Raw genomic sequence first — 457,144 nt, forward strand, 5'->3', positions numbered from 1 at the left:
GGCCGGCGGTGCTCCGCAGGCGTGGAGGAACCGGCGGCGTGTCGGGCTGATCGGCGAGGGAGGGCGATGGCGGGCGTGACCTGGCGGTTCCGTACCCTCGCGTCCGCGTACGCCGTCTCCAGCTACGGCAACTATCTCAACTTGATCGCGCTGAGCCTGTTCTCCTACGAGGTCACCGGCACCGCGTTAGGCGTCGGCGCCGTGATGGCTCTACGGCTCTTCTCCGGTCTCCTGGCGGGCCTGGCCTCCGGTGCGCTGTCGGCCAGGGTGACCCGCCGGACGGTGATGATCTGCACGGACGTCGCGCAGGCCGGCGCGATGACCGCTCTGGCGCTCTTCGCCGCCCGCACGCCGCTGTGGCTGCTCGGCGCCGCAGTCATGGTCCTGGGCGCGGGCAACACGCTCTTCACCGTCGCCCTGCGCAGCGCGGTGCCGGTCCTGGTCGGTCACGAGGCGCGGGCCGGCGCGAACGGACTGCTGGTCACCGCGCGGTCCATAGCCACGGTGCTCGGTTTCGCCTCGGCGGCCCCGGTCATCGGGATGGGCGGCTACGCCACCGCGTTCGCCGTCAACGCCGCCAGCTTCGCGGTGTCCGCCGCCGTGGTGGTGGTGCTGCGGCCGCGTACGGACACCGAGGACGGCGCAGCACCGGCGTCACCGGGCTCCGAGGGGGGCCTGAGGGTCCTGCGGCAGGCGGTGAGGGGCGTTCCCGCTCTGGTGCTGGGCATGGTCGTGCTCAGAGGCATCGATGCCCTGGCGTCCTCCTCGCACAACGTCGCCCTGCCGGTGGTGGCGCACTCCAGTGCCCCCGGTGAGCCAGCGGCGTTCATGACCCGGTTCTGGGTCGCGTGGGCGGTGGGCACCGTGCTCGCTCACCTGGTGCTCAAGCGCCGCAAAGGCGAAGGGGCGTGGAGCGAGCGGGCGTTCGCGCTGGGCACGTGCGCGATGTCGCTCGCTTTCATTGCGGCGTTCACGGGACTGCCCGCTCCCCTGCTGGTGTTGGCCGCGGGGGCGGCGGGATTCGCGGACGGCTGGACGGAGATCGTCTACATCTCGCGCCTGCAGGCGGCCCCCGAAGCGCAGCGCGGGCGGCTGTTCGGGCTGTCCGCCACGGCGGAGACCACCGGGTTCGCGGTGGGCACCGTGGCCGCCGCGGCGGCTTTGGATGTGCTGCCCGCCCTGAGCGTCGTGTCCGTCTTCCACGGTGCGGCGGTGTGCGGGGCGGTGGTCTTGTTGCTGTCGGCGGCCGGCCGGCGGGCCGTCGATGCACCCCGCCCGTTGGCCGAGCACTCCTCAAGACCGTTCGGCGGTCGGTAATCCCTTCCGGTTCAAACCCGCGCGAGAGAGGTGGGACACACATGGAACGTGTACGGGGGCAGGCCCTGTGCCGAGGACCCGAGCCGGCCTGGACCGAGGCTGATCCGGGTGACGCCGTGCAGGCGCTGCTGCGGGCCTCGGTCTGTGGCGGCGCTGTCGTCTGCGTCGCTTCGGACGGTGCCACGACCACGCTGCCGTATCCCGAACTCCTCTCCCAGGCACAGCGGTTACTCGCTGGACTGCGGGAGCACGGGGTGCGCAGCGGTGACGCGGTGGTGCTGTGCGGGCTGCCGCTGGCGGAGTTCTTTCCCGCCTTCTGGGCCTGTGTGCTCGGTGGTGCCAGGCCCGTAGCCGTCGCGGAGCGGCCGGCGCCCGGCTCCCCGGCCCAAGAACGCCTGTTGCACGCCTGCGAGTTGCTGGACGGTCCGCTGGTGCTCAGCGACGCGGAGGGGGCGGCGGCGCTGGCACAGAGTGCTCCTGGGCTGCGGGTGGCGGTAGCGCGGACCTGTCTGAGGGCGCTGCCCGACCTCGACCACGTCGAGCCGAAGGGGTCCGACGTCGCCTTGCTGATGCTCTCCTCCGGCAGCACCGGCGTGCCCAAGTGCGCGCAGCTGACCCACGCCGGGCTGGCGGACTTCGCCGCGAGCAGCCGGCAAATCCTCGATGTGGCGCCGGGCGACACGATGATGAACTGGCTGCCGGTCGACCACAGCGGCGCGTTCCTCCTCTACCACCTGCTCGCGGTCTTCGCCCAGTGCTCCAACGTCCATGCCCCCACCGAGCTGGTCCTCGCCGAGCCGCTGCGCTGGTTCGACCTCCTGGAGGAGCACCGGGTGCAGCACAGCTGGGCGCCGACCTTCGCCTACCAGCTCGTCACCGACGCGCTCGCCGAGCAGCCGCAGGCGGCGGCACCAGGGCGCCCGGCCCCCGGCCGGGGTATGGCAACAGCTTCTGCGGGCCGCTGGGATCTGGGCTGCCTCAAGTCCCTTGTCTGCGGGGGCGAGCAGATCGTGCTGCCGGTGCTGCGCGGCTTCCTCGAGGCGACGGCCGCGTACGGGGTCGGGAAGGGGCACATCGTCCCGGTGTGGGGGATGGCGGAGACGGTCACGGCCGTCACCTACGGCCGGCTCGACCGGCCCGGCACCGTGCACCGGCTTCTCAAGAGCAGTCTGGGCGGCGACCTTGTGCGGGCCGGCGAGCAGACGCCGGAGGAGGAATGTGTCACCTTCGTCGCGGCCGGGGCGCCCGCGCACGGGGTCACGCTGCGCCTGGTCGACGACCGGGGAGAGCCGGCACCCGGGAACAGGATCGGCCGGCTCCAGGTGCACTCGCCTGCCCGCCTCACCCCCGGCTATGTCAACGACGCGGAAGCGGACGCGGCGGCCTTCCCCACCGGCGGGGACTGGCTGGACACCGGTGACCTGGCCTTTCTCGACGGCGGACAGGTCGTGATCACGGGCCGGCGCAAGGACGTGATCATCCTGAACGGGCACAACGTCTACTGCCACGAGGTGGAGAAGGCCGCTGCGGTCGTCGCGGGCGTACGGCAGGGCGAGGTGGCCGCCTGCGGGATCCCGCGGGCGGAGGGCGGCACCGAGGAGCTCGCGGTGTTCTTCGTCAGCCGCGGGGCCGACGACGACGCACGCATCGCACGCGAGGTGGGGGCGGCCTTGTTCACCCGGCTGCGTCTCACCGCCGCCCACCTCCTGCCCGTCCCGCAGGGCGAATTCCCCAGGACGCCGGCGGGGAAGGTGCGCCGGGCCGAGCTGCGGGACCGCCTGGCCGCCGGCGGCTTCCCCGCGGCCGCCGCCGTCGCCCCGCAAGGCGGCGCGGGACCCGTCGGCGAAGTGACGCGGGCGGTGCTGGAGGAGATCGCGGCCGTGCTGGGACGGCCGGTGGACGCGCGCGTGCCGTTCTACGAACTCGGCCTGACCTCCGTGCTCCTGGTACGTCTGCGGGTCCGCCTGGAGCGGCGGTTCGCGACGGTGATCGCGCCGACCGCGTGTTTCGAGCACCCCACGGCCGCGGCGCTCGCCGCGCATCTGAGCGGAGTTGCCGAAAGCCGTGCCGAGCCGGCGGACACCGGCGCCGGCCCGCAGGAGGAAGCCGATCAGCGCATCGCGGTCATCGGGCTGTCGCTGCGCTTCCCCGGAGCGGACTCGGTGGAACAGTTCTGGGCCAACCTGCGTGACGGCGTGGACAGCGTCGTGGAGTTCGGCGAGGAGGAGTTGGCGGCGGCCGGACTCTCCCCGCAGCAGCGCGGTGCGCCCGATCTGGTGCCCGTCTGCGGAGTCCTGGAGGATGTCGACGCGTTCGACGCGGAGTTCTTCGGGATGAGCCCCAAGGAGACCGGACTCACGCACCCGGCACACCGCCTGTTCCTGGAGTGCTGCCACCAGGCGCTCGAGGACGGCGGCTATTCGGCGGGCCAAGCGGGCACCAGGACCGGGGTGTTCGCGGGTTCGGGTATGAACCTCTACGACCACCAGAGCCGGCAGCAGCCCTCGGCGGCCGCCGCCGCACCCGGCAGCGTGGACCCGGTCACCGGCATGCAGGCCGCCGTCGGGCAGCAGGCGGACTTCCTGGCGTCCCGCGTGGCGTACCGTCTGGGGCTCACCGGCCCCGCCATCGGAGTGCAGACGGCCTGCTCCACCTCGCTGGTCGCCGTGCACCTCGCGGTCCAGTCGCTGCTGACCGGCGACGCGGATCTGGCGCTGGCGGGTGCCGCGGCCGTTCATCTGCCGCAGCAGACGGGCTACCGCAGCCATCCCGGGTCGATCATGTCGCCCACCGGGCGCCTTCGGGCCTTCGACGCGGAGGCCGACGGCACCGTCGGCGGCAACGGTGTGGCAGCGGTCCTGCTCAAGAGGCTCGACCGGGCGCTGGCTGACGGCGACACCGTGCACGGGGTGATCCTGGGCTCGGCGGTCAACAACGACGGCGCGGGCAAGGTCGGGTTCAGCGCGCCGGGAGTGGCGGGGCAGGTCGAGGTCGTACGCCGGGCGCTGCGCAAGGCCGCCGTCCCCGCGCACACCCTCTCGTATGTGGAGGCGCACGGAACAGGTACCCGGCTCGGTGATCCGGTGGAGTTGCAGGCGCTCAGCCGGGCGTTGGACGAGGGCAGGGGGCACACCGGGTTCTGCACGGTCGGTTCGGTGAAACCGAGCATCGGGCACCTGGACAGCTGCGCGGGAATGGCCGGTCTGATCAAGACCCTCATGATGCTGCGCCACCGCACCCTCGTGCCCACGCTGCACCTGACGCGCCCCAATCCCGAACTGCGTCTGGAGGGCGGCCCGCTGGTGCTGGGTACCGAGCAGCGGCCGTGGCCGGCTGCGGAGGGTGTGCCGCGCCGGGCCGGAGTCAGCGCCCTGGGCGTCGGCGGGACCAACGCCCATGTGGTGCTGGAGGAACCTCCGCCACGGCCGGCCGCCCCTCCGGCCGCCGCCCAGCTGCCCGTACTCGTGCCGGTAGCGGCCCGCGACGCACAGGCACTGGGCGAGCTGGCCGGCCGGCTGCGCGACCGGCTGCGGGAGGGGCCCCACCTCCGGGCCGCGGACGTCGCGGTCACCATGGCACTGGGCAGGCCGCACCCCCCGGCGCGTGCCGCCGCCGTCGGCGGGACGGCCGGAGAGCTGGCCCGCGCGCTGGAGGAGCGGCCCGCGGCGCCCGGACCCCTGGGCCCTCTCGCGTTCGCCTTCGCCGGACAGGGCAGTGCCTGCCGCGGCATGGCGAGCGGCATCTACGCGAGGTATCCCGCGGCGCGGCGCGTCCTCGAGCGGTGCGAGGAGCTCTACGCCAAGGAGTTCGGCGGCACTGTGCTGCCGCTTCTCCTGGACGAGGCGGGAGACCCGGACCCGCAGGAGGCGGCCCGGTTCCCGTCCGCCAGGGGCATCTGGCCCACCGAGACGGCCCAGGCGGCGCTGTTCGCCCACCAGTTGGCGCTCGCCGAGGTGTGGCGCGCCGCCGGGATCCGCCCGGCGCTGCTGTTCGGTCACAGCGTCGGCGAATATGCGGCGCTGTGCGCGGGCGGCGCCCTGACCCTGGAGGACGGACTGCGGCTCACCGCCTGGCGGGGCAGGCTGATGCACACGGTCTGCGAACCCGGTGGGATGCTCGCGGTCCGGGCCGAGGTTGCCCTCGTGGGCCGTGTCGCCCAGGCCGCCGGCGCCGAACTGGCAGCGGTCAACGGGCCGCGTGCCCAGGTGATCTCCGGCTCAGCGCAGGCCGTGGAGGAGGCGGGGCGGCTGCTCGACCAGGAGGGGCTTGACTGGCGGGCGCTGGCCGTCGACCGGGGCTTCCACTCGGCCGCCGTCGAGCCGGCGCTGCGCGACTTCAGGTCGCACGCCCAGGAGGTGGCGTACGGACCGCTGCACACCCCGCTGATCACCGGCGCCGACGGCGTTCTGCGTCCCGAGGGATGGAGGGTCGACGCGGACTACCTCTGCCGCCAGGCGCGGCAGCCGGTCCGCTTCGACCTGGCCATGGCCGCCGCCGGGGAACAGGGCTGCCAGGACTTCCTGGAGATCGGTGCCGGGCAGACCCTCACCTCCCTCGGCCGGCACTGCGTCCCCGCGAGCCGCTGGCTGAGCGGACAGGGCCGGGGCGCACAGGCCGGCCAGGTGGGCGGGCTGCTGACGGCCCTGGGTTCCCTGTACGTCAGGGGTGCCGAGCTGGACTGGGATGCCGTCACCGGCAGCGGGGGCAGGGTTCCGCTGCCGGGGCACCCGCTGCGGCGGACCCGGTGGGCGCCGTGGGTCATGCCGCAGGCGATGAGCCCCGCCGCACCTCCGCCCCCGCCCCCGCCGACGCCGACGCCGACGCCGGAACCGTCCGTCACCCCGAAGGAGACCGCGGTGCTCGATGAACTACTCGATACGGTACGGGAGTTGGCGGCCCGCAGGCTCGGCAGCCAGGCTGCGGACGTGGCACCCGACAGCTCGTTCTTCGAGCTGGGCGCGGACTCGCTCTCGCTCATGGGCATGACGACGGACCTGGAGCAGCGGTGCGGCGTCCGGGTACCGGTCAAGGAGTTGTTCGACTCGGCCGACACCCCGCGCAAGCTCGCCGAGCACGTGGCACAGCTGCTGGGAGGCGAGGCGGAGGCGTCCGCCGGGCCGCGCGAGGAACCGGAGGGGCCCGCGGTGCGGCAGCCCGGCCCGGGGGCCGCCACGGCCGCTGACGGGCTCGGTGAGCTCTTCGGGCAGCAGCTGAAGGTGGCCGGGCAACTCGTCGACCAGGTGATGGGGGTGATGTCGCGTCAGCTCGATGTGCTGGCCTCCGCGGCCGGAACGCCCGGCGCCGCACAGCCCGTTACCGCCCCTGCGGCGCCGCGCCCCGTACCTACCAGGCCCGCGACGGAGGAACCCGCACCGGCGAGACTCGCAACGGAGAGGCTCGTACCGCGCGAGCCCGAACCCCTGCGCGCCGCGCCCCGCCCGCCGTCCGCCGCTACCGGATGCGACTTCAGCCTGTACTTCTTCGGCGACTACCCCGAGGACGACGCCCACGACAAGTACGCGCTGATCATGGAAGCCGGGGAGTTCGCCGACCGGCACGGGTTCCACGCCCTGTGGTTCCCGGAGCGCCACTTCAACTCCTTCGGGGCGCTCTTCCCCAACCCTTCCGTGCTCGCCGCCGCGCTCGCGGCCCGAACCAGCCGCGTGAGGCTGCACGCGGGTTCCGTCGTGCTGCCTCTGCACCATCCGGTCCGCGTCGCCGAGGAGTGGTCGGTCGTCGACAACATCTCCGGCGGCCGGGCGGGCCTGTGCTTCGCGAGCGGCTGGCACGCCACGGACTTCGCGCTGGCCCCGCAGCACTTCGGCAGGCACCGCGAAGTGATGTACGAACAGCTGGAGACGGTGCGGCAGCTCTGGTCGGGGGCGCCGCTCGCGACGACGGCCGGCGACGGCGAGCCCGTCGAGATACGCCTGCACCCCCGGCCCATACAGCAGCAGCCGCCCATGTACGCCGCCGTGGTGGGCAACCCGAACAGCTACCGGGCTGCCGCCGCCCACGATCTGGGCGTGGTCACCAACTTGATGACGCAGACCGTCGAACAGCTCGCTGAGAACATCGCGCTGTACCGGCGCACCCGCGCCGAGCACGGGCTCGACCCCGCGGCCGGCCGGGTGGTGGTGCTGGTGCACACCTACCTCGGTGAGGACGCCGAGCGGGCGCGGGCGGAGGCCTACCGGCCGTTCGTGTCCTACCTGCGCTCCTCGCTGTCGCTGTTCGACCAGGTGACCAACAGCCTCGGCGTCGACGTCGACTTGGACAACGCCCCCGAGGAGGATGTGGACTTCCTCCTCCAACGCGCCTACGCGCGCTACTGCGACTCCCGCGCTCTGATCGGCGACGAGCACGGCGCCGCCGAGACGACCCGCCGGCTGGTGGACGCCGGAGCCGACGAGATCGCCTGTTTCATCGACTTCGGTGTTCCGGCACAGCAGGTCCTGGAGGCGCTGCCGGTGCTGGACCGCGTCCGCGGCCGGGAGCAGGCGGAAGCGCGGGAGCAGGCGGCCGTGGTGCCGGCGGGCAGTTCGGCGAGGAGCGCGCTGTCGCCCGCGCAGCGGCGCATCTGGTTCCTGGAGCAACTGCATCCGGGCACCAGCATGTACCACGAGCCCAAGGCCGTTCGTCTGGACGGCCCGCTGAACGTCGCGGCGCTGCAAGGGGCGTTGCAGCAGGTCGCGGACCGGCGCCCGGCGCTGCGCACCGTCTTCCGCGACGTGGAAGGAGTGCCCTGCCAGGAGGTGCGCGGCCACACGCGCCTCGAGTGCCCGGTCGACGACTGCAGCGGGATGTCGCAGGAGCAGGCGCTGGCAGCCGCGCTGGAGACCGAGGGGCGCCGGATCTTCGACCTGGGCACCGGTCCGCTGGTCTCCGCCCGGCTGCTGCGCCTGTCCCCGGAGCGGCACCTGCTCTTCCTGCTGGCCCACCACATCGTCTTCGACTCCTCCTCCACGGTCGCGCTGGTCGGCGACCTCGCCTCCTGCTACCGCTCCTGGCCGCACGGCCTGCCCGCACTGCCGGCCGGGGCACCGGCGGCCGGGCAGCCGAGCGCCGCGCAGGCCGCCGCGTCCCTGGAGTTCTGGCGCGGGGAGCTGAGCGGCGCCGCGGAGCTTTGCCTGCCCACCGACCGGCCCCGCCCGCCGGTCAGATCAGGTGCGGGGGCGAGCTGCACCCACGCGCTGGACGCCGAACTCGTCGGCCGGCTGCGGACGTTCGCCGGCACCCACCGCGCCACCCTCTTCATGGTGCTCACCGGTGCCATCGGCGCGGTCCTGGGCCGGTTCAGCGGGCAGCAGGACGTGGTCCTGGGGACCGCGGTCGCCGCCCGGCCCGCGGGCGCCGAAGACCACGTCGGGCTCTTCCTCGACACCGTGGCCCTGCGCCTGGACCTCACCGGCGACCCGGACTTCCCCACGCTGCTGCGCCGGGTGCGGGAGAAGAGCACCACGGCGTACGAACACCGCGACGTCCCCTTCGACGAGCTGGTCGGTGCGCTGAACCCGCACCGCGATCCCAGCCGCAATCCGCTCTTCCAGGTGATGCTGGAGTACGAGAACGAAGGCGAGGTGGAGTTCGACCCGCCCGCGCTGAAGGCCACGCTCCTGGACACGCCCAGCGCACGCGCCCCGTTCGACCTCAGCATCTACCTGACGCACCACCGCGACGGCATACGGTTCATGGTCGAGTACGACACCGCCCTGTTCGACGAGAGCACCGTGCGGCGCTTGATGGACTATGTGGAGCAGACGCTGCGCCGCGCCCTGGACGCCCCGGGCGCGACGCTGCGCGAGCTGACCGCGGTGACCGGCGCCGACCGCGGGGTCCTGGCCCGGTTCGGGCAGCAGGACGAGCTGCCGCCGGACGCCGGGGCCACCTTGCACGGGCTCTTCGAGGAGCAGGCACGCCGCGCTCCGGACGCCGTCGCGCTCGTGGACGGTGAAGAGTGCCTGAGCTACGGCCGGCTGGACACGCGCGCAAACCGGCTCGCCCGGCGGCTGCGCGCACGGGGCGCGGCGCGCGGCGAGCGCGTGGCGGTGCTGCTGCCCCGGGGGCAGGATCTGGTCACCGCCCTGCTGGGGGTGCTCAAGAGCGGCGCCGCGTACCTCCCGCTGGATCCGTCCATGCCCGCCCCGCGGCTCGCCGCGCTTCTCGAGGACGGCGCCCCGGTCCTGCTGTTGACCTCGCGCGCCGCCGCCGAAGGGAATCCGGAACTCGCAGCACGGCTGCCCGTGCAGCTCGTGGCAGACCTCGCGGAAGAGGACGGGGCAGAGGGCGGGACGGAAGCGGTGGACGAGGCCGGTCGCGCCGCCGCCGGCGGCCCCCCCGAGGACGGGCCGCGCCCCGAGGATCCCGCGTACTGCCTCTACACCTCAGGATCGACCGGCCGTCCCAAGGGAGTCGTCGTGCCCCACCGGGGGCCGGTCAACCTCGTACGCGGGCACATGGCGCGGCATCCGGCGCTGTGCACCCTGCAGTGGACCTCTCCCGCCTTCGACGTCAGCGTGCAGGAGATCTTCACCACGCTGGCCGCCGGGGCCCCGCTCGTCCTGATCGACGACAGCGCACGGCAAGACCCCGCGGCCGTCGCGGAGACAGTGCGCCGTCACGGCGTGCAGCGGATCTTCATGCCCTGCACGCCGCTGAAGCACCTGATCGAGACGGGTCCGGAACTGCCCTGTCTGCGCGAGCTGTTCTCAGCGGGCGAGTCGCTGCAGCTCACCGGTGCGTTCCGCGACTTCCTCGCCGCACATCCTGAAGTCGCCCTCTACAACCAGTACGGGCCCACGGAGACATCGGTCATCGTCACCTCGCACCGCGTCGACCCGGCGGGCCAGGAGTGGCCCCCGATCGGCACCCCGGTGCCGGGGGCGCGGATCCTGCTGCTGGACCGGGCCGGGCAGCAGGTGCCCGCGGGGGCCGTCGGCGAGATCCACGTGGGCGGCGTTCCGGTCGCCCACGGCTACCACGCACGGCCCGCCGAGACGGCCGCGGCCTTCCTCGACGACGGGGCGGGAGCGGTGCTCTACCGCACCGGCGACCTCGGGCGCTGGCGCACGGACGGAGACCTCCAGTACTTGGGCCGCACCGACGACCAGGTCAAGATCCGGGGCCACCGGGTCGAACCCGGCGAGGTCCAGGCGGTGCTGACCGCGCTGCCCGGAGTCCGGGACGCGGCCGTCGTATCCCGCCGCGACCGGCACGGGGAGGCCGAACTCGTCGCCTATGTGGTCCCCGGGACGCCGGGCGACGATCCGCACCGGCTGCGCGCGGCACTCGCCGCGCAGCTCCCCGGTCATCTCGTGCCGGGCCGCTGGGCGCACCTGGAGCAGCTCCCGGTCAACGCCTCCGGCAAGCTGGACCGGGACCGTCTGCCCGAGCCGCAGGAGCAGGCCCGCGAGGCGGACGCGGAGCCCGCCACCGGGCTGGAGAAGTCCCTGCACGAGCTGTGGTGCGATGAACTGGGCGCGTCCCGGGCGCCGGTGGGCCGGTCCTTCTTCGAGCTCGGCGGCCACTCGCTGAGCGCGCTGCGGCTGCTGCACCGGATGGCGGACCAGCTGGGCGTCGAGGTGTCCATGACCGACTTCTTCCGCGACCCGACCATCCGGGGCATCGCGGCACACTGCGCACAGGCTGGTGCCGGTGCGGGCGGGCCCGGTCTCCTCGCGGAGGAAGCGGGTCTCTCCCTGGGCGGGCCGGTGGCCGAGAGCGTGCCGATGACTTCCACGCAGCGCAGGCTCTGGCACCGGCACCACGAACGAACCGACCCCAGCGTCTACAACGTCGCCCACCGCATCGACCTGCGCGGCGACCTGGACCCGCAGATCCTGCGGCAGGCGCTGGCAGAGGTGGTGGACCGGCACGACGCGCTGCGCAGCAGGACTGCACGGCACGAGGGCCGGTACGTTCTCCAGATCCTGGCCGCCGTGCCCGTGGAACTCCCGGTCACCGACCTGGCCGCGTACGCCGGGGACGAGGCCCTCGTCGAGCGCTGGTGCCGGGACCAGGCGTCGAGCGCCTTCGGCATGGACCGTGCGCCGCTCTTCCGCTTCCGGCTGGCCCGGCTCGGCCCGGACCGCTGGGTGCTGGTGACCGTCTTCCACCACATGGTCTGCGACGGCTGGTCCATGGGCATCCTCTGGCACGACCTGCAGGAGCGCTACAACGCCCGGCGTGACGGCGCGCACGCCCCGCCGGCGCCGCCCGCCGTCAGCTTCGCGGACTGCGCGCGGGCGGAGCAGGAGCTGGGGGGCGAGCGCAGAGCGGAACTGGAGCAGTTCTGGCGCAACGAACTGGGCGGCGTGCCCCTGCGCCCGGAGCTGCCCTGCGACTGGCCGCACCCGGGCACGCTGTCCGGCCGGGGTGCCTTGCACACCTGGGTCATCAAGGACGGCACGCCGGCGCGGGTCGCGGACACCGCCGCCCGTCTGGGGACGACCCCGTACACGGTTTTGGCCGCCGCGTTCGCCACCTGGCTGGGCCGGCTGTGCGGCAGTTCCGCAGATGTGGTGCTGGCCGCCTCCAGCGCGAACCGTCTGCGCCGCGAGCGGTCGGAGGTCGTGGGTCTGCTCGGTGACGCCGTGCTGCTGCGCGCCCGGCTCGGCGAGGCAGGCACTTTCGGCGGCCTCGTCACGCAGCTGGGCTCGACGCTCTTCACCGCGCTGGACCACCAGGAGCTGCCGCTGAGCGAAGTTGCCGGGCTGGTTTCCTCCGAGAGGGCGGAGGGGCTCTTCCCGACCGTGCTGTTCACCGTGGTCACCACGCCGCCGCCCGTCCTGGAGCTGGCGTCCGTGCCGGCCACGGTACGGGGGCTTCCCACCTCGGGTGTGGCACGCAACGAGCTCTACGCCGTCCTGGTGCCCGGTGAGGAGACCATCGCTGTCACCTTCGAGTACTCCACAGATCTGTTCAAGCACACGACGGTGGAGGCATGGGGGCGAAGCTTCACCGAACTCCTGGAAGCCTGCACACGGGATCCCGAGCGTCTTCTGGAGGACCTGATGCGCCCGCATGCCTGAGGACGCACTCGCGGAAGCCTCGGGTGTTCCCGGCAGCACAACGGCCCCCGCCGAGGCGGGGGCCGTTGTGCAAGTAGCTGACGCGCGCGCCGTCAGGCGCGCGGCTCTTCTCCGCCCTTGACCGCTGAGACGAACGACGCCCAAGAGGACGCCCGGAAGACCAGCGCGGGGCCGTGCGGATTCTTGCTGTCACGGACGGGGACGACGCCGGTGACCGCCACGGATGGTGCCCATTCGACGCACTGACCGCCGTCTCCGCTGCTGTAGCTGGACTTGGCCCAAGCCATGGGCTGTTCGTCCGGGTTGTTCATTGTGCGTACTCCTTGATCGCCATGCGTAGAGCGCGAAGCGACTTCTCCGGGGACAGTGCGTCGGCCCGTAACCGCTCGTACCTGTCCGTACCAGTAGCGACCACAGACGCCGAGTCAATGACGCGCCCCAACCCCTGTGCCTCCGAGTAGAGGACCGGTGCCGTGTCGTCGTCATCAAATGTGAGAAGCGTAAAGGCTTCGGCAGCCGGGGGCGCACCCGAGTCGTACGGCAGAACTTGAACTGTGACGTTAGGAGTCTGCGCCTCGGACAACAGGTGCTCAACCTGATGCCGCATCACCTCACGTCCGCCCACCTCCCGACGTAGACACGATTCGTCCAGCACGATCCACAGCAACGGCGGATCGGGCCGCTCCAACACGGTCCGACGCTGGAGCCGTGCCGCTACCTTCCTCGTGATCACGTCGTTCGGGTCCCGTGGGTGAGCGGCTCGGAAGAGGGCTTCCGCATACTCCGGAATCTGGAGAACGCCCATGACGAGGAACGGCGAGAAGTCGAGCACTTGAGCGGCTTTCTCCTCAAGTTCCAAATAAGGGACGAACCACTCCGGGTGCCCGTGCTGCGAGATCCGGACCAACAAGCGCGCAAAGAAGCCGGATGTGTTGAAAAAACGGTCACAGCCGTCTGCGAACTGGGGCGACGGCAGCGCCTTGCCCTTCTTCACCTTGGACACGTACGGCTCCTTGTAGCCCGTCGCGTCGGCTAGCTGACGCTGGCTGACTCCCTTGTGGGCAAGGGCGGCTTCCACCTCGCGCCCAAACCACTCAAGGCCATTCGCTGGCTCCCCGTTCAGGGCGGGTGATGGCTCGTTCATGCGTTCAAATCCCCTTCTTTCCAAATTGCTTGGAAAGCCTCCGAACCTATTGAGAGTACGCCCCGACGGTGATGGTGGAGGTACACATCGTGAGTGCCCGTCCACAACAGGGACCGGCTGGAAGCTCACTGACACGACGAGAAGACGGCAGTGCCCCCGCGACGCGGTGAACGTCCGGGGGCGTGGCCTACCTGAAGGAAGCAGGTCGACATGGTCGAGACTATCCGCCGTACCGCAGCGCGTGTGAGAGGGTTCCTCGCTCCGCCCCCACCGGGGCGGCACTGTGTCGGTGCACCTGGCGCACGGCCTTCCGCGCCGCTGCCGCTGCCGACTTCCCGCCGGTGTCTTCCGGATGACACGGTGATCGATGCTGATGAGTTGCCGATCGTGCGGCCGTATGTGACCGCCTACGAGCGGCGGGAGCGGCGCCGTGCGCTGTTCCTCACCGTGGAAGGCGTCGACATCGGCCCGGACATCATCCACGGCTTGCGGGCAGGGGCCGCGTCATGAGGACGGTGCGGCCGCGTACTGCGGTCACCTGCTGTCGCTGCTCGCGTCCCACGTGTGCGAGGGTCCTGGTCGCGCGGGTGGAGTCGGGGCGGGGGCCGGTCGAGTTCGTGTACGCCTGCCCCGACTGCGCACCGCACGTCGGCCCCGCCCTGGGCACGGATGAGGGGAGCGCGCGGTGATCCTCACCCGCATCTGCGTGCGGTGCGGTCGGGCATCGACCGTCGAACAGACCACCATGGCGCGCTTCCTCCCCTACGCATGCCCGCCGTGCCTGCCGGAGCTGGCAGCCTCACCGCGCGCTCCCGAGTGGGTAGCGGCGCAAGCGGCGGCGGCCCAGGAGGCGGACCGGTGACCGGGAGTGGCTGGCGCGTGGAGTGCATCCCCGGCAAGCCGGTGCGGGCCGGGGGCGGCGGGTGTGTGCTGCCGCTGTGGGTGCTGCGCGATGACGTCTCGTTCGCGGACCTCGATCTGTCGCTGCCCCGGGACGAAGCGGGGGCGCTGCTCGCGCAGCTCTCCCGCGCGCTGTGCGGCCCGGGGGAACCACGGGGCGCCCCGGAGCACGGCAGCGTGCCGGTAGGCGTCCCGTCCGCGCGTGGCTGGGGTGTCGTCCTGGCCCCGGGCGGGCCGCTGCTGCGGGAAGCGGGCGGGCGCTGCCGCCTGGCGCTGCGACTGTGCCGCGACGGTGTGCCGCACGCGGATCTGAATCTGAGCCTGTCGCCTGCCGAGGCGGAGACGCTGCACGCCCAGTGCTCCCGCGCGCTGGACTGCGACCAGCCACCGCCACACGCACCGGACGCGCGGCGCATGCGCGCCTTCCCCTGAAAACTGGCTCCACCTGCGCCGCGCGCCTGCCCACGGCGTGCGGCGCAGGTGGAGCCGACCGGCCCCCGGGGGCACCCCCTCTCGCCGTCCGTTCCCTGCCGTGAAGGAGCCTCCATGTCGCATGCCGACATCGATCCCGCCCGTCCCCCCGCCCGCCGTCTGGGCTGCGTCGCGTTGCTGACCGACGAATCCGGGCGCGTCCTGATGGTCAACCCGACATACGAGCCCGGATGGATTCTGCCCGGCGGCGGCGCACGTGCCGGCGAGCGCATCGCGGACGCTGCCGCGCGCGAACTGCTGGAAGAGACCGGCCTCGTCCGCCAGTTCACCCACTTCCTGACGCTCGATCAGGTACCGGCCGGCGCGGACGGCACTTCGGCTGAGGGGCTGAACGTGGTCTGCGAGGGAGGCGTGCTCACCCCCGCCGAAACCCGGGCGCTGCGCGTGCCCGCTGCCGCTGCCGCTGAGCTGTCCGCCTGCGCGCTGATCTCGCCGGGTGAGCTGTCCCTGTATGCCAAGCCGTACCAGGAGCGGCGTATCCGTCAGGCGCTGGACGCGCTCGAGCGTGGCAACGAACTGCCGCTGCTCGAGCTGGGCGAGCCGATGCGCTGAGGCCGGTCCCGGGACCGGCCGCGCCTTCCCCCGGGCGCGACACCGGCCCCGGGACCACCGGCTTCCGGCAGCGCTCCCGCACCCCCGCGCGCTGCCGGGGGCGGACCTGTGGGCCCGGCAGTGTCCGCGCGCTGCCGGGCCACACCTTCGCGACCCTGCCCCTTTCCGTCGCCAGGAAGAGAGCTATCTCCACACCCACGGGCACCGCGATCCGCTGGGGCCGACTTGCGTCCCTGCGCTGCCCGCAATGCCGCCGCCGCGTCGCCGTGACAGAGGGCCGGATGGCTGAGCACACCCGCGTATCGCTGCCCTGCCCGCTCTCCGATGCCATCGTGGAGGACTGCGCCGTACCTCCGCCGGTGTTCGATGCCCCCGGCGCGTACCTGCGGCGGATACGCGGTGACCAACTGTGAGAGTCACGGGAGCGGGTCGGGCGGTGCGTGTTCGCGTTCCCATGCTGTGCGGGCCGCGCGGCGGTGATCCGCGCAAGGGTCACGCGGGGCGCGCTCGACCAGGCAGAAGGTGCGCGCCACCTCCACAGCCGAGGCAAAGGAGCGCAGGCCCTGTCGCGTACCGCCGCGTCCCGTACGCGAACACCCCAGCCCAAACGCCACCTGGCACCGCGACTGACCGCCTCTCCAGCGGCACGACACGGGCGCCGGGCCGGCAGGACGGCCCGGCGCCACTGCAGGTGGCGGTCAGAAATGGGGCAGCAGGGAAGAGCCCCACTGGTGGGATCCCGAATACGCCAGGAACCAGTAGTCGGTGAGCAAAATCGTGTCCCAGTCAGGGTTGTCGGGGTTCAGTGACGACTGTTGCACGTAGAAGCCGTCGCCCGGAATAAGGCAGTCCTTCCAGGTGTACCGGCCCGCACCGAGGTAAAGGTCCGGACGCTCGGCGGCTCCCTTGATTCTCCAGTCGTAGTAGCCGGATGCCAGGGTGATGCTCCGTTCGATGCAGGATTCCGGCATGTCGCTGGTGGGCTCGGACGTCAGGTGCTGGGTCTTGGTGTTGTAGGCCGGATCGGCCGTCGGGGCTGCCAGGGCGGTGCCTGGCACGGTGAGGATGGCCACGCCGAGCAAAGCCATGAGGGATAAGAAGGTTCGCGCAATTCGCGTCACGATCGTTTCCTTTCCAGGGGGGTGCCGCCCGGAGTGTCACTGGCGACTTGACCTTGACGACTACAGCACCCTCGGAATTGTTCAGCATGTGCCTCCGCTCCGATGAACAATTCCTCTTCGTCGGGCATGCCGTGCTCGCGGGGGCGTAGGGCGCGGACGGCCTGGCGTGGCCGCGGTAGCTGTCGGTATCGCTTCCCCGCTGCAGAGCGCTGGTGCCACCGAAGTTCTGCCCGAACGGCAATGCCAGGCACAGCTGTTGAGCAATCATGGAGCGACTTGCGGGGAGACGGCGTCCGGCAGGTTCAGCAGCATTCGACATGTGCGAGGGATCATGGTCGTATCACGCGTGCTGGCGCCAAGGACCTCCTGCGCGCTCGGCTGCTTCCCGTGGGTGGTGTTCGCGCTCTTGATCGCCCTTGTCTCCGGAGGATTGTTCATGACCCTCCGCAGTGACGGGCCTGGGAATCAGGAGATCTACGCCGAGGAGATCGACCAGGCCCGCCAGCAGCTCTTCAAGGGCCAGCTTGTCCACACCGACGCGAGGACCCTGAGGCTTGTGGCCGGGGCGGACCCGCGCCCGTTCCGAGTCGATGTGCTGGGCAGTTGGCGCCGGGCCAGTCCCGGTGAGGCGCAAGCCCCGGTGAGTGCGGGTGCGCAGATCGGGGTGAAACTCCACTGCTCGGGTGCCGGAGTGCGGTGCACGCCGCTGTCGTCGGAGCGCCGGAACGTCCTGTCGAAGAGCGACGGGGCGACGTGGATGTGGGATGTGAGCGCGCAGCGGCCCGGGAAGGTCAGCTTTGCTCTCACCGTGACTGCCTACTTCCGCGAGAGCGACACCGTGCTGCCGAGAAGCCGCCTGTGACCACACGCGTCGGCGTGGCCGCGCCGCTCAGCGACAACGGCTGGTACTCCTGGGCCAAGGACCTGTGGCGGTGGATGACCGGCACGATCACCAGCCTGGGTGGGCTCGCCGTATCAGCGAGCGCCATCATTGCCCTGGTCGTCACGGCGGTCCGCCGACGGCTTCCGGCTGCCGACGCGGACGATACTAGTACCACTGAGCGCATGCGCGGCGACGGTCGGCTGCCACGGGCACGGCCGGTGCGGAAGAGCCGTTCACGTCTCGGCCGGCCACGCGTACAGCACCATGCGGTAAGGAGTCCTCGGTCCGACCGTCGCAGAGACGCTCACCGCACCCCCGACGAATGACAGTCCACGACACGGTGAGCACTCAGGGCTTCCTGCACGAGATCGCCCCCTGGCGGAACCCGCCGTGGTCACGTCGACGAGCAGGCACTCCGCGAGCCGGTGCTTGCGCATCACGCGCGTGGCGGTCCGCCGGCCCTCCTGAGTCAGCCCCGGGTGCCGGTCTCCGGCGGCGCGGCGCTGGCCGTGCCGCATGCGACTTCCTGAAGGGTGGAAGCAGCTCGGTGAGCTCGGGTGACCGCGAGGCTGTTGAGCCCGTCGGACTCGGTACCTCACGCATCAGGGCCGTAGAGCGCGGCGATGTCCTCGGAGCCGGGCCACCGGCTGTAGGTGGGTGACTGCGGCCAGCCCTCGGGCGAGTCCTGCCACTCCTCCTGCCGCCCGTAGGGCAGCAGGTCCATCAGGGCGAAGGTGTGACTGAGCTGCTCGGTGCCTCGGCCGCTGGTGTGCCAGGTGCGGTAGACGGTGTCGCCGTCGCGCAGGAAGACGTTGACCGCGAATCCACCGCCGGGCGGTGCACCCACGTCGGTGCCGAACGTGCTGTTCGCGGTGGAGTACCAGGTCATCTTGTTCCCGACCCGCCGTTGGTAGGTGAGGGCCTCGTCGATCGGGCCCTGGGTGACGATGACGAACCTGGCGTCGTAGGGCTCCAGGAACTCCAGCCGGGTGAACTGCGACGTGAACCCCGTGCAGCCCGGGCACTGCCACGTCTCGCCGGGAAACCACATGTGGCTGTAGACGATCAGCTGGGACTTGTCGCCGAAGATCTCGGCGAGCCGGACCGGTCCCTCCTCGCCCTCGAGGGTGTAGTCCGGCATCTCGACCATCGGCAGGCGGCGGCGCTGGGCGGCGATCGCATCGAGTTCCCGGGTCGCGGCCTTCTCCCGAACGCGCAGGCCGTCGAGTCGACGCTGCCAGGTCTCGGCGTCGACGACGGCCGGTAGTGCCTTGGCGGTCATGAGTTCCTCCGATCCGAGGTTCACGGCTTGGGTGTGTAGGTGTAGACCGTGCCCGGCCGCCGAAATCATCGTTCTCCGGCCCGGCCGGCTGCTGCGGGCAGGTCGCAGCGCCCCGGGCCAGCGGCGGGCCGCCGGGGCGGGGGCTCGGGCGGGGGCTCGGGCGCTGGTGCGGGGAGTGGAGTGCGGTGCGGTGGGGTGGGGCGGGGTGGTTAGTTGCGCCGGGTGGCGCGCACGACGACGTCGTGCAGGGGGACCTCCCGGCCGCCGGGGCCGGCGAGCGTGCGGTGCCGCTCTTCGGCGGTGACGGTCTCCCACTCGGTGCCGTCCAGGCGCGTCGTGACGTCCGCTGCGGTGGCCGACGCCTCAGCGGGAGGCTGGTGGCCGTCACCGTGGCCGTGGCCGTCGTCTGTGGCGCTGTGGGTGTGCAGATGTCCGACGATCAGCAGGGTGCCGCCGGGGGCCACCCATGCGGCGATGCGGTCGTAGAACTCCAGTTGCGGCATCGCCGGGTGGGCGTAGTGGGTCGTGACCAGGTCGAACCGCGTGCCCGGGTCCCAGACGCTCAGGTCCGCCTCGACCCACTGCACGCGTGCGGAGGCTCCGCTCGTCGCCGCGCGGTCAGCGGCGCGGGCCAGCGCTTGGGCCGAGATGTCGGCTGCGGTGACCTGCCAGCCGTGCGAGGCGAGCCAGATCGCCTCGGCGCCCGCGCCGCACCCCGCGTCCAGTGCCGTGCCCGGTGTCAGGCCGCCGGTCTCACGAGCGAGGTACGGGTTGGGCGGGTTTCTGTCCATGGATCCGGGGCCTCCAGCTCGCCCCTGTTGCCAGTGCTGCTCCCAGAAGTCCTTGTCGAACCCGTGCGTCATAGGTCGTCCTCCTCGTTCGCGATGATCTCTGCGCCGCGCCGCCGGGCTCCCCCGCGCCGACAGCCCGTGCACCCCTCCTGGGGGTGCGTTCCCCGGCTCGTTCTTCAGGGTGCTGAGGGCGAAGACGGATGTGCAAACGTTGTTGCCGAATGGCAAAATGGCGGGGGTGGACGAAGCCATTGACCGCACTCTTGACGCTGCCGGACCGAGGCTGAAGCGCCTCCGGCTGCATCGCGACGTCACGCTCGCCGAACTCACGCAGGAGACCGGCATCTCCACCAGCACCTTGTCCCGGCTCGAGGCGGGCCTGCGACGTCCCACGCTCGAGCAGCTGCTTCCGCTTGCCCGCGCCTACGGGGTCACCCTCGACGAGCTCGTCGATGCGCCGCCGACCGGCGACCCCCGTGTCAACCTGCGTCCCATCCCCTGCGGCGACGGCTCGGTCATCCTGCCGCTGACCCGCAGGCCCGGAGGAATCCAGGCCTACAAGTTCGTCCTCGCGACCGGCAGCGACGACGCCGAACCCGACCTGCGCACCCACGAGGGCTACGACTGGGCCTATGTCCTCAACGGAACGCTCCGCCTTGTCCTCGGGGAACACGACCTCATCCTCAAGCCCGGGGAGGCCGCGGAGTTCGACACGCGCACCCCGCACTGGTTCGGGGCCACCAGCGCTGGTCCCGTCGAGTACCTGAGCCTCATCGGGAAACAAGGCGAACGCACGCACCTCCGTGCAGCACCGGGACATGGCCCGGCCGGGTAGGAAAGCTCAGTGCGGGACTGCAGGAGCCGTCGGCGGGCTGATCGAGGAGACCTCCTGGGAACCGGAAGACGGACGCTGCCCCGCTCGGGCATCCGCTGGTCAAGCCGCGCATGCAAACCGAACTCCCTGACGCCTCGGCGGTCTTGGCCTTCGCGTCCATCCGGGAGATCATCGAGGTGAGTCAGTTCCACTGACGCTGCGCCGGGGTATGGCTGTTGGGCGAAGCCGGTATCGGCCGGCCGGATGCGGCGACGCACGGTGCCCCGCCGGCGCGACAGGGGCCTGACCGCGGGAGGGGCAGCCAGTGGGAGCTTGGACGAGGCGCCGGTTACTGGTGTCGGCCGCGGGTGCGGCCGGCCTCGCGGGCGCGGTGCCGTCTCCCGCACACGCCCTGGCGCACGGCCGGCGGGGTGATGACGCCCTCCTGGAGGGCTTGCGGGCCCTGCCCGGGCTGCGGGTTGTCGAGGAAAGGCCGGGTGCCCAGCCGGGAGAGCGGTTCTTCGTTCTCGGTCTGCGCCAGCTTGTCGACCACCGTCACCCCGCGGCCGGCACCTTCGAGCAGCGGCTGACCCTGCTGCACACCTCCACCGACCGTCCCATGGTCTTGCTCACCACAGGTTACGAGGCCCTTCTTCAGCCCCTGCGGTTCGAACCGGCCGCCTTGCTGGATGCCAACCAGCTCCAGGTCGAGCACCGTTTCTTCGGCACCTCACGCCCCGCGCCGCTCGACTACAGGCATCTGACGATCCGCCAGGCCGCCGACGACTTCCACCGTGTCGTCCGGCTCTTCCGCCGCCTGTATCCCCGCCCGTGGATCTCCACGGGCGGCAGCAAGGGCGGCATGGCCAGCGTGTACCACCGCCGGTTCCACCCGCACGACGTGAACGGCACCGTGGCCTACTCCGCACCCGACAACGTCGACGACCAGGACGACTCCGCCTACCTCCGGTTCCTGGAGACCGTCGGAACCGCCGCCTGCCGAGACGCGCTCAAGACGGCACAGCGTCAGATCCTGCTGAGACGCGCGGAGATGACCGCACGCTACGAGGCATGGGCGGCTTCGGCCGGCACCGCGTTCCGCATCATCGGCAACGCCGACAAGGCCCTCGAGATCGCCGTGCTGCGCGTCCCGTTCATGTTCTGGCAGAGCAAGACCGCCGCCGACTGCGCGGCGATTCCCGGCCCCGACGCGACCACAGAGGCCCTGTACACGTGGCTGGACGACACCGTCGCCCTTCCCGTCTACGCCGACTCGGTCGCCGAGCACTACGTTGCGTACTTCTACCAACTGGGCACACAGCTGGGCTACCTCGACGTCCCCGTCGCCCACCTGGCCGGCCTCCTGCGGTATCCGGACGCCATCGAGCCCCGCAGCTTCGTCCCCCGCGACATCCCGATGCGCTTCGACGCGGACGCCATGCCCGACATCGACAACTGGGTCCGCCGGCGAGGCAGCCGCATGCTGTTCATCAACGGCACCCAGGACCCCTCGGTCGCCGAGTCCTTCCCTCCCGCATCCGCGGACTCCCGCGTCCTGTGGGCCCCCGGAGCCAACCACCAGATGACCACCATCGCCGCCCTCTCCCCCGGCGACCGCGCCGAAGCCACCGCCACCCTCACCCGCTGGGCCGGCAGCCCCTGAGCCGGCGAACCCGGACTGGCCCCGGGGCATGCCGTGGCGGATCGCGCGGTTGCGACGTGAGCGGTCGGCCGCCCTGCCAACGGACTACCGCCTCTACGGCAAGGCGATTGACCGGCGTCCCCGCCGCGGCACCGGTGAACGCGTCCGGCTGACGGGGCACTCCCTCCATCAGCCGCGCACCACCGCCTCCTATTCTAGTGCTAGAATAGGAGGCATGAGCTCAGGTCTTTCCGCTGCCGAACTGACGTTGCTCGGCCTGCTGGTGGAGCAGCCTCGACACGGATACGAACTGGAGGCAGTGATCGCCGAGCGGGGGATGCGCGAGTGGACGGAGATCGGGTTCAGCTCGATCTACTATCTGATGACCAAGCTCCGGGAGCGCGGCCTGATCGCCCAGACCGACGCGTCGCAGTCCGGGAGCGGCAAGGGGCGCAAGGTGTACGCCGCGACTGCCGAGGGGCGCAGAGCCTGCGCGACCGCGGCCCAGGAGGCGATCGCACAGCCCCATCCGCTCTTCCCGCGTGTCCTGGTGGGGCTGGCCAATCAGCCGGCCCTCGGCCGTGAGCGCCTGCTCGACGCGCTGGACCAGCGCTCCAGGGCGCTCGCCGAGCGCGTGGAAGACGTCCGACGGGCCGCGTCCCAGGAGCGGGGCGCCCCGGAGTTCGTGCGCGCGATCTTCGACTACTCCCTCAGTCAGCTGTCAGCCGAACAGGTGTGGCTGGCCCGGTACCGGGCATCGCTGGCCGATGCCGGTGCGCACCTTCCAGGAAGTGAGACACCGATGGCACCGTACGACGTCAAGCGGGAGCACAAGGAGCTCTACGCGCCCAAGAACACCGCGTGGGCCGTCGTGGACGTTCCCCAGCAGCAGTTCATCGCCGTCGACGGCGCCGGGGACCCGAACACCTCGCCCGCCTACGCGAGCGCGGTCGAGGCCCTCTACGCGGTCGCCTACACCCTCAAGTTCGCCGGCAAGCGCACGGCCGGCGGCGACTTCGTCGTCGCCCCGCTGGAAGGGCTGTGGTGGTCGGACCAGCCCGACGCTTTCACCACCCGCGCCAAGGACGCCTGGAAGTGGACCATGCTCATCAGCCTGCCCTCCTGGATCACGAAGGAGATGACCGAGGAGGCCGGGCAGACCGCGCTGGCCAGGAAGAAGCTCCCCGCGATCTCCCTGGTCCGGCATCTGACGCTCCGTGAAGGCCCCAGCGCCCAGGTGCTGCACATCGGCTCCTACGACGACGAGGCCCCCGTACTCGAAGAGCTCCACCACACCTTCCTCGGCGCCAACGGCCTGCGGGCATCGGGCCTGCACCACGAGATCTACCTCGGCGACCCCCGCAAGAGCGCCCCCGAGAAGCTGAAGACCATCCTGCGCCAGCCTGTGGAGCACCTCGGCCGCTGACCTGCGCTCCTTACCTGCGGGGTAATCGACCTTTCTCCCCCAGCCCGGCAGGATCAAGCACATCGGCGGGAGCCCCCGCCCAGGATCCGGCCGCAGCCGCGAGGAGAGCGTCATGTCCGTCAAGTCCCCTGTACAGCAGCCGGGTTCAGCCGCCGCCGACAGTTTTGTCAGCGAGGCCACCCGGGCCGTCGTGCAGGAGTTCCTTGCCGCCCGGGTGGCCGGTGACACCGCACGCCTCGCCACGCTCTTCGCCGACGAGGTCGACTGGCTGCTCGCCGAGAACCCCGGCGTCCCGTGGATCCGCCCGCGCTCCACCGCCGCCGAATGCGCCGCCCAGTTCACCGAGTTGATGCAGTACACCGTGCCCGAGGACGCGCGCGCCTCCGTCGACGCCTTCCTCGTCGACGGCACCGGCGCCGTCTTGACGGGGCACGTGTCGGGGACCGTGCGGGCGACGGGAAAGTCCTTCCAGGGCCCGTTCGCGCTGCACCTGAGCGTCCAGGACGGCCGGATCACCCGGCACCACCTCTACGAGAACAGCCTGTCCATCGCCGAGGCCTGCGCCCCGTGAGGCTACGGCCGCCCGCCCGTACCCCGGTCCGGTCGGGCCTCGCCGTGGCGAGAGGACACCTCCCTCCCGGTAGGCTCCCTGGATCATGGACGTGGCTGCGGGAAGCGAGATGGTCACCATCCCAGCGGGGGTGGTGACACTGTCGGACCGGCGGACGCAGCGCAGTTGGCCGGTCGAGCTCGCCCCCTACCAGCTCGCGGCTCTCCCGGTCACCCAGGCGTTGTACGCACAGATCACCGGCCGGCACCCGAGCACCGCCGTGGGGGACCAGCTGCCCGTGGAGTGCGTTTCCTGGCAGGACGCGGCACGGTTCTGCAACGCCCTGTCCCTGCGCGAGGGGTTCGCCCCCGCCTACCGCCTGCATGCGGACGGCGAGGGCATCGAGTGGGACGCGTCCACCGACGGGTACCGGCTGCCGACCGAAGCCGAGTGGGAGCACGCCTGCCGCGCCGGCACGGCCGGGCCGCACTACGCGCCGCTCGACGAGATCGCCTGGTACCGCGGCAACTCGCAGGAGCGCATCCACGCCGTGGGCGGCAAACGCCCCAACCCGTGGGGCCTCTACGACATGCTCGGCAACGTCTGGGACTGGTGCTGGGACGTCTACGACGCCGAGGTCTACGGCACCTACCGGGTACTCCGCGGCGGCGGCTGGTTCGATGAGCACTGGAGTTGCCGGGCCTCGGCGCGGCGCCGCAGCCACCCCGCGTTCCAGGTCGACGACGTGGGGTTCCGCCTCGCGCGCTCCCCCGCGTGAATCCGGCCCTCGTGGAGCGAGGGCGGGTTCCTGGATCAGGCGGCGGGCCATGGGCGCCTGGCGAAAAAACTTCGGCCGGAAGGCCGCTGCCGCCGGGGCAACGGGATCGCGAATCACGGCCTCGGCCCGCTTACAGCCCGGTCCGCTGCGACCAGCGCGCACACCGGCGCGTAGAGGAACCAGCCCGGTTCGGCGTGGGCGCGGTGGATGAGCCGGGAGGCGAGGACGTTGCCCTGGCCCGCCGCAGCCATCGCGGTGTCGTCCAGGACGACATGCATGGCGTCGCTCACCGGCTGGTGACCTGCGTCTGCGCCAGGCGCCGGTCCAGTTCGCCGTCCAGGTCGCGTTCCTGGGCTGCGGGCGGGGCGTAGCCGTTCCATTCCCGTGCCCTGCCGGAAACCCGCTGGCCAGGTGCCCCGTGCCGCGGCGAAGATGGGCCGCATGTCGCAGGGGCAGCACGTGGCCGAGCAGCGCAGCATCTTGTCGGTGGTCGTGGGATCGCGCGCGTTCGGGCTCGCAACCGCCGCTTCGGATGTCGATCGGCGGGGTGTGTATGTCGCCCCGACCGAGGACTTCTGGCGCATCGGCAAGCCGCCCACCCACATGGAGGGCCCTCTGCCCGAGCAGTTCAGCTGGGAGGTCGAGCGGTTCTGCGCACTCGCCCTGACCGCCAATCCCAACCTCCTGGAAGTACTGCACAGTCCTCTTGTCGAGCACAGCACGCCGCTCGGCTGCGAACTGCGCGCGCTCTCCCCCGCCTTCCTCTCCCGCCGTGCCCACCGCACCTACGCGCGGTACGCGCAGGCCCAGTTCGCCAAGGCGCACGCGCGGCGGGAGCGCGAGGGCGAGCCCCGCTGGAAGCACGTCCTGCACCTGCTCCGCCTGATGATCAGCGGTGCCGCGCTCCTGGAGGAGGGCACCGTGCAGATCGACGCCGGGCCCTACCGCGCCCGGCTCCTGGCCGTGCGCCGGGGCGAACTGTCCTGGGAAGAGGTCTGCGCCTGGCGCGACCGCCTGGCCGTACGCCTGGACGAAGCGCTCGCCCGCAGCCCTCTGCCCGAAGACCCCGACACCGCACGCGTGGAGGGCTGGCTCGTCTCGGTACGCCGCCGGTCCCTTCGCGGGGAAAGCAGCCGGACATGACCGCTCCCCTGACCGTCACCCTCCCGGCATACGGCCTGCCCGACCTCGCGCCGGTCATCGCCGGCCAGCAGCACGCCCTGCTGTTCGCCACCGTCTCCGGGGCGCACCTGTACGGCTTCCCTTCCCGCGACTCCGACGTCGATCTGCGCGGTGTCCACCTGCTGCCCCTGCGCGAGGTGCTGGGGCTGGCCTCCGTACGGGAGACCCACGCGCGCACGTGGGACCGCCACGGAGTGGAGATGGACCTGGTCACCCACGACCTTGCCAAGTTCGCCCGCCTCCTGCTCCAGCCGAACGGCTACGTGCTGGAACAGCTGCTCTCCCCGCTGGTCGCCCACACCACGGCGGCCCATACCGAACTGGTGGCGCTCGCACCCCGTTTGCTGACCCGGCACCACGCACGCCACTACCGGGGCTTCGCCAGGACCCAGTGGAGGCGTTTCGAGAAGACCGGTGAGCTCAAGCCGCTGCTCTACACCTTCCGCGTCCTGCTGACCGGCATCCACCTGATGCGCACTCAGGAGGTGCTCGCCCACCTGCCCTCACTGCTGGAGGCCGGTCAGGCCCCAGGCTTCCTCCCCGACCTCATCGGGGCCAAGGCCGAAGCCGAGCACGGCCTCCTGGCCCACATGTCCGGCGCCCCGGGCACGGAGCGTCTGGCCGCAGACGTGGAAGCCCTCGCTGCCGCCCTGGACACGGCGGAAGCGGACACCGGTCTGCCGCAGGAGCCCCGGGCCCGGGCCCGTGCGCGGCTGAACGAACTGGTCGTGGACACGCGGCTGCGGACGGGTTGACTTCGCCGGGCCCGGGCCCGGGCGGGGGCGCTTCGTCGTGCTTACGATCGGATACACCGACGTGCCCGACCCCGGCCGCCCCGAGACAGGCACCACCGTGGTGGGCGGCCGGGACCACCCCGTGGTCAGTGGGTGGAGGGTTCGGCCTTGATCTCGGTGCGGTCGCCCGACCAGAGGGTGTGGAAGGTGCCCTCCTGGTCGACGCACTGGTAGGTGTGCGCTCCGAAGAAGTCGCGCTGCCCCTGGACGAGCGCGGCGGGCAGGCGGGGGGAGGCGAGGGCGTCGTAGTAGCTGAGGGCGGAGGCGAATCCGGGCACCGGGATGCCGGACAGGGCCGCCTTGGCGACGATGCGGCGCCAGGCCGCTTCACCGCCGGCGACCGCCCGGGCGAAGTAGGGGTCCTCCAGGAGCGTCGCGAGGGCCGCGTTGTTTTCGTACGCGTCGACGATGCGGTTGAGGAACTGTGCGCGGATGATGCAGCCGCCGCGCCAGATCTTGGCGACCGCGCCCTTGTCGATGTCCCAGCCGTAGGCGTGGGCACCGGCGATGACGGAGTCGAAGCCCTGCGCGTACGCGATGATCTTCGAGGCGTAGAGCGCCTTGTGGACGTCGTCCTCGAAGCCGTCGCCCGCCTCCTGGATCCGGGGGCGTGAGGTGACGACCCGCTGTACCGCGGCCCGCTGGTCTGGCTTGGAGGACACGGCGCGTGCGAAGACGGCCTCGGCGATGCCGCCGACCGGCACGCCGAGCCCGACGGCGTTCTGCACCGTCCACACGCCGGTGCCCTTCGAGCCGGCCTGGTCGGCGATCGAGTCGATCAGCAAACCGCCGGTCTTCGCGTCCCGCTGGCGCAGCACCTCCGCCGTGATCTCGATGAGGTAGCTCTCCAGTTCGCCCTTGTTCCATTCCTCGAACACCGCGGCGATGGCCTCGGGTCCGTGGCCGCCCACCCGGCGCAGCAGGTCGTAGGACTCGGCGATCAGCTGCATGTCGGCGTACTCGATGCCGTTGTGGATCATCTTGACGAAGTGGCCGGCGCCGTCGGTGCCGATGTGCGTCACGCACGGCTCGCCCTCGGCGACGGCGGCGATCGACGCGAGGATCGGGCCGAGCGTCCGGTAGGCCTCCTTCGATCCGCCGGGCATGATCGAGGGGCCCTTGAGCGCGCCCTCCTCGCCGCCCGAGATGCCCGCGCCGACGAAGTTGAGCCCGCGGTCGCGCAGGGCGGCCTCGCGGCGGATCGTGTCGTGGAAGTTGGCGTTGCCGCCGTCGACGATGATGTCGCCTTCCTCGAACACTTCCGCGAGCGCTTCGATGACGGCGTCGGTGCCCTTGCCTGCCTGCACCATGATGATCGCGGTGCGCGGCCTGGAGAGCGACGCCGCGAACTCCTCGATCGTCTTGGCCGCGAGGAACCCGGCGTCGCCGTGCTCCGCCATGAGGGTGTCGGTGCGCCCGGGTGAACGGTTGTAGACGGCAACGGTGTTGCCCTCGCGGCTCGCGAGGTTGCGCGCGAGGTTGGAGCCCATGACGGCCAGCCCGACGACTCCGATGTTCGCCTGTGCTTGGGTGCTCATCTTCTTCTTTCGGTCGATGTCGGCAGGTGCGTCCGCGTGGCCGGATCTCGTGTCTCACCCCGTCGGGGGGTCAGGAGCGGTAACCCCGCCCCTGACGGGGATGTTCCACTTTGAAGTCCTCGCCCGCGCGCATCCCACGCCGACGCGAGCCGGCCGGCGCCCAGGGCGGCGGGGGGGCAACTGCGGCCCGTCACCCGGTCGGCGGGTTCTGCGCTGTCCGGACCTGGCGAACCACAGCCTGTACCACGCCCCGCGCGTATCCCGGATGCCGGTGCCCGGGTGCGGCGGCTGCCCCCGCGCAGGGGGCGGCCGGGCCACCGCGCTGACGCAGCGCCTGCTGCCGCCGGTCCTGGCCGCCCAGGGCCTGCCCCCGGCCTGCCGAGGGCCTGTGCACGCGCTCCGCGCGGGGGAAAGACCGGCCCCGTGCAGTTGTGCCGCTGCGGGTAGCGTGATCCCGTGGATTTGGAAGCCAGGTTGTTCCCTCCTCGTCCGATCCGCGGTGTCCAGGGCGTGTATGCGCGTCTGCACTGCGGTCCCTGCTCTTTCGCGTGGGCGCTCATGGACTTCGAACCCCGGCAGGAGGGCGTCACGTTCGAGGTGGCCGCCCCCCTGGAGACGCGCGGGGACCCCGGTGCGCAAGAGCTGTCCGCCTACTGCCGGGCGCTGGAGGCGGGAGTCCGTGAGAAGTTGGCCGGACAGAGGGCCGGCACCAGCGCGGCGGTCGCGGTGGTACTGCGCGGCATACGTGTCCACCCGACGGACTCCCACCCGAGGGCTTTCCACATGGCCGGGTGCCTCGCGGCGGGCAAGGCCCTCCTTGTCGCCTACGGCCCCCCGCCCAGGTCCCAGCGGCGCCGCGCGCCCGCGGGTGACACCCGCCGGTGTTACCTGGGCTGTCTGGGCCCCGGTGCGCGGGGCAGGGCCTCCTGTGTGCTGCGGCTGGCGGGGCTGTGCCCTTGACACAGGCCGCCGGACCACAGCGATCAGGGCGTTCAACTGCGGTGATTCCGCAGTCGGACACGGCCGGTCACCGCTGCGGAGTGTCCGGGGAGGGCGCCTGGGTGCGCTGAGGGCCGCCGTGGGCCGGGCCAGTGGAAGGGGGCGTTCAGCGGCTCGGATCGAGCAGTTGTCGGCCGGGGTCAGCTGACCTACTCTCACCCGAGAAGTCGGCCATGCCGCCGGATATCCGCCGGAACTCTCCGGCCGTCCGCGGCCGTCGGGGATGAGGCGTGCGTGAGGCGTGGTGGCTGCGGCGGCGCGAAGGTCTTCGTGTCCGCCTCTCTCCCGGTCTTCGAGCTTCCGGCTGCGCTGCGCCTGCCCTGCCCTGCTCCGCAGGAGCTTCGTTTACTCCCCGCGCTGAAGCACGGGGTATCCACGAAGGAGATCCGATGAGCTCGCACACCCGCACGGCCCTGGTCATCGGCGGGGGCATCGCCGGCCCGATCGTGGCGATGGCTCTGGGCAAGGCCGGGATCGAGGCCACGGTGTACGAGGCGTACCGCAGCAGAGCCGACGGGATCGGGGGCGGGCTGAGCATCGCCCCCAACGGGCTGAACGCCCTGGAGGTGATCGGTGCCGCCGCGGTGGTCCGCGGCGTGGGCACCTCCATGAGGGGCACCGTGCTGGAGAGCGGGAGCGGTGAGCCGCTGGGCGGGTTCGGTGTCCCGCCCGGTCTGCCCGCCCCGCAGTTCGTCTGGCGCGGGGATCTGGCCCGGGCTCTGCACCTGGAGGCGGCCCGCCGCGGCATCCGCACGGTGCACGGCAAGGAGCTGGTCGGTGTGGCGGAGAGCGGTGAGGGGGTGAGCGCGCGCTTCGCCGACGGGTCGCAGGCCGCCGCCGACGTGCTGGTCGGGGCGGACGGTATCCGTTCCTCGGTTCGCCCGCTCATCGACCCGGCGGCCCCGCAGCCCCGGTACGCGGGTCTGCTCGGCTTCGCCGCCTCCCTGCGCGAGACCGGGCTGGCCCCCACGCAGGGCAAGCTGCATGTCAGCTACGGCGAGCGGGCCTCGTTCGGCTATCTGGCCCACCAGGACTCCTCGGGCGGCTGGTTCGTGAATCTGCCGCACCCTGAGCCGATGACGCTGGCCCAGGCGCGGCAGGTGGATCCGGGGGAATGGCTGGGCAGGCTGCGTGAGGCGTTCACCCAGGACCGCTCCCCCGCCTTGGACATGCTGCGCCGGACCGAGGCCGCCGATCTGCTGATCACCGGGCCGCTGGAGACGATGCCGACGGTGCCCACCTGGAGCCGGGGGCGGATGGTGCTGGTCGGAGACGCGGTCCACGCGGCGTCCCCCAGTTCGGGGCAGGGTGCTTCGCTGGCGATCGAGAGCGGCGTGCAGCTGGCCCGCGCTCTGCGCGACCTGCCGCACCAGGAGGCGTTCGCGGCGTACGAGGGGCTGCGCCGGGCCCGGGTCGAGCGGGTCATCGCGGCGGCCACCCGCACCAATCACAGCAAGGCCAATCCGGGGACGGCGGCGAAGCCGGTGCAACCGGAGGACATGGACTGGCAGTTCGACTACCTCGTCGACTGGGACGCCCCGGTCGCCGGCGGCGCGCACGCGGGAACGGCCGGGGCATAGAGGTCTTCACGCGGGACGGAAGCAAGGGCCCCCACGGCGGTTTCCGGCCTTTTCCTTTTCGCCTGTCCCGCAGGCGGGCAGCATCCGCAACGGGCCCGCAGACACCGTCTGTTCAGCAAGTTGCCGCTGTAACATAATGGCCGGAAGTCGGCGTTCGGTGTCGCAGAGGCATTGTCTTTTGTTTCTCCAATCCTATGGACACGGGAGAGCGGAAAGTGAAAACTCGCGTAATAGTTGTGGGTGCCGGGCCGGTCGGATTAACACTTGCGGGTGAACTCCGGCTCGGCGGCGTGGATGTCGTCGTTTATGACAAACTTCCCGCCCCCTCGGGGGAATCACGTGCTCTTGGTTTCACCAAGCGGGTGGCCGAGCTGTTCGACCAGCGTGGACTGCTGACCCGGCTCGGTGATTTCAACTGGGGCCAGCAAAGCCATTTCGGTGGCCTGCGTATCGACCTCGACGCCCTGGATGAAGAGCATCACGGCGTGCGGGGGCTGCCGCAGTCCCGGACCGAGGAGATGCTGGCCAACTGGCTGAGCGAGCTGGGCGTGCCGGTGCGGCGCGGATACGAGGCGGTCGGCTTCCGTGAGACGCAGGACGGCGTCACGGTGGTCTTCGAGGGTCCGCAGGGCCGTCACGAGGAGAGCGCCGGGTATCTGGTCGGTTGTGACGGCGGCGGGAGCACCATCCGCACGGCAGCCGGCATCGAGGCTCCCGGCTGGGAGGCCACCCGGGGCATGTACATGGCTGACATCACCGGCGCCGAGGTCAACCAGCGTCCCATCGGGGAACGCGTGCCGGGCGGCAACATGGTCTTGTCGATCAGCCTGGGTGACGGCTACTACCGGATCCTCATCCACGACAAGAGCCTGCGCCCGCGTCCGGATTCCGAAGCACTGACGTTCGCCGAGGTCGCCGACGCGTGGCAGCGGATGACCGGGGAGTCCCTTCACCATGCGCAGCCGCGCTGGATGGCCGCCTTCAGCAATGCCGCCGGGCTGGCCGCGGAGTACCGGCGCGGGCGGGTCTTCCTCGCCGGGGACGCCGCGCACAACACTCCCCCGCTGGCCGGGTGGGGGCTGGCCGTCGGTATCCAGGACGCGGTCAACCTGGGCTGGAAGCTGGCCGCGGTGATCGGCGGCTCGGCGCCCGAGGGCCTGCTGGACAGCTATCACACCGAGCGGTATCCGCTGGGGCAGCAGCTGATGCGCAACACCCACGCCGGGTCGATGCTGTACCTCAGCGGGGAGGAGATGGAGCCTCTGCGGGAGGTCATGCGCGAGCTGGTGGACTACAAGGCCGCGGCCGGACATCTCGCCGGGATGGTCAGCGGGCTGAGCGTGCGCTACGACATGGGCTCCGGTGAGCATCCGCTGCTGGGGATGCGCATGCCGCCCGAGTGTGAGGTGGAGCTGCCCGACGGGGGCCGTACCCGCGTCGCCGAGCTGCTCCACCAGGCGCGGGGCGTCTTCATCAGCACCGGCGGCGACGGTGAGGCGGAGCGGCTCGCCGCCGGCTGGTCAGACCGTGTCGATGTCGTGACCGGCAGCTGGGCCCCCGCGGCGGAGGGCCGCCCCGCGCGCACGCTGCCGGACGCGGTGCTCGTCCGGCCCGACGGCTACATCGCCTGGGCCGCGCCCGGCGGCGGTGACCTCTGCGAGGCGCTGGGCCGCTGGTTCGGTTCGGCGCGGGCGGCGGTGGACTCCCCGGCGGCCGCCCTCTCGTGAGGGGACGTCAGCGGGCTGCGGCCCGGGGCCGTGCGACCTGGCCGTGACGCCGGAGAAGGGGCATGACCGGGATCCGGTCATGCCCCTTCTTTGTGCCGTGCCGTGCCGTGCGGCGACCGCGCTCGCGGGCCGGGCCGGTCGTGCGTCAGGCTCCGGGCGGCGCGGGCGGGTGGGCCTTGTGGAGGGCCCTAGGGCGTGTGTGAGAAGTAGCGTCGGCCGCCCGGAGGGCGGGTCTCGCGGGGTCCGGTGCGTGCGATCGCAAGGCGGAGGGAGGAGAGCGCAGCGGGCTGCGCCGACGACGGACAACGCAGCGAGCGTGCGTGCCGGACCCCGCGAGACAGGCGGGACTTCTCAAACACGCCCTAGGCCGGCACGGTGCCCGAGGCCGCGGCGGCGGCCTCTTCCTGGGCCACCGCGTGCTCGGCCGCCTTGTCGGCCTGGCCGGCGGGGACCAGCACGCCCAGCGGAGTCATCCGCAGCGGCGCCTCGCCGGCGAGTTCCCAGTCGAAGCCCTTGGCCAGCTGGAAGAGGTCTTCCTGGGTGAGCGGGGCGCCCTTGTCGCGTTCGGCCTGCAGCGCCGTGGGGTGGTAGTTCTCGTAGCCGCCCGGGGTGTGCAGCGTCAGGAAGTGCGCCCCGGCGCCCACCGGGGTCGCCCAGGTGTGCTGCGAGCCGCGGGTGATGTGAGCCAGCCCGCTGGGGCCCAGTTCGGTGACCTCGCCGTCGATGTAGAGCAGCAGCGTCCCCGATACGACGAAGTAGGTCTCCTCGGATTCCGGATGGGTGTGCAGCGGCGGTCCGGACATCGCGCCGTCGACCTTGGCTTCGACCAGTGCCGAGGTGCCGCCGGTCACCGCGCTGGACAGGACGATTTCGAATCCGCGGCGCCCGTCGGGCCGTTGATCGGGAAGAATGATGGTCGACATGAGGTTCCTCTCTGGCTGGCTCGTGGAGGTGCTTCCCGGCGCGGTTACTCCCCGGCCGAGTGGGAGTGGGCGGGCCGGTGGGTGTTCCACTCGTGGCGGCCCTTCAAAAGACCTTCAGAAAGTCCGCTCTTGCCTGCGCCGGCGACGCGCGCGGGCTGTTCGGCTTCGGACTGGTCGAGGAGCGTGTCGTAGGACTCCTTGCTGTCTCAGCTGTCTCAGCATGGTCGACCGATCCGGGGTTCTTCCGGGAGATCGGTAACTTCCTGCAGAGACTATGGCCGCCGCTCTGCGCCCTCGCAATAGTGCGAAGTGGAACGGCATATCCCTGTTGCGCCGGTGATGCGCAGCGAGGCAGCGGCACGTCGCAAGGCCTGTGCGACTGCGGTGTTTCCGCAGTCGCACAGCTGCGCGCAGGTCTCCCCACGGCGGGGCTCAGGGGTGGTGCGGTGCCGGGCGGGGGCGCGGACGCGCTCAGGTGGTGCGCACGACGTCTTCCGTCGCACGCACCACCTGGCCGGTCTCCTTGGGCGGGCGGGTCAGCCGGCTGCGCGGATGCGCAGCAGTTGGCCCTGGCCGTCCGGGGAGGTGATCCGGTTGGTGACGTAGATGTCGCCGTTGGGGGCGACGGTGACGCCGCCGGGGTGGGCCAGTTCGTCCCTGGCCAGCACGGTGTGCCCGCCGTCGGCCTCGATGCGCACAAGGCGGCCGGTCTGGTCGCCGGAGGCCAGGCCCTTCTCGGCCAGTTCCAGCACCAGCGGGCGGCCCTGCTTGTCGAAGGCGAGGTCGAGGACGTTGGTGAAGCCGCCGGACACCAGCTCCGGTTCGCCGCCGGGCACCAGTCGCCACACCCGGGCCTTGCCGACCGAGGGTGAGCCGCCCATCTCGCCGACGTAGTAGGCGCCGTCCGGGCCGCGGTCGATCGCGGACGGTACGGACGCGAGCTGCTTGCCCTCGTACTCCAGCGTCGGCAGTACCTGGAGCAGCTTGGTGCTGCCGTCACGGCCCACGTGCAGCACGTCGTTGGCCGCGGCGTCTACCACGGCCGACCCGGAGGAGTCGCTGATCATGCCGAACGGGTTGCTGTCGACGATGTCGCCGTCCGGGTTGTGCTGCTCTTCGTAGCCGGTCAGGTCCGCGACCGGGGTGACGCGGCCGGTGACGGTGATGCGGTTGACCTGGCCCAGCGGTGCGGCGTCCGGCCCGTGCGCGTCCCGGGTCGCGGCCCGGCCGCCGAGGCCGAAGACGGCGCGCACCTCGGTGCTGCCGTGCGGGTTGACCTCGCTGATCCCGGCCATTCCGCGCGAGGAGAACAGCGCGGGCAGTCCGGTGACGACGCGCATGCCGCGGTCTTCCTGCGGCCGGTAGGCGAGGATGGCGCCGGATTTGGAGAAGCAGCCGTCGGCGCTGTCCCCGATGCAGGGTGCGCTGGTGCGTCCGGACTCCGCGACGAGCAGGCCGTTGAACCGCGAGTCCCAGGTGACCTTGCGTGGCGCGTTCAGGCCTTCGTAGACGACCTCGACGGTGCTGGTCTTCGTGCTGTCCTCGGTGCTCTCCTGCCCGTTCGCGGTGCTGGGCAGAGTGAGGCCGAGAGCCAATACCCCGGCTACGGCGGTGGCCAAGGTGGTGAACCGGAGACGTCTTTTCGCCTGGTACATTCTTCACCTCCAGTAATGTTGACAAGTAATGCCGACGTCGAAGAGATAGCGCGAGCCCAGTGTTTCCTGATTCTTGGTTCGTGCGTTCTGAGGTTGAGCCTTCAGACCTGTCCGGCCTGAATGCGGAACTCAGCTTCGTGGGTGTTCGCGGTGCCGGGAAGACTGGCAGTATCTCCGGCACCGGTCAAGCGGTCGGACGGGCGCCGGGTGCCTGCTGGTTGGCACGGTATTAGTGTGTGGGGTTCCTGCCGTGTTTGCGTCTCGCTGTTTCTCTCCCCGGGGTAATTCGCTGGTTGCCGGTCATGCCGGCCGGTGGTGTCCCGGGGTGGCGTCCCCGCCGTTGTCCGCGGTGGACCGGCCGCGCGCGGGGGCGGGGTGCGGTGGTCAGGCCCCGTGGGCTGTGTGCGCTGCGTGCTGCTGCCGGTCCTCGCCGGGCGGGCATAAGGGAGCGCATTGGAGGGCCCGTTGCCCAGGGTAGGCCGCCCTGGCATAGTGGCCGAATGTTCGTCCGCCGGTGCCTGGCGTTCCTGCGGCTCCTCTTCGTTTGACCATCAGTGTGGCATGCGGATTTTTATCCGCTGAATACCAGGAGGCGAATATGGGCAGCACTGATACGGACGTGATAATCGTCGGTGCCGGTCCGGTGGGGCTCATGCTCGCTGGTGAGCTGCGGCTGGCCGGGGTGGAATGCATCGTCCTGGAGCGGGCGGTGGAGGCGACGGACCAGTCGCGTGCCCTGGGTTTCACCGCGCGGACGATAGAGGTATTCGACCAGCGTGGTCTGCTGCCGCGGTTCGGTGAGATGGACACGATTCCGGTGGGGCATTTCGGCGGAGTGGGTCTCGATTACCGTGAGATAGAGGGCGGCTCCTACGGTGCGAAAGGTGTTCCGCAGTCGCTGACGGTGGCCATTCTGGAGGAGTGGGCCCGGGAGTCGGGCGCGGATGTGCGCCGCGGCTGGGAGGTCCTGGAGTTCGGCGCCGCCGATGACGGGGTCGAGGTGGAGGTGTCGGCGCCGGGCGGGCGCACGCGGCTGCGTGCGGGCTATCTGGTGGGCTGTGACGGCGGCAGGAGCATGATCCGCAAGAAGGCGGGCATCGGCTTTCCCGGCTACGACGCGCAGATCGAGATGTCGTTCGCGGAGGTGTCCGGGTGCCAGGTGCGTCCGCGTCCCAACGGGGAGCGGGTGCCGGGCGGGATGGTCCTGGCCTTCCAGCAGGGCCCTGATCTCTACCGGGTCACCTACTACGAGCGGGGCGTGGTGCCGCGCAAGGGCGACGGGGCGCCCTCCTTCGCGGAGGTGGCCCAGGCCTGGGAGCGGCTGACCGGTGAGGACATCCGCGCGGGGACGCCTTTGTGGATCGGCAGGTTCACCGACGCGAGCCGTCAGGCGAGCACCTACCGGCGCGGGCGGGTCCTGCTGGCCGGCGACGCGGCGCACATCCATCTGCCCATCGGCGGCCAGGGCATGAGCACGGGTGTGCAGGACGCGGTGAACCTGGGGTGGAAGCTGGCCGCCGAGGTCCACGGCCACGCGCCGCCGGAGCTGCTGGACACCTACCACAGTGAGCGGCACCCGGTGGGTGCCCGGGTGCTGACCAACACTCTTGCCCAGCGCACCTTGTACATCGGGGACGAGGGGATGCAGCCGATGCGTGAGACCTTCGCCGGCCTCATGGAGTCCGAGGACGTCCGCAAGCATCTCATCGGCATGGTGACCGGTCTGGACATCCGCTACGAGATGGGGGCCGGGGACCATCCGCTCCTGGGGCGGCGGCTGCCCGACCGGGAGCTGGCCGGGGACTTCGGGGCCTCCGGCAGGACTTCCTCCCTCGCGCTGCTGCATCCGGCGCGCGGCGTCCTCCTGGACCTTGCCGGCAGTGCCGGGCTGCGGGAGGCGGCCGCCGGGTGGGCCGACCGGGTCGACACCGTCAGCGCGCGTGCCCTGTCCGCCGGTGCGCGGGGCCCGTTCGAGGGCGCCGAGGCACTTCTGGTCCGCCCGGACGGCTATGTCGCCTGGGCCGGCGGTGCGGGGGCGGGGCCGGACGGGCTGGTGGATTCCCTGACCCGCTGGTTCGGCAAGCCGGCACCGGCCTGAGACCGCACAGCCCCTCAGCCCCTCAGCCCCTCAGCCCCTCAGCGGGGTGTGTCCCAAGGAGTCGCGCCGTGCCAGCCGCGAAGACGACGATCGCTCTGATCACCGGGGCCAACAAGGGCCTCGGCTTCGAGATAGCACGGCAGTTGGGGCAGGCGGGAGCCGTCGTGCTCCTGGGCGCCCGCGACCAGGGGCGCGGCGAGCGGGCTGCGGACGCGCTGCGGGAGAGCGGCCTGCCGGCCGAGGCGCTGCGGATCGATGTGACCGACGGCGTCTCCATAGCCGCCGCGGCCCGGCGAATCGAGGAGCGGTACGGCCGTCTGGACGTCCTTGTCAACAATGCCGGTATCACCGGCGGTTTCCAGGGCCCGCCCAGCGAGGTGACCCCTGATCAGCTGCGGGAGGTCTACGACACCAACGTCCTGGGAGTGGTGGCCGTGACCAACGCGGTGCTGCCGCTGCTGCGCCGGTCGGCGGCCGGGCGCATCGTGAACATGTCCAGCGACGTGGGGTCGCTGACCCTGAACGCGGACCCGGAGTCCGTCTTCAGGAACTACAACCTCATCACCTACCAGTCCTCCAAGACCGCCCTGAACGCCGTCACCGTGGCCTACGCCAAGGAGCTGCGGGCAAGCGGCATCAAGGTCAATGCCGCCAACCCGGGCTTCACGGCCACCGACATCAACAACCACCACGGCCACCGCACGGTGGAGCAGGGCGCCGTGATCGCCGTCCGGCTGGCCACCCTGGGGCCCGACGGCCCCACCGGGACCTCCCAGGACGAGAACGGCACCATCCCGTGGTAGCCGCCCCCCTCCCGGAGGCCGGTGGAGCCGCCGGGGCGGCGTAGGCGGATCGGGGCTGCCCGTCAGCCGTTGACGAACTCGACGAGGGCGGGGCCGAGCACCTCCGGCGGCACCCGGTGCCACACACCGGGCAGTTCCACCCGCCGGCCGTTGGGCAGCGCGTCCGCGGTCGCCTGCGCCGCCGCGAGCAGCCAGTCGCTGGTGTGGTCGCTGTTGATGACCAGGGTGTCCACCTTCGTCCGCGCCAGGCGCTCCACCGGGAGGTCGCCGTCCCCCATGATCGCCGTGTCGTAGAGGAGGGTGTGTGCCATCTCCTCGTTCGCCGGCCACATCGGGCTGCTCCGCCATTCGGCTATCGCCTCGGCGGAGAACCCCACCAGCTCGGCCAGGAAGTACTCGGCGGCGTCGCCGCGCCTCTCCTGCTCCAGCAGCGCCCGCAGGGTGACCTCGAAGTCGTCCGGCGGCCGCTGGTACCCCTCCATCCGGTAGGGGGGCTCGAGCAGTGCCAGTTTCGTGATCGGGGAGCCGGCCATCGCCGCCTCCAGTGCCAGGGTCGCGCCGCTGGATCCGCCGAACACCGCCGCCTCGCCGCCGGCGTCGGCGATCACCGCTTCCAGGTCCTCGATCTCCCGCTCGATCGCATAGGCCGGGGCGTCGCCGCTTTCCCCGCGCCCCCGCCGGTCGTAGGCGTAGGTGGTGCAGTGCGGTGCCAACTCGGAAATGAAATGCGTGAAGACCGTGTGGTCGCGGAATCCGCCGCCGAGAAGCACGAGCGGAGGGCCGGTGCCTTCCTTCTTGAAGGCGATCGTGGTGCCGTCCCGCGAAACGACCTTGTGCATGTGGTTTCTCCTGTCGGGGTTGACGTGCGTTCGCGACGTCGGCTACTGCCGATTAAGGGCTGTCCCGTAATCCCTGGCGGGCGCGCGGCGTGTGGCCTCGTACGGAATATGCCACCTCGCTCCGCCCGTGCACCATGGGGCCGGGGCCATGAAGAAGCGGAGCGAATTCCCTGGTATTTCCCGCTGTCCGGGCGGGCGGGAGGGGGAGGTCTGGGGCCGGGCCGGGGGTGTACCCGGCCCCAGACTTCTCTGCGCGGCCCAGGGGCCGCGAGTTGGGGCGGAGGTTCCTCGTGCGGGCCGGGCCGGGCCCGGGAGCGCGGGGGTCACGCGGCGCGGGCCGGGCGCGGCATGGCGGCAGACCGGCCGCCCCTGCGTGTCCCCATCAGGTCTCCTTGTCGCACCGGGCGCACGTGGTTCCTCACACGTATGACGCACCGGGGCGCGCGAATGTGACCGTTTGCGGGGCCCGATGCGGCCGGCGGGCGGCCGGGCGGCGGCGGCCGGGCGGAAGTCCGGGCCGCCGGGTGCGAAAAAGGCCCCCGTGCCGGACCACCACGGGGTGGTCCGGCACGGGGGCCGCCGGCCCGGCGGCCACCGGCGCCTGCGCCTGCGGGGGTTCACCCGCGGGGAGGGGGCCGGTGCGGCCGTGGTCCGGGAAGGGCCGGGAGGTTCAGGGGCGGACCCGCACCAGCTGGCCTTCGGCGCTGGTGGAGTTGTTGGTCACGTAGATCTCGCCCCTGGGTCCGACGGCCAGGCCGGTGGAGACCTGCAGCTTCCCGTCGGTCGGGATCTCGGTGACCTTCTTGGTGTCCAGGTCGATCTTGTTGAGCGCGCCGGGCAGCGGGCCGTCCTGCGTGAAGCCGCCGGTGTAGGTCAGCGCGACCAGGCTGCCCTTGCCGTCCAGGGCGAGGTCGGTGACCGCGGTGAGGCCCTCGACGAACACCTCCGGGCGGTGACCGGGCTCCATCCGCCAGATGCGGGAGGCACCCGGCTTGAGGCCGGCCACCTCGGAGATGTAGTACGCCCCGTCCGGGCCCTTGACGATGCCGCCGGGCACGGCCTGCACCCGGACCTTCTCGCCCTCGGCCGCCGTGGCCTGCTGCCCGCCGACCGCCGAGAGCAGCCGGCGCTCCTGCGCGGAGGGGGCCGCCGCGGCGTCGATCAGCTTGTCGGGGAAGATGGCCTCGGTCGTGGTGCCGCCCCGGTGGGAGACGCCGATCAGGTCGTTGGCGGCCGCATCGGTCACCAGATAGCCCTTGTCGCTCTTGGCGAACCGCCACGCGTTGCTGAGCACCGAGGGCTCCCGGCCGGGCGGGCGGCCCAGCACCCAGTCCGGGTCCAGACGCGTCTCGTGCTCCACCAGGTCGGCGAGCACGCTGTGCCGGTGGTGCCTGCCGTATCCGGCCTTGTAAAAGGTGCCCAGCTTGCCCGCGTTCTCCCCCAGCGCCGCCCGGCTCTCCACGCTGCCGCTGAAGCCGCTCAGCACGCGGTAGCCCCAGCCGGAGCCCTCCACGTCGTTGGGGCCGGTGGCCTGGACGGGCGCCTGCGGGTTCTCCGGGCCGATGGCCAGAGAGGGCAGACCCTCCACGACCCGGCCCTGGCGGTGGCCCTTGACGCGGTAGACCGAGCCGGTCAGCCCGACACAGGTCTCACCCGCCTCACAGCCCGGCTTTCCCAGGCCTGCTTCGGCGACCAGGATCGTGCCGTCCCGCTGGACGCTGATTCCCCGCGGATTGTGCAGATTGTCGGCGATCACCTCGAGAGTGGCGGCGCCCTGCTTCGGAGTGTCCGGCTTCGGAGCGGCCTGCACCGGACCTGGTAACAGCGCGACCGTGACGCTGCCCACCGCCGCCGCTGTCAGGATCGCCCCCGACCAAGATCTGCTTAATCTTGACATGAATCTCCCTCGTAGTGGCGTGCCCCCGTGGGGGAGCGCTATTCCCGCGTCACGATAGACGCTCCCCTCTCAGCCGTCTCGCCCCCCGAATGCGGCGTGATCGCGGTGGCGGGCGGTGAATCCGCGCGCTTCCGGGAAGTGTTCCGGTACGCCTGTGAAGCGGCCCGGCTGTGCGACTGCGGTGTTTCCGCGGTTGAACGGCCCCAAGGCGCCGGAAGCCGGCCGGATGCGGGAGATGATTGTCCGGCGGCGGCCGCAGGTGATTCAATCCCGGGAATTGACCGGCGGTCGCGTGGGGGCAGGGAGCCGGAAGTTATTCCGGGTGCTGAACCCTTCGGTGCCGCGCCCGGATCCGATGCGCACTCGTCAAGTACCCGGGCTCGGGCAGGTGTTGTCCGCGCTCCCCCAGCCGCTCTAGAGTCAGCGCCCCACCGTTTTCGTGAAATGTGTCGTGTCCCGTCCGGCCGCCGGAATGCGGGCAGTTGCTGCATGTGGCGGCCGCCGGCCGTACGGAGAAAGCCCGATAGCGCCGCGCAATCGCCATGGAGGAATCGCATGCCCGCATTGCCGCCCCCTCGAGTCGTCCGCACCGTGGAAGGTGTGCGGTCGGGTCTCCAACGACTGAACCGGCAGATGGCGCCCGCGCCGTTCGCCCTGCTCGAGCTCTCCTTGGGATCCATGATCACGCAGGCGATCTATGTCGCCGCCGAACTGCGGGTCGCCGACGCGCTGAAGGACGGGCCGCGTACGCCGCAGGAAATCGCGCGGGAGGTCGACGCGGACCCGGAGGCTCTCTACCGGCTGCTGCGCCTGCTGGCCAGCTACTCGGTTTTCGCCGAGCAGAAGGACGGCCGGTTCAAACTGACGCCGATGGCGCAGGCGCTGCGTGCGGACGTCCCCGATTCCATGCGCGACATCGCCGTGCTGATGGGGCATCCGATCCACTGGGAGGACTGGAGTCACCTGGTGGACTCGGTGCGGACCGGGGAGCCCAGTCTGCCGAAGCTGCGCGGCATGACGGCCTTCGAGTTCCTGGAGGCCAACCCGGAGTACGGCGGGGTCTTCACCGCGGGCATGGCCAACATGTCCCAGACCGAGACGCTTCCGGTGCTGGCGGCCTACGACTTCTCGCGGTTCGCGACCATCGTGGACTTCTGCGGCGGGAACGGCGGCCTGCTGGCGGGCATCCTGTCCAAGGCGACCGCCTCGCGCGGCATCCTCACCGACCCGCGGGTGGCGACCAACGGCGCGCAGGAGTTCCTGGAGGAGGCCGGTGTCGCCGACCGGTGCAGCGTGGTGGACGTCGGCCTCTTCGATCCGGTGCCGCCGGGTGCTGACGCCTACGTCCTCAAGCACATCGTGCACGACTGGCCGGAGGACAAGGCGCTGGAGATCCTGCGGAACGTGCGGGAGGGCATCGATCCCAGCGGCCGGATCCTGCTGATCGAGATGGTCCCGCCGCCCGAGGGCAACTCGCCGCATTCCGCGAAGCTCTTCGATCTGATGCTGATGCTGCTGGTGGGCGGCAAGGAGCGCACGCCCGCGCAGTACGGGGAGCTGCTGGCGGCCGCGGGGTTCAAGCTGGAGCGGGTGGTGCAGACGGCCGCCCCCGTCTCGATCGTGGAGGCCCGGCCGGTGTGAGCGGGCTCGGTGTCCGGGCCCGGTGACAAGCGTCTGCCGTGGTGAGGTGGGAACTGTCCAGGGCTCGGTCGCCTCGATGCAACAGGCCGCCGTCGACGACCTGGTGCGCCCACGCTGTGGGCAGCAGCGGCGGGGTGCACCAGGCCACCATCCGGTCGTAGGGGGCCCGTTCGGGGAAACCGGCAGTGCCGTCAGCGATGTGGCAGCGGACGCTGGTCGGGCCAGGTCCTGCCGGGGCGGGTTTCAGATGAGGTCGGGGTTGACCGGATCGATGCCGGTGTCCCGGTACAACTCGGGCCGCAGGGAGAGGACGAAGCGTCCACCGGGCCACTGGGCCGAGGGACGTGCGAGATGCACCGCGTGAGTGATGCGCCAGTCGATACCCGAGCCGATAGGCCCGCCCGCCTCGAGGGCGGCAGTGAGGCCCACCGGCTCCACCTCCAGGCCCGGCAGGCTGGCGACATCCTCACCCACTCCCGAGCGCGCCGCCTCCGCAGCCGCCAGGCACAGAGCTGGCACCTGCCCGATGCTGCGCCCCTCGGCGGTACGGACGATCAGCCCGGAGAGCTGGCGGTGGCCTGCGCCCAGGGACAGCAGCGCGGTGTGGTCCAGGAGGAACGGGATCACGCAGTGGCCCCGCGCTGCCGCGCGGCGCGGGCCTCCATCTCCGGCAGCAGCCGGTCACCGGCAGCCAGATCGTCCTCGGTGACCTCAACACCCATGTGCTCCCGCAGATGCGCGCGGGCCGCCTGCCCCCGCGCCTCCCGCTCCGCCCGGGTGAGCCGGCCTGCGGCCAGTTCTTCCACGAGGCTGCGAATGGTCGTCCCCCGCTCGGCTGCCAGGACTCCCAGACGCGCGCGGGCCGCTTTGGAGACCTTGATGCTGGTGTCGGTGCCCTCGCCCATACCTCGGCTTACTACCGGTAGAGCCACTGCGGGGAGGCCGGCAAGACGCGCGCACACCAGCCCCACGGCCTGCAACTTCACGATGCACACCGCTCAGTGATCGGTGAAGGGCGTCTCTGCCGAGGCGTGCAGCAGCAGGTCGCGCAGTGCCGTGGCGGTGTCCGACGGCTCGGCGGAGGTGAGGACGACCTGGTCGGCGGTGGTCGAAGGGCCGGTGAGGGGGATGACGCGCAGGCCGGGTGGCTGGTGGTCGAGTGCGGATTCGACGGTGATGCCGATGCCCGTTCCCGCGGCGACATGAGCGGCGATGGCGTGCACGCTGTCGGCGGTTCTGATGATGCGCAGGTCGGCTCCGCCGATGTGGAAGGCGGACAGGAGGCGGTCGCAGAGACCGCTGTTGATCTGGTGGGGCCAGGTGAGCAGGCCGGTGGTGGACAGTTCGGACGCGTTCAGCTCGGCGTGCCCGGCGAGGGGGTGGGCCGCGGGTACGAGCGCCATGAACCTCTCGGTGGACAGCACCCTCGCGCGTACGCCGGTGACGTCGCCGGTCGCCCAGCCGATGCCGAGCCCGATCGTCTCCGCCCGCAGGGCGGTGAGCTGGGCTGTGGTCGGCATGGCCTCCGGCACGATCGTCACGCCGGGGAACCGGTCGCGCAGTTGCGGCAGGCAGCGCAACAGCAGCTGGTGACCGGTGTATTCGGCGTGGGCGACGACGAGGGTGGTGCGGGTCCCCTCGCCGGCGGCCAGGGAGCGTCCGCGCTCCTTGAAGCGGCGCAGCTGGGCCAGGGTGGCGTGGGCGTCGGGCAGCAGCGCTTCGCCGAGATCGGTCAGTGACACCCGGCGGCTGGTGCGGTGGAACAGCCGCCCGCCCAGGGTGCTCTCCAGCCGCCTGACGGCGTCGCTGACGGTGGGTTGCCCCCGGTGCAGGCGCGCGGCGGCGCGGCCGAAGTGGAGCTCTTCCGCGACCGCGACGAATGCTTCCAGTTCCATCTTGTCCACTCGGCCAGGCTAACGCGATCGATCGGTGTGACCGATCGCTGCGTGCCGAAGTTCGGCGTTGATGCCGTGCCGCACGCAGGTTGTGATGGGTGGGCAAGCAGGGGTTTCCCCACGAGCGGAAGTAGTGAAGAGCACATGGCAGTCATTGACGTTGACCGTGAGCACGATGCGCCGATGGCCACGGTGACGGTGGTCTACCACTCGGTGCACGGGCACACCCGGGTCCTGGCCGAGCACCTCGCCGACGGGGCGCGGCTGGTGCCGGGCGCCCGGGTGCATCTCGTCGAGATCCGGCCCGAGGACGTCATCGCGGGCCGTTGGCACGATGCGCAGGTGCTGGCGCTGCTCGAGCGCTCCGATGCGATCGTCCTCGGCTGCCCGACGCTGATGGGCAGCGTGTCGGCGGTGCTCAAGGCGTTCATGGAGGCGGCGTTCACGCCGTTCGTGACGCAGGCGTGGAAGGACAAGCTGGCCGGAGGGTTCACCATGTCCGCCTCGCAGAGCGGCGACAAGCTGGCGGTCTTGGAGCAGCTGGCGGTCTTCGGCGCGCAGATGGGCATGCAGTGGATCGGCGTGGGCGACATGCCGGGCAACAACTGGAGCGGTGGCGCCCGCGACGATGTGAACCGGCTGGGCTCGTGGCTGGGTCTGATGAGCCAGAGCCACGCCGACCAGGGGCCGGAGCACGCCGGATCGCGCGGCGACCGGATCACCGCGCAGCGGTACGGCGAGCGGATCGCCCGGCTGGCTCAGCGTTGGGTCAACGGCGTGCCGTACGACACCTCCCGGATGACCGAACACGAGGCCCGCGCCCTGTCGGCCTCCCTCAGGGAGACGGACGACGCACCGGCAGCGCTGACCGGCGCCTGACCTCGCAGACCGGTCCGTCGACGACGACACCGACGAGCTGGGCATCACCGCCCACGGCCCGGACACCGGCACCCTCACCACCCAGGTGACCGGCCTCCTGCACCGCTGGGACCAGCAGCGGCCCGGCTACCCGGGAACTCGCCGGGCGGATCGCTCCCCCAGCCCGAACGGCCGCGGGGTGCTGCTCCCCCGGCCTGTGTCCGTCTCTATTCCGGCGTGTCCAGGCCGGCGAGGTGCAGCAGCAGGGATTTGACGTCGGTGGGCTGGAGGGGGCCGCTCACCGCGTCGGGATCGGAGCAGAGGATGAGGGGGCCGGTGCGGGTGTCCTGGGCGGGGAGGCCGTGGCTGCCGCGGATGGGTGAGGCGTCCAGGGGGATGACCGCCATGCGGTAGCGCATGCCGAGTTTCTTGCGGGCCAGGGCCTTGGCCGCCTTGAGTTTGACGTAGGGGTCGTGCGGGTCCATGAACAGTTCGACGGGGTCGTAGCCGGGTTTGCGGTGGATCTCCACGAGCGGGGCGAAGTCGGGTGCCATGGCGTCGTCGAGCCAGTAGTAGTAGGTGAACCAGGCGTCCCGTTCGGCCAGGACGACCAGTTCGCCGGAGCGCGGGTGGTCCAGGCCGTGTTCCTTCTTGCCGTCCTCGTCCAGGATCGAGTCGATGCCCGGGAGGTCCTGGAGTGCGGCGCGGGCGGCTTCCAGGTCCTGGGGGTCGCGGACGTAGAGGTGGGCGATCTGGTGGTCGGCGACGGCGAAGGCGCGGGAGGTCATGGGGTCGAGGTATTCCATGCCGTCCTGGGTGTGGACCTCCAGGAGCCCGGCGCGGCGCAGGGCGCGGTTGAGGTGGACGGGGCGGTGCACGGGGGTGATGCCGTATTCGGAGAGGGCGACCACGGTGCGGCCGGCGGCCTGGGCGTCGTCCAGGAGGGGGGCCATGGCCGCGTCGAGTTCGGCGGCCGCCTGGTGGGAGCGGGCGTCGTCGGGGCCGTAGCGCTGCAGGTCGTAGTCCAGGTGCGGGAGGTAGCACAGGGCCAGGTCGGGGGCGCGGGTGTCCAGCAGGTGGCGGGTGGCGTCGATGATCCAGCGGCTGGAGGTGAGGCCGGCGCCTGGTCCCCAGAAGGTGAAGAGGGGGAAGGTGCCGAGTTTTTCGGTGAGTTCGTCGTGGAGGGCGGGCGGGCGGGTGTAGCAGTCGGGTTCTTTGCGGCCGTCGGCGTAGTAGACGGGGCGGGGGGTGACGGTGTAGTCGGTGTCCGCGCCCATGGCGTACCACCAGCAGATGTTGGCGACGGTGTAGCCGGGGTGGGCTCGGCGGGCGGCGTCCCAGAGCTTGTCGCCGGCGACCAGGCCGTTGTGCTGGCGCCACAGCAGGACTTCGCCCAGTTCGCGGAAGTACCAGCCGTTGCCGACGATGCCGTGTTCGGCGGGGAGGGTGCCGGTGAGGAAGGTGGACTGGGCGGCGCAGGTGACCGCGGGCAGGACGGTGCCCAGGGGTGCCTGGGAGCCGGTGCGGGCCAGGGCTGAGAGGCGGGGCATGTGTGCCAGGAGATCGGGGGTGAGGCCGACCACGTCCAGGACCAGGAGCGGGGTGGGCTGGTGGTCGCTGTTCACGTCAGCTCCTTGAGGCCGAGGCCGGTCAGCAGGTCGCGGGCGAGGGCGAGTTCGGCGGCGATGCCGTCGGCGAGCTGGCCGGGGGTGCGCGGGCGCAGGCCGGGCGGGAGGGCCTGCCAGGTGTAGGTCTCGACTTCGAGGTGGCGGGTGAGGGGGGCGGGGCCGCCGACCAGGCGGGTGAGGGTGTCGGTGAGGACGTCGAGGGTGGAGGTGAGCGGGGGTGCGGGCGGGGCGTGGAGGGGGATGTGGAAGTGGGAGCGCCAGGGGGTGTCCTGGGACAGGGCTCCCTCCAGGGCGGGGGCGAGGTCGTCGGTGCCGTGCAGGGCGGTGGCGGTGCGGGTGCGGGTCTGGTGCAGGAAGCGGGGCTCGTCGAAGGCGGCCAGGGCGGCGCGTACTTCGGGCAGGTGGGGGTTTTGGGCGTGCAGGGCGGCGGAGAGCTGGGCTTTGGCGATGGGGATGCGGGCGGCGGTCAGGGCGGCCAGGGCGGTGGCGGGGTCTTCGAAGGAGGTGGCGAGGTGGCAGGTGTCCAGGCACAGGCCGATGCCCTGGTCTCGGAGGGCGGCCAGGGGGGTGAGGGCGTCGGCGGTGGTCTCGATGGTGCAGCCGGGTTCGGGTTCCAGGCCGATGCGCACGCGGCGGCCGGTCTCCTCCTGGAGGGCCTCCAGGCGGGTGGCCAGGGTGGTCAGGTGGGTGTGGGCGCGTTGGGCGGCGGCCTGGTCGAAGGGGGTGCGCCAGGCCAGCGGGAGGGTGGAGATGGTGCCTTCGGTGACGTCGTCGGGCAGCAGGGTGGTCAGCAGCCGCGCGAGGGTGGTGGTGTGTTCCAGGCGCTCGGGCTGGGTCCAGTCGGGCTGGTAGACGCGGTATTTGACTTCTTGGGCGCCGAAGCCCTGGTAGGGGAAGCCGTTGAGGGTGACGACTTCGAGGCCGTGGTGGTCGAGTTGGGTGCGCAGGTTGTGCAGGGCGGCCGGTTCGGCGGCCAGGGTGCGGGCGGCGTCGGCGGCGAGCCACAGGCCGATGCCCAGGCGCTGGATGCCCAGGCGTTCGCGTACGGGGCGGCAGTGGTCGCGCAGTTGGGCCAGGACGCCGTCCAGGGTTTCGGCGGGGTGGACGTTGGTGCAGTAGGCGAGGTGGACGGTGGTGCCGTCCGGGTGGCCGAAGCGCACGGGTCACTCTCCGCCGCGGAGTATGGAGTTCCCCTCGTGGAGGGGTTCGGGCTGGGTCAGGTGGAGGTCGAGGCGTCCGCTGAGTGCGTAGAAGGCGACGGGGTTGCGCCACAGGACTTCGTCGACGTCGTCGTCGCTGAAGCCGGCTTCGAGCATGGCGTCGCCGACTTTGCGGGTCTTGAGGGGGTCGCTTTTGCCCCAGTCGGCGGCGGAGTTGACCAGGATGCGTTCGGTGCCGTGCTGCTTCAGGAGGGCGACCATGCGTGCCTCGTCCATTTTGGTGTCGGGGTAGACGGAGAAGCCGAGCCAGGCGCCGGAGTTGCGGGCCTCGGCGACGGTGGTCTCGTTGAGGTGGTCCAGCAGTACGCGTTCGCAGGGCAGTGCTGATTCGCGGACGACGTCCAGGGTGCGGCGCAGTCCGGTGAGTTTGTCGCGGTGGGGGGTGTGGACCAGGGCGGGCAGGCCGTGGTCGGCGGCGAGTTGGAGCTGGGTGGCCAGCGCGGTGTCCTCGGCCGGGGTCATGGAGTCGTAGCCGATCTCTCCGACGGCGACGACGGGGTCCTTGGCGAGGTAGCGGGGCAGTTCGTCCAGGACGGGGGTGCAGCGCGGGTCGTTGGCCTCTTTGGGGTTCAGGGCGAGGGTGCAGTGGTGGGTGATGCCGTACTGGGCGGCGCGGAAGGGTTCCCAGCCCAGCAGGGAGTCGAAGTAGTCGAAGAAGCTGGCGGGTGAGGTGCGGGGCTGGCCGAGCCAGAAGGAGGGTTCCACCACGGCGCGGACGCCTGCGGCGTACATGGCTTCGTAGTCGCCGGTGGTGCGGGAGGTCATGTGGATGTGCGGGTCGAAGATGCGCATCAGGAGGACTCCTTGGCCGCGGTGGTCAGGGCCAGTGCGTGGTGGAGGTCGGCGGGTACGGGCCGGCCGGCGGCGGTGCGCTCGGCGGCGTAGTCCTCCAGCATGCGGGCGAGTTCGGTGTCGCCGCGGGCGCGGTGTGCCAGGCGGGCGACGGCGTCCAGGGGGACGCCGGTGAAGAGGCATTTGAGGACGGCGTGGCGCCAGGCGTGGGCGTCCAGGTGTGCGGCGGCGTAGGGGCCGACGGCGGCGGCCAGCAGGCGGGTGTCGTTGGTGCGCAGGGCGTCCTGGATCAGCGGCAGGCCGTGGGCGGGGGCGATCTCGAGGAAGGGGAGGGCCAGCAGGACGGCGCGGCGTTCGGCGGCGGTGCCCCGGTGGTAGAGGCGGGCGGCGCCGGGGGCGCCGGTGCGGGCGGTGCGCAGCAGGAGGATGCGGGCGGCTTCGGCGGCGAGGTCGCTGCCGCAGTGGCGGCCTGCGGAGGCGAAGCGCAGTTCCCAGGCGGGCACGGGCGGCGAGGCTGCTGGGGGGGCGGTGGCGGTGTGCGGGGGCGGGGTGTGCCGTGCGGCGTGGGCGGCCTCCAGGAGGGCGGCGTCCAGCCAGGCGCGGGCGGGCTCGTCCAGGAGGGCGGCGGATTCGGGGGGCAGGTTCAGCATCGCGGTCCTCCTTGGGCGGGCAGGCGGGGGCGCAGGAACTCCATGGAGGTGCGGGCCAGTTCGGGGCCGGCGTGGGAGTGGCGGGGCAGTTCGACGACGGTCAGCCCCTGGTAGCCGGTGGCGTCCAGGGCTTCGAGTACGGGCGGGAAGTCGATCTCGCCGTCTCCGAAGGGGAGGTGTTCGTGGACGCCGCGGCGCATGTCCTCGATCTGGACGTGCCGCAGCCAGGGGGCGGCGGCGCGTACGCAGTCGGCGGGTGGCAGGGGTTCCAGGCACTGGCAGTGGCCGATGTCGAGGGTGAGGCCGAGGGCGGGGTGGTCGCCCAGTTGGGTGCGCAGGCGGTGGAAGTCGGCGAGGGTGGCCAGGAGGTGGCCGGGTTCGGGTTCGATCGCCAGCGGTGTCTGGGCGCGGTGGGCGGCTTCCAGGACGGGCTCGAGGGTTTCGGCCAGCCGCTTCCAGGCGGTGTCGGGGTCGGTATCGCGCGGGCGGATGCCGCTGAAGCAGTGGACGGCGTGGGCGCCGAGGCCGGCGGCTACCTGTACGGCGGTGGTCAGCAGGCCGGTGCGGGCGGCGCGGGCGTCGGGGTCGGGGTCCAGCAGGGAGGGTCCGTGTTTGCGGCGCGGGTCCAGGACGTAGCGGGCGCCGGTCTCGATGGTGACCTGGAGGCCGAGTTGGTCCAGCCTGCGGGCCAGTGCGCGGGTGCGGGCGGGCAGTTCGGGGGCGGCCGGGTCGAAGTGCATGTGGTCGAGGGTCAGTCCGAGGCCGTCGTAGCCGAGGTCGGCCAGGAGGGCGAGGGCGTCGTCGAGGCGCAGGTCGGTCAGCCCGTTGGTGCCGTAGCCCAGGCGGATGCTCATGTCGGGCTCACCTTCCGGGCGAGTTTCCGGGCGATGGGGATGAGTCCGGTCAAGGCGGCGGCGGTCAGCGGGGAGCCGGAGCGGGCGGCGAGTGCGGCCTGCAGGGGGATCATGGCGCGGATTCCGCCGCCGACCGCGCGCTGGGTCAGCGGGGGTGAGGGGTTGAGCACGGCGTGGAAGAGGGGGCGGGCGGCGGTGGCCACGTAGGCGGCCGCCAGTGCGGTGCGGGCCAGTTGTCCGGGGGTGAGGGAGGCGGCGGGTTCGGCAGAGGCGGCGGGTGCCGTGGAGGTGGCCGGTGGGGCGGGTGCGGGCCGGGGGCGGCCGGTCAGGGCGCCCAGGGCCAAGGTGGTGCCCAGGGCCGCCAGCGGGGCGGCTGTGGCGCCGCCCTCGGTCTCGCGGCGGGAGACCGCGGTGACCGCCCAGGTGTGGCAGCCCAGGGCGGCGGCGGGGGCCAGAGCGCCGCGCAGGCCGGGGGCGGAGGTGGCCGCCGCGCCCAGCAGCAGGTCCAGGCAGCGGGCTGTGGCCATCGTCGCGGGGGCCGCCCGGGTGTGTTTCAGGCCCAGGTTGTAGGCCCAGACGGTGCCGGCCAGGGCGGTGGCGAGTGCGGCGGCGGGGCGGCCTGCGCGGGAGGCGCAGGCAAGGCCGGCGGCGGTCAGGGCGCCGGCTGCCGTCAGGGCGGCGGCCGGCGGGATGCGGCCGGAGGGCAGGGGGCGGTGCGGGCGGTGCACGGCGTCCTCCTCCCGGTCCGCCCAGTCGTTGAGGGCCATTCCCGCCTCGTAGAGGCACAGGGAGGTGCCCACGGCCAGTGCGGTGTGCCGGTTGGGGGGCGCGGAGGCGGCTGCCGCGCCGGCCAGGGCGTCGCCGGGGACGGTGAAGAGTGCGGAGACGCGCAGGAGTTCACTCCATGCCTGCAGCCGGGAGGGGGCGGGTGCGGGGCGGGTGGTGCGGGCGGGGTCGTTCACCTGACTCCTCCCAGGAGGCCCCGGTCCTCAGCCCGGGGAGGTACCGGGCTTTGGCGGAGCGGGGCGGGGGACGGGTAAGCCGGCCGCTGTGCGTGGCGGGAACCACGCGCGTAGGCCGTGCTGATCGGGAGCCAGCGCAGCACATGCACCTCCGAGCTGTTCTGTACGGACCCGGGCTGGTTTCGCCCCGGCTGGTGTCGGTCGTGGAAGACCTTGCGGGCCGCCGGTCCGCAGGCAGCGTCAGCCGGGAACCCCCCTGCCTGCGCTGGGGGAGGGTTCAACGTCCCTCCGCCAGCCGCCCGGCGAATCCGAGCAGGGCCGCGTACTGCGGGCCCAGGGCGGGCGGGCCTCCGTCGGGATCCTTGAAGTAGAAGCCCAGTTCGGGGCGGGGGCCGGTGAGGCCGGCTTCGTGGGAGCGGGCCAGGAGCCGGGCGAGGTCCAGGACCAGGGGGGCGGCGAGCGCCGAGTCGCAGCCCTGCCAGATGGTCTGCAGGATCATCCGGGAGCCCAGGAAGCCCTCGAAGGCGACGTGGTCCCAGGCGGTCTTCCACTCGCCCAGCTGGGGGACGTCGTCGATGTGGACCTCCCCTTCGGGCAGAGTGCCCAGGGTGTCCTCCAGCACGCGGTTCTTGCCCGCGTTCTTGGCGGCGGCGGCGCGGGAGTCGGCCAGGGCCGCGCCGTCTCCGCCGCCCAGCAAATTGGTGCCCGACCAGGCGCGCACGTCGAGCGCGCGCTGCTGGAACATGGGGGCGAGCACGGCCCGCAGCAGGGTCTGGCCGGTCTTGCCGTCCCGGCCCGCGTAGGGCACGCCGGCGCTGTGGGCGAGGGCTTCGAGCCCGTGGTGGTGCAGGCCGGTGGAGGGGGTGAAGTTGACGTAGGGGCAGCCGGCGCGCAGGGCGGCCGCCGCGTACAGGGAGCTGGCGGGCAGGCGGGCTTCGCCGGGGACGGGTGCCGGTTCGGTGGAGGCGACGTTGAGGACGACGGTGCGGGCGACGCCGGTGCGCCGGGTGAAGGCGGTGATGTCCTGGGCGAAGGCGTCGATGAGTTCCTGGTCGCTGCGGGTGTCGCCGGGCAGCGGTCCGCCGGTGCGTATCTCGGTGTCGGCGGCGGCCAGTTCGCCGCGCACGGCGGCGGGCAGGCCGTGGGGCAGCACGCCGGCGCCGGCCAGTTCTTCGGCGCGTTTGGGCAGCGGGCAGGCGGCCGTGTCGTGGCCGCCGAAGACCAGCGAGGAGAGTGCGGGCAGGCCGCTGGCGGCGAACGGCGGGGTTTCGGTGACCATTCCGGTCGCCGGCTGGATCCCGGCGGCCACCGCGGCGCACCCGGCGGCCGCGGTGGCGGCTACGGAGCCGCGTGCTCCGATGAGCCACACGCCGGTGCGGGCCGCGGACTGTGGAGCATCGGTGGGAAGGGACACAGTCGGCCTCCTGAGTACGTCGGTGCTTCGCGGGCGGGCTCCCGATCCGGCTGTCGCGGATGGCAACCGTATCGCCCGGTTCCGTGGTTGTGGAGGTTGTTGTGCCTCCTGATGACGCGTGGGGCTGGTGGGTTCGGACAGGCGCGGCGGTGTGCGCCGTGGCGGGCGCGGGGTGCAATCGCGGTGCCTGAGGGCGTGTTGGGGCGCTCCGGGTGGCGGTCATGAAGGCGGGGCCCGGGCGGGTGCCCGGGCCCCGCAGGGCCGCGCTGGGAGCAGGGAATGCGAAGGCGTGCGGGGCGGCAGGGCTTCAGGGGCGGCGCGGCCGGCGGCGGCGGGGCGGGGGGCGGTTCACTCGGCGCGCTCTTGGAGCTGGTCGGCGAACATGCTCCAGGCGGCGGCGCAGCTGCGGGCCAGATCGGCGACGTCGGGGGCCCAGTGGCCGGGAAGGCCGCGGCCCAGGTTCTCCAGTCCTTCGCCGTCCACGGTGCAGTGGTGCAGCCAGCGCAGGGTGCGGCGGCCTGCCTCGTTGAGTCTCAGGGAGGGGTCTTCGCTGAGTTTGGCCAGCAGTCTGCGGCGGTCCACGGCGATGTCGCGCTGCTCGGTGCGGCCGGCGGCGGGCGCGCGCGGGGGGCGTGGGGGCTGGGGGGCCGGGTTGCCGGCGGGGCCGGGTGAGGGCCGGTAGCGTCCCGGGACGGGGTCCTCGCCGCGGCCGATGCGCTGGCGGACGTCGCGTACGGTGGCCGGGGAGAGGCCGGTGGCCCGGGCGACTTCGCGCAGGCCCGCCTCCGGCCTCTCCTGGATCATCGCGGCGGCCTGCTGGCGTTTGTGGCCGCTGTCCAGGGGGCGCAGCCGGCCGTCGCGGCCTAAGCGGGCGTCGGCTTGGGGGCTGCGGGCCGCGGAGCGGGCCCGGGTGCGCGAGACGGTCTTGTCGGAGAGGCCGGTGGCGGCGGCGACCGCGCGGTCCGACCACTGCGGGTGGGTCGTGATGATGCGGGCGGCGGCGGCGGCCCGGTCGGCGTGCGAGAGCGGGAGGCCGTGGGTGACGTTGGCCTTGACGGCCAGGACGAAGGCGGCTCCCTCGTCGCAGTCCAGGACGCGGGCTGGGATGACGCTGCGGCCGTTGAGGAGGGCGGCGCGTACCCGGTGGGTCCCGTCGATCACCCGCATGGTGGGCCGGTGGACGGTGATCGGCGGCAGGGAGTCGCCTGCTTCGGCCAGGACCCGGATGTGCTCCTGGTCCTCGCCGCCCAGGCGCGGTGAGTCCTGGAAGACGAGGCAGTCGATCCGGATGCTGGTGACCGGATGTGACTCGATCCAGACGATTGACGACACGACCTCGTCCAGGTCTACCGCCGTGAATTTTAACAATTGATCGTCAATTGACTGCTCAGTCAGACTCAATGCGCACCCCCGGCAACGAATCGGAACCGGAATCCACTTCCGGTATCGGCATTAGAGGTGACCCCGGGGACCCTTGTCAACCACTGCTGCACGGAGGGTGAGGTTCCAGTTCGGCGGGCCGGCGGGCCCGCCCGGCCCGGGGGCGCGGCGCGGCGGGCGGCGGCGGAACGCGAAGCGGCCGCGGCCCCCTTCGGCGGGGGCGGCGGCCGGGTCCCGCGGCGCGGGAGGTCGGTGCGCTCTTCAGCGCCGGGCGCTGTGCTCCCGCGGGCCGAACCAGCGCGGGAGGGCGTCGGCCAGTTCGCCTCCCCCGGGCGAGGTCCACACCACGTGTCCGTCGGGGCGGATGAGGACCGAGTCCACGGCGCCCTGGCCGTCCTCGGCGTCCGCGGACGGCGCCCAGGTCGCCGCGACCGCGTCGACGCGGTCCGACCACCCGGCCGCCGTCCGCGCCGCCTCGGTGTGGTCCGCGGAGTGGATGAGCAGGCCCCGGGCTGCGTGGAGCAGTTCGGCCACCCGGGTGGGGCTGCCGTCCGCGCGCTTGAGCTCCCGGTCGGGCATGCGCCGCCCCAGCAGCCGGTGGCTGCCGTCGCCCACCTCGTAGCTGACGTCCAGGCCGCTGACCATCTCGGCCAGGTGGCGTGCCGCGTCGGGGAAGGTGACCAGTTCGCGCATGATGCCGCGCAGCGGCTCCATCTCCTCGCCGGTGAGGTAGAGCGAGGACTGCGCCAGCGTGTTGCGCACCAGGCGGGCCCCCACCGGGTGGCGTTCGCTGTGGTAGGTGTCCAGCAGGCCCTGTGGTGCCCAGCCTTGGAGGTCGGCGGCCAGTTTCCAGCCCAGGTTGACCGCGTCCTGCACGCCCACGCTCAGCCCCTGCGCGCCGGCGGGGATGTGGATGTGGGTGGAGTCGCCGCACAGGAAGACCCGGCCGCGCCGGTATTCGGCGGCCTGGCGGGTGGCGTTGGTGAAGGCGCTCACCCACCGGGCCTCGGCGTGGTGGAGGGACTGGCCCGTCAGGCTCTGCCAGGAGTCGGCGACCTCGGCGAACGTCAGCCGGCTGCGGTCGTCGTGGGGCGGCACGCCGTCCGGGTGGATGATGATGCGGTCCACGTCGTCTTCCAGCCGGATGGCCATCACCATGCCGCCGGGCACCCGCTCCCCGATGGCCCGGGTGGGGATGTCGCAGCCCACCACGTCGGCGACGTACATGCCGCGGGTGGCCTCCCGGCCGGGGAACGCGATGCCGGCCGCCTTGCGGATCGTGCTGCGCCCCCCGTCGCAGCCCACCAGGTAGTCGGCCGTGTGCTCGATGCTCCCGCCGGGCGTCTCGACGAGGGCGGTGACACCCTCGGCGGTCTCCCGGAAGCCGGTGACCTCGCATCCGCGCTGCACCGAGAGGCCCAGCTCGCCCACCCACGCCTCCAGTACCTCCTCGATCCGGTACTGCGGCACCCCCCGTATCCCGAAGTGGTTGTCCTCCAGCATTTCGAAGTCGATCCGGACGCCGCCGAAATGACCCTGTCTGCCGATTTCGATCTCTCCCAGCCGGTCGAGAAGGCCGCGCTGGTGGAACACCTCGGCCGCCCGCCGGGTGAACCCCACGCCGCGTGATTCTCCGCTGGGACCGCTTAATTTCTCGTAGACGGTGACGTCCACACCGGCGAGCCGCAGTTCACCGGCGAGCATCAGACCGACAGGTCCCGCACCGGAGATAATTACGCCAGTTCCCATTTTGCCCTCCTGGATGAGCAGGTAGCGATAAAGACCGGCCGGTGACGCCGCTGCGGCATGCAGGGGCAACGGAGCGAGTATTCACCGTGATCAGGCTCCGGGGCAACGCGCCGAAAGACCGAGGACTTGCCTGTTGGCACAGAAGTCTGCGGCCAAAACGCGCGCGCATGTCAAGCTAAAGGCGTCTGCGCACCGGTGCCGGGCACTTCGGGGCGGCAGATGTGCGACTGCGGGATTTCCGCGGTTGAACGGCCCCGCACACTCTGCAGGAAGGCGCGGCGGGGCACTTACAGGGCGGCAGGAGAGGACCGGCGGGGAAACTCTTCGCACCTTGACTCGTAAAACCGCCCGCTGAAAGCCTGCATCCGGTGCATGCGTTCCCGGAGCCGGTGCCTGCCGGGCCGCGCGGCCCGGATCCGGTGCGCGCAGCAGCACGCCGGAAGACGATGCCTGGAATAGGAGCAGCCACGATGCCTGCCGCAGCCCCGCAGAAGCTCACCACCTTTCTGGCGTTTCCCGAAAACGCCGAGGAGGCGGTGCTGTTCTACACTTCGCTGTTCGAGGACGGCGAAGTGCTCCACACCATTCGCGCCCGTGCGGGTGAGCCCGGGTGGACGGAGGGAACCCTGCAGCACGCCCTTTTCTCCCTGGCCGGGCAGCAGTTCATGTGCATCAACACTCCCCCGCCCGGTGCCCGCGGCGCCGACCACGCCCCCTGGCATGAGTACAGCTTCTCCCCTGCCATGGCAATCTACGTGCAGTGCGCCACGGACGCCGAGTTCGACCGGATCTACGCGGCCATGTCCAAGAAAGGCGAGGTGGTGATGCCGGTGGGAAGCTATGGCTTCAGCGCCAAGTTCGCCTGGGTCAACGACCACTTCGGCGTCTCCTGGCGGATCAACCTGTCGGCGCAGACATCCGGTCAGGAGTAACGCGCCCGGCCGGGCGCGGAAAAGCGGAACGGGAAACGGCACCCCGGGCGGGAAACCGGAATCCGGGCACGCAGCGGTATGCCGAGGTCCGGAAACGCCGGTTCGCCCGGCGGCGCCGCACCCGTTGCGCGGAACCCGATCCGGAAGGCCGGGCCCATGGGTCCGGCAGCCTGCCCCACCGCCTGTGAGCCCGACTATCTGCGAGGAACTGCCGTGAACTCCTTGGCGCATGAGACCGCGGGCGCGCCCGACGCCTTGCCCCGCCCGGTGATCGGGGTCACCGCGCACTCGGGGCCGGTGCGGGTGGGGCCCTACGAGACGCACGCGACGTTCGTGCCGCAGCTGTTCATCGACCGCATCGCCGCGGCCGGCTGCACACCGGTGCTGCTGCCGCCGCTGCCCGGCCTCGAGCACTCGGTGCCCGCGCTGGACGGCCTGATGCTGCTGGCCGGACCGGACCTGGACCCGGGCACCTACGGCGCCCAGCGGCACGCAAGGACCGTGCGGACCCTGCCCGACCGGGACGCGGCCGAACTCGCCCTGCTGGAGGCGGCCTTGGAGGCGCGGTTGCCGCTGCTGGGCATCTGCCGGGGCCTGCAGCTGCTCAACGTGCTGCGCGGCGGCACCCTGCACCAGCACCTGCCCGAGATCGTCGGGCACGAGGGCCACTACACCGAGCAGGGGTACCTGCCGCAGGAGGTGGAGCTGGAGGCGGGCAGCTATGCGGCGAAGGTCCTGGGCGGCAGGGCGGTCGTGCCCTGCCACCACCACCAGGCAGTCGACCGGCTCGGCGAGGGCCTCACTGTCACCGCCCGGGCCAAGGACGGGACGGTCGAGGCCATCGAGGCCGTCGGCCAGCCCTTCGCGCTGACCGTGCAGTGGCACGCCGAGGAGAGCGAGGACGACCGCCCCTTCCTCGCCCTGGCCGAGGCCGCCCGGCACACCCGCACCGCCGCCGGCCGGTAGCCCCTCCCCCGCGGCCTGCCCGCCTCCTGGGCTGCCCGGGACGACGGCCCCGGGCGGGCCGGGGCAGGGGCCGGGGCGCTCCAACGGCGGCGGGCGGGCCCGCGGTTCGCCCCGGCGCCCTCAGCGCGCCGCACGGGCCCCGTCCCGCCGGGAAGCGCGCTCGCCGGTTCGGGCACGCGGATCGGTCACATTCTCCGCGCGGCATCCGTCAATGCAGTGACACACCCCTCCCCCGCCCCGGGGACGGGTGACCTCGCGGCCGGGAGATCGCAAGGCGGGCCTCCCGGCCGGTCCAGACGGCGCAAGACCTGTGGAGGAGAGCAGTCGTGGAAGCACGGATGAAGAACCCGGCGATGATCATTCCGGACGCGATGAAGGCGATTCAGGCCCTCCAGGCGTCCACCCAGGACGGCGGGGTGCCCTCCGCGACGCTGGGCCTGGTCCATCTGCGCGCCAGCCAGATCAACGGCTGCAGCGTCTGCGTGGACTCGGGCACCGGCTACGCGAAGAAGGCGGGCGAGAGCGACGAGCGGCTCTTCGCGGTCGCCGCCTGGCGCGACGCCCCCTACTACACCGACGCCGAACGCGCCGCGCTGGCGCTGACCGAGGCCGTCACCCGCCTCAGCGACCGGTCCGACCCGGTCCCGGACGAGGTGTGGGAGGAGGCGGCCAAGCACTACGACGAGACCGCGCTGGCCGCGCTGCTCCTGTCCATCTCCGCGAGCAACGTCTTCAACCGCCTCAACGTCGCCACCCGCCAGGTCGCCGGCGCCAAGTGGTGACCACCGCGCGCTGAGAGCAGAGAGCGAGGCCCGGCGGCCCCTGCCGGGCCCGCTCTCCGCGCGCTCCCGGGCGTGCCGGGGCGGGTGACGGGCCGCCGTTGTCCGTGGCGCCGAAGGGCAGCGCGGTGTCCCCCGCCGGGAGCGGGGGCCGTGCTGCCCCGCACGGGCACCACACCGGTGACACCGCAAGCCCGCCCAACTCGCCCCCGCACAGCGGTTCGGGCTCACCGCGCCTGCGACGTCGATCACCAACGGCCCTGACGGAGCAGGGGAGTTCATCTCCTCGCATGGCCCGGCTGACCGGGACCGGGGACGGACTTCCCCGCGACCCTCACCGAGCCCCGTCTGACCGGGTGATCGCCACCTGCGCCGTCCGTCGTGTCCCCTGCACCTGGGCCGGGCAGGCGAAGCCGGGAGGCATCATCCTGACCACGGTCGCAGGGACCCGGAATGACGGACACCAAACTGGCGAAGGTCACCGCATACGAGGACGGCAGCGCCGAAGGGCGAATCCATCGGCCGCTCCTCCTTCACGCAGGCCCGCTCACAGGCCCCCAAGCTGGTGTCCGGATGCCTGTCAGCCCGCGTGGCCTACGCCGGCAGCGAGCGTGCAGCCAAGGTGTCCCCCTCCCTGCTGGAAGAGTGGATGCCGGCCTTCATCGCGCAGCTCGCCGCTCCCGGCGCGCAGTTCACCCGGGCCAAGGACAGCGACGGCACTGCACTGCACTGATGTACGTCTTCGCCCCTGAGCGGGAGTCGTTCGCTCACTTGCCGCCAAGGGCTGTCCCGTGATCCCTGGTGGATCAGCGCGCGGCGTCAGATGCGGTGCTTCGCAATGCGATGGCTCGGCGGGTTCCTCACGGTCTCAGCAGCTTCAGCGACACGTAGTCGTTGCCCACCCAAGGTGCATGCTCGGTCAAGCATCTAGTCGGCGGAAGGCGACCGCGACACACAAGTCCGAAAAGCTTGTCTATGCAATGTGAAACCCGGACGCACCGGGGTGCGTCCGGGGGCGCCCCGCCGTGGCGCGGCGGTCTGCGGCGGGGGCGGCCGGGCGTCAGCCGTGCGCTCCGCGCAGGGCCTGGACGGTGGGGCCGAGGTCGGGGTCGGAGGTGAAGGTGTTCAGGGTGGAGGAGAGGACCTCCGCGTAGGTGGCCCTAGCGTCCTGGTAGCGCTGCCGCCCTTGGTCGGTGATGACCGCGTAGACGCCGCGCTTGTCCGCCGGGCACAGGTCCTTGTAGGCGAATCCGGCGGTCTCCAGCCGTCCCACCAGGCGGGTTACGGAGGACTGGCCGAGGCCGACCTTGCCGGCCAGGTCCTGCATGCGCAGCTCGCTCGTTGCGGAGTGGTCGAGGTGCTCCAGGGAGCGGAACTCGGAGAGGCCGATCCCGTGGCGGTGCTGCAGGGCCTGGGTGAGCTCGCGCTCCACGTGTGCGTGGAGCGCGAGGGCGCGGTTCCAGACCGCCTGGTCGGAGCTGCGTGAGGCGGTGGGGTGCGACGTGGTCACGGGCGTCTCCTTCGGGGCTGGTGTTTGACAACAAGATACATGCTCATGCAAGCTCTTGCTGTTCCCACCGCCTCCCCGGGAGCCGACTCGGGGTGAGTTTGTTTGCATGTACAAGCAATAGTCATGGAGGTCTCGTGTTCCCAGTGCCGCCGCGCCACACGCCGCGTCCGACGACAGCTGACGCCGCACATCCCGGTTCACAGCCCTCTCCTGCGCCCGGCAGGGGCCCCGCGACGGCGGCACCTCTTGACGCATCACCGGCCGGATTTGCAGTGCACGCGAGGTAGTCACCCCTCGCGCCCCGCCCCCAGCCCCCTCTGCGTGGCCAACCCGGAAGGCGCGGCCGTCAATGGATAAGGACTCTCCTCATGCACTGGCTCTACCTCACCGTCGCCATCGCCTTCGAGATCGTCGTCGCGATCGCCGCAGGCAAGGCCGCAGGCTTCACCAACCGCAAGTGGACGGCCATAACCCTCGCCAGCGGTGCCACTGCCACCTACTTCCTCAGCAGGGCCCTGCTGACCTTCAACGTCGGCGTCGGATACGCCCTGTGGACCTCGGTCGCCGGCGTCGGCATCACCCTCCTGGGCGCTCTGCTGTTCGGCCAGCGCCTCACCTGGCGCAAGGCGCTGGGCGTCGCCGCCGTCATCGCCGGGGTCGTCGGCCTCCAGCTCAGCGGCGCAGCCTGACCCCGCCCGACCCGCCTGCCCACACCCCATCCTCGCGAAAGGACTCTGCAGAGATGTCTTCGAGCAACCGTTCCGCAGCGAACTCCTGGCTCATGCTCCTCCTCGCCGGGGCGTTCGAGATCGTCTACGCACTCGCGGTCGGCGGAAGCCACGGCTTCACCGTCCTGACCTGGTCACTGCTCGCCGTCGTCTTCTTCCTGCTGACCCTGTGGGCGCTGAGCGTCGCACTGCGCACCATCGACGTCGGCGTCGGCTACGCCGTCTGGGCAGGAATCGGGGCGGTCGGAGCAGCGGCGCTGGGCCCCGTCTTCTTCGACGAGGGCCTCACCCTCGTCCAGTCCCTGTGGCTCGGCCTCATCATCATCGGCGTCGTCTGGCTCAAGCTCGCCGACAGGCTGGACACCGCCGAGGAACCTCTCGACCAGCTCCGGCACGCCCAGGCCGTCAGCGCCTGATGACGCCGCGCGGCACACCCGGGCGGCCCCCGTCCGAGACGGCGGGCCGCCCGGGTGCCCGCTCGTGGGGTTGGTACCGCTGTTTCCAGCGAGAGGCCCCTGGGTTCACGGGGAAGTTGCCGGGCCGGCTTCGAGGGGTGGGTGCGTGGAGTCCGCGCAGCGGAGGACGGCCGGCCGGGAAACCGATCGACCAGGCTCAGGGGAACTCACGGGATAGCGCACAGTGCGGGTTCTTCACGCGCGCTCAGTTGGCCGCGGCGAAGGGTTCGCCTCACGGCGACAGTGCGTGTCCGACGCCGTCCACAAACCCGGGACAACTGGTGCTGCGGCATGGCCGCGGGCGGATCTGGAGCTGACCCTGTCACCGCCCAAGCGCGGGTGCTGCACGCCCGGTTCTCCCGCGCGCTGAGCCGCACACGCGCACCGCTGCCGCCCCCGGGGGTGCGGGTGCGCGGCGCGTGCGCGGCGCGCCCTGTGGGCCGGGTCCCGCCCCTCCCCCCGGGGGGCGGTGAAGCGCCCGCACGCGGGCGTCCCGACCGGCGGCCCCGGGCCGTGGCACACGCGGCAGCCGAGGAGCGCGCCGGTCTGCGTGACCCGGCCTGGTGCTTCGTCAGGCAGCACTAGCCAGGCCGGGTCACGCGGACTTGAGCTTCTTGTGCAGGAACTCCTCCCAGGTGCCCTTGCCCTGGTGTTCCGGGGAGAGGTCCCCCTCGGGGACCATGAGGCCGCCGGCGCGGATCTTGCCGAGGCCGGGCATCCATACCGGCATGACCTTCCTGCGCCGGTTGGTGATCCTCATGTACTCGCGGATCAGTTCGACCGCGTCGGTCGCGCGGGGTCCGGCCATGTCGGGTACCCGGCCCGCCGGTTCGCCCAGGGTCAGTTCCACCAGGCGGGCGGCGACCTCGTCGGGGTCGACGGGCTGGACCCGGAAGCCGGAGGGGATGGGTGCCAGCGGCATCTTCGCCACCTTCTGGGCGCCCTTGAGGAGCAGGTCGTAGAACTGGGTGATGCGCAGCATCGTCCAGGGCAGCCCGGAGTCGGCGACGACGCCCTCGGAGGCGAGTTTCGTGCCGAAGTAGCCGAAGGTGACGAGGTCGACGCCGACGATCGAGGTGTAGACCAGGTGGGGTGATCCGCCGGAGCGGGAGGCGGCCTGCATGAGGTTGCGGGTCGCCTCGGCGTCGCCCTTGGAGGCGCTGGCGCAGTGGACGATGGTGGTGGCTCCCTCGACGGCGGCGTCCAGTCCCTGGCCCTTGGCGAGGTCGCCGGTCACGAACCGGACGCCGTCGCGGTCCTGGTGGCTGCCGCGGGTCAGTACCCGTATGTCCTTGCAGCCGGCCTCCCGCAGGCGCGGGACGAAGAGCTGTCCCAGGGTGCCGGTGCCTCCGGTGACCAGGATGGTCGACGTCATGTTTTCCTCCTCGCCCGGCGTCGTGGCGACCGCACGGGATGTCGTTTCTTTACCGTGTCCATAGGTTTTCTTTGTCACCGCTATGACGGGTGGCGGTGGAGGAATGTGACCGGCGGGGCGGTGGCCGCCCCGTTCGGGGGCGCGGCCCGCACGGTGGCGGGCCGCGCCCGGGGGCCCGGTGGCGCCGGGCGCCTCAGCCGCCCAGGCGGGCGGGCTGGGCGGGCGGGCTCACCGGTTGCTCCGAGGGGGCCTCGGGGTGGCCGGGGCGCCAGATGCGGGGGCCCACCTCCAGGGCGAGGGCGGGGATGAGCAGGCTTCGTACCAAGAAGGTGTCCAGGAGTACGCCGACGGCCACCAGGAGGCCCTGCTGCAGGGACGCCACGGTCGGGATGACGGCCAGGACGCAGAAGGTGGCGGCCAGGACCAGGCCCGCGGAGGTGATGACCCCTCCGGTGACGGTCAGCCCGGTCAGGATGCCCTCGCGGTGCCCGCGCCGGGCGACCTCCTCGCGGGCGCGGGTCATCAGGAAGATCGTGTAGTCGACTCCCAGGGCGACCAGGAAGAGGAAGCCGAACAGGAGCAGTCCGCGGTCGATGCGGGGGTAGCCCAGCGCGTGGAAGAGCAGTGCCGCGGTGCCCACCGCGGCGCCGTAGGACAGGACGACCGACAGCAGCAGGAGGATCGGGGCGACCAGGGCGCGCAGCAGCACGATCAGCATGAGCAGGACGACGCCCAGGATGAGGGGGATCAGCAGGATCTCCTCCTTTGTCTGGGCGTCGGAGGTGTCGAGTTTGACGGCGGTCTGGCCGCCGACCAGCGCGGAGGCGGCTTCGCCTTCCGCGTCGCCCAGGGCGGTGCGCATGCGCTCCACCGTCTCGCGGGCGGCGCCGGTGTCCGGTGCGGCGTCCAGGACGACGCTGATGTGGGCCCAGCCGCCGGCGACGGCGGGCGGGCCCGTCTGCGAGACGCCGGGGACGCCCTTGAGTGCGGCCAGGGCGGCCTCGCGGCCCTGGGAGGGGACGTAGACGTCGGCGGGGCTGGAGGAGCCGGCGGGGAAGTGGCGGGCCAGGAGTTTCTGGCCCTCCACGGAGTCGACGCTCTGGGTGAACTGCTCTTCTTGGGTCTGCCCGGTGGACAAGGTGGTCGAGCCCAGGGCGAGAGCGGCCAGCACGAGGGCGGTCGCGATCCAGATCTGGCGGGGCCTGGCCTGGACGAAGGCGGCGACGCGCCGCCAGATGCCGTGGTCCTTGCCGGTGTCCGCGCCGTGCTGGGCGGCGGTGTATCGGGGGATGAAGGGCCAGAACGCCCAGCGGCCGAGGATGACCAGGAAGGCGGGCAGCAGGGAGGTCATGGCCAAGAAGGTGACGGCGACGCCGATGGCCACCACCGGTCCCAGGCCCTGGGTGGAGTTCATGCTGCCGAAGACCAGGCACAAGGTGGCCAGGCCCACGGTCGCGGCGGAGGCGGCGATCGCCGGGAGGCAGCGGGCCAGGGCGTAGGCCATCGCCTCGTGGCGGTCTTGGTGGCGGTGCAGTTCCTCGCGGTAGCGGGCGATGAGCAGCAGTGCGTAGTCGGTGCCCACTCCCAGGACCAGGATGGTCAGGACGTAGGCGCTCTGTCCGTCGACGACCAGGCCGGCGTGTTTGGCCAGCAGGTAGACCACCGCGCTGGCGATCTGGCTGGCCAGTCCCACCGACAGCAGCGGGATCAGCCACAGGACGGGGCTGCGGTAGATGACCAGGAGGAAGAGGGCGACCAGGGCGAGGGTGACGGTCAGGAGGGTGGTGTCCATCCCGGAGTAGATGTCGATGAAGTCGGCGATGTTGCCCGCCTCACCGGCGATCTTGATGTCGAGTCCGGCGGGGGCGTCCTTCTCGGCCGCCTCGCGCAGGGCCTCCACTCCGTCGCCCAGGACGCTGTTGTCGCTGTGGTCGGTGTGCAGGGGGACGGTGAGGAAGGCGGCCTTGCCGTCGGTGGCGGCGGAGGCGGAGGGGATGTCCGCGGCGACCGCCTGATGGGAGGTCAGTAAGGAGCGGTCGGCGGCGATCTTGTCCTGGTCGGCGGCGGTCAGCCCGCCCTGGCGGGCGTAGACGACGACGGCGTCGGTGACGTTCTTGTCGTCGAAGTGCTCTTCGGCGATGTCCACGGCCCGGGTGGACTGGGCGTCGGAGGGCAGCCAGGTGGCGGGTTCGTTGTTCTGTACGTCGCCGATCTTGGCGGCCAGTGAGCCGCCGAAGCTGATGAGCAGCACCCACAGGACGAGCACGGCCCATTTGGAGCGCCGGCCGGAGACGAGGCGGGCGTAGCGGTGGAAGAAGGAGGTGCCTGGTGGCGGCGGGGCGGTGGCTGGCGCCGGTGCGGGAGGCTGCGTCGTCATGGGCTGCTCGCTAGGGTCTTGGGAGCCTGGTGCTCAGGGCTCGTGTCCGGCTCGCGGGTGTGGCGCGGGGCTGCTCCCGGCGTTCGGTTCTCACCGGGCCGCGAGGTGTTCGGCGGCCCGGCGGCGGTGCGCCCGCGGCACGCCGCCTCCTGTTTCTTCCTCGTGCCGGGCGGCGTCACTGCTATGACGGATGGCGGCCGCGGGATGTGACGGCGCGCGGCTCCCGGGGGTGAGGGGCGGGGCGAAGGGGCATGGCGAAGGGGCATGGCGAAGGGGCATGGCGAAGGGGCGTGCCCGGGTGGGTCCCGGGCACGCCCCCTGCTGCGGTGGTGCTGAGGTCAGACGACCTGCAGTGTGGCCATCATTCCCATCGCGGAGTGGTCGAGCATGTGGCAGTGGTAGACGTATTTGCCCCGGTAGCCGGTGAAGGTGGCCTGGATCTTGACCACTTCGCCGGGGAAGACGGTGACGGTGTCCTTGAGTCCGCTCTCGGGGCCGGAGGTGACCGGCTTGCCGTTGCGCTCCAGGACCCGGAACTGCACCAGGTGGATGTGGAAGTTGTGGGGGGCGTTCTCGTTGGCGTTGGTGACCGTCCACACCTCGGTGGCGCCGTACTGGACTTCGCTGTCCACCCGGTCGGGGTCGAAGACCTTGCCGTCGATGTAGCCGTGGCGGTCGGTGCCCGTCTCGTCCGACTGCAAGACGATGCTGCGCTCCGAGACGGGGGCCGGCAGGGTGGGCAGGGAGCGCAGCGTGTCGGGCACGGTGCTGGAGTCGGGTGCGCTCTGGGTCACCCGGAACTGCAGCACCTGGGCCAGCGGGCTGTCGGGTGTGGGGGCGAGGCCGTTCTCCAGCACCAGGTGGGTGCCGCGCGGGTACTGGGAGAAGTCGACAACGATGTCGGCGCGTTCGCCGGGTGACAGCGCCAGGGACGTCGTCTGCAGGGGGCCGGCCAGCAGTCCGCCGTCGGAGCCTATCTGCGCGAAGGAGGATCCGTCGGACAGCTTGAGGCTGAAGAAACGCATGTTGGAGGTGTTGAAGAGGCGGAAGCGGTACTTGCGTGCCCGCACCTCGTAGTAGGGCCATGTCTTGCCGTTGGCCACCACGCATTCGCGGGCGCGGTCGCCCATGGTGTAGACGAGTTCGGCGGCGTGGTCGAAGTGGGCGTCGCGCAGCGAGATGGGCACGTCGAACTCGCCCTTGGGCAGGTTGAGGCCCTTCTCGATGTCGTCGGTCAGCAGGTAGGTGGCCGCCAGGCCGCGGTAGACGTTCTCCGACTCGACGTGGTGGGCGTGGTCGTGGAACCACAGGTTGGCGTGCGGCTGCTCGTTGGGATAGGTGTAGGTCTTCGAGCCGCCGCCCGGCGCGATGGTGTCCATCGGCCAGCCGTCGCTGCTTTGGGGCACGTGGGCGCCGTGCAGGTGGATGGAGGTCACCACCGACAGGTCGTTGATCTGCCGCACGACGACCCGGCGCCCGGTCTGGGCCTTTATCACCGGGCCGGGGAAGTCCCCGTCGAAGGTCCGCAGCGTGGTCCATCTGCCGGGCAGGACCTCTTTGCGGGCCTCCTTCATGCGGATCGTGTAGTAGTCCGTGGTGTAGGTCGAGGACTCCGGCTGGAGCACGCGCGGCAGCGGCATGGGGCAGATGAACTTCGTCACGGTGTTCGGGTCGATGTCGCTGGCCTCGCTGGCGCTGCCGGGTGAGGGCATCACCAGCCCGGCGGTTCCCATGGCGCCGGTGAGCACGGCGCCGGCCTTGATTGCGGATCTGCGTGTGACCATGAATCCCCCATGGAGACATGCTGAGGGCACCCTGCGGGTGCCTGTGCAGCGAAGGGTTGCGAAAAGGGTGTGTGGGCGGGTCCGGTGTGGCGGGCCCGGCGGACAGGGTTTGTCGTCGGTGTGCACTGACGGTTGTTTGACTTTTCCGGTGAAGACCGGATAGGCCGTCTGGCGCCGGTGCGGGTGCCGGCTTCGGGCGGCGGGCGCAGGAGAGTTCACGGCTCCCGGCGCGGCAGGTCCCGGGCTGCCGCATGGCGCGGTGGTGCTCTTGCCGGTGCCTGTGCGCGGGAGTCCCCGTGTCCGTGTGTGGGCGCGCCGGCGTCCCGCGTGGGGTCGGAGCTTCGGTGCGGCACGGACGGAGGGAGTGCTCCTCCTCGGCCGGCGGGGGGCCCGGGGTGAGGCCCGGGCGGCGGCCTGTTCGATTCGACCGCAGATCCCGGCGGTCCGCAACTGGCGATCAACGCGCCGGTCTTCGGGGGCTGTTCGTCCCTGCGCGGGTCCTTCAGGGTGTGCGGGTTTCCCGGTGTGCGGGGTGCGTGTTCGGCGTCGCGTGCGGATCGGGGCTGTGGCATTGTCATGGGACCTGTACGAGGCCGGTGGTGCGTCCGGTGGCCCGGAGGCCGCCGCGGGGTTCCCCCGTCGGTGTGCGACTGCGGTCTTTCCGCGGTTGAACGGGGCCGCGCTCTCACGCGGGTTCCGGCGCCGGGTGCCGGTGTCCTCGGTGCGCGGTGTTTATCGCGGTGCTGTGCGACGGTCCCGCGTCACGTTTAATCCGTTCGGGTAAGCCGTCTGTTCTCCATTCCCACCGGGCGCCGCTCCGTGTAACTCTTGCCGACGCCGCTGCGAAACGGTGTGGCTGTTATTGCTCTTCAGTGTGGGCGCGCGAACAGACCAGAGGGGAGTGCTGAATGCCCAGGGACGAGAACGCTCCGGCGGATAACAGGACCGGGCGGTCCGAGTTGATCGCCGGGCGGTCGCGCAATGAAGCGTGGAAGAAGCCGCCGCGCCGTATCGAGCCGTCGGAATGCATCACGTGTGACACGTGTTTGAGGGCCTGCCCGCCGGAGTTCGGCGCGATATTCGACCGGGGGCTCGATGTGGTCATCGTTCCGGAATTATGCTCGGGCTGCCCCAAATGCGTGCTGGAGTGTCCGGTGGACTGCATCTACGTCGACGAGGACTGGACGCCGACCGACAATGACATGTGGAGTCATGTCGCGCTGACCGCCAAGGACGCGTCGTGACGGGCGCCGGCGGCGCCTCGCAGGGCGGGACCTCGCAGGGCGGCGCCTCGCAGGGCGGGACCTCGCGGCGGGCGGTGATGGCCAGGAAGCGGCAGAGCCGGCGGCCCAGCCGGCTGGGGAGTGCGGCGGGGGTGGCCGCCAAGCCGGACTATGTGGTCGAGGAGGACGCCGGCTTCCCCCGGCTGCTGCGCGAGACGTGGGAGCAGGCGGCCGCGGCGCCGGACCTGCAGGCGGCGGCGCAGGTGCTGTTGACGCTGGGGGGGCATGTGCCCGCCGATGTGCAGCTGCGGGCGCTGCGGGTGGCGGACGAGTGCGCGCTCAAGGCGCTGTGCGGGATCTCCTGGCGCGAGGAGGAGGCGGCCCTCTTCGAGGGGGCCGAGGGGGGCGGGGAGCCCGGCCGGTCCGGTGAGGCTGGTGTGGCTGGTGAGGCGCCGGCGTTCTGGGGGGAGCTGGGGCTGACCACCAGCGGCCGGATCGTGCTGCGGGCTCCCTCGCAGGGGCCGCTGGCCAAGGAGGAGGAGCTGGTCGGCGCGGTGCTGCGGGTGCCGTGGCCGGCGCGGGCGCTGGTGGACTACCGCAGTGAGGTCAGCCGTGCGGCGGCGCGGTTCTCGCGGTCGGTGGCCGACTGCCGGCAGTGGCTGGCGGCGGGGGGCACCCACAGCCGGGACGAGATGCTGGAGGAGCTGAAGGAGGCCGCGCTGCGGACCGCTCCCTTCGTGCTCTACCAGGAGGGCAAGCAGTACACCAACTTCCGGGACCGCAACACGGTCACGGGCAAGACGCTGTGGCCGGGGCATCCCGACTGTGCGCTCAGCTCCCTGCAGGGGATGCCGCTGGATCTGTGGTCGGACAACGACGTGGTGATGGTGGTGTGCCTGACGCTGCTGGTGCGCTCGGCGGGGTACGCGCGGATCGAGGAGGCCAACGGCACGCAGCTGACGGTCGATCACATCGCGTACATGCTGGAGCGGGTGCGGCGCAACTACAACGCGGTGGGGGCGGGGCAGAAGGTCGCGCCGGCCGCCTCCACGCGGGCGGCGGAGCTGGACACCCTGGCCGTCGCGCTGCGCCGGCGGCGGGAGGAGGTGCGCGCGAGTGTGCAGCTCTACCGGGAGATCCACGGCGCTTTGATGCACAAGATCGAGCGGGTGGCCGGGGTGCGGGGGCCGCAGGCGCGCCGGCGCGAGGGGGCGCTGTGCGCCGCCCTGCGAGGGTCGCTGGGGCTTGCGGGCGGCACGCTCGAGGAGCTGGGTGACGCGCTGGAGGCCGCGCCTTCGTGGCTGGCGGCGCCGCACGGCGGTTTCGGCACCGGGCTGGAGTCGCTGGTGCATGCGACGGTCTCCGGGGCGAACGCGGCGTTCGAGACGGATTTCGCGATGAGCCGGGGGATGCGTTCGCTGCCGCGGCTGGTGGCCGCGCTGCGGGAGCAGGACTGGAGCGCGATCACGCGGTGGGATATCACCGAGTACTTCTGCTGTGTGGTGCCGGTGCCCGCCGCGCGAAGGTATTTCGCGGACTCGACGGAGTATCTGGCGGATACGGCGTGGGCGATTTCCTCGCGGATGCAGTACAACTCGTGGCATTTCGTGCCCGGTGGTCTTCCGCGGGGGCCGGCGGTGGTGGCGCGTGACTTCTTCGTGCCGCCCACTCTTCCGGATGTGGCGTTCTATTCCGATCAGCACCACCGTGGTCATGTCGCCTCGCGGGTGCGGTTCAGTATCCGCAGTCCGCAGCCGGTGCGGGTGCTGGACCGGGTCTTCAACGGGTTCATCGATCTGCGGCTGCTGCGGTGCGAGGGCGCCCCGTTCACGGAGGCGGATCTTCTGGCGGCGCACCGTGCTTCGGCGTTCATCGCGCGGGCGACGGGGCTGGCGGCCCAGCTGGTGGCCGGCGGGCAGGAGTTGGAGGTGACCTCCTTCGATTCGAAGTGGCACTGGGATGCGGTCAAGGAGGCGTCGCAGGCCGCGTTCGCCTCGGAGGCGCTGCGGGCGCGGTGAGGGCCGAGTGCGCTTTGGTGATCGGGGAGAAGTGGTGACCTTGCTGGGTGTGCGCGAAACCAAGGATCTCCTTGCCCGGGGGGAGACCTCTGTGCTCGACCATGTGGGCTCCGTGCTGGAGGCGGTGCGGGAGCGGGACGGTGAGCTGGGGGCGTTCGTGTCGGTCGCGGGGCCCGGCGTGCTGCGGGAGGCGCGGCAGGCGGATGCGCGGATCCGGGAGCTGGGTGCGCTCGCGTGGCGCCGGTGGCCGCTGCTGGGGGTGACCGTCTCGGTCAAGGACCTGGTCCAGACGCGGGATCTGCCCACCACGCGCGGGTCGCTGGTGGCCGGCGGGCGGCGGCGCCTGGATGCGCCGGCGGTGCAGCGGCTGCGGGCGGCGGGTGCCCTCGTGGTGGGCAAGACGGCCACCTCGGAGCACGGGTGGAGTGCGAGTACGGTCAGCCGGCTGGGTGCCCCCACCCGCAATCCCTGGGATCCGGCGCTCTCGGCGGGGGGTTCCAGCGGAGGCGGTGCGGCGGCGCTGGCGGCGGGGCTGGGCGCGGGGGCGCTGGGCACCGACGGTGCGGGCTCGATCCGTATTCCGGCGGCGTGGTGCGGGGTGGTGGGGTACAAGCCCTCCTTCGCGCGGGTGCCGTATGTGCCCGGCTGCGCGGACCGGCTCTCGCATCTGGGGCCGCTGGCGCGCAGTGTGCCCGATGTCATCGAGCTGGCGGGGGTGCTGACGGGGGCGCATCGGGAGGATCCCGACTCCCTCCTGCAGGTGCGTCAGGCGCGGGTGCGCGAGGCGCCGCTGCGGATCGGCTGGATCGAGTTCCCGGGGACCTCGGCGGAGGTGCGGCGGGTCACCGAGCAGGTGTGGCCGGTGCTGGAGGGGCAGGGGCACCGGCTGACGCGTATCGAGGTGCCCTTCGAGGATCCCTATCCGGCGCTGGTGGACATCCTGGCCGCGGCGGAGGCGGCCGGGACGCCGGTGGACCAGGAGCATCTGTGCGATCCGGGCCGGCTGGCGGTGGTGCGGCACGGGCGGGCGCTCAGCGCCGCGGCGGTGATGCGGGCCGAGGAGGTGCGGCTGGCGCTGCGCGCGCGGCTGGGTGCGGTGATGGAGCGTTTCGATCTGCTGGCGATGGCGACGGTGCCGGTGGAGCCCTTCGGGGCAGGCGAGATCGGTCCGCGGTGGGCGGCCGATCCGGAGGATCTTCTGTGGCTGGCGTGGTCGCCGGCCACCTATCCGTTCAACATGACCGGCCAGCCGGCGCTGTCCTTGCCCGCGGGTCTCACCCGTGCCGGGCTCCCGGTGGGATTCCAGCTGGTGGGTCCTGTGGGCGGGGACGATCTGGTGCTGGCCGCCGCCCGCCGCCTGGAGGCGGAACTGGGCCCCCTGCCGGCAGTGCCGGTCCGAGTCTCCGAAAGGATGGTGTAGCCATGTACTCCCGGTCGTGGTCCCCCGTGCACACCGAGGGGGGCGCGGGGCGTCCCGCGTTCGCCGTCGAGCTGGGCCTCTGGAGCGCGGAGCAGGCCGCGGCCGCCGAGCAGATCGAGGCACATCTGGAGGAGGTGGACCTGGTGCGTCTGGTCTTCTGCGATCCGCACGGGCTGGCCCGGTCCAAGACGCTGACGGCCCAGACCTTCCGTACGGTGCTGCGGGGCGGGATGGACTTCTCTCCGGGGCCGTTCCTCTTCGACACCGGGCACGCGGTGGCGGTGGACTTCCTGGGCGATCCGGGTGTGGGGGTGCCCGAGATCGCGGGGGCGGGCAATTTCGTGCTGGTGCCCGATCCGCTGACCTTCCAGATGCTGCCGGGCCGGGAGCCGCGCACGGCGTGGGTGCTGGGTGATGAGTTCCTGCGGGACGGCACGCCGCATCCGCTCTCGGCGCGCAATGTGCTTCGGCAGGTGTGCGCGCAGTACGCGGCGCGCCGGTGGAGTGCGGTGGTGGGGCTGGAGGTGGAGTGGTATCTGACCCGCCGGCTGCCCGGTGAGGCGGGCAACGCGGGCAACGGTTTCGGCCTGCAGGGCGCCGCGCCGGTGGTCGAGGCGCTCAACGCCGGCTACCAGTTCAACTCGGACAGCGCCTATGACTCGGTCTCGCCGGTGACCGATCCGCTGGCGATGCTGCTGCTGGAGCTGGGGCTGCCGCTGCGGTCCATGGAGCACGAGTCGGGGCCGGGGCAGATCGAGACGACGTTCAATCCGATGGGGGCCCTGGAGGCCGCCGACGCGATGCTGATGTTCCGCACGCTGACCAAGCAGACCTGCGCCCGAAGCGGGCACCACGCCTCGTTCATGTCGCTGCCGGGTGTGGAGGGCTTCGACCCCAGCGGCTGGCATCTGCACCAGTCGGTGCGCGAGGAGCAAGGCGGCGGCAGCCTGTTCGCCGCGGGCGGCCCAGGCGGCGGCATCTCGGCGCAGGGCCGGGCCTATGTGGAGGGGCTGCTGGCGCGGGCCCGCGACTTCTGCCTGCTCTCGGTGCCCACCGTCAACGGCTACCGGCGGCTGGGGTCGGGCTTCGCGCTCTCCCCCACCCGGGTGGGCTGGAGCTTCGAGGACCGCAGTGTGATGGTGCGGGTGGTCGGCGGCCGCGGCTCCACGCACATCGAAAACCGGGTGGGCGAGCCGAGCGCCAACCCGTATCTGGCCATCGCCGCCCAGCTGTTCGCCGGGCTGGAGGGCCTGACCGCCTCCGTCGGCGCCTCCGCGGCGCCGCAGACGCAAACGGAGACACAGAACGCGCAGGACGCGCGGGGGGCGGAGGGCGGCTGGGGGGCGCTGCCCCAGTCGCTGGGCGAGGCGCTGGAGGCCTTCCGCGGCGGCCAGGGGCCGCAGCTGCTGGGCAAGCCGCTGGCCTCCTGCCTCACCAAGCTCAAGGAGAGCGAGCTGGCCCGCTTCCAGGCGTGGCAGGAGGCGAGGCGCCGGGCGGGGCACCAGGAGGGCGGCGCGGTCACCGACTGGGAGCAGCGCGAGTACTTCGCCTCCTACTGAACCGCCGGCCCGTGATCGCCCTCAGTTCCGTTCCTACCCGGGAGTGCCGCCGCGATGATCCCCCGCTACACGCTGCCGCCCATGGCCGACCTCTTCAGCGACCAGCACCGCTACGCGACCTGGGTGCGCGTGGAGATCCTCGCCTCCCAGGCGCAGGTCCAGCTGGGCCTGGTGCCCCCCGAGGCGCTCGAGGACATGCGGCGCGCCCCGGTGCCCGATCCTGCCCGGGTGGCCGAGATCGAACGCGAACGCGATCACGAGGTGCTCTCCTTCCTCGCCGCGTTCTGCCAGGACATGCCGCCCGCCTCCGCCCGCTGGGTGCATCTGGGCATGACCAGCTACGACCTGGTGGACACCGCGCTGGGCCACACCCTGGCGCGCGGCACCGACCTGGTGCTGGAGGCTGCCGGGCGGCTGCGCCGGGTGCTGGCCGCGCGGGCCCGGGAGCACTGGCACACCGTGTGCGTGGGCCGCACCCACGGCGTGCACGCCGAGCCGACCACCTTCGGCCACAAACTCGCCTCCTTCGCCTTCGCGGTGGACCGCTGCCACACGCGGCTGAGGGCCGCGCGGGAGGCCGTCGCGGTGGGCACCGTCTCCGGCTCGGTGGGCACCTACGCTCTGATCGACCCGGCGGTGGAGGCGTATGTGTGCCGTGAGCTGGGTCTGGGCGTGGAGAGCGCGCCCAGTCAGGTCGTCGCCAGGGACCGGCACGCCCAGCTGGTCGCGGCCGTGGCCGCGCTGGGCGCCTGCATCGAGCAGATCGCCCTGGAGATGCGGCTGCTGCAGCGCACCGAGGTGGGTGAGGTGGAGGAGGCGCGCACCGGCGCCTACCAGGGCTCCAGCGCCATGCCCCACAAACGCAACCCCACCACCAGCGAACGGCTGTGCGGCCTGGCGCGGATCCTGCGCGGCCACGCGGGCACCATGCTGGAGAACGTCGCCCTGTGGCACGAGAGGGATCTGGCGCACCAGTCGGTCGAGCGGGTGATCCTTCCCGACAGTCTCACCCTGGGCCACTACCAGGCCACCAGGGCGGCCGATCTGATCGAGGGCCTGCGGGTCTTCCCCGACCGTATGCGTGCCAATATCGGCCATACCCACGGTCTGGTCTACAGCTCCGCGGTGCTGGCCGAGCTCCTGGGGGGCGGCACCGAGCGGGAGAAGGCCTACCGTGCCGTACAGGCCGCCGCGAACCGCACCGCCGCACGGGGCGAGGAGTTCCAGGACACCCTCGCCCAGGAGGGCATCGACATCGGCCCGCTGCGCCCGGAGCGGTTCCTTGCCCACCACGACGTGATCGCCGCCCGATTGGAGTCCCTCGTTGAACTGGAAGACTGAACGCGCCCACGGCGCCGACCTGGACGTGGAGGAAGTGCTGGGGGTCTACCGCGACTCCGGGCTGGGCGAGCGCCGCCCCGTCGGGGACCGGGAGCGCTTCACCGCGATGCTGCAAAACGCCAACCTGATCCTCGCCTGCCGGGTGGAGGGCCGCCTGGTGGGCATCGCCCGCAGCATCTCCGACTTCTCCTACGTCACCTACCTCTCGGACATCGCGGTGGTGCGCGACTACCAGCGCTCCGGCATCGGCCGCGCGCTGATCGAGGCCACCGGGCAGGAGGCGCCCGGTGCGAAGATCGTGCTGCTCTCCGCGCCGGCGGCCACCGACTACTACCCGCACATCGGCTTCACCCAGCACGGCTCCGCCTGGGTCCTGAGCCCCTGACCCGCGCGGATGCGCCAACGGCCGGGAGGGGTGCGCGATGCGCACCCCTCCCGGCCGGATCTGTGCCCTGACGCGGCCGGCGCCGCGGGGAGAAGAAGCCTCCCCGCTGCCGCCGGCCGCCAACGCTGCGCGCCGGCTCCCTCCTTGGCCTTGCGGGCCGCGCGCCGGGGCCCGCTCACCCATCCAGCCACGGTCCGATCCAGGGGCCCTAGCCGTTGCCGATCTTGAAGCCGACTCCGCGGACGGTGACGATCCAGCCGCTGTCGCCCAGTTTGCTGCGCAGCGAGCTGACATGGGTGTCCACGGTGCGGCGGGACCAGGAGTCGCCCCAGACCTGCTGCAGCAGCCGCTTGCGCGGGATGACGGTGTCGGGGTGGGTGGCCAGCAGGGACAGCAGGTCGAACTCCTTGCGGGTCAGCGCCACCTGACGGCCGTCCAGGGACACCTCGCGGGAGCGGACGTCGATCCGCAGCCGCCCGTGGAGGATCTCCTTCGCGGTGGGCGGCTGCCACTGCGCCCGGCGCATGACCGCCTCGATGCGCGCCATCAGCTCCCGGAATCCGTACGGCTTGACCACATAGTCGTCCGCGCCCACCTGCAGGCCCAGCACGCAGTCGAGTTCGGAACGGCGGGCGGTGACCACGATCACCGGGACGCAGCTGACCGAACGGATCGCCCGGCACACCTCCAGTCCGTCCAGGTCGGGCAGTTCGAGATCGAGCAGGACCAGGTCGACGTCCTCGTAGGCCTGCAGGGCCGCGCTGCCCCGCTCCACGCCGATGGCCTCATGGCCGTGTCTTCGCAGCCGGCACACTAACGACTGGGCGCCGTCCGGCTCGCTGTCCACCACCAGGATCCTGCGGCCGCGTGAGAGGCCGGCCACCCGCATCCCTGTCTCCGACACGCCCTCATCGATCGGATACGGCCCGGCAGGACCGTGCTGGATGGATATATGAGGCTCCAGCAGTGCCTCCGGCGAACTCTGAGTCATGCCTCCCCCGCGAGTCATGCCTCCCCCCCATCAGGTGGAGTCCTTATAGAGATCCGGTCCCGGATCCACCGACGAACTTACAGACCGCTGGTACCGAATTCAAAGAGGTAGAGCAGATAAAGAGGAGTTGCTCCGGCTATTGACGCGGAACGCCCGGGTTGCCCGCTCGCTTTACCAGGCACGATCGGGCCGCCTCCCCTTCCGGCACGCGGCGGCAGTGACACGGGACACTCTCCTGGAGGGCGCACACAAGGCGATCATGCCGCAGGCCGCGACAACAAACGGGAAGTCGCCTTCCGGACATGCTCGCGGCACCCGGAGGTCTTTATTCCGACAGAACGCGGCGGGGATTTCCAAGAATGTTTATTGACGCGAGTTCAGATATGCCTGATCCGGGCACCGGGCATGCCCGCGGCGGGCCCGTCAATGGATCAGCAGGGATCATCGCGGGGATCGGTGCGGGGAGCGCCGCCGCCGCGCGGTTCCCGGCCGGCGCGCCGGCCCGGCAGGAGGAGGGCCGTCGCCCGTGCCGGGTGAATGCCTCTTCGTCCTGACGGGCCGTGAGGGCGATTCCGGTCCCGTCTGCCGGGAATTGACGTGGTGTCACTTTCGGGTCCTCGGCCGGCCACCGCGCCCGGGGGCGCGGTGGCGGTGGTGCTTCAGCGGCGGGCGCGCCAGGTGCGCGGGCCCTGGAAGGCGCCCTCGCCGGGGCGGCTCCAGCGTGCGGCGGCCTCGGCGGGCGGCAGGCCGACGGCGGGGGGCACCGCGGCGGTGTGGGCGTACAGGAGCGCGACCAGGGCCGCCAGTTCCTCGGGGCGGGGGTTGCCGCGCTCCACGCGCAGCAGCCGCGCCAGGCGGCATACGGGCGAGTCGGGGGCGGCGGGGGCGCTCGGGTCGCCGGGGGCGGGCAGGGCCTGGGTCATGGCGGTGTGTCTCCTTCTACTGGGGCGGGTTGCCGTGTTTGCGGCGGGGCAGGTCGGCGTCCTTGGCGGTGAGCATGGCCAGGGCGCGGCACAGCACCGGGCGGGTGGTGCGGGGGTCGATGACGTCGTCGAGGAGGCCGCGTTCGGCGGCGAAGTAGGGGTGGACCAGTTCGCTGCGGTATTCCTGGATCTTGCGGCGGCGGGTGGCCTCGGGGTCGTCGGCGGCGGCGATCTCGCGGCGGAAGACGATGCCGGCGGCTCCTTCGGCGCCCATCACCGCGATCTCGTTGGCGGGCCAGGCGAAGGCGAGGTCGGCGCCGATGGAGCGGGAGTCCATGACGATGTAGGCGCCGCCGTAGGCCTTGCGCAGGACCACCGAGATGCGGGGGACGGTGGCGTTGCAGTAGGCGTAGAGGAGTTTCGCGCCGCGGCGGATGATGCCGCCGTGTTCCTGGCCGGTGCCGGGCAGGAAGCCGGGGACGTCGACCAGGGTGATCAGGGGGATGCTGAAGGAGTCGCAGAACTGGACGAATCTTGCGCCTTTCTCGCTGGCCTCGATGTCCAGGACGCCGGCCAGGGCGGCGGGCTGGTTGGCCAGGACGCCCACGACGTGGCCGTCCATGCGGGCCAGCGCGCACACCAGGTTGGGGGCCCAGGCGGCGTGGACTTCCATGTACTCGCCCTCGTCGGTGATCTCCTCCAGGACGGCGCGTACGTCGTAGGCGCGGCTGCCGTCGGCGGGCACCAGGTCCAGCAGGGCGGGGCTCTCGCGTTCGGGGGGGTCGGCGGCGGCGGCGCGGGGGGGCATCTCGCGGTTGTTGGCCGGCAGCAGGGAGAGCAGGTAGCGCACCTCGGCCAGGCAGGTCTCCTCGTCGTCGTAGGCGAAGTGGGCGACGCCGGAGGTGGTGGCGTGCACGTCGGCGCCGCCCAGGGCGTCGTGGGTGATCTCCTCGCCGGTGACGGCCTGGACGACCTCGGGTCCGGTGATGAACATCTGCGAGGTGCCGCGGACCATGAAGACGAAGTCGCTGAGCGCGGGGCTGTAGGCGGCGCCGCCGGCGCAGGGGCCGAGCATGACGGAGATCTGCGGGATGACGCCGGAGGCCTGGGTGTTGCGGCGGAAGATGCCGCCGTAGCCGGCCAGGGCGGTGACGCCTTCTTGGATGCGGGCGCCGGCGCCGTCGTTGAGGGAGACCAGCGGGGCGCCGGCGGCCAGGGCCATGTCCATGACTTTGTGGATCTTGGCGGCGTGGGCTTCGCCCAGTGCGCCGCCGAAGATGCGGAAGTCGTGGGCGTAGACGAAGACGGTGCGGCCCTCCACGGTGCCCCAGCCGGTGACCACGCCGTCGGTGTAGGGGCGTTTGTCCTCCAGTCCGAAGCCGGTGGCGCGGTGGCGGCGCAGGGCTTCGACCTCGCTGAAGCTGTCCTTGTCCAGCAGGAGGGCGATGCGTTCGCGTGCGGTCAGTTTCCCCTTGGCGTGCTGGCGCTTGGTGGCGGCGGGGTCGGGGCCGTCGTGGGCCTGGCGCCTGCGGTGCTCCAGTTCCTGGAGCGGGACGCCGGGGTGTTCGCTCGTGGGTGTGCTCTCCATGGTCTCTCGTCCCCCTGTGGGTGGTGTGCGGTGCGCTTCGGTGCGGTCTCGGGGTGTGGCGTGGTGCGCCCCGTGCGGGGCGGGGTGTCACGGGGGCGGGGCCTTGCCGGTGGGGCGGCGGGCGGTGGCGGCCAGTGCCGCGCCTGCGGCGGCGGCGGTGGCCAGGCCGCCCAGCACGAGTCCCCAGCGGGCGCCCCAGGTGGCCGCGGCCCAGCCGGTGGCCAGGGCTCCCAGGGGGGTGGAGCCCTGGAGGATGAGGGTGTAGAGGGCCATGACGCGGCCGCGGTAGCGCGGGTCGCTGCCCAGCTGGATGCGGTGGTTGGCGGCCTGGGTGAAGTGGAGGGCGGCGAAGCCGGTCGCGAAGAGCAGCGGGAGGCAGGTGGCCAGGGTGGGGGCGGCTCCCGCGGCGGTCTCCAGGAGGCCCAGGGCCAGGGCGGAGGCGGTCACCAGGCGGGCGGCGGGCCGGCGGGTGCGGGCGGTGCCGGCGAGGGCGGCCAGCAGGGATCCGGCGGCGAAGGCGGTGGTGGCCAGTCCGAAGGCGGCGGCGTCCGCGTTCAGGACGGTTTTGGCCAGCAGGGGCAGGGTGAGCTGGAAGTTGAGGCCGAAGAGGCTGACGGCCGCCAGCAGGAGCAGGGCGGCTTTGAGGTCGGGGCGTGAGGCGGTGTAGCGCAGGGCGTCTGTGACGCGGGGGCGGGTGTGGGGGCGCTCGGCCCGGTGGAGTTCGGCGGGGCGCATGCGGCGCAGGGCGGCCACGGTGGCCAGGTAGCTGGCGGCGTTGGCGAGCATGACGGCGCCGGTGCCGGCCGCGGCGATCAGCGCTCCGGCGGCGGCGGGGCCCAGTACGCGGGCGGTGTTGAAGTAGGCGGCGCTCAGCGCGGAGGCGTTGGGCAGCAGGTCGGGGCCCACCAGTTCGCCCACGAACGCCATGCGGGTGGGTACCTCCAGGGCGTTCACGGTGCCCAGGGCGGCGGCGGCGATCCACACGTGCCACAGGGCGGCCGTGCCGGTGAGGGTCAGCAGGGCCAGGGCGGCGGCCAGCAGGCCGGAGGCGGTGTTGGCGGCGGTCAGCAGGGCGCGTTTGTCGTAGCGGTCGGCGAGCCTGCCGCCTTGGAGGGTCAGCAGCAGCAGGGGGGTGAACTGGAGGGCGGTGACGGTGGCCAGGGCGCCGGCGGAGTCGCCGGTCATCTCCAGTACGAGCCAGTCCTGGGCGACGACCATCATCCAGGTGCCGGCCACCGAGATGACCTGTCCGGTGGCGAAGAGGCGGAAGTTGCGCACGCTCAGGGAGCGGAAGGTGCGCGGGCGGGTGCGGGCGGGCGCGGGGGGCATCGGGGTGCTCACACCCGTGGGCGGGCGCGGGCCAGGCAGTCCTCCAGGAAGGCCGCGGCGCGCAGGTGGTAGGAGCGGGCGGTCAGGCCCAGGCTGATGTTGTGGCCGGCGTCGCGCTGGAGGTCGACGGTGACGTGGGGGGCGGCGGGCAGGCGGGCGGCCAGTTCGGCTGCCTCCGTCTCCCCGTGGCGCCAGCGTTTCTCGTGCTGGGCGAAGGTGAAGCGCACCGGCACGCGGATGCGGGGGGCCAGGGCGGTGAACTGGCGGGGCCAGCGGCCCAGTTCGGCTTCCTCGCGCGGGGGCATGGGTGCGGCGGGGGTGCCCTGGGGGGTGAAGGTGCCCGGCGGGTAGAGGCCCAGCGGTCCCCAGTTGCCGCGGTGGCGGCGCGGGGGGCCCGCGCCCGGGCGGGCGGTGTAGCGCAGGCCGCAGCCGGAGATGTCCAGGCCCAGCAGGCCGGGGGTGCCGGCGGCGGCGGCGCACAGGGCGAGTTTCCCGCCGAAGGAGTGGGCCAGGAGCAGCAGGCCGCCGCCGCACTCGTGGCGGGCGGTGAAGTCGGCCAGGGCCGCTTGCAGGGTGCGGGTCTGCTCGGCGAGGGTCTGGCCCAGGGGGAGGCGGGAGGCGTAGGGGCCGTAGCCGGGGCGGTCGATGGCCAGCACCGTGTAGCCCAGCTGGGCGCCCAGGGCCAGCAGGGAGGAGGGCGGGTGGGCGGGGGCGTCGAAGTAGCCGGCGTGCATGCCGCCGCCGTGGAGGGCGACGATGACCGCCCGGGGCGCGGCGCCGCCGGGGGGGTGGCTCAGCAGCGCGGACAGGGGCAGCCCGGCTGCCTGCAGGGTCAGGCGCGCCGCCGGGTGCCGGCGGGCGGCGGCCCGTGGTGGGTTGGGCAGCGTGCTTTCCATGGTGTGGCCCCCGCGGTGGTGTCCTCCCCTGGCGGGCGCAGGTGGGGACGGGCGTGTTCGAGAACGGGTCTTCGAGGACGGGTCTTTCGGGGTGCGGGCCGGGTGCGGGCGGGGGTGGCGGGCCCGTGGCGGGGGCCCGCCGCCCTCAGCGGCGGCGCACCGCCCGGGTGCGGGCGGGGCGCGGGGCGCTCTTGTGTGCGGCGGGCGGGCCGAACCAGCGGTGCAGTGCCCGCTTGAGGCCCTCCTGGTCGTCTCCGGCCCAGGCCACGTAGCCGTCCGGCCGCACCAGCAGTGCGGCGGTCTCCTGAAGCGGGTCGGGGCCGTGGGCGGGTTTGGGTGCGGCGGTGGTCGTGGAGACGCGGTCGGTCCACGCGGCGGCGGTCTCGCGCAGGGCGGGGTCGTCGGCCAGGTCGAGCAGGACGCCGCGGGCCGGGTGCAGCAGCGCGGTGGTGCTTGTCTCCTTGCCGTCTCCGGCCAGGGCGCGGTCGGCCAGCCGGCGGCCCAGCAGCGGGTGGCTGCCCTCGCCGGTCTCGTAGCGGATGTCCAGGCCGCTGACGATGCCGGCCAGGTGCCGTTTGACGTCGTCGTAGGCGATCAGTTCGGTCAGCAGTTCGCGCAGCGGGTCGGCCGGTTTCCCGCCGAGGAAGACCATGCCCTGGGCGCGGGTGTTCATCAGGAGGCGGCGGCCGGCGGCGTGCCGCTCGCTGTGGTAGCTGTCCAGGAGGCCTGGGGGGGCGTCGCCGCGCAGGTGGGCGGCGAGTTTCCAGCCCAGGTTGGCCGCGTCCTGCACGCCGACGCTCAGTCCCTGTCCGGCGGCGGGCAGGTGGATGTGGGCGGCGTCGCCGGCCAGCAGGACCCGCCCGCGGCGGTAGTGGGTGACCTGGCGGGTGGCGTCGGTGAAGGAGCTGACCCACAAGGCGGTGCCGGCGCTGATGTCCTCGCCGGTGATGTGCTGCCAGGCCTGGGCGACCTCGCCGAAGGTGATGTCCTGCTCGCCGTCGCGGGCGGGGGTGCCGTGCGGGCACACGATGATGCGGTCCACGCCCTCGCCCAGCGGGGCGGCCATCACCATGCCGCCTGGCAGCGCCTCGCCCAGGAAGCGGGGGCGCAGGTCGCAGCCGGTGACATCGGCGAGGAACATCGCGCGGGTGGCGGGCATGCCGGGGAAGTCGAAGCCGGCCCCCTGGCGCACGGTGCTGCGTCCGCCGTCGCAGCCCACCAGGTAGGAGGCGTGCAGGGTGCGTACGCCCTGGTCGGTGGCGAAGGTGGCCTGGATGCCGTCGCCTTGGGGGGCGGGGTCGGCCACCTCGAGGAACTCCCAGCCGCGCTGGATGCGGGCGCCCAGGGACAGCGCCCACTCCTGCAGGACCTGCTCGGTCTGGTACTGCGGGATGCCGCGGGCGCCGAAGTGGGCGCCCTCCAGCACCGTGTAGTCGAACTGGACGCCGCCGAAGTGGCCCATGGGGCTTGTCGGGAGGCTTGGGCCCTGCCCGAAGCGCGGCAGCAGTCCGCGCTGGTCGAAGACCTCCATGGCGCGGGCGGTGAAGCCCAGGCCGCGGGACTGGCCGGTGGGCTGGGCGAGTTTCTCCACGACCGTCACCCGGGCCCCGCCCAGGCGCAGTTCTCCCGCCAGCATCAATCCGCTCGGTCCGGCGCCGACGATGATCACGTCGGTCTCCGGCGCTGTTTCCTCCATGGCGATACGTCCCTTCCCCTCGCGTTGCCTGGCGTGCGTCCACAGCAGGTGCCCCGGGCGGGGTCACCTTTTTTTTCAGCGCGGCGGGCCGAACCAGTAGCCCAGCGCGTCTTGGAGCCGGTCGTCGTCGGCGGCACGGGCCCCGGCGGGGGCCTCGGTGCCGGGGGCGGGGGCGGCCTGGGCCCAGGCGAGGTAGCCGTCGGGGCGTACCAGCACCCGGGCCAGGCCGGCCAGGGGGCCGTCGGGGCGCGGGCGCAGCGCGGCGGCGTCCACCCGCTGGGCCCATCCCGGCGGCGGCAGCGGGTGGCGGCGGGGGGGCCGGCCGTCGGGGTGCAGGTGGAGCAGCAGGCCGCGGCCGCTGTGCTGGAGTGCGGCGGCGGTGGTGGTGTCCTGGGCGCCGGGCAGGGGCTGTGCGGCGTGGGGGGGCAGGCGGGAGCCGACCAGTGGGTGGGCGCCCTCCGGTGCGCTTTGGCCGGCTGCGGCGGGGGTGGGGGTGTAGTGGATGTCCAGGCCGCTGATCATGCCCGCGAGGCGGGCGCGTACCGGCTCCAGGGCCAGGAGCGCGGCGAGTGTCTCGCGCACGGGTTCGATGTCCGGGTCGCCCAGCAGCAGCAGGGCCTGGGCTTCGATGTTGGCCAGTACGCGGGCGCCCACCGTGCGGCGTTCGTGGCTGTAGCTGTCCAGCAGGTGGTCGCCGGCGCCGTGGCGCAGGTGTGCGGCGAGTTTCCAGCCGAGGTTGAAGGCGTCCTGCACTCCCAGGTTCAGGGCCTGGCCGCCGATGGGCATCTGCTGGTGGGCGGCGTCTCCGGCGAAGAGGATCCGGCCGCTTCGGTAGTGCTCCAGCTGGCGGTTGGCGTCGCCGAAGGAGTTGGCCCACAGCGGGGTGCCGCTGGTGAGGTCCTCGCCGGTGACGTGCTTCCACGCCTGGGCGATCTCGCTGAAGTCGGGGTCCTGGGTGCGGGCGGGGGGCGGGCTGCCGAAGGCGTGGACCATCACGCGGGTGACGCCCTCGCGGGTGGCGGCGATGGCCAGGCCGCGCGGCAGGCGCTGGAAGCGGCGGTCGGGTATGGCGATGCCGGTGACGTCGGCGCGCAGCAGTTCGCGGCGGGCGCTGTGGCCGGGGAAGGCGGCGCCCGAGCGGGTGCGTACCGTGCTCTCCTGGCCGTCGCAGGCAACCAGGTAGCGGCCCATCCAGGTGCGCGGGCCGCCGGCGCTGTGGGTGCGGGCCTTGACCCAGCCGCCGTCCGCCTCTGACGCGGCGGCGCCGGCGTGGGTGTGGGTGGTCCAGCCGGCCAGGCGGTGGCCGCGTTCGATGCGGGCGCCCAGGCGGCGGGCGCGGTGGGCCAGGAGTTCCTCGGTGCGGGCCTGGGCCACCTTCCACTGGCCGCACAGGGGGCTGTCCCCGCTCAGGTCCATGGGGATGCCGCCGAAGTGGCCGGCTCCTTGGCGCGGTGCCCCCTCCAGGGGGGTCAGCAGGCCGCGCATGTCGAGGATCTCCATGGTGCGGGCGTGCAGGGTGCTCGCCCGTGACTCGGTGGTGGGCTCGGTGCGTTCCTCCACCACGGTCACCGTCACGCCGGCCAGGGCCAGTTCCCCCGCGAGCATCAGGCCCACCGGTCCGGCGCCCACCACGATCACGTCGCACTCGTGCGAGGCGGTGGCCATCAGGAGCTGCGCTGCCCGGCCTGCTGCCCGCTCCCGGCCGTGTCGCCAATCTGGTTCTCGGCGTGGTTCCTGGCGTGTTCCAAGGTGGCGCGGCTGTTGGTGCTCAGCGCGGTGTGGACGTAGGAGCGGGCGTCGGCGGGGGTGGCCTGGGGGCCCAGGACCGCTTCGATGTTGGCGGTGTTGAGGGTGACGGTGTGCTGGGAGGAGGCCAGGGTGCTGGGCCCTTGCGGTCCCCTCTCCTGGGTGAAGGTCCAGATGCCGGTGTGCAGGCTCATCAGGGCGGGCAGGGTGACCTGCTTGTAGGCGATCTTGTGGTGGGGGAAGGTCACCCGCCAGGACTTGGTGGTGTGCACCGAGCCGTCCTTGGCGCGGGTGTCCATCTCCAGCAGCTGCAGGCCGGGGTCCTCCTCGCTCAGGCGGACGCTGGCCACGTGCGGCAGCCGCTGGGACCACAGGTGGGCCTCGTCGATGAAGGAGTAGGCCGCGGCGGCCGGGCCCTGGATGCGGACGCTGTCGGTGAAGGAGAAGGTGTGCTCCTGGGCGGCGCAGGCCGCCTCCAGGTTCTCCTTGAGCGCGGCCAGCTCCGAGCGGCTGTTGCGGTCGACGGCCTCGTCGATCCACGCCAGGTCTGCGGGGTTGTCGTCGATGGCCCGGTAGTCGTGCAGCAGCCGCACCCGGCAGGACTGGGCGCCGGTGGCCTCGATGATCCAGGTGCCGCCCATCGCGGCGACCGGCGGTGCGGGGATCTCCTGGCGGAAGGTGATACGGCTGGCGGCCTCATCCAGCGTGCGGCGCGAGGTCCAGTTCTTCGCCTTGCCGCCGGCGGTGGCCCAGATGCGTATCAGCTCGCGGGTGCCCTGGGACTCCGCCTGCTCGGCGAAGAGGGTCGGGGGGAAGATACGCGGCCAGTTGGCCACCTCGGCCAGCAGGCGGTAGACCGCCGGGGCCGCGGCGGCGACCGTGATGCTGTGCTCGACCTCGCGGATGGTCATCGGATACCTCCGTGGATGCATCGCCCCCCGGGGGGGGCGGAGAGAAGGGAAGAGGGCGGGGCCCGCGCGCATCCCGGCGGGCACACACCGGTGCGCCGCCGGGCAAACCGGCCAGGCGCCCCCTCCCCGGGAGCAGGGTGGGCAAGGGGGGCCCGGATGCCCGGCCGGCCGGCGGCGAGGCGGGGCGGGGGGGTTCAGAAGTTGCCCAGGCCCCCGCAGACGTTCAGCGCCTGGGCGGTGATGGAGGCGGCCGTCTCGGAGACGAGGTAGCCCACCAGGCCGGCGACCTCCTGGGGGGTGGAGTAGCGGCCCAGGGGGATCTTCGCCTGGAACTTGGCCAGGATCGCCTCCTCGGTGGTGTCGTAGGCCGCCGCGTAGCCCTGGCGCACCCGGGCGGCCATGGGTGTCTCCACATAGCCGGGGCACACCGCGTTGACGGTGATGCCGGTGGGAGCCAGCTCGTTGCCCAGCGCCTTGGTGAAGCCGACCACCGCGTGCTTGGAGGCGGAGTAGGGGGCGCCCAGCACCACACCCTGCTTGCCGGCGGTGGAGGCGATGTTGATGATCCGGCCGCGGTCCTTGTGCCGCATCCCGCCGGCGTTGAGGACTTCCTTGGTCATGCGGAAGACGCTGTTCAAGTTGGTGTCGACCACCTGGTTCCACAGCTCGTCGCTGATGTCGGCGGTGACCCCGCCGCCCGAGCGGCCCGCGTTGTTGACCAGGACGTCCACCGTGGCGTAGCGCTGGCGGGCGGCGGCCACGAAAGCGGAGATCGCGGCCGGCTCGCACACATCGAGCACGCAGCCGTCCACCTCCATGCCCTGGGCCCGCAGTTCCTTGACGGTGGCCTCCACCGCGGAGGCGCTGCGCGCTCCGATGAAGACGCGGTGCCCGCCGGAGGCCAGCAGCCGTGCGGTGGCCAGCCCGATGCCGCTGGTCGCGCCGGTCACCAGCGCGACCGGGCCCGAAGTAGCGGGTGCGGTGTTCTCACTCATGGATTCGGGTTTCCCTTCACACGGTGCGGGCGGCGGCGGACAGATGGGCGTTGACGGTCTCGATGAGGGCGCGCGGGGTGGGCATGTCGCTGAGCGCTTCGTCATCCAGCGAGATGCCGTACTCCCGCTCGATGCGCCCGCCGGTCTCCAGCAGGGCCAGCGACTCGTAGCCCAGAGCCTCGAACTCGGTGTCCAGGACCTTTTCGTCCCCCCAGTCCACGCTCTCCCCTCCGCCCGCGGCCTCCAGCACGATGCGCGTGAGATCGGCGAGGGTGAAAACCTCGGCAGCCATACAGAACTCCCCTTGAAAAATATTCCGGCATCGACGTGTCTTTCGGCGCTCTCCCGCCAGACCCCCGCCCCTGGCGGCGTGTTCGGGCCGCCCGCGGGGGCGGTGGCGGGCGGGCGGGTCTAGGGGCGGGCGGCGTCCTCCTGCCCGGCGGCGCGGATTACGGCCGCCGAGTTGAACCCGCCGTGCCCGCGGGCCAAAACCAGCACGGTGCGCACCGCGGCGGGCCGCGGCTGACGGGCCACCAGGTCCAGCCGGTAGGCGGGGCGGGCGCGGGTGTGCACGGTGGGCGGGATGAGCTGGTCGCGGATGGCCAGCAGCGCCCCGGCCACATCCAGCGGCGCCGCCCCCGAATACAGCCGCCCCGTCATCGTCTTGGGCGCGGTGACCGGCACCCCGTGCGGGCCGAAGAGCGCGCCGATGGCCTCCGCCTCCACCTCGTCCAGGTCCGCGCTGGCGGCCGCGTCGGCGAAGACGGCGTCCACCTCGCCCGCGGTGACGCCCGCGTCATCGAGCGCCACCTGCGCCGCCCGCCGCAGCGCGGGCGGGCGCCCCAGGCCCGGGGCCGGGTCCATCGTCGCCCCGTAGCCGGCCAGCTCCCCGTAGACGCGCGCGCCGCGCCGGCGTGCCGCCTGCGCCGATTCCATGATCAGCAGCGCGCCGCCCTCACCGGGCACATAGCCGCACGCCCCGGCGTCGAAGGGCAGGTAGGCCCCCTGGGGCTCCTCGCTGGTGGAGAGGCGCCCGCTGGTCTGCTGCGCCACCCACCCCCACGGGCACAGCGAGGCGTCCACCGCCCCGGCCACGATCAGCGCGGTGCCGCGGCGGATGAGCCGCCGCGCCTGCGCCAGGGCGTCCAGACCGCCGGCCTGGTCGCTGACGACCACGCCCGCCGGGCCCTTCATCCCGTTGCGGATGGAGATCTGCCCGCTGTTGACCGCGTAGAACCAGGCGAAGGACTGGTAGGCGGAGACGTGGGAGGCCCCCTGGCTCCACAGTTTGCGCAGCTCCTCCTGCCCGAACTCGAAACCGCCCGAGGAGGAGGCGGTGACCACACCCATGTCGAACGCGGGAAGCGCCGCGGGGTCGATGCCCGCATCGGCCAGCGCCCAGTCGGCGGCCGCCAGCGCCATCCGCGTCATCCGGTCGGTCTGCGGAAGCAGCCGGCTGGGCAGATGGTCCCCGGCCACGAACCCGGGCACCTGCCCCGCCAGCTTCGAGGGATACCCCGAGGGGTCGAACCGTGTCAGACGGCCGATACCCGAGGTGCCGCCGCAGGTGGCCGCCCACCAGTGGTCGGCGCCCAGCCCGTTGGGCGCCGCCACGCCCATCCCGGTGAAGACCGCCGCAGCGCCGCTCACCGCACACTCCGCTCGGGCCGGGCCAAGACCATCGCGCTCTGGAACCCGCCGAAGCCGCTGCCCACGCTCAGCACCGCGTCCACCGCGACCTCGCGGGCGACCAGCGGCACATAGTCCAAATCGCACTCCGGGTCGCGGGTGTGCAGATTCGCGGTGGGCGGCACCACCTGGTACTCCATCGCCAGCGCGGAGGCGGCGATCTCGATCGAGCCGATCGCCCCCAGCGAATGCCCCACCATCGACTTGATCGAGGAGATGGGCACGCTCAGCGCGCGCCGGCCCAGCGCCCGTTTGAACGCCGCCGTCTCGTGCCGGTCGTTCTGCTTGGTGCCCGAGCCGTGGGCGTTGATGTAGTCCAGCGCGTCCGGCTCCATCCGCGCCTCCCCAAGCGCCACCTTGATGGCCTCCGCCATCTCCGCCCCATCGGGCCGCAGCCCCGTCATGTGGTAGGCGTTGCTGCGCGTCGCGTACCCGGCGACCTCCGCGTACAGGTGCGCGCCCCGCTTGCGGGCCGCCTCCAGCTCCTCGAGGACCACGAAGGCGGTGCCCTCCCCCAGCACGAACCCGTTACGGGTCCCGTCGAAGGGACGTGAGGCGCTCGCGGGGTCGTCCGCGCGGGGAGTGGTCGCCTTGATCGCGTCGAAACACGCCATGGTGATCGGGGAGATCGGCGCGTCCGAGGACCCGGCCACCATCACCTGCGCCGAGCCCTCCCGTACCAGCTCCGCCGCATAGCCGATCGAGTCGATACCCGAGGTGCAGCCGGTGGAGACCACCGTGGAGGGGCCCTCGGCGCCCACCGCCCACGCCACCTCGGCGGTGAAGGAGCTGGGCACCAGATGGCTGTAGAGGTGCGGGGCCGCATACCGGTGGTCGACAAGGTCCAGGCGGCCGCCGTCACTGACGACCCGGTACTCGGTATCCAGACCCATCGTGGCGCCCACCGCGGAGCCCACCGTGACCCCCACCTGGGCGGGGTCGCCCGCCTCCATGTCCAGACCGCTGTCGGCCACCGCGCCGCGGGCGGCGACGACCGCCAGCTGCGCGGCACGGTCCATACGCCGTACCTCCTGCGGGGTCAGGCCCCTCGCGTGCGGATCGAAATCGATCTCCGCGGCGACTTTCGAACGAAACGGTGCCGGGTCGAAGAAGGTGATCGAGCGGGTCGCGGTACGGCCCTCGCTGATCAGCGACCAGAACTCCTTCATCCCCACACCGCCCGGAGCGATCACCTCCATGCCGGTGATCACCACCCGCCGGCCGCTCACGCGGGCGCCTCCCATGAATAAAACCGCGCGGCCATCGCATCGGCCGGTGAACGCCAGGTCGCCGGGTCATACGGCGCGATGAACGGTTTGAGGTCCTCACTGATCCGCACGAACCGCGGATCACTCTTGGCCTCCTCGATGAGCCGGCCGCCGTTGTCCTGATCGAAGTCCTGCAGATGGAAATACAGGCCGCGGAAGGAGAAGAGCTGACGGCGGCGGGTACCCATCAGGTGCGGCATCCTTGTGGCGTCGAAATCGTTGAACAAAGCGGCCACGTCCGCGTCCGCGCCTGGCTCCATCCGGGCGACGATCAGCGTGCTGTGCATAGAGAACACTCCTTCGCGGTGAGCGGATGACGGCCGGGAAAGGCGACGTGCGGGGCACGTCCCGAAAAGACGGGGACAAACACCGAGGCGGTGAACAGTGCCGGACACCGGCACCCCGGGCAGAAAAGAGGAGGAAGGGGCGCCACCGGACGCCGGCTGGATGTATTCCCGCACCGCTGTGACACCTTGTAAAACCCCCCGTGCCCCCCTGCTGGTGAAAAGCTGCCGCAGGCTGCTGCCTCTCAAGACTCCAGAACCGGCCCGTCTCCATCAAGGCGTGCCGCTTCATGTCTGCGTCCGCTTTGTCAGATCCCACACAGCCACTGCAGCCATGTCAGAAAAGGGCCAGCCCCACGCAAGGCATCCCCGCTCCCATGTCAGACCCCGCCACCGGCACACACAGCACACCCCGGCGCAAGGGGGCCCTTGGCACCGCGAGAGCGGGGGCGGCGAAACACAGCCCGGCAGCCCGACGCCACCTTGCAGGGGTGGGGTGGGGTGCGTCTTCGCCGGCTCGAAACCGCAGGCCCGGGGAGTGGGGGTGACGGTGTTCCAGGTGTGTGCGCCGCTCGCGGGCGGCAGGCTGCGAGGGGGATCGTCGGCCGGCGCGGCCGGCCGACGGGTTCACCACAACGCGGTCACCGGCGGGCCGCGTCCCTGCGCCCGCGAGGCGGTTTCGTGAGGAAGGCGGCCGTCTGGGGCCGGGTTTCTCCGGCTGATCCGCCCCTGTGCGGAAGCCGGCCCGGGCCCCTGCGGCAGCCCCCAGCCCCCCAGCCCCCCTTGCCGGATCCAGGTGAGAGACCCCAGTCCCTGCGACGCGCTGGTGGTCCTCGACAGCGGCGGCGCAGTGCGTGAACAGTTGCTGGGCGGCATGCGTGTGCGGGCGCCCCGTCTCGACGCGCTGCCCGAGGGCCGGTTCGCCGTGCAGGGGCACAGTCCGGCAGGGGATGCGCACGCGCGGACCTGCGGGACGGACGGGCGAAGGCGCCGCGGCTTCGCGAGGGGCGTGCGGTCGCCTGCCTGTTGGAGGACCGGCGGCGCCCACTACGCAAGTGCCTGTCTGGGCGAAGGCGTCCGCGCCCATCCGGTCACCGCCGCCGGCCGGGTGCGGGACAGCGGCGGCAACCGCCCACAGGGGGGCACGCCTTCACAGGGCGTCGCCTGCCTCGGGACGGTCCACGCCTTCACCGCCGACGACGGTGCCGCGTGGGCCGGCCGCTCACGCGGGCGTCCCGCTGCTCGAAGGCCGCACCAGCGGTGAGATCCGGCTGCGCAAGGACCCCGGTGGCCGCTCCCGCGGGGCCCGCCGTGCACGGCGGGCACCCCACGATGCCGGGCGGCGACCGGCAGCCGGAGCGCCCGCACCGCTGCCGCATGACAGAGCATGAGGCGTTGGAGGGCCCAGGAAGCCCGCCCGCCTCACCCCCCGACGGCGCACCGCTCAGGCCATACGCACCCCCTCCAGGGCGTGTTGTCCAGATCGCCGCGGACCAGCCGCGCGGCCTGTGGTGCTGGGGCCTCCCCTCCGCAGGCAGGAAGCGGATCGCCAGGCGGAGGAGCGTCCTCATAGCGGGCGTACCGGGAGGGGCCCGGCAACGCGGCGAGGCGCGGCCGGCCGCGCGGGCGGCTCGTGTCACCGGATCGCCGCGGGCACGCGGCGATCCGGGCAACACGCCCTGAGGGCGGGGCCGGCATCCGTACCTGCGTGGCGCCTCGCCCGCACAGTGGTACGTCAGGGCGGCCTGAGGGCTCTCCCCTCCTCCCCCGGTGGATCAGCGCGCGGCGTCACAACGCGGTGCCCCGCAAGAGGGAGGCCCCCTTCCGTGCGGGAGGTGTCCGGGCGGCTTTGGCAACGCGGCGAGGCGCCAAAGCCGTGCCACCGCCGGGGACGAGAAAGCCCTCAGGCTTCGGGACGCCGCATCGCAGTGACGCGGCGCTGCGGTATCGCCCGAGCCGCAGGCCAACGCCCGGCGGCCGGCTTCCCCGTTCCTCACAACGGGCAGGGCGCGGGAGGCGGATGACCGCGGACCCAGGCCCGCGGCCGCGGGCCGGGACCGAGACCGGGACCGAGGCCGCCGGGCGAGGCCAGGGGCCGGGGGCGCGGGCCGGGACCGCAGGCCGCAGGCCGGGACCGGGACCGGGACCGGGACGGGGGCCGCCGGGCGCGGGCCGGGACCGCAGGCCGCAGGCCGGGACCGGGACCGGGACCGGGGCCGCCGGGCGAGGGCCGGGACCGGGACCGCAGGCCGGGACCGGGACCGGGACCGGGACCGGGACCGGGACGGGGGCCGCAGGGCGAGGGCCGGGACCGCAGGCCGGGACCGGGGGCGCAGGCCGGGACCGGGGGCGCAGGCCGGGACCGGGGGCGAGGGGCGAGGCCAGGGGCCGGGGCCGCCGGGCGAGGCCAGGGGCCAAGGGCCAGGGGCCAGGGGCCGGGCGGGGATCCGCACCTTCCTCAGGCGGGCGAAGCCGTACCCGGCCGGTGCGCCAAGCGGCGCCGCCGCAGCGGACCGGCCGGCTCGGCTGAAGCGGGCCGGGACACGATGCCGTGCGAAGCGGCAGCACGGCGGCACGAGCTGGCGCGGCGATGCGGCGGGAGAGGCCGTGCGGCAGCACGGCGGCGCCCAGACCTCGCTTCTTCCCCCTCTGGGCGGCGGCGAGGCGCAGCCCGACGCGGCCCCGGCGCCGCCCGGCACGCACCACCTGGGCCCCGCCTGGGCCCCACCTGGGCCAAGGCACCCCGGTAAAGGGCGGATCCGCCGCCCGGGCGGGCCGGGGCGGCACGCCCCCGACCCGCCACGCCCCCCGGGGGGCGCCACGCCCCCGCCCCCCCCGGGGGGCGCCGCGGCGCCCGCCCGGCTACTGGCCCGCGGAGCGCGAATGCACCGGCAGATACGAATTCCAGTCGCTGGAGGTCACCAGAGCCTCCACCCGCGCCTGGGATTCCCGCCGCGCGGCGCTCTGCTGGGACTGCGGCACACCACGGAAGGCGTCATACGCCTCCTTGCCGTCCCACTGGGAATACGACACCGCGAAAGCCCCCTCGAGCCCCCGGGCCGCCAGCCCCCGCAGCACCGTGTGCGAACGGACACCCGACTCGGCCTCCAGCCACTGGCCCGCCTCGCCCAGCGCCTCCACCAGCGCGTCACGGTCGGCCTCGGCCACCTTGAAAATCTCGATCACCGTGTAGTCGTCCCCACCGGGAACCACCTCCACCGCCCCGCCCGGAAGCCCCGGCCGCCAGGTGAAGGCCACCTCCGTCTGCAGCAGCCGGATCGAGGTCGTCAGCTCCTGGAAGAGCGGCAGCGTCCGGTGCCGGAACTCCTCACCGGCATACCGCGCCTCCAGATCCTCACCATTGCGCCACTGGATCAGATTCGCCGTACCGAACCGGCCCAGGCCGCTGTGCATGCTGCTGGAGATCCACCCCGCGAACGCCGCGGAGTCCACGATCTCCTGCATCGCCCCCAGCAGACGCTCCTGCTTGTCCGCCGCGTCTGTAGCGAACAGATTGAGCACCGTGAGATGACGGTCCTCCACAGAAATCTTCGGCATTCCTCACACCTTCCTCAACACACACGACACGGCTCACGACGACATGACTCACGTTCACAGCCGGCGGGCCCCCGGCCGGCACACCCCGCCCACGAAAGAGGCGGGGCCCAGGAGATGGGGCCCGGGCAGGAGGTCACAGCGGCCGGCCGAACCACCGCTCAAGCGCCGCCGCCAGCCCGGGCTGCGCGTCCGGCTCGCCGCCCGCCCAGGCCACATAACCGTCCGGACGCACCAGCACCCCCCGCGGCCAGCCCTCGGCACCGCGCTCCTGGAGGACCGTGTCAACCCGGCCGGCCCAGCCTGCCGCCGCCGCCGCCAGCTCGCGGGCCCCCGCCCCCTCGGTGACCAGCAGCACACCCCGGCCCGCGTGCAAAAGCTCGAACCGTGTGCTCTTGACCCCCGCCACCACCACCTCGGCATCCGGCATCCGCCGCCCCAGCAGCGGATGCCCCTCCCCCTGCTGGTCGCCCATCTCGTGCCGGATGTCCAGCCCCGTCACCAGGCCCACCAGATGACGCTGCACCTCCTCGAAACCCACCAGCTCCGTGAAGACCTCGCGCAGCGGAGCCACCTCGTCCCCGCCCAGATACAAGATCCGCTGCGCCAGCGTGTTCGCCAGGATCCGGGCACCCACCGGATGCCGCTCACTGTGATAGGTGTCCAGCAGCGCCTGGGGGGCGTGCCCCTTCAAAGCCGCCGCCAGCTTCCACCCCAGGTTCACCGCGTCCTGCACACCCGCGCTCATCCCCTGCGCACCGATGGGCAGATGCACATGCGCCGCGTCCCCCGCCAAAAACACCCGGCCGCAGCGGTAGTGCTCCGCCTGGCGGCTGACATCGGTCGTCGAGGACACCCACAAAGGCGTCGCCCCCGAAATGTCCTCCCCCGACAGGCGGGTGAACGCCTCGCTGACCTCCGCGAAGGTAATCGGCTCCTTGCTGGTGCGCAGCGGCTGCGCCGCGTCGAAATAGATGATCCGGCTGCGGTCGGGGCCAAGAGGCAGCACCATCACCATGCCGCCGGGCACCCGCTCCCCGCTGAACCGCGGAGCCAGAGCCACCCCCGACACATCCGCGAAACGCAGCTCGACGGCCGGCTCGGTCCCCGGGAAGCCGATCCCCACCGACTTGCGCACGACACTGCGCGCCCCGTCACACCCCACCACGTAGCGGGCCCGTACCAGCGCCTCACCCGCCGGGCGCGAGCAACGGACCTCGACACCGGCGTCCTTCTCCTGAAGGCCGGTCACCTCCACCTGCCGCTCGATACGCGCGCCGCGCTCCAGCGCCCAGGCGCCCAGCATCTTCTCGGTCACCGACTGCGGGATACCACGCGCTCCGTACGAGCCGCCCTCAATCACCCGGTAATCGAGGCCGACCCCGCCGAAATGGCCCACGGGAATGACCTGGACATCACCCAGGCGGGACAGCAGACCGCGTTGGGAAAACTCCTCGATCGTGCGTGCGGAAAATCCGAGAGCGCGGGATTCCTGTACCGGTTCGGCTAGTTTTTCGAGTACGAGTACCGATACTCCGTTCAGGGCGAGTTCCCCGGCGAGCATCAGCCCGGAAGGGCCACCGCCGACCACCACCACGTCCGCATCGTAATCCGTGTCTGTGCCGGGAATGGTCATCGTGAGTTTTTCCTCCCACACCGGAAACAAAGCCGTTGGTAATACTTTCCCAGTATCCGGGGGCCGGTCGGTGTTTCCTATACCCGGTCACGACAAACCTTCGACAGCAACCACAAATTTGTGACACCCGTCCTCGATCGGGTATCGAACCCCGACAGGGCGGCACCCCCCCGCCCCCCATCCCCGCAACCGGGGGCCGGTAGCCGGGGCGGGGGCAGGGGGCAGGGGGCAGGGGGCAGGACAGGCCCAGAGGCCGGAAGACCGGAAGACCGGAAGACCGGGGCCGGAGGCAGGCGCCGGGGACGGAAGGCAGGGGCAGGAAAGCAGGCGCCGGAAGGCAGGGGCAGGAAAGCAGGGGCAGGAAAGCAGGCGCCGGAAGGCAGGCGCCGGGGGACGGAACGCAGAGGACAGAGCGGGGACGCAGAGCCGGAGAGCCGGAGGGCCAGGGGGCCGGAAGGCAGGCGCCGGGGGACGGAAGGCAGGGGCCGGAAGGCAGGCGCCGGAAGGCAGGCGCCGGAAGGCAGGCGCCGGAAGGCAGGCGCCGGAAGGCAGGCGCCGGGGGACGGAACGCAGAGACGGAAGGCGGAGGGACAGGGGCGGAGGACAGAGGCGGAGGCGGAGGCCAGGGGGCCGGAGGGCCCGGGACGGAAGCGGGGGGCAGAACGGCCCGGGGCCGGAGGGAGTGGGGGGTGCCGCGAGGACACGGCGAACAGGGGCCGCCGAAGGAGCAGGAACAGAACACGAAAACAGAGCCACAGAGCCACAGAGCCACAGGGCCACAGGGCCACAGGGCCACAGGGCCACAGGGAAAAGTCACCCCACCGAGGGACTCGCCCAGACCACGGCCGGGAAAGACCTGCGGGTGTCCTGGTTCACCCTGGAGACGCTGAGCACCGCTGTCGGCAAATCGAAGGCCGACGGGCCCACCGCCCGCACCCTCGCCCGGATCTGCCGGGCCGGTTTGATCGTCATTGACGACACTGGCCTGCTGCCGGCCGACGGGGACGCCGCCGAAGCGTTCTACAGGATCACCGACGCCGCCTACGAACGTCACAGCATCGCGGCGACCAGCAATATCCACCCTCCGGGCTCCGGCACGATCACGCCCAAGCCCCTCGCCGGCACGCGACCACCTCATGCACCACGCCCACCTCGTGACCACCACGGGCGACTCGCATCGCCTCGCCGAGGCCCTCGCCGGCCAGGCAGTGGCCCCCCTTGAACCGACCCCCAAACGGGAACACCACTGGCCACACGCCAGGGCATCTCATGGCCACCCGCCCGGACACCAGCGGCCACCCACCCGGGCATCTCAATGGCCGCTGACAGACGGCAAGGAGCACGACACCCCCCGGGGGGGCCCTGGGTTCCAGCGGTCGTCGCAACACCCCAGTTCAGCAATGCGACGGACTTCGAAATCCAGGATGCCCCGGGGCCAGGCGAAGACCCGCCGCCTGACACGGGAGCGCAAGGCATACTTCCAGCTCATACAGCAGGGCCACGGCAACGGGGAGGCCACCCGGATCGTCGGGATCAACCCGCCGACCGGCAGGAGACGGCGCAACGGCAGCAAGCCGGAGCCCAGACGGGGGCACACGCCACCGCAAAAGCCAAAGACCGGTCAGCAGTTCAGGGACATCACCCGGTCCACCGACACCTCCAGCACCACACGCCCCGGCGGCCTCGGCGGCGGCGAACCGTACCGCCGCGTATAGCGCCCCACTCCCTGGGCCACCCGCTGAGGGTCGTCACTGACCACCCCCACCCCCTCCAGCGTCACCCAGCGGAACCCCTCCGCCTGACACAACGCCACCCGCGCCCCCGGCACCCGCAGCACATTCCGTGCCTTGACCGAGGAAGCCACCGTCATCACACGGGCCACTCCCGCCTCCTGGTCCCAGGTGAACCGCACCACCACCACATGCGGTGAACCATCCCCGCGCAACGTGGTGACCGACGCCACCGACGGCGTATCCAAAAACGAGGCGACCCCCGCCGAGACACCCACCCTGGCACCCGCTGAAACCTGGCCCACGGAAACCCCGCCCTCACCCGACATCGGCAACACCCCTCCCACACCACACACACGGACACACCACGGCACCCACACCAACAACCGGACACCGGCAGCGCGACGAGCGGCGGGACAGCCCCGCGAGCACCCCCGCCCGACAGCCCGTCACACCCCCGGCACACAAGAAACACACCCCCGCCACACCCCCGGCCGGCCCCTTGCACACACCACAACACCCCCCCGACAACACATAGTAGAGTGAACCGGAAGGAGGTTCCGTATGACAACACCCACCACCGCACCCACCCACCCACGGCGTCTGCGCGCCGACGCGGAGCGCAACCGCGCCCGCATCCTCAACGCCGCCCGCACCCTCTTCACCCAGCACGGCACGCACGTGTCCATGGACGAAGTCGCCCGCCACGCGCAAGTGGGCATCGGTACCCTCTACCGCCACTTCCCCACCAAAGACGCCATGGTCGAGACCGCGTCACAGCAACGCTTCGGGGAAATCCTCACCTACTACCACACCATCAGCCACAACCACCCCGAGCCCCTCGAAGCACTCCACCTCCTGCTGACCCGTATCGCTGAAGTCGAAACCCGCGACCGCGGCTTCGCCACCGCTCACACCCACACCAACCTCGGCAGTCAGAAACCCCCCAGCCCGCTACGGGAGAACCTGGAGACCCAGCTGGTCCAGCTCACCACTCAGGGCCAGCATCAAGGCACCATCCGCACCGATATCCACCCCACCGACATCCTCCCCATCACCTGCGGACTCACCGCTATCGCCCACCACCAGACCGGTGACTACCGGCAATACATCACCATCACCCTCGACGGCCTGAAACCCCAACAACCCACAACAAACTAAACAGACAGAGTGAGCGAACACGACAGAAGCAACGCACTCCTCCCTCCGCTGAGGGCGTTGCGGCACGGCGATGCGTACTGCATCGCGCCTACCTGCGTTCCGCGGGCGAAGCTCCACTCGCGTGGCACCGGCAGATCCCGGTCTCCGCGCCAACCGGGCCACCTGCTGTTGGGTGACCGGCCCGTTCACTGACAACAGTCCTGGACGATCCCGCGACTGACGCTGCCTCCGCGTCATCGCCCTCTCGTTCTACGGCCGTCCCAGATGGTGCGTAGGCCTTCGCCGGTCGCGACAGCAGCCCTTGAGCTCGTTCTTTGATCGTTCCCAGCGCTGACCGTCACGGCTCATGGACGTTGCCGCCACTGGGCTGCCGCTGGGGTGCTGTACATCGCCGTCTCGCCAGCCCTCCGACGCGATCGCGATCACCGGTCTCCTGATCATGAGGACCCCGTTCCTGCTCCCCGGCACGACCACGCGTTCCGGCGGCAGCAGAACTGGAGCGGGGCACGGCTGAGCCCTGCCCCGCTGTCCGGAGACAGCCGGGCAGGGCCCTCATTCGCGCGATGTGCCTGTTCAGCAGCGCTTGGAGCTGGCAGCCTCATAGGTGAGCGCTGAACCCGACGGGCGCAGGGTGCCGACCGCGGAGGTACAGACGGAAGCGGTGTCCGTACCGTTCGACCAGTACTCCTGACCGTTGCTGTCCAGCCAGCTGCGCTTTCCGGACGTCTCGTCCTGGTCGTGGTTGTAGATGCCGATGCTGACGTCGTAGTCGTCTTCCTTCTCGCGGAAGCTCTCCCAGACCCAGAGGTATCCGTAGTTCTCCTTGCACTCGGGCGAGTAGAACTGCTTGACCGACGCGATCTGGACGCCGTCACGCGTGATGTGGCCGGTGGTGCCGATCTGGTAGGCGTCCGGACAGACACCACCAGCCTTCGCCTTCGCACTCATGGGATTGCCTTCGGCTGAAGGCGCCGTGGACTTGGTCGTGTTGCGCTCGGACGGTGCCGGAGCCGGTCCGCTGCCCGCGGCGGCGGTCCCCGCCGGGATGAGTACGAAGGCACATGCGAGGGCCGCGATGGCGATCCTGCGTGAACGCATGATGTTTCCCCCTGCTCTGTTCGGTGTCATCTGTGAGGTGTGACCTGTGAGATGTCACCCGAAGCGCCCAGCACAGCGAGGTCATCCCTCCGGCAGACGAGACCGGAGGGGCGCCAGCCATGCGCTTCGGCTACCCAGTAAGACACCCGGACCGGGCGAAGGGTTGTGGCGCGATTCAGTTCGGCTGGTAGACCGAAAGGGTGAAGGAGGCGGTCACCGTGAAGGGCGCGTCCAACTCGGCCGTGCGGCGGGCCGCTTCGCCGGCTTCGAGATGGTGGCTGGAGGGGCCCATCGCCACCGCGTTCTCCACGTCATGCGCGGGTAGCGCGAGACCGTACTCCAGCGATTCCGTGTGCTCCGACCGGAAGTGGTCCGCCAACGTGCGGCGGAGCCGGTCCTCCTTGGCAGTGTCGACGGACAATGTGCCCATCCGCTGCTGGAGTTCGGCCAGGTGCCGTGCGGTCGGTGTGACCACCACAAGAGCACCACCCGGACGCAGGACCCGACGGAACTCCGGACCGTTACGCGGGGCGAAGACATTGAGCAGGACGTCGACCGCACCCTCGCGCACCGGCAGCGGTTCCCACACGTCCCAGGTCGCGGCGCTTGCGCGCCCATGCGCTCGGGCGGCACGGCGCAGTGCGTACTTGGAGGCGTCCAGGCCCAACCCGACCGCACCGGGAGTGGCGTCCAGCAGCGCGGCCAGGTAGTACCCCGTGCCGACTCCCGCGTCCAGGACCGTGCCGCCCGGCGGGCACAGCGGCGCTGCCAGCTCGGCCAGCCGCCGGGCGAGCGGCGCGTAGTGGCCCGCCCGCAGGAAGCTGTCCCGGGCTTCGACCATGGCGGCGTTGTCGGCGGTCCCGACCCGCATGCCCCCCGTCAGCAGGCCGAGGTAGCCCTGCCGGGCGAGGTCGAAGGTGTGGCCTCGCGCGCAGCGGAGTGAGGTGGCCGCGCGTTCCAGCGGCCCTCCGCAGAGCGGGCAGACGAGCATGTCGAAGGGGCTGCGCGCCAACTCAGATTCCGGCTTGGACACGTGTCAGCTCCCGGGCGCGGCCCTGCGGGGGGCCGGACGCTGCGGCGAGGCCGCGCGCGCGGAGGATCCGCGGCGCGCCTGGGCGGATTGGCTCCGGCGTCCACGACTGGGGGTACCACTCGGGCGCTTGGCGCGCTCGGGCCGCTCAGGAGTGGGGGCGGTGACGGTGACGGGAATCCCGGAGGGCTCCCGGGCACCGGTGACCCGGGCGAGTTCGGTGTCGCCCGGCCGGACCTGGACGGTGCTGGCCGTGATGGCCGCGGCGGCCATCAGCCGCGTCATGTCACGCCGCTGATTGGGCAGTACGAGGGTGACGACGCTGCCGGACTCCCCGGCGCGGGCGGTGCGTCCGCCACGGTGCAGGTAGTCCTTGTGGTCGGTGGGCGGGTCGATGTTGACGACCAGGTCCAGGCCTTCTATGTGGATTCCGCGGGCGGCCACGTTGGTGGCGATGAGCGCGGTGACGTGACCGTTCTTGAACTGCTCCAGGGTGCGGTTGCGCTGCGGCTGGGACTTGCCCCCGTGCAGCGCGCCCGCTCGTACGCCGTTGGACAGCAGGCGCTTGGCCATCCGGTCGACGGCGTGCTTGGTGTCCATGAACATGATCACCCGGCCGTCGCGGGCTGCGATGTGCATGGCTGCGGCGTTCTTGTCGGCTTCGCTGACGTGCAGCACGTGGTGCTCCATCGTCGTGATGGTCCCGGCGGAGGGGTCGACCGAGTGGACGACCGGGTCGGAGAGGTAACGGCGCACCAGCTTGTCGACGTTCCGGTCCAGGGTGGCGGAGAAGAGCATCCGCTGGCCGCCTGGCTGCACCTGCTCAAGCAGTGCGGTGACCTGGGGCATGAAGCCCATGTCGGCCATCTGGTCGGCTTCGTCCAGGACGGTGATGCCCACCTGGTCCAGGACGCAGTCGCCCCGGCCGATCAGGTCCTTGAGCCGTCCCGGGGTGGCGACGACCACCTCCGCGCCGGTGCGCAGTGCGCCGGCCTGCCGCCCGATGGATACCCCGCCGACCACCGTGGTCATGCGCAGCTGTACGGCACGGGCGTACGGAGTGAGCGCGTCGGTCACCTGCTGGGCGAGCTCGCGGGTCGGCACGAGCACCAGTGCGAGAGGACGGCGGGTCTCGGCGCGGCGCCCGCTGATGCGGGCGAGAAGCGCCAGGCCGAACGCGAGTGTCTTGCCGGATCCGGTACGGCCGCGCCCCAGCACGTCGCGGCCGGCGAGCGAGTTGGGGAGGGTGGCGGCCTGGATCGGGAACGGAGCGGTGACGCCGTCCCGGCCGAGCGCGGCCAGCAGCGGGGCGGGCATGTCGAGTTCGGCGAAGGACTCGGCAGCGGGAAGTGACGGGGTGGTACTGACCGGGAGTGCGAACTCACCGCCGATGGTTCTGGGCTTGCCGCGGCCCTGGCTGCTGCCCTGACCGCCCTGTCCGCGGCCGGAGTTCTGGCCCTGCGGACGGGAACGCCTGCCGCCGTTTTCGGACTGGCGGGAGATGCGGTCATTGGAACGGGGGGAACGGTGGTTCATGCGAACCTTCCTCGGGACGGCACGTGTCGAGGAGGTCCCGGCGGCGTCTGGCCGCACATGGAATCGCAAGAACGAACCGGTATGGGGCGGGAATTGTGCCTTCCTGGTGCGCCGGAGTCTCCGGCCAGGAAGTCTGCGCCCTCGCTGCCGATCACGCAGAGGGCACACGCACGGGCCCGCACCTGAGGTGCGGGCCCGTGCTGCGCGGCAGGCCGCGCCGGAGATCAGATGAGGTTGATGCTCTCGGCCTGCGGGCCCTTGGGGCCCTGCGTGACGTCGAACTCGACCTTCTGGCCCTCGGCGAGCTCACGGAAGCCCTGCGCGTTGATGTTGGAGTAGTGGGCGAAGACGTCGGCGCCGCCGCCGTCCTGCGCGATGAAACCGAAACCCTTTTCGGCGTTGAACCACTTCACGGTGCCTGTAGCCATGTCAATCTCCTTCGGGGAGCGGAACCCACACCTTGCGGATCCCGTGACGTTGCGATGATCACCCGACCGGAGAAAACACCGGGAAAACAGAAAGTGCGCCTGAAGGTTCAGGACCAGCAGGCGCACACAAGAATCCATGGGAACCACAACTGCAACTGGACCCAACATAGCACGGCGGGTCCGAAATACCGGGGAGCGCTGCCCGCCCCGGAGCGAGGCGGGGCGGGGCAGCTGGGCTTCCCGGGGCAGGTGGGGCCTCAGACGCGGGCGCCGCTGTCCTCCTGCGTCCGCTTGGCCCTCGTACGGTTTCCCGGCTTCCCCTGTGCGGAGCGCCCAGGACGGGGCGGCGGGGCGCTGCCGCGGGCCTCGAGGGCGATGGCGAGCGGCGCGGCGGTGAACAAGGAGGAGTAGGTGCCCACGGTCACTCCGATGAGCAGCGCCAGCGCGAAGTCACGCAGCGTGTCTCCGCCGAGGGCGAAGAGCGCGCCGAGGATGAACAGCGCTCCCATGCCGGTGTGCAGCGTCCGTGGCAGTGTCTGGAGGATCGCGTTGTTGGCGACTCCGGCGAAGGGGGCCCGGCGGTCGGCCGACCACAGTTCGCGCACCCGGTCGAAGAGGACGACGGAGTCGTTGACGGAGTAGCCGATCACCGTCAGCAGCGCGGCCAGGAAGACTCCGTCGACGGGCTTGCCGAGCCAGGCGAAGACGCCGAGCAGGATCAGCGTGTCGTGTGCCATCGCCGCCACGGAGGAGGCGGCGAAGGTCCAGCGGAAACGCACGGCGAGATAGACGAGCTGGGCGGCCAGTGCCACCCCCAGGGCGATCAGCGCGTTGCGGCGCAGTTCGTCTCCGAGGCTGGGACCGATCATTTCGTCACTGGTCTTCTCGGTCCTTCCGCCGATCCCGGCGAGGGCGGTGTGGATCCCGGACTCGTCGGCGTTGGAGAGCTCCGAGGTCCGTACGGACACCTTTGTCCCGTCCGAGATCTGCACGACCGCCCGCGGCTGGCCGGCGTCGGCGACCGCGTCCCGGGCCGCTTCGGCGCTGACAGGCCTGCTGGTGGCGTACTCGACGAAGCGTCCTCCGGTGAATTCGACACCCAGTTCCAGTCCGCGCCCCAGCAGCCCGCCGGTGGCCAGGACGAGGACGGCGGCCGAGGCTGCCAGCCAGCGGCGCCGGTGGCGCATCAGGTCGGGGGTGTGGTCGGTGAGCCACCGGCTCACCCGGCCCCGGCCTGCGATGCCGGTGAGCCGGGGCCTGCGCGCGACCGCCCGGCGCCGTACGGCGAAGTCGGCAAGGACGCGGGTGATCAGCAGTGCGCTGATCATGGAGGCGAGCACGCCCAGGAAGAGGGTGACGCCGAATCCGCGCACCGGTCCGGAGGCGAGGAAGAAGAGCAGTCCGGCGGCGATCAGAGTGGTGAGGTTGGAATCGGCGATGGCGCTCAGCGCGTTGCGGAAGCCGGAGTCGAGGGCCGTGCCCAGGTTTCCCCCCCGCCGGTCGCGCCGTGCCTCGTACTCCTCGCGGGCTCGTTCGAAGACCAGCACGTTGGCGTCCACCGCCATCCCGATGGCGAGGACGAAGCCCGCCAGCCCGGGGAGGGTGAGCGTGGCGCCGACGGCGAGCAGAGCGGCGTAGGAGATCAGGCCGTAGCAGGCGAGGGCGACTGCGGCGAGGCCGCCCAGCAGGCGGTAGACGCACACGATGAACAGCGCGGTGAGCGTCACGCCGATGACCGCGGCGCGGGCGCTCGCCTCGATGGCCTCGTCTCCGAGGGTGGCCCCGACGGTGCGCTGTTCGATCAGGTCCACCGGCACCGGAAGGGCACCGCCGTTGATGAGCAGGCCCAGCTCCTTGGCCTCCTGCTGGCTGAAACTGCCGGTGATCTGGGTGGTGCCACCGGTGATGCCGGTGCCGCAGCTGACCGACGGGTCGACCTGCGGGGAAGAGATGATCTTCTTGTCCAGCACGATCGCCACGCGCCGCGACGGGTCTCCCGGCTGTGCGCAGGCGGCTTCGCCGGTCAGATCGGCCCAGTCCTTCTCTCCTTGGCCGCGCAGGTCGACCGAGACGAACCAGCCGGATCCGCGCTGCTGGTCGATCAGGGCCTCGGCGCTCTCGACCTCCGCGCCGGTGAGTGCGGCAGGTCCCAGCCGTACCCGCGCTCCTGTCTCGTCGGGCAGCACCTGCCCGGAATCGGTCCCGGAGGACTCGGCGGTGTCCTCGGCGGGGTCGAGGACGGGGTGGAAGCTGAGCTGTGCGGTGCGACCGAGGACTTCAGCAGCCTCGCGCGGGTCCTGCACGCCGGGCAGTTCGACGATGATGCGCTTGTCCCCGGAACGGACCAGGTTCGGTTCGCTGACGCCGAGGGCGTCGATGCGGTGGCGCAGCACCTCCAGGGTGCGCTCGGTCGCTTCCCGGCCGGCCTCGGTTGTCGGCGAGTCGCGGGTCTCCAGGACGATGTGGGTGCCGCCGCGCAGGTCGAGGCCGAGGCGGGGCGACTGGGTCAGGGCGAAGTAGCCCGAGAGGGCGAGCACGGCCAGTGCGAGCAGCGCCCGCAGTCTGGTGGCACGGGTCATGGGGGTCTCCAGCAGGCATGCCGCGGCGACGGTGCCGGCGCGGCGGAGGAAAGGGAAGGTCAGCTGCCTGCGGAGACGGGTGGGGCACGGCCGGTACGCGGGCCGGCGTACCGGAGGCGTTCGGCCAGACTGTCCGTCCCGGCGCGGGTGTCCCGGTGGGGGACGGGGCCGTACGAGACACGGCCGGAGAACGCTGCGGGCGTCGCCGGGTGGGCGAGATGGCGTTCGGGTGAGCTGTCTCGGACGGCACGCGGGACGGTGCCGCACAGGTCGCCGCACATCTCTTCGGCGTGCGGGTCTGCGGCGCGCCGGTCTCCGGCGTGCGGGTCCGCGGGGTAGGCGGCCGGTCCGTGGCTCGCGGAGTCGGTGGTGCCTGGGCTCGTGGAGGACACCGCGGCGGCGCTCTGCACCATGGTGGCCGGGAACAGCGTGCACAGGACCGCCGCCAGGATGGCCAGCAGCAGCCGGGGCGGGGTCGCGCGGCGAGGGAGGGGGACGGCGGCGGCGCGGGTACGCCCGGGCATACCCCCTCCTTCCGGCTGCGGCGGTCACAGGCGGTCACAGGCCGCGTGTGCCGCTGGGGCGCGCACGGGTGTGCCGCCAGGGCTCATAGTGCCATCAAAGGCGCGGGGTGAGCCCTGGCGGTCCGGCTGGCGCATGCCGTCAGGGCCAGATCTCACCGACCCACTCGGGGTGGTCGACGAACGGGTTTCGATTGTGCTGGAACTGCTCGTAGATGACGTCGTTGCGGTTCCGCTCGAAATCGTCCGGCGGGTCCTGAAGGTTCCACTGGGTCAGCATGGAGAGCCGCCCCATGTACGGGGCGGAACCGTTGTCGACGTCGTCGTTGAGCTCGAGGTCGGCGAAGCCGCCGCTGCCCTCGTAGCGCACCGCCATGTAGAAGATCATCCGCGCCACGTCGCCCTTGACCGCGTCGCGCGGCTCGAAGGAGTCGCCGTCGGTGCGGCTCTCCGGAGCCTCGTCGACGGCGGAGCCGCCCGCGTCGAAGTCCTTGTTGCCGCGGATGCTGTTGACCGACACGTCGGTGGGGCGCAGGTGGTGGATGTCGGTGCCGGGTCCGCGGGCGGTGCCGAAGTCGCCGTGGGATTTCGCCCAGACGTGTTCGCGGTTCCAGTCGTCGGGGTCACCGCCGTTGCGGTCACCGCTGCGTGATTCGCCGCTGTAGAGCAGGATGACGCTTCCGGCATCGGCCGGGTCCCGGTCGGTGACCCTCAGCGCCTCCCAGACGTCGGAGTAGGAGAGCGTGGTCTGCTCGCTGATGATGCCGTTCAGCGCGGTCTTGAGCTCTTGGCCGCTCTTGCCTTCGGCGTCCTGGTAGTACGTGTCTTCGTAGGCGCTCTGGTGGGCCGCGGTGGCCGGGGACGGGGACGCGCTGGCGGAGGCCGGCAGCTGCGCGGTGACACCGGCTATCGCGGCGCATGCGGCGAGCACGGCCAGGGATTTCCGGCGGTTGAGGCGGGTTACCTGCATGTGGGGGTCCTCTCCCGAGGGCCCGCGTCGTCACGCCGCAGGGCCATGCGGGTGCGCTACGCGGGTAGATGACAGTCGGCACCCGTCATCCTTCCCCAGTCATGCACACCTCAACATGAAGGCCGTGCGTCTGTTCGGTGCCGACCCGGTGGACGGCACAGCAGCACAACACCACAGACACTCACCCCTCGGAGGCGAGGCGGTCCAGCCACTCCCTCAGCAGATGCTCCTCCGCGCCACTGAGCGTCGCCTGCTCCGGCAGCGCCGCGCGCAGTGCGCGGGCGCCACCGCGGTGCTGATCATCTCTGTCGACAAGGTGGGCGAAGAGGCGGTGCGGCAGCACCGTGACGCGGTCGACGCGGCGGGTGCCCGCCGCGTCCTCTACACCAGCCACATGGGGGACAGCGCCTCGTCGCGTTTCCAGCCCTGCCGCGACCACGCCGTCAGCGCCGTGCGGTTCCTCGGTCACGCCACCCAGTCGGGCCGGCGCGCACTCCCGGCCGACGGGCCGGTGAGCTGAACCTCCCACGCCGGCCTCGCCGACGCGGCGACCGCCATCCTGGCCGGCGACGGCGGCTTCGACGGCCCCCTCCCCCACTCACCGCCGCGCACGCCCTCACGTTCGACGACATCGCCCGCATCGCCTCCGACGTCACCGGCCGCACCGTCACGAGGACCACCGCGCCCGACGGTGAGTTCCGGGAGCAACTCGCGGGCCGCGGCGTCCCGACGAGGCGGCAGACCAGCTGCTCGGCATGTTCGCAGCCGGCCGCGCCGGCGAATTCACCGGCGTCGACCCGACGCCGGCCACCGCGCTCGGCCGCGAACCCCTCACCCTGAGCACGGTCCTGCGCGAGCGACCGTCCAGCAGCGACGGGCACTGACCGCCTCCGGTGGCGGCGGCGAGTCGAACAACCCTCGGTCATTGGTCTAGACGTCAGGCTCGGTCCTGACTACTTTGAAACAGAAGGTCTAGACCAAGTCCCATCATGCGCATCGCACGACGCTCTCCGCCCCCACCTCCCCCAGGAGCAGATCATGCGAGTGAAATCGAGGGCGGCCGCAACTGGCCTCGACACGGATCAGAACAGACAAATCATCCTCGGCTTGTTCCGCATCGTCGTCGGACTGCTGTTTGCCTGCCGCGGCGCGGCGACACTGTTCGACGTACTCGGCGGCCCCAACGGCGGCGTGGTGCCCGGCTTCGCCGCGTGGCCAGGCTGGTGGGCCGCAGCCATCCAGCTCGTCGGCGGCACCCTGGTACTGCTCGGACTCGGCACCCGGAGTGCTGCGGTCATCTGCTCGGGCTCCATGGCCTACGCCTACTTCACCGAGCACCAGGCGCAGGCGGTCTTCCCGCTGGAGAACAGCGGCGAGGCCGCCGCGATGTTCTGCTGGGCATTCCTGATCGTCGCCGCCTTCGACCACGGCCGCCTGGCCCTCGACACGCTGTGCACCCGCTACCGGGCATCCCGCACCTCGGAAACGTCGGAGCCTCGGCGTACGGTCCACGCCGAATAGCGCAAATCACCCGATTGCCTCTTTTTCCCCACGGTACTTTCTGTGATGGTGGAACAGCTCATGGTGAACGTCCCCTACATCAGGAGTGTCCATGGTCCTGTCCATCTCAGGTGTCGTGCTGCTCGGAATCATCGCCTTCCTCTTCTTCCGGAAGGACGGCATGAAGCTCTCCCACGCCGTGGTCTGCTCCCTCTTCGGATTCTTTCTGGCCGGGACGGCGGCCGCACCGAGTATCAAGGCCGGCAGCGAGAGCTTCGCCGGTTTGCTCGGAGGCATCCAGCTGTAAACGCTGCCGTTCACCGGCCGACGACAGCGTGGCGAGGGCGCCTGCCAGAGCTTGCGAACCCAGCAAGATCCAGACGACAGACCCCAGGTCCCTGACGGGACGGGAGGAGGTTTCGGCGTGGTCCTGCGACCGCTGCCCGGGTTGCTCACACGGGGCGGAGGGGGCTCGCGGGGCCCGCGCCAGAGTCGCCATGCCGCGCGTAGGGGTGCAGCCTGCGCGCTGTCTGTACTCCATCCGCTGGTCGCGATCGCTCGTGGTCTCGGGCGGCTGGCCGTCGTCGCACGGGCCCGGTGGGGCCGTACGCCCAAGGAACGGCGCGGCCCGACCCTCTGCCTGGTGGCGGCGGGCCTGCTGACCGTGGGCCTGATGCCGTACGGACCCGTTCTCGCGGCGGTGGCCGTGATCGTCGCGGCAGGGTGGCAGGGTCGGGACCGCACACCGCCCGAGTCGGGGCCGGGCCCCGAGGAGCGAGCCCGGCTGCAGGCCGTCTATGAGGCACTCGTGCCCTACTTCTCACTCCCGGAAGATCCGAACCCGCAGCCGTTGTACGCCCATGACGGCGGGTGGGAGCGGGCCTTCGAGCAGTTCGCGTTCGGCGAGTCGGGCCGGCTCGTTTTGCTGCGGCTGCGTTATCCGGCTTACTTCAGGGACGGCGAGCGCGAGGAGCGGCTGCGCGTCGAGCAACTGCTGTGCGCCAAGGCGGGCCGGGGCCGCGAGTACCGGTTCCGCTGGGACGAGGAGTGCAACCGGCTCGAACTCGCGGTGCCCGCGCCACTGCCGACCGACATCTGCGCCCAGCCGTTCGTCACCGCCCCCGGCGAAGCGGTGCTCGGCTTCACCGATCCCTCCGAGGTACGCCGAACTCTGCCGGTCACGGACGGTCAGACCTCCCGGGACGTGCCGCCGGTGATCTGGCGTACCGGACCGCGTTCGACGGAACCGCACCTGCTGGCCCTCGGTGACCCCGGAAGCGGCGTCAGCACGCTGCTGCGGTCGGTGGCGATCCAGGCGCTGCGGCACGGGGACGTGCTCGTGGTGGACGGTGGAGGTTCCGGCGAGTTCGCCTGTCTGACGGGGCGCCGGGGGGTACTCGCGGTGGAGTCGTCGCTGGTGGGATCGCTGGCGTCGCTGGAGTGGGCGGTGCACGAGACGGAGCGGCGGCTGCTCGCGGCGAGCACCGCACGCCAGGCTGGGCGGGCCCTGCCCGAGGATGTGCGGCGCCCGTTGTGGCTGGTGGTCGACCGGCCCGTAGTGCTGAGTCAGCTGGCGCGTACCGAGGGGCGGCGGGATCCGCAGGAGCTGCTGGAGGTGCCGCTCAGACACGGCCGTGCGGCGCGGGTGACGGTCGCGGTGGCAGAGCAGTTCGAGGGCGCGGACGGTCTCGGGCAGGCGGTTCGCGCGTACAGCCGTGCGCGGGTCGTCCTCGGCGCCGTTTCCCACGAGCGGGTGCGGGCCGTGCTGGGCGAGTCGCCGCAGACGACTCCTGCCGCGCATCCGCCGCCCGGGCGGGGCTTCGCACGGATGGGCGGGGGGCCGGTCCTGCGGCTTCAGGTGCCGGCGACCCCCGATCCGCACGACGAGGCGACGAGTGAGGTCCAGCGCCGGGCGGTGCTGGCGCTGCTGCCGGAGCGCTCGGGCGCGGTGCCTCAGGCGACGTAGCTACGGGGGGCGTCGTTGAAGGTGGTGGTGGCTCCGCTGCGTACGAGTTCGGCCGCTTCGGCCAGCCGGACGGCCGCTTCCTTGGCGAGCGGCCCGGCGAGAGTGAAGGGCAGCCGGACGAAGGCCTCGAAGGCTCCGTCGACACCGAAGCGGGTGCCGGCCGGGACGCGGACCCCGGCCCGCTCCCCCGCCTGGGCGATCCGCGATCCGGAGAGCCCGCCGGTGCGCACCCACAGGGTGAGCCCGCCCGACGGGACGGCGAACTCCCAGTCGGGCAGCCGGTGGCGCAGCGCCGCCACCAGCGCGTCGCGGTTCTCCCTGGCGCGTACGCGGCGTGCCGCGACGGCCTCCTCCCAGCTGCCGTCCGTCATCAGGCCGGCGACGGCAAGCTGTTCGAGTACGGGGCTGCCGAGGTCGGCGTACGCTCGGGCGGCCACCAGGCGGCGGATCATCTCGGGGGCGGCACGCACCCAGCCGATGCGCAGTCCGGCCCAGATGCTCTTGCTGGCGGATCCGACGGTCACGACCGTGGAGCCGCCCGGGTCGAAGGCTGCCATCGGGCTGGGCAGGCCCAGACCGGGCTCCAGCGGGAGGTCCGCCATCGTCTCGTCGGCGATCAGGACGGTGCCTGCGGAGCGTGCGGCGGAGACCAGTCCGCGCCGCTGCTCCTCCGCCGCCAGCGCCCCGGTGGGGTTGTGGAAGTCCGCGACGACGTAGCCCAGGCGGGGCGCGGAGTCGCGGAGCACCTGGCGCCAGGCGGGCAGGTCCCAGCCGGTCAGGCCCTCGCCCATGGCCACCGGCACGAGCCGGGCGCCCGTCTGGCGCAGCAGTTCGAGGATGTTCGCGTACGAGGGGTGCTCGACCGCTACGCGTTCGCCGCGGGTGTCGAAGAGGCGGCACAGTGCGGCGACGCCGCCCATCGCCCCAGTGGCGATCATGATCTGTTCGGGCATGGTGGGGACGCCGCGAGCGGTGTAGCGGTCGGCGACGGCCGCACGCAGCGCGGGCAGACCGGCGGGGTAGTCGCCGTGCGTGAGGCTGTAGGGCGGGAGTTCGGTCAGCGCCCGCTCGAAGGCTCGGGTCAGATGAGGTTCGGGTGCCGGCAGGGCGGCGCAGCCGAGGTCGATCATGGTGTCGGCCGTTTCGGGCGGGAGAGGCTCCAGACCACCGGTGGGCAGCGGCCCCCCGTCGGGGATGGCCGTCCAGCTGCCGGCGCCCCGGCGGGAAACCAGGAATCCTTCGGTCCGGAGCGCCTCGAAGGCGGCGGCGACCGTCGTACGGGAGACGGCGAGGGAGGCGGCGAGTTCGCGTTCGGCCGGGAGCCGGGCGGCGACCGGGACGCGGCCTTCGAGGACGAGCAGCCGGATACCGTCGGCCAGGGAGCGGTAGGCCGGGGCCCGGCGCGCCCGGCCGGGGCCGACGTACGGGGCCGGTGTCACCCCGGCACGCGCAGCGTTCCCCCCGCTTCCCGCACCCTGGGAGCCGAGGAGGCGAGCGAGCTGCCGGGCTCCGACCACTGCTGTCCACTGAGCCATTTAGTCAGTCCACCTTCCGCCGATTGGCCATGGAACTGGCCTGCTTCTGGCTACCAGACTGCCACACGGCAGGCCACCGTCACGAGGAGGGGTTCAATTTTGTCCGCTTTCAAGGGGTCCGGCTCACACCTGGTCCGCCGTCTGGTGCAGTTGTACGTCGGACTCGCGCTGTACGGGGCGAGCGCGGGACTGATGGTGGGAGCGGATCTCGGCCTCGATCCCTGGGACGTCCTCCATCAGGGGATCTCGGAGCGCTCCGGAATCTCGATCGGTGTCGTCTCGGTGCTGGTCGGCGCGGTGGTCCTGCTCCTGTGGGTGCCGATGCGGCAGCGTCCCGGCCTGGGCACGGTCTCCAACGTCTTCGTCGTCGGCCTGGCGATGGACGCCACGCTCTGGCTGCTGCCGGCCCCGGAGGAGCTGGCGGTGCGCGTCCCGCTGCTGCTGGGCGCCGTACTGCTGAACGGAATCGCCACTGGCCTGTACATCTCCGCGCGCTTCGGACCCGGCCCGCGGGACGGGCTGATGACCGGGCTGCACCGGCTGACGGGAAAGTCGATCCGGCTGATGCGGACCTGCGTCGAGATCCTGGTGCTGGCCGCCGGCATCGTGCTCGGCGGGTCGATCGGTGTGGGCACCGTGCTGTACGCGCTGGCGATCGGGCCTCTCTCGCAGTTCTTCCTGCGGGTGTTCGAGGTACCCGGGGCGGACGGCGAGACCTCGCCCGTGGTGGCGCGCTCGAAGCGGTCGGCGGTACGGCGGAGTGCGGCGGGGAGCGACGGTCCCGGCGAGCCCGCTCCAGACCGGATTTAGAACCTGGAGCGAAGGCCCGGTAGTGTACGCCTCCGGCCCGCCGAGGACCGTTACAGCGCGCCACCGCGGCGCCGACACAGGGTGACATCTCCTGCCAGATGTGACAAACCAGGCACCGGTGGGTAACAACAAGACGTGGCACGACGGGCGACGCATGTCCCGCTACGGGAATCTTCACCGCCGACCGGACGTTGACCCGAAGACGACGACAGCGACACCTGTCCTGTGGGCGACAAGCCCGGGAGGCACGATTCATGAGTGAGCGAGCTCTGCGCGGCACGCGACTCGTGGTGACCAGCTACGAGACCGACCGCGGCATCGACCTGGCACCACGCCAGGCCGTGGAGTACGCATGCGAGAACGGCCATCGTTTTGAGATGCCGTTCTCGGTTGAGGCCGAGATTCCGTCGGAGTGGGAGTGCAAGGTATGCGGGGTACAGGCCCTCCTGGTGGACGGCGAGGGGCCGGAGGAGAAGAAGGGTAAGCCCGCGCGTACACACTGGGACATGCTCATGGAGCGACGGACCCGCGAGGAGCTCGAGGAAGTGCTGGCCGAACGGCTGGCGGTGCTCCGCTCGGGGACGATGAACATCGCGGTGCATCCGCGCGACAGCAAGCGCAAGTCCGCTTAAGGACTGCACGGTCTGTCCGGTCGGTGCTCACCGAGCACCGACCAGGGCCCGGGGCCACCCTTGGGGTGGTCCCGGGCTTCGTCATGCCTGCTGGCTCAGCGCCGGGGCGGTTCCTCGCGCCGAGGCGGTTCCTCGTCGTCGCGTATGACTTCGCCCTGCACGACCCTGCCGTCGGGCCGGTGCATCCTGACCTGGTCACCCGCGCTGCGCGCCTGCCGGACGGCCTCGCCCAGCTCACCGCGGGTGAGCAGCCGCTCCGTACCGCGCCGCAGCAGCCCGGCGGTGGGCGGGAAGAGACACAGCAGGGCGATCGCGTCCGAGACCAGCCCGGGGATCATTAGCAGGAGCCCGCCCAGCATGGCGAGGGCGTTCCCGCCACCCGGTCGGGTACCAGAGGTCGCGGCACCCGCGCCGCCCGCGCCCTCCGCACCGGCACTCTGCGCAAGGGTCTCGGCGAGATTCCGCCAGGCACGCCGCCCCGCCCGCTTGATCGCGACCGAGCCCAGCACGAAACCCGCGACCAGCAGCGCCAGGACGGTCAGCCCGCCCGCGGCATCGGCGACCAGCATCAGGAGCCAGATCTCAAGCACCGCCCAGGCGGCGATCCCCAGCGGTACGAGGGTGCGGGCGCGCGAGCGGCGTGCCCGGGCGCGGGGATGCGGACCACCCTCCGACCCCCCGGACTGCCGGTCGTCCCCGGTCGGGGGTTCGTACGGGAACGGTGTGCGATTGGTCATGTCATCAAGTGTGCCTGCGACCGAGAAGTTTGCGTACCCGGCCCTCCATACCCCAGGCGGTGACGCGCCAGAGCGCTTCCGCCAGGATGTCGTTGCTCATCTTGGAGTCGCCGCGCTCCCGCTCCACGAAGGTGATGGGGACCTCGACCACGTGGTATCCGGCACGTACCGCCCGGTGGGCCATGTCGACCTGGAAGCAGTAGCCCTGGGAGGCGACGTCGTCCATGCCGAGACCTTCCAGGGTCTCGCTGCGGAAAGCGCGGTATCCGCCCGTGACGTCACGGAGCGGCACGTCGAGAAGAGCGCGGGAGTACATGCTGCCGCCTCTGGAGATGAACTCCCGGTGCTTGGGCCAGTTCACCACGCGCCCGCCGGGCACCCAGCGGGAGCCGAGCACCAGGTCGGCGCCGCGCAGCGCGGTGAGCAGCCGGGGCAGTTCCTCGGGCTGGTGGGAGCCGTCGGCGTCCATCTCGACGAGAGTGCCGTAGCCGTGCTCGATGCCCCACCGGAATCCCGCGAGGTAGGCGGCGCCGAGCCCCTCCTTGCCCTGCCGGTGCAGGACTTGGACCTGCTCGTCCTCGGCGGCCAGCTCGTCGGCGATCTTGCCGGTCCCGTCGGGGCTGTTGTCGTCCGCGACGAGCACATGGGCCTCGGGGACCGCGGCACGCACCCGCTCGACAACCGGTCTGACGTTGTCGGCCTCGTTGTAGGTCGGAATGATGACCAGCACCGTGCCGAGCGGTCCGTACTGCCGCTGTTCTCCACCGTGTGTCACTGCCGCTGCCCCTCTGCCTGGCCCTCTTCGCCGCGCGCCCGGCGGCCGAGGATCCAGGCCCCGGCGCAGGACAGAACACCCGCGAGAGCGAGCGTCCATTCCGGAGCGGCCCCCACGCGGTCGGCGACGGTGATGTCGTCGCGCAGAGGAAGCCTAGCGGTGAGCACGTCCCGCGTGAATTCCTCGGTTTCCTGCAGCACGGTGCCGTCCGGCCCGACCACGGCACTGATCCCGCTGGTCGCGGCGGTGACCACGGAACGGCCGTGCTCGACCGCCCGCAGTTTGGACATCACCAGTTGCTGCTGGGGCTGTCCGGTGTTGCCGTAGGTGGCGTTGTTGGTCTGGATCACCAGGGCGCGAGCGCCGTCATTGACAGTGTCGCGGACGATTTCGTCGTAGGCGACCTCGAAGCAGATGACGTCGCCGAGCCGGGCGGGGCCCACCTGGAGCACTCCCGTGTGGTCACCAGGGTAGAAGTCGCGCGGCACCCGCTGGAGCCGGGTGATGATCTTGCTGAGCTGGTTGCGGAAGGGCACGTACTCGCCGAAGGGAACCGGGTGCTGCTTGGTGTACGAGGCGCCGGGGCCCTTCTCCGGGTCCCACACGATGCCCTGGTTCTCGACGTAACCCTCCTTGGTGGGGTGGTCGACCAGGGCGCCGACGAGGACGGGGACCCCGATGGCCCGTACGGCCTCGTTGATGCGGGCTCTGGCCTCCGCATGCTGGTAAGGGTCCAGGTCGGAGGCGTTCTCGGGCCAGATGACCAGCTCGGGCTGGCGTTCCTCGCCCGCCTTGACCTTGGCCGCGAGGTCGAGTGTCGCCTCGACGTGGTTGTTGAGGATCTTCATGGGGCGGCCCAGGAAGTCCATCCCCGGCTGCTCCACATTGCCCTGCACGACGGCGATGTCGACGGTGTCCGCGGCGTCCGTGGGCACCGGGACGGCGCCTCCGGCACCCATGAGGGCCGCGGTGAGCGCGACCGCTCTCAGGACGGGCATGACGCCCTCGCGGCTGAGGGCGGGAGCGCGCCGCAGCCGCACGGCAGCCAGGACTGCCGCTCCCAGCACGGCCCCGGCAAGGGCGACGGCGAATGTGACCAGCGGTGCTCCGCCAAGGGCGGCGAGCGGCGTGAACGGCGAGCCCGCGTTGGCGAAGGCGAGGCGGCCCCAGGGGAATCCGCCGAACGGCACACGGTCGCGGGCCCACTCTTCGGCGACCCACAGACAGGCGGCCCACAAGGGCCACAGCGGCAGCCTGGAGGTCACCGCGAGGCCGGACCCGAGCAGGCACACGAAGAACGCCTGGATGACGCTGAGGCCGAACGTCGCGTCCCAGCCGACGACATGGAGCCACTGCAGCAGGAAGCAGAAGAAGGGCAGTCCGAACGCGAATCCCGTCCAGGCGCCCTGCCGGGCCGTGCGGCCGTGGGTGAGCAGGCTCAGCGCGGCGACCCCGGCAAGGGACAGCGGCCAGATGCCCAGGGGTGGGAAGGCGAGGGCCAGGGCGATCCCGGCTACGGCGGCGATCGCCGTGCGCGGTGCCTCGCGGCGGGCCAGGGAGGCGATACGGCGCGCCCGACCAGGCCGCCCTCCGCCGTCCTGATCGCCAGGTATGGCTCCGTCGTCCGGCGCCTCGCGGTCGTCCGGCGGGTCCTGCCCGAGCGGTGGTTCGTGGCCGGTGGGCGTGCCGTCGCCGGACGCGTCCGCACGGCTGTCAGGCGGGTCGTCGGCCGGCCCGCTGGGAGCGGATGCGGCGGTGGTGTCGGGGCCCGATGGCACGGTCGGCCTTCCTGCAGGTCGTGCGGTGGTGAAGTGACCGTACAACGCGGAGGGCCGATCGCGGACCCTGGGTAGGCGAACCGTGGCTGGTTGAGAGGTGGTGCGGAGAGGGCCCGGCGCCCTTCGGGCCGACCTGGGACCCGCTGGCTGCGGGTCGACCGAAAGCCGTTGTCTACTGAGCATCCGGGCCCCACCCGGGTCGCACCTGCCGACTGGAGGAAACCTTCCGCCCCCGTGCCGCGGGCGCTGGACCTGGCTCCCAGTGGTGGTGTGCCGGTGCGACGCACCACCTTCTGGCCCAGCGGCGTTCGACGACTGCGCGGTGAATCCCCGGTCGGACATCCTGTGGTGGACTCCGCCGAACTTACCCGTCCCACGGCCTCGCCTGTCAACACCTGTTCGACCTGGGGCGTTTCGCTAAATCAGCAGGTCAGTGCGGAGGGCCCGGGGTGGTGCGACAGGCCGGGGGCACGTCGTTCGGCGGTATGGAGCAGTGGGTTGTCACTCGTTCGGCCGGATGTGGACCGTACGTCCGGCCACCACCGTCCGCAGGCATACGGGCAGTTCGCCGCCGGGTGTGAGGGCGGGCAGCCCCGGGGTGCCGGAGCGGGGGTCGGTGGACCAGTTGGCGACCCTCGTATCGGGCGCCTGGACGATGAGTTCACCGGCCGACCAGACGGCGTAGTCCGCGGGCGCGCCCGGCACCAGCACCCCTGCGTCGTCGCGGCCGATGGCCCGCCAGCCGCCCCTGGTGTGCGCGGTGAAGGCCGCACGCACCGAGATCCGGTGCCCGGTGGTGTGGTGGAAGGCGGCGTCCCGTACGGCGGCCCAGGGGCCGAGCGGGGTGACGGGGCTGTCCGAGCCGAACGCGAGCGGCACACCGGCGCGCAGCAGCGCGGCGTACGGGTTGAGCGTCGCGGCGCGCTCCGGGCCGAGACGCTCGGCGTACATGCCGCTGTCGCCGCCCCAGGCTGCGTCGAACCCGGGCTGCACGGAGGCGGTGAGGGCGAGTTCCGCGAAGGCGGCGATGGTGTCGTCGCTGAGCATCTCGGCGTGCTCGACGCGGTGCCGGGCGGCGCGGACGCGGTCGAGACCGACCTTCCGCGCCGCGTCGCGTACCCCCTCGGCGACGCTGCTGACGGCGGCGTCGCCGATGGCGTGGAAACCGGCCTGGAGCCCGGCCTGGGTGCAGCTGGCGACATGGGCGGCGACGGCCGCGGAGTCCAGGGAGGCGCTGCCGGTGTGCGGGGCGTCCGCGTAGGGCGCGTGGAGGTGCGCCGTACGGGAACCGAGCGAGCCGTCCACGAACAGGTCACCGGCGGCGCCGACCGCGCCCAGAGCCCGGATCCGTGCGGCGTCCTTCGCGGAAGTGACGGCTTCCGCCCAGTAGCCGGTGATGCGGGGGCCGGGTTCCTCGGCGGCGAGCCCGAGCAGTCCGGTGAAGTCGTCCTCGCCCGAGATCTCGGGGCCCGCGCATTCGTGGAGGGAGCCGATGCCGAGTTCGGCGGCGCGGCGCAGGGCGGCGCGCTGGGCCTCGGTGCGCTGCTGCGGGGTCAGGGTGCCGTGGGCGAAGGTACGCGCGGCGTGGTGGGCGTCGCCGGTCAGCGGGGCGTCGGCGCGGTAGCCGGGGAGGCCGGTGATGTCCGGTACCAGGTCCAGCAGAGCGGTGGTGACCAGTGCGGAGTGGACGTCGACGCGGGGGAGGTAGAGGGGGCGCCGGCCGGTGGCCTCGTCCAGTTCCTCCCGGGTGGGGTGGCGCCGTTCGGGCCATCCGGTGGCGTCCCAGCCGGTGCCGAGGAGCACCCGGTCGCCGGGGCGGGCGGCGGCGTGGGTCCGGATGCGCGCCAGGGCGTCGGCGAGGCTGCGGGCGGGCGCGAGGTCGAGGCCGGTGAGTGCCAGACCGGTAGCAGTAGTGTGCACATGGGAATCAGTGAAGGCCGGAGTGACAAGGGCGCCGTCCAGGTGCAGGATCTCATCCACTCCATCGGCGAAGGAGTCGGCGGCTCCCTCGGAACCGACCCAGGCGATCGTGCCGCCCTCGACGACCATCGCGGTGGCGAACGGGTCGGCGGGGCTGTGCACCTCGCCCTCGCGCAGCAGGACGGTGCGGGGCCGCTCGGCGGCGGGGTCGGGTGTGGGGTCGTTCACGGCAGCTGCCTCGCGGTTCGGATGGGCGCAGATTTCGGGTCGCTCGCTCGCCGCCCGTGCCGAGGTGGCGCGGGCGCTGTTGCGCCGCCCGGTCGGGGCGGCACCCGCCCAGTCTCGCCCCTGCGGCCGCGGCGCCGTGCACGGGGTGGGGCGTGCGGGGACCGAGCGCACGCCTCCGTCAGATGCGGGGCGGGCGGGACTCGTAGGGCGTGGAGAGGACGACGGTCGTCCGTGTCGAGACTCCGGACAGCGAGCGGATGCGGGCGAGCAGGTGCTCAAGCTCGATGGGCGTGGCGACGCGCACCTTGAGGATGTAGTTCTCCTCCCCCGCGACGCTGTGGCACGCCTCGATCTCGGGCACCTCGGCGAGCCGGTCGGCGATGTCGTCCGGAGCGCTGGGATCGAAGGGTTTGACGGAGATGAAGGCGGTGATCGGCAGTCCGACCGACTCCGCGTCCACGATTGCCGCGTAGCCGCGGATGACCCCTCGCTGTTCCAGGCGGCGCACGCGCTGGTGTACGGCCGAGGTGGACAGGCCGGTGACCTTGCCCAGGTCGGTGTAGCTCATCCGGCCGTCCTTGACGAGCTGTTCCACGATGTGCCGATCCAGATCCTCCACAGCACGTCAACCTACTGTGCCGGGCGCACTCCGGCACAGCGGACGACCGATCGGAGGCTCGCACGAGCGCGAGGTGTGAGGAATACCACACCGATGCGCCCGTGCCCTGGGGGGCGCGGCGATTATGCGCGGGGCACGGCGGGAAGTGCTTGCTGTGGCCCGGCCCAGCCGCCGCGCCGGCTCACCAGAGGGGGAATGGCATGCGCACCGTGAAGTCGCCGCCCACCAGTCGTACGCAGGAATCGGCCCCGGATCCCGTTTCCGTCACCGGGACCGTCGAGGCGTACGACACCTACGAGATCGTCCGGGTCAGCTGCCCGGAGTGCGCCCAGCCGATCGCGCTGTTCGCGGACGAGGAGCGCCTTCCGGAGCACGCGCTCTGCCCGACCCGCTGGGACCCGTTCGGTCTCACCGTGTGCCCGGGGACGGGACGGGACGCCGCCGAGGCCCCGCTCGCGGACAGCGAGCGCGGTGCCCAGGAAGAGGACGTGGCCGCGCTGCTGACCTTGCCCAAGGGACTGGACTGGCGGATGCAGCCGTTCTCGCACGCGGGCGGGCACCTTTCCCGCCCGCAGCGGGTGCCGGCGCAGGCCCTGGGGCACTGACGGGCCGCATTTGCCGGGAGCGAGCCGCGGGAGCCCGCTGGAGGGCCGTCAGCGGCTCTCCGGGCCGAGCAGGTCGCGGGCGATGACCATGCGCTGGATCTGGTTGGTGCCCTCGACGATCTGGAGGACCTTGGCCTCTCGCATGTACCGCTCGACCGGGAAGTCGGCCGTGTAGCCGTAGCCGCCCAGCAGCTGCACCGCGTCGGTGGTCACCCGCATCGCCGCGTCGGTGCAGAAGAGCTTGGCCATCGCGGCCTGCCGGGCGAAGGGCAACCCGGCGTCGCGCAGCCGTGCGGCGGTAAGCAGCAGGCTCCGGCCCGCCTCGATCTGGGTGGCCATGTCGGCCACCATGAACCGCAGCCCCTGGAAATCGGCGAGCGGGCTGCCGAACTGCTGCCGTGTCCGCAGATGGGCGTGCGCCTCGTCGAGAGCGGCCTGGGCCACCCCCACGGCACAGGCGGCGATGCCGAGGCGGCCGGAAGCGAGCGCGGACAGGGCGACGACGAAGCCCTGGCCCTCCTCCCCGAGGAGCCGGTCCGCGGAGACGCGTACGCCGTCGAAGTGCAGTTGGGTGGTGGGTGAGTTCTTCATGCCCATCTTGCGCTCGGGGGCCGCGGCACTCAGGCCGGGCGCGTCCCCCGGCACCAGGAACGCGCTGATGCCGCGCGGGCCTCCCCCACCGGTGCGGGCGAGAGCTGTGTAGAAGTCCGCGATGCCGCCGTGCGTGATCCACGCCTTGGTGCCGTCGATCACCCAGTCGCCCGCGCCCCCTTCGCGGGTGGCGCGCATGCGCAGGGCCGCCGCGTCGGAGCCGGCTGCGGGCTCCGAAAGGCAGTACGCGCCCAGCAGCCCGCCACCGAGCATGGCGGGAAGGTGCTCCGCGCGCTGTTCCTTCGTACCGAATTCGGCGACCGCGTGGCAAGCCAGTGTGTGCACGCTGGTGCCGAGGCCGACGGTCAGGGACGCGGAGGCGAGTTCCTCCACGACCTGGAGGTAGACCTCGTAGGGCTGGTCGCCCCCGCCGTACTCCACCGGATAGGGGAGGCCGAGCAGGCCCGACTCGGAGAGCAGGGTGAAGACTTGGCGTGGGAAGCGCCCCGCGTGCTCGTCCTCGCCCGCGGTGGGCCTGATCTCCCGCTGGGCAATCTCTCGCACGAGGGCCAGCAGGTCCCGTGCTTCCTCGGTGGGCAGTTGACGTTCCACCGGCTGGGGACCGAACTCGGGCATGGCGACGCTCTCCTCCTGTCGGCTGCGGCGGCGGCACGGGGTGCTGTCCGACGCCGGGTCCTGCTGCCCTTGCCGGGGTGCTCGCACCATCGGGTCTCAACGGCGGCTGACCAGCGGCTGTGGCTGTCTGGAGTATGCCCGATCGGGGGCACCCCGTCACCTGCTCGCCGCCCGCGCCCGGACGTGGAGCGCGCAGGTGCGAACACCGGCGATGTTGGTCCGAACCATTGACGCAGTGGTCTAGTCCTTCTAGCGTGCGAAAGGCTCATGCGGCGCGTGCATGTCAATGACCTCATCCAGCACCGCTGCCTCCCCACAACCGCCCCCACTCCCCCCACAACCCCCCACAACCCCCCACTCGAGGAGAGTCATGCGCGAATCCCTTGACAGAAGTGCACGTCCCCGGCGTCGAAGGTTCCTCGGCATCGTCGGCGCCGCGTGTACGGCGGCGCTGGCCGCCGGCCTGCTCGCCACCGGCACCACGGCCGGCGCCTCGGAGACACCGGCCGAGAAGCCCGCCACCGGCACGCGGGGGGCAGCCGATCAAGCAGCCGATCAAGCAGCCGACCAGGCAGCCGGCAAGGTGGTCGGCTACTTCACCGAATGGGGCGTCTACGACCGGAACTACCACGCGAAGAACGTCGACACCTCCGGCTCCGCCGACAAGCTGACGCACATCAACTACGCCTTCGGCAACGTTCAGGGCGGCAAGTGCACGATCGGCGACTCGTACGCCGCGACCGACAAGGCGTACACCGCCGACCAGAGCGTCGACGGCGTGGCCGACACCTGGGACCAGCCGCTGCGCGGCAACTTCAACCAGCTGCTGAAGCTGAAGAAGAAGCACCCGGACCTCAAGATCCTCTGGTCCTTCGGCGGCTGGACCTGGTCCGGCGGCTTCACCGAGGCCGCAAAGAACCCCGAGGCGTTCGCCGAGTCCTGCTACAACCTGCTCAACGACGAGCGTTGGGCCGGTCTCTTCGACGGGATCGACATCGACTGGGAGTATCCCAACGCCTGCGGGCTCACCTGTGACGAGAGCGGCCCGGAGGCGTTCGGCAACGTGATGCGGGCCCTGCGGGCGAAGTTCGGCGAAGACCGTCTGCTGACCGCCGCCATCACCGCCGACGCCTCCGACGGCGGCAAGATCGACGCCACGGACTACGCGGGCGCCGCCCAGTACGTCGACTGGTATCTGCCGATGACCTACGACTACTTCGGTGCCTGGGACGCTCAGGGGCCCACTGCCCCGCACTCCCCGCTGCGTGCCTACGACGGCATCCCGAAGGAGGGCTTCAACACCGCGGACACCGTCGCCAAGCTCAAGGGCCTGGGTGTGCCCTCGGAGAAACTGCTGATGGGTCTGGGCTTCTACGGGCGCGGCTGGACGGGCGTCAGCCAGTCGGAGCCGGGCGGCTCCGCCACCGGACCGGCAGGCGGCAAGTACGAGCAGGGCATCGACGACTACAAGGAGCTCAAGACCAGGTGCCCGGCCAACGGCACCGTCGGGGGCACCGCCTACGCCCACTGCGGCAACGAGTGGTGGAGCTACGACACCCCGCAGACCCTCCGGGAGAAGAGCGCCTGGGCGGCCGAAGAGGGCCTCGGCGGTTCGTTCATCTGGGAACTGAGCGGTGACACCAGCGACGGAGAGCTGATCAAGTCGATCAGCTGACCGCGCGGGACACCGGGGGCGGGGCCGGTATCCGGTTCCCGCCCCTCAGCCGCCCCTCAGCCGCCCTCCGACCGCCCGACCGCGCCGCCCACTGCACGCCGCCAGGGCGTTGTCAGTGCCGGGTGCCACACTCGGCGGCATGCCGGGTGACATGGGTGGCGGAGTTTCGGCGGACGCGGTGCGCTGGGCGCTGGCCGAGTCCGCCGACGGGCGTGCCCTGGTCTGCCCGCTGGACGAGCGGGGCGGTGCTGCCGGGCCGGTGTGTGCCGAGGAGTCGGTGGTCACGGCGGTGCGGTCGCGCCCCTCGGTGGGCAGATGGGTGTGGCGTTCGACCGCCGCGCTCTATCCCCGGCTGCTGGCCGCCGGGCTCACGGTGCGGCGGTGCTACGACGTGGAGGCCGCGGAGACGCTGCTGCTGGGCCACGAGGGGCGCGGTGGTGAGCCGCGGTCGCTGCCCGCCGCCCGGGCCCGGCTGCACGGCCAGGCGGTGCCCGCGGACCCGCCGCCGGTGTCCCGGGAGGCGGATCCGCAGCCGTCGCTCTTCGATGCCGGTCCGGTGGCCCTGCCCGAGGGCGTGGATCCGCTGGGCGCGCTGCTGGAGGTGTACGCGACGCAGCTGGACCGTACGGCGGCGGTCGCGCACCCGGACCGTATGCGGCTCCTGATCGCGGGCGAGTCGGCGGCCATGCTGGTCGCGGCCGAGATGGGCCGGGCCGGGGTGCCGTGGCGGGCGGACGTGCACCGGGACTTGCTCGCGGAGCTGCTCGGCGAGCGGTACGGCGGGAGCGGCGAACCGCGTCGGCTGGCGGAGCTGGCCGAGGAGGTGTCGCGGGCGTTCGGGCCGGAGGCACGGGTGAGACCTGACCTGCCGGCGGACGTGCTGCGAGCCTTCGCCCGGGCGGGGTTCCCGCTGACGTCCACCCGCGCCTGGGAGCTGCGGGAGATCGACCACCCGGCGGTCGCCCCGCTGCTGCGCTACAAGAAGCTCTACCGGCTGTACACGGCGCACGGCTGGAGCTGGCTGCGTGCGTGGGTGCGGGACGGCCGGTTCCGGGCCGAGTATCTGCCGGGCGGCACGGTCTCGGGGCGCTGGACGACCAACGGCGGCGGGGCGTTGCAGATTCCGAAGGTCGTCCGGCGGGCGGTGGTCGCAGATCCGGGCTGGCGGCTGGTGGTGGCCGACGCCGACCAGATGGAGCCACGGGTGCTGGCCGCCATCTCCCGCGACCGCGGGCTGATGGAGGCGGCAAGCAGCGGGCGGGATCTGTACTCGGTGCTCTCGGAGCGGGCCTTCTCCGGTGACCGCGACCAGGCGAAGCTCGCGCTGCTGGGCGCCGTCTACGGCCAGACGAGCGGAGACGGGCTGAAGAACCTGGCCGCGCTGCGGCGCCGCTTCCCGGCTGCGGTCGGCTATGTGGACGAGGCGGCGCGGGCGGGCGAGGAGGGGCGTCTGGTGCGGACGTGGCTGGGCCGCACCTGTCCTCCGCTGGGCAGCGAGGAGGAAGCGGGCGGGGAGGCGGACGCGGGCGTGGCGGAGGGGAGCGACCCGGCGTACAGCGAGGAGGGGGTGCCGTCGTACGGGAGCGGCGTGGGGGCGCGGGCTCGGGCTCGCGGCCGTTTCACCCGTAACTTCGTCGTGCAGGGGAGCGCCGCCGACTGGGCCGTGCTGATGCTGGCCGCGCTGCGGCAGGAACTGACCGGCATGCGCGCCGAACTGGTGTTCTTCCAGCATGATGAGGTGATCGTGCACTGTCCGGCCGAGGAGGCTGAGCGCGTCACCGAGGCGGTGCGGGCGGCGGGCGAGCGGGCGGGGCAGGCGGCGTTCGGCGCGACGCCGGTGCGCTTCGGTTTCACCACGGCGGTGGTGGAGTGCTACGCGGCGGCGAAGTAGCCGTCGGCGGGGGCAGCGGTCGAGTGCCCCAGCCGGGCGATCAGCCCAGCTCGTCCAGCAGTGCCCGCAGGAAGGGCCCGGTCTGCTCCGGAGGTTCGGCCTCCACGCACAGCCGGTCCATGATCAGGGTGTACTGGTCGATGTCCTCGCGCTTGTCGAGGTAGACCGCACCGGTCAGCTGCTCCAGATACACCTTGTCGGGAAGATCTGGTTCGGCGAACCGAAGGATGGTGATCGGGGATCCGGCGGCGGCGTTGGCACCGACGCTGAACGGCGCGAACTGAAGGGTGACGCTGGGCAGTTCCAGTATCGCCAGCAGGTGCTCCAGCTGGGCGCGCATCACCGCGGTGCCACCGAACGGGCGGCGCAGGACGGCCTCGTCGACGACGGCCCACACTTTGGGCGCGCCCGGCCGGGTCAGCAGCCGCTGCCGCTCCATGCGCAGCTTCACCAGGCGGTCGATCTTCGGCAGCGGGGCGTCGGGGTATCCGAGGCGGGTCACCACATGGGCGTAGTGCTCGGTCTGCAACAGTCCGGGCAGGAACTGGACTTCGTAGGTCCGGATGACCGAAGCCGCCTCTTCGAGACCGATGTGCAGTTCGAACCAGTCGGCGAGCACGTCGTTGTACTGGTGCCACCAGCCGGGGGTGTTCGCCTGCCGGGCCAGGGCGAAGTACTCCGCGCGGTCGGCGGCGTCGAGTACCCCGTAGAGGGTCAGCAGATCGGTCAGATCACGCTGCTTGAAGCTCACCCGGCCCAGTTCCAGACGGCTGATCTTGGCATGCGATCCGCGGATCGCCCGGCCCGCGGCCTCGCGGCTGATACCGCTCGCCTTCCGGAGCCTGCGCAGTTGCGCTCCCAGCACGATGCGTACCACCGTCGGCCCGGCATCGGGCCGTTCCAGGTAGCGCTCCAGATGCGGCTCGCCGTCCAGCTGCCTCATGGCGGTCACTTCCACTTCTGCGGTGTTGGTACGGATGCGGACTCGGCGGCTGCGGGAGGGAGGGTCGCAGGGGCACGGCTCAGGGCTTGCGGGCCACTCCCGCGTAGAGCGGGATGTCGGCGGGCCCCAGCGCCCGGGTGCCCAGGTCGACGGGGTCGGGGCGCCAGCGCTGGACGACGCACAGGCCGGGGTCGGCAAGCTCCAGCCCGTCGAAGAAACGCAGCACCTCACGCTCGCTGCGCGTCTTGACGTTCGATCCGCCTGCCCTGAGTCCCTCGGTGGCCTGCCGCATCGCCTGCGGTGCGAAGTCGTCGGTGACGTGGGTGAGGGCCAGCCAGCTCCCGGCGGGGAGTTCACGCAGGATGCGGTCGACGATGTCGTAGGGGTCGGCGCCCTCGGGCAGCCAGTGCAGGACCGCGAGAAGGGTCACGGCCACCGGACGGCTCCGGTCGAAGGTGCCCAGCAGTTGCGCGTCACCGAGGATGTGTTCGGGTTCGCACAGGTCACCCGGGATGTACGCCGTGCGGCCCTCGGGACTGCTGTGGTGCAGCGCCCGCGAGTGGACCAGCACGATCGGGTCGTTGTCGACGTAGATGACGCGCGCGTGCGCAGCCGCCTCCTGGGCGATCTCGTGCAGATTGGGCGAGGTCGGTATGCCGGTGCCGATGTCGAGGAATTGCCGGATTCCGGCTTCCGCGGCGAGGAAACGGACCGCCCGGTGCATGAAGGCGCGGTTCTGGCGGGCGACCATCGCGGCGTTCGGCAGCGACTTGAGAAGCTCCGCGGCGGCCTCGCGGTCCGCCGGGTAGTTGGTCTTGCCGCCGAGCAGCACGTCGTAGACGCGCGCGGCGTGCGCCCGGTCGGTGTGCAGTTCGACCGAAGGCCTGTTCCCGTGCCGCATCCAGTCCGGCGCGTCCCCCATGTCGGGCCTTCCTTCACCGGTCCGGCGGCTCATGGCAGTTCGTCAATCTTTCTACCAGGTTACCGGGTTGATGTTATCCAGGGCAGCCATGTCCTCGCACTCCGTTACCGGCACGCGCAGACTTCCTCCGCGTTTCCTTGCCGTCTACAGTGAAATAATATTGTCAATTCCGCTGCACCGCCGAAGGAGCACCGTGCCGAAACCGGCCCCCCGTCTGCACACCGGCAGCCACGACCTCGACGTCTCCCCCGCCCTGGCAAGCTTCATGACCACCGCCTGGGCCGCCTCACCGCTCCCCGCCGACCTGCGCGTTCCCTCGTACGAGGCCACCCCCGCCCGGCGCGCGAGGCTCTCCGCCCGCTTCCCGGGTGAGCGGCTCATCGTGCCCGCCGGAGAACTCAAGGCCCGCTCCAACGACTGCGACTACCGTTTCCGGCCGCACAGCGCGTACGCCTGGCTGACCGGGCTCACCGGTGAGGAGCAGCCGGGCAATGTGCTCGTGCTGGAGCCGTCCGGTCCCGCCGGTCACGAGGCGGTGCTCTATATTCGCCCGCGCTCCCCGCGCGACAGTGACGAGTTCTACCGGGACCGGCGGTACGGGGAGTTCTGGGTCGGCCGGCGCCCGGACCTCGCGGAGGCCACCGCGCTGACCGGCCTCACCTGCCGGCATTCGGCAGACCTGGAAAAGCTCCTGTCCGGTGCGCAGCCCCCCACCCGGACGCTGGCGGGCCTCGACGGCGCCCTGGACGCGCTGACCGGCGCGGACGCACGGCGCGATCGCTACGACGAGGCTGAACTTGCCGCCTGCCTCGCCGAGCTGAGACTGATCAAGGAGCCGTGGGAGACCGCCCAACTGCAACTCGCGGTGGACAGCACCGCCCGTGGATTCGAGGATGTGGTCCGCGCGCTTCCGCAGGCCCTGGGCCATCCGCGCGGCGAGCGCTGGATCGAAGGCGTCTTCAACCTCCGGGCGCGGACCGAGGGCAACGGCACCGGCTACGAGACGATCGCCGCCAGCGGCGCGCACGCCTGCGTACTGCACTGGATACGCAACGACGGGCCGCTGGAGCGCTCCCAACTACTCCTGCTGGACGCCGGGGTGGAGACCGACACCCTCTACACCGCGGACCTCACCCGCACCCTGCCGCTCTCCGGCCGCTTCTCGGCCGCCCAGCGCGAGGTGTACGAACTGGTGCTGGCCGCCCAGAACGCCGGGATCGGCGCCCTGCGGCCGGGCGCCGCCTTCCGGGACTTCCACCGGGCGGCGATGCAGGTGATCGCGGAGGGGCTGCGCGAGTGGGGCGTCCTCAAGGTCTCCGCCGAGGAGGCGCTCGCCACGGACAGCGATCTGTACCGGCGCTACACACTCTGCGGCAGCGGGCACATGCTCGGCATCGACGTGCACGACTGCGCGAAGGCCCGCGCGGAGACCTATCTGGACGGCGTGCTGGAGGAGGGACATGTGCTCACCGTCGAGCCGGGGCTCTATCTCCAGCCGGACGACGAGACGCTGCCGCCGGAGCTGCGCGGCATCGGTGTGCGCATCGAGGACGACCTGGCGATCACGGCCGACGGCTCCCGGCTGATGTCGGGCGGACTGCCCCGCACCGTGGAGGACGTCGAGGAGTGGATGGGCACCCTGCTGGACGGCCAGGGCGTGTTTGAGAAGTAGCACCGGCCGCCCGGAGGGCGGGTCTCGCGGGGTCCGGTGCGTGCGATCGCAAGGCTGAAGGAGGAGAGCGCAGCGGGCTGCGCCGACGACGGACAACGCAGCGAGCGTGCGTGCCGGACCCCGCGAGACAGGCGGGACTTCTCCAACACGCCCAGGGGTGACCGGGAACGTTCACGGCACAGGGCCCGTCCTGGCCCCCAGGCCGCCCCTAACCCGGCGCGCGGGCCCGCCGCGCGCCGGAGGCGGCTGAGGCGGTGGGCCGGGGGTGCTCCTGGGGCGGCTGCTGCTGGCCCGAGGCCCACAGCGAACGGACATGCGCGAGGTGATGGCGCATCAGCGCCTGCGCGGCCTCCGCGTCGCCGCTGAGCATGACCTCCAGCAGCTCGGTGTGCTCCTTCGCGGAGTCGACGAGCACACCTTCCTGGTCGAGATCGGTCAGTCCGTAGAGGCGTGAGCGCTTGCGCAGGTCGCTGACGACCCGCACCAGGTGCGTGTTCCCCGAGAGCTCCAGCAGGGCGAGATGAAAACGGCGGTCGGCCTCGAGATAGCCGATCAGGTCGTGATCGCGTGCGGCGGCCACGATCGCCTCGGCCGCCGGGCGCAGCGCCTCGAGTTGCTCGGGCGCGGCCGTCCACGTGATCCGGCCGATGGTGGGTATCTCGATCAGCGAGCGGATCTCGGTGAACTCGTCAAGATCCCGCTCGGTGATCTGAGTGACCCGGAAGCCCTTGTTCCTGACAGCCTCGACAAGGCCCTCCCGCACCAGATCGAGCATGGCCTCCCGTACGGGCGTGGCCGAGACGCCGTACTCGGCGGCGAGTGTGGGCGCGGAGTAGATCTCCCCCGGGCGCAGCTCACCGGCGATGAGGGCGGCACGCAGCTCATGGGCTACCTGGTCACGCAGATGCTCCTGGACGGAGACGAGTTTGCGCGGTTTGCGGGGCTCCATGCGCTGCCTCCATGTCTGACTGGAGCCCAAGTGTACAATGTGACGTTTCTGTTCTTGGCAAGCGCGGCGGGCCGCGGAGGAGACTCCGCGGCCCGCCGGTCTGCTGCTCTGCCGCCTACTGGCCGCAGTCGCCCGCCGAACAACTGGCCAGCCAGGTGTACCAGTCGCCGTCGTGGCTCGAACCTATGGTCCTGGTCAGATAGCTGCGAGCTCCGTTCCAGTCACCCGAACGGTAGTAGTCCAGCAGTGTGTCGACCTCGTTCCGGTGCGACTGGACCATGTACCGGACCGCGAGATAGCCCCACTGGTAGACACGGGCGGAGTCGTGGCTGTACGTCGTGTCGAACAGGGCGCTCAGTGCGTACGTCCCCCTGCCCGCCTCGGCGATGGCGTCGTCGTACTGGAGGTTCCGGTACGAGTAGGAAACGTACTCCGCGAAGCCCTCGATCCACATGATGGTGGGCGTCGAGACGTTCGCCTCGAAGTCGCCGTGCATGTTGAAACGGCCGTCGAGGTAGTGCGTGTATTCGTGGTTGAGGTTCCAGATCTGGAACTCCGGCTTCAGCCACTCGGCTTCGTAGGCGATGAACCGGGGCTGGTTGCCCTGCGCCGAGGGGTCACCCTCCAGGTACATGCCGCCGTTGTTGGTGTCGATGCCGAACATCACTCCGGCATAGGTCTGGTAGTCCGTGCTGGAGTCGAAGGCAACCACCTCGAGCGAGGTGTTCCTGTCGCCCTCGACCGGGCCGTTGTCCTGGGCGATGCCGTGGAAGTAGGCGTCCTGGCCGGCCAGACTGTCGCAGGTCCTCCCGAGCTCGCCGGAGGTCATCGCCTGGGCGCGCACCCGCAGGCTGTCGCTGCAGGTGTGCTCGACGGGCAGCACCTCCTTCTCCAGGCGCTCCTGGAGGTTGCAGGTGTCGTAGTAGCTGCAGTTCCGCTGGTCGTAGTAGCCCGTCATCTCGGCGATACCGACCCACAGGGTCGCGGTGTCGCCGGTGATGGAGCTCTGGTTGAGCAGGTCCAGGGCCTGCGGCCGGACGTGTTCACGCAGCGCGTCGTGCTGGAGGAACCGGGCCAGTTCACGGCCCGCGTTGGAGGTGAGGTAGCTCTGGTCGCCGCCCAGCAGGTCGCCGTGCTCGGTGGCGAAGCCGTGCAGGGTGTCCAGGACGCTGGGGTCGGAGGTGACCGCGCTCACGAACTCCGGCACCTGGTGGCCGCGGAAGAGCACGGTGTAGACGTTGTTGACGGCGGTGAGCATCCACCACGACGAGTCGTACGAGCTGTCGTATCCGTCCAGCATGCGCTTGACGACGGACAGGTAGCGCGCGTTCTGCTCGGCGCTGTCGATCAGGATGACGGCCTCGGCGAGCGTCTCCCCGTTGGCGTCCGTGACGTCACCGGAGCGGGGTGAGCCGAAGAAGGCGTCGAGCCCGCCCCGGACGGCGCTCCTCAGTGCGCGGCCGTACTCGCCGACATCGGGCTCGTTGTACCAGTGCACGTAGTAGCCGGCACGCAGGTACAGCACCAGCTGCGGCATCCCGGTGGAACCATCGCCGGGGTAGGCCGCGGAGCCGTCGCGCATCGCGTTGGCGACCGTGACCATCTGCTTCTCGCGGAAGGCGTAGTACGCGTCGCCGCCGGTGAGGTTGAAGAGCGTGTTGACGCAGGCCGTCGGGGACTTCTTTATCTGCCTGACCAGTTCCCTGCCTGTCCGGCTTGTGAAGTCGCTGACGTTGCAGTCGGCCGCGCCCGCCTTCGCCTTCCCCTGCGTGCCCTTGGCGGCCTTCATGGACGGACGCTTGCGCGCCTCCGGCACCACGGGCGAGTCGTAGTCCTGCTTGAGCGCGTCCTTGCTGGAGGTCAGCGGTGCGCGCGCGTGGACTTTCAGGGCTTTCTCCCGGACATGTTCCGGGTCGCCGGCGGGTGCCTGCAGGGCAGCCTGCGGGGGCAGTCCTGCAGGCGTCTCGCGCGCGGATTCCGGCGCCGCGTCGGTACGGGGTGCGGCGAAGCCGGGCCCCGAGAGAACGCCTCCGCCCAATGCGAGCGCCAGTGCCAGCACCCACGTTCTCGTCACCGATTGTCTTATTCTTCTCGTCCTCACCAGCCGCCTCCCAGCGGAATGCGTGGCCGCGCGCGGCGCAGCCGACGTGGGGGTTCTGTGCACCCGGCCCGGAGTCAGGGCAAAGACCACGCCCCGAGCTTTGACATGGACACGGTGTGCACCATGCGACATGTACAATGGCACACGTCACATGGTTTCGGAACCGGACCGGCAGGATTGTCTTTTCCCCACGGTTCACGGGCCGTTCAGCGGTGGGTGACCGGCCGCCCCGGCCTCCGGGCGGGCCGCGGAGTACCGTGCGCGGCCCGCCCTGCCCTCGTGTGCGATCCGACGGGCGGCGCGAACAGCCAGGGCACCGGCGTCAGATGGCGGCCGTCACTTGATGGTGGCCGTCCACGTCGGGTCCTCCATGCTCCAGTTCTCGCTGCCCTCGGCCGTGTGGCCGATGATGACGAGGACCTTCTTCCCGTACTTGTCGTCGATCGCGTACTCCGCGGTCTTCTCCGTCTTCACACCGGGGGCGAGGCGTCCGGTCATCTGCTTGGAGCCGGCCTCGACATAGAGGTCGCGGACATCGCCGCCGTTGGTGGCACCTTGGACGGTGAGGTAGAGGTCATCGATGTCGATCGGCTTCTTGCTGCCGTTGTCGATACTGATGGTGGCGCGGAAAGCGGTCTGGCCCGCTTCCGGCTTGTCGTCGTACTCCCCGTACTGCGTGATCGGGGAGAGGCTCTGCACGCTGACGCTCACGTCGTCGGGGTAGGTGTAGACCTCGCCCGCCTTCAGTTCGGTCGCCTGGCCGCTCCCGGCGTCCTCGTCCCCGGGCTTCTTCTCCCCGGTTTCGAGCTTGTCCGCGCCGACGGTCACCTCGTCCTTGACGACCTCCTCCATCATGTCCTCGAGCTCCGCGTCGGTGAGGCCCTTGCAGGCGTCCGGCGTCTCCGTGGGCTGCGGAGCGTCGGGGTTCTTCTCCACCTGTTCGTACGCGGCCTTGATCTCCTTCTTGCAGGAGCCCTGGGACGCGCTCTTCGTGCCGCCTTCCCCGTCGCTCCCGCACGCGGCGGTGAACGCGAGGGCGACGGTGGCGCCGAGGGCTGCCACCACGCGGATGGGTCTGTGCTGGGTCTTGATGAGCGGGTACATGTGCCGTTCCTTCAGGGGGTGTGTGCGGGGGGGGCGCTCACACGACCGGCGACCACCCCTGAAGGTTGTATGAGATTGCGGTTCTCCCCGCCACTGTGGGATTTGTCCCACTACCCACAGTGCCCCGGCGGTGCGTCCCGGTCGCGCCGTCAAATATTCCGTGTGGTGCCGCCGGTGGAGGGTGCAGACTCGCTCCATGGCGGACATGCGAGCGTTCCAGGACGCGGTCAACGGCTGGGCGGCCGGCGGCCCCGGCGGGCCGGCGAGTGAACTGGCTGTGCGGCTCGGGGTGCGGACGGCGGTACTGCTGGAAGGCCCCAGCGATCTCGCGGCCGTTGAGGCACTGGCAGCACTGCGTGGCCGGGACCTGGCCGCCGAGAGGGTGTGCGTCCTGCCGATGGGCGGGGCGATGAGCGTCGGCCGCTACGCCGACCTCCTCGGGCCGCCCGGCCTTGGCCTGCGTCTGGCGGGACTGTGCGACAAGGGCGAGCAGCCCTTCTACGACCGCGGCCTGAAACGGGCACGGGCGCCGCACCAGTACATCTTCGTGTGCGTGGCGGACCTGGAGGACGAGCTCATCCGCGCACTGGGCACGGAAAGGGTCGAGGAGGTCGTCCAGGCCGAGGGCGACCTGCGCGCCTGGCGGATCTTCCTGCGCCAGCCCGCGCAGCACGGACGGCCCCGGGAGCAGCAGTTGCGGCGTTTCCTCGGCACGAAGAAGGGCCGGAAGATCCGCTACGGCCGGCTCCTCGTCGAGGCCCTCGCCCCCGGTCAGGTACCGGCCCCGCTCGACGACCTCCTCGCCAGCCTGTGACCGACGGCGACCTCCCCGGCCGACGGCGCGAAGGAAGCACGTCACCGCCGCTTCGGGCGCTCCGACGCACCGACCTCCGGGCCGGGTAGCCGGGTAGCGGAGCCGGGTCACGTTGCCGTGACCCGGCTTGCCTGACGCCAGGTGGTAACGCTACAGGCCGGTCACATTCGACACATGCCTATATTGACATATATCGAATCAAAGGCCAGGGAGCGTTCGAGTCCTCCCCGAATATCCGGTCGGAGCCCTGCGGCAGCCGGAGCCTCGCGGACGTAAGCCGCGAGGGAAGGGACGACGCAATCGGCATCCCGGCCCACGCCGCGCAGTGCGTGCTGGATGCGAAGGATCGATCGGGATGCTCCATGATCCGATTCCTCTATTTTGATGAACGTCTATGTTGACACATATCGAAACAGGTGCAATGCTGGTTGCAAGCCATCGACGGATGTCGAAATAAAGTGGGGAGTCACCATGAACGCGCCCACCACCGCCCTGCCCACCGTGGTGATCGGAGCCGGGCCCGTCGGCCTAGCCGCCGCCGCCCAGCTCGTCGAGCGGGGCATTGAGCCGCTGGTCCTGGAGGCCGGAACCGCCGCCGGCAACGCGGTGCGCGAGTGGTCGCACGTACGCCTCTTCTCCCCCTGGGCCGAGGTCGTCGACCCCGCCGCCGAGAAGCTCCTGGCTCCCACCGGCTGGGTGAAGCCGGACGGCGCGACCTACCCCACCGGCGGTGACTGGGCCGAGAAGTACCTGCAGCCGCTTGCCGACGTACTGGGTGACAGGGTCCGCTTCAGCGCAACGGCGACCGGCGTCTCCCGCCAGGGCCGCGACCGCGTCGTCGACGCCGACCGCGACCAGCAGCCCTTCACCGTCCACATCCAAAACGCCGACGGCGCCGAGCAGCGCATCACCGCCCACGCGGTCATCGACGCCTCCGGCACCTGGTCCACCCCCAGCCCGATCGGCGGCGACGGCCTGCCCGCTCTTGGCGAGCGCACGGCGGGTGAGCGCATCTCCTATCGCGTGCCCGACCTCAAGGACCCAGCCGTCCGGGCTCGTTACGCGGGCAAGCGCACCGCCGTCATCGGCTCCGGCGCCTCCGCGTTCACCGCACTCGCCTACCTGGCCGACCTCGCCAAGGCGACTCAGGAAACTCAGGCGATCTGGGTCCTGCGGCGCGGCATCAGCGGTGCGACCTTCGGCGGCGGCGAGGCCGACCAGCTACCCGCCCGTGGCGCGCTGGGGCTTGCGGCCAAGGCTGCCGTGGACGACGGCCACGCCGACGCCATCACCGGCTTCCGTACCGACGCCGTCGAGAAGAGCGGCGAGCGGCTGGTGCTCGTAGCCGAGGACGGCCGCCGCCTCGACCCCGTCGACGAGGTCATCGTTCTGACCGGCTTCCGCCCCGACCTCTCCTTCCTGAACGAGTTGCGGCTCGGTCTCGACGAGCGCCTCCAGTCCCCGGCCGAGCTGGCTCCGCTGATCGACCCCAACCAGCACTCCTGCGGCACCGTCTATCCGCACGGCGTCAAGGAGCTGTCCCACCCGGAGCAGAACGTCTACCTGGTCGGCATGAAGAGCTACGGCCGCGCCCCGACTTTCCTAGCCATGACCGGTTACGAGCAGGTCCGCTCCATCGCCGCATCGCTGGCGGGCGACCAGGAAGCCGCCGAGCGCGTCGAGCTGACTCTCCCGGAGACCGGGGTCTGCGGCGGCGCCGGGCTCTTCGACGAACCAGCCGGTGCGGAAGAGTCCGGCGGCTGCTGCGCGGCCCCGGCCACTCTGCAGATCGGCATCGCAGCCCCCGCCACCACCGGCGGCTGCTGACCACTCAGTCCACCGTCTCAGCAGGAGGTTCGCCATGTCCCGTCTACAGCTCGCCCTGCGCGTCCCCAACCTTCAAGCTTCGATCGCCTTCTACAGCAAGCTCTTCGACACTGAACCCGCCAAACTCCGCGACGGCTACGCCAACTTCGCTATCGCCGATCCACCACTCAAGCTCGTCCTTGTCGAAGGCACCGCAGGCCAGGACACCCGAATGGATCACCTCGGCATCGAAGTCGAGACCACCGAGGTCGTCCACGCCGCCACCTCCCGCCTGGCGAACGCAGGTCTGGCCACCGATGTGGAGAACGACACCACCTGTTGCTACGCCCTCCAGGACAAGGTCTGGGTCCATGGCCCCGGCCAGGAACCCTGGGAGGTCTACGTCGTCAAGGCCGACGCCGAGAGCCTGGCCAAGCAGCAAGGCAGCACGTGTTGTGCCGGTGCCGATACCAGCGTGGCAGAACCGGTCGCCACCGGCGGCTGCTGCTGAACCGACGATGACCGAGTTGCACAGTAGCGGGGCCGCGTCCGGGGCAAGTGCCCGGTCGCGGCCCCGCGCCGTGCTGCCCGCTCCATGCTCGCCGAGCCGGGAGGAAGCCGAGTGGGCGGCGGACCGTGCGCAGTCCGATGAACACGAACTCGCGCTGCCGCTGATACCGAAGTCGTACCAGCGCATGGGGTGCTTCCCGAAGCTGGCGGATCCCTGAGATGGTTGTGGAGCCACCCTCTGGCCGACCGCCACATGAACCGCCCCTTCAGCATCCTCGGACTACCTCATGGATCTTGAAACAGCCGTGGCAGCGGAGGAGTCTGTCAAAGCGATCGGAATTATGGCGCCCGAAACGTGTGGGTGTGGTTCGTGCTGGCGGCGACGAACTCGTGCATGAGAATCGTCCGTGAACTCGTGTCCGCAACATTCGAGCACCATTCGAATGCGCGGACGGGAACCAGTTCCTGGAAGCGGTCACTCCATTCCAGGCCGTCGTCCGAGTGCGCGTAGGCGTACCAGATCGGGTTGACACCGTGGGGGTCACCCGCGAAAACGACGGCCGTCTGTCCGGGCTGGATCTTCCACCAGCCGGCCTTGAGCCAGTTCCCCCCGTCCGGGCAGTTCGGGCGGTACCGCTCGTACATGGCCCAGATGGGCCGGCTGTAGTCGTTCCTGAAGATCAGAGCCATGGCTGCGATACGTCCTTTCCTCGCCCTGCCCGCTACTCGGAGGACTCCGGCGGCCTGCGGGCTGCCGGACTGCCGTCTGCCCGCAGGGGGACCGGCGGTCCGGCGGCGGGACGGTACTCGCTGGCACTCTCCTCGGGCGCGGAGGCGGCGGCCGCCTCGGCTCTCTCGTAGGACAGTGCGCGGTCCAGCGCCTCCTCGTCCGTGTCGGAAGTGGGGTCAGCGCCGGCAGAATTCTCCTGGCCCATGGGCTCGCTCCAATTGCCGTTGAATACCCCTGGTTCCTTCCCTCGCGTGAAGACCGGCGAAACACCGGAACAGCAATACTGCCCGATCGGCGCACAGCACTCTTCCCAAGTGACGGAAAGGGCCGGACGTGTAATTCTCGGCGACTTATTGCCCGTCGTACGCCCTCCGCCCTCCCCTATCCCTAATGTGTGTCTGCACGCTTCCCTTCACCGAAAGGACAGGTGGAAATGTCCGAGCCGATTCCGCCGGAGAATTGGGGTTCGACCCTCGAACCCATGGCGTCCGCGCAGGAGGCCACCGAGCACACATTCCCGCCCCGCCCCGAGGTGGTCGTCGTCTCCGAGGCCGACCTCGCCGGACGGCCCGAGGGGCAGAGCGGGAACGAGCCCTACCGGCCCGAGGGCGCACCACTGCGCGCGCTCCCGCAGCTGCTGCGACCGGAGGGGGCCAGGGCCCCGCTGTGGAGGCGGGCCCCGGGGGCGCAGGACGAGAGGGGCGAGCCGACCACGGTCTTCCTGCCGGACACCCGCACAGTGATCTACGACACGAGCTACCCCTGGCGGACCTGCGGACGCGTCGTCGTTCCCGGCGGCTCGGGATCGGGCGTCATGGTGGGGCGCCGTCACATGGTCACCGCGAGCCATGTGGTGCCCTGGCGCGCGGACGGCAGTGCCGACTGGATGACCTTCACTCCGATGCAGTACGACACGAGCGCTCCGTTCGGGTCCGCCCATGTCACCCGCATCTACTTCTGGCAGCGGGTGAACGGTGCGGATGGCATCTCGTCCAACGAGGCCGCCTTCGACTACGCGGTCTGCGTGCTGAGCAACCCGCTCGGGGATACCACCGGATGGATGGGCAGCGCACACGACTACGTGTCCGCCTGGAACGGCCGGGCGTACTGGTCGCACATCGGCTACCCGGGCGACATCGGTTCAAGTCTCCGGCCGGTCTACACCGCGAACGGCGTCATGGACAGTGCGGTCAACGAGACCTTCGCGGGGCGGAACGGACTGCGGGTCATGCACCGCAACGACATCTTCCCCGGCCAGTCCGGCGGCCCGTACTTCGGCTGGTGGACCGGCGAGGTCGGCCCGCACGTGGTCGCCGAGCAGAGCGCCGAGAACTGGGGCATGGCGGGCGGCCCGAACGCCGCGGGAGGCGGGTCCGCGCTGAGGGAACTAGTCGCCCACGCGCGCACGGTCGAACCCTGATCCCTCACTCCTGTTCAGGGAGCCGTCAGCCGCGCGTCGGCTCCCCCTTGTCGTCCCGCTGTCCGGGAGGACGGCGCCACATAGGCCGCGGCTGCTCCCCGGGCTGCGGATGCGGCGCCGGCAGGGGCGGCGCCTCCTCGGGCAAGCCGCTGCCCGAGTGCGCGGCCGTACGGCTCTCGTCCACCCCGGCGCCCTCGGTCTGGGTGACCTGTACGACGTCCGGCCGAGAAGGAACCACGTCCTCGGGGGCCGGCTGAGGGCTGGGGCCGAAGTGTTCTTCCCAGTCGGCGGGGGGAATCGGATCGGACATCGTCGCCTCCTGAGACGCATGGCACGCGTCGGAACGCGTCGGTACGCGTACCGCTCGTACGACTCCAGCGTAGTGGCGGACGTGCCCCACTCCGACGGGCACGAGAACGACGCGTACGCAGGACCCCGAGCGAAGCGCCCGCCACCGCGCGCCGACCCCGAGCACCTGGACGCCGCCGCGCCAGCCAACTGGAGGAGATCCTGTTCACGGACATCGAGCCCCTCGAGTTCGACCTGTAGCAGCCGCGCCCCGAACAGCCCAGCGAGCCCGGACCGATGAGCCGAAGCACGTTGATTGTCACATAGCAGGCTTGTTGTCACCTGCGGGTGCGATGAGCGCTATACCTGGCCGCTGAGCGCGATAGTTGGTGTTCCGTCGCGCTCCCGTTGGCGGATTCGCAAGCTTTCGCATTCGCGGTGGCCATTTCGCATTGGATCTTGCTTCGCTCGTGGGGTTTGATCACTGCTCCATACCCCCGGCTGGTACTGGGCGGCGACCACGGGGGCTGGAGGCTCGGCGGTAGTGATCGACGTTCGGCCGAGTAGTCGGCTGGCGTGTCATTTCGTGTCCGCACACCGCCAGGCTCACATCATGTATGTGGAACCCACTGCTGGCAGGTCGGCAAGGAAGCGCGCAGGATGTGGCAGAACGACGGCTGGAATGTGCGGGTCAGGCTCGGGGTGCTCACCCCGCACGCGGACGTAGGACCAGAGTCCGAACTCCGCGCAATGGCTCCGGCCGATGTCGGCATCCACGCCGCCCGGGTGCCGTTCGGTGCGATGCGGCCGGGCGGCGGGATGGACGAGACGATCCCTCTGGAGCCGGTGCGGGCATTCGCCGAGCCGCCGTATGTGGACGAGGCCACCGAGCGACTGGCCGCCGCACCGTTGGCTGCGATTGGCTTCGCCTTCACCAGCTCGGCATATGTCATCGGTGCCTCGGCTGAGGAGGCGATGCTGGAGCGCCTGTGCACCCGGGCCGGAGGCGTTCCGGTAGTCGCCACCTGCGCGGCGATGGTGGACGCTCTGCACGCCGTCGGGGCCTCGCGGCTGTCGCTGGTCGATCCGCCGTGGTTCGACACGGAGTTGAACGCGCTGGGTCGGCGCTACTACCAGGGCACGGGCTTCGAGGTACTGTTCTCGGCTCCCTGCACTCTGCCCAGCGGACAGACTCTGTTCCAGCCTGCCGAGCTGTACGACTGGGTGATCGCACATGTTCCGGACAGCGCCGATGCCGTGGTGTTGGGCGGCAACGGCTTTCGCGCCGTCGGCGTGATCGAGCGACTGGAGGCACGCCTGGAACGTCCGGTGTTGACGCCGAACCAAGTGCTGCTGTGGGCGATGCTGCGTGCAGCCGGTACGACCACCGACGATGTCACAGGTTACGGGCAGCTGTTCGGTCTAGCCGGGCCTCCGCCACGCGAGTGAGCCGCGTCGGCACGGGTGAGGGCGGCGGCGCCTGCCGATTAGCCGTGGTGGCCCCAAGCCCACTTCCGCCGTTGCGCGTACCGCACCGCCTGCGGCGCTGGGGCGCCCAGCCGGCGCTGCGACGGGCGGGCGGTCCGGCCGTCGCAGCGCAGGCTGTCGTCGGCGATCGCCGGTGATCATGCCAGCGCGGCCGGAATCAGCTGACTCAGGTCGGGCCGGTTTCCGATCCGCTGGGTGGCCGGACGTCCGGGCGCGTCCTGCTGAGGCCAGCCGGTGTTCCTCAGCAGGTCCCGGACCTGCCACCCGTCCAGCGGACTACGGTCGCTCGCCTTCAGTACGCCCTGTACACAAGCGACAGCGCCAACGACGATCGGGGACGCGCTCGACGTCCCACTGAACCTGTCGGTGTACCAGAAGTCGGCATTCCCCCCGGCCTGCAGGTCGCCGTATCCCGTCGTGGTGACCTCTCGGCCCCAACCCTGCGCGTCCACGCACGAGCCGAAGTTGGAGAAGTCGAGGCGGGAACGGTCGGGGCCCCAGTCCGCGACGTGGGTGCCGGGCGGGGGAGCGCCGGCGCCGACGATGACGGCACCGGAGTCGAGCAGGCTGCGCCGGAAGGGGTTGGTCCACCACAGCGGGAAGCCGGGGGACCTGTCGTACACCGGGTCGTCGAGGTTCTCCGCGCCGTTGCCGGCGGCTTCGACGACGACCACGCCCTTGTCCGTGGCATACCGGATGGCAAGGAAGTCATCCGGCCACCACTCGACCGCGATGAACCCCTGCTGGCCTATCCCGGTGGCCCGTGGCCCCGGCCGGTGAATCTCAAGGAGAAGGACGTCCCTGGGACCCAGTCGGTCCGCGGCGGCCCGGATGGCGGTCGCGGTCGGCAGAGAGAACGACGAGGCGCTGATCACCGCGTCGGGCGCGATGCCGGTGACGCCGAACCCATTCACGTCACCACTGATTTCACCGAGGACGGCGGTGCCGTGATTGGTGTCGGTGCTGTTGATTCCCGCGATGACACCCCCCTGGTTCTGGAGCAGGTCCTCATGGCCGAAGCGCCAGCCCCATTCGCAGTCGATCACCCGTACCCCGTCCCCTGTGCCGCCCGGCTGCTTCCATGCGTGGCGGGCGTCGATGCCAGCCGGTCCCGGGTCCAGGTAGATCTGGCGGACCGTGTAGTCGGGCGTCATCGACGGTGCGTCCGGCCCGATGGGGGCCATGTCGTTGATGGGCGTTTCCTTGCGCTCCTCGGCCCTGGAGAAGGGGCGTGTCCAGGGCCGGGCCCCGGTCTTGGCCCCGGCGAGTTCTGCAGCCGGCTTGACGTAGGCGGCCTCAATGACGTCGAGTTCCCGGAGCCTTTCGGCGATCTCCTCGAGCCGCTCCTCGGGTGCGTCCACCTGGTAGAAGCGCACCATTTTGCCGAGGTTCTCCTCGACCTGATCAGCGGACTCGCCCGCCTGCGGCGTCTGTTGGGCCTGGCGGCCCAGCCGCGCCAGGTCGGCCTCGAACAGCGGCTTCAGGACGATGTCGGGCGCAGCCGCCAGCTCATTCAGCCCGGCCACATCAGCGCCTCGGGCCGACGACGCGCCCGACGGCGTGATCTCCACGCCCACGTCCTCCGCCACCGCACAGATGAGTTCGGGGTGTCCTCGTACTTCGTCGTACTGCGGTCGGCGGTTTCCGTCATTCATTCCCTGCCTTGGCATATCCGCTCCTTTTCCACGTCATGACGCGTGGGAGTCTCCGCTTGGGTCGGCGATCGAAATCCGCATGTGCCTGCGCCGGAGCGTCATAGATCTGCCGTACGGGGCTTCAGCCTCTGGACCCGGCGCGCGACCGTACTTGCTGAACTACCGCCGGCTGACCGGCCGGAATGACATCGACGGGTCGACGGTGCCGATAGTTCTTCCCCACCACGCTGGCACAGGTCCCGGCCGGCCGCACATCCACATGGCGGACGGTCGTTGGAGGGAAAATCGCGCCGTCGAATCCTGCTGATCCGGCCGCCTCAGGGCACGGGCGTCTTAACCGGCTCCGCGTCCGTATGGGTGTTCCGATGTACACCGTCCACTCCGCCGTCCGCGCGTTCCAGGTCGTGTGTGAGCCTTTCCTCGAGCACCTGCACCACAGCAGCAGATCTTGGTGTTGTGATCGTTTCTGGTCGGCGTGTTTCCAGGGGAGGAGTCGGGCGGGAGCGGGTCGCGGCGGCCCGGGTCCGGGCGGCTCGGGCAAGGGTGAACCGCGAGGTCAGCCGACCTGAGAGCGGGCGACACGGTCTGAGCTTTTCCCGGGCGTCCGGGCTGGTCGGGGATCTCGACGAAGGCATCGGCCGGGGATCTGCCGGCTGCTCGGGGTCGGGATGCCGGGCGCGTTGGACGACGAGGAAGGCCAGGGCGAGCATTGTGCAGGTGACGTGCCGGTGCCAGGCGGTCCAGGTGCGGACCTGGTTGGCGACCTTCGGCTGGCGCGACTTGCCCGGCGGCCCGTCCAGGGGCAGGCCGACCGGGAAGGCAAGCACGTAGCGCAGGCGCCGGGCGTGCAGCCAGGCCCCGCAACTGCGGGTCGCGCCCGTAGCCGGAGTCGGCCGCCACACAACAGAACGGAACCCCCACGGCCAGTGCGCCCCCAGCATCCGCAGCCCGAGCAGCGTCCGCACCAGAAAGGCGCGCACCTTCGGCCGGACCCATGCGGTGACGCTCGGTATTCTCGGCGCGCTGGAAGCGCAGCAGGGCAGCGTGGAAGCCGCCTGCGACGTCTGGGGCCAAGCGCTGGACGCCATTGCAATCTTGCTGGAACCAAACGCCGCCAACACCGGGCAGAACATCAGCTTCGCACGCAAGGTGCTGGCGGAGGCCGGGAGAGCGACGACATCAGTGCTGCTGATCTCCATGCCTTACATGCAGCGACGGCGTACGCCACCTGCCGCAAGCTCTGGCCGGAGGTGGAACCCGTATGCGCCTCCGTCTTGGGGCCTCCTACTTGCTGATTCCCGCCACATGAACCTCCACTTGGATCTGTGTAAGTTGCTGGCGAATGGCATCTGTTGAAGCAGAGCGCAACCTCTAGGCGACACGGCATCTTGAGTCAGTCCGAGAACTCGAGATGAAAGTGAGATCACTCGTGGGGTACCTACCCGTGAGCCTTTCGATACTGCCGGGAATTGCACGTGCTGCACTGGTGGCGGTGACTATCCTCCCTTGCTGCTCGTAACTCTGGCACTCTTACCCGCTGTAAGGGATGACACGACGATCCGGGCAGTGTCCAGCCCTTCCATGACGGCTGTCGCGCCCATCGCCTGGAAGCACCATTTGGCCAAGCTGGAATTCCAAGCTACGGCCGACATCGAGCGGCTCTACAGCATGTGGCGCACGCAGGGCGCTGCGGCCAACACGATCGAGTCGCGGCGCATCGCGCTGTCGTCCGCGTTCACGCAGGCCGTACGGCACAAGCGCATCCCCGCCAACCCCGTCCAGGAAGCGCAGGCCCCCGCTCACCACGTCGCGCCGGTCGATGAACGACGGCAGCCGACGTGAAGACACACTCCGTCTGCGACGGCAGGTTGTCCGGACGAAAACACGGGGGCGGCCTTTACGTCGTACGCCACGCGCCTCTCAAGCACCGGAAAGATGGGGAATGGCGCGATGTCCCGCTGCCGGAGACCTTGGCCATGTTCAGGTCCTGCTTTCCCGTACTCACCGGGGCCGGAACGATGCCCTACCCGGATCTGTTCCGGAGGTCGTGGAACCGCAGCATCGCCCGGCTGGGACTGCCTCCGTACACGCCGCACGGTCTGCGGCACACATGGGCCACCGTGACCCTGACGAACGGTGTCGCCCTCCACGAGGTCTCCCGCTGGCTGGGACACCGCTCGATCAAGGTCACGGTCGACCAGTACGGCCACCTCACCCAGGACGGCCGGCAGCGCTGCCGTCAGGTGGTGGATGAGACGTACGTCGAGTACATGCCCGTCAGTCCGGTCAGCACACCCCGAACTCGCGCAGCGCCCGGCGCTGGGCTGGTGACGGATCGACGGGGAAGTAGATGTAGCACACCCCGCCCGTGCCGCTCCTGACCTCGCCCTTCTCGTTGTAGCGCTTGGTGCGCAGCCAGATGTTCTCGAACTCCCGACGCCGGTACACGCGGCGCACCGCCGGATTGTCCGGCGAGGCGGGGTCGTTGGCGATGACGTCGCCGTCCTCGGTGAAGCCGATTACCGTCATCAGATGACCGGCCGTGCCGTAGCCCGCGCCGTCGAGCTCGGATTCGATGAAGGACTGCGAGGTGATGAGCGGGATGCCCGCCGCCACCAGCCGTTCGGCGTCGTGCAGCGTGGCGCAGCGGGTCACGACGCCCTCCATGCCCTCATACGTGGCCGCGTACGCGGTGTTGAAGGGCCAGTTGCCGCAGCCCTCGTACTCGTAGTCGAAGGTGAAGCGCGCGGCGTGGCAGACCTGCGGGTCCTCGTAGTCCGGATTGACCCATGCCAGATCCTCTGCGGCGGGCTTCCGGCCCCAGTACTCGATGATCATCTGGGAGGAGGTCGGGCTGCACCACGCTTCTCCTCCGCCGTCGTACTCCGGGTACCGGCCCTCGTGGATGTTCTGCGAGTACCTCGGCACCTTCAGCTCGATGCCGCCGGCCTGCCCCGGCTCGCTGGCCGGGACCTCGAAGCGGTCCGGGAGGTCCGAGGCCATCGCACCGAGCCGCCAGACGGTCGGGGTGGCGTCGCTGCCGGGCGCACGGCAGAGCGTCACGCGCAGCCGGTACGCGGCGAGGCGGACGCCGCTTCCCGAATCGTCCACGGCGACGGTGTCGGTCCAGACGGTGCTGCGGCCATCACTCTGATCCGGCACGGAGGTGCGGCGGGGCACGTCGTCGCCGTCTCCGGCCGTCCAGATCCCCAGCGTGTACCAGGGGGTGTCGGTCCCGTCCGCGTAGCTGCCCAGGACTTCGATGCGCAGCCAGGTGCCGGAGGGGGTGCGGGCGTTCCAGGAGGCGATCAGCTCGGTGGCGGGCACCTTCGGCGTGTGGAGCGGCGAGGTCCACGTGGCGTACTCCCACTCGGCGGTCCTGCCGGTGTGCGGGTCGCGGTACTCGGTGGTGCCGACGGGGCTCCCGAGCGCGATGCCCGCGCGCCGCCCGCGCACCCTGGTGCCCTGGTGCTCCCCGGCGTTCCAGTCTCGGGTGGAAGTCCAGTCCTGGTAGTCGATGAGGTCGTCCTTCTTCGGACGGCGCGGCCCGCGTGCGGCGGCCCCTCCGTCGGCGGCGAGTGCCGACGGCGTCCCGGCGGCGGCGGCGGTGGCGAGGGCCGCGGCCAGCACGGTACGGCGCTTGGCTGGTCTGCTGGTCATGATGGTGAAGCCCCCAGTCGGTAGTCCCAGAGTGCGGCGGATGAACGAACGCGAGTCAACTATTGCCGGTGCCCGGGCATGGAGGCCAGTGATGGGACGCCCGGCGCGCCTGTCGGACCGAAACGGACATTGGTCCGACCAGTGGCACTACCCGGCAGGGGCGCCGGACGGACAGCCCTGCGACCAGGTAGCACGATGGGGAGTGGACCAGGTCGCTAGGCTGCGGACATGGACGACCCCGGCGGACCAGGCGACCTCCGCCAGCTCGCGCGCCGTCTCGCCGCCCTGCCGCCGTCCTGCGGTCCGGTCAGGCTGATCGCCGTGGACGGGTATGCCGGGTCGGGCAAGTCCACGTTCGCCGCACGGCTGGCGGCGGCCCTGGACGGTGCGCCGGTACTGCATCTCGACGACCTGTCGAGCCATGAGGCGCTCTTCGACTGGACGGGCCGCTTTGCCGAACAGGTGACCGGCCCGCTGTCCCGAGGGTCCACCGCCCGCTTCGGGATCTACGACTGGAAGCGTCACAACTTCACTCGTACGGGTGAACTGCCGCCCGCCCGCGCCGTCCTGGTCGAGGGTGTCGGCGCCGGGCGCCGGGCGCTGCGTCCAGAGCTGGCCTGTCTGCTGTGGATGGATGTGCCCCGTGTTGTGGCCCACGAGCGCGGAATGCGGCGGGACGGGCCGGGACAGGCGGCGTTCTGGGACCTCTGGCGGCGCGCCGAGGCCGAGCATTTCGCGGCCGACCCGTCTCTTCCCCACGCGGACTTGCTGATACGGGAGGGGCTGGTGGGGCCCGAGGTGCTGCCGGGTCAGCGGGGAATGCGGTGAAACACCTTTCTGTTCACTCTCGGTGATGCCCTCGGCTTCACTCGCGCTTCCCGGCAGGAGCCCCAGGAGTGCACCTTGACCGGGGGCCGGTGCAGGATTTACGTTCTCAATAAGCGGCCTGTACAGGCTGCCTCTGACGCGAGGTCCCCGGTTGTTCCCCCGTGACCGGGGGCCTCGTCCCGTCTCGGGCTCCGGGCCCGGTCCGCCTCGCACTCACCCTCCGTCACCCCTGATCCCCCGTCACAATACGGCACCCCCGGATACCCCCGCGTCACGGCGCTCTACGGCCGGGCGCCCTGCGCAGGTACGATGCAAATCAACGCGGGAGCCCGGGCATTCCGGATCGGCAGTGACAACTCCCGCCCGTGGTAAGGCTGTTCGCCCGGCCTCCCTTCCGGCGGACGGGCGCAGGGCCGTCGGCGGACAACCGGGGGGACGTTTCATGGGGGACGTGATGGATTTCGGCAGGCAGGATACCCATGGCCTGCACGCCCCCGCCGATCTGGCGTGGCTGCGCGCGGTGGACGCTTACACGGTCGGCGGATACACCCAGGCGGAGGAGGAGTTCCGTACCGCGGTGCGGCTCGACCCGGGCATGGCGGACGGCTGGCTGGGGCTGCACGCGCTGCGCGCGGACACCTCGACCGCGTTGCTGCGGATGTACCAGCACCGGGACCGCTTCGGCGAGCAGCGCAAGCGGCACGGCCGTACGCTCAACTCCTGGTACTGGCTGGGCTGGTGGGTGCAGCCGGTGCTGGAGACCGGCCGGGATCTGCTGCTCGCGCACACCTCGCACTGGCTGGACGGCCGCCATGTCGCCGAGTTGGACCGGGCGCTCGCCGACTGCCCGCCGGTGGAGACGGACCAGCAGGCCCGGTTCCTGCACGCCTGCCGCGCCTATCTCGCCAAGGACTGGGACCGGCTGGTGCGGCACACCGAGCCGCTGGTCGACGATCCGCTGCTGGGTATCGAGGCGGGGCTGTTCGCAGGCATGGCGCGGGTGCGGCTGGAGATGTTCGCGCAGGCCGAGCCGCTGCTCTCGGCGGCCCTGATGCGCTGCCGCAGCGAGCAGCCGCAGCGCAAGGAGCTGCGTTACTGGCTGGCCCGCGCCCGTGAGGGCACCGGGCGCAGTGCGGCGGCGCTGCCGCTCTACCGGGCGGTGCACCGGATCGACCCCGCCTTCATGGACACCGCGGCCAGGCTGACGGCCATCGCGGAGGGCGACGGGCTGGGCGACGGCCCCGGCTTCGCGGCGGCGATGTCCCTCGCGGGCACCGGCGGCCAGGACACGAGGGACTCCGGCGCCGACCCCGGTGGCGACATCCTGGAGATCCCTGAGCCTCCGGGCGTGCCGGCCGAACCGGACTCCGCCCCGGAGCAGGATCCGGACGGCGACCCGCTGCGGCTGGAGGGCTCCGGTGACCCGGCCGAGCCCGCCCGCACCGACGCCGATCTGGTGCGGGATCGGGCGGCGCTGCTGCACACCGCCGGCGCGGACAAGCTGCCCGCGGGCCCCGCCGACCCGGTTCTGCTGGCGCGGGCGCTGGACGAACTGGAGCGGATGGTCGGCCTGGAGCCGGTGAAGCGGCAGGTGCGGGCGCTGTCGGCGCAGCTGCACATGGCGCGGCTGCGGGCCGGCCAGGGTCTGCCGGTACAGCCGCCGAAGCGGCACTTCATCTTCTCCGGGCCCTCGGGCACCGGCAAGACTACCGTGGCGCGCATCCTCGGCCGGGCCTTCTACGCTCTGGGGCTGCTCGGCGGCGACCATCTGGTGGAGGCCCAACGGGCCGATCTTGTCGGTGAGTTCCTCGGCCAGACCGCGGTGAAGGCGAACGAGCTGATCGACTCGGCGATGGGAGGGGTGCTCTTCGTCGACGAGGCCTACGCGCTTTCGAACTCCGGCTACAGCAAGGGCGACGCGTACGGCGACGAAGCCCTCCAGGTGCTGCTGAAGCGGGCGGAGGACAACCGGGACCGGCTGGTCGTCATCCTGGCGGGCTATCCGGAGGGCATGGACCGGCTGCTGGCGGCCAATCCCGGCCTCGGCTCCCGCTTCACGACGCGGGTGGACTTCCCCAGTTACCGTCCCCTGGAACTGACCGCGATCGGCGAGGTGCTGGCCGCGGAGAACGGCGACTCCTGGGACGAGGAGGCGCTGGACGAGATGCGCAGCATCGGCGGCCATGTCGTGGACCAGGGCTGGATCGACGAGCTGGGCAACGGCCGCTTCCTGCGGACGCTGTACGAGAAGAGCTGCGCCTACCGGGATCTGCGGCTGTCCGGCTACCCGGCCACGCCGACGCGCGACGATCTGGCGACGCTGCGGCTGCCGGATCTGATGCAGGCGTACGGCGAGGTGCTCTCCGGCCGGGGCTCGGAGAGCACACCGTAGCGGCCCTGCCGCCGCTCAGGTACCGCGTGGTCCGGCGGCAGCCGCCTCGGTCCATCCGGTTTCCGTGGCGTCCCGGGGCGACGGAGGCCGGGGCTGGGACGAGGCCGGTGGGGCGGGCCGGGAGGAGGGCCGGGGCTGCGAGGCGGTGGCGTGAGCGCGGTGCGAGGGGCCTTGGTGCGCCGGGTCGCGGACTTCACCCACCAGCATCTCCAGTACGTCCTCCAGCGCGACGAGTCCGAGTACCCGCCCGCCCGGCCCGGCGACGGCCGCCAGATGCGTGGCGGCGGCCCGCATCGCGCCGAGCGCGTCGTCCAGGGGCAGTTCGGCGCGCAGTGTGGCCATCGGACGCCAGAAGTGGCGAGGCACCTCGCCCGCCGCGTCTTCGAGGTCGAGTACGTCCTTGACGTGCAGATAGCCCAGGAACGCGCCGTCGTCCGCACGGACGGGGAAGCGGGAGAAGCCGGTCTTCACGGTGAGGTCCTCGACCTCGCGCGCGGTGACGGCCGGGCCGACGGTCACCAGGTCCGCCGGGTTCAGCAGGACATCGGTAACCGGGCGCGAGCCCAGTTCCAGGGCGTCGGCGAGGCGTTCGTGCGCGCCGTGTTCCAGCAAACCGGCCTGGCGGGAGTCCTCCACGAGATCGGTCAGCTGCTCGCTGGTGAAAACGGCGTCGATCTCGTCCTTCGCCTCGACCCCGAAGAGTTGCAGGATGAGCCGGGCGCAGGCGCCCAGCGAGGTGGTGACGGGGCGGCACAGCCGGGCGAAGGCGACGAGCGGCGGGCTGAACCAGAGGGCGGTGCGCTCCGGTGCGGCCATCGCCAGGTTCTTGGGCACCATCTCCCCGATGACCAGGTGCAGGCAGACCACCACGCCCAGCGCGAGGACATAGCCCAGCGGATGGATGAGCGCTTCGGGCAGTTGGACGGCGTGGAAGACGGGCTCCAGCAGATGGGCCACCGTCGGTTCGGCGACGGCCCCCAGGGTGAGGGAGCAGATGGTGATGCCGAACTGGGCGGCGGCCATCATCTGCGGGAGGTTCTCCAGCCCGGTGAGCACTCGGCGGGCGCGTGCCGAACCCTGGGCCGCCAGCGGCTCGATCTGGCTCCGGCGCACGGAGACCAGGGCGAACTCGGCACCGACGAAGAAGCCGTTGGCCAGCACCAGCAGGGCGGCGAACAGAAGTTGGAGGAGGCTCATCGCAGCCGCACCTCCCGCGCCGAAGCCGTGACCGGCCGGTCCGACTCGTCCGCCGGCGTCAACGGGGCTGCCGTGCCGACCGGGTTGGCCGCAGGGCTGTCCGCGACGCCCGTACGCACCACCCGTACGCGCTCCGCACGGTGGTGGGCGACGGTGCGTACCCGCAGCTGCCACCCGCCCGGACCCGGCAGCGGCGCGGTGTCTCCGGCCGCCGGGATGCGTCCGAGCAGTCCGGCGACCAGCCCGGCCACCGTCTCGTACGGGCCCTCCGGTGCGCTGAGGCCGATCCGGCGCAGCGTGTCGACGCGGCAGCCGCCGTCCGCGTCCCAGGCGGGGCGGCCCTCGGCATCGTGGACGGCGGCGAGTTCGGGCGGGTCCGCGTCGTCGTGCTCGTCACGGACCTCGCCGACGAGCTCTTCGACGATGTCCTCCAGGGTGACCACGCCCGCCGTGCCGCCGTACTCGTCGACGACCACCGCGATGGGCTGTTCCTTGCGCAGCCGCTCCAGCAGCGGCTGGACGGGCAGCGTGCCGGGAACCAGCAGGGCGGGTTGGGCGATCCGGCTCGCGGGGGTGCGCAGGCGTTCGTGGGCGGGTACGGCCAGGGCGTCCTTGAGGTGGACCATGCCGGCGATCTCGTCCATCCGTTCGCGGTAGACGGGGAAGCGGGAGAGACCGGTCGCACGGGTGAGGTTGAGGACGTCCGCGGCGGTCGCGGCGGCCTGCAGGGCGCTCACCCGTACGCGCGGGGTCATCACATGCTGGGCGGTGAGCCCGCCGAGCGAGAGGGTTCGGACGAACAGGTCGGCGGTGTCCTGTTCGAGGGCACCGGCGCGGGCGGAGTGCCGGGCGAGGGAGACGAGTTCGCCGGGTGTACGCGCGGAGGCCAGCTCGTCGGCCGGTTCGACGCCGAAGATCCGCACGATGCGGTTGGCGAGGGCGTTGAGGAGCGCGATGACCGGCCGGAAGAAGGCGGCGAAGCGGCGCTGCGGTCCGGCGACGAAGCGGGCGACCGCCAGCGGCCGGGACACCGCCCAGTTCTTGGGCACCAGTTCGCCGATGACCATCTGGACTGCGGAGGCGGTGAACATGCCGATGAGCACCGCCACTCCGGGCACCGCGCCCTGCGGGAGCCCGGTCGCGCTGAGCGGCGCGTCCAGCAGCGCGGCCAGGGCTGGTTCGGCGAGCATGCCGACGACCAGGGAGGTCAGCGTGATGCCGAGCTGGGTGCCGGAGAGCTGGAAGGACAGCTCGCGCAGAGCACGTACGACGCTGCGGGCGCGGCGGTCTCCGGCGGCCGCCGCGCGTTCTGCCGCCGGTCTCTCCACCGTGACGAGACCGAACTCGGCGGCGACGAAGAAGCCGTTGGCGAGGATGAGGGCGAAGGCGGCGGCGAGCAGCGCCAGGGGGCCGCTCACCGCCGCTGCTCCGGGTCCGGGACACCGCGGCACACTCCGAAGTGGCGGCGGGCGGGTTCACAGGAAGGTCGTGCCGGGGCTTCCCGGCCTGCCGTCCCTCCCTGGGGAGGAACGGCACAGATACTGCAGGACGATCCGTCCATCGCTGGAGGGGGTCACTCCTCGGGTCGCAGGTGCCCGCGTTCGGGCGGGGCGGCGGTAGCCGACGGCAACAGAGTAATCAAGCGCGGGGCGTACGGGCAGGGAAGGCGGGCGTATTCGAGGGCGCGCGCCGTCACGACTGCCCCGTGCCGTACCTCTCCACGAGGGTGCGCAGCGTCCGTGCGTCCGCGATGGCCTGCGCCTTGCCGATGCCGGGCTGAATGCCCAGGGCCGGCAGGCTCGTGCCGTCGGCGAGGTCGAGAAAGACCCAGGGGTCGCCGGCGCGCAGGTTGACGCCCACGATCTCGGCCCACTCCAGCCGCCTTCGGCTGGTGAGGTTGACCACGGTGACGCCTTCCGTCCCCGCGTCGACGCGGGGACGGCTGAGCAGGGCCAGCACGCCGAGGAAGAGCAGCCCGGTGAAGATGAAGCTGATCCGCTCGCCCGGGCTCAGGGTGCCCAGCACCAGTGCGACGACCGTGATGACCGCGAACACGGCCAGCCCCACGCCCAGCAGGACGATCCTCGTCCGGAGGGGGCGGAAGGTGACGGGAAGGGCGGGGGGCTGCGTCATGTCGGTTCCCGGCGGTTCACGAGCGGCGTGGCGGAGCAGGAGCGGGAGCGGGAGGCTTCGGGCACTGGTGGATCACAGGCGGAGGCGGGCGGAGTCACAGGCGGCAGGCGTGAATTCCGGTGGTGAGGATCGCGCGGGCACCCAGGTCGTAGAGGTCGTCCATGATCCGCTGGGCCTCCTTGGTGCGCACCATGGAGCGGACGGCGACCCACCCCTGATCGTGCAGCGGGGAGACGGTGGGGGATTCGAGGCCGGGGGTGAGGGCCACGGCCGCCTCGAGCCGCTCGGCACGGATGTCGTAATCCATCATCACGTACCGCCTGGCGACCAGGACGCCCTGCATACGGCGCAGGAACTGCTGGACCTTGGAGTCCTCGCCGCCCGGCCCACCCGCTCCGGTGCCCCGGATGACGACGGCCTCGGACTGCAGGATCGGCTGGCTGATGATCTCCAGTCCGGCGTTGCGCAGCGTGGTGCCGGTTTCCACCACATCGGCGATGACCTCCGCGACGCCCAGCTGGATCGCCGTCTCGACCGCACCGTCGAGGCGGACCACGGAAGCGTCGACGCGGTGCTCGGCGAGGTGGGAGCGGACCAGGCCGGGGAAGGAGGTGGCGACCGTCATGCCCTCGAACTCGCTCACGTCCGAGGCCGTGCCGGGACGGGCGGCGTAGCGGAAGGTGGAGCCCGCGAAGCCGAGCTGGAGGATCTCCTCGGCGTCCGCCGCGGAGTCCAGCAGCAGATCGCGGCCCGTGATGCCGATGTCGAGCTTTCCGGAGCCGACGTAGACGGCGATGTCGCGGGGGCGGAGGAAGAAGAACTCGACCTCGTTCTCCGTGTCGGACAGCACGAGTTCGCGGCGGTCCTTGCGCTGCTGGTAGCCCGCCTCATGGAGCATCGCCGACGCAGGCTCGGACAGTGAACCCTTGTTCGGGACGGCGATGCGCAGCATGGACGGGCTTCCTTCAGTCAGTGCGGTCGATTCAGTGAGCACGGGTGGTTCGCCGACTCACAGATGAGCGTATACGTCGTCGAGCGAGATGCCGCGGGCGATCATCATGACCTGGAGGTGGTAGAGCAGCTGGGAGATCTCCTCCGCCGTGCGGTCCTCCCCCTCGTACTCCGCGGCCATCCACACCTCGGCGGCCTCTTCGACCACCTTCTTGCCGATCGAGTGCACGCCCTGGGCGACCAGCTCCGCGGTGCGCGAGGTGATGGGATCGCCTGCGGCGGCCTTCTGCTGGAGCTCGCCGAAGAGCTCCTCGAATGTCTTGTTCGCCATGGTCCTCTTACCCTACGTGGTCGCTACGGGGGCCCGGCGCCAGGGCTCGGCCACGGCACGCAGCGCGGCGGCGGTGGCGACGGCCGCGGTGACCGCTTCATGCCCCTTGTCCTCGCTGGACCCCTCCAGGCCGGCCCGCTCCAGCGCCTGCTCCTCGGTGTCGCAGGTGAGCACGCCGAAGCCGATGGGCACCCCGGTGTCCACGGAGACCTGGGTGAGGCCCTGGGTGACGCCCTGGCAGACGTATTCGAAGTGCGGGGTACCCCCGCGGATCACCACCCCCAGTGCCACGACGGCGTCATAGCCCCGCCCGGCCAGCACCTTGGCGACGACCGGCAGTTCGAAGCTGCCCGGGACCCGCAGCAGGGTCGGCTCCTCGATGCCCAGGTCGTGCAGGGCACGCAGGGCGCCGTCGACGAGGCCGTCCATCACCTGCTCGTGCCACTGGGCGGCGATCACGGCGACCCGCAGGTCCCCGCAGTTGCCGACGGTCAGTTCGGGTGCGCCCTTGCCGCTCACTTCACTCTTCTCCTCAGGTGTGCTCTCTGGTACTGCGCTGTGCTGTGTCGTGTTGCGCGTGCTCGTGCCTGGCGTCACTGGTTGCCGCAGGCGGAGACCCGTTCGGCGTCCAGCCAGGGCAGGTCATGGCCCATCCGGTCCCGCTTGGTGCGCAGATAGCGGATGTTGTGCTCGCCCGCCTGTACCGGCATCGGCACCCGTCCGCTGATCCGCAGACCGTGGCGGACGAGGGCGTCCGTCTTCTCCGGGTTGTTGGTCATCAGGCGCAGCGAGTGCACGCCCAGATCGGAGAGCATCTGCGCGGCGGCGCCGTAGTCGCGTGCGTCGGCGGGGAGCCCCAGCTCCAGATTGGCGTCCAGGGTGTCGTGCCCGTGCTCCTGGAGTTCGTAGGCGCGCAGCTTGGACAGCAGCCCGATGCCCCGCCCCTCGTGTCCGCGCAGATAGACCACCACGCCCCGCCCCTCGGCCTGGACGCGCTCCAGCGAAGCACTCAACTGCGGCCCGCAGTCGCAGCGCAGCGAACCGAAGAGGTCGCCGGTCAGGCACTCGGAGTGGACGCGCACGAGCACGTCCTCACCGTCTTCGCCCGCCGGGTCGCCGGCCACCAGCGCCAGGTGTTCGACGCCGTCGGTGGTGGAGCGGTAGCCGTACGCCTGGAAGTGGCCGTACCGGGTGGGCAGCCGGGTGACCGCCTCCCGGCGCACGGTGGGCTCTGCGGAGCGGCGGTAGTCCGCCAGGTCCTCGATGGAGATGATCGGCAGGCCGTGCTTGCGGGCGAACGGCACCAGTTCCGGCAGCCGCAGCATGGCGCCGTCCTCGCCGGCGATCTCGACGATGGCCGCGGCGGGCCGCAGGCCGGCGAGCCGGGCCAGGTCGACTCCCGCCTCGGTGTGCCCGGGGCGTTCCAGCACCCCGCCGGGGCGGGCGCGCAGCGGGAAGACGTGGCCGGGGCGTACGAACTCGGCCACACCGGCGGCGGGGTCGGCGAGCAGCCGGAGGGTGGCGGCACGGTCCGCGGCCGAGATGCCGGTGGTGACGCCGTGCGCGGGCCCGGCGTCGACCGAGACGGTGAAGGCCGTGGTCATCGACTCGGTGTTCCGGTCGACCATCTGCGGCAGTTCGAGCCGCTCGATGTCCTCGGGCGCCAGCGGCGCGCAGATGAGGCCACGGCACTCGCTCATCATGAAGGCGATGATCTCGGGGGTCGCCTTCTCGGCGGCGATGACGAGGTCGCCCTCGTTCTCGCGCTGCTCGTCGTCGACGACCACGACGGGGCGGCCGTCGGCGATGGCGGCGATGGCGCGCTCCACGGGGTCGAGCGCGAGATCCTCCGCGCCGGGTTCCGCGAGGGCACCCCCGTACCAGCTCTCCAGTGTGGTCATGCTGCCGCTCCTTCCAGGACAGGCTGCGCTGCGGGGGTGCTGCGGGAGCGCAGCCACCAGGCGCGCATTCCCCACAGGACGAGGGCGAGATAGACGAGGTAGACGATTCCGGAGAAGGCGAGGCCGCTGCTGAAGGCCAGCGGCACTCCGACCAGGTCGACCAGCAGCCAGGCGAACCAGAACTCCACCAGGCCGCGCGCCTGTGCGGCCATCGCGGCGAGGGTGCCCACGAATATGTAGGCGTCCGGCCAGGGGTTCCAGGAGAGCGACGGCACCAGGGTGAAGAGCGAACCGACGAGGAGGGTGCCCACGGCCGTACCCGCCGCGAGCACGCCGCGCTCGCGCCAGGTGGCGAAGCGCACGGCGACTGCCCCGTCCTGGGCCCGCGCCCGGCCGCGCTGCCACTGCTGCCAGCCCCACACGGCCACCAGGATGACCACCAGTTGCTTGCCGACGCCGCCGGCCAGATCGGCCGAGGCGTAGGCGCCGATCAGGATCAGCCCGGAGAGCAGCTGTACCGGCCAGGTGAGCAGGGAACGGCGCCAGCCGAGGGCGAGTGCGGCCAGGCCCAGCGTGTTGCCGAGCATGTCCGACCAGATGACGTGCTGACCGAAGGCGGTGAACGCCTCGCCCTCCAGCCAGTGCAGCGCGCTCATGTGCGGTCTCCGGCGGATTCGTCCGTACGGCCGACCGCGCCGCCGTGGGCCATCAGCCGCTCGACGTACTTGGCGAGGACGTCCACTTCGAGGTTCACCGGGTCGCCCGGGGCCTTGATGCCGAGGGTGGTGAGGGCGAGCGTGGTGGGGATGAGGCTGACGGTGAAGAAGTCCTCGCCCGCGTCGACGACGGTGAGGGAGATCCCGTCAACGGTGATGGATCCTTTCTCCACCACATAGCGGGCCAGTTCACCCGGAAGGGCGATCCGGACCAACTCCCAGTGGTCCCCAGGGGTGCGCTCGGTGACGATGCCGGTACCGTCCACATGGCCCTGCACGAGGTGGCCGCCGAGGCGCCCGCCGAGGGCCATCGGACGCTCCAGGTTGACGCGTGAGCCGGTGTCCAGGGCGCCGAGGCTGGAGCGCTTCAGCGTCTCGGCCATCACGTCGGCGGTGAACTCCCCGCCCTCGGTGTCGACGACCGTGAGGCATACGCCGTTGACCGCGATCGAGTCGCCGTGGCCCGCGCCTTCGGTGACCAGCGGGCCGCGCAGACGGAAGCGGCTGGAGTCGCCCCGGTTCTCCACGGCGGTGATCTCGCCGAGCTCCTCGATGATTCCGGTGAACATTATGCGCGGGTCTCCCTACGGGGCTCGGTGTCCGCCGCGGTGTCAGCGGCGTCGGCAGCGGCAGCGGCGGTGTGGGCGGCGGCGGTCTCGGCGGTGATGCGCAGGTCCGGGCCCAGCCGGATGGTTTCGGTCACGGTGAGCCGCAACGCCTGGTCGATGGTGGAGATTCCGGCCGAGCCCAGCACGGCGGGCCCCTCCCCCAGCAGCACGGGGGCGATATAGCCGACGACCCGGTCCACGAGCCCCGCCGCCAGGAAGGCTCCGGCGAGCGTGGGCCCGCCTTCCAGCAGCAGGGCGCGCACCCCGCGCCCGTACAGCTCCGCGAGCAGGGCGGGAAGGGCGAGTCCGGCTCCCTCACGCGGCAGCCGTACCACCTCGGCCAGGGTGTCCAACGGACCAGCGGGGGTGTCCTCCGCGACGGCGATCAGAGTGGGCGCCGTGCCGTCCAGCACCCGTGCGCCGCGGTGCGTACGGGCCTCGGTGTCGAGCACCACGCGCAGCGGCTGGACGGCTCCCTCCACGCCACGTGCGCTCAGCTGCGGATCGTCGGTGCGCGCGGTGCCGGAGCCGACCAGCACTGCGTCCGACGCGGCGCGAAGCCGGTGGACGTCGGCCCGGGCCTCGGAGGAGGTGATCCAGCGGCTGGTGCCGTCGGCTGCGGCACTGCGGCCGTCGAGGGTGGCGGCGTACTTCCAGGTGACATGCGGGCGGTGGTGCCGCACGGCGGTGAGCCAGGCCGCGTTCACCGACGCCGCCTCCGCGGCGAGGACACCGCCGACGACCTGCACCCCGGCAGCGTTCAGTGCGGCGGCGCCGCCCTTGGCGGCCGGGTCGGGGTCGGCGACGGCATAGACGACGCGGGCGATTCCGGCGTCGAGCAGGGCCTGCGCGCAGGGCCCGGTGCGGCCGGTGTGGTTGCAGGGCTCCAGGGTGACGACCGCGGTGCCGCCACGCGCGTCCTCACCGGCTTCGGCCAGTGCGTGGACCTCGGCGTGCGGGCCGCCGGACCGCTGGTGCCAGCCCTCGCCGACCGTACGGCCGCCTTCGTCCAGGACGACGCAGCCGACGACCGGATTGGGGCTGGTGCTGCCCAGACCGCGGGCCGCGAGGACGAGGGCGCGCCGCATCGCGGCGAGCTCGGGGGGTGCTGCAGCTCCGGCGGCCACCGGGTCCTCCTGCCTCATCGGGCACGGACTCCGGGGCGCTGCTGCTGTGACGGGCGCGGGATCGGGGACACCGCCGGTCGGATGTACGGGGCGCCCGGCCCACCACTGGCGGACGGACCGCCTCCATGACGGCGGTGTACCGGTCTCGGCCCGCCGCGCACTGCCTCCCATCCGGACTTTAACCGTCGGTCCAGGAATTACACCTGGTCAACCGGCCGCTGGATGCGGCCGGGTCGCGGACTTTAACCGCCGGTTCGGACTTACACCGACCCCGGAGTGCGCTGACGTCACTGGTACGTCTACCAGTCTGCCATGAGCTGATCGGCCCGCGCCGGTGAGTGCCTGTGGCCTGGATCACAACTCACCGCAGGCGCGCAGCCACCCACCAGCCTCTCCTCCCGGTTTCCGCAGACCCCGGCCTGCCGGTCCTCATACAGTGTTCGAGGCGGATTCGAGGATTCGAAGCGGAGAGAGTGGGGGCGATGCGGCGGAGCGCCGACCAGCAGGGGACCAGGCAGGCGCGCTTGGCCGTCGCCGTGATCTTCGCCACGCACGGGGCGGCGAGCGGCTCGTTCGCGACGCGCATTCCCTGGCTGCGGGAGCAGCTGGGCCTCAGCCCCGGCTGGCTCGGGCTGGCCCTGGTCTTCATGACGGTGGGCGCCTCGGCGGCCATGCCGCTGTCCGCCCGGCTCGCACACCGGTACGGACCACGCCGCTCGCTGCGCGGCCTGTCCCTGCTGTGCTGTACGGGGCTGGTGCTGCCGCCGCTGATGCCCGGTCTGGGCTGGCTGTGCCTGGGCCTCTTCGTCTTCGGCTGCGGGCTGGGCCTGATGGATGTGGCAATGAACGCGCAGGGAGTGCAGATCGAGGAGCGCTACGGGCGCTCCGTCATGTCCGGGCTGCACGGGATGTGGAGCGTGGGCACGCTGGTCGGCGGCGCGGGCGGTGCGCTGGCGGCGCATCAGGGGCTGGACGCGCGGGTCCATCTGGCGCTCGCCGCGCCCGTGTTGGCGCTGCTCGCGCTTGCGGCGGGCCGGTGGGCGCTGGACCAGCGTGCGCCGGGCACCCGGGACGGCGGGGCGACGGCGCGCGTGGACGGGGTGCTGGAGCCCGTCGAGGAGCCGCCGCGTTTCGCGCTTCCCTCCAGGGGTGTGCTGGCCATCGGCGCGATCGGTTTCTGCGCGGTCTTCGCCGAGGGCGCGTCGATGGACTGGTCGGGGATCTACCTCACGGATGTCACCGGCGCCGATCCCGGTCTCGCCGCCGCCGCGTACACGGCGTTCGCCTGCACGATGGCGGTGGCCCGGCTCTCCGGGGACGCGCTGGTGAGCCGGTTCGGCCCGGTGCGGACGGTGCGTGCGGGAGGTGTGCTGGCGACGGCGGGCGGGCTGCTGGTGGTCGCGGCACGGGTGCCGGCCGCGGCGGTGGCCGGGTACGCGCTGATCGGAGTCGGGATCGCGGTCGTGGTCCCGTTGTGCTTCGCGGCGGCGGGACGCACCGCGACCGCCGCTCCGGGGCAGGCGATCGCCGGGGTCGCGACGCTGGCGTACGCCTCGGGGCTCGCCGCTCCGGCGGCGGTCGGCTGGATCGCCGAGGCGACGTCGCTGTCCGTCTCCTTCGGGCTGGTCACTGCGCTGGCTGCGGGGCTGGTCCTGGGTGCAGGCGTGCTGGGTACGGGGCCGCCCGCCCCGCCGGTGCGGGGCGCCAGCGGGGAGACGGCCGCCGACACCCCTGCCGAAACCGAAGCGGAAGCCGGGCGGGACCGCCAGGGCTGACCCGCCCGGCACCGCCGGCCCGCACCCCCGAAGGCGCCCCGGCATCTGGGCGGGGAGACCCTGCCCGGGTCCGGACCCGCGCAGCGGCACGTTCAGTCGTCGGGCAGCTCGACCGGCGCGATCTGGTCGAAGACGTCGCCAGGGCCCGGGTTGGAAGGATCCGTGGCGCCGCCGAGGTGGTGCATCACGCCCCACACCGCGTTGAGCGCGGTCTGCACCGCCCCCTCCGCCCAGCCCGCCGTCCAGGAGATGTCGTCGCCCGCAAGGAAGAGACCGCGCCTGCCGGGCGGCAGGTCACGCTGCATGAAGTGGGTGAACAGGCGGCGCTGGTAGCGGTAGTGGCCGGGCAGGTTGGCCTTGAAGGCGCCCATGAACCACGGCTCGTTCTCCCAGGAGACGGTGACCGGGTCGCCGGTGATGTGCTTGCGGATGTCCACGCCGGGATAGATCTCGCGGAGCGACTTGAGCATCACCTCCAGCCGTTCACCGGCGCTCAGCGGGAGCCACTTGAGGCTGTCGTCGCACCAGGTGTAGGAGAGGCAGATGACGGCGGGCCGGTCGGGGCCGTCCTCCAGCAGATAGGTCCCCCGGGTCATCCGGTCGGTGAGGGTCATGCTCATCACGTCCCGGCCGGTCGGTTCGCCCCGGTCGTCCACTGCCTCGTCGCGCCAGAACGGCCGGTCGACGGGGACGAACAGCTTGGAGGACTCCATGTAGTGGGTGCGCTCCACCGCCGTCCAGTGGTCGATGGGCAGCAGTTCGTCCCCGCAGTCGATCCTGCTGAGCAGCAGCCAGGACTGTGCGGTGAACACGGCTGCCCGGTAGGTGCGTACGGCTCCGCCCGCGTCGGTCACGGTGATCCGGTCGCTCTCCGCGTGCTCGCCGGCGGTGCGGTGCAGCCGGGTGACGGCGGGCCGGGGCTGTCCGTCGGCGTGCAGCGAGGCGAGCGAGGTGCCGTGCGGCCAGTGCAGGATCTTCTGCGGCTCCCGCTCCCACAGGCGCAGCGGCAGTTGCTGGCTGCCGCCGGCGATGCCCTGGTGTTCGTCGTCCGCCCCGGTGTAGACGACGCGCAGGATCTCCAGGATGGAGTTGGGGAAGTCGGTGTCCCAGCCGCCGGTGCCGAACCCGACCTGGCCGAAGATCTCGCGGTGGCGGAAGGAGGAGAAGGACGGCGCGTCGCACAGGAAGCCGTAGAAGGTCTGGTTGTCGAGCTTTTCGACGAGCCGCGCCCAGATCTCGCGGATGCGCGGCACGTCGCGCTCCCGGATCGCCTGCTGCATGTCCGAGAAGTCGGCGCCCTCCTCCAGACAGGCGTTCCAGGCGTCCATCACCTGGTGGTAGACGCCGGGCAGGTCTTCGAGCGTACGGGCGTAGTGCGACTCGCCCTTGAGGTCGACGACAGTGGAAGGGGTCTCTGGCGCCAGCGGGTTGGGGAAGGGCTCCATCCGCAACTTTGCCAGGTCCACGTAGTGCTGGAAGGCGGTGGAGGAGGGCGGGAAGCGCATGGCGCCCATCTCCGCCGTGAGGCCGGGGTCGCCGCCCTCGAAGGTGGCGGTGCGCAGCCGTCCGCCGATCTGGTCCGCCTCGTACACGACGGGCCGCAGGCCCATCTTCATCAGCTCGTAGGCGGTGACGATTCCGGAGAGGCCGCCGCCGATCACCGCGACCTCGGTGCCGTGCTCGGTGGCCGGGACGGAGCCGATGCCTGCCGGGTGGGCGAGGAAGTCGTCGTAGGCGAACGGGAAGTCCGGGCCGAACATGGTCAGCGGGCGCTGCCCGGTGTGGACGGCGTGGACGGCGGTGGGCACCGTGGACGTCATCGGCGCGGTTCTCCTTGCGGGTGGTCGTGGTAGAGCTCGGGGCGTCGGTCGGTGAGATAGGGGTTCGCGGCGCGGGAGGCGGCCTGGTGGGCGGGATCGGCGTCGGCGGCGACCAGTTCCTCGCCCGTGCCCGCGCTGGTGCGTACGGTCCCGTCGGGCGCCACCAGACGGCTGAGGCCGGTGAAGCTGAACTCGCCCTCCGGGCCGCAGCGGTTGGCGTAGGCGATGTAGAGCTGGCTCTCCAGAGCGCGGGCCGGCAGCACCGCCTGCGCGACGATCTCGTACGGGCGCATCAGCGCGGTCGGGACCAGCAGCAGTTCGGTGCCGGCGAGTGCGTGGGCACGGACGGCCTCGGGGAATTCCACGTCGTAGCAGATCAGCAGGCCGATCCGGAATCCGTGCAGCTCGGCCTGCACGACGAGTTGATCGCCCGGGGTGAACCAGGCCCGCTCGTAGCCGCCGTAGAGGTGCGTCTTGCGGTAGTTGGCCAGCCGGGTGCCGTCGGGGCCGATCAGCTGGACGGAGTTGTACAGCGCCCGGCCACTGCGCTCCGGGTATCCGTAAGCGAGGGCGATTCCGTGCTCGGCCGCGATGCGGGCGGCGGCGCGGGCCCCGGGCCCCGAGGCGTCCTCGGCGAGTTCCGGAAGCCGGTCGCCGAGGGCGTATCCGGTGAGGTACAGCTCGGAGGCGACCAGCAGCCGGGCGCCGTCGGCGGCGGCACGGCGGGCCGCGCCGTCGAGGGCGGTGAGGGCGGCGCCGGTGGTGGCGGGGACGCCGCCGGGCCCTTGGTACAGCGCGGTGCGCAACGGCGGCATGGAACCTCGTGAACTGGGCGTCATGGAGCTGGGCATTCGGACGTGCGGGGAACGATCCGACGCTACGTTCGCCGGTGCACACCGGACAAGACCGCTCTGTTGCGCGTCGGCGTGCGATTCGTTGCGCAGGGATTGAGGAATGCGAAGATTCGTTGCGCGGCTCCGCGGGAGTGGCCGGAGCGGCGCGTGCAGCTGCTCACCCGAACGGTCTGCGACACGGTGCGATGGGTACGCTGCCCCGGTGCGTGAGCGCGGCACCCGACGAACGGGTGCCGCGGAGCGGCTTCGAGGTGGTGCCCTTCGAGCTGGCCCCGTGATCCAGTGCCGTGCAGCGGTCAGCCGGGCGGGCCCGCGGAGTAGCGGCGCAGCAGTGGTGAGAGCACGAGCACCGACTTGGTGCGCTCGACGAAGGGCTCGCCCGCGATGCGCTCCAGCACCCGTTCGAAATGGCGCATGTCGGAGGCGAAGACCTGCACGACGGCGTCCGCGTCGCCGGTGACGGTGGAGGCCGAGGCGACCTCCGGGTAGTGCGACAGCGCGCGGCGGATGTCACCGGGTGCGGTGTTGGAGCGGCAGTACATCTCGACGAAGCCCTCGGTCTGCCAGCCGAGCGCCGCCGGGTCGACGCGGACGGTGAAGCCGGTGATGGCCCCCTCCGCCCGCAGCCGGTCCACCCGGCGCTTGACGGCCGGTGCGGAGAGACCGACCTCGGTGCCGATGTCCGCGTAGCTGCGGCGGGCGTCCTCGGCGAGGACGTGGACGATGCGTTCGTCGAGTTCGTTCAGATGTCGCACTGCGGGCGGTTCACTTCTCTGCGTGGGCCGGGCGGGGGCGGCGGCGGAAGCCGTGTCCGAAGTAGAACACGGCTTCCGCCGCCCTTCCGGACGGCGCAGACGGAACGGCGCAGGTCGAACGGGTCAGGCGGATGGATCAGGCGGACGGATCAGGCGAAACCGCTCACCCCGGCACCGCCCGCACCCAGGTCCGGTCCTCGGTGAGCCAGCGGTCGACGGCGAGCCCCGCCTCGGCCAGCGCTTCTTCCACCTCCTGTTGGGAAAGGCGGTGGGAGAGGAAGGTCTGACTCCAGGCGGCGTCCTCGAAGACGTACTCCATCCGGGTGCGCCGGGCCCCGTCCTCCAACCGCTCCCGGGAGGCCAGCCGGATGGTCATCCCATCCCGCTCCCACTCGGTGCCGGGTTCCACTTCGGTGTGCCATGCCCCCTCGCACTGGACGAGGACGCAGCCTCCGTCCGCGACATGATGCGCACAGGTGCGCAGCAGTTCGGCGCGCAGGGCGGGGTCGGCGGTGTTGACGAGGAACGACGTCAGGGTGACGACGTCGAACCGGGCGGCCAGCCGGAGGCCCTCGATGGCGGAGCAGACCGTGGGGGTGTCCTGGATCTGCGCCAGCATGGCGGCGGACTCGTCGACGGCCGTGACCCGGAAGCCCTTCTCCCGCAGCGGGCGGGTCATCCGGCCCGCGCCCGCTCCGAGTTCCAGGATCGTCGCGCCGGACGGCACGGCCGCCTCGATGATCTCCGGTTCGCCGTTCGTGGCCAGCCGGGCCCACATCCGGACGGCGCAGCCGTCCGGGGTGATCTCTCCCGGCCCGGTGCCCGCGTGCTCTTTCTCTCTCAGCGTTTCGCTCAGCGATGCGTCAGTCATCGCCCCATCGCAGCACCCGCACGGCACCACGCGAAGACTTTCGGGAGAGCGCGAAAGTCCGCCCACGCGGTGCCGTACAGCCAGGGGCCGGTGCCGCTCGCCGCTCGCCGCTACCAGCTGACGTGCAGCGGCTTGCCCTCGGCGTAGCCCGCGGCGCTCTGCACGCCGATGACCGCCTTGCGCGTGAACTCCTCAAGCGAGTCCGCACCCGCGTAGGTGCAGGCGGAGCGGACACCGGCGATGATCGAGTCGATGACGTCCTCGACGCCGGGACGGGCCGGGTCGATGAACATCCGGGAGGTGGAGATGCCCTCCTCGAACAGGCCCTTGCGGGCCCGGTCGTAGGCCGACTCCTCGCTGGTGCGGTTGCGCACGGCGCGGGCCGAGGCCATCCCGAAGGACTCCTTGTACAGCCGCCCGTCGGCGGACTGCTGGAGGTCGCCGGGCGACTCGTAGGTCCCGGCGAACCAGGAACCGATCATGACGTTCGAGGCCCCGGCGGCGAGTGCCATGGCGACATCGCGCGGATGCCGGATCCCGCCGTCCGCCCAGACGTGCTTGCCGTACTCACGGGCTTCCGCGGCGCACTCAAGGACGGCCGAGAACTGCGGGCGGCCGACGCCGGTCATCATCCGCGTCGTGCACATGGCACCGGGCCCGACACCGACCTTGATGATGTCCGCGCCCGCCTCGACCAGGTCGCGTACCCCGTCGGCGGCCACGATGTTGCCCGCGACGACCGGCACCGCCGGATCCAGCGCGCGCACCGCACGCAGGGCCTCGAGCATGCCCTCCTGGTGCCCGTGCGCGGTGTCCACCACCAGCGTGTCGACACCGGCTTCGAGCAGCGCCTTCGCCTTCCCGGCGACGTCCCCGTTGATACCGACCGTGGCGGCGATCCGCAGCCTGCCGGCGGCGTCGGTGGCCGGGGTGTAGAGCGTGGCCCGCAGGGCCCCCTTGCGGGTGAGGATGCCCGCCAGCCTGCCGTCCGCGTCCACGGCGGGGGCGAACTTGCGGTGCGCGGCGTAGAGCTGGTTGAACGCCTCGCGCGGGTCGATGTCGGCGGCCACCACGAGCAGGTCCCGGGACATGACCTCGGAGAGCTGGGTGAAGCGGTCCACACCGGTCAGGTCCGACTCGGTGACGACGCCGACCGGGCGCCCGTCCCGTACGACAACGCCCGCGCCGTGCGCGCGCTTGGGGAGCAGCGAGAGGGCGTCGGCGGCTGTCTGGTGGGGAGTGAGGGTGATGGGGGTGTCGAGTACGAGGGACCGCTGCTTGACCCAGCCGACGACCTCGGCCACGACCTCAGCCGGGATGTCCTGCGGGATGGCCACCAGCCCGCCGCGCCGCGCGACAGTCTCCGCCATGCGGCGGCCCGCGACGGCGGTCATGTTGGCCACCACGAGCGGGATGGTGGTGCCGGAGCCGTCGGGGGTGGAGAGGTCCACTCCCTGCCGGGAGCCGACCGCCGAACGGTTCGGGACCATGAAGACGTCGTCGTAGGTCAGGTCGTAGGGCGGCGGCTGATCGTTGAGGAATCGCATACTGGCTCTCTCACCTGCGGTTTCGAGGACAAGGCGGGTGGGGAGTCAGCACCGGACCCGCATCGGATCGGGCTGAGGTTCCTGGACCCATCATCCACGACGCCGGTGGGTCATGACGAATGAGGAGCGGGTTCTGTGCCTTCGGCCGGAGCGGGAGACGCCTCTTCGTGCTTTCGGCTGAGAGAACCCTTAAGCCGCGAGTGTGACACACATCACCACCCGGACGCTGTCCCCAGTGTACGGCCGGGCTGCGATGCGGACGAATACCGGAAAGTACTCCCGTCTCCATGCATATCCGCATTCTGGAAAACACCTGGGGGATTTCTCCAGGATTACCGAGAAAGCTGCGGAAAAGCATCTCGGCGATTGTGGGTTTCCAGTGAAGAAAAGCGCGGAATACACGGGAGGAGAATCTGCTGCCGCCCGCACTGTTCTCCGGAACATTTCAACTGAAGTGCGGTACACGAGAACCAGGTTGTCATTCACGGGCGCAAGAGCAATGATTCCAGTGCGACGGAGCGACCTGGCTTCCTGCGTGCCGTGGAATGGACGCGGGCGCGGCCATTGCCGTCATCCCCCACCGAATTCCCTGGCCGCTTCCGCGTGCCGTGCGGGCGGGGTTCCGCCGCAAGGAACTGGACCGGGTCCGACCGGCCCCGGGCGGTATCTGGTGTCGTTGAGGCAGAACTCCCGCGGGCGTTGGACCCGCGTGAGAAGGAGAAATCGATGTCACATCCGCCTCAGCCGCCGTCCGGCCCGCAGCAACCGCCTCCGGGCGGCGCGGGGGCACCGCAGTGGCCGCCCGGCCAGCCGTACGCACCACAGGGTCACGGCTATCCCGTGCCGGGACCCCCGCCCGGGAACGGAATGCCCGGCCCCCCGCCCGGTGGCGGAATGCCGGGTCCCCCGCCCGGTGGCGGAATGCCGGGGAGTGGCGGCGGGCGGGGCAGCCGCGGCGGCGGACGCCGCCAGGACCGCCGTAAGCAGAAGTCACGTCTCGGCGTGGTCGTCGCCGCGGCCGTCGCGGGCGTACTGGTGATCGGCGGTGGCGTCTGGTTCGTCACCGGCGGAGACGAGGGCGAAGAGGGCGGAGACTCGGCGTCCGGACCCGCCGAGGCTGAGGTCCTGCACAAGGTCCCGATGCCGAAGGTCAACGACGAGACCGGCGCCATGGGCATGTGGACGACGGACAAGAACTTCGTCAAGTCGGGCGTCAAGGAGATCGTCGGCTATCCGCTGGACGGCGGAAAGGCCGCCTGGAAGATCCCGCTCGGCGGCGACGTCTGCTGGTCCTCGCAGACCGTCACCAAGGAGGGCCGGGTCGCGGTCCTTTTCGAGGACGGCAAGCAGGCCGACCCCGAGTGCACCGAGGTCGGCCTCGTCGACGTACAGAAGGGGAAGCTGCTCTGGAAGAAGCAGGCGGTGGACTCGTGGGGCGACACCATGGACTTCGACGAGGTGACCATCGGGGGCAGCACGATCGCAGCCGGAGGCACCAGCGGCGGCGCCGCATGGTCGTCCGAGGGCAAGGAACTGTGGAAGCCCGGTGATGACGACAAGTGCGATGACAACGGCTATGCGGGCGGCGAGAAGAAGCTGGTGGTCGTGCGCGAATGCGGTGACGCCGATCCGCCGAAGCTGCAGGTGGACACGCTCGATCCCGAAACGGGCACCGCCACCTCCAGCTACCAGCTGCCCCCGGGCCCGGAGTACGTCCATGTGGCGTCCACGGATCCGCTGGTCTTCGGCATCGACACCGGCGACGCGGAGCCCGGAATCAGCGTCACGGACTTCATGACCGTCGATGACAGCGGCGCGCAGGGAAAACTGCTCAGCAAGATCGACGTCCTGGCCGACGCGTACGAGGGCGACTGCCCGGCGACAAGCGTGGAGGGCTGCACGGAACTGATCGTCGCCAAGTCGACCGGCACGCTCTATCTGGGATCGGACAAAACTCCGGACGATCAGTACGACATAGGTAACAAGATCGTCGCCTTCGACCTGAAGTCGGGGAAGAAGAAGGGAAGCACCGAACTCGAGGAAGGTGTCGCACTGGTGCCGCTCGAACTCGACAAGAAGGGCTCCGTACTCGCCTACCAGGAGGCAACGACCTCGGAAGGCGGTGGAGTCTGGCGCATCGACCCCGAGTCGTTCGAGATGACGAAGCTGCAGCAGCATCCGGCCGCCAGCACCGACATGGAGTCGAGCTTCAGCACGGACCGCAAGCTGCGCTACGCGGGCAAGCGCCTCTACGTGGGTGATGACCTGGCACGGAGGCGCTCCAGCGACGTGGACGGCGGCCGTCCGCTGGCCGTGGTCTTCGGCGGCGCCTGACCCGGGTCCGCCCCGGAAGGCGGCCGGGGCGGGCGGCGCCCCAGACGGCGTCGCAGCGCCCCGGCCGCGGGCTCCATCCAGCGTGCCGTGAGCGGCCCGACGATGACCAGGATCAGGACGTACGCCGCTGCCAGCGGCCCGAGCCGCGGATGCGTACCGGCCGCGAGCCCGGCGATGACGATGGAGAACTCGCCGCGCGCGACCAGCGCGCCGCCCGCGCGCCAGCGGCCCTTCGTCCTGATGCCGGCGCGCCGGGCCGCGTACCAGCCGGTGGCGATCTTCGTCAGCAGGGTGGCTCCGGCCAGCAGCAGTGCGGGCAGCAGCACCGGGGGGATGTCCGCGGGCACCGTGGAGAATCCGAAGAAGACGAAGAACAACGCGGCGAAGAGGTCCCGCAGGGGTGCCAGCAGGTTCCGTGCGTGCTCGGCGGTGTCCCCGGACAGCGCGATGCCGACGAGGAACGCGCCGACCGCGGCGGAGACCTGGAGCTTCTGGGCGAGCCCGGCGACCAGCAGGGTCAGTCCGAGGACGACGAGCAGCAGCATCTCCGGGTTGTCCGTACCGACCGCGCGGCTGATCAGCCGCCCGTGGCGGAGCGCGGTGTAGAGCACGAGCCCGACGGTGCACAGTGCGATCAGCAGGGTGACGCTGCCGCCCGCGAGGCCGACGCCCGCGAGCACGGCGGTCAGCAACGGGAGGTAGACCGCCATCGAGAGGTCTTCGAGGACGAGAACGCCCAGCACGACGGGGGTCTCACGGTTGCCGAGCCGCCCCAGGTCGGTGAGGACCTTGGCGATGACGCCGGAGGACGAGATCCAGGTCACTCCGGCCAGCGCGAGTACCGCGGCGGGGCCCCAGCCCAGCAGCAGGGCTGCGACGGCGCCGGGCGTGGCGTTCAGCAGAAGGTCGACGGCTCCGGAGGGGTACTGGGTCTTGAGGCTGCCGAAGAGTTCGGAGGCGGTGTACTCCAGGCCCAGCATGAGCAGCAGCAGGATCACGCCGATCTCGGCGCCGATCTGGAAGAAGTCCTCGCTGGCGGAGAGCTCGAAGAGGCCGCCGTGGCCGAACGCCAGTCCGCCCAGCAGATAGAGCGGGATCGGCGACATGCGGATTCTTCCGGCGAACCGGCCGATCAGTCCGAGGCCGAGGATCACGGCCCCCAGCTCGATGAGCATGATGGCCATGTCGTGCACGGGCGGCCTCTCTCAGCTGCCGGAGATGATCTCGGCCAGATCGTCGACGCCCTCCCTGGTACCGACCACCACCAGCGTGTCGCCCGCCACCAGGCGGAAGTCCGGTGCGGGAGAGGGATGGGCGCCGGTGCGGCGGAGCACGGCCACGATCGAGGCGCCGGTGCGGGTCCGCGCGTGGGTGTCGCCCAGCGGACGGCTCCGGTAGGGAGAGTTGCTGGTGACCGGGATGCGTTCGGTGACCAGTTCGAGGTCGAGTTCGTAACCCGCCCAGTGACCGGCGTCGGTGGGGGCGACGATCTCGGCGAGCGCCGCGGCCTCGTCCGGATCGAGCGGCACGGTGGCCCGGCAGGCGTCCGGGTCCTCCGGATCGTAGAAGCCGAGGAAGCGGCGGCCGTCCTGATGCACGACAACGGAGATGTGTCTGCTTCCCTGGGCGCGCGCCGCGATGTCGTACTGGACGCCCACTCCGGGCAGTGTGGTCCGTCGGGTGGTCATTGCCGTCTCCTCCCGCAGCTTCCGCGAGCAGCCTAAGGGCTGTGCCGTGATCCCCTTCGGATCAGCGCGCGGCGGCAGCGGCCCCTATGTGACGCTCATCGGCCGTCCGGGTCCGATCGCTCGAGCGCGGGGCGCGGCCCGGCGGGCGTCTCCAGCAGCAGATGGTCGGCCGCCGCCGTGTCGGTGACCAGGCTCGTCACCAGCCCGGAGCGCAGTACGGCGTCGATCGCGGAGGCCTTGCGCAGCCCGCCCGCGATGGCGACGACCTCGGGGATGCGCCGCAGCCGCTCGGCCTCGACCGTGATGCAGCGCTCGCCCAGATCGCGGCCGATCCGGCGCCCCTCTGCGTCGAAGAGGTGCGCGGACATCTCGGCGGCGACCCCCAGCGAGGAGTAGTGGTCACGCTCGCGGTCGCTGAGCATGTCGTGGACGGTGGAGACGCCGGGCTCCCACGAGCCGATCGAGACTGCGGCGACGGTGACCTTGTCGAAGTAGTCGAAGGCGCGGGAGATACCCGTCTGGCTGCGCAGCGCGGCGGCGGTTGCGGAGTCGGGGAGCAGCATCGGCGCGTAGATGGGGTGCGCCTCGCCGCCCGCCACCTCGGCGGCACGCCGGACGGCCTCGACGGAGCCGCGGTCGGCGGTGCCCGCGTCGTAGACCCCGGTGAGCTGGACGACGGTGCAGGGCGGCAGCTGCCGCAGCGCCGTGGCCATATGGATGGTGGAGCGGCCCCAGGCGAGGCCCAGCACATCGCCGTCGGTGACCAGCTCGCCCAGCAGGTCGGCGGCGACCTCGCCGAGATTCTCCGGATCGGCTGCGTCGTCGTCCGCGTCGGCCGAGTCCGTGGGCGACTCGACGACGACTGCGTGCCGCAGGCCGTAACGGGCGCGGAGCGCGTCGGAACGCTCGGCGTCCAGCTCCGCGGGCACCCGGATCTCGATGCGCACCAAGTCGCGTTCGAGCGCCGTCTCCAGCACTCGCGCCACCTTGAAGCGGCTGACGCCGAACTCGTCCGCGATCTGGATCTTGGATTTGCCCTCGAGGTAGAAGCGCCGGGCCATCGCCGCCGCTTGAACGAGCTCGGCGGGTCCCATTCTCGTGGCTCGACCCGTCGACACCGCATTCACCTCACTGTTCAGAGTGTTCAACCGTACGCTTTTGCGTCGCGCGTTCATCCTCGCAGATAGCGCGTGACCTTGATCGGTCTCATGCACGGTGCACCGAAGGAAACTGCCGGGCAGCCAGGAGAAACGGGCAGCACGAAGGAGACCCCCGCGCGAGCGCGCGCAGGCGCGAGCGGGCGGTCTCCGAAGCGTGCTCGGGCGGTCAGTGGGCGTGCGCCCCGCGCGCCGCCGCCTCCCCCGCCTGGGTGCGCAGCGCCCGCACGGCCGCGGCCGGGTCGTCCGCGCCGTACACCGCGGAGCCCGCGACGAAGACGTCCGCCCCGGCCTCGGCGCACCGCTCGATGGTGTCGGCCGAGACTCCCCCGTCCACCTGGAGCCACATCTGGAGCCCGTGCTTGTCGATGAGCTGCCTGGTACGGCGGATCTTCGGCAGCATGATGTCCAGGAATGCCTGCCCCCCGAAGCCGGGCTCCACGGTCATCACCAGGAGCATGTCGAGCTCCGGCAGCAGATCCTCCCAGGGCTCGATCGGCGTGGCGGGCTTCAGCGCCATCGACGCCCGCGCCCCCTTGGCCCGGATCTCACGCGCCAGGCGTACCGGCGCGGCGGCGGCCTCGGCGTGGAAGGTCACCGACCCGGCCCCGGCCTCGACGTACTGAGGCGCCCATCGGTCCGGGGCTTCGATCATCAGATGGCAGTCCAGCGGAGTGCCGGTCGCCTTGCTGAGGGCTTCGACGACCGGGACACCGAGGGTGAGGTTCGGGACGAAGTGGTTGTCCATCACGTCGACGTGCAGCCAGTCGGCGCCGTCCACCGCCCGTGCCTCCTCGGCGAGGCGGGCGAAGTCCGCGGACAGGATGCTGGGATTGATCTGGGCCATGGCTCCAGTATCCCGCCCGCCCGCGGTGGCCTGCGCCCGGGGGCGGGCGGCCGTCAGGCCGTGCGGCGCAGCAGTGCGAGATACATCGCGTCCGTGCCGTGCCGGTGGGGCCACAGCTGTACGTCGGGGCCGTCACCGAGCTGCTCCACGCCGGGCATCAGGGGCCGGGCGTCGATGAGTTCGGTGCCGGGGCGGCGCTTGCGCACGTCGTCGACGACCGCGCGGGTCTCCGCCAGGTGCGGCGAGCAGGTGGCGTAGCCGACGATCCCGCCGGGCCGCACGGCGTTGAGCGCCTGTTCGAGCAGTCCCCGCTGGAGCGGTGCGAAGCGGTCCAGGTCCTCCGGGCGGCGGCGCCAGCGGGACTCCGGGCGACGGCGCAGCGCCCCCAGCCCGGTGCACGGCACGTCCAGCAGCACGCGGTCGAAGGTGCCGGGCAGCCAGCTGGGCCGGGTGCTGTCAGCGATGACGACCTGGTACGGGCCCGGGTTCCCGGCCAGTGCGCGGGCAACGAGCCGGGCGCGGTGCGGCTGCTTCTCGACGGCGGTCAGCGCGGCGCCGCGCTCCGCGGCCAGGGCGGCCAGCAGGGCGGCCTTGCCGCCGGGCCCGGCGCAGGCGTCGAGCCAGCGCCGGTCGCTGCCCTCCAGCGGGGCGGCGGCGAGCGCGAGGGCGACCAGCTGGCTGCCCTCGTCCTGCACACCGGCACGGCCCTCCCGTACGGCCTCCACGGCGCCGGGCTCCCCGCCCTCGGTGAGGCGCACGGCGTAGGGGGACCAGCGGCCGGGCTCCGTGCCGTCGCCGGCCAGCAGTTCGTCGGCGGTGGCGCGGCCGGGGCGGGCGACCAGGGTGACCGCCGGACGCTCGTTGTCCGCTTCGAGCAGCTCCTCCATGCCCGCGCGCCCGCCGCCCAGTGCGTCCCAGAGCGCGGAGACGATCCAGCGGGGGTGCCCGTGCCGGATGCCGAGACATTCCTCGGCATCGTCCTCGTACGCGGGTGCGACGCGTTCCAGCCAGCCGTCGAGGTCCTCGGCGGCGATCTTCCGCAGCACCGCGTTGACGAACTTCGCGCGGCCGTCGCCGAGCACCACCCGCGCCAGTTCGACGGTGGCGCTCACGGCGGCGTGGGTGGGGATGCGGGTGCCGAGCAGCTGGTGCGCGCCGAGGGTGAGCACGTCGAGGACGGGCGGGTCGACCTCGCGCAGCGGCCGGTCGATGCAGCGCCCGATGACCACGTCGTAGGTGCCCTGGCGGCGCAGCGTGCCGTAGACCAGCTCGGTGGCGAAGGCGGCGTCGCGGGCGTCGAGATCACCGGACTCGCGGCCCTTGGCCAGCATGGGCGGCAGTACGAGGTTGGCGTAGGCGTCGCGCTCGTCGACGGCGCGCAGCGCCTCGAAGGCGAGGACGCGGACCGGGTCCTTCTTGGGGCGGCGGTAGGGCTTGGCGGGACGGCGCGGCCTGGTGCTCACGGGTGAAGGTGCTCCGGATCTGCGGTGACGGGTACGGCCAGCCTACGTGCGCGGGTGTCGCCGTGCGCGCGGGCGGGGGCGGCAGGCGGCGTCACGGGCGCACCCGGTCACCGCGCATCCGGTCACCACGCCGCGGGGTCACTGCGCGGCAGGCTCCCCCAGCCGCTCGCCCGACCCGATCCGCACGCCGCGCGCCCAGTCCGCAGCCTTCATCGGCTTCTTGCCCTGCGGCTGCACCCACTGCAGCCGCACGGCATGCGAGGCGGTGCCCACGTGCACGGTGTTCTTGCCGACCGCCAGCTCACCGGGCGCCAGATCCGTACGGTCGCGGTCGAGTTCGACGGAGCGCACCTTGAGCCGCTCACCGCGGAAGAGCGTCCACGCGCCGGGTGCGGGCCAGCAGCCGCGCACGATCCGGTCGACCCGCAGGGCGGGCACCGTCCAGTCGATCCGGGCATCCTCGACGGCGATCTTCGGGGCGTGGCTGACGCCCTCCTCCGCCTGCGGGACGGCTTCCAGCGAGCCGTCCTCGATGCCGTCCATGGTCGCCGCCAGCAGACCGCTGCCTGCGAACGCGAGCCGGGTGAGCAGATCACCGCTGGTGTCGGTGGACCGCACCTCCTCGGTCAGCATGCCGTAGACCGGCCCGTCGTCCAGGCCCTTCCCGATCAGGAAGGTGGTGGCACCGGTCACCTCGTCGCCGGCGATCAGGGCGTGCTGTACGGGGGCGGCGCCCCGCCAGGCGGGCAGCAGGGAGAAGTGCAGGTTCACCCAGCCATGGGCGGGGATCTCCAGAGCGGCCGGGGGCAGGATCGCACCGTAGGCGACGACGGGGCAGCAGTCGGGGGCGATCTGCCGCAGCCGGTCGAGGAAGTCGGGGTCGCGCGGACGCGCGGGCCGCAGTACCTCGATGCCTGCCTCGGCGGCCCGCTGGGCGACCGGGCTGGCGACGAGGTGCCGCCCCCGCCCGGAGGGCGCGTCGGGGCGGGTGACCACGGCGACGACCTCGTGCCGGCCGGATGCGAGCAGGGCGTCCAGGGCGGGTACGGCGACCTCGGGGGTCCCGGCGAACACGAGCCTCATCGGTGGGGAACTGCCTCTCGCGATCGGTGGTGCGGCGGTGCACCAGTCTACGGTCCGTCATCTCCACGGTCCGTCATCGGGTGCCCCGGCCTTCAGCCGCACACACCGGTCGACGAGGGGGCGTACGCGCCCGTGTGCGCTCTCTGCGATTCCCTGCACGCCCCCTGTGCGTGACCAGACGGGATGTTCGCCGTTGGTCAAGTGCGTTTGACCAAAACGATGCTGTCTGTACGCTCAGCGGCCCGTTTTCTTCTCGCGCCTTCCTGCATTTTGTATCCCGTCCTTTTTCACGCCGGTTCGAGAGGCTTGTTCATGGCCGACCACGCAACCCACGACGCCCAGGCGAGGGCCAGCCTGCATCTGCTGGTGCGGGACATCGAGCGCGTCCGACGGCAGGTGGACGCGCTGCGCACGCTCACCGCGCAACTGGGGAACGTCTACCGGCCCCGCCGCACCGGTCCGTCGGCCGGCTTCGTCGTCTACGGGCGGGCCCCGGCGCCCACCGTGCGGCTCGCACAGGAACTGCGCGACAGCGTCGAGACACTCGTCACCGCAGCGGTGGAGTTCGACCGCTCGCTGGGATTCTCCTGGGACGCGGTGGGCTCCGCGCTCGGTGTCACCAAGCAGGCGGTGCACCGCCGTTACGGCTCGCGCCGCGGCCCGTCCCACCCGCACGCGGAGGACGGCGCCGGTACGGGCCCTGGTATCGCTGCGGGTGCCGGCGTCGCCGTCGGTACGGGCGCCGGTGCAGGTGCCGGTGAGGCCGGCCGTACGGGCGAACCGGCTGCCGCACGCGCACTCCCCGCCGCGCCCGCACCGGCGGTGCCCGCCGCCCGCTCCGGACCGGTACGTCCGGCGTCACCGGCTCCGCCGTCCCGTCAGGACACCCGGCCGGGGATGTTCCCCGCACCCCGCAACGGCTGATCGCCCTCCCCCGCGCCTTCCCGGACCCGCTTCCGGGAGACGGGGCGCCGCCCAACGCGGGCGAGGGAGGGGGCCGCCGCAGGCGCCTGTCTGCGGGGCTCAACGCCGGTGCGAGCGTGGTGTTCTGCGGTTTCGCCGCCAAGCTCGCCACCACGAGCTGAGGAGCGTACCCCGGTCCGGTGTCAGCCGATGTCGGGGGGATCGACCCGCAGTTGCACCACTGGTCCCGCCCGGCGGGTGAGCCGACGGGACTGCGCCGTCTTGAGCGCGGCGGCGAGCGCCGCGCCCCTGCCCGGTGGCACCCGGACGAGCGCGCGTTCCCGCTGCTCCCCCACGGCTCCGCCCGCGGCTGCTCTCGCACCCCGGGCCGCCGCACCCTGCCGCGCGGGCGGCAGGGGCACCGGCCCCAGAACCTCGGCCTCCACGGGGAGTTCCGTCTCGGCGAGGTACTCGGCAACCGCCTCTGACGGCCCGCTGACCGCCGCCATCCGCGAGACCGGCGGAAACCCCAACTCCGCCCGCTCCGCCAGCTCACGCATCGCGTGGCCGACCGGGTCCCAGCGCACCAGCGCCTGGACGGGCCGCAAGGTCGGCTCGGCCACGACGACGACCGTGCCGCCCTCTCCCGCACAGCGCACCAGCGCCGCCGCGTCCAGCCAGCGGTGCAGCGCCTCCTCGTCGGCGCGCAGATCGGGGCGGCCCAGCAGCGCCCAGCCGTCCAGCAGCAGCGCCGCCGCGTAGCCCGGGCCGCCGGCGGGGGGCTCCGCGCCGGGAGTGGAGACCACCAGTGCGGGGCCGTCCGGCACGGAATCCAGAATGTGGTCCCGCCCCGAGGTGCGGACGGGCACGGACGGGAAGGCACGCCCCAGCTCCTCGGCCGTGCGCCGGGCCCCGAAGACCTGCGCGCGCAGCCGGACACCGCCGCATTCCGGGCACCGCCAGCCGTCCTCCGCACGCGCGCACCAGGCGCAGCGCAGTGCCTCGCGGGCGCCGACCGCCTCCAGCGGGCCGTGGCACTGAACACAGCGGGCGGGCGTACGGCAGCGCTCACAGGCGAGCCGGGGCACGTAACCCCTGCGCGGCACCTGGACCAGGACCGGGCCGTGCTCCAGCGCCTCCCGGACGGTCTGCCAGGCCAGCGTGGGCAGTCGGGCGGCGCGGGCCGCCGGGTCGCGGCCCTCGTCGCCGTCACCGACGGTACGGATTCGGGGGGCGCTCGCCCGCACCGTCTCCCGGTCCGCCGCCAGCGGGCGGGCCCAGCCCGACTCGACGAGCTGCGCGGCCTCCACCGTGCACGCGTGCGCACCGAGCAGGAACGCGGACTTCTCGTGCGCCGCGCGCAGCAGCAGTACCTCGCGGGCATGCGGCTGCGGAGCGCGGTCATCGCTGTGGCCGGACTCGCCGTCGTCCCAGATCGCGGCAAGGCCCAGATCGCGTATGGGGGCGAACATCGCCGCCCGGGTGCCGATCACCGCACGGACGCTGCCTCGGCTGACCGCCAGCCAGCGCCGGTAGCGCGCCTCGGGGCCCGCGTCGGCGGTGAGCAGCACATGGCGGCCCTTGCCGAGCAGCTCCGTCAGCGCGGCGTCGGCGCGCGCGGCGGCCCGCCCGTCGGGCAGTACGGCGAGCGCGCCGCGCCCGGAGGCGAGCGTGGCGGTCATGGCGCGGGCCAGCTCATCCGGCCATCGGGGGCCGGGCAGCGCCGTCCACACCGCGCGCGGGGCTCCGCCCTCGGCGAGCGCGCGCAGAAAGGCGGGGCCCTGCGGATAGCGCGACCAGCCGCCCGGCTCGGGCACCGCGGGCGGTTCCCCCGGCGGCACCGCTGCGGCCTTCTCCGCCCTGGCCATCCGGGGCGGCACGGCGAGCTGCACGACATCGGCCAGCGAGCCCGCGTACCGGTCGGCGACCGCACGGCACAGCAGCAACAGCTCGGGGGGCAGTACGCGTTCGGGTGAGAGGACCTGGGCGAGCGGGGCAAGCGCACCGGGGAAGTCACTCTCCTCGACGCGCTCGACGATGAAGCCGTTGATCAGCCCGCCGCCCTCGCGGCGCCCCTCCCGCTCCCCCGCCCCGAACCGCACCCGCACCCGCACACCCGGCTGGGCCTCCTCGTCCATCGCGGCGGGCACGGCGTAGTCGAAATACCGGTCGAGATGGACGAGCCCCTTGTCGACAAGCACCCGGGCCACCGGCCGCCGCTCGGCGAGAGCGGCCCCCCGCCAGGTGCGCGGCCTGGCCTTCGGCTCCCTGGCGGCCTTGCGGACCGTCTCCCGCAGCAGCGCAAGCTGCTCCGGCGGCTCTGCCGCGGAGCGCCCGGGTCGACCGTTGTCGCTGCTCACAGCCTCAGTATTAGCAGACGGGACTGACAGCGGGAGAGGGCCTCCGAGCGACCGGCCCACCACCGCGTACGAGGCAGTGCCCCACGCCCGGCACACCGGCTCGTAGGCACCCTGCGCCGAGTCCGCACCGTGGCACGCGACGGTGGATTCCGCGTCCTCAGCCGCCGTCTCCCTGAACTGGGGAAGCGTCGCTGCACCGCCGGTCCGGACGGTGACACTGTCGGCGCACTTCTCGTCGGCAACCGGACCCTTCGCGGCAGGATCCGTACGAGGGCACCCCGGGCGAAGGCGGAGTGGCATACGTGAGCTTCGCCCGGTTGGCCGTGCGTGGCAGGCAGAGGTGCCGCGCGGGGGTGACGGTGGGGTTGTCTGCAGACCTCTGTCAGAGGAGTTGTTCATGATCATCAAGAAGTTGCACGAGGCGGGGTTGCGCAGTGACCACGCCTACACGGCCGCTGTCGCCTCGATCGGTCTGTCGTTCCTGTCCTGGGCGGCGTCGGTCAAGGGAGAATCAGCCGGCATGGATCGCGCCGACCGCTGGGGGATCTTCGTCGGTGAGTGGGCGCCCACGTTCTTCGGCCTGGGGCTCGCGCTGGCCCAGTACGAGAAGGACTGACGACGCGGTCCTCGTTTCCGTGGGGCCGGCCGACGGCCGGCCCCACGGGAGTGAGGGAAGGCGGGTCCGAGGACTGAGGTCGGCGGCGGAACAGACGGCGCCGCGATGCGGTGCCGCTCCGCCTTGGGCCGCTCGGCCACACCGGCCACGAGGCCGGCGACGGGATTTGAACCCGTGGAGAGATATCTGATCACTCAAGAAGTATCCGCCGCCTTCGCACCGGACCCGCCGGTGCCAGCGTACGGGCGCGGGCACGGGCGCGCGAGGCGGTTTGCCGGGACCGCCGGGCGGCGGCGCGACGCGGCCGAGGCCCGGCCGCCCCCGGCGAGGGGACGGCCGGGCCTCGGGCACCGTGTCCGGCACGGTGTGCGCGCCGGACACGGTGCGGGGGCTCAGTGCCGTGACCGGCAGGGTCCTTGTAACGGAGCTGCCGACGCGCGCAGAGCGGCACGACGGGGCGAACCCTGCCGGGAGCGGCGCTACAGCCCCGTCGCCTTGCGCAGCGCGTCGACGCGGTCGGTGCGCTCCCAGGTGAAGTCGGGAAGGGCACGGCCGAAGTGGCCGTACGCCGCCGTCTGGGCGTAGATCGGGCGCAGCAGGTCGAGGTCGCGGATGATCGCGGCCGGGCGGAGGTCGAAGACCTCGGCGATGGCCTGCTCGATCCTGTCGACGTCGGTGGTGGCCGTGCCGAAGGTCTCGACGAACAGGCCCACCGGCTCGGCCTTCCCGATCGCGTACGCCACCTGCACCTCGCAGCGTGACGCCAGGCCCGCGGCCACGACGTTCTTGGCGACCCAGCGCATTGCGTATGCGGCGCTGCGGTCGACCTTGGAGGGGTCCTTGCCGGAGAACGCGCCGCCGCCATGGCGGGCCATTCCCCCGTAGGTGTCAATGATGATCTTGCGGCCGGTCAGGCCCGCGTCACCCATCGGGCCGCCGATCTCGAACCGGCCGGTCGGGTTCACCAGCAGCCGGTACCCGTCGGTGTCCAGCTTGATGCCGGCCTCGAGCAGGGCCTGCAGCTCGGGCTCGACGACGAACTCCCGGATGTCCGGGGCCAGCAGCGAGTCGAGGTCGATGTCGGCGGCGTGCTGGGAGGAGACCACCACGGTGTCCAGGCGGACGGCCTTGTGACCGTCGTATTCGATGGTCACCTGAGTCTTGCCGTCAGGCCGCAGGTAGGGGATCGTGCCGTTCTTGCGGACCGCCGACAGCCGCTCGGCCAGCCGGTGGGCCAGCGTGATCGGCAGCGGCATCAGCTCGGGGGTCTCGTCGCAGGCGTAACCGAACATCAGGCCCTGGTCGCCCGCGCCCTGCTTGTCGAGTTCGTCCTCATCGCCTTCGACACGCTTCTCGTACGCCGTGTCGACGCCTTGCGCGATGTCCGGGGACTGGGCACCGATGGACTCGGACACGCCGCAGGAGGCGCCGTCGAAGCCCTTCTTGGACGAGTCGTATCCGATGTCCAGGATCTTGTTGCGCACGATGGTCGAGATCGGCGCGTACGCCTTGGTGGTCACCTCTCCGGCGATATGCACGAGGCCGGTGGTGATCAGCGTCTCGACGGCGACCCGCGAGTGCGGGTCCTCCTTGAGAAGTGCGTCGAGGATCGTGTCGCTGACCTGGTCAGCGATCTTGTCAGGGTGGCCCTCGGTGACTGACTCCGAGGTGAACAGGCGGCGGGACACATCGCTCCCTGGGGTTGCAGCGGCTGCTGGCTGGAACATGGCGGACCGGTCGGAGGCTGCGCCCGAGCACGGTCCGCGGCCAGTTTATCCATCTCCGCCTGCATCCAATCATGACGCAGGGAACTGCGACACGACCGTGAGCTGCGTGACCGGTTTCCGTACGACTTTCAGTGACCCTCTAAATCACTGGATAGCGGGTGATATCGGGGGCGCACGGATGAGCGCGGAAGCGGTGTCTCAGTCGCTGTGCGGGAGCTGTCGGAAACGCTGCTGGACCAAGTCCCAGACGGTGTCCGCGAGCGCCTCCTTCGGGCCGTACGGAACGGGGGTCTCGCTGCCGTCCGCGCCGAGTACCAGGGCCTCGTTCTCCTCCGAACCGAAGGTCTTCCGCTCCCCCACCTCGTTGACGACAAGCAGGTCACAGCCCTTGCGGGCGAGCTTGGCACGCCCGTTGGCGAGCACGTCGTCGGTCTCTGCGGCGAAGCCGACCACCACCTGCCCGCCCTTTGCCCGGCCGGTCGAGAGTTCGGCCAGGATGTCCGGGTTGCGGACGAGAGTGATCGGCTGCGGTTCCTGGCCGTCCTGCTTCTTGATCTTCCCCGCCAGATAGACGGAGGGGCGAAAATCAGCCACGGCGGCGGCCATCACCACCGCGTCCGCCTGGGGGGCGGCCCGCAGCATCGCCTCGCGCAACTGCACCGCGGTGCCGACGGGCACCACGTCCACCCCGGCGGGGTCGGGCAGAGCCGCGTTCGCGGCGACGAGGGTGACCCTGGCCCCGCGGGCGGCGGCCGTACGGGCGAGGGCGTAGCCCTGTTTGCCCGAGGAACGGTTGCCCAGATACCGCACCGGGTCCAGCGGCTCGCGAGTGCCGCCCGCGCTGACCAGGACATGGCGCCCCGCGAGATCGGCCTGCGGCATCGCCGCCGCGCCCCGGGCCAGCACCCGGCGGCTCAGCGCGAAGATCTCACCAGGGTCCGGAAGGCGGCCCTTGCCGGTGTCCACGCCCGTGAGACGGCCGACGGCGGGTTCGATGACGAGGCAGCCCCGGCGGCGCAGTGTGGCGACGTTCTCGCGGGTGGCCGGGTGCTCCCACATCTCGGTGTGCATCGCAGGTGCGAAGAGGACAGGACAGCGTGCGGTGAGCAGCGTATTGGTCAGCAGGTCGTCCGCTAGTCCGTGCGCGGCCTTCGCGAGCAGGTCGGCGGTCGCCGGGGCGACCACGACCAGGTCCGCTTCCTGTCCGATCCGGACATGCGGGACCTCGTGGACACTCTCCCAGACCCGGGTGCTGACGGGCTGCCCGGAGAGCGCCGACCAGGTGGCCTCACCGACGAAGTGGAGCGCGGACTCGGTGGGGACCACACGTACGTCGTGGCCGGACTCCACAAAGCGGCGCAGCAGCTCGCACGCCTTGTACGCGGCGATGCCACCGCTCACCCCCAGCACGACCCTGACCCGGTCTTCCATCGCTCGACTCTCCCCTGGTGCCGCCCCTGCCCGTTTGCGGGCCCTGCCGTCCATGACACACCACGGGCCCGGCAGTCGCGCTGCCGGGCCCGTCGTTCACCGCTGTGGTGTCCGTGGGTACTACTGCGGCGGGGCCTCGATGGCTTCGGAGGTCAGCAGACCCGCGTTGATCTCACGGAGCGAGATGGAGAGCGGCTTCTCGTGGACGTGAGTGTCCACAAGCGGGCCGACGTACTCCAGCAGACCCTCGCCGAGCTGCGAGTAGTACGCGTTGATCTGGCGCGCCCGCTTGGCGGCGTAGATCACCAGGCTGTACTTCGAGTCGGTGGCTTCGAGCAGCTCATCAATCGGAGGGTTGATGATGCCCTCGGGTGTCGTGATGGAAGAGGACACGCTCTGCCTTCCGGAGGTGGACAAGTGTGATCAGGCTGCCGCGGACTTCTAGTCGTCAGCCCGCATCAAGGCTAGCAGCTCCGCGCTGACCTCCCCGACCGAGGTGTTCACCAGGGTGACGTCGAACTCGGGCTCGGCGGCGAGCTCCGTGCGGGCGGCAGTCAGGCGTCGCTCGATCACCTCGGGCGCCTCGGTGCCGCGGCCGGTGAGGCGCCGCACCAGTTCGTCCCAGCTGGGCGGGGCGAGGAAGACGAGCAGCGCGTCCGGCATGGACTCGCGGACGAGCCGCGCGCCCTGGAGGTCGATCTCCAGGAGCACCTGCCCGCCCGCCTCCAGCCGCTCCGTCACGGCCTTCCGGGGTGTGCCGTAGCGGTTTCCCGCGAACTCGGCCCACTCCAGCAGCTCGCCGTTGGCGATCAGCTTGTCGAACTCCTCGTTGTCCATGAAGAAGTAGTGCACGCCGTGCCGCTCGCCGGGCCTCGGTCTGCGGGTGGTGGCGGACACCGAGAGCCAGACCTCGGGATGCTCCTTGCGCAAATGCGCAACGACCGTGCTCTTACCGACCCCTGAGGGGCCGGAGAGCACGGTCAGCCGCGTGCGTCCTTCCGGGGGGACGGGGGTTGCCCCCTGGGAGACAGCAGTAGTCATGAAGCGATTATCCAGGTTTCTGGCAGTGCTCGGGACCGTCAGGCCGAGGCGCCGCCGAACTCGCGCTCCAGGGCAGCGATCTGATTGGAGCCGAGCCCACGCACCCGGCGGCTCTCGGAGATGCCGAGCCGCTCCATGATCTGCTTGGCGCGGACCTTGCCCACGCCGGGCAGCGATTCGAGAAGGGCGGAGACCTTCATCTTGCCGATGACGTCGTTCTCCTGGCCCTGCTTGATGACCTCGTGCAGGGATGCGCCGGAGTGCTTCAGTCGATTCTTGACCTCGGCGCGCTCCCGGCGAGCCGCGGCGGCCTTCTCGAGCGCGGCTGCGCGCTGTTCAGGGGTAAGGGGCGGAAGAGCCACGCCTACGTCACCTCGGATGTCGAACTGGTCGGATATGGATCGTGAGGAACCTAGTAGCCCCGCACCTGCGGAGCAACGAACAACGCGCAGGGCGCGGTGCTCTCGTCGGAGACTAGCGGTCTACAGGCTCTGAGTCAGCGAGAACAGCGGAAAAGTCCTGGTCAGACTCGATCGACCCGGACATATCAGGACAATACTCGCGAGTACGAGACGCCCTGCCCCTCTTATCCACCTCAGGACACCTGCCCGAGTGCCTCGCCGAGCTCGTCCGCCTGCCGCCGCGCCGCCTCCCGCAGGCCCGCGACCGTAGGTCCGTACCGCAGGACACCGCGGCTCACGCTCGGCACCACCTGCCCCACGGCGCCGCCGAACACGCGGCGCAGATCCGCGGCACCCGCACCCTGCGCGCCGATGCCCGGGGCCAGCAGCGGGCCGTTGACGGCGAGATCCGCGCCGGCCTCCGCGAGCGTCGCACCGACCACCGCGCCGAAGGAGCCGAGCGGCTCCTCGCCCGCGTTCTCCGTCCGGAGACGGTCGAGCAGCACCTGTGCCACCTGCCGTCCGTCGTCCGTGACAGCGCGTTGCACCTCGGCCCCCTCCGGATTGGAGGTGAGCGCGAGGACGAAGAGACCGGAACCCGAAATCCGCGCCGCGTCCAGCGCCGGCCGCAGCGACCCGAAGCCCAGGAAGGGGCTGACGGTCACCGCGTCCGAGAACAGCGGACTGCCCTTGGTGAGGTAGGCATCCGCATAGGCGGTCATCGTCGAGCCGATGTCACCGCGCTTCGCGTCCATCAGCACCAGCGCGCCCGCGTCGCGGGAGTGCGCCACGGTCTTCTCCAGGGCGGCGATGCCGCGCGAGCCGAAGCGCTCGAAGAAGGCGGACTGGGGCTTGAGCACGGCGACCCGGTCGGCCAGCGCCTCCACCACCGTACGGCAGAACCGCACCAGGCCGTCCACGTCGTCGTTGAGGCCCCAGTCGGCCAGCAGCGCGGGGTGCGGGTCGATGCCGACGCACAGCGGCCCCCGCGTGTCCATCGCCTGCCGCAGCCGGGCTCCGAAGGCGAACGGTGCGAGGTGTTCTTCCTGGCTCATGCGCGGGCCTCCTGGCCATCGGCTCCGGTGGCTCCGGACTGGTCTGATCCGAACTGGTCTGATCCAGGCTGGCCCGCTCCGGCCGGACCGGCTTCGGCCCCGACCGCCTCGGCGAGCGTGGTGTACGGGCTGCTCCGCAGGCGGGCGGCGAGCCCCTTGTGCATGGCGCGGCACCACAGCGGGCCCTCGTAGATGAAGGCGCTGTAGCCCTGTACGAGCGTCGCGCCCGCCAGGATGCGCTGCCAGGCGTCCTCGGCGTCGCCGATGCCGCCGACGCCCACCAGCGTGACCCGGCCGCCCACGCGCCCGTACAGCCGCCGCAGCACCTCGAGGGAGCGCTCCGTGAGCGGGGCGCCCGAGAGGCCGCCGGTCTCCCCCGTCAGCTCCGGGCCGGAGACCAGGCCGAGGCTTTCGCGGGCGAGGGTGGTGTTGGTGGCGATGATGCCGTCGAGTCCGAGTTCCACCGCGAGGTCGGCGACCGCGTCGATGTCCGCGTCCGCGAGATCCGGTGCGATCTTGACGAGCAGCGGCACCTGGTGCCCGGGGACGGCGCGGTCCGCCGCATCCCGTACGGAACGCAGCAGCGGTCGCAGCACCCCGACGGCCTGGAGGTCACGCAGCCCGGGGGTGTTGGGCGAGGAGACGTTGACGACGAGGTAGTCGGCGTACGGGGCGAGCCGCTCGGCCGAGGTGACGTAGTCGGCGATGGCTCCGTCCTCGGCCACCGCCTTCGTCTTGCCGATGTTGACGCCGACCGTCGCCCGGAAGGCGGGCCCCCCATGAGTCCGGCGGCGGGCCGCGAGCCGGTCGGCGACGGCGGCGGAGCCCTCGTTGTTGAAGCCCATGCGGTTGATCAGCGCGCGGTCCGGCGTCAGCCGGAAGAGCCGTTGGCGGGGGTTGCCGCTCTGGCCCTGGGCGGTGACGGTGCCGACCTCCACGTGGTCGAAGCCGAGCATCGCCATGCCGTCCACGGCGGTGGCGTTCTTGTCGAAGCCCGCCGCGAGACCGAACGGCCCGTGCATCCGCAGGCCCAGTGCCTCCGTCCGCAGCTCCCGGTAGCGGGGCGCGAGGACGGCCGCCACGAAGGTGCGCAGCACCGGGATCCGGGCGACCGCCCGGATGAGGGAGACGGCGAGATGGTGGGCGCGCTCGGGGTCGAGCCGCCGCAGGATCACCCGGAAGAGGTAGCTGTACACGGTTGCCGGCCGCCTCATCCCTCGCGCGCCGCGGTCAGATGCCGGGCGTGTTCCTGGAGCGAGCGGACGCCGACCTCGCCGCGGGTGAGCGCCTCGATGCCCTGCACCGCCGCGGCGAGTGCCTGGACGGTGGTGAGGCAGGGGATGGAGCGGGCGACCGAGGCAGTGCGGATGTCGTAGCCGTCCAGGCGTCCGCTGGTGCCGTAGGGGGTGTTGACGATGAGGTCTACCTGCCCGTCGTGGATGAGCTGGACGATCGTCTTCTCTCCGTTCGGGCCTTCGCCCTGGCTGTTCTTGCGGACGGTGGTGGCGTTGATGCCGTTGCGCTGGAGTACCTCGGCGGTGCCGGAGGTGGCCAGGAGCTCGAAGCCCATGGCGACCAGCTCGCGGGCGGGGAAGATCATGGAGCGCTTGTCGCGGTTGGCGACCGAGATGAAGGCGCGGCCCTTGGTGGGCAGCGCACCGTAGGCGGCGGCCTGCGACTTGGCGTAGGCGGTGCCGAAGACGGTGTCGATGCCCATGACCTCGCCGGTGGAGCGCATCTCGGGGCCCAGGATGGTGTCCACGCCGTGTCCGTGTACGTCGCGGAAGCGGTTCCAGGGCATCACGGCCTCCTTGACGGAGATCGGCGCGTCCAGCGGCAGGGTGCCTCCGTCACCGGTGGCCGGGAGCATGCCCTCGGCACGCAGTTCGGCGACGGTGGCGCCCAGGGAGATACGGGCGGCGGCCTTCGCCAGCGGGACGGCGGTGGCCTTGGAGGTGAAGGGCACGGTGCGGGAGGCGCGGGGGTTGGCCTCCAGCACGTAGAGGATGTCCCCGGCCATGGCGAACTGGATGTTGATCAGTCCGCGCACCCCCACCCCGTCGGCGATGGCCTCCGTGGAGGCGCGCAGCCGCTTGATGTCGTAGCCGCCCAGGGTGATGGGGGGCAGCGCGCAGGCGGAGTCGCCGGAGTGGATTCCGGCCTCCTCGATGTGCTCCATGACGCCGCCGAGGTACAGCTCCTGGCCGTCGTAGAGCGCGTCCACGTCGATCTCGATGGCGTCGTCGAGGAAGCGGTCGATCAGGACCGGGTGCTCGGAGATGAGGCCGGCGTGCCGGGTGAGGTACTCCTCCAGCGAGGGCTCGTCGTAGACGATCTCCATTCCGCGCCCGCCCAGTACGTAGGAGGGGCGGACCATGACCGGGTAGCCGATTCCGGCGGCGGTGTGCCGTGCCTCGTCGAAGGAGTAGGCGGTGCCGTACTTGGGGGCGGGCAGTCCGGCCTTCTCCAGTACCCGGCCGAACGCGCCGCGCTCCTCCGCCAGGTGGATGGCTTCCGGGGAGGTGCCGACGATGGGTACGCCGTTGTCCTTGAGCGCCTGGGCCAGGCCCAGCGGGGTCTGTCCGCCCAGCTGCACCAGGACGCCCGCCACCGGACCGGCCTGACGTTCGGCGTGCACGATCTCCAGCACGTCCTCCAGGGTGAGCGGCTCGAAGTAGAGCCGGTCGGAGGTGTCGTAGTCGGTGGAGACGGTCTCCGGGTTGCAGTTGACCATCACCGTCTCGTAGCCCGCGTCGCTCAGGGCGAGGGAGGCGTGCACACAGGAGTAGTCGAACTCGATGCCCTGGCCGATCCGGTTGGGGCCCGAGCCGAGGATGATCACCGCCGGCCTCTCCCGCGGGGCGACCTCGGTCTCCTGGTCGTAGGAGGAGTAGAAGTAGGGGGTGCGGGCGGCGAACTCGGCCGCACAGGTGTCGACCGTCTTGTAGACCGGGCGTACGCCCAGCGCTTGCCGGACCTCGCGCACCACGTCCTCGCGGAGGCCGCGGATACCGGCGATCTGTTGGTCGGAGAAGCCGTGGCGCTTGGCCTCGGCCAGCAGTCCGGCGTCCAGGAGCGCGGCCGAGGCCAGCTCGTCGGCGATCTCCTTGATGAGGAAGAGCTGGTCGGTGAACCACGGATCGATCTTCGAAGCGGCGAAGATCTCCTCCGCGGTGGCTCCGGCCCGGATGGCGGCCATCGCCGTGTTGATCCGGCCCTCGGTGGGACGGGCCGCGCGTGCCAGCAGCGCCGCCTTGCCTCCCAGGTCACCCGGCTCGGTGGTGAAGTCGAACTGCGAGCCCTTCCGTTCCAGCGAGCGCAGCGCCTTCTGCAGCGCCTCGGGGAAGTTGCGGCCGATCGCCATCGCCTCGCCCACCGACTTCATCGTCGTCGTCAGCGTGGAGTCGGCGGCGGGGAACTTCTCGAAGGCGAACCGGGGTGCCTTGACGACCACGTAGTCGAGGGTGGGCTCGAAGGAGGCCGGGGTCTTCTCGGTGATGTCGTTGGGGATCTCGTCGAGCGTGTATCCCACGGCCAGCCGGGCGGCGATCTTGGCGATCGGGAAGCCGGTGGCCTTGGAGGCGAGAGCGGACGACCGGGAGACGCGCGGGTTCATCTCGATGACGATGATCCGGCCGTCGTCGGGGTTGACCGCGAACTGGATGTTGCAGCCCCCCGTGTCGACGCCGACCTCGCGGATGACGGCGATGCCCACGTCCCGCAGGAGCTGGTACTCGCGGTCGGTGAGCGTCATCGCCGGGGCCACGGTGATCGAGTCGCCGGTGTGCACGCCCATCGGGTCGAAGTTCTCGATGGAGCAGACGACGACGACGTTGTCGTGCCGGTCGCGCATCAGCTCCAGCTCGTACTCCTTCCACCCCAGGATGGACTCCTCCAGCAGTACCTCGGTGGTCGGCGAGAGGGTCAGGCCCTGGCCCGCGATCCGCCGCAGCTCGTCCTCGTCGTGCGCGAAGCCCGAGCCCGCGCCGCCCATGGTGAAGGAGGGGCGCACCACCACGGGGTAGCCGCCGAGCTCCTGGACACCGGCGAGGATGTCGTCCATGGAGTGGCAGATGACGGAGCGGGCGGACTCGCCGTGGCCGGTGCGCTCCTTGACGGCGGCCACGACGTCCTTGAACTGGTCTCGGTCCTCGCCCTTGTTGATCGCTTCGACGTTGGCGCCGATCATCTCCACCCCGTACGCCTCCAGGGTGCCCGCCTCGTGCAGTGCGATCGCCGCGTTCAGCGCCGTCTGACCGCCCAGGGTGGGCAGCAGCGCGTCGGGGCGTTCGCGGGCGATGATCCGCTCCACGAACTCCGGGGTGATCGGCTCGACGTAGGTGGCGTCGGCGATCTCCGGATCGGTCATGATCGTGGCCGGGTTGGAGTTCACAAGGATGACCCGCAGGCCCTCGGCCTTCAGGACGCGGCACGCCTGGGTACCGGAGTAGTCGAACTCGGCGGCCTGGCCGATGACGATCGGGCCGGAGCCGATGACCAGAACGGACTCGATATCAGTGCGCTTAGGCACGCTGGCCCTCCCGGAGCGGATCGTGGTGCGGGCGACCGTCGCGCATGAGGGCGACGAAGCGGTCGAACAGATAGGCGGCGTCGTGGGGACCGGCGGCGGCCTCGGGGTGGTACTGGACGCTGAAGGCCGGCCGGTCGAGCAGCCGCAGCCCTTCGACGACGTTGTCGTTCAGGCAGACGTGCGAGACCTCGGCCCGGCCGTACGGGGTCTCACTCACGGTGTCCAGCGGCGCGTCGACGGCGAAGCCGTGGTTGTGCGCCGTGATCTCCACCTTGCCCGTGGCGCGGTCCTGAACCGGCTGGTTGATGCCGCGGTGGCCGTACTTCAGCTTGAAGGTGCCGAACCCGAGGGCGCGGCCGAGGATCTGGTTCCCGAAGCAGATGCCGAACAGCGGTGTGCCGCGTTCCAGCACGCCGCGCATGAGGGCGACGGGGTGTTCGGCGGTGGCGGGGTCGCCGGGGCCGTTGGAGAAGAACACACCGTCCGGACGGACCGCGTACACGTCCTCCAGGGTGGCTCGCGCGGGCAGGACGTGCACCTCGATGCCGCGCTCGGCCATCCGGTGCGGGGTCATGCCCTTGATTCCGAGGTCGACGGCGGCGACGGTGAAACGCTTCTCCCCGACTGCCGGGACGACGTACGGCTCGGTGGTGGCCACCTCGCCGTACAGGTCCGCGCCCTGCATCCCCGGCGCTTCCCGCACCCGGGCCAGCAGGGCGGCGTCCCCTGCCGGCGCGCCGCCGTCGGCCGTGCCAAGAGCGGGGCCGGAGAAGATGCCGACGCGCATGGCGCCGCGGTCGCGCAGATGGCGGGTGAGCGCGCGGGTGTCGATGCCGCTGATGCCGACGACGCCCTGGTCCGCCAGTTCCTGGCCGAGGCCGCGGGTCGCTCGCCAGTTGGAGGAGAGGCGGGAGGGGTCGCGCACGACATAGCCGGCGACCCAGATCCGCGGCGACTCCGCGTCCTCGTCGTTCACCCCGGTGTTGCCGATGTGCGGCGAGGTCATGACCACCACCTGGCGGTGGTAGGAGGGATCGGTCAGGGTCTCCTGGTAGCCGGTCATCCCGGTGTTGAAGACGGCCTCACCGAAGGTCTCGCCGACCGCCCCGTAGGCGTGGCCGTGGAAGACCCGCCCGTCCTCCAGTACGAGTGCTGCCGGAGCCCTGCGGGCTCCTGCGGAGGTCGTCATCGTGCACCTTCCTGATCGTGCGGGGCGGCGACGCCGGTGTCGCCGGCGAGTGTGCCGATCGCCTCCACCCAGGCGGTGTGATCGGCGGCTTGGTCGGAGCGGAAGCCGGAGTCGAGCTGACGGGTGCCGTGCTCCCAGGTGATCACCAGCAGGCCGCCCTCGGTCAGGACCTTGCCCGCGATGCCCTTGTCCAGACGGGCGCCGCGCAGTTGCCCGGCCGGGACGAAGAAGTCCTCGGTGCCCGGACGTACGACCTCCAGGCCGTCGTCGGTGAGGGTCAGCTCGACCCGGCTGCGGACGCCCAGGCCGTGCGCGACGACCCTGTCGAGCCACTGCCCGGCGGTGGTGGAGCCGTGGTAGCGGCCGGTCATACTCAGCCGGACCGCGCCGGGCGCGGGCGCCTCGGCGGGCAGGCCGGGCAGCTCGGGCAGATCGCTCTGGAGGGTGCCGCGCCACTTCCAGCCCTGGCGCATCAGCCAGTACAGGAGGGCGACGAAGAGCACCAGGGCTATCACCCAGCTGATCCGGGCGGCCCAGTCGGTGACCTCCTGGGACTTCTTCTCCGCGGCCAGCGGGTGTTGCGCGGCCAGCTTGATGAGGTGATTCACGTCAGTTTCCCGTCCACGACCGTCGCCGATCCCCGCAGGAAGGTGTGGGTGACGCGTCCCGGCAGCTCACGGCCCGCGTAGGGGGTGTTGCGGCTGCGGGAGACGAAGCCCGCGGGGTCCACCTCTCCACGGTATGCGGGGTCGACCAGAGTGAGGTTGGCGGGCTCACCGGCTGAGACGGGGCGGCCGTGGCCCGCGAGCCGGCCGATGGCTGCGGGGCGCGCGGACATCCGGTCGGCGACCTGGGACCAGTCCAGCAGCCCGGTGTCGACCATGGTGTGCTGGACGACGGACAGCGCCGTCTCCAGGCCCACCATGCCCATGGCGGCCGCGCCCCACTCGCAGTCCTTGTCCTCGTGCGGGTGCGGAGCGTGGTCGGTAGCCACACAGTCGATGGTGCCGTCCGCGAGGGCTTCGCGCAGTGCGAGCACGTCCGCCTCGGTGCGCAGCGGCGGATTCACCTTGTAGACGGGGTCGTAGGTGCGCACCAGTTCGTCGGTGAGCAGCAGGTGGTGCGGGGTGACCTCGGCGGTGACGCGCCAGCCCTTGGACTTGGCCCAGCGGACGATCTCCACGGAGCCCGCCGTGGAGAGGTGGCAGATGTGCACGCGGGAGCCCACATGGGCGGCGAGCAGGACGTCGCGGGAGATCACCGACTCCTCGGCGACGGCGGGCCAGCCGCCGAGGCCGAGCTCGGCGGAGACGATGCCCTCGTTCATCTGGGCGCCCTCGGTGAGCCGGGGCTCCTGGGCGTGCTGGGCGATGACGCCGTCGAACGCCTTCACGTACTCCAGCGCCCGGCGCATGATCACGGCATCGTCGACGCACTTGCCGTCGTCGGAGAAGACCCGGACGGCGGCGGCCGACTCGTGCATGGCGCCGAGCTCCGCGAGCTGCCTGCCCGCCAGCCCGACGGTGACGGCCCCGACGGGCTGGACGTCGCAGTAGCCGGACTCGCGGCCGAGCCGCCAGACCTGTTCGACGACACCGGCGGTGTCGGCGACCGGGAACGTGTTGGCCATGGCGTGCACGGCGGTGAAGCCGCCGCGTGCGGCGGCGCGGGTACCGGTGAGGACCGTCTCGGAGTCCTCCCGGCCCGGCTCGCGCAGATGGGTGTGGAGGTCGACCAGGCCGGGAAGCAGGATCAGGCCGTCCGCGTCGATCACCTGGGCACCGGCGTCATCCGGCCGGCTGCCGGTGCTGGTGCTGCCGCCGACGGAGGCGATGGTCTCGCCGTCGATCAGCACGTCCCGGGGTGCGCCGCCGAGGATCTGCGCACCGCGGATCAGAGTTCTGCTCATCGGTCGTTCTCCTCAGTACGGGGCGTGTCGGGGCGGGGGCTGACGGCGGGCTCGCTGCCGCCCAGCAGCAGGTAGAGCGCGGCCATCCGGATGCTGACGCCGTTGGTCACCTGCTCGACGGCGGTGCAGCGCGGCGAGTCGGCGACCTCGGCGGTGATCTCCATGCCGCGGTTCATCGGTCCCGGGTGCATCACCAGGGCGTGCGCGGGCATCCGGGACATCCGCTCGCCGTCCAGTCCATAGCGGCGGGCGTACTCGCGCTCGGTCGGGAAGAAGGCGTCCTTCATCCGCTCGCGCTGCACGCGCAGCATCATGACCGCGTCGGATTTGGCGAGGACGGAGTCCAGGTCGTAGGTGACCTCGCACGGCCAGCTCCCCACCCCGACGGGCACCAGCGTGGGCGGGGCGACGAGGGTGACCTCGGCACCGAGGGTGCTCAGCAGGTGCACGTTGGAGCGGGCCACCCGGCTGTGCAGGATGTCGCCGACGATCGTGATGTGCCGCCCGGACAGATCCCGGCCGGTACCGCCGCCGGGGCTGCCGGAGCCGCCGCCGGAGCCGGTGAAGCGGCGGCGCATGGTGAAGGCGTCGAGCAGCGCCTGGGTGGGGTGCTCGTGTGTGCCGTCGCCCGCGTTGAGCACCGAGCCGCCGATCCAGCCCGAGGTGGCCAGCCGGTGCGGGGCGCCCGAGTCGGGGTGCCGGATGACGACGGCGTCGGCCCCCATCGCCTCCAGCGTGAGCGCGGTGTCCTTGAGTGACTCGCCCTTGGAGACGGAGGAGCCCTTGGCGGAGAAGTTGATGACGTCCGCGGAGAGCCGCTTCGCCGCCGCCTCGAAGGAGATCCTGGTACGGGTGGAGTCCTCGTAGAACAGGTTCACGACGGTACGGCCCCGCAGGGTCGGCAGCTTCTTGATCGGCCGGTCGGCGACCCGGGCCATCTCCTCGGCGGTGTCGAGGATGAGGACGGCGTCGTCCCGGGTCAGGTCGGCGGCCGAGATGAGGTGACGCTTCATCTGATGCCTCACGTGGGTGGTGGAGGGGCTTTGCATGCGGCCCCGGCCAGGCCGGAGGGAGGCATGCCGGGGTGTGCCGGGCAGGCGCGGAGAGCTACGGACGCGGCCGGGCGTACGGACGCTCCGCCGCTCCCGCCCACGCCAGGTGTCAGCGGTCGCCCGAGGGGTCGGTCCGGCGGGCGCCCAGCAGCACGCCGTCGCGGCCGTCCTCCTCGGTGAGCCGGACCTTGACCGTCTCGCGCAGCGAGGTGGGGAGGTTCTTGCCGACGTAGTCGGCGCGGATCGGCAGCTCGCGGTGGCCTCGGTCGACGAGTACGGCGAGCTGCACGGCGCGTGGTCTGCCGATGTCGCCGAGGGCGTCGAGGGCGGCGCGGATGGTGCGGCCGGAGAAGAGCACGTCGTCGACGAGGACCACGAGCCGGCCGTCGACCCCGTCGGCCGGGATCTCGGTACGGGCCAGCGCACGGGCGGGCTTCATACGCAGGTCGTCGCGGTACATGGTGATGTCGAGCGAGCCGACGGGGACCGTACGGCCGGTGATCTCGTCGAGCTTGGCGGCCAGCCGGCGGGCGAGGAAGACGCCGCGGGTCGGAATGCCGAGGAGCACCACGTCATCGGCGCCCTTGGCGCGTTCGACGATCTCGTGGGCGATGCGGGTCAGGACCCGCTTGATGTCCGGCGCCTCCAGTACGGGGCGGGCCGGGCCTGCCGCCGCGGCTTCCCCGCTGGGATCGCGGTCGTCGCCGTGCCGGTCGGTGTCGCTGTTGTCGCCGTTGTCCATGGGAGAACGGACCTCCTTCTCCGTCTCACGGGACGGTCTTAAAGGACGTCGGAATCTTGCGCGCCCACAGTAGCAGGACAGCCCGTGCGCTCCGTAACTCCCATCATTAGACCTGATCGGAGGCAGGAAGGACCGTTCGGCTTGACGGCACACATTACGCTGCGTAATCTCACAGTGAGTTACCACGACGTCGTCCGGGAGCCTTATGTCCAGCGAATACGCCAAACAGCTCGGAGCAAAGCTCCGCGCCATCCGCACCCAGCAGGGCCTCTCCCTTCATGGTGTCGAGGAGAAGTCCCAGGGCCGTTGGAAGGCCGTTGTCGTCGGCTCCTACGAGCGCGGCGACCGTGCGGTCACCGTGCAGCGCCTCGCCGAGCTTGCCGACTTCTACGGCGTGCCGGTGCAGGAGCTGCTGCCGGGCACCACGCCGGGCGGCGCCGCAGAGCCACCGCCGAAGCTCGTGCTCGACCTGGAGCGGCTGGCCCATGTGCCGGCCGAGAAGGCGGGCCCGCTGCAGCGTTACGCGGCGACCATCCAGAGCCAGCGCGGCGATTACAACGGCAAGGTCCTCTCAATCCGCCAGGACGACCTGCGGACGCTGGCCGTGATCTACGACCAGTCGCCTTCGGTGCTGACCGAGCAGCTCATCAGCTGGGGAGTGCTCGACGCGGACGCCCGCCGGGCGGTATCGCACGAGGACGCCTGACGCGACGGGTCCGGGACGCATGGCGTCCCGGACCTCGCTCGCTACCGGTCAGCGCCGCAGGCTCGGCTTGAGTTCCTTCAGCCGACCGAGCAGGCCGTTGATGAAGGCAGGCGAGTCGTCCGTGGAGAACTCCCTGGCGAGTTGCACGGCCTCGTCGAGCACCACGGCGTCGGGGATGTCGTCCGCCCAGATCAGTTCGTAGGCGCCGAGCCGCAGAATGCTGCGGTCCACGACCGGCATCCGGTCGAGCGTCCAGCCCACCGCATAGGTGGCGAGCAACTCGTCGATGCGGTCCGTGTGCTCCGCGTACCCCTCGACGAGATCCATCGTGTACTCACCGACCGGCGGTTGCCGATCGTCTGTTCTCGCATGCCGGATCCAGTCGGCGAGGACGTCAGTCACGGTGCTGCCGCGCTGATCGGCCTCGAACAGGATCTGGAAGGCGCGCTTCCGCGCCTTGCTGCGGGCGGCCACGGTTAGTTGTTCACCCGGCCGAGATACTCGCCGGAGCGGGTGTCGACCTTGATCTTCTCACCGGTGGTGATGAACAGCGGCACGCCGACCTCGTAACCGGTCTCCAGCCGCGCGGGCTTGGAACCTCCGGTCGAGCGGTCACCCTGCACGCCGGGCTCGGTGTGCTCGATCACCAGCTCGACCGCTGCGGGCAGCTCGACGAAGAGCGGGTTGCCCAGATACATGGCCACCGTCGCCTCGAACCCCTCGATGAGGTAGTTGGCCGCGTCGCCGACGATCTCGCGGGTGATGTGGACCTGGTCATAGGTGTCCAGGTCCATGAAGACGAAGTAGTCGCCGTCCATGTACGAGAACTGCATGCCGCGTCGGTCCACTGTGGCCGTCTCGACCTTGGTGCCGGCGTTGAAGGTCTTGTCGACCGTCTTGCCGGAGAGCACGTTCTTCAGCTTGGTGCGGACGAAGGCGGGGCCCTTACCGGGCTTGACGTGCTGGAATTCGACTACGGACCAGAGCTGGTCGCCGTCGAGCTTGAGCACCATGCCGTTCTTGAGGTCGTTCGTGGAAGCCACGGTTGCGGAATCTCCTGAGACTGCTGCTGCGAGACCAGGATCCGCAGCCCCATGGTCAGAGTGCGAGCAGCTCCTTGGTCGTGATGGTGAGTAGCTCGGGTCCGCCGTCCGCCTGCGGGCGGACGACGAGCGTGTCATCGATCCGGACCCCGCCGCGCCCTGGGAGGTGAACTCCCGGTTCGACGGTGACCGGCACACAAGCGTCCAGTTTACCCATGGCCGCAGGTGTCAGCTGCGGGTCCTCACCGATTTCCAGTCCCACACCGTGGCCCATGCGTGCCGCCAGCGCCACACCGTACCCCGCCGCGTCCAGTGGCTGCCGGGCCGCACGGTCCACCTCGTGGTAGGCGGCCCCGGGCGCGAGCGCCTCCCGTCCGGCCCTCTGAGCGGCGAAGACGAGGTCGTAGAGGTCGATCTGCCAGTCCGCCGGGGCCGTGCCGATGACGAACGTACGGCCGATCTGGCAGCGGTAGCCGCGATAGCGGGCGCCCAGGCACACGGAGAGAAAATCTCCCTCCTCCACCCGCAGGTCCGTGGGCTGATGTCCGGAGATGCCCGCATTGCCGCCCGTCCCCACCGAAGTCGGGAAGGCCGGGCCGTCCGCCCCGTGGTCGATGAGGCGGCGCTCCAGCTCCAGCGCGAGATGGCGCTCGGTACGGCCGACGAGGATGGATTCGAGCAGTTCGCCCAGCGCCTGGTCCGTCATCTCGGCGGCGGTGCGCAGCGCGGAGATCTCCTCCTCGTCCTTGACCAGCCGCTGCTGCTCGACCGCACAGCCCAGACCGGTCAGGCGCAGGCCCGGGGCGGCGGCGGCCAGCGCCCGGTAGCGTGCGATGGTCAGATGGTGCTCCTCCAGCGCGAGGGAGTCGGCGCCCGCGGCGACGGCGAGGCCGGTCGCGGTGAGCGCCGGGTCGTCCTCGCCCGGCGGGAGCGGGCAGTTGTGCAGCGGCCCGTCGCTGGAGACGTTCCCCCAGGAGCCCGGAGCCGTCTCGGCCCGAGTCGCCAGCGGCGGGCCGAGCAACGTGTCCCGGCCGTCGGGCGTCAGCAGCAGGGCGGCGGGCGGCGGGGCACCACCGGTCAGATAGCGGATGTTCGCGGGCCGAGTGACCAGCACCGCGCTCGCCGCGCCGCTGCCGTGTGCCGCGCAGCGTTCGCGCAACCGCGCGCGGCGGGAGACGTGCACGTCGGACATGAGGCCGAGCTTACGGTCCCCGGCGCCCTGCGGCCGTGCGAAAGGGCTGGGCGGGTCGCGTGTCGCCCGCCGGGGAGCCCCGGGCCCGGCGCGGCGGAAGCGGGGCCCGGTGGCGCGGCTACCAGTTCGGCGGGCTGGTCAGGCTGCGGCCCACCACGTCGTCGAGCATCCGGGCCGTGGTGGCGACGTCGTGCCGGGAGTTGTCGATGATCGGCAGGCCGGAGCCGTACCAGCCGGCCATCCGGCCGTGGATACGGGCGACCTCCTCGTCGGAGAGGCGGCGGTTGCCGGAACGGGCGGCGTTGCGTTCGAGCACGATCTCCAGGCCGGGCAGCAGCACCACCGGGATCAGGCCCGGCCCCACATGCCGCTTCCAGCCTCCGAGCCCGATGACCGGCCGGTCCGGGAAGACCGCGTCGTCCAGGATGCAGGAGATGCCGTTGGCCAGGAAGTTGCGCGCGGAGAAGCCGCAGGTGCGGCGGGCGAGCCGGTACTGCGCCTCCGAATGGTCGTTCCAGCCCGTCTGCGGATCGGCGAAGCCGGAGCGCACCCACTCGCGTACGTCGTCCAGGCTGATGTGCGCGGTGGGCACGGCCCGCCGCTCCGCCCAGTACTTGGCCACCGTGGTCTTGCCCGCCCCGGCCGCTCCGATCAGGAGCACGGCGACGGCGGCGCGGGTGCCGTCCGGATGCGCGGGATCGGGGCCCGGACCGGGTATCTCCACCGGTGCGCCCGGGGGCAGCTGAATGTGCCCCGTGGTGGCGGTCTCGACGGGCTGGCCCGGCAGCCCCTGCCCGCCCGACCAGCCCGGCGCCGGGGGCGCTGACGGCGGTGCGGTACCGGGTGCGGGAAACGGCGCTGGTCCTTGGCCCGGATGCGGGGCGTGCTGCCCGTGGGCGTGCGCCCCGAGAGGCTGCGCCGGTGGAAGTGAAGGCTGCCGCGCCCCGTACTGCTGCATCCGCTCCCCACTCCGCTGCCGTGTGCTGTGTGCTGGTGCGTACCGAACGGTAGGCTACCTTCCCTGCCCGCCCGAGTGTGAACGTCCTGGGCGGTCGCCGAGTGCCCGGGTGGACCCCCACCCGTTCTCAGCCCATCAGCCGGTTCAACCGGTCGGTTCGTCCGCGAGCGCGCGCAGGGCCAGCAGGTACGAACCGATACCGAAGCCCGCGATCGTCCCGCTGGCCACGGCGGCGACCACCGAGGTGTGGCGGAACTCCTCCCTCGTGTACGGGTTCGAGATGTGCACCTCGATCAGCGGCGCGGTGCGCTGGGCGGCGGCATCGCGCATCCCGTAGGAGTAGTGGGTGAACGCGCCGGGGTTGAGCACGACCGGGATCGAGCCGTCCGCCGCCTCGTGCAGCCAGCGGATCATCTCCCCCTCGTCGTTGGTCTCGCGGACCTCGGCCTCGAAGCCGAGCTCCGCGCCGAGTGCCGTGCAGCGCTGGACCAGTCCCGTGTAGGAGGTGGACCCGTACACGTCGGGCTCGCGGGAGCCCAGCCGCCCCAGGTTGGGCCCGTTGAGCACGAGGACTTTGCGAGCGCTCACTCGGCGATCTCCGCGTGCGCCGCGAGCAGCATCGCCGGGTCCGGACCCTCCAGCACGGCGGGCTTGGCCAGCCCGTCCAGCACGATGAAGCGCAGCATGTCACCGCGGGACTTCTTGTCGACCTTCATCGTCTCCAGCAGCTTGGGCCACTGGTCGCCGCGGTAAGTGACCGGCAGGCCGACGGACTTCAGTACGGCCCGGTGCCGGTCGGCGGTGGCGTCGTCCAGACGCCCGGCGATGCGGCCCAGTTCGGCGGCGAAGACCATGCCGACGGAAACGGCGGCGCCGTGCCGCCAGTTGTAGCGCTCGTTCTTCTCGATCGCATGGGCGAGAGTGTGGCCGTAGTTGAGGATCTCCCGCAGGCCCGACTCCTTCAGGTCGGCGGAGACGACCTTCGCCTTCACCCTGACGGAGCGTTCGATCAGCTCCGCGGTGGCGGGGCCGCCCGGGTTGCGGGCGGCCTCCGGGTCCCTCTCGATCAAGTCCAGGATCGCCGGGTCGGAGATGAATCCGGCCTTGATGATCTCCGCCAGACCGCTGACGTAGTCGTGCACGCCGAGAGACTCCAGGGCCGCGAGGTCGCACAGCACACCGGCGGGCGGATGGAAGGCGCCCACCAGGTTCTTGCCCTCGGCGGTGTTGATGCCGGTCTTGCCGCCGACCGCCGCGTCCACCATGCCCAGCACGGTGGTGGGCACGGCGATCCAGCGCACCCCGCGCAGCCAGGTCGCCGCCACGAAGCCCGCCACGTCGGTGGTGGCGCCGCCCCCGACGCCCACGATGACATCCGTACGGGTGAACCCGGTCTGGCCCAGCGCCTTCCAGCAGTAGGCGGCGACCTCGACCGTCTTGGACTCCTCGGCGTTCGGCAGCTGGACGGCGACGGCCTGGTAGCCCTGCTCGGCCAGATCCGCGCGCAGCACCTCGCCCGTCTCGGCGAGCGCCTCCGGGTGGAGCACCGCGACCCGCTGGGCACCGCTGCCGATCAACCGGGGCAGCTCGCCCAGCAGCTGACGGCCGATGACCACGTCGTACGGATCGCTGCCCACGCTGCCGCCGGCGCCGACGGTGATCCTGGTGTGGGCCCCGCCGGTCTTCCCGGTCACCTCTGTCATCGCTGCTCCAGCTCCAATGCGTCGAGGACCGCCTGGGCGACCTCAGGGGGTGTGCGGCCGTCCGTGCTGACGACCGCGCGGGCGACCTCGGTGTAGAGCGGCCGCCGCTCGTCCATGAGCGCGCGCCACTGCTTGCGCGGATTGACCGTCAGCAGCGGACGCGGGGCGTCCAGGCCGACCCGTCTGACTGCCTCGGCGACGTCCATGTCCAAGAAGGCAACCGGAAGTCCGGCCAGCAGCCCGCGGGTCACCGGAGCCAGGATCGCGCCGCCGCCCAGGGACAGCACGCCTCGGTGGTCGGCGAGGGCTGCGCGCACCGCCGCCTGCTCCAGCTCGCGGAAGTGCGGCTCGCCCTCGTCGAAGAAGATCTCCGCGATCGGCTTGCCCGCCGCCTCGACGATGTCGGCGTCGGTGTCGCGGTAGGCAGTGCCGAGCCGTTCGGCAAGCAGTGCGCCGACGGTGGACTTCCCCGCGCCCGGCGGGCCGACCAGTACGACGACGGGGCCGGGGCCGGGGCCGGTCACCGGATCTCCATGGCATCGAGATAGCCGGTGACATTGCGCCTGGTCTCCCGGACGCTGTCCCCGCCGAACTTCTCCGCCACCGCGTCGGCCAGCACCAGGGCCACCATCGCCTCGGCGACGATCCCGGCGGCCGGGACCGCGCACACGTCCGAACGCTGATGGTGCGCCCGCGTCGCTTCGCCGGTGGCCACATCGACGGTCGCCAGCGCGTGCGGCACGGTGGCGATCGGCTTCATCGCGGCCCGTACGCGCAGGAGTTCACCGGTACTCAGGCCGCCCTCGGTGCCACCGGAGCGCCCGGACGCGCGCCGCACGCCCTCGTCCGTCGCGAGGATCTCGTCATGGGCCTGGGAGCCGGGCACCCGGGCCAGACCGAAGCCGTCGCCGACCTCGACGCCCTTGATCGCCTGGATGCCCATCAGCGCGCCCGCGAGCCGCGCGTCCAGCCGCCGGTCCCAGTGGACGTGCGAGCCCAGCCCCACCGGCACTCCGTGGGCCAGCACCTCGACGACTCCGCCGAGGGTGTCGCCGTCCTTGTGCGCCTGGTCGATCACGGCGACCATCGCGGTACTCGCGTCGGCGTCCAGGCAGCGCACCGGGTCCGCGTCGAGCTTCTCGACGTCACCGGGCACCGGGAGGACGTCCGGCGGTGCCGCGGCGCCGCCCAACTCGACGACGTGCGAAAGGATCTCGACGCCGGCCGTCTCCCTGAGATAGGAGCGGGCGACCGTGCCCAGCGCCACCCGGGCCGCGGTCTCCCGCGCGGAGGCCCGCTCCAGGATCGGCCGGGCCTCGTCGAAACCGTACTTCTGCATACCGGCCAGATCCGCGTGGCCGGGGCGGGGGCGGGTCAGCGGCGCGTTCCGCGCCAGGGCGGCCAGTTCGGCCGGGTCCACCGGGTCGGCGGACATGACCTGCTCCCACTTGGGCCACTCGGTGTTCCCCACCATCACGGCCACCGGCGATCCCAGGGTGAGGCCGTGCCGGACGCCGCCCAGGAACGTGACCTCGTCGCGCTCGAACTTCATGCGCGCGCCGCGGCCGTAACCCAGCCGCCTGCGCGCCAGCGCGTCCGCCACCATCTCTGTCGTGATGGGCACGCCCGCGGGCAGTCCCTCCAGCGTCGCCACGAGTGCGGGGCCGTGCGATTCCCCCGCCGTCAGCCAGCGCAACCTGCTCAACGGTGCTCCTCGGTCCAGCGCCTGCGGCGCGATGTCTGCCTGCCCCGATCCTGTCACGTCCGGGGGGCCGGACGGGGCCCCGTCCGGAGACCGGACAGACCCTGAGCCGTCCGGGCGGCGAGTGCCTGCTCGCCCGCGGCGCGCATCGCGGCCAGCGGCGCGGGGGCACGGCCCGTCATCCGCTCCACCTGGAGCACCGCCTGATGGACCAGCAGGTCGAGGCCGCCGACGACGGTGCCGCCGGAGCCGGACCAGGCGGCGGCCAGCGGCGTGGGCCACGGCTCGTACAGCACGTCGAAGAGCGTGCCGGGCCGGTCGGGCACGTGCCCGGCCAGCATGTCGGTGGCGCCGGCCGGGGTCGTCGCGATGACCAGCGGCGCCCCGAGCGCCCCTGCGGCGTCCGACCACGGCGCCGTACGGACGTCCACGCCCAGGCGTTCGCCCCAGCCGCGCATCTCCGCGGCGCGGGCGGCGCCGCGTACGTACGCGGTCACCTCTCCCGTGCAGATATGGGACAGGGCCGCGAGCGCGGAGGAGGCGGTCGCCCCGGCGCCGAGCACGGCCGCCGACTCGACCCGGACGACGCCGCACTCCCGCAGGGCCGCGACCATGCCGGGGATGTCGGTGTTGTCGCCCACGCGCCGTCCGTCATCGCGGAAGAGGACCGTGTTCACAGCGCCCACCGAGGTCGCGGTGTCGGTGAGCTCGTCGAGCAGCGGCATGACGGCGCGCTTCAGGGGCATGGTCAGCGACAGGCCCGCCCACTCGGCGCCCAGACCGGCGAGGAACTCCCCGATGCCGCTCTCGTCCACCTCGAAACGCTCGTACGACCAGTGCGCCAGGCCCAGTTCCCGGTAGGCGGCGCGGTGCAGCACCGGGGAGAGCGAGTGGGCGATGGGCGAGCCGAGCACGGCCGCACGCCGGGTCTGGGGCATCAGTCGTCTTTGCCGTTCTTGCGCGAGTACTCGTTGAAGTCCTGCACGTTTCGCTCGTGCTCGTCGTGGCTGTCGGTGAAACGCGTGTCGCCGGGCTTGACGCTGACGAAGTACAGCCAGTCGCCCTTCGTGGGCTCCAGCGCCGTCTCCAGCGCGAGGTTGCCGGGGTTGTCGATCGGGCCGGGCGGCAGGCCCTTGTGCAGATAGGTGTTGTACGGCGACTCGAACTTGGTGTCGTTGACCGTGGTGTTGAGCTTCGACTCGCCCTTCGCGTAGTTGATGGTCGAGTCGAACTGGAGCTTCATGTCCTGGTCCAGGCGGTTGTAGATGACCCGCGAGACCTTGCCGAAGTCGCCGTCGTCCTGTGCCTCCGCCTGGATGAGCGAGGCGATGCTGAGGATCTCCTCCGGGCTCTTCCCGGCCTCCTCGGCGGCCTCCTCCAGACCGAGCTTGCGGAACTCGCTCTCGGCCCGCTTGACCATGGCCGAGAGCAGCTCCTTCGGGGTGGTCTTCTCGCTCACGGTGTACTTCGCGGGGAAGAGGAACCCCTCCGGATTGTCCTCGGCCCACTCGGGCAGGCCGAGACCACCGGCTTCGGCCGCCTTCTCGGCGGCGCCCTTGTCCGTCTGGAGCGTCTTGTCGATGAGCGCGTAGACCTGGGAGGCGCGCAGCCCCTCCGGGATGATCAGACCGCTCTGGCTTGCCGGGTCGAGCATCAGCTTGACCGCGGCGTCGGCCGACATCTCCTTGCGCATGGTGTAGACGCCTGCCTGGATGCCGCTCGACTTGGTGTTCGACTCGGCGGCGTCCACAAAGGCGTCATGGCTCTTGACCACGCCGGCCTTCTTCAGGGTGTTGCCCATGTCGGAGAGCGAGGAGCCCTTCGGCACCTCGACCTGGACCGTGCCCTTGCCCTCGCCCGAGAAGTCCGGAGCGGGGCCGAACCGCGATTCGTAGAACTGGTAGCCGAAGTAGCCGACGGTGCCGACGCCGCCGGTGAGGACGAGCGCCGCGACCAGGCACGCACAGCCGCCACGCCGCTTGGTGTCGCCGTCACGGCTGCGGCCGTTCCGGCGCCCGTCGCGTCCGGACGGATCGTCGTCGTCGTAGTCGTCGACCGCGTCGTCGTCGCGGTCCGTGAAGAAGGCGTGTTCGCCCTGGTCGGCTCCCGGGTCCCAGCCGGTTTCCGGATCGGGCTCCGGTCTGTGCCCGCCCGGGTCGCCGGACGGGCCGTACATCTCCGGCTGCTCGTACTGCTGGTGCGGCCCCGGCTGCGGGTAGCCGCCCTCGTCGGCGTGGTAGCCGTGCTGGACGGCCTGCGCGGGGTTCTGGCCGGTGTCGTACGGGTCGGCGGGCCGCATGCCGTACGCATCGGGCACGCCGCCGCCGTACGGGTCCGGGGCACCGCCGCCGTACTGCTGGCCTCCCTGGGTGTCCCAGCCCTGGCCGCCGTACTGCCCCGCCTGGTTCTGCTGTTGCGGGTGCTGGTGCTGCTGGGGATGTGCCTGCTGGGGGTGGGGGTACGGTGCTTGGTGCTGCTGCGGGTCCGGGTACTGCTGCTGACCGCCCGTGTCCCATCCCTCGCCGCCGTACGGGTCACCGCCGTACGAGTCACCGCCGTACGGGGGCTGCTGACCCTGCGGGTACTGCTGAGGGTGGGGGTAGTACTGGTCCCCGTACTGCTGCTGCGGCGCATGCTGCTGGGGATACTGCTGCGAGTACTGCTGGTCCTGGTACTGCTGCTGCGGGTACTGCTGCGGGTACTGCTCCCCCGCGTAGGTGTCCCAGCCTTCCTGCTGCTGCCCGGTGGCCGGGCTCCCGTCCCATCCCGGGTCCCCGTACAGCGGGTCCTCTGGGTGCCACGGTTGGGAGCCGGAGCCCCGGCCATACTCAGTCATCGATCCCCTTGCGCCGCGATGCGGCAGCGTCGTGTGCGCGTCCAGCGCGGTGGTCCAGGACACCGCCCGCTCGTGCGGGTGATTGTTCGAACAGCTGCCGTGTCGCGCGGAACGTTACCGTATCGCGATCAGACAACCACTTCGACGCACTGCCCGGGCGGCTGCCCTGAGCCCCGCTCTGCCTCCAGCGCACTCTGCAGGATGACGACCGCCGCCGCCTGGTCGATCCGGCTGCGGCCCTTCTTGGCGTTGACGCCCGAGGCCCGCATCCCCTGCGCGGCGGTCACGGTGCTCATCCGCTCGTCGACAAGGCGCACGGGCACCGGGACGACGGCCTTGGCCAGCCGGGTGGCGAACTCCCGCACTTTGGCCGCCGCCGGGCCCTCACGCCCGCTCAGCGAACGCGGAAGCCCGACGATGACCTCCAGCGGCTCGTACTCCGCGACGAGCTGCACGAGCCGCCGCCGCGCGGCGGGGGCGTCGCGCCCCGGCACCGTCTCGACGGGCGTCGCGAGGAGCCCGTCGGGGTCGCTGCTGGCGACCCCGATCCGGGCCTCTCCCACATCGACGGCGAGCCGTCTGCCACGTCGCATCAGGCGCTCTCCGCCACCAGCCGCTCGACGGCCGCCATCGCGTCCGCCACGGCGCCCGGCTCCTGGCCGCCGCCCTGCGCCAGGTCCGGCTTGCCGCCGCCACCGCCGCCGAGGGTGCGGGCAGCGGCCCGCACCAGGTCTCCGGCCTTCAGGCCACGGTCGCGGGCCTCGTCATTGGTGGCGATGACGGTGAGCGGCCGCCCGCCGGTGACCGTGAAGAGCGCGACGACGGCGGGCCTGCCCTGCATCCGGCCCCGTACGTCCAGTACGAGGGTGCGCAGATCGTCGGCCGCCGTGCCGTCCGGCACCCGGCCCGCGGCCAGCGACACGCCCCGTACGTCCCGGGCCCCGGCGGCCAGGCCCGCAGCGGCCTGCAGCACCTTCTCGGCGCGGTAGCGCTCGATCTCCTTCTCCGCGTCCTTGAGCTTTCCGAGCATGCCGGAGATACGCTCCGGCAGTTCCTCGGGCCTCCCCTTGACCAGCTCGGTGAGCTGGGAGACGACGGTGTGCTCACGAGCCAGGAACTTGTAGGCGTCCACGCCGACCAGTGCCTCGACTCGGCGCACTCCGGAGCCGATGGAGGACTCACCGAGCAGCTTGACAAGGCCGAGCTGGGCGGTGTTGTGCACATGGGTGCCGCCGCACAGCTCCTTGGAGAAGTCGCCGATGGTCACGACGCGCACCCGCTCGCCGTACTTCTCGCCGAACTCCGCCAGCGCGCCCTGCTTCTTGGCGTCCTGGATGGACATCACCTCGGCGGTGACGTCCAGTTCACGGGAGAGCACCTCGTTGATCTTCTGCTCGACGTCGGTCAGCACCGTGCCCGGTACTGCGGCCGGGGAGCCGAAGTCGAAGCGGAACCGGCCCGGCGCGTTCTCGGAACCGGCCTGGGCCGCCGTGGGCCCCAGCGCGTCGCGCAGGGCCTGGTGGGTGAGGTGAGTGGCGCTGTGCGCGCGGGCGATGGAGCGACGCCGCACCAGATCGATCCGGGCGTACGCGGGCGAACCGACCGTGACCTCGCCGACCTGGACGACGCCCTTGTGCACGCTGACGCCGGGCACCGGCTGCTGGACGTCGCGTACGTCGACGATCGCGCCGTTCTCCAGCCGGATCCGGCCGGAGTCGGCGAGCTGGCCACCGCCCTCGGCGTAGAAGGGGGTGCGGTCGAGGACGACCTCGACCTCGTCGCCCTCGTGGGCGGCCGGTGCGGAGACGCCGTCCACCAGCAGTCCGACGATGGCCGCCTCGCCCTCGGTGTGCCCGTATCCGGTGAAGACCGTGGCACCGGCGGAGTCGGCGACCGCGCGGTAGGCGGAAAGGTCGGCGTGCCCCTGCTTCTTGGCGCGGGCGTCGGCCTTGGCGCGCTCCCGCTGCTCCTTCATCAGGCGGCGGAAGCTCTCCTCGTCCACGGAGAGGCCCTGTTCGGCGGCCATCTCCAGGGTGAGGTCGATGGGGAAGCCCCAGGTGTCGTGCAGCAGGAACGCCTTGTCACCGGCGAGTACGGTGCCGCCGCCCGACATGGTCTCGCTCACGGCCGTGTCGAGAATGTTCGTGCCCGCCTTGAGCGTCTTGAGGAAGGCGGCCTCCTCCGCGAGCGCGACCGTCTCGATCCGCCTGCGGTCCTCCTCCAGCTCCGGGTACTGCGGGCTCATCGCCTTGATCACGGTGTCCGTCAGTTCGGCGACGGTGGGGCCGGTGGCGCCGAGGATGCGCATGTTGCGGATGGCACGGCGCATGATGCGGCGCAGCACATAGCCACGGCCCTCGTTGCCGGGGGTGACGCCGTCCCCGATGAGCATGATGGCGGTGCGGATGTGGTCGGCGACCACGCGCAGCGCGACGTCGCTCTGCTCGGCGGCGCCGTAGCGCACGCCGGTGAGCGCGGTGGCGCTGTCGATGACCATGCGCGAGGTGTCGATCTCGAACATGTTGTGCACGTCCTGCAGGATCATCGCGAGGCGCTCGAGGCCGAGGCCGGTGTCGATGTTCCGGCTGGGCAGGTCGCCCAGGATGGGGTAGTCCTTGCCCGCGCCCGGCCCGCGCACGTACTGCATGAAGACCAGGTTCCAGATCTCCACGTATCGCTCGTCGTTGACGGCGGGGCCGCCCTCCTCGCCGAACTCGGGACCGCGGTCGTAGTTGATCTCCGAGCAGGGACCGCAGGGGCCCGGGACGCCCATGTCCCAGTAGTTCTCTTCCTTGCCGAGCCGCTGGATGCGCTCGGCAGGGACTCCGACGACGTCCCGCCAGATGCGCTCCGCCTCGTCGTCCTCCTGGTAGACCGTGATCCACAGCCTGGACGGGTCGAGGCCGTAGCCGCCGTCCTCCTGCGCACTGGTGAGCAGCTCCCAGGCCAGTTCGGCGGCGCCCTCCTTGAAGTAGTCCCCGAAGGAGAAGTTTCCGCACATCTGGAAGAACGTGCCGTGCCGTGTCGTCTTGCCGACCTCTTCGATGTCGGGCGTGCGGACGCACTTCTGGACGCTGGCGGCCCGCGCGTACGGCGGCTTGACCTCGCCCAGGAAGTAGGGCTTGAACGGGACCATGCCCGCCGGGACCAGCAGCAGCGTCGGGTCGTCCGCGATCAGCGACGCCGATGGGACGACGGTGTGCCCGCGCTCCTCGAAGAAGCGCAGCCAGCGACGGCGGATCTCAGCCGACTCCATCAGTGGTCCTCATTCCGGTCGTACTTACGGTCGCGTGTGTTGTTGCTGCTCTTGCTGTTGCTTGTGCTGTCGATGTTGCCTGTGCCGCCGGTGTGGCCGTCGTACGGTTCCGCCGCCCCGCGCACCGGCGTGCCGGGGAGGGTCCGCGCCGCTCCCGGTGCGGGCCTGCCGGCCGGGCGGGGCAGTCCGGGGCGCTCCGGCTCCACGGGGGCGTTCAGGCCCAGCACGTCGTGCAGTTCGTCTTCGCGCTGTGCCATCCCGGAGCGGACGTCGAGTGCGAAGCCGCGGAGTCGCTGCCCCGTCTCGAGCGCCTTGTCGGCGGCGCGGGCCCCGAGCGACTCGGGGGTGAGGCTGCGCAGTTTGCGGTTGACCTTGGTGGTGGCCCAGACACCGGCGGCGGCGCCGGTGGAGAACCAGAAGGCACGGCGGAACATGTGGCGGATCAGCCCTTCTTGCGGTTGCGGCGGCCACGCCTGTCAGCAGACAAGGTCCGCCCGGGCACGACCTTCGCGCGCCGTTCCGGCGCGCCGGCGGCACCCGTGCCGTTCTCACGGCCGAGGGCGCGGCGCACTCCGTAGCCGAACGAGGCGACCTTCACCAGTGGGCCGCCGAAGACGGACGAGACGGTCGTGGAGAGCGCGGAGGCGTTGGCGGTCACCTCCTGGACGTCGGTGGCGATCGAGTCCACCCGGTCCAGTTGGGTCTGCGCGGAGCGCACCGTCGCGGACGCCTCGCCGAGCAGCGGTACGGCACGCTCGGTCACGCTGGTCACCAGCTTGGTCGCCGCCCTGAGCGCCTGCGCGAGTCTCACCAGCACCACGGCGAGGAAGGACACCAGGATCGCCCAGAAGACAGCCACCAGGATGCCGGCCACTTCTCCACCGGACACGCTGCACCGCTTCCCTCGGGTTATGGGGGTCGGCCGCCGCCTCCGAGGCGGCCCGCGAAGGTGCGGCGGCGGATACCGACCCTATCGCGCCGGGCCGCCGCATCCGTACGCATGACGGCCGCCTGGGAAAGCGCGCGGCTGCCCGCCCGAGTGGTTGTACGGTCCGCTTACCTCCGAGTACGCTCCGTATTTCATGCGACGCTTTCAGCGCTCCGAGCCGAAATCCCGGGACGTGCCCGCACCGCCGCGGGCGCCCGGCAACCTTCCGTCGCCCCTCAACCAGTTCACCGGCCGCCGCACCGAGGCCGCGCGACTGCGCGAACGGGCCGCGCGGAACCGGCTGGTGACGGTGACCGGGGTGGGCGGAATCGGCAAGACACGGCTCGCACTGCACTGCGCGGAGCGCATGCAGAAACGCTTCTGCAACGGCGTCTGGATGGTCGACCTGTCGGAGCTGCGCGACACCGCGCTCCTCGATCACACCGTGGTCGAGGCCCTCGAACTCGCCGACAACCGCGGGGTGTCGCCCCGTTCCGTACTGCTGAACCATCTGGCACGACGCGAGATGCTCATCGTACTGGACGGCTTCGAGCAGCTCGATGAGGAGGTCGCCGCGCTGGCGGACGAGCTCCTGCGCCGCTCCCCCGGGCTGCGGATACTGGCCGCGGGGCGGCGCCCGGTGGGACTCACGGGCGAGCACCTCTTCCCGCTCGGCCCGATGTCGCCGCCCGAGGCCGCCGATCTGTTCACCGAGCGGGCGGGAGCGGTGCTGCCCGGCTTCACCGCGCGCGGCCCGCGCCGGGAGGCGGTCACCGAGCTGTGCCGTCGGCTGGACGGCATCCCGCTCGCCCTGGAACTGGCGGCCGGGCGGCTGCGCGCCCTGTCCGTCGAGCAGCTGGCCCAGCGGCTCGACGACCGCTTCGGACTGCTGACCGGCAACGGCCATCAGCCCGTGTCACGGCACCGCACGCTCCGCACGGCGATCGGCTGGAGCCACGAGCTGTGCTCGCCCCGGGAACGGCTGCTGTGGGCACGGCTTTCGGTCTTCGACGGGGACTTCGACCTGGAGGCGGCCGAGTACCTGTGCGCGGGCGGCGATCTGCACGCCGCCCAGGTCCTTCCGGTGCTGGCGGAACTCGTCGCGCAGTCCGTCGTCCTGCGCGAGGAGCGTGAGGGGGCCGACGGACAGGCGCGCTACCGCCTGCTCGACACCGTGCGCGAGTACGGCGCGGGCTGGCTGGCGGAGCTGGACGAGACCGAGCGGCTGCGCCGACGGCACCGCGACTGGTATCTGGGGCTGGCGACCTGGTGTGAGCTGGACTGGTTCAGCCCCCGCCAGGCGGACGTGGTGGCCCGGATCGAGCAGGAGCTGCCGAATCTGCGGCTGGCGCTCGAATACAGCCTGGAGAACCAGGACGAGGCGCACATCGGGCAGTACCTCGCCGCGACCCTGTGGTTCTACTGGCTCGGCTGCGGGCGGCTCGCCGAGGGACGGCAGTGGCTCGACCGGGCGCTCGCGCTGGAGGGCGACCAGCCGGAGGCGCGGGCCAAGGCGTTGTGGGTCTCCGGACTGACCGCCGTCGTGCACGGAGAGGCGGCGACCGCGCTCGGAGCACTCCACGAGTGCCTGCAACTGGCGGAGGCGCACGGCGACGAGAGCGCGCTCGCGTACGCGACCCAGACGCTGGGCGCGCTGGCGGTGGCGGACGGTGACACGGCGCTGGGCAAGGGGCTGCTGGCTGAGGCGCTGGAGCGCTTCCGCGCCCTCGGCGAGCTGAACACCCTGGTGATCGTGGCCCAGTTGCAGCTCGCGATGGCACACGCCTTCGAGGGTGATCTCACGAAGGCCGCGGTGCTGAGCGAGGAGGCCCGCGAGATCTCGGCCGACAGCGGCGAGCGGTGGGCGCTGTCGTACACGCTGTATGTGCTCGCCCATGTGCGGCTGGCACGCGGCGAGCCGGGGCGGGCGCGGGCGCTGAGCGTGGCGGGCCTGACGGTCAAGCGGGAGCTGGGCGACGTGCTGGGCATGGTGCTGGCGCTGGAGCAGCTGGCAGCGCTCACCGTGGGGCAGCGGCCGGAGCGTGCCGCCGAACTGCTGGGCGCGGCGCAGGCGGGCTGGCAGGCGCTCGGAGCGCGCTATGCGGAAGGGCCGGGGGCCGGGCCGGTGACGGACGTGCCCGTGGGCGCCGGGTGGTGCGGGGCCTGGCGGGCGGGCGACAGCTGCCGCAGGCGCGCGCTCGACGCGCTCGGCGAGGCGGCGTACGACGCCGCGTGGCTGCGCGGAGCGCAGCTGGGCGTGCCCGCTGTCGCGGCACGCGAGGTGGACGAGCACGGGCGGGCGGCGCCGGAGTTGCCCGCGGGGCACGCGCTGCGGGGCGGATCCGGCGGCGGGCGGGCACAGGGCCGAAGCGCCGCCGACACTCGGCAGCCCGCCTGCCCTCCGGCGGCCGGAGCCGAGGGCGGACAGCAGGCGAGCTGAGAGTGAGGCGGGAGCACGGGCCACCGGCAGTGCCGGGGCTCCGTGCTCCCAGAGCCCGGTGACTCAGCGGGCGTAGTACTCGACGACCATCTGCTCGTCGCAGATGACCGGGATCTCCTTGCGGTTCGGGTCCCGGTCGAGACGGAACGCGAGCGCCTCGAGGTTGACCTCGAGGTAGCGCGGGGTCTCGCCCTCCGTGTCGTAGCCGCCTTCGCGGGCCACGAGGAAGGGGTGCTTCGTGCGGCTGCGCTCGCGCACCTGCACGACGTCGTCCGGGTGGACACGGAACGACGGCTTGTCGACCTTGCGGTCGTTGACCGCGATGTGGCCGTGGACCACCATCTGGCGTGCCTGGTAGATGGTGCGGGCCAGGCCGGACCGCAGTACGAGCGCGTCCAGACGGCGCTCAAGCTCGATGATCAGGGCCTCGCCCGTCTTGCCTTCGACCTTCCGAGCGCGGTCGTAGGCACGCGCCATCTGGCGCTCGCTGATGTCGTACTGGGCGCGCAGCCGCTGCTTCTCGAGCAGCCGGACCTTGTAGTCACTGGTCTGCTTGCGGCCACGGCCGTGCTCACCCGGCGGGTAGGGACGCTGCTCGAAGTACTTGACGGCCTTCGGGGTCAGCGCGATGCCGAGTGCACGCGACTTCTTGACCTTGGGACGCGACTGGTTCACGTTGAACGAACCTCCGTGTAGGTTAGGTTAGGCTTACCTTAGCTGAGGAGAAACACATGTTTCGACCTGGGATCCCCCTGTCCGGCACCGGTGACGATGCGGGACCGGGTCAGCCGCGCCCCTTGGAAGACACCCGGCAGCCTTCGGCTGCCGAGCGTGTGCGAACCCTCGTGGAGTCCAGCCTAACCGCCGCACTGACCATTCCGGGAACCGAGGCCCCCCTACGGGACCCTCTCGGCTCCTGGACCGCCGGCGCGCGGGCTGTCACGGACGACGGAGACGTGGTTCTCCTGGTGCCCGCGAACGCCCCGGCGGCCCGCGCCGCCGCCTACGCGCAGGACGACGACGTCGAGACTGTGATGGAAATCACGGACGTAGCCCCTGTCGCCGTACCGCACCGCGTGCGGGGCCGTACATGGGTCGCCGGCTGGCTGACGGCCGTACGGAACGCGGACCGTGCCGCCTGCGCCCGTTTGCTCGCGGAACGGCAGCCCGCGATGGCGGAGGCGGAGGCGAAAGCCGGCGCCGGGGTGCCGCGGGCGCTGCTGCGCCTGGAAGTCGGCGAGGCGTATGTGGACGACCTCTGGGGCGCGGAGCACGTGGAGCCGGACGACTTCGCCGCCGCGCGCCCGGACCCGCTGGTGCGGCACGAGGCGGAGCTGCTCCAGCACCTGGCCGCCGCGCACGGCGACCGGATGCGCGGCCTGGGCACGCTGCTGGGCGAGGACAGGAGACGTCTGTGCGGCGCCTGGAGCCAGGTGGCACCGCTGGCGCTGGACCGCTTCGGACTGCGGGTGCGGTTCGCCGGGCAGCCCGGATGCTTCGACGCGCGCTTCGAGTTCCCGGAGCCGGTGCGGGATGTCTCGCAGCTGCGGCAGGCCGTACAGCAGCTGTTCGAGGCTGCCGCCGGGTGATCCCGGGCCCGCCCGTCAGGACTGCGACTCCCCCGGCTGCTCGGGCAGGCTCTCGCCCCGCAGCCGGGCTCGCACCCGCTCCGCGACGTCGGCGTAACGCGCCTCCGCGCCGTACCGGGTGGGCGCGTAGTAACGCTTGCCGTGCACTTCGTCCGGCGCGTACTGCTGGGCTGCTATGCCGCCGGGAAGATCGTGCGGGTACTGGTAGCCCTTGCCGTGCCCGAGGGTGGCGGAGCCCTGGTAGTGGCTGTCCTTCAGATGCGCGGGCACCGACCCGGCCAGACCCGCCCGGACGTCCGTGAGCGCGGCGTCGACCGCGAGGCAGGCGGCGTTGGACTTGGGTGCCAGCGCCAAGGCGACCGTGGCCTGCCCGAGGGTGATCCGGGCCTCGGGGAAGCCGATCATGGCCACCGCCTGGGCCGCGGCGACCGCCGTCTGCAACGCCGTCGGGTCGGCCAGCCCGATGTCCTCGCTCGCGGAGATCATCAGCCGCCTCGCGATGAAGCGCGGGTCCTCCCCCGCCTCGATCATCCGGGCCAGATAGTGCAGCGCGGCGTCCACGTCGGAGCCGCGGATCGACTTGATCAGCGCACTGGCGACGTCGTAGTGCTGGTCGCCGTCCCGGTCGTACTTCACCGCGGCGCGGTCGACCGCCTCCTCCAGGGACGCCAGCGTGACCGAAGCCTCGCCCTTGGCCAGCGCGGCGCCCGCGCCCGCCTCCAGCGCGGTGAGCGCCCGGCGCGCGTCGCCGCCCGCGATGCGCAGCAGATGCGCCTCGGCGTCGCCGGGCAGCGTGACGGCGCCGCCCAGACCCCGCTCGTCCGCCAGGGCGCGGTGCAGCAGCCCCTTGAGGTCCGCGTCGGTGAGCGGCTCCAGGGTGAGCAGCAGGGAGCGGGAGAGCAGCGGCGAGATCACCGAGAAGTAGGGGTTCTCGGTGGTCGCGGCGATCAGCGTGACCCAGCGGTTCTCCACCGCGGGCAGCAGCGAATCCTGCTGGGCCTTGCTGAAGCGGTGGATCTCGTCCAGAAACAGGACCGTCTCCTTGCCGTACGCCCCGGAGGAGCGCTTGGCGCCCTCGATGACGGCCCGCACCTCCTTGACCCCCGCGGTGATCGCGGACAGCTCGACGAAGCGCTTCTCGGTGGCCTGGCTGACGACATAGGCAAGGGTCGTCTTGCCGATGCCCGGCGGTCCCCACAGGAGCACCGAGGAGGGGCCCGCAGGGCCGCCGCTGCCCTCGCCCACCAGGCGGCGCAGCGGCGATCCCGGGCGCAGCAGGTGCTGCTGGCCCACCACCTCGTCGAGGACGCGCGGCCTCATCCGCACGGCCAGCGGGCTGGCGGACGGATCCTTGGCCCGGCGCTCCTCGGCAGCGGCGGTGAACAGGTCTGGTTCCACGACCGAACCCTAATTCACCGCACTGACAACCCGGAAAACACGGGTCAGCCAGTCCAGAAGTCCCACCAGCGGGTCAGGATCAGCATGCCGATGACGCCGATGTGCAGCACCGGCACCACCCAGTGGAACTCTCCGGCGAAGGACCTGAGGCCCGCCGGGCAGGGCAGGAAGCCCTTGCGCATGTTGAAGCCGGTGACGTACCAGAACAGCACGATCGTCGCGACCCAGGCGAGGCAGCACCAGAGGCAGAGCGAGTTGATCGTATACAGCGAGTGGTACTGGAGCCACGTGACGAAGCCGACGCCGAACACCGTGCCGGCGTTGAAGGTGAGCCAGTACCAGCGCGGGAAGCGGGCCCCGCTGAGCAGCGTGACGCCGACGGCGATCACGATGCCGTACGCGACCAGACCGAGCATCGGGTTGGAGAAACCGAAGGCCGAAGCCTGGTCGCTCTCCATGATGTTCCCGCAGGACACGATCGGGTTGAGGCTGCAGCCCGGGGTGAAGGTCTCTCCCCTGGCCTCGGCCTCCAGGATCTTCGTCTTGTCCAGGGTGATCACCCAGGAGGCGAGCAGCCCTGCCGCGCCGGCGACGATCAGCAGCCAGGAGAAGGCGCGGCGGGCGCCCACCGCGCCCCCCGTCGGCCCCTCGGTGCGGGCCGGGGCGTTATCGGGAGGTGCAGTGGTTGTCATAGTGCTTTCGTCCCGTCGTCAGTCGGAGTCGAGCATGCGCTCATTATGAACCAACGCCTCTGTCCTCAACCGACCTTCGCCCTGACCTCGGCCACCACTCGATCGAGTGGCACGGGAAGCTGCTCACCGCTCTCCAGGTTCTTGACCTGGATGATGCCTTCGGCCAGATCCCGCTCCCCGAGCACCATCGCGAACCGGGCGCCGGAGCGGTTCGCCGACTTCATCGCGTTCTTCAGTCCCTTGCCGCCGTATGCGAAGTCCGCCGCGACGCCCTCGCGGCGCAGCGCGGTGACGGCGCGGAAGAGCACCTGGCGCGCCTGGTCGCCGAGCGGCACGGCGTACACCTCGGTGGTCCTGGGCAGGTCCAGGGCGATGCCCTCGGCCCGGAGCGCGAGGACGGTGCGGTCCACGCCGAGCGCCCAGCCCACCGAGGGGAGTTCCGGGCCGCCGAGCATCTGAGACAGCCCGTCGTAGCGTCCGCCGCCGCCCACCGCCGACTGCGAGCCCAGCCCGTCGTGGACGAACTCGAAGGTGGTGCGGGTGTAGTAGTCGAGGCCGCGCACCAGCCGCAGATCGTCCTCGAAGGCCACCTCCGCGTCCCTGAGCAGCTCGCGCACCTGCTCGTGGTACGCCTTGCAGCCCTCGCACAGGTGGTCGCGCATCATCGGGGCGTCGGCCAGCTGCCGCTGCACCCCCTCGCGCTTGTCGTCCAGCACGCGCAGCGGATTGATCTCGATCCGCCTGCGGGTCTCGTCGTCGAGGTCGAGCCGCCGGAGGTAGTCCTGAAGTGCGGCGCGGTAGACCGGGCGGCACTCCTTGTCGCCCAGCGAGTTGAGCAGGATGCGGAAGTTCCGCAGGCCGAGCGAGCGGTACGCGTCGTGGGCGAGGATGATCAGCTCGGCGTCCAGCGCCGGGTCCTCGGCGCCCAGCGCTTCGGCTCCGACCTGGGAGAAGTGCCGGTAACGCCCGGCCTGCGGGCGCTCGTAGCGGTAGTACGAGCCGGAGTACCAGAGCTTCACGGGCAGGCCGCCGCGGTGCAGGTTGGCCTCCAGCGCCGCACGGAGCACCGAGGCGGTGCCTTCCGGCCGCAGGGCCAGCTCGGTGCCGCCCTTCGTCGTCAGCGTGTACATCTCCTTGCTCACGATGTCGGTGGACTCGCCGACGCCGCGGGAGAAGAGTTTGGTGTGCTCGAAGCCGGGGGTCTCGGCGTAGCCGTAGCCCGCGCGCTGCAGCGGCGCGGACAGTGCCTCGCGAACCGCCAGGAACTGCGCGGAATCGGGCGGCAGCAGGTCGTAGGTGCCCTTGGGGGCGGAGAAGGTACTCACGAAGTCGTCGTCACATTCCTCGTCGCGGAGCGGCACGGGTGCCGTCTCCGATGCCGCCCGCGGCCGCTTCCCGAAGGAAGGGGTTGGCGGCGCGTTCGCGGCCGATGGTGGTCTGGGGGCCGTGGCCGGACAGCACCACGGTCGAGTCCTCCAGTGGCAGGCACACCCGTGCCAGCGAGTCGAGGATCTCGGCGTGGTCGCCACCGGGCAGATCGGTGCGTCCGATGGAGCCGGCGAAGAGCAGGTCGCCCGAGAAGAGGACGGGTGGTACGTCCTCCCGCTCGGGCATCCCGAAGGTCACCGACCCCTTGGTATGCCCCGGCGCGTGCGCCACGGTCAGCTCCAGCCCCGCCAGCTCCAGGCGCCTGCCGTCGGTCAGCTCCACGACGTCGTCCGGCTCCCCCACGGTGAGCTCTCCCATCAGGGGCTGCCCGATGGACCGGCCCAGCGCCTTCTCCGGGTCACTCATCATGTACCGGTCGGCGGGGTGGATCCAGGCGGGGACGCCGTGCGCCCCGCAGACGGGCACCACGGAGGCGACATGGTCGATGTGCCCGTGGGTGAGGATCACCGCCACCGGCTTGAGCCGGTGCTTGGCGACGGCCTCCGCGACGCCCTCGGCGGCCTGGTGGCCAGGGTCGATGATCACGCACTCCTCGCCGGCGGCGGGGGCGACCAGATAACAATTGGTCCCCCAGGCCCCGGCGGGGAACCCGGCAACGAGCACGATCGTCCTTCAAGTCGTCCGGCAGTGGGTAACGGCTGATGAAGAGCGTACCGGCGGCGGTACGGGCGTCGCGAACCCGTATACGGTACGGGCCAGATTCAAGGCCGTACACACAGCCGTGCCCCGTACGTACACGCGTGCCGAAGGAGACGACCCGTGGTCAGCAGTGAGCAGCGGCGCAAGCAGCTCGCCCGCGAGAAGTTCCTGCGTCAGCAGGAGCGCAGAGCCCAGTCCCGGCGCAAGTCACGCATCCGCGCCTCGTTCATCGCGACCGGTCTGGTGCTGGTCCTGGCCGCGGGCGCTGCCTACGCGGCCTCCGGCGGCCTGGGAGGCGACGAGGACAAGGCCGAGGACAAGGCGGCGGACGCACAGCCCACGCCCAGCAAGGCGCCTGACCCGTGTGAGAAGCCCGCGAAGGGCAAGCCGAACGGCAAGCAGTGGAAGAAGGAGCCGAAGCTGACGGTCGACAAGTCGGCCGCATACGAGATGACGCTCGCGACCACCTGCGGCGACATCCCGATCGAGCTGGACGCCGATAAGGCCCCGCACACGGTGAACTCCTTCGCGTTCCTGGCCGACAAGGGCTTCTTCGACCACACGGCGTGCCACCGCCTGACCACCTCCGGCGGTCTCGGCGTGCTCCAGTGCGGCGACCCGACGGGGCAGGGCGACGGCGGTCCCGGCTACACGATCCCGGACGAGAACCTCGACGACCCCCGGATCAAGGGCCAGACCTACCCGGCCGGGACGATCGCCATGGCGAACACCGGGCAGAAGGACAGCGGCGGCAGCCAGTTCTTCCTCGTCCACAAGGACAGCCAGCTGCCCCCGCAGTACACCCCGTTCGGCACCGTGTCCGAGGCCGGCATGAAGGTGCTGAAGAAGATCGCCGACGCGGGTGAGGCCTCCGGCCAGGGGGACGGTCCGCCCAACGCGACAGTGGTCATCGACAAGGCGACCGTCAAGAAGGCCTGACCGGGAGCACCGGCCGGGAGTGATCCGGGGCTCAGCGGGCGGAACCGCAGAACTTCCACCGCGCTGGATGCGGACAGCGCGGGCGGCGTTCGCCTATCTTGGCCTTGACGAAAACTGTGGACGATGCCAGGGGGGCCGCAGCTCCGCCCTGGACATCATGTGGAGGAGGCGCTGTGAGCAGCGACCCGTGGGGCCGCGTCGATGACGCGGGGACCGTGTACGTACGTACGGCGGACGGCGAGAAGGTCGCCGGATCGTGGCAGGCGGGCTCTCCCGAGGAGGCCCTCGCCTACTTCGAGCGCAAGTACGACGGCTTGGTCGTCGAGATCAGCCTCCTTGAGCGCAGGGTGAAGACGACCGACCTGTCGGCGAAGGACGCCGCCGCCGCCATCGGGCATCTGCGCGAGCAGGTGGACGCCCATCACGCGGTGGGCGACCTGGAGGCGCTGCGGGTGCGGCTGGACGCCCTCACCCAGAGCATCGAGGAGCGCCGCGAGGAACGTAAGGCGCACAAGGCGAAGCAGTCCGAGGAGGCCCGCCAGGCCAAGGAGGAGCTGGTCTCGGAGGCGGAAGAGCTGGCCGCCAGCGAGCAGTGGCGAGCCGCCGGAGAACGGCTTCGCGCGCTGGTCGACATCTGGAAGGGGCTGCCGCGCCTCGACCGGAAGGCCGACGACGAGCTGTGGCACCGTTTCTCGCATGCGCGCTCGGCGTTCTCCAAGCGGCGCAAGGCGCACTTCGCCCAGCTGGACGCCCAGCGCGAGGAGGCGCGGCAGCACAAGGAGAAGCTGGTCGCCGAGGCGCAGGCGCTCTCCGAATCCCGCGACTGGGGGCCGACCGCGGCCAGGTACCGCGACCTGATGCAGGAGTGGAAGTCGGCCGGGCGCGCCCAGCGGGAGCACGAGGAGGATCTGTGGAGCCGCTTCCGCGGCGCGCAGGACGTCTTCTTCCAGGCGCGCAGCGCGGCCTTCTCGGAGCGCGACAGCGAGCAGCGGGAGAACCTCACGCGCAAGGAGGAGCTGGCGGCCGAGGCGGAGAAGCTGCTTCCCATCACCGACCTCAAGGCCGCGCGTGCCGCGTTCCGGTCGGTCAACGAGCGCTGGGACGCGATCGGGCATGTGCCGCGGGACGCCAGGGCCAAGATCGAGGGCCGCGTCCACACCGTGGAGCGGGCCATCCAGGAGGCCGAGGAGGCCGAGTGGCGGCGCAGCAACCCGGAGGCGCGGGCGCGGGCGGCGGGGCTGACCGGCCAGCTGCAGGACGCGGTCGACAAGCTCCGTGAGCAGGCCGGCAAGGCGCGGGCGGCGGGCAACACCGCCAAGGCCGACAAGCTGGAGAAGGAACTGGCGGGCCGTCAGGCGCTGCTGGAGCAGGCGCTGAAGGGCCTGGAGGAGTTCGGCGGCTGAGGGAGGCCCCGGTAGAACCTCCGGTGACGGCAGACGAAGGCGCAGGGTCCCCACGCGGGAGCCTGCGCCTTCGCTTCGTAACGAACGACAGACCCTAGGGTCTGCGCGTCGAGGTCACCCGGTAGACGTCGTAGACGCCCTCCACCCCGCGCACCGCCTTGAGCACATGGCCCAGATGCTTGGGATCGCCCATCTCGAAGGTGAACCGGGAGGTGGCCACCCGGTCACGGGAGGTCTGGACGGCCGCGGACAGGATGTTGACGTGCTGGTCGGACAGCACCCGGGTGACGTCCGAGAGCAGCCGGGAGCGGTCCAGCGCCTCCACCTGGATGGCGACCAGGAAGACGGAGGACTGGGTGGGCGCCCACTCGACCTCCAGGATGCGTTCCGGCTCACGGGAGAGCGAGTCGACGTTCAGGCAGTCCGCCCGGTGCACCGAGACGCCGCTGCCCCGGGTGACGAAGCCGATGATCGGATCGCCGGGTACGGGCGTGCAGCAGCGGGCGAGCTTCACCCACACATCGTCGACACCCTTGACCACCACGCCCGGATCGGCGTTGGAGCGGCGCTTGCCGCGCTTGTTCATCGGAGGGCTGGTCTCGGCGATGTCCTCGTTCGCCTCGTCCTCACCGCCCAGAGCGTGGACCAGCTTCTGGACGACGTTCTGCGCGGTGACATGCCCCTCGCCGATCGCGGCATACAGAGCGGTGATGTCCGGATAGCGCATCTCGTGGGCCAGGGTCACCAGTGAGTCGCCGGTGAGGATGCGCTGAATGGGCAGGTTCTGCTTGCGCATGGCGCGGGCGATCGCGTCCTTGCCGTGCTCGATCGCCTCGTCCCGGCGCTCACGGGTGAACCAGGCACGGATCTTGTTACGGGCCCTGGGGGACTTGACGAAGCCCAGCCAGTCCCGGGACGGCCCGGCTCCGGACGCCTTGGAGGTGAAGATCTCCACGAGGTCGCCGTTGTCGAGCGTGGACTCCAGCGGTACGAGACGGCCGTTGACGCGGGCACCTATGGTGCGGTGGCCCACCTCGGTGTGCACGGCGTACGCGAAGTCCACCGGCGTCGCACCGGCGGGCAGCGCGATCACATCGCCCTTGGGGGTGAAGACGAAGACCTCGTTGCGGGAGAGGTCGAACCGCAGCGACTCCAGGAACTCGCCCGGGTCCTCGGTCTCCTTCTGCCAGTCCAGCAGCTGGCGCAGCCACGCCATGTCGTTGACAGCGTCCTGGTCGGCGCCCTTCCCCGTCCGCTTCGGCACGTCGGAGCGCACCTTGGACGCTCCGGCGACGGCCTCCTGCTTGTACTTCCAGTGCGCCGCGATGCCGTACTCGGCGCGCCGGTGCATGTCGAAGGTGCGGATCTGCAGCTCGACCGGCTTGCCGTTGGGCCCGATGACCGTCGTGTGCAACGACTGGTACATGTTGAACTTGGGCATCGCGATGTAGTCCTTGAACCGCCCCGGCACCGGGTTCCAGCGGGCGTGGACGGTGCCCAGCGCGGCGTAGCAGTCGCGGACGGTGTCGACGAGGACCCGGATGCCGACCAGGTCGTAGATCTCGGCGAAGTCCCGGCCCCGCACGATCATCTTCTGGTAGACGCTGTAGTAGTGCTTGGGCCGGCCGGTGACGGTGGCCTTGATCCGGGCACCGCGCAGATCCGCCTGGACCTCATCGGTGACGATCGCCAGATACTCGTCCCGCTTCGGCGCCCGCTCGGCGACCAGCCGCACGATCTCGTCGTACATCTTGGGGTAGAGGATCGCGAAGGCGAGGTCCTCCAGCTCCCACTTGATGGTGTTCATGCCCAGCCGGTGGGCGAGCGGGGCGTAGATCTCCAGCGTCTCGCGGGCTTTCTGCTCCTGCTTCTCCCGCTTGAGGTAGCGCATGGTGCGCATGTTGTGCAGCCGGTCGGCGAGCTTGATGACCAGGACCCGCGGGTCCTTCGCCATGGCGACGACCATCTTGCGTACGGTCTCCGCCTGGGCCGCCTCACCGAACTTGACCTTGTCCAGCTTGGTCACACCGTCCACCAGCAGGGCCACCGCTTCGCCGAAGTCCCGGCGCAGGGTGTCCAGTCCGTACTCGGTGTCCTCGACGGTGTCGTGCAGCAGGCCCGCCATCAGGGTGGCCGGGTCCATGCCCAGCTCGGCGAGGATGGTGGTGACCGCGAGCGGGTGGGTGATGTACGGGTCGCCGCTCTTGCGCTTCTGGCCCCGGTGCCAGCGCTCGGCGACCTGGTAGGCGCGCTCGATCTGGCGCAGCGTGGAGGATTCGATCTTGGGGTCGTTGCTGCGCACCGTCCGCAGCAGCGGCTCCAGGACGGGATTGAACGGGCTGGAGCGCTGCACGCCGAGCCGGGCGAGCCGGGCGCGGACCCGGTTGGAGGAGCCGGAGCGCCCGGAGACGCCGGAGACGCCCGAGACGGGCCGTGCGGGGCTCTCCTGCGGCCGACGCGCGCTCTTCTCGCCACGGCCATCGGCGGCCTCGCCCCCGGAGGGGCGGCCCTCGCCGGATCCGGACGTGCTGCCGGGCTTCCGGGCGCCGCCGCCCTTGGCGGGTGCCCCGGGGGGGGTCGCGCCGCCGGACTCGGCGTCCCGGCGCTGCGCGGCGGTGGGCGGCTGGGCCTCGTCTGGCAAGTGCACTCCTCGTTGGACGCCAGGTCGGACTGCCATGGTATCGACCTCGACGGTACGGGCCCCGCCCGCGGCCCGGACGGGCGTTCCCCGGCGGCTTCCGGCGGCCCGGCCCCGGCCCGGAACCCCGGAAGCATCGGGGCCCGGTGTTCCCCACCGGGCCCCGATGCCGTACTCCGGCCGCTGCGGCCGTATTGGTCAGACCAAGGCCCGTACCGCCGAACAGACGATCAGGCGGTCAGACGGTGACCAGAGCTTCCAGCGGGGCGTCCTTCAGGGTGGGCTCCAGCCGGACACGACCGCCGAGGAAACCCAGCTCGAGCAGCACTCCCATGCCCGCGACCTGGGCGCCCGCACGGCGGATCAGCTGCAGGGACGCCTCGGCCGTGCCTCCGGTGGCGAGCACGTCATCGATGACCAGGACCCGGTCGTCGGGAGCAAGATCCTCCGCGTGCACCTCTATCTCGGCGCTGCCGTACTCCAGGTCGTACACCTGGGCGAGTGTCGCTCCGGGGAGCTTCCCCGCCTTGCGCACGGGGATGAAGCCGACGCCCGCCTGGACGGCGGCCGGGGCACCCAGGATGAACCCGCGCGCCTCCAAGCCGACGATCTTGGTCGCACCGAACTTCTCGCACATCCCCGCCAGCACCCCGGTGAGCGCGGCGAACGCCTCGGGGTCGGCGAGCAGCGGGGTGATGTCCTTGAACATCACGCCCGGCTTCGGATAGTCGGCGACGTCCCGGATGCGGCTGTGAAGCAGCTCTCTGACCTTGGCGGTCATCATCGTCTCCCCCGCCTGCTCCCTCATCTGCGCCGCCCCGCCCTGCCGCTGCCGGTGCCGCGCCCGCTGGGCGGCCGGCGCTGGCCGCCGGGCCGGGCAGCCGAGGCGCCCGCCCCGGAGTGCGCCGGGTCGGCATCCCGCGGCTCCTCGTCGTCGCCCTCTTCCTCGGACGCCTCCAGGGCGTCGTTCTGGCCCCCGCCCCGGGCCTCGGCCTTGCTGCGGCGCAGCCGCACCCGTTCGTCGTGCTCCTTGATCGCGGGCTCGCGGAGCTTCAGATCGACGGCGACCGGGGTCGCGATCATGATCGAGGAGAAAGTCCCCGCCGACAGGCCGATGAAGAGGGACAGGGCGATGTCCTTCAGCATGCCGCCGGCGAGCAGACCGCTGCCGATGAACAGCAGCGCGGCCACCGGGAGCAGGGCCACCACGGAGGTGTTGACGGACCGGACCACCGTGGCGTTGATGCCCAGGTTGGAAAGCTCTCCGTAGGTGTAGCGGAACTGCTTGGTGACGTCCTTGGTCTTCTCCTTGACCTTGTCGAAGACGACCACGGTGTCGTACAGCGAGTAGCCGAGAATGGTCAGCATGCCGACCACCGTGCCGGGTGTGACCTCGAATCCGACAAGTGCGTAGATACCGACGGTGACAGCCAGGTCGTGGAGCAGTGCGACCAGTGCGGCCACCGCCATCCGCCACTCGAAGGCGAAGGCGAGATAAACGCTCACCAGGATGAGGAAGACGATCAGGCCCTGAATCGCCTTGTCGGTCATCTGGTCGCCCCAGCTCGCCCCCACCAGTTCGGCGTTGACCTTCTGGGTGGCGACGCCGAGCTCCTCCGCCAGGGCCGCGCGGGGCTTGGCGGACTCCTGGGTGTCCAGGCCGGTGACCTGGATCCGGAGCGCGTCGCTGCCCAGCTTCTGGACCCGGGCGTCGCGTCCGGTGGCTTCTTCAGCGGTCTGCCGGGCGTCCTCGACCGAGATCTTGGTCGGCGGCGTGGTGAAGACCGCACCACCCTGGAACTCGATGCCCATGTTGAGCCCGCGGAATCCGAGCCCGAGCATGGACACGACCACGATGCAGAGGGTGATCCCGTACCAGAGCTTCCGATGACCGACGAAGTCGTAGCTGGTCTCGCCTCGGTAGAGCTTGCCGCCGAGTGTGCCGAGCCGGGACATCTCAGGCCTCCTTCGTTTCGGAGGGAGCCGTGGCCTGACGGCGACTTCTCCGCAGCGGGGGCCGGGAGCCCAGCCGTTTGGGATCGAGCCCGGACCAGGGATGTCCGCTCGCGAAGAACTTCCGGCCACCGATGATCATCATCAGCGGCTTGGTCAGCAGGAAGACGATCACGAGGTCGACGACGGTCGTCAGCCCCAGGACGAAGGCGAAGCCCTGCACCGATCCGATCGAGACGATGAACAGCACGACGGCGGCGATGATGGAGACCACGTCGGAGACCACGATGGTCCGGCGGGCGGGCGGCCAGGCCCGGGAGATGGCCGGCCGCACCGTGCGTCCCTCGCGGATCTCGTCTCTCACTCTCTCGAAATAGACGATGAAGGAGTCCGCGGTGATACCGATGGCAACGATGGCACCGCAGATGGCGGGGAGGCTCAGCGCGAAGCCGATGGCCGTACCGAGCAAGGTCATGATCGAGTACGTGAGGACGGCGGCGACTGCCAGGCTGGAGACGGCGACGAGACCGAGCAGGCGGTAGTAGAAGGTCAGATAACCGACGACGAGCGCCAGTCCGATGCCGCCGGCGATCAGCCCCGCCTCCAGCTGCTCGGCACCGAGAGTGGGCGAGATCGTGGTGACGTTGCCCTCCTCGAAAGTGAGCGGAAGGGCACCGTAGGAGAGGATGTTGGCGAGGTCTTCGGCGGACTGCTGATTGAAGTCGCCGGAGATCTCCGCGTCACCGACGAGGCGCTCGCTCACGCTGGGAGCGGAGACGACCTCACCGTCCAGGACGATCGCGAACTGGTTCTGCGGCTGCTGCTTCTGGGCGAGCTGACCGGTGACGTCGCCGAACGCCTTGCTGCCCGTGTCGTCGAAGGACATCTGGACGAGCCAGCCGGAACCACGCTGCTGGTCGAGGACGGCGTTCGCGTCGCTGACGTTCTTGCCCTGTACGGCGACCGGGCCGAGTACGTACTTGACCGGCTGCTCGGAGTCGCAGGCCACCGTGGGCTCGCTGCCCTTGACCCGCGCCGCTTCGCTGCTCGCCTTGGAGCGGGCCTCCTTGGTGGAGCAGTCAAGCTTGGTGAACGCCTTCTGCACCTCGGGCCCGATGCCCGCGGCGGCCTCCGGATCCGTCGGCGGCGGTGCGGGCTCCTCCGATGCCTTGGGAGAATCGGAGGGCTTGGGGGACTCCTCGTCCGCCAGCGGCTCGGTGACTGCACGGCCCTGGGTGGTGGCGCTGGACGACGGGCTGGGGGTTGCCTTCTCCTCGCCCTTCTCGTCGTCCTTCTTGCCGTCGGCCTCGCCCGTGGCCTTGTCGTCCGGCTTCTTGGTGCCGCCGGAGGTGGAAGGGCTGGGCTCCGGCTGCGGCTGGGAGTCGGCGATGGTCATCACGGGCCGGAAGTTGAGCTTCGCCGTGGTGCCGACCTGCTCACGGGCCTGCGCCTCGTTGGTCCCCTTCGGGATGTTCACGACGATGTTCTCGTCGCCCTGCGTGCGCACCTCGGCTTCGGAAACGCCGAGACCGTTCACCCGCCGCTCGATGATGGCGGTGGCCGTGTCCATGTTCGTCTGGTTGATCGCGTCACCCCCGCCCGGCTGCTCCTTGGCCGTGAGCGTGATGCTCGTGCCACCGGCGAGATCGATGCCCAGACGCGGCGTGTGGTTCCCGGTGAGGAGCATTCCCCCACCGAGCGCCAGCACGGCGAGCAAAAGAATCACCAGGGAGCGTCCTGGCTTCCCCTGGGCACCCGGGGACCTGCGGCCCTTCTTCGGTGCTGCCACCTTTTCGAATCTCCTGTCCAGCCGCCCGCGCCGGCCCGCCGTACCGGGTCACCGCCGCGGCACACGAAGTGGTGATCGGGTGCCTGGCCATCGGGCCGAGTGCCGGTCCGACAGCGCGGGCGCTACTTGGAGCCGCTGTCGCCCTTGGTCTTGGCGTCCTCAGGGGTCTCGGACTTGGTGGCGTCCGCCTCGCGCGTCTCCTCCTCGTCGGCCTCGCCTGCGGCGGCGGCCTCGTCGGCGTCAGCCTCGGCGAGGTCCGTGTCCGCCGCGTCAGCAGCGTCGACCGCGTCGTCGGGGGCTTCCGGCTTGCCGAGGTTGATCTTCCCCGCCCGGTTCTCCTCATCGGCTTCGGTGAGCTCGGAGGCGTCGTCCGGCACCACGGGGGCGTCGTCGAGCTCCATGTCGATCGGCTCGCCGTTCATGATGCGGTCGAACTCTTCGGGCTCGAGGACGGCGCCGACGGCGTTCTTGGCGTAGAGCGCGTGCCAGCCGGGAGAGACCTCAAGCAGAACGGCGTCCTCGCGGACCTCCTTGACGACGGCGTACATGCCCCCGATCGTCCGGACGCCGGTGCCAGGCTGCATCTCGTTACGCATCTGGCTGGCCTTCTGCTGCTTCTTCTTCGCCGACCGGGTCATCAGGAACATGGCCCCGATGAGCACGACGAACGGGAGGAGAGTCACGATATTCACGGCGGAAGAGTTTCCTTCGCACGACCGCGTCTCAGCGGCCTGGTATTCGGGGGTGGGTATGCCGTCCGGGGCGGATGGCGTCGGCGGAGTCTAAGCGAGCTGTCACCGATGGAACAACGTCAAGCATGGCACTTGGGTTCCTGCCGCGGCGAGTCCCGCCGCTGTCACGCTCCGGACACCGGCCCCTGCCCGGTGCCGCCGGGCGTGTGCCGTGCCGTCTGCTGACCGGCCTGCTGAGGCGACACGGGAGGGACGAGTCCCAGGTGCGCCCATGCGGCGGGGGTCGCGACGCGGCCGCGCGGGGTGCGCGCGAGCAGGCCCTCACGCACCAGAAAGGGCTCCGCGACCTCCTCTACGGTCTCACGCTCCTCCCCCACCGCCACCGCGAGGGTGGACAGACCGACCGGGCCGCCGCCGAAGAGCTTCAGCAGTGCGTGCAGAACGCCCCGGTCGAGGCGGTCGAGACCCCGCTCGTCCACCTCGTAGACGGCCAGGGCGCGGGAGGCGATCTCCCGGGTGATCACGCCGTCGGCCTTCACCTGGGCGTAGTCCCGCACCCGGCGCAGGAGCCGGTTGGCGATCCGCGGTGTCCCCCGGGAGCGCCCGGCGATCTCGACGGCACCCTCGGCGTCCGTCGAGACGTCCAGCAGCCGCGCCGAGCGGTGGATCACCGCCTCCAACTCGGCCGGCTCGTAGTACTCCATATGGGCGGTGAAGCCGAAACGGTCGCGCAGCGGCGGGGGCAGCAGACCTGCCCTGGTGGTGGCCCCCACCAGGGTGAAGGCCGGCAGTTCGAGGGGGATCGCGGTGGCGCCGGGGCCCTTGCCGACGATGACGTCGACGCGGTAGTCCTCCATCGCCATGTAGAGCATCTCCTCGGCGGGCCGGGACATCCGGTGGATCTCGTCGAGAAAAAGGACCTCGCCCTCCTGGAGGGAGGACAGGATCGCGGCGAGATCTCCCGCGTGCTGGATGGCGGGGCCCGAGGTGATCCGGATCGGCGCGTCCATCTCGGCCGCGATGATCATGGAGAGGGTCGTCTTGCCCAGCCCGGGAGCGCCGGAGAGCAGCACGTGATCCGCGGCCGAGCCCCGGGCCCGTGCGGCGCGCAGCACGAGGTCCAGCTGCTCACGCACCTTGGCCTGGCCGATGAACTCCCCCAGGTCCTTCGGCCGCAGCGCGGCCTCGACCGCCTGGTCCTCGCCGTCGGCCCCGGCGCCGACCAGGCGCTCCTCACCCTCGGTCGGCGGCGCCGTGGTGTTCTCGTCCCAGTCCATGAGTCTCCTTCGCGGACACACGCTTGCGTGTCCGGTTCAGCCAGTCCGGTTCAGCGTGTCCGGTTCAGCGTCCGCAGGGCGGCGCGGAGCAGTTCGGACACCGGCGGCTCGGCGCCCGCGGCCGCTGCGGCCTCGGCCTGCGGGGTGACGGCCGACACCGCGTCCTCCGCCTCCCGGGGCGCGTACCCCAGGCCGAGCAGCGCGGAGTGCAGCTGCTCGTGCCAGGGTGCGGGGCCCGCCGCAGGGCGGGCGGACGGACGTGTGCCGGTGCCCAGCGGTTGCCCGAGGCGGTCCTTCAGCTCCAGCAGCAGCTTCTGCGCGCCCTTCTTGCCGATACCCGGCACGGCGGTCAGGGACTTCTCGTCGCCCGTGGAGACCGCGAGGCGCAGTGCGTCGGGGCTGTGCACGGCGAGCATCGCCTGGGCGAGGCGGGGGCCGACACCGCTGGCCGTCTGGAGCAGCTCGAAGGTCTGCCGCTCGTCGTCGTCCGCGAAGCCGTACAGAGTGAGCGAATCCTCCCGGACCACCAGCGAGGCGGAAAGCCTTGCGTGCTGGCCCAACCGGAGCGCGGCGAGCGTGCCGGGAGTGCACTGGAGGGACATGCCGACGCCGCCGACCTCCAGAACTGCGGAGTCGGGGGCGAGGGAGGCGACCGGCCCTGAGACGAAGGCGATCATGTGGTTCGGCCTTTCGGAGAGCGGCGGGCGGCGGCGCGGGCAGGGGGCGAGTCGGGCCGGGTCTGCAGGACTTGCCGGGCCTGCGCCTGCTGCAGGCGGCTGAGGGCGGGAGCGCGCCAGATGTGGCAGATGGCCAGCGCCAACGCGTCCGCCGCGTCCGCTGGTCTGGGCGGGGAGTCGAGCCGCAGCAGCCTGGTGACCATGGCGCCGACCTGCGCCTTGTCTGCCCTGCCACTGCCGGTAACCGCCGCCTTGACCTCACTGGGCGTGTGCAGTGCCACCGGCAGGCCGCGGCGCGCGGCGCAGAGCATGGCGACGGCGCTGGCCTGGGCGGTGCCCATCACCGTGCTGACGTTGTGCTGGCTGAAGACCCGCTCCACGGCGACGACTTCGGGCCGGTGGGCGTCCAGCCAGCCGTCGATGCCGCGCTCGATGAGGACGAGACGCTCGGCGACGGGGATGTCCGCCGGAGTGCGCACCACGCCGACTCCGGTCATCGCCAGCGGGCGCCCGGCGCTGCCCTCCACCACGCCCACCCCGCAGCGGGTCAGCCCCGGATCCACCCCCAGCACGCGCACGGCGCCTCTCCCCTCGCTCCGACCTGTCAGCCGTCAAGCAGGCTATCGGCCGGCACTGACAGCGCCGGAGGGTTGCGGCGGCGTGCCGTACCGCCGCCCGGTGCGTCAGGCGTCGACGCGGGCCAGAACGTCGTCGGAGACGTCGAAGTTGGCGAAGACGTTCTGCACGTCGTCGCTGTCCTCGAGTGCGTCGATCAGCTTGAAGATCTTGCGCGCACCCTCCTCGTCCAGCTCGATCTGCACGCTGGGCAGGAAGTTGTTGTCCGCCGACTCGTAGTCGATGCCCGCGTCGACGAGCGCGGTGCGGACGGGGACCAGATCGGTCGCCTCGCTGATGACCTCGAAGTTCTCACCCAGGTCGTTGACTTCCTCGGCGCCCGCGTCGAGTACGGCGCTCAGCACGTCGTCCTCGGCCAGGTCGCCCTTCGGGACGATGACGACGCCCTTGCGGTTGAACAGGTAGGACACCGAACCGGGATCAGCCATGGAGCCGCCGTTACGGGTCATGGCGACCCGGACGTCGGAGGCGGCGCGGTTGCGGTTGTCGGTGAGGCACTCGATGAGCACCGCCACGCCGTTGGGGCCGTAACCCTCGTACATGATGGTCTCGTACTCGGCGCCACCCGCCTCGAGACCGGCGCCGCGCTTGACCGCGCTGTCGATGTTCTTGTTGGGAACCGAGCTCTTCTTCGCCTTCTGGATGGCGTCGTAGAGGGTGGGGTTGCCGTCGGGATCGGCGCCACCCGTACGGGACGCGACCTCGATGTTCTTGATCAGTTTCGCGAAGAGCTTGCCGCGCTTGGCATCGATCACGGCCTTCTTGTGCTTGGTGGTTGCCCACTTGGAGTGGCCGGACACGCCTGGCTCCTTCACTGTTTCACTGTTACCAACAGGACCAACGGCCTGATCCTACCGCCCGCGGATCACGCCTCGGCCCGCTCCCCGTTCGCCGCGGTGACGCTCCGCTCCCCGGCCGCCTGCCGGGCACGCACCATTTCCACGAACGCCGCGTGCACCCGGTGGTCACCGGTCAGCTCCGGATGGAAGGCCGTCGCCAGCAGGCTGCCCTGGCGTACTGCCACGGGGTGACCGTCGTAGTGGGCCAGGATCCGCACCTGGGCGCCGGTCGACTCCACCCAGGGGGCGCGGATGAACACGCCGTCGACCGGGCCGCCCGGCACTCCGGTCATCTCGACGGACGCCTCGAAGGACTCGTTCTGCCGCCCGAAGGCGTTCCGCCGCACGATCATGTCGATGCCGCCGACCGTCTGCTGGCCGGACCGGGGGTCCAGGATCTTCTCCGCGAGCATGATCATGCCCGCGCACGAGCCGTACACCGGCAGGCCCTCGCGGACCACCGCGCGCAGCGGCTCCAGCATGCCGAAGGCGGCCGCCAGCTTGGAGATGGTGGTCGACTCCCCGCCCGGGATGACCAGTCCGTCGACCTCGGCCAGTTCCTCGGGACGGCGCACGGTGCGGGCCTCCGCACCCGTGCCGGTGAGTGCGGCGAGATGCTCACGGACGTCACCCTGGAGCGCGAGGACGCCGACGAGGATGCTGCTCAAAAGTGGTTCTCCTCTTCCTTTTCACGCGCCGCGGGCGGCCCGCCGCACGGGCCGCCCGCGGAACACGCGGTTCACCAGCCGCGTGAGGCGTAACGCTCGGCCTCCGGCAGGGTGTCGCAGTTGATCCCGACCATGGCCTCGCCCAGGCCGCGCGAGGCGTCCGCGACGACCTTGGGGTCGTCATGGAAGGTGGTGGCCTTCACGATGGCGGCGGCCCGCTTCGCCGGGTCGCCCGACTTGAAGATTCCGGAGCCGACGAAGACGCCTTCGGCGCCGAGCTGGCACATCAGGGCCGCGTCGGCGGGAGTGGCCACACCGCCCGCGGAGAACAGCACGACGGGCAGCTTGCCCAGCTCGGCGACCTCGCGCACCAGCTCGTACGGGGCGCGCAGTTCCTTGGCCGCCGCGTACAGCTCGTGGTGGTCGAGGGCCTTCAGACGGCCGATCTCGGCCCTGATCTGGCGCATGTGGCGCACGGCCTCCACGACGTTCCCCGTGCCGGCCTCGCCCTTGGAGCGGATCATGGCCGCACCCTCGGAGATCCGGCGCAGGGCCTCGCCGAGGTTGGTGGCACCGCAGACGAAGGGGGTGGTGAAGGACCACTTGTCGCTGTGGTTGACCTCGTCGGCCGGGGTGAGCACCTCGGACTCGTCGATGTAGTCGACACCGAGCGCCTGGAGGAGCTGGGCCTCGACGAAGTGACCGATCCGGGACTTGGCCATCACGGGGATGGAGACGGCGCTGATGATGCCGTCGATCATGTCGGGGTCGGACATGCGGGCGACGCCGCCGTCCTTGCGGATGTCGGCCGGGACGCGCTCCAGGGCCATCACCGCGACGGCGCCGGCGTCCTCAGCGATCTTCGCCTGCTCGGGCGTGACGACATCCATGATCACACCGCCCTTGAGCTGCTCGGCCATGCCGCGCTTGACGCGCGCCGTGCCTGTCTCAGGGGTGCTGCCGGAAGCGGCCCCGGACGGGGCGGGAGCTGTGCTGGACACGGATTCGACCTCACTCGACGGTAAAAAGTGTGAAAGGACCCTGGTAGGCCCGACTCCTTACGTTCCCTGATACGGGCGAACGGTGAAAGGGCCAATCGGTCGCGGTGGCCTGTGCGAAAGCACCATGACGCGACCCGGTCACGGCACCACCAGGCCCGACCCGGCCCGTGGTGCGGAGGCACCAGGCCACGTGAGCGGCTGGTCCGGGCGCACCAGGGGAAGACGGTGGCGGCGGACGATGCCCCGGCAGGACGCCCGACGGAAGTGTGGGAGGCGCGTGAATCTCGCGCAATTCCCTTACCCAGCGGCGTCTGGAGTGATCATCAGGTGGCAAAAAAGACGTCTATGTCCGAAATTTCAGTTTCCCCGGTCCGCATCGGGAGACTGTCGATCGGTGCTCTCGGCGTCCTGGCACTCGCCCTCGGCACCCTGCAGTCAGTGGTGGAGCCCGCGCTCCCGCTGCTCCAGCGTGAACTCGGGGTCAGTCCTGGCGAAGGGGCTCTGATCGGCAACACATTACTCATCACCGGCGCCGTCGTCACGCCCGTCGCGGGCAAACTCGGCGACCGCTACGGCGGAAAGCGGGTGCTGGTCCGGCTGATGGCCGTGGTCTCGGCCGGTGGTCTGCTGGCGAGCCTGGCGCCGAACCTGCCGGTGCTGTTGCTCGGTCAGGTATTGCAAGGCGTCATGGTGGGTGCGCTGCCCCTCTCCTTCATCCTGGTGCGCAAACACCTCTCGACAGCAGAGTCACAGGTGGCGATCGGGGTTGTCGTCGCGCTGTTCACGAGCGGCAGCATGGTGGGAATGCTGTTCTCCGGGCCGATCGCGGAAGGACTGTCCTGGCACTGGATGTTCGCACTGCCGACGATCGCGGTCATCGCGGCGACGTTGGTCGTGGCCTGGCTGATGCCGCATGACCCCCCGATCCACTCGGATGACGGGATCGACTGGCCTGGTGTCGTTCTGCTGAGCGGCACGTTGCTCGCGTTCATGCTCGGTCTCGTGATGGTGACGAGGGACGGCGGCCTGCCGCCGTTCGCGGTCGGTGCCATCGCGGTGGTCGTGACCGCCCTCGCGACCGGATGGGTCTACGTCGAACGCCGGGCAGCCTCGCCGATGGTCGATCTGCGCATGCTGGCGAAGCCCGCGATGTGGAATTCGTGCGTGCTCACCTTCGTCATCACCACCAGTTTCGGGATGGTGGTCTTTCTGCTCCCGCAGTTGTTCGGGCTGTCGGCCGACGGATACGGCTTCGGGGCCAGCACCACCGACATCGGACTGTTCCTGCTCCCCGGCGCCATCGCCGGGGCGGTGAGCGATTCGGTCGGCGGGATCGCGGCGCGGCGTTTCCGTCCGCATGCCGTGGTCATCGTGGGCACCGTCGTCACGGCGGCCACGTTGATCGCTCTGGCGTCGATGCACTCCGCGGAATGGCAACTCGCCCTGGCGAAGGTGCTGACCGCGTTCGCCGCGGGCGTCGGTACCACGGCGCTGCTTGCCAGCACCGCGACCGCCGTCGAGACCAGGGACACCGGCATCGCCACCAGCCTGCTCGTGGTGACACGCGTGATCGGCGTCGCCCTGGGTGCCCAACTCGGCGGCGCGATCCTCGACGCCGGGGCCGACCCGCTGACGGGCCTGCCGGCCGAATCGGCCTTCGTCACAGGTTTCGTCGTCGCCGGTCTCGTCGCCGCACTGTCACTGCTCGTTGTCCGCATCACGAAGAAGGGAGTCCAGGCATGACACCTACCGGTCCGTCGACGGACGTGAGTACTACCGCGAAGCGCCGAGTTCTGATCTCCGGGGCCAGCATCTCCGGACCCGCGCTGGCCTACTGGCTGCACCGGTCCGGATTCGCGGTCACCGTGGTGGAGAAGGCAGGCTCGCTGCGCGGCGGTGGATATCCGATCGACGTCCGCGGTACCGCGACAGAGGTGGTCCGGCGGATGGGGATACTGCCGCAACTGCAGGACGCGCACATCGACTCACGTCGCTGCACCTTCCTCAACGCCGATGGCAGTGTGGTGGCCTCGGTCAGCCCGCGTGCCGTTGCCGGCAGTGCCGGCGGACAGGACCTCGAGGTGCGTCGTGGGGATCTGGCCGCGATCCTCCACGCGATGGTTCGCGACGACGTGGAGTTCCTGTTCGACGACTCCATCGACACCCTCGACCAGTCCGGACAAGGGGTCGACGTTGCTTTCCGCAGTGGGCAGCAGCGCACGTTCGACCTGGTGGTCGGCGCCGACGGCATGCACTCACATACCCGGGAGTACCTGTTCGGCCCCGAAGAGCAGTTCCACCGCTACCTCGGCTACTGCTTCGCCATATTCACCATGCCGAACACCTTCGGACTCTCCCGCGAGCTCATGCTGTGGAACACCCCGGGGAAGGCCGCGGCCCTCTACGCCGTCGGGGACAACGACGAGCTGCACGCCTTCCTGAACTTCCACCGACCAGAACCGCCGTCCCAGGCCCTCCGGAGCCCCGGCGCCCAGCGGGACCTGGTCGCCACGGTCTTCGCAGGCGCGGGATGGGAGGTCCCCGGCATGGTCAACGCCATGCGCGACGCGGATGACCTGTTCTTCGACACGGCCGGTCAGATCCGCATGCCCCATTGGTCCAGCGGCCGCGTGGCGCTCGTCGGCGACGCCGCGTACGCACCCTCGTTCCTTACCGGACAGGGCTCAAGCCTTGCGCTGGTCGGTGCCTACATGCTCGCCGACGCCCTGGCCACGAACCGGGACCACACTGCGGCCTTCGCCGCCTACGAACGCGGCGTCCGCGAGTTCGTCGTCATGAATCAGGCACTGGTCGACAAGGGTGCGGCCACGCTCTTCCCCACCACGGTGCGGGCCCTGGAGCAACGCAACACCAAGCTGCGTGACCTCGTCACCATGCCCTCCGGGCCAGCACAGCCGGCCCACTCAGCCCTCACACTGCCCGGATTCGCCCCGCTGCCGTGACCTGATGCGGCAGCCGCACTGTGGAACCGGTGTGGTCGGTACAGGAAAGCAGGGCCTCTCGGTAGCTCAGAGGTCGTCGAAGCCAAGAGCTGTCCCGGGAGGCCCTGCCGTCGCAGGCGGGGCCGGCCGTGTGGAGCCGCCGAAGGGCCCGGTATCGGACTACGGCAGGCGGTCGGTGCCGCCGTCGGGGGCAGTGTGGGCCAGGCCCGTCTGGTAGGCGATGACGACGAGTTGCGCCCGGTCGCGGGCCTCCAGCTTCGTCATGGCGCGCTGCACGTGGGCGCGGACGGTGAAGGGGCTGAGGAACATCCGCTCGGCGATCTCCTGGTTGGACAGGCCGGTCGCGACCAGGGCCACCATCTCGCGTTCGCGCGGGGTGAGCACCGCGAGCTGTTCGGGGTGGTGCGGCGGGGGTTCCGGTGTGGCCAGGAAACGGGCGACCAAGGAGCGGGTCGCGGTGGGGGACAGAAGAGTGTCGCCGTCGGCGATCGTACGCACGGCGTCCACCAGGTCGTCAGCCCCGATCCCCTTGCCGATGAAGCCGCCGGCCCCCGCGCGCAGCGCCTGAGCGACGTACTCGTCGGTCTCGTACGTGGTGAGGATCAGGATGCGGCTGGCACGCAGTTCCGGGTCCGCGCAGATCTCCGACGTCGCGGTGAGACCGTCCGCCTCGGGCATGCGGATGTCCATGATCACCACGTCCGGGCGCAGCTCCCGGGTGAGTCTCACCGCCTCCCTGCCGTCGGCGGCCTCGCCGACCACGGTGATGTCGTCGGCGGTGTCGAGAAGCATCCGGAAGGCGCTGCGCAGCAGGGCCTGATCGTCGGCGAGCAGCACCCGGAGCGTCACGGCGCACCCCCGGCCTCTCCGTCGCCCGTCCGTCCGTCGCCTGTCGCTCGGTCGGCCATCCGCCCCTCCCTGGTTGTTGCTCCGTCAGTCCCCGGCGCCGTGTCCTTGGCGGGCGGGAGGGGCAGCTGAGTGGAGACGAGGAAGCCGCCCTCCGGGCGCCTGCCCGCGGAGAGGTGTCCCCCGACCGCGGTTGCACGTTCACGCATCCCGATCAGACCGTACCCGGGCGCGCGGTCCGGCGCCGTGGACGCACTCGGTTTCGTGGCCGCGGCCGGCGTCGTACGGGCGCCCCCTCCGTCGTCGGCGACGGTGAGGGTCACGTGATCACGGTTCCAGACGAGGCGCACCCGGGCGCTACCGCTACTGGCGTGCTTGGTCACGTTGGTCAGGGCTTCTTGGACGATGCGGTAGGCGGTGAGGTCCACTCCCGGCGGCAGCGTCCTGGCCGGGCCCTCCTGGTGCAACGACACCTCCAGATCCGCGCGGCGGAAGGACTCGAGGAGCGTGGGAAGCCGGGACAGCCCCGGCGCCGGTTCGGCAGACGCGGCCGCGTCCCCGGTCTGACGCAGCAGACCGACCGTGGCCCGCAGGTCGTCGAGCGCGTCGCTGGTGGTCTCGACGAGCTCCTTGAGGCTCTTGCGGGTCTGCTCCGGGCGGGCGTCGAAGAGGTGGGCGGCGACCGTGGCCTGCGCGTTGGCCAGGGTGATCTGATGGGCCACGAGGTCGTGCAGTTCCCGGGCGATGCGCATCCTTTCCTCGTCCACTCTCCGGCGCGCCTCGCTGTCCCGGGTCTGCTCGGCCCGCTGGGCCCGCTCCTCCATGGCCGCCAGGTAGGCCCGCCGGTTGTGCACCGAGTAGCCAACCAGGCCGGCCACCAGCGGGAACGCCGCCACCACTCCCATCCTGCTCGCGTCCTTCCACGAGAGGGCCCCGAGCAAGGGAGTGAAGGCGACCAGCAGCGCCGCGGAGGTGAGCGACACCGCGCTCACCGCGTGCCGTTCGGTGCGCGCGGTGAGCGAGTAGGCGGTGATCACGGCGGGGGCCACGATGAGCGGGCTCAGCAGGACGCCCAAGAGCGGCACCAGCACGCCGCACGCGGTCGTGGCCGCCATGGCCGCCAGGGGTGCCCTGTGCCGCACCGGCAGCACGGCACAGGACACCACGGCGATGAAGTAGGCGGTGGCAGGCGGCGCTGACAGCGTCCTGCCGTCTTCCTGCAGCACGCCGCCGAGCAGACAGAGCGCGAACGCCGTCGCCATGACCGCTCCCTCCCGCAACCACGTACCGCGTGATCGCGGGCCACCGCCGCCCGTGTGCGCCATGGCCGGCTCAGTACCGGTCTGCGGGGAGCCGCAGCGGAGCTGCGTCCGGCGCGGCCGGGGGAGCCGGCACGGCCGGGGCATGCCTGCTCAGCGCCTCACCCTCGATATCCACGTTCGGCAGCACGCGGTTCAGGATACGGGGCAGCGACCAGGCCCGGTGGCCGAGCAGTGCCAGGACCGCGGGCACGATCGCCATCCGGACCACGAAGGCGTCGAAGGCGACGGCGGCGGCCAGGCCGACGCCCATCGTCTGGATGGTCGGCATGTGTATCCCGATGAATCCGGCGAACACGCTGATCATGATGATCGCCGCCGCGGCCACCACACGTCCGCTGTGCCGGAAACCGGTGACGACTGCCTCGCCGGGGGACGCGCCATGGACGTACGCCTCCCGCATCCGGCTGAGCAGGAAGACCTCGTAGTCCATGGCGAGACCGAACACGATTCCGATGATGAGGATCGGCATCAGCGACATGACCGGTCCGGTCGTCTCGATGCCGACCAGGTCTGCCGCCCAGCCCCACTGGAACACGGCGACGAGGACGCCGAAGGCGGCACCCACCGACAGCAGGAAGCCGAGCGCGGCCTTGATCGGGACCAGGACCGACCGGAAGACCACCATCAGCAGGAGCACCGCCAGGCCGATGACCACGGACAGATAGGGGATGAGGGCGTCGGACATGGCTTCGGAAATGTCGATGTTCATCGCGGTGGAGCCGGTCACCAGGACGGCGGCGCCCGTGTCGGCCTCGACGCCGGAGACCGCGCCCCGGATCTCGTTCACCAGCTCCTTGGTCTCGCCGCTGGTCGGCGCGGTCTCCGGGACGGCAGTGAGGACGGCCGTGTCCTTGCTCTGGCTGAGAACCGGATCGCCGACTGACGCGACCCCGTCCAGTCCCCGTACGGTCTTGACGACCTGGTCCGTGGTGGCTCGGGTGTCCTCGGACTCCGGTGTGTCCACGACCACTGTCAACGGGCCGTTGAAGCCGGGGCCGAAGCCTTCTGACAGCAGGTCGTAGGCACGGCGCTCGGTGGTCTCCGTCGACTTGGACTCGTCTCCGGGCAGCCCGAGTTCGAGGCTCAGCGCCGGTACGGCGACGGCGCCGAGACCGAGTCCGGCGATCATCAGTACGGGCACCGGCCGGCGCAGCACGAACCGCGCCCAGCGGGTGCCGAGCCCGGGCCGGCCGGCCGCGGAGGGCACCGCGTGCGGGTGCTCGCTTCCCGGCCGGGTGGCCTTGCGGACCTTGCGGGACAGTATCCGCCGACTGCCGAAGGAGCCGAACAGCGCGGGGACCAGGGTCAGTGCGACGAGTACGGCAAGGGCCACAGCGCCCGCGCCGCCCATGCCGATCCTGGTGAGTTCGGGGATTCCGACGACCCCCAGCCCGACCAGGGCGATGAAGACGGTCGCGCCGGCGAAGACGACGGCGGATCCGGCCGTGCCCACCGCCCGTCCGGCGGCCTCCTCCGGTTCGCTGCCCTGGGCGAGTTCGTCGCGGAAGCGGGAGGTGATGAAGAGTGCGTAGTCGATGCCCACCGCCAGCCCCAGCATCAGTGCCAGGATGCCGACGGTGGACGTCAGGCCGAGCGGCACAGCCAGCGCGGTGATCAGGCCGAAGGAGATGACCACGCCCACGATTGCGGTCAGCAGCGACAGTCCGGCAGCGACCAGCGACCCGAGGGCGAGGATCAGCACCAGCGCGGCCACCGCCACACCGATCATCTCCGTCGTACCGCCCGGTTCCTCCTCCGTTTCCAGAGCCGAGCCGCCGATCTCCACAGTCAGCCCCGCGTCCCGGGCCTGGTCTGCGGCGTCCTCGAGAGCGCTCTTCGCCGACTCGGTCAGGTCGACGGCTGCCTCGGTGTAGGTGATCGTGGAGTACGCGATGGTGCCGTCCTTGCTGACGGCGCCGGTCTCATAGGGGTCGGTGGTCGACCCGACCTGCTTGCCCCCGTCCAGCGAACCGAGCGTGTCCTTGACGGCCGCCTTGTGCTCGCCGGCCGTCACCCGTTGCCCATCCGGGGCCTGGAACACCAGGCGGGCCTCGGCACCCTGCGAGTTGCTCTCGGGGAAGCGCTCGTCCAGCAGGTCGAACGCCTTCTGCGACTCGGTGCCGGGCATGGAGAGGTCCTCTTCCTCCGCGGCCGGCGCCATGGCGGCAGCAGCGACGGCGAGCACCAGGGCACCCAGCCACAGACCGCCCACGAGCCGGCGCCGCCGGAAGGCCCACCGCCCGATCCGGTAAAGAAAAGTCGCCACCTGTTGATCACTCCAGACACCGCTAGGTAAGGGGAATGCGCGAGATTCACGCGCCTCCCACACTTCCCTCCGGCGCCCTGGCGGGCATCGTCCCCCGCCACCGTCTTCCCCTGGTGCGCCCGGACCAGCCCCTCACGGGTCCTGGTGCCTACGCACCACAGGCCGGCGCGGGCGGGGCGGGGCTTGACGCGGAGTGCAGTGACCTAGTGCTGCGTCAGGCAGGGTTTGCCCGGTGCCGGGCCACGCGGCCGATGGCCGTGCCAGGGCGGCGAGCGGGGCAAACCCTGCCTGACGCAGCACTAGGCCCTGTCCACCAGCAGGCCGGGCGGCCCGTCGTCCATCTCGAAGGCCAGCGGAAAGGGTGCGTGCCCCGCCAGCCGGAACAAACGCACCGTACGGTGCCTGCGCAGCGCCCGTGCCGCCCGTACCGAGTCGTTGTGGAAACGCCGTGCCATCGGCACCCGCCTTACCGCCGCGCCCAGTTCGGTTGCCGAATCCGCGCCACCGGGCGCCTCCCGTACCGCTTCCAGCTGGGCCTTCTCCGCGAAGACCGCCCGCAGCGCCTGGCTCAGCTCGCTCTCGGCGACCTCGCGCTGCTCCTCCTCCGCCTGCCGCGCCGCGTGCGCGGCCTGGTAGAGCAGCATGGAGGCGGCGGGGTCCAGGATGCCCGCTGTGGCCAGTTCCTGGGCGATGGAGGCGCGGCGCAGCAGCTGGGCGTCGAGGGCCGCCCTGGCCGTGTCGATCCGCGCGTGCAGCCGGTCGAGCCGGCCCGCGGTCCAGCTCAGGTAGACGGTGATCAGCAGCAGTGCGACAGCGATCAGGATGTAGGTCGTCATGGCGGGCAGCAGCCCTTCAGTCGCGTGCCAGGCCGAAACGGGCACGCAGGCCGGTGCGCTCGTCGGGCGCCACGGTGGCCGAGCCGTCGGTCACGGTCTCGTAGACGGACAGGATGTCGGCACCGACGGTCGACCAGTCGAAGCGGCGCACATGGCTGCTGCCCTTCGCCCTGAGCGCGGCCAGCCTCGCGGGGTCGCAGAGCAGTTCCACGGCGGCGTCCGCCAACGCGTCGGGGTTCTCGGTGTCGAACAGCTGGCCCGCGTCACCCGCGTCCAGGACCTGGGCGAAGGCATCCAGGTCGCTGGCGAGGACGGCCGCGCCGGAGGACATCGCCTCCACCAGGATGATGCCGAACGACTCGCCGCCCGTGTTGGGCGCGACATACAGGTCGACGCTGCGGAGCAGCCGGGCCTTGTCCTCGTCGCTGATCATGCCGAGGAACTCGACCTGGTCGCGCACCTCGGCCGGCATTCCGGCGACGGCCTCGGCCTCGTCACCGCGCCCGGCGATGAGCAGCCGGGTGCCGGGCACCGCCTCCAGGATCCGCGGGAGGGCCTTCATCAGCACCGGCAGGCCCTTGCGCGGTTCGTCGATGCGCCCGATGAAGCCGATGGTGCCGCCCTGCCATTCGGCCTTCGGCACGGCGTCCGCGAAGAAATCGACATCGACGCCGTTGGGGATCACCACGGCGTCCCCGCCCAGGTGTTCGACGAGTGTGCGGCGCGCGTACTCGCTGACCGCTATCCGGGCGCTGATCTTCTCCAGTGCGGGCTGCAGGATCGGATATGCCGCGATCATCGCCCGTGAGCGGGGGTTGGAGGTGTGGAAGGTGGCCACGATGGGCCCCTGCGCGGCCCAGCAGGTCAGCAGCGACAGCGACGGAGTGGTCGGCTCGTGGAGATGGAGCACGTCGAAATCGCCGTCGTGCACCCAGCGGCGCACCCGGGCCGCCGAGAGGAAGCCGAAGGTGAGCCGCGCCACCGAGCCGTTGTACGGCACCGGCACTGCGCGCCCGGCAGAGACGGCGTACGGCGGCAGCGGGGTCTCCTCGTCGGACGGGACGAGGACCGACACCTCGTGCTGGAGTCCGATGAGGTGCTCCGCCAGATCACGGATGTGGAACTGGACGCCGCCGGGGACGTCCCAGGAGTAAGGGCAGACGATCCCGATCCTCACGCTCGCTCCCCACGTGGCCCGAGGTCCTCGAGCCAGAGCCGTTGCAGCATGTGCCAGTCCTGGGGGTGCTCCGCGATCCCGGAGGCGAAGACATCCGCCGTCGACTGTGTCATAGCCTGTGCCTTCTCGCGCCGCGTACCTGCCTCGGGCACCTCCACGGGCGGGTGCACCCGCCCCTTCATCACCGGGGTTTCGTCATACCAGAGTGTCACCGGCATCAGCAGTGCCCCGGTCTGCTGGGCCAGCATGGCGGGTCCGGCGGGCATCCGGGCCAGGCTGCCGAAGAATTTCACCTCCATGCCGGAGGCGGACAGATCGCGGTCGGCGACCAGGCAGACGAGTCCGCCCGCACGCAGCCGCCGGGCCAGCGTGCCGAAGGCTGCGGCGCCGTCGTGCGGCAGGACCTCCATGCCCAGGCTCTCGCGGTAGGCGACGAAGCGGTCGTAGAGCGACTCGGGCCGCAGCCGCTCCACGACGGTGGTGAAGGGCGCCCGCAGATGGCTGGTCAGCCAGACTCCGGCCAGATCCCAGTTGGCCAGATGCGGCAGGGCGAGAATCACTCCCCGAGGGGAGGCGATGGCGTCCGTCAGCCGTTCTATGTCATGGATACGGACGCCGCCGGCGACGCGTTCCGGGCTCCAGGCGGGCAGCCGGAAGGACTCCATCCAGTAGCGCGCGTACGAGCGCATACCGGCCCGGGTGAGGGCCGCCAGCTGCTCCGGTGAGGCTTCCGGTGCCACCCGGGCGAGATTCCGCTCCAGCTGCCGTACGCCGCCGCCGCGCCGCCGCCAGGCGCTGTCGGCGGCGCGGCGGCCCAGTCCGACGGCGACCGGCTCGGGCAGGCGCTTGACCCCGGCCCAGCCGAGGCCGTACAGCGAGGCCGTCAGCCGTTCCCGGGGGGCCGTCATCCCGTCTCGCCTCCCGTGCCGGACGAGGCGTCCGCTCCGGAACCCGCCCCGGACCGTGCCTGGGACTGGGACTCGGACTGAGCCTGCGCCTGGGACTGCTGCGGGGACTCGGCGTCCGCCTCCGCCGCCTCGCGCCGCACCGTCACCACCCGCTGCACGAGCGTGACCAGTGATCCGGCGGCGACGACCCACAGCGCGATCGGCAGCAACCACTCGATGTACGGGACACCGAACGTCTCCAGTCCGGCGAACCCCGCCGCGACCAGTGAGATGACGAGCCGCTCGGCGCGCTCCACGAGCCCGTTCACCCGCACCGGCAGGCCGATGCTCTCGCCGCGCGCCTTGGTGTACGACACGACCTGGCCGCTGGCCAGGCAGAAGAGGGTGACCGCACAGAGCGTGAGGTCGTCACCGCCGCCCGCGTACCAGAGGGCGAGCCCGGCGAAGATCGCGGAGTCCGCGACCCGGTCCAGGGTGGAGTCCAGGAAGGCGCCCCAACGGCTGGACCGGCCCAACTGCCGGGCCATGTTGCCGTCGACCAGGTCGGAGAAGACGAAGAGGGTGATGACCACCGTGCCCCAGAAGAACTCCCCCCTGGGGTAGAAGGCAAGCGCTCCCGCCATCACGCCGCCGGTGCCGACGAGCGTGACCGCGTCCGGACTCACCCCGAGCCGGAGCAGCAGGGTGGCGAACGGTGTGAGAACACGCGTGAAGAAAGCACGCGCGTACTTGTTCAGCATGGCCTTCCCGAGGGGTCGATACGAACCGGGCAGCCGACGGGCCACCGGGGTGTCCCATCGTAGTCAGGCGTCCGGGGCGTCTGCGCGGGCACCGTAGGCCGGGCTCCGTGCAGGACGTATGGACGAGCGCGGACACCGGTGGAAAGCTCGAGGGACAAGTTTCTGGCGACCCGGTCCCTCGCTGCCGGCCGGAAGGCGGACACATGACCCCTCCCCTTCTCGAGCGACGGAGCGTCTCACCCGGCTTCCCGGAGCCTCACGACGGCCAGGCCCCGACCGGACTCCCAGGACGCAATTCCCCCGGCCGAAGCCGAGGGTCCCCTCACGGGAGGTAACCATGGGCGACAAGGCGAACGCACACACCGGAGCCGCCGGCAGGGTACGGGTGGCCGACCGCCCCGCCGCGCGGCGGAACGTGGTGCTGGTCGGCCACAGCGGTTCCGGCAAGACGACGCTGGTCGAGGCCCTGGCACTGGCCTCCGGTGCCGTGAACCGGGCGGGCCGGGTCGAGGACGGCGGCTGCCTGTCCGACTACGACGAGATCGAGCACCGGCAGCAGCGTTCGGTGCAGCTGTCCCTGGTGCCGGTGGAGTGGGGCGGCATCAAGATCAATCTTCTGGACACCCCCGGCTACGCGGACTTCGTAGGTGAGCTGAGGGCCGGACTGCGGGCGGCGGACGCGGCCCTCTTCGTCGTCTCGGCGGCGGACGGGGTGGACGGCACGACCAGCATGCTGTGGCAGGAGTGCGCGGCGGTGGGGATGCCCCGCGCGCTGGTCATCACCCATCTGGAGGCGACGCGGTCCGACTTCCAGGAGATGACCGCGATGTGCCAACGCGAGTTCGGCGGGGAGGACCCCGACGCGGTGCTCCCGCTCTATCTGCCGCTGTACGGAACTCCGGGCCCGGACGGCCACGCGCCGGTGACGGGGCTGACCGGGCTGCTGTCGCAGCGCGTCTTCGACTACTCCGGCGGTGAGCGGACCGAGCGGGACCCCGGCCCAGGAGAGCTCCCGGCGATCGAGGAGGCGCGCAACCGCCTCATCGAGGGGATCATCGCGGAGAGTGAGGACGAGACCCTGATGGAGCGCTATCTGGGCGGGGCGGAGTGCGACGTCAGGACCCTGGTCACGGACTTGGAGAAGGCGGTCGCACGGGGCGTCTTCCACCCCGTGCTGGCGGCCGCCCCGGCGGCGGAGGGCGCGAAGCACGGCCTGGGCACGCTGGAGATCCTGGAGCTGATCACCGGCGGCTTCCCGACGCCGCAGGAGCGCGGCATCCCCGCCGTCACCAGCCCGGACGGCGCACCCCGTCCGGCACTGTCCTGCGATCCGGCCGGCCCGCTGGCCGCCGAGGTGGTGAAGACCTCCTCCGACCCGTACGTGGGCCGGATCTCGCTGGTACGGGTCTTCTCCGGCACTGTGCGGCCCGACGAGGCCGTGCATGTCTCCGGGCACGGGCTCGCCGACCGCGGGCATGAGGACCACGACGTCGACGAGCGCGTGGGCGCGCTGTCCACGCCGTTCGGCAAGCAGCAGAACTGGCTCGGCCATGCGATCGCGGGCGACCTGGCCTGCGTCGCGAAGCTGACCCGGGCCGAGACGGGCGACACTCTCTCGGACCCGAGCGCCCCGCTGCTGATGGAGCCGTGGGCGATGCCCGATCCGCTGCTGCCGGTCGCCATCGAGGCGCACACGAAGGCGGACGAGGACAAGCTCTCGCAGGGTCTGGCCCGGCTGGTGGCGGAGGACCCGACAATGCGGCTGGAGCACAACCGGCACACCGGGCAGCTGGTGCTGTGGTGCCTGGGCGAGGCCCATATGGACGTCGCACTGGAACGGCTGCGCACCCGCTACGGCGTGCGGGTGGACAAGGTCCCGCACCGGGTGGCGCTGCGCGAGACCTTCGCCGAGCCCGCGACGGGACGCGGACGGCATGTCAAGCAGTCCGGCGGGCACGGGCAGTACGCGATCTGCGAGATCACGGTGGAGCCGCTGCCGAACGGCTCGGGCATCGAGTTCGTCGACAAGGTGGTGGGCGGCGCGGTGCCGCGCCAGTTCATCCCGTCCGTCGAGAAGGGGGCGCGTGCCCAGGCCGCGAAGGGCGTGGCCGCCGGATACCCGCTGGAGGACATCCGGATCACTCTGCTGGACGGCAAGTCGCATTCGGTCGACTCCTCCGACGCCGCGTTCCAGACCGCGGGCGCGCTCGCACTGCGGGAGTGCGCGGCCGAGGCCCGGATCCATCTGCTGGAGCCCGTGGTGGAGATGCGCGTGAGGGTCGCCGACGCGTACGTCGGCCAGGTGATGAGTGATCTGTCCGGACGGCGCGGCCGGGTCGTCGGCACCGAGCAGACCGCGGAAGGCAGCACGCTGGTGCGGGCGGACGTCCCGGAGACGGAGGTCGGCCGGTACGCGGTGGATCTGCGGTCGCTCTCCCAGGGCACCGGCCGTTTCTCCCGTACGTACGTGCGGCACGAGCCGATGCCCGAGCAGCTGGCCGAGAAGATCCGGCAGGAGAACAGAAACAGCGCCTGACGGGCACAGGATCTGGCCTACTCTGAGCAGGAGTGGACAACAGGTGTGCCACCGGCCGCCCTTGGGAAAGAGCCGGAGGTCGGTGCAGGCTTTCTGACGGCAGGGTGGGGGCACAGTGGCGGGGTTCGACGACCTCAGCAGCGAGGCGCCGGGGTACGACTTCAGTCCCGGTGCGGAGATCCCGCTCTCCGGCCCGGCGGGCCAGACGGCCGCGACGCACGCCCTCGCCTCGGCCGCCTACCGCGACGGCGCCGTGGCGGACTTGCTCAAGGCCAACGAGGAGGCGTCACAGAAGCCGCCCAAGCTCTCCCTTTTCGAGCCGAATCTGGGCGAGGCGTTCGCACGCGGGGTGCAGATCAGAATGCTCGGTGGCGCCCGCAAGCCGCTGATCCAGTCCTTCGGTACGGAGCCGCGGGCCGTGGTGGAGCACTGCCTGGCCGCCAACCGCATCCGCAAGGAGCGGGACGCACGGCTGACCGTGGTCATGGTGATCTTCGGCTTGCTGTTCCTGCCCGGAGTACTGCTGTGGCTCCTCGCCTTCCAGCTGCGCCGCTCCATCGCGGGCTCGCAGAACAAGCGGGTCGGCGCCTTCGGGACGGCGGCGCTGGTCGGGCTGGGCGTGCTGGCGGTCATCTTCCTGATCAGACTGCCGTTCGAAGGCTTCTGGGCCCTGTATCTGCGGGTCATGCTGGTCGCGCCGCTTGCCGGGTGGCTGTGGGCCAAGCAGATCTGCGAGCGGTACGCCAAGGATCTGCGGGCCCGCTGGTCCTCGCTGCTCTCCGGCGGCGGGATCGGCGCGAAGATCCCGGAGGCGGTCCAGCAGAATCCGAACGACGCCGCGGCCGAGCGGATCCGGCTCTCCCTGGCCAAGGTCGGCGCCGAACAGGCCAGCAACCTGGTCTACTACGCCGGGCCCAAGGGGATATTGGGGATGGGCACCCGCTGGGGCAGCTGGCAGCTCGCCGAGGAGCTGCGCCCGGCGGACCCGAACGTCGAGATCAACCCCTTCCGCAGCTGGGACGTCGTGCGGGCGATCCACGACCAACTGGGAATGCTGGAGCGCGGCCCGCTGCACACCGGCGGCTTCCCGACACCCCGGATACAGCACTGGATCGTGTCGCCCATCGGCGAGGGTGCGAAGGAGGTGAGCCGTCCGGAGGGCCAGGAGGTCGAGGGCTTCCGGATACGGGACTTCGAGGTCCAGCGGATCTGCAACGAGCAGCAGTTCAGCAGCGGCAACCGGCACTATCTGGGCGTGCAGTTCGTGCTCTGGGACGGCCAGCTGGTGATCACCCTGCTGATCACGGTCACCGTGCTGCACCACACCCTCCGGGTCGAGGTCACCGGGCACGCACTCGGGCCGGTGCATCCGCTGTTCACCACCAAGCCGAAGGCGAAGACCAAGGACGTCTCCAAGAGCGTGCGCTTCTGGGAGACCAAGACGGTGACGCTGCCGCTGGTGGAGACGAAGGAGGTGGTCCGGCTTGCCGCGCGTGCCCCGTTCACCTGGTTCCCGCCGGTGCTGGACTTCCTCGGGGGCAAGCTGTCGCTGCCGGAGCCGTTCGGACTGCGCCACGCCTGGGCGGACAAGCCCTGGCGGCACCGCTTCATGGCGGACGACGCGCTGCGCACCGCGACGCCGGTGCTGCGCGTCGTGCACGAGGCGGCAATCCGGGTGCTGGAGGAGAACGGCTGCCAGACGGAGAACTTCGGCTCCCGCTCGCAGGTGCTCAGCGGCGCGGTCCAGGCGCCGGTGCCGGGGAAGGCCGACGTGTACGACGCCTGACATACGACGCCTGACATATGACGTCGACGTACGGCGCCGATGGACGGCGCCCGGTCGGACCGGCCGTGTCCCGCCGGTCAGGCCTCCGGCCAGGCGTCGGCGAGCATGGTGCGGGTCTCGGCCAGCAGCTGCGGCAGGATCTTCGTATGGCCGATGACCGGCATGAAGTTGGTGTCGCCACCCCACCGGGGCACCACGTGCTGGTGCAGATGGGCGGCGATGCCCGCGCCCGCGGCCGCGCCCTGGTTCATGCCGATGTTGAAGCCGTGTGCGCCCGAGGCGACCCGCAGCGCGGTCATCGCGCGCTTGGTGAACTCCGCCAGCTCGACGGTCTCCTCGAAGGAGAGGTCGGAGTAGTCGGCGACATGGCGGAACGGCACGGTCATCAGGTGCCCGCCGTTGTACGGATACAGGTTCAGCACCGCGTAGACGTGGGCTCCGCGCGCGAGGACGAGGCCCTCCTCGTCGCTCTTGACCGGAATTGTGCAGAACGGGCAGCCGTCGCCCGAGCCCGGACCGCTCGGCTTGTTCTCCCCCTGGATGTACGCCATCCGGTGTGGCGTCCACAGGCGCTGGAACGCGTCCTGCACGCCCACCCCGGTCTGCTGCTCGGGCTCGCTCGTCATAAGGCCAGCATATGCGGCGGTCCGGGCTCGGCAGCGGCGAGGGCCGCCCCCCGGCGGGAGCGGCCCTCATCTCCGGGCTCAGACCTGGATGCGCCGCTCCACGGCGTCCGCGATCTCGGCGAGGGCCTCCTCCTGGGGGATGCCGTTCTTCTGCGAGCCGTCGCGGTAACGGAAGGACACCGCGCCGTTCGCGACGTCGTCGTCACCCGCGATGACCATGAAGGGCACCTTCTGCTTCTGCGCGTTCCGGATTTTCTTCTGCATCCGGTCCGAGGAGCTGTCCACCGAGACCCGCAGCCCCCGCTTCCTCGCCTCGCCGGCGAACGTGTCCAGATAGGGGACATGCGCGTCGCCGATGGGGATGCCGACCGCCTGGACAGGCGCCAGCCAGGCCGGGAAAGCCCCTGCGTAGTGCTCCAGCAGCACCGCGAAGAACCGCTCGATGGACCCGAACAGCGCCCGGTGGATCATCACCGGCTGCGGCCGGGTGCCGTCGGCCGCGCTGTACTCCAGCTCGAAGCGCTTCGGCTGCTGGAAGTCCACCTGGATCGTCGACATCTGCCAGGTACGGCCGATCGCGTCCTTCGCCTGCACCGAGATCTTGGGACCGTAGTAGGCCGCACCACCCGGATCCATCACCAGTTCCAGGCCCTGCTTGTCCGCGGCCTCCCGGAGCGCCTCGGTGGCCTCCTCCCACTCGGCCTGCTCACCGATGAACTTCTCGGAGTCACCCCTGGTGGAAAGCTCAAGATAGAAGTCGCTCAGACCGTAGTCGCGCAGCAGGTCCAGCACGAAGGTGAGCAGGCCGTCCAACTCGTCCGGCATCTGCTCCTTTGTGCAGTAGATGTGCGAGTCGTCCTGGGTGAAGCCCCTGGCCCGGGTCAGGCCGTGCACCACTCCGGACTTCTCGTACCGGTAGACCGTCCCGAACTCGAACATCCGCAGCGGGAGTTCCCGGTACGACCGCCCGCGCGCCCGGAAGATCAGGTTGTGCATCGGGCAGTTCATGGCTTTGAGGTAGTAGTCCTGCCCCTCGAACTCCATGGGCGGGAACATCGACTCGTCGTAGTGCGGCAGATGCCCGGAGGTCTCGAAGAGCTTCGCCTTGGTGATGTGCGGGGTGTTGACGAACTCGTATCCGCCCTCCTCGTGCCGCTTGCGCGAGTAGTCCTCCATGACCCGCCGCACCACACCGCCCTTGGGATGGAAGACGGCGAGCCCGGAACCCAGCTCCTCCGGGATGGAGAAGAGGTCCAGCTCGGAGCCGAGCCTGCGGTGGTCGCGCTTCTCGGCCTCGGCCAGGAACTCCAGATGCGCCTTGAGCTCGTCCTTCGTCGGCCAGGCGGTGCCGTAGATGCGCTGGAGCTGCTTGTTCTTCTCGCTGCCCCGCCAGTAGGCGGCGGCACTGCGCATCAGCTTGAACGCCGGGATGTTCCGGGTGGTGGGCAGGTGCGGGCCGCGGCACAGGTCCTTCCAGCACAGCTCGCCGGTGCGGGCGTCGAGGTTGTCGTAGATGGTGAGCTCGCCGGCGCCGACCTCCGCCGAGGCGCCTTCGGCCGCTTCCGCCGCCGCGCCCTTGAGGCCGATCAGCTCCAGCTTGTACGGCTCGTCCGCCAGCTCCTCGCGCGCGTCGTCATCGGTGGTGACCCGGCGGGAGAAGCGCTGCCCCCGCTTCTGGATCTCCTGCATCTTCTTCTCGACGCGCTTGAGGTCCTCAGGGGTGAAGGGCTCCTCCACGTCGAAGTCGTAGTAGAAGCCGTCCTTGATGGGAGGGCCGATGCCGAGCTTGGCCGTGGGGAAGAGCTCCTGCACGGCCTGGGCCATCACATGTGCGGTGGAGTGCCGCAGGATGTCCAGCCCGTCCGCACTGGTGAGGGCGACCGGCTCGACCTCGTCGCCGTCGGCCAGCACACTGGCCAGGTCCTTGAGGGCACCCGCGACGCGGACGGCGACCACGGAACGGTCACCCTCGAAGAGCGCGGCGGCCGTGGTGCCCGTGGTCACCACACGTTCTTCCCGCTCGGAATCGCGTTGGATGATCACACGGACGTCTGTCACCGGTTCTCTCCTGACATGCTGACTGGGCCGCGCCGGACGAGTGCCGGGCGAGGCTGGAATCGTACCGAGCGTCCACCCCGCTCCGCGAAACGGATTGCCTCGGCCCTTGACTGCGTCCCACGTGAGGCGGTGCCCCGCAGCGGCCCCCGGTGAGTTGGGTTGACCTCGGCCGGGGTGCGGTATCACCAGCCAGGGACCGCGGCGCGGACACCGGGGGTGGGGACTTGGGGCTCTGGTACGAGGGACCACTCGCGGCATTCGCCACCGTGACGACCGGCGTGGACACCGAACGTGACCGGATAGCGTCCGCAGCCCTGCTGGTGCAGCCCGGCACCGACCGGCCGCCGCACGTGCGCCGATGGCATGTCGGCCCGGGAGTGCCGGGGCCTGTGATCGAGGAGCTGGCCCGCGCGCTGGCGGACCACGCTGAGGCGGGCATCCCGCTGGTGGTGATGAACGCACCGTTCGGCCTGACGCTGCTGGACCGCGAGCTGACACGGCACCGCGACGTCACGCTGACGGGCTGCCTGCGCCGTTCCTCGCTGTGCGTGCTGGACCCGCTGGTCCTTGCCCGGCACCTGGACCGGGACCTCGAGGGGCGTCTCACCCCCGACGTGCTCTGCGCGCGCTACGGCGTGCCGGCCGGGGAACGAGCCGGGGGCGTGGACGGCACCGTCCCGGCCGCCGCGGACGCCGCTGCTGCCCTGACCGCCCTGCTGCTCGTACGCGCCCTGGGGCGGCACTTCGCGCCCCGGCTGTCCCGGTACAGCGCGGCCGAACTGCACGCCCTGCAGGCCGTCTGGTACGCGGCACGTGCCCGTGGCCTCAGCTCGTGGTGCGCACCCGTCGCCTCGGGGCACCCCGTACACCCGGCCTGGCCGCTGCGCTCCCGGCTGCGGCGCGGTGGCTGACTGCGGCGCTCCCGGCGCCGCTTCACTCGGCGCGCCGCAGCACCACCAGCCCGACTATGGTGCCGAGCGTGCACAGGCCCGTCAGTGCGCTCAGCACAAGCTGCAGCGGACCGTCGTCCACGAGCTGGCTCAGGACCACGTTGGCACCGAGGAAGAGCAGGAGTACGGTCCACAGCGACGCCTTGAGCGCAGCGTTCATCGGGGGTCCTTCCGGGAGTTGCCGTAGTCGTCGTGGTTGTCGTGGTCGTCGACAGAACGGCAACGCTACGACCGGGGACCAGCTGTGGCGATGGAGTTTGCTCCCGGAGCATGGTGGAGCGCGCTGTACCGCGCTTCGGGGAGTGGGCTCGTCTCCCCTGCCCCCCGCTCTCGCATACGGTGAGCACATGAAAGCGGCCCTGCACGCGGCGTGGCGGGCGTTCTGCCATCTGCTCGTCGGCTTCGCCCTCTCCCTCGTCTGTTACGTGGCGATCCCGCTGTTCGTCCTGTGTGCGGCGATGGCGGCAGCGCTGATCGGTGCCGCGACCTGGCCGGAGGCGGTGCTCGCGCTGCGCCGGCTCACCGGGTTCGCGCGGGTGCGCGCGGGCGGGCGCCTGGGCGCCCGGGTGCCGGAGCACTATCTGCCCATGGGCGGTCCGCTCACCGAGCGGGTGCGTACCGCCAGCTGTGACCCGGGCACCTGGCGGGACGCGCGCTGGCTGGTGGCCCAGGTGCTGATCGGGCCGATGCTGCTCTACGTCGCTCTGCCCCTGTGGCCGGTGGCCCTGCTGGTGGACCTGGTCTGGTGCGGGCTGCTGCGCGGGCGCCCGGTGCTGCTGCCGGTGTTCGACGCCCTGGCGGACCTGGACGCACGCTGGACGGCGGTCCTGCTGCGACCCTCCCCCAGCGCCCAGCTCGCCGAACGGGTCCAGGAGCTGTCCGTGACCCGGGCCGGCGCGGTCGCCGCACACGGCGCCGAGCTGCGCCGGATCGAACGCGATCTGCACGACGGCGCGCAGGCCCGGCTGGTCGCCCTGAGCATGCGGATCGGGCTCGCCCGGCGGGCCTACGGCTCCGACCCGGAAGCGGGCCGCCGGCTGCTGGACGACGCGCAGCAGCAGGCCGAGGAGGCCCTCGCGGAGCTGCGGCAGGTGGTGCGGGGCATCCATCCGCCGGTCCTCACCGACCGTGGCCTGACGGGTGCCGTACGGGCGCTGGCCGCGGCCCATCCGCTGCGGGTGACGGTGAGCGCCCCCGGCGAGGAGATGGCGCCGCGCGCGGCGGCGGCCGTGGAGGCGGCGGCGTACTTCGTCGTCGCCGAGGCCCTGACGAACGCCGCCAAGCACAGCGGCGGCAGCTTCGTCAAGGTGACACTGGACCGCACGCAGCCCTCCGTGCTGCGGATCCGGGCGGAGGATGACGGGTGCGGCGGTGCGCGGGAGGAGCGGGGCAGCGGGCTGCTGGGCATCCGCCGCCGGGTGGCGGCGCTGGACGGCACCGTAGCCTTGGACAGTCCTGTCGGAGGACCGACCGTCGTCGAGGTGGAGCTGCCGTGCGTGTGGTGATCGCGGAGGACAACGTACTGCTGCGGGAGGGCCTGGTCTTGTTGCTGACCACCGCGGGACACGAGGTGACCGGCGTCGCCTCTACCGGCCCCGAGGTGCTGCCCGCACTGCTCAGCGGCCGTCCGGACGCGGCGGTCCTGGACGTGAGGCTGCCGCCCGGTTTCCGTGACGAGGGGCTGCGCGCCGCGCTCGCGGCCCGCCGGGAGATGCCCGACCTTCCGGTGCTGGTGCTGTCGCAGTACGTCGAAGAGGCGTACGCGGCCGAGTTGCTGGCCGGCGGAGCCCGCGGGCTGGGCTATCTGCTCAAGGACCGGGTGGGGCGGGTGGAGGAGTTCCTGGAGGCGCTGGAGCGGGTCGCGGAGGGCGGCACCGCCCTGGACCCCGAGGTCGTCACCGAGCTGATGTCCCGGCGCGGCAGGGAGGATTCGCTGGAGTCGCTGACTCCCCGTGAACGCGAGGTGTTGCAACTGATGGCGCAGGGGCACGGGAACACCGAGATCGCGAGCAGGCTGTCGGTGTCCGAGCGCGCGGTGAGCAAGCACATCGGGAACGTCTTCGTGAAGCTGGGGCTGCCGCCGAGCGACAGCGGGCACCGGCGGGTGCTGGCGGTGCTCGCCTACCTCAACGCCGGAGGCCGGTCCGTCGGGTGACGGACCGGCCTCGGGTCGGTGTGGGCGATACTGGGTTCGAACCAGTGACCTCTTCGGTGTGAACGAAGCGCTCTTCCACTGAGCTAATCGCCCCCCTGCACGCCGCCGGATCACAAGACCCCGGGGCACGGGCAGAACCATACCGTGCCGCTCACTCTTCCTCCAACCCCCTTCCCGGTGACCGCAGCAGCAGCCTGCGCAGCCCGCGGCGGCCGCTGCGCATCATCAGCGCGTGGTTGGCCAGGAACAGCGGCCGGCAGGGCACCGCCAAGGCCCGCATCAGCGGCTTGCGCACCTCCACCCGCTGCTCGTAGACGGCGCGGGTGCCGCCGCCGTCCGGGAGCAGGGTCCAGCGTGCCCACCCCTCCAGATCCCCGTGCATCACGATCTCCAGAACGCCCTCGGCCGGGTCACTGCGGACGGCGTGAGCGGTGATCTCCAGGTCGTACGGGAGGAGGGAGCGGAAGCGGGCGACGCCGGACAGCTCGTCCCGGGGCCGCACCTCACGCACCTGGGGCCACCAGGAGGGGTACTCCTCGCCGCGCTCCAGCACCCGGTAGACGGCGTCCGGGGGTGCGGGCAGCAGCCAGGTGCTGTGGAAGTGGTACTGGTGCCACGCTGTGCCCACGGCGTCTCAGCCTGGCGGGACTGCGGTGGGATGCGGCAGATCGATCCTGCGCGATGCCTCGGTCATCAGATCGATTCTACGATGAGCCAACCGGGCCGGTGGGCGATACTGGGTTCGAACCAGTGACCTCTTCGGTGTGAACGAAGCGCTCTTCCACTGAGCTAATCGCCCGCTGCGGGCACCACATTACCGCATGTCAGGGGGTGCTCATGCCCTTTCGTGCCGCCCGCTCCGCCCTGCGCCGCTTGAGGTAGCCGGTGCCGTCGGCGAGCTTGCCCTTGGTCCAGCGCATCACGATCTGCGCCCAGACGAACTCCGTCGCCCAGACCGCCATACCGCCGAAGATGATCAGCCATCCCGGACCGGGCAGCGGCAACAGGATCACACCGGTGACGACGATCAGCAGGCCGACCAGGAAGACCCCGACCTGCCAGCTCATGTGCAGGGGGCGGCGTGCCTTGATGAACTGCGGGGCCCGCGAGCCCAGCGGCCGTTCTTCCTTCTTCACATCACTCTGCTTCGCGTCACTCTGCGCATCCATAGTGGCAAATCTACCGGACCCTCTGCCCTCACCCGTCTGGCCGTAGGACGAAACCCTCACTTAGGCCAGTCGAAGGACCCGAAGCCTCACAAATCGGTCAGAGGGGTTTACAACCGACCGGTAGGTGGCATGTCGATTTCGCCGACGTGCGAATCCCCGAGCGCACACTGAGCGAAAGGCCCTGGCGCTTATGAACACCACGGTCAGCTGCGAGCTGCACCTGCGCCTCGTTGTTTCGAGCGAGTCATCACTGCCTGTACCCGCGGGCCTGCGGTATGACACGGCCGATCCCTATGCCGTGCACGCCACCTTCCACACCGGCGCCGAGGAGACCGTCGAGTGGGTATTCGCCCGCGATCTCCTGGCCGAGGGCCTGCACCGGCCCACCGGCACCGGTGACGTCCGGGTCTGGCCCTCCCGCAGCCACGGCCAGGGAGTCGTCTGCATCGCCCTCAGCTCCCCGGAGGGCGAAGCCCTGCTCGAGGCCCCCGCGAGGGCGCTCGAGTCCTTCCTGAAACGCACCGACGCGGCTGTGCCGCCCGGCACCGAGCATCGTCACTTCGACCTGGACACGGAGCTCTCGCACATCCTCGCGGAGAGCTGAGACCCGCCGGCCCGCCACAGCCGTCCGACTCGGGGCGACGGCTGGGGGTCCACTCCCCTGTGGGGGCCGGTGGCCGTACACGGCGCACGGTGACGCCGCCAGCGCACGACTCGTGCGGTGGCGGCGTCACCGTGCGCCCGAGCGGCTAGGCTGTTTCGGTACCGGATCCGTTACGGTCAGGAGCGACGGTGCAGATCAACCACGACACTCAGTGCGCACTCGACGACGTCGTCGATCTGCTGAACACCGCGCCCGACGGCGACACTCCCGACAACCTGGTCACGGTCGCGGACCTGCGCGCCTACGCCGAGCGCAACGACGTCAGCGGCGTCGGGGAGCTCACCGAGAGCGACCTGGCCGCCGTCCGGTCGGTGCGGGACCGCTTCGCCCGGGTCTTCGCGGCGGACGAGGCGCGTACCGCCGCACAGCTGGTCAACGGCCTGGTGGCCGAAGCGGGCACGACACCTCAGCTCACCGATCACGACGGCTACGACTGGCACGTCCACTACTTCGCCCCCGGCGCCTCCCTGGCACACCACATCGCGGCCGACGGCGGGATGGCACTCGCCTTCGTCATCGTCGCCGGAGAGCGGGACCGGCTCAGGCGCTGCGAGGCCCCCGAGTGCCCGCGCGCCTTCATCGACCTCTCCCGGAACCGCTCTCGCCGCTACTGCGACAGCCGCACCTGCGGCAATCGCCTGCACGTGGCCGCGTACCGGGCGCGGCAGCGCGAGTCTGCGCACACCCCCGGCTGACGGCGCGCCCCGCTCACCGGGCTTCCGGCCGGTCACGGCCCGACCCGTCACGGCCTGACCGGTCACAGCCGTGGCGGTCACAGCCGTGGCGGTCACAGCAGGAACAGGTCATAGGCACCCGTGATCCCCAGCAGCGCGCCGATGACGGCCAGGAACAGCATCAGCGGCGGCTGTGAGAGAGCGAAGAGACACCCTCGTCTTTCCGGAAGAGCGGGCATCTCGGGCGAAGGTTCATCGACCCCGCGCGGGGGGTTCTGCGTGGTGTGCGGCATCTCGCCGCGATGATCGCCTACTCACCTGCCGGAACGCGCTCAACACGCCAGCACGGGCGAGGAGTTCGCCCGGCCGAGGGGTTCGTCAGATGCCGTGCTTCTTGAGAATCGCCTCGATGTCCGAGAAGTCCTCTCCGCCGCCGGAACCACCGGCCTTCTTGGACCCGGACTTCTGCCTGGACCCGGACTTCGCCTTCCCCTCCGGCTTCGCGCCGGCGGAGCGGCCCGCTCCCAGGGACGGTGCCGAGGCTCCCGGGGCCGCCGCGGCCTGCTCGCGCTCGGCACGGGCAGCGGCACGGCGCTCCTTGCGCGGGCGGGGATCGCTCCCGTCCCCCGCGGACCGGCCGGCCGCGACACGTGCGATCACATAGAGCACGACGGCGACAGCCAACACCCCGAAGCCCGACCAGACGCTGGGCTTGAGCACCAGATCGGTACCCCAGTCGCCCACCGCCGTGCCGACCTCGCTGCCCAGCTCGACCAGCCCGGCCATGGCCAGCCCGACGGGCAGCAGTGCGAAGGCCGCGAGACGAAGCGCGGCGACGAAGCGGCGACGGTAGGCCGTCAGGAAGGCGAGGGCCAGCCCGGCCGCCGAGAGCGCGATGCAGACGGTCGTGGTGAGCATGTCTCCATCGTGCACTGTTTACAGGCGTTATGGGGCATGCCCAGCAGGATTTTCAGGGGGATCTGCGGGAGGCTCCTCCTCCCTGAGTGGGAGACTGTGGACCATGAACGACTCCCATGAATCCCACCCCGTACTCGACATCTGGTGCGACCTCGAGTGCCCCGACTGCCACCGGGCGCAGGATGACCTGCGCGCGGTGGGGGAACATTACGGGGAGGCTCTGGAGATCCGCTGGCGGCACTTCCCGCTGGAGAAGCACACCCACGCCTATGCCGCCGCACAGGCCGCCGAGGAGGCCGACGCGCAGGGCAAGGGCCAGGAGTACATCAAGGCCCTGCTGGAGCGCACCTCCGACCTCACGGCGCGCGGCGAGGCGGTGCTGACCGAGCTCGCCGCCGAGCTCGGGCTGGACGTCGGGGAGTTCGAGTCCGCGCTGATCGACGGGCGGCACCTGCTGGCCGTGGACGCCGACTACGCGGAGGCCAAGGCCATCGGTGTGACGGGGACCCCGACCTATGTGATCGACGGGGAGCGGCTGGACGGCGGCAAGACCCAGGAGGGGCTGCGGGAGCGGATCGAAGAGATCACGGACCGGCTGCTCGGCCGCTGAACCGGACGGCCCCGCGGCGGGCGGACGCGCGGTGCGGGGGCCCGGCGGCCCCCGCCCCCTGCGGCTACAGCCGCTTGTACAGCTGGTGGTCCAGCGGCCGGTAGCCCAGCGACTCGTAGAGATGCAGGGCAGGCGCGTTGTCGGTGTAGACGTTGAGTCCGAGCAGGCGCACCCCGGCGGTGCGGGCCTCGACTTCGGCGAGCAGCATCAGCGCCCGCCCGTGGCCCCGTCCGCGCAGCGCTTCCTCAACCTCCACCGCGTAGACCCAGCCCTCCACGCCGGGCCGCGGTGCGCCGTCCACACGGATCCAGACGGTGCCCACGTCCGTGCCGTCCCGCGTCAGGACGCGCATGACCATGCCCGGGGTTTCGGGACCGCCGGGCAGCAGCGTGCTGTGGGCCCGATCCGCCAGGATCTGTGCCTCCCGGGCGGGGAGTCCCCGTTCGGCCTGGATCTCCACCTGCCGCACGCTGTCCCGTTCGCGCCACGCCGTGTAGTCGGCCTCGGTCATCGGACGGCCCTCGCTGCCCGGCGGCAGCGACGGCTCGTCGTCGTGCGCAAGCTCCTTGACCATGCCACGGGACCCCTCGCGGTGCCCGAGTGCGAAGGCGAGACTCAGCGCGCCCGCCGAACCGGCCGGGACCGCGCTCTCCACCCGGTCGCAGCCCCAGTCCCGCAGCACCTCCTCTGCGGCCAGCAGCGCGACGGTGGCCCGGCCCCGCCGACGCTCGGCCGGGTCGACGGCCAGTTGCCCGATCCAGCCGGTACGGGGCCCGTGCTGCTCCCCCGTGCTCAGCCGGACCGTGCCCACGGCACGCGCGTTGACGCAGATGTCGTACGCACGGGAGCGGGTGCCCGCCGCCGTCCGCTCCTCGGGCCCGGCCGGGCGCAGGGTGGTGGTCACCGGCTCAGGCCTCCGGGTCGGCGGTGGAGCGCTCGGCGAAGACCCTCATGGCCTTCGCGGTGACCGGGCCCGGGACGCCGGGCAGTTCGCGGCCGTCGACACGGCGCACGGCCTGGACATCGCGGAGGGAGGAGGTCAGGAAGATCTCCTCGGCGCGGTCGAGGACGTCGAGCGGAAGATCGGTCTCGCGGGCGCCGGACCACTCCGCGACCAGTGCGCGGGTGATGCCCGGCAGGCAGCCGGAGGCGAGGGGTGGGGTGTGCAGTTCGCCGTCCAGGACGACGAAGATGTTGGAGCCGGTGCCCTCGCACAGCCGGCTGGCCGTGTTGCCGAACACCGCCTCCGTCGCGCCGTGCTTGCGCGCGTGGGCCAGCGCGACGACGTTCTCCGCGTAGGAGGTCGTCTTCAGTCCCGTCAGCACGCCGCGCTCGTTGCGAGTCCAGTCCACGGTGACCACAGCGGTGGTGTCGGGCCGCCGGGGCGTCTCGCCGAGCGCGACCACCAGCGTGGGCCCGTCCTCACCCCGGTCGGAACCGAGAGGTGAAGGGCCACCGGTGTAGGTGATCCGCAGCCGCCCGAGCGGCATCGGGTTGGCCTCGATCACCGCGGCGCACGCACGGCGCACCTCGTCGGCGTCAGGCTCGGGGAGACCGAGCCCGTGCGCCGAGCGGGCGAGCCGCGTCAGGTGACGGGTGAGCGCGAAGGGAACACCGTCGGTGGTCTTGATGGTCTCGAAGACTCCGTCTCCGGCGGTCACTCCGTGGTCGAGCACGGACACCCGCGCGTCACCCAGGTCCCGCAGCGAGCCGTCGAGCCAGATCCTCACGTCGTCGTCTCCTTCAGTGGTTCAGTCAGTGGTTCAGTCGTTTCGGTCGTTCTCCCGGCGGTGAGCCCGCCGTCCCGGTACTCACCCGACGCTACCGCGAGCAGCCGGGCCGCCTTGAGCTCGGTCTCCCGCCATTCCCGCTCGGGATCGGAGCCCCAGGTGATCCCGGCCCCGGTGCCGAACCGCAGCGACGGACCGCCCGGACCGTCGCGTTCGATCCAGAAGGTACGGATGCCGACAGCCAGTTCGCCGGTGCGCCGGTCGGCATCGACCCAGCCCACACCGCCGCAGTACGGACCGCGCGCGACCGGCTCCAGTTCGGAGATGACACGCAGCGCACGGGACTTGGGCGCGCCGGTCACGGACCCGGGCGGAAAGGTGCCGTCCAGCAGCCGGGCCCAGCCGCTGTCACGGTGTTCGTCCGCCAGTTCGCCGCGCACGGTGGAGACGAGATGGACGAGGCCCGGATGGTCCTCGACCTCGCACAGTGCCGGGACGGTGACCGAGCCGGTGGCGCAGACGCGGCCCAGGTCGTTGCGGACCAGGTCGACGATCATCACGTTCTCGGCGTGGTCCTTCGCCTGCAGCTCCGCGGCGGTGCGTCCGGTGCCCTTGATCGGACCGGAGGTGACGGTGCTGCCGTCGCGGCGCAGATACAGCTCCGGCGAGGCGGTGGCGACCTCGATCCCGTGCGCGGGCAGCCGGACGACCCCGGCGTGCGGGGCGGGGTTGCCGTGCGCCAGCGCCGCGCCGAGCCGGTCTATGTCGCTGACCGCCGCATCCCGGCCGCCGGGCAGCGGTGCGCTCAGCACCCGGCACAGGTTTGCCTGGTACACCTCCCCCGCCGCTATGTGCCGGCGGATGCTGCGCACACCGGCGGTGTAGGAGGCGCGGTCCAGCGAGGTGCTCCAGTCGCCGGGGGCGGGTCCGCGCCAGCGGCCGGAGGCGCCAGACGCCGCCGCCGTCAGGCCCGTCCGATCCGTTCGGCCCGTGCGAGCCCGCCGTACGTCGCCGAAGCGGGCGCAGGTCAGTCCGCCCTCGAAGTCCGCGACCACCGCCCACCAGCCCGAGGAATCAAGCGCGGACGGGTCGCTGGTGACATCGCGGAGATCACCGGCGACGAGGCCGCCGAAGCGGGCGAGCGGAGGGGGGACGGGCACAGAACGAAGTGTATGGGTGGCCGTCCGGCAGCCACGCTGCGGAAACGGAATTTGAGCTGGCCCGGGAATCCGCTAAAGTTCAACACGTCGCCCGGACGCTAGCGCTTCGGGAGGCGACATCTGCGGACGTAGCTCAGCTGGTAGAGCATCACCTTGCCAAGGTGAGGGTCGCGAGTTCGAATCTCGTCGTCCGCTCGGATGGGGGTACTGTGTCCCCTGCCATGGTGGAGTGGCCGAGAGGCGAGGCAACGGCCTGCAAAGCCGTCTACACGGGTTCAAATCCCGTCTCCACCTCGGACGATTAGCTCAGCGGGAGAGCGCTTCCCTGACACGGAAGAGGTCACTGGTTCAATCCCAGTATCGTCCACTGTCCGCCTTCGGGCGGATTTCGCCCCGCGCGATTAGCTCAGCGGGAGAGCGCTTCCCTGACACGGAAGAGGTCACTGGTTCAATCCCAGTATCGCGCACGCAGCACGATGTCCGCGCCCGGCGCGGGCGAGCGGACGATTAGCTCAGCGGGAGAGCGCTTCCCTGACACGGAAGAGGTCACTGGTTCAATCCCAGTATCGTCCACAGCGCGGAAACCCCCGGCCGGATTCGGCCGGGGGTTTCACGTTATGCGCAGGGGTCACCGCAGGCACACGGGCACCCGGCCCCTTCAGGACGAGAACAGCATCCGGCCGAAGCCCTGACGGCCACCATGCTTGCCGTGGTGACCCTGATGGCCACCGTGGTAGCCGTGCTGACCCTGGTGCGGTGCGCCCCAGGCGGGGGCGGCCGGGTACGCCTGCGGGGCGGGGCCGGGGCCCTGCGGGGGCGGCGGCGGGCCCGGGGCGGGCTGCTGCGACCACTGCGACTCGAAGCGGCTGAGCGCGTCCAGCTCGCCGTAGTCCAGGAAAATCCCCCGGCAGCCGCCGCACTGCTCGATCTGGACGCCACTGCGGTTGAAAGTCTGCATCGGCGCGCCACACTTGGGACACTGCATCGTCGGCTTCATCTCCTCGACGTTCGCTTCACTGGCAGGCCCACCCTACGGCCCCTGAACTGCGTGCAGTTGGGCAATACGGTTACAGGACTCCACCAGTGCCTCCTCGTCCTCGTCGAGCGCGCGGCCCGCGGCGGCCGCCTTCGCGACGGCGAGCGCCGCGCTCTGTGCCGTCAGCGCACGTGCGGGGGCGTCCAGTTGTGGCCAGGGGTCGGAGCCCCGGGTGCCGGACGCTTCCTGGTAGGCGTCGAGCATGCGCGCCCAGGCGTCCGGCGACAGCAGCCCGGACGCGTACCAGGCGGCGGGGCGGGCGAGATCCCAGGCAGGATCACCGGCCCCGAGATCGTCGATGTCGATGAGCCGCCATCCGGGGGCGCCGGGTGAGGGAGAGCGGACCAACTGCCCCAGGTGGAAGTCCCCGTGGCAGAGCGCGCGCGTGCTCGGGATGGTGCCGGGGTCCTCGGCACGGCACCACGCGGGGAGCCCGGCCCAGACGCGTTCGGTCGCGTCCCGGGCGGCTTGGTGCTGCCGGCCGATGCGCGGATCGGTGCGCCCGGCGGTGATCCCCGCGGCGCGCCCGGCGGTGGCGGCGCGCATCCGGCCGAGCGCCGCAGCGGCCTTCGCGGGCCCGCGCATCGCGGGAAGCGCGCCCGGCAGCCGACCGCCCAGCGGGCCGAGTGCGACGGCATGCAGCCGGGCCAGCACCGTGCCGGCCGCCTCCCAGGGCGCCGAGAGGGGTTCGTCCGGGTCGACCGGCACACCGTACGGCCACACCGTCGCGAGCCGCCCGCCGTCCAGCCGGGCCACCGCGGCGGGAGGCAGCGGCGGCAGCAGTATCCCGGCGAGCGCGTGGTCGGCGGCGATCCGGACGCGTACGTCCAGCGCCGCCGGGTCCGTGTCGGCGGCGTGTGCCTTGGCTACTGCGGTTCCGACCCGCACCACCGTGCCGTCCGCCCGGTCCGACAGCAGCGACTCCCCGCATGCACAGCTGTCGTGGGTGCGGGCCCGAATACGACTGCGGGCGCGCGCGAGACCGGCGAGAGTGCGGGTGAGCGCCGCGGCCCCGGGGTCGCTGTCCGGATTCATGCGCCCGGATCGTACGCGGCGCGCTGGTGGCATCCGCGTCCGGACGCCCCGAAGCCCGGGCAGCTCCCCAGCTGCCCGGGCTCTCGTGCCGTCCGCCGCACCCCCGTCCCCACGGGGCTGATGGCCGGATGTCCCCGACTCGGGCCGCTCTCCCGAGCCCGGGGCGCTTCTCAGCGCCCCAGCATTCCGGCCACGGACGACGCCTGTGTGGCCACTGCGTCCACGCCGCCGAAGACGACGGCGAGGACCAGGGCCAGCGGGAGCACCATGGCGGCTGCCACCAGCGGGTGCCGTCGGCCCCCGGGACGCACGCCGACTGCGGCGATCGCCGCAAGCCTTCCGTGTGCCCGGGACGCCGTACGTCCTGCCGTGTGCGCCATGATCCGCTCCTGTCTCTGGGGCGGCGGGCGTCTGACCTCGGGGGACGAGTGCTGCGCCCGCCGCTTGAGAGCAACATTAGGCGGGGGGCCCGAGCGCGGCGTCATGCCCGCGTACCGACTGCATGGCCTCCCGCAGGATGACAGCCCGCGATCTCGGATACTCCCTAGGGTGGAGAGCTCCTCGCGGACGCCGGGGACATCCCCCAGGGGTAATCCGCGACGAACCGGACTCCGCAGGTCAGCGGCGCGGTCCGGCCCGTGTATGGGAAGGGCGGGCGGCTTACGGGCGCCCTGCGCCCCCTTGCGGGGAGGACCTGGAGCCCGGCGGAGCGGCAGCGCGCACCGGCAGGCGCGGCGGGTCGGCGTACGGACCAGCGCGCACACCGGCGTACGAGCCGGAGAGCAGGTGACTTCCCTCACTCGGGCGCCGCCCCGCAGCCGCGCCTGGCGGGCAGCACCGCTGCCTCCACCCGTCGGAGCAGCGTGCGCACCGCCTCCGCCTCCGGCCCTCAGCTGCGGTCCGTCTCGTTCCCGGGACTACGTCAACCTCCTTTGCCCGTGCGGACATTGGGCTGACCGGTCGGCGACCCACCAGGCCCGGCGACCGCCTGCGGCCCGCCCCGTCCGGCTGTCAATCTGGGCATTGACAACCCGTCTGGCGGCGCGTGGGCCGCCTATCGTGGCTGGGACCCCGCAGTCCGTAAGCTGTCTCTCGTCAGACGGACGGGCAGCGGATGGGGCCTCCCCCACAAGAGTTGGGGGGACAGGGGCCTCCCCACCGGAGGTAGGGAAACGACATGGCGATGATGCGGCTCCGGCGCGAGGACCCGCGAGTCGTCGGCTCGTTCAGACTTCACCGGCGCCTCGGCGCCGGCGGCATGGGTGTTGTCTATCTCGGGTCCGACCGACGGGGACAGCGGGTGGCGCTGAAGGTCATCCGCCCCGATCTCGCGGAGGACCAGGAGTTCCGTTCGCGCTTCGCCCGGGAGGTCTCGGCCGCCCGGCGCATCAGCGGCGGCTGCACCGCCCGCCTGGTGGCCGCCGACCTGGACGCGGACCGGCCGTGGTTCGCCACCCAGTACGTGCCCGGCCCCTCGCTGCACGACAAGGTGAACGAGGGCGGTCCGATGCCGCCCTCCCAGGTCGCCTCCGTCGGGGCGGCGTTGGCCGAGGGCCTGGTCGCCGTGCACGAGGCGGGGGTGGTGCACCGGGACCTCAAACCGTCGAACATCCTGCTGTCCCCGAAGGGCCCGCGCATCATCGACTTCGGGATCGCCTGGTCGACGGGTGCGAGCACCCTGACCCACGTGGGCACGGCGGTCGGCTCACCAGGCTTCCTCGCCCCCGAGCAGGTGCGTGGTGCGGCGGTGACCCCGGCGACGGACGTCTTCGCGCTGGGCGCGACCCTCGCCTACGCCGCCACCGCCGACTCCCCCTTCGGGCAGGGTAGTTCGGAAGTGATGCTGTACCGGGTCGTGCACGAGGAGCCGCAACTGCGGGACGTCCACGCGGCGCTGGCCCCGTTGATCGACGCCTGTCTGGTCAAGGCGCCAGAGGACCGGCCCAGCACCCTGCAACTGTCCCTGCGACTGAAGGAGATCGCCGCCCGGGAGGCGCGCGGCCTGCCGGACGGCGACGGCCAGCACGCGTCACCGACCCAGCCGGATCGGCTGGGTCAACGGCCGACGGGGCGGCGTGCGGACGAATACGCGCGGCAGCGCACCGAGCGGGGCCCGGCCTCCGAGCCCGGTGGAGCGGAGCGGGCATCCAGTTCCTCCCGTTCGTCGTCACCACGCGCGGCATCGTCCCGTGCCTCGTCCTCCCGTGCTTCGTCGTCCCGGACGGGGCCCCGCCCGGCGGGTGCGCGCACGAACGGCCCGGCGCGGTCGGGCGCTCGGCCGCCCGCCCGCTCCGGGGGCCGCGCCGGTCCGGGGCGACGCACGGGCGCGAACCGCAGGCTGCTGCGGCAGCGGCTCGTGGTGTTCGTGACGGTGACGCTGCTCGTCGCCCTCGGCATCGCTGCGGCCCAGGGCTGCCAGAGCTCGGTACGCGGCGCGAACACACCCGAGCACCCCCTGTCCCCCGACCGCCACCACACACCTCTAGTGCTGTGACCGGGAACGTTCACCGGCTCGCGACGCCCGGCACCTCGCCGCGTTGTCGGAGTCGCCCGGGTACGCCCGGTACCAGGGCGATCCTCCGCCTTGCGAAGTACCGCACCGGACGCCGCGAGCCCGGCAAACCTTCCCGGTCACAGCGCTAGTGTCCTGAGTCGGAGATTCGGTGGCAGTGGGCGGCGGCTTTGTCGAGGATCTCGTCGGCGTTCTTGGTCCATACGAAGGGCTGTGGGTGGTCGTTCCAGTCGGCGAGCCAGCTGCGGATGTCGCGTTCGAGGGCTGGGACGGAGCGGTGAGGGCGAGGGCATCGGCGGAAGTGAGCGCGGGGCCAGGGACTGAGGCTGGGTAGGGTCAGCGCCATGGCTTCGCTTCCCTACCTCCAGCTGCTGCGCCAGGAGTCCGCTGCATTCAGCGCCTGCCTTGGGCACGACCTGAGTTTGCCCGTCCTCCATTGCGGGGACTGGTCGCTGCGCGATCTCGCCGAGCACATGGGCCGGGGCAACCTCTGGGCTGCCGCTGCGGTCACCGACAAGCGCGGCGACTACGAGGCGCCGCCCGCACCGCGGGTGGACGCCGAGGTGCGGGACTGGTTCAACGCTTCCGTAGACGAGTTGCTGGCCGCGTTGGACACTGATCCCGCCATCGAGGCGTGGACTATCCACCCGCCGCACACTGTGGGCTTCTGGCAGCGGCGGCGTGCTCAGGAGATGTTGATCCACCGCTGGGACGCGCAGAACGCCCTGGGAGATTCTCTCCCCTTCAGCCCGGAGTTCGCGGCAGACGGCGTGGCGGAGGTCTTCGACACGATGGCGCCGCGACAGGTCAAGCTCGGACGGGCTGAACCGCCGCGCCATGCGTTCCGGCTGCGGGCCACGGACACCGGCCAGTCCTGGACTCACGGTCCAGGCGAGCCCGTGGCCGAGATCGCCGGAACGGCGCAGCGGCTACTGCTCATGCTCTGGGGACGACTGCCCGCTGACGATGCGTCGATCTCGTGGTCCGGAGACCGCGCGGCAGGAGCAGCGGCTCTCGCCGGCCCGCTGACGCCTTGACCGTTCGTCAGCCAAGCTGCAGGTCGTCACCAGGTGCGGTTGCCGGGGGCATAGTGGCGCCAGGTTCCTCCAGCTTCGGCCGCGAGCTGGCGGGATTGCCGCGTCTCCGCTGGATGCGGAGGACATCGCCGCGCGGCTTGGTGACGGGCTCGGGCCAGCGCGCTGGGGGTGCCCTCGGCGGCGGCGGACGACTTCGGCGGGTTCGCGGGGCAGTACGAGAAGATCGAGAAGGTCGCAGCCCACCACGGCATCACTGCTCGGGGTCATCTCCCGTACGGCGTACCGGGTGGAGTGGTGGCGCCGTTTCGATCCTGCCTCGGGCAACGAGCCGAAGCTGAAGGACCCCTTCGGCCGGTACGTCATCACCACCTTCGTGAAGGGCACCAACATGGGCCCCTACGAAGCCGCCCGGCACATTCCCGGCGTGAGCGGGCGCGAGCTGTCGCTGGCCGCGAACCGCCACTTCTTCATCCCGACGCTGGACGAGGTGTCAGCGCCGTGCCCGCGATCCACCGCCGACTTCTCGGCCTCCGCCAGGCCCCCTGCGGCGCCGCGGCGGTCCCGGCGCAGCGCAAGGCCCGCCGCGAGTACGAGAACCGCGTCAACGTTCTCGTGACCGGTCCGTAGGAACTACCCGACGTTCAAGATCATCCCGTGGCGGGTTTCCGGCGTATCTGGATCATGCCCCAATGTGGGTCGGTCCGGCCCGGCGCACCGCTCGTTCAGCGGTGTCGGAAGGCGTCCTCGGCGGCCGAGGCGGAAGGTGGCGATCAGGGCGAGAACACCCAGGGCGGCACCGGTCCAGCTGAGCCGGGTCACGGATGCACTGAGCGGCATCCAGGTGCTCAGCACGCCTACGGCGACGGCGGGTGCCCCCGACCCCAGGTAGAAGAGCAGGTACAGCGCGGCCCCGATCCCGGCCCGTTGTCCGGCCGGTGTCCGTGCGTCCACTGCTCGGGCGGCGCCGCTGAAAGCCAGCCCGTGCCCGGCGCCGGCCAGCAGCGCGGAGGCGAGCGTGGCCGGGAGGGAGGCGGCCCCGGTGGCTGCGAGCAGCAGCAGGCTCACGGTGAGCGCGGCGGTACCGAGTTGCTGTGCGATGTGTGCGGTGCAGCGCGTGCCGGCGAGCTGGGCCAGCAGGGAGCATGACAGGACTGCTCCCAGCACTCCGCCGGTCAGGGCGGGGTTGTCGGTGTGCAGGGTCTGCCCGAGGAGGGCCGGTAACAGGGCGAGGTAGATGCCGACGACGGCCCAGGCGAGGAACCCGTTGTACCCCGCGGTGAAGAAGAGTGTCCGCATCGTGGGCGGGATGTGCGGTCGGGTGGGGCGCCACCGCCGCTGGGTCATGGGGATGTCCGCCGGGCCGGGAACGGTCCGGCGGAGTCGGCGCCATACCCATGCCAGCAGGGTCAGGTGCAGCAGAAAGGGGGTGACGAGCGGCCCGGGTGCGTACCGGGCGAGCAGGCCCGCTGCGGCCGGCCCCACGGCGGTGCCCGCTGCGAAGGCCAGGCTGCCGAGGAGCGGTCCGCCGATGCGGGCCGCGGGGCTGCGGTGCCAGGTGATGAGTGCCTGAGCCGCGCCGGTCGCGGCGCCCAGGGCCAGTGCTTGGCCGACGCGCCCGGCGAAGAGCCAGGCGGGGCTGTCGGCGAGGGCGAAGCAGAGGGAGCCCGCTGCGGCGAGCAGCACGCTCAGCCGCAGGACGGGCCGGTGGCCCATGACGTCCGCCGCCGGTCCGCACAGCAGCAGCGCGGGCCCGCTGACCAGGGCGAAGGTTGCGAAAAGCAGGGTCATGACCAGGTCGTCATAGCCGAAGACACGCTGGTAGTCGGGATAGAGGGGGCTGGGAAGGTAGGCGCCCGCGGTCAGTACCACGACGAGGATCCCGGCGGTCTGCACCGCCTGGCGGTCGGCGTGGCCCTCCCGCCGACCATGCCCTTGGATCCGGAACTCCCGGTCAGTAATGATCATATGAATCAGTGTGCGGGCAATCAATCGCAAGGAAAATCAAACGATTTTATGGATGACCGTGCAAACTGTTTGCATGATTGACTCACGGCTCCGGATCCTGCAGATGGTTGCCGAGCACGGCACGGTGACCGCCGCGGCACAGGCGCTGCACTACACGCCCTCCGCCGTCTCCTACCAGCTGCGCCAGCTCGCCGCCGACGTGGGCACGGACCTGGCGGTGCATCAGGGCAGGGGCATCCGGCTGACGCACGCGGCCCGCATTCTGCTGCGCCACGCGGAGCTCCTCCAGGAGCAGTGGGAACTCGCCCGCGCCGAACTGGCAACCCTTGACACCGAGCCCACCGGACAGGTCACGCTCTGCGGTTTCTCCACCGCCGCGAGCCGCTTGCTGCCACCCGCCGCAGCGGCGCTGCGCGACGCCCACCCTCACCTGAGGGTGCGCATCATCGAAGCCGAACCCGACCGCTGCTTCGACCTGCTGCTCTCGGACGAGGCCGACCTCGCGCTGCTGGTGGCCACGGCGGATTCACCGCCCATGACGGACCGCCGCTTCGACCAGCAGCCGCTCCTCGACGACCCGCTGGACCTGGTGGTGCCGCAGGGCCATCCACTGACCCGCCGGCAGCGGGTCACCCTCGCCGATGCCGCGAGGGAACCCTGGATCCTCGGCAACCCGGGCACGACCTACCACCAGTTGGTGCTCGCAGCCTGCATGAGCGCGGGCTTCACACCCCACATCGCCCACTACGCGGATGAGTGGGGCACCGGCACCGCTCTGGTCGCCCACGGCTTCGGGGTGATCCTCGTGCCGCGCCTGGCACAGCTGAGTGAGGAGTCACCGGTTGTACGTCTCCCACTGCGGGGCGAGCCTGCACTGGTCCGCCGCATCATGGCTGTCACCCGCCTCGGGGCCCGGGAGAACCCTGCTCTCACGCACGCGGTGGAGACCATCGCCGCAGCCGCCGCACAGCTGCTGCCGAAACGCCGACCGGATCCCGCAGAGAGCTGACGGTCCGGTACCCGACAGCCCGCACCGGGTCGTGACCAGAGCCTCGGGTCGTTACCAGAGCCTCGTCGTGTAGAAGGCCACGGCGGAGGCTGCGGCGACGTTGAGGGAGTCCACACCTGCGACCATGGGGATGCGGACCCGTTCATCGGCCGCGCTCAGAGCGTCTTCCGACAGCCCGTCCCCTTCGGTGCCGAGCATCAGGACCAACTTCTCATCCCGGCGGGCGGCCAGTTCGTCAATCGTGATCGCCTGCTCTGAGAGGCACAGGGCGGCCGTCACGAAGCCGTGCTGACGGAACAGTTCGGCGTCCTCCGGCCAAGAGGCCAGCCTTGTCCAGGGGACGTGGAAGACCGCGCCCATGGACACCTTCACGGCCCGCCGGTAGAGAGGGTCGGCACAGCGCGGTGTGAGGATGACGGCGTCCACGCCAAGAGCGGCTGCGTTGCGGAAGGCGGCGCCCAGATTCGCGTGATCCACGATGTCTTCGAAGAGGGCGACGCGCTGACCCGCACCCCTGGCCGGCTCCACGACGCCGCTCCGCGGGGAGGCCAGCAGCGCTTCCGGCGACGGCAGGGGCCTGCGCTCCATCGAGGCGAGCGCGCCCCGGTGCACGTGGTAACCGGTCACGCGTTCGGCCAGCTCGGGTGCCACGGCGTAGACCGGGCCGGTGGCCTGCTCGATCACATCCCGCATCACCCCCAGCCACTTGGCCGAGAGCAGCATGGAGCGCATGGCGTAACCGGCCTGCTGGGCGCGGCGGATCACCTTCTCGCCCTCCGCGATGAAGAGCCCCTCGGCGGGCTCCCGTCGGCGCCGCAGTGCGACATCGGTGAGGTCGGTGTAGTCGCTCAGACGCGGATCGTCGGGGTCGTCGACGGTGATGACGTCAGCCACGGAGCGCCGTCCCCCTCTTCCCCTCGCCGGCCCGCTCCCCGCTGCCGTTCACCGACGGCGGGCGACGGATACGACGTCGCCGACGACGATGATGGCCGGGGGCCGTATGGCCTCCGCCTCGGCGGCTTCGGCCGCCGTCGCCAGGGTGGCGTCCACCCGGCGCTCGTTCGCCGTGGTGCCCTCCTGCACGATCGCGACGGGTGAGTCCGCCGCGCGGCCGTGCCGGATGAGCGTCTCGGCGATGGCGCCGAGGCGTTCCACGGCCATCATCAGGACGAGCGTGCCCCGAAGCCGGGCGAGTGCCTCCCAGTTGACGAGGGATCGCGGGTCGTCCGGGGCGAGATGCCCGCTGACGACGGTGAACTCGTGCGCGACTCCGCGATGTGTCACCGGGATGCCGACCGCCGCGGGCACGCTGAGGGGGCTGGAGATACCGGGCACCACGGTCACCGCGATACCCGCCTCCGCGAGCTGCTCGGCCTCCTCCATGCCCCGCCCGAAGACGAACGGGTCGCCGCCCTTGAGCCGCACCACCGACTTGCCTGCCCTGGCGTGCGCGATGAGCGCGCTGTTGATCGCCTCCTGGGCCATCGCCCGGCCGTACGGAATCTTCGCGGCGTCGATCACCTCGACATGCGGCGGGAGCTCGTCCAGCAGGTCGCGCGGGCCGAGCCGGTCGGCGATCACGACGTCGGCCTCGGCCAGCAGGCGCCGTCCGCGGACGGTGATGAGATCCGGGTCGCCCGGACCGCCGCCGACCAGCGCGACGCCGGCGGTACGTGCCCGGTGCCGGGGGGCTACGAGCGTGCCCTCGCGCAGCCCTTCGACGATCGCGTCCCGTACGGCGGCGGAACGCCGGGGGTCGCGGCCGGTGAGCACCGCGACGGTGACGCCTTCGCTGCGGCCGGTGGCGGGTGTCCAGGCCGTGGCCGCCTCCGCGTCGTCGCTGCGTACGGCCCAGATGCGGTGCGCCTCGGCCTCAGCGGAGGCCGCGGCGTTCGCCGCCGGGTCGTCGGTGGCGATCAGCGCGTACCAGGCTCCCGCGAGGTCGCCGTCCCGGAACGGACGGCGCTCCCAGGTCAGCTCGCCCGCTTCGGCCATCGCCTCCACGGAGGGGGTGACGGCGGGCGCGATGAGAAGCAGGTCCGCGCCTGCCGCAAGCAGGGCGGGCAGCCGCCGCTGGGCCACGGTGCCGCCGCCGAGGACCACGACGCGGCGTCCGGACAGGCGGAGCCCTACGGGATAGGCGGGGGTATCGGACATCGCGGTACGGCTCCTTGCGGTGGTGCGGTGCCGCTGCGGCGTCGGAACGGCGTCGGGGGACTGCGGGGGCGGTCAGCAACACCTTAGTACCGCCGCGACCCGCTGTCGGCGCTGGTCAGAGACTGATGCCCCGCGACCGGCCTGGCGTACGCGCGCCACCCGCCGTCTCCCGGTCCCGGGCGCGGGACGGGAGGCGGCGGGTGGGACGGCGACGGAGACGGCAGGTGCTCAGTTCTTCTCGGTGACGCCCGCCGAGTCGAAGGTGGCGACCTCGTGCATGGCACGGGCCGTGCTCTGCACCATCGGCAGCGCCAGGAGTGCCCCGGTGCCCTCGCCGAGCCGCAGGTCGAGGTCGATCAGCGGACGCAGACCCAGCTTGGTCAGGGCCGCCACATGGCCCGGTTCCGCGCTGCGGTGCCCCGCGATGCAGGCGGCCAGCGCCTCCGGGGCGATGAGCCGCGCGATCAGCGCCGCCGCACCCGCACTGACACCGTCCAGGATCACGGGTGTACGGAGTGACGCGGCACCCAGGATCAGCCCCGTCAGTGCCGCGTGCTCCAGCCCGCCGATCGCGGCCAGCATCCCGAGGGGGTCGGACGGGTCCGGCCGGTGGAGCTGGAGGGCGCGGCGGATCACCTCGACCTTGCGGGCATGGGTCTCATCGCTGATGCCGGTGCCCCGCCCGGTGACCTCGGCCGGATCGGCGCCGGTGCAGGCGGCGATCAGCGCCGCGGAGGCGGTCGTGTTGGCGATGCCCATCTCGCCGGTGAGCAGCGCCTTGTTGCCCGCCGCGACCAGATCCCGCGCCGTCTCGATGCCGACCTCGATGGCCCGCAGCACCTCGTCGGGGGTGAGGGCGGGGCCCTGGGTCATGTCGGCGGTGCCCGGCCGCACCTTGCGCGGCATCAGGCCGGGGCTGGCGGGGAGTTCACCCGCGACACCGACGTCGATGACGCACACCTCGGCGCCCACCTGGGAGGCGAAGGCGTTGACCACGGCCCCGCCGTTCAGGAAGTTGGTGACCATCTGCGCCGTCACCTCCTGGGGCCAGGAGGTGACGCCCTGGGCGTGCACCCCGTGGTCACCAGCGAACACCGCGACGGCGGCGGGCTCGGGAATCGGCGGCGGGCACTGCCGGGAGAGGCCGCACAGCTGCGCGGAGATGATCTCCAGCATGCCGAGCGCACCGGCCGGTTTGGTCATCCGCTTCTGACGTTCCCACGCCTCGCCCAGCGCCTTGGCGTCCAGCGGGCGGATCCGCTCCAGGGTCTCGGCCAGCAGGTCGTGGGGCTCGGCACCGGGCAGCACACGGCGGCCGTACGACTCCTCGTGCACGACCCAGGAAAGCGGGCGCCGCTTGGACCAGCCCGCCTGCATCAGCTCGGGCTCGTCCGGGAATTCGTCGACATAGCCGATGCAGAGGTACGCGACCACGTCGAGGTGCTTGGGCAGGTCGAGGGCGCGGACCATCTCCTTCTCGTCGAAGAAGCTGACCCAGCCGACGCCCAGGCCCTCGGCTCGGGCTGCGAGCCAGAGATTCTCGACGGCGAGGGCGGAGGAATACGGAGCCATCTGCGGCTGGGTGTGCCGCCCGAGGGTGTGGCGGCCGCCGCGAGTGGAGTCGGCGGTGACGACGATGTTGACCGGGGTGTCGAGGATGGCCTCGATCTTCAGTTCCTTGAACTGCTTCGCCCGCGCCTTCGGGAGCGACTTCGCGTACACCTCGCGCTGGCGCTGGGCGAGCTCGTGCATCGTGCGCCGGGTCTCCTCGGACCGGATGACCACGAAATCCCAGGGCTGCGAGTGACCGACGCTGGGCGCCGTGTGGGCCGCCTCCAGGACACGCAGCAGCACCTCGTGCGGGATGGGGTCGGATCGGAAGCCCTTGCGGATGTCCCGTCGTTCGCGCATGAGCCGGTGCACCGCCTCACGCTCGGCCTCGTCGTAGCCGGGCGCAGCTGGTGACTGGGGCGTCTCCGGTGCGGCGGGGGCCTCGGGGGTGGCGGGTGCCTCCGGGAGGCTTTCGGGCCCGGCCGGAGCGGAAGCCCGGGTCTCGGGCTCCCCACCGGTGGACGACGCGGCTTCGGCCGCCGGGCCGTCGCCGCTTATCGACGGGACGGGATCGGTCGCAGAAACGGGCATGCCAGGCGGTACGGCCACGGGTGGGGCTGCGTCCGCCGTCTGCTCCGGCGCGGCCTGGGCGGCCGGTTCGGGGAGCGGGGGCGTGCTCGCGTCGGGCGGGGCGGGGGTTTCCTCCGTCGCCGGTGCTGCGGGCTGCGCTGCCGCCGTCGGCTCGGTCGGTTCCGCCTGTTCGACGGGCGGTGTCGCGGCGTCCGGCGTCACGGCTTCCGCAGCCACTGCGGGGGTGGCAGGGGCAGCCGCGTGCTTGGCGGCGGGCGCGGGCGGCCCCCCATCCGCTGCTTCCGGCACTGGTTCCCGGACAGGCTCCGGGATCTCCTCAGCCACAACGTCAACGAGGGGGGCCTCCGGGGCCGCCGGGGGCTGGACCTCTCCGGACGGCGGCTGGGCGGCCGCCGGGTCGGGCTGCTGTGTGTCGGTGCCCGGTTCCGGGGGCACCGGTTCCGACTGCACGGGCACGGGCACGGGCACGGGCTCAGGCCGTACGGGTTGGGACTGCGCGGGCCCGGCCTGCGCGGCTTCCAGCGGGACGGCTTCCGGTTGTACGGGCTCCGACTGGACGGGCTCCGGCTGTACAGGTTCCGCTCGTACGGGCTCCGGCTGAGCGGCCGGGGCGGTCTCCGCGTCCGCCGGCACGACCTGCGGCCCGGCGACCTCGGACCCGCCGTCCGCCCCGGGGGCGTCGGGTGCGGAGGCGTCGGGTGCGGAGGCGTCGGGTGCGGAGGCGTCGGGTGCGGAGGCGTCGGGTGCGGAGGCTTCAGGTGCGGGCTCCGGCGCCGAGGGCACCGGGGCTGCGTCGGCGGCCTCGGACTGCGGGCCTGAGGGCTGCGGCTCGGGAGTCGCGGGCACCGGGGCCGGAGCAGCCGGGACGTCCCGGGATTCCGGCGACGGATAGGGGTCGACAGGCGCCGAGGGGCCGGGGATCGCGGCAAGTTCGGGGCCCGGCAGCGAAGTTGCGGGGTGCGAGGTCGCGGGCTTGGCTGTCTCCTCGGCGGCAGCCTGCGACGACTGGACGCTCCACACGTCCGGCTGGGAGGGGATCTCGCCCAGCTGCGGCCCGGGGAGGGAGTCGGGGCCCTGTTCCGCGATGTCGAGGTACTCCAGCCCGGTGACGGGCAGGCCCGGCTGCGCCACGGGAGACGGGTCCGCGGCACCCGGCGCCGCCGCGCCGGACTGCGGCTGAGGCTGCTGCTGGTGCTGCTGCTGGTGAGTGCCGTCCGCCGCCGGGGGCGCGGGCGCGCTTGGGCCGCGGTCTGCGAGCGAGCGTACGGCGCCCGACTGCTCGGGCACCGGAGGGCCGAGGTGGAGCGGGCGGCGCTGCTGTGCGGACTCCTTCTCCGCAGGGGCAGCGCCGTCCTCCGCGCCGGACGGCTGCGCACCGTTCACCATGGCAACGGGCGTCCCGGCCGCGGGCGTCCCGGCGGCGGGTGTACCGCCCACGGGCGTACCCCCAGCGGGCGTACCGACAACAGGGGTACCCGCGGCAGGCGTTCCCGTGCCGTGCCCACCGGAGACCGGTGCGCTGGCGGCGGGCGTACCCGCAGCAGGCGTCGCCCCGGGGTGTGCGCCGTAACCACCCCCGGCAGCCGCACCGTCCGCCGGTACGCCTGCCGCCGGTGTGTCCGGCTGGGGCATCCGGACGGCCCGGTAGTCGAGTGTCCCGGTGTTGCGCCCGTCCGTCTCATGGGTGCCCACGGGGCGCGTCTGATGGGGGGCTCCCGGCACCAACTGGGTGTCACCCCAGGCTCCTTGCGCGCCCGGCATCAGCAGATCTTCCTCTTCACCGGACATGCCGGAAGTGCTCACCTGCGGGTCCTCGAAGGTATACGCGCCGGATGCGGCCGGGGTGCCCGGCTGCGGCTCCGGCTGTGCGCCCGCGTGAGCCGGCTGTCCCTCGCCGGGGATCTGGCCGGTGTCAGTCATGCGTACCCCTCGCCCATCGGTAGTTCTCTTCCAACCCGGCGGATGCCCGCCGCGCCCCCTGGATGAAGAACGAGCGCGTGCTCATTGCGGCACGAGCCTCCGTCTCCGCCATCCGGACTATTGAGGACGAAGCATCCTCGCCGGGGACGGCACAACGGTCCATCAGCCTACCGGGCACAGAGCGGCTCACCTGCCACGGGTGAGTGAGAAGAGGCACTATCCGGGGCTTCCTCAGCGATGTGCGCAGGACTTCAGCCGCGGACACCCGAAAGGAGGAAGACGACGGCGCGCTCACTCTCCGCCCAACGCTCCCTGTCCCGTTCGGTGTCCAGCTCCACCGATTGGAGGAGCGCGCATTCGACGCGGTAACCGGCGGCGCTCAGGACGCGTCCGATCGCCTCCGCCTCGTCGCGTGTCGCCGCGTGCGTCACGATCCGCTCGGGGCGCCGGTCGCCGACCGCCGCGACGGTACGGATGTCGCCGCCGCCGATCCGCACCACGTCCGGTTCCGGCAGATCCTCCAGGGCGTGCGGTGCCGTGCCGTTCACGGTTTGCAGTTGAAGCCCTCTGCTCCGGGCCGCGGCTGCCGTACGGGCGCAGGCTTCCGCGTCCCGGTCGACCGCGATGACGGCGGCACCGAAGCCGGCCGCCTCGACCGCCACGGCGCCGCTGCCCGAACCGATGTCCCACACCAGATCGCCGATGCGGGGCCCGAGCCGGGCCAGTTGGGCTGCGCGCAGCTGAGTCGACTCGCCGGGGCGTGCGCCGGCCGCGCCACCGGCGTACTCCGAGGTGGGGCGCGCCCAGCCGCGCGGGGCCGTCGGGTAGCCGGGTTCGTGGCCGGCCAGCCAGCCGGATGCCTGGTGTTCCACGGAGCCCGCGTCCACGGTGCCGCCGAGGACTATCACCACATTGGGGTCGCGCCAGGTGTGGTCGGCGACCTTGTCGGAGGTCAGGACGCTGATCTCCTCCCGCTCGGTGCCCAGCGCCTCGCAGATGACGAAGGTGCGGTGGACTCCCCGCAGCAGCAAGGCCAGTTCGGGCGGCCCGGCTCCGGGTGAGGTGAGCACGGCGACCTTGGTGTGCGCACGGCAGACGTTGACGACGCGGCGCAGGGTGCGGCGGTGGGCGGCGACGACCTGCGCGTCGTCCCAGGGCATACCAGCCCGGGCGAAGGCGGTGGCGACGGCGGAGACGGCGGGGGTCACCTCGACCTCCAGACCGTGTTCGGGTGCGCGCAGTGTGCGTACGACGCCGAAGAAGCCCGGGTCGCCGTCGGCCAGCACCACGGCGGTACCCCGGTGTCCGGCGATCCGCCGGGCCGCGAGTGAGACGCTGCCGAGCCGGATCCGTTCGGCACCGGGGGGTACCTCGGGCAGGGCGAGATGGTGCGCGGCTCCGGCGACCAGGGTGGCCGCGCCGAGAGCGGCGCGAGCCGCGTCGGTCAGCGGGGTGCCGTCCCACCCGATCACAGTGACGCGGTCGGCCATGGGCGGAACTCTCCTGTGTGGTCGCGGGGCACCGGTTGGTCCGGTCCTGGGGGGGGCAGAGCGAGATTACCTCCGCAGAGGCGGAGGCGGAGCCCCGGGTACGGGCGAGGGTGCGGTCAGTTCCACTCGGGGTAGGCGGAGAATCCGCCGCCGTCGGACAACTGCTCGGGTGCTCCGTCGAAGTCCTCGGGCAGCAGGCTCCAGACGATGAGGTCGGTGCGGATCTCGGTCCAGCCGCCGTCCTCGGTGCGGGAGCGGGCGATCCAGGCGTTGCGCAGCACACCTTCGCTGATGCAGCCGAGCTTCTGGGCGACCTGCTGGGAGGCGGTGTTGTCGGCGGCGGTGCGCAGTTCGAGACGTTCGAACTTCTGGTCCTGGAAGAGCCATTGGGCGGTGGCCAGTACGGCCTCCGAGGCGTAGCCCTCACCGCGGGCCCATGGCGCTGTCACGTAGGAGGCCTCGGTGGTGAGCAGGCGCCAGTCGGTGTTCTTCAGGTGGACGACGCCGACGAGCCGCTGGGTGAGGAATTCGGTGACGGCCAGCACGATGCCGCGCCCGGCCGTGCGTTGGGCGGGTGCCTGGCGGGTGACCCAGGCGCGGGCGTCGTCCTCGGTGTACGGGGCGGGCACGGAGGTCCAGACGGCGACCAGTTCGTCGTTCATCATCTCCGTGAAGGAGGGGATGTCCGCCAGTTCGAACGGGCGCAGTACAAGCCGGTCCGTACTGATGGAGATGTCCGGAAAGGTCGGTGTCATGCGCCGCTCCATGCAGATGCCTCGGGGGTCCGGGGCCGGGCCCCGGAAGGTTGCAGCAGTGCACAGCATGCAGCATCGGCCCGGCGACGCGCAGCGCCGGGCCCCTGTGCTGTCACGGGCCCGGCGCTGTGAGTCGACTTGTCGCTACGAGGACTTGACCGGGCCGAAGGCCGGGAGGATCGCGCTGTCGTAGGTGTCCTCGATGTACTTCTTCACCGCGTCCGAGTGGAGGAGGCGGGCGAGCTTCTTGATCCGGGGGTCGTTCTGGTCCCCCTCCTTGACGACGAGCAGGTTGGCGTAGGGGTTGCCGTCCGACTCCTCCAGGGCAAGGGCGTCGTGGGCGGGCTCGAGGCCGCCCTCGATCGCGTAGTTGCCGTTGATCACCGCCGCGTCGACGTCGCCGAGGGCGCGCGGCAGGGTGGCGGCCTCCAGCTCCTTGAACTTCAGGCCCTTGCGGTCCTTGATGTCGGAGGGGGTGGCGTCCTGGCCCGCTCCGGCCTTGAGTGTGATGAGGCCGTTGTCGGCGAGCAGTTTGAGGGCGCGGCCCTCGTTGGTGGTGTCGTTGGGCAGCGCGACGGTCTGGCCGCTCTTGAGGTCTCCCAGCTCCTTGAGGTCCTTGGAGTAGAGCCCGAGCGGTTCCAGGTGCACACCGGCGACCCCGACGAGGTGGGTGCCCTGCTTCTCGTTGAAGTCGTCGAGATAGGGCTTGTGCTGGAAGAAGTTCGCGTCGACCTGGCCGCTCTCGGTGGCGGTGTTGGGCAGCACGTAGTCGGTGAACTCCTCGACCTCGATCTTCAGGTCCTCCTTGGGCGCCAGCTCCTCGCTCACGTACTTCAGGATGTCCCCGTGGGGGGTGGGGCTGGCGGCGACGACCAGCGGCTTGCCGTCGTCGGCGGCACCGCCGGAGGAGCTGCCGGGGTCGGAGTCGGTACCGCAGGCGGACAGGGCCAGGGCCAGGGCGGTGGTGGCTGCCGCAGCAGCGGTGATCTTGATGTTCGTACGCACGAAAAGTGCCTCTTTCTCTTTGTTGCTCTGGTTTCTCAGGTGGTGGCGCGCTCGCGGCGTGCCAGCAGCCGGACGGCTCCGTCGCCGGCCAGCTGCACAGCGGTGACGATCACGATCAGTACGGCGACCGTGAGCAGCATGAAAGGGGTCTCGAAACGCTGGTAGCCGTAGGTGACGGCGACCGAGCCCAGCCCGCCGCCGCCGACTGCCCCCGCCATCGCGGAGTAGCCGATGAGCGTGATGACTGTCGTGGTCAGCCCGGCGATCAGGGAGGGCAGCGCCTGCGGAAGCAGTGCCTTGAGGACGACGGTGGGCACTCCGCCCCCCATCGCCTGCACGGCCTCGACAATCCCGCGGTCCACCTCGCGTACGGCGGTCTCGACGAGCCGCGCGAAGAACGGGATCGCGCCGACCGCCAACGGCACCACCATCGCGGTCGGTCCGATGGAGGTGCCCACCACGAAGCGGGTGAAGGGGATCAGGGCGACCAGCAGGATGATGAAGGGCAGCGACCGCCCGAGGTTCACGATCACCCCGGCGATCCGGTTGACGGGGCCGCTCTGCAACAGGCCGCCCTTGTCGGTGAGGACGAGCAGGATGCCCAGCGGCAGGCCGCCCAGCACCGAGATGACCGCCGACCACAGGACCATGTAGAGCGTGTCGACGGACCCCTGAGTGAGCAGCGGCTCCATCTCGTCCCAGGTCATTCGGCACCTTCCTTCGCGAGCGTGGGCACGGGCGCGCCCTTGGCCGTCGGTGCGGTCACGACCTCGGCCTGGAGGCCCTGTTGGCGCAGATAGCCGATCGGGACGACGTTGTCCTCGAAGGGGCCGGGCAGTTCGATCCGCATCCGGCCGACCTGCCGGCCGCCGATGGTGTCCATGGCGGCGCCGAGGATGGAGATGTCGATGTCGTAGGTGCGGGAGAGCTGGGAGATGACGGGTTCGGTGGCGGTGCCGCCATGGAAGGTGACGTCGACGACGGTCCGGTCCTCGCCCGTGGGTTCGCCGCCGACGGGGAAGAGTTCCCGCGCCAGCTCGGAGCCGGGTGTGGCGAGCAGGTCGGTCAGGGTGCCGGATTCGGTGATCCGTCCGTTGCTCATCAGCGCCGCCGAGTCGCAGACCGCCTTCACGACGTCCATCTCGTGCGTGATCAGCAGCACCGTGAGCCCGAGCTGCTTGTTCAGGTCGCGCAGGAGTTGCAGCACGGAGCGGGTGGTCTCGGGGTCGAGAGCGGAGGTGGCCTCGTCGGAGAGCAGCACCTTGGGGTCACCGGCGAGCGCCCGGGCGATGCCGACGCGCTGCTTCTGGCCGCCGGAGAGCCGGGCCGGGTGGACCCGCGCCTTGTCGGCGAGGCCGACCAGGTCCAGCAGCTCACGGGCCTTGGCTGCCCGCTCGCGGCGGTCGAGGCCGAGGATCTCCAGGGGCAGTTCGACATTGCCCTGCACGGTGCGCGAGGAGAGCAGGTTGAAGTGCTGGAAGACCATGCCGATCCGGCTGCGCGCCGCGCGCAGCTCGGCGGTGGGGCGGCGGGCCGGGGCGGTACGGCTGCCGCGCCGGGCGAGCGCGGTCAGGTCCGCGCCGTCGACGGTGACCGTGCCCGAGGTCGGCCTCTCGAGCAGGTTCACGCAGCGGATGAGGGAGGACTTCCCGGCGCCGCTCTGTCCGATGACGCCGTACACCTCCCCCTCCGGGACGTGCAGGTTCACACCGTCGAGCGCGGTGATGTCGCGCTCTCCTGTGCGGTAGACCTTTGTCAGGTCCGTTGTCGTGATCACTGGATTTCCGTCACTGTCGAGTGCCGGGCGCGCGCGAGCGCGGCGCCGGGCAGGTGGCATCCCCTGCGGAGCGGGGGAGAGGGTTCGTGGCAGAGCGCAGCCCGGATGGAAGACGGGGGCACTGCGAGGTGAGCGTGGCGCTCAGTTCCCGCTTCGGGGCGCGGGGCGGTTCAGCCGTGGGCCCTCAGCAGGCACACATTCGGCAGACGGGCATGCGGTGTGTGCCCATACAACGAGCACCGGGCGTCATCGTCGCCTCGGTCGCAAGGGTGCGGCAGCTCGTCGTGCTCATGGATTCAGTAAAACAGACCGCCGTCTCTCACGCCGTAATCTGGGACGAGATGTCCGTATTATGGACACCGGAAGGTCCGGGGCGGTGCCGGGCGCGCCGCCCGATCCGCCGGGCATAACTCCGGAATGCCGCTGTGACCTGCACTGATGTGATCCAGAGGTACGGGAGGGCAGCTTCGGTGGACGCCGGATCGCGAAGCTGGCTGTGGTCAACGCCACGATCCACGGCGACTGGCCCTGGCAGGCCGGGACAGGGGGGCCACGGGACGGGGCGGCGCACCCTTCTAGAATCGCGGTCATGCTCACCCCGCTGACGGTCGCGCTCGCCGTGGCCGCGCTCGCCCTGGCCGCCTGGTGCGGTCACGCGGCCTATCGCGACCAGCCCACCAAGGACTGGCACTTCATCGGCATGGGCGTCGTGACGGCGCTCGCCCTGGTCCAGCTGGTGGTGGGGACCGTGCAGCTGGCGCGCGGCGAGGAGCCGGCCGACGGGACGGTGGTCTTCGTCTCGTATCTGGTCGGCATCCTGTGCTGCATGCCGGCGACCGGAATGCTGTCGCTGGGTGAGCGGACCCGCTGGGGCTCGCTGAGCGTGGTGGCGGGCGCGGTGGTGCTGGCCGTACTCCAGGTGCGGCTCTACGACATCTGGGAGGGCAACGGTGTCTGAGCGGCTGAAGCGCACGGGCGGCGAGGGCACCGGCGACGGGGGTGCGGGCGGAGCGGGTGCGGGCGGGGGCAGGCCGGGGATCGGCACCGGCCCGGGAAAACTGCTGGTCACGCTGTACGGAATCTTCACCGTCGGAGCCGCGTCCCGCTCCATCGTGCAGTTGACGACCCGCTATGAGGAGGCTCCGCTGGCCTATGTCCTCTCGGCGGTCGCCGCTCTCGTCTACGCCTTCATCACCGTCGCCCTGGTGCGCGGTGGGGAAGGTGCCCGCAAGGCAGCACTCGTGTGCTGCGCGGCGGAGCTGCTGGGGGTGCTGACAGTGGGCACCTGGACGCTCGCCGACCCCTCCGCCTTCCCGGACGCGACGGTCTGGTCGGACTACGGCATGGGCTATCTGTTCATCCCGCTGGCTCTTCCGGTGACCGGGCTGCTGTGGCTGCGCGGTGCCGCCCGGAAGCGGACCTGACCCGGACCTGGCCCCCGGCAGGGCCTGGCCCCGGCGGAATTCCTCCACCGGGGCAGGACGACAGCTTCTCAGGCGCTCGTGGTGTACGCCTGCGCGCCCGCTTCCTTCTCCATGGTGACCAGGGTGACGCTGCTGCCGTCAACGTCCGGCGCGCTGCCGACCGCCGCGTAGCCGTACCTGCGGTAGAGGCGCAGATTGCCCTCGCTGCGCTTCCCGGTGAACAGGCGGTACCGCTTGGCCGCGCGCTCGGCCAGCAGCCGCTCCTCGATCCGGGCGAGCAGCCTGCCGCCCAGACCGTGCCGCCGCATCCGCGGGTGGACGCAGAGCTTGCTGATGCGCGCCGTGGAGTCGGCGTCGACGCTGCCGCGCACGGAACCGATGATCTCCTCGCCGAGCCGTGCGACGAGCACACAGCCCTCGCTCAACTCGGCTCGCACCTGTTCGAGGGTCTGGGTGAGGGGTTCGATGCGGTAGTCGCCGTAGAGCTCCGCCTCCGACTGGTAGCAGAGGTACTGCAGCTTGAGGATCTGCTCGGCGTCCTGCTCGGTCGCCGCAGAGATGGTCACGCTCATGCCCATGTGCGCATGCCTCCCCTTATTCCGTGTACGCCCGGACAGGCGAAGTGATGAGGGTGCCGCATCCGGACTGTCTGCCCTGGAGGAGCCGGTTGCCTGCCGCACCCTCCCTGGAGTTCGGGTGCCGCGGCTCCGACCAGAGCATTGTGCGCGGCATCCCTGACTACCGGAACCTCACCGGCCCGTGACCGTCCTGTGAGATTCCCGACGCGCCGCTGACGGTTGGGCGGACGGCGCCCGGGGAGCGGGCACCGTCCGCCGACCGCGTTCGGCTCTCGCCTTCAGCTCCGGAGTCCAGCTCTCGTGTTCAGCGACGGCGGAGCGCTTCGGCCGCGAGCAGCGTCGTGTCCGGGTTGTCGGAGAAGACGCCGTCGATGCCCGTCTCCAGGTACACCTTGTACGCGCCGAACGCGTCCCCGTACGCCCCGGCTTCGGTGCCCCGGCGGAACTCGCGCGGCAGGAAGGCGTTCTCGTTCCGCATGGTGTACGGGTGCAGCACCAGCCCCTGGGCGTGCGCGTCCCGGACCAGGGTGGTCGGCTCGCCGAGACTGCCGTCGGAGTTCTTCGGGATGACCAGGTCGAGCGTCGGGCCGATGCCCTTCGCAAAGCGTGAGATCCACTTCAGGCCCTCGGGCGTCACCAGATCGGCGACCGTGCGCGGGTCGCCCGCCTCCTGGAAGTCCCAGGGCCGCGAGGTCGCGGACCCCAGCAGCACGACACCGGGGCAGTCCACCAGCTTGCCCAGCTTCCGGACACTGCTGGGCTCGAACGACTGGACGAAGTTCGTGGCGTTCCGGTGGTGCCGTCCGTACTTGCGCAGCAGCTTCGCCAGCCGCTCCTCCAGCCCGAGGTCCAGGTCACGGAAGTAGCTGGGGTGTTTCGTCTCGACATGCAGCCATACGGGGCTGCCGCCGCGCCGGGAGCGCTGCTGGTCGGCCCACCGCAGGACCTCCTCGAAGGTGGGCACCTCCCAGCGGCCGTCGTAGAGCGTGTTGTGCTGCCGCTCCTTGGGCAGCCGCTCCTTGGCGCGCAGCGTCTTGAGCTCGGAGAGGGTGAAATCCTCGGTGAACCAGCCCGTCAGCGACTTTCCGTCGACCGTTTTCGTCGTCCGGAGCCCGGCGAACTCGGGGTGGTCGGCCACGTCCGTGGTGCCGGTGATGTCGTTCTCGTGCCGGCAGACCAGATGGCCGTCCTTCGTCGGCACGACATCCTGTTCGATGATGTCGGCGCCCATCTCCAGGGCCAGTTCGTACGCGCCCAGGGTGTGCTCGGGCCGGTAGCCGCTGGCGCCGCGGTGGGCGACGACAGCCGGCACCGGCAGCCGGTGGCGGGAACCCCCGGAAGAGGAAGCTGCCGCGCTCCCCGGTCCGTCCGCCGCGTATGCCGCGCCCGCCGGGCCCAGCGCCGCGACGCCCGCACCCACCGCCGCCGCACCCAGCAGGGCTCTGCGGCCCGGCCGCTGCTCCTGTGACATGGGGTCTCCTCACTCCGTGATCCGATGTCGCGCACCTGTCGCGTACCTGTCCAACAACGCGCTGATGGTAGGTGGGTTGACCTTTCCGGCGGGAGACGCTCGGCCGAACACGGCGAAAACAGCTTCTGAGTGCACACCACCGATGAGCGCCGCAGATGATTCCCGCCGTGACCCGGTGCCGCTGGCGCGGACGACGGCGAGTATCGTCCTCACCTGCGCCGCGAGTGTGCGCCATGCCATCGTCGACGGAGGGTCCGTGTCCCGTTTCCAGCTGATCAAAGCGTTGTTCGGCTCGGTTTTGCGCGTGCTGCTCCGGCCGAGGGTCGAGGGCGCGGAGCGCATTCCCGGTACCGGCCCGGTGATCCTGGCCGGGAATCATTTGACCTTCATCGACTCGGTGATCCTGCCACTGGTGTGCAAGCGCCAGGTCTTCTTCATCGGCAAGGACGAGTACGTCACCGGCAAAGGGGTGAAGGGGCGTCTGATGGCGTGGTTCTTCACCGGAGTCGGCATGATCCCGGTGGACCGGGACGGCGGCCGTGGCGGCGTCGCCGCGCTGATGACCGGCCGCCGAGTGCTGGAGGAGGGCAATGTCTTCGGCATCTACCCGGAGGGCACCCGCTCCCCCGACGGACGGCTCTACCGGGGCCGCACCGGCATCGCACGGCTCGCCCTGATGACGGGTGCACCCGTGGTGCCGTTCGCGATGATCGGCACCGACGAGGTGCAGCCCGGCGGCAAGGGCCTGCCGCGGCTCGGCCGTGGTCACCGCATCAGCGTCCACTTCGGCGAGCCGCTGGACTTCGCCCGCTACGAGGGCATGGACCGGGACCGCTACGTGCTGCGCGCGGTGACGGACGAGGTCATGAGCGAGGTCATGCGGCTCTCGGGCCAGGAGTACGTCGACATGTACGCAACGAAGGTCCGGACCGCCGCCTGAGCGTGCCGGGCGCGCGGCCGGCGGCTTGCAGTCGACCGACGGCTTGCGGTCGGCCACGCAGGTTCGTGGAGGGGTCTCCCCGCCGCAGGCAGGGGACGCGTCACAAGACGGAGGGATGTCCGGATACCGCATGTATCCGGACATCCCCACGACGCGGCCGGAAGGGGCCCTCCAGGCCCCGCAGAGCCGAAGGAACGCGTAGCTGCCGCCGCGCGCCCGCCAGAACTACAGTCGTCCGCCGGTCACGCGCGTCAGAGGGCCGGCGCCGCTGACGGCGGTGTGCCGCCCGATGAAGAAGGAGGCAGTCGCGACTGCCACCGCTCCGGCGCCGACTCCGGTCACCAGGATCTTCCGCGCCCTGACAGCCGTCCAGGTGGCAGCGGCGGCCGCCTGGGGTGCGCGCAGGGTGGTTTTGAGCGTCTCTTCGCTGACTGGCAGTGCCGAGATCAGCGGCTTCGGCGCTTTCGGCTCGGTCGCCGGCCCCGTGTCCGCCTTGGTGGCGGTCTGAGCGGCATCCTTCGAGCTGCCGGTGGTATGGGCCGTGCCGGTGGTTCCGTTCGTGGAGTTGGCTGCCGTTCGCTGGTTGGTCGCTTCCTTAGCCATGGGGACCGGGTATCCGCCTGACTGCGTGTGAAACCCCCATCGGCAACCGGGCCGCCCCGACTCCGTGCTCCTGACCCCACGTCACGAGGTGTCGGCTCGCGGCAGGAGGGACCCCAGTGGGCCGAGGTCCAGGTTGAGATCCTCCATGGTGAGGCCGTAGCGGTCGCACAGTTCGTTCATCCGGTCGTGGAGGATCATCAGGGTCATCCCGATGCGCTCCTCCTGGTCCGCGCTCAGGTCGCCCTCGTCCACCCGGTGCAGAGCCGTACGCTCCATGAGCTGACGGAGCAGTTCGACGATGGTGAGGACCAGTTTGATCAGATCGCGTTCCACGGTGTCCGGATCGGTCCCCAAACGCTGGGCAGCGGTCACCGGAGCGCTGCCCTCCGGCCCGGCGGGCAGCAGGTCGAAAGCGTGGGCGGCGGCCCTGGCGACCTCGTCCAGGCGGGGGGCTCCGGTGTCTTCTGCCGGCTCTCGTGCCATGGCGCTTGCCCTCCCAGGGTGTCTTCGCAGTGGTGCCGGCCTCCCCCGGTCTGGTGCTCGGGAGTTCCGCCCTTGGCGGCCGTGCGCGCGCCGGCTGTAGCGCCTTTCACCACGGCGCGGGGTCGTCCGGTGTGATCGAGTGGATGACGGCACGGAGATTGATGCGGACCAGGTCGACGTCGGCGATGGACAGTACGAGGTCACCGGTGAGCACGGCGCCGCCGTTCAGCAGGCGGTCCAGCAAATCGATGAGCGCGACCTGACGCCCCGCGAGCGCCTCCACCGGCTCCAGTTCGGCGGGTGTGCGCAGGTCGTGCGGAAAGCCCTCGGCCGCCGCCGGACGTTCAGCGCTCACGGGGCACCGCGAAGGAGTACGGAGCCCAGGGACCGGTCACTTCGACGCGGACGCCGGGCACACCGCCCGCCGGACGGGTCACGGCTTCACGGAAGGCCTCGCCGTGCCCGGAGGGCACCAGGTAGCCGTCGTTGGTGACGTTCTCCCCGGGCCCGGTGGCGAGTTCGCCCTGCTGCGGACGATGGGCCACCCGGGCGGCGGCCAGCTCCCCGGCCGCTTCGGCGACCCGCGAGACCACGGCCTCCACATCCCGGTGCAGCTGCTGCTGGTTCCGGCGGTTCTCCTGCCGCCGCTGCAGGTACGCCCGCCCGGGGCTCTCCGCGGACGGCGGCACCGGGCGGGCGGGCGCCGGGACGGCCCGCCCCGGATCGGCGTAGATCTTGACGCCCCATTCGACGTGGCCCTCGAGCTGGGAGAGCATGGCGAGGAACTCCTCGCCGCGCTCCCGCAGCATGGCGGTCACCCCTGCGTCGTCCAGATATACGCTGGCCAGACGCATCGGGAGGACGGTGGTGCGCTGGTACGCGGCGGCGACCACTCCATGGTGGCATCGCGCGACGGCCTCCAGCCGGTCCAGATCCTCCAGTTGCGCCTTCAGCCCCTCCTCACCGAACCGGTCGGCGGAGACGGTGCTGACGAGTGCGCCGAGCCCGGCCGCGTACACGGTGCGTACCGCGGCGCCGTCCTGGCCCGTGACCCCCTCGGCCGCCTCGTCCAGCTCCGCCGGGCGGCCGACGGCGTAGAGGTAGCAGAGCTCGGCGGTCATCGCGTCCTCCCTTCCTCCGCCTCCACGGCCTCCGCTGGTTCGGCCTCCCGGGCCGGTGCCTCCGGGAGGCCGACGGCGGCACGCAGCTCGGCGATCTCCGCCCGCAGACGGGCGTTCTCGTCACTGAGCTCGCTGCCCCTTTGAGCTGCGGAGGAGACGGGCGGGCGGGCCCGGGAGGAGAGCGACGGATCGTGCTCCCACCAGTCGATGCCCATTTCCTTCGCCTTGTCCACCGAGGCGACCAGCAGTCGCAGCTTGATCGTCAGGAGCTCGATGTCGAGAAGGTTGATCTGGATGTCACCGGCGATGACGATGCCCTTGTCCAGGACCCGTTCCAGAATGTCGGCGAGATTGGCGGATGAACCCTGCTGGCCATAAGGGGTCGTCCCTCGGGAGGACCCCATACGGTCGGCCATTGAATCGGACATGCGTGCGCCTTGTCTGCGGTCGGTTCCCGTCAGCGACGGGCGAGTTGCTCGTCCTCTTCTTCGGCTTCTTCGGGCTCCTCGTCCTCCAGCTCGCCCGCCTCCTCATCGCCCTCGTCCGGGGCGTCGGCCTGCTCGGAGTCCTCGGAGTCCTCGGAGTCCTCGTCATCTTGCTCGTCGACCGGTTCGTCCTCCAGCTCCTGTTCCGGACCTCCCTCGTCGTCCTCCGCGGCTTCCGCCTCACGGGCACGCTCCTCTTCCTCCACCGCGTCCTCGTGTTCCACCACGACCTCGCCGTCACGGATCTCTCCGCGCCAGCCGTCGGTGGCCTCACCGCGCATCATCAGGAACTTGCGGAAGAGTTTCAGGTCCAGGCGGGCCCTGCGGCCCTGTGCCCGCCAGATGTTGCCGGTCTTCTCGAAGAGTCCCTTGGGGAAGTAGTCGAGGACCAGCAGCACCCGTGTCAGGTCCTCGGTGAGCGCGTGGAAGGTGACCACCCCCTTGACCGTGCCCTTGGCGCCCTCGGTGGTCCAGGTGATCCGTTCGTCGGGGATCTGCTCGGTGACGTTCGCCTTCCAGCTGCGGGTGGACTTGGCGACCTTCACCTTCCAGTTGCTGCTGGTGTCGTCGGCCTTCTCCACGCTGACGACACCCTTGGCGAAGGTGCTGAACTCCTGGAACTGCGTCCACTGGTCGTACGCCTCACGCACCGGGACGCCCACGTCGATGTCCTCGACGACGGTGACGCTCTTGGACTTTCCTCCACCGCCGGCCTTGCCGCCCTTGCCGAAGAGACCCTTCACCTTGTCCTTCAGCTGGGAGGCGCCCACACTCATCGCTGCCTTCGCCGGGGACTTCCCTTCACTGAGAGCCTGGCCGCCCTTGGCGAGGCTTCCGGCCATTCCGCCCGCGCCGGCCCCGTCCCCGAGCTTGCCGACGCTGTCACCCAGTTTGTGCCCGATTCCGGTCACCGCGTGCTGGGCCCGGGCCTGGAGGTAGTTCCGGAGTTCTTCCTTCAGCCGGTCGGTGGCCGGATTCTGCGCCACCTCGTCCTTGAACTTGCTCAGAGCCGACTCAGCCATTGCCGCCTCCGCTGCCACTGGACGCACGCCGGGTACCGGATGCTGCCTTGCGGCCACCGGAGGCGGCCGTCTTGCGGGACTTGGCGGCACCGGCCTTCGCCGTGCCGGTCGCCGTGGACTTGGCAGCGCCAGGCTTGGCAGCCGCCGATTTGGCCGGGCTCGCCTTGCGGCGCGGCGCGCGCGCCTTCTCCTCGCCCGCCTTCTCCTCGCCGTCCGCTCGTTCCTCCTCGCCGTCCGCTCGTTCCTCCTCGTCCTCCGCTTCCCCGCTCGTCTTCTCCAAGTCCAGGGTGCGCTCGCGGAGGGAGTCGGCCAGACCGCTCGCCCGCTCGGTGAGGGCGCCTGCCGCCGCGGTCTTCGTCGCCTCGACGAGATCCGTGCGGGCCTGGTCGGTCAGGCCGCTCAGAAGAGGAGAGTTCGACGCCGTCTTCATGAGCCGCTGCGGGTCCAGGTCCAGCTTCTTACCCGCAAGGAACATGCCCATTCCTATGGCGAGTTTCGCTTTTCTCGTGCGCCCGAGGCAATACCCTCCGACGAGTGCCAGACCTATCTTGGCGTTGTTCATCATTTGTCCTACACCTCTGTCTCCCTGTCGCACGGGGGTCAGGAGCGGGCACGCAGGCGCCGCTGATGTTCCTCGAGCCGCGCCATTTTGTCGAGCAGTTCGTCTTCCCGGCGGTCGAATTCTTCCTCGCTGACCGTCCCGTCGAGCAACTCCTGCTCAAGCTGTGCCAGTTCCTCAAGCACCGGTGCGGGGTCGTAGTATTCGCGCTCGGCGGTCAGCAACAGCTGATCGATCACCCAGCCCGTGCCCCGTACCGGAGCGAGGGGCAGAGCCAGAATCTCTCCGAGGAGACCCATGGAGGAATTCCTCCGATCACTGTGCGGCCAGGCGTGCGTCAGCGGGAGCTTTCCCGGAGTTCTGTCACGCCTGCCATGTCACACAAAACTGTAGGGCGGCAGCGGGCCGTTCAGGCTCAGCGTGTACGCCTCCCCGCGCCGCTGCGCCTCCTCGTCCACCGCCTGGGAGAACGAGGCGGCCTCCGCCCGGCCGACGAGGAAGGAGACGTTGAGGAAGTGCTTCGTCGTCGGCTCCGCGAGGGAGTGCCGCCGGGCGGTCGGCGCGAGTTGTTTCACCACTTCCGCGGCCGCGCTCTCCTCACGGACCCGCACTTCACGGGAGACGAGTTCGCCGAGAGCGACCTTCTCGGCATGTGCGGCCGGATTCTGGCGCGTGACGGCGTTGAGCCGGCGGATCTCCTCGGATTCGGAGACCACCTCTCGCAGCAGATCGTTCTCATCTCGGGAGACCTTGAGGTTGAACTCCAGGCATCCGTCGACTTCCTTGAGCCGCTCCACGTACGCGTCGCGGTGCTCCTCCAAGGAGTCCAGCACGTGCCGGTCACTCGGCCCCACTATGCCGAAGCGCATCGGGAGGACGGCGCCGTCCCTCATCAGCCGCTCCAGAACGCTCTGGTGGGCGACCAGATCGCGGCGCTTGGCCCTCAGGTCCTCCGGGGCCTCGCTCACGACCGCTCCGAGCGCCTCGGTCCGCAGGACACGCAGTTCACCTGGGGGGTCGCCCACCCCGGCGAGACCGTCCAGGGCCGTCGGGTGGCCGGCCGGGGTGATGGCGTAGATGTACGTGGACACGACTAGTCCTCCCGTCGGCGCGGTGTACGGCGGTTACCCGAAGCGGAGGACGACGCCTTCTTCGGCTCGCGCTCCGCCGGCTCTTCTTCTCGCTCTTCGCGTTTCCCCTGCAGGGAGTCGCTGAACGCCTCGACGGCGCCCGTCAGCGCTCCTTTCGACTTTCCTTTGGCGCCGCTCTCCGTCGCCTCGCCCACAATGTCGGTGAGCTGACTCGGCGCCTTGCGACCTGACTCCAGGTCGAGCCGGTTGCACGCCTCGGCGAACTTGAGATAGGTGTCCACGCTGGCGACCACGACGCGAACGTCGATCTTGAGTATCTCGATACCGACCAGGGACACCCGTACGAAGGCGTCGATGACGAGACCCCGGTCCAGGATGAGCTCCAGGACGTCGTAGAGATTACCCGAGCCGCCTGAGCCGCCCGATGAGTTGGTCTGCGGTACAACACTCACGCTTGATCTTCCCTTCTTCTGCGAGAACGCCTGCGAGAGGGACAGTCCTCATCGCCGGTCGATCTGACCCCTTGCGTAACGGCGGACGCGTTCATAACCGACAAGCGAACCCTGCTCGTCGAGGCGTACCCGATAGGTGGCCATCACACTTGAGGTGTCGGGGATTCTCTCGACCTCCACCACTTCGACATCCGCCGACCATCCGTCATCGGTCGCCTTGAGCGCGGAGACCGACCCCGGCGCGCTGCGCAGCAATTCGGCAAGCTGCTCGGCGGCTTCGCGCATCGCGTCAGCAATGGAGAGTCTCGTACCCCGACTCTCGCCGTTCTTATCTTCCGTCGTTGCCATGCTTCTGCCCGTCCATGTTGCTGAAGGAACGAGGGCCACCGTCGGCCCGTCCTCCGGTCCACCCCGAATGCCCCTCAGCGCCGAACGTATGCACCAGCGAGCCGAATCGTTCCTGGGCGCCGGAAGCCATCGCGGCCCGAAAGGCACCCGCACCGCCTTGGTGCGCGCCACATCTCCCGGGCAAACCCAGCCCGCAGGCGGCACAAGCGGCGGTGCGCCGCTCAGGCGTCGCCGTCTGCCGGGGTGTCCTCCAGTCGCTGGTCGCGCAGCAGATGCCAGGAAAGGGCCGCCGCACCCAGCAGGATGACCGCACCCACACTCGCCCCGGCCCGCAGCCCTTCGGTGAAGGTGTCCTGAGCGGCCGTCAGCAGCCGTTCGCGCGCCTCCCCTGGCAGCCCATGGGTGGCTTGCACGGCGCCGCCGAGGGACTCCCGTGCCTCCTCCGCCCTGCTCTCGGGCACCCCCGGGGGCGTGGCGAAGGTGCGGTAGAAGCCGGTCACCACGGAGCCGAGCAGCGCGATGCCGAGCGCGGTCCCCAGTTCGTAGGCCGTCTCCGACACGCCGGAGGCGGCACCTGCCTGTTCCTTCGGGACGCTGGAGAGGATGACGTCGGCGGTGACCGTGAAGGCGAGACCGGCCCCGACACCGAGGAGCAGCAGCACCGGCCCGAGCAGCCAGTAGCCGGTCGAGGGCTGCAGCCCGGCACACGCGGCCAGGGCGAGTCCGACGGCCGCCAGTCCGCCCGAGACGGCGGCGCGTACCGAGGTGCGGCGGGCGACGGTGGCCGCCGCGAGTCCTGCCGCGACGGCGCCGACCGCGGCGGGCAGTTCGGCCAGCCCCGCCTGGAGCGGTGAGCGCATCTGCACCATCTGGAGGAACTGCGACAGGAAGAAGATCAGCCCGGAGAGGCCCAGGATGGTGAGCAGGTCGGCGAGCACGGCGCCCGAGAAGCCGCGGTGCTGGAAGAGCCGCATGTCCAGCAGCGGTGAGGCCAGCCGCAGCTGCCGCCGTACGAACAGGACGAGCGCCAGCGAACCGGCGGCGCCCGCTAGGGCCGCATCCCAGTGGAAACCGTAGGCCGCCGCTTCCTTGACCGCGTAGACCGTGGCGACGATGCCCACCATCGAGAGCCCGACGCTGGGAAGGTCCCAGGGCCCCGGGTCCGGGTTCCTGGATTCGGGCAGCAGCTTGCTGCCGACGACGACCAGTACCGCCATCACCGGCAGATTGATCAGGAAGACGGAGCCCCACCAGAAGTGCTCCAGCAGGAATCCGCCGACCACGGGCCCGACGGCCGCGCCCGCCGACGCCATCGCGCCCCAGATCCCCACCGCGAGGCTGCGTTCCCTGGGGTCGGGGAAGATGTTGCGGATCAGCGCGAGGGTGGACGGCATCAGGGTCGCGCCCGCGACGCCGAGCAGTGCCCGCCACAGGATCATCGCCTCGGAGCTGTGGGCGTACGCCGTCAGCACGGAGACCGCGCCGAAGGCGGCCGAACCGATCAGCAGCAGCTTCTTGCGGCCGATCCGGTCACCGAGTGAGCCCATCGAGACCAGCAGTCCGGCGATGACGAAGGAGTAGACGTCGCCGATCCAGAGCAGCTGGGTACTGGAGGGGCCCAGGTCCTCGCTGAGGAACGGGGCGGCGAGGCCGAGCACGGTGGCGTCCACACCGACCAGCAGCACTGCGAGCACCAGCACCGAAAGGGCGAGCCAGCGCTGCCGTGCGGGCCTGGTCCCGGGAGAGGAGCCGTGCGGCGGGCCGTGGCTCGCGCCGCTCACGGCCGGCTCCTGCGGCATGCCCCGTTGATCAGAAGCTCCGTGGCCATGGGGCCGGAGTCGCGGGCCGCCACCCGGCCCGCCTGCACGGCCCAGGCAGAGGCTGTGATCAGTGCGTATGTCGCCTCGGTCAGCCAGGCGGAGGTGAGGTCGAGGCGGAAGACCCCGCACTCCTGGCCCCGCCGGAAGAGCGCGTCGACGCGCGCGTCGACGCGCTTCCAGCCAGCATTGACCTCGCCCGGCTCGAAGAGCTGGTTCTCGGTGATCAGGAAGGCGAGGAAGCCCGCCAGCGGCTCGGCCTCGGCGATGACGCGGCGCAGCGCCTCCACCGGGTCGCCCTCCTCGGGCCGGGCCTCCTCGACAGCCGAGGTGAGCCGCCGCAGCCCGAGCTCCTCCAGCGCCCGCACCAGGGAGTCACGCCCCGCGAACTGGCGGTGGAGGGTGGCGCGGCTGATGCCGGCCGACCGGGCTATCTCGTCCATGGAGGACGACGGCTTCCGGGTCAGCTGCTCGGCGACATCACTCAGTACGCGTTCACGATCCAGACTCATGAGACGACACTATCCCGAATGAGACACGCTCGTCTCACCCGGGACAGTGACGTTCACCATCCTGATCTCCGCCATGGCCCGCTGGTGCTGGCGCTGCTGCTCTGCCAGGAGAGCGCTCAGCGCTTGGCCATCGCCCACTCCCGCTGCAGCGCCAGATCGGCGGTCACCTCGGCGAGCTGGACGGCGACCGAGGAGGGTGCCGTACCGCCCCGGCCGTCCCGCGCGGCGAGCGCCCCCTTCACCTGCAGCACCTCACGCACCTCCGGCGTCAGATGCGGCGAGATCTGTGTGAACTGCTCGTCGGTGAGCTGGTCGAGCTCGATGCCCTCCGCCTCGCACACCTTCACGCACTCCCCCGCCACCTCGTGCGCGACCCGGAAGGGCACACCCTGCTTCACCAGCCACTCGGCGATGTCGGTCGCGAGGGAGAAACCGGCGGGCGCGAGTTCCTCCATCCGCTCACGGTTGACGGTGAGCGTGGCCAGCATCCCGGTGAACGCCGGAAGGAGCAGCTCCAGCTGATCGCAGGAGTCGAACACCGGCTCCTTGTCCTCCTGCAGATCCCGGTTGTAGGCGAGCGGCAGCGCCTTGAGCGTGGCCAGCAGCCCGGTGAGGTTGCCGATGAGGCGGCCGGACTTGCCGCGCGCCAGCTCCGCGATGTCAGGGTTCTTCTTCTGCGGCATGATCGAGGAACCGGTGGAGAAGGCGTCGTGCAGGGTCACGAAGGAGAACTCCTTCGTGTTCCACAGGATGATCTCCTCGGCGATCTTCGACAGGTCGACGCCGATCATCGCCGTGATGAAGGCGAACTCCGCAGCGAAGTCGCGGGCGGCCGTCCCGTCGATCGAGTTTGCCGAAGAACCGTGCTCGAAGCCCAGCTCGCGGGCGACGGCCTGCGGGTCCAGTCCGAGCGAGGAGCCCGCGAGCGCGCCCGAGCCGTACGGCGAGACGGCCGTACGGGTGTCCCACTGGCGCAGCCTCTCCGCGTCCCGGGACAGGGCCTGGCCGTGGGCGAGGACATGATGGGAGAAGAGCACCGGCTGGGCGTGCTGGAGGTGCGTGCGCCCGGGCATGGCGACGTCCTGGTGGGCCCGTGCCAGGCCGGTGAGCGCCTCCTGCAGGTCGGCCAGCAGGCCGCCGAGGATCCGGGCGTGGTCGCGCAGATACATCCGGAAGAGCGTCGCGATCTGGTCGTTGCGGGAACGGCCCGCCCGCAGCTTGCCGCCCAGGTCCGGACCGAGCCGCTCCAGCAGGCCGCGCTCCAGCGCGGTGTGCACGTCCTCGTCGGCGACGGTACCGGTGAACGAGCCGTCCGCGACGTCCGCCTCCAGCTGGTCCAGGCCCTCGATCATGCGGCGCAGCTCGTCCTCGGTGAGCAGGCCGGCCGTACGGAGGGCGCGGGCGTGTGCGCGGGAGCCCGCGATGTCGTACGGGGCGAGCCGCCAGTCGAAGTGGACGGAGGCGGACAGCTTGGCCAGGGCCTCGGACGGTCCGTCGGCGAACCGCGCGCCCCACAGCCGTACGTCGCCGCCCTGGGCACCTTCCCGGGCACCTTCCTGCGGTCCGTTGCTCATCGGTTGCTCTGCTCCTCTGTCGTGTCAGGCGTCGTGTCAGGGTGCCGATACGGCACGCCTCCCCGCCGTGGGCACGGCGGGGAGGCGGGTGGCGGTGGAACGGGTCGGACGGTGAGGCGCAGACTACTGCGCGAGGTCCCGCCGTGCGGCGATCTTGGACGACATGCCGAAGAGCTCGATGAACCCCTTGGACATCGACTGGTCGAAGGTGTCGCCGCTGTCGTAGGTCGCGAGGTTGAAGTCGTAGAGCGACTGATCCGACTTGCGGCCGGTGACCACGGCGCGGCCGCCGTGCAGGGTCATCCGGATGTCGCCGCTGACGTGCTCGTTCGCCTCGTTGATGAAGCCGTCCAGTGCGCGCTTGAGCGGGGAGAACCACAGGCCGTCGTAGACCAGTTCGGTCCACCGCTGCTCGACCTGGCGCTTGTACCGCGCCAGCTCGCGCTCGACGGTGACGCTCTCCAGCTCCTGGTGGGCCGCGATCAGTGCGATGCCGCCGGGCGACTCGTACACCTCGCGGGACTTGATGCCGACGAGGCGGTCCTCGACCATGTCGATCCGCCCGACGCCCTGGGCTCCGGCCCGCTCGTTGAGCTGCTGGATGGCCTGGAGCACGCTGACGGGCCGGCCGTCGATGGCGACGGGGACACCCTTCGCGAAGGTGATGACGACCTCGTCGGCCTCGCGGGGAGTGGCCGGGTTCTCCGTGTACTCGTAGACGTCCTCGATCGGGGCGTTCCAGATGTCCTCCAGGAAGCCCGTCTCCACGGCCCGCCCGAAGACGTTCTGGTCGATGGAGTACGGCGACTTCTTGGTGGTGACGATCGGCAGGCCCTTTTCCTCGCAGAAGGCGATCGCCTTGTCCCGCGTCATCGCGTAGTCACGCACGGGGGCGATGCACTTGAGGTCGGGGGCGAGGGAGGAGATCCCGGCCTCGAACCGCACCTGGTCATTGCCCTTGCCGGTGCAACCGTGGGCGACGGTGCTCGCTCCGTGCTTGCGGGCGGCTGCCACCAGGTGCTTGACGATCGTCGGCCGGGAGAGCGCGGAGACCAGTGGGTAGCGGTCCATGTAGAGCGCGTTGGCCTTGATCGCCGGGAGGCAGTACTCGTCGGCGAATTCGTCCTTGGCGTCGGCGACCTCCGCCTCCACCGCCCCGCAGGCGAGCGCACGCTTGCGGATGACATCCATGTCCTCGCCGCCCTGGCCCACATCCACGGCGACGGCGACGACCTCCGCCCCGGTCTCCTCGGCGATCCAGCCGATACAGACGGAGGTGTCCAGGCCGCCGGAGTAGGCGAGTACGACGCGCTCGGTCACGGGATTCTCCTTACGAAGCATGCACTGATAGGTATAACTATGCACTCCTCCGCATGCTTCGTCAACCCGGGCACGGAGCGTGGCAGCCGGCGCTTACCGGGCCGGGGCCGTGCGGGTGCCAGCGGGGAGGGATCAGCCGTTTCGGACGGTGTCCGCGAGGATGAGAGCGTGGCTGAGGTCGACGTCCCTGGTCGCCGTCAGGAGGGTGAGGCGGCGGCTCGGCCCCGCCAGCTCCCTGAGGTGCTCGACCGCCTCCTGCGGCTCCGGCTCGGCAAGTTCCGCCCGGTAGCGTTCGGCGAATGCGTCGAAGCGCTCCGGCTCGTGGCCGTACCAGCGGCGCAGCTCCGTGGAGGGCGCGGCATCCTTGATCCAGGCGTCCAGTGCCGCCTCGCCCTTCGCCATCCCGCGCGGCCAGACACGGTCCACCAGCACCCGGCTGCCGTCCGCGTCCTCCGCCTCGTCGTAGATCCGCCGCACCCGGACGTCCGGTTTCTTCTTGCTCATGTCTCCAGCCTTGCCCGCCACCGGCCCGCCCGCCACCGCGGCACACGTGGGGACGGTGCGCCCGGGCGTGACGACACCCTGCCGGATCAGGCACCGGGCCCTCGCCGTACCCGTCAGGGGGGCGGCTGCTCCGAGGCGGCCCGCTCGGGGCGGTGGCGGATCTGCATGCCGAGGCGGCGCGGGTGGACGGTCAGGTAGGACAGGCCGTCCCGGCCCGCGGTGAGGCTCCGGGCGGAACCGCGCGGCAGCCAGAGCAGCACGCCCTCCGCGAGCTGCCGGGCGCCGTCCACCGTGCCGAGGGTGCCGTCGCCCGTGAGGACGTGGAGGAGCACGTCCAGGTCCGGCTCGGCGTGCGTGTCCACGCACTGGCCGGGCCGCAGGTGTACGACGTTCGCGTCGAGCTGGCGCCCGGACTCGTCCAGCTTCCACAGGGCTCCGGCGGCGGTAGCCGGGGCCTCGGCGGTCAGGGCCCGCGTGTCGCACAGGACGCGCGGTACGGCCGCACCCGGCGGACCGCCGCCGGGCAACGGCGTGCCGCCCGCGCCGGAGGAGGGGGTCGTACCGGAGGGGTCGCCGCCTGCGTCCCCGTAGGCGCCGTGCGCGTCAGGCATCGACGGCCGCCCGCCCGATCCGTACCCGCCACACCTCAGGGCCGGACTCGACGTAGTCCCAGCTGTAGGCGCCGGGGTAAGCGGCCTCGAACTCGCGTCGCAGCGGCCTGGGATCGTGGTTGTTGACCAGAGTGAACGCTTCACCGGGGGCGAGACGCGCGTAGCAGGCGAAGATACGCGGATGACGCCGGCCGTGCGGGATCTCCCGTACGTCGATGACGGCTGGGCGTTCCAGCGCCCCGCCGCTGAGCAGCGTGTGGAGGTCGGCGACGAGGGACGGCAGGTCGGCGCCCGGCAAGGCGGCGAGAGCGGGCAGCAGCACGGTCCGCTCCACGGTGAAGTGAACGCCGAGGACGGCCTCGGCCTGCTGCGCGACGGCGAGTGCGGAGGCGTCGTCCTCGGCTGCGGACAACGCGTCGACCTGCCGCTGAAGCGCCGCCGAGGCGGCACGCAGGGCCTGTACGAGCAGCCGGGTCTCGGCCGCGCCGGACGCCGCGGCGTAGAGGGTCTCGTCGGTGGCGGCGAGGTGGGGACGCAGCTCGCCGGTGCAGAAGCCGGTGAGGGCGGATCGCACCGCATGCGCGCCGTCCGCGTCGAGCGCCGGCCGGGTCAGCGACGACAGCTTGCTGCGCAACCGCTCCTGGACCAGGCTGACATCGGCCTGGGCACTGACCGCCGGGTCCGTCGCGGTTGCCTGGATGTAGACCTCGGAAGCCCGTGTCACTTGTGTCCCCTTCTCGACTTCCCCGTCCCACGATTGCACCATTATTACATGTACTATTCGGAGAAAAGCCGGGAAGCCCTCCGGCGCCGTGTGGGGAGTACGCCGTGACCTACGTGATCGCGCAGCCTTGTGTGGATGTGAAGGACAAGGCGTGCATCGACGAGTGCCCGGTCGACTGCATCTACGAGGGTCAGCGATCGCTGTACATCCACCCGGACGAGTGCGTCGACTGCGGCGCCTGCGAACCGGTCTGCCCCGTCGAAGCGATCTTCTACGAGGACGACACCCCCGAGGAGTGGCAGGCCTACTACAAGGCGAACGTCGAGTTCTTCGACGAGCTCGGCTCCCCGGGAGGCGCCTCGAAGCTCGGCCCTGTCGAGCTCGACCACCCGCTGGTCTCGGCCCTGCCCCGCCAAGGGGCGGACGAGTGACCGGCGCGGGCCGGGAGCGGGAACGGCCCCGCCGCCGACAGGTGTCGGACACCCTCCGGGACGCCGAGTCACCCCTGGGCGTGGCCGATGTGGCCGGGCGGCTCGGCATTCACGTCAACACGGCACGCTTCCACCTGGACGCTCTGGCTGCCGAAGGCGCGGTGGAGCGGACCCTGGAAGGGCCCGCGGGGCCGGGTCGTCCGCGTACGGTCTACAGCCTGCGTCCCGGGATGGACCGCAGCGGCATCCGCAGCTACCGGCTGCTGGCGCAGATCCTGCTCAGCCAGCTGTCCACCGCGGGCTCCGGGGCGCAAGAAGCCGCCGAGCGGACCGGACGCGAGTGGGGCGGCTTTCTGGTCGATCAGCCACCGCCGTTCCAGCGCCTGACGGGCGAGGCGGCGACCGCCCGGCTCATCGCTCTCCTAACCGATCTGGGCTTCGCCCCGGAACCGCAGGGCGGCGCCCCGGTGCCCGAGGCCATCCGGCTCCGGCACTGCCCGTTCCTCGAACTCGCCGAGGAGCACGGTTCGATCGTCTGCAGCATTCATCTCGGCCTGATGCAAGGGGCGTTGACCCAGATGCGCGCACCCGTCGCGGCGGCCCGGCTGAAGCCGTTCGCCGAGCCGGACGTCTGCCTGGCGCATCTGGAGCATCTGGAGCACCCGGAGCGGGCCGACACCACCTGACCCCCGATACGGCCGTGGGGCGTGGCCCGGCCGCCCCGCGCCACCTCGCAGCCACGCCGTAGCGTCTCACCACAGCGCCCCCGTGGCGCAGCGGCCGGCGCCCGACCCGACAGCAGGGAGACGTCGATGCACGTCGCGAGGCGGGCAGTCCCGGTGGTGGCGTGCGTCGCTCCGCCTGGTCGGCGCGAACTCCCGCACGTCCTTCTTCAGACGGCGCGCGCTCGAACGCGCGCCGGATGCGGCCCCCGCCGCCCTGTCGGCAGCGGCCGTGGGATCGATCACTCGCACAGACTGTCGACACAGGTACGGCGGGCCTGCCGCCCCGCCGTTCCGCCGCCACGGGAGGGCGAAGACACAGGCCCGGGACGCCGGTTGCCGCACCAACGTGCCGGCATCGCCTCGGCCTCCCGGATCCACGGTGGACAGCGACGGGCCTGGGGGCCATTCCTCGCTGGTCAACGGCCCTGCATACTGTCCCCCGGCACAAAAGCCGGTGACCGACGCCCCCGGCAGGGTGCGACCGCGCCGGCCCACACACCGCCTGCCCCCTGGGCGATGCGACAGCGAAGGAATGCCAACAGCATGACCACCACGGACGATCACCGCCCGTCGCCGATCTACGACGGACTCATCGACGAACACGGCGACGTCCTCGCCGAGACCCGCGAGGTGGCGCAGCAAGCGCTGCAGGAAGCGAGCGCAGCGCTGGACTGGAGCGAACTGCACTCCGCTCATCGCCTCCCCCAGCGGTCGGCCAGGGCCGCCTGACCGGATCGATCCGGACCAGCACGGACCCGGCACCGAACGATGTTGACGCCGTTAACATGAGGAGTCTAGTGTCCCTGTCATGACCGACTTCCCCGCGCTCGCGCGTCGGATGTGGCACCAGCTGGAGCCCCTCCACGCCTCGCTCTACTTCTCCCCCGAAGCCGTCGCCGAGGCGGCCGAGCTGGGCTACGACACCGAGTCCCGCTGGCCCCGCTACTTCGCCTACCGCTCCGCGCCCCTCGGCGCGGCGGGACCAGAGCTGGTCGCGGCGGCGTACTACAGCTTCAGCCCCGGCGCCGTCCGCACCCACATCCCCGCCGTATGGCACACCGCCTCACCCGAGGCCGTGCTGCAGGCGCGCCTGCGCACGGTCGACCGGACGGTCCGCGCGCTGATCGGCGACGACGCCGACAGCCCGGCCATCGCCGAGGCGGCGGAGCTGGCCCGTACGGCCGCCGAGGCAGCCGACATGGCCGGGCGAGCGCTGGGCGCGGCGAACCGTGACCTGCCCTGGCCCCGGGAACCGCATCTCGCGCTGTGGCACGCGGCGACCGTACTGCGCGAGCACCGGGGCGACGGTCATCTGATGGCCCTGCGCACGGCCGGTCTGGACGGCTGCGAGGCCCTGGTGTCCTTCGCCGCGATCGACGCCGCGCCGCTGGCGAACTTCGCCTCGCGCGGCTGGTCGGACAAGGAGTGGACCGCCGCACGCGACCGGCTCGCCGCACGCGGCTGGGTGGACGGCGAGGGCCGGGCCACGGAGCTGGGACGGCAGGAGCGCGACGGCATCGAACGGACGACGGACGAACTGGCCGCCGAGCCCTACCGAGCGCTGGGTGAGCAGGGCTGCGCGCGGCTGGCGGAGCTGACCGGCCCGCTGTTCGCGGCGGTCATCGGCGCCGGGATGCTCCCCATGCAGTCCACGCTGGGGATCCTCACGGTCAAGCCGCCCGCCCCGCGCTGAGCTTCCGCCGCGTCAGACCGGACGGGATGGTGGTGCCGGTGGACTCCGGGCTGCCCGGTCCCACTTGGGGTGGTCGGTCAGCGACCCTGCGGGTCGGACGTGACAGCACCACCCGGCGATCGACGCGCCAGCGCACCTGCCCTGCCCGGCTGGGCGGACAGGTCGGCCCTGAATCATTTCGCCGGTACTCGTCTCGTCCGGTACGGTCGCGGGGTTGTTCTCTCTGCTGGGAGCCCGTGAGGTTCGCGTGTGGCCTCCCCGGCAGGTCCCAGGCTGAGAGCAGGTTTCGTTATGGCATGTCGTATCAGTGAGCTCGTACTCGGTTGCCGCGACCCCGAGGTGCTGGCGCGGTTCTGGTGCGAGGTACTGGACTTCGTCGTGCTCGACCGTGAGGACGACGGCACGCTGGAGATCGGGCCGCGCGAAGGATTCGGCGGTCCGCAGCCGACAATCATCCTCAGTAGCCGGGATGAGCCGGAGAAGGGGAAATCCCGGCTGCACATCGACGTCAACGCCACTGACCGCGATCAGGAAGCCGAGCTCGAACGCCTACTGAAGCTCGGTGCGCGCCCGGCCGACATCGGCCAGACGGGGCAGGAGCAGTGGCATGTCCTGACCGACCCCGAAGGCAACGAGTTCTGCCTGCTCAAGGCCCGCCTCGCCCCACTCTGACCGATGGGCAGTGGGCGCGGTGGGTGCGGTGCGCCCTGGCGGGCAGGCAAGGCCCACAGCTCCGGCGCCGACCGCGCCTACCTGTGCTGAGGCGGCGGCCCTCCCCGCATCAGGCCGGAGCACCGGCCCGACGGCTGTGCAGGTGGCCGTCCCTGGGGAAAGGCGGCCGAGCCAAAAGGAGCTGGTCAAACGCGTATCCGGACTTCTCCGCGACCCGGCACGAGGCGAGATTGTCCACCTGGTGGAGCAGGTCGAGACGTTCCAGGCCTTCGGCGGTGAAGGCGCCGAAGGCCCAGCTGGTGAGAGCCTGGAGGGCACGAGCAGCCACCCCCTGGCCTCGGGCGTGGACTGCCGTCCAGTAGCCGACTTCCGCTGAGTCCCGGCCGGGGCCGGTCCGCTTCATGCCCACGCCGCCAGCCAACCGGCCTTCGCCGGTGCTGGATCGGTCTTCATGCACGGCGAAGCTCAGTCGCTCTCCGGTCTCCCAGCCGCGTCTCTGAATCTCCAGCCACTCCACACCGTCTTCGTTGCTCTCCACCCGAAGGTTCGTCCAGCGACGCAACGTGGGATCGCGGCACGCATCGACCAGCGGCTCGACGTCGGCATCGTTCCAAGAGCGCAGGAAGAGCGCCGAGGCAGACGGCGTCGCGTCCACCCGCAAGGTGACGTCCATCAAGATCCTCCCCGGACAGTTGAGCGAACCCTCCCACCGCAGTCATGTGCGGTGCGGTGCGGGAGTCACCGCGCTTTCTGGGCCTGCTGGAGCAGGTGTTCGGCCAGAGCCTGGCCGCCGTTCGGGTCGCGGCTGATCAGCAGCAGGGTGTCATCGCCCGCGATGGTGCCCAGGATGTCGTGGACACCCGCCTGGTCGACGGCCGAGGCGAAGAACTGGGCGGCGCCCGGAGGCGTCCGCAGGACCACGAGGTTGGCGGACGCCTCCGCCGAGATGAGGAGTTCGCCCGCCAGCCGCGCCATCCGCGCCTCGCTCGCGGACTCCCCGAGGGGGGCGCGCGGCGTACGGTCGCCGCCCTCCCCCGGCACGGCGTAGATGAGCTCGCCCCGGGTGTTGCGGATCTTCACCGCGCCCAGCTCGTCCAGGTCACGCGAGAGCGTGGCCTGAGTGACGGTCAGCTCGTCGTCGGCCAGCAGCTTGGCCAGCTGACTCTGGGAACGGACCGGCTGCCGGTTCAGGATGTCGACGATCCGGCGATGCCGGGCCGTACGGGTCTGCGGCACGGCCTGCCCGCTCTGCTGCTCCTCGGTCATCGTTCCGCTTCTTCTCGTCAGGCTGACCGGCCCGGAGGCCCGTCAGACGCGTCTGCTTGCTTCCGCCCGGTCGAGAACGGCGGGGAGTGCACGGACGAACATGTCGGCGTCGTCCTCTCCGAGGATCAGCGGAGGGGCGAGCCGGATGACATCCGGGGCGACCGCGTTCACCAGGAAGCCCGCGTCCTGGGCCGCCAGCTGCACACTCGGGGCGACGGGCTCGGTGAGCACGATACCCAGGAGCAGTCCGGCGCCGCGGACGTGGTCGATCATCGGGTGGCCGAGAGCGGTGATGCCGTCGCGCAGCCGGGCTCCGGTGCGCTTGACGTTGCCCAGGACGTCGTCGGCGGCGAGGGTCTCCAGAACGGCCAGCCCCGCCGCGCAGCAGACGGGGTTGCCACCGAAGGTGGAGCCGTGCTGGCCTGGGGTGAGCAGGTCGGCCGCCGCGCCGAAGGCGACCGTGGCGCCGATGGGCATACCGGCGGCCAGCCCCTTGGCAAGCACCAGCACATCGGGCAGTACGCCCTGCGCCTGGGAGGCGAACCAGTCGCCGGTCCGGCCGATGCCCGTCTGGATCTCGTCCATGACCAGCAGAGTTCCGGTGGCCTCGGTGATCTCGCGGGCGGCGGCGAGATAGCCCTCGGGCGGGACGATCACGCCGCTTTCGCCCTGCATCGGCTCGACGATCAGCAGAGCGGTGTCGGTGGTCACGGCGGCACGCAGCGCCGCCACATCGCCGTACGGCACATGGCGGACGTCGCCGGGCAGCGGCAGGAACGGGTCCTGCTTGGCGGGCTGTCCGGTGAGCGCGAGGGCGCCCATGGTGCGGCCGTGGAAGCCGCCTTCGGTGGCGACCATTCCGCTCCGGCCGGTGCGCCGCCCGATCTTGAAGGCCGCCTCGACGGCCTCGGCGCCGGAGTTGGAGAAGTAGACCCGCCCCGGGCGCCCGGCGCCCGCGAGCTCCAGCAGCTTCTCGGCCAGCAGGACCGGCGGTTCGGCGATGAAGAGATTGGAGACATGGCCGAGCGTGGCGACCTGGTCGGAGACCGCGCGGACCACCGAGGGGTGGGCGGTGCCCAGGGAGTTGACCGCGATGCCGCCGGTGAGGTCGAGGTACTCCTTGCCGTCGGCGTCCCACAGCCGGGCGCCCTCGCCATGGGTCAGCGGGATGCGCGGGGTGCCGTAGTTGTCCATCAGCGCGCCCTGCCAGCGCCGGGTGAGCGCGGAGTTGCTGTTCGGTTTGCCGTTCAGATTGCCGTTCGCGCTGTCGTTCGCGCTGCTGTTCGCGCTGTTCATGAGGTGCCTTCCCCCTTGTCGTCCCGGTCCGGCAGGACCATCGTGCCGATGCCTTCGTCCGTGAAGATCTCCAGCAGGATCGAGTGCTGGACCCGGCCGTCGAGCACCCTTGCCGTCCGCACCCCGTTGCGTACGGCGTGCAGACAGCCCTCCATCTTGGGGACCATGCCGCTGGCCAGATCGGGCAGCAGCTTCTCCAGCTCCGTCGCGGTGAGCTGGCTGATGACCTCGTCGCTGGCGGGCCAGTCCGCGTAGAGGCCCTCGACGTCGGTGAGAACCATCAGCGTCTCGGCGCCGAGTGCGGCGGCCAGGGCGGCGGCGGCCGTGTCGGCGTTGATGTTGTAGACGTGGTGGTCCTCCGTGCTGCGGGCGATGGAGGAGATGACGGGGATGCGTCCGTCGTCCAGCAGCGCCTGGATGGCGCCGGTCTCGATCCCGGTGATGTCACCGACCCTGCCCAGGTCGACCTGTTCGCCGTCGACTTCGGCATAGCGCTTCGTCGCCGTCATGGTGTGCGCGTCCTCGCCGGTCATCCCGACGGCGAACGGCCCGTGCCGGTTGAGGAGTCCGACCAGCTCGCGCTGGACCTGCCCGGCCAGCACCATCCGTACGACGCTCATGGTCTCCACCGAGGTGACCCGCAGCCCGGCCTTGAACTCCGACTCCAGTCCCAGACGGTCCAGTTGAGCGCTGATCTGCGGACCGCCGCCATGCACGACCACCGGACGCAGCCCGGCGTGCCGCAGGAAGACGACGTCCTGCGCGAAGGCGGACTTCAGCTCCTCGTCGACCATCGCGTTGCCGCCGAACTTGATCACGACGGTCTTGCCGTGGTGCCGGGTCAGCCAGGGCAGCGCCTCGATGAGCGTCTGCGCCTTGGGCAGTGCGGTGTGCTTGCGGGCCGTCATGAGCTGTACGCGCTGTTCTCGTGGACGTAGTCGGCGGTCAGGTCGTTCGTCCAGATGACCGCCGACTCCGCACCGGCCGAAAGGTCGGCGGTGATGCCGATCTCCCGGTAGCGCATGTCGACGAGCTCGCGGTCCTCGCCGACCGAGCCGTTCCGGCAGACCCAGACGCCGTTGATGGCGACGTTCAGCGCGTCCGGATCGAAGGCGGCGGAGGTGGTACCGATCGCGGAGAGCACCCGGCCCCAGTTGGGGTCCTCACCGTGCAGGGCGCACATCAGCAGGTTGTTACGGGCGATGGAGCGTCCCACCTCGACCGCGTCGTCCTCGCTCGCGGCGTTGACAACCTCGATACGGACGTCCTTCGAGGCCCCTTCCGCATCACCGATCAACTGCCGGGCCAGCGCGTCGCAGACGCCGTGCACGGCCTCGGCGAACTCGTCATAGCCGGGCGCGACTCCGGAGGCGCCGGAGGCGAGCAGCAGCACCGTGTCGTTGGTGGACATGCAGCCGTCGGAGTCGATCCGGTCGAAGGTCGTACGGGTGGCGGCGCGCAGCGCCTTGTCCAGCTCCGGCGCGGGCAGGTCCGCGTCGGTGGTGAGCACCACGAGCATGGTGGCCAGCCCGGGGGCGAGCATGCCGGCGCCCTTGGCCATGCCGCCCACCGTCCAGCCGTCGCCTTCGACGACGGCGGTCTTGTGCACGCTGTCGGTGGTCTTGATGGCGAGGGCCGCCTTCTCGCCGCCGTGCGGGGAGAGTTCCCCGGCCGCCGCCGTGATGCCGGGCAGCAGCCTGTCCATCGGGAGGCGGAGGCCGATCAGCCCGGTGGAGGCCACGGCGGTCTCGGCGGCGTCGACGCCGAGTTCCCCGGCCGCCTTCTCGGCAGTGGCGTGGGTGTCCTGGAAGCCGGGCGCGCCGGTGCAGGCGTTGGCACCGCCCGAGTTGAGGACGACGCAGGAGATCCGCCCGCCCTTGACCACCTGTTCCGACCACAGGACCGGTGCGGCCTTCACCCGGTTCGAGGTGAACACTCCGGCGGCGGTACGCGTCGGGCCCTGGTTGACGACCAGGGCGAGATCCAGGTCTCCGCTGTCCTTGATTCCGGCGGCGATGCCCGCGGCCGTGAATCCCTTCGCGGCTGTCACGCTCACGGTGCCACTCCGATCGTGGGAAGTCCCATGCCCTCGGGGAGGCCGAGGGCGAGATTCATGCTCTGCACCGCGCCGCCCGCGGTGCCCTTGGTCAGGTTGTCGACCGCGGCCACCACGATGATCCGGCCCGCCGCCTCGTCGTACGCGACCTGCAGGAGCACGGAGTTCGCGCCGTACACCGCCGCCGTCGACGGCCACTGCCCCTCGGGCAGCAGATGGACGAACGGCTCGTCCTGGTACGCCTTGCCGTACGCGGCGCGCAGCGCCTCGGCGGTCAGTCCGGGGCGCGCCCGGGCACTGCAGGTGGCGAGGATGCCGCGCGACATGGGGGCGAGGGTCGGGGTGAAGGAGACACTCACCGGCTCACCGGCCACCGCCGACAGGTTCTGGATCATCTCGGGCGTGTGCCGGTGTGTGCCGCCGACGCCGTACGGGCTCATCGAGCCCATCACCTCGCTGCCCAGCAGGTGGGGCTTGAGGGCTTTGCCCGCGCCCGAGGTGCCGGTCGCGGCGACGATCACGGCTTCGGGCTCGGCGAGTGCCGCCGCGTACGCCGGGAAGAGGGCGAGCGACACGGCCGTGGGGTAGCAGCCGGGGACGGCCACACGCCGGGCCCCGGTCAGCGCCGCGCGGGCGCCGGGCAGCTCGGGGAGGCCGTACGGCCAGCTTCCGGCGTGCGGGGTGCCGTAGAACTTCTGCCAGTCCGCCGGGTCGGTGAGCCGGAAGTCGGCACCGCAGTCGACGACGAGGACGTCCTCGCCGAGCTCCGCGGCGACCGCCGCGGACTGCCCGTGCGGCAGTGCCAGGAAGACGACGTCATGGCCGCTCAGCACCTCGGTGGCGGTGGGCTCCAGCACGCGCTCGGCTAGTGGTGCGAGCTGCGGCTGGAGCGCGCCCAGGCGCTGGCCCGCGTTCGAGTGGCCGGTCAGCGCCCCGATCTCCACTTCCGGGTGCCCGACCAGCAGCCGCAGAATCTCACCCCCCGCATACCCGCTCGCCCCTGCCACCGCTGCTCGCAACACCATCGAACCCTCCTTCTCGATAGCATGACTATACGCAACTGTGCAGTGTTATGCAAAGCTGGGATCTGATCACCCGCCGGGCGCACCCTTCGCCGTACGCGAGGATCCGGCCCGGGACGCGCTCGACGAGTGGATGGGCTTCGGTTCACTCCCCCGCGTCCTGGAGGCCGCCGGGCCCGGCGCCGCGCCGCGCGCCGACCCGGGCCGCACGCTGCACCTGCACGCCTCCGACGCGTTGCCGCGCGCGCCCCGCTCGCCGACCTCCTCCCGCTCCTCTACGGCCGCCGCACCCCGTCCGACACCTCGGTCGAGGCGCACGGGGGCGTGGACCTGCTGACCCTCTGGTGGAGCGCTCGGGACTCTGGCTCCGCGAACAGTCGGATACCGCAGTCACACCCGTGAGCCCTGGTGGGTGTCCTGAAGAGCTTCGCGCAGTCGTTCGTAGGTGGGCGCGAGCTGCCGCAGACCCGCCTCCACCGCCTGGTCGTCTCCGATGACCAGCGGGTGCTGCAGGCTTCCGAGGATCCGGGCCTGGTCTGCCGCGACGGCCGCCGGTTCGGGCAGGCCCAGCGAGGCCAGGCAGACGGCCGCGTCGCTGAGCCGGCGCGCACCGACCCGGACGCCGAAGACCTGGAGGAGGCTCCGGACGCCAGGACTGAGTCCTCGGCGCACCTGCGCGGCCAGAGCCTCGACGGCGGCGGCACCGCCGAGTGTCCCTGCCGGCACCGGCAGGTCCTCCCGGCCCGCCAGCCAGCGCACGGCACCGGGCAGTGACCGCCGCAGCGCCTCGGCCTCCGTGACGTCCCGTTCGCGGACGAAGCCGGTGCGCAGCACATACGGAGAGCTGACGTAGCCGACGGTCTTCGCCTGCCATGAGGCGAGGAAGGCGGCCGTCGGCAGCGTCGCGTACGGATGGCCCTGCGGATCGTGGAGCAGCACGGTGGCGTCTGCGGCGTCGAGGACCACGACGTAGTGGTCGGTCACGTCTTCACCTCCCTCACCGCTTGCGCCGCTCTCGCCGCCGGTGGCCGGGATGGCGGTCTGGTACGGCAGCAGGCACATGTCCAGCGGTCCGGCCAGAACGGGCCCCCGGACGCAGGCCGCGCGCAGCCGGGCCAGCGCCTGCTCCCAGGTGCCCCCGTCGCTGCGCTCGCAGCTCCAGCCGAGCAGTCCGACCGCCGCGTCCAGGCCGCGGTCCGGGTCCCAGCCGTACGGGTCGAACAGCGGCAGGGTCCCCCCGACAAGTTGGACGCCGAAGGGCGAACCGGTCAGCGTCTCGATGACGGCGGGCGAGGGTGCCTCGGAGCCGAGCACCATCGCCAGCGCGTTGGAGTAGCAGTAGGGGCCGGAGCCGAGATAGGCGAGCATGCGAAACCTTCGGTCGGTGGGGAGGGTGGTGTCCGGGGCGTCCCGCGGCTCCCAGTACAGGACCTCACACAGTGAGAGAGTCAACCCCGGCGACCCGGCGACCCGGCGACCCGGCGCGCGCGGCGCTCAGAGGTCGGTGTGGTGGACCGCGGTGAGCGTGACCAGGGCGGCGGCCAGCGGCCAGGCCGCGAAGACGATCCACGCCTCCGTGATCGTCATGGGGTACTTGCCCGGGTCGAACGTGCTCTCGGGGTTGCGTACCAGTACTTCCCAGGCGCTCAGCGGCATCATGTTGCCGATTTCCGCGACCCATCGGTAGGTGTCGCCCTGGAACAGCGCCGGAAGCAGCAGCAGCACGCCGACGACCGCGACGATGGTCCCCGTGGCGTGCCGGATCAGCGCACCCAGCGCCATGCCGGCCAGCGCGCACAGCGGCGCCAGCAGCGCGGACGCCGCGACGGCCCGCAGTGCGCCCGGGTCGCCGAGCGACAGGCCGCCGTGCTCACGCAGAATCGCCTGGGTCAGGCCGAAGGAGGCCCCCGCGACGACCGTGCCGAAGACGAACACGACCGCGGCCACGACGGCGGCCTTGGCCGTCAGCAGGGCGCGGCGGTCGGGGACGGCCGTGAAGGTCGTACGGATGAGGCCGGTGGTGTACTCGCCGAAGACGGCGAGGGCGCCGACACTGCCGGCGAGGATCACGAGGATCTGCCAGGCCGGGTCGACGAATGCGGTGATCAGCGGATCGAAACGGAAGTCGGGGTTCACCGGGTCGACCGCCGGCTGGTGCTCCAGCCGGCTGGCGTTGGAGCGGGCGGAGTTCACGTTGATCCCGATGACGAGCAGCGCGCCGACTCCCAGGACCCAGTGGGTGGAGCGCAGGGAGTGGAGTTTGATCCATTCGGCGGCCAGCAGGTCGCGGAGACGGGCGGCGGGTTCGGCCGGGGCTGCGGCGGCCGGGAAGGTTTCGGTGGTCATCAGGGCGCTCCGGTGGGGTATTCGACGCTGTCGGCGGTCAGTTGCAGGAAGGCCTGCTCCAGCGAGGCGGCATGCGTGGTCAGTTCGCCCAGCAGGAGTCCGTGGGCGAAGGCGAGTTGCGCGATGCGGTCCGCGCTGATCCCCGTCACCCTCAGACCCGCGCCACCCACTTCCCGCACCGAGGCACCCTCCGCGGTCAACACCCCCGCCAGCACCCGCGCGTCGACGGCGTCGGAGGTACGCACGCTCACTCCCGCCCCGGCGGCCCGGGCGGCGAACTCGGCAACGCTCTCCTGCGCGATCAGCCGCCCCCGTCCGATGACCACCAGCCGGTCCGCCGTGTGCTCCATCTCCGCCATCAGATGGCTGGAGACCAGCACGACACGTCCCTCACCCGCGAGACGGCGGAAGAGGCTCCGCACCCACAACACCCCTTGCGGGTCCAGCCCGTTGAGCGGCTCGTCGAACAACAGCACCGGCGGATCGCCCAGCAACGCCCCCGCGATCCCCAGCCGCTGCCGCATCCCCAGCGAGAACCCGCCCGCACGACGGCCCGCCACCTCCGCGAGCCCCACCTCCTCCAGCACGCTCGCCACCCGCTTGCGCCCGATGCGGTTGCTGCGCGCCAGCGCGTGAAGATGCGCCCCCGCACTCCGCCCCGGATGCACCTGGCCCGCGTCGAGCAGCGCCCCCACATGCCGCAGTCCCCGCCGCCGCTCGCGGAACGCACACCCTCCGACCGTGACCGTGCCGCCGCTCGGTTCACACAGGCCCAGCATCATCCGCAGCGTCGTGCTCTTCCCCGCACCGTTCGGCCCCAGGAACCCCGTCACCTCCCCCGCGCCCGCCGAGAACGACAGACTGTCCACCGCCGTCGTCCGCCCGTACCGTTTCGTCAACTCAGAGACCTCAATCACCCGCCCCACACTGGCGCGGACGGCAGACGCACCACATCGGACCGTCGATCACTTTCCCGGGCACGGTGGTAGCCCGTGGGAGTACGCCCACGGGCCGATGTCCCCGGCAGCGCCCGCGGATACGATGCGCCGCATGCCCGCCACGCCGCCGCTGCCGCTGCCGCTGCTCAAGCGCGTGCCACCAGGTGTCTGGATGATCGCCGTCTGGTGCGCGGTCACCGCCTACAGCCTGATGGTGGATGCGTGGCCGGGTGAGCCGCGGTGGGCCTTCGTCCTGGACGGGACGACCCTGGCCGCCCCGCGCTTGCCGATGCTGACCGTGGCCCTGGTGATGGTGCTGTGCGCGGGCATGCCGCGCCGTGCGCCGTTGCCCGCCCTCGCCCTGCTGCTCGCAGGGACGGTCGTCTCGACGGTCGCACTGAGCGTGAAGGACATCCCGCTGCTGCAGTTCCTGGCCGTCGACATCGCCCTCTGCTTCCTCGCGGCCACCCGTCCGCGCCGCGTCTCGGCCGCCGCCGCCGGTATGGCCCTCGGTGTGCTGTTCGGTTACGCGCTCACGCGGGTGCTGCTCGGGATGCCTGTCGTCGCCTCGACGGTGGTGGTCGTCGCCCTGACGACCACCATCGCCTGGCTCATCGGCAATTCGATCCACCAGGGTCACGTCCACGCCGACACGCTGCGCAGCCGGGCCGCGGAGGCGGCGGTCACCGCCGAGCGGCTCCGGATCGCCCGCGAACTGCACGACATGGTCGCGCACAGCATCGGCATCATCGCCATCCAGGCCGGTATGGGCAGCCGGGTCATCGACACTCAGCCCGTCGAGGCGCGCCGCTCGCTCGCGGCCATCGAGACCACCAGCAGGGAGACTCTGTCGGGGCTGCGGCGGATGCTCGGTGCGCTGCGCCGCGCGGACTCGGCCGCCATGACGGACTCGGCGCGCCGGGCGAGGTCGCCCCTGGATCCGGCACCGGGTCTGGCGGACGTCGAGCGGCTGGCCGCGAGGACGACGGCCGCCGGTGTCCGCGTCGACGTGCGGTGGCGCGGTGAACGGCGGGCGCTGCCCCCGGAGATCGACCTGTCCGCGTTCCGCATCATCCAGGAGTCGGTGACCAACGTGGTACGGCATGCGGACGCCCGGTCCTGCCAGGTCTCGATCGACCAGCAGGACGCCGCACTGTCCATCGAGGTCTCGGACGACGGACGCGGCAGCCCCGCCGAAGGCTCCGGTTACGGCCTGGTGGGAATGAGGGAGAGAGTCGCGCTGCTGCACGGGGACTTCCAAGCCGCGCCGCATGCCGGGGGCGGCTTCCGGGTCACCGTGCGGCTGCCCGTACCGGCGGGTGTGCGATGACGGTCCGCGTCGTACTCGTCGACGACCAGCCGCTCGTCCGCACCGGCCTGCGGGTGCTCGTCGCCGACAGCCCCGACCTGGAGATCGTGGGGGAAGCGGGGACGGGGGAGGAGGCGGTCCGGCTGTGCGGGGAAGTCCGGCCGGACGTGGTGGTGATGGACATCCGGATGCCCGGCATGGACGGCATCGAAGCCACTCGTCTGATCACCACCGGCACAGGCAGCACCGGCACAGGCAGCACCGGCACCACCCGCGTGCTGGTCCTGACCACCTTCGACGATGACGACTACGTCTACGGCGCCCTGCGCGCCGGAGCCTCCGGCTTCCTCGTCAAGGACATGGCCCTCGACGACATCCTCGCCGCCATCCGCGTCGTCGGCGCCGGAGACGCCCTCATCGCCCCCGGTGTCACCCGGCGCCTCATCGAGGAGTTCGCCGCACGCCCCGACCCCGGTCACACCCGCGGGGCCACCACCACCCGCCCCCTCACCGGCGTCACCGGCCGCGAACAGGAAGTCCTCACCCTCGTCGGCCGCGGCATGTCCAACACCGAAATCGCCGCTCATCTCTCCATCAGCATCGCCACCGTGAAGGCGCACGTGGCACGGCTGTTCACCAAACTGGACGCCCGCGACCGGGTCCACCTGGTGATCCTGGCCTACGAGACGGGACTGGTGACCCCACCCCGCTGACCCGCACCCACTGACCCGGAGCGGGGGCGAAGTGCGGCCACCGGCAGGCCGCGCACGGAAACTGGCAGTTCTGCGTGATGCGAGTTTCCTGCCACCCCCGCTACGGTTGCGCTCAGCGCAAGACGGACAGCAGCCAAGGACGGCACCTGGAAGCATGCAGCGCTCATGTTCGGCACGGCTGCCTGCTCTGGCGAAGGCAGCGCCGACGGCCCCGACCCAGTCTCCTCCGCCCCGCTCGCTACCGACTCGCCTTCGGCCGAGGCCTCGCCGAGTGAGCGGACCAACGAGTACGGGAAGGTCGCTGCCGCCGGAAACGGCGCGGGGGTCGTTTTTCAGATCGATGTTGCAGGAGTACCGGAATAGCTTCTGGGCGTGCACGTGCTCGATCGTGGCCCTCAGCGTTCGCCGATGCGGACCCTCGGCTGGCACCGGCGGTCACCGCAGGCGCCCGCAGGCTGGTCACTCAGGCTCAGACTGCACTGCCCAGCCCGGAAGTTGGTGAGGCTGACGGCGCCGAGCGGATGGGCCGCCCCTTCTTGAAGGGTCCGGCCCCGGCAGCGGACGGGAGGCGAGCGGCAGCGCAGCCGCGCGGCGCTCAAGCCGGGGCGAGTTCCGACCGGTCGGCCCTACGGTATCCCTCATGCCCTGGGGAGTTGAGGCTTTGTCCGTGAGTGGCGAGAGCACGTTTGCGGCGGGGCGATAGGTTGCCCGCCATGACAGAAATCGGGTCCGTCACCTGGCCACCTGCCCCGATCAAGACCGAGCGGCTCGTGCTCCGCGAGCCCGAGGCCCGGGACCGAGCGGCGTTCATCGAGCTGCTCGCCTCGCCGGAGGTGCATACCTACCTCGGTGGCCCTCGGCCGCGTGAGGAGTTGGAGCGCGCGGTGCCCGAGATATCCGACCGGCGGCCTGGCCTGTTCGCGATCGAGTTCGACGGAGCGGTGATCGGCATGGTCAAGCTCGATCGCCACGACGCGGAGAGCCTGGGGCACGTCCGTCCGGATGTCGGGGAGGCCGAGCTCGGCTATCTGCTCCTGCCGCAGGCTTGGGGACGCGGCTACGGCGCCGAAGCGTGCGCGGCGGCGCTCGGCTGGTTCGCCGACGCGCTTCCCGGCGAGCCGGTGGTGCTGCGCACCCAGACCGCCAACGAGCGCTCGATGCGCCTCGCGGCAAAGCTGGGGTTCACGGAGGTGGAGCTGTTCGAGGACTACGGCGCCGAGCAGTGGTTCGGTGTGTGGTCTTCGGTCACACCGTCTGGTTGAGCTCGTGCTCGGCGGCTGTTCCCCTCGGATGGTGCCGTCCGCCAGCCCTGCCGAGGCCCGCGCGAGGATGAACCCGGACAGCGCGTCGGTCTCGAACTGCTCCAACTCCTCCCCCGACGCCGGCCTTCGGCGCCGCGAGGGATGTCGCGCATCAGCCGCTGAGGCCCTCCCAGGCCGTGCGGAGGCGGCGTACGCCCTCGGCGATCTGCGCACCGCCCGCCGGCGGGGCGTAGCTCAGGCGCAGGTGCGGGGCGGCGGACTCGGCGGCGAAGTAGGCCCGTCCGGGCGCGACCGCGACCCCCGCGTGCAATGCCGCGGCGGCAAGCGCGGCCTCGTCCGTCCCGTCCGGGAGGCGGATCCACAGGTGGTAGCCGCCCCGTGGCACCTGCGGGACGGCCAGTTCCGGGAGCTCGCGGGCCAGAGCGGTGAGCATCGCCTCGCGGCGCAGTCGCAACTCCCCCGCGACGACGCGCAGATGGCGGCCCCAGGCGGGTGCGCCGACCAGTTCGAGCGCCGCTTCCTGCAAGGGCCGGGGCACGAAGAAACTGTCGACGATCTGGATGGCCCGCAGCCGCTCCAGCGCAGGGCCGCGTGCGGCGAGCGCGCCGACCCGCAGGCTGGGCGAGGCCACTTTGGTCAGGGAGCAGACATGTACCACCGCGCCGTCCGGGTCGTCCGCGCACAGGGTGCCGGGCAGCGGACCCGCGTCCTCGTGGGCGAGGCGCCGCGCGAAGTCGTCCTCGACGATGAAGGCCCCGGCGGCGCGGGCCGCGTCCAGCACGGCGCGGCGGCGCTCGGGGGCGATCACCGCGCCGGTGGGGTTCTGGAAGAGCGGCTGGCAGACGAACACCCGGGCTCCGCTGGCGCGGAAGGCGCGGGCGAGCAGCTCCGGGCGTACTCCGTCACCGTCGACGGGTACGGGGACGGGGCGCAGCCCCGAGGCACGGGCGGCGGCCAGCATGCCGGGATAGGTGGGCGATTCGACGAGCACGGCGGCACCGGGCGGCGCCAGTCCGCGCAGTGCGGTGGTGAGGGCGCTCTGGCCGCCGGCGGTGATCAGCACCTCGGAGGCGCTGACCGTCCCGCCGCCGATCTCGCGGGCGAACCATGCCCGCAGGTCGTCCATGCCGTCCAGCGGCGGCCGGCCCCAGGCGCCGGGCCGTCGCCCCGCACGGGCCAGCGCGGCGGCGAGGGCCCGCTCCGGCTGGAGCCCGGCGGGCAGATAGCCGCCGTTGAGTTCGATGACGCCGGGCGGGCTGGCGGCGAGCGTGGCGACGACTCCGCTGGCGTCGACGCTGCGGAGCGGCTGGTCCGGTGCCGCCTCGGCAGTGAGGGCGACCTCCTGCCAGGAGGTGTCCCCACCGGGACGTACGGGGGCGCGCGGCCCGGCCCGGAAGGCTCCGGCGCCGGGGCGGGTGACCACGAGCCCTTCGGCGGCGAGCGTGGCGAGCGCCCGCGAGACGGTGACGGGGCTGACGTGGTGACGCTCGACCAGCACCCGACTGGAGGGGAGTTTCTCCCCGGAAGAGTAGCGGTCCAGCTCCCGGCGCAGGGAAATGACCAGATCGGCGACACTGCTACGCTGTTGCATGACAGCACAGGATAGCGCTACCGCCGCTTCGCGGATAACGGTCCCGCCCTCGGCCGCCTCCCCGGAGCGCCCTGGTCCGGCCGCCCTCGGCGACCGGGGCGGCCTGCTCCTCGCGGCCCTCGGGGTGACCGCCTTCTCCCTCACCTTCCCGGCCACCGACTGGGCGCTGAGGGGCTTCGGCCCCTGGTCGACCGTCACCGTCCGCATCGTGCTGGCCGCACTGCTCGCGGGCGGCTGCCTGGCCGCGCGCCGGGTACCCGTCCCACCGCGGGCCCAGTGGGCGGGCCTCGCCGTGGTCGCCGCCGGGACGGTCATCGGCTTCCCGCTGCTGACCACCCTCGCGCTGCAGACCTCCTCCACGGCACACGCCGCCGTGGTGGTCGGCCTGCTGCCGCTCACCACCGCCGTGTACTCCGCCCTGCGGACCGGAAACCGCCCCTCGCGCGCCTTCTGGGCGGCGGCGCTGACGGGAGCGGCCATCGTCCTCACCTTCGCCCTGTACGAGAGCGGCGGCGCCCCGGCAACCGGCGACCTCTACCTCGCCGGCGCCCTGCTGATCTGCGCCGCCGCGTACGCGGAAGGCGGGCGATTGGCCCGCGAGATGCCCGGCTGGCAGGTCATCGGCTGGGCGCTGGTCGGCTGCCTGCCGCTGGCGGTGGCGGGCGCCTGGCTCGCGCTCGCCATCGAGCCGGTGGAGCCGAGCTGGCATGCGGTGTCCGGCCTGCTGTGGCTGGCGGCGGGTTCACAGTTCGTGGGACTGCTGCTGTGGTACCGGGGCATGGCACGTACGGGAGTCGCCCGGGCCAGCCAGGTCCAGCTGGCCCAGCCGCTGCTGACGCTCCTGTGGTCGTTCCTGCTGCTGGGCGAACGCCTCACGCCCGCCGCGCCGCTCGCAGCCGTCGCCGTGCTCTTCTGTATCGCCGCCACGCAGCGCAGTCGTGCCTGAAAGTGCGGGGTCCTGGCGGGACGGTCCGCGCATGGAGCGGACCGAGGCGGTCGGTCGTAGAATGTGATCCACGGCACAAACGAGGTGAGGTGCCATCCCTCGACAGGAGGCCCGCATGCACGCACACAAGGGCGACCACCTGACGGTCCACGGCCGGACAGTCGGCCAACCCGAGAGGGACGCCGAGATCGTCGAAGTGATGGGTTCGGACGGTGAACCGCCCTACCGGGTGCGGTTCACCGACGGTCACGAAACGGTGATGTCGCCGGGGCCCGACTCCGTGGTGCACGAGCGCGAGGAGCCGGACAAGCCCGAGCGCAAGTCCGGCTTCTGACCGAGCGCGACCCCCGAAGGCGCTGAGCAGGGCGCCCCCGACCTAGGGGCGCCCTGCGGGTGCCCGCTCCCGGATTCGGTCTGCGGCGGCATGGCCGCAGCCGTCCTCCCAAGCTGTCGCCGCTCCCGGCTGCGGTCCCAGGCGACCTGTCGCCTGCCATGGCCCCCACGGTGCGGCGGCATGACGCCTGGGCCGACTCGACGTGTCGCCTCCCGCGAGTACGGCCACGTACCAGCTGCCATGCTCGGCCTTGCGGGCCGTCCCCTGCCTGCGGCCGGAGACCCCGGAATCTGACGACGCGGCCCGACCCGAGGCTCGAACGAGACGGCCCAGAACCACGCGACCACCCAGGCCGGGGCCGCTGCCGGAAGTGCTGGCGAGCTGCATCACGTGCTGGCACCCGGGGCCACCTGCTGCCGCCTTCCGGATCGCAGCCCCCGGCGCCGTATCAGCGAAGAGGCGGCGTCCGGCCGGCGGACGCTGCGGGCAGAAGGTACCTCCCGGCGACGCCGGGGAGGCCGGCGCGTGCAGCAAGCTGGAGCCGGGCCGGGAACGGCCGACAAGGCGGGACTTCGGGCACACGCCACCGGCCTGCCCGCTGGGTCCTTGCGGACAGCCCCGGACCGCCCGGTGCCGCCGCCTCCCCGCCGACAAGCCGCCGCGGGGGTCCGCGTCCGTACCGTCGGCACCGGGACCTTCGCGGGTGTGGCGCACAGCGCAGACCCCCTCGAACCGGCGACGGCCCGGTGGAAGGTAACGTCTGGCGGCGAGGCAGCGCGGCCCGGCGACCCGGCGGCGTGCCGCCCGGGACCCGTAGATCTGCGAAAGGCACGATGTGACCGACATCCAACGCGTCGGAGTAGTGGGCTGCGGCCAGATGGGCGCCGGAATCGCCGAGGTGTGCGCGCGGGCCGGGCTGGAAGTCAAGGTCGCCGAGACCACCGGTGAGGCGCTGGAGCTGGGGCGTACGCGGCTGGTGAACTCCCTGGAGAAGGCGGCGGAACGAGGCAAGCTCACCGAGGCCGAGCGTGACGAGGCGCTGGGGCGGCTCAGCTTCACCACCGATCTTGGCGAGTTCGCCGACCGCGACCTGGTCATAGAGGCGGTGGTGGAGAACGAGCAGGTCAAGACCGAGATCTTCCAGGTCCTCGACCAGGTGGTGACCCGCCGTGACGCCATCCTGGCGTCGAACACCTCCTCCATTCCGCTGGTGAAACTGGCGGTGGCCACATCCCGCCCGGACCAGGTCATCGGCATCCACTTCTTCAACCCCGCCCCGGTCCAGCAGCTGGTGGAACTGATCCCCGCGCTGACCACCGGCGAGGAGACCATCACCCGTGCCGAGACCATGGTCGGCGGCATCCTCGGCAAGCACGCGATCCGCGCCCAGGACCGCTCGGGCTTCGTGGTGAACGCCCTGCTGATCCCGTACCTGCTCTCCGCCATCCGGATGTTCGAGTCGGGCATCGCGAGCCGTGAGGACATCGACAACGGCATGGAGATGGGCTGCGCCCACCCGATGGGGCCGCTCAAGCTGACCGACCTGATCGGTCTGGACACCGTCGCCTCGGTCGCCGACTCGATGTACGCGGAGTTCAAGGAGCCGCTCTACGCCGCGCCGCCGCTGCTTCAGCGCATGGTGGACGCGGGCCGCCTGGGCCGGAAGGCGGGCGCGGGCTTCTACGCCTACTAGGAGACACGGCAACGCCGCCAAGTGGCGCTGTTCGACGGACAGTTCACCCGAACAGGACCCACGGCGGCGTTGCCGCCGCGAGGCTCTGGCGGCGCCCGCCAAGCCCTCATCCGCGCATCATCGCCCAGTCTTCGGTGGAGCTCTCTGTGAAGCGTAGCCATGCGCTCAGAGCCGCCTGCAGTTCGATCACCGCTTGCCGGTCGAGGGCCTCCCCCGCCCTGCGACAAATTGACACGTGCCTGCACATCACCATCGGCCACCACCCCCAGCCCGGCTGCGGCCAGGCAGCCCATGCACCACCGTCAGGAGAAATGTCCGTGTGTCCCCGCAGCTTGACCCGGATGTGGCCTTCGGTTCCCTCCTCGAATTCGGCATCGCCGCTGCGGTCACCGATGACCGGCCCTTCCTCGTTCACCGATGAGCGGCCAGCACTGCCGCGAGGCCCTCTTGCAGATCTTTGACGAAGTACTCGGGAACCTCCAGCGACGGGAAATGTCCCCCGATCTCGGGCGACCTCCATCGGACGATCTGTCGGTACCGCTCCTGTGCCCAGGGGCGCGGACACTTCTCGACGTCGCGGGGATACATACTGATTGCTGACGGGACGTCGACCCGGAGTTCGGGGTCCAGCGAGTTGTGGCTTTCGTAGTAGATGCGGGCCGACGATGCGCCGGTCCGCGTCAGCCAATACAGGGTGACGTCGTCGAGAACGCGGTCTCTGGAAATCGTCTCGAACGGGCTGTCTTCGGTGTCTGACCACTCGGCGAACTTGTCGAGGATCCAGGCAAGAAGCCCGACCGGTGAGTCGACGAGCGAGTAGCCGATGGTCTGCGGCCGGGTCGCCTGCTGCTTCGCGTACGCCGCGCGGTGGCGCCAGAAATCGCGGGTTACCTCGGTCCACTTGCGCTCGACCGCCGTCAGCCCGTCCGTTGTCAAACCGGGCGGTCCCTCCGCGAACGTTGTGTGGATGCCGAGAACGTGCGCCGGGAACCTGCCGCCGAGAACCGTGGTGATATTTCCTCCCCAGTCGCCGCCGTGGGCTGCGAACTTGCCGTAGCCGAGCCTTCCCATCAGTTCCACCCATGCGGCCGCTATCTTTTCGGTTCCCCACCCGGTGGTGGCCGGCTTGTCGCTGTAACCAAAGCCCGGTAGCGACGGGACCACGACGTGGAACGCCGGCGCGTCTGCATCTTTCGGATCTGCCAGCTCGTCTACTACATCGATGAACCGAGCAATGCTGTCTGGCCAGCCGTGCGTCAAGATCAGAGGAGTGGCATCTGCGCGCGCGGATCGGCGGTGCAGGAAGTGGATTCCCAGATCATCAATGGTCGTGCGGAACTGGCCGATGCGGTTAAGGCGCTCTTCGAACGACCGCCAGTTGTACCCGGTGCGCCAGTAGTCCACGACGTCGACGAGGTCGGCGAGAGGAACGCCCTGTTCCCATCGGCGAGGGCCGGGCGCGGCGCGATAGACCGTCTCAGCCTCCGGTAGTCGCGCCGCGGCTAGTCGCGCGCGCAGATCGTCGAGGTCGGCGTCAGTTGCGTGGGCTTCAAATGCTTGCACGTCGCTGGTTGGACGGGGCATGAGACCTCCTGGTCCTCGTGAATCCGGCCACGATCTTCCGCGAACCGGCTAAGAAGGTTCTAGCACTTCTCCGAGCCACGCTGCAACCTGCTAAGGTGGTTCCATGCATGCTGGGTTCCCTGACTTCCGCCTCGGTAACGTGCTAGCGACCAGCTTCACGGGGACTCTGTCGGAGCGTCATGGCAACGCTGTGGAGCGCATTCCCACGCCGCACCGACTCATCGACTGGCTGGCAGTGAACGGCCTCGCCGTGGACTCCTGCACCACTGCCCAGCTCGGCCTCGCTCGGGAACTGAGGGAGTCGATTCACGCCGCCGCGACAGCGGCCGCGATCCAGGACGCTCTCCCCGCGTCTGCTGTCCAAGTCATCAATGACCGCAGCGCTCAGGGCCGGGCCGCGGCGACGCTGACACCCGAGGGTCAGCGGCGATGGCGGCTCAGCTCGGCTTCCTGCGTGGAAGATGCCCTCGGCGTGATCGCCGCCGACGCGATCAGCATCATCGCAGGCGAACGAGACGGAAAATTGGCCTTGTGCGCATCACCAACCTGCCAAGCCGCCTTCTTCGACACCAGTCAAAGTCGCACCCGCAAATGGTGTGACATGAACACGTGTGGGAATCGTCAGAAGAAGGCGCGCTTCAATGCCAACCAGCACAAAAACCCCAGATCAGCGGAGTGATCGTTACCTCGGTACATCCAGGTGGGCCCCACGCCTGCGACGCATCCGTCGCGTCGGGTGCACCCCAACGGCACCACTGATCCGTGGTGCCGGAAACTCGAAAGTGGCTGCACCGCGGGAGAAGATCTTCCGGAGCGGGCTGGAGTGGCCACCACCGGGCATCGTGGTCGCGCCGGCGACCCGCGCCGCCTGCTCAAGAACCCCAGTAAGGCCAACCGGACGGTCAAGGCGCCCGAAGACGAGGGGAAGACGGCCAAGGCGTGGGCATGGGAGACCATCGATGCCGTCCGGGCGGTCCTGCAAGAGCGCTACCAAGCCGATCACCGTCCGGCTGGTCCTGAGCATACGACTGACCCGGCGACCGCCCAGCCGGCGGGGCGGTCACCCGGAGGCGGCGTGCTCGGCGACCGGCTGCCGGCGGACCGAGCTGACCCCCTTGCCGCGCAGCACCAGCACCGCCGCGTCGTCGCAGGGCCGCCCGCCGGTGTGGCCCAGCAGCGCCTGGCGTACAGCGTGTACCAGCGCCGCCGGGCGGCCGTCCGTCCGCGTGAAGGCGCGGGTCAGCGCTTCCGGCAGCGGAAAGCTGCCGCCGCCGGAGTCGCGGGCGTCCTGCGCGCCGTCGGTGAAGAGGCACAGCGTCCCGCCTGGCGGCAGCTCCAGCCGATAGGGGTCGGGCAGCGTCGCGGGCAGCGGGAACAGGCCGAGCGGCGGCATCGGCTCCTCCTCGGTCACCGGTAGGGCCACGGCGCCGGTCCGGCCCGCACCGCCCAGCTGTGGGCCGAGCAGATACGGCCAGGGGTGGCCGCAGTTGAAGGCCGTCACCGTGTCGTCCTCCCCCACCTCCAGCAGCAGGACGGTGACGAACACCTCGGCCGCGTCCGCCGGGTCGTCCACGAGCACGCGCCGGTCTCCCAGGTGGCGCAGGAGACCGCGCTCAAGGCGACGCAGCACACCGGCGAGTTCGGCTTCGTCGTGGGCCGCCTCGCGGAAGACCCCGAGAACCGCCGCCACCGTGCTGACCGCTCCCAGACCGTGCCCGCGGACATCACCGATCACCAACCGCACGCCGTACCGGGTGGCCGCCGCCTCGTAGAGATCGCCGCCCAGCGTGGCGCCACGGGTGGCCGACAGATGCCCGGCGGCCATCTCCAGGCCGCCGAGACGGGGCGGCAGCGGCCGGAGCAGGGCGTCCTGCGCGGCTGTGGCCGCCTCGCGGGTGAGCCGCAGTTCGTGCGTGAGCCTGGTCCGCCGCCCCGCCGCAGCGTAGCCCGCCGCCGCGACGGCGAGGATGGCACCGCAGGTGGCCACCAGGTGCCCGGTGCCGTGCACACCGGCGCCCGCGAGTGAGACCAGGACGATCAGCGACCACGCGCCGGAGGCCACCACGCACGGACGGCGTCCGCTGCCCGCCGCGGCGATGACCGGCGTCGCCGCGAGCAGCGGCGCGAGAAACACGTCGCCGTAGTGGATGAACTGCCAGCCCGCGATGGCGAGGAGCCACAGTCCGGGCAGGCCGTGCACGAGCCCCCGGAGGGCGCGTCGTGGAATGGCCGGGGTGGAAACGGCACATGGGACTGGGACTGCCGCACCGGCGATGTCCGCTCTGGTTCCGATCACACTGACGGCCCCCTCGCGGGCCCCGCTGAGGATCTCTCGACCAGGGGCCCTGTCGATCACGCCGATTGTGACCAGTTGGCGCGCCGAGCTGGAACCTCTCGGCACATTCTCCACTCGATCGGATGAAATGGGGGCAATTACGGGGGCAGCCGGAACCGCGCCGGAACCTCGCTGTCCGCACCGACCGCCGGGCCACCGGACCCCCGCCAGGCCGTCGACCTGGTGTGAGACAGAGAGTGGATCAGCTCGCAAGGGTCAGCGTATTGGACCGCACGGCAACGCGAGGGTGAGGGTGTTCCTGGCACTCATGACAGCTCGTCACCGCTCATGACCGCGCACCGGGATGGGGCCGTGTCACTCCATCCCCCATGCGCCTCGCGTCGCGGGGCACCCCGGAGGTTGGACCATGCAGCACATCCGTGCCCGGCGCACCGTTCTCGGTGCGCTCGCCGCACTCGCCTTCGTCCCGCTGGTGGCCTGCGGCCAGGACGCTTCCCCGGCCGCCTCCCCGGCCTCGGCGGACCCCTCGCCCCCGGCCTCCGCGACGACGGTTCCGAGTGCGGACGCGAAGGCGCTCAAGGCCGAGTTCAAGGACCTGGAGGGCAAGTTCGACGCGCGGCTGGGTGTCTACGCCGTCGACACCGGCACCGGGCGGGAGGTGGCCTACAACGAGGGTGAGCGGTTCGCCTTCGCCTCCACCTTCAAGGCGCTGGCCGCCGCGGCCGTGCTGCAGAAGCACTCCCCCAGCGAGATGGAGCAGGTGATCGAATACTCCCCGGATGATCTGATCGCCCACTCTCCGGTGACCGAGAAGCACGTCGAGACGGGGATGAGCCTGAGCGCGCTGTCCGAGGCCGCCGTCCGTTACAGCGACAACGCCGCGGCCAACCTGCTGTTCGACGCGCTGGGCGGTCCCAAGGCCCTGGATGCCGAACTCGAGAAGATCGGCGACGACGTCACCCGGATGGAGCGCCGCGAGCCGGAGCTGAGCCGCTGGGCCCCGGGCAGCACGCGGGATACGAGCACACCGGAGGCGCTGGCCAAGGACCTGCGCGCGTACGTGCTCGGTGACGTCCTCGGCAAGGGAGACCGCGCGCAGCTCACCAAGTGGCTGCGGACCAACACCACCGGAGACGACCTGATCCGGGCCGGGATGCCCGAGGGCTGGGTGGTCGGCGACAAGACCGGAAGCGGCAGCGGCTACGGCGCCCGCAACGACATCGCCGTGGTGTGGCCGGACGACGGGGCCCCGATCGTCCTGGCGATCATGTCTAACCGCAGCGAAGAGGACGACGACCACGACGACAAACTGATCGCGGAGGCGGCCTCCGTGGTCGCCGACACGTTCTCGTAACGGCCGAAGCCCTGCGCCGGGGGCGGCGCAGGGCTTCAGCGGCGTTCCGGCTCTCGACGGGGCACGGGGCCGCCCGCTATCCGTTACCGCCCCGGAGCACCGCGCCCGTCCGCTCGGCGGCGGAGGCGACGGCGGAGTCCCGCGCCGCGGACGCCTCATCCGCCCGGAGCGTACGGTCCTCCGCGCGGAAACGCAGCGCGTACGCAAGGGATTTGCGCCCCTCGCCGACCTGCTCTCCGGTGAAGACGTCGAACAGCCGCAGTGATTCGAGCAGTTCCCCCGCACCGGCCCGCAGTGCGGCTTCGACCTCCGCCGCCGGGACACTCTCGGGCACGATCAGCGCGACGTCCTGAGTGGCGACGGGATAGCCGGAGACCCGGGGCGCCGTTACCGCTCCCGCCCCGGCCCGCTCCAGCGCGTCCAGGTCGAGCTCCATGGCGCAGGTGCGGGCGGGCAGCCCCAGCGCCTTGACGACACGCGGGTGCAGCTCCCCGGCGTGCCCGAGCGTCTGCCCGCCGGCGGACAGCCGGGCGCAGCGGCCCGGGTGCCAGGGTCCGTACGCGGCGGCGGACACGGAAAGCTCCGTCCCTGCCTCGCCCGCGACCGTACGGGCGGCCTCGACGGCGTCCGCCCAGTCACCGGCGCGCTCGCCGCCCCACCAGCCCGCCTGTTCGCGGGCGCCGGAGAGGACGACCGCCACGTGCCGGGGCTGGGCGGGCAGCGCGGCGTCCAGCGCGGCGAGGTCCGCGTCACTCGGCCGGGCGCCGACCGGAAGCCGTACGGCCTCGGTCTCCTCACCGGTCGGCCGGAAGACCAGGCCGGTCTCGAAGAGGGCGAGGCCGCCGTGGCTGTCCTGGCTGCCGCGCCCTTCGTTCCGCCTCAGCGCGGCGAGCAGGCCGGGCAGCAGCATCGTGCGCAGCAACGGCTCCTCGTCGGAGAGCGGGTTGGCCAGCTCGACCGTACGGCGGGCCGGGTCGTCGGCGGGCAGCAGGAGCTGGTCGAGGACGGGTGCGCCGATGAACGGGTAGTTCAGCGCCTCGACATACCCCGCTCCGGCCAGCGCGCGGCCGACCCTGCGGTGCAGGCGCTGCCGCCCGGTCAGCCCACGGCCCGCCGGGGGCCTGGGCAGTGTGGAGGGCAGGTTCTCGTAGCCCTCCAGCCGGATGACCTCCTCTGCGAGGTCGTTCGGGTCGCGCAGGTCAGGCCGCCAGGACGGCACGGTGACGGTCAGTTCGTCCTGCCCGTAGACATCGCAGCCGACCTGCTGGAGGCGGCGTACGACGGTCTCCCGCCCGTATGCCACCCCTGCGACCCGGTCCGGGTGGTCCACGGCGATCCGGACCGTGCGGGGTCCGCTGGGGGTGGCGATCTCGGTGACGCCCTGCTCGGCGGTGCCGCCCGCGAGCAGCACCAGCAGGTCGACGGTGCGCTGGGCCGCGGCTGCCGCCGCCTGCGGGTCGACCCCGCGCTCGAAGCGCCGGGACGCCTCCGAGGAGAGCTTGTGGCGCCGCGCGGTGCGGGCCACGGAGACGGCGTCGAAGTGCGCCGACTCGATGACGACCTCGGTGCTGGCCGCCGCGCCGGTCGCGGCGTCCGCGATCTCGGTGTTGGCGCCGCCCATCACTCCGGCCAGCCCGATCGGGCCCCGGTCGTCGGTGATGACGAGGTCTTCGATGTCCAGCGGGCGGACGGCGCCGTCCAGGGTGGTGAGCTTCTCGCCCGGCACGGCCCTCCGTACGCCGATCGCGCCCTCGATACGGGCCCGGTCGTAGGCGTGCAGCGGCTGCCCGAGCTCCAGCATCACGTAGTTGGTGACGTCGACGGTGAGCGAGATGGGCCGCATGCCGGCCTTCTGCAGCCGCCGCTGCAGCCACAGCGGCGAACGGGCCTCCGGGCGCAGGCCGGTGACGGCGCGGGCGGTGAAGCGGTCGCAGCCGTGCCGGTCGGCGATCTGCACCGGCGGCCCGGAGGAGTTCGGGGCCGGCACGTCGAGCAGTGCGGGGTCGCGCAGCGGCAGGCCGTAGGCGATCGCCGTCTCGCGGGCGATGCCGCGCAGCGACAGGCAGTAGCCGCGGTCCGGGGTGACGGCGATGTCCAGCACCTCGTCGACCAGCTCCAGCAGGGCGATCGCGTCGGTGCCGGGCTCGTACTCGGGCGGCAGCACGATGATGCCGTCGTGGTCGTCGCCCATGCCCAGCTCGGCGGCCGAGCAGATCATGCCCTCGGAGACCCTGCCGTAGGTCTTCCGCGCGCTGATCCGGAAACCGCCGGGGAGGGTGGCGCCCGGGAGCACGGCCACGATCTTGTCGCCGACCGCGAAGTTGCTGGCGCCGCAGATGATGTTCTGCGGTTCTCCGGTGCCGTTGGCGGCGCCCACATCCACCTGGCAGTAGCGGATGGGCTTCTTGAACTCGGTCAGCTCCTCGACCGTCAGGACCTCGCCGACGACCAGCGGGCCCTGGAGTCCGTCGCCGAGGCGTTCGACCGTCTCGACCTCCAGCCCGGCCGCGATCAGTTTCGTCGCGACATCACGGCCGGACTCGCCGGCCGGCAGGTCGACGTACTCCCGCAGCCAGGAAAGCGGGGCGCGCATCAGATCTCCATCCCGAACGGCCTGGTGAAACGCACGTCACCCTCGACCATGTCTCGCATGTCCTCAACGTTGTGGCGGAACATCAGCATCCGCTCGATACCGAACCCGAAGGCGAATCCGCTGTACCTCTCCGGATCGACACCGCAGGCGGTCAGCACCCTCGGGTTGACCATGCCGCAGCCGCCGAGCTCGATCCAGCCCTCGCTGGAGCAGGTGCGGCAGGGTCGGTCCGGGTCGCCGACGGACGCGCCGTGGCAGACATAGCAGACCATGTCCATCTCGGCGGACGGCTCGGTGAACGGGAAGTGGTACGGCCGGAGCCGGGTGCGCATGCCCTCGCCGAAGAGCGACTGGACCATGTGGTCCAGGGTGCCCTTGAGGTCCGCCATGGTCAGGCCCTCGTCGATGGCGAGCAGCTCGACCTGGGTGAAGACCGGGGTGTGCGTGGCGTCCAGTTCGTCCGTACGGAAGACGCGGCCGGGGCAGATGACGTAGACCGGCGGCTCACGCTCCAGCAGCGAGCGGATCTGCACCGGTGAGGTGTGCGTCCGCAGCACGAGCGGGCTCGACTCGCCCTCGACGGAAGGCTCGCCGCCTGCCGGAGCACGGACGAAGAAGGTGTCCTGCTCCGTGCGGGCCGGGTGGTCCGGGGGGATGTTGAGGGCGTCGAAGTTGAACCACTCCGCCTCCACCTCGGGCCCCTCGGCGACCTCGTAACCCATCGCGACGAAGATGTCCTCGATCCGCTCGGACAGGGTCGTCAGCGGGTGGCGGGCGCCGGCGGGCACGCGGTCGTAGGGCAGCGTGACGTCCACCGCCTCCTCGACCAGCACCCGCTCGTCTCGCGCGGCCTCCAGTTCCTCCTGGCGCGCTTTGACCGCCTTGCCGACCGCTGCACGTGCCTGGCCGACGCGCTTGCCCGCCTCCGCCTTGGCCTGCGGTGGCAGAGCGCCGATCTCGCGGTTGGCCAGAGCAAGGGGGGAGCGGTCGCCGGCGTGGGCGGCCTTGATCTCACGCAGTGCTTCCAGGTCGGGGGCCGCGGCGATCGCCGCGAGCGCCTCGTCCCGCGCCGCGTCGATCATTTCCGGTTTCAGTGCCTCGACCTCTACTGGGTCGTATGACTTATTGGGTGCCGACATTTCTTCCCGTGTCTCCGTGTGGCGTGACTGCGTGGCATGACTGCGCTGCGTGCCAGGGGTCGAGTCTACGTTCCGCCCGGGGGTGGGCCCGTCCCACCCGTGAACGGAACGCGGCTGCTGGCACCGCGTCGGGCAGGGTTTGCCCGGTAGCGAGGCGTCCTGGTGCGGTCAGCGGCAGGGCGCCCGACCGGCCTCGTAGCGGGCCTGCTCGGCCGATCGGGCAACGCGGCCGATGGCCGTGCCAGGGCGTCGAGCGGGGCGAACCCTGCCCGACGCGGCGCCGGTACGCGGCGCGCGGACGTCTGCGGGGGAGCCCGCGGGCAGGTCAGGCCAGGAAGGCCGGGGCGCCCGCGGGCAGCGTAAATCGGAACCGGGCGCCGCCACCGGCCGCGCGGGAGACGGTGATACGGCCGCCGTGCGCCTCGACGATGCCCTTGACGATGTAGAGGCCCAGGCCGGTTCCGCCGCGTCTGCTGCCCCGCCAGAAGCGGGTGAAGACGCGGCTCATCGACTCCTCGGGGATGCCGGAACCCTCGTCGCTCACGGTGACAGCCGTTCCCTCGTCTTGGGGGTGGTGCGGATCTCGGGGATGGCGGGTATCTGGTGCCACATGCAGGGTGACAGTTCCCTCGCCGTGGCGCACCGCGTTTTCCAGCAGGTTGCCCAGCACCTGGTCGATCTTGTCTGGGTCGGCCCACAGCGGGGGCAGCGGCTCCTCGACACGGGTGACGAAGCGGCCCGCGGGCTGCCCGGCCACCGTGTGGGCCGCGACGTGGCGGCGGACTGCCGCGGCCATGTCGACCGGCTGACGGCGGACTTCGAGCCGCCCGGAGTCGATCCGGGAGATGTCCAGCAGTTCGGCGATCAGCCGGGTCACCCGGTTCGCGTCGGCGTCGACGGTCTCCAGCATCAGCCGCTTCTGGTCGTCGGTGAAGCGTTCCCACTTGGCCAGCAGGGTGGCGGTGAACCCCTTGACGGAGGTGAGGGGCGAGCGGAGTTCATGGGCGACGGTGGCGATGAGCTCGGCGTCGCTGCGCTCGGAGCGGCGCCGCGCCTCGGTGCCCCGCAGCGTCACCACCAGCCGGTGCAGGGGCCCGGTCGGACCGGTGCGGACATAGCGCGCGGAGACCAGCATCTCCCGCCCGCCGAGCAGCAGACCGCGCTCGGGCTGCCCGGTGCGGGTGGCGAGACCGCCATACGGATCGGTCAGCCGCCACCAGCGGTTGCCCTCGAGGTCCTGCAACGGCAGCGCGCTCTGAATGGGGCGGCCCAGCACCTGCGGCGGGCTCAGCGCGCAGATCCGGGCGGCGGCGGCGTTGAAGCAGATCACCCGGCCGGTGCGGTCGGCGACGACGAGGCCGTCAGGCAGGTCGTCGGGGTGCAGACCCAGCTCGGTGAACTCCGGTAAGACCGGGCGCACGGAGCCGTCCCGCGCACTGACCTCCATACCGCCCCGCCCCCTCCCCTGCCGCCCGGGCTTCGAGCGGCCACTTTACGGCCTGGTGCACCAGGCCGTCACTCTTCCCTCGTGACCGCACGGCACCCTCCGGCGGCCCGCTGGGCGCGGGCGGAGGCGTACAGGCATACGGCGGCGGCGGTGGCGAGGTTGAGGCTCTCGGCCAGGCCGTGGATCGGCACCCGCACCACCCCGTCGGCGAGTGCGCGGGTGCCGTCCGGCAGGCCCCATGCCTCGTTGCCGAAGATCCACGCGGTGGGGCCGCCGAGGCGGTCGCCGTCGAGCTCGGCGTCCAAGTCCCGCTCCCCCGCACCGTCGGCGGCCAGTACCCGCACCCCGGACCCGCGCAGGCCCGCGACGGCGCGCTCGACGGGCACCCCGACGGCGACCGGCAGATGGAAGAGGGAACCGACCGACGCCCGTACGGACTTAGGGTTGTAGACGTCGACGGAGGCGTCCGTCAGCACCACGGCCTCGGCCCCGGCGGCGTCCGCGCAGCGCAGCACCGTGCCCGCGTTACCGGGGTCGCGTACGTTCGCCAGGACGGCCACCAGCCGGGGCCGCGCGGTCAGTACGTCGTCGAACGGGTGGTCCAGGAACCGGCAGACGCCGACCAGGCCCTGCGGAGTGACGGTCTGCGAGAGCTCCGCGAGGGTCGCGTCCGACGCGAGATGGACGCGGGCTCCCGCCTCCCGGGCCCGGTCGAGGACCTCGGCATGCCGCTCGGCCGCCTCCTCGGTGGTGAACAGCTCCAGCAGCGCCGGGGCACCTTCCACCTGGTGCACGGCGGCCTCCCGTACGGCCTGCGGGCCCTCGGCGAGGAAGCGGCGCTCCCTGCTGCGGTGGGCGCGGCGGGCGAGCCGTCGGGCGGCGGCTACGCGCGCGGAGGACGGGGGGTTCACGCAGGGGCCTTCCTCGTCAGGTGTGGGTCCGGGCCTCGTCGCCTCAGGGCCTGCGCGGGGCGCTCCCGGGGACGCTCATGGCCCCGGGAGCGCACCGGACCCGCAGGCACGGGGCCTGCGGGTCCGGGCACGAAGACTCGGTGAGGGACTCTCAGGCGGCCTTCGGCGCGTTGACGTCACTCGGAAGGGCCTTCTGGGCCACCTCGACGAGCGCGGCGAACGCGTTCGCGTCGTTGACCGCGAGGTCCGCCAGGATCTTGCGGTCCACCTCGACGTTGGCGGCCTTCAGACCCTGGACGAAGCGGTTGTAGGTCATGCCGTTGGCGCGGGCGGCAGCGTTGATCCGCTGGATCCACAGCTGACGGAAGTCGCCCTTGCGCTTCTTGCGGTCGTTGTAGTTGTAAACGAGGGAGTGGGTGACCTGCTCCTTCGCCTTCCGGTACAGGCGGGAGCGCTGGCCGCGGTAGCCGCTCGCCTGCTCGAGGATCGCCCGGCGCTTCTTCTGGGCGTTGACTGCCCGCTTGACGCGTGCCACTTGATAACTCCTTGTAGCGGAACCGCGGGTGACTCACACGGTCCAGATCGATGGGGTCCCGGTCGAACGGGGCTTACTTGCCGAGAAGCTTCTTGATCTTCTTGGCGTCGGCCGGAGCCGTCTCGACGTCGTTGGCCAGGCGGCGCGTCAGCGTCGACGGCTTGTGCTCCAGGTAGTGGCGGCGACCTGCACGCTGGCGCATCACCTTGCCGGTGCCGGTGATCTTGAAGCGCTTACGGGCACCGCTGTGCGTCTTGTTCTTCGGCATGTCGCCGTCTCTCCTCGTCGTTGGCGCTCCCTGCCAGGCATACCGGCATGCGGAAGCGTCAAGCTGGTCGGTTGCTGGTCCCGGCCGTGGCCGGGAGGGGCTCATGCCTCCGCGGGCTCCTCGGCGGGCGCCTCGGCAGGCTCCTCTTCGAGCTCCTCGGCGCTGCCGTTCTCCGGCTGGCGGCCGGCCTTACGGGCGGCCTGGGCCTCGCGGGCCTCGGCCATCGCCTCGGTCTTCTTCTTGTGCGGGCCAAGAACCATGATCATGTTCCGGCCGTCCTGCTTGGGATTGGACTCCACGAAGCCCAAGTCCTGCACATCGTCGGCCAGCCGCTGAAGCAGCCGGAAGCCCAGCTCGGGGCGGGACTGCTCACGACCGCGGAACATGATCGTGATCTTGACCTTGTCCCCCTGCTTGAGGAACCGGACGACATGACCCTTCTTGGTGTCGTAGTCGTGCGGGTCGATCTTCGGCCGGAGCTTCATCTCCTTGATGACCGTGTGCGCCTGGTTCTTGCGCGCTTCACGGGCCTTCATGGCCGACTCGTACTTGAACTTTCCGTAGTCCATGAGCTTGCACACCGGCGGACGTGCTGTCGCCGCCACCTCGACCAGGTCAAGGTCGTATTCCTGTGCCAGCTCCAGGGCCTTGGCAAGCGGCACAATGCCGACCTGCTCGCCGCTGGGACCGACGAGTCGCACCTCGGGGACGCGAATCCGGTCGTTGATACGGGGCTCGGCGCTGATGGGGCCTCCTCGGGTCCACCACACGGCGGTCTGGCGGACGGCCGTGCATGAGTCTTATGAGTATGGTGACCACCGTACGAAGCACGCAAAAAACCCCGCACGGGACACAGGCGGGGCTCCTCACAGACCGGGAGCACCACCGCGTAGGCGGGGCGCAGCCTGACCTTTGACCCGCGGTCCGTAGGACCACTGGGTGGGAGATCGGAGCCTCCACTTGCGGGCCGGATCCGGAGGCCCACGTCGGTGGGGCTCGCGCATTCGGCCGGTCGATGTTCGAGCATACCAGCATTCGGGGGTGGGTGCCCGCCGCCGACCAGGGCCCTCGGCCTGTTGCGGCGCAGCACTAGGCTGGGGGCCATGAGCGACCCCGCGACGACGCCCCACGAGACGAACACCCCGGACTTCGACGGCCTGACCCGCGACATCGCGGACGTGCCGGCCGTGGAGGTGATCACGACGGTGGCCGTCCATCTGATGTCCTCCGCCGCCGTCAAGTGCGGTCTCGCCGAAGAGGGGGACGAGCACAAGGACCTGGACGAGGCGCGGAAGCTCATCCAGGCGCTGGCCGGCCTGGTCACCGCCAGCGCCACCGAAATAGGCACATACCACGCGGCCCCGCTGCGTGACGGGCTCAAGTCGCTCCAGCTCGCCTTCCGCGAGGCGTCCCTGGTGGCCGACGAGCCGGGGCAGGGTCCGGGCGAGAAGTACACCGGGCCGGTCATCGGCTGACGGACGCGGGCCGGCCCAGGGTCGGCGGATGCGTCACGCCGTGCGCCAGCGCCGCGAGCGCCCCGCCGAGCAGCGGTGCGACCAGGAACAGCCACAGCTGACTCAGCGCCGCACCGCCCGCGAACAGCGCGGGCCCGATGCTGCGCGCCGGGTTGACGGAGGTGCCGGTCAGCGGGATGCCGACGAGGTGGACGACCGCCAGCGCCATGCCGATCGGCAGCCCGTCGAAGCCGGTGACGGCCACCCGGTGGGTCACCGCGAGCACCACGAACACCAGCAGGAAGGTCAGCACCACCTCGGCGACGAACGCCCCGCCGGTGTTGATGTGCACGGCGGAGCGGTCACCGAAGCCGTTGCTGCCGAAGCTCTCACTCGTCTCGATCCCCGGCACCTGTTTGGCGACGAGGAAGAGCAGCAGCGCACCGAGGATCGCACCGAGGACCTGGGCCACCCAGTAGCGCACGGCCATCGCGAGGTCGATGCGCCGGCCGATCAGCATGCCGAGCGTGACCGCCGGGTTGACATGGCAGCCGGAGACCGCTCCGAGCGCGTATGCCAGTGCCAGCAGGACCAGCCCGAAGGTGAGGGCGATGCCCAGCGTGCCGATGTACTCGGCGGACAGTACGGCGGCACCCACGCCGAAGAAGACGAGCAGCAGCGTGCCGAGACATTCCGCCGCCAGGATCTCCGGCGCCACCTGGCTGGTCAGCCGCGTCCGCAGACCGGAACTCCAGCTCGCTGCCCTGGCCCGGCGGCCCTCACCCCGGCCGCCGCCGGGTTCGTCGTCCGGCGCAGTCTCCCGCTCCTGGGACATGACGCCCTCCTGTCAGGGTGATCGCGGATCAGCGAGGTCTCCCTGAGTGTCGGACGGTGCCCGCATGGCCCGCACCCGGAGCGCGGCATGCGGGTGGCGGCGGACCGCGGTCAGCGCCGGTAGAGCGCTGTCGCGGGCAGGGTGCCATCGGGCGGCAGCAGGGCGAGGTCCAGCCCGCGCACGAGCCGGGCACGCAGGGTCTCGTCCGCCGCCAGAGCCCCGGCGACCCGCTGGGCGACGGCGGGGACGTCCGCCTCCGGCGCCAGTGCGAGCGCGAGGGTGCCGTCGGTGCCAGCTGGGCCCCCGGCCTCCCCGGCCTCCCCGGCGGGGACGAGCTGGGCGCCCCGCACCGCGGGCTCCGCCGCCAGTACGGTGCGCAGCGCCGTCATGACGTCCGGGTCCCGGAGCGGTCCGCCCTCCCCCGCACCGGCGTTCGCGAGGGCGCGCATACCGCTGCCGGTCAGCTCGTAGGTGACCGGACCGGCCAGGTCGATCACGAGCGTGTCGGCCTGCTCCTGTGCCGCGGCGCGCAGCGCCTGCGGCAGCCGTACGGCGACCGGACGCGCGTCGGGCTGCCAGCGGGCGAGGGTCTCGGTGGAGCTGAAGGCGGGGAGCGCTCGGCGACCGCCGGGGGCGGTCAGGGTGGGTACCGCCATGTCGCTGGACTTGTCGCGACGCAGCCCGTCCGGGCCGGTCTCCGCCTCCCTGAGCACCGCGACCACCGGGACCAGGAGCCGCGCCCCGGACAGCGCGGCGAGCAGCCGCGGTTCGGTGGCGGGGTCGGCCTTCCACGCGGCGAGCGCCTCGGACAGCGCGGGGTCGGCCGAGCCGTCGTCGCCTTCGAAACCGGGGTCGGGGATGTTCTTGGGCTCCATGACGCGAGCGTATCGGGCGTCCTCACACCGTCTTCGCCCACCACCCAGCAGGTGGGGGCGCGTCAACTGCGCGGCAGGCCGGGCCGCAGCCGCAGTCTGAACCCTCGCAGCAGGGCGAGCGCCACCCCGATGAGCAGCACGCCGCAGACGCCCGCGACCGGGGCGAGCCAGCCGCCGCCGCCACCGTCCTGTTGGTCGGGCCCGGTGCCGAAGTAGCGCTCTTCCTGCGGCAGTCTGCTCGGCTCCAGTGTGCGCGCGGAGAGATCGGTGCCCATTTCGATGGCGGCGGCGGGGTCGACGATGCCGGTCCCCAGCGCGTCGCTGCGGCCGCCCTCCGGGGTGTTCCGGGCCGTGTCGGCGATGAGGTCCTTGATCTGCGCCGGGGTCAGGTCGGGGTGTGCGGCACGTACGAGCGCGACCGCTCCGGAGACGAAGGCGGCGGCGGCGCTGGTGCCCCAGCCCTCGTAGTAGCGGCGGTCGGGCTCGGAGATGATCACGTCCTTGCCCGGTGCGGCGACGGTGGCGTACCAGCGGCGGGTGGAGAAGGAGGCGCGGGCGCCGCTCTGGTCGACTGCGGCGACGGCGATCACGCCGGGGTAGGCGGCCGGGTAGGAGACATGGTCGCCGTCCTCACCGGCGTTGCCCGCGGAGGCGACGACGGCGACGCCCTTGCGCAGCGCGTACCGGACGGCGGCGTCCTCGCGGGGTTCGGGGTGCGCGGAGTCGCTGTCATCGCCCAGAGAGAGGTTGATGACGTCGGCGCCGTGATCGACCGCCCAGCGGATGCCCTCCGCGAGGGCGCCGCCGCGGTCCCTGCGGGCCTTGTCGCGCTGCGGGTCGCCCTCCTCCAGCAGCACCCTGACCGGGAGGATCTTCGTCTCGGGGGCGACGCCGAGCAGGCCCTCGGACGCGTCCGGTCCGTGACCGTGCCCGGCGATGATCCCGGCCATCGCGGTGCCGTGCCGGGCCCAGGGCGCATCGCCGCGGGCGGCGCCGAAGCCGACCATGTCCTTGCCCGTGAGCACGGAGCCCCGCAGGTCGGGGTGGCTGCCGTCGACTCCGGTGTCCAGGACGGCGACGGTCACCCCCTCGCCCTTGGTCGTCTTCCAGGCGTCTCCGGCGTTGACCGCCTTGAGGCCCCACTGCCGACGCTGGATGTCCCCGTCCGCCGCGAAAGCCGTGCCGGGGGCCGAGGTGAGCAGCGTGCAGGCGGCGAGGAGCAGGGCGAGCAGGAGCGTCGCCGTGCGCCGGGGATGCCCCGAAGGGCGGAGGTGGTGCGCTGTCATCACTTGTCTTCCGTGTCCGCGCCGGGGAGCTGCTCGCGGAGGCCGCTCTCGATCCGGTCCGCGAGGCTCTTGGCGTCGTGCCCGAGCCCCGCCTGCGCCGCGGCGGAGGTCTGGTCCTTGGCGGTGGCTTCGGCGGCGGGCTGCGGATCGCTGACCGTACGGCCGTCGGCGAAGCCGGTGACCGCGTAGACGACCGCGGGGGCTTCGGTGAGGACGCCGAGGGTCCAGCTCGCGCGCTGTGCGTCGCCGAAGTCGGCGGAGACGGTGCCGCGTCCCGGGTAGGTACGGGGCATCAGGTCGCCGCGCTCGGAGAGCTTCTCGTCCGCGAACCGTTCGCGCAGCTTCCGCATCCCCTCCTCATCGGCCTCGGTGAAGACGACGCCGACCGTCGTCACGCTGCTGCTCGTCTCGTCGGCGTAGGTGGCGCGGATCAGCCGTTCGCAGCCGACCGCCCTGAGCGCCTTGCCGAGCAGCGGGTCGAAGGCGTTCCGGCAGGTGCTGTCCGGTGCGACCGCCACCCTGGTCCAGGCCCGGTCGGCGCCGCCGGGGCCCGCTCCCTTCCCGGTGATCTCGCGAGGGAAGAGAGTGTCGACGGGGACGTTGTGCCACAGCTCGCGGGACGTGTCGAAATCGGCCTCTGCGGCGGGCTCGGCGTCGGCGTCGCCGGTGAACCAGATGCCCGTGCCGACACCGCCGAGCAGACCCGTACCCAGGACCAGGCAGGCGACGGCGAGAAGCGTGCGCACGGGCGGGCGGCGGCGCTCGGCCGTGATCGGCCGCAACCGGAAGGTGGGCGGTCCGGCGAGGTCGGCCGGACCGGGCACGGAGGCGGCACGGCGCGGCGCGACGATGGGCTCGCCGGTGGGCGGCGGGGGTTGCGGCGGAGCGCTGGGCAGCGGCGGCCGGGGATGCCTCGACCGCTCCGGGGCTCCGGGGCGGCCGGTCTCGCGTTCGCCCGCGGTCCGGCGCCCGCCGTTTTCGCCCTGCCGTGCCGGAGCTGACGCGGGGACACCTGCGGGGGCGGTCGCGGAGCCGCCCGAAGGACCGTTGGCCGGGGCACGCTGCGGGGGCGGTCCGGGAGCGCGCATGGTGGCGCGGTCCGCGCCCGCCAGGGGCCTGCCCGCCGGCGGCGGGGGCCCGGTGCCGGGGCGTGGCGGTGCCGGTGGGCGCGGGGGCGCCGTCGGCTGCCTCGGCACGCGCTCGGAGTGCGCGGAGTCGGCTTCTGCGCTCATTCGCAGCCCTTTCCGCGCCTCGCCGCCCGCACAAGTGCCGTTCCGCGCAAGCCTGGTTGGTATCCGGACAGCATGCCGCTGCTCCTGCCGAGGTGTGGTGTGCGCGGTTACGACCTGGTGCACGACAGCCAGCGGGCTCCCGGCGCCCTGCGACTCCGCTCACTGGTCCACTCGCTACCGCGCACCGGGGCGTTACTCTACGGGGCGGACAGCCGTGCCCGACAACCCGTCTGCCCGCCGTACGCCGCAGGGTGGCACCGCCGCGAGGCTCCGCGACACTTCCCTTCCGGGGTCTGTGCGCCGGCCCGAAGGTCTGGCAATCTGCCAAGGGTGTTCGACACCACTGCCGACCTCGCCGCCGACCGGTCCCGCTACGACCGTGCGACCTCGGAGCTGGACGCCCCGCTGGCCCTTGTCGACCTGGACGCCTTCGACGCCAACGCCGCCGACCTGCGCCGCCGTGCGGGCGGCAAACCGCTGCGGGTGGCCAGCAAGTCGATACGCTGCCGGGCGCTACTGGAGCGGGTGCTGGCGACGGACGGCTTCGCGGGAGTGCTGGGCTTCACCCTTGCCGAGTGCCTGTGGCTGGCGCGCTCCGGTGTGCAGGACGTGCTGCTCGCCTATCCGTCCGCCGACCGGGCCCGTTTCGCGGAGCTGGCCTCGGATTCGAAGCTGGCGCGGACGGTGACGGTGATGATCGACGATCCGGCCCAACTGGCGCTGATCGACGCCTCACGGAACGGCGGCGGTGAGGAGATCCGGGTCTGTCTGGAGCTGGACACCTCGCTGCGGCTGCTCGGAGGCCGGGTCCGGATAGGTGCGCGCCGCTCCCCTCTGCACTCCCCAGCCCAACTGGCCGCGATGGCCCGTACGGTGCTGCGCCGGCCGGGATTCCGGCTGGTGGGCCTGATGGCCTACGAGGGGCATGTCGCGGGTGTCCCGGACGCGGTCGCGGGGCAGCCACTGCGGTCCCGGGGGATCCGGGTGATGCAGTCAGCCGCACGCCGGGAGCTGGCGGTGCGCCGAGCGGCGGCCGTGAGGGCGGTGCGCGCGGTCGTCCCGGACCTGGAGTTCGTCAACGGCGGCGGCACGGGCAGCGTGCAGCACACGGCGCGGGAGGCGGCGGTGACGGAGATCGCGGCAGGTTCCGGCCTGTTCGTGCCGCGGCTCTTCGACGGCTACACCTCCTTCACCGGCCGGGCGGCGGCACTGTACGCGCTGCCGGTGGTGCGCAGGCCGGGCCCGGGTGTGGTCACGGTGCTGGGCGGCGGCTACCCCGCCTCCGGGGCGCACGGCCGGGACCGGCTGCCGCAGCCGTACCTCCCGCCGGGACTGCGCTATGACGCGATGGAGGGGCCGGGCGAGGTGCAGACGCCGCTGCTGGGCACTCCGGCGGACGATCTGCTGATCGGCGACAAGGTGTGGTTCCGGCACGCCAAGTCCGGGGAGATGTGCGAGCACTTCACCCGGTTGCATCTGGTCGAGGGCGAGCGGGTGACCGCCACGGTGCCGACGTACCGGGGCGAGGGGCACACCTTCCTGTGACGGTGCGCCCCGTACCGGGCGGACAGGCCCTGCGCTCTGTCCGCCCGCCTACACCTGCTCGCTGCTTCCGTCGTCGTCCGCGACCGTGCCCTCTGTGACGCCCTTGACCAGCTTGTCCATGGCGCTCAGCGGCGGCGCCTCGTCATGGATGTCGAAGCCGCTGCGGATCACCAGCATCCGGCCGGAGCCGTCGGGGTGCGGGAAGACGACGGACTCGATGTAGGCGTCCGGTCCGAGCTTGTTCTCCAGCTGCCAGCGGACACGGTAGCCGTCCTCGCCCGCGACGGAGACCTTCTCGGAGAGCAGCTCCTTGTGCGACTCGATCCCGCCGTAGACCTCTGCCCCGTACGACTGCTGGGCATTGGGCTCGATGTCGGCCTTGGCGAGTGTCTCGGCGTCCTCCTCGCCCGCGGAGGCGTTCATCACGGCCGCGCCGCCGCGCACGCAGCCCTGCTCCTTGTCACCGGGGCACTTGTACGGGCCGATGGTGACCGCCGCGCCCCCGGTGCCCTCCGTGCGCTGCCAGCCGCCGAGCAGCGGCAGTTTCACGCCCTCGGCGATGCTGCCGGGCTCACCGCTCGGGGCGGGCTCCTCCGGTACGTCGTCCGGGTCATCCGGTTCGCCTGATTCACCCGGCTTGTCCGGTCCGGTGGGTGAGGGCTTGTCCTTCGCCTTGTCGTCCTTGGAGTCGTCGCCGGAGTCGTCGGCCAAGACGAGCACGCTGCCGATGATCAGAGCCACCACGACCGCCACGGACGCGCATATCCCCGCTATCAGCGGCCCCTTGGGGCGTTGGCCGGGAGGAACCCCGGGCGGCGTCGCCATCGGCATCTGCGGGTAGCCCGGAGCGCGGGTCTGCTCCGTCCAAGCCGAGCCGTCCCACCAGCGCTCCAGGGCGGGGCCATTGCCTGTGTGCCCAGGGTCTGGAAACCAGCCGGGCGGAGTCGTCATGGTCACGGACAAACCCTAGGGCAACAAACGTACGAGCGACGCGCCAGGAGGGCTTTCCGGTGCGTTAATCGGCCGGAGAAGGCGGCGGATCCGGTGCGGGCACCCCGACAGCATGGATTCCGGAGGCAGGGCGCGGTGCGGGTGGGCCTCCCCGCCCCCGTCCCGGCGCGCCCGCAGCCCCGCAGCCCCGCAGCCCCGCAGCCCCGCAGCCCGTTGGAGGTTGCCCTGTCCGCACCGCTGATCGGCATCAGCACCTACCTGGAACCCGAGGTGCGCTGGCGGCAGCCCGCCGCACTGCCTCCGGCCGGATACCACCTGTGGGTGCGGCGCGCGGACTGCCTCGCCGTACTGCTCCCGCCCGACATCGCGGGCGACCCGCGCACCGGGCCGCCCGCCCCGGAGCCACCGGTGCGGGGCGCAGCGGCGACACCGACGGCACCGTCAGCGCCGGAGCCTGCTGAGGCCGAGCAGATCGCGCACCGGACCGGCGGGCGGGCGCTGCCCCTTCGGCCATACGGCGCGCAGCGCCCGCCGCAGTGCGACGCCCTCGACCGGCACCGCCACCAGCCGCCGGGCGGCCAGTTCCTCGCCCACCGCCAGTTCGCTGAGCACCGCCGGACCCGCGCCGCCGATGACGGCCGCCTTCACTGCGGTGGTCGAGGGGAACTCGTGGAGCGGCACGGCCAGTTCGCCCAGCGCGCCCGCCAGCACCTCGCGGGTGCCGGACCCCTCCTCGCGCAGGATGAGCGGGGTGGCGGCCAGTTCGCGCGCGTCCGGCGGCCTGCGGCGGCGGGCCCATGGGTGCGCCGGGGGGACGACGACCAGCAGCCGGTCGTGGCCGATGACGGCGCCGTCGAGCCCCTGTGGCACGGTGAGCCCCTCCACGAAGCCGAGGTCCGCCTCGCCCGAACGCAGCCGCTCGGCGACGAAGGCGGAGTTGCCCGCGGCGAGCGAGACGACGGTGTCCGGGTGCCGGGCGCGCAGCGCGATCAGCCAGCCGGGCAGCAGGTACTCGCCGATCGTCATGCTGGCCGCCACCCGCAGCCTGGAGTCGCGGCGGCCGCGCAGTGCCTGCACTCCCGCGTCGAACACCTCCGCCGACTCGACGATCCGCCGCGCCCAGTCGGTGACCAGGGCCCCGGCACCGGTGAGCCGCGAGCCGCGCGGCGAACGCTCCAGCAGGGCGATGCCCAGCTGCCGTTCCATCGCCCGTACCCGGCTGCTGGCGGCGGGCTGGCTCACCCCGCACTCGCGAGCCGCCCGGCCGAGGCTGCCCAGCCGGGCGACCGCGAGCAGCAGCTGCAACGCGCCGAGGTCGGGGACCCGCCGGGACAGCCCCAGGCCGTTCTCCGGGCCCGCCGGGGAGGCCGGGCTGCCGCCGTGTGCACCGGCACCGCTCATAACCCCAGCTTATGCCCTGATAGCCGGCCGCACTCTGGCGGGTGCGGCCCGGCGGGACGACCGTTCGGGACATGACTCCCGCTCACCCGATCTCCGCTCAAGCGCCCCCCGCGCCGCACCCCATCCCGGCCCGCGTCCCCGCGCCCGCCTCCCCGTCCGTCCGCTACCTCGGTCCCAACTGGTACGCCTCGGTCATGGGCACCGCCATCGTCGCCGGTGCCGGCGCCGCGCTGCCCGTGCGGATACCGGGTCTGGCCGGCGTCTGGGCGCTGTCCGCGCTGATGCTGGCCGCGCTGCTCGCCGCCCGCGCCGTGCACTGGGTCCGGCACCCCGACCGGGCCGGGGCGCAGCTGCTGGATCCGGCCGTCGCGCCGTTCCACGGCTGCATGGCGATGGCCCTGCTCGCGGTGGGCGGCGCGGCGCTGGCCACCGGGGTGCCGGGCGGCCCGGTCATCGACGGTGTGCTGTGGACGGCGGGCACCGTGGCAGCGCTGGCGGCGGCGGCTGGAGTGCCGTATCTGATGATCACCCGGCACCGGATCGCGCCCGGCGACGCGACCCCGGTCTGGCTGCTGCCGGTGGTCGCGCCGATGGTCTCGGCCGCGCTGGGCCCACCCCTGGCTGCCTACCTGCCACCAGGGCAGCCCCGGACGGCCCTGCTGCTGGGCTGCTACGCCCTGTTCGGGCTGAGCCTGTGCGCCACGCTGCTGATCCTGCCCGTGGTCTTCGCGCGGCTGCTGCACCACGGTGCACTCCCCCTGGCCCTGACGCCGACGATGTTCCTCGTGCTGGGGCCGCTGGGGCAGTCCACGACGGCGGTCGGCAGCCTCGCCGACGCCGCGCCCGGCCCCTTCGGCGCCGCCGCGATGCTCTACGGCGTGCCCGTGATGGGTTTCGCGCTGCTGTGGCTGGCACTGTCCGCGGCCCTGGTGGTACGTGCCGCGCGGCTCGGTATGCGCTTCTCCCTTGCCTGGTGGGCGTTCACCTTCCCGGTCGGCACCTGTGTGACGGGCTCGGCCTCACTGGCCCGGCACTCCGGACTGGCCTCCTTGGACTGGCTCGCGGGCGGGCTGTACGCGCTGCTGGTAGGTGCGTGGGCGACGGCCTTCGTGTGCACCCTGCGCGGTCTGGTCAGCGGAGCGCTGCTCGCAGGGCCCGCCCGAGAACTTCCGGCGCCTCGCTGAGCGAGGGCCCGTACCAGGTCAGATGACGTCCGCTGACGAGCGCGGCGGGCAGTGCGGGAAAGGCTTCGGGGCCGTCCTCGGGGGTGAAGCGGTAGGGCTCGTCGGGCAGCACGACGAGATCGGCGCGCCCGTCGTTCAGCTCGGGCAGCGGGACGCGCGGATAGCGCTCGGCGTGCCCGGCGTACACGTTGCGCACGCCCAGCCGCGCGAGCAGGTCGCCCGCGAAGGTGTCCCGGCCCAGCACCATCCAGGGCCTGCGCCACACCGGCACGACAGCCGCCGCCCCGCACTCGGTCCGCGCCGCCCGCCAGGCGTCCTCCGCCTCGTCCAGCCAGGCGGGGCGGGTCAGCCCGCAGCCCTCCACCAGGACCCGCTCCAGCTCGCTGAACGCCTGCGGCAGCGTGCGTACTTCGGTCACCAGCACGCGCAGTCCGGCGGCGCGCAGCACGTCCAGGTCGGGCGCCCGGTTCTCCTCCTCGTTGGCGAGGACCAGGTCGGGGGCGAGGTCGATGATCGCGGGCACATCCGGGTTCTTCGTGCCGCGCACCCGGATCGCCTCCAGACCGGGCGGGTGACTGCACCAGTCGGTCACCCCGGCCAGCAGACCGGGCTCGGTGACCGCGACCGCCTCGGTCAGCGAGGGGACAAGCGAGACCACCCTCCGCACGGTGCCGGTGCCGGTGCCGGTGCTGACCATGGCGTGCCTCGTCTCTCCGGTTCTCTCCGGGCTCGCCGGCCCGATGGGTCCGTCCGGACCGTACCCCGATCGGCGAGCGGTCGAGCAGGCCCCTCGCACCGCGGCGGTGCGAGGGGCCTGCTCGATTCCCTCTTCTCCGTGGGCGGCGGCGTCCGCAGCGGCCGGGCCTGCATCCCCCATGCCGGAGCCAGCGCCGCCCTTCAGGCCGCGGCCTCCCAAGGCCAGGCCGGAGCCCCCTCCCCGCGGTCCTGCGACAGCAGGTCGATCATCGTGAACAGCTTGTCGCTGAAACCGCCGATGTCGTACCGGTGGGGCCTGGTCGCGTCGATCGTCGCCGCCGTGTAGCCGGTGGTGTCGACGCCGAACACCGGCACCCGGGCCGGCACCGCCTCGGAGACCGCGACCTGCCCGCGCGGCCCGTGGACCGGGAAGGCCTGCATGTCCGAGATCACCACGACCCGGTCGTGCCCGTCGTACGCCCCGCGCAGCGCCTCCACCGTGCGGGTGCCGTGGCCCACCTCACCGATGCGTGCGCAGAACCTGTCGATCTCCCGCAGCGCCGAGCCACCCGCGGTGATCGGGTGCCGGAACCAGTCCGAGGCGAAACCGACCAGATCCACCGCACAGCCGCGGTGCGCCAGAGCCACCCCGACGAGCGCGCCGACATCCACGTGCCGCACCTTGGAGCGCCCGGACACGGCACCGGTCATCGACGCCGAGGTGTCGACGACGACCAGCGTGCGGCCGGGAAGAGCCGGGATGTTGGCCGTCGCCGCCGTCAGCGCCCGGTCCAGAGCGTGGCCCCAGCGCAGCGACGGCGCCGCGCGGTACGCCGAGAGGAAGCGGTACGGGAACTGCCGCGAGCGCGCGATCTCGGCCGGGTCGCACAGCCGGTCGATCACCTGCTGCGCCACCGCGTCCGACACGCCGGCCTCGTCGAAGTTCCGCAGATTGCGCAGCTGCGCCATCAGGCCCATCGACGGCAGCACGGCCTCCCACGCCGCCGCGTCCATCGGCCCCTGGAGCCAGCCCGCCAGCGCCTCCCAGGTCATCCCCGCGTTCCGCAGCGTCGCGGCGGCGTCCGGGGCGGTCAGCACGGCGCGCCGCTCCTCAACCGGCAGCGCCGTCAGCTCGGCGCGGGCCCGCACGGTACCGAGCTCGCTCGGTACGTCCTGCCCCCGGCCGTGCCGCCGGTCCAGGGCGTGCCGGAACAGCGGCCCCTGCCACGGCTTCTCCCGCTCGGGCGCCGCGTGCACCAGCTCCAGCACGTCGCCGAAGCGGAACGCGCTGCCGTCGGTGTCGTACTTCAGCAGCGCGCGCTCGCCGTACAGCCGGCGCACCGCGTCCGCCAGGCCGCGCTTGACCGGCTTGGGCAGGGTGCGCCCGTGGGCGCCCATCCAGTACGCCAGGAACTCGGCGGGCTCGTCCGGCCGCAGGCACACCGCGCCGACGAGTTCCCGGTTGCCGCCGTGCAGTCCGGCGGCGAGCCGCGCGTGCACGGCCTCGGCGGCGGCCACCAGCGAAGCGGAGCGCATCTGTGCCTCGCCGCGCAGCCAGGTCAGGAAGCGGGCGGTCCAGGCATCGTCCTCGACGGCGACGGTGCGTACGAGCCGGGCGTAGCGCTCGTCGCGCTCCCCCGCCTCCTCGTAGAAGGTCTGCTCACCCACCATGTTGACGACGGCGAGCAGGACCAGCTCGGATTTGGCGTCACGTACGAATGCCTTGCCGCCCTCGTGGGTCACGGTCAGCGCGTTACGCGGAAGCGTGCGATTGAACTTGCTCATGATTCCCCCGAACCGAGCGCGAGGGGAGCGCGCGACGGCATGCCGGAGACGCCCGAGTTCTCAAAGAATCGGCGACGGTGATTCACCACAAGAAGTAGCCGTCACCTGCGCACCGGGCGCTCCGGTGTGCCGAGCGCGCCTCCCGAGATCAGAGATGTGACGACGGTCTGCTCTCCGCCGGAGCGGCGAGTCTCAGGAATTGAACCCGAATCAACCGAAGTAACCGTCGTCTTCGCACCGGGAGGTGCGTTCGTTCACGCCCATGAGATTAGGAGCAAGCACGGCGCGCGTCATGTGAATTAACCGCCGGCGGCCGGTGCTTGGCCCGGTGCTTGGCCCGCCGGGGGCGCGGCCGTGACGTTCGGCCGGTGCTGCACGGGGAAGTTCACGGATCGGGCGATGAAGCACCGGGCGGGGACCTCGGCGTGCAGCGCGACCGCCCGGTCGATCATCGAGGCGTCCGTCACGGTGATCTCGGGGCGCAGCACGACCTCGGTGAACTGTCCGCCGCCGCGCCCTCCTTCGTCCATTTCGACGGTGCCGACGGGCTGGTCCGTATATCCGGTCACCACGACGCCGCCGGTCGCGCAGAGATGGAGATACCAGAGCATGTGGCATTCCGAGAGGGAGGCGACGAGGAGTTCCTCGGGATTCCACCGGTCCGGATCACCTCGGAAGTGCGGATCCGAGGAGGCGGGAATGGTCGGCTTCCCCTCCGCGAGCACCTCGTGGATGCGGCCGAAGGAGCGGTAGGAGTCAGTCCCGGTGCCCCGGTTTCCGGTCCAGCGGACGGTCAGTTCATAGGTGTGCGAACGGCTCATGGGCTCAGCATAGGTACGCGACAGCCCGCGGGGGCGCACCCGCGGGGCGGCCCGGCCTGCGGCATGATCGGGCAGATGACACCACGGCTGATGCTTCTCGACACCGCGTCCCTGTACTTCCGCGCCTACTTCGGGGTGCCCGAATCCGTGCGGGCCCCGGACGGCACCCCGGTGAACGCGGTGCGCGGGCTGCTCGACTTCGTCTCCAGGCTGGTCCAGGACCACCATCCCGACGCACTCGTCGCCTGTATGGACTTCGACTGGCGGCCGCAGTGGCGGGTCGAGCTGATCCCGTCCTACAAGGCACACCGGGTGCTGGAGGAAGCCGAGCAGGGTCCGGACGCGGAACAGGTCCCCGACACGCTCTCCCCGCAGGTTCCGGTCATCGACGAGGTGCTCGACGCGCTCGGCATCGCCCGGGTGGGCGCGGAGGGCTATGAGGCGGACGACGTCATCGGCACCCTGGCCGGGCGGGCGTCCGGGCCGGTGGACATCGTCACCGGTGACCGCGACCTGTTCCAGCTGGTCGACGACGCACGCGGCGTGCGGGTGCTCTATCCGGTGAAGGGCGTCGGCAACCTCGCGGTGTTCGACGAGGCCGTACTGCGCGAGAAGTACGGTGTCGACGGGCCGGGGTACGCCGATCTCGCCCTGCTGCGCGGCGACCCGAGCGACGGGCTGCCCGGGGTGCCGGGCGTCGGCGAGAAGACCGCCGCGAAGCTGCTCGCCTCGTACGGCGATCTGGCGGGGATCCTGGCCGCGGCCGAGGACCCGTCCTCGGCGCTGACCCCCTCGCAGCGCAATCGCCTGCAGGCGGCGCGGCCCTATCTGGCGGTGGCGCCGACGGTCGTACGGGTCGCCGACGACGTGGCGCTGCCCGCGTTCGATCCCGCGCTGCCCACCGGTCCCCGTGATCCGGCGGCGCTGTCGGCGCTCGCCGCCCGCTGGGGGCTCGGCGGTTCCCTGGAGCGGCTGCTCGGCACCCTGGCCCCATGATCTGCTAGGTTAGGTATACCTTACTTCAAGGTCGGATGATGTCGGCGCTTCCCGGGAGATACCGTGCCAAATGCAGCAGACTCAGCAGCCGTGCCGGGCGCAGCAGCCGCGCCGAGCCCCGGAGGCCGGGCGGATCGTACGAGCCGCAAGCAGCCGGAGCCGCACCGTGGCCGGGTGCTGCGCACCGAGCGGCTCACCCCGCACATGCTCCGCGTCGTCTTCGGCGGCCCGGGGCTTGCCCGCTTCCCCTCGGACGGGCATGCCGACTCCTACATCAAGCTGCTCTTCCCGCTGCCGGAGGTGAGCTACCCGGAGCCGTTCGACATCGCCCGGATCCGCGCCGAGTTTCCGCGCGACCAGTGGCCGGTCACCCGGACGTACACGGTGCGCAGCTGGGACCCGGAGGCCCGGGAGCTGGCGGTGGACTTCGTCATCCACGGTGACAAGGGCCTGGCAGGCCCCTGGGCCGCCGGCGCACAGCCGGGCGACGAACTGCTCTTCCTCGGGCCCGGCGGCGACTACTCGCCCCGCCCCGAGGCGGAGTGGCACCTGCTGGCGGGGGACGAGAGCGCCGTGCCCGCCATCGCCGCCGCGCTCGAACGGATGCCCGCGGGCATCCCCGTGCGCGCGCTGATCGAGGTCGAGGGGCCCGAGGAGGAGCAGCCGGTGAACGCGCCCGCCGGGTCGGAGGTGGTCTGGCTGCACCGGGGCACGGCAGCACCGGGGCAGGCGCTGGTGGCGGCCGTACGGGCGCTGGACTTCCCGCCGGGGCACATACAGGCGTTCGTACACGGTGAGGCGGGCATGGTGAAGGAGCTGCGCCGCCATCTGCGGCTGGAGCGCGAGGTGGCCCGCGAGCAGTTGTCCATCTCCGGCTACTGGCGGCTGGGCCACGACGAGGACGGCTGGCAGGCGTCGAAGAAGCAGTGGAACGAGCGGGTGGAGGCGGAGCAGGAGCGCGAGCAGGAGCGGGACCGGCAACCGGTGTGAGCCCGAAGCCCTCCGGCTGCCGTCCCGCCCTCCGTCCGGCGGCTGCCCCGCCCCGGCGGGCAGCCCGCCGCGCTCAGCCCTCCAGCGGCCGCCAGGGGCACTGCCACTTGCGTACGCTGACCGGGTTGCAGCGCACCACGTCCTCGCCGCCGGGCAGTTCGGCGACATAGTCGGAGCCGTAGCGGGCGGCAAGACCCGGCACCGGGAAGTCCGTACTGACCATCTGGGCGCCGGACTCCAGGGCGTCCCGCAGCATCCCGGTGTCGCCGCTGGAGGCCTGGTCCAGCGGGACGTCGGAGCGGGTGCGGACGAAGTAGCCGCGTTTCACCAGATCCTGGATCACCGCCTTGTTGGCCCCGGTCGGATCGTTGACCTTCATGAACGCGGAGTCGGGGCGGCCCGGTTCCTGCGAGTCGGTGAACAGCACCCGGCCCTGCAGGCTCTCCCGGCCACCCGCCCGGTAGGCGTCCTGCAGCTTCGGGTCGACGTTGTCCATCAGGAACATCGTCTTGCCCCGGCTCTCGGAGACCTTGGGCCAGCCGTGCCGCAGCACCGACTGCTCCAGCGTCTCCCCCTTCCGGCGGATGTCGTCGGGCGTGACGGTGTCCCCGTCGGGGAAGACGGCGCGGATCTCCGCGTCCAGCGCATCGAGCATCGCCGTGTCCCAGGGCGGGCTCTTGGCTCCGCCCTGCTCCTCCAGCCGCGGATCGGTCCGCTTCAACTCCAGCAGGACCGGCACGGTGACATGACCGGGCTGCCGCTCCGACCACTTCCTGACCTGGGTCAGGCATTCCCTGAGGGTGACGCAGCTGCTCTGGTAGTCGAAGTCCGCCCAGTGCAGCACCTTGAAGCCGGGCTTCTTCCAGGCCGCGTCCGCGAGCGGCGGCAGACCCGCCGCCTTGCGGATCAGCGGATCGGCGTACAGACCGCCCTCCGGGTCCGGGAAGACGTCCAGCTCGATGCCACGCGCCCGCTGCCGCTCGAACTGCTGGGGCAACGAGGCGTGGCTGTAGAGGAGGTTGCGGAAGTTCGGATCGTTCTGCTCCATGAACTTCTGCTCGGCGAAGGAGACTTCGCGGTGGTAGCTGTTGTGCGTGGCCATCGCCTGGATCTGGTTGAGCCGCAGCTTCTGGGCGGGATCGCGGTCACGGTGCGGCTGGGCCTGCGCGGCCGACGAGAGCGCCGCGAGCGCGGTGACCACCGTCACGGCGGCGAGCCAGCGGCGCAGCCGCCTCCCGCCGGGGCCACGACGGCCGGAACTCTCGCTGCCGGAGTCCTTGCTGGAGTGCCTGGGCACATCCACCTCCTGTTGGGGCGCGTACAAGGTCGCGCCTCAACATGCCGCCGGTCCGCCGCACAATCAACACCGTGCGACGGACCTGCGGTTGAACTCTCGGAGACCGCCGGGCCGGAAGCGGACAGCTCCCGGCACCGGCACCCGGCCCCAGGACGCCGCGGGCCCGAGAAGATCCGCCGGACAGGCCCTATCCCACCGAGGTGTAGGCCACCACGCCGCGCCGCATCTCCTCGATCGCCCGCCGCGCGTTCTTCCCCACCGTGCCGCCGGGCGGCGCCGCCGCCGCGAGCTGGCCCAGCACATCGATCACCTGCTTGCACCAGCGCACGAAGTCGCCCGCGGGCATGTCCGCGTCGCTCAGCACGGCGTCCAGGCCGTGCCCCTCCGCCCAGCGGTACGCCGCCCAGGCGAAGCCCAGATCAGGCTCGCGCTGCCCCACTCCCTCGGCCGCCGTGATCCGGTGCTCCTCCTCCAGGGCGTCCAGACGGCCCCAGATGTGCACCATCTCGGCCAGCGCCTGCTTGGCCCGGCCGCCGGGCAGCCGGGGCGGCAGCGCGTCGTCCGAGGAGCGCGACTCGTACACCAGGGCCGAGACGCAGCCCGCCAGTTCGGAAGGCGGCAGGCCCTCCCAGACGCCGTCCCGCAGGCACTCCGAGGCCAGCAGGTCCAGCTCGCCGTACAGCCGGGCCAGCCGCCGCCCGTCCTCGGTCACCTCGTCACCGTCCAGGTACTCCAGCTCGGACAGCAGCGAGTAGACCCGGTCGAAGGTGCGGGCGATGGTGTTCGTGCGCCCCTCGATCCGGCGCTCCAGCTGCCGGGTGTCACGGCGCAGCCGGTGATACCGCTCGGCCCAGCGGGCGTGGTCCTCCCGCTCGGCGCAGCCATGGCAGGGGTGCTGCCGGATCTCCGCCCGCAGCCGGGCGATCTCGGCGTCCTCCGCCGCCTCGGACCGCTGCTTGCGGTGCCGCTGCGGCTCGTAGTGGCCCGCCTTGGTGCGCAGCGCGGACGCCAGGTCCCGGCGGGACTGCGGGCTGCGCGGATTGAAGGACTTGGGGACGCGCATCCGGTCCAGCGGCTCCACCGGAACCGGGAAGTCCAGCGCGGCCAGCCGCTTCACCTGACGCTGGGCGGTGAGCACCATCGGACGCGGGCCCTCGTGATGCTCGAAGGAGCCACGCCGCCCCGTGCCGCGGGCCGCCTGCGTGCCCGGGTCCAGCACGAGGGCCAGCCCGGCGAACTTGCCGGTCGGCACATGGATGATGTCGCCCGGCTTCAGCTTCTCCAGCGCCACCGAGGCCGCCGCCCGGCGCTGCGCCGCGCCCTGCTTTGCCAGCTCCGTCTCCCGGTCCTTCAGCTGCCGCCGGAGCCGCGAGTACTCCTCGAAGTCCCCCAGATGGCAGGTCATCGAGGCGAGGTAGCCCTCCAGCCCCTCCTCGTTCTTCTGCACCTGGCGCGAGATGCCGACGACGGCGCGGTCCGCCTGGAACTGGGCGAAGGACGTCTCCAGCAGCTCGCGCGAACGGTGCCGTCCGAACTGCGAGACGAGATTGACCGCCATGTTGTACGACGGCTTGAAGGACGAGCGCAGCGGGTACGTACGCGCCCCGGCCAGCCCGGCGACCGCGCCCGGGTCCATGCCGCGCTGCCACAGGACGACGGCATGCCCCTCGATGTCGATGCCGCGCCGGCCGGCCCTGCCGGTCAACTGGGTGAACTCGCCCGGGGTGATGTCGGCGTGCTGCTCGCCGTTCCACTTGACCAGCTTCTCCAGCACCACCGAGCGGGCGGGCATGTTGATGCCGAGCGCCAGCGTCTCGGTGGCGAACACCGCCTTGACAAGGCCGCGTACGAACAGCTCCTCGACGACCTCCTTGAAGGTCGGCAGCATGCCCGCGTGGTGCGCCGCGATGCCCCGCTCCAGGCCCTCCAGCCACTCGAAGTAGCCCAGCACGTGGAGATCCTGGTCCGGGATGTCCAGGGTGCGCGCCTCGACGATCTCCCGGACCCTTGCCCGGTCCGCCGTCGCGTTCAGCCGCAGCCCGGCGTGCAGGCACTGCTGTACGGCGGCCTCGCATCCGGCGCGGCTGAAGATGAACGTGATGGCGGGCAGCAGGCCCTCGGAGTCCAGCCGGTCGATGACCTCCGCACGGCTCGGAGTCCACAGGCGGCTGCGCTGGCGACGCTCCCGCTCTCTGTCCGCCTCGCGCTGCGGACGCCCGCGGCGCTTGTCGCGGCCCGCGGTGGGGCGGCCGTTCTCCATCCGGAGCATCCGCACCAGGTCCGGATTTACCTCCTTCTTGTCGCCCTTCTCCTCGAACAGGTCGTACATCCGCCGCCCGGCCAGCACATGCTGCCAGAGGGGGACCGGGCGGTGCTCGGAGACGATCACACGGGTGTCGCCGCGCACGGTGTCGAGCCAGTCACCGAACTCCTCGGCGTTGGAGACCGTCGCCGAGAGTGACACCAGTGTCACCGATTCGGGCAGATGGATGATCACCTCTTCCCACACGGCGCCGCGGAAGCGGTCGGAGAGGTAATGCACCTCGTCCATCACGACGTATCCCAGGCCCAGCAGGGCGCGCGAGCCGGCGTAGAGCATGTTCCGCAGGACCTCGGTGGTCATGACGATCACCGGAGCGCCCGCGTTGACGCTGTTGTCGCCCGTCAGCAGACCGACGTTGGCGGCGCCGTAACGCGCGGCCAGGTCGTTGTACTTCTGGTTCGACAGCGCCTTGATCGGTGTGGTGTAGAAGCACTTGCGGCCCTGGGCGAGGGCGAGATGGACGGCGAACTCGCCGACGATCGTCTTGCCGGAGCCGGTCGGCGCGGCGACCAGCACTCCCTTTCCGGCTTCGAGGGCTTGGCACGCCTCGATCTGGAACGCGTCCAGCTCGAAGTCGTACAGGTCACGGAAGGGTGCGAGAGCGGTGGCCGCGTCCGCGGCGCGTTTCCGGGCCACGGCGTACCGCTCAGCGGGGGACAGGTCCTCGGTCATCGTGTCTACGAGCGTACCGGCCACCTGTGACAGTGCTCGATCTTTATTGGGCGTCCTTACGACCTCTCCCGCGATAGGGCGTGGATCAGGGAGCGGCGTTCTGGGCCTTCGGATCCAAGGCGGAGGAGGGAGGCGACACGGAGCGCCGTCGAGTGACGACAACGCCGGAGGCGGAGTCGCAGGGCGTCGGGAGCCCACGCCTTATCGCGGGAGAGGTCGATATCCGCCGGTGAGCACCCGCACCGCCCCCGGCACGGTCTCCGCAGTCAGCGGCAGCGGGCCCACCGGTTCGCCGTCGGCGTAGCCGGTCAGCCCCTCGGCCTGCAGGGTCACCTTGCGGGCCCGGTGCACGGTCACCACCGGATGGCTCAGATGCGTGCCCTTGTACACCCGCGGGAAGACCCGCAGCAGCGTGCTGCGGCTGCACTCCCCCACCACCGTGATGTCGAACAGCCCGTCGTCCAGCCGGGCGCCCGCGCACATCCGCATTCCCCCGCCGTAGCTGGGCCCGTTACCGACCGCGACGAGCGTGGCGGCCAGCTCGCGCGGCTCCCCGTCGTCAAGCGTGAGGAGGTAGGGGATCGGACGCAGTGCGGCCAGCTCCGCGAGCATCGCCACGTCGTAACGCAGCCGCCCGGTGGGCCAGCGCATCCGGTTGCCCCGGTCGTTGACCCGGGAGTCGAAGCCCGAGGCGAGGACGGAGCCGAACCAGCGGTCGCCCGTGCGCCCCAGGTCCACGGCCCGGGTGCTCCCGGCCTTGAGCGCGTCGGCGATCAGGCGTCCGGCCCGTACCGGAGCGCGGACCGGCAGTCCGGTCGCGCGGGCGAAGTCGTTGCCCGTCCCGACCGCCACGACGCCGAGCGGCACCTCCGTACCGGCGACCGCCTGCAGGGCCAGCGAGGCCATGCCGTCACCGCCGACGGCTACCAGGGCCCCGGTGCCTCCCCGCACCGCCTCACGGGCCCGTGTGAGCGCGTCAGGGGCATCGCGGCCGACCACGGTGCGTACGGCGAATCCCGCGTCGCGCAGGACGCGTGCGGCGGGCTGGGCGGCCCGGGCACCACGGCCCCGGCCCGCCGTCGGATTGACGAAGAGGGTGATCTCGCTGGTCACGCGCGGACACTACCGGGTCAGGTCGCGTCGTCGTAACCGTTGCGCGCGCTGCTGCCGTCCCGCTCCGGTGCGGGGCCGGGCTCAGGTGCGGCCCCGGCCGGCGCCACCGGCTCCGGGGTGAGGTCGAGGTCGGACGCCTCGTCGTCGTCCAGCCCGGCGTACGGGTCGCTGCGGCGTCGTCGTCGGTCGTTGAAGAAGCACACGCCCACTGCCGCGAAGTACAGCAGCACGATGGGGACGGCCAGGGCTGCCATGGTCAGCGGGTCACCGGTGGGGGTGGCGACCGCGGAGAACACCGCGATGCCGATCACCATGAAGCGCCACCAGCCGAGCAGCTGCCTGCCCTTGACGATGCCGCCGAAGTTCAGCATGACCAGCAGCAGCGGCAGCTCGAAGGCGAGCCCGAAGACGATCACCAGCCGGGTGATGATGTCCAGGAAGTCGTCCAGCGGGATGAGGTTGCTCGTGCCTTCCGGGCTGAAGTCCAGCAGCGTCTTCGCGGCGGTCGGCAGGATGATGTACGCGAGCCAGGCGCCGCCGAGGAAGAGCGGGGCACCGGCCGCGACGAACCCGTAGGCGTACTTCTTCTCCTGCTGATGCAGACCGGGGGCGAGAAACGCCCAGAGCTGGTAGAGCCAGACCGGGGAGGCCACCACGAGCCCGGTGGTGAGGGCCACCTTCAACATGATGGTGAACGGGGCGACGAAGCCCTGGATCGTGATGTCGGCGCAGACCTCGCCGTTCTCCGCCTTACCGAAACTTTCGTCGCAGCCGACGGCTTCGAGGACGGGCTCGGTGAGGAAGTCTGCGATCTGCTTGTAGTAGATCATCGCCACGACGGAGACGGCGAGAATCGCCAGCACCGCCTTCATCAGCCGGTTGCGCAGCTCCCGCAGATGTTCCGCGAGCGGCATCCGGCCCTCGGGGTCTCTCTGCTGTTTACCCTCTTTGCGGGCGGACTTGAGCAACCCAGGTCCTCATGTCGGTCGTGCCGGACATGATCCGGCCGGGTGGGGTCAGTCGGTCAGTGAGGTCAGTACTGCCGGGTCAGTTCTGGCTGTTGGGCTGCTTGGCAGGCTCGCCGGCCGGGCGCGAGCTGGTCACGTCACCGGGTGCTGCCTGGATCGTCTTGGGCGCTGCCTGCGTGGCGTCAGCGGGAGCGGTGTCGTCCTTGTCACCGTCGCCGTCGGCGCCGTCCTTCTTCATCTGCTTGGCCTCGCTCTTGAGGATGCGGGCCGACTTGCCGAGGGAACGTGCCATGTCCGGAAGCTTCTTGGCACCGAACAGCAGCAGGATGACCAGGAGAATCAGCACGATCTCGAGGGGCTTCAGATTGCCGAGCATGTGCCACTACCTTCTCGCCGGGGCGGCGTGTGTTCTTGCCTGCCGTAGGAATCGGACTGGCTTCGTCGCGCCCAGCGATCGTAACCCTGTGGAGTGAACGCGTGGCAATCCCCGTGCGTACTCCGGATTGACGGTCACCGCGGCAATGACGCAGCGGGCCTAGCCTACCGCTCAAAGGTGCGGGAGCAGGAGACCGTCGCACGCTCCAGATCGTCGGCCGCCCTCGCGACGCGCTCCGAGCCGTCCCCGACCGCCCGGGAGAAGCGCCGTACCTCCAGTGCCACCCGGACAGCGAGCAGCCCCAGGACGGCGATACCGCAGAAGGCGAGCACAAGGAAGAACATCGGCCAGAGCATGCCCCGACCCTAACCGGTAGGGGCGGGCCCGCCTCACTCCCCGTACGCGGCCAGGGCCTGCCTCGCGGCGTCACGGGCGCTGTCGGCCAGCTCAGGCGGGGCCGCGATCCGGCCGTCCGCGCCCAGCCGCAGCGCGAGCCGCCGCAGGGAGGCCGGATCCGGCGTGCGCAGGATGATCCGCAGGCCTCCGTCCGGAAGCTCCTCGGCGCTGTCATGGGGGTAGTACTCGGCGACCCAGCGCCCGCCCGGAGCGACCTCGACCACCACCTCCGGATCCTCCGCCGCCGGCTGCACCAGCCCCTCCGAAAGATCCCGCAGCTCCACCGGCGGCGGATCGGAGGGCTCGTCCAGCAGCCGGATCTCGGCCACCCGGTCCAGCCGGAACGTGCGCCGGGCCTCGGAAAGGCGGCACCATGCCTCGACGTAGGTGTGACCGACCGCGAAGAGCCGGATGGGGTCGATCTCCCGCTCGGTGAGCTCGTCCCGCGCCGGAGAGTAGTAGCGCACCCACAGCCGGCGCCGCTCCGCGATCGCACGGTCCACGTCCGCGAAGACCCCGCCCTCCGACTCGAAGGTGACCGAGAGCCGGGAGGAGGCACCAGCGGTGTCGCCCGCCGCCGCCTCCAGCTTGGCTGTCGCCCGCAGCAGCGCGTCCCGGTCGCTCTCCCGCAGCCCCGGCAGCGTGGCCACCGCACGGGCGGCCACCAGCAGCGCGGTCGCCTCGTCGGCGGCGAACCGCAGCGGGGCCGCCAGGTCATCGGCGTTGCGCCACCAGATGCGCTCCCCGTCGGTGTCGATCTCCAGCAGATCGCCGCCCCGGAAGCTCGTACCGCACAGTGGCAGCACGTCGAGATCGGAGATCAGCTCGTCGACCGTGATGCCGAAGGCCCGCGCGACGTCGTCGATGCGCGCGCCGGGCCGGTCCCGCAGATAAGTGACCAGCGACAGCATCCTGCGGGTCTGGTCGATCGCGTTCGATGCCATGATCCTCTGCTTTCCGCCCCTTCAGCCCTTGGCCACGGCGCGCAGCCGGTCGACCACGTCGGCCCGCAGCTCCGCGGGCTCCAGCACGACCAGGTCGGGACCGAACTCCACAAGCCAGGCGTCCAGTCCGTGCCCGTACGGGATCTCCAGCTCGTCCCAGCCGTCGTCGCGGGGACACACCTCGGTGGCGCGCGCCCGCAGCGGATACCCGGCGCCCCCGCGCAGCAGGATGCGGGCGGTGCGTGAGGCGCTCTCCCCCGCCCAGCGCTCCACCGTCTCGCGCACGGTGACCTGATCAGGCACCACAGCGGTGAACGCCGCCGCACGGGAACGCACCGCACCGGTGATCCGGGAGAGCCGGAACACCCGCTCCGCCTGCCGGTCGCGGTCGAACCCCGCCAGATACCACTGACCGCGCCAGCACTCCAGAGTCCACGGCTCCACCTGACGGCGTCCGGGACGGGCCGCGTTGGACTTGCGGTAGTCGAAGACGACAACCCGGCGGTCGCGGCAGGCGAGCATCAGAGGCTCGAACGCGGCTTCCCGCGCCGGGATGTAGGGCTCCAGGCTGCTGTGCGGGTGCAACTGCCCGTACGACTCCGCCTCGTCCGCCTGCGGCATGCCGCCGGCGGCGCGCAGCTTGTGCAGAGCACCGCTCGCCGCGCCGGCCAGCCGCGCCTGCTGCCAGACCCGCGCGGCGAGACCGAGCGCGGTGGCCTCGGCTGCGTCCAGCGTGATGGGCGGCAGGCTGTTGCTGTCCCGGCGGGCGACATAGCCCGCGTCCCCGTCCAGGTTCTCCACCGAGTCGATGACCAGGCCGAGTTCACGCAGATCGTCCTTGTCCCGCTCGAACATCCGGTTGAAGGAGTCGTCGTTGCTCGCTTCCAGATACGCCTCGATGGAGGCGCGCAGTTCGTGTTTGGTGAGCGGGCGCCGGGCTCCCAGCAGGCACAGCGCCAGATTCATCAGCCGCTCGGCCTTGGCAATCGCCATGGACCCCTTGCCTCTCTCGATCCGCTCCCGGACACCGACCGTACCGCCCGGCGCACACAGCGCAAAGCCGAGGGCTCCTCCCGTGGATCCTGGAGGACCAGCCCGCGGCGTCCGGTGCTGCGCATCGCAAGGCGGAGGAGCGCCCTCGTACCGGGCGTACCCGGGCGCCTGAAGACAAACGCGGCGAGGTGCGGCGCCGGACGCCGCGGGCCCGAGAAGATCCACCGGACAGGCCCGGGGCCCCCGCCGCCCGCTGATCGCGCACGGCAGGGGCCCCGGAAGGGTCTCAGACGGAGACCAGATCGCAGACGAAGATCAGCGTCTCGTCCGGCTTGATCAGGCCGCCGCCGGCGCCCTGCTTGCCGTAGGCGAGGTGCGCCGGGATGGTCAGACGGCGCCGGCCGCCGACCTTCATGCCCTGCACGCCCTGATCCCAGCCGGAGATGACCTGCCCGGCGCCCAGGCGGAACTGCAGCGGGTTGCCGCGGTTCCAGCTGGCGTCGAACTCCTCGCCGGTGGAGAAGGAGACGCCCACATAGTGCACGGAGACGTTGTCCCCGGCCTTGGCCTCGGGGCCATCGCCCTCCCAGAGGTCCTGGATCTCCAGGGCAGCCGGCGGCTCACCCTCGGGGAAGTCGACCTCGGGCTTCTCGATGCTCACGAAATTGCTCCTACGAACGAATCTTCTGGACCGCGCACCAGTCTGTCACGCCGAGTGACCCGGCGGGCGATCAGTTGACGCTGAGCACATCCACGCTGAAGACGATCCCCGACTTGAACTGAGCTCGCTGCTCCTTGGGGAAGTCCTTCTCCGGCACCGAGATCACCACGCGGCTGCCCGCCTTGGCTCCCTTGAGGCCGTCCTTCCAGCCGGGGATCTGCGAGACCGGGAACTCCTGCGGGCCACCCTGCTCCCAGGTGTTCGCGAAGTCCTTGCCGTCCCAGAGCTTGGCGGCGAAGTTGGCCAGCACGGTGCTCTTCGCGTCGACCTCCTTGCCGTCACCCTCGATGATCGTCTCGCTGGTGAGCTTCTTCGGAGCCTTGGCGCCCTTGTCGATCTCGATCTCCGGCGCCTTGTCCTCGATCTTGGTGCCGACCTTGGGCAGGTCGGCGTTCGGCTCGCCCTTCACCGGCTTGCCGTCGATCTGGCTGGGCATCGTCTTCTTCAGGTCCACGACGAAGACCAGAGTGGAGTTCTGCGGGATCTGCGGCGGCTTGCCCTCCGCGCCGTAGCCCTTCTCCGGCGGGATGACCATCTCGACACGGCTGCCGAGCCGCTTGCCGACCAGGGCTTCGTCCCAGCCCTTGATCACGCTGCCGGTGCCCAGCTGGAAGCTGGCCGGGCTACGGCCCTCCTTCCAGGTGCTGTCGAAGACCGTGCCGTCCCAGAGTTGGCCGAGGTAGGCGGCGTTGAGCACCTCACCCTTCTCGACCTTCTTGCCCTTGCCCTCCTTGAGGACCTTGACCTGGAGCTTCTTCGGAGGGTCGCCCTCACCCTTCTCGATCTTGGGCGTCTTCCCGTCCTCGGCGGAGACGGCGGGCACGGTGACGGACTTCGCCTTCTTCTTCCCCCCGTCGTCGTCGGAATCGTCGCTGCCGCAGGCGGCTGCGGACGCGATCAGCAGGGGGACGGTCAGCACCGCGGCGAATCGCCGGGCAGTGGTGGAGAGAGTCATGTGTCAACTCACGGGGTAGGGGGTGTCGCCATTCACGCCAGCCTACGGCCCCGCGCGGCTCCCCCCACCCCACGGACACGGAATCACATTCCCGCGATCAGCTTTTCGACTCGCTCATCCACGGATCGGAAGGGGTCCTTGCACAGAACCGTGCGCTGAGCCTGGTCGTTCAGCTTCAGATGCACCCAGTCCACGGTAAAATCGCGGCGCTGCTCCTGAGCCCGCCGGATGAAGTCGCCGCGCAGCCGGGCCCGCGTCGTCTGCGGGGGCACCGATTTACCCTCGAAAATCTTGAGGTCGTTGCAGATCCGCGCTGCCTGACCCTTTCGCTCCAGGAGGTAGTAGAGCCCGCGACGGCGATGGATGTCGTGATAGGCGAGATCTATCTGGGCGATCCGGGGATGCGACATGGTGAGGTTGTTCTTTTCCCGGTACCGCTCGATGAGCTGGTGTTTCATCACCCAGTCGATCTCGGTGCCGACCTTCTCCAGCTCCTGGTTGCGCACGGCCTCCAGGGTGCGGCCCCACAGCTCCAGGACCTGTTCGACCGTACCCGTACGGATTCCGCGGCGCTCACAGAAGTCCACGGCCTTCTCGTAGTACTCCTGCTGCACCTCGAGGGCGGACGCCTCCCGGCCGCTGGCCAGACGCACCTTGCGCTGGCCCGTGATGTCGTGACTCACCTCACGGATCGCCCTGATCGGGTTCTCCAGTGTGAGATCACGCATCACGGTGCCCGCCTCGATCATGCGCAGGACGAGGTCGGTGGCACCGACCTTCAGCAGCATCGTCGTCTCGGACATGTTCGAATCGCCGACGATGACATGGAGGCGGCGGTACCGCTCGGCGTCGGCGTGCGGTTCGTCCCGCGTGTTGATGATGGGCCGGGAGCGGGTCGTCGCGGAACTGACCCCTTCCCAGATGTGCTCGGCACGCTGGCTCACGCAGTAGACGGCCCCGCGCGGGGTCTGCAGCACCTTGCCCGCGCCGCAGATCAGCTGACGGGTGACCAGGAAGGGAATGAGGACGTCCGCGAGGCGCGAGAACTCCCCGTGCCGGGCCACGAGGTAGTTCTCGTGGCAGCCGTAGGAGTTACCGGCCGAGTCGGTGTTGTTCTTGAAGAGATAGACGTCGCCCGCGATTCCTTCCTCGTGCAGGCGGCGTTCGGCGTCGACGAGCAGGCCCTCGAGGATCCGCTCACCCGCCTTGTCGTGGGTGACGAGCTCGGTCACGCTGTCGCACTCGGGAGTCGCGTATTCGGGGTGTGAGCCCACATCCAGATACAGGCGGGCCCCGTTCCGCAGAAAGACGTTACTGCTGCGGCCCCATGACACGACACGGCGGAAGAGGTACCGCGCCACCTCGTCAGGAGACAGCCGCCGCTGTCCCCGGAACGTACATGTGACGCCGTACTCGTTCTCCAGCCCGAAGATTCGGCGGTCCATGACTGAACATTACGCCTGATGACCGCTTCTGAAACCGGGTTCGGCGGCACCGTTGCGATCATTTTCCGCCCCTGTGGCCGCGCCGCCCGCGGAGCCCGCGACCGGGGCCGCGGCGCGGTCCGGCACCGCGACGGGAGCGTCGAGCACCCCACGCGTCGCCAGCAGGACCAGCAGCGCCGCGACACCGCCGCCGCCCGCCACCGCGAAGCCCGCCGCCGGGCCACCCCATTCGATGACCGGGCCCACCACACCCGTACCGGCGGCGGCTCCCACCCCGAAGGTCGTCACCAGCCAGGAGAACGCCTCGGTGACCGTGCCGCGCGGCGCGTGCCGGTCGACCACCACGAAGGCGCAGGCCAGCGCCGGGGCGAGGAACACTCCGGAGAGCCCGGCCAGCATCGTCATCGCCACCACATCCGGGACCAGGGCCAGCGGCAGATATCCCGCCGCCAGCGCCATCACCAGCAGCCGCAGCCTGCGCTCGGGCCGGCCCGGCCACAGCCGCGCGCCGTAGACCAGGCCGCCGAGGAGGGCACCGGCACCGAGCCCGGAGAGCAGATAGCTGGAGACGAGGCTGTCACCGTGGTCATCGGCGTACGCGACCGCGGCGACCGCTATGGTCCCCAGGGCCAGCCCGACGAAGAAGAAGGCTCCCAGCAGCGCCAGCAGCCCCGCAGAGCGGAGGGCGCCCAGCCAGTGCGCCTCCCGGGGCGCCGAGCGCCACTGCCGGGAGGGCGGCGAGACGGCGACCCAGAGGGCCCCGAGCACGCCCATGGCGTTGATGACCAGCAGCGCCGCGGCCTCGTTCCACATGGCGACGAGCAGGGTCACCAGCAGCGGGCCGACCGCGAACATCAGCTCCTGGGCAACGGCGTCCAGGGCGTAGGCGGCGTGGACCCGCTCCTCACGCTTGAGCACGCTCGGCCACAGTGCCCGCAGCCCGCCCTCCAGCGGCGGTGTGAACAGCCCCGCGACGAGCACCGCCGCGCACGCCAGCGGCAGCGAATCCGTGCCGACGAGGGCGAACAGCCCCATGCCCAGCGCCGACAGCACCGCCGAGGGCACCATCACCCGCGGCTGCCCCAGCAGGTCCACCGCGCGGCCGAGGGACGGCTGGCCGACGGCGGTGGCCAGCCCGTAGACGGCGGAGAGCACTCCGGCGAGCGTGTAACTCCCGCCTTCCGCGCGGACGAACAGCACGATGGCCAGCGCCGCCGTTGCGTTCGGCAGCCTGCCGATCAGCGTGCCCGCGAGCAGCCGCATCGCGTGCTTGGCGCGCAGCAGCTCCAGATAGCCGGTAGCCATCCGTGCGGCTCCTCTCCGCCCGGCGACGCCGGGGGTTGTACGTATAACGTGGAACTCATCCGTATCATGGCGGCTGACTCGCAGTCCAGGGACGAGGAGCGGCGCGTGCCCCGCACGAGACAGGACGGCCCCACCGGCCCCTCCGAGCGGGCGCGGCCCACCAGCCGCGACGTCGCCCGGCACGCCGGCGTGTCCCAGGCCACGGTCTCCCTGGTCCTGGGTGAGAAATGGCACGGCCGGGTCTCGGTCCGAACGGCGGAGACCGTGCGGACCGCCGCGCACCAGCTGGGTTACCGGCCCAACCTGGCCGCACGCAGCCTCCGGCTCGGCCGCACCCGGACCGCGCTGCTCGTCGTACCGGTGCTCAACAGCGACTTCTTCGCCCATGTGCACACCGGCGCCGCCCGAGTCGCCGCAGAGCACGACTTCGGCATCGTGCTCTACCCCTCACCCGAGGTCGTCAGCCCGACACCCGGCCCCTTCCACTCCGCGCGCTCGGCCCTGGACGGTGTCATCGCCTCCTCCATGGCACCCGAGGCGCTCGCGGTGCTGCGCGGTGACGGCCTGCCCCTGGTCATGCTCGACAGCGACCCGCGCGGAGCCCAGGCCGCCACCGTCAACCTGGACATCGCCGACGGGATGCGCCGCGCCGTCCGGCACCTGCTCGACCTGGGACACCGGCGCCTTGCGCACATCCCGGCGGCGGTCGACTCCTGGACCTTCGCGGTCCGGGCGCGGGCCCTGGCGGAAGCGCTCACCGGCACGGGCGGCGCCCTCGTACGCACCGAACCGGCCGCGCTCAGCGTGGCGGACGGGCTGCGTGCGGCGACCAGGGTGCTGTCGGCCACGGGGCCGGACCGGCCCACCGCGTTGATCTGCGACGACGACCTGCTGGCAGCCGGGGCGTGCAAGGCCGCGCGCCGGCTGGGGCTGCGGGTACCCACTGATCTCTCCGTCACCGGCTTCGACGATCTGGACCTGGCCACCGCGCTGGAACCCGAACTGACAACGGTGCGGCTGCCCGCCGAAGACGTGGGGGCGGCGGGGATGCGCGCCCTTCTGAGCGTCCTGGAGGGGCGCTCGACCGCCACCGAGGTGTTGCCGGTCACTCTGATACCCCGAGGCTCCACAGGGCCCCCTCCAGGCCCTTCATGAGGCTCTGGACGTGACGCGTCCCCCACCAGGCAGGCCCTGGCAGGGGACGCGTCATTCGGCCGTCACTCGGCGGTCAGGGCAGTTACTTCGCCTCGCCGGACCCCGTCGCCTTCCCGGTGCCGGGGGTCTCGCCGCCCTCGCCCTCCGTACCGGTCCCGCCGGCCTCCCCCTCCACGTCTTCCGCATCCTCCGCGGGCTCGGGAGCACCTTCCTCCAGCAGACGGGAAAGCCGGGAACCCAGCACCCGCTTGAACTTGCGCTGCTGCGGCCTGGTGCGGTCCAGCACCGCCACCTCGAGCTGCTCGGCCGTCAGGCTGCGCTCTCCGCCGTTGGTCTCACGGGTGAGCGACTCGACCGCGAGGTTCAGCGCCTCGGCCAGCGACATGCCGTCCCGATGCCGCTGATCGAGATAGCTGCCGATCTGGTCGGAGTTTCCGCCGACCGCGACGGAGCCGTGCTCGTCGACGATGGAGCCGTCGTGCGGCAGCCGGTAGATCTGGTCGTCCTCGGGCTCGGGGCCGACCTCGGCGACGATCAACTCCACCTCGTACGGCTTCTCCGCGGAGCTGGAGAAGATCGTGCCCAGGGTCTGCGCGTACACGTTCGCCAGGCCCCGCGCCGTCACGTCCTGGCGGTCATAGGTGTAGCCGCGCAGATCCGCGTAGCGCACACCACCGATCCGGAGATTCTCGAACTCGTTGTACTTCCCGACCGCCGCGAAGGCGATCCGGTCATAGATCTCGCTGACCTTGTGCAGAGCCCGCGAGGGGTTCTCGGCGACGAACACGATGCCGTCGGCGTACTGCAACACGACCACGCTGCGCCCGCGCGCGATGCCCTTGCGGGCGTACTCGGCCCGGTCGGCCATGGCCTGCTGGGGTGAGACATAGAACGGCGTCGACACCGGCAATCGTCCTTCCTGTTTCTCGGCGGCTGTTAGACGACCGGGGCCTGCGGCCCGTTGGGCTGCTGCAGACGGCCCTCGTGCACCGACCGTGCGATCTCGGAGACCTCTGCCTCGGTGAGCTTCCTGAAGCCCTCTTCGCTGATCACCGTCACGATGGGGTAGATCCGCCGCACCATGTCCGGTCCGCCCGTCGCCGAGTCGTCGTCCGCCGCGTCGTACAGCGCCTGGACGACGACGGTGGCCGTCTGCTGCTCCGTCAGATCATCCCGGAACAGCTTCTTGAGCGCGCCGCGTGCGAAGACCGAACCGGATCCGACGGCAGTGAACCCCGGTTCCTCGGAGCGCCCACCGGTGATGTCGTACGAAAAGATCCGGCCCTTCTGGCGGTCCACGTCGTATCCGGCGAACAGCGGGACCACGGCGAGGCCTTGGAGAGCCATGCCGAGATTGCCCCGGATCATGGTGGAGAGCCGGTTGGCCTTGCCCTCCAGCGACAGCTGCGAGCCCTCGACCTTCTCGAAGTGCTCAAGCTCCAGCTGGAAGAGCTTCACCATCTCCACCGCGAGACCGGCGGTGCCCGCGATGCCGACCGCCGAGTACTCGTCCGCCGGAAAGACCTTCTCGATGTCGCGCTGCGCGATGACGTTGCCCATTGTCGCCCGCCGGTCTCCCGCCAGGACCACTCCGCCCGGGAACGACGCCGCCACGATCGTGGTGCCGTGCGGCGCCTCGATCGCTCCGTGCACGGGCGGCAGCGGCCTGCTGCCCGGCATCTGCTCCGGCGCGTGCACCGTCAGGAAATCCATGAACGAGGACGAGCCAGGCGTCAGGAAGGCAGCAGGTAGACGCCCGGTGCTACGAGTTTCGGCTTCCACACGTTTCCTTCCACGTAGGAGATGGCCCGTCGCATAGCCTCGGGCCGGTCCTTGAATTGCCCCAGCGCGGCATTGCAGCTGAAGCACAACACGCCCCGGACCTTACCCGTCGCGTGGTCGTGATCCACATGGATTGCGGGAGAGGACAAGCAGATGGGACAGACGCCCATCTGCCCTGCCACGAGGTCGTCCCGTTCCGCTTCCGTCAGGCCGTACTTCCGGCGGAAATACGCCGCCCGATTCCGTTCGGCCCGGCAGGAACGGCAGTAGCTCGCCCATCCGTCCGATGAAGTCTTGTTGCGCTCCCACTGGGCGTGAGGCTTCACTTCTGCGCAAGCAGGGCAGCGTTTGTGCCCGCGCGGCACAGCCACCCGGACCCGCACCGACCGCCCTTTGGCCTCCTGACGCTCCCGGTAATACTCGGAAAAGCACGCCCGGCAATACCCCTGCAATCCGTCACGCATGGTCCTGTTGCGCCCGAAGTCGTCGTACGGCAATGTCCGCTTGCAACGGGAGCACCTTTTCATCGGCTCCAATTCGGACATTTCCGTACTATTCCCCACCCTTCTGCACAAATGACCTCACGAAATCCTCTGCGTTCTCCTCGAGGACATCATCGATTTCGTCCAGGACGGAGTCCACGTCTTCCGACAGGGCCTCCTGGCGTTCCTTGAGGTCCTCGGACGCCTGGGTCTCTTCGGCCTGCTCCTCGGTCTCCTCGGTCTGACGAGTCGCCTTCTGCTGTCCGCCGCCGGTGTCCTTGGTCGCCATTACCCTCACCCCGCTCGGTTCGGTTACGCGAGACGTACAAGATCAGACCCTACAAGCCGGGACTGACATAGGCCCATCACTTGACTCAACGTCCGGAGGTCTCCCGGATGATTCCCTGATCCGGCCACACTTAGCCGCTTATCAGCCTCCGGACAGCAGCCGCACCAGATCCTCCGCCGTACGGCAGCGGTCCAGCAGCTCCTTGACATGGTTGCGCGTGCCGCGCAGCGGCTCCAGCGTGGGGACCCGTTGCAGTGAGTCACGGCCGGGCAGATCGAAGATGACCGAGTCCCAGGAGGCCGCGGCCACGTCGTCGGCGTACTGCTCCAGGCAGCGTCCGCGGAAGTAGGCCCTGGTGTCCTCCGGCGGCTTCGTGACGGCCCGCAGCACATCCTTCTCGTCCAGCAGCCGCTGCATCTTGCCGCGGGCCGCCAGGCGGTTGTAGAGGCCCTTGTCCGGCCGCACGTCGGCGTACTGGAGGTCCACCAGGTGGAGCCGGGGCGCATCCCATTCAAGCTGGTCACGACGCCGGTAGCCTTCCATCAGCTCTCGCTTGGCGACCCAGTCCAGCTCTCCGGAGAGGCTCATCGGATCGTGCTCCAGGCGGACCAGCACGTCCTCCCAGCGGGCCAGCACATCCTTGGTCTGCTCGTCGGCGTCCGCTCCCCAGCGGTCCTCGACGTACTTGCGGGCCAGCTCGAAGTACTCCATCTGAAGCTGGACAGCGGTGAGGGTACGCCCGCCGCGCAGCGTGATCAGCTGGCGCAGCGAAGGGTCGTGCGAGACCTCGTGCAGTGTCCGTACGGGCTGGTCGATGGCCAGATCGACGGCGATGAAGCCGTCCTCGATCATGGAAAGCACCAGCGCGGTGGTGCCGAGCTTGAGGTAGGTCGAGATCTCCGACAGATTCGCGTCGCCGATGATCACGTGCAGCCGCCGGTACTTCTCGGCGTCCGCGTGCGGCTCGTCCCTGGTGTTGATCAGGGGCCGCTTGAGAGTGGTCTCCAGGCCGACCTCGACCTCGAAGTAGTCGGCCCGCTGACTGAGCTGGAAGCCGTTCTCGCTGCCGTCCTGGCCGAGTCCGACCCGGCCGGCGCCGCACACCACCTGCCGGGAGACGAAGAAGGGCGTCAGGTGGCGCACGATGTCCGAGAACGCGGTCTCCCGCTTCATCAGGTAGTTCTCGTGCGTGCCGTAGGAGGCGCCCTTGTTGTCGGTGTTGTTCTTGTAGAGGTGGATGGGATGGGAACCCGGCACCTCGGCGGCGCGCCGGGTGGCCTCCGCCATGATGCGCTCGCCCGCCTTGTCCCAGAGCACGGCGTCCAGGGGGTTGGTGACCTCCGGGGAGCTGTACTCGGGGTGGGCGTGGTCGACGTAGAGCCGGGCGCCGTTGGTGAGGATGACGTTGGCCAGGCCGATGTCCTCGTCGGTCAGCTGGCTGGTGTCAGCCGCCTCACGGGCGAGGTCGAAGCCGCGGGCGTCCCGCAGCGGGTTCTCCTCCTCGAAGTCCCAGCGGGCGCGCCTCGCCCGGTGCATCGCCGCCGCGTAGGCGTTGACGACCTGGGACGAGGTGAGCATGGCATTGGCGTTGGGGTGGCCGGGGACGGAGATCCCGTATTCCGTCTCGATGCCCATTACTCGCCGTACGGTCATGCGGCCCTCCTTGCCCGGCAGCGGCCCGCGGTGGGACCACTGCTCACGTCCCGCTGCGCATCCGGCTCGTGTGCGGTCCCCAGACCCGCACTGCGCGAGGCGGCGGTACGGCAGAGCCTAGAACGCGCAGACCCGGGTGGGGAGATCACTGCCTGCTTCCTTCTGGACTGGCTGGGAACGGGTCCGGCTGCGGGGCCCCACTCTGGGGCCCCGCAGCCGGCCGACTTCGCTACAGGTACTGACCGGTGTTGGCCACCGTGTCGATGGAGCGCCCGGTGTCCGCGCCCTGCTTGCCGGTGACGAGCGTGCGGATGAAGACGATCCGCTCGCCCTTCTTGCCGGAGATGCGGGCCCAGTCGTCCGGGTTGGTGGTGTTGGGCAGGTCCTCGTTCTCCTTGAACTCGTCGACACACGCGGCGAGCAGGTGGGAGACCCTCAGACCCTTCTGGTTCTGGTCGAGGAAGGCCTTGATGGCCATCTTTTTTGCACGGTCCACGATGTTCTGGATCATGGCGCCGGAGTTGAAGTCCTTGAAGTAGAGGACTTCCTTGTCACCGTTGGCGTAGGTGACCTCGAGGAAGCGGTTCTCCTCCGATTCAGCGTACATCTGCTCGACCACCGACTGGATCATGCCGGCCGTGGTGGCTTCGGCGTCTCCGTTGTGCTCGGTGAGGTCTTCCGGATGCAGCGGCAGGGTGGGAGTGAGGTACTTCGAGAAGATGTCCCGCGCCGCCTCGGCGTCCGGACGCTCGATCTTGATCTTCACGTCGAGGCGGCCGGGCCGCAGAATCGCGGGGTCGATCATGTCCTCGCGGTTCGAGGCGCCGATGACGATGACGTTCTCCAGGCCCTCCACCCCGTCGATCTCGGAGAGCAGCTGCGGGACGATGGTGTTCTCCACGTCCGAACTGACGCCGGATCCACGGGTGCGGAAGAGGGAGTCCATCTCATCGAAGAAGACGATGACCGGCGTGCCCTCGCTCGCCTTCTCCCTCGCACGCTGGAAGACCAGCCGGATGTGCCGCTCGGTCTCGCCGACGTACTTGTTGAGCAGCTCCGGGCCCTTGATATTGAGGAAGTAGCTCTTGCCCTGGGGCTTCCCGGTCACCTCTGCGACCTTCTTGGCAAGCGAGTTGGCCACGGCCTTGGCGATCAGCGTCTTGCCGCAGCCAGGCGGTCCGTAGAGCAGCACCCCCTTGGGCGGGCGCAGTTCGTGCTCCTTGAAGACGTCCGGGAAGAGATAGGGCAGTTCCACCGCGTCGCGAATGGACTCGATCTGCCCGCCCAGGCCACCGATTTTCGTGTAGTCGATGTCCGGAACCTCTTCGAGGACGAGCTCCTCGACCTCACTTTTGGGTACGACCTCGTAGACGTAGCCCGAACGTGGTTCCAGCAGCAGGGCGTCTCCGGCGCGGAGGGTGGCGTCCATGAGCGGCTCTGCGAGCCGGACCACCCGCTCTTCGTCGGTGTGCCCGACCACCAGGGCGCGCTCGCCGTCCTCCAGGACTTCCTTGAGGGTGACGATGTCCCCGGCGCTCTCGTACTCCATGGCCTCGACCACGTTGAGTGCCTCGTTGAGCATGACCTCCTGGCCGCGCCGGAGAGTGTCGAGCTCGACGCTGGGGCTGACATTCACCCGGAGCTTGCGGCCCCCGGTGAAGATGTCGGCCGTGCCGTCCTCGTTCGCCTGCAGGAACGCTCCGAATCCGGCCGGCGGCTGCGCGAGCCGGTCGACCTCCTCTTTGAGGGCCACGATCTGGTCGCGGGCCTCACGGAGGGTGTTGACGAGCCGCTCGTTCTGCGCGGACACGCCAGCCAGATTGGTCTGCAGCTCGACGATCCGCTCCTCGAGAATCCGAGTGTGACGCGGAGAATCGGCGAGCTTGCGGCGCAGGACGGCGATTTCCTGCTCGAGATAGGCAACCTGACCAGCCGGGTCTTCAGAACCCCGACCCGGCCGGATGCCGCGGTTGGTGTCGTCGTCGTGGGCTGCCACGGTCCTCACCTCCTCCAGGGGGAGCTGGACGCTTCCTGACCCTACCTGGGCCGGTCCGGGTTGAAACCCCTAGATCACAAAGACGGTCGGGGTGTGTCTGATCTTCACCCTTGCGCACTCCCTCACCTCCGGGGAATACCCACCGATCGACGTCGGAAAGCGGCCCGGCTGTATCGTCGATCAGGTCAACACCCTTCAGGGGTGGCACTATTTCGTCACGAGCAGAGAAACGGCAGGTACCAGGATGGGCAGCGGCACCGAAGCGCTCGAGGTCTGGATCGACCAGGATCTGTGCACGGGTGACGGCATCTGCGTGCAATACGCGCCTGAGGTCTTCGAGCTGGACATCGACGGCCTGGCCTATGTGAAGAGTCCTGGCGACGAGCTGCTGCAGGCCACGGGCGCCACGACGCCGGTGCCGCTGCCGCTGCTGCGGGACGTCGCGGATTCCGCGAAGGAGTGTCCCGGCGACTGCATCCATGTGCGCCGCGTGGCGGACGGCGTGGAGGTGTACGGCCCCGACGCCGGGTGACCGTCAGGATTACTCCGAAGCGCCGCAGGGCGCGCAGGGGCGTGGCGCCGCCGGGCGCGGCAGCTCCCGGGCAACTGCTCAGACGCTCCCGGCCACTGGCGACGGGACCAGCACGAACTTCCCGTCGCGCCACTCCCACTTGACCTCCCGAGCCTGGTCCGGGCAGCAGCGGGGCACCTCGGGCGAGGAGTAGCCCAGGAGCCGCGCGGAGACCGTCCCGTGCCCCTGGGGGCCGACCTGGAAGTCCTGCGCGCTCATGTCCTCTCCGGTCGGCATCAGGGTTTCCACGACCTGCGGCCGCCCGCCGGCTTCGGTGGGGTGGGCGACCACGAAGATGCCGCTGGGCGGGGTGCCGATCCCCGAGTGGCAGCGGACCAGGGCCACGGTCTCCGCACGGCCGTCCCCGTCGAAGTCCGCGGCACCCTTGTCCAGGATGTCGACGGCGGGGCCGGAGCGGGCGGAATCGGCGGACTTGCCCGGACAGTCCACGGAAAAACGCGCCTTTGCCGGATCCGGGGCCGCGGCCGGTCCGGCGCCCTCCGGGCGCGCGCTGGCGTCGGGCGGCTGGAACACGGCCGAAAGGCCGAGCACGGCGGCGAGCGCCACACCGGTGGCGATCCAGTGCGCGAGGCGCACACGGGTGTGCGGGAGGTCCGGGCCTGCCGACGGCTGCACGCGGGGTGTCTCCTGTGAGGCTGGGAGGGCGGGTGCCCCGCATCGTGCCATACGTCACAGCCGGGCGGCACGACCGGGGCCGCGTTTCCAGAAGCCTCAACTCGCGAGGCCGTCAACACCGGGGGGCGGGTGCCGAGTTCCGTACCGCGGAAGTACTGCGGGACGGCGGCCCGGCTGGATATCAGCCCTGGATTCCAGCCATGAATCCTAGCGGGAGCCGCCCGGGCCGGTGTAGTCGTCGCCGTAGGAGCCCTTGGAGGGCCGGCGGCGACGCAGTGGCGGCTCGACGCCGTCCGCGAGGCGGCGGGCGGTGAGCAGGAACCCGGTGTGCCCGATCATGCGATGGTCGGGACGCACAGCCAGGCCCTCGACGTGCCAGTTGCGGACCATGGTCTCCCACGCCTGCGGCTCGTTGAAGGTGCCGTACTCGCGGAGGGACTCGACGGTGCGCGCGAGCTGTGTGGTGGTGGCCACGTAGGCGCAGACGATCCCGCCGGGGACCAGCGCCTTGGAGACCACCTCCAGGCACTCCCAGGGAGCGAGCATGTCCAGGATGACGCGGTCGACGTCGGCCTCGGCGAGGTTGTCCTGGAGGTCACCCACGGTGAGCGTCCAGGCGGGGTGCGGGCTGCCGAAGTAACGCTCGACGTTCCGCTGCGCGATCTCGGCGAAGTCGGCGCGGCGCTCGTAGGAGTGCAGCATTCCCTGGTCGCCGATGGCCCGCAGCAGGAAGGTGCTCAGTGAGCCGGATCCCACACCGGCCTCGACGATCCGTGCGCCGGGGAAGATGTCGGCCATCGCCAGCACCTGCCCCGCGTCCTTCGGATAGACGACGGCGGCGCCGCGTGGCATGGACAGGACATAGTCAGGGAGCAGGGGGCGCAGCGCCAGATAGGCGACGTTTCCCGTGGTACGGACGACACTGCCTTCGGGCGCGCCGATCAGCTCATCATGCGGGAAGGCACCCTTGTGGGTGTGGAAGCTCTTCCCGGCTTCGAGCGTGAACGTGTAGTGGCGTCCCTTGGGATCGGTGAGCTGGACCTGGTCCCCGACTTTGAAGGGCCCGCGACGGCGGGCGGCACCGGTCGGTTCGGACATGCCACCAGCCTAGCCGGTCGGCCGGACCCACCGTGACCAGGGTCGCCCCGGACAGCCCGGGTGCGGGCGCTCAGCGCTTGGCCATGGCCTCGACGAACGCCTTCTCCACGTCGCCGGTGGACAGCACGCCGTAGATCTCCCCGCTCTCCTCGACCACCAGGTACTCCGTCGCGGGTGCGGCACGCAGGTGGTCGAGCAGTTCCTCCCCGGCGAGCTCGGCCGGGACCCGCATGCCGTCCTTGAGGTCCTGCGCGAGGGTACTCACCGCGACCCAGGGGCGGCGGTGCTCGGGGACGCCGACGATGGCGGACTCCCGGACCAGCGAGAGCGGGTCCCCCTGGCCGTCCACCACCACCAGGGCGCGGGCGCCGGCCTCGTTGGCCCTGCGCAGCGCCTCGGACAGCGGGGTCTCGGACTCGACGGGTACGGCCCGGCGGGTGAGCGTACGGGCACGCAGCTCCGGCAGGCGCTCGCGGAGCCGGGCCATGCGCAGGCTGTTCCCCGCTCCGGTCCAGATGATGGCGGCGAGGATCGCGGCGAGCAGCGCGTCCGTCAGGGTGTCCATGCCGCCGACGCCGTCGTCGGTGAACCCGCCGGCATGGGTGGCCAGGGGGAATCCGATCAGGACCGCGATGGCCAGTGCGCGGCCGGTCCAGGCCGCGGCGACCGTGCCGGTCATGGCCCTGCCGCTGAGCTTCCAGACGACGGCCCGCAGCATCCGCCCGCCGTCCAGCGGCAGGCCGGGCAGGAGGTTGAAGACGGCGACGATCAGGTTCGAGATCATCAGCCCGGCCAGCAGCACGCCGGGGACGGTGCCGGGCTCCACCAGCTGCATCCCGCCGTAGAAGACTCCAGCGAGGACGAGCGACAGCAGCGGGCCGACGAAGGCGAGCACGAACTCCCGGCCGGGGGTTTCGGACTCCTTCTCGATCTCGGAGACGCCGCCGAAGAACTGCAGCTGGATGCGGCGCACCGGGAGGTCGAAGCGCAGCGCGGCGACCGTGTGGGCCAGCTCGTGGACGAGGACGGAGGCGTAGAAGGCTACGGCGAAGAAGAGGGCGATGAGGTAGCGGATGTTCCCCAGCTCGGGCAGCACGCGGTCGAGCTGGCCGCCGAAGACCCAGGTGATCAGTGCCGCCACGAGGAACCAGCTGGGTGCCACGTAGACGGGCACGCCGAAGGGACGGCCCATCAGGATGCCGCCGCCACTGCCGCGTGGGGGCCGGGGTGGCCGGCCGTCCCCGTCGCCTGCGGGGCTGGGGCTGCCGACGCGCTCGCGGGGCCCGCCGCCGTTGTCCGTGTCTGCCAAGGGGTCCTCTCCGCCATGCCTCGCACCCCGCGCGTGCGCAGCCACGTCGATCATGTCGTGCGAGCGTGCCGTGCGAGGACGTCTGCCGTCGATGGTATGCGCCCCGCTGTCAGTGGCGGGCCGTAGGGTCTGGCCCATGAGTAGCCTTCCCTCCGCCGCGGGGAGATCCCGGGGGAAATCCGGGCCCGCCGTACCGCCCAGTTCGCTGTCTCCCTCCCGGGCCGGCGATTTCATGCAGTGCCCGCTGCTCTACCGCTTCCGGGTGATCGACCGGCTGCCGGAGAAGCCCTCGGCCGCCGCCACCAGGGGCACGGTGGTGCACTCGGTGCTGGAGCGGCTCTTCGACGCCCCGGCCGCGGAGCGGAGCGTTCGGCGTGCCCGTTCGCTCGTGCCGGTGGAGTGGGAGCGGCTGCTGGCGAAACGCCCGGAGCTCGCGGAGCTGTTCGCCGCGGAGGGCTCCGAAGGTGCTGACGGGGGCGCTGACGGCGCCGCGGAGCTGGCCAGGTGGCTGGCGGAGGCGGAGGCGCTGGTCGAGCGCTGGTTCACGCTGGAGGATCCGGTCCGGCTGGAGCCTGCGGACCGTGAGCTGTTCGTGGAGGCGAGGCTGGAGTCGGGCCTGCGGCTGCGCGGCATCATCGACCGGGTGGATGTGGCGCCGACGGGCGAGGTGCGGATCGTCGACTACAAGACGGGCAAGGCGCCGAAGCCGGAGTTCGCGGCGGGCGCGCTGTTCCAGATGAAGTTCTACGCGCTGGTTCTGTGGCGGCTGCACGGTTCGGTGCCGCGCCGGCTCCAGCTCGTGTATCTGGGCAGCGGTGACGTCGTGACGTACGACCCGGAGGAGTCCGATCTGCTGGGCGTGGAGCGCAAGCTGCTGGCCCTGTGGGACGCGATCGAGCGGGCGACGGAGTCCGGGGACTGGCGGCCCCGGCGGAGCCGCCTGTGCGACTGGTGTGACCACCAGGAGCGGTGTCCCGAGTTCGGCGGCACTCCCCCGCCGTATCCGCTGACAATCCAGCCGAAGCTGCCCGCGCCGCGCGCCGAGGGGGCAGGCGAGGTGGTGGGGGGAGCTTAGAAGCTGCGGTCCCGCCCCCCCGCTGGCCTCGGGGCGTGGGACAGCGGCTTCGTAGGCAAGAATGGGGGGATCGCGCCTGTCCGCCTACGAAGGAGCCTCTGTGGCAATCCGCGTACTTCTGGTCGATGATCAGCCACTGCTGCGCACCGGCTTCCGGATGATTCTCGAGGCCGAGAACGACGTCGCCGTGGTCGGTGAGGCCGGGGACGGCCTGCAGGCGCTCGACCAGGTGCGTGCGCTGCAACCGGATGTCGTGCTGATGGACATCCGGATGCCCCGGATGGACGGCGTCGAGGCGACCAGGCAGATCACCGGTCCGGCCAAGGACGGCCCGGCGAAGGTGCTGGTGCTGACGACCTTCGACCTCGACGAGTACGTGGTGGAGGCGCTGCGGGCGGGTGCCAGCGGCTTTCTGCTCAAGGACGCCCCAGCAGGGGAACTGGTGCAGGCCATCCGGGTGGTCGCCGCGGGTGAGGCCATGCTCGCGCCGTCGATCACGCGGCGGCTGCTGGACAAGTACGCGGGGAAGCTCCCCTCCGGGGAGGACCAGGTGCCGAACACCCTGCACACGCTCACGGAGCGTGAGGTCGAGGTGTTGAAGCTGGTGGCGCGTGGCCTGTCGAACGCCGAGATCGCCGCGGATCTGTTCGTGAGCGAGACGACGGTGAAGACGCATGTGGGTCATGTGCTGACGAAGCTGGGCCTGCGTGACCGGGTTCAGGCGGCGGTGTACGCCTACGAGAGCGGGCTGGTGAGGCCGGGCGCCGCCCAGTGAGCCCGTCCGGGTGAATCGCCCGCACGCTTGCCGGTGAAAACGGCCGCCGGCCCCGCTCCGTGCGGGGCCGGCGGCCGTTTTCTGTCCTGCTCAGGCGCGGTGGCTCAGTCGACGCCCCGCCCGAGCTCCCACAGCTGCAGCACGGAGGCGGAGTTGAGGGCCCACTCGCCGCCGGTGATGTCGTCGCGTACGGCGATGTACTGCTTGCCCTGCCAGACCGGGAGCAGCGGCACCTCGTCCGCGACGATGTCCTGTGCCCGCTCGAAGTCGCCTGCGGTGGCGGCGCGGTTGGTCTCGCTGCGGGTCTCCGGGATGACGTTTTCGCGGATCTCCTTGTTCGCGTAGGCCAGCTTGAGGACGTTGTCCTTCACGAAGAAGGGCGCGATGAAGTTGTCCGGGTCCAGGAAGTCGGGGAACCAGCCGAAGCCGTAGACGTCGTAGTCGCCGTTCTGGGCTGCCGGGAGGTACTCCTTCCAGGGGACGCCCTTGATCTCCACGTCGAAGGCACCGGAGGCGTTCAGCTGCTTCTGCAGCGTCTTGAACTCCTCGGCGGTGACGGCACCGTAGTGGTCGGTCGTGTAGTGGAGGGTCAGCTTGACCGGCTTGTCGATGCCCGCCGACCGGAGGATTTCCCGTGCCGCCTTGGCGTTGGGCTCGTCGTACTCGTTGAAGAAGGAGTTCCGGTGGCCGGGGAGGCCGCTCGGGACCAGGGAGTAGAGGGCCTCGGTGGTGCGCCGGTACACATCACGGGTCAGAGCCTTGCGGTCGACCACCTGGGCCATGGCCCGCCGGATCGCCTTGTTTCCGCCGATGGCCGATTTGGTGTCGAAGACGAGGTAGCGGATCTCCTGACCGGGCGACTCGATGAGGTCGATCTTGTCCTTCTGGTCCTTTTCCAGCCGCTGCACCTGCTCCGGCGAGATGGACCGGTTCATCACGTCGATCTTGCCGCTCTTGAGCGCCTTCTCCATGGTGTCGCCGCTCTTGAACATCCGCAGCTCGATCTTCGAGTTCTTGAGGTCGAGCGTGCCCTCGTACTCCTCGTTCTTGGAGAACACCGCCTCGCCGGTCTTGGGCTCGAAGGAGTCCAGGGTGTACGGCCCGGAGCCGATGACCTTGTGGCCCTTCTTGAAGCTCTTGCGGGGGTAGCTCTCGCTGTCGAGGATCGCGGCGGCCGGGGTGGCCAGCTTGTAGGGGAAGGTGGCGTCCGGTTCCTTGAGGTGGAAGACCACCTCGCTGTCGCTGGGCGCCTCGACCTTGTCGATGTTCGCCAGCAGCGAGGCGGGACCGAGGTCGTAGCCGATGTCGAGCATGCGCTTCACCGAGAACTCGACGTCCTGGGCGGTCAGCTTGTTGCCGTTGGTGAATTTCAGGCCGTCACGCATGGTGCAGCGGTACTGTTCCCCCTGCTGGTCGGTGAACTCGCACTTCTTGGCGGCCTCCATCACCGGCTCGGTGCCGGAGCGGGGCGAGCGCAGCAGGGTCTGGAAGGTGCTGCGCATGATGTTCCAGGCAGCGGTCTCGTAGCCCGCCGCCGGGTCGAAGGGCGCCGGGGAGTCCTTCGTCACGGCGAACTGGTCCGTCGTGCCCACCACGATGGTGTCTCCGCCCGAGTCACCCCCGTCCGACCCGCCACATGCGGCGAGCAGCGGAGCGAGCAGGACTGCCATGGCAGGCAGTACCAGGGTCTTTCGATTCATCGTCGACGGTCTCCCTCGTCCGGCCAGGGGTTGTTGCAGGGGTCTTATGGCCGAGAAGAAGACATTAGTAGTTGTGCCACCGGATTCCCGAACAGGGTCCTGTAAGCGGACAATCGCGCACCGATATCACCGGTCGCTGATCCGCTATACGGACGCCGGAACGTTCCTGACGACCGGCAACCAATGCGGACACAAGGGTGCGCCTTCCACAGCGATGGACCCCTCCTCAGCACAGCGGGTGAAGCCTGTCGACACTCCCCGCGCGTGACAAAACTCACCCTATCAACTCACGGGCGATGCACGGGAATTCGGACGGAGAATGCGTCCCGTCTCCCTCGGCGCCCGCTCCCGCGGTTATCCCTGCATTCCCGGAAGCAGCAGCCCGCACCCGGAACACCCTCAGTGCTCGACCATGATCAGAGAGCGCAGAAATGCGAGATCGACCTCCTCCAGCGACTCTACGACGGTACGTCCCGCGGCAGGCTCGATGGGGCTTACGGAGGGGACCGCCACCACGCGGCAGCCCGCCGCCTCGGCGGAGACCACACCGGTCACGGTGTCCTCCAGCACGGCACAGCGCGACGGCTCGGCACCGAGCCGCGCGGCGGCCGTCAGATAGGGGTCGGGGTGCGGTTTCGTCCGCTCCAACTCGTCCCCCGCGAGGGTGAAGTGGAAGTGCTCGGCGCCCAGCGAGCGCAACATCCTGTCGATGACGGTGCGGTGTGAGGCGGAGACCAGCCCGGTCGGGATGCCGTGCGCGGCCAGTTCGGTGAGCAGGCGGCGGGCTCCGGGCATCAGCGGGACACCCAGCTCGAGCCGTTCGACGAACTTGGCGTTGAGCAGCACGGTGAGCTCGGCGAGGGTGATGTCGGCGGCGGTGGCGGCGATCAGGAAGCCCGCGCTGCGTGTCATCGGCCCGCCGACGACCACCTGGCGCCACGCCTCCTCGAGATCGTGCCCGAGAGCGGCGAACACCTCGACCTCGGCGTCCCACCAGAAGCCCTCGGTGTCGACGAGGGTGCCGTCCATGTCGAGCAGCACGGCCTGCAGCCCGGACCCGTGGGCTGTACGGGGGATCGTGGCCGGGATGGAGCTGGTCATCCGCATGCACCTCCTGAGGGACACGAAGACCGGCCACCCGTGGTCAGATCCCACGGGCGACCGGTCTTACCGGATCGACCAGTGTACGACGATCTACGGCGCGGCTCCTGTCGATATGCGCGCGCCGCCCTCAGTCACCGCACCCGCCGGTGCTCACCTCGCGTTGAAGTACTTCGCATCCGGGTGGTGCAGCACGATGGCGTCGGTGGACTGCTCCGGGTGGAGCTGGAACTCCTCCGACAGCTCGACTCCGATCCGCCCCGGCTCCAGCAGCTCCGCGATCTTGGCGCGGTCCTCCAGGTTCGGGCAGGCGCCGTAACCGAGCGAGAAGCGGGCTCCCCGGTACTTCAGGTCGAACATGTCGACGACCCTGGCCGGGTCCTGTCCGGCGAAGCCCAGCTCCGACCGGACCCGGGCGTGCCAGTACTCGGCCAGCGCCTCCGCCAGCTGTACGGACAGCCCGTGCAGCTCAAGGTAGTCGCGGTAGGAGTTGGCCTCGAAGAGCTCGGCGGTGGCCTCACCGATGCGGTTTCCGACCGTGACCACCTGGAGCGCCACCACGTCGGTCTCGCCGGTCTCCTCGGGGCGGAAGAAGTCGGCAAGGCACAGCCGGCGGCCGCGGCGCTGGCGGGGGAAGGTGAACCGCGTCCGCTCCGAGCCGTCGTCGTTGAGCAGGATCAGGTCGTCGCCCTTGGAGTGGCAGGGGAAGTACCCGTAGACGACGGCGGCTTCCAGCAGGTTCTCGGTCTGGAGCTTGTCCAGCAGGCCGCGGAGGCGCGGGCGGCCCTCCGTCTCCAACAGCTCCTCGAAGTCCGGGCCCTGGCCGTTGCGGGCCTCCTTGAGCCCCCACTGGCCCTTGAACAGCGCGCTCTCGTCCAGCCAGGACGCGTAGTCGGCCAGCTGGATGCCCTTGCTGACCCGGGTGCCCCAGAACGGCGGTTCCGGCACCGGGTTGTCGATGGCGACGTCCGAGCGCACGGAGCCGTCGTTGGGCGGCGGCTCCTCGATGATGATCTCCCGCTTGGGGACGCGGCGCTGCTTGAGCTCCGGCAGGGTGGCGCCGGGGACGCCGCGCTTGACGGCGATCAGCGCGTCCATCAGCCGCAGGCCCTCGAACGCGTCGCGTGCGTAGCGGACTTCGCCCTGGTAGACCTCGTGCAGATCCTGTTCGACGTAGGCGCGGGTGAGGGCAGCGCCGCCGAGGATGACGGGGAAGTCGGCCGCCATGCTGCGCTGGTTGAGCTCCTCGAGGTTCTCCTTCATGATCACCGTGGACTTGACGAGCAGTCCGGACATGCCGATGACGTCGGCGCGGTGTTCCTTGGCCGCGTCCAGGATCGCGGCCACCGGCTGCTTGATGCCGAGGTTGACCACGGTGTAGCCGTTGTTCGACAGGATGATGTCGACGAGGTTCTTGCCGATGTCGTGCACGTCGCCGCGGACGGTGGCCAGCACGATGGTGCCCTTGCCGTCGTCGTCCGTCTTCTCCATGTGCGGTTCCAGATAGGCCACCGCACCCTTCATGACCTCCGCGGACTGGAGCACGAACGGCAGCTGCATCTGCCCGGAGCCGAAGAGTTCGCCGACGACCTTCATGCCGGCCAGCAGGGTCTCGTTGACGATGACGAGGGCGGTCTGCGTCTGCAGCGCCTCGTCCAGGTCGGCCTCCAGCCCCTTGCGCTCGCCGTCGATGATGCGGCGCTGGAGGCGTTCGTCCAGCGGCAGTGCGAGCAGTTCCTCGGCGCGGGAGGCCTTCATCGACTTGGTGTCCACGCCCTCGAAGAGCTCCAGCAGCTTGGACAGCGGGTCGTAGCCCTCGCTGCGCCGGTCGTAGATCAGGTCGAGCGCCGTACTGACCTGCTCCTCCTCCAGCCGCGCGATGGGCAGGATCTTGGAGGCGTGCACGATCGCGGAGTCGAGGCCCGCCTTGACGCACTCGTCCAGGAAGACGGAGTTGAGGGTGACGCGGGCCGCCGGGTTCAGTCCGAAGGAGATGTTGGACAGGCCCAGGGTGGTCTGTACGTCCGGGTGGAGGCGCTTGAGCTCGCGGATGGCCTCGATGGTGTTGAGGCCGTCCTTGCGGGACTCCTCCTGGCCGGTGCAGATGGTGAAGGTCAGGCAGTCGATGAGGATGTCCGACTCGTGGACGCCCCAGTTTCCGGTGAGGTCCTCGATGAGCCGTTCGGCGATGGCGACCTTGTGCTCGACGCTGCGGGCCTGGCCCTCCTCGTCGATCGTGAGGGCGATGAGCGCGGCGCCGTGCTCGGCTGCCAGGGCGGTGACCTTGGCGAACCGCGACTCGGGCCCGTCTCCGTCCTCGTAGTTGACGGAGTTGATGACCGCGCGTCCGCCCAGCATCTCCAGCCCGGCCTCCAGCACCGGCAGTTCGGTGGAGTCCAGGACGAGCGGCAGGGTGGAGGCGGTCGCGAACCGGCTCGCCAGCTCCCGCATGTCCGCCGCACCGTCCCGGCCGACGTAGTCGACGCACAGGTCCAGCAGGTGGGCGCCCTCACGGATCTGGTCGCGGGCCATCTCCACGCAGTCGTCCCAGCGGCCCTCCAGCATGGCCGTCCGGAACTTCTTCGAGCCGTTGGCGTTGGTGCGCTCGCCGATCGCCAGGTAGGAGGTGTCCTGGCGGAACGGGACGGTCTGGTAGAGCGAGGCGGCACCGGGCTCGGGCCGGGGAGAACGCTCGGTCAGCTCCCGGCCGCGCACCCGGTCCACCAGCTGGCGCAGGTGCTCGGGTGTGGTGCCGCAGCAGCCGCCGACCAGCGAGAGGCCGTAGTCGCCGACGAAGGAGTCCTGGGCGTCGGCCAGTTCGGGCGGCGTCAGCGGATAGTGCGCGCCGTCCTTGCCCAGGACCGGCAGTCCGGCGTTGGGCATGCAGGAGATGGGCACCCTGGAGTGCTGGGCGAGATAGCGCAGGTGTTCGCTCATCTCGGCGGGCCCGGTCGCGCAGTTCAGCCCGATCATGTCGATGCCCAGCGGCTCCAGTGCCGTCAGGGCCGCGCCGATCTCGGAGCCGAGCAGCATGGTGCCGGTGGTCTCCACCGTCACCGAGCACAGCAGCGGCAGCCGGGTGCCTGTAGCCTCCAGCGCGCGGCGGGCGCCGAGCACGGCCGCCTTGGTCTGCAGCAGGTCCTGGGTGGTCTCCACCAGGAGCGCGTCGGCGCCTCCGGCGATCATGCCTTCGGCGTTCACCTGGTACGCGTCCCGCAGGGTGGCGTACGGGGCGTGGCCGAGCGTGGGGAGTTTGGTGCCGGGGCCCATGGAGCCGAGCACCCACCTGGGCCGGCCGTCGGCGGCGAACTCGTCGGCCACCTCGCGCGCGATGCGTACGCCGGCCTCGGAGAGCTCGAAGTTGCGTTCGGGGATGTCGTACTCGTTGAGGGCGGCGAAATTCGCCCCGAAGGTGTTGGTCTCCACACAGTCGACGCCGACCTCGAAGTAGGCGCGGTGCACGGAGGCCACGATGTCGGGCCGGGTGACGTTCAGGATCTCGTTGCAGCCCTCCAGCTGCTGGAAGTCCTCCAGAGTGGGGTCCTGATCCTGGAGCATCGTGCCCATCGCTCCGTCGGCGACCACCACGCGCGAGGCCAGCGCCTCGCGGAGGTCGTCTGCCCGGGCGTTCTGGGCGGCGGACTCTGTACGGGACACGGCCATGGAAATGCTCCCTGGGATGCGACGGCTGTCGGCTTTGCGCGGTCCTTGGGGAAAGCGCACCTCGCCAGGGTATCGGGCGGTGCAAGACCGGCGCGGTTGTGACGGCAACGGCGCGCGGGCGGGCCGCCGGGGCCCGTCTTCCACATGGTCGGCATGAAGCGATAGTGTTCGGCATTGTCGAATCGCACACACGGAGACGCCTGGTACCCCGCAGACCGCGTGCCGGGCAGGTGACGGAGGTTTCCTGATGGCCCGGACCATCCAGTCGCTGGAACGGGCAGCGGCGGCGCTGCGGCTGCTCGCAGGCGGTGAGCGGCGGCTGGGCCTGTCCGAGATCGCTTCCACGCTGGGCCTGGCCAAGGGCACCACACACGGGTTGATCCGCACCCTCCAGCAGGAGGGCTTCGTCGAGCAGGACGAGGCGACCGGGAAGTACACCCTGGGCGCGGAGCTGCTGCGGCTGGGCAACAGCTATCTGGACGTGCACGAGCTGCGCGCCAGGGCCCTGGTGTGGACGGACGACCTGGCGCGGTCCAGTGGCGAGAGCGTCTATCTGGGCGTGCTGCACCAGCAGGGCGTGCTGATCGTGCATCACGTCTTCCGTCCGGACGACAGCAGGCAGGTCCTGGAGGTCGGGGCCATGCAGCCGCTGCACAGCACGGCGCTGGGCAAGGTGCTCTCGGCGTACGACCCGGTGGCGCACAGCGAGGCGGCGGACGGGCGGCGGGAGGCGTTCACGGAGGCCACCCGCACCGGGCTCGGCGAGTTCGAGAAGCTGCTGGACCTGACCCGGGCGCGCGGCTGGTCGGCGGACGTGGAGGAGACCTGGGAGGGGCTCGCCTCCATCGCGGCACCCATTCACGACCGGCGCCGGATGCCGGTGGGCGCGGTCGGCATCACCGGCGCGGTGGAGCGGGTCTGCGAGGACGCCGAAGGCGAGGTCCACGCGGTGCGGGCGCGCCTGGTCGCGGCGGTGCGGGACTGCGCGCGTGCCGTGTCGCGCGACCTCGGCGCCGGCCGCTTCTAGGACAATTCGCCCTTAGTGGGCAGTTAGCCAAAATCTTCCCCGCACCCCCTTGACGGGATCGGCATAGCGGGAAAAACTGCCGTCCGGCGGTCGACATTGTCGAACACCGGACGGGAACAGGACCGCCTTTCCCTCTGGACCAAGGACAAAGGAGTCGCGGGTGTCCAGCTCCGACATCTTCATCGGCGAGGTCATCGGCACCGCGGTGCTGATCCTCCTGGGCGGTGGCGTGTGCGCCGCCGTCACTTTCAAGCGCTCGAAGGCATACCAGGGCGGATGGATCGTCGTCGCCTTCGGCTGGGGCATGGCCGTCCTCACCGGCGCCTACATCGCCGCGGGCGTCTCCGGCGCCCACCTCAACCCCGCGGTCACCATCGGCCTCGCGGTCGAGGGCGGCACGGAGTGGAGCGATGTGCCGCTCTACATACTCTCCGAGATGACCGGAGCGATCATTGGCGCGCTGCTCGTGTGGGTCGTCTACTACGGGCAGTTCTACGCGCACCTCACCGACCCCGAGATCGTCGGCGAGCCGGGCGCCCCGACGAAGTCCGTCCCCGGCGGGCAGGCCGACGGGCCGGGTCCGGTCCTCGGGGTGTTCTCCACCGCTCCCGAGATCCGCCACAGCGTGCAGAACGTCGCCACCGAGACGGTGGCCACCATCGTCCTGGTGCTCGCCATCCTCACCCAGGGCCTCAATGACTCGGGCAAGGGCCTCGGCCCGCTCGGTGTCCTGATCACCGCGCTGGTCGTCCTGGGCATCGGCCTCTCACTCGGCGGCCCGACCGGCTATGCGATCAACCCGGCCCGCGACCTCGGCCCGCGCATCGTGCACGCCGCGCTGCCGCTGCCGAACAAGGGCAGCTCCGACTGGTCGTACGCCTGGGTCCCGGTGGTCGGCCCGCTGCTCGGCGGCGCGATAGCCGGCGGCATCTACAACATCGCCTTCGCCTGAGCCCGAGGATCGCCTGACCGCCACGTCCCACGCCCCACCGCCCCTCAGATGCATCGGAGCATCCCCATGACCGACACCCACTCCACCGGCCCGTTCATCGCAGCCATCGACCAGGGCACCACCTCCAGCCGCTGCATCGTCTTCGACAAGGACGGCCGGATCGTCTCCGTCGACCAGAAGGAGCACGAGCAGATCCTCCCGAAGCCGGGCTGGGTCGAGCATGACGCCGCCGAGATCTGGACGAACGTCCAGGAGGTCGTCTCCGGTGCCCTGGAGAAGGCCGGTATCACCCGCTCGGACGTCAAGGCACTGGGTATCACCAACCAGCGCGAGACCACCCTGCTGTGGGACAAGGCAACCGGCGAGCCGGTGCACAACGCGCTGGTCTGGCAGGACACCCGCACCGACGCCCTGTGCAAGGAGCTCGGCCGCAACGTCGGCCAGGACCGCTTCCGCCGCGAGACCGGCCTGCCGCTGGCCGCGTACTTCGCCGGGCCGAAGATCCGCTGGCTGCTCGACAACGTCGAGGGGCTGCGCGAGCGCGCCGAGCGCGGCGAGCTGCTCTTCGGCACCATGGACTCCTGGGTGATCTGGAACCTCACGGGCGGCACCGAGGGCGGCGTGCACGTCACGGACGTCACCAACGCCTCGCGCACCATGCTGATGAACCTGCAGTCGCTGCAGTGGGACGCCAAGATCTGCGAGTCGATGGGCGTGCCGATGTCGGTGCTGCCCGAGATCCGCTCCTCCTCCGAGGTCTACGGCGAGGCCAAGGGCGAGCTCGCGGGCGTGCCCGTCGCCTCCGCCCTCGGTGACCAGCAGGCCGCGCTGTTCGGGCAGACCTGTTTCGCGCCGGGCGAGGCCAAGTCGACGTACGGCACCGGCACCTTCCTGCTGCTGAACACCGGCGAGGAGGCCGTCAACTCCTACAACGGGCTGCTGACGACGGTCGGTTACCAGATCGGCGACCAGAAGCCCGTCTACGCGCTGGAAGGGTCGATCGCGGTCACCGGCGCGCTGGTGCAGTGGATGCGCGACCAGATGGGGCTCATCAACAGCGCCGCCGAGATCGAGACCCTCGCCAGCTCGGTGGAGGACAACGGCGGGGCCTACTTCGTGCCCGCCTTCTCCGGCCTCTTCGCCCCCTACTGGCGCTCCGACGCCCGCGGTGTGATGGCCGGTCTCACCCGCTACGTGACCAAGGCGCACATCGCCCGCGCCGTGCTCGAGGCGACCGCCTGGCAGACCCGCGAGATCGTCGACGCCATGCAGAAGGACTCCGGTGTCGAGCTGACCTCGCTCAAGGTCGACGGCGGAATGACCTCCAACAACCTGCTGATGCAGACCATGTCGGACTTCCTGGACGCACCGGTGGTGCGCCCGCTGGTGGCCGAGACGACCTGCCTCGGCGCCGCCTACGCCGCCGGTCTGGCCGTCGGCTTCTGGCCTGACACGGAGGCGCTGCGCGTCAACTGGAAGCGCGCCGCCGAGTGGACCCCCCGTATGGAAGCGGCCCAGCGTGACCGCGAGTACAAGAACTGGCTCAAGGCCGTCGAGCGGACCATGGGCTGGATCGAAGAGGAGAACTGATCAGCATGAACACCCTGCAGAGCGTCCCCTCCCCCGGGACGCACCCGGCCGCCGGCGCCCTTCCGGGCCGCGCCGAAACCAGAGACCGGCTCGCGCAGGCGACCTACGATCTGCTGGTGATCGGCGGCGGCATCCTGGGGACTTCGGTCGCCTGGCATGCGGCGCAGTCGGGGCTGCGGGTGGCGATGGTGGACGCCGGCGACTTCGCCGGCGCCACCTCCTCCGCCTCCTCCAAGCTTGTCCACGGCGGTCTGCGTTATCTGCAGACCGGCGCGGTCAAACTCGTCGCCGAGAACCACCACGAGCGGCGGGTGCTGGCCAGGGACGTAGCCCCGCACCTGGTCAACCCGCTCACCTTCTATCTGCCCGTCTACAAGGGCGGTCCGCACGGGGCGGCCAAGCTCGGCGCCGGGGTGTTCGCCTACTCCGCGCTGTCCGCCTTCGGCGACGGTGTCGGCCGGGTGATATCGGCTTCGAAGGCCGCCGCGGACAACCCCGCCCTGCGCACGGAGAACCTGAAGGCCGCCGCGGTCTACGGCGATCACCAGATGAACGACTCCCGGATGGCCGTCATGACGGTACGGGCAGCCGTCGAATCGGGTGCGGTCGTGCTCAACCACGCCGAGGTCACCGGGCTGCGCCTCAACCGCGGCCGGGTCACCGGCGCGGAGGTGCGCGACCGGCTGGACGGCACCGAGTTCGGCGTGGACGCGCGCCTGGTCCTCAACGCGGCCGGTCCCTGGGTGGACCACCTGCGCCGGATGGAGGACCCGGGCGCGGCACCGAGCATCCGCCTCTCCAAGGGCGCGCACCTGGTGCTGAAGCGGAAGGCACCGTGGCGGGCGGCGATGGCCACCCCCGTCGACAAGTACCGCATCACCTTCGCCCTCCCCTGGGAGGACCAGCTGCTGCTGGGCACCACCGACGAGGTCTACGAGGGCGACCCCGGCGACGTCTCAGCCACCGAATCCGACATCCGGCAGATCCTGGACGAGGCGTCCCTCTCCATCCGGGACGAGCACCTGACCCGGGATCTGGTCAGCTACTCCTTCGCCGGGCTGCGGGTACTCCCCGGCGGTCCCGGTGACGTCAAGTCCGCCAAGCGCGAAACCGTGGTCACCGAGGGCCGGGGCGGCATGCTGTCGGTGGCGGGCGGCAAGTGGACGACCTACCGGCACATCGGCCGCACCGTGCTGGCGAAGCTGGCACGCACCTCCGGCGCCGCACCGGCCGGAGCGGACGGCGGGCCCGTACCGGTCGCGTCGCTGGTGCGCCGTGCTCCGCTGCCCGGCCTCTCCAACCCGGCCGCGGTGACCCACCGGCTGCTGGCCGACCGCGAGCCGGAGCCCCCGATGGATCCGCTGACGGCCCGCCAGCTTGCGACCCATTACGGTTCGCTGGCCTTCGACATCGCCCGTCTGGTCAAGCAGGACCCGGCGCTCGGGGAGCGCATCCACCCGGACGGTCCGGAGATCTGGGCACAGGTCGTCTACGCGCGCGACCACGAGTGGGCCCATACGGCGGAGGACGTGCTGCGCCGCCGGACCACCCTGACCATCCGGGGCCTGGACACCGAGGAGGTACGGGCCCGGGTCACCGCGATGCTGGACGCACGCGAGGACTGAGCGCGGCAGGCCCGTACGCCGGTACCCCCGCACCCGTACCCCCGCACCCGTACTCCCGTATGGCAGGTGATCTGCCGTACGGGAGTACGGCCGTACAAGGGGTGTGAGGGGCGGCCGGGACGGGTCGCCGGACGGTTGGAGAGCCTGCGGCGACGACTGGTGCCTGCTCCAGCGCTTGCGAGGGCTGCGGCAGGGGCAGCGTCACGCCGTAGGCTGGTGCCCGCACGGATCTGGAACGGCAGCCGGTGCGGAGTAAGACGCTCCGTTCCGGCCGGAAGGAGGCGCTGGGTGATCGAGCTCGAGGGAGTTCCCGAGCTGGTCGACCCGGTCATGGTGGCCGCGTTCGAAGGCTGGAACGACGCCGGCGACGCCGCCTCCACAGCGGTTGGCCATCTCGAACGGGAATGGAAGGGTGAGGTGTTCGCGGCGCTGGACGCCGAGGACTACTACGACTTCCAGGTAAACCGTCCGCAGATGTGGCTGGACGGCGGATCCAGGAAGGTCACCTGGCCGACGACCCGGCTCTCGGTGGTCCGGGTGGAGGACTCCGACGGCAAGGGCAGAGCAAGGGACCTCGTGCTGGTGCGCGGCATCGAGCCGAGCATGCGCTGGCGGTCCTTCTGCAACGAGGTGCTGGGCTTCGCCCACGAGCTGGGCGTGGAAATGGTGGTGATCATGGGCGCGCTGCTCGGTGACACACCCCACACCCGGCCGGTACCGGTTTCGGGCATGACCTCCGACTCCGACATGGCCCGGACCATGAATCTGGAGGAGTCTCGGTACGAGGGGCCGACGGGCATCGTCGGCATCCTCCAGGAGGCGTGCACGCACGCGGGCGTACCAGCGGTGAGCCTCTGGGCGTCCGTGCCGCACTACGTCTCGCAGCCGCCGAACCCCAAGGCGACGCTCGCCCTGCTGAACCGGCTGGAGGACTTGCTGGAGCTGCGCATCCCGCTGGGTGAGCTGCCCGAGGACGCGCGCGCCTGGCAGCTCGGTGTGGACCAGCTCGCGGCGGAGGACAGCGAGGTCGCCGAGTACGTCCAGTCGCTGGAGGAGGCGCGGGACACCGCGGAGCTGCCCGAAGCCTCCGGCGAGGCGATCGCCAAGGAGTTCGAGCGGTATCTGCGGCGGCGGGACGGCGGCCCGGGCACTCCGCCCGGGCACGCGACGGGCAGCGGCGAGAGCGGACCGTCGCCTTACCTGCGCGATACGGGCAGCGGGCGTACCCGCCCGGCCAGACCGGCAGCCGCCGAGAGCGGCACGGCGGGCACCGAAGGCGGGCAGAGCAGAGAGGGCGCCGAGAGCGGCACGGAAGAGGCTGACACCGCGGAGTCCAGCAGCCGGAAACCGGAGTCCTCACCGGAACCGTCCGAGGAGCAGGACGACTCGGGCGAGAAGGACTGACGGAGGCGCCGTACGGCCGCCGGCCCGGCCCGGACCCCACTGGCGGGGTCCGGGCCGGGCCGGCGGCACGTCACACCGGTAGCACGTCGGACCAGCTCACAGCGCCACGCCCAGCAGCGCGTCGACCGCGCGCGAAACCAGACCGGGCGCCCCCTCGTCCGTACCGCCGCCTTCCTGCTGGGTCACTGCCCAGCGGTCCACGGCGGCCAGCGCGGCCGGTGCGTCCAGATCGTCGGCCAGTGCGGCGCGGATCTCCTCGACGACCGCGTCGGCCGGCGGCCCGTCGGGGCGGGATACGGCGGCGCGCCAGCGGGCGAGGCGCGCGGTGGCCTCCTCGAGCACCGCTTCGGTGTACTCCCAGTCGGCGCGGTAGTGGTGCGCCAGCAGTGCGAGCCGGATGGCGGCAGGATCGGTGCCCGCACGTCTGAGCGTGGACACGAACACCAGGTTGCCCTGGGACTTGGACATCTTCTTGCCGTCCAGCCCGACCATGCCCGCGTGGACGTAGGTCTGGGCGAACGGGTGCTCGCCGGTGAGTGCCTGGGCGTGCGAGGCGCCCATCTCGTGGTGCGGGAAGATGAGGTCGGAGCCGCCGCCCTGGATGTCGAAGCCCATCCCCAGGTGTTCGAGGGCGATAGCGACACACTCGATGTGCCAGCCGGGGCGTCCCCGGCCGAGCGACCCGCCGTCCCAGCTCGGCTCGCCGGGGCGTGCCGCGGTCCAGAGCATCGGGTCGAGCGGGTTCTTCTTTCCGGGGCGCTCCGGATCGCCGCCGCGCTCACCGGAGAGGAGGCGCATCGTTTCCGCATCGAGGCCGGACACTCCGCCGAAATGCCCGTCGGACTCGACGGAGAAGTAGACGTCGCCTTCGAGTTCGTAGGCCGCGCCCATGTCGCGCAGCCTCTCGACCATCGGGACGATGGCCGGAATGGACTCCACGGCGCCGATGAAGTGCCGGGGCGGAATCATCCGCAGCGCGGTCATGTCCTCGCGGAAGAGGGCGGTCTCCCGTTCGGCGAGGGCCGTCCAGTCCTCGCCGGTCTCGACGGCGCGTTCCAGCAGTGGATCGTCGACGTCGGTGACGTTCTGTATGTAGAGAACCTGGTGCTGGTTGTCCAGCCAGACCCGCTGTACGAGGTCGAAGGCGTTGTAGGTCGCCGCGTGTCCCAGATGGGTGGCGTCATAGGGGGTGATGCCACAGACGTAGAGGCGGGCTTCGGGACCGGTGCTTACGGTCACCGGCCCTCCGGTCGCGGTGTCGTGAATCCTGAGGTCGCGGCCTTGACCAGGCAGAGCGGGGACCTCGGAAGCGGGCCAGGCATACATGCCTTGAGCGTAACCGCACGACTGTTCCGGGTACGAGCGGGACTGCGGAAATGGCTGGAACGGCCATGGCGGGCCGCTTCGGGCGCGACCCCGGACAGGCCCTACACCGGCGGCCACGGTATGGGCGGCCAGTCACCCCCGGGCATCGGATGCCGCCCGGAGGAGAGCAGGGCCGCCGCGCGCTTGCGTACGGCGTCCACCTCGGCTCCGGTGATCAGTTCGCCCAGCCGGGTGGCGAGGGCGCCCTGCTCGGCCAGCCCGGCCGTCAGCCCCCGCAGTACGCCGAGAGCTTCGGCGGTCAGAGGTTCGCCCGCCCATCCCCACAGCAGGGTGCGGAGCCGGTCGTCGGAGTGGAAGGTGACGCCGTGGTCGATCGCGTGGAGGCGGCCGTCGTCGGTCAGCAGGTGGCCGCCCTTGCGGTCCCCGTTGTTGATCACCGCGTCGAGGACGGCGAGCCGCCGCAGCCGCTCGTCGTCGGCGTGGACGAGGAGCGCGGTGCGGCCTTCGCCGACGTCCGCACGGGCCACGGGTTTCCAGCCGGGGCCAGGCTCCTCTGCCTCGATCAGGGCGAGCAGTCCGTCGTCCGCCCCCTCCAGGCCCTCCGCGCCACCGGGACCCTCCGTCTCACCTGAGCGCTCGCCCGCGTCGCCCGGGTCCTCGCCGCCGCCCGGGTCCTCGCCCGGCACCGGGCCGATCCACCGCTGGCACATGCCCTCGCCGTACGGGCCTTCCCGCAGCACCGTGGCCGGGATCAGCCCCCAGCCCGTCGCCTCGGAGACCGCGTACGCCGCGACCTCCCGCTGCGCCAGCGTCCCGTCGGGGAAGTCCCACAGCGGCCGCTCCCCCGCGACCGGCTTGTAGACGCACCGGAGCCTGCGCCCCTCGTGCTCGACCTCGCCGAAGAGGACGGCGTTCGACGCCTCCCGGATCTGGCCGCGCACCGAGAGTGCCCCCCGCTCCAGCACCGCCAGCACATCGTGCGGTTCGAGCGGTTCTCGCGCCCCGTCCGTGGTGTCCACGTCATCCCTCATTCGCCGCGCCGGTAGCCGTTCTGGCGGGGGCACACGTGCCCGTCCGGATCGAGTGGCAGGCTGCACAGCGGGCACGGCGGACGCCCGGCGTTGACCACGTCCAGCGCGCGCTTGGCGAAGGACCGGGCCATCGTGCCGCTTATCCGCACCCGCAGCATCGGCGGGCCGTTCTCGTCGTCCTGGAGGAGCCGCTCCTCGGCGTCCGCGAGGTCGTCCTCCGACTCCGCCTCCAGTTCGACGAGGGCCTGCGCCTCGACGACCATGCGCGCGCCCTCGCCGTCCCAGGCCAGGGCCATGGTGCCGACGCGGAACTCCTCCTCCACGGGCGTCTCCAGCGGGGCGGTGTCCTCGACCTCGGCGGGGGCCACGGCGGGGACGGGGGCGTTACCGCCGGAGCGGCGCACAACCTCGTCCAGCAGTTCGTCGATACGCTCGGCGAGCGCCTCGACCTGGGCCTTCTCCAAGGACACACTCGTCGTGCGGCCGGTCGCAGAGGCTTGCAGGAAGAAAGTGCGGCGGCCCGGCAGTCCGACCGTGCCGGCCACGAATCGTTCCGGCGGATCGTAGAGGAACACCTGACGGGACACGTCCTGCTCCATTGAGTCGGCGGCTGGCTTCACCTGGCACCCTACTGCGCGTACTGATCATCGCGCGCAGGGTCTGTCCGACAACGTCAGCGGGCGGGGACAGACCCTACGCACCGCCTCCCACCGCCGCGGCGCTGCTGCGGGCCGAGGCCCCGGCTGAGGAGCCCTGCGCGACGGCCGCGCCCCCGGCACTCTCGGCGCCGTCGGCAGCCCCGGCCGCGGTTTCCGGGTGCTCCGGCGGTGCCTCCGGAGGCGCCAGGGAGTCCAGCTCGCCGGTGTCCCCCAGCCTGAGCAGGAAGGGGCGCAGCGGGGTGTAGCGGATCGCGGTGACCGAGCAGGGGCCGACCGAAATGCGCTGGAAGAGGTCGAGGTGCATGCCCAGGGCGTCGGCGACTATGGATTTGATGATGTCCCCGTGCGAGCACATCGCGTAGAGCGCGTCCTCGCCGTGCTCCTCCTCGATGCGGGCGTTCCACTCCCGCACGGCCTCCACCGCGCGGTGCTGCATGGCGCGCATCGACTCGCCGCCGGGGAAGACCGCCGCGGAGGGGTGCTGCTGCACGGTGGCCATCAGGGGCTCGGCGGCGAGCTCGGCGAGCTCCCGCCCCGTCCAGTCGCCGTAGTCGCACTCGCCGATCCGGTCGTCGGTGTGCACGGGAAGTCCGGGGCGGGCTGCGGACAGCGGGGCCAGGGTCTCCCGGCAGCGTTGCAGCGGGCTGCTGACGACGGCCGCCAGCGGCAGCGCGGTCAGCCGCCCGGGAAGGGCGGCGGCCTGATCCCGGCCGTGGTCGTCCAGGGCGACGCCGGGCGTCCAGCCGGCCAGCAGGCCGGCGGTGTTCGCGGTGGACCGTCCGTGGCGTACCAGCAGAAGCGTGGGCATGGCCGTCAGCCTACGACGTACGGATGGGGCCCAGGGGGTGCCTTCGAAGTCCCGCCTCCGCCGGCACCGCCCTCCGTGGCGGACGGCACTACTTCGAAGACACCCCCAGGGCGCCGTACGCGGTTGTGCGGGCGGCGCGGCAGGGGAGAATACCCACTGTGATCGTCGACTGTGCCCTCTACCGCGACGGGCGCCGCAGTGAAGGGCCCTCCGCCTTCTCCGCCGCGCTCACCCAGGCGCGCGAGGCGCCGGACGCGTTCCTGTGGATCGGCCTGTACGAGCCGACGCAGGAGGAGTTCGCACGGGTCACCAGCGCCTTCCGGCTCCATCCGCTCGCCGTGGAGGACGCGCTGGCCGCCCATCAGCGTCCCAAGCTGGAGATCTACGACGACTCGCTGTTCCTCGTGCTGAAGCCGGTGAGTTACGAGGAGAGGACGGGCGCGGTGTCGACGGACGAGCTGATGGTTTTCGTCGGCGACTCGTTCGTGGTCACGGTGCGGCATGGCGAGACCAATCCGCTGGGCGCGGTGCGCGAACGGCTGGAGAGGGAACCGCAGGTCCTGCGGCACGGGCCCACGGCCGTGATGTACGCCGTGAGCGATGCCGTCGTGGACGACTACACGGAGGTGGCCGCGGAGCTGCAGGTGGATCTGGACGAGCTGGAGGAGGAGGTGTTCACGCCGGGCGGAGTGAGCCGGGGGAAGGTCGCGGAGCGCATCTACGCCTCCAAGCGCCAGCTGCTGGAGTTCCGCCGCGCGGTCGGCCCGCTGTCCGAGCCGATGGAGCGGCTCACGAGGGCTGGTGTGCCGTTCGTGCCCAAGCACTCGCGGCCGTTCTTCCGGGACATCAGCGATCACCTGATCCGCGTCAACGAGCAGGTGGAGGGTCTCGACCGGCTGCTCTCGGACATCCTGTACGCGCAGCTCGCCCAGATGGGGGTGCGGCAGAACGACGACATGCGGAAGATCTCCGCCTGGGCCGCGATGTTCGCAGTTCCGACGATGATCGCCGGTGTCTACGGGATGAACTTCGAGCACATGCCCGAGCTGGGCTGGCCGTGGACGTACCCGGCGGTGATCGCGCTGATGCTCGGGGCGTGCCTGCTGCTCTTCCGCTTCTTCAAGCGGCGCGGATGGCTGTGAGGGCCGTCAGGCGGGCCGTGCCGCGGCGGCGCCGGTGCCGCCGCCCAGCGCGTCGTGCCGCTCCGGCATCCGCAGGCTGACCATCCGGCGCCGGCCGCCCAGCCGTTCGCAGCCGTACATCGCGTGGATCCCGGCGGCCAGCGTGAGCGACTTCGCCCCGGGCCAGCGCAGGATGTACCCCATCCGCTCCATCACGGCGAGGCTGACGTCACGGTGGATCCGGATCTCCTCGGCGGCGGCCTCGCGCAGCATCCCCCTGATCATCGGGCCGTATCCCTCGGCGCTGAACCGGAGCAGTTCCTCGTGGCAGTAGGCGAGGTGGTCGTCCTCGTCACGGGAGATGGTCCGCACCACCTTGCCGATCTCGGGATGCTCGCTGAAGTGGCGCCTCAGCAACCCCATCTGTTCGGCGGCCCGTTGCTCGGTGACCCGGCTGTGGGCGAGGTAGACGATGATGTCGTCGTCGGTCAGCGGGTCGTCCCGGCGGAGCTTGTCGTGGCCGAGGCCGATGCCCGCCTGCTCCAGCAGCATCGTGTAGTCGAGTTCCCTCGGGACTGCGACCGGCCGCAGACCGCGCTTGCGCAACAGAGCCCGGAAGAGCCTGCCGTGCTTGTCCTCGTCCGCCCCGTGCCGTGCGATCTTGGGCGCGAGGGTGCGGAGGGTTCCGGGGACGAGTGCCGCGATCCGGCCGTTCTCCCAGCCGCCCTGTTCCTCTCCGCCGGCCGCGACGGAGCAGAAGAGCCGGAAGGACTCGTCGTTGTCGACGATCTCCTGGAACACGCTTCTGGCCGAGAGCATCACTGCCACCTCCGAGCACACCGTCGCGGGCTACAAGTCAAAGGCAGCGGTGAAGGGGCGGCAACAGCTCACCCGGGCGGCGAGGGCCTGTCCGGTGGATCTTCCCGGGCCCCCGACGCCCGGCACGTACGAGCGCCGCGTTGTCCCAGGCGCCCGAGTACGTCCCGTACGGGGGCGATCCTCCGCCTGGCGAGGCACGGGTCCGGACTCCCCCGGGCCTGGCGGCCCCGCCGGAGTGGACCTCGCCCGAAAGGGGGAACACGCAGGGAACACACGCAGGTACGTACAACCCGGCGACGGCCGTGGCGAGGGACCCCCGTACCCCCGTCACGGCTCAGCCCCGCCTACGCGCAGGGGCCGGGCGCCCGGCAGCACCGACGGCGCGCGTCAGGCCAGTCCGGCCCGCTCCATCGCCGTCACTCCCGCGCGCAGCGAGCCGATCCGCTCGTCCAGGGTGAATCCGGCCGGGGCGAGCGACAGCGTGCCCACGCCCGCGTCGGCGTACGCCTGCATCCGCTCGGCGATCCGCTCGACGGAGCCGAGGAGCGTGGTCGAGTCGATGAGCTCCCTCGGTACGGCGGCCGCCGCGCCGTCCTTGTCGCCCGCCAGGTACTTGTCCTGGATCTCGGCGGCCTCCTTCTCGTACCCCATGCGCTGGGCGAGCTTGTTGTAGAAGTTCTGCTTGCGGCTGCCCATGCCCCCGACATAGAGGGCGGTGTAGGGGCGGAAGATGTCGGCGAGGGCGTCCACGTCGTCGCCGAGGGCCATCGGGACGGTGGGGCAGATGTCGAAGCCCGCCAGGTCTTCGCCCGCTTTGGCACGGCCCGCGCGGACCGGTCCGAGCGTGGTCTCCTCGGCGTGCTCGGGCGAGAAGAAGACCAGCAGTGCGCCCTCGGCGATCTCGCCCGTCTGCTCCAGGTTCTTGGGCCCGATCGCGGCGATGTAGAGCGGGATCCGCTCCCGCACCGGGTGGACGGTCAGCTTGATGGGCTTGCCGGGGCCGTCGGGCAGCGGCAGCGTCCAGTGTTCGCCCTCATGGGAGAGCCGCTCGCGGGACATGGCCTTGCGGACGATCTCCACGTACTCGCGGGTGCGCGCCAGCGGCTTGTCGAACTTCACCCCGTACCAGCCCTCGGACACCTGCGGCCCGGACACGCCCAGGCCCAGCCGGAACCGGCCGCCGGAGAGCGAGTCGAGCGTGGCCGCCGTCATGGCGGTCATGGCGGGCGCGCGTGCCGGGATCTGGAAGATTCCCGCTCCGACGTCGATGCGCTCCGTCTGCGCCGCCACCCAGGAGAGCACGGTCGGGGCGTCCGAGCCGTACGCCTCGGCCGCCCAGCAGACGGAGTAGCCGAGGCGGTCCGCCTCCCGGGCTACGGCGAGATTGTCCGCGTCCATCCCGGCACCCCAGTAGCCGAGGTTGATACCAAGCCGCATACCGGCCCCCTTACTGATCAGTAACGTCTTTGTCCATGGGACTCTAGCGCGCCGCCGCAAGTACGCTCAACGCCCATGGAGCACAGGCATCTGGGCCGTACCGGCCTGCGCGTATCCCGGATCGGTCTCGGCACCCTCACCTGGGCGCACGACACTGGGGAACGTGATGCGGCCGATCAGCTCAAGACGTTCTGGGGGGCGGGCGGTTCCCTGGTGGACACGGCCGACGTGTACGCCGACGGAGGCGCCGAGTACCTGCTCGGCAGACTGCTGGAGGATCTCGTGCCCCGCCGGGACCTGGTGATCGCCACCAAGGCGGGCAGCGTCCCGGAGGCAGGCCGTCGCTTCGACTCCTCACGCGGTCATCTCCTCAGCGCCCTGGACGCCTCGCTGGAGCGTCTCGGCACCGACTACGTCGACCTCTGGCAGGTGCACGCGTACGACCCCGGCACGCCGACGGACGAGACGCTGCAGGCGCTCGACATCGCGGTCAGCAGCGGACGGGCCCGCTATGTCGGTGTCTCGAACTTCAGCGGCTGGCAGCTCGCCAAGGCCGCCACCTGGCAGCTCGCCGCCCCCGGCACCCGCACCAGGCTGGCCAGCACGCAGATGGAGTACTCGCTGCTCCAGCGGGGCATCGAGCGCGAGGTGCTGCCGGCCGTCGCGGACCTCGGGCTCGGGCTGCTGCCCTCCTCGCCCCTGGGGCGGGGCGTACTGACCGGCAAGTACCGGTACGGCACTCCGGCCGGATCACGGGGCGCCTCCGAGGAGCTGGCGCCGTTCGTCGCCCCCTACCTCGACGAGACGGCGAGCCGGATCGTGGACGCGGTCGCGATCGCGGCGGACGGGCTGGCGGTGACGCCCCTCCAAGTGGCGCTCGCCTGGGTGCGGGACCGGGCCTGGGTGACCGCCCCGATCCTCGGCGCCCGGACATCGCAGCAGCTCACGGAGGCTCTGTCAGTGGAGGGGCTTACCCTTCCTGAGGAAATCTGCCAGGCGCTCGACGACGTGTCGGCGCCGGTGCACCGCTATCCCGACCAGGACTGGAGCGAGCTGTGACCAGCCAGGACAAGGCAGCCGAACTCCTCGCGGCCGTGCGGGCGGTGGAGAGCGGAGAGCGCCCTGCGGCGTCGTTCTTCACCGGCCCCGCGCCGGGCCGTGCGCCCCATGCCGCGCCCAGCACTGCTTCCCGGGGCGCCGGTGTGCCCCCGGCCTCCGGCGGGACGGACGCCGCAGCCGCCCCCTTGGTGGTCCCGGAGGGGCTGCGCGCGCTGCTCGCCAGAGGCGGCGCACCGGAGGGGCTGGAAGTGCAGGCCGTCGCCGCACTCGGCGAGCGGGCGGACGAGGTGCTGGCCGCCGACCCGTGGCAGCTGCTCGCAGTCCGGGGCGTCCTCCCTGAGCAGGCCGACGGATTCGCCCGCGCACTGCTGCAGGGCGCCTGCGGTCCGGACGACGAGCGGCGCACGAGGGCGCTGGCAGCCTGGCTGCTGGAGCGCGCGGCGCTCAGCGGGCACACGGCGATGGAGCCCGGCACGCTGACCGAGGGCCTGGCGCGGTACGGCGTCCCCGATCCCGGGGAAGCACTGCGGGTGGCGGCCGACACCGGGGAGATGCTCGTCTTCGAGGACGCGCTGGAGGAGCTCTCCGCGCCGGGCCGCGGCGCAGCACCCGGCGGAGCGGCGGCGGGCGGTGCAGCGCCCGGCGGGGCCGCTGCCGCAGAAGAGGAAGAGGCCCGCCCGGTCCGGCTGCTCGTCGGGCTGGACCGCTACGCCCTGGCGGAGGAGAGCACGGCCGACGGCCTGGCGCGGCTGATCAGTACGTTCAGCGGGCCGGTGGAGGGCGCCCCCGGCGCCCCGGAGGAATGGGAGCGGGCAGCCTCCTCGGCCGGGTCCTCTTCTGCCGCGGAGCTGCTGCGTGCCGTCGCCGGGCACGGTCTGGTCACTCATACCGGCGGCGAGGCGGCCCGGGCGGAGCCCGCGGCGCTGGTGGCGGCGGCCCGGTCGCTGGGGCTGCGGGCCTACGCGGCCGTGCACAGTGCGGGCGGGCGGCAGCGCGTGGCGGAGCTGATCACCGAGGCGGCCCGGTCCTTCCCGGGCGTGGACTCCGCGCCCGCGGACGCTGGGGCCGTGGGGGACGGCGGGCCCGAGGACGGCGGGCCGGAGGACGGCGCGGCTGCCGTCACTCTGTCCGGGCTGCTCAGCGGCCAGGAGGGCCCGGGCACCGGCGAGGACGGTGCGCGGGCGCTCGACCTGCTCGTCGTACTGGACGCCCCGCAGCTCGGCGCCGAGGAGGCGGCGGCGCTCGTCGAAACCGTGCCGGACGGCGCCCGGTTGGTGCTCAGCGGCGATCCGCTGCTGCTGGGCGGGGCCGGCCCGGGGCAGGTGTTCGCCGACGTGCTGGCCGCCCGTGTCTGCCCGCAGGTGGCCTCCCGTACTCCGGACCCGGGCCCGCTCGGGGAGCTCGTCTCCGGGATCGGGATCGGCGAGCTGAACCAGGTGGCCGCCCCGGACCGAGAGGTCGTCATCGTGCCGGTGCGGGAGGCGGCGGAGGCCGTGCACCGGGCGGTGCAGCTGGTCGCCGATTCGGTGCCCCGCGCGATCGGCATCCCCTCCGAGAGCACCCAGGTGATCGTTCCGGGCCACGGCGGCGATGCGGGCACGCGCGCGCTCAACGCCGCGCTCAAGGAGCGGCTGCATCCGGGCCCCGGCCGGTTCGGCGGCTTCGACCCGGGAGACCGCGTGGTCCACTCCCCCGCACCCGGCCGGGCGGCCGTGGGCACGGTGGTCGACGGCGAAGCGGACGGCTTGCGGCTGGAGTGTGCGGGCGGCAGCGTCCTCGTCCCGCGTGATCAGGTCGCCGGTTCGGTACGGCACGGCTGGGCGATGACGGCGCACCAGGCCACCGGGATGCGCTGGCCCGCCGCCGTGGTGGTACTGCCGGGCGACGCGGCGGCGGCGCTGACCCGCGAGTGGGTGTACACGGCCTTCGGCCGTGCCGAGCAGCATCTGTCCGTGGTCCAGGGTGCGGACGAGGCGCTGCCACGGGCGGTTGCGGGGATCACCGCCCCGGTCCGCACGACCCGGCTGCGTACGCTGCTCAGCGCCGCCGTCCGGGCCGTGACGGCCCCGGTGCGGACGGACTAGCGGGGGCCTCCGCCGCGCTCCGCGTGCTGGTCCGCGTCGTCTGCGTCCCCGTCTCTGTCCTCGTCGTCCTCGTCGTCCTCGTCGTCGGCGTCCTCGTCGGCGTCCTCGTCCTCGTCTCCGTCTGCACCCGGGCTGAGGACGGCGGCCGCCAGGCCCGTGCCGCGATCCGGCCCGAGGTCGAGTTCGGCGTCCTCCTCGTCGAAGACCGTGCTGACGTCGAAGCGGCAGATGACCCGCTCCGGGTCGGCCTGGTCGAACGGCGCGGCCAGCCACTCGCCCGGTTCCGTGGCCTCCTCCCCCGCGGAGACCCAGAGCGTGGCGTCGCCCTCCTCCAGCCCGAACTCCTTGTGCCGGGTGGCGATCTCGTCCGGCTCGTACTCGCCGAAGAGCACCCCGAGCGCCGCATGGACGCTCCGGCCCGCCGAGGCTTCGGCGAAACCCTCGTCGTCCGCCGAGTCGGGGTCGAGGTCGGTGACGCGCTGCGCCTGTGCCAGCAGGCGCAGCGGCTCGTTGACGGTGTAGTCGCGGCGCACGAACACCGTCAGGGCCCTTGGTTCATCCGGGCCGGTGTAGTCCGGCATGGTGTCACCGCCGGGGATCTCGAAGGGGGTGACCTCGTCGTACGCCTCGTACAGCAGCTCGTCGTACGCCTCCCCCGCCGCGGCCAACTCGTCGAACGCGGCGTAGACGGCGGAGTCGCCGTCACCGGCGGCCGCTTCACCGGCACGCCGCTCCACAGCTTCGAGGTGCCGGTCCAGGGCAGCTTTGACCGCCTCGGCGGCAGCGCGTACGTCGGCAGCGGATGGCTGCGCAGCATCAGACATAGTGCAGACGCTATCCGCAGTCGGGCCCTGCACGCACAATAGATGAGATGCCGGAATATGAATTTCGCGATCTGTACGTCCCGCGCGGAGTGTCCCGTCGGGCTGCCACGCAACTGCTGACCGACCACGCCGAGTACGGCCAATGGGAGTTGGACCGCACCCGGCTCTATCCCGACGGCAGCCGCAGGGTGCGGCTGCGCCGTCGGATCATCCGCCAGCTGCGCGCGACCTGGTGACCGTCCGGCGGTCCGGGGCGCACCCGGGGCCTTGCGTCTGCGTCCGCCTGTGCGTCTGGGCCTGGCCGGGAGGGCATGACGCGCACGGAGCGGGCCCCGCCACTGCGGGACCCGCTCCGTGATCTGTCGTTACGCGTGGATCAGTGCGCCTGAATCCGTGCGCCTGAATCCGTGGCTCAGCGCCGCGCGACGCGGGAGCGCCGGTAGAGCACCGTGCCGCCGATCAGCAGCCCGGCGCCGAGCGACAGACCGATGCCCAGGTCCTTGCCGCCACCGGTCTCGGCCAGTTCGGTCTCCACCTGAGGCTCGGCCAGTGTCTGGGGCTTGGGCTGAGGCGGCGTGTCGACCTGCTTGGGCTCCTCCGGCTTCTCCGCCTTCGGCTCCTCCGGCTTCGGCTCCGGCTTCTCCGCCTTCGGCTCGTCCGCCTTCGGCTTCTCCGCCTTTGGCGCGGAGGACACGTTGGCGCACTTGTTGCCGAAGGTGGGGTTGAGGGCCCCGACCACATCAACGGTGTTGCCGCACACGTTCACCGGTACGTGCACCGGCACCTGGGCGGTGTTCCCGGACAGCACGCCCGGCGACTTGGCCGAACCGCCCTCAGCGGTGGAGTCCGCGAACGCGGAGCCGCCCGACAACGCCAGCACGCCGCCGGCGGCGGCCACAGTGATCAGGCCTTTCTTGGTGACCTGTCGCATGGTTGTTTCCCTGCCTTCATTCCTTGTGAATTACGAGCGAGGGCTCGGCGGACTCGCCGTCATACCTGCTCGCCCAGGGGCCGAACGACCCCCGAGCACATGACATGTACTCCGGGGCCGTCGGCACTCTCCCCTTATGGGGTGATACGCAACGTCAGGCGTTGACGCAGGTGTTACCGACAGCGGGGTTCAGGACCCCCACCACGTTGACCGTGTTGCCGCAGACGTTCGCCGGGATGTGAATGGGCGCCTGGACGACGTTGCCGGACACCACGCCCGGGGAGCCGACAGCGGCACCCATGGCCCCGGAATCGGCAGCAGCCATGCCCGCACCGGCGAGCAGCAGTCCGCCGGCGGCAGCCGCGGTGGCGACGACCTTCTTGATCATTATTCCTCCTCGTTGGCAATGCGATCCCAGACCGCGGATCGCATCACCTGTAACGAGGGGGAGGTGATCCGGCTACGAGCGCACGGAAGCATTCACTCTTCCTGGCTACCACCGGACGTGCGCCCGATTACGTCAGCCCGGACCGAGCGAGACCGGATCAGCACAGGTCAGCACTGGTCGAGAAACCGGTCCAGCACTCGTACGCCGAACTTCAGGCCGTCCACTGGTACCCGCTCGTCCACGCCGTGGAACATCCCGGCGAAGTCCAGTTCCGGCGGGAGCTTCAGCGGAGCGAAGCCGAACGAGCGGATGCCCAGGTCGTCGAAGGACTTGGCGTCCGTGCCGCCGGAGAGCATGTACGGCACCGCACGGGCGGCCGGGTCCTCGGCCAGCAGCGAGGACCGCATCGCCTCCACCAGCGAGCCGTCGAAGGTGGTCTCCATCGCCTTGTCCGCGTGCACGTCCTCACGGTGCACCCGGGGGCCCAGGACACGGTCCAGGTCGGCGAGGAACTCCTCCTCGTACCCGGGCAGGAAGCGCCCGTCGACATGGGCGGTGGCCTGGCCGGGGATGACGTTGACCTTGTAGCCCGCGTCGAGCTGGGTGGGGGCTGCCGTGTTCTGCAGGGTCGCCCCGATGATTTTCGCGATCCCGCCGAGCTTGGCGAGCGTCTCCTCCATGTCCTCGGGGTCGAGCTCGGTCCCGAGCGCGTCGGACAGCTCGTCCAGGAAGGACCGCACGGTCTTGGTCACCCGCACCGGGAACTTGTGCCGCCCCAGCCGTCCGACCGCCTCGCACAGCTCGGTGATCGCGTTGTCGTTGTTCGTCATCGACCCGTGCCCGGCCGTGCCGTCGACGGTGAGCCGCATCCAGTGCATGCCCTTCTGGGCGGTCTCGATCAGGTACAGCCGCAGATTCTCGTTCACGGTGAAGGAGAAACCGCCGACCTCGCCGATCCCCTCGGTCACCCCCTCGAACAGCCCGGGGTGGTTGTCCACGAGATACCGCGCACCGTAGATGCCGCCCGCCTCCTCGTCCGCGAGGAAGGCAAGCACGACATCGCGCGGCGGCTTCCGGCCGGTGCGCAGCCGCTCGCGTACGACCGCGAGGGTCATCGCGTCCATGTCCTTCATGTCGACGGCGCCACGGCCCCATACGCAGCCGTCGGCGATCTCCCCGGAGAAGGGGTGGTGGGTCCAGTCCTCGGCGTTCGCGGGCACCACGTCGGTGTGCCCGTGGATCAGCAGGCCGGGGCGCGAGCGGTCCTCACCCTCGATCCGCGCGACGGTCGAAGCACGGCCGGGGTGGGATTCCAGGATCTGCGGCTCCAGACCCACCTCGGCGAGCTTCTCGGCCACGTACTCGGCGGCGGCGCGTTCACCTCTCGACTCGTTGCCCCCGAAGTTGCTGGTGTCGATCCGGATCAGGTCACGGCAGAGGTCGACGACCTCGTCCTCACCGGTACGGTCCGGGTTCGGGCTCGACTGGCTCACGCTGCCTCCTCGTATGGCGGTAGTCACCCATCCTCCCGCTTTTCCCCGGGCGGGCCCAGAAGCGTGGTGATCGACCACCGCTCCGCCAGTGCTAAAGTTGGGCGCGTCACAGCGGCCACGGGCCTGCGGTGATCACCCGGTCGGGGTGGCGGAATGGCAGACGCGCTAGCTTGAGGTGCTAGTGCCCTTTACAGGGCGTGGGGGTTCAAGTCCCCCTCCCGACACGTACCATCTCCCCAACGTGTGCGGTTCGAGGTTCGCCTCGGCCCGCACAGTTGCTTTTCCGGGGTCGTAGGTCAGCTGGAGTCCCAGGGCTGCGTACAGCTCGGCCTTGAGCTGCGGCTCCGCCCCTCGCAGAGCCGTGCGCAGGTCGTCGACGGACGAACCCGGCCCGCGGATCTCTTCCTCCGACAGGCGCGGGGAAGGCGAAGGCTCCCGAGCCGATAGACAGGCCATCGCTCCGGCCTTCTCGGCCCGCGCTTCCGCGGTCCACGAGGCAACCGTAGGGGCGTCTGCGCCAGCTTCGAGAGCGGCACGGTACCGCACGAGATTCCGGTCACACTTCTCGATCTTCTCCCGGGCCCGCGCCACCGCGGCGACCTCCGACGGATCCTCCCGTGCCGCCCGCAGCGCGTGCACGGTCTCACCCAGCCGGTGCGGCGCACAGATCCGCCCGACCCGCGCATCTACCGGCCGGACGAGATCCCGCTCTGGCAGGTAGACGTTCCGCGGGTGCCAGATCTTGTTCGCCAGGGCGTACTCGTCCAGGAAGCGGCAACGGTAGTAGAGATCCTCGCGGCTCTTCTGCCCCTGCATCTTCCGGCTGCACAGCCCGCAGAGGAGCCTTCCGCGGAAGACATAGGTATGGCGCGTAACGGTCCGCTTCTTGCGGACGCGCGCCTCACCGAACACCCAGTCGGCACCGCAGGCGCTTCCTGACCGAGGAACTCAGCCTGCGATGAGCGCTCTACTTGGCGTCTCCCGTCAAGTAGAGCGCTCACACACAGCTGCTCGTCAATCCCGCGCCCCCGGACGACCCGGCCTGCGGCCTTGGATGTCGCCCGCGCCTTCACTCGGCCTTCCTGAACAGCTCCGACATTCGGTCCCCCGCCTCGTGGCCGAGCAGCCCCGCCGAGTCCGTCTCGATGAGACCGACCCGCTCGGCCAGTTCCCGGCCGTGGACATCGACTGCGGCCTCGATGAGCCCGGCGAGCGCGTCCAGGGCGTCGCGGGCGCGGGAGCGTGCGACCGCTGCGCAGCCGACGGCGAACAGCGCGGCCGGCCACCACCAGCAGGCGAGCAGGGCGTAGCCCACGGCCCAGGCGGCGAGGCGGGCGGCGGCGCTGAAGGAGTCGTGCGCCGACTGGATGTGGCGTACGGCGGGTTCGGGGAGGATCAGCCACAGGCGGGGCCAAAGAGCGGCGAGGTCCACGCCGTAGGCGGCCTCCACGCGGTCTGCCGTCGCCTGCATGCGGTCGCCGTACCAGGTGGGGCGGGTGGGTCTGCGCAGCGCTACGCGGTTGCGGGCGTCGGTGAGGGCCTGGATCTGTGCAAAGGGCTGGGCCGGGGTCGGCACCGCGTCGCCGTCTTCGGCATCGGTGCGCGTGACGGGATAGGCCGCATTGAGCTCCTGCTCCCGGCGCCCCCACTTCCGCCTGCGCCGGTCGACGAGGGCGTGCGACAGCGGGTCGCGGGCGAAGCGCAGCCAGTACTGCTCGATCACGCCGCCGAGGAACTGCGCGGCGAGTGAGGCCGCGGTCGCGGTGAGCAGGACGAGGGCGACCAGGAGTGCGGCGGTCCCGGTGCGGTCGAGGACGGGGCGGGCGGCGAGGTCGTCCAGGGTGGTGCGCAGCCGGTCGATGTCGTTCCAGTGGCGGTGGCCCAGGGTGGTGCCGAGGGCGGTGGCGGCGAGGAAGAGGGCGCCGGGGAGGACCAGCAGGTTCAGCCAGCGTTCGGTGAGTTTGCCGCCCAGGGTGGCGAGGAGAGGGTTCATTGGGGCGGGGTCACTGTGCGGGGCCCAGTCGGCCCTTGCGCATACGGGTGTCGTTGACGGCGCAGTGCGGGGCAGGGAGCAGGTCGCGGGCCCGCAACACGCGGGTGCACTGGGCCGGTCCCGGGCACACGGCCACCTTGATGTGGGGCGTGAGGCCGGGGACTGCCCCGCCCCGGGACTCGTTGACCAGCCCGCGTGCGTCCCCGGCCTGGCGCAGCAGCATGTCCAGGGCACGGAAGCAGGCGGCGAGTTCGTCTGCGCCCGCGCCTGACCGCAGCAAGTCCCGTGCCCGCTCGGCCGTCTCCCGGACCTCGGGCTGCCGCAGGTCTCCCGGCGAGCCGAGCAGCGCGCACAGCGCCGCAGCCGCCCTGCGGTCGGGTTGTGGAGGGTCGGGAGATGCAGTCATGGCCCAAGTGTGCCGTAGATCAGGCAGAGTCAAGGGTGAGTTGACGTGCCGTCGGAGGCGACGGCTGGGGGGAGTGAAGACGTGAGGTACGACCGGGAGTGGTTCCTTCAGGCGGTGCGCGTGCGCCTCGACCGGGCTGAGACGGCGGACGGGGGTGTGGACGCGGACGCGGTTTTCGGTCCCTTCGCGGATGCCGAACTCCGGGGACTGCTACGGACCTGCGACACGAGGACCGACATGGAGGCCCGGCACGCGGCCGGCTGGCTCTGCGTCGCCCGTGCGATGGCCGACCCGGGGGACGGCGGCGCCGTCCACGGGTGCATGTCCGGGACACTGCTCTACCCGGTGTGGGTCGCCGACCCGGGGCTGGTGCCCCCGGAGTTGGCGGCGGGCTACGCGTCCAACGATCCCGCCACGCACCCCGACCCGGCGAACGCGGACGGTCCCAACGAGTGGGCGGCGTCACTCGCCGCGTTCGAGATCGTCGTGGAGGGGCGGCAGCACAACCCGCCGCCGGACGCCTCCGAGGCCGAACGCCGACTCCACGAGATGGCCGTGGTGCTGGCCGCCATGACGCTCTCGCGCGAGGCCCGGCTCGCCACCGCGATCGGGCTCGGCAGCCTCGCCGTCCTCGCGACACCGGAGTACGACCCCTCCTTCCCCGGCCGGCTCAGAGGTGTGGCCGACATCGTGACCCTCGCGGGCGCGACCTGGCCGTTCGGGGACCTGGCGGACGCGGATCCGGTCCGGTTCGTCCGCAGCGCCCTCAAGCAGATCCCGGCCGACTCCCCCGAACGGCCCCTCGTCCTCGACGGTCTGGGCCGCCAGCTCCTGGACCGCTACCGGGACTCGTACGATGCCGAAGACCTGCACGATGCGGTGGGCATCGCGCGGGACGTACTGGCGCAACTGCCGCCCGGCGACCCACATCTGCCCCACTGCTTCAGCGCCCTGGGCACGGCGCTGGTGCTGTTGCGGCAGGTGGAGGGGGCGACGCCCGAGGAGTGCGACGAGGCGGTGGAACTGTGCCGCCGGGCTGTCGCCGGCCATCTGAAGGGACCCGCGGCGGCGGGCCACGACCTGGGCACGGCGCTCGTCCTCAGGGCGCACCACACCGGCCGCGTGACGGATCTGGACGAGGCGGTCGCCGTGTTCACCGAGGCCCTGCGGGCGGCAGAGAATCCGGGAGAGACCGCCGCCCTGCGCAACGCGCTGGGCAACGCTCTGCGCGCCCGCTCCGTCGCGACCGGTTCCCAGGCCGATCTGGAGGCGGCGCTCGATCTCACCGACCGCTCCCCGGCCTCCCAGGAGGCGGCGGACGGCCCGCAACTTCCGCTCATCGCTCCCGCGATGGCCCTGTACAACCGCTACCTACTCGACCCGAAGGCGAACGGGGCGGATCTGGACGAGGCGCTACGCCAACTGCGGTACGCCGAGGCGCTCATGCCGCCGGGCCACCCGGACCGTCCCGCGGCGCTCGACGACCTGGGCCTGGTGTTGATCGCCTGCTACCAACGCTCGGGAAAGCCGTCGGAGTTGAACGAGGCCGTGCTGGCTCATCGGGAGTCGGTGACACTCACCCGGGAGGGGCACGGGTCGCTCGGACTGCGGCTGCTCAACCTCGGTGCCGCGTTGAATCTGCGGCACCAGCTGACCGAGGACGGCGACGACCTGCGAGAGACCCAGGAGTGCCGACGACGGGCCTTCGAACTGCCCGGCATGGGCCCCACGCACCGGGCGGCGCTGCTGAGCTCGACCGGGCTCAGCCTCATAGCGGGCTTCGAGCGTGTCCCCGACCCCGTCGCCCGACTCGACGAGGCGGTACGGCTCTTGAGGGAGGCGCTCGCCCTCACTCCGGAGGGCGATCCGAAGCTGCCCCGACGCCGCCACAACCTGGCCGTCGCCCTGATGATCCGCCTCTCGAAGACGATGCGGATCGGCGAGGCCCGCGAGGCCCGCGAACTGACCGACGCGGTGATCGCGGCGCTGCCCCCCAACTCCCCCGACCTGCCCCGTTCCCTCACGGTGGCCGCAGGCGCACGGCTCCTGAGCCCCCGCACCCTGCTGTCGTCGGCCGCCCGGGACGAGGCGATCGCGCTGTACCGCCGGGCGGTCGAGGCCACTCCGCCCGGCCACCCCACACGCACGCAGCGCCTGTCGAACCTCGGCGGCGCCCTGCGCGACCTGGGGCCCCGCCGCCGTCGCCGCCCAGCCGATCTGGTCGAAGCGGCCGAGCGGTTCCGGCAAGCGGCCCTGGAGCAGCAGTGCGCGCCCGTCCTGCGCCTGGACGCCGCGCGGTCCTGGGGCGAGGTCCGAGCGGAGCTGGGTGACTGGGGCGGCGCCCTGGACGGCTATGTCGTGGCGGTCGACCTGCTGCACTCGGTCGCGCCCCGCCATCTCGTCCGCGACGACCAGGAGTTCCTGCTGAGCCGTACCGTCGGGCTGGGCGCCGCCGCCGCTGCCTGCGCGGTGCGCTGCGGCCGGCCCGGGCTCGCGGTCGGACTGCTCGAACAGGCGAGGGGCGTGATCCTCTCCCACGCCTTCGACGCCGACAGCGATCTGACGCGGCTCCGGGAGAGGGCCCCCGGCCTCGCCGACCGCTTCGAGGAGCTCCGGGAGGCCCTCGACACGGCGACCGACAGCCGGGAGTTCCTGACGGAGGAACCGTCCGACCCCGCCGACGCCCGTGCCGATGTACGGCAGCGACTGGCCGCCGAGTGGCGGGACCTCACCACCCGGATCCGCGCCGAGCACCCCGAACTGGGCCTGCTGCGTCCGATGCGGGACTGGGACGAAAACGAACTGCGCGCCACAGCCGCGGCGGGCCCGGTGGTCCTGGTCAACGTCTCCCCGTACGGCAGCGACGCCCTTGTCGTCACCGAGCACTCCATCGACGCCGTTCCGCTCCCGGGCCTCGACCCACGGACGACGGCAACACGTCGACGGACCTTCCAGGACGCCCTGATCCGCATCGGGACACCCGGAACCTCCCGCAAGCAGTCGCAGCGCGCGCAGCAGGACGTACGGGAAACCCTCGCCTGGCTGTGGCAGGCGGTCACCGGCCCGGCCCTCGACCGTCTCCCCGCGGCAACCCGCGTGTGGTGGTCGCCCGGCGGCCTCCTGGGCACGCTGCCGCTGCACGCGGCGGCGCCCGCAGGTGCCGCTCCGGGCGCCCTGGACCGGGTGATCTCCTCGTACACGCCGACCCTGCGCGCCCTGCACCACGCCCGCCGACGCACCGCCGGCCCGGCGGGCACCGGAACCCTCGTCGTTAGCGTCGCGCAGGCCACCGGACAGGCCCCGCTCCCCGGCGCACGCCGCGAGGCCGACCACCTGGCCCGCCTGCTCCCCCAAGCCACACTGCTGGCGGACGCCTCCGCCACACACTCCGCGGTCGTCTCGGCCCTGCCCCGCCACGCCTACGCCCACTTCGCCTGCCACGCCCTGGGCGACCTGGAACGCGCCTCCGGCAGCCGGCTCGTCCTGCACGATCACACCGAACGCCCGCTGACCGCCCGCGACCTGGCCCGGCTGCGGCTGCCGTCGGTCCGGCTCGCCTACCTGTCCGCCTGCGACACCCTGCGCACCAGCCCCGAACTCGCCGACGAGGCCGTCCACATCGTCAGCGCCTTCCAGATGGCTGGTTTCCCCCATGTCGTCGGCTCCCTGTGGCACGTCGACGACGTGATCGGAGCGGAAGTCGCGCTCAGCGTGTACGACACCCTGAACACGGGCGACGGCACACTCAACGTCGCCCGCACCGCCGAGGCCCTGCACCGCGCCGTACGCACCCTGCGCGACACCTATCCCCAGACGCCCAGCCTGTGGGCGTGCCAGGTACACGCGGGGCCCTGATGACTCGCCTTCTGGAGATCCGGCTCCTCAAGCCCCAGCCCAGACACCCCGCTCGCATCAGACGGCATGTCCGCATGAGACGTGCCGAGCGCGAAGAACACCTCTGTGGCCACGAGGTCGTCCATGACCTGTCCGACCGTCCCGCCGACCGGCGGGCCGGACTCGCCCGCTGGCTCGCGGGGAGGGACTGCACCGTTCACTGCACCATCCTCACCTCGTTGCTCACGGCGCAGTAGGCCGCGAACAAGGAGGAAGTGATGGACGTGCGTGATGAGTTGATGGAAGGCCGACGGGCCATCCGCCGCCTCGGACGCGTCGTGGAGGTCAATCGGGCACCTCCGCCGTATGCGGTGTTCGATGCGGCGGGGGTCGAGATCGAGCCGGTCACCGCGTTTCTGCGGGATCTGGCGCTTGGGCATTCCAGCCCGCTGACCTGCCGCAGCTACGGCTACGGGATGCTGCGTTGGTTCCGTCCAGGTGTCACGGAAGGTGCAGGTCGTGACGACGTGATCTCACGTCTCTGCGCGACCGACGGGGTCGGCGACGACGAGATCGCCATGCTGGCGATGGCCCTGCTGTTCGCCGGCCATGAGACCACCGTCGTCCAACTCGGCTTCGGCGCACTGCTGCTGCTCTCTCACCCGGACCAGTGGCAGGCCCTGGCAGAATCCCCCGACCGGATCCCGGATGCTGTCGAAGAAATCCTGCGAGCCCCAGGCAAAGGCGGCGGAGGCATACCCCGCTACGCCCGCACCGACTTCGACATCGGCGGCGTCACCATCCACGCCGGGGACCTCGTAATGCTGGACAACGGCGCCGCCAACCACGACCCCGCCGCCGTGGCCTGGTGATCGACATGACCCACCCCGTCTTCGCGCGGCTGTACCCCCGCATGAGCAAGGCCATGGAACAAGCAGGCATGGCCGAACACCGCCGCACCCTCCTCGCCGGACTCACCGGCGAGGTCATCGAGATCGGTGCGGGGGACGGCGCGAACTGCACCCACTACCCGGCCACCGTCACCCGCGTACTCGCCGTCGAACCCGAACCACACCTGAGGCGACTCGCAGAAGCCTCCGCGCAGCAGGCGCCCGTTCCGATCCATGTCGTCGATGGCGGTGCCGAGAAAATTGCCGTGCCCGGAGAGAGCTTCGACGCCGCGGTGTTCTCGTTCGTCCTGTGCACGGTCTCCTACTCCGACGCGGCCCTCGACGAAGCCCCACGCGTACTCAGACCAGGTGGCGCGAAGTGGCCCAAGGCCGTCAAGAACATCACCGATGACGTCGACGAGCTGCTGGCTTTCTACGACTTCCCCGCCGAACTGGATCCATCTGCGGACGACGAATCCCATCGAATCGACCTTCGCGATGGTGCGCTTGCGGACCAAGGTCACCAAGGGGGCAGGCAGCGCGGCCGCCGCTCTCGCGATGGTCTTCACACTCGTCGAGTCCGCCCAGGCACGCTGGCGATCCTTGAACGCACCCCACCTCGTTGCCCTCGTCCACGCCGGAGCCCGCTTCGAACGCGGCCACCTCGTCGAACGCGCCCCGAGGCTCACGCAGCCTGATCAACCTCCACCGACCAGCAGGAATTGACAACTACTCTATGGAACAGCGTCGGCTGCGCTATACACTGCTATGTCGTGCAGGAGACGCGCCTCGACACTGCTCGGATCCGAGCGGCCCGCCAGGTAATCGACCCGATTTTTCTCGACACTCCGCTGTACCGCTGCGAGGCGCTGGAGCCCGACCTCGGGTGCACGGTGAGCATCAAGCTCGAAACGGCGAACCCGGTCCGCAGCTTCAAGGCCCGCGGCACCGAGGTAGTCGCGAGCCTGCTCACGGAGAATGGCCCGCAAGCCGTGGTGTGCGCCAGCGCGGGCAACCTTGGCCAGGCCCTCGCCTGGTCCGGTCGTGACCGGGGGCTCGACGTCACCGTCGTGGCATCCCGCTTTGCGACTGCGGCCAAGCTTGATCGCATCCGCGCATTGGACGCCAGGCTGGAGCTGGTGGACGGCGACCATGAGATGGCTCGCGAGCGGGCGGCGGCCGTCGCGCGGTACGACGGCATCCGGCTGGTCGAAGACAGCCTGGACATCGAGACCTGCGAGGGCGCGGCGACCATCGGCCTGGAACTGGTGGACACCGCGCCGTCGTTCGACACCGTCCTGATCGCACTCGGCGGCGGGGCGCTGGCCACCGGCGTGGGTCATGTGGTGAAGACCTGGGCACCCGAGGTCGAGGTGATCTGCGTCCAGCCGCTGGGCGCACCGGCGCTGACACACTCGTGGCGCCAACGGCGCGTCGTCACCACCGACTCGACCAACACCATCGCTGACGGCGTCGCTGGCCGGCGTCCCATCCCAGCCGTCCTGGACGACCTCCTCCTGGTCGCTGACGACGCCGTCCTGGTCCAGGAGGCGTCGATCACTGCCGGTATGCGCATGCTCCTCGACCACGCTGGCCTCGTCGTCGAACCGTCGGCCGCGCTCGGTATCGCGGCGATCCTCGAAGACCGTGACCGCTTCGCTGGCCGACACATAGTCACCATCGTGTGCGGCAGCAACGTCGACGTAGACGCCTATCACCGCTGGGTCGGTGCGGCTCCCATCCACAGGTCTTGACAATTGCTCGCCTCCGCTCGCGCGGAGAGGACTTCCAGTCCACAATGACCGTCTCGCCGTCTATCGGGGCACCTCCGCGCGAGCGGAGGTCCAAGGAAAGCGTCGCTCAGGTCAGGTCAGTGATCCCATAGCGTCCTTGTGCTCCTCTCGGCCTCCGTCCTTGCGGGCGTCGGGCAGCCCGCACTGACGGAGGGCCCTCTCCCACACGCGGTTCCAAGCCCGGAGCGACTGTCCGGCCCACTCCCTCCACTCTGGAAGACACGGTGCGCACCAACCCGGATCCTGGCACGTCGCCGCCCGGATCACCCGGGGCGGCCGCCGCATCCACCTTCGAATATCGGTGACCTGGCCCTGGCGGAATGAGCTCGCGGCCGCATTCCACCGATTGGCCGCACTGCCCCGCCCCGCCAGCTGGCTTCCCGTCACCCGGTCACCTCGGCCTCAAGGACCTCGGAGAACGCGACCCCGCGTCGGGCCCTCACCATGTCCACCGGCCGACACGGCCTCAAACAACACCACTCAGCCGCCCAGCAGCCCCAACTGAAACGGCAAGGCTGATCAACACCAGCCACCAGGTGATCATGAACGGACCGAGCTACCGGCCCGACGAGCGGCCGAGAGGAGGCTCCGAATAGGAGGACGACGAGAGCAGTTACCCGAAGTTTGCAGCATGCGTCGCGTGAGTACGAGTCCACGAATTCTGAGGCCTTGCACGAATGATCATCGGGGGTACCCAGATCACGAAGATCCCGATCATAGTGGCGCCGACCAAGGCGGCGCCCGCCGCCCGTGCGCTCCCCGCCGCCCCCAGGTCGCCTACGACGGCAGCGCCGCCGCCGTCGGCTGGTGGACGGGCATCGTCCCGTGGATGACGGAAGGCATGACCAGCGCCGACAGCACATCCGAGGGCGTGTTCATGGGCCAGCCCCTGTGGCTGACCGGCCTCACCGCGGTTTCAGGGTCGGCCCGGGAGTGGTCAAGGGCCGGTTTCAGGGCCCTTCTCCATCAGCGCTATCACGATATTCATTAGTATGGTCATGATCGGCGGAGCCGTCCTTTTCCCGCCGCCTGTGGTGTGGGATGACTGGAACCAGGAACACGATCAAGAGAGCGTACAAGGCGTACAGGGCACCCAGCCAGTAATACGGGCCAGGCCAGTAATACGAGCACGAGAAGAGCATGGAAAGAGGGGGAACGATGGCACGAGTGAGGGCGCAGAGCCTACGGAGGGTGGCCTCAGCGGTGGCCTCCGGTGCCGATCCCCGGCAGGCGGCCGAGGAGGAAGTCCGCCAGCGCACGGGTCGGCCGGCCGGCCGACCGCAGAGCCGGGGACAGGCCGGCCAGGGGCGGAACGACGCCGACGAGGAGTCGTACACGCCGGAGGAAGAAGGCATGGACCCCGCCGACTTTCCGGCCGCGAGGGAACAGGGCGGCTCCATCGCCACGGTCATGGCGCAGAAGACCGTCTCTCTCGACGAGGCCGGCGAGGCGCTCAACCAGAGCGAGCAGCAGCGTGAAGGCGGCGAGCAGGTCCATGCGATCTGCCCGATGGTGCTCCCGAAGGGCCGTTCGTTCCTGAGCATGCTCCCGGTGTTGTCGCTGCTCGTCCTGGGCGCGGTGGGCACCGCGGTCGTGTCGACGGTGGACGACTCCCCGCTGACCAACCCGCTCTTCGGGCTGCACTACTGGGTCATCTCCCTGGTCGCGGTCGCCTTCGTGTGGTGGCGACAGGGGATGGTGATGGTCCCGGACGGCTGCCAGGCGCTGATCACGCGCTTCGGGAAGCTGGAGAAGGTCGTCGGCCCCGGCCGGGTGATCCTGATCAGCCCGTGGAAGCGGGTCTCGTACATCCTCAACACCACCCGCGAGTACCCGTTCAACGCGCCGGTGCGCGAGGCGCCGACCAAGGGTGGCGTGAAGGCCTCGATCGACCTGTTCATCCAGTTCCGGATCAGCGACGCGACCGAGTTCGTCTACACACTGGGTGCGGTACGCGGCTTCGAGGAAAAGCTGAGCAACGCGGTGAGCGAGACGATCCGCAGCCTCATCTACGAGCAGGAGGCCGCCGGGATCTACGACATGGTCGGCGAGGACACCAGTCGGCTCCTTGAGCAGCTGAACCAGCAGTTCCGGCCCGCGGTCGAGCTGACCAACGCCAACATCACGCATGCGGAGCCGTCCGACCGCAACTACCGGATGGACCTGGCCGCCCCGGAGATGGTGCGGATGGCGAAGGAGGCGTACACCCACGAGTACGCGCTGATGCTCCGCAAGGAGCAGGACGAGGGCGACCTGAGCAAGGAGCTGGCGACCAGCCACGAGACGCTCTCCGCGATCCACGCCGACATCGCGCAGTACCAGGCCCAGATGGACACCGCCGTGGAGCGTGAGACCAACCGCGCCCAGGCCCTTGCCCGCCAGCGCTACGTACAGGCCGAGTCCGAGGCGAAGGCCAACGCGGCGCTGCTGGAGGCACAGGCCCTCGACATCCGCGCGGTCACCGCGGCCGAGGCTCCCGAGATCCTCGAGTACCGCTACCAGCAGCAGATCCTCGACACCCTTGAGCAGGTCGCGGACCATCTGCCGCGCCTCGTCCGCATCGGCGGCTCGGCGGACGGCGACGGCGCCGGGGTCGACTTCCTGCAGCTGGCCCGGGAGATGGTCGGCGAACGCGGCGAGGAGCTGTTCAGCGAGGCGGACATGGCCGCCATGCGCGGGCAGCTCGCCGCGATCGGCGACCGTATCGCCGGGCGTGAGGAAGAGATCGTGGTGCTGCTCCAGGCCGAGCGGCCCACCGTGCCGGCGGCCGAGAGCGGAGCACCGACGGGCACTTCGACCGGCCAAGAGACCGCCGAGCAGGCGAAGGCGTCCGAGATTCCCGACTTCTCCGAGGAGGGCGGTCAGTGAGTACCGCACGTATGAACCGCAGGTCGGTCATCTCCGAGGCGGTCGCGCCCTGGAGCGACATCGCCCAGCTGCTGCGCGGCGGCGAGGCCGGCACGCTGATCCCGGTCATCATCCCCCGCCACCGGCGCAGGCTTTGGTGGATGCTGCCCCTGTGGCTCGGCCTGTTCGCGCTGCTCATGGGCATGATGCTGTCGCTGCGCGAGGCGGACTCCGACGGCGCGGCGGACCTCGCCTACGGCACACTCGCCGGGCTCGCCTACGCGGCCGGCGGCCTGCTCCTGATCATCGGCGCACTGTGGTGGTGGCGCTCCTCGATCGTCGAGATCGAGCAGGGCACCAACGGTGTCCTGACCCGCTACGGCGCGGTCACCCGCACCCTGGACGCCGGCCGCCACTACCTCTGGCACCCCTGGTCGAAGGTGGACTTCGTGGTCGACACGGCCACCGAGATCCCGTACTCCGCCCCCGTGATGGCCTGCCCCACGCAGGAGAACGTCCCGCTGCGGTCGATCGAGTTCTTCCTGAAGTTCCGCATCACGGACGCGGTCCGGTTCGTTCGCACGATCGGCGCGGGCAACTTCGACCTGGTCCTGTCCAGCGCCGTCCAGGACGCCATCCGCCAGCGCGCCCGCCAGATGCGCACCGAGCGGGCGTACGACCTGCGCGGCTCGGACGTGGCCGACATGCAGGAGCTGCTCAACCGGCAGCTGGAGCGCTACGGCGTGCGCATCACCGGCTCCAACATCCCGGACGTCCAGCTGCCGACGCAGTATCAGCAGCACCTGGCGACCAGGGAGCGGGTCGCCAAGGAGCGCACGGCGTACGAGCAGGAGTGGGGGCTGACCCGCAAGCGCCGTATCGACAGCCTCGGCATGGACATCGAGCGGGCCAAGAAGGTGCGCGACGCGCGCATCGTCGAGGTGAAGGCCGCGCTCAACAACGCCCGCGAACAGGTTGCCCAGCTGCTGGAGGAGCAGGAGACCAACGCCCAACGGGTCCGTTTCGAGATCGAGACCCGCGGTCGCAGCGGCCTGATCTCCGCCGAGAACGAGGCCCGCGCCCAGCGCGCCCTGGCCAAGGCCTACCGCGACAACCGCGCGGTGCTTCAGTACGAGCTGGCCCGCCGCCGCCTCGAAGTGGGCGCGGAGCTGGCGTCGAAGGCACCGCAGCCGGTGGTCGTACGCACCGACGGCGGCAGCGGTGACACCTCGGCGCTCTCTACACTGCTCGCCGCGCAGCTGCTGCCGCGGATGACGGCGCTGCCCGCGGCTCCGACGCAGTACTTCGAGGACGGGCAGCCGGACGGGGACGACGACGCCTGACGCAAGCGTCACCCGCCACGCTCACCCCGGCGGCTCCCGGCTCCAAGCTCTCCTCGGAGCCGGGAGCCGGGAGCCGGGAGCCGCCGTTGCCGTTCTCTCGGGCTCGCCCCTGGACGGAGCATCCCCGGACGATCCCACTCAGTAAGCTTTCGGTCACACTCGGTCAGGGCACGTCGCCAACATGGTGCGGGAGTGCTCGACCTGCACCGGCGCGAAGGCGCTCGCCAGCCAGGTGTCCAGCGGGTCGACGAGGTCGGCCTCGCGGACGTAGACGTTCAGCGGATGCTGGATGCTGTTGGCAAGGGCGTATTCGTTCGGGAAACGGCCGGCCGTGCCGTGCTCGATCGCGGTGAACGTGATCAGCGTCGGCGCCGCCATGGTGACGGCGGAGAATCCGGCGGCGTACACCCCCTGGTAGACGCCCTGGGCACGGGCGTCGGCACGGTGCTGCACCGCGCCGCCTATGTGGCGCTCGGCCTGGACTGGGGCTACCGCGCCATCGACTGCACCCCCGACCGGCTCGCCTCCTTCCTCGCCTCCCTCGACGACGGCCGGGCGTGGCTGTCGCTGACCCCTACGGCGTCTCCGGCGGATCAAGGACGGACCGGGAGGAGGTGAGCCGGGAAAGAGCCGTCGGCCGGGATGAAGCCGCTCGTCGCCAGGATCCCTCCCATGTCGGCGAACTCCTGGCAGGTCGCGTACGTCCCGCCCTCGAGCGGCCATTCGGCGCGGACGGTTGGGCGGGTCAAGGCTGTCAGTTCTGGTGCGTCTTCTCGGCGGCCATGGGTAGTTCCAGGCGGGGCCCGTGGAAGCGTTCGCGCAGGAGCCGGTCGTGCGTCACCACGACCAGCGTGCCGGTGTAGCGGGCCAGGGCTGCCTCGATCTCTTCCACCAAGGCGGGGGACAAGTGGTTCGTCGGCTCGTCGAGCAGTAGCAGATCGAGTGGGCCGGCCGTCACGAGCCGGGCCAGTTCGAGCTTGCGGCGCTGCCCGACGGACAGGTTCCGTACGGGAACAGCGAGGTCGGCGGCGCGGAACAGGCCGAGCGCAAGGAGTGCGTCGGCGTGCTCGTCGGGCTGCCCCGCCCTGTCCGCTGCGAATGCCGCGAGCAGCGTTCGGGCATCGAAGGCGTCGTCGGGCGCGCTTTGCTGACGTAGGAATCCAACCCGGCGCGGTCGGCGCACGATACCGGCGTCAGGCGTCAGCTCCCCTGCCAGCAGCTGGAGAAGGGTGCTTTTGCCGACACCGTTGGCGCCGGTGACGAGGAGTCGGTCACCAGGGGCGAGTTTCAGGGACGGAACGTACAACTGCCCTTTGACCAGGACGCCTTCCAGGTGCGCTGCTGTTGATGTTTCCTCGGCGGTCGGCGTGCCTTCGACGCGGCCTGTGAACCGCAGTGGCTGCGGAGGTGGCGGCACGGGGTGCTCCGTGAGCCGTTGCAACCGCTCGCGTGCGTTCCGGATGCGGCTTTGTGCACCGTGTGCCCGCGAGCGCGCTCGAAAAGCGCCGGCGCCGCTGAACGCCCACGGCCCCTTGCGGGGGATCTCGGCCAGCAGCCCGATACCGGAGTCGGCAAGGTGTTCCTGCCGGGCGACCTCATTGCACCACTGCTCGTGTTCCCACACCCACCGGGCCCGGGCCGCCGCCTTGGCGGCGAGAAAACCTGCGTATCCATTGCCGTAGCGCCGTACCGTGCGCTGATCGTGGTCCACTTCCAGGATGGTGTCGGTGACGCGTTCCAGGAACGCCCGATCGTGCGTGGCCACGATGACCGTGCCCCGATGACGGCGCAGATGTCCTTCGAGCCAGGCCACGGCCTCGTCGTCCAGATCGTTGGTCGGCTCGTCGAGCAGCAGCAGTTCGGGGGCCAAGGCCAGGGTCGCGGCGAGCGCGAGCCGGGAGCGCTGCCCTCCGGAGAGGGTGCTCAGCACACGCTCCCGGTCCAGCGGCACGTGCTCGCCGAGCCGGCGCAGGCTCACCTCGACCCGGCGATCCGATCCGTGCCCGCCCCGCGCATCGAACTCGGCCACCAGTGCGGCGTAGCGCTCGAACTCAGCAGTGCCAGCCGTGCCCAGTGTGGCCTCGGCGACACGAATACGGTGCTCCAGGGCGCGCAGTTCGCCCAGTACGTGATCCACGGCATCGCCCACGCGCGCCGAACGGGGCAGATCGAGAGTCTGGCGAAGGTGGCCGATCCCACCCGGTGCTATGACGGTCAGGCTGCCGTTGTCGACAGGCTCCTGTCCTGCTAGCAGCCGCAGGAGCGTGGACTTCCCGGAGCCGTTGTCCCCGACGATCCCGACCTTTTCGCCCGGCCGGACAGTGAGAGACACGCGGTCCAGCACCATGCGGTCGCCGTAGTGCTTGGTCACCTCGGCAAGAGCGATCTGAGACGTCGTGAGAGGAGAAGCAGTGACGGTGGTGTCGACGGAAGCACGGTGCAAGAGCAGTCCTTTGCTGGGCGAACAGGATCGCGCGGCAAGCAGAAGGAGCACCAACTGCCAGCCGACGAACAAGAAGTTAGACGATACGGTCCGTCTCGTCAACCTGAACACCACCCGCAAGGTCACCGCCGAACGTCTCCCGGCCGAGACGGGCGGAACCGCAGATGTCCACCGCCTGCCAGCAGATCGTGCACGCCTTCAACCAGCATCCCGACCAGGCGTTCCGGTCCGCGAACTGCACGAACCACCCGGCCCGCCCACCGATGACCCGGCCGTGAACGTCACCCGCAGCCGCCTCGGACGCCTCACTCGCCAAGGCTTCCTCACCCCACCCGGACGCGGCCGTGAGAGAGACCGAGCGCTTCGTAGAGCGGCTGCTTTCGACCCGGGTCAGCCGCAAGCAGTCTGTGTGTCATACCACCCAACGTGCGGATCATGTCAGCCAAGACCGCTTCAGAGATGCGAGCTGTCGGCTCGGGTTCCTGACGCGCACGCAGCCGCCGCTCGGCGGCGTCTTTTTCCCGCTGGGCCTCTTTGATCCAGCCAGTGACCAATGCCGGGTTCGTTCCCGCATCGAGCGCGGCCCGGTAGCTGAGGATGCGTCGCTCGCAGTCATCGAATTGCCGCCTGGCCTCCGCTGGGGCCGGCGACCGTGAGTGGATGGTCCAAATCCGCACTCTTCGCGCATTCCGCTGCGTAACGGCACCGGTAACACGGGACGCCATGATTATAGTTCCCTTGCATTTTGGGCTTCGCTGAGGTCGGCGGCCTCAAGGATGTTCAGGTGCCGACGGCCCCGGATTCCTCTGAAGGGGCTGGACGGCTGCCTTCTGCGGAAGTCACGCGAGCTGGGCCGCTGCATGGCGGCCTAAGCCTGGACTGCCAGCACCCACGAAGGGCGCGGAAGCCATCAAAAGGCGATGTCCTATGAGTGGAGCAGGACACGCTTGCGGAGGAGATCGAAGCCTGCGCGGCCGAACATCTGTCGCTTGAGCATCTTGATCCGGTTGACGTGTCCTTCGACGACGCCAGATTTCCAGGGCAGGGTGAGGCCGGCCGTGACAGCATCACGGTCGCGGTCGATGCCTGCAGCCAGGGTGTGGATGAGTGGCAGATCGTCCTGCCGGACGGCGTCGAGCCATTCCGGCAGACGTTCGCTCTGGCTTTGTCCACGAGATTGGGCTCTGGTCCACTTCTTGTGGCGAGTAACGCTGTGTTATGGCTCGATATCGAAGTGCGCGAGAGTGGGAGGCACTGGGACAAGCACTTTGCGAAGACGGTTGAGGTGCGCGCCCCATTGCTTCCAGTCTTCGGGGTGAACCCAGCTGGGTGTAGCTCTTCTGCGGGGAGATGCCTGAGTTCTGCCACCGACCCCTGACAGGCTGGCACCTGCGTCTTGATGTGGGGCGCCTAATCGAGTACCGGTGGCCCCGCCTCGATGCGCCGCAGCACCGGAGCCAGGCAGTCCACATCGGGGCCGGGATCGAGTTGCCTTTCGTCCCACCAGGTGGCACCCGCGTCGCGCAGCGGGCCGATCACATCCTTGGCCTTGGCAGCGTCCGCCGGAGTGGCGCCGCCGACTACGAGGTCGAAGGGGCGCTGGGTGTCGCCTTCTCGATGATCGCGCACATAGGTGATCAACTCCCGCACGTCCTCGCGGTCCGGCGGGTATCCATGCAGGGCGTTCTTGAACAGAGGAACCGCGCCGTCCCACCGCGCGGCCCGTCGCATGGGCGGACGGTTCGGCCAGAATCCCCCGATCCACACCGGCGGCCGGGGCCGCTGCACGGTGGCGGGCTGCAGGCTCACGTTCCGCGCCTGGTAGTGCCGACCGTGATGGTCGACGGCCTCGCCCGTCCAGAACCGCCCCAACAACTCCAGCCCTTCGTCCAGTCGCTCGGCGAGCACACGTCGATCGGTGGAGTCGCCGAAGCTGCCGTACTCGTCCTCGACCGGCCCACCCAGCCCCGCGGCGAAGACGACCCTGCCTCCGCTGAGGTTGTCCAAGGTGGCCACCTGCCGCGCGAGTTGCTGCGGCCGACAGCGAGCTACCGGAGTGAGCAGCGTCCCCACCCGGATCCGTGACGTCGCGAGTGCGGCCGCGGTCAGCAGCATCCACGCGTCCCCGAAGGGCCGCCCCGAGTACCCCCGGTAATGGACGTGGTCCCAGACGAAGAGCCCGTCCCACCCGGACTCCTCGGCTGCCGCCGCTACGGTCGCCACGTTTCGGGGGTCGGCGAAGTCGCCGAAGTTCGGGATATTGATCGAGAAGCGCATCCGGGCATCGTGGGCTACCCCCACCTGTCCAGGCAACGGGTTATGCGCGGTCACACAGTGGAATCCATCGGTGCCCCCGGCTGCGGGGGCACCGAAGTACGAGCAGCCGGGGGCCTAGCGCGGAAGCGAGCCTGGGGATGAGCGGGTGGAGGGCGGCTCCGCGTTAACTGCCGGGCGACGGACCGCTTGCTGTGACCGGCGGCGAGGAGAGCGTGAATGGTGACGTGCTTGGCGCGAGTGCGTTCGGCGAACTGGTGCCCGGTCGGCCAGGGCGACCACGCGGCCGGCTCCGCCTGCGGTTCCTCCGGCTGGACCGGCGTGGGACGTAAGCAGCCTCGGTGCCGGTACGCACTTCTCGGCGGCCTCGCTGAGGTTGTGCCAGAGGGTACTGGTTCCCACCGCTCCGGCACCGATGCCCGCCCCGGCCGCAGACCCCTTCGGCTCACCCTGGCCGAGAGGGCACCGGTTCGCCGATCGCACCCGGGCCCGGCACGCCGCCGTCCACGCCCTGCTGAAGGCAGGGCATAGCCGCCGCTCGGTCCAGCGGCAGCTCGGGATGACCTACCGCACCGTCAAGCAGTTCGCCGACGCTACGAGACCGGAGGGACTGTTCACCGGGCAGTGGCAGAACCGACCCTCGGTCCTCGACGACTACAAGCCCTACCTCGACGACCGCTGGAGCGAGGGCTGCACCAACGCCTGGAAGCTGTGGGAGGAGATCGTGCCACTCGGCTACAAGGGCAGCTACCAGCGCGTTCGCGCCTACCTGCGCGAGAAACGCACCTCCCCGCGACCGGTGACCGCCCGGCCGCCCTCGCCCCGGACCGTCGCCGGATGGATCCTCCGCCGCCCGGAAGCCCTCACCGAGACCGAGCAGCTCCAGCTCAAGACCGTCCGCACGCACTGCCCCGAACTCGACGCCCTCACCCGCCACGTCCGGTCCTTCGCCCAGATGCTCACCGAGCGCCAGGGCGAACGACTCCCGCAGTGGCTCGACGCCGTCCGGCAGGACGACCTGCCCAGCCTCCACACTCTCGCAGCCGGCATCGACCGAGACCGCGACGCCGTCATCGCGGGTCTGACCCTGCTCTGGAACTGTGGCGTCGTCGAAGGACACGTCAACCGGATCAAGATGCTCAAGCGCCAGATGTTCATGGCTTCGGGCAGCGCGGCCCCTGCCGAGTTGGCAGGGGCCCGCGGCATAGACAGCAGAGGAGCGCCGGGACCTGCCCTCGACGAGCAGCACCCTGGCCAACACGGCTTACCGTCTGCTGGTGGCCTGACGGCCCGGCCTCACTTCAGGTGCCGGGCGAAGAACCGGGCCCCGTCCTCCATCTCGGACCGCGGGACGCCGGTGTGCCCGCCGAGATTGGCGTGCAGGGACTTCTCCTTGGAGCCGAAGGCGTCGAACAGGTCCAGGGCCGCCTGCCGGTCGTTCCCTTCGTCGTCCCACTGCAACAGGACCCGCAGCGGAATGGTGACCTGGCGGGCCTCCTCGAACATGGCGGCGGGGACGAAGCTCCCGGCGAAGAAGCCGGCGACCGCGACGCGCGGCTCGACCACGGCAAGGCGGACGCCGATGGAGATCACTCCCCCCTCGAACCCGACCGGGCCGCCGATCTCCGGCAGCGAAAGGAGGGCGTCCAGGGCGGCCTGCCATTCCGGGACCGCCTTTTCGACCAGCGGGAGGACGAGGGCGTCGACGATCTCGTCGCCGACCGGCTCGCCAGCCTCCATCGCCCGGCGCAGGTCGGCACGGGCCCGCTCGGCGGCGGCCCAACGGGGCCGTTCACCGCTCCCGGGGAGTTCGATGGTGGCCGCGGCGAAACCGTACTCCGCCGCGTAGTACCGGGCCCTCCCCGCCAGCCGGGGGTACATCTTGCGCAGTCCGAGCGGGGGGTGGCCTATCAGGATCAGCGGCGCCGGTGCGGACGCGGGCGTCCACAGGAGGCCGGGGATCTCGCCGAGGGTGAACGCGCGCTCGAGGACCGCGTCGTCGAGACGCTGTTCAGAAGTGAAGTGCATGGTCGTGCCTTTCGGGAGTGCTCAGAGCGGCGCTCCCGGACGACCTATCGCCCGACCGTGACCCCAGGGAAGAGCACCCATGTCGATACTGCGTTCACGGGTACCACCTCCTCGTTCTCCAGCACGGCCTCCGGAAACGTAGCAGCGGTCGCGTGTTCACCCCAACGGGTTTTTTCGCGGGCCCCGTGGCCGGATGCCAAGGAGTCGGAATACTGCGCAGAGCTGCTTGGGGCCTCATCACGTCTTCCCGAGGCGAGGCCCTGCGACGGCGGGGCGCGCTGGCGGCGCTGGCGTTCCTCATGAACATCGACCACGACGCGCCGCCGACACCTCCCCCTCTCATGTACTGGTGCTGTCGGTTCTCGGTGAACAAAGCCACTCGTATCCCGTCTTCGGGAGGCGGAAAACAGGAAGTTCTGCATGTTCGACTCCTGCGCCCTCGAACCATGCCTCGATGCTGGTAGGTGAGGCGAGCCAGTAGGGGTGGTTCGTACGCGGCGGTCCGCCTCCGCGCCGGCGGGCGGGTAGCGGCGCGCTGAGGGTCCGGGGCTCGGCAGAACTGACGGCGCGAACAGTTCGCCGACTCATGGAGGTGCCCATGCGCCCCTGCTCCCCGTCCATTTCCCTTGGGGCCCGTTCACCGATCGAAGAGCTGGAGCTGGCGTTTCATACCCTCCCTCAGGCACCACCCGGTAATCGGAGTTGGTCTTGGCCACCGTGGGGCGCGGGTTTCGCCGGATGCTCGGGCGGACGGACCCGTTGCTGGCCCCCAGCCGCATCTGTCGCCGAAGGAGATCGTGCGCGGTGTGCGCGACGAGGAGTGGGGCGCCACCCACACCACCGGACGGCCCTTTGCATAACGCCATCGAACTCGTATACCGCCCCTCAGCCGGAGCACGAGCCCCGCCTCGGCCCGCTGGCTGAGCCCGATGTCAGAGAGGTCCCCTAGTGTCAGTCGGCATGAGAAAGATGATTCTCGTCGACGGGACAACCAGAGGTGGCCGCTCCGACGGCTGGGAGCTGGAGATCGCCGAAGAGCGGCTGACCGTGCGTGAGCTGATCCGGCGGCGGGTCTTCCAGAAGGTGGCCAACTACAACGCGCGGCCGACCGAGGTGTTCCAGGGCCTGGCCCAGCCCGAGGACACCGAGGTGACGTTCCTGAAGCTGGTTCCGCTGGTGGGGAGTTGAGCGAGATGGAAGGTGTTCCCAACCACATCGCCGCGGGTGACATCGAGCTCGCGGACAGGACTCTCAACGCCATGGGAGTCACCGACAGCGGCTACCGGGGCGTCGGCTGGTCGGTGCAGCTTCTGGACCAGCTGCGTGATCTCCCTCAAGAGCGTCGTCGCAGCCTCGCCCGTTCCCTGGTCGAGCGTTACCACCGCATCGAGGATGCATCCGAGTTCCGGACGCGGACACTGCTTCTCGCCGGGATCCTCGCCGCAGATCTCCCCGAGGACCCACTGTCCGCCGAGCGCGTCGAGGTGCTCGACGACCTCGGCGAATGCCACTCCTTCTGGTACGAGGAGCATTTCTCGGTTCTGGTGGAGGCGGAGCTGGCCGCCGGCCGTTCCCTCACGCCAGCTGCGACTGCCGCCTTCCGGCGCAGTGGCATGGAATACGGCTCTCCGGCCGCACCACTCGGCCGCGCTGGTGAGAAACCCACCGACCCGGTGCTCAACGTGGGTGAGAAGTGGGCCGAGCGTGCCATGGAGCAGGTGGGTCCCGGTCCCGACGACCCGTGGCGGGCGCTGCTCGCGCACGCCCTCACCGCCACGTCCGCCAAGCCCAGCGCGAAGTGGGACAGACTGGCTCGGCAGCTCGTCGAGCCGCTGGGCCCTGAGCTGGTGCGGGAGAAGGTGGTGTCCTGGTTCGCCCTGGTGGGCGTTCCGCGTACCTTCCGTGTCAAGCCCGTGTTCTGCGAAGACCGCCACTTCAACGAGGTCTTCGACCCGTACAACGCCCTCGCGCTGCGCGGCCTTGCCTGGCTGTTGTCGCTGCTGCCACCGCATTCCGACGCAGCTCGTGCGATTGGGGCGTTGGTGGAGACCTCGCTGAAGAAGGTGCCTGGGCGGGGCCCGCGCAGTGCGAAGGTGGCGCATGCGGGCGCTCTCGCCTTGGGCCGGGTCGACAGTGAGCCCGCGCTGGCCGAGCTGGACCGTCTCGCCGCCCGGGTGACACACAAGGGCACCGCGAAGGTGATCGCCACCGCCCTGGAGGCGCACACGCGACTGCCCTTGGTCTGAGAGGGCGGTGAGCGAGTTGTTTACCCGTGAGCGTCTCCCACTGGCAGCCTGCACGGGACTGGTGGCGCACACAGCACCGCCGAACCCGCTGATCAGCTCGAACCCGACAGTTCCACGTTCCAACGATGACAGATCAGCCATCAGCTCACATACCGCCCTCTCAGAAAGTGACACGGAACCTGATTTCTAGATCCGGCAGCCCCTCGGCTCATCCGGCGACTGCCGCAACTGCCAGATGTCGCCGAGCGGGTGCCAAGGGATGCCGCGCGGGCCCGCCATGACCGACGGAGAGCCGATCCGCCGCGCCAGGGGCGGCTTCGGGCAGGTGAGCCAAGCCCCGCCGCTCGCTCCCGGCGCGGACCACGCCGGAGACGACCGGTCAAGGTCCGCGCAGACACGGCGTACTACTCCGCAGAGCATCACCACTGCGCGTCGGCAAAACCCACACGTGGCGGCCGTCCTGCCGGACGGCCGAGGATCGCAACCGCGAGTCGGGGCGCGACGACGAAGCCCGTACCGGGTCGCCCGCACAGCGCTCCTCGCCCACGCCACACCGGACCGATGAGCATTCCTACGGCGGTCGTGCGCGGAGGGCAGGGAACACTGTCCCTGGTCAACCCCTCCGCTATGGCGTACAGACCGCGTCCGAGCAGGTACTGGCCGAAGATGCGCACCACGACGTGCGCCGTGACCGGACCCGGCTCCAGCCGCTGGATCCGCCGACCCTCCGCGGCCTCCCAGGATGCGGGTGCGGCCCCTCGACCTCGGCCTGGGAGCTCATGGCAGACCGGCTGCGGATCTTGATCCGGTTGCGCTCCCCCTTCTTCTCTGAACTGCGAGTTGAGAGGGTCAAGGTCGATGCCAGACCGACATGGCCGGTCACGCTCCGATGAAGCTCACGGTTTCTGTCATGTCGGCCCGCCCGGTACGCAGCCGTGGCACGCCTTCCTTCTCGAATCCCACCGCGACACCGCAGAACAGTACGAGCCCGTCATCGGCTCCGACGATCTGGCTGACGGTCTTGCGATACATCGTCCACATCACCTGGGGGCAACTGTGCAGCCCTTCCGCCCTCAGTAACAGCATGACCGTCTGCAAGTGCATCCCCGCGTCCCCCCACTGCCCTGGCCCCATCGTCTGATCGAGGTAGCAGAACAGCACGACCGGTGCCCCGAACGCCTGCGAATTCAGAGCGGCGATCTTCATGGGCCTGTCGGGGTCATCGCGCTCGATTCCCAGTGCCTTGTACCGCTGGGCAGCTGCGGCGGAAAAGCGGTCCACGTACGGCGAGGTCAGTTCGGCCGGGTACATCAGATGCTCCCGCTCATCCCCCGGGTCTCCCGCCAGTGCCCTGGCTGTTGCGCGCCTCTTCAGCTCGGCCAGGGGCTCGCCGGTCACGACATACACATGCCACGGCTGGAGGTTCCCACTCGACGGAGCCCGCGTTGCTGCGGCCAGCACGCGTTCGAGTATCTCTTTGGATACCGGCTCATCGCTGAACGCCCGCACAGCCCGGCGACTGTCCACGGCTTCATACACATCCACGTCTGCTCTTCCTCTCACTTCACGACAGCCACTTCTCTACCGTCTTCAGCACGCACACAAGGCAACAGGTGATTCGGATCGCACTTCGATCTGCGGCTGGCCGCAGCACTGTTCTTCGGCCTGTCGATGCGCTCGGCCTCCGCTTGCTCCACGAGGCGGTGGACGGGCTCGTACGTGATCGGAGGAATTATGGAGCGGGCTCCTTGACGTCACTGGTGCGGATCGCGATCTGGGCGAGGGTGGGCATCCCCAGGTCGATTCAGAGCATGGCGTGATGGACGCAGTCACGCTTGAGAGGACAGTCTCGGAGGATCTTCCGGGTCTTCATGCGGGCGAAGGCATTCTCGACACGGGCGCGGACCTGTTTGTGGGACTTGTCGTGTGCCTTTTTCCAGCCGGGCAGTTCTTCGCCTGCGCGGCGGCGGCGGGGCATGACGAGACCTGTTCCGGGATAGCCGCCGTCGGCGATCGTCACAGTCTGACCGACGGCGGCCTTGGCCCCTGACTCCCCCATGCCTTGCAGTCGTTGTGGTTGCCGGGCAGGGAGGGCCTACCAAGACAGCGAGGCGGGTGTCGGCCTCGATGACGACCTGATGGTTGGTCGAGTACCGATAGTTCTTGGACTGCTCAGCGATGGTGCGGTCACGGGTGGGCACCAGCGTCCCGTCCACGCCCAGTACGGTGTCCTTGGCGAAACGCTTGCGGGGCCGGAGCGCGATCATCGGCCCGAGACGGCTGATGATCCGGTCTGCGGCCGACTTCGACACACCGAAGAGCGCAGCGAGCTGCCGCACCGTCAAGTTTGTACGCCAGTAAGCCGTGACGAGCAGAGTTCGGTCCGACAGAGACAAGCTCCACGGCCGGCCCCTGCCGAGGGCGTCCGCGCCCCCGCGCCGCAGAGCCGTTCCAGCGTCGCGTCCTGCCCGCGCATCGAGGCGCTGATCCAGTGGTTGCCGGCGCGGCTGGTCTTGGTGGCGGTCTGGCTTGTTGACCAGTAGGTGGAGGTTCGCGGTGTTCGGCCACCGGTTCGCCGGTGCTCCAGCCAGTCCAGCAGATGAGCCGCGTCGCCGGGATGGTGGCCGCCGCGACGGAGCGGTCGACCTGCTCTGGGGATGAGCGGTTGCAGACAGGCGTACTCGTATTGCCCGACCTTGATCCGGCTGGTGGGGTTGCGGAAGATCAGTCCGTTCCGCTTGGCCCAGGTGAGCAGCGAGCGCAGGGCGGCGAGTTGGTCGCGGCGCTGGTGGCCGTGGAGTGTCCTGATGCAGGTGAGGACGTCGTCGCGTGTCACTTCGCGCAGGTGGCCGTAGGGGTTCGACCATTGCAGCATGGCCGGGCGGACTCGGTTGAGGTAGAGCCAGACCGTGCCTTCACGTCGCGGGAAGCTGCGGGGGCCGCCGTCACGCAGCACGCGGCTAGGGAGGGCAGAGCCGTCCGCTGCAGCCGCCCCAGGCCAGACAGCCGTCGGCAGGAGTCGGTGGGCTTGCGGTAGCCCTTCGGATACCGGCTCATGCAGGTGGCAGCGACCGGCCGTCGCGACGCTCGGGCACCACCGCCGGAACCGGTGCGGCGACGCCGACAGCGGTCTCCTGCATGCCCCCGGCCCGGGGCTCATGTGCCGCCCCGGACCCCGGTCTCTGTCACCGTGCATGGACGTACCAGGAATCGATCAGACCTGTTCGAAGTGGAATGCCTTGATGAAGCAGTCGCGGGGCTGGGCGACGGCGAAGAGGATGCACTCCACGAGTGACTGCGCGGTGAGAGCGTCCTTAGCCTTGCGCGGTGCTGTCTCCCATTCCTCGGAGAGCGGGTCAGGGTTGGCAAAGTCGGGCGGGTAGAGGGAGATCACCCGGACCCCCTGCGGCCGCAGGCGCTTGGAGAGGATCTCGGCGAACCCGGCCTGGGCGCTCTTAGCCGCGTAGAAGGCTTCGTGCGCGTCCGAGCGGTGATGCCCGGCCGTTCCGCAGGCGGAGACCATGGTCACCACGTCTGGTTTGTCCGAGTTGAGCAGGAGAGGGAGGAAGTTCTTCACGGTCAGGACGGTGCCGGTGGCGCCGGATGCGATGGTGTCGACGACGTCGGTGTCGGAGGCGGATTGCAGGTCTGGGCTTTCGAGGTAGCGGGAGCCGTTGTTGATCAGCACGTCGATGTGGTCGGTGTGCTGGGTGACGTCGGCAGCGAAGTCGCGGATCGAGGCGGGATCTGTCAGGTCGCAGGCGAAGGCGTGAACCTGTTGGTGCCCTCGGCCGCGGATCTCGTCGCGGACACGCTCAGCGTTGGCGAGAGTGCGCGCGGAGAGGAAGACCTCGGCGCCGAGGTCCGCGAGACGGATGGCCAAAGTGCGCCCGAAATCGCGGCCTGCGGCGGTAATGACCACGCGGTGATCGTCGAATCTCATGTCGGAGCTCCTGGTCCGTGGATCGGATGTTGCGGTGAAGTGCGGCGGCTGACCTCGGTGGCGTAGGCGGCCCAGTCTCCGGCAGCGGCTCGCTGCCATTTGACAGCGACGGTGATGTCGATGCCGAGGGCGCAGGAAGCTCGACCGGGACGGCGCCGAGGCGGATGCGGACCGCTCTGTCCGTCACCTCGATGTCGTCGACGGTGAGCCCGGAGATCGCCGCGGGCCACTGGGCATGGAGGAGCAGCAGCAGGCCAGTGAGGCGGTCTTCGGACTTGAGTGTGTCATCGTGCAGCAGGCGTCATGCGGTGGCCCAGCGGGCTTCGTCGTCCATCGACGAGGAGGGGCCGTTCCATCGCTCGGCCTGGAAGCTGAGATCACGGGTGATCTTCTGGGCCAGGGACCGTGAGCTGGTAGTGCGTGATCTCCTTGCCGCGGTTGCGACGGCGAAGCCTGCGCAGGAGGTGCCTAGCCTTCGGGGAGCTCGTCGACCGCGTCACGGTCGGCGCCCGGGGCGATCGAGGTGATCACTTCGTGGACAACCCTATGTGGATCACGGTCGTCGTTGTCCGGACACATCGAACAGCGCGGCAGGCCCCTGCGGTCTCGAAAGCCGACGCGTCGAACGTTGCCACAGGCAGTGCACTCGGAGGTCTCCTGCCCGCAGACCGAGCAACACCAGTCCTGGCCCTGGCGCTGGAGGGTTCGGAGTTGCTTGCCGCACTCGGCACAGACCGGCGGTGAGATCGCCGAAGCGCCGGCCTTGCGGCGCTCGATGAACAGGTCGCCGATGGCCCGGGGCGCCGGGGGCCGGCCGTCTCGAGGAGGTCGTCCATGGTGCAGTCGAGGATGTCGAGCAGGGCTATGAGGATCCTCAGACTCAGTCGCTCCGGTCGCTCGACGACGAGCCGGTAGACCTGACTCGACTACAGGCTGATGCCGCGTTCGGCGAGCGGAGGGATGAGGTCGGTATTGGAGAACATCCCGCGATCCGCCATGACTTTGCGCAGGTGCCAGTGGTAGTCAAGCTGGCGGCCATCGCCGGATCCCTCCTGTCAGGCCCCGGTGAACGCCAGGGAGCTGTCGCACTCGTGGCCGACCTGCTGCTGGATGAACCGGCGGTCGACTCCGCCCTCGGTGAGATTCGTGACGCAAGTGTGGCTTGTGGCCGCAGAAGCCGTGTGCGGATGACCTCGTGTTGCGATTGAGCAGGCCGGGGGTCGAGGCCGCATTCGCGACCCAGCTCGTCGAGCGTGTTGCATCCGAGGGGTCTCCTGGGGTGCAGATCACTCATCGCTGTTGACCGTGGGACCGAGTTGTCAGTGGGGGCTGAGATCGTGCAAGCGTGAGCGAACTGGTTGAGCATGTCGATGAGCACGACCGCGTGCTGGGGGTCGTCGAGCGGGGTGAGGCGGTGCGTGAGAACTGGCTGCATCGCATTGCAGCGACGATCTGTCGTGATCGCGAAGGTCGGATCTTGGTGGTGCGGCGGGCCAAGACATTGGCCCGGTTTCCAGGCTGCTATGACGTCATGGTCGGTGGGGCCGTGGACGTGGGCGAGTCGTATGAGGAGGCGGCGGTCCGTGAGTTGGCTGAAGAACTGGGCGCTCGTGTGCCGGTGCGCTTCCTGTTCAAGCTCCTGTTCCGGGAGGGGATCAGCCCCATCTGGCTCGGGGTGCATGAGGCTGTCGTGTCGGAGATCTTCGTCCAGGACTCGGGTGAGATCGGCTGGTACGACTGGCTGACAGTGGCCGAACTGCGCGAAGTCGTTGATGAATGGTGCTTCGTTCCGGGAGGGCGGAAGGCTCTGCGCCAGTACTTGGGGTCTGGATTCGGCAGCGGTGCGAGCGAGCTGCCAGCCGGGTGACCGGCGATGTGGGTTGCCTCGGTTCAGGGCGGGCATTTCAGCTGCGGGACCCGATGACGGTGGTTCGCGGTGCTGGGAGGCGGCTCGCGGAATGCCGCACATTCACTGGCGGGCCGCTCTGAGCTCGCGGATCAGGGCGCGGACGGAAACGCTGGAGGCCAGCTCCGGGGTGGTGATGTAGCCCACGGAACGGGTCGGACGGTCGGGTCCGAGATCGGTGATCTCGATGCCGTCCGGTGCTTCGTTCAGCGAGAGCGCGGGCATGATCGCCATGCCGAGACCTCTGCTCACCATGGAGAGCACCGCTCCGTCGTCCTCGGTCAGGACGGTCGCCTTCGGAATCCAGTCCTGCCCAGCCCACCACTGGCGGGTGTAGGAGCCGCAGTTCTCGTGCCAGTCCACCAGCGGCAGGGAGCGTGGGGCGGGGTGGCCTGCCGGGTGCACCAGCGAGTAGGGCTCCTCGATGAGTACGTCGCCGATGAGCCCAGCGGGCACGGGCGAGCTGGCGCCCATTGTTGCGATGCCCACGTCCGCGTGCCCCTCGGCGACTTCTCCGGCGGTGCCCGCGCCCAGCTCACGGACGACATGCACCTCCGGTTCGATGCCGGGGTGGCGGGCGGTGAGACGCTCGAGGACGGGCGGCAGCAGGTAGAGGGCGGCGCTACGAAAGGCGGCGATGCGCAGCGGGCCGGCGACCGTGCCCTGCTCGGCGCCGCGGGCCTCTGCGGCCAGGGTGTCCAGGAGTCGCAGGACCCGGCGGGCGTGGGCGGCAGCGGCGGTACCGGCCGCAGTGGGCGTCGCGCCCTTGCGGCCCCGCTCGAAGAGGACCGCTCCGACCTTGCGTTCTGTCCCATGTATGGAGTGCGAGACTGCGGACTGGGTCAGTCCGAGGACCTTGGCGGCCGCCGAGAACCCGCGCTCGCGGTCGACGGCCACGAGGATGCGGAGCTCGTGCGGGGCGAGGTCGGTGGCGGCAGCCGCAGTCGGTGCGGGGGCTACGGGGGCTGCGGCTGTCATGAGGGGTCCCACCTGCTTCTATGAGGGCCCTTCATGGACCGGGCCGTTCCATGAGCGCAACCTTCTCCCCAGCCCCCGCATTCCTCCGTACGGTCACCGTCATGACCGAGACCGCGCTCACCGTGCACCAGACCGCCCGCCCCCATGGCTTCCCCACCCCCGACGACTTCGCCTTCGTCGAGTCCGCGATGCCGGAACCCGGCCCGGGGACGGCGCTGGTGGAGAACCTGTACTGGTCGGTGGACCCCTACCACCGCGAGATGATGGACGGGGACTTCGCGCTGAACACTCCCCTGGAGGGCCGCACTATCGGCCGGGTGGTGGACTCCCGCGATCCGGCGCTCCGCGAGGGCGAGATCGTCTTCCACCGGCAGGGCTGGCGCACCCACGCTGTCGTCACCCCCGAAGAGGCGCGTGCTGTCCCCCGCTTCGAGGGGGTACCGCTCTCCGCGCATCTGAGCATCCTCGGCGGCACCGGCCTGACCGCCTACGTCGGTCTCACCCGCATCGCCGAACTCCGCGAGGGTCAGGACGTGTTCGTCTCGGCGGCGGCCGGCGGTGTGGGCACGGCCACCGGGCGGCTCGCCCGGCTGATGGGCGCGGGACGGCTGGTCGGCAGCGCGGGCAGGGCGGCGAAGGCCGCCTACCTGACGGAACACGTCGGCTACGACGAGGTCTTCGACTACCACTCGGGCCCGGCGGCCGAGCTGCTCGGCAAGGCGGCGCCCGACGGGATCGACCTCTGCATGGACAATGTCGGTGGCGAGCACCTCGAAGCGGCGATCTCCTCGCTGCGTGAGTACGGACGGATCGTACGGGTCGGCACGATCGCCCAGTACAACAGCACCGGCACGCCCTACGCCCTACGCAACCTTCCTGACATTGTCGAGAAGAGCCTGCGGATGGAGGGCTTCTTGGTCCGCGACTACCGTGACGTGCAGGAGGAGTTGTACGAGTTCGTCGTGCCGCACCTGCAGAGTGGACGCGTCACGCTCGATGAGACCGTGGTCGACGGCTTCGGCGGCATCGTGGACGGGTTCCTGGGGATGCTGCGGGGCGAGAATCAGGGCAAGATCATCGTGCGGGCGGCCGGGGCGGGCGTCTGACGGACCGGGACGTGCCCGGCGCCCCTGGACGCCTTGGTGCTGGAAGTCGTCCAGCACCGGCACGTCCCCTCGGACGCAGGGACGATCACTCATGGCACTCCCCCGGGACAGCCGGTCAGCAGCCGTCGACTGCACATCTCTCGAGCCGAGACGCTGCCGGACTTCTCCACCGAAGGAATTCCACAGGACCCGATAGCCGGACTTGTCGAGGCATGCAGCGGAATTGGGTGACCGGACCTGACAGCTGCTTTTCCTTGCCGCGATCACGCCGAGATGAACGGCTCCGTCAGATGCGGCGTCGCCAGATGCAGCGTGGTGGCGGTTTCGCGGGCGAGCATGCGCTCCCTTGAGTGCCTGGCCGCCACGGGGTCGATCTCGTGCGAGTAGGCGAGCTCGGGGTAGAGCAGCTGGAGCGCGTGCACCAGGAGGTCGCCGGTGATGAGCGCCAGCTCGCGCCCGTCGGCGACCAGCACGCTCTGGTGCCCAGGCGTGTGACCGGGCGTGGCGACCGCGCGCCCGGCGCGCAGCGGCGTGTCCCCGTCGAGGAGCCGGAGCCGGCCGGCTGCCTCGAGGGGGTCGGTGAGGGACTCGCGAAGCTGCGGGTTGAGCGCGTCGAGGGCGTCGAACTCGGCCCGCTGGAGCAGGTATTCGGCGTTCGGGAAGTAGGGGCGGCGGTAGCTGCTGGTCGCTCCGCTGGTCGAAGCGTTGCCGTCCACCGCGCGGCCCGCTGAGGGGACGGCCGCCTCGGTCACGACCGCCCATCCGACGTGGTCGGTGTGCAGATGCGTGAGCAACACGGTGTCGACCTCGGCCGGGTCGATGCCCGCGGCGGCGAGCGACTCGGGGAGCGCACCGGGCACGGGCGCCCACGAGCCGGCCGGGCCGTCCGCGGGACCGATCCCGGCGTCCACGACGGTGAGGCCCTTTTCGCTGCGGATCGCGTACGCGCGGAACTGGAGCCGCCAGCGGCCCTCGGCGTCGACCGCGCCGGGGTCGTAGCGATCGGCCTCGGCCCACTGAGCGGCCGTGGCCTCGGGAAAGGCCTCGGCGCGCGGGGAGAAGAACGGGCCCTCACCGTCGGCGAGAGCGGTGATCTCGCTCGAGCCGATCCGGAGGCGGGGAAGGCTAAGGGACATGGCCGTGATCCTGCCATTCCTTGCGCGCGGGTGGTGACTCGCCCCATGTCCCGATGATGTCGGTGTGGGACGAGGTGATCTCCCAGAGGGACAGTGAGCAGTGCTGGGGTCGTTTGGGGACTCGACGGTGCCGAAGCCGTCCTCCCACTCCGCGCACTGAGCACGAACGGCGACTTCGACTACTCCTGGCGCTTCCAGACGGCCCGCGAACACCAACGCCTCTGCTCCAGCCCTGACCAGCAGGATCACGGCCTCACTACTTGATCCCGACGTAACTTCACCGGACGGCCGAGGATCGCCACCGCCGCACCCTTCACCGGTATCGGATGGTCCGGCAACCGTTCCCGAGTTCGACGGAACCAGCCCAGATCGCCCCTACAGTGCCATCGTGGCGCAAATGGGCAGGTCGCAGAGCCGTTCAGTCGACCAGCCATGCTTGGTGGCCTCCGCCCAGGGCTCGACCTGCGGCCGACGGCCAAGCCGCTTCACCGGCACAGGATGGCCTCAAGATCTCATTCTGAAACGATCAGTAAGACGTGGGCACGCGCGTCCGGCAGGCATCGGTCTGAACCCTGACGTGCTCGTACGGCGGGCCTCCGCCCTGCGAAGCCGGAGACCCGCCGCACCGATCGTGCCCGTACGTCTGCCTTTACACGTACGGGATCCTCAGCACCGCCGCGTCCGTGCCCGTCTGTACCCGGGACGTTCCGTTGCCCAGCGCGTTCCAGATCTCCAGGCGGACGGTGCCGTTCTTGAGTTCGCCCAGGCTGCCGGTGACGGCCTGCGCGCCGACCGCCTGCGTGTACTCCTCCCAGCCCGCGACCGGGTCGGTCGCGAAGTAGCGGAAGGTCTCGGTGCGGTCGAAGGTGCCGTCACCGGTCAGGTCGTAGCTGACCCGGACCTGCGGGGCGAGCCCGACCTTGGTGCCCGCGTCCACCCGGAGGCGGAACGCGGTGGCGGCCCCGGAGGAGACCTTGCCGTTGACCTTCTTCGCCTCGTAGACGGCCGGCCGGTACGGGGTGCCGTCCCGGTTCACGCCGTCGGCCGAGGCCAGGGTGTCCGCGCCCGCCGGGTCGGTGGTGGCGGTGGTGAGGACGCCGCCGGACTTGAGGCGGAAGGTGTTGCCGGTGGACGGGCCCGGCTCCTCCGGGTCCGGGTCCGGGTCTCCACCGCCGGAGCCCGTGTCGGTGGCCGTCGAACGGGCCGGTACGGAAAGGGTCTTGCCGTCCGAGAAGGTCACCGTGCGGGCGGTGGAACCGTGGTTGTGGGCGGTGTAGGTGCGGGTGCCGTTCTTGGTGAAGACGGCGGAGGTGGGCAGGTCGCCGCTGACCGTCATGTCCGGTGCGCCGAGCGTGTTGAGGGTGTTGATCCAGTGGTAGGTGTGCGCCTTGGACTCACCCTGCTCCGGGGTGTAGTTCCCGTTCACACCGTCCCACTTGGCCTTCGCCGACGCCGGATCGGCCAGCGCCTCGAACTCCCAGAGCAGGTCGCGCCACTCCTGGGCCGGGCCGCCGTTCTCGCGCTCCATCTCGGCGATGTTCCGCTTGATGCCGGCCTTCTCACGGGCCAGGTGGAGTGAACCGCCGGTCACCGGGAGGACGTTGATGCCGTGGATCTCCTCCGGGTTGGCGGTCCACCAGGTGGAGTACGCGGCGCCGCTGCCCCAGACCATGCCGACCGTGCCGTACTTGTACGAGGCGGGGAAGACCTGCTCGCTCACGTCGAACCAGTACTGGGTGATCGCCTCGGACTCCGTCGTCAGCAGGTAGCTGCCGAGGTCGCGGAGCGAGGTGTCACCGGTCGCCGCGCCCAGGAGCACAAGACCGGCGCTGAGGTTGATGGACTCCGACGAGGACTCCTGGTTGTTGCCCGCCGCGAAGCCCTGGTGGCCGGAGGCCCAGCTGTGGCCCGCGTACACGTCGAAGCCGCGCAGGAAGGGGTACGCCGAGTCGGTGCGGCTCGGGTTTGCGGTGTCGCGGACCAGGTGCTTGATCATCGTGCCCCAGGCCGAGTCGGCCGCCCAGTCCGGGTCGTACTGGGCGATGATCGCCGCCGCGTAGACGTAGTAGCTGTAGTGGAAGTGGTGGTCGTTGAGTTCGGTGTCGCTGCCGTACGAGGCCGGGTAGCCGGTGAGGGTCTTCCAGTCCTTGTCGTAGCTGAACTCGCTGGCCCCGCCCGCCGTGAACCACTCCTGGAGCCGGCCCTTCATCAGGCCGAGGAGCTTGTCGCGGGTGGCGGTCTGCCCGATCTGGTCAGCTACGGGGACCAGTTGGGCGAGACGGCCGAGCGCCTTGCCGGTCCAGTAGGTGTCGCCGGCCCCTGCGAACGGATCGGAGGCGTTGGCGACCTCGTTGAGGTAGCCGGTCAGCCGGGCCCGGTCGACGCCGCTGGAGGCGGGCAGGGCGGGCACCACACCGTTGTTCTTCTGGCTGGTGGTGAAGGAGGCGGACTCGCGCACCTTCATGGTGCCGCGCGGTGAGACGTACGTGTACGGGGTCAGCGCGTCGTCGGTGTGCAGCCACTGGTGGCGGTAGAGGGCCTGGAGCGTGCCGCGCTCGGTGCCCTCCTTGGCCTCCGTGGCCAGGGTGTAGGTGGCCCGGACGTTGCCGCCGGTGCTCTGCCACGCCACCTTGGAGCCGGTGACGAAGCTGAACGCGTACTTGCGGTAGGTCTCGAGCGCGTCCCTGGAGGGCAGGACGGCGAGTGAGAAGTAGTCCTTGCCCGCGAGCCCGGCGGTGATCGCGGTGCCGGAGATGTTCCAGTCGGCGCCGCTTGGGGCGAAGAGGGCGTAGTGGTGACCGGCGACCGTGATGCCGACGACGTTGCCGTCGTCCGCGAAGACGGTGGGGGCGGAGGCGGTCGTGATGCGGGCGTCGCCGCCGGAACCCTTGGCGTACACGAACGGCATGCCGTGGCCGATGGTGGCCCGGAAGGTGCGGGAGCCGTCCGCCCAGTACGGAGTGACCGTCCAGTCGGACCAGGCGTCGGCCTTGGTGTCGGGGGAGTTCAGGCCGGTGAGGCCGACGGTGAGGTCGGCCTTGTGGGCGTACTCGTACTGCCGGCCGCCACCGACGATCGCCGGCGTGGTCGGGTAGCCGACCTCCAGGCCGGAGGCCTTGGCCTGGTACGTGAGGGGGTGACCGTACATGGGGGTGGAGTACGGGTTGTCGCCGTAGCGCTGGTAGGCGAGCGAGGACCACCAGTCGTTGGTCGGGACCGGCTTGTCCCGGGCGGCGGCGGTGAGTTTGGGGGTGACGGGGGCGCCGGTGTTCGTCGTGGGCCCGGACGTACCGGCGGGGCGGGTGTCGGTGTAACTGCCGGAACCTGCGGGGACGGTGGCGGCGGTTGCGGGGGACGCGGCGGGGCCCAGGCTCACGGCGGCCATGGCGATGGCCAGGAGCGTCGCCGCTACGGGTCTGGAGAGGGAGGCTTGCATGATGAGCAGCACCTCGATCATGGGGGGGGCGAGGAGCGCGTTTGAGAGCGCTCTCACATATCAGGGAACGTAAAACTCCTGAAACCTAAGTGTCAAGAGAACGCACACGGGCGGCAGTTGGGTGTGACGCCAAGCTGTTGTGCGTTCGAGTCTTGACGGGGAGGAGGTGGGGGCCCGTACGTCGGCCCCGTCGCCGGGGACAGCGGCGTCCCGGCTACGCCCCGTCAGCAGCACATCGCGTTATGCGGACGACACCTCGCGCTCATCCGGGACGACCCGTCCGAGCGGGCCGCGTCTGGCCCACGCCCAGAGATCGCCGGAGGGGTCCAGTGGGAACTGCACTGATCACCGCACTTGTTGTCGTCACGGCCGAGCAGACGCTCGCCTTCGCCGTCCCCAGAGTGGCCCGTGCCGCAGGCGCCTGGTGGCGCAAGCGGGGTAACCGGTAGTCCGGGAATCGGCAAGTCAGCCCCTGCCCACTGAGTCGGCGGCGGGTAGGGCTCCCCCCTTCACAGCCCCTGGACGCGCAGCACGCCCGTCAGCATCGGGAGAGTGAACTCGCCGCGGGCGGTCTCCGGTCGACTCGCGAGGAAGGCGCGGATGCGGCCCAGCGCGGCTGCTTGTCCCTGTTCTGGCATGACCAGCATCCCCGCGCACGTCGCGAGGGTGGCGACGAGGGGGTCGGCGGTGCGGCGCTGCCCGTGCGGGAACTCGGCCTGCTCCGGCGAGCCGAACCGGGCTGCCACACCAGTCTCCGGAGGGTGCATGTCTGCCGTCTCGGCGCGCCGACTGGTGGGCGCGCCGAGAGGGGCCGATGGCCGCGCCGAGGTCGAGCAGACGCGGGCCGGGCGCGGGCTCGAGCGCCCAGCACGCCGCGGCCTGCGCGTAGTCCGGCCGGCGCTGCGGCGTACGCGCCCGCCGCAGCGCCGAACGACGAGGAAGGAAGCAGCCGTTCGTCCTGATCCCTCCGGCTGGCCTATGGAGGCTGCCAGCGGTCGGCTGCAAGGCGCGGCCCTCCGATGGGGTGACGCCCCGCCCGACTCACCAGGCCTTGCCGGCCTGCTCCCGGACCGTGCGGTTGATCCGGTTGAAGAAGTTGGTCGTCGCGATCTCCAGGGTGATCGCGCCCAGTTGCTCCTCGCTGAAGTGGCCGGCGGCGGCGTCCCAGATCTCGTCGGTCACGCCCGCCGCGCCGTCCTGGAGCCGGGTGGCGGCCTCGGTCAGGGCGAGGGCCGCCCGCTCCTCATCGGTGTAGAAGGGCGTCTCGCGCCACGCGACCACGTTGTGCAGCCGCTCCTCCGTCTCACCCGCCTGCTTCGCCGACTGGATCGTGGCGAAGATGCACGGGCTGCAGCCGTTGATCTGGCTGACCCGCAGATGGATCAGTGACAGCAGATGCTTGTCCACGCCCCCGGCGTGAATTGCCTTGTAGAGATGCTGGACTGCTGTGACCACGTCGGGACTGGCCGGGCTCTTGATGCGTGCTTCCATCGGTCCTGCTCCTTCGTCGGTGGTTCATCGGTTACCTGCGCCCTTCCGGGCACGTCATCCCCATGACGGAGCAGAGCCGAGGAAGGTAACAACATGTCCGACACCAGCCCGACGCACCCGATGGCCGAGACGTTCGAGGCCCAGCGCGATCGGCTGCGGGCGATCGCCCACCGCATGCTCGGATCGCACGCCGACGCCGAGGACGTGGTCCAGGAGGCATGGTTGCGGCTCTCCCGCCAGGACGCGGCGACCATCCACAACCTCGCCGGCTGGCTGACAACGGTGGTCGGCCGGATCAGCCTCGATGTCCTGCGATCGCGCCAGACCCGCCCGGAGGCGTCCTACGACGACCGTCTGTCCGAGCTCGTGGTGACGGTGGACGACACTCCTGATCCCGAGGACGACGCGGTGCTCGCCGACTCGGTGGGGCTCGCTCTCCTCATCGTCCTGGAGTCGCTCGGGCCGAGCGAGCGGCTGGCGTTCGTGCTGCACGACCTTTTCGCGGTGCCGTTCGACGAGATCGGCCGGATCCTCGGCAAGTCCGCCGCCGCCACCAAGATGCTGGCCAGCCGCGCCCGCAGGAAGGTGCAGACGGTGGAGCGGCCGACCGGCGTCGGACGGGAGCAGCGCGATGTGGTCCGGGCCTTCCTGGCGGCGGCTCGCCGCGGTGATTTCGAGGAATTGCTGCGAGTACTCGACCCGGAAGTGAAGCTGACCGTCGACACCCCTTCCGGCGTGGTCGTCACCCTCGGCGCCACCAGGGTCGCAGCCGGCGCGCAACTGTCCGCCGGCGCAGCCACACAAGGGCGGGCGGTGCTCGTCAACGGCATCCCGGGGGTCGTTTCCTGGCACGAGGACGGCACTCCGCTCTCGGTTCTCGCGTTCAGCGTCGTCGACGGCCGGATCACCGGCATCACGGTCGTGATCGACCAGGCCAAGCTCGCGCTGATGGACCTGCCGGATCCGGCGTGAGTCGAGTCGAAACACGACCCAGGCGCTGCCAGAGCCGGCGGCACGCGCTTCTATGTGAGGGAACTGGTCTTGGGCCGGTGGACCTCCAGGACAACCGCCGTGCCCGCCACAGACCGGTCCTCGTGCATGGTGACCACTTGGCCGGGCTGAAGGTGCTGCCACTGCGAGGGGTCAAGGGGAGCAAGTCGTACCGTGGCTTGCCCGCCAGGCTTCAGGAAGGGCGTGAACTCCACCCAGAGCCTGGCGATGTCGAGGGCCGGTACGCCAGTTTGGGTTCGGTTCCCGATGTTCCACATCGGTCGCAGGACGCCGGCACCGGAGATGGGCGTCTGCCGTCGCGCTTCGTTGGCCGGGCGGAGGGTGAAGTCGGCTCGGATGATGCCGTTGCGAGTCTCGTAGCAGCGCCAATGGCACCAGGCCGCGCTCTTGTCCAGCCGCATCTGTTCAGCTGCGGTGGCCAGGGTCTCCCAGAAGCTGAGCGGAAGCGGTGGGACGTCACCGAGTTCTTCCAGCAACCCGAGTGCCACTTCCCACTCGTCCCGAATGAGGTGCTCCCAGACGTCGTTCACCGTGATGTCGTTCTCGGTGGCGGTCTCCTCAGGAACCAGCAGGGAAGCGGCTTCCAGCAGCTTGGGGACGTCCATGCCCTGATTCTGGACCACGGTCTCCTGCCGACGGCTGGACCTGCCCGATGGCCCCCATCGAGCAGGTCGCGGCACTTGTGTCCCGCGCCGCCCGGTCACGCTCCAGGTGTCGCCCACCAGCTCAGCTGAGACCACTTCGGACGAGGATCAATTCACTCACAGCCGCTGGCTGGGAGAGAAACGGGTGATGGCCGGCGTCGAGTTCCACGATGCTGCCCGCCCTGCGGGCGTACTCGCGTTGCAGCTGGGCGGGGGTGCCCCTGTCCTGGGCGCAGACGAGGTACGTCGAGGGCACATGCCGCCACGCCGCTGCTTCCACCGGCTGCTCGAGGACCGCCAGGCTCTGCCGGGCCGTCTTGTCCGCGGCCCGTCGCTGGATCTCCGGATCGCAGTCCTGGAGGAACGTCTCGGCCAGAGCGTCGGGCCGGACGGTGAAGGTGCCGGCCTCGGGGTCGATGTCGAGAAACGGGGCCGGCTCCTCACCGCCGAACGAGGAGAGGCTCTGCCCGACCTCGGGCAGGTAGCTCGACACGAGCAGCAGGTGGTGCACGGCGTCAATGCCCGCGGCTGCCTCCGCGGTGACGATCCCGCCGTAGCTGTGGGCGACCACGACGGTCGGCTCGTCGTTCGCAGTCAGTACGTGCCGGACCGCGGCGACATCCTCGGCCAGCCCGGGTCCTCCCGCGCCCGTCGGCCCACCCGTCTCGCCGCAACTCGGCAGGGCAGGCGACTCGCTGGCGACACCCCGCTCGGCCAGCAGCTCGCCAGTCCGGTGCCACCACCACGATCCGTCCCTGACGCATGCCCCGTGCACGAAAACGACCCTCATCATGACCTCCTCGTCTTCCTTCATTCGCCTGTGGAGCGATATTAGACGTACTGGTTGTTACGTGAAAAAGTGACGCCATGGGCAGGCAGCGGCAACCGCAGATCAGGCAGCGGCTTCTCGTCGCGTGCACCGACTACTCGCTCGAGCACGGGCTCCCCGACCGGCTCGAGCCGTTGGCCACCGCCGCGGGCACCTCGAGCCGAATGCTGATCTACCACTTCGGGACCCGTGACGGACTGCTCCGCGAGATCCTCGGACAGGCCCGGCAGCGCCAGCTCCAGGCCTTCACCGACCTGATATGCCTGCGACCTGACGAGCCCTACCCGATCACCCTTGCCCGCGCCTGGTCCGCGATCTCCGGGCCGGAAGGCGCGCCCTACCTCCGCATGTTCAGCCGGCTGCACGACACCGCCGGAGAACCCCTCTGGCCCGGATTTCGGAGGACCGCGACCACCGACTGGCTCGCACCCCTCGAGGCCGGCATGCACAGCCTCGGTCGACCCGAGCTGGCCACCGTCGTGCTCGCCGTCATCCGCGGCCTCCTCATGGACCTGGACGCGACCGGCGATGTCCCGCGCACGCACCAGGCATTCCATGACTTTCTCAGCACTATCGACAGCGCCCGAGAGCGCGCCTGACGGTCTACCTGGCCCTGGAAGGCGCTATGTGAGCTTATGCCTGTTTTGCTCTTTTGGGGAGTGGTAACCGGGTCGGCCGCGGTGTTGCCGGGCAGCGCGGAGCGGTGGACTTCGATCAGCCGCGGCCTCGCGAGGTGGAGTCCCCGCAGTACTCGGGGAAACCCGGGTGGACATGGCTCGACAGACTCCCGACCAGGAGATCGTCGAGGTTCTGGTGGGAGGTTGCCGAGTGGTCGCTCCAGTGTTCACGGAAGAGGAGCCGGAGGGCTGCGGCGGTCCTGGCCATGGTCGGGCGTTGGCCGTTGGCATGGCGGGCTTCCGGTCATGTGGCCAGGTCCAGCCATTCCCCGACGGCCAGCACGTGTGCGCGCCGTCCGGCGTGCGTGCGGAAGTCCTTCTCCGGGTCGGGGACCTCGACGTAGCCCGCGATCTTGTCCGGCTGCTCCGTCTCGTAGTGCATCGGCACCGCGTACCGGGCGTCGAGGATCTCCGCGGCCGCGGCGGCCTGCCTCGGGTCCAGCGCGGCGGGCAGCGGGCTCGGCGGCTGGAGGTGCGGTGCGTCGACCACCGCGCCGTTGGCGGGCAGGAACACCGCGTCGAACGGGCTGAACCGGCGCGCGATGAGCCACCAGTAGCCGTGGAACATCGTGTCGCCGCCGTGGAAGACCCGCTGCCCGTCGGCCTGCACCACCCAGTTCACCTGCGGGTCACCCAGACCGTCGACGGAGGGGACCGCGGTGACGCGGAACGGCCCGACTTCGCGGGTGGACCAGACATCCACGACCTCGGCAGCCAGCCGGTGCAGGGCCAGCTCGCGCTCGGCCAGCAGCGTCGTCACGTTGTCCACGTCGTCGCCGTGACCGGGCGCCGGCCGCAGCACCGACGCCCCCGGTGTCAGCGCGTCCGCGAGCGCGGACGCGTCGGCGTGGTCCCGGTGCAGGTGGGTGACCAGTGCGGCGGTGACCTTCCCGCTCGGCGCCGCCAGCCCCACGCCGGGCTTCCACCCCGTGAACAGCGGCGAGAGGTCCCGCACGTAGTCGATCACCAGCCGCTTGGCGCCCGCCTCGATCTCCAGTCCGGCCCAGCCCAGTCGTCGCACCCGCATCGCGCACTCCTTCGCTCGGTGATTGCGAACGTTAGCGTACGACCGTTCACTAAATCAATAGCGAACGCACGTACGCTATCCTCGTCACATGTCACCACGACGCTCAGCAGCCGAAGCGCAGGCCACCAGGGGCCGGATCCTCGGCCGTGCCGCCGAGATCGCCTCCGAGGAAGGACTGGACGGCATCACCATCGGCCGGCTCGCCGGGGAGCTGGAAATGAGCAAGTCCGGGGTGCACAAGCACTTCGGCACCAAGGAGACGCTGCAGATCTCCACTCTGGACAAGGCGTTCGTGGACTTCTGGCACCGAGTGGTCGAGCCCGCACTGACCGAGCCCCCGGGCCTGCGGCGGCTGCGCGCGGTGTGCGCCAACTCCGTGGGCTACCTGGAAGCGCCACTGCTGCCCGGCGGCTGCCTGATGACCGCGGCGCTCACCGAGTACGACGGCCGCCCCGGCCGGGTCCGCGACGCGGTGGCCGAGGTGTGGTCGCGCTGGCGGGAACAGCTGCGGGCGGACCTGACCGCGGCGGTGGAGAACGGCGAACTGCCCACCGGGTTCGACATCGACCAGGCACTGTTCGAGATCATCGCTGCCGGGCTGGCGCTGAACGCGGCCATGCAGCTCCAGCACGAGCGGGCGGCCGCGGGCCGGGCCCGCCGCGCGATCGAACGGGCCTTGGACCAGTCCTGACCGCACGCCAGAACGGGCACTGGCCGAGCACGATCTCATGACGAGGCAAGATAGTACGCATGACTTTGGCCACCCCCATACTGCACACCGCTCGCCTGCGACTGCGACCCTTCACCGACACCGACGCGGACCCCCTCTTCGCGCTGCACAGCAGCACCTACGTGCTGCGCTACTGGGACTCCCCGCCGTGGAACGAACGGGCCCGCGCCGAGCGCTTCCTCGCGACTTGCCGGAAGATGGCGGACGAAGGCACCGGGGCACGGGTGGCCATCGACCGTGCTTCTGACGGGGCCTTCGTCGGCTGGTGCGGTCTGACCGAATGGAATCCGGACTACCGCAGCGCGTCGCTGGGCTACTGCCTCGACGATGCGATGTGGGGCCACGGCTACGCGACGGAGGCCGTGAACGCCTTGCTGCAGTGGGCATTCGACACACTGGACCTGAACCGAGTCCAAGCCGAGGCCGATACGCGCAACGTGGCATCTGCCCGGGTCCTGGAGAAGAACGGGTTCGTGCGGGAAGGGACGTTGCGGGAAGACTGCGTCGTGAACGGCGAGGTATCCGACTCGTGGGTGTTCGGATTGCTCAGGCGAGAGTGGCGGCCGTCGACGGTTCGCACATCCGGGCGTTAGAGGGGGCGCCAGACGGGACGAAGCCCTGTCGACCGGGGCAGAACCCGGTGCGCGGCAAGCGTGATACGCGACGGCATCCACGAAGCCTTCCTCACCCTCGGATGCGCGCTCGTCTGCTGGCGGCGCCTGAAGTCCTTGCGACTGGAGTGCTAGGGGGCGGATCCAAGGTGCTGAGCGAGAGTGCGGGTGTGCTCCGGTCGAGCCAGGAGGCGCAAGTGGCGCCGCTCATGATTGCGCGCTAGATACGTGGTCAGAGCAGCACCGATGACGCCGCCGCCTGCTACGCGCGGTGGTGTGGCGGTGCACCGGCAGCAAGCAGCTTCTCCGTGTGCTCGTGCAGTCGCCGGGCTTCCTCGATCGCGAACGCGGGCCCGTGCGGGCTGAGCGGCTCTCCCCGCACAACGGCGCTGAGCAACGCGGCTGGCGGGGCGTCCAGCAGCGTGAGGATCGGCGCTATGGCCTCCTCGACCGGCTGGGCGGATCGGCGTACAGCTTCGATCTGTGCCATGACCTCGGGGGTGTACTGCCCGGAGAAACTGGTGTCGACCGTTCCCGGATTGAGCAGTACGTACCGCACTGTCGTCTCTGGCCGACTGTCCGCGAAGCCGACGCCGAGCAGGTCGTTGAGCCGTCCTCCTTGTGCGAGCGCCCGTTGGCCGTCGTACTCCCGTGCAAGCTGCAGGTCCTCCCAGTAGATTTTCCCTCCGCCGCCGGGCCCGGCGACGTTGAGGATGACCGGGGTGTCCGCTGCTTCGAGCAGACCGGCCAGCTCGTGGCTCAGTACGAAGCGGCTCAGGTAGAAGTGCGCGAAGGTGTTCTCGAGGCCTTCGGCAGTGACCAGGCGGGTGGTCCGGAAGTGCCGGGCGCACAGCACCAGGGCGTCGATTTTCGCGCAGACGGACCGGATAGCGTCGATCGCCGCTCTGGTCTCGGACACCAGACTCAGATCGGCCTGCACGAAGTGCGCCCGCCCGGCCGCGTCATGGTGGCGCGCGGCATCGAACCACGCCTCGCCCTTCTCGGCGCTGCGCCCGACGACTATCACCTCCTGCCCCCTTTCCAGGTATTCGAGGGCGAGAGCCCTGCCGATGCCGTCCGTGCCACCGGTGACGACATAGGTCTTCATCGTTGTGCTCCTTCGCTGCTCATCCGGGCTCACAGGAACCGCGCCGCGATCTTCTCGGGGCCGACGTGCACGGTGACCAGCTCGGGGAGGGTGGCATACGACTCCGGGTGGTGTTCGGCGTAGGTCTTGCCGGTGTACTTGACGGCCAGTTGGTCCATCCGCTCCCGGCTGCCCGCGCTCTCGAACCGCGCGGTGCCGCTGATGACCGCGTAACCGTAGGGCTCGTCGGGCGGGTTGACTGTCACGCTCAGGCGCGGGTCGCGCCGCAGATTGCGGATTTTGAGCTTGTCGACGCCGGTCACGAAGAACAGGTCGTCGCCGTCTCGCCCCACCCAGACCACCGACTGGTGCGGGCTGCCGTCGGGCTGGAGGGTCGCCACGGTGACGAAGACCTGGCCATCGAGGGCGTCTTTCAACTTCTCGGACATGTGGACCGGGCTCACGCATGACTCCTGGATTGAGGAACGGCGCGACGACGGATGCGCCAGACAGATCAACTGCCACAACTATGTGACAGTTAATCAAGGAAAGGCAATAGTGATGAGGTAGTTTCTGGCCCGTCAGTCCCACTCCTGCGTATGCTCCGCACACGATGAGAGCTGATGCGGCACGCAACCTGGACGCGGTCCTGCAGACCGGAGCACGCCTGCTCGCGCAGGATCCTCGTACGAGCATCGCGGCAATCGCCCAGGCGGCGGGCGTCGACCGCCGCACCGTCTACCGCCGCTTCAAAACCCGCGAGGACCTGATGGCCGCCGTCCACGTGGCCAAGCTCGACGCCTGCGAGGAAGTCCTCTCCCAGGCCCGGCTGGACAAGGCGCCCGTGGTCGTGGCACTGCACCGGTACGCGGAGGGCATCATCACCGTCAGCAGGCGATGGCCGGTGGACGTGCGGCAGGTACAGGACGAAGCGGCGGCCGCCCGCCTCGGCCGGCTGATCGAGCAGCTCGACGCCTTCATGGCCCGCGCGGTGCGCGAAGGGTTCGTCCGCCCCGGCCTCCCGGACCGCTGGGCCCGGTCCCTGCTGGTCCATCTCACCACCATCGCTTCACACGAGATGCCGGAGCTGACGCCCGCACAGGGAGCCGACATGGTGGCCCAGTCCCTGTTCACGGGACCCAGCTCCACCTGACACGGCCAAGCCGCGCCCCGCCACCCCAGGTGGTCGATCGCGTCCGCGGGCTGCCGTTTCGCACGGATATCCGTCCGGCGCGGCAGGCGCCCAGGACCGGCACCGGGAGACAGGCCAGGCCGTGGTCATACCCAGGTCTGACGCCGGAGACCAGGCCCTGGTCCGACGCCCTGGGCAAGGCTTCCGGGCCACAGTCGAGTCATGACCCTCCCACCACGGACAACCGCCCCTGACTCCTCACCAGTGCCCGCCAGCGCTACCGTGTCTGCCTCTCTGACCGCCCTGGACAGCTTCCGTCGCATGCTCCGCGTGGAGCGCATGGACGCGTTCCCCGGCCGCTGGGCGGGCGGCGTCACCATGGTCCTGGGCCCGCTGCTGATGCTGGCCGGAGCCTTGCTGCGATCCCGTTTCGACTTCTTCTATCCCGCTCAGCTCACCGCGTACGACCGGCATCCCGGCCTGATGGCCACCTCCCACACCCTCTTCGCGGTGGGGAACCTGCTGCTCTGGCCCGCCGTGGCCCTGCTCGCCGCCCGCATCGGCGCCCGCAGCCCCGGCTGGGGTCTGTGGGGCGGGCTTCTCGCGATGTCGGGACTCTTCGCCCGCGCGTTCCACGCCGGGGCGGACCATATGGCCTTCCGGCTGGCCGATGCCGAGGGCCCCGCAGCCGCCACCCGGGCCGTGTCCGACACCTACGGCGCCTTTCAGGTCTTCTCCACGCTGAACCTCGCCATCCTGGCCGGGTGGCTCGTGCTCGCGCTCGGCGCGTGGCGCACCCGGGTCCTCGGTCCCGTCCGTGCGTCCGCCCTCGGGCTGATGGCGATCCTGCCGCTGGGCGTGCTGAAGGGCACCACTCCCCTGTCACTGGTGGCCCTCGTCGGGTTGGCGCTCGCCATGCTCCCCCTGGGTGTCCGCCTGTTGCGCGAAGGTCCGCGTCCCAGCCGTGCTGCGGTGCTGCGATGGGTTCCGGTGACGCTGACGGCGGTGGGGCTCATGTTCCTGCTGGGTCAGGCAGGCTGAGTGGGTCTGCACCGGTACGGTCATGCCTTGACTACTCCCCCAGCTGAAGCGGGGGGGTATCCACGAAGGAGACCGGATGAACCGCCGCCTCGGGCGCCATCTCCGCGCCATCGATGGGGCGCTGGCAGTCACTCTGAGCGTGGTCTACGCCGGTTTCGCGCGGATGTCGGCAGCCGATGGGCAGCCTGTCTACTCCGGTCCGGCCTGGCTCGCATGGATCATCGCCGCCGCCGTCGGCCTGCCCGTCGCGTTCCGCCGCCGGTGGCCGTTGCCCGTACTGGGAATCGTCCTGGCGGCCCTCACCGCCGCCTCGCTTCTCGACCTCACCCGGGAGCCGTACGCCGCAGCGGGGCTGGCCGCCTATCTGGTGGCGCTGGCCGAACCATCCCGCCGCTCGGTACCTGCCCTCGCCGCCGCCCTGCCGGCGGCGGCCTGCGGGGTCTACGTCGGCGACGCCGTGATCACACCCGGCGGGAGCCGGCAGGATTCAGCCGGCCTGGTGGCCGTCGTGGTGCTGGTCGTCGGCGTCTCCTGGACAGCCGGCTTCCTCGTGCGGTCCCGCCGCGCCGAGCAGCGCCGGAGGGAACAGCACCGGGCCGAGCAGACGTTGACCGAGGAGCGGCTGCGCATCGCCCGCGAGCTGCACGACATCGTGTCGCACAACCTCAGCCTGATCGCCGTGCGGGCGGGAGTCGCCGCGCATGTGGCCGAGGCCGATCCGCAGGAGGCCCGGACGGCACTCGGGGTCATCGAGGAGACAAGCAGGTCCGCGCTGACGGACATGCGCCGTACCCTCGGCGTACTGCGGGAGGGAGCACCACTGGGTCCGGTCCCGGGCGGCGACGGCCTTGAGCAGCTCGCGCAGGATGCGCGGCGGGCCGGGGTCGACGTGGACCTGACGCTCCGCGGTCTGCGGCCCCTCGCGGAGAGCACGCAGCTGACGGTGTACCGGATAGCACAGGAGGCCCTGACCAACGTGGTCCGACATGCGGCCCCCACGCGGTGCCGGGTCACCATCGTGGCGGACGGCAGAGCGGTAGCCATCGATGTCGTCGATGAGGGGCGAACGGCAGGCCCCCGCTGCCGGGCTGCGGAACTCCCCGGCGGGCATGGCCTGATGGGCATGCGGGAGCGGGCACTGATGTATGGCGGCGGCTTCACGGCCGGGCCCCGTCCGGAGGGCGGCTTCGCGGTCTCCGTGCGGCTGCCGATCGCGGAGGAGAGCGTGTCATGACCGAACCGGCATGGCCGGCAGCAGCTGCCACGGTTCCCGTTACCACCCGGGTGGTCATCGCCGACGACCAGGCGATGGTCCGCGGCAGCTTCCGTGTGCTCGTCGACCACACCCCCGGGCTGAAGGCCGTCGGTGAGGCCGCGACCGGAATCGAGGCGGTCGAACTCGCCCGTCGTGAACAGCCGGATGTCGTGCTGATGGATATCCGCATGCCCGGCCTTGACGGCATCGAAGCCACCCGCCGCATCTGCGCCGACCCCGAGACGGCTGGCGTACGGGTCCTCATCCTGACCACGTTCGACCTTGACGAATACGTCTACGCCGCACTCCGCGCGGGCGCTGCGGGTTTCCTCCTCAAAGACGCTCCGCCTTCGGAGGTTCTGGGCGCCATCGGCGTCGTCGCCTCAGGTGACTGCCTCCTTGCTCCCTCGGTCACCCGTCGCCTGATCGCCGAGTTCACCCGGAGGCCGGAGCCCGGCCGGCCTCCGGTCCGTGCCTTCGACGGGGTCACGGACCGTGAGCTGGAGGTCCTGGGGCTGATCGCGCGTGGCCACTCGAACACGGAACTTGCGGAGCACTTGCAGCTGAGTATGGCCACGGTCAAAACCCATGTCGGGCGGCTGCTGGCCAAGCTCCATGCGCGCGATCGTGCTCAACTGGTGATCGTCGCCTACGAAACCGGCCTGGTGGGCGACCGTCGGCCCGGCGCGGCGGGGCTCCTGGGCTGACCACCGGACCCGTCAGGGGCGGCTGGTCAGATAGCCGCCCATGGAGGTGAAGTACTCCCCCGCGGGCATCTCCCGGCCGTCCTCGGTCCGTACGCGTGTGACGGCCAGGCCGTGGTTGCGGCCGGTGCGGGCGTCGGCTCCGGCGACGATCACCACGGCGTCGCCCTCGCGGTAGAAGATGCGGCCGGGTGTGCCGCCGTAGCGGTTCTGGGACACCACGGCGGCGAGGACTTCGAGTCGCCTGCCCTTGTGGAAGGTGTAGGCACTGGGGTACGGCTCGGACTGCGCGCGGACCAGCCGGTCGAGGTCCTCGGCCGGCCAGCCCCAGTCGATACGGATGTCCTCGGCGGACCGCTTGTGGAAGAAGCTTGCCTGGGAGCGGTCCTGCTGGGTGAACTCCGTCTGCCCGGCGGCGATGAGGCCGAGGGCGCCGGTGGTGACCGGGGCGATGAGGTCGACGGTCTTGTGGAAGAGGTCGGTGGCGGTGTCCGCCGGTCCCACGGGAACCGCCTCCTGCCGGACGATGTCGCCGGCGTCGAGTTCGTCGTTCATCATGTGGGCGGTGACGCCCACTTCGGGCTCGCCGTTGATCAGGGCCCAGATCAGCGGGGAGAAGCCGGCGTACTTCGGCAGCAGCGAGTCGTGCACGTTCAGCGTGCCGTGGCGCGGGAGGCCGAAGATGCGCGGAGGTATCCATGTCCGCCAGTTGTTGGCCACGAGGATGTCCGGGTCGGCCTCCTTGAGGCGTTCGAACAGCTCGTCGTCGTCGGGGCGGTTGCGGATGAGCACCGGTACGCCGTGCTGTTCGGCGAGGTCGGCGACGGAGTCGCTCCAGATCTTCTCGTACGCGTGCTCGCTCTTGGGGTGCGTCACGACGAGTACCACGTCGTGCTCTGAGTCCAGGAGAGCTTGCAGGGTCCGGTGCCCCCAGGTCTGGTAACCGAACATGGCGACCCGCATGGGGTTCCTCCTCAGGGCAGGGATGGATCGGCGGCAAGTAAAGCAAGGCTTACCTATGTTCGCAATGATCGCCCCGGACGGCCCGACTGACGGACAGCGCCGCCCGGCTGGCCCGTTCTGCACGGTCGACAGCCCTGCGTGATTAGCTTAGGCTAACCTAAGTTCGAACAGGCCGCCGCCTCGCCGGCGTGCCCGCCTCTCGTACTTCCCCCACGCCTGACAGGCGGCTTGCCCGCACGATGGGAGTGACATGTCACAGGTTCTTCCTGGCGACGCATCACCGGTCCGCGACCTCCTTGGCATCGGCTTCGGCCCCTCCAATGTGGCCATGGCGATCGCGCTGCGCGAGCACACCGCGCGCGTCGGCGCACAGGAAGCAGTCACCGCTCACTTCTTCGAGCAGCAGCCGCGCTTCGGCTGGCACCGAGGCATGCTGATCGATGACGCGACCATGCAGGTGTCCTTTCTCAAGGACCTGGTGACGCTCCGCAATCCGGCCAGTGAGTTCAGCTTCCTCTGCTATCTGAAGAGCGCGGGACGGCTGATCGACTTCATCAACCACAAGAACCTCTTCCCGCTGCGCGCGGAGTTCCACGACTACCTTGAATGGGCCGCGGCCAAGGTCGAGGACATGGTCTCCTACGGACACGAAGTCGTCGGCGTCGTGCCTGCCGTCCGTGACGGAGCCGTGGAGCACCTGGAGGTGACGGTCCGCTCGGGAGAGGGCCTCTCGGTCCACCGGGCCCGCAACCTCGTCATCAGCACCGGGCTGCGTCCCCTCATGCCGGACGGCATGGAGCGCAGCGACCGCATCTGGCACAACTCCGAACTCCTGGCGAAGGTCGACGCGTTGGAGGGCACCTCGCCCTCCCGGTTCATCGTCGTGGGCGCCGGGCAGAGCGCCGCCGAGAACGTCGCCTATCTGCACCGCCGCTTCCCCCGGGCCGAGATCTGCGCGGTCTTCTCCCGCTACGGCTACAGCCCCTCCGACGACAGCAGCTTCGCCAACCGGATCTTCGACCCCGGGGCGGTCGATGAATACTTCGCCGCGCCCGAGGACGTCAAGCGCCGGCTGATGGACTACCACGGCAACACCAACTACTCCGTCGTGGACATCGACTTGATCGACGACCTGTACCGGCAGACGTACCAGGAGAAGGTCCACGGCACCGAGCGGCTGCGCTTCCTCAACGTCTCCCGGCTCACCGACGTCAAGGAGACGCCGGAGACGGTGCATGCCACCGTGAAGTCCCTCGTCACCGGTGAGGAGACTCCCCTGGACGCGGACGTCGTGGTCTTCGCCACCGGTTACCGCCCCGCCGACCCCCTGGGCCTCCTCGGCGAGGTCGCGGACCGCTGCCTCCGCGACGAGTTGGGACGCGTCCGCGTCGAGCGCGACTACCGCCTCGTGACGGACCCCGGCCTGCACTGCGGCATCTACCTGCAGGGCGGCACGGAGCACACGCACGGCATCACCTCCTCCCTGCTGTCCAACACCGCGACCAGGGTCGGCGAGATCCTCGGCTCGCTCCTCGACCGTGGCCTCAAGCCGGCTCCCGACGCGGCCCGGGCGGTCGCCGACGGCACCGGCATCCCCGGCACATCAAAGGGATAACGTACGTCGACATGTGCACGACTGCAGTTGACCGCCCCGCGCCCAGGGGCACCACGGACGCCCGTCGGCGGCGGGTCGTGGGTTTGGGCACGCTCGTGGTGGTCCTCGTGCTGGCCGGGGCGGTGTCGCTGGCTGTCGGCGCGCGTGCGCTGAGCCCCGCCGAGGTGTGGCACGGGCTGTTCGCGGCGCCGGACGCCGATCAGCGGCTCACCGAGATCAGGCTCATCGTGCGGACCGTGCGGGTGCCCCGGACGGTGCTCGCTGTCGTGGCGGGCGTCGCCCTGGGGGTCGGCGGTGCGCTGATCCAGGGGTACACGCGCAATCCCATCGCCGATACGGGCCTGCTGGGGGTGAACGCCGGCGCCTCGTTCGCCGTGGTGTCGGTGATCGCCGTGTTCGGGTTGTCCAACCCGTTCCAGTACGTCTGGTTCGCCCTCCTGGGAGCGGCGGTCGCCGGTGTCGTCGTCTTCGGGCTGGCGAGCATCGGCCGGGGGGCGGGCAACCCGCTGACGCTCGCACTGGCCGGGCAGGGGATCACGGTGTTCCTCGGGGCGATGACCATGGCGGTCGCACTGTCGGACCAGAAGTCGCTGAACGCGCTGCGGTTCTGGAACTCGGGCTCCGTTGCGGGTGTCGGGTTCGACGTCATCTGGCCGGTTACCGCGTTCATCGCGGCCGGGCTGGTGCTGGCGCTGACCACGCTCCCCGCCCTCAACCTGCTCAACCTCGGTGACGACGTGGCGCGGGGGCTGGGTGTCAACCTCGCGCTGAGCCGGACCGTCGGCATCCTCGCCATCACCCTGCTGGCGGGCGCGGCGACCGCGGCGTGCGGCCCCATCGCGTTCCTCGGGCTGATGGTGGCCCATGTGGCCCGGTATCTGACCGGTGCGGACTACCGCTGGCTGGTGCCGTACGCCGGTCTGCTCGGAGCCGTCGTCCTCCTGGTCTGCGACATCGTGGGGCGTCTGGTGGTGCGGCCGGGCGAGTTGGACGCGGGTATCGTCGTCGCCCTTCTCGGCGCCCCGTTCTTCGTGGCTCTGCTGTGGCGAGGAAAGTTCAAGAACACATGAACGGGGCAGAGGTGAAGCCATCGGTGGCGCCGGGTGTCCGGCTGGGCGGCCACGTGTCGTTCGTATGGCGGCCCTGGATCGTGTGCGTCACGCTGCTGCTGGCGGCGGCGACCTTCCTGGTCTTCTGCCTGTCCATCAGCATCGGGGACTTCCCCATCGGTCTGTCCCGGGTGATCGCCACGATCTTCGGCCGGGGCGAGCAGGTCGACGAGTTCGTGGTGATGGATCTGCGGATGCCGCGTGCCCTGGCCGGGCTCGTCGTGGGGATCGCGCTGGGAGTGTCCGGGGCCATCACTCAGTCCGTCGCGCGCAATCCGCTGGCCAGCCCGGACATTCTGGGGATCACCGGGGGTGCCGGTGCGGTCGCCGTGTTCCTGGTGACGGTGTCGGGCGGGACCGCCACGGCAGTCGTCAGCACCGTGGGCCTGTCCGCGGCGGCGGTCGCGGGCGGTCTCGGCACGGGACTGCTCGTCTACTTCCTGGCGTGGCGGCGCGGGATCGACGGCTTCCGGCTCATCCTCATCGGCATCTCGGTGAGCGCCGTGATGGAGGCGATCACGACCTGGCTGCTGGTCAGGGCAGACATCAACGACGTGGCCCGGGCCCAGACCTGGTTGGTCGGCTCACTGGACAACCGCTCGTGGGACGAAGTCCGGGTGGCGCTCTGGTGCTCGCTCGTCCTCTTGGCCGTCGTGGCCTGTGCCGCGTTCCAGTTCAAGCCGATGCACCTCGGAGACGAGGTCGCCGCGGGCCTGGGCGTCCGGTATTCGAGGGTGCGGGCGCTCCTGCTGCTGTGCGCGGTCCTGCTGGCCGCGGTGGCGGTGGGCGCGGCGGGCCCGGTCCCGTTCGTCGCACTGGTGGCTCCACAGGTGGCGATGCGTCTGACCAGGTACCCGACGCCGCCGATGGTGGCCTCCGGCCTGGTGGGAGCGTTGCTGCTGATCGGCTCGGACCTGACGGCGCGCACGATGCTGCCGGTCTCTCTCCCGGTGGGCGTGGTCACCGCCGCGATCGGCGGCCCCTTCCTCGTCTATCTGCTGGTACGGGCGAACCGCAGATGATGATAGAAAGGTTAGGCAAGCCTAAATAAAGGGGGACTTGTGACCGCGCAGTGCATCACGGAGATCGGGTCCGGGGTCGATGACGCCGCTCGGCTGGCAGCCAGGGGCGTCACGGTCGGGTACGGCGGCCGGACGGTCATCGATGACCTCCACGTAGCGATCCCGCCGGGGGTGATCACCACGATCATCGGCCCCAACGGCTGCGGGAAGTCCACCCTGTTGCGCACCCTGACGCGACTGCTCAAGCCGGTCAAGGGGTCGGTCGTCCTGGACGGCGAGGACATCGTCAAGCTCAGAACGAGGGATGTGGCGAAGAAACTCGGGCTGCTGCCGCAGGCGCCGGTCGCCCCGGAAGGGCTGACGGTCTCCGACCTGGTCGCCAGGGGCCGCCATCCGCACCAGAGTTGGCTGCGGCAGTGGTCGTCGGACGACGCCGCCGTCGTGGAGCGCGCACTGGCGATGACCGGGGTCTCCGAGCTGGCCGACCGCCCGGTCGACTCCTTGTCCGGCGGGCAGCGTCAGCGCGTCTGGATCTCGATGACCCTGGCTCAGGGAACCGATCTGCTGCTGCTGGACGAGCCGACCACCTACCTCGACCTGGCGCACGCGATCGACGTGCTCGACCTGGTCGACGACCTGCACGAGTCGGGGTGCACGGTGGTCATGGTGCTGCACGACCTCAATCTGGCCACGCGCTACAGCGACAACCTCATCGTGATGCGGGAGGGTGCGATCCAGGCGCAGGGCCACCCGCGCGACGTGATCACCGCCGAGTTGCTGCACGAGGCGTTCGGACTGCAGGCCAAGGTGATCGACGACCCGGTGGGCGACCGGCCGCTCATCGTCCCCATCGGCCGCACTCACGTCCGGCTCGGCCAGCTGGGCCCGAGCAAGAGCTAAGTTAGGCTAGGCTAGCCTCACTTCAGCGCGATACGGTTCGTCCGCCCTGACACAGGGTGCAGCGGACGGTGCGAAAGCAAGGGATCTGGCATGCTCCTCCATCGAACGACACTCGTGAAGCCCTGGCGGCGCCTGGCGGCGGTCCTGTCCGCCGCGACGCTCGGCGTCGGCCTCCTCGTGGGCTGCGGCTCCGACTCGGCGGAGGATGCGCCGGGCGACGACGCCCCCGCCGCCGCGGGCGGCGCATTCCCGGTCACCGTGGAGCATGCGTTCGGATCCACGGAGGTCACCAAGGCGCCCAAGCGGGTCGTCTCCGTCGGCTACACGGACGACCAGGCCATGCTGGCGCTGGGCACCAAGCCGGTCGGCATGGTCGACCAGTATCCGAACCCGGCGGGCAAGTCCCCCGACATCAACACCCAGTGGCCCTGGGTGAAGGACAAGTGGGGCGACACCCGCCCCGAGGTCATCATGAAGAACGGCGACTCGGGCCCGAACTACGAGAAGATCGCCGCCCTGCGGCCGGACCTGATCGTCGCGGTCTACTCCGAGATCGACAAGGCAGCCTTCGACAAGCTCTCCAAGATAGCTCCGACGGTGGGCCGTACCAAGGCCGAGAAGGAGCCCTTCAGCGCGCCGTGGCAGGACAACGCGGTCCACATCGCCAAGGCGCTGGGCAAGGAGGAAGAGGGCACCAAGCTGGTGCGGGGCATCGAGAGCAAGCTCAAGGCGGCCAAGAAGGCGCACCCGGAGTTCGCGGACCAGACCGCCGTGGCGTTGTCCTGGTACGAGGACTCGGTTGCGCCGTTCACCTCCACCGACGTGCGCGGACGGCTGCTGACGGGCATCGGCTTCACGTACCAGACCGAGATCGACAAGGTCGCGGAAGGCAGCTTCTCCACCGAACTCTCCCCCGAGCGCATCGACCTGGTCGACGTCGACCGCATCTTCGTCATCAACGACAAGGCGGACACGGAAGCGCTGAAGAAGTTCAAGCTGTTCACCAACCTGGACGCCGTGAAGAAGGGCAACGTGTCGTACCTGCTGGACAGTGAGGGCCCGGCAGTCGGCGCGGCCATGTCCCAGGGCACCCTGCTGTCCCTGCCGTACGCCATCGACGAGCTCGTCAAGTCGGCCGAGTAGGTGTGGGCACGCCCGAGACGCGCGCCGCCCCGGCGACTCTGCGCACGGCGACCGGAGGCCAGGCCAACCGATGGATCGCGGCGCACTGCCGCGAGATGCCCTGGCTGACGGTCGCCACCGTGCTCACCACGGTGGCCGGGGCGGCGCTCCAGGTGCTCCCGGTGCTCCTGCTCGGCCGGGTTGTCGACGGGGTGGCCGAGGGCGGGTCCCGCTCGATCCTGGTCACGGTCGGGGTGTTGATGGTGGCTGCCGCGCTGCTCGGCGCGGTGGCCACCGCGGTGTCGACCTACCTGATCGGGCGGCTGGGCGCGGATCTGCTCGCGCGGCTGCGCGAAGGCGCGGTACGGGCGGTGCTGGGAATGCCGAGCGCGCGGATCGAGCAGGCCGGCCGGGGAGACGTGCTGTCCCGGGTCGGTGACGATGTGGCCGTGCTGTCCAAGGGCATCCGCACAGCCGTCCCCACCGTGTTCTCGGCGGGGGTGCTGGTCGCCATCGCGACCGTCGGCATGTTCGGACTGGACTGGCGGCTCGGTCTGGCGGGCGCCGGCGCGCTGCCCGCGTACGCCCTGGCACTGCGCTGGTATCTCCCCCGGTCCGCGCCGCTCTACCGGAAGCAGCGGGTGGCGCAGGCCGACCGTGCGCAGGCGTTGATCAGTGGCCTGAACGGGATCGACACGGTCCGTGCGTACCGCCTTGAGGGCGCCTTCCGCGAGAAGGTCACCAGCGAGTCGTGGCGGGTGCGCGAACTCGGCATCGAGGTCTTCCGGTTCTTCGGCCGGTTCGTCGGCCGGGAGAACCGCGCCGAGTTCATCGGCCTCGTCCTGATCCTCGTGGCCGGGTACGCCCTGCTGGAGGCCGACGCCGCCAGCCTGGGCGAGGTGTCGGCGGCCCCGCTGATGTTCCACCGGCTGTTCACCCCGCTGGGCGCCATCATGTTCACCTTCGACGAGGCGCAGAAGTCGGGCGCGAGCCTGACGCGGCTCGTCGGGGTGCTGGGGGAGGCTGCGGAGGACAGACTGGTGGGGGACGCGTCTGTCGCCCCGGCGGACGCGGGGCCGTACCCGGTGCGGGTGGAGGGGCTGACGTTCAGCTATCCCGACGCCGAGGAGCCCGTCCTCCGGGAGGTCAGCCTGACGATCCCGGCCGGCGGCTCGCTCGCTCTGGTGGGGGCGACGGGCGCGGGCAAGTCGACGCTGGCCGCGCTGATCGCGGGCATCGGGTCACCGCAGTCCGGGTCGGTGCGTGTGGGGCCGCACGACCTCGCCGGTCTGGACGAGGCCGGGGCGCGGGCGTTGGTGAGCATCCTGACGCAGGAGACGCACGTGTTCTCCGGGCCGCTCGCCGACGATCTGCGGCTGGCCGCGCCGGAGGCGGGCGATGCCGAGCTGGCGGAGGCGTTGCGCACGGTCGGCGCTTCCGGGTGGGTCGACGCGCTGCCCGAGGGGCTGAACACCATGGTCGGCGAGGGCGGCGAGCGTCTGGACGTGACCAGGGTCGCCCAGATCGCCCTGGCCCGGCTGGTGTTGGCCCGCTCGCCGGTGGTGGTGCTCGACGAGTCGACGGCGGAGGCGGGCAGTGAGGGCGCCGCCGAGCTGGAACGGGCCGTGCTGGCCGCGTGCGCGGGCCGGACCACGTTGTTCGTGGCGCACCGGCTGACCCAGGCGATGACGGCGGACCGGATCGCCGTACTGGACGCGGGGCGTGTGGTGGAGCAGGGAAGCCACGAGGAGTTGGTGGCTCTGGGGGGCAGGTATGCGCGGCTGTGGCGGGCCTGGCGGGAGAGTAGCTAGGTAGTAGTTAGGTAATCCTAAGTTAGGCTAGGCTAACTTTCACGCCGGGAAGGGATGCTGTGTCTTCGATGAGGGATTCGACGGGGGAACACCGCGCTCGCCACGTACTGCTCTCCCCCACCTCGCTGGCCGACGTGCGCCGGCGAACCGGCGACTTCTCCGACCGGACCATCGCCGAAGCGTGCGCCATCGGGCTTTCGTACTGGGCGACGGGCCGCAGCCCCGACGGCATGGACCTCACCCCGGCCACTCCGTTCGCCGACGTCCTCGGGTGGGCCGGCGACGGCGGGGCCGGGCCGCAGGGCTGGGAGGCCGGTGCGGACGGCCGGAGCATCGCCGTTCCGGAAGGCGTCGCGCCGGCTCAGGCGCAGCTCGCGCTGGACGACCTGGCCCTCTTCCCGAACCGGCCCCTCGGCACCATCAGCCCTACCAGCGTCGCGGCGAGGCTGGAGGCGCTGGCCGAGTGGAACGACACCGGGGCCGACCGGGACCGCCCGACGCTCGTGGAGATGTTCGCCGAGCAGGCACGGGCCAGGCCGGACGCCGTCGCCATCGTCGACGAGCAGCGATCGCTGACCTACGGTGAGGCGGCCGAGCTGTCGGGCCAGTTGGCCCACCATCTGATCGAACGCGGCCTCACCGCCGAACAGGTGGTCGGCATCTCGCTGGACCGCTCCGCCGAGATGGTGATCGGGCTGCTCGCCGTGCTCCAGGCGGGATGCGCGTTCGTACCGCTCGATCCGCAGTGGCCCGCCGCGCGCCGAGCCGTCGTCATCGAGGACGCCCGGGTCGTGGTGCAGCTCAACGGCTCCGGCGAGCAGCGCCCGGGTGAACCGGCCGCCGTGGCCGTCGACCTCGGTGACTGGCGGTTCGGCTCCTGCCCTGCCGAGGGCACCGGAGTCACCCTCCCCGGCTCCGCCCTGGCATACGTCATCTTCACGTCCGGTTCGACCGGGCGCCCCAAGGGCGCGATGATCCGGCACGAAGCCATCAGTGAGCGCCTGCTGTGGCAGGTCGACGAGATCCTGGGTTGCGGTCACGACGACGCGTCGCTGTTCAAGGCGCCGCTGTCCTTCGACATCTCCATCAACGAGATCTTCCTGCCGCTGGTGTCCGGCGGCAGACTGGTGGTCCTGCGTCCCGGCGGCGAGCGCGACCCGCACCATCTGCTGAGGGTGATCGCCGAACAGCGCGTCACCTTCACCTATCTGGTGTCGTCCATGCTGGACGTGCTGTTGGAGATCGCGGGCGACTCCGGTCGTCTCGACAGCCTGCGGCACGTGTGGTGCGGCGGCGAGGTGCTGACCCCGGAGCTCTACGAAAGGTTCCGCACCCGGCTCGACATCCCCATGTACCACGGCTACGGCCCGGCCGAAACGACGATCGGTGTCTCGCACGTCATCTACCGGGGCGCGGCGGAACGCCTGTCGACGTCGATCGGCAAGGCCAACCCCAACACCCGGTTGTACGTGCTGGACGACGAACTGCGCCCGGTCCCGGTAGGGGTCGGCGGCGAGTTGTACGCGGGAGGACTCCTGCTGGGGCGCGGGTACGTCCAAGCGCCCGGCCTGACGGCGTCCCGCTTCGTGGCGAATCCGTTCGCAGACGACGGGTCCCGGCTCTACCGGACGGGTGACCTCGCGCGGTTCGCCCCGGACGGGTCGCTGGACTTCCTCGGCCGGGCCGACAACCAGATCAAGATCCGCGGTATGCGGCTGGAAATCGAGGACGTCGAGATCGGTCTCGCCGAGCACCCCCGCGTACGGCACACCTGCGTGGTCGCGAAGAAGAACGCGACGGGCGGCACCTACCTGGTGGGATACGTGATCCCGGCCGCCGGGGCCGAGGGCCTGGGCGCGGAAGAGCTCAAGGCGTGGGCCGCCGAGCACATGGTCGCCCACATGGTGCCCGCCCACCTCGTGGTGATGCGGGAGTTCCCGCTCACCGCGAACGGCAAGGTCGACCGGGGGGCGCTGCCGGAGCCCGCGACCGCCACGGGCCCGCTCGTCGCGCCCGCCACCGAGAACGAGCACGCGGTCTGCGCGGCGGTCGCGGCGGTGCTGCGGCGGGGAGATGCCGACGCAGTCGGTGTCGACCAGGACTTCTTCCAGCTCGGCGGAGACAGCATTCTGGCGATCTCCCTGCTGAGCACGCTGCGCGAAGCGGGCCTCCACGTCACCGCACAGCAGATCTTCACCCACAGCGTCCTGAGGGCGCTGGCGGCGGTGGCGAGCTGTGAGGACGTCTCCATGCTGGACGACGGAGATGTCCCCACTGGTTCCGTCGTGGGCTCGCCCATCGTGCAGTGGCTCGGCGAGACCACGGACACGATCGACGGCTTCGTGCAGTCCGTGGTGCTGAACACCCCGTCCTGCCTGACCGCCGACGCACTCGACGGGATACTCGCCGCGCTGCTCGCGCGACACGACATGCTGCGCGCCAAGCTGGTGCGCGGCGACCGCGGCGACCGCTGGAGCTTCGACATCCCGGAGACGGGCAGGGCCGTCGCAGCGTGGCAGGAGAGCGACCGACCGCTCGACGCGTGCGTCGCGCTCGCCACCGACGGGCTCGACCCGGACGACGGCGTGATGCTGCGTGCCGTCTGGCGCCGCGAGGCACGGCAGTTGGTCCTCGCCGTCCATCATGTGGTAATCGACGGCGTGTCCTGGCGGATCCTGATGGAGGATCTGGCCACGGCCTGGCGGCAGTTCACCTCGGGCGCGCCGATCGAGCTGCCCCCGGTGGGCACGTCGTTCCGGCGCTGGACGCAGTTGCTGGAGGGCGCGGCGTTCGGCGCGGACCGTGCCCATTACCAGCGCCCCCTGCCGGGAGGGGACGCACCGGTGGGCCGGCGCGCGCTGTCCGAAGCCGACACCGTCGCCCGGGAGCGGACTCAGACGGTCTCGGTGGGCCCCGAGGTCACGGCCGCACTGCTGGGCGAGATTCCCGCGAAGTTCCACGCGGGCGTGAACGACGTGCTGCTGACCGCGCTCGCGGTCACCCTCGCCCGGTGGCGCCGCGACCTCGGGCAGGATCAGACCTTCGCCCACATCGAACTCGAAGGCCACGGCCGCGAAGGCCGGTTCGTGGCGGGCAGCGCCGGCTTCGAGCCGGACCTGTCGCGGACCGTGGGCTGGTTCACCACCCTCTTCCCGGTGACGGTGGACCCCGGTGCGACCGCCGACTTCGGCGCCCCCGCCTATCTGGCCGCCGCGCTCAAGGCGGTCAAGGAAGACCTCGCCCGGGTGCCGGGCAACGGCGTTTCCTACGGTGCCCTGCGATACCTGTCCGGCGCCGGGTTCGACGCGCCCGCACCGCAGGTGTTGTTCAACTATCTGGGCCGCTTCGACGCGGGCGCCTCCGGGGACTGGCAGCTCACGGGCGCCACGGGCCAGCTGGGCGAGAAGCGCGATCCGAGGACGCGCCTGCCGCGGGCTCTGGAGTTCAACGCGACAGCCGAAGCCGGCTCCACCGGCGGGTACGAGCTGATCACCACCCTCTCCTGGCCCGAGGGGATGTTCACCGAGGAGGACATCGCCACGCTCGGCGCGTACTTCCGGGCGGCCTTGACCGGACTGGCCGCGCTCGACGAGGGCGGCCACTCACCCAGCGACTTCGCCCTGGTGCCGCTCACACAGTCCGACGTCGACGCCCTGGACGGCCCGTCGCTGCGGGACATCCTGCCGTTGACCCCGCTGCAGGAGGGCCTGTACTTCCACTCGGTCTTCGACGACGACTCGGCGGGCAGCTACGTCGAGCAGCAACTGCTGACCCTGGACGGCGAGGTGGACGCCGACCGGCTCGCGGCGGCGGCCACCCGGCTGCTCACGCTGTACCCGAACCTGGCCGCACGGTTCGTGGCCCTCGCCGACGGCCGTGTGGTCTCCGTCCTGGAGAGCGCTGGGGAGGCGCCCTTCACCACGCTGGACCGTCCCGGCATCACCGACGAGGAGATCCGCGAGCACGCCGAGCGGGACCGCCGCGCCGGTTTCGACCTGGCCACCGGCCCGCTGATGCGGTACACGCTCCTGTGCGGGGGCCCCGGCCGTGAGGTCCTTGTGCAGACGGTGCACCACCTCCTCGCCGACGGCTGGTCGGTGCCGCCGATGCTGCGCGCCCTGCTGGCCGAGTACCACGCGCCGGGCAGCGTGTGCCCACTCGGCGGCTTCCCCGACTACGTGAGCTGGCTCGCCGGACGCGACGACGGCGAGAGCGACCGGGTGTGGCGCGAGCAGCTCACCGGCCTGGCCGGCCCCTCGCTGGTCGCCGAGGGGCACAGCCCCTCCGACGCGTTCGCCGAGACCGCCGTGGAACCGGTGGAGGACGTCGACGCGGCCTGCCGCTCGGCCGGCGTACCGCTGAGCGCCGCCGTGCACAGTGCCTGGGCGGTGACGCTCAGCGGTGTCCTGCACGGGAGGGACGTGGTGTTCGGTTCCACGGTGTCCGGGCGCGACGCGGAGGTGCCCGGCATCTCGGACATGGTGGGTCTGTTCATCAACACGATCCCCGTGCGCGCCCGATGGGCCCGCACCACCACGGCGCGCGAGCTGCTCGCCTCGGTGTGGGAGCACCAGAGCGCGGTGCTGCCGCACCAGCACGTCTCGCTGTCCAGGATCGGCCGTCAGGCCGGCACCGGTCCCCTGTTCGACACCCTGGTGGTGTTCGACATCGCGACGGATGTGGACGGCCTGCGCGGTCCTGACGACGAGCTGGTCATCACCGGCATCGTGAACGAGGGCGCCCCGCACTACCCGTTGACGCTGGTGGTGGAGCGTGACCCCGACGACCGTGCGCGCTTCCGCCTGATCTACGACGGCGAACTGCTGCGGCAGGCGAGCGCCCAGGCACTCCTGCGCACCTTCGCCCGTACCCTCACCGGCCTGCTCACCCGGCCGGACGCCCTCGTCGGCAGCCTTGCCGACGGCACGCCCGAGGACGCCCGGCGTCCGCGTCCCGCAGGGCTCCCTCGGACGACGCTGGGCGGACTGTTCGACGCCGCCGTGAACCGCGCCCCGGCCGCCACCGCCGTCACCCAGTGCGGACTCGACGGCGGTACCAGGTCACTGACCTACGGCGAGCTGGCGGACGCCAAGAACGAGCTGGCGTCGGCCCTGCGCGCGGCCGGGGTCGGGCCGGGCGAACAGGTCGCCGTCGCCGTCCCGCGCTCACTCGAACAGGTGGTCGCCCTGATCGCGGTCGTCACCGCGGGCGGCGCGTACGTGCCGCTGGACCTGGCCTACCCGGACGAGCGGCTGGAGTACATCCTCGCCGACGCCGCTCCGCAGGTGGTCCTCGTCGACCGTGAGCAGCGAGACCGCTTCACGGAACTGCTGGCCCGGGCGGGCGTCCCGGCCCGCGTGCTCGTGCAGGGCGACGAACCGCCGCAGGGGGACGAGCCGCCGCCGGGCACCTGGCCCGAGGTCAGCGGTCAGGACCCCGCGTACGTCATCTACACGTCCGGCTCGACCGGCAGGCCCAAGGGTGTCGTCGTCCAGCACTCCAGCGTGGTGACACTGCTCGCGAACACCCAGCCCGACATGGGCTTCGGCCCGCACGACGTGTGCGTCCAGTTCCACTCCTTCTCCTTCGACTTCGCGGTCTGGGAGCTGTGGGGCGCGCTGGTGCACGGCGCTGAGCTGCTGGTGCCGGACTACGGGCTGACCCGCTCCCCCGTCGACTTCCACCGGCTGGTCCGCGAGCGCGGAGTCACCGTGCTCAACCAGACCCCTTCGGCGTTCTACCAGTTCACCGAAGCCGACCGGCACGGCGGTGAGCCGGTCACGGCGCTGCGCCGGATCGTCTTCGGCGGCGAAGCACTGGATCTCGGACGGTTGCGCGGCTGGGTCGAGCGGCACGGCACGGCCTCGCCGGAGCTGGTCAACATGTACGGCATCACCGAGACCACCGTCCACGTCACCCACCGGGTGCTGACCGAGGAGGACTTCGCCCTGCCCGGCGACGTCAGCCCGATCGGCGGCCCGATACCCGGCCTGGTCACCTATCTGCTCGACGACCGTCTCCGGCCCGTACCGCCGGGCCGCGTGGGCGCCATCTACGTCGCCGGCGACCAGGTGTCCCTGGGCTACCTGGGCAGGCCGGGGCTCACCGCAGGCCGGTTCGTGGCGGACCCGTTCGCGGACGACGGCTCCCGCATGTACCACACGGGTGACCTCGCCTGCCGCACGCTCGACGGCGAACTGCGGTTCACCGGCCGCGCGGACGACCAGGTGCAGCTCAAGGGTTTCCGTATCGAGCTGGGTGAGGTGGAGTCCGCGATCAGGGGACTCGACGGGGTGGTCGATGTGGCCGTCACCATGGCCGACAGCCGTGACCACCTCGTCGCACACATCGTGGGCCGGGTTCCCGGCGACCTCGCCGGGCTTCTGTCCACGGCCCTGCCCGCGTACATGGTGCCCAGCCAGGTGCTGCCGGTCGGCACTCTGCCGCTGACGGTCAACGGCAAGCTGGACCGGAAGGCGCTGGCAGAGCGGGCGGGCGCACCCCCCGCGGAGCGCCCCGGTGGCTTGGCGCTGACCACTCTCGTCGGCATCTTCACGGAAGCCCTGCCCGGCTGCGACGTGGATGGTGACACCGACTTCTTCATGGCCGGAGGCGACAGCATCGTCGCCATCACCGTGATCAACCGGGCCAGGGCACTCGGCCTGCCGATCGCGCCCCGGGACGTGTTCCTCTTCAGGACACCACGCGCGCTCGCCGGGCACCTGGGGACGCGCACGCCGCAGGCCGCCGTGACACCGCCCGCCCGCCGCGAGGACGGCCCGCTGACACCGACGCC

General features: G+C 71.0%; 403 protein-coding genes, 8 tRNA genes, 8 pseudogenes and 1 riboswitch (1 of these 420 running past the window's edge). Of the genes and pseudogenes, 148 read left to right on the forward strand and 271 right to left on the reverse strand.

Annotation, left to right across the window (positions count from 1 at the left end):
* Positions 1-66: 66 nt before the first annotated feature.
* Entirely contained in the window at positions 67-1,317 is a 1,251-nt protein-coding gene (locus LHJ74_RS00260) for an MFS transporter (protein WP_260215297.1), read from the forward strand.
* Between the two features lie 41 nt (positions 1,318-1,358).
* The gene (locus LHJ74_RS00265) at positions 1,359-12,347 is read left to right on the forward strand and encodes a non-ribosomal peptide synthetase/type I polyketide synthase (protein WP_260215298.1); all 10,989 of its coding nucleotides are present in this window, start codon (positions 1,359-1,361) and stop codon (positions 12,345-12,347) included.
* Positions 12,348-12,439: 92 nt separating this feature from the next.
* On the opposite strand, the gene LHJ74_RS00270 is transcribed toward LHJ74_RS00265, so the two are convergent.
* A complete protein-coding gene (locus tag LHJ74_RS00270) occupies positions 12,440-12,658 on the reverse strand; it encodes a DUF397 domain-containing protein (protein ID WP_260215299.1) in 219 nt (72 codons plus the stop codon).
* A complete protein-coding gene (locus LHJ74_RS00275) occupies positions 12,655-13,491 on the reverse strand; it encodes a helix-turn-helix domain-containing protein (protein WP_260215300.1) in 837 nt (278 codons plus the stop codon). The genes LHJ74_RS00270 and LHJ74_RS00275 overlap by 4 nt, the downstream gene beginning before the upstream one ends.
* Before the next feature lie 360 nt (positions 13,492-13,851).
* Between LHJ74_RS00275 and LHJ74_RS00280 the strand changes: the two genes are divergently transcribed.
* The 4 genes from LHJ74_RS00280 to LHJ74_RS00295 all read left to right on the forward strand — a co-directional run bounded on the left by LHJ74_RS00280 (position 13,852) and on the right by LHJ74_RS00295 (position 15,848).
* Entirely contained in the window at positions 13,852-14,001 is a 150-nt protein-coding gene (locus LHJ74_RS00280; protein WP_260215301.1) for a hypothetical protein, read from the forward strand.
* A 348-nt stretch (positions 14,002-14,349) separates the two neighbouring features.
* Positions 14,350-14,823, forward strand: a complete 474-nt coding sequence (locus LHJ74_RS00285; protein ID WP_260215302.1) for a hypothetical protein — start codon at positions 14,350-14,352, stop codon at positions 14,821-14,823.
* A 114-nt stretch (positions 14,824-14,937) separates the two neighbouring features.
* Entirely contained in the window at positions 14,938-15,435 is a 498-nt protein-coding gene (locus LHJ74_RS00290; protein WP_260215303.1) for an NUDIX domain-containing protein, read from the forward strand.
* 281 nt (positions 15,436-15,716) lie between these two features.
* Complete coding sequence (locus LHJ74_RS00295; protein WP_260215304.1) at positions 15,717-15,848, forward strand: hypothetical protein; 132 nt, start codon at positions 15,717-15,719, stop codon at positions 15,846-15,848.
* A 285-nt stretch (positions 15,849-16,133) separates the two neighbouring features.
* On the opposite strand, the gene LHJ74_RS00300 is transcribed toward LHJ74_RS00295, so the two are convergent.
* Positions 16,134-16,556 carry a hypothetical protein gene (locus LHJ74_RS00300; protein ID WP_260215305.1) on the reverse strand — a complete coding sequence of 141 codons (423 nt, stop codon included), beginning with the start codon at positions 16,554-16,556 and terminating at the stop codon, positions 16,134-16,136.
* Between the two features lie 436 nt (positions 16,557-16,992).
* Between LHJ74_RS00300 and LHJ74_RS00305 the strand changes: the two genes are divergently transcribed.
* Entirely contained in the window at positions 16,993-17,418 is a 426-nt protein-coding gene (locus LHJ74_RS00305) for a hypothetical protein (protein WP_260215306.1), read from the forward strand.
* A gap of 416 nt (positions 17,419-17,834) precedes the next feature.
* Here the strand turns inward: LHJ74_RS00305 and LHJ74_RS00310 are convergent.
* The 3 genes and pseudogenes from LHJ74_RS00310 to LHJ74_RS00320 form a co-directional block, all read right to left on the reverse strand.
* Positions 17,835-17,933 (reverse strand): annotated as a pseudogene (locus LHJ74_RS00310) (iron dependent repressor, metal binding and dimerization domain protein); the annotation flags it as partial.
* A 101-nt stretch (positions 17,934-18,034) separates the two neighbouring features.
* The gene (locus LHJ74_RS00315) at positions 18,035-18,721 is read right to left on the reverse strand and encodes a DUF899 domain-containing protein (protein ID WP_260215921.1); all 687 of its coding nucleotides are present in this window, start codon (positions 18,719-18,721) and stop codon (positions 18,035-18,037) included.
* A gap of 209 nt (positions 18,722-18,930) precedes the next feature.
* On the reverse strand, positions 18,931-19,584 hold the full coding sequence (locus tag LHJ74_RS00320) for a class I SAM-dependent methyltransferase (RefSeq protein ID WP_260215307.1): 654 nt from the start codon (positions 19,582-19,584) through the stop codon (positions 18,931-18,933).
* A 157-nt stretch (positions 19,585-19,741) separates the two neighbouring features.
* On the opposite strand from LHJ74_RS00320, the gene LHJ74_RS00325 reads away from it, so the two are divergent.
* The 5 genes from LHJ74_RS00325 (at position 19,742) to LHJ74_RS00345 (ending at position 24,722) form a co-directional block, all read left to right on the forward strand.
* On the forward strand, positions 19,742-20,347 hold the full coding sequence (locus tag LHJ74_RS00325) for a helix-turn-helix domain-containing protein (protein WP_260215922.1): 606 nt from the start codon (positions 19,742-19,744) through the stop codon (positions 20,345-20,347).
* A gap of 334 nt (positions 20,348-20,681) precedes the next feature.
* Complete coding sequence (locus LHJ74_RS00330; protein ID WP_260215309.1) at positions 20,682-21,989, forward strand: S28 family serine protease; 1,308 nt, start codon at positions 20,682-20,684, stop codon at positions 21,987-21,989.
* Between the two features lie 214 nt (positions 21,990-22,203).
* Positions 22,204-23,394, forward strand: coding sequence for a GyrI-like domain-containing protein (locus LHJ74_RS00335; RefSeq protein WP_260215310.1), 1,191 nt, complete (start codon positions 22,204-22,206; stop codon positions 23,392-23,394).
* Positions 23,395-23,506: 112 nt separating this feature from the next.
* On the forward strand, positions 23,507-23,965 hold the full coding sequence (locus tag LHJ74_RS00340; protein WP_260215311.1) for a nuclear transport factor 2 family protein: 459 nt from the start codon (positions 23,507-23,509) through the stop codon (positions 23,963-23,965).
* An 85-nt stretch (positions 23,966-24,050) separates the two neighbouring features.
* Positions 24,051-24,722 (forward strand): formylglycine-generating enzyme family protein, encoded by a 672-nt coding sequence (locus tag LHJ74_RS00345; protein WP_260215312.1) that lies wholly within the window; start codon positions 24,051-24,053, stop codon positions 24,720-24,722.
* Positions 24,723-24,835: 113 nt separating this feature from the next.
* Here LHJ74_RS00345 and LHJ74_RS00350 read toward each other — a convergent pair whose 3' ends face one another.
* Entirely contained in the window at positions 24,836-25,012 is a 177-nt protein-coding gene (locus tag LHJ74_RS00350) for a hypothetical protein (protein ID WP_260215967.1), read from the reverse strand.
* A gap of 151 nt (positions 25,013-25,163) precedes the next feature.
* On the opposite strand from LHJ74_RS00350, the gene LHJ74_RS00355 reads away from it, so the two are divergent.
* A complete protein-coding gene (locus LHJ74_RS00355; RefSeq protein ID WP_260215313.1) occupies positions 25,164-25,865 on the forward strand; it encodes a nucleotidyltransferase domain-containing protein in 702 nt (233 codons plus the stop codon).
* Positions 25,862-26,659, forward strand: a complete 798-nt coding sequence (locus tag LHJ74_RS00360) for a nucleotidyltransferase domain-containing protein (RefSeq protein WP_260215314.1) — start codon at positions 25,862-25,864, stop codon at positions 26,657-26,659. The genes LHJ74_RS00355 and LHJ74_RS00360 overlap by 4 nt, the downstream gene beginning before the upstream one ends.
* A gap of 125 nt (positions 26,660-26,784) precedes the next feature.
* Here LHJ74_RS00360 and gnd read toward each other — a convergent pair whose 3' ends face one another.
* Positions 26,785-28,236, reverse strand: coding sequence for an NADP-dependent phosphogluconate dehydrogenase (gene gnd, locus LHJ74_RS00365; RefSeq protein ID WP_260215316.1), 1,452 nt, complete (start codon positions 28,234-28,236; stop codon positions 26,785-26,787).
* 558 nt (positions 28,237-28,794) lie between these two features.
* Here gnd and LHJ74_RS00370 point away from each other — a divergent pair.
* The 3 genes from LHJ74_RS00370 to LHJ74_RS00380 all read left to right on the forward strand — a co-directional run bounded on the left by LHJ74_RS00370 (position 28,795) and on the right by LHJ74_RS00380 (position 32,542).
* Complete coding sequence (locus LHJ74_RS00370) at positions 28,795-29,196, forward strand: hypothetical protein (RefSeq protein WP_260215318.1); 402 nt, start codon at positions 28,795-28,797, stop codon at positions 29,194-29,196.
* Positions 29,197-29,624: 428 nt separating this feature from the next.
* Positions 29,625-30,815, forward strand: coding sequence for an FAD-dependent oxidoreductase (locus LHJ74_RS00375; RefSeq protein WP_260215319.1), 1,191 nt, complete (start codon positions 29,625-29,627; stop codon positions 30,813-30,815).
* Positions 30,816-31,009: 194 nt separating this feature from the next.
* On the forward strand, positions 31,010-32,542 hold the full coding sequence (locus tag LHJ74_RS00380) for an FAD-dependent monooxygenase (protein ID WP_260215320.1): 1,533 nt from the start codon (positions 31,010-31,012) through the stop codon (positions 32,540-32,542).
* 362 nt (positions 32,543-32,904) lie between these two features.
* Here LHJ74_RS00380 and LHJ74_RS00385 read toward each other — a convergent pair whose 3' ends face one another.
* Both LHJ74_RS00385 and LHJ74_RS00390 read right to left on the reverse strand, forming a co-directional pair.
* Positions 32,905-33,465 carry a cupin domain-containing protein gene (locus tag LHJ74_RS00385; protein ID WP_260215321.1) on the reverse strand — a complete coding sequence of 187 codons (561 nt, stop codon included), beginning with the start codon at positions 33,463-33,465 and terminating at the stop codon, positions 32,905-32,907.
* Positions 33,466-34,001: 536 nt separating this feature from the next.
* On the reverse strand, positions 34,002-35,120 hold the full coding sequence (locus LHJ74_RS00390) for a ScyD/ScyE family protein (protein ID WP_260215322.1): 1,119 nt from the start codon (positions 35,118-35,120) through the stop codon (positions 34,002-34,004).
* A gap of 598 nt (positions 35,121-35,718) precedes the next feature.
* Here LHJ74_RS00390 and LHJ74_RS00395 point away from each other — a divergent pair.
* Both LHJ74_RS00395 and LHJ74_RS00400 read left to right on the forward strand, forming a co-directional pair.
* On the forward strand, positions 35,719-37,218 hold the full coding sequence (locus LHJ74_RS00395) for an FAD-dependent monooxygenase (protein WP_260215323.1): 1,500 nt from the start codon (positions 35,719-35,721) through the stop codon (positions 37,216-37,218).
* 68 nt (positions 37,219-37,286) lie between these two features.
* Entirely contained in the window at positions 37,287-38,021 is a 735-nt protein-coding gene (locus tag LHJ74_RS00400) for an SDR family oxidoreductase (RefSeq protein WP_260215324.1), read from the forward strand.
* Between the two features lie 62 nt (positions 38,022-38,083).
* Here the strand turns inward: LHJ74_RS00400 and LHJ74_RS00405 are convergent, their stop codons facing one another.
* Positions 38,084-38,860: an alpha/beta fold hydrolase gene (locus LHJ74_RS00405; RefSeq protein WP_260215326.1), complete on the reverse strand. Its 777-nt coding sequence runs from the start codon at positions 38,858-38,860 to the stop codon at positions 38,084-38,086.
* A gap of 670 nt (positions 38,861-39,530) precedes the next feature.
* Positions 39,531-40,706 carry a ScyD/ScyE family protein gene (locus LHJ74_RS00410; RefSeq protein WP_260215327.1) on the reverse strand — a complete coding sequence of 392 codons (1,176 nt, stop codon included), beginning with the start codon at positions 40,704-40,706 and terminating at the stop codon, positions 39,531-39,533.
* Positions 40,707-41,312: 606 nt separating this feature from the next.
* On the opposite strand from LHJ74_RS00410, the gene LHJ74_RS00415 reads away from it, so the two are divergent.
* Positions 41,313-42,398 (forward strand): methyltransferase, encoded by a 1,086-nt coding sequence (locus LHJ74_RS00415; RefSeq protein WP_260215328.1) that lies wholly within the window; start codon positions 41,313-41,315, stop codon positions 42,396-42,398.
* Here the strand turns inward: LHJ74_RS00415 and LHJ74_RS00420 are convergent.
* From LHJ74_RS00420 to LHJ74_RS00435, 4 genes are all read right to left on the reverse strand, one after another.
* Positions 42,334-42,729, reverse strand: a complete 396-nt coding sequence (locus LHJ74_RS00420; protein ID WP_260215329.1) for a class I SAM-dependent methyltransferase — start codon at positions 42,727-42,729, stop codon at positions 42,334-42,336. The genes LHJ74_RS00415 and LHJ74_RS00420 overlap by 65 nt on opposite strands.
* Positions 42,642-43,025 carry a PIN domain-containing protein gene (locus tag LHJ74_RS00425; protein ID WP_260215330.1) on the reverse strand — a complete coding sequence of 128 codons (384 nt, stop codon included), beginning with the start codon at positions 43,023-43,025 and terminating at the stop codon, positions 42,642-42,644. The genes LHJ74_RS00420 and LHJ74_RS00425 overlap by 88 nt, the downstream gene beginning before the upstream one ends.
* Positions 43,022-43,303, reverse strand: a complete 282-nt coding sequence (locus LHJ74_RS00430; RefSeq protein WP_260215331.1) for a hypothetical protein — start codon at positions 43,301-43,303, stop codon at positions 43,022-43,024. Before LHJ74_RS00430 ends, LHJ74_RS00425 begins: the two co-directional genes overlap by 4 nt.
* A 93-nt stretch (positions 43,304-43,396) precedes the next feature.
* Positions 43,397-44,293 carry a LysR family transcriptional regulator gene (locus LHJ74_RS00435; RefSeq protein WP_311203244.1) on the reverse strand — a complete coding sequence of 299 codons (897 nt, stop codon included), beginning with the start codon at positions 44,291-44,293 and terminating at the stop codon, positions 43,397-43,399.
* A gap of 144 nt (positions 44,294-44,437) precedes the next feature.
* On the opposite strand from LHJ74_RS00435, the gene LHJ74_RS00445 reads away from it, so the two are divergent.
* Positions 44,438-45,172 carry a flavodoxin family protein gene (locus LHJ74_RS00445; RefSeq protein ID WP_260215332.1) on the forward strand — a complete coding sequence of 245 codons (735 nt, stop codon included), beginning with the start codon at positions 44,438-44,440 and terminating at the stop codon, positions 45,170-45,172.
* A 206-nt stretch (positions 45,173-45,378) separates the two neighbouring features.
* Here the strand turns inward: LHJ74_RS00445 and LHJ74_RS00450 are convergent, their stop codons facing one another.
* The 9 genes from LHJ74_RS00450 to LHJ74_RS00490 all read right to left on the reverse strand — a co-directional run bounded on the left by LHJ74_RS00450 (position 45,379) and on the right by LHJ74_RS00490 (position 55,800).
* Positions 45,379-46,776: an alkaline phosphatase family protein gene (locus LHJ74_RS00450; RefSeq protein ID WP_260215334.1), complete on the reverse strand. Its 1,398-nt coding sequence runs from the start codon at positions 46,774-46,776 to the stop codon at positions 45,379-45,381.
* The gene (gene eboE, locus LHJ74_RS00455; RefSeq protein ID WP_260215335.1) at positions 46,773-47,939 is read right to left on the reverse strand and encodes a metabolite traffic protein EboE; all 1,167 of its coding nucleotides are present in this window, start codon (positions 47,937-47,939) and stop codon (positions 46,773-46,775) included. Before eboE ends, LHJ74_RS00450 begins: the two co-directional genes overlap by 4 nt.
* A gap of 3 nt (positions 47,940-47,942) precedes the next feature.
* Entirely contained in the window at positions 47,943-48,791 is an 849-nt protein-coding gene (locus tag LHJ74_RS00460; RefSeq protein WP_260215336.1) for a TatD family hydrolase, read from the reverse strand.
* A complete protein-coding gene (locus LHJ74_RS00465) occupies positions 48,791-49,441 on the reverse strand; it encodes an EboA domain-containing protein (RefSeq protein WP_260215337.1) in 651 nt (216 codons plus the stop codon). The genes LHJ74_RS00460 and LHJ74_RS00465 overlap by 1 nt, the downstream gene beginning before the upstream one ends.
* A complete protein-coding gene (locus LHJ74_RS00470; protein WP_260215338.1) occupies positions 49,435-50,295 on the reverse strand; it encodes a sugar phosphate isomerase/epimerase family protein in 861 nt (286 codons plus the stop codon). The genes LHJ74_RS00465 and LHJ74_RS00470 overlap by 7 nt, the downstream gene beginning before the upstream one ends.
* Entirely contained in the window at positions 50,292-51,257 is a 966-nt protein-coding gene (locus LHJ74_RS00475; RefSeq protein WP_260215340.1) for an SCO3242 family prenyltransferase, read from the reverse strand. The genes LHJ74_RS00470 and LHJ74_RS00475 overlap by 4 nt, the downstream gene beginning before the upstream one ends.
* A gap of 277 nt (positions 51,258-51,534) precedes the next feature.
* Complete coding sequence (locus tag LHJ74_RS00480) at positions 51,535-52,671, reverse strand: inositol-3-phosphate synthase (protein ID WP_260215341.1); 1,137 nt, start codon at positions 52,669-52,671, stop codon at positions 51,535-51,537.
* 348 nt (positions 52,672-53,019) lie between these two features.
* Positions 53,020-54,072 (reverse strand): ParB/RepB/Spo0J family partition protein, encoded by a 1,053-nt coding sequence (locus LHJ74_RS00485; protein WP_260215342.1) that lies wholly within the window; start codon positions 54,070-54,072, stop codon positions 53,020-53,022.
* A 240-nt stretch (positions 54,073-54,312) separates the two neighbouring features.
* Positions 54,313-55,800 carry an FAD-dependent monooxygenase gene (locus tag LHJ74_RS00490; protein ID WP_260215343.1) on the reverse strand — a complete coding sequence of 496 codons (1,488 nt, stop codon included), beginning with the start codon at positions 55,798-55,800 and terminating at the stop codon, positions 54,313-54,315.
* Between the two features lie 470 nt (positions 55,801-56,270).
* Here LHJ74_RS00490 and LHJ74_RS00495 point away from each other — a divergent pair, with 470 nt between their 5' ends.
* The 5 genes and pseudogenes from LHJ74_RS00495 (at position 56,271) to LHJ74_RS00515 (ending at position 59,210) form a co-directional block, all read left to right on the forward strand.
* Positions 56,271-56,732 carry a VOC family protein gene (locus tag LHJ74_RS00495; RefSeq protein WP_260215344.1) on the forward strand — a complete coding sequence of 154 codons (462 nt, stop codon included), beginning with the start codon at positions 56,271-56,273 and terminating at the stop codon, positions 56,730-56,732.
* Positions 56,733-56,945: 213 nt separating this feature from the next.
* Positions 56,946-57,698 carry a gamma-glutamyl-gamma-aminobutyrate hydrolase family protein gene (locus tag LHJ74_RS00500; protein ID WP_260215345.1) on the forward strand — a complete coding sequence of 251 codons (753 nt, stop codon included), beginning with the start codon at positions 56,946-56,948 and terminating at the stop codon, positions 57,696-57,698.
* A 326-nt stretch (positions 57,699-58,024) separates the two neighbouring features.
* Positions 58,025-58,480, forward strand: a complete 456-nt coding sequence (locus LHJ74_RS00505; RefSeq protein ID WP_260215346.1) for a carboxymuconolactone decarboxylase family protein — start codon at positions 58,025-58,027, stop codon at positions 58,478-58,480.
* 287 nt (positions 58,481-58,767) lie between these two features.
* Positions 58,768-58,863 (forward strand): annotated as a pseudogene (locus LHJ74_RS00510) (hypothetical protein); the annotation flags it as partial.
* A 203-nt stretch (positions 58,864-59,066) separates the two neighbouring features.
* Positions 59,067-59,210 carry a hypothetical protein gene (locus LHJ74_RS00515; protein ID WP_260215969.1) on the forward strand — a complete coding sequence of 48 codons (144 nt, stop codon included), beginning with the start codon at positions 59,067-59,069 and terminating at the stop codon, positions 59,208-59,210.
* Positions 59,211-59,537: 327 nt separating this feature from the next.
* Here LHJ74_RS00515 and LHJ74_RS00520 read toward each other — a convergent pair whose 3' ends face one another.
* Complete coding sequence (locus tag LHJ74_RS00520) at positions 59,538-59,987, reverse strand: MarR family winged helix-turn-helix transcriptional regulator (RefSeq protein WP_260215347.1); 450 nt, start codon at positions 59,985-59,987, stop codon at positions 59,538-59,540.
* A gap of 368 nt (positions 59,988-60,355) precedes the next feature.
* On the opposite strand from LHJ74_RS00520, the gene LHJ74_RS00525 reads away from it, so the two are divergent.
* Both LHJ74_RS00525 and LHJ74_RS00530 read left to right on the forward strand, forming a co-directional pair.
* On the forward strand, positions 60,356-60,676 hold the full coding sequence (locus tag LHJ74_RS00525) for a DMT family transporter (protein WP_260215348.1): 321 nt from the start codon (positions 60,356-60,358) through the stop codon (positions 60,674-60,676).
* Positions 60,677-60,729: 53 nt separating this feature from the next.
* Positions 60,730-61,131 carry a DMT family transporter gene (locus LHJ74_RS00530; protein ID WP_260215349.1) on the forward strand — a complete coding sequence of 134 codons (402 nt, stop codon included), beginning with the start codon at positions 60,730-60,732 and terminating at the stop codon, positions 61,129-61,131.
* 634 nt (positions 61,132-61,765) lie between these two features.
* Here LHJ74_RS00530 and LHJ74_RS00535 read toward each other — a convergent pair.
* The 3 genes from LHJ74_RS00535 to LHJ74_RS00545 form a co-directional block, all read right to left on the reverse strand.
* Positions 61,766-62,545 (reverse strand): SDR family oxidoreductase, encoded by a 780-nt coding sequence (locus tag LHJ74_RS00535; RefSeq protein WP_260215350.1) that lies wholly within the window; start codon positions 62,543-62,545, stop codon positions 61,766-61,768.
* 193 nt (positions 62,546-62,738) lie between these two features.
* Positions 62,739-64,922, reverse strand: a complete 2,184-nt coding sequence (locus tag LHJ74_RS00540) for an MMPL family transporter (protein WP_260215351.1) — start codon at positions 64,920-64,922, stop codon at positions 62,739-62,741.
* A gap of 338 nt (positions 64,923-65,260) precedes the next feature.
* Entirely contained in the window at positions 65,261-66,706 is a 1,446-nt protein-coding gene (locus LHJ74_RS00545) for a multicopper oxidase family protein (protein ID WP_260215352.1), read from the reverse strand.
* A 908-nt stretch (positions 66,707-67,614) separates the two neighbouring features.
* On the opposite strand from LHJ74_RS00545, the gene LHJ74_RS00550 reads away from it, so the two are divergent.
* From LHJ74_RS00550 to LHJ74_RS00575, 6 genes are read left to right on the forward strand one after another with little or no spacing between them, the layout of a single operon-like run.
* Positions 67,615-67,950, forward strand: a complete 336-nt coding sequence (locus tag LHJ74_RS00550) for a DUF362 domain-containing protein (protein WP_260215353.1) — start codon at positions 67,615-67,617, stop codon at positions 67,948-67,950.
* Entirely contained in the window at positions 67,947-69,947 is a 2,001-nt protein-coding gene (locus LHJ74_RS00555) for a hypothetical protein (protein WP_260215354.1), read from the forward strand. Before LHJ74_RS00550 ends, LHJ74_RS00555 begins: the two co-directional genes overlap by 4 nt.
* A 49-nt stretch (positions 69,948-69,996) precedes the next feature.
* Positions 69,997-71,367 (forward strand): amidase, encoded by a 1,371-nt coding sequence (locus tag LHJ74_RS00560; protein ID WP_260215355.1) that lies wholly within the window; start codon positions 69,997-69,999, stop codon positions 71,365-71,367.
* Between the two features lie 2 nt (positions 71,368-71,369).
* Positions 71,370-72,926 carry a type I glutamate--ammonia ligase gene (locus tag LHJ74_RS00565; protein WP_260215356.1) on the forward strand — a complete coding sequence of 519 codons (1,557 nt, stop codon included), beginning with the start codon at positions 71,370-71,372 and terminating at the stop codon, positions 72,924-72,926.
* Between the two features lie 54 nt (positions 72,927-72,980).
* On the forward strand, positions 72,981-74,267 hold the full coding sequence (purB, locus tag LHJ74_RS00570) for an adenylosuccinate lyase (protein WP_260215358.1): 1,287 nt from the start codon (positions 72,981-72,983) through the stop codon (positions 74,265-74,267).
* Complete coding sequence (locus tag LHJ74_RS00575) at positions 74,251-74,652, forward strand: GNAT family N-acetyltransferase (protein ID WP_260215359.1); 402 nt, start codon at positions 74,251-74,253, stop codon at positions 74,650-74,652. The genes purB and LHJ74_RS00575 overlap by 17 nt, the downstream gene beginning before the upstream one ends.
* A gap of 208 nt (positions 74,653-74,860) precedes the next feature.
* Here the strand turns inward: LHJ74_RS00575 and LHJ74_RS00580 are convergent, their stop codons facing one another.
* The 15 genes from LHJ74_RS00580 to LHJ74_RS00650 all read right to left on the reverse strand — a co-directional run bounded on the left by LHJ74_RS00580 (position 74,861) and on the right by LHJ74_RS00650 (position 94,159).
* A complete protein-coding gene (locus LHJ74_RS00580) occupies positions 74,861-75,643 on the reverse strand; it encodes a response regulator transcription factor (protein ID WP_260215360.1) in 783 nt (260 codons plus the stop codon).
* 659 nt (positions 75,644-76,302) lie between these two features.
* On the reverse strand, positions 76,303-76,566 hold the full coding sequence (locus LHJ74_RS00585) for an acyl-CoA carboxylase epsilon subunit (protein ID WP_260215361.1): 264 nt from the start codon (positions 76,564-76,566) through the stop codon (positions 76,303-76,305).
* A gap of 16 nt (positions 76,567-76,582) precedes the next feature.
* The gene (locus LHJ74_RS00590) at positions 76,583-78,154 is read right to left on the reverse strand and encodes an acyl-CoA carboxylase subunit beta (RefSeq protein ID WP_260215362.1); all 1,572 of its coding nucleotides are present in this window, start codon (positions 78,152-78,154) and stop codon (positions 76,583-76,585) included.
* Between the two features lie 87 nt (positions 78,155-78,241).
* On the reverse strand, positions 78,242-79,483 hold the full coding sequence (locus LHJ74_RS00595; RefSeq protein WP_260215363.1) for an MFS transporter: 1,242 nt from the start codon (positions 79,481-79,483) through the stop codon (positions 78,242-78,244).
* A gap of 8 nt (positions 79,484-79,491) precedes the next feature.
* Positions 79,492-80,379 carry an alpha/beta hydrolase gene (locus LHJ74_RS00600; RefSeq protein ID WP_260215365.1) on the reverse strand — a complete coding sequence of 296 codons (888 nt, stop codon included), beginning with the start codon at positions 80,377-80,379 and terminating at the stop codon, positions 79,492-79,494.
* 145 nt (positions 80,380-80,524) lie between these two features.
* A complete protein-coding gene (locus tag LHJ74_RS00605; protein WP_260215366.1) occupies positions 80,525-82,075 on the reverse strand; it encodes an FAD-dependent monooxygenase in 1,551 nt (516 codons plus the stop codon).
* A gap of 75 nt (positions 82,076-82,150) precedes the next feature.
* On the reverse strand, positions 82,151-83,740 hold the full coding sequence (locus LHJ74_RS00610; RefSeq protein WP_260215367.1) for an FAD-dependent monooxygenase: 1,590 nt from the start codon (positions 83,738-83,740) through the stop codon (positions 82,151-82,153).
* Positions 83,740-84,732 (reverse strand): aromatase/cyclase, encoded by a 993-nt coding sequence (locus tag LHJ74_RS00615; RefSeq protein WP_260215368.1) that lies wholly within the window; start codon positions 84,730-84,732, stop codon positions 83,740-83,742. Before LHJ74_RS00615 ends, LHJ74_RS00610 begins: the two co-directional genes overlap by 1 nt.
* Before the next feature lie 194 nt (positions 84,733-84,926).
* On the reverse strand, positions 84,927-85,727 hold the full coding sequence (locus LHJ74_RS00620) for an SDR family NAD(P)-dependent oxidoreductase (RefSeq protein ID WP_260215369.1): 801 nt from the start codon (positions 85,725-85,727) through the stop codon (positions 84,927-84,929).
* Between the two features lie 16 nt (positions 85,728-85,743).
* Positions 85,744-86,019, reverse strand: coding sequence for an acyl carrier protein (locus LHJ74_RS00625; protein ID WP_260215370.1), 276 nt, complete (start codon positions 86,017-86,019; stop codon positions 85,744-85,746).
* A 119-nt stretch (positions 86,020-86,138) separates the two neighbouring features.
* Positions 86,139-87,347, reverse strand: coding sequence for a ketosynthase chain-length factor (locus LHJ74_RS00630; protein WP_260215924.1), 1,209 nt, complete (start codon positions 87,345-87,347; stop codon positions 86,139-86,141).
* A 26-nt stretch (positions 87,348-87,373) separates the two neighbouring features.
* Entirely contained in the window at positions 87,374-88,645 is a 1,272-nt protein-coding gene (locus LHJ74_RS00635) for a beta-ketoacyl-[acyl-carrier-protein] synthase family protein (protein ID WP_311203237.1), read from the reverse strand.
* Positions 88,642-88,971 carry a TcmI family type II polyketide cyclase gene (locus LHJ74_RS00640; RefSeq protein WP_260215373.1) on the reverse strand — a complete coding sequence of 110 codons (330 nt, stop codon included), beginning with the start codon at positions 88,969-88,971 and terminating at the stop codon, positions 88,642-88,644. Before LHJ74_RS00640 ends, LHJ74_RS00635 begins: the two co-directional genes overlap by 4 nt.
* A gap of 2,859 nt (positions 88,972-91,830) precedes the next feature.
* Complete coding sequence (locus tag LHJ74_RS00645) at positions 91,831-92,526, reverse strand: antibiotic biosynthesis monooxygenase family protein (RefSeq protein ID WP_260215374.1); 696 nt, start codon at positions 92,524-92,526, stop codon at positions 91,831-91,833.
* A gap of 133 nt (positions 92,527-92,659) precedes the next feature.
* Complete coding sequence (locus LHJ74_RS00650) at positions 92,660-94,159, reverse strand: FAD-dependent monooxygenase (RefSeq protein WP_260215375.1); 1,500 nt, start codon at positions 94,157-94,159, stop codon at positions 92,660-92,662.
* A 682-nt stretch (positions 94,160-94,841) separates the two neighbouring features.
* On the opposite strand from LHJ74_RS00650, the gene LHJ74_RS34310 reads away from it, so the two are divergent.
* The gene (locus LHJ74_RS34310; RefSeq protein WP_375546631.1) at positions 94,842-95,381 is read left to right on the forward strand and encodes an ATP-binding protein; all 540 of its coding nucleotides are present in this window, start codon (positions 94,842-94,844) and stop codon (positions 95,379-95,381) included.
* A 399-nt stretch (positions 95,382-95,780) separates the two neighbouring features.
* Here LHJ74_RS34310 and LHJ74_RS00655 read toward each other — a convergent pair whose 3' ends face one another.
* Positions 95,781-96,218 (reverse strand): pyridoxamine 5'-phosphate oxidase family protein, encoded by a 438-nt coding sequence (locus LHJ74_RS00655; RefSeq protein WP_375546632.1) that lies wholly within the window; start codon positions 96,216-96,218, stop codon positions 95,781-95,783.
* Positions 96,219-96,453: 235 nt separating this feature from the next.
* Between LHJ74_RS00655 and LHJ74_RS00660 the strand changes: the two genes are divergently transcribed.
* Entirely contained in the window at positions 96,454-97,050 is a 597-nt protein-coding gene (locus tag LHJ74_RS00660; protein ID WP_260215376.1) for a TetR/AcrR family transcriptional regulator, read from the forward strand.
* Positions 97,051-97,623: 573 nt separating this feature from the next.
* On the opposite strand, the gene LHJ74_RS00665 is transcribed toward LHJ74_RS00660, so the two are convergent.
* The 8 genes from LHJ74_RS00665 to LHJ74_RS34100 all read right to left on the reverse strand — a co-directional run bounded on the left by LHJ74_RS00665 (position 97,624) and on the right by LHJ74_RS34100 (position 105,681).
* Positions 97,624-98,148 (reverse strand): hypothetical protein, encoded by a 525-nt coding sequence (locus tag LHJ74_RS00665; protein ID WP_260215377.1) that lies wholly within the window; start codon positions 98,146-98,148, stop codon positions 97,624-97,626.
* 175 nt (positions 98,149-98,323) lie between these two features.
* A complete protein-coding gene (locus LHJ74_RS00670) occupies positions 98,324-99,139 on the reverse strand; it encodes a putative RNA methyltransferase (RefSeq protein ID WP_260215926.1) in 816 nt (271 codons plus the stop codon).
* 45 nt (positions 99,140-99,184) lie between these two features.
* Positions 99,185-100,714, reverse strand: coding sequence for a DEAD/DEAH box helicase (locus tag LHJ74_RS00675; RefSeq protein ID WP_260215378.1), 1,530 nt, complete (start codon positions 100,712-100,714; stop codon positions 99,185-99,187).
* Between the two features lie 224 nt (positions 100,715-100,938).
* On the reverse strand, positions 100,939-101,142 hold the full coding sequence (locus LHJ74_RS00680; protein WP_027751034.1) for a cold-shock protein: 204 nt from the start codon (positions 101,140-101,142) through the stop codon (positions 100,939-100,941).
* 257 nt (positions 101,143-101,399) lie between these two features.
* Positions 101,400-103,721, reverse strand: a complete 2,322-nt coding sequence (secD, locus tag LHJ74_RS00685; protein ID WP_260215379.1) for a protein translocase subunit SecD — start codon at positions 103,719-103,721, stop codon at positions 101,400-101,402.
* Positions 103,722-103,780: 59 nt separating this feature from the next.
* Positions 103,781-104,245, reverse strand: a complete 465-nt coding sequence (locus tag LHJ74_RS00690; protein ID WP_260215381.1) for a hypothetical protein — start codon at positions 104,243-104,245, stop codon at positions 103,781-103,783.
* Positions 104,246-104,384: 139 nt separating this feature from the next.
* Positions 104,385-105,212, reverse strand: a complete 828-nt coding sequence (locus tag LHJ74_RS00695; RefSeq protein ID WP_260215382.1) for an endonuclease I family protein — start codon at positions 105,210-105,212, stop codon at positions 104,385-104,387.
* Between the two features lie 181 nt (positions 105,213-105,393).
* Complete coding sequence (locus tag LHJ74_RS34100; RefSeq protein WP_311203238.1) at positions 105,394-105,681, reverse strand: hypothetical protein; 288 nt, start codon at positions 105,679-105,681, stop codon at positions 105,394-105,396.
* A 286-nt stretch (positions 105,682-105,967) separates the two neighbouring features.
* Here LHJ74_RS34100 and LHJ74_RS00705 point away from each other — a divergent pair, with 286 nt between their 5' ends.
* The 4 genes from LHJ74_RS00705 (at position 105,968) to LHJ74_RS00720 (ending at position 108,678) form a co-directional block, all read left to right on the forward strand.
* Positions 105,968-106,096 (forward strand): hypothetical protein, encoded by a 129-nt coding sequence (locus LHJ74_RS00705; RefSeq protein ID WP_260215383.1) that lies wholly within the window; start codon positions 105,968-105,970, stop codon positions 106,094-106,096.
* Positions 106,097-106,250: 154 nt separating this feature from the next.
* Positions 106,251-106,733, forward strand: coding sequence for a DoxX family protein (locus LHJ74_RS00710; protein ID WP_260215384.1), 483 nt, complete (start codon positions 106,251-106,253; stop codon positions 106,731-106,733).
* 91 nt (positions 106,734-106,824) lie between these two features.
* The gene (locus tag LHJ74_RS00715) at positions 106,825-107,019 is read left to right on the forward strand and encodes a hypothetical protein (protein ID WP_260215386.1); all 195 of its coding nucleotides are present in this window, start codon (positions 106,825-106,827) and stop codon (positions 107,017-107,019) included.
* 117 nt (positions 107,020-107,136) lie between these two features.
* Entirely contained in the window at positions 107,137-108,678 is a 1,542-nt protein-coding gene (locus LHJ74_RS00720) for a hypothetical protein (RefSeq protein ID WP_260215387.1), read from the forward strand.
* Here the strand turns inward: LHJ74_RS00720 and yczR are convergent.
* Positions 108,666-110,213, reverse strand: a complete 1,548-nt coding sequence (gene yczR, locus LHJ74_RS00725; RefSeq protein ID WP_260215388.1) for a MocR-like transcription factor YczR — start codon at positions 110,211-110,213, stop codon at positions 108,666-108,668. The two genes, LHJ74_RS00720 and yczR, sit on opposite strands and share 13 nt — an antisense overlap.
* 99 nt (positions 110,214-110,312) lie before the next feature.
* Here yczR and yczE point away from each other — a divergent pair, with 99 nt between their 5' ends.
* Together yczE and LHJ74_RS00735 are read left to right on the forward strand one after the other, a co-directional pair.
* A complete protein-coding gene (gene yczE / locus LHJ74_RS00730; protein WP_260215389.1) occupies positions 110,313-111,023 on the forward strand; it encodes a membrane protein YczE in 711 nt (236 codons plus the stop codon).
* Positions 111,024-111,277: 254 nt separating this feature from the next.
* A complete protein-coding gene (locus LHJ74_RS00735) occupies positions 111,278-111,655 on the forward strand; it encodes an RNA polymerase-binding protein RbpA (RefSeq protein ID WP_260215390.1) in 378 nt (125 codons plus the stop codon).
* Between the two features lie 95 nt (positions 111,656-111,750).
* Here the strand turns inward: LHJ74_RS00735 and fxsA are convergent, their stop codons facing one another.
* The 5 genes from fxsA to LHJ74_RS00760 form a co-directional block, all read right to left on the reverse strand.
* On the reverse strand, positions 111,751-112,392 hold the full coding sequence (gene fxsA / locus LHJ74_RS00740) for an FxsA family membrane protein (protein ID WP_260215391.1): 642 nt from the start codon (positions 112,390-112,392) through the stop codon (positions 111,751-111,753).
* 4 nt (positions 112,393-112,396) lie between these two features.
* Entirely contained in the window at positions 112,397-113,167 is a 771-nt protein-coding gene (locus tag LHJ74_RS00745; protein WP_260215392.1) for a polyprenol monophosphomannose synthase, read from the reverse strand.
* Complete coding sequence (lnt, locus tag LHJ74_RS00750) at positions 113,164-114,945, reverse strand: apolipoprotein N-acyltransferase (RefSeq protein ID WP_260215393.1); 1,782 nt, start codon at positions 114,943-114,945, stop codon at positions 113,164-113,166. Before lnt ends, LHJ74_RS00745 begins: the two co-directional genes overlap by 4 nt.
* Before the next feature lie 501 nt (positions 114,946-115,446).
* Positions 115,447-117,093 carry an amidohydrolase gene (locus tag LHJ74_RS00755; protein WP_260215395.1) on the reverse strand — a complete coding sequence of 549 codons (1,647 nt, stop codon included), beginning with the start codon at positions 117,091-117,093 and terminating at the stop codon, positions 115,447-115,449.
* A 178-nt stretch (positions 117,094-117,271) separates the two neighbouring features.
* The gene (locus LHJ74_RS00760) at positions 117,272-117,712 is read right to left on the reverse strand and encodes an Lrp/AsnC family transcriptional regulator (protein WP_260215396.1); all 441 of its coding nucleotides are present in this window, start codon (positions 117,710-117,712) and stop codon (positions 117,272-117,274) included.
* Between the two features lie 200 nt (positions 117,713-117,912).
* On the opposite strand from LHJ74_RS00760, the gene LHJ74_RS00765 reads away from it, so the two are divergent.
* A complete protein-coding gene (locus tag LHJ74_RS00765) occupies positions 117,913-118,317 on the forward strand; it encodes a hypothetical protein (RefSeq protein ID WP_260215397.1) in 405 nt (134 codons plus the stop codon).
* Positions 118,318-118,365: 48 nt separating this feature from the next.
* On the opposite strand, the gene LHJ74_RS00770 is transcribed toward LHJ74_RS00765, so the two are convergent.
* Positions 118,366-119,544, reverse strand: coding sequence for an acyl-CoA dehydrogenase family protein (locus tag LHJ74_RS00770; RefSeq protein WP_260215398.1), 1,179 nt, complete (start codon positions 119,542-119,544; stop codon positions 118,366-118,368).
* 370 nt (positions 119,545-119,914) lie between these two features.
* Between LHJ74_RS00770 and LHJ74_RS00775 the strand changes: the two genes are divergently transcribed.
* Both LHJ74_RS00775 and LHJ74_RS00780 read left to right on the forward strand, forming a co-directional pair.
* The gene (locus tag LHJ74_RS00775; protein ID WP_260215399.1) at positions 119,915-121,219 is read left to right on the forward strand and encodes a glycoside hydrolase family 18 protein; all 1,305 of its coding nucleotides are present in this window, start codon (positions 119,915-119,917) and stop codon (positions 121,217-121,219) included.
* A 139-nt stretch (positions 121,220-121,358) separates the two neighbouring features.
* The gene (locus tag LHJ74_RS00780) at positions 121,359-123,110 is read left to right on the forward strand and encodes a bifunctional 3'-5' exonuclease/DNA polymerase (RefSeq protein ID WP_260215400.1); all 1,752 of its coding nucleotides are present in this window, start codon (positions 121,359-121,361) and stop codon (positions 123,108-123,110) included.
* A gap of 40 nt (positions 123,111-123,150) precedes the next feature.
* On the opposite strand, the gene LHJ74_RS00785 is transcribed toward LHJ74_RS00780, so the two are convergent.
* Both LHJ74_RS00785 and LHJ74_RS00790 read right to left on the reverse strand, forming a co-directional pair.
* Positions 123,151-124,062, reverse strand: coding sequence for a Sco1979 family transcriptional regulator (locus LHJ74_RS00785; protein ID WP_375546633.1), 912 nt, complete (start codon positions 124,060-124,062; stop codon positions 123,151-123,153).
* Between the two features lie 70 nt (positions 124,063-124,132).
* Positions 124,133-124,975, reverse strand: a complete 843-nt coding sequence (locus tag LHJ74_RS00790) for an SAM-dependent methyltransferase (RefSeq protein ID WP_260215401.1) — start codon at positions 124,973-124,975, stop codon at positions 124,133-124,135.
* A gap of 193 nt (positions 124,976-125,168) precedes the next feature.
* Between LHJ74_RS00790 and LHJ74_RS00795 the strand changes: the two genes are divergently transcribed.
* Positions 125,169-126,647, forward strand: coding sequence for an aminopeptidase P family protein (locus LHJ74_RS00795; RefSeq protein WP_260215402.1), 1,479 nt, complete (start codon positions 125,169-125,171; stop codon positions 126,645-126,647).
* Positions 126,648-126,855: 208 nt separating this feature from the next.
* Here the strand turns inward: LHJ74_RS00795 and LHJ74_RS00800 are convergent, their stop codons facing one another.
* The 3 genes from LHJ74_RS00800 to LHJ74_RS00810 all read right to left on the reverse strand — a co-directional run bounded on the left by LHJ74_RS00800 (position 126,856) and on the right by LHJ74_RS00810 (position 130,801).
* Positions 126,856-127,596, reverse strand: a complete 741-nt coding sequence (locus LHJ74_RS00800; RefSeq protein WP_260215403.1) for a GntR family transcriptional regulator — start codon at positions 127,594-127,596, stop codon at positions 126,856-126,858.
* 115 nt (positions 127,597-127,711) lie between these two features.
* Positions 127,712-129,697 (reverse strand): collagenase, encoded by a 1,986-nt coding sequence (locus LHJ74_RS00805; protein WP_375546634.1) that lies wholly within the window; start codon positions 129,695-129,697, stop codon positions 127,712-127,714.
* Positions 129,698-130,033: 336 nt separating this feature from the next.
* Positions 130,034-130,801, reverse strand: a complete 768-nt coding sequence (locus LHJ74_RS00810) for a hypothetical protein (protein ID WP_260215405.1) — start codon at positions 130,799-130,801, stop codon at positions 130,034-130,036.
* Between the two features lie 196 nt (positions 130,802-130,997).
* Between LHJ74_RS00810 and LHJ74_RS00815 the strand changes: the two genes are divergently transcribed.
* The 3 genes from LHJ74_RS00815 (at position 130,998) to LHJ74_RS00825 (ending at position 133,932) form a co-directional block, all read left to right on the forward strand.
* Positions 130,998-131,615 (forward strand): TOPRIM nucleotidyl transferase/hydrolase domain-containing protein, encoded by a 618-nt coding sequence (locus tag LHJ74_RS00815; RefSeq protein ID WP_260215406.1) that lies wholly within the window; start codon positions 130,998-131,000, stop codon positions 131,613-131,615.
* 471 nt (positions 131,616-132,086) lie between these two features.
* Positions 132,087-133,442: an NAD(P)-binding domain-containing protein gene (locus tag LHJ74_RS00820; protein WP_260215407.1), complete on the forward strand. Its 1,356-nt coding sequence runs from the start codon at positions 132,087-132,089 to the stop codon at positions 133,440-133,442.
* 34 nt (positions 133,443-133,476) lie between these two features.
* Positions 133,477-133,932, forward strand: a complete 456-nt coding sequence (locus LHJ74_RS00825; RefSeq protein WP_260215408.1) for an ArsI/CadI family heavy metal resistance metalloenzyme — start codon at positions 133,477-133,479, stop codon at positions 133,930-133,932.
* A 338-nt stretch (positions 133,933-134,270) separates the two neighbouring features.
* Here the strand turns inward: LHJ74_RS00825 and LHJ74_RS00830 are convergent, their stop codons facing one another.
* Together LHJ74_RS00830 and LHJ74_RS00835 are read right to left on the reverse strand one after the other, a co-directional pair.
* Positions 134,271-134,621, reverse strand: a complete 351-nt coding sequence (locus LHJ74_RS00830; RefSeq protein ID WP_260215409.1) for a DUF1036 domain-containing protein — start codon at positions 134,619-134,621, stop codon at positions 134,271-134,273.
* A gap of 32 nt (positions 134,622-134,653) precedes the next feature.
* Complete coding sequence (locus LHJ74_RS00835; protein WP_260215410.1) at positions 134,654-134,866, reverse strand: hypothetical protein; 213 nt, start codon at positions 134,864-134,866, stop codon at positions 134,654-134,656.
* 228 nt (positions 134,867-135,094) lie between these two features.
* On the opposite strand from LHJ74_RS00835, the gene LHJ74_RS00840 reads away from it, so the two are divergent.
* Entirely contained in the window at positions 135,095-136,081 is a 987-nt protein-coding gene (locus LHJ74_RS00840; RefSeq protein ID WP_260215411.1) for a trypsin-like serine peptidase, read from the forward strand.
* A 25-nt stretch (positions 136,082-136,106) separates the two neighbouring features.
* On the opposite strand, the gene LHJ74_RS00845 is transcribed toward LHJ74_RS00840, so the two are convergent.
* Positions 136,107-136,391 carry a hypothetical protein gene (locus tag LHJ74_RS00845; protein ID WP_260215412.1) on the reverse strand — a complete coding sequence of 95 codons (285 nt, stop codon included), beginning with the start codon at positions 136,389-136,391 and terminating at the stop codon, positions 136,107-136,109.
* Positions 136,392-137,029: 638 nt separating this feature from the next.
* Here LHJ74_RS00845 and LHJ74_RS00850 point away from each other — a divergent pair.
* Entirely contained in the window at positions 137,030-137,818 is a 789-nt protein-coding gene (locus tag LHJ74_RS00850) for a maleate cis-trans isomerase family protein (protein WP_260215413.1), read from the forward strand.
* Positions 137,819-137,994: 176 nt separating this feature from the next.
* Here LHJ74_RS00850 and LHJ74_RS00855 read toward each other — a convergent pair whose 3' ends face one another.
* On the reverse strand, positions 137,995-139,527 hold the full coding sequence (locus LHJ74_RS00855) for a S8 family peptidase (RefSeq protein ID WP_260215414.1): 1,533 nt from the start codon (positions 139,525-139,527) through the stop codon (positions 137,995-137,997).
* Between the two features lie 1,068 nt (positions 139,528-140,595).
* Here LHJ74_RS00855 and LHJ74_RS00860 point away from each other — a divergent pair.
* The 3 genes and pseudogenes from LHJ74_RS00860 to LHJ74_RS00870 all read left to right on the forward strand — a co-directional run.
* Positions 140,596-140,783: pseudogene (locus tag LHJ74_RS00860) on the forward strand (ElyC/SanA/YdcF family protein); the annotation flags it as partial.
* Positions 140,784-141,078: 295 nt separating this feature from the next.
* Positions 141,079-141,354: a hypothetical protein gene (locus LHJ74_RS00865; protein WP_260215415.1), complete on the forward strand. Its 276-nt coding sequence runs from the start codon at positions 141,079-141,081 to the stop codon at positions 141,352-141,354.
* A gap of 176 nt (positions 141,355-141,530) precedes the next feature.
* Positions 141,531-141,893, forward strand: a complete 363-nt coding sequence (locus LHJ74_RS00870) for a tyrosine-type recombinase/integrase (protein WP_260215416.1) — start codon at positions 141,531-141,533, stop codon at positions 141,891-141,893.
* On the opposite strand, the gene LHJ74_RS00875 is transcribed toward LHJ74_RS00870, so the two are convergent.
* Positions 141,799-143,172, reverse strand: a complete 1,374-nt coding sequence (locus LHJ74_RS00875; protein WP_260215417.1) for a C39 family peptidase — start codon at positions 143,170-143,172, stop codon at positions 141,799-141,801. The two genes, LHJ74_RS00870 and LHJ74_RS00875, sit on opposite strands and share 95 nt — an antisense overlap.
* A 228-nt stretch (positions 143,173-143,400) precedes the next feature.
* Here LHJ74_RS00875 and LHJ74_RS00880 point away from each other — a divergent pair, with 228 nt between their 5' ends.
* Entirely contained in the window at positions 143,401-144,000 is a 600-nt protein-coding gene (locus LHJ74_RS00880) for a uridine kinase family protein (RefSeq protein WP_260215418.1), read from the forward strand.
* Between the two features lie 442 nt (positions 144,001-144,442).
* Positions 144,443-146,392 (forward strand): AAA family ATPase, encoded by a 1,950-nt coding sequence (locus LHJ74_RS00885; RefSeq protein ID WP_260215419.1) that lies wholly within the window; start codon positions 144,443-144,445, stop codon positions 146,390-146,392.
* Between the two features lie 15 nt (positions 146,393-146,407).
* On the opposite strand, the gene LHJ74_RS00890 is transcribed toward LHJ74_RS00885, so the two are convergent.
* The 10 genes from LHJ74_RS00890 to ribD form a co-directional block, all read right to left on the reverse strand.
* Positions 146,408-147,589, reverse strand: a complete 1,182-nt coding sequence (locus tag LHJ74_RS00890; RefSeq protein WP_260215421.1) for a hemolysin family protein — start codon at positions 147,587-147,589, stop codon at positions 146,408-146,410.
* A complete protein-coding gene (locus LHJ74_RS00895) occupies positions 147,586-149,007 on the reverse strand; it encodes a hemolysin family protein (protein WP_260215422.1) in 1,422 nt (473 codons plus the stop codon). Before LHJ74_RS00895 ends, LHJ74_RS00890 begins: the two co-directional genes overlap by 4 nt.
* Positions 149,008-149,281: 274 nt before the next feature.
* On the reverse strand, positions 149,282-149,722 hold the full coding sequence (locus LHJ74_RS00900) for a PH domain-containing protein (protein ID WP_260215423.1): 441 nt from the start codon (positions 149,720-149,722) through the stop codon (positions 149,282-149,284).
* Positions 149,723-149,816: 94 nt separating this feature from the next.
* Positions 149,817-150,674 carry an ATP phosphoribosyltransferase gene (hisG, locus tag LHJ74_RS00905; protein WP_260215424.1) on the reverse strand — a complete coding sequence of 286 codons (858 nt, stop codon included), beginning with the start codon at positions 150,672-150,674 and terminating at the stop codon, positions 149,817-149,819.
* A gap of 57 nt (positions 150,675-150,731) precedes the next feature.
* A complete protein-coding gene (locus LHJ74_RS00910; RefSeq protein WP_260215425.1) occupies positions 150,732-151,004 on the reverse strand; it encodes a phosphoribosyl-ATP diphosphatase in 273 nt (90 codons plus the stop codon).
* Between the two features lie 12 nt (positions 151,005-151,016).
* Positions 151,017-151,523, reverse strand: a complete 507-nt coding sequence (gene ribH / locus LHJ74_RS00915; protein ID WP_260215426.1) for a 6,7-dimethyl-8-ribityllumazine synthase — start codon at positions 151,521-151,523, stop codon at positions 151,017-151,019.
* A gap of 74 nt (positions 151,524-151,597) precedes the next feature.
* Positions 151,598-152,905, reverse strand: a complete 1,308-nt coding sequence (locus LHJ74_RS00920) for a bifunctional 3,4-dihydroxy-2-butanone-4-phosphate synthase/GTP cyclohydrolase II (protein ID WP_260215427.1) — start codon at positions 152,903-152,905, stop codon at positions 151,598-151,600.
* Entirely contained in the window at positions 152,902-153,561 is a 660-nt protein-coding gene (locus LHJ74_RS00925; protein WP_260215429.1) for a nicotinamide mononucleotide transporter family protein, read from the reverse strand. Before LHJ74_RS00925 ends, LHJ74_RS00920 begins: the two co-directional genes overlap by 4 nt.
* Positions 153,558-154,190, reverse strand: coding sequence for a riboflavin synthase (locus LHJ74_RS00930; protein ID WP_260215430.1), 633 nt, complete (start codon positions 154,188-154,190; stop codon positions 153,558-153,560). Before LHJ74_RS00930 ends, LHJ74_RS00925 begins: the two co-directional genes overlap by 4 nt.
* Positions 154,190-155,374 carry a bifunctional diaminohydroxyphosphoribosylaminopyrimidine deaminase/5-amino-6-(5-phosphoribosylamino)uracil reductase RibD gene (ribD, locus tag LHJ74_RS00935; RefSeq protein WP_260215431.1) on the reverse strand — a complete coding sequence of 395 codons (1,185 nt, stop codon included), beginning with the start codon at positions 155,372-155,374 and terminating at the stop codon, positions 154,190-154,192. The genes LHJ74_RS00930 and ribD overlap by 1 nt, the downstream gene beginning before the upstream one ends.
* Before the next feature lie 135 nt (positions 155,375-155,509).
* A riboswitch (FMN riboswitch) is annotated at positions 155,510-155,640 on the reverse strand.
* A 198-nt stretch (positions 155,641-155,838) separates the two neighbouring features.
* Here ribD and LHJ74_RS00940 point away from each other — a divergent pair.
* The gene (locus LHJ74_RS00940; protein ID WP_260215432.1) at positions 155,839-157,131 is read left to right on the forward strand and encodes an MFS transporter; all 1,293 of its coding nucleotides are present in this window, start codon (positions 155,839-155,841) and stop codon (positions 157,129-157,131) included.
* 92 nt (positions 157,132-157,223) lie between these two features.
* On the opposite strand, the gene LHJ74_RS00945 is transcribed toward LHJ74_RS00940, so the two are convergent.
* The 5 genes from LHJ74_RS00945 to LHJ74_RS00965 form a co-directional block, all read right to left on the reverse strand.
* A complete protein-coding gene (locus LHJ74_RS00945; RefSeq protein ID WP_260215433.1) occupies positions 157,224-158,951 on the reverse strand; it encodes a flavin monoamine oxidase family protein in 1,728 nt (575 codons plus the stop codon).
* Positions 158,948-159,766 carry a carbon-nitrogen hydrolase family protein gene (locus tag LHJ74_RS00950; protein ID WP_260215928.1) on the reverse strand — a complete coding sequence of 273 codons (819 nt, stop codon included), beginning with the start codon at positions 159,764-159,766 and terminating at the stop codon, positions 158,948-158,950. Before LHJ74_RS00950 ends, LHJ74_RS00945 begins: the two co-directional genes overlap by 4 nt.
* A gap of 335 nt (positions 159,767-160,101) precedes the next feature.
* Positions 160,102-160,551 carry an Lrp/AsnC family transcriptional regulator gene (locus tag LHJ74_RS00955; RefSeq protein ID WP_260215929.1) on the reverse strand — a complete coding sequence of 150 codons (450 nt, stop codon included), beginning with the start codon at positions 160,549-160,551 and terminating at the stop codon, positions 160,102-160,104.
* Between the two features lie 172 nt (positions 160,552-160,723).
* The gene (locus LHJ74_RS00960; protein WP_260215434.1) at positions 160,724-161,431 is read right to left on the reverse strand and encodes a class I SAM-dependent methyltransferase; all 708 of its coding nucleotides are present in this window, start codon (positions 161,429-161,431) and stop codon (positions 160,724-160,726) included.
* Positions 161,432-161,541: 110 nt separating this feature from the next.
* The gene (locus LHJ74_RS00965) at positions 161,542-162,978 is read right to left on the reverse strand and encodes a GuaB1 family IMP dehydrogenase-related protein (protein ID WP_260215435.1); all 1,437 of its coding nucleotides are present in this window, start codon (positions 162,976-162,978) and stop codon (positions 161,542-161,544) included.
* Between the two features lie 726 nt (positions 162,979-163,704).
* Here LHJ74_RS00965 and LHJ74_RS00970 point away from each other — a divergent pair.
* Entirely contained in the window at positions 163,705-165,312 is a 1,608-nt protein-coding gene (locus LHJ74_RS00970; RefSeq protein ID WP_260215436.1) for a hypothetical protein, read from the forward strand.
* Here LHJ74_RS00970 and LHJ74_RS00975 read toward each other — a convergent pair.
* The 6 genes from LHJ74_RS00975 to fmt all read right to left on the reverse strand — a co-directional run bounded on the left by LHJ74_RS00975 (position 165,228) and on the right by fmt (position 171,550).
* A complete protein-coding gene (locus LHJ74_RS00975) occupies positions 165,228-166,496 on the reverse strand; it encodes a cation:proton antiporter (RefSeq protein WP_375546649.1) in 1,269 nt (422 codons plus the stop codon). The two genes, LHJ74_RS00970 and LHJ74_RS00975, sit on opposite strands and share 85 nt — an antisense overlap.
* A 21-nt stretch (positions 166,497-166,517) precedes the next feature.
* The gene (locus tag LHJ74_RS00980; protein WP_260215438.1) at positions 166,518-167,000 is read right to left on the reverse strand and encodes a cation:proton antiporter regulatory subunit; all 483 of its coding nucleotides are present in this window, start codon (positions 166,998-167,000) and stop codon (positions 166,518-166,520) included.
* A 95-nt stretch (positions 167,001-167,095) separates the two neighbouring features.
* A complete protein-coding gene (locus LHJ74_RS00985; RefSeq protein ID WP_260215439.1) occupies positions 167,096-168,094 on the reverse strand; it encodes a sugar-binding transcriptional regulator in 999 nt (332 codons plus the stop codon).
* Between the two features lie 232 nt (positions 168,095-168,326).
* Positions 168,327-169,004: a ribulose-phosphate 3-epimerase gene (gene rpe / locus LHJ74_RS00990; RefSeq protein WP_260215440.1), complete on the reverse strand. Its 678-nt coding sequence runs from the start codon at positions 169,002-169,004 to the stop codon at positions 168,327-168,329.
* Positions 169,005-169,057: 53 nt separating this feature from the next.
* A complete protein-coding gene (locus tag LHJ74_RS00995; RefSeq protein ID WP_260215441.1) occupies positions 169,058-170,467 on the reverse strand; it encodes an RsmB/NOP family class I SAM-dependent RNA methyltransferase in 1,410 nt (469 codons plus the stop codon).
* 138 nt (positions 170,468-170,605) lie between these two features.
* Positions 170,606-171,550, reverse strand: coding sequence for a methionyl-tRNA formyltransferase (gene fmt, locus LHJ74_RS01000; RefSeq protein ID WP_260215442.1), 945 nt, complete (start codon positions 171,548-171,550; stop codon positions 170,606-170,608).
* 312 nt (positions 171,551-171,862) lie between these two features.
* Between fmt and LHJ74_RS01005 the strand changes: the two genes are divergently transcribed.
* Positions 171,863-172,474 carry a hypothetical protein gene (locus LHJ74_RS01005; RefSeq protein ID WP_260215443.1) on the forward strand — a complete coding sequence of 204 codons (612 nt, stop codon included), beginning with the start codon at positions 171,863-171,865 and terminating at the stop codon, positions 172,472-172,474.
* 182 nt (positions 172,475-172,656) lie between these two features.
* On the opposite strand, the gene LHJ74_RS01010 is transcribed toward LHJ74_RS01005, so the two are convergent.
* Complete coding sequence (locus LHJ74_RS01010; protein ID WP_260215444.1) at positions 172,657-174,813, reverse strand: primosomal protein N'; 2,157 nt, start codon at positions 174,811-174,813, stop codon at positions 172,657-172,659.
* A 397-nt stretch (positions 174,814-175,210) separates the two neighbouring features.
* Between LHJ74_RS01010 and LHJ74_RS01015 the strand changes: the two genes are divergently transcribed.
* Positions 175,211-175,429, forward strand: a complete 219-nt coding sequence (locus LHJ74_RS01015; RefSeq protein ID WP_260215445.1) for a hypothetical protein — start codon at positions 175,211-175,213, stop codon at positions 175,427-175,429.
* A gap of 479 nt (positions 175,430-175,908) precedes the next feature.
* On the opposite strand, the gene metK is transcribed toward LHJ74_RS01015, so the two are convergent.
* The 13 genes from metK to pyrR form a co-directional block, all read right to left on the reverse strand.
* Positions 175,909-177,117 carry a methionine adenosyltransferase gene (metK, locus tag LHJ74_RS01020; protein ID WP_260215446.1) on the reverse strand — a complete coding sequence of 403 codons (1,209 nt, stop codon included), beginning with the start codon at positions 177,115-177,117 and terminating at the stop codon, positions 175,909-175,911.
* Between the two features lie 237 nt (positions 177,118-177,354).
* Positions 177,355-178,587 carry a bifunctional phosphopantothenoylcysteine decarboxylase/phosphopantothenate--cysteine ligase CoaBC gene (gene coaBC / locus LHJ74_RS01025; protein WP_260215447.1) on the reverse strand — a complete coding sequence of 411 codons (1,233 nt, stop codon included), beginning with the start codon at positions 178,585-178,587 and terminating at the stop codon, positions 177,355-177,357.
* A gap of 120 nt (positions 178,588-178,707) precedes the next feature.
* Complete coding sequence (rpoZ, locus tag LHJ74_RS01030; RefSeq protein ID WP_027751092.1) at positions 178,708-178,980, reverse strand: DNA-directed RNA polymerase subunit omega; 273 nt, start codon at positions 178,978-178,980, stop codon at positions 178,708-178,710.
* Between the two features lie 48 nt (positions 178,981-179,028).
* Positions 179,029-179,628: a guanylate kinase gene (gene gmk / locus LHJ74_RS01035; RefSeq protein ID WP_260215448.1), complete on the reverse strand. Its 600-nt coding sequence runs from the start codon at positions 179,626-179,628 to the stop codon at positions 179,029-179,031.
* A gap of 38 nt (positions 179,629-179,666) precedes the next feature.
* Positions 179,667-179,990, reverse strand: a complete 324-nt coding sequence (locus tag LHJ74_RS01040; protein ID WP_027751094.1) for an integration host factor — start codon at positions 179,988-179,990, stop codon at positions 179,667-179,669.
* A gap of 233 nt (positions 179,991-180,223) precedes the next feature.
* On the reverse strand, positions 180,224-181,084 hold the full coding sequence (gene pyrF, locus LHJ74_RS01045; RefSeq protein WP_260215449.1) for an orotidine-5'-phosphate decarboxylase: 861 nt from the start codon (positions 181,082-181,084) through the stop codon (positions 180,224-180,226).
* Positions 181,081-182,280 carry a quinone-dependent dihydroorotate dehydrogenase gene (locus tag LHJ74_RS01050; RefSeq protein WP_260215451.1) on the reverse strand — a complete coding sequence of 400 codons (1,200 nt, stop codon included), beginning with the start codon at positions 182,278-182,280 and terminating at the stop codon, positions 181,081-181,083. Before LHJ74_RS01050 ends, pyrF begins: the two co-directional genes overlap by 4 nt.
* Positions 182,281-182,294: 14 nt before the next feature.
* The gene (gene carB / locus LHJ74_RS01055) at positions 182,295-185,615 is read right to left on the reverse strand and encodes a carbamoyl-phosphate synthase large subunit (protein ID WP_260215452.1); all 3,321 of its coding nucleotides are present in this window, start codon (positions 185,613-185,615) and stop codon (positions 182,295-182,297) included.
* Positions 185,608-186,804, reverse strand: coding sequence for a glutamine-hydrolyzing carbamoyl-phosphate synthase small subunit (carA, locus tag LHJ74_RS01060; RefSeq protein WP_260215453.1), 1,197 nt, complete (start codon positions 186,802-186,804; stop codon positions 185,608-185,610). The genes carB and carA overlap by 8 nt, the downstream gene beginning before the upstream one ends.
* Complete coding sequence (locus LHJ74_RS01065) at positions 186,801-187,412, reverse strand: PH-like domain-containing protein (RefSeq protein WP_260215454.1); 612 nt, start codon at positions 187,410-187,412, stop codon at positions 186,801-186,803. Before LHJ74_RS01065 ends, carA begins: the two co-directional genes overlap by 4 nt.
* Positions 187,409-188,713, reverse strand: a complete 1,305-nt coding sequence (locus LHJ74_RS01070; protein WP_260215455.1) for a dihydroorotase — start codon at positions 188,711-188,713, stop codon at positions 187,409-187,411. Before LHJ74_RS01070 ends, LHJ74_RS01065 begins: the two co-directional genes overlap by 4 nt.
* The gene (locus LHJ74_RS01075) at positions 188,710-189,726 is read right to left on the reverse strand and encodes an aspartate carbamoyltransferase catalytic subunit (RefSeq protein WP_260215456.1); all 1,017 of its coding nucleotides are present in this window, start codon (positions 189,724-189,726) and stop codon (positions 188,710-188,712) included. The genes LHJ74_RS01070 and LHJ74_RS01075 overlap by 4 nt, the downstream gene beginning before the upstream one ends.
* A gap of 148 nt (positions 189,727-189,874) precedes the next feature.
* Positions 189,875-190,507, reverse strand: coding sequence for a bifunctional pyr operon transcriptional regulator/uracil phosphoribosyltransferase PyrR (gene pyrR / locus LHJ74_RS01080; RefSeq protein ID WP_260215457.1), 633 nt, complete (start codon positions 190,505-190,507; stop codon positions 189,875-189,877).
* Between the two features lie 205 nt (positions 190,508-190,712).
* On the opposite strand from pyrR, the gene bldD reads away from it, so the two are divergent.
* Positions 190,713-191,213 carry a transcriptional regulator BldD gene (gene bldD / locus LHJ74_RS01085; RefSeq protein WP_027751102.1) on the forward strand — a complete coding sequence of 167 codons (501 nt, stop codon included), beginning with the start codon at positions 190,713-190,715 and terminating at the stop codon, positions 191,211-191,213.
* A gap of 48 nt (positions 191,214-191,261) precedes the next feature.
* Here the strand turns inward: bldD and nusB are convergent, their stop codons facing one another.
* The 14 genes from nusB to LHJ74_RS01155 form a co-directional block, all read right to left on the reverse strand.
* Complete coding sequence (gene nusB / locus LHJ74_RS01090) at positions 191,262-191,687, reverse strand: transcription antitermination factor NusB (protein WP_260215459.1); 426 nt, start codon at positions 191,685-191,687, stop codon at positions 191,262-191,264.
* A 2-nt stretch (positions 191,688-191,689) separates the two neighbouring features.
* The gene (gene efp, locus LHJ74_RS01095) at positions 191,690-192,256 is read right to left on the reverse strand and encodes an elongation factor P (protein ID WP_260215460.1); all 567 of its coding nucleotides are present in this window, start codon (positions 192,254-192,256) and stop codon (positions 191,690-191,692) included.
* A gap of 55 nt (positions 192,257-192,311) precedes the next feature.
* Positions 192,312-193,448 (reverse strand): M24 family metallopeptidase, encoded by a 1,137-nt coding sequence (locus tag LHJ74_RS01100; RefSeq protein ID WP_260215461.1) that lies wholly within the window; start codon positions 193,446-193,448, stop codon positions 192,312-192,314.
* 118 nt (positions 193,449-193,566) lie between these two features.
* Complete coding sequence (locus LHJ74_RS01105; protein ID WP_260215462.1) at positions 193,567-194,406, reverse strand: AAA family ATPase; 840 nt, start codon at positions 194,404-194,406, stop codon at positions 193,567-193,569.
* A gap of 144 nt (positions 194,407-194,550) precedes the next feature.
* On the reverse strand, positions 194,551-194,994 hold the full coding sequence (locus tag LHJ74_RS01110; protein ID WP_260215463.1) for a type II 3-dehydroquinate dehydratase: 444 nt from the start codon (positions 194,992-194,994) through the stop codon (positions 194,551-194,553).
* Entirely contained in the window at positions 194,991-196,109 is a 1,119-nt protein-coding gene (aroB, locus tag LHJ74_RS01115) for a 3-dehydroquinate synthase (RefSeq protein ID WP_260215464.1), read from the reverse strand. The genes LHJ74_RS01110 and aroB overlap by 4 nt, the downstream gene beginning before the upstream one ends.
* Entirely contained in the window at positions 196,106-196,633 is a 528-nt protein-coding gene (locus tag LHJ74_RS01120; protein WP_260215465.1) for a shikimate kinase, read from the reverse strand. The genes aroB and LHJ74_RS01120 overlap by 4 nt, the downstream gene beginning before the upstream one ends.
* Complete coding sequence (gene aroC, locus LHJ74_RS01125; RefSeq protein ID WP_260215466.1) at positions 196,630-197,814, reverse strand: chorismate synthase; 1,185 nt, start codon at positions 197,812-197,814, stop codon at positions 196,630-196,632. Before aroC ends, LHJ74_RS01120 begins: the two co-directional genes overlap by 4 nt.
* A gap of 53 nt (positions 197,815-197,867) precedes the next feature.
* Positions 197,868-198,749 carry a shikimate dehydrogenase gene (locus LHJ74_RS01130; protein ID WP_260215467.1) on the reverse strand — a complete coding sequence of 294 codons (882 nt, stop codon included), beginning with the start codon at positions 198,747-198,749 and terminating at the stop codon, positions 197,868-197,870.
* Positions 198,749-200,647 carry an endolytic transglycosylase MltG gene (mltG, locus tag LHJ74_RS01135; RefSeq protein ID WP_260215468.1) on the reverse strand — a complete coding sequence of 633 codons (1,899 nt, stop codon included), beginning with the start codon at positions 200,645-200,647 and terminating at the stop codon, positions 198,749-198,751. The genes LHJ74_RS01130 and mltG overlap by 1 nt, the downstream gene beginning before the upstream one ends.
* A gap of 128 nt (positions 200,648-200,775) precedes the next feature.
* Positions 200,776-201,240 (reverse strand): Holliday junction resolvase RuvX, encoded by a 465-nt coding sequence (gene ruvX, locus LHJ74_RS01140; protein WP_260215469.1) that lies wholly within the window; start codon positions 201,238-201,240, stop codon positions 200,776-200,778.
* A complete protein-coding gene (gene alaS / locus LHJ74_RS01145) occupies positions 201,240-203,903 on the reverse strand; it encodes an alanine--tRNA ligase (RefSeq protein ID WP_260215470.1) in 2,664 nt (887 codons plus the stop codon). Before alaS ends, ruvX begins: the two co-directional genes overlap by 1 nt.
* The gene (locus LHJ74_RS01150) at positions 203,903-204,337 is read right to left on the reverse strand and encodes a DUF6167 family protein (protein ID WP_260215472.1); all 435 of its coding nucleotides are present in this window, start codon (positions 204,335-204,337) and stop codon (positions 203,903-203,905) included. Before LHJ74_RS01150 ends, alaS begins: the two co-directional genes overlap by 1 nt.
* An 8-nt stretch (positions 204,338-204,345) precedes the next feature.
* Positions 204,346-204,792, reverse strand: a complete 447-nt coding sequence (locus LHJ74_RS01155; RefSeq protein ID WP_260215473.1) for a DUF948 domain-containing protein — start codon at positions 204,790-204,792, stop codon at positions 204,346-204,348.
* Between the two features lie 193 nt (positions 204,793-204,985).
* Between LHJ74_RS01155 and LHJ74_RS01160 the strand changes: the two genes are divergently transcribed.
* Positions 204,986-207,271 carry an ATP-binding protein gene (locus tag LHJ74_RS01160; RefSeq protein ID WP_260215474.1) on the forward strand — a complete coding sequence of 762 codons (2,286 nt, stop codon included), beginning with the start codon at positions 204,986-204,988 and terminating at the stop codon, positions 207,269-207,271.
* Between the two features lie 63 nt (positions 207,272-207,334).
* On the opposite strand, the gene rpsD is transcribed toward LHJ74_RS01160, so the two are convergent.
* The gene (gene rpsD, locus LHJ74_RS01165; RefSeq protein WP_260215476.1) at positions 207,335-207,946 is read right to left on the reverse strand and encodes a 30S ribosomal protein S4; all 612 of its coding nucleotides are present in this window, start codon (positions 207,944-207,946) and stop codon (positions 207,335-207,337) included.
* 281 nt (positions 207,947-208,227) lie between these two features.
* Between rpsD and LHJ74_RS01170 the strand changes: the two genes are divergently transcribed.
* A complete protein-coding gene (locus LHJ74_RS01170) occupies positions 208,228-208,860 on the forward strand; it encodes a DUF2470 domain-containing protein (RefSeq protein WP_311203239.1) in 633 nt (210 codons plus the stop codon).
* A 15-nt stretch (positions 208,861-208,875) separates the two neighbouring features.
* On the opposite strand, the gene LHJ74_RS01175 is transcribed toward LHJ74_RS01170, so the two are convergent.
* The 4 genes from LHJ74_RS01175 to LHJ74_RS01190 form a co-directional block, all read right to left on the reverse strand.
* On the reverse strand, positions 208,876-210,258 hold the full coding sequence (locus tag LHJ74_RS01175; RefSeq protein ID WP_260215478.1) for a replication-associated recombination protein A: 1,383 nt from the start codon (positions 210,256-210,258) through the stop codon (positions 208,876-208,878).
* A 44-nt stretch (positions 210,259-210,302) separates the two neighbouring features.
* On the reverse strand, positions 210,303-210,950 hold the full coding sequence (locus LHJ74_RS01180; protein ID WP_260215479.1) for a vitamin K epoxide reductase family protein: 648 nt from the start codon (positions 210,948-210,950) through the stop codon (positions 210,303-210,305).
* A gap of 65 nt (positions 210,951-211,015) precedes the next feature.
* A complete protein-coding gene (gene hisS / locus LHJ74_RS01185; protein ID WP_260215480.1) occupies positions 211,016-212,275 on the reverse strand; it encodes a histidine--tRNA ligase in 1,260 nt (419 codons plus the stop codon).
* A 10-nt stretch (positions 212,276-212,285) separates the two neighbouring features.
* The gene (locus LHJ74_RS01190; RefSeq protein WP_260215481.1) at positions 212,286-213,002 is read right to left on the reverse strand and encodes an MBL fold metallo-hydrolase; all 717 of its coding nucleotides are present in this window, start codon (positions 213,000-213,002) and stop codon (positions 212,286-212,288) included.
* A gap of 156 nt (positions 213,003-213,158) precedes the next feature.
* Between LHJ74_RS01190 and LHJ74_RS01195 the strand changes: the two genes are divergently transcribed.
* Together LHJ74_RS01195 and LHJ74_RS01200 are read left to right on the forward strand one after the other, a co-directional pair.
* Positions 213,159-213,977 carry a peptidylprolyl isomerase gene (locus LHJ74_RS01195; protein ID WP_260215482.1) on the forward strand — a complete coding sequence of 273 codons (819 nt, stop codon included), beginning with the start codon at positions 213,159-213,161 and terminating at the stop codon, positions 213,975-213,977.
* Positions 213,978-214,150: 173 nt separating this feature from the next.
* Complete coding sequence (locus LHJ74_RS01200; protein WP_260215483.1) at positions 214,151-215,380, forward strand: DUF349 domain-containing protein; 1,230 nt, start codon at positions 214,151-214,153, stop codon at positions 215,378-215,380.
* 94 nt (positions 215,381-215,474) lie between these two features.
* On the opposite strand, the gene LHJ74_RS01205 is transcribed toward LHJ74_RS01200, so the two are convergent.
* The 11 genes from LHJ74_RS01205 to pdxS form a co-directional block, all read right to left on the reverse strand.
* Positions 215,475-218,021, reverse strand: coding sequence for a RelA/SpoT family protein (locus LHJ74_RS01205; protein WP_260215484.1), 2,547 nt, complete (start codon positions 218,019-218,021; stop codon positions 215,475-215,477).
* Between the two features lie 235 nt (positions 218,022-218,256).
* A complete protein-coding gene (locus LHJ74_RS01210; RefSeq protein WP_260215930.1) occupies positions 218,257-218,799 on the reverse strand; it encodes an adenine phosphoribosyltransferase in 543 nt (180 codons plus the stop codon).
* A gap of 23 nt (positions 218,800-218,822) precedes the next feature.
* Positions 218,823-219,974, reverse strand: a complete 1,152-nt coding sequence (gene secF / locus LHJ74_RS01215) for a protein translocase subunit SecF (protein ID WP_260215486.1) — start codon at positions 219,972-219,974, stop codon at positions 218,823-218,825.
* A 1-nt stretch (position 219,975) separates the two neighbouring features.
* Entirely contained in the window at positions 219,976-221,760 is a 1,785-nt protein-coding gene (gene secD, locus LHJ74_RS01220) for a protein translocase subunit SecD (protein WP_260215487.1), read from the reverse strand.
* A gap of 122 nt (positions 221,761-221,882) precedes the next feature.
* Positions 221,883-222,452: a preprotein translocase subunit YajC gene (yajC, locus tag LHJ74_RS01225; RefSeq protein WP_260215488.1), complete on the reverse strand. Its 570-nt coding sequence runs from the start codon at positions 222,450-222,452 to the stop codon at positions 221,883-221,885.
* Between the two features lie 164 nt (positions 222,453-222,616).
* Positions 222,617-223,729 (reverse strand): Holliday junction branch migration DNA helicase RuvB, encoded by a 1,113-nt coding sequence (gene ruvB / locus LHJ74_RS01230; RefSeq protein WP_260215490.1) that lies wholly within the window; start codon positions 223,727-223,729, stop codon positions 222,617-222,619.
* A 50-nt stretch (positions 223,730-223,779) separates the two neighbouring features.
* Entirely contained in the window at positions 223,780-224,406 is a 627-nt protein-coding gene (ruvA, locus tag LHJ74_RS01235) for a Holliday junction branch migration protein RuvA (protein WP_260215491.1), read from the reverse strand.
* The gene (gene ruvC / locus LHJ74_RS01240) at positions 224,403-224,984 is read right to left on the reverse strand and encodes a crossover junction endodeoxyribonuclease RuvC (RefSeq protein ID WP_260215492.1); all 582 of its coding nucleotides are present in this window, start codon (positions 224,982-224,984) and stop codon (positions 224,403-224,405) included. Before ruvC ends, ruvA begins: the two co-directional genes overlap by 4 nt.
* A 105-nt stretch (positions 224,985-225,089) precedes the next feature.
* Positions 225,090-225,842 carry a YebC/PmpR family DNA-binding transcriptional regulator gene (locus tag LHJ74_RS01245; protein ID WP_260215493.1) on the reverse strand — a complete coding sequence of 251 codons (753 nt, stop codon included), beginning with the start codon at positions 225,840-225,842 and terminating at the stop codon, positions 225,090-225,092.
* Positions 225,843-225,907: 65 nt separating this feature from the next.
* On the reverse strand, positions 225,908-226,549 hold the full coding sequence (gene pdxT / locus LHJ74_RS01250) for a pyridoxal 5'-phosphate synthase glutaminase subunit PdxT (protein ID WP_260215494.1): 642 nt from the start codon (positions 226,547-226,549) through the stop codon (positions 225,908-225,910).
* A 71-nt stretch (positions 226,550-226,620) separates the two neighbouring features.
* A complete protein-coding gene (pdxS, locus tag LHJ74_RS01255; RefSeq protein ID WP_260215495.1) occupies positions 226,621-227,550 on the reverse strand; it encodes a pyridoxal 5'-phosphate synthase lyase subunit PdxS in 930 nt (309 codons plus the stop codon).
* A gap of 345 nt (positions 227,551-227,895) precedes the next feature.
* Here pdxS and LHJ74_RS01260 point away from each other — a divergent pair, with 345 nt between their 5' ends.
* Complete coding sequence (locus LHJ74_RS01260; protein WP_260215932.1) at positions 227,896-229,293, forward strand: MFS transporter; 1,398 nt, start codon at positions 227,896-227,898, stop codon at positions 229,291-229,293.
* Complete coding sequence (locus LHJ74_RS01265) at positions 229,290-230,513, forward strand: FAD-dependent monooxygenase (protein WP_260215496.1); 1,224 nt, start codon at positions 229,290-229,292, stop codon at positions 230,511-230,513. The genes LHJ74_RS01260 and LHJ74_RS01265 overlap by 4 nt, the downstream gene beginning before the upstream one ends.
* A gap of 159 nt (positions 230,514-230,672) precedes the next feature.
* Here the strand turns inward: LHJ74_RS01265 and LHJ74_RS01270 are convergent, their stop codons facing one another.
* The 7 genes from LHJ74_RS01270 to pgsA all read right to left on the reverse strand — a co-directional run bounded on the left by LHJ74_RS01270 (position 230,673) and on the right by pgsA (position 238,608).
* The gene (locus tag LHJ74_RS01270) at positions 230,673-231,362 is read right to left on the reverse strand and encodes a response regulator transcription factor (protein ID WP_260215497.1); all 690 of its coding nucleotides are present in this window, start codon (positions 231,360-231,362) and stop codon (positions 230,673-230,675) included.
* Positions 231,359-232,684: a sensor histidine kinase gene (locus LHJ74_RS01275; protein WP_260215498.1), complete on the reverse strand. Its 1,326-nt coding sequence runs from the start codon at positions 232,682-232,684 to the stop codon at positions 231,359-231,361. Before LHJ74_RS01275 ends, LHJ74_RS01270 begins: the two co-directional genes overlap by 4 nt.
* 7 nt (positions 232,685-232,691) lie before the next feature.
* Entirely contained in the window at positions 232,692-234,947 is a 2,256-nt protein-coding gene (locus LHJ74_RS01280; RefSeq protein ID WP_260215499.1) for an MMPL family transporter, read from the reverse strand.
* A gap of 299 nt (positions 234,948-235,246) precedes the next feature.
* Positions 235,247-235,783 carry a hypothetical protein gene (locus LHJ74_RS01285; RefSeq protein ID WP_260215500.1) on the reverse strand — a complete coding sequence of 179 codons (537 nt, stop codon included), beginning with the start codon at positions 235,781-235,783 and terminating at the stop codon, positions 235,247-235,249.
* Positions 235,784-235,799: 16 nt separating this feature from the next.
* The gene (locus tag LHJ74_RS01290; protein ID WP_260215501.1) at positions 235,800-236,960 is read right to left on the reverse strand and encodes a glycosyltransferase family 4 protein; all 1,161 of its coding nucleotides are present in this window, start codon (positions 236,958-236,960) and stop codon (positions 235,800-235,802) included.
* Complete coding sequence (locus LHJ74_RS01295) at positions 236,957-237,868, reverse strand: phosphatidylinositol mannoside acyltransferase (protein WP_260215502.1); 912 nt, start codon at positions 237,866-237,868, stop codon at positions 236,957-236,959. The genes LHJ74_RS01290 and LHJ74_RS01295 overlap by 4 nt, the downstream gene beginning before the upstream one ends.
* A complete protein-coding gene (gene pgsA, locus LHJ74_RS01300) occupies positions 237,865-238,608 on the reverse strand; it encodes a phosphatidylinositol phosphate synthase (RefSeq protein ID WP_260215503.1) in 744 nt (247 codons plus the stop codon). The genes LHJ74_RS01295 and pgsA overlap by 4 nt, the downstream gene beginning before the upstream one ends.
* 337 nt (positions 238,609-238,945) lie before the next feature.
* Here pgsA and LHJ74_RS01305 point away from each other — a divergent pair, with 337 nt between their 5' ends.
* Complete coding sequence (locus LHJ74_RS01305; protein ID WP_260215504.1) at positions 238,946-241,144, forward strand: elongation factor G-like protein EF-G2; 2,199 nt, start codon at positions 238,946-238,948, stop codon at positions 241,142-241,144.
* Between the two features lie 115 nt (positions 241,145-241,259).
* Positions 241,260-242,930 (forward strand): AbeC-like domain-containing protein, encoded by a 1,671-nt coding sequence (locus LHJ74_RS01310; RefSeq protein ID WP_260215505.1) that lies wholly within the window; start codon positions 241,260-241,262, stop codon positions 242,928-242,930.
* A 77-nt stretch (positions 242,931-243,007) separates the two neighbouring features.
* Here the strand turns inward: LHJ74_RS01310 and LHJ74_RS01315 are convergent, their stop codons facing one another.
* The gene (locus LHJ74_RS01315) at positions 243,008-243,556 is read right to left on the reverse strand and encodes an HIT family protein (protein WP_260215506.1); all 549 of its coding nucleotides are present in this window, start codon (positions 243,554-243,556) and stop codon (positions 243,008-243,010) included.
* 78 nt (positions 243,557-243,634) lie between these two features.
* Positions 243,635-245,614, reverse strand: a complete 1,980-nt coding sequence (gene thrS / locus LHJ74_RS01320; RefSeq protein ID WP_260215507.1) for a threonine--tRNA ligase — start codon at positions 245,612-245,614, stop codon at positions 243,635-243,637.
* Between the two features lie 224 nt (positions 245,615-245,838).
* Between thrS and LHJ74_RS01325 the strand changes: the two genes are divergently transcribed.
* A complete protein-coding gene (locus LHJ74_RS01325; RefSeq protein WP_260215508.1) occupies positions 245,839-246,525 on the forward strand; it encodes a 3'-5' exonuclease family protein in 687 nt (228 codons plus the stop codon).
* 22 nt (positions 246,526-246,547) lie between these two features.
* Here the strand turns inward: LHJ74_RS01325 and LHJ74_RS01330 are convergent, their stop codons facing one another.
* Complete coding sequence (locus LHJ74_RS01330; protein ID WP_260215509.1) at positions 246,548-246,724, reverse strand: hypothetical protein; 177 nt, start codon at positions 246,722-246,724, stop codon at positions 246,548-246,550.
* Positions 246,725-246,911: 187 nt separating this feature from the next.
* On the opposite strand from LHJ74_RS01330, the gene LHJ74_RS01335 reads away from it, so the two are divergent.
* Together LHJ74_RS01335 and LHJ74_RS01340 are read left to right on the forward strand one after the other, a co-directional pair.
* Positions 246,912-248,069, forward strand: a complete 1,158-nt coding sequence (locus LHJ74_RS01335) for a sensor histidine kinase (RefSeq protein ID WP_260215510.1) — start codon at positions 246,912-246,914, stop codon at positions 248,067-248,069.
* Entirely contained in the window at positions 248,057-248,719 is a 663-nt protein-coding gene (locus LHJ74_RS01340; RefSeq protein WP_260215511.1) for a LuxR C-terminal-related transcriptional regulator, read from the forward strand. Before LHJ74_RS01335 ends, LHJ74_RS01340 begins: the two co-directional genes overlap by 13 nt.
* Positions 248,720-248,740: 21 nt before the next feature.
* On the opposite strand, the gene LHJ74_RS01345 is transcribed toward LHJ74_RS01340, so the two are convergent.
* The 4 genes from LHJ74_RS01345 to LHJ74_RS01360 all read right to left on the reverse strand — a co-directional run bounded on the left by LHJ74_RS01345 (position 248,741) and on the right by LHJ74_RS01360 (position 249,888).
* Positions 248,741-248,812: transfer RNA gene (locus LHJ74_RS01345), tRNA-Val, on the reverse strand.
* A gap of 58 nt (positions 248,813-248,870) precedes the next feature.
* Positions 248,871-249,347, reverse strand: a complete 477-nt coding sequence (locus tag LHJ74_RS01350; protein WP_260215512.1) for an SRPBCC family protein — start codon at positions 249,345-249,347, stop codon at positions 248,871-248,873.
* Positions 249,348-249,446: 99 nt separating this feature from the next.
* A tRNA-Val gene (locus LHJ74_RS01355) sits at positions 249,447-249,518 on the reverse strand.
* Between the two features lie 25 nt (positions 249,519-249,543).
* Positions 249,544-249,888, reverse strand: a complete 345-nt coding sequence (locus LHJ74_RS01360; RefSeq protein WP_260215514.1) for a TIGR02611 family protein — start codon at positions 249,886-249,888, stop codon at positions 249,544-249,546.
* A gap of 190 nt (positions 249,889-250,078) precedes the next feature.
* Here LHJ74_RS01360 and LHJ74_RS01365 point away from each other — a divergent pair, with 190 nt between their 5' ends.
* On the forward strand, positions 250,079-250,492 hold the full coding sequence (locus LHJ74_RS01365; RefSeq protein ID WP_003959770.1) for an SsgA family sporulation/cell division regulator: 414 nt from the start codon (positions 250,079-250,081) through the stop codon (positions 250,490-250,492).
* Between the two features lie 188 nt (positions 250,493-250,680).
* A complete protein-coding gene (locus tag LHJ74_RS01370; RefSeq protein WP_260215515.1) occupies positions 250,681-251,247 on the forward strand; it encodes a CGNR zinc finger domain-containing protein in 567 nt (188 codons plus the stop codon).
* A 92-nt stretch (positions 251,248-251,339) separates the two neighbouring features.
* On the opposite strand, the gene LHJ74_RS01375 is transcribed toward LHJ74_RS01370, so the two are convergent.
* Both LHJ74_RS01375 and LHJ74_RS01380 read right to left on the reverse strand, forming a co-directional pair.
* The gene (locus LHJ74_RS01375) at positions 251,340-251,519 is read right to left on the reverse strand and encodes a hypothetical protein (RefSeq protein ID WP_375546635.1); all 180 of its coding nucleotides are present in this window, start codon (positions 251,517-251,519) and stop codon (positions 251,340-251,342) included.
* An 85-nt stretch (positions 251,520-251,604) separates the two neighbouring features.
* Positions 251,605-252,144 carry a hypothetical protein gene (locus tag LHJ74_RS01380; protein WP_260215517.1) on the reverse strand — a complete coding sequence of 180 codons (540 nt, stop codon included), beginning with the start codon at positions 252,142-252,144 and terminating at the stop codon, positions 251,605-251,607.
* Between the two features lie 103 nt (positions 252,145-252,247).
* Between LHJ74_RS01380 and LHJ74_RS01385 the strand changes: the two genes are divergently transcribed.
* Positions 252,248-252,754 carry a DsbA family protein gene (locus LHJ74_RS01385; RefSeq protein WP_260215518.1) on the forward strand — a complete coding sequence of 169 codons (507 nt, stop codon included), beginning with the start codon at positions 252,248-252,250 and terminating at the stop codon, positions 252,752-252,754.
* A 64-nt stretch (positions 252,755-252,818) separates the two neighbouring features.
* Here the strand turns inward: LHJ74_RS01385 and LHJ74_RS01390 are convergent, their stop codons facing one another.
* From LHJ74_RS01390 to LHJ74_RS01400, 3 genes are read right to left on the reverse strand one after another with little or no spacing between them, the layout of a single operon-like run.
* Positions 252,819-253,658: a GNAT family N-acetyltransferase gene (locus tag LHJ74_RS01390; RefSeq protein ID WP_260215519.1), complete on the reverse strand. Its 840-nt coding sequence runs from the start codon at positions 253,656-253,658 to the stop codon at positions 252,819-252,821.
* Between the two features lie 4 nt (positions 253,659-253,662).
* Positions 253,663-254,484 (reverse strand): aminotransferase class IV, encoded by an 822-nt coding sequence (locus LHJ74_RS01395; protein WP_260215520.1) that lies wholly within the window; start codon positions 254,482-254,484, stop codon positions 253,663-253,665.
* Entirely contained in the window at positions 254,481-255,644 is a 1,164-nt protein-coding gene (locus LHJ74_RS01400) for a chorismate-binding protein (protein WP_260215522.1), read from the reverse strand. Before LHJ74_RS01400 ends, LHJ74_RS01395 begins: the two co-directional genes overlap by 4 nt.
* A gap of 122 nt (positions 255,645-255,766) precedes the next feature.
* Here LHJ74_RS01400 and LHJ74_RS01405 point away from each other — a divergent pair.
* The 5 genes from LHJ74_RS01405 (at position 255,767) to LHJ74_RS01425 (ending at position 256,217) form a co-directional block, all read left to right on the forward strand.
* Positions 255,767-255,839 (forward strand) — tRNA-Gly (locus LHJ74_RS01405).
* Between the two features lie 28 nt (positions 255,840-255,867).
* Positions 255,868-255,938, forward strand: a tRNA-Cys gene (locus tag LHJ74_RS01410).
* 1 nt (position 255,939) lies between these two features.
* Positions 255,940-256,011 (forward strand) — tRNA-Val (locus LHJ74_RS01415).
* Positions 256,012-256,039: 28 nt separating this feature from the next.
* Positions 256,040-256,111 (forward strand) — tRNA-Val (locus LHJ74_RS01420).
* Between the two features lie 34 nt (positions 256,112-256,145).
* Positions 256,146-256,217, forward strand: a tRNA-Val gene (locus tag LHJ74_RS01425).
* Between the two features lie 85 nt (positions 256,218-256,302).
* Here the strand turns inward: LHJ74_RS01425 and LHJ74_RS01430 are convergent.
* From LHJ74_RS01430 to LHJ74_RS01440, 3 genes are all read right to left on the reverse strand, one after another.
* Positions 256,303-256,629, reverse strand: coding sequence for a TFIIB-type zinc ribbon-containing protein (locus tag LHJ74_RS01430; protein ID WP_260215524.1), 327 nt, complete (start codon positions 256,627-256,629; stop codon positions 256,303-256,305).
* A gap of 45 nt (positions 256,630-256,674) precedes the next feature.
* Entirely contained in the window at positions 256,675-257,715 is a 1,041-nt protein-coding gene (locus LHJ74_RS01435; RefSeq protein WP_260215525.1) for a phosphotransferase family protein, read from the reverse strand.
* A gap of 170 nt (positions 257,716-257,885) precedes the next feature.
* Positions 257,886-258,095: a hypothetical protein gene (locus LHJ74_RS01440; protein WP_260215526.1), complete on the reverse strand. Its 210-nt coding sequence runs from the start codon at positions 258,093-258,095 to the stop codon at positions 257,886-257,888.
* 797 nt (positions 258,096-258,892) lie between these two features.
* Between LHJ74_RS01440 and LHJ74_RS01445 the strand changes: the two genes are divergently transcribed.
* The 3 genes from LHJ74_RS01445 (at position 258,893) to LHJ74_RS01460 (ending at position 261,880) form a co-directional block, all read left to right on the forward strand.
* Positions 258,893-260,209, forward strand: a complete 1,317-nt coding sequence (locus LHJ74_RS01445) for a serine/threonine-protein kinase (protein ID WP_260215527.1) — start codon at positions 258,893-258,895, stop codon at positions 260,207-260,209.
* Positions 260,210-260,571: 362 nt separating this feature from the next.
* Positions 260,572-261,264 carry a maleylpyruvate isomerase family mycothiol-dependent enzyme gene (locus LHJ74_RS01455; RefSeq protein ID WP_260215528.1) on the forward strand — a complete coding sequence of 231 codons (693 nt, stop codon included), beginning with the start codon at positions 260,572-260,574 and terminating at the stop codon, positions 261,262-261,264.
* A 286-nt stretch (positions 261,265-261,550) separates the two neighbouring features.
* Entirely contained in the window at positions 261,551-261,880 is a 330-nt protein-coding gene (locus LHJ74_RS01460) for a Tn3 family transposase (protein WP_260215529.1), read from the forward strand.
* A gap of 14 nt (positions 261,881-261,894) precedes the next feature.
* Here LHJ74_RS01460 and LHJ74_RS01465 read toward each other — a convergent pair whose 3' ends face one another.
* Positions 261,895-263,229, reverse strand: a complete 1,335-nt coding sequence (locus LHJ74_RS01465) for an MFS transporter (RefSeq protein ID WP_260215530.1) — start codon at positions 263,227-263,229, stop codon at positions 261,895-261,897.
* Positions 263,230-263,302: 73 nt separating this feature from the next.
* Here LHJ74_RS01465 and LHJ74_RS01470 point away from each other — a divergent pair, with 73 nt between their 5' ends.
* Positions 263,303-264,238 (forward strand): LysR family transcriptional regulator, encoded by a 936-nt coding sequence (locus LHJ74_RS01470; RefSeq protein ID WP_260215531.1) that lies wholly within the window; start codon positions 263,303-263,305, stop codon positions 264,236-264,238.
* Positions 264,239-264,289: 51 nt separating this feature from the next.
* Here LHJ74_RS01470 and LHJ74_RS01475 read toward each other — a convergent pair whose 3' ends face one another.
* The 8 genes from LHJ74_RS01475 to LHJ74_RS01510 form a co-directional block, all read right to left on the reverse strand.
* A complete protein-coding gene (locus LHJ74_RS01475) occupies positions 264,290-265,132 on the reverse strand; it encodes a TrmH family RNA methyltransferase (RefSeq protein ID WP_260215532.1) in 843 nt (280 codons plus the stop codon).
* Positions 265,133-265,180: 48 nt separating this feature from the next.
* Complete coding sequence (gene cobA / locus LHJ74_RS01480; RefSeq protein ID WP_260215533.1) at positions 265,181-266,395, reverse strand: uroporphyrinogen-III C-methyltransferase; 1,215 nt, start codon at positions 266,393-266,395, stop codon at positions 265,181-265,183.
* 228 nt (positions 266,396-266,623) lie between these two features.
* Positions 266,624-270,457 (reverse strand): nicotinate-nucleotide--dimethylbenzimidazole phosphoribosyltransferase, encoded by a 3,834-nt coding sequence (gene cobT / locus LHJ74_RS01485; RefSeq protein WP_260215534.1) that lies wholly within the window; start codon positions 270,455-270,457, stop codon positions 266,624-266,626.
* Positions 270,458-270,708: 251 nt separating this feature from the next.
* Complete coding sequence (cbiE, locus tag LHJ74_RS01490; protein ID WP_260215535.1) at positions 270,709-271,947, reverse strand: precorrin-6y C5,15-methyltransferase (decarboxylating) subunit CbiE; 1,239 nt, start codon at positions 271,945-271,947, stop codon at positions 270,709-270,711.
* 116 nt (positions 271,948-272,063) lie between these two features.
* Complete coding sequence (locus LHJ74_RS01495) at positions 272,064-272,702, reverse strand: GNAT family N-acetyltransferase (RefSeq protein WP_260215536.1); 639 nt, start codon at positions 272,700-272,702, stop codon at positions 272,064-272,066.
* A gap of 144 nt (positions 272,703-272,846) precedes the next feature.
* Positions 272,847-273,707 carry a MetQ/NlpA family ABC transporter substrate-binding protein gene (locus LHJ74_RS01500; RefSeq protein WP_260215537.1) on the reverse strand — a complete coding sequence of 287 codons (861 nt, stop codon included), beginning with the start codon at positions 273,705-273,707 and terminating at the stop codon, positions 272,847-272,849.
* Between the two features lie 35 nt (positions 273,708-273,742).
* Positions 273,743-274,414, reverse strand: a complete 672-nt coding sequence (locus LHJ74_RS01505) for a methionine ABC transporter permease (protein WP_260215538.1) — start codon at positions 274,412-274,414, stop codon at positions 273,743-273,745.
* Positions 274,411-275,484 (reverse strand): methionine ABC transporter ATP-binding protein, encoded by a 1,074-nt coding sequence (locus LHJ74_RS01510; RefSeq protein WP_260215539.1) that lies wholly within the window; start codon positions 275,482-275,484, stop codon positions 274,411-274,413. Before LHJ74_RS01510 ends, LHJ74_RS01505 begins: the two co-directional genes overlap by 4 nt.
* 589 nt (positions 275,485-276,073) lie before the next feature.
* On the opposite strand from LHJ74_RS01510, the gene LHJ74_RS01515 reads away from it, so the two are divergent.
* Both LHJ74_RS01515 and LHJ74_RS01520 read left to right on the forward strand, forming a co-directional pair.
* Positions 276,074-276,442, forward strand: coding sequence for a hypothetical protein (locus LHJ74_RS01515; protein WP_260215540.1), 369 nt, complete (start codon positions 276,074-276,076; stop codon positions 276,440-276,442).
* Positions 276,443-276,521: 79 nt separating this feature from the next.
* Entirely contained in the window at positions 276,522-276,908 is a 387-nt protein-coding gene (locus LHJ74_RS01520; RefSeq protein WP_260215933.1) for a hypothetical protein, read from the forward strand.
* Positions 276,909-276,976: 68 nt separating this feature from the next.
* Here the strand turns inward: LHJ74_RS01520 and LHJ74_RS01525 are convergent, their stop codons facing one another.
* Both LHJ74_RS01525 and LHJ74_RS01530 read right to left on the reverse strand, forming a co-directional pair.
* Positions 276,977-277,486, reverse strand: a complete 510-nt coding sequence (locus LHJ74_RS01525; RefSeq protein ID WP_260215541.1) for a GNAT family N-acetyltransferase — start codon at positions 277,484-277,486, stop codon at positions 276,977-276,979.
* A gap of 304 nt (positions 277,487-277,790) precedes the next feature.
* Positions 277,791-278,957, reverse strand: coding sequence for a glycerophosphodiester phosphodiesterase (locus LHJ74_RS01530; protein ID WP_260215543.1), 1,167 nt, complete (start codon positions 278,955-278,957; stop codon positions 277,791-277,793).
* Between the two features lie 256 nt (positions 278,958-279,213).
* On the opposite strand from LHJ74_RS01530, the gene LHJ74_RS01535 reads away from it, so the two are divergent.
* Positions 279,214-279,897 (forward strand): lysophospholipid acyltransferase family protein, encoded by a 684-nt coding sequence (locus tag LHJ74_RS01535; RefSeq protein WP_260215935.1) that lies wholly within the window; start codon positions 279,214-279,216, stop codon positions 279,895-279,897.
* 225 nt (positions 279,898-280,122) lie between these two features.
* Here LHJ74_RS01535 and LHJ74_RS01540 read toward each other — a convergent pair whose 3' ends face one another.
* The 18 genes from LHJ74_RS01540 to LHJ74_RS01625 form a co-directional block, all read right to left on the reverse strand.
* Positions 280,123-280,500: a hypothetical protein gene (locus LHJ74_RS01540; protein ID WP_260215545.1), complete on the reverse strand. Its 378-nt coding sequence runs from the start codon at positions 280,498-280,500 to the stop codon at positions 280,123-280,125.
* 81 nt (positions 280,501-280,581) lie between these two features.
* A complete protein-coding gene (locus LHJ74_RS01545; RefSeq protein WP_260215546.1) occupies positions 280,582-280,983 on the reverse strand; it encodes a gas vesicle protein K in 402 nt (133 codons plus the stop codon).
* Positions 280,984-281,089: 106 nt separating this feature from the next.
* Complete coding sequence (locus tag LHJ74_RS01550; protein WP_260215936.1) at positions 281,090-281,293, reverse strand: gas vesicle protein; 204 nt, start codon at positions 281,291-281,293, stop codon at positions 281,090-281,092.
* A gap of 34 nt (positions 281,294-281,327) precedes the next feature.
* Complete coding sequence (locus tag LHJ74_RS01555; RefSeq protein WP_260215547.1) at positions 281,328-282,104, reverse strand: GvpL/GvpF family gas vesicle protein; 777 nt, start codon at positions 282,102-282,104, stop codon at positions 281,328-281,330.
* Positions 282,101-282,532 (reverse strand): gas vesicle protein, encoded by a 432-nt coding sequence (locus tag LHJ74_RS01560; protein WP_260215548.1) that lies wholly within the window; start codon positions 282,530-282,532, stop codon positions 282,101-282,103. The genes LHJ74_RS01555 and LHJ74_RS01560 overlap by 4 nt, the downstream gene beginning before the upstream one ends.
* Positions 282,533-282,561: 29 nt before the next feature.
* Positions 282,562-283,611 (reverse strand): SRPBCC family protein, encoded by a 1,050-nt coding sequence (locus LHJ74_RS01565; protein ID WP_260215550.1) that lies wholly within the window; start codon positions 283,609-283,611, stop codon positions 282,562-282,564.
* The gene (locus LHJ74_RS01570; RefSeq protein WP_260215552.1) at positions 283,604-284,086 is read right to left on the reverse strand and encodes a hypothetical protein; all 483 of its coding nucleotides are present in this window, start codon (positions 284,084-284,086) and stop codon (positions 283,604-283,606) included. The genes LHJ74_RS01565 and LHJ74_RS01570 overlap by 8 nt, the downstream gene beginning before the upstream one ends.
* A gap of 125 nt (positions 284,087-284,211) precedes the next feature.
* Positions 284,212-284,469 carry a gas vesicle protein GvpG gene (locus tag LHJ74_RS01575; protein WP_260215554.1) on the reverse strand — a complete coding sequence of 86 codons (258 nt, stop codon included), beginning with the start codon at positions 284,467-284,469 and terminating at the stop codon, positions 284,212-284,214.
* Between the two features lie 78 nt (positions 284,470-284,547).
* Positions 284,548-285,261 (reverse strand): GvpL/GvpF family gas vesicle protein, encoded by a 714-nt coding sequence (locus tag LHJ74_RS01580; RefSeq protein WP_260215556.1) that lies wholly within the window; start codon positions 285,259-285,261, stop codon positions 284,548-284,550.
* Positions 285,262-285,263: 2 nt separating this feature from the next.
* Complete coding sequence (locus LHJ74_RS01585; protein ID WP_260215557.1) at positions 285,264-285,713, reverse strand: gas vesicle structural protein GvpA; 450 nt, start codon at positions 285,711-285,713, stop codon at positions 285,264-285,266.
* Between the two features lie 48 nt (positions 285,714-285,761).
* A complete protein-coding gene (locus LHJ74_RS01590; RefSeq protein WP_260215558.1) occupies positions 285,762-286,061 on the reverse strand; it encodes a gas vesicle protein GvpO in 300 nt (99 codons plus the stop codon).
* 221 nt (positions 286,062-286,282) lie between these two features.
* Complete coding sequence (locus tag LHJ74_RS01595) at positions 286,283-287,860, reverse strand: MFS transporter (protein ID WP_375546636.1); 1,578 nt, start codon at positions 287,858-287,860, stop codon at positions 286,283-286,285.
* Entirely contained in the window at positions 287,839-288,390 is a 552-nt protein-coding gene (locus tag LHJ74_RS01600) for a TetR/AcrR family transcriptional regulator (RefSeq protein ID WP_260215561.1), read from the reverse strand. Before LHJ74_RS01600 ends, LHJ74_RS01595 begins: the two co-directional genes overlap by 22 nt.
* Before the next feature lie 116 nt (positions 288,391-288,506).
* Complete coding sequence (gene argH, locus LHJ74_RS01605; RefSeq protein WP_260215562.1) at positions 288,507-289,964, reverse strand: argininosuccinate lyase; 1,458 nt, start codon at positions 289,962-289,964, stop codon at positions 288,507-288,509.
* A 123-nt stretch (positions 289,965-290,087) separates the two neighbouring features.
* Positions 290,088-291,284, reverse strand: a complete 1,197-nt coding sequence (locus LHJ74_RS01610; protein ID WP_260215563.1) for an argininosuccinate synthase — start codon at positions 291,282-291,284, stop codon at positions 290,088-290,090.
* A 132-nt stretch (positions 291,285-291,416) separates the two neighbouring features.
* Positions 291,417-291,788: a DUF488 domain-containing protein gene (locus LHJ74_RS01615; RefSeq protein WP_260215564.1), complete on the reverse strand. Its 372-nt coding sequence runs from the start codon at positions 291,786-291,788 to the stop codon at positions 291,417-291,419.
* Between the two features lie 113 nt (positions 291,789-291,901).
* Positions 291,902-292,399, reverse strand: coding sequence for a hypothetical protein (locus tag LHJ74_RS01620; protein ID WP_260215565.1), 498 nt, complete (start codon positions 292,397-292,399; stop codon positions 291,902-291,904).
* On the reverse strand, positions 292,392-293,123 hold the full coding sequence (locus LHJ74_RS01625) for a DUF2249 domain-containing protein (RefSeq protein WP_260215566.1): 732 nt from the start codon (positions 293,121-293,123) through the stop codon (positions 292,392-292,394). Before LHJ74_RS01625 ends, LHJ74_RS01620 begins: the two co-directional genes overlap by 8 nt.
* A 104-nt stretch (positions 293,124-293,227) precedes the next feature.
* Here LHJ74_RS01625 and fdxA point away from each other — a divergent pair, with 104 nt between their 5' ends.
* The 5 genes from fdxA (at position 293,228) to LHJ74_RS01650 (ending at position 296,644) form a co-directional block, all read left to right on the forward strand.
* Positions 293,228-293,554, forward strand: a complete 327-nt coding sequence (fdxA, locus tag LHJ74_RS01630; protein WP_260215567.1) for a ferredoxin — start codon at positions 293,228-293,230, stop codon at positions 293,552-293,554.
* Positions 293,551-294,240 (forward strand): helix-turn-helix transcriptional regulator, encoded by a 690-nt coding sequence (locus LHJ74_RS01635; RefSeq protein WP_260215568.1) that lies wholly within the window; start codon positions 293,551-293,553, stop codon positions 294,238-294,240. Before fdxA ends, LHJ74_RS01635 begins: the two co-directional genes overlap by 4 nt.
* A gap of 582 nt (positions 294,241-294,822) precedes the next feature.
* The gene (locus LHJ74_RS01640; RefSeq protein ID WP_260215569.1) at positions 294,823-295,008 is read left to right on the forward strand and encodes a hypothetical protein; all 186 of its coding nucleotides are present in this window, start codon (positions 294,823-294,825) and stop codon (positions 295,006-295,008) included.
* A 79-nt stretch (positions 295,009-295,087) separates the two neighbouring features.
* Positions 295,088-295,972: an SCO6745 family protein gene (locus LHJ74_RS01645; RefSeq protein WP_260215570.1), complete on the forward strand. Its 885-nt coding sequence runs from the start codon at positions 295,088-295,090 to the stop codon at positions 295,970-295,972.
* Between the two features lie 291 nt (positions 295,973-296,263).
* Positions 296,264-296,644, forward strand: coding sequence for a VOC family protein (locus LHJ74_RS01650; protein ID WP_260215571.1), 381 nt, complete (start codon positions 296,264-296,266; stop codon positions 296,642-296,644).
* A 109-nt stretch (positions 296,645-296,753) separates the two neighbouring features.
* On the opposite strand, the gene LHJ74_RS01655 is transcribed toward LHJ74_RS01650, so the two are convergent.
* The 9 genes from LHJ74_RS01655 to LHJ74_RS01695 all read right to left on the reverse strand — a co-directional run bounded on the left by LHJ74_RS01655 (position 296,754) and on the right by LHJ74_RS01695 (position 305,547).
* Entirely contained in the window at positions 296,754-297,317 is a 564-nt protein-coding gene (locus tag LHJ74_RS01655; RefSeq protein ID WP_260215572.1) for a GNAT family N-acetyltransferase, read from the reverse strand.
* A 65-nt stretch (positions 297,318-297,382) separates the two neighbouring features.
* Positions 297,383-297,910, reverse strand: coding sequence for an arginine repressor (locus tag LHJ74_RS01660; RefSeq protein WP_260215573.1), 528 nt, complete (start codon positions 297,908-297,910; stop codon positions 297,383-297,385).
* 42 nt (positions 297,911-297,952) lie between these two features.
* A complete protein-coding gene (locus LHJ74_RS01665) occupies positions 297,953-299,206 on the reverse strand; it encodes an acetylornithine transaminase (protein ID WP_260215574.1) in 1,254 nt (417 codons plus the stop codon).
* Positions 299,203-300,114, reverse strand: a complete 912-nt coding sequence (gene argB / locus LHJ74_RS01670; protein WP_260215576.1) for an acetylglutamate kinase — start codon at positions 300,112-300,114, stop codon at positions 299,203-299,205. Before argB ends, LHJ74_RS01665 begins: the two co-directional genes overlap by 4 nt.
* Positions 300,111-301,262: a bifunctional glutamate N-acetyltransferase/amino-acid acetyltransferase ArgJ gene (argJ, locus tag LHJ74_RS01675; protein ID WP_260215577.1), complete on the reverse strand. Its 1,152-nt coding sequence runs from the start codon at positions 301,260-301,262 to the stop codon at positions 300,111-300,113. The genes argB and argJ overlap by 4 nt, the downstream gene beginning before the upstream one ends.
* Positions 301,259-302,287, reverse strand: a complete 1,029-nt coding sequence (gene argC / locus LHJ74_RS01680; RefSeq protein WP_260215578.1) for an N-acetyl-gamma-glutamyl-phosphate reductase — start codon at positions 302,285-302,287, stop codon at positions 301,259-301,261. Before argC ends, argJ begins: the two co-directional genes overlap by 4 nt.
* Before the next feature lie 387 nt (positions 302,288-302,674).
* The gene (locus LHJ74_RS01685) at positions 302,675-303,652 is read right to left on the reverse strand and encodes a YobF C-terminal domain-containing protein (RefSeq protein WP_260215580.1); all 978 of its coding nucleotides are present in this window, start codon (positions 303,650-303,652) and stop codon (positions 302,675-302,677) included.
* Positions 303,653-303,778: 126 nt separating this feature from the next.
* The gene (locus LHJ74_RS01690; protein WP_260215581.1) at positions 303,779-304,630 is read right to left on the reverse strand and encodes an ABC transporter permease subunit; all 852 of its coding nucleotides are present in this window, start codon (positions 304,628-304,630) and stop codon (positions 303,779-303,781) included.
* The gene (locus tag LHJ74_RS01695) at positions 304,630-305,547 is read right to left on the reverse strand and encodes an ABC transporter ATP-binding protein (RefSeq protein ID WP_260215582.1); all 918 of its coding nucleotides are present in this window, start codon (positions 305,545-305,547) and stop codon (positions 304,630-304,632) included. Before LHJ74_RS01695 ends, LHJ74_RS01690 begins: the two co-directional genes overlap by 1 nt.
* 133 nt (positions 305,548-305,680) lie before the next feature.
* Here LHJ74_RS01695 and LHJ74_RS01700 point away from each other — a divergent pair, with 133 nt between their 5' ends.
* The 3 genes from LHJ74_RS01700 to LHJ74_RS01710 all read left to right on the forward strand — a co-directional run bounded on the left by LHJ74_RS01700 (position 305,681) and on the right by LHJ74_RS01710 (position 308,852).
* Complete coding sequence (locus LHJ74_RS01700) at positions 305,681-306,898, forward strand: sensor histidine kinase (RefSeq protein WP_260215583.1); 1,218 nt, start codon at positions 305,681-305,683, stop codon at positions 306,896-306,898.
* On the forward strand, positions 306,895-307,590 hold the full coding sequence (locus tag LHJ74_RS01705; RefSeq protein WP_260215584.1) for a response regulator: 696 nt from the start codon (positions 306,895-306,897) through the stop codon (positions 307,588-307,590). Before LHJ74_RS01700 ends, LHJ74_RS01705 begins: the two co-directional genes overlap by 4 nt.
* Before the next feature lie 713 nt (positions 307,591-308,303).
* Positions 308,304-308,852 carry a GNAT family N-acetyltransferase gene (locus LHJ74_RS01710; protein ID WP_260215585.1) on the forward strand — a complete coding sequence of 183 codons (549 nt, stop codon included), beginning with the start codon at positions 308,304-308,306 and terminating at the stop codon, positions 308,850-308,852.
* A gap of 151 nt (positions 308,853-309,003) precedes the next feature.
* On the opposite strand, the gene LHJ74_RS01715 is transcribed toward LHJ74_RS01710, so the two are convergent.
* Positions 309,004-310,443 (reverse strand): aminotransferase-like domain-containing protein, encoded by a 1,440-nt coding sequence (locus tag LHJ74_RS01715; RefSeq protein ID WP_260215586.1) that lies wholly within the window; start codon positions 310,441-310,443, stop codon positions 309,004-309,006.
* On the opposite strand from LHJ74_RS01715, the gene LHJ74_RS01720 reads away from it, so the two are divergent.
* The 3 genes from LHJ74_RS01720 (at position 310,442) to LHJ74_RS01730 (ending at position 313,416) form a co-directional block, all read left to right on the forward strand.
* Positions 310,442-311,389, forward strand: a complete 948-nt coding sequence (locus LHJ74_RS01720) for a DMT family transporter (protein ID WP_260215587.1) — start codon at positions 310,442-310,444, stop codon at positions 311,387-311,389. The genes LHJ74_RS01715 and LHJ74_RS01720 overlap by 2 nt on opposite strands.
* 115 nt (positions 311,390-311,504) lie before the next feature.
* Positions 311,505-311,723 (forward strand): DUF1918 domain-containing protein, encoded by a 219-nt coding sequence (locus tag LHJ74_RS01725; protein WP_260215588.1) that lies wholly within the window; start codon positions 311,505-311,507, stop codon positions 311,721-311,723.
* Positions 311,724-312,558: 835 nt separating this feature from the next.
* The gene (locus LHJ74_RS01730) at positions 312,559-313,416 is read left to right on the forward strand and encodes a 3-hydroxybutyryl-CoA dehydrogenase (protein ID WP_260215589.1); all 858 of its coding nucleotides are present in this window, start codon (positions 312,559-312,561) and stop codon (positions 313,414-313,416) included.
* 411 nt (positions 313,417-313,827) lie between these two features.
* Here LHJ74_RS01730 and LHJ74_RS01735 read toward each other — a convergent pair whose 3' ends face one another.
* Positions 313,828-315,000 (reverse strand): epoxide hydrolase family protein, encoded by a 1,173-nt coding sequence (locus tag LHJ74_RS01735; RefSeq protein ID WP_260215590.1) that lies wholly within the window; start codon positions 314,998-315,000, stop codon positions 313,828-313,830.
* Between the two features lie 103 nt (positions 315,001-315,103).
* On the opposite strand from LHJ74_RS01735, the gene LHJ74_RS01740 reads away from it, so the two are divergent.
* Entirely contained in the window at positions 315,104-315,679 is a 576-nt protein-coding gene (locus LHJ74_RS01740; RefSeq protein ID WP_260215592.1) for a CGNR zinc finger domain-containing protein, read from the forward strand.
* Between the two features lie 381 nt (positions 315,680-316,060).
* Here LHJ74_RS01740 and LHJ74_RS01745 read toward each other — a convergent pair whose 3' ends face one another.
* On the reverse strand, positions 316,061-317,200 hold the full coding sequence (locus LHJ74_RS01745) for a PP2C family protein-serine/threonine phosphatase (protein WP_260215594.1): 1,140 nt from the start codon (positions 317,198-317,200) through the stop codon (positions 316,061-316,063).
* A 502-nt stretch (positions 317,201-317,702) separates the two neighbouring features.
* On the opposite strand from LHJ74_RS01745, the gene bla reads away from it, so the two are divergent.
* On the forward strand, positions 317,703-318,650 hold the full coding sequence (gene bla, locus LHJ74_RS01750; RefSeq protein ID WP_260215595.1) for a class A beta-lactamase: 948 nt from the start codon (positions 317,703-317,705) through the stop codon (positions 318,648-318,650).
* A 76-nt stretch (positions 318,651-318,726) separates the two neighbouring features.
* Here the strand turns inward: bla and pheT are convergent, their stop codons facing one another.
* The 7 genes from pheT to infC all read right to left on the reverse strand — a co-directional run bounded on the left by pheT (position 318,727) and on the right by infC (position 326,313).
* The gene (gene pheT, locus LHJ74_RS01755; protein WP_260215596.1) at positions 318,727-321,243 is read right to left on the reverse strand and encodes a phenylalanine--tRNA ligase subunit beta; all 2,517 of its coding nucleotides are present in this window, start codon (positions 321,241-321,243) and stop codon (positions 318,727-318,729) included.
* Positions 321,243-322,382, reverse strand: a complete 1,140-nt coding sequence (gene pheS, locus LHJ74_RS01760) for a phenylalanine--tRNA ligase subunit alpha (RefSeq protein WP_260215597.1) — start codon at positions 322,380-322,382, stop codon at positions 321,243-321,245. The genes pheT and pheS overlap by 1 nt, the downstream gene beginning before the upstream one ends.
* A 325-nt stretch (positions 322,383-322,707) precedes the next feature.
* The gene (locus LHJ74_RS01765; RefSeq protein WP_260215598.1) at positions 322,708-323,829 is read right to left on the reverse strand and encodes a sensor histidine kinase; all 1,122 of its coding nucleotides are present in this window, start codon (positions 323,827-323,829) and stop codon (positions 322,708-322,710) included.
* 68 nt (positions 323,830-323,897) lie between these two features.
* Entirely contained in the window at positions 323,898-324,740 is an 843-nt protein-coding gene (locus tag LHJ74_RS01770) for a TrmH family RNA methyltransferase (RefSeq protein WP_260215599.1), read from the reverse strand.
* Positions 324,741-324,891: 151 nt separating this feature from the next.
* Positions 324,892-325,275, reverse strand: a complete 384-nt coding sequence (gene rplT, locus LHJ74_RS01775) for a 50S ribosomal protein L20 (RefSeq protein WP_260215600.1) — start codon at positions 325,273-325,275, stop codon at positions 324,892-324,894.
* A 73-nt stretch (positions 325,276-325,348) separates the two neighbouring features.
* Positions 325,349-325,543, reverse strand: a complete 195-nt coding sequence (rpmI, locus tag LHJ74_RS01780; protein WP_027751204.1) for a 50S ribosomal protein L35 — start codon at positions 325,541-325,543, stop codon at positions 325,349-325,351.
* A gap of 101 nt (positions 325,544-325,644) precedes the next feature.
* Positions 325,645-326,313, reverse strand: coding sequence for a translation initiation factor IF-3 (gene infC / locus LHJ74_RS01785; RefSeq protein WP_260215601.1), 669 nt, complete (start codon positions 326,311-326,313; stop codon positions 325,645-325,647).
* Between the two features lie 333 nt (positions 326,314-326,646).
* Between infC and LHJ74_RS01790 the strand changes: the two genes are divergently transcribed.
* Entirely contained in the window at positions 326,647-327,018 is a 372-nt protein-coding gene (locus LHJ74_RS01790; RefSeq protein ID WP_260215602.1) for a DUF1844 domain-containing protein, read from the forward strand.
* On the opposite strand, the gene LHJ74_RS01795 is transcribed toward LHJ74_RS01790, so the two are convergent.
* The 4 genes from LHJ74_RS01795 to LHJ74_RS01810 all read right to left on the reverse strand — a co-directional run bounded on the left by LHJ74_RS01795 (position 327,008) and on the right by LHJ74_RS01810 (position 331,225).
* Positions 327,008-327,832 carry an MIP family channel protein gene (locus LHJ74_RS01795; protein WP_260215603.1) on the reverse strand — a complete coding sequence of 275 codons (825 nt, stop codon included), beginning with the start codon at positions 327,830-327,832 and terminating at the stop codon, positions 327,008-327,010. The genes LHJ74_RS01790 and LHJ74_RS01795 overlap by 11 nt on opposite strands.
* Before the next feature lie 110 nt (positions 327,833-327,942).
* Positions 327,943-328,707: an SseB family protein gene (locus tag LHJ74_RS01800; protein WP_260215604.1), complete on the reverse strand. Its 765-nt coding sequence runs from the start codon at positions 328,705-328,707 to the stop codon at positions 327,943-327,945.
* Between the two features lie 62 nt (positions 328,708-328,769).
* Positions 328,770-329,993: a type VII secretion-associated serine protease mycosin gene (mycP, locus tag LHJ74_RS01805; RefSeq protein WP_260215605.1), complete on the reverse strand. Its 1,224-nt coding sequence runs from the start codon at positions 329,991-329,993 to the stop codon at positions 328,770-328,772.
* Positions 329,993-331,225 (reverse strand): hypothetical protein, encoded by a 1,233-nt coding sequence (locus LHJ74_RS01810; RefSeq protein ID WP_311203240.1) that lies wholly within the window; start codon positions 331,223-331,225, stop codon positions 329,993-329,995. The genes mycP and LHJ74_RS01810 overlap by 1 nt, the downstream gene beginning before the upstream one ends.
* 330 nt (positions 331,226-331,555) lie before the next feature.
* On the opposite strand from LHJ74_RS01810, the gene LHJ74_RS01815 reads away from it, so the two are divergent.
* On the forward strand, positions 331,556-332,770 hold the full coding sequence (locus LHJ74_RS01815; protein ID WP_260215606.1) for an amino acid deaminase/aldolase: 1,215 nt from the start codon (positions 331,556-331,558) through the stop codon (positions 332,768-332,770).
* Between the two features lie 48 nt (positions 332,771-332,818).
* On the opposite strand, the gene LHJ74_RS01820 is transcribed toward LHJ74_RS01815, so the two are convergent.
* Together LHJ74_RS01820 and LHJ74_RS01830 are read right to left on the reverse strand one after the other, a co-directional pair.
* Positions 332,819-333,721 carry a DUF2510 domain-containing protein gene (locus LHJ74_RS01820; protein WP_260215938.1) on the reverse strand — a complete coding sequence of 301 codons (903 nt, stop codon included), beginning with the start codon at positions 333,719-333,721 and terminating at the stop codon, positions 332,819-332,821.
* 441 nt (positions 333,722-334,162) lie between these two features.
* Positions 334,163-335,122 (reverse strand): LysR family transcriptional regulator, encoded by a 960-nt coding sequence (locus LHJ74_RS01830; RefSeq protein WP_260215607.1) that lies wholly within the window; start codon positions 335,120-335,122, stop codon positions 334,163-334,165.
* A 71-nt stretch (positions 335,123-335,193) separates the two neighbouring features.
* Here LHJ74_RS01830 and LHJ74_RS01835 point away from each other — a divergent pair, with 71 nt between their 5' ends.
* A complete protein-coding gene (locus LHJ74_RS01835; RefSeq protein ID WP_260215608.1) occupies positions 335,194-336,306 on the forward strand; it encodes an SLAC1 family transporter in 1,113 nt (370 codons plus the stop codon).
* Here LHJ74_RS01835 and LHJ74_RS01840 read toward each other — a convergent pair.
* From LHJ74_RS01840 to LHJ74_RS01850, 3 genes are all read right to left on the reverse strand, one after another.
* Entirely contained in the window at positions 336,254-337,003 is a 750-nt protein-coding gene (locus LHJ74_RS01840; RefSeq protein ID WP_260215609.1) for a helical backbone metal receptor, read from the reverse strand. The genes LHJ74_RS01835 and LHJ74_RS01840 overlap by 53 nt on opposite strands.
* A gap of 200 nt (positions 337,004-337,203) precedes the next feature.
* A complete protein-coding gene (locus tag LHJ74_RS01845) occupies positions 337,204-338,787 on the reverse strand; it encodes a TROVE domain-containing protein (RefSeq protein ID WP_260215610.1) in 1,584 nt (527 codons plus the stop codon).
* Positions 338,788-339,086: 299 nt separating this feature from the next.
* Complete coding sequence (locus tag LHJ74_RS01850) at positions 339,087-339,608, reverse strand: OsmC family protein (RefSeq protein ID WP_260215612.1); 522 nt, start codon at positions 339,606-339,608, stop codon at positions 339,087-339,089.
* Between the two features lie 75 nt (positions 339,609-339,683).
* Between LHJ74_RS01850 and LHJ74_RS01855 the strand changes: the two genes are divergently transcribed.
* Positions 339,684-340,604 (forward strand): 5'-3' exonuclease, encoded by a 921-nt coding sequence (locus LHJ74_RS01855; RefSeq protein ID WP_260215613.1) that lies wholly within the window; start codon positions 339,684-339,686, stop codon positions 340,602-340,604.
* A gap of 90 nt (positions 340,605-340,694) precedes the next feature.
* Complete coding sequence (locus LHJ74_RS01860; protein ID WP_260215614.1) at positions 340,695-341,594, forward strand: siderophore-interacting protein; 900 nt, start codon at positions 340,695-340,697, stop codon at positions 341,592-341,594.
* 73 nt (positions 341,595-341,667) lie between these two features.
* Here the strand turns inward: LHJ74_RS01860 and LHJ74_RS01865 are convergent, their stop codons facing one another.
* From LHJ74_RS01865 to LHJ74_RS01920, 12 genes are all read right to left on the reverse strand, one after another.
* Positions 341,668-342,891 (reverse strand): phosphatidylinositol-specific phospholipase C1-like protein, encoded by a 1,224-nt coding sequence (locus LHJ74_RS01865; RefSeq protein ID WP_260215615.1) that lies wholly within the window; start codon positions 342,889-342,891, stop codon positions 341,668-341,670.
* Between the two features lie 187 nt (positions 342,892-343,078).
* The gene (locus LHJ74_RS01870) at positions 343,079-345,886 is read right to left on the reverse strand and encodes a DEAD/DEAH box helicase (protein ID WP_260215616.1); all 2,808 of its coding nucleotides are present in this window, start codon (positions 345,884-345,886) and stop codon (positions 343,079-343,081) included.
* Positions 345,887-346,087: 201 nt separating this feature from the next.
* The gene (locus LHJ74_RS01875; protein WP_260215617.1) at positions 346,088-346,999 is read right to left on the reverse strand and encodes a diacylglycerol kinase; all 912 of its coding nucleotides are present in this window, start codon (positions 346,997-346,999) and stop codon (positions 346,088-346,090) included.
* A gap of 17 nt (positions 347,000-347,016) precedes the next feature.
* The gene (gene tatC, locus LHJ74_RS01880; protein WP_260215618.1) at positions 347,017-347,967 is read right to left on the reverse strand and encodes a twin-arginine translocase subunit TatC; all 951 of its coding nucleotides are present in this window, start codon (positions 347,965-347,967) and stop codon (positions 347,017-347,019) included.
* Between the two features lie 79 nt (positions 347,968-348,046).
* Positions 348,047-348,343, reverse strand: coding sequence for a Sec-independent protein translocase subunit TatA (gene tatA, locus LHJ74_RS01885; protein WP_260215619.1), 297 nt, complete (start codon positions 348,341-348,343; stop codon positions 348,047-348,049).
* A 164-nt stretch (positions 348,344-348,507) separates the two neighbouring features.
* Positions 348,508-348,699, reverse strand: coding sequence for a hypothetical protein (locus LHJ74_RS01890; RefSeq protein WP_260215620.1), 192 nt, complete (start codon positions 348,697-348,699; stop codon positions 348,508-348,510).
* 33 nt (positions 348,700-348,732) lie between these two features.
* Positions 348,733-349,683 carry a helix-turn-helix transcriptional regulator gene (locus tag LHJ74_RS01895; RefSeq protein ID WP_260215621.1) on the reverse strand — a complete coding sequence of 317 codons (951 nt, stop codon included), beginning with the start codon at positions 349,681-349,683 and terminating at the stop codon, positions 348,733-348,735.
* A 21-nt stretch (positions 349,684-349,704) separates the two neighbouring features.
* Positions 349,705-350,676 carry a helix-turn-helix transcriptional regulator gene (locus LHJ74_RS01900; protein WP_260215622.1) on the reverse strand — a complete coding sequence of 324 codons (972 nt, stop codon included), beginning with the start codon at positions 350,674-350,676 and terminating at the stop codon, positions 349,705-349,707.
* A gap of 286 nt (positions 350,677-350,962) precedes the next feature.
* Positions 350,963-351,337 carry an FKBP-type peptidyl-prolyl cis-trans isomerase gene (locus LHJ74_RS01905; protein ID WP_260215623.1) on the reverse strand — a complete coding sequence of 125 codons (375 nt, stop codon included), beginning with the start codon at positions 351,335-351,337 and terminating at the stop codon, positions 350,963-350,965.
* Positions 351,338-351,407: 70 nt separating this feature from the next.
* Positions 351,408-352,352 (reverse strand): FKBP-type peptidyl-prolyl cis-trans isomerase, encoded by a 945-nt coding sequence (locus LHJ74_RS01910; protein ID WP_260215624.1) that lies wholly within the window; start codon positions 352,350-352,352, stop codon positions 351,408-351,410.
* Between the two features lie 83 nt (positions 352,353-352,435).
* The gene (gene pafA / locus LHJ74_RS01915) at positions 352,436-353,797 is read right to left on the reverse strand and encodes a Pup--protein ligase (RefSeq protein WP_260215625.1); all 1,362 of its coding nucleotides are present in this window, start codon (positions 353,795-353,797) and stop codon (positions 352,436-352,438) included.
* 9 nt (positions 353,798-353,806) lie between these two features.
* On the reverse strand, positions 353,807-355,102 hold the full coding sequence (locus LHJ74_RS01920; RefSeq protein ID WP_260215626.1) for an MFS transporter: 1,296 nt from the start codon (positions 355,100-355,102) through the stop codon (positions 353,807-353,809).
* 66 nt (positions 355,103-355,168) lie between these two features.
* Between LHJ74_RS01920 and LHJ74_RS01925 the strand changes: the two genes are divergently transcribed.
* The gene (locus tag LHJ74_RS01925) at positions 355,169-356,257 is read left to right on the forward strand and encodes a LacI family DNA-binding transcriptional regulator (RefSeq protein WP_260215627.1); all 1,089 of its coding nucleotides are present in this window, start codon (positions 355,169-355,171) and stop codon (positions 356,255-356,257) included.
* A gap of 82 nt (positions 356,258-356,339) precedes the next feature.
* Here the strand turns inward: LHJ74_RS01925 and prcA are convergent, their stop codons facing one another.
* The 6 genes from prcA to arc all read right to left on the reverse strand — a co-directional run bounded on the left by prcA (position 356,340) and on the right by arc (position 362,459).
* Entirely contained in the window at positions 356,340-357,161 is an 822-nt protein-coding gene (gene prcA / locus LHJ74_RS01930) for a proteasome subunit alpha (RefSeq protein WP_260215628.1), read from the reverse strand.
* 32 nt (positions 357,162-357,193) lie between these two features.
* Positions 357,194-358,039, reverse strand: a complete 846-nt coding sequence (gene prcB, locus LHJ74_RS01935; protein WP_260215629.1) for a proteasome subunit beta — start codon at positions 358,037-358,039, stop codon at positions 357,194-357,196.
* Positions 357,991-358,584, reverse strand: a complete 594-nt coding sequence (locus LHJ74_RS01940) for an endonuclease VII domain-containing protein (RefSeq protein WP_260215630.1) — start codon at positions 358,582-358,584, stop codon at positions 357,991-357,993. Before LHJ74_RS01940 ends, prcB begins: the two co-directional genes overlap by 49 nt.
* Positions 358,585-358,591: 7 nt before the next feature.
* Entirely contained in the window at positions 358,592-358,810 is a 219-nt protein-coding gene (locus LHJ74_RS01945) for a ubiquitin-like protein Pup (RefSeq protein ID WP_027751234.1), read from the reverse strand.
* A gap of 141 nt (positions 358,811-358,951) precedes the next feature.
* Entirely contained in the window at positions 358,952-360,463 is a 1,512-nt protein-coding gene (dop, locus tag LHJ74_RS01950) for a depupylase/deamidase Dop (protein WP_260215631.1), read from the reverse strand.
* 229 nt (positions 360,464-360,692) lie between these two features.
* Entirely contained in the window at positions 360,693-362,459 is a 1,767-nt protein-coding gene (gene arc / locus LHJ74_RS01955; RefSeq protein WP_260215632.1) for a proteasome ATPase, read from the reverse strand.
* A gap of 244 nt (positions 362,460-362,703) precedes the next feature.
* Here arc and LHJ74_RS01960 point away from each other — a divergent pair, with 244 nt between their 5' ends.
* A complete protein-coding gene (locus LHJ74_RS01960; RefSeq protein WP_260215633.1) occupies positions 362,704-362,991 on the forward strand; it encodes a ferredoxin in 288 nt (95 codons plus the stop codon).
* A 78-nt stretch (positions 362,992-363,069) separates the two neighbouring features.
* Here LHJ74_RS01960 and LHJ74_RS01965 read toward each other — a convergent pair whose 3' ends face one another.
* From LHJ74_RS01965 to LHJ74_RS01975, 3 genes are all read right to left on the reverse strand, one after another.
* Positions 363,070-363,666, reverse strand: coding sequence for a hypothetical protein (locus LHJ74_RS01965; protein ID WP_260215634.1), 597 nt, complete (start codon positions 363,664-363,666; stop codon positions 363,070-363,072).
* 207 nt (positions 363,667-363,873) lie between these two features.
* Positions 363,874-364,764, reverse strand: a complete 891-nt coding sequence (locus LHJ74_RS01970) for a tRNA (adenine-N1)-methyltransferase (protein ID WP_260215635.1) — start codon at positions 364,762-364,764, stop codon at positions 363,874-363,876.
* A gap of 70 nt (positions 364,765-364,834) precedes the next feature.
* Entirely contained in the window at positions 364,835-366,127 is a 1,293-nt protein-coding gene (locus LHJ74_RS01975; RefSeq protein WP_375546637.1) for a site-2 protease family protein, read from the reverse strand.
* 82 nt (positions 366,128-366,209) lie between these two features.
* On the opposite strand from LHJ74_RS01975, the gene LHJ74_RS01980 reads away from it, so the two are divergent.
* On the forward strand, positions 366,210-367,148 hold the full coding sequence (locus tag LHJ74_RS01980) for a RecB family exonuclease (protein ID WP_260215637.1): 939 nt from the start codon (positions 366,210-366,212) through the stop codon (positions 367,146-367,148).
* A 100-nt stretch (positions 367,149-367,248) separates the two neighbouring features.
* Entirely contained in the window at positions 367,249-367,923 is a 675-nt protein-coding gene (locus LHJ74_RS01985) for a response regulator (RefSeq protein WP_260215638.1), read from the forward strand.
* A gap of 104 nt (positions 367,924-368,027) precedes the next feature.
* Here LHJ74_RS01985 and LHJ74_RS01990 read toward each other — a convergent pair whose 3' ends face one another.
* The 3 genes from LHJ74_RS01990 to metH all read right to left on the reverse strand — a co-directional run bounded on the left by LHJ74_RS01990 (position 368,028) and on the right by metH (position 374,387).
* Positions 368,028-369,623 (reverse strand): ABC transporter substrate-binding protein, encoded by a 1,596-nt coding sequence (locus LHJ74_RS01990; RefSeq protein WP_260215640.1) that lies wholly within the window; start codon positions 369,621-369,623, stop codon positions 368,028-368,030.
* A gap of 399 nt (positions 369,624-370,022) precedes the next feature.
* On the reverse strand, positions 370,023-370,724 hold the full coding sequence (locus LHJ74_RS01995; protein ID WP_260215641.1) for an HAD family hydrolase: 702 nt from the start codon (positions 370,722-370,724) through the stop codon (positions 370,023-370,025).
* Positions 370,725-370,877: 153 nt separating this feature from the next.
* Positions 370,878-374,387: a methionine synthase gene (gene metH, locus LHJ74_RS02000; protein WP_260215642.1), complete on the reverse strand. Its 3,510-nt coding sequence runs from the start codon at positions 374,385-374,387 to the stop codon at positions 370,878-370,880.
* A gap of 247 nt (positions 374,388-374,634) precedes the next feature.
* On the opposite strand from metH, the gene LHJ74_RS02005 reads away from it, so the two are divergent.
* The 5 genes from LHJ74_RS02005 (at position 374,635) to LHJ74_RS02025 (ending at position 380,985) form a co-directional block, all read left to right on the forward strand.
* A complete protein-coding gene (locus LHJ74_RS02005) occupies positions 374,635-375,414 on the forward strand; it encodes an IclR family transcriptional regulator (RefSeq protein WP_260215643.1) in 780 nt (259 codons plus the stop codon).
* Positions 375,415-375,574: 160 nt separating this feature from the next.
* Entirely contained in the window at positions 375,575-376,366 is a 792-nt protein-coding gene (locus tag LHJ74_RS02010; protein ID WP_260215644.1) for an MIP/aquaporin family protein, read from the forward strand.
* A gap of 66 nt (positions 376,367-376,432) precedes the next feature.
* Entirely contained in the window at positions 376,433-377,956 is a 1,524-nt protein-coding gene (gene glpK / locus LHJ74_RS02015) for a glycerol kinase GlpK (RefSeq protein ID WP_260215647.1), read from the forward strand.
* A 5-nt stretch (positions 377,957-377,961) separates the two neighbouring features.
* Positions 377,962-379,581 (forward strand): glycerol-3-phosphate dehydrogenase/oxidase, encoded by a 1,620-nt coding sequence (locus LHJ74_RS02020; RefSeq protein ID WP_260215648.1) that lies wholly within the window; start codon positions 377,962-377,964, stop codon positions 379,579-379,581.
* Positions 379,582-379,869: 288 nt separating this feature from the next.
* The gene (locus tag LHJ74_RS02025; RefSeq protein WP_260215649.1) at positions 379,870-380,985 is read left to right on the forward strand and encodes a PAC2 family protein; all 1,116 of its coding nucleotides are present in this window, start codon (positions 379,870-379,872) and stop codon (positions 380,983-380,985) included.
* Positions 380,986-381,081: 96 nt separating this feature from the next.
* On the opposite strand, the gene mshC is transcribed toward LHJ74_RS02025, so the two are convergent.
* The 4 genes from mshC to LHJ74_RS02045 form a co-directional block, all read right to left on the reverse strand.
* Positions 381,082-382,311: a cysteine--1-D-myo-inosityl 2-amino-2-deoxy-alpha-D-glucopyranoside ligase gene (mshC, locus tag LHJ74_RS02030; protein WP_260215651.1), complete on the reverse strand. Its 1,230-nt coding sequence runs from the start codon at positions 382,309-382,311 to the stop codon at positions 381,082-381,084.
* Positions 382,312-382,412: 101 nt separating this feature from the next.
* Entirely contained in the window at positions 382,413-383,375 is a 963-nt protein-coding gene (locus LHJ74_RS02035) for an Rv2133c family protein (protein WP_375546638.1), read from the reverse strand.
* Positions 383,339-383,929 (reverse strand): Rv2134c family protein, encoded by a 591-nt coding sequence (locus LHJ74_RS02040; protein WP_260215653.1) that lies wholly within the window; start codon positions 383,927-383,929, stop codon positions 383,339-383,341. The genes LHJ74_RS02035 and LHJ74_RS02040 overlap by 37 nt, the downstream gene beginning before the upstream one ends.
* 106 nt (positions 383,930-384,035) lie before the next feature.
* Complete coding sequence (locus LHJ74_RS02045; RefSeq protein ID WP_260215654.1) at positions 384,036-384,809, reverse strand: histidine phosphatase family protein; 774 nt, start codon at positions 384,807-384,809, stop codon at positions 384,036-384,038.
* Between the two features lie 149 nt (positions 384,810-384,958).
* Between LHJ74_RS02045 and corA the strand changes: the two genes are divergently transcribed.
* Positions 384,959-385,951 carry a magnesium/cobalt transporter CorA gene (gene corA / locus LHJ74_RS02050; RefSeq protein WP_260215939.1) on the forward strand — a complete coding sequence of 331 codons (993 nt, stop codon included), beginning with the start codon at positions 384,959-384,961 and terminating at the stop codon, positions 385,949-385,951.
* A gap of 6 nt (positions 385,952-385,957) precedes the next feature.
* Here corA and LHJ74_RS02055 read toward each other — a convergent pair whose 3' ends face one another.
* Both LHJ74_RS02055 and LHJ74_RS02060 read right to left on the reverse strand, forming a co-directional pair.
* Positions 385,958-386,749 carry a ferritin family protein gene (locus tag LHJ74_RS02055; protein WP_260215655.1) on the reverse strand — a complete coding sequence of 264 codons (792 nt, stop codon included), beginning with the start codon at positions 386,747-386,749 and terminating at the stop codon, positions 385,958-385,960.
* Between the two features lie 387 nt (positions 386,750-387,136).
* On the reverse strand, positions 387,137-388,186 hold the full coding sequence (locus LHJ74_RS02060) for an LLM class F420-dependent oxidoreductase (protein ID WP_260215656.1): 1,050 nt from the start codon (positions 388,184-388,186) through the stop codon (positions 387,137-387,139).
* A gap of 75 nt (positions 388,187-388,261) precedes the next feature.
* Here LHJ74_RS02060 and LHJ74_RS02065 point away from each other — a divergent pair, with 75 nt between their 5' ends.
* Positions 388,262-389,245 carry an aldo/keto reductase gene (locus LHJ74_RS02065; RefSeq protein WP_260215657.1) on the forward strand — a complete coding sequence of 328 codons (984 nt, stop codon included), beginning with the start codon at positions 388,262-388,264 and terminating at the stop codon, positions 389,243-389,245.
* Positions 389,242-391,329, forward strand: a complete 2,088-nt coding sequence (locus LHJ74_RS02070) for a helix-hairpin-helix domain-containing protein (protein WP_260215658.1) — start codon at positions 389,242-389,244, stop codon at positions 391,327-391,329. Before LHJ74_RS02065 ends, LHJ74_RS02070 begins: the two co-directional genes overlap by 4 nt.
* Here the strand turns inward: LHJ74_RS02070 and LHJ74_RS02075 are convergent.
* Positions 391,326-392,153: a hypothetical protein gene (locus tag LHJ74_RS02075; RefSeq protein WP_260215659.1), complete on the reverse strand. Its 828-nt coding sequence runs from the start codon at positions 392,151-392,153 to the stop codon at positions 391,326-391,328. The genes LHJ74_RS02070 and LHJ74_RS02075 overlap by 4 nt on opposite strands.
* A 47-nt stretch (positions 392,154-392,200) precedes the next feature.
* Between LHJ74_RS02075 and LHJ74_RS02080 the strand changes: the two genes are divergently transcribed.
* Positions 392,201-392,389, forward strand: a complete 189-nt coding sequence (locus LHJ74_RS02080; RefSeq protein WP_260215660.1) for a DUF5703 family protein — start codon at positions 392,201-392,203, stop codon at positions 392,387-392,389.
* Positions 392,390-392,565: 176 nt separating this feature from the next.
* On the opposite strand, the gene LHJ74_RS02085 is transcribed toward LHJ74_RS02080, so the two are convergent.
* The 3 genes from LHJ74_RS02085 to LHJ74_RS02095 form a co-directional block, all read right to left on the reverse strand.
* Complete coding sequence (locus LHJ74_RS02085; protein ID WP_260215661.1) at positions 392,566-393,084, reverse strand: chaplin; 519 nt, start codon at positions 393,082-393,084, stop codon at positions 392,566-392,568.
* A gap of 154 nt (positions 393,085-393,238) precedes the next feature.
* The gene (locus tag LHJ74_RS02090) at positions 393,239-393,472 is read right to left on the reverse strand and encodes a chaplin (RefSeq protein WP_260215662.1); all 234 of its coding nucleotides are present in this window, start codon (positions 393,470-393,472) and stop codon (positions 393,239-393,241) included.
* Between the two features lie 167 nt (positions 393,473-393,639).
* Positions 393,640-394,965, reverse strand: coding sequence for a M20/M25/M40 family metallo-hydrolase (locus LHJ74_RS02095; protein WP_260215664.1), 1,326 nt, complete (start codon positions 394,963-394,965; stop codon positions 393,640-393,642).
* A 139-nt stretch (positions 394,966-395,104) separates the two neighbouring features.
* On the opposite strand from LHJ74_RS02095, the gene LHJ74_RS02100 reads away from it, so the two are divergent.
* Positions 395,105-395,189: transfer RNA gene (locus LHJ74_RS02100), tRNA-Leu, on the forward strand.
* A gap of 845 nt (positions 395,190-396,034) precedes the next feature.
* Here the strand turns inward: LHJ74_RS02100 and LHJ74_RS02105 are convergent.
* Together LHJ74_RS02105 and LHJ74_RS02110 are read right to left on the reverse strand one after the other, a co-directional pair.
* A complete protein-coding gene (locus LHJ74_RS02105; RefSeq protein ID WP_260215665.1) occupies positions 396,035-396,958 on the reverse strand; it encodes a hypothetical protein in 924 nt (307 codons plus the stop codon).
* A gap of 10 nt (positions 396,959-396,968) precedes the next feature.
* On the reverse strand, positions 396,969-397,364 hold the full coding sequence (locus LHJ74_RS02110; RefSeq protein WP_260215667.1) for a hypothetical protein: 396 nt from the start codon (positions 397,362-397,364) through the stop codon (positions 396,969-396,971).
* Between the two features lie 81 nt (positions 397,365-397,445).
* Here LHJ74_RS02110 and LHJ74_RS02115 point away from each other — a divergent pair, with 81 nt between their 5' ends.
* The 8 genes and pseudogenes from LHJ74_RS02115 (at position 397,446) to LHJ74_RS02150 (ending at position 408,071) form a co-directional block, all read left to right on the forward strand.
* Positions 397,446-401,219: a CHAT domain-containing protein gene (locus LHJ74_RS02115; RefSeq protein ID WP_260215668.1), complete on the forward strand. Its 3,774-nt coding sequence runs from the start codon at positions 397,446-397,448 to the stop codon at positions 401,217-401,219.
* Between the two features lie 74 nt (positions 401,220-401,293).
* Positions 401,294-401,455: a hypothetical protein gene (locus LHJ74_RS02120; RefSeq protein ID WP_260215970.1), complete on the forward strand. Its 162-nt coding sequence runs from the start codon at positions 401,294-401,296 to the stop codon at positions 401,453-401,455.
* A gap of 21 nt (positions 401,456-401,476) precedes the next feature.
* Positions 401,477-402,070 carry a cytochrome P450 gene (locus LHJ74_RS02125; RefSeq protein WP_260215669.1) on the forward strand — a complete coding sequence of 198 codons (594 nt, stop codon included), beginning with the start codon at positions 401,477-401,479 and terminating at the stop codon, positions 402,068-402,070.
* A 68-nt stretch (positions 402,071-402,138) separates the two neighbouring features.
* Positions 402,139-402,402, forward strand: a pseudogene (locus tag LHJ74_RS02130) (class I SAM-dependent methyltransferase); the annotation flags it as partial.
* Between the two features lie 57 nt (positions 402,403-402,459).
* Positions 402,460-402,814 (forward strand): annotated as a pseudogene (locus LHJ74_RS02135) (transposase); the annotation flags it as partial.
* A gap of 47 nt (positions 402,815-402,861) precedes the next feature.
* The gene (locus LHJ74_RS02140) at positions 402,862-403,842 is read left to right on the forward strand and encodes a threonine ammonia-lyase (protein WP_260215670.1); all 981 of its coding nucleotides are present in this window, start codon (positions 402,862-402,864) and stop codon (positions 403,840-403,842) included.
* 1,197 nt (positions 403,843-405,039) lie between these two features.
* Positions 405,040-406,749: an SPFH domain-containing protein gene (locus LHJ74_RS02145; protein ID WP_260215671.1), complete on the forward strand. Its 1,710-nt coding sequence runs from the start codon at positions 405,040-405,042 to the stop codon at positions 406,747-406,749.
* Positions 406,746-408,071, forward strand: a complete 1,326-nt coding sequence (locus LHJ74_RS02150; protein ID WP_260215672.1) for an SPFH domain-containing protein — start codon at positions 406,746-406,748, stop codon at positions 408,069-408,071. Before LHJ74_RS02145 ends, LHJ74_RS02150 begins: the two co-directional genes overlap by 4 nt.
* A gap of 153 nt (positions 408,072-408,224) precedes the next feature.
* Here LHJ74_RS02150 and LHJ74_RS02155 read toward each other — a convergent pair whose 3' ends face one another.
* Positions 408,225-408,524, reverse strand: a complete 300-nt coding sequence (locus tag LHJ74_RS02155) for a hypothetical protein (RefSeq protein WP_260215673.1) — start codon at positions 408,522-408,524, stop codon at positions 408,225-408,227.
* Between LHJ74_RS02155 and LHJ74_RS02160 the strand changes: the two genes are divergently transcribed.
* Positions 408,516-408,689 (forward strand): hypothetical protein, encoded by a 174-nt coding sequence (locus LHJ74_RS02160; protein ID WP_260215674.1) that lies wholly within the window; start codon positions 408,516-408,518, stop codon positions 408,687-408,689. The genes LHJ74_RS02155 and LHJ74_RS02160 overlap by 9 nt on opposite strands.
* A 136-nt stretch (positions 408,690-408,825) precedes the next feature.
* Here LHJ74_RS02160 and LHJ74_RS02165 read toward each other — a convergent pair whose 3' ends face one another.
* The 3 genes and pseudogenes from LHJ74_RS02165 to LHJ74_RS02175 form a co-directional block, all read right to left on the reverse strand.
* Positions 408,826-410,418 carry an ABC-F family ATP-binding cassette domain-containing protein gene (locus LHJ74_RS02165; protein ID WP_260215940.1) on the reverse strand — a complete coding sequence of 531 codons (1,593 nt, stop codon included), beginning with the start codon at positions 410,416-410,418 and terminating at the stop codon, positions 408,826-408,828.
* A 1,021-nt stretch (positions 410,419-411,439) separates the two neighbouring features.
* Positions 411,440-411,664, reverse strand: a pseudogene (locus LHJ74_RS02170) (transposase); the annotation flags it as partial.
* Positions 411,665-411,924: 260 nt separating this feature from the next.
* Entirely contained in the window at positions 411,925-412,791 is an 867-nt protein-coding gene (locus LHJ74_RS02175) for an LLM class flavin-dependent oxidoreductase (protein ID WP_260215675.1), read from the reverse strand.
* Between the two features lie 556 nt (positions 412,792-413,347).
* Between LHJ74_RS02175 and LHJ74_RS02180 the strand changes: the two are divergent.
* Positions 413,348-413,878, forward strand: a pseudogene (locus LHJ74_RS02180) (transposase); the annotation flags it as partial.
* A 206-nt stretch (positions 413,879-414,084) separates the two neighbouring features.
* On the opposite strand, the gene LHJ74_RS02185 reads toward LHJ74_RS02180, so the two are convergent.
* Entirely contained in the window at positions 414,085-414,816 is a 732-nt protein-coding gene (locus LHJ74_RS02185; protein WP_260215676.1) for an alpha/beta hydrolase, read from the reverse strand.
* A 960-nt stretch (positions 414,817-415,776) separates the two neighbouring features.
* On the opposite strand from LHJ74_RS02185, the gene LHJ74_RS02190 reads away from it, so the two are divergent.
* Positions 415,777-416,004, forward strand: a complete 228-nt coding sequence (locus LHJ74_RS02190; protein WP_260215677.1) for a hypothetical protein — start codon at positions 415,777-415,779, stop codon at positions 416,002-416,004.
* Positions 416,005-416,009: 5 nt separating this feature from the next.
* The gene (locus LHJ74_RS02195; RefSeq protein WP_260215678.1) at positions 416,010-417,062 is read left to right on the forward strand and encodes a hypothetical protein; all 1,053 of its coding nucleotides are present in this window, start codon (positions 416,010-416,012) and stop codon (positions 417,060-417,062) included.
* Between the two features lie 879 nt (positions 417,063-417,941).
* Here LHJ74_RS02195 and LHJ74_RS02200 read toward each other — a convergent pair.
* From LHJ74_RS02200 to LHJ74_RS34315, 4 genes and pseudogenes are all read right to left on the reverse strand, one after another.
* Positions 417,942-418,607, reverse strand: a complete 666-nt coding sequence (locus tag LHJ74_RS02200) for a nitroreductase (protein WP_260215680.1) — start codon at positions 418,605-418,607, stop codon at positions 417,942-417,944.
* Positions 418,608-418,866: 259 nt separating this feature from the next.
* Positions 418,867-419,554, reverse strand: a pseudogene (locus tag LHJ74_RS02205) (transposase family protein).
* Between the two features lie 722 nt (positions 419,555-420,276).
* Entirely contained in the window at positions 420,277-421,005 is a 729-nt protein-coding gene (locus LHJ74_RS02210) for an SDR family oxidoreductase (RefSeq protein ID WP_260215682.1), read from the reverse strand.
* Positions 421,006-421,532: 527 nt separating this feature from the next.
* Positions 421,533-421,889 (reverse strand): hypothetical protein, encoded by a 357-nt coding sequence (locus LHJ74_RS34315; RefSeq protein ID WP_375546650.1) that lies wholly within the window; start codon positions 421,887-421,889, stop codon positions 421,533-421,535.
* A gap of 461 nt (positions 421,890-422,350) precedes the next feature.
* On the opposite strand from LHJ74_RS34315, the gene LHJ74_RS02220 reads away from it, so the two are divergent.
* Positions 422,351-422,872, forward strand: coding sequence for an NUDIX hydrolase (locus tag LHJ74_RS02220; protein WP_260215683.1), 522 nt, complete (start codon positions 422,351-422,353; stop codon positions 422,870-422,872).
* 102 nt (positions 422,873-422,974) lie between these two features.
* Here the strand turns inward: LHJ74_RS02220 and LHJ74_RS02225 are convergent, their stop codons facing one another.
* Complete coding sequence (locus LHJ74_RS02225; RefSeq protein ID WP_260215684.1) at positions 422,975-423,889, reverse strand: LysR family transcriptional regulator; 915 nt, start codon at positions 423,887-423,889, stop codon at positions 422,975-422,977.
* Positions 423,890-423,990: 101 nt separating this feature from the next.
* Here LHJ74_RS02225 and LHJ74_RS02230 point away from each other — a divergent pair, with 101 nt between their 5' ends.
* Entirely contained in the window at positions 423,991-424,995 is a 1,005-nt protein-coding gene (locus LHJ74_RS02230; protein WP_260215685.1) for an NADP-dependent oxidoreductase, read from the forward strand.
* 263 nt (positions 424,996-425,258) lie between these two features.
* Here LHJ74_RS02230 and LHJ74_RS02235 read toward each other — a convergent pair whose 3' ends face one another.
* From LHJ74_RS02235 to LHJ74_RS02250, 4 genes are all read right to left on the reverse strand, one after another.
* Positions 425,259-426,131 (reverse strand): MBL fold metallo-hydrolase, encoded by an 873-nt coding sequence (locus LHJ74_RS02235; protein WP_260215686.1) that lies wholly within the window; start codon positions 426,129-426,131, stop codon positions 425,259-425,261.
* Between the two features lie 649 nt (positions 426,132-426,780).
* Entirely contained in the window at positions 426,781-429,588 is a 2,808-nt protein-coding gene (locus LHJ74_RS02240; RefSeq protein WP_260215941.1) for a glycosyl hydrolase, read from the reverse strand.
* Between the two features lie 488 nt (positions 429,589-430,076).
* Entirely contained in the window at positions 430,077-430,313 is a 237-nt protein-coding gene (locus tag LHJ74_RS02245) for a hypothetical protein (protein ID WP_260215687.1), read from the reverse strand.
* Between the two features lie 295 nt (positions 430,314-430,608).
* Positions 430,609-431,058, reverse strand: a complete 450-nt coding sequence (locus tag LHJ74_RS02250; protein WP_260215688.1) for a carboxymuconolactone decarboxylase family protein — start codon at positions 431,056-431,058, stop codon at positions 430,609-430,611.
* Positions 431,059-431,151: 93 nt separating this feature from the next.
* On the opposite strand from LHJ74_RS02250, the gene LHJ74_RS02255 reads away from it, so the two are divergent.
* Entirely contained in the window at positions 431,152-432,030 is an 879-nt protein-coding gene (locus tag LHJ74_RS02255; RefSeq protein ID WP_260215689.1) for a sigma-70 family RNA polymerase sigma factor, read from the forward strand.
* Between the two features lie 50 nt (positions 432,031-432,080).
* Here the strand turns inward: LHJ74_RS02255 and LHJ74_RS02260 are convergent, their stop codons facing one another.
* Both LHJ74_RS02260 and LHJ74_RS02265 read right to left on the reverse strand, forming a co-directional pair.
* A complete protein-coding gene (locus LHJ74_RS02260; protein WP_260215690.1) occupies positions 432,081-432,674 on the reverse strand; it encodes a hypothetical protein in 594 nt (197 codons plus the stop codon).
* Positions 432,675-432,795: 121 nt separating this feature from the next.
* On the reverse strand, positions 432,796-433,503 hold the full coding sequence (locus LHJ74_RS02265) for an alpha/beta hydrolase (RefSeq protein ID WP_260215943.1): 708 nt from the start codon (positions 433,501-433,503) through the stop codon (positions 432,796-432,798).
* Positions 433,504-433,580: 77 nt separating this feature from the next.
* Between LHJ74_RS02265 and LHJ74_RS02270 the strand changes: the two genes are divergently transcribed.
* Entirely contained in the window at positions 433,581-434,141 is a 561-nt protein-coding gene (locus LHJ74_RS02270; protein WP_260215691.1) for a TetR/AcrR family transcriptional regulator, read from the forward strand.
* Positions 434,142-434,256: 115 nt separating this feature from the next.
* On the opposite strand, the gene LHJ74_RS02275 is transcribed toward LHJ74_RS02270, so the two are convergent.
* On the reverse strand, positions 434,257-434,427 hold the full coding sequence (locus LHJ74_RS02275; RefSeq protein WP_260215693.1) for a hypothetical protein: 171 nt from the start codon (positions 434,425-434,427) through the stop codon (positions 434,257-434,259).
* A gap of 36 nt (positions 434,428-434,463) precedes the next feature.
* Positions 434,464-435,246: an MBL fold metallo-hydrolase gene (locus tag LHJ74_RS02280; RefSeq protein ID WP_260215694.1), complete on the reverse strand. Its 783-nt coding sequence runs from the start codon at positions 435,244-435,246 to the stop codon at positions 434,464-434,466.
* Between the two features lie 88 nt (positions 435,247-435,334).
* Here LHJ74_RS02280 and LHJ74_RS02285 point away from each other — a divergent pair, with 88 nt between their 5' ends.
* Entirely contained in the window at positions 435,335-435,937 is a 603-nt protein-coding gene (locus tag LHJ74_RS02285; protein WP_260215696.1) for a TetR/AcrR family transcriptional regulator, read from the forward strand.
* A gap of 59 nt (positions 435,938-435,996) precedes the next feature.
* Positions 435,997-436,569: a GNAT family N-acetyltransferase gene (locus tag LHJ74_RS02290; RefSeq protein ID WP_260215697.1), complete on the forward strand. Its 573-nt coding sequence runs from the start codon at positions 435,997-435,999 to the stop codon at positions 436,567-436,569.
* Between the two features lie 280 nt (positions 436,570-436,849).
* Here the strand turns inward: LHJ74_RS02290 and LHJ74_RS02295 are convergent, their stop codons facing one another.
* Entirely contained in the window at positions 436,850-437,695 is an 846-nt protein-coding gene (locus LHJ74_RS02295; protein WP_260215698.1) for an SDR family NAD(P)-dependent oxidoreductase, read from the reverse strand.
* 29 nt (positions 437,696-437,724) lie between these two features.
* Positions 437,725-438,138 (reverse strand): PPOX class F420-dependent oxidoreductase, encoded by a 414-nt coding sequence (locus LHJ74_RS02300; RefSeq protein WP_260215701.1) that lies wholly within the window; start codon positions 438,136-438,138, stop codon positions 437,725-437,727.
* A 149-nt stretch (positions 438,139-438,287) separates the two neighbouring features.
* On the opposite strand from LHJ74_RS02300, the gene LHJ74_RS02305 reads away from it, so the two are divergent.
* From LHJ74_RS02305 to LHJ74_RS02320, 4 genes are all read left to right on the forward strand, one after another.
* The gene (locus LHJ74_RS02305; protein WP_260215702.1) at positions 438,288-438,827 is read left to right on the forward strand and encodes a TetR/AcrR family transcriptional regulator; all 540 of its coding nucleotides are present in this window, start codon (positions 438,288-438,290) and stop codon (positions 438,825-438,827) included.
* Positions 438,828-439,127: 300 nt separating this feature from the next.
* Positions 439,128-439,847 carry a hypothetical protein gene (locus LHJ74_RS02310; protein ID WP_260215703.1) on the forward strand — a complete coding sequence of 240 codons (720 nt, stop codon included), beginning with the start codon at positions 439,128-439,130 and terminating at the stop codon, positions 439,845-439,847.
* Positions 439,848-439,923: 76 nt separating this feature from the next.
* The gene (locus LHJ74_RS02315) at positions 439,924-441,081 is read left to right on the forward strand and encodes a sensor histidine kinase (protein ID WP_260215705.1); all 1,158 of its coding nucleotides are present in this window, start codon (positions 439,924-439,926) and stop codon (positions 441,079-441,081) included.
* On the forward strand, positions 441,078-441,809 hold the full coding sequence (locus LHJ74_RS02320) for a response regulator (protein WP_260215706.1): 732 nt from the start codon (positions 441,078-441,080) through the stop codon (positions 441,807-441,809). Before LHJ74_RS02315 ends, LHJ74_RS02320 begins: the two co-directional genes overlap by 4 nt.
* 12 nt (positions 441,810-441,821) lie before the next feature.
* Here LHJ74_RS02320 and LHJ74_RS02325 read toward each other — a convergent pair whose 3' ends face one another.
* Entirely contained in the window at positions 441,822-442,769 is a 948-nt protein-coding gene (locus tag LHJ74_RS02325) for a methionyl-tRNA formyltransferase (protein ID WP_260215707.1), read from the reverse strand.
* A gap of 250 nt (positions 442,770-443,019) precedes the next feature.
* On the opposite strand from LHJ74_RS02325, the gene LHJ74_RS02330 reads away from it, so the two are divergent.
* From LHJ74_RS02330 to LHJ74_RS02360, 7 genes are all read left to right on the forward strand, one after another.
* Positions 443,020-444,384, forward strand: coding sequence for a lysine N(6)-hydroxylase/L-ornithine N(5)-oxygenase family protein (locus LHJ74_RS02330; protein ID WP_260215708.1), 1,365 nt, complete (start codon positions 443,020-443,022; stop codon positions 444,382-444,384).
* Positions 444,385-444,395: 11 nt separating this feature from the next.
* On the forward strand, positions 444,396-445,454 hold the full coding sequence (locus tag LHJ74_RS02335) for a FecCD family ABC transporter permease (protein WP_260215709.1): 1,059 nt from the start codon (positions 444,396-444,398) through the stop codon (positions 445,452-445,454).
* A complete protein-coding gene (locus LHJ74_RS02340) occupies positions 445,451-446,515 on the forward strand; it encodes a FecCD family ABC transporter permease (protein ID WP_260215710.1) in 1,065 nt (354 codons plus the stop codon). Before LHJ74_RS02335 ends, LHJ74_RS02340 begins: the two co-directional genes overlap by 4 nt.
* A gap of 39 nt (positions 446,516-446,554) precedes the next feature.
* Complete coding sequence (locus LHJ74_RS02345) at positions 446,555-447,415, forward strand: ABC transporter ATP-binding protein (protein ID WP_260215711.1); 861 nt, start codon at positions 446,555-446,557, stop codon at positions 447,413-447,415.
* Positions 447,416-447,505: 90 nt separating this feature from the next.
* Positions 447,506-448,558: an iron-siderophore ABC transporter substrate-binding protein gene (locus LHJ74_RS02350; RefSeq protein WP_260215712.1), complete on the forward strand. Its 1,053-nt coding sequence runs from the start codon at positions 447,506-447,508 to the stop codon at positions 448,556-448,558.
* 2 nt (positions 448,559-448,560) lie between these two features.
* The gene (locus LHJ74_RS02355) at positions 448,561-450,348 is read left to right on the forward strand and encodes an ABC transporter ATP-binding protein (protein WP_260215714.1); all 1,788 of its coding nucleotides are present in this window, start codon (positions 448,561-448,563) and stop codon (positions 450,346-450,348) included.
* Positions 450,349-450,416: 68 nt separating this feature from the next.
* Positions 450,417-457,144, forward strand: the 5' portion of a protein-coding gene (locus tag LHJ74_RS02360) for a non-ribosomal peptide synthetase (protein WP_260215715.1). It continues 4,246 nt past the right edge of the window; 6,728 of the gene's 10,974 nt are visible here — the first part of the coding sequence; its start codon is at positions 450,417-450,419; the stop codon falls past the right edge of the window.

The organism is Streptomyces gossypii (genome assembly GCF_025165795.1).
In the GTDB taxonomy this organism is placed as follows: domain Bacteria; phylum Actinomycetota; class Actinomycetes; order Streptomycetales; family Streptomycetaceae; genus Streptomyces; species Streptomyces gossypii.

Coding starts and splice junctions, on each gene's coding strand:
- LHJ74_RS00260 (WP_260215297.1), top strand. CDS start 67: ATGGCGGGCGTGACCTGGCGGTTCCGTACCCTCGCGTCCGCGTACGCC.
- LHJ74_RS00265 (WP_260215298.1), top strand. CDS start 1,359: ATGGAACGTGTACGGGGGCAGGCCCTGTGCCGAGGACCCGAGCCGGCC.
- LHJ74_RS00270 (WP_260215299.1), bottom strand. CDS start 12,658: ATGAACAACCCGGACGAACAGCCCATGGCTTGGGCCAAGTCCAGCTAC.
- LHJ74_RS00275 (WP_260215300.1), bottom strand. CDS start 13,491: ATGAACGAGCCATCACCCGCCCTGAACGGGGAGCCAGCGAATGGCCTT.
- LHJ74_RS00290 (WP_260215303.1), top strand. CDS start 14,938: ATGTCGCATGCCGACATCGATCCCGCCCGTCCCCCCGCCCGCCGTCTG.
- LHJ74_RS00295 (WP_260215304.1), top strand. CDS start 15,717: ATGGCTGAGCACACCCGCGTATCGCTGCCCTGCCCGCTCTCCGATGCC.
- LHJ74_RS00305 (WP_260215306.1), top strand. CDS start 16,993: ATGACCCTCCGCAGTGACGGGCCTGGGAATCAGGAGATCTACGCCGAG.
- LHJ74_RS00315 (WP_260215921.1), bottom strand. CDS start 18,721: ATGACCGCCAAGGCACTACCGGCCGTCGTCGACGCCGAGACCTGGCAG.
- LHJ74_RS00320 (WP_260215307.1), bottom strand. CDS start 19,584: ATGACGCACGGGTTCGACAAGGACTTCTGGGAGCAGCACTGGCAACAG.
- LHJ74_RS00325 (WP_260215922.1), top strand. CDS start 19,742: ATGGCGGGGGTGGACGAAGCCATTGACCGCACTCTTGACGCTGCCGGA.
- LHJ74_RS00335 (WP_260215310.1), top strand. CDS start 22,204: ATGAGCTCAGGTCTTTCCGCTGCCGAACTGACGTTGCTCGGCCTGCTG.
- LHJ74_RS00340 (WP_260215311.1), top strand. CDS start 23,507: ATGTCCGTCAAGTCCCCTGTACAGCAGCCGGGTTCAGCCGCCGCCGAC.
- LHJ74_RS00345 (WP_260215312.1), top strand. CDS start 24,051: ATGGACGTGGCTGCGGGAAGCGAGATGGTCACCATCCCAGCGGGGGTG.
- LHJ74_RS00355 (WP_260215313.1), top strand. CDS start 25,164: ATGTCGCAGGGGCAGCACGTGGCCGAGCAGCGCAGCATCTTGTCGGTG.
- LHJ74_RS00360 (WP_260215314.1), top strand. CDS start 25,862: ATGACCGCTCCCCTGACCGTCACCCTCCCGGCATACGGCCTGCCCGAC.
- gnd (WP_260215316.1), bottom strand. CDS start 28,236: ATGAGCACCCAAGCACAGGCGAACATCGGAGTCGTCGGGCTGGCCGTC.
- LHJ74_RS00370 (WP_260215318.1), top strand. CDS start 28,795: ATGGACTTCGAACCCCGGCAGGAGGGCGTCACGTTCGAGGTGGCCGCC.
- LHJ74_RS00375 (WP_260215319.1), top strand. CDS start 29,625: ATGAGCTCGCACACCCGCACGGCCCTGGTCATCGGCGGGGGCATCGCC.
- LHJ74_RS00380 (WP_260215320.1), top strand. CDS start 31,010: ATGGACACGGGAGAGCGGAAAGTGAAAACTCGCGTAATAGTTGTGGGT.
- LHJ74_RS00385 (WP_260215321.1), bottom strand. CDS start 33,465: ATGTCGACCATCATTCTTCCCGATCAACGGCCCGACGGGCGCCGCGGA.
- LHJ74_RS00390 (WP_260215322.1), bottom strand. CDS start 35,120: ATGTACCAGGCGAAAAGACGTCTCCGGTTCACCACCTTGGCCACCGCC.
- LHJ74_RS00395 (WP_260215323.1), top strand. CDS start 35,719: ATGGGCAGCACTGATACGGACGTGATAATCGTCGGTGCCGGTCCGGTG.
- LHJ74_RS00405 (WP_260215326.1), bottom strand. CDS start 38,860: ATGCACAAGGTCGTTTCGCGGGACGGCACCACGATCGCCTTCAAGAAG.
- LHJ74_RS00415 (WP_260215328.1), top strand. CDS start 41,313: ATGCCCGCATTGCCGCCCCCTCGAGTCGTCCGCACCGTGGAAGGTGTG.
- LHJ74_RS00430 (WP_260215331.1), bottom strand. CDS start 43,303: ATGGGCGAGGGCACCGACACCAGCATCAAGGTCTCCAAAGCGGCCCGC.
- LHJ74_RS00435 (WP_311203244.1), bottom strand. CDS start 44,293: ATGGAACTGGAAGCATTCGTCGCGGTCGCGGAAGAGCTCCACTTCGGC.
- LHJ74_RS00445 (WP_260215332.1), top strand. CDS start 44,438: ATGGCAGTCATTGACGTTGACCGTGAGCACGATGCGCCGATGGCCACG.
- LHJ74_RS00460 (WP_260215336.1), bottom strand. CDS start 48,791: ATGCGCATCTTCGACCCGCACATCCACATGACCTCCCGCACCACCGGC.
- LHJ74_RS00465 (WP_260215337.1), bottom strand. CDS start 49,441: ATGCTGAACCTGCCCCCCGAATCCGCCGCCCTCCTGGACGAGCCCGCC.
- LHJ74_RS00470 (WP_260215338.1), bottom strand. CDS start 50,295: ATGAGCATCCGCCTGGGCTACGGCACCAACGGGCTGACCGACCTGCGC.
- LHJ74_RS00490 (WP_260215343.1), bottom strand. CDS start 55,800: ATGGGAACTGGCGTAATTATCTCCGGTGCGGGACCTGTCGGTCTGATG.
- LHJ74_RS00495 (WP_260215344.1), top strand. CDS start 56,271: ATGCCTGCCGCAGCCCCGCAGAAGCTCACCACCTTTCTGGCGTTTCCC.
- LHJ74_RS00525 (WP_260215348.1), top strand. CDS start 60,356: ATGCACTGGCTCTACCTCACCGTCGCCATCGCCTTCGAGATCGTCGTC.
- LHJ74_RS00530 (WP_260215349.1), top strand. CDS start 60,730: ATGTCTTCGAGCAACCGTTCCGCAGCGAACTCCTGGCTCATGCTCCTC.
- LHJ74_RS00535 (WP_260215350.1), bottom strand. CDS start 62,545: ATGACGTCGACCATCCTGGTCACCGGAGGCACCGGCACCCTGGGACAG.
- LHJ74_RS00540 (WP_260215351.1), bottom strand. CDS start 64,922: ATGACGACGCAGCCTCCCGCACCGGCGCCAGCCACCGCCCCGCCGCCA.
- LHJ74_RS00545 (WP_260215352.1), bottom strand. CDS start 66,706: ATGGTCACACGCAGATCCGCAATCAAGGCCGGCGCCGTGCTCACCGGC.
- LHJ74_RS00550 (WP_260215353.1), top strand. CDS start 67,615: ATGCCCAGGGACGAGAACGCTCCGGCGGATAACAGGACCGGGCGGTCC.
- LHJ74_RS00565 (WP_260215356.1), top strand. CDS start 71,370: ATGTACTCCCGGTCGTGGTCCCCCGTGCACACCGAGGGGGGCGCGGGG.
- purB (WP_260215358.1), top strand. CDS start 72,981: ATGATCCCCCGCTACACGCTGCCGCCCATGGCCGACCTCTTCAGCGAC.
- LHJ74_RS00580 (WP_260215360.1), bottom strand. CDS start 75,643: ATGACTCAGAGTTCGCCGGAGGCACTGCTGGAGCCTCATATATCCATC.
- LHJ74_RS00585 (WP_260215361.1), bottom strand. CDS start 76,566: ATGACCCAGGCCCTGCCCGCCCCCGGCGACCCGAGCGCCCCCGCCGCC.
- LHJ74_RS00590 (WP_260215362.1), bottom strand. CDS start 78,154: ATGGAGAGCACACCCACGAGCGAACACCCCGGCGTCCCGCTCCAGGAA.
- LHJ74_RS00595 (WP_260215363.1), bottom strand. CDS start 79,483: ATGCCCCCCGCGCCCGCCCGCACCCGCCCGCGCACCTTCCGCTCCCTG.
- LHJ74_RS00600 (WP_260215365.1), bottom strand. CDS start 80,379: ATGGAAAGCACGCTGCCCAACCCACCACGGGCCGCCGCCCGCCGGCAC.
- LHJ74_RS00605 (WP_260215366.1), bottom strand. CDS start 82,075: ATGGAGGAAACAGCGCCGGAGACCGACGTGATCATCGTCGGCGCCGGA.
- LHJ74_RS00610 (WP_260215367.1), bottom strand. CDS start 83,740: ATGGCCACCGCCTCGCACGAGTGCGACGTGATCGTGGTGGGCGCCGGA.
- LHJ74_RS00615 (WP_260215368.1), bottom strand. CDS start 84,732: ATGACCATCCGCGAGGTCGAGCACAGCATCACGGTCGCCGCCGCGGCC.
- LHJ74_RS00620 (WP_260215369.1), bottom strand. CDS start 85,727: ATGAGTGAGAACACCGCACCCGCTACTTCGGGCCCGGTCGCGCTGGTG.
- LHJ74_RS00625 (WP_260215370.1), bottom strand. CDS start 86,019: ATGGCTGCCGAGGTTTTCACCCTCGCCGATCTCACGCGCATCGTGCTG.
- LHJ74_RS00630 (WP_260215924.1), bottom strand. CDS start 87,347: ATGGGCGTGGCGGCGCCCAACGGGCTGGGCGCCGACCACTGGTGGGCG.
- LHJ74_RS00640 (WP_260215373.1), bottom strand. CDS start 88,971: ATGCACAGCACGCTGATCGTCGCCCGGATGGAGCCAGGCGCGGACGCG.
- LHJ74_RS00645 (WP_260215374.1), bottom strand. CDS start 92,526: ATGCCGAAGATTTCTGTGGAGGACCGTCATCTCACGGTGCTCAATCTG.
- LHJ74_RS00650 (WP_260215375.1), bottom strand. CDS start 94,159: ATGACCATTCCCGGCACAGACACGGATTACGATGCGGACGTGGTGGTG.
- LHJ74_RS00655 (WP_375546632.1), bottom strand. CDS start 96,218: ATGTCGGGTGAGGGCGGGGTTTCCGTGGGCCAGGTTTCAGCGGGTGCC.
- LHJ74_RS00660 (WP_260215376.1), top strand. CDS start 96,454: ATGACAACACCCACCACCGCACCCACCCACCCACGGCGTCTGCGCGCC.
- LHJ74_RS00665 (WP_260215377.1), bottom strand. CDS start 98,148: ATGCGTTCACGCAGGATCGCCATCGCGGCCCTCGCATGTGCCTTCGTA.
- LHJ74_RS00670 (WP_260215926.1), bottom strand. CDS start 99,139: ATGCTCGTCTGCCCGCTCTGCGGAGGGCCGCTGGAACGCGCGGCCACC.
- LHJ74_RS00675 (WP_260215378.1), bottom strand. CDS start 100,714: ATGAACCACCGTTCCCCCCGTTCCAATGACCGCATCTCCCGCCAGTCC.
- LHJ74_RS00680 (WP_027751034.1), bottom strand. CDS start 101,142: ATGGCTACAGGCACCGTGAAGTGGTTCAACGCCGAAAAGGGTTTCGGT.
- secD (WP_260215379.1), bottom strand. CDS start 103,721: ATGACCCGTGCCACCAGACTGCGGGCGCTGCTCGCACTGGCCGTGCTC.
- LHJ74_RS00690 (WP_260215381.1), bottom strand. CDS start 104,245: ATGCCCGGGCGTACCCGCGCCGCCGCCGTCCCCCTCCCTCGCCGCGCG.
- LHJ74_RS00695 (WP_260215382.1), bottom strand. CDS start 105,212: ATGCAGGTAACCCGCCTCAACCGCCGGAAATCCCTGGCCGTGCTCGCC.
- LHJ74_RS00705 (WP_260215383.1), top strand. CDS start 105,968: ATGTTCGCAGCCGGCCGCGCCGGCGAATTCACCGGCGTCGACCCGACG.
- LHJ74_RS00710 (WP_260215384.1), top strand. CDS start 106,251: ATGCGAGTGAAATCGAGGGCGGCCGCAACTGGCCTCGACACGGATCAG.
- LHJ74_RS00715 (WP_260215386.1), top strand. CDS start 106,825: ATGGTCCTGTCCATCTCAGGTGTCGTGCTGCTCGGAATCATCGCCTTC.
- yczR (WP_260215388.1), bottom strand. CDS start 110,213: ATGGCTCAGTGGACAGCAGTGGTCGGAGCCCGGCAGCTCGCTCGCCTC.
- LHJ74_RS00735 (WP_260215390.1), top strand. CDS start 111,278: ATGAGTGAGCGAGCTCTGCGCGGCACGCGACTCGTGGTGACCAGCTAC.
- fxsA (WP_260215391.1), bottom strand. CDS start 112,392: ATGACCAATCGCACACCGTTCCCGTACGAACCCCCGACCGGGGACGAC.
- LHJ74_RS00765 (WP_260215397.1), top strand. CDS start 117,913: ATGCGCACCGTGAAGTCGCCGCCCACCAGTCGTACGCAGGAATCGGCC.
- LHJ74_RS00770 (WP_260215398.1), bottom strand. CDS start 119,544: ATGCCCGAGTTCGGTCCCCAGCCGGTGGAACGTCAACTGCCCACCGAG.
- LHJ74_RS00775 (WP_260215399.1), top strand. CDS start 119,915: ATGCGCGAATCCCTTGACAGAAGTGCACGTCCCCGGCGTCGAAGGTTC.
- LHJ74_RS00780 (WP_260215400.1), top strand. CDS start 121,359: ATGCCGGGTGACATGGGTGGCGGAGTTTCGGCGGACGCGGTGCGCTGG.
- LHJ74_RS00790 (WP_260215401.1), bottom strand. CDS start 124,975: ATGGGGGACGCGCCGGACTGGATGCGGCACGGGAACAGGCCTTCGGTC.
- LHJ74_RS00800 (WP_260215403.1), bottom strand. CDS start 127,596: ATGGAGCCCCGCAAACCGCGCAAACTCGTCTCCGTCCAGGAGCATCTG.
- LHJ74_RS00810 (WP_260215405.1), bottom strand. CDS start 130,801: ATGTACCCGCTCATCAAGACCCAGCACAGACCCATCCGCGTGGTGGCA.
- LHJ74_RS00815 (WP_260215406.1), top strand. CDS start 130,998: ATGGCGGACATGCGAGCGTTCCAGGACGCGGTCAACGGCTGGGCGGCC.
- LHJ74_RS00820 (WP_260215407.1), top strand. CDS start 132,087: ATGAACGCGCCCACCACCGCCCTGCCCACCGTGGTGATCGGAGCCGGG.
- LHJ74_RS00825 (WP_260215408.1), top strand. CDS start 133,477: ATGTCCCGTCTACAGCTCGCCCTGCGCGTCCCCAACCTTCAAGCTTCG.
- LHJ74_RS00830 (WP_260215409.1), bottom strand. CDS start 134,621: ATGGCTCTGATCTTCAGGAACGACTACAGCCGGCCCATCTGGGCCATG.
- LHJ74_RS00835 (WP_260215410.1), bottom strand. CDS start 134,866: ATGGGCCAGGAGAATTCTGCCGGCGCTGACCCCACTTCCGACACGGAC.
- LHJ74_RS00840 (WP_260215411.1), top strand. CDS start 135,095: ATGTCCGAGCCGATTCCGCCGGAGAATTGGGGTTCGACCCTCGAACCC.
- LHJ74_RS00845 (WP_260215412.1), bottom strand. CDS start 136,391: ATGTCCGATCCGATTCCCCCCGCCGACTGGGAAGAACACTTCGGCCCC.
- LHJ74_RS00850 (WP_260215413.1), top strand. CDS start 137,030: ATGTGGCAGAACGACGGCTGGAATGTGCGGGTCAGGCTCGGGGTGCTC.
- LHJ74_RS00855 (WP_260215414.1), bottom strand. CDS start 139,527: ATGCCAAGGCAGGGAATGAATGACGGAAACCGCCGACCGCAGTACGAC.
- LHJ74_RS00870 (WP_260215416.1), top strand. CDS start 141,531: ATGCCCTACCCGGATCTGTTCCGGAGGTCGTGGAACCGCAGCATCGCC.
- LHJ74_RS00875 (WP_260215417.1), bottom strand. CDS start 143,172: ATGACCAGCAGACCAGCCAAGCGCCGTACCGTGCTGGCCGCGGCCCTC.
- LHJ74_RS00880 (WP_260215418.1), top strand. CDS start 143,401: ATGGACGACCCCGGCGGACCAGGCGACCTCCGCCAGCTCGCGCGCCGT.
- LHJ74_RS00885 (WP_260215419.1), top strand. CDS start 144,443: ATGGGGGACGTGATGGATTTCGGCAGGCAGGATACCCATGGCCTGCAC.
- LHJ74_RS00890 (WP_260215421.1), bottom strand. CDS start 147,589: ATGAGCCTCCTCCAACTTCTGTTCGCCGCCCTGCTGGTGCTGGCCAAC.
- LHJ74_RS00900 (WP_260215423.1), bottom strand. CDS start 149,722: ATGACGCAGCCCCCCGCCCTTCCCGTCACCTTCCGCCCCCTCCGGACG.
- hisG (WP_260215424.1), bottom strand. CDS start 150,674: ATGCTGCGCATCGCCGTCCCGAACAAGGGTTCACTGTCCGAGCCTGCG.
- LHJ74_RS00910 (WP_260215425.1), bottom strand. CDS start 151,004: ATGGCGAACAAGACATTCGAGGAGCTCTTCGGCGAGCTCCAGCAGAAG.
- LHJ74_RS00920 (WP_260215427.1), bottom strand. CDS start 152,905: ATGACCACACTGGAGAGCTGGTACGGGGGTGCCCTCGCGGAACCCGGC.
- LHJ74_RS00925 (WP_260215429.1), bottom strand. CDS start 153,561: ATGAGCGCGCTGCACTGGCTGGAGGGCGAGGCGTTCACCGCCTTCGGT.
- LHJ74_RS00930 (WP_260215430.1), bottom strand. CDS start 154,190: ATGTTCACCGGAATCATCGAGGAGCTCGGCGAGATCACCGCCGTGGAG.
- ribD (WP_260215431.1), bottom strand. CDS start 155,374: ATGAGGCAGGAGGACCCGGTGGCCGCCGGAGCTGCAGCACCCCCCGAG.
- LHJ74_RS00940 (WP_260215432.1), top strand. CDS start 155,839: ATGCGGCGGAGCGCCGACCAGCAGGGGACCAGGCAGGCGCGCTTGGCC.
- LHJ74_RS00945 (WP_260215433.1), bottom strand. CDS start 158,951: ATGACGTCCACGGTGCCCACCGCCGTCCACGCCGTCCACACCGGGCAG.
- LHJ74_RS00950 (WP_260215928.1), bottom strand. CDS start 159,766: ATGCCGCCGTTGCGCACCGCGCTGTACCAAGGGCCCGGCGGCGTCCCC.
- LHJ74_RS00960 (WP_260215434.1), bottom strand. CDS start 161,431: ATGACTGACGCATCGCTGAGCGAAACGCTGAGAGAGAAAGAGCACGCG.
- LHJ74_RS00965 (WP_260215435.1), bottom strand. CDS start 162,978: ATGCGATTCCTCAACGATCAGCCGCCGCCCTACGACCTGACCTACGAC.
- LHJ74_RS00970 (WP_260215436.1), top strand. CDS start 163,705: ATGTCACATCCGCCTCAGCCGCCGTCCGGCCCGCAGCAACCGCCTCCG.
- LHJ74_RS00975 (WP_375546649.1), bottom strand. CDS start 166,496: ATGGCCATCATGCTCATCGAGCTGGGGGCCGTGATCCTCGGCCTCGGA.
- LHJ74_RS00980 (WP_260215438.1), bottom strand. CDS start 167,000: ATGACCACCCGACGGACCACACTGCCCGGAGTGGGCGTCCAGTACGAC.
- LHJ74_RS00985 (WP_260215439.1), bottom strand. CDS start 168,094: ATGGGACCCGCCGAGCTCGTTCAAGCGGCGGCGATGGCCCGGCGCTTC.
- rpe (WP_260215440.1), bottom strand. CDS start 169,004: ATGGCCCAGATCAATCCCAGCATCCTGTCCGCGGACTTCGCCCGCCTC.
- fmt (WP_260215442.1), bottom strand. CDS start 171,550: ATGAGGCTCGTGTTCGCCGGGACCCCCGAGGTCGCCGTACCCGCCCTG.
- LHJ74_RS01005 (WP_260215443.1), top strand. CDS start 171,863: ATGGCCGACCACGCAACCCACGACGCCCAGGCGAGGGCCAGCCTGCAT.
- LHJ74_RS01015 (WP_260215445.1), top strand. CDS start 175,211: ATGATCATCAAGAAGTTGCACGAGGCGGGGTTGCGCAGTGACCACGCC.
- coaBC (WP_260215447.1), bottom strand. CDS start 178,587: ATGGAAGACCGGGTCAGGGTCGTGCTGGGGGTGAGCGGTGGCATCGCC.
- gmk (WP_260215448.1), bottom strand. CDS start 179,628: ATGACTACTGCTGTCTCCCAGGGGGCAACCCCCGTCCCCCCGGAAGGA.
- pyrF (WP_260215449.1), bottom strand. CDS start 181,084: ATGAGCCAGGAAGAACACCTCGCACCGTTCGCCTTCGGAGCCCGGCTG.
- carA (WP_260215453.1), bottom strand. CDS start 186,804: ATGACGACCTCCGCAGGAGCCCGCAGGGCTCCGGCAGCACTCGTACTG.
- LHJ74_RS01070 (WP_260215455.1), bottom strand. CDS start 188,713: ATGAGCAGAACTCTGATCCGCGGTGCGCAGATCCTCGGCGGCGCACCC.
- LHJ74_RS01075 (WP_260215456.1), bottom strand. CDS start 189,726: ATGAAGCGTCACCTCATCTCGGCCGCCGACCTGACCCGGGACGACGCC.
- pyrR (WP_260215457.1), bottom strand. CDS start 190,507: ATGGACAACGGCGACAACAGCGACACCGACCGGCACGGCGACGACCGC.
- bldD (WP_027751102.1), top strand. CDS start 190,713: ATGTCCAGCGAATACGCCAAACAGCTCGGAGCAAAGCTCCGCGCCATC.
- LHJ74_RS01100 (WP_260215461.1), bottom strand. CDS start 193,448: ATGTCCGACGTGCACGTCTCCCGCCGCGCGCGGTTGCGCGAACGCTGC.
- LHJ74_RS01105 (WP_260215462.1), bottom strand. CDS start 194,406: ATGCAGCAGTACGGGGCGCGGCAGCCTTCACTTCCACCGGCGCAGCCT.
- aroB (WP_260215464.1), bottom strand. CDS start 196,109: ATGACAGAGGTGACCGGGAAGACCGGCGGGGCCCACACCAGGATCACC.
- LHJ74_RS01130 (WP_260215467.1), bottom strand. CDS start 198,749: ATGCCCCAGACCCGGCGTGCGGCCGTGCTCGGCTCGCCCATCGCCCAC.
- mltG (WP_260215468.1), bottom strand. CDS start 200,647: ATGACTGAGTATGGCCGGGGCTCCGGCTCCCAACCGTGGCACCCAGAG.
- ruvX (WP_260215469.1), bottom strand. CDS start 201,240: ATGCGACGTGGCAGACGGCTCGCCGTCGATGTGGGAGAGGCCCGGATC.
- alaS (WP_260215470.1), bottom strand. CDS start 203,903: ATGGAGTCGGCTGAGATCCGCCGTCGCTGGCTGCGCTTCTTCGAGGAG.
- LHJ74_RS01150 (WP_260215472.1), bottom strand. CDS start 204,337: ATGTTCCGCCGTGCCTTCTGGTTCTCCACCGGCGCCGCCGCCGGTGTC.
- LHJ74_RS01160 (WP_260215474.1), top strand. CDS start 204,986: ATGCGACGCTTTCAGCGCTCCGAGCCGAAATCCCGGGACGTGCCCGCA.
- LHJ74_RS01180 (WP_260215479.1), bottom strand. CDS start 210,950: ATGACAACCACTGCACCTCCCGATAACGCCCCGGCCCGCACCGAGGGG.
- LHJ74_RS01210 (WP_260215930.1), bottom strand. CDS start 218,799: ATGACCGCCAAGGTCAGAGAGCTGCTTCACAGCCGCATCCGGGACGTC.
- secF (WP_260215486.1), bottom strand. CDS start 219,974: ATGTCCCGGCTCGGCACACTCGGCGGCAAGCTCTACCGAGGCGAGACC.
- ruvB (WP_260215490.1), bottom strand. CDS start 223,729: ATGGACTGGGACGAGAACACCACGGCGCCGCCGACCGAGGGTGAGGAG.
- ruvA (WP_260215491.1), bottom strand. CDS start 224,406: ATGATCGCCTTCGTCTCAGGGCCGGTCGCCTCCCTCGCCCCCGACTCC.
- LHJ74_RS01260 (WP_260215932.1), top strand. CDS start 227,896: ATGTCCGAAATTTCAGTTTCCCCGGTCCGCATCGGGAGACTGTCGATC.
- LHJ74_RS01265 (WP_260215496.1), top strand. CDS start 229,290: ATGACACCTACCGGTCCGTCGACGGACGTGAGTACTACCGCGAAGCGC.
- LHJ74_RS01275 (WP_260215498.1), bottom strand. CDS start 232,684: ATGGCGCACACGGGCGGCGGTGGCCCGCGATCACGCGGTACGTGGTTG.
- LHJ74_RS01285 (WP_260215500.1), bottom strand. CDS start 235,783: ATGACGACCTACATCCTGATCGCTGTCGCACTGCTGCTGATCACCGTC.
- LHJ74_RS01295 (WP_260215502.1), bottom strand. CDS start 237,868: ATGACGGCCCCCCGGGAACGGCTGACGGCCTCGCTGTACGGCCTCGGC.
- pgsA (WP_260215503.1), bottom strand. CDS start 238,608: ATGCTGAACAAGTACGCGCGTGCTTTCTTCACGCGTGTTCTCACACCG.
- LHJ74_RS01305 (WP_260215504.1), top strand. CDS start 238,946: ATGGGCGACAAGGCGAACGCACACACCGGAGCCGCCGGCAGGGTACGG.
- LHJ74_RS01315 (WP_260215506.1), bottom strand. CDS start 243,556: ATGACGAGCGAGCCCGAGCAGCAGACCGGGGTGGGCGTGCAGGACGCG.
- LHJ74_RS01330 (WP_260215509.1), bottom strand. CDS start 246,724: ATGAACGCTGCGCTCAAGGCGTCGCTGTGGACCGTACTCCTGCTCTTC.
- LHJ74_RS01335 (WP_260215510.1), top strand. CDS start 246,912: ATGAAAGCGGCCCTGCACGCGGCGTGGCGGGCGTTCTGCCATCTGCTC.
- LHJ74_RS01360 (WP_260215514.1), bottom strand. CDS start 249,888: ATGGATGCGCAGAGTGACGCGAAGCAGAGTGATGTGAAGAAGGAAGAA.
- LHJ74_RS01365 (WP_003959770.1), top strand. CDS start 250,079: ATGAACACCACGGTCAGCTGCGAGCTGCACCTGCGCCTCGTTGTTTCG.
- LHJ74_RS01375 (WP_375546635.1), bottom strand. CDS start 251,519: ATGCCGCACACCACGCAGAACCCCCCGCGCGGGGTCGATGAACCTTCG.
- LHJ74_RS01380 (WP_260215517.1), bottom strand. CDS start 252,144: ATGCTCACCACGACCGTCTGCATCGCGCTCTCGGCGGCCGGGCTGGCC.
- LHJ74_RS01385 (WP_260215518.1), top strand. CDS start 252,248: ATGAACGACTCCCATGAATCCCACCCCGTACTCGACATCTGGTGCGAC.
- LHJ74_RS01430 (WP_260215524.1), bottom strand. CDS start 256,629: ATGCAGTGTCCCAAGTGTGGCGCGCCGATGCAGACTTTCAACCGCAGT.
- LHJ74_RS01435 (WP_260215525.1), bottom strand. CDS start 257,715: ATGAATCCGGACAGCGACCCCGGGGCCGCGGCGCTCACCCGCACTCTC.
- LHJ74_RS01440 (WP_260215526.1), bottom strand. CDS start 258,095: ATGGCGCACACGGCAGGACGTACGGCGTCCCGGGCACACGGAAGGCTT.
- LHJ74_RS01445 (WP_260215527.1), top strand. CDS start 258,893: ATGGCGATGATGCGGCTCCGGCGCGAGGACCCGCGAGTCGTCGGCTCG.
- LHJ74_RS01455 (WP_260215528.1), top strand. CDS start 260,572: ATGGCTTCGCTTCCCTACCTCCAGCTGCTGCGCCAGGAGTCCGCTGCA.
- LHJ74_RS01465 (WP_260215530.1), bottom strand. CDS start 263,229: ATGATCATTACTGACCGGGAGTTCCGGATCCAAGGGCATGGTCGGCGG.
- LHJ74_RS01470 (WP_260215531.1), top strand. CDS start 263,303: ATGATTGACTCACGGCTCCGGATCCTGCAGATGGTTGCCGAGCACGGC.
- cobA (WP_260215533.1), bottom strand. CDS start 266,395: ATGTCCGATACCCCCGCCTATCCCGTAGGGCTCCGCCTGTCCGGACGC.
- cobT (WP_260215534.1), bottom strand. CDS start 270,457: ATGACTGACACCGGCCAGATCCCCGGCGAGGGACAGCCGGCTCACGCG.
- cbiE (WP_260215535.1), bottom strand. CDS start 271,947: ATGGCCGACCGCGTCACTGTGATCGGGTGGGACGGCACCCCGCTGACC.
- LHJ74_RS01495 (WP_260215536.1), bottom strand. CDS start 272,702: ATGACACCGACCTTTCCGGACATCTCCATCAGTACGGACCGGCTTGTA.
- LHJ74_RS01505 (WP_260215538.1), bottom strand. CDS start 274,414: ATGACCTGGGACGAGATGGAGCCGCTGCTCACTCAGGGGTCCGTCGAC.
- LHJ74_RS01515 (WP_260215540.1), top strand. CDS start 276,074: ATGCTCACCCCGCTGACGGTCGCGCTCGCCGTGGCCGCGCTCGCCCTG.
- LHJ74_RS01525 (WP_260215541.1), bottom strand. CDS start 277,486: ATGGGCATGAGCGTGACCATCTCTGCGGCGACCGAGCAGGACGCCGAG.
- LHJ74_RS01530 (WP_260215543.1), bottom strand. CDS start 278,957: ATGTCACAGGAGCAGCGGCCGGGCCGCAGAGCCCTGCTGGGTGCGGCG.
- LHJ74_RS01540 (WP_260215545.1), bottom strand. CDS start 280,500: ATGGCTAAGGAAGCGACCAACCAGCGAACGGCAGCCAACTCCACGAAC.
- LHJ74_RS01545 (WP_260215546.1), bottom strand. CDS start 280,983: ATGGCACGAGAGCCGGCAGAAGACACCGGAGCCCCCCGCCTGGACGAG.
- LHJ74_RS01555 (WP_260215547.1), bottom strand. CDS start 282,104: ATGACCGCCGAGCTCTGCTACCTCTACGCCGTCGGCCGCCCGGCGGAG.
- LHJ74_RS01560 (WP_260215548.1), bottom strand. CDS start 282,532: ATGTCCGATTCAATGGCCGACCGTATGGGGTCCTCCCGAGGGACGACC.
- LHJ74_RS01565 (WP_260215550.1), bottom strand. CDS start 283,611: ATGGCTGAGTCGGCTCTGAGCAAGTTCAAGGACGAGGTGGCGCAGAAT.
- LHJ74_RS01570 (WP_260215552.1), bottom strand. CDS start 284,086: ATGTTCCTTGCGGGTAAGAAGCTGGACCTGGACCCGCAGCGGCTCATG.
- LHJ74_RS01575 (WP_260215554.1), bottom strand. CDS start 284,469: ATGGGTCTCCTCGGAGAGATTCTGGCTCTGCCCCTCGCTCCGGTACGG.
- LHJ74_RS01590 (WP_260215558.1), bottom strand. CDS start 286,061: ATGGCAACGACGGAAGATAAGAACGGCGAGAGTCGGGGTACGAGACTC.
- LHJ74_RS01595 (WP_375546636.1), bottom strand. CDS start 287,860: ATGCCGCAGGAGCCGGCCGTGAGCGGCGCGAGCCACGGCCCGCCGCAC.
- LHJ74_RS01600 (WP_260215561.1), bottom strand. CDS start 288,390: ATGAGTCTGGATCGTGAACGCGTACTGAGTGATGTCGCCGAGCAGCTG.
- argH (WP_260215562.1), bottom strand. CDS start 289,964: ATGAGCAACGGACCGCAGGAAGGTGCCCGGGAAGGTGCCCAGGGCGGC.
- LHJ74_RS01615 (WP_260215564.1), bottom strand. CDS start 291,788: ATGAGCAAGAAGAAACCGGACGTCCGGGTGCGGCGGATCTACGACGAG.
- LHJ74_RS01620 (WP_260215565.1), bottom strand. CDS start 292,399: ATGCCTGACGCGCACGGCGCCTACGGGGACGCAGGCGGCGACCCCTCC.
- LHJ74_RS01640 (WP_260215569.1), top strand. CDS start 294,823: ATGACCACCACGGACGATCACCGCCCGTCGCCGATCTACGACGGACTC.
- LHJ74_RS01645 (WP_260215570.1), top strand. CDS start 295,088: ATGACCGACTTCCCCGCGCTCGCGCGTCGGATGTGGCACCAGCTGGAG.
- LHJ74_RS01650 (WP_260215571.1), top strand. CDS start 296,264: ATGGCATGTCGTATCAGTGAGCTCGTACTCGGTTGCCGCGACCCCGAG.
- LHJ74_RS01655 (WP_260215572.1), bottom strand. CDS start 297,317: ATGGACGTCACCTTGCGGGTGGACGCGACGCCGTCTGCCTCGGCGCTC.
- LHJ74_RS01660 (WP_260215573.1), bottom strand. CDS start 297,910: ATGACCGAGGAGCAGCAGAGCGGGCAGGCCGTGCCGCAGACCCGTACG.
- LHJ74_RS01665 (WP_260215574.1), bottom strand. CDS start 299,206: ATGAACAGCGCGAACAGCAGCGCGAACGACAGCGCGAACGGCAATCTG.
- argB (WP_260215576.1), bottom strand. CDS start 300,114: ATGACGGCCCGCAAGCACACCGCACTGCCCAAGGCGCAGACGCTCATC.
- argC (WP_260215578.1), bottom strand. CDS start 302,287: ATGGTGTTGCGAGCAGCGGTGGCAGGGGCGAGCGGGTATGCGGGGGGT.
- LHJ74_RS01685 (WP_260215580.1), bottom strand. CDS start 303,652: ATGCTCGCCTATCTCGGCTCCGGCCCCTACTGCTACTCCAACGCGCTG.
- LHJ74_RS01690 (WP_260215581.1), bottom strand. CDS start 304,630: ATGACCACCGAAACCTTCCCGGCCGCCGCAGCCCCGGCCGAACCCGCC.
- LHJ74_RS01700 (WP_260215583.1), top strand. CDS start 305,681: ATGCCCGCCACGCCGCCGCTGCCGCTGCCGCTGCTCAAGCGCGTGCCA.
- LHJ74_RS01705 (WP_260215584.1), top strand. CDS start 306,895: ATGACGGTCCGCGTCGTACTCGTCGACGACCAGCCGCTCGTCCGCACC.
- LHJ74_RS01710 (WP_260215585.1), top strand. CDS start 308,304: ATGACAGAAATCGGGTCCGTCACCTGGCCACCTGCCCCGATCAAGACC.
- LHJ74_RS01720 (WP_260215587.1), top strand. CDS start 310,442: ATGACAGCACAGGATAGCGCTACCGCCGCTTCGCGGATAACGGTCCCG.
- LHJ74_RS01715 (WP_260215586.1), bottom strand. CDS start 310,443: ATGCAACAGCGTAGCAGTGTCGCCGATCTGGTCATTTCCCTGCGCCGG.
- LHJ74_RS01725 (WP_260215588.1), top strand. CDS start 311,505: ATGCACGCACACAAGGGCGACCACCTGACGGTCCACGGCCGGACAGTC.
- LHJ74_RS01735 (WP_260215590.1), bottom strand. CDS start 315,000: ATGCCCCGTCCAACCAGCGACGTGCAAGCATTTGAAGCCCACGCAACT.
- LHJ74_RS01740 (WP_260215592.1), top strand. CDS start 315,104: ATGCATGCTGGGTTCCCTGACTTCCGCCTCGGTAACGTGCTAGCGACC.
- bla (WP_260215595.1), top strand. CDS start 317,703: ATGCAGCACATCCGTGCCCGGCGCACCGTTCTCGGTGCGCTCGCCGCA.
- pheT (WP_260215596.1), bottom strand. CDS start 321,243: ATGCGCGCCCCGCTTTCCTGGCTGCGGGAGTACGTCGACCTGCCGGCC.
- pheS (WP_260215597.1), bottom strand. CDS start 322,382: ATGTCGGCACCCAATAAGTCATACGACCCAGTAGAGGTCGAGGCACTG.
- LHJ74_RS01765 (WP_260215598.1), bottom strand. CDS start 323,829: ATGGAGGTCAGTGCGCGGGACGGCTCCGTGCGCCCGGTCTTACCGGAG.
- rpmI (WP_027751204.1), bottom strand. CDS start 325,543: ATGCCGAAGAACAAGACGCACAGCGGTGCCCGTAAGCGCTTCAAGATC.
- LHJ74_RS01790 (WP_260215602.1), top strand. CDS start 326,647: ATGAGCGACCCCGCGACGACGCCCCACGAGACGAACACCCCGGACTTC.
- LHJ74_RS01795 (WP_260215603.1), bottom strand. CDS start 327,832: ATGTCCCAGGAGCGGGAGACTGCGCCGGACGACGAACCCGGCGGCGGC.
- LHJ74_RS01800 (WP_260215604.1), bottom strand. CDS start 328,707: ATGGAGCCCAAGAACATCCCCGACCCCGGTTTCGAAGGCGACGACGGC.
- mycP (WP_260215605.1), bottom strand. CDS start 329,993: ATGACAGCGCACCACCTCCGCCCTTCGGGGCATCCCCGGCGCACGGCG.
- LHJ74_RS01810 (WP_311203240.1), bottom strand. CDS start 331,225: ATGAGCGCAGAAGCCGACTCCGCGCACTCCGAGCGCGTGCCGAGGCAG.
- LHJ74_RS01820 (WP_260215938.1), bottom strand. CDS start 333,721: ATGACGACTCCGCCCGGCTGGTTTCCAGACCCTGGGCACACAGGCAAT.
- LHJ74_RS01830 (WP_260215607.1), bottom strand. CDS start 335,122: ATGAGCGGTGCCGGTGCACACGGCGGCAGCCCGGCCTCCCCGGCGGGC.
- LHJ74_RS01835 (WP_260215608.1), top strand. CDS start 335,194: ATGACTCCCGCTCACCCGATCTCCGCTCAAGCGCCCCCCGCGCCGCAC.
- LHJ74_RS01840 (WP_260215609.1), bottom strand. CDS start 337,003: ATGGTCAGCACCGGCACCGGCACCGGCACCGTGCGGAGGGTGGTCTCG.
- LHJ74_RS01845 (WP_260215610.1), bottom strand. CDS start 338,787: ATGAGCAAGTTCAATCGCACGCTTCCGCGTAACGCGCTGACCGTGACC.
- LHJ74_RS01850 (WP_260215612.1), bottom strand. CDS start 339,608: ATGAGCCGTTCGCACACCTATGAACTGACCGTCCGCTGGACCGGAAAC.
- LHJ74_RS01855 (WP_260215613.1), top strand. CDS start 339,684: ATGACACCACGGCTGATGCTTCTCGACACCGCGTCCCTGTACTTCCGC.
- LHJ74_RS01870 (WP_260215616.1), bottom strand. CDS start 345,886: ATGACCGAGGACCTGTCCCCCGCTGAGCGGTACGCCGTGGCCCGGAAA.
- tatA (WP_260215619.1), bottom strand. CDS start 348,343: ATGCTCGGCAATCTGAAGCCCCTCGAGATCGTGCTGATTCTCCTGGTC.
- LHJ74_RS01890 (WP_260215620.1), bottom strand. CDS start 348,699: ATGCTCTGGCCGATGTTCTTCCTTGTGCTCGCCTTCTGCGGTATCGCC.
- LHJ74_RS01895 (WP_260215621.1), bottom strand. CDS start 349,683: ATGGCATCGAACGCGATCGACCAGACCCGCAGGATGCTGTCGCTGGTC.
- LHJ74_RS01900 (WP_260215622.1), bottom strand. CDS start 350,676: ATGGCGATTGCCAAGGCCGAGCGGCTGATGAATCTGGCGCTGTGCCTG.
- LHJ74_RS01910 (WP_260215624.1), bottom strand. CDS start 352,352: ATGACTCTCTCCACCACTGCCCGGCGATTCGCCGCGGTGCTGACCGTC.
- pafA (WP_260215625.1), bottom strand. CDS start 353,797: ATGGACCGCCGAATCTTCGGGCTGGAGAACGAGTACGGCGTCACATGT.
- LHJ74_RS01920 (WP_260215626.1), bottom strand. CDS start 355,102: ATGGCTACCGGCTATCTGGAGCTGCTGCGCGCCAAGCACGCGATGCGG.
- LHJ74_RS01925 (WP_260215627.1), top strand. CDS start 355,169: ATGGCGGCTGACTCGCAGTCCAGGGACGAGGAGCGGCGCGTGCCCCGC.
- LHJ74_RS01940 (WP_260215630.1), bottom strand. CDS start 358,584: ATGTCCGAATTGGAGCCGATGAAAAGGTGCTCCCGTTGCAAGCGGACA.
- LHJ74_RS01945 (WP_027751234.1), bottom strand. CDS start 358,810: ATGGCGACCAAGGACACCGGCGGCGGACAGCAGAAGGCGACTCGTCAG.
- dop (WP_260215631.1), bottom strand. CDS start 360,463: ATGACCGTACGGCGAGTAATGGGCATCGAGACGGAATACGGGATCTCC.
- LHJ74_RS01960 (WP_260215633.1), top strand. CDS start 362,704: ATGGGCAGCGGCACCGAAGCGCTCGAGGTCTGGATCGACCAGGATCTG.
- LHJ74_RS01970 (WP_260215635.1), bottom strand. CDS start 364,764: ATGTCCGAACCGACCGGTGCCGCCCGCCGTCGCGGGCCCTTCAAAGTC.
- LHJ74_RS01975 (WP_375546637.1), bottom strand. CDS start 366,127: ATGATCGACGTGGCTGCGCACGCGCGGGGTGCGAGGCATGGCGGAGAG.
- LHJ74_RS01980 (WP_260215637.1), top strand. CDS start 366,210: ATGAGTAGCCTTCCCTCCGCCGCGGGGAGATCCCGGGGGAAATCCGGG.
- LHJ74_RS01990 (WP_260215640.1), bottom strand. CDS start 369,623: ATGAATCGAAAGACCCTGGTACTGCCTGCCATGGCAGTCCTGCTCGCT.
- LHJ74_RS01995 (WP_260215641.1), bottom strand. CDS start 370,724: ATGACCAGCTCCATCCCGGCCACGATCCCCCGTACAGCCCACGGGTCC.
- metH (WP_260215642.1), bottom strand. CDS start 374,387: ATGGCCGTGTCCCGTACAGAGTCCGCCGCCCAGAACGCCCGGGCAGAC.
- LHJ74_RS02005 (WP_260215643.1), top strand. CDS start 374,635: ATGGCCCGGACCATCCAGTCGCTGGAACGGGCAGCGGCGGCGCTGCGG.
- glpK (WP_260215647.1), top strand. CDS start 376,433: ATGACCGACACCCACTCCACCGGCCCGTTCATCGCAGCCATCGACCAG.
- LHJ74_RS02020 (WP_260215648.1), top strand. CDS start 377,962: ATGAACACCCTGCAGAGCGTCCCCTCCCCCGGGACGCACCCGGCCGCC.
- mshC (WP_260215651.1), bottom strand. CDS start 382,311: ATGTATGCCTGGCCCGCTTCCGAGGTCCCCGCTCTGCCTGGTCAAGGC.
- LHJ74_RS02045 (WP_260215654.1), bottom strand. CDS start 384,809: ATGCCCACGCTTCTGCTGGTACGCCACGGACGGTCCACCGCGAACACC.
- LHJ74_RS02055 (WP_260215655.1), bottom strand. CDS start 386,749: ATGCTCTCGGCCAGAAGCGTGTTCCAGGAGATCGTCGACAACGACGAG.
- LHJ74_RS02060 (WP_260215656.1), bottom strand. CDS start 388,186: ATGCGGCTTGGTATCAACCTCGGCTACTGGGGTGCCGGGATGGACGCG.
- LHJ74_RS02065 (WP_260215657.1), top strand. CDS start 388,262: ATGGAGCACAGGCATCTGGGCCGTACCGGCCTGCGCGTATCCCGGATC.
- LHJ74_RS02075 (WP_260215659.1), bottom strand. CDS start 392,153: ATGTCTGATGCTGCGCAGCCATCCGCTGCCGACGTACGCGCTGCCGCC.
- LHJ74_RS02080 (WP_260215660.1), top strand. CDS start 392,201: ATGCCGGAATATGAATTTCGCGATCTGTACGTCCCGCGCGGAGTGTCC.
- LHJ74_RS02085 (WP_260215661.1), bottom strand. CDS start 393,084: ATGCGACAGGTCACCAAGAAAGGCCTGATCACTGTGGCCGCCGCCGGC.
- LHJ74_RS02090 (WP_260215662.1), bottom strand. CDS start 393,472: ATGATCAAGAAGGTCGTCGCCACCGCGGCTGCCGCCGGCGGACTGCTG.
- LHJ74_RS02105 (WP_260215665.1), bottom strand. CDS start 396,958: ATGAACCCTCTCCTCGCCACCCTGGGCGGCAAACTCACCGAACGCTGG.
- LHJ74_RS02110 (WP_260215667.1), bottom strand. CDS start 397,364: ATGACTGCATCTCCCGACCCTCCACAACCCGACCGCAGGGCGGCTGCG.
- LHJ74_RS02120 (WP_260215970.1), top strand. CDS start 401,294: ATGAGACGTGCCGAGCGCGAAGAACACCTCTGTGGCCACGAGGTCGTC.
- LHJ74_RS02125 (WP_260215669.1), top strand. CDS start 401,477: ATGGACGTGCGTGATGAGTTGATGGAAGGCCGACGGGCCATCCGCCGC.
- LHJ74_RS02145 (WP_260215671.1), top strand. CDS start 405,040: ATGGCACGAGTGAGGGCGCAGAGCCTACGGAGGGTGGCCTCAGCGGTG.
- LHJ74_RS02165 (WP_260215940.1), bottom strand. CDS start 410,418: ATGGTGCTGGACCGCGTGTCTCTCACTGTCCGGCCGGGCGAAAAGGTC.
- LHJ74_RS02175 (WP_260215675.1), bottom strand. CDS start 412,791: ATGCGCTTCTCGATCAATATCCCGAACTTCGGCGACTTCGCCGACCCC.
- LHJ74_RS02185 (WP_260215676.1), bottom strand. CDS start 414,816: ATGCACTTCACTTCTGAACAGCGTCTCGACGACGCGGTCCTCGAGCGC.
- LHJ74_RS02190 (WP_260215677.1), top strand. CDS start 415,777: ATGAGAAAGATGATTCTCGTCGACGGGACAACCAGAGGTGGCCGCTCC.
- LHJ74_RS02195 (WP_260215678.1), top strand. CDS start 416,010: ATGGAAGGTGTTCCCAACCACATCGCCGCGGGTGACATCGAGCTCGCG.
- LHJ74_RS02210 (WP_260215682.1), bottom strand. CDS start 421,005: ATGAGATTCGACGATCACCGCGTGGTCATTACCGCCGCAGGCCGCGAT.
- LHJ74_RS02225 (WP_260215684.1), bottom strand. CDS start 423,889: ATGACAGCCGCAGCCCCCGTAGCCCCCGCACCGACTGCGGCTGCCGCC.
- LHJ74_RS02230 (WP_260215685.1), top strand. CDS start 423,991: ATGACCGAGACCGCGCTCACCGTGCACCAGACCGCCCGCCCCCATGGC.
- LHJ74_RS02235 (WP_260215686.1), bottom strand. CDS start 426,131: ATGTCCCTTAGCCTTCCCCGCCTCCGGATCGGCTCGAGCGAGATCACC.
- LHJ74_RS02240 (WP_260215941.1), bottom strand. CDS start 429,588: ATGATCGAGGTGCTGCTCATCATGCAAGCCTCCCTCTCCAGACCCGTA.
- LHJ74_RS02250 (WP_260215688.1), bottom strand. CDS start 431,058: ATGGAAGCACGCATCAAGAGCCCGGCCAGTCCCGACGTGGTCACAGCA.
- LHJ74_RS02255 (WP_260215689.1), top strand. CDS start 431,152: ATGTCCGACACCAGCCCGACGCACCCGATGGCCGAGACGTTCGAGGCC.
- LHJ74_RS02260 (WP_260215690.1), bottom strand. CDS start 432,674: ATGGACGTCCCCAAGCTGCTGGAAGCCGCTTCCCTGCTGGTTCCTGAG.
- LHJ74_RS02265 (WP_260215943.1), bottom strand. CDS start 433,503: ATGAGGGTCGTTTTCGTGCACGGGGCATGCGTCAGGGACGGATCGTGG.
- LHJ74_RS02270 (WP_260215691.1), top strand. CDS start 433,581: ATGGGCAGGCAGCGGCAACCGCAGATCAGGCAGCGGCTTCTCGTCGCG.
- LHJ74_RS02275 (WP_260215693.1), bottom strand. CDS start 434,427: ATGGCCAGGACCGCCGCAGCCCTCCGGCTCCTCTTCCGTGAACACTGG.
- LHJ74_RS02280 (WP_260215694.1), bottom strand. CDS start 435,246: ATGCGGGTGCGACGACTGGGCTGGGCCGGACTGGAGATCGAGGCGGGC.
- LHJ74_RS02285 (WP_260215696.1), top strand. CDS start 435,335: ATGTCACCACGACGCTCAGCAGCCGAAGCGCAGGCCACCAGGGGCCGG.
- LHJ74_RS02290 (WP_260215697.1), top strand. CDS start 435,997: ATGACTTTGGCCACCCCCATACTGCACACCGCTCGCCTGCGACTGCGA.
- LHJ74_RS02295 (WP_260215698.1), bottom strand. CDS start 437,695: ATGAAGACCTATGTCGTCACCGGTGGCACGGACGGCATCGGCAGGGCT.
- LHJ74_RS02305 (WP_260215702.1), top strand. CDS start 438,288: ATGAGAGCTGATGCGGCACGCAACCTGGACGCGGTCCTGCAGACCGGA.
- LHJ74_RS02310 (WP_260215703.1), top strand. CDS start 439,128: ATGCTCCGCGTGGAGCGCATGGACGCGTTCCCCGGCCGCTGGGCGGGC.
- LHJ74_RS02315 (WP_260215705.1), top strand. CDS start 439,924: ATGAACCGCCGCCTCGGGCGCCATCTCCGCGCCATCGATGGGGCGCTG.
- LHJ74_RS02320 (WP_260215706.1), top strand. CDS start 441,078: ATGACCGAACCGGCATGGCCGGCAGCAGCTGCCACGGTTCCCGTTACC.
- LHJ74_RS02325 (WP_260215707.1), bottom strand. CDS start 442,769: ATGCGGGTCGCCATGTTCGGTTACCAGACCTGGGGGCACCGGACCCTG.
- LHJ74_RS02330 (WP_260215708.1), top strand. CDS start 443,020: ATGTCACAGGTTCTTCCTGGCGACGCATCACCGGTCCGCGACCTCCTT.
- LHJ74_RS02335 (WP_260215709.1), top strand. CDS start 444,396: ATGTGCACGACTGCAGTTGACCGCCCCGCGCCCAGGGGCACCACGGAC.
- LHJ74_RS02340 (WP_260215710.1), top strand. CDS start 445,451: ATGAACGGGGCAGAGGTGAAGCCATCGGTGGCGCCGGGTGTCCGGCTG.
- LHJ74_RS02350 (WP_260215712.1), top strand. CDS start 447,506: ATGCTCCTCCATCGAACGACACTCGTGAAGCCCTGGCGGCGCCTGGCG.